Raw genomic sequence first — 456,220 nt, 5'->3', positions numbered from 1 at the left:
TCGGCGGGAAAATCCAGACTGTCAACAAAGACGGCTATATCATCGAACGAGGGCCTGACTCATTTTTGGAACGGAAGAAAAGCGCTCCGGAGCTTGTCAAAGACTTAGGCCTTGAACATTTACTTGTCAACAATGCGACAGGACAATCCTATGTGCTTGTAAACCGCACCCTGCATCCAATGCCAAAAGGCGCCGTAATGGGGATACCGACAAAAATCGCGCCGTTCGTTTCAACCGGCCTGTTTTCTGTGTCTGGGAAGGCAAGAGCCGCGATGGATTTCATCCTGCCCGCCAGCAAATCAAAAGACGACCAGTCATTGGGAGAATTTTTCCGCAGACGTGTCGGAGATGAAGTGGTTGAGAATTTAATCGAGCCGCTTCTATCAGGCATCTACGCTGGCGACATTGACAAGCTCAGCCTAATGTCGACTTTTCCGCAATTTTACCAGACGGAACAAAAGCACAGAAGTTTAATTCTCGGCATGAAAAAAACAAGGCCTCAAGGCGCCGGCCAGCAGCTGACGGCTAAAAAGCAAGGGCAGTTCCAGACCCTGTCAACCGGTTTGCAGACTCTTGTCGAAGAGATCGAAAAGCAATTAAAGCTGACGAAGATATACAAAGGCACAAAAGTGACCAAGATCAGCAGCGGTGGCGCTGGCTACTCACTCGAGCTGGATAACGGAGTCACACTTGATGCTGATTCAGTGATTGTGACTGCTCCGCATAAAGCGGCTGCGGGAATGCTTCCAGAGCTTCCTGCCATTTCTCATTTGAAAAATATGCACTCCACATCCGTGGCAAATGTCGCCTTGGGCTTCCCTGAAGGCGCCGTCCAAATGGAGCATGAGGGTACGGGCTTTGTGATCTCAAGAAACAGTGATTTCGCGATCACAGCCTGTACGTGGACGAACAAAAAATGGCCGCACGCAGCGCCGGAAGGCAAAACGCTGCTTCGTGCATATGTCGGGAAAGCCGGAGACGAATCCATTGTCGATCTCTCAGATAACGACATTATCAACATTGTGTTAGAAGACTTAAAGAAAGTCATGAACATAAACGGGGAGCCGGAAATGGCATGTGTCACCCGCTGGCATGAAAGCATGCCGCAGTACCATGTCGGCCATAAGCAGCGCATCAAAGAGCTGCGCGAAGCACTGGCCTCCGCGTATCCGGGTGTCTACATGACAGGCGCTTCTTTTGAAGGTGTCGGAATTCCCGACTGCATCGATCAAGGAAAAGCAGCCGTGTCTGATGCGCTCACCTATTTATTCAGCTAAAACCCTCCGCTGCGGCGGAGGGTTTTTTGGTGGGGAATGTCAATATTGTGTAAAAAATGATTGAATTGATCATCGGGTTATGATACATTTGCATATGTACTTAATGACTAAAATGTTCAAACGGTCAGTTTCGAGGTGATAGACAATGTCAATAGATCGAAAAAAGCTCATTTTAGAGGCTGCTACAAAGTCTTTCACGCAGTTCGGTTATAAAGCGACGACAATGGACCTAGTGGCAAAGCTTGCGAACGTGGGGAAGGGAACTATTTATACTTTTTTCAAAAACAAAGAAGAGCTGTTTGACGAGATTTTCACAACTTTATTAAAGGAAATGAAGCAGAAAGCGGACGAAGCGATGGAGCCGAACCTTCCTTTCCATGAAAATGTGCACAGAGCGCTGTTTGCTATTCTTGAATTCAGGAAAACACATCAGCTGACGATCAAGATTTTCCAAGAAAACGCTGAAATTGGTACAATGGCCGTTCAGGACGTCATCCAAAAAATGGAGCGTGGTCTTCTATCTTATATGAAAGATAAGATAGAAAACGGGATCAAAAGCGGTGCAATCAAGCCGTGCGACCCTGAGCTGACAGCTTTCGTGATGCTGAAGCTTTATATCGCACTCATTTTTGATTGGGAAAAACAGCATCCCCCGCTTGATAAACAGACAATTGCGGAACTGCTTGAATTGTATGTTGTCAAAGGATTGTCAGCCAACTAGATAATCCTTTCTTTTTGCAAGAAAATGACCATTTTTCATGATGAGTCAGTTTTAGAATGGAGGCATCAGGATGAACACAATACGAAGTCAGTGGAAAGACATCGTAACGAGTAAAACATTATTAATTCCCATCATTGCCATTTTGTTTGTCCCGCTTATTTACAGCGGCGTGTTCTTAAAGGCTTATTGGGACCCATACGGCACAGTTGACCAGCTCCCTGTCGTTGTCGTCAACCAAGATAAAGGAGCAACGTATGAAGGAGAAAAGCTTCAAATCGGTGATGACCTGGTCAAAGAATTAAAGGATAATAAAAACTTTGATTGGCATTTTTCCAGTGATCTCGACCAATCATTAAAGGACTTATTAAATCAAAAATACTATTTGGTTGTCGAGATTCCTGAGGATTTTTCTAAGAATGCCAGCACTGTATTGGACAAAAATCCGAAAAAGCTCGATCTGAAATACCATACGAATGCCGGTTCAAACTATGTAGGGGCAACGATCGGTGAAAAAGCGATTGATAAACTGAAAGCCTCTGTTTCAAAAGAAGTGACCGAGCAATATACGAAAGTCATTTTTGATAACTTTAAAGATATCGCAAAAGGTTTGAGCGACGCGAGCAGCGGCGCGAAAAAAATTGATGACGGCACAAAGGATGCGAAAAACGGAAGCGCCCAGCTGAAAGAAAATTTGGAGAAGCTGAAGGAAAGCACCGCCACCATCAGTGACAAAACGGCGCAGCTTGCAGATGGAGCGGCAAAGGTAACAAGCGGCATCCAATCGCTTGACAGCTCGCTCGGAAAATTCCAGGACAGCAGCAACCAGATTTATGATAAATCTAGTCAGCTTGCAGCAGGATCAGGCAAGATAACGGGCAAACTGAATGAACTGAATGCCGGCCTTCAAAAGGTGCAGCAGGGCTTGCCTAATCTCACAAACGGGCTGGATCAGCTCAACAGTAAAGCCCAAGAAGGTTCTGAGAAAGCAGCAAAAGCGGAAAAGCTCATCAATGCGCTCGATTTAACGAAGCTTGAAACAGCTGTGAACAACCTGGAAAAGTCAGAAACAGCGATGAAGGAATTAAAAAAACAGCTGTCTGATTTTGAAAACAGCTTGAAAAACCGTGATCAGGCATTTAAAAATCTCATCAATTCGAGTGACTTCTTAACAGCGGAGCAAAAAAGCCAGCTGATCAATTCTGTTGAAAAGAAGCTTCCGCAAGTTGATGCGCCTGATTTTGATCAAATGTTAAGCCAGCTTCCTGCTGCTGATCAGCTGCCTGACATTGCAACGATAAAAAGCTCATTGGAAGATGTGAAAGCAGAGGTTGCACAGGTGAAGGCATTACCGGAAGCTACCTCTAAGCTTTATAACGGCGCAAAAGCCACTCAAGATGCGATTGACAAATTAACTGCTGGATCTGAGAAGATATACAATGCTTCACAACAGCTGACAGATGGACAAAATAAATTGACAGCTGGTATTGGTGAATATAATAAGCAATTCGCAAAAGCAAAAGCAGGCTCAGAGCAATTGGTGACAGGAAGCAGCCAAGTATCCGGCGGCTTGCTGAAACTGTTAGACGGGTCTAAACAAGTCCAAAACGGATCATCAAAACTTGCAGAGGGATCTGAATCACTTGATACAGGTTTAGGCAAGTTATTGGACGGCACAGGCGAGCTGTCTAGTAAGCTGAAGGACGCGGCAGATCAAACAGGAGATATCGATGCTGACGATCAAACATACGGCATGTTTGCCGATCCTGTTAAAACGAATGATGACGCCATTCATTCCGTGCCTAACTACGGTACAGGGCTGACACCTTATATCCTGTCAATGGGCTTGTATGTCGGCGGCATCATGCTGACGGTTGTTTTCCCGCTGAAAGAAGCGTCAGGACGTCCGAGAAACGGTTTTGAGTGGTTCTTCAGCAAATTCAATGTCATGATGCTTGTTGGAATCATTCAATCGGTAATTGTGGCGACGGTTCTTCTGCTGGGAATCGGCCTCGAGGTTGAGAGCACGTGGAGATTTTACGTGTTCACGATCATTACGAGTCTTGCTTTCCTGGCGATGATTCAATTTTTGGCTACAACGATGGGCAACCCGGGACGATTTATCGCAGTCATTATTTTAGTGCTGCAGCTGGGAGCGAGCGGGGGAACATTCCCGCTGGAATTGCTTCCGAATTTCTATCAAGTCATCCACGGCGCATTGCCGATGACCTACAGCATTAACGGATTCAGAGCGGTCATTTCAAACGGCGATTTTGGCTACATGTGGCAGATGGCCGGCGTCTTAATTGGCATCGCCCTCTTTATGATATTGCTGAGCATTACTTACTTTATGATGCTAAGCCGGAAGGAAGAAACATCGGAAGAACAGCCGGCTTCATAATGAAAAAGAACTTGTTTCCTTCGAAACAAGTTCTTTTTTTGTTACATACCCCATTTAACAAGTAATCCTGTATAGGTTAATCCGCCGCCAAACCCAAACAGCATCACGGTTTGATCTTTTCTCAGCTTCCCGGCTTTGACTGCGAGATCAAGTGCCAAAACAATCGAAACAGAAGACGTGTTTCCATAATATTCGACACTGGTGAGCGTTTTTTCAATCGGGAACGGTGTTTTTTCACATATCGATTCGATCATGCGCAAGTTGGCGCTGTGAGGGACAAACCAATCGAGCTCGCCGCTTGACAGCCCTGCCTGTTGCAAAAGGCGTTCAAATTCGCGGGGGACGGTTCTCACTGCCCATTTATACACTTCACGGCCATTTTGAACCATTTTACCGGAATCAGCAAGGGGAACCCCATTTAGTTCATTTCGCAGCCCGGCACGGTACAATATATCTCCGCTGTTCCCGCTTGTTCCTTGGACAGACGCAAGAAATCCAGGCGTCTCTTCATCTCGTTCAACTAACAGCGCCCCCGCAGCGTCACCGAACAGCACGCATGTCGTTCGATCGGTATAATCCGTTACTTTTGACAATGTCTCTCCGGCGATGACGAGAATTTTTTGATGGAGGCCGGATGTGATCAATCCATTAGCCAAATGAAGGCCGTATGTCAGCCCGGCACACGTCGCATTAATATCCAGAGCGCCTGTGTTTTCCCAGCCGAAATATTCCTGCACGCGGCATGCCGTACTCGGAAAGGCATAATCGGATGTTGTTGTGGCAACAAGAATCATATCGACATCATCAAGTGACCCTCCATAACGGCTCTTGAGATCCTTTATCGCTTCGATGCATAAATCAGAGGTGAACTGCTGTTCATCCGCTATCCGGCGTTCTCTCATTCCTGTGCGCTGAACAATCCATTCATCAGACGTATCAACGATCTTTTCTAAATCAGCATTGGTTAAGCGTCTGCTCGGCGCATAGGTGCCGATAGCTGTAATTTTCGCTTTTGACATATGAATCACTCCTTGTGATCAGATTATAACACTAGATATTAGTATCTGGTACTAAAAAAGAGGATTTTTCGCAAAAAAAGAGAAAATGTGAAATAGAGAATCTATGAAATAGAAAAAGGAGGCTGAAAAATGGTCAGTCAAGGAGCGGTAGTCTTTATGGCGCTATCAGGGGCTATTGCGTTTTTATTGCCAATCGGGCTGATTGTATGGTTTAAGCGTAAGTATGGCGCCTCGCTTAAGGTGTTCTTTATTGGCGCTCTCACGTTTTTTGTCTTTGCCCAGCTGTTGGAGGGCGGCGTTCATGTTTATGTGTTGCAAGTAAATGAAATGACGAAAGAAGCCATGCAGAATCCATTGTGGTATGGCATTTACGGCTGCTTGATGGCCGGGATTTTTGAGGAATGCGGAAGGTATATCATGATGCGGTTTTTTATGAAGCGCCATCATGCTTGGGCGGATGGACTGGCTTTTGGGGCAGGCCATGGCGGGCTTGAGGCTGTACTGATTACAGGCTTGTCCTCTATCTCACTTATTGTATACGCATTTGCGATCAATAGCGGAACATTTGAACAGCTTTTGATCAATGACGACATCAAACAGGCGCTTCTGCCGATTCAGGAACAGCTGCTGCATACGCCTTCGTATGAATGGCTGCTGGGCGGAATAGAAAGAATCAGTGCCATTGCTGTCCAAATCGGGCTGTCCCTGCTTGTCCTGTATGCGATTAAAAGCCGCCGGCCGCAGTTTCTGCTGTACTCTATCCTTTTACATGCGCTCTTTAATGTACCGGCGGTTTTATACCAAAAAAGAATCATAGAACATGCTGCTGTTGTTGAAATCGTTGTTGCTCTCATAGCGGCCGTATCAGTCTATTGGATTGTAAAAGCAAATAGGCTGTTTCAATAAAAAGTCCAAGCAGCAGTACAGCCCGCTTGGAAAAATGTGAATGGAAATATTCATGAAGCATGGGTCATCAGAATATTTCTGATTCAGTCTTTAGCAATGACAGCAAGAGTGTCTGTGTTTTTTACAAGAGAAACAATGGTGTTTCTTTTTCTTCTTCTTCTCGCAAGGGTCATGGCATTCTTTCTTTTTCTTGCAATGGTCGTGGAAATCTTTATCGAACCACTCGTCAAAGAACCAAAAATCATCGAACCAATCGTGACAATGATGTTTCCGTTCATGTGAATGACGACAGCACATAGATATCCCTCCTCTTCCCATGCTCTCTACAGCATATGAGAGATTGATATGAAAAGATTGGACGGGTCCCTCGGGAAAAGAGTATATTTTAAATAGAAAAATAAAAGGAGGAATGTCCTATGACGTCCGTACGTAAAACGATGGAGCTCATTAAAGAACTTGTATCAATTCCAAGCCCGACAGGAAATACATATGAGGTGATCAATTATATTGAAAGCCTTTTAAAAGAATGGAAGGTACAAACGGTTCGGAACCATAAGGGCGGCTTAATTGGAACCCTTCACGGACGCGACACATCCCGGCATCGCATGCTGACGGCACACGTTGACACCCTCGGCGCTATGGTGAAAGAAATTAAAGCTGACGGCCGGCTGAAAATCGATTTGATCGGCGGCTTCCGTTACAACTCGATTGAAGGGGAATATTGCCAAATTGAAACCGCATCGGGAAAAACGTATACAGGAACCATTTTAATGCATCAAACGTCCGTGCACGTATACAAAGACGCGGGAAAAGCTGAGCGGAATCAAGAGAATATGGAGATTCGCCTTGATGAACCTGTTCACTGCCGGAAAGATACGGAAGAGCTTGGCATTGGCGTCGGAGATTTTGTGTCGTTTGATCCCCGTGCCGAGATCACATCAAGCGGATTTATTAAATCACGCCACTTGGATGACAAAGCAAGCGTCGCCTTATTGCTGCGCTTAATCCATCAAATTCAAACAGAAGACATTGAACTTCCGTATACAACTCATTTTCTTATTTCGAATAATGAAGAAATCGGATACGGCGGGAACTCGAATATTCCTCCTGAAACAGTCGAATATTTGGCGGTCGACATGGGGGCGATCGGTGACGGGCAGGCGACAGATGAATATACAGTATCCATCTGTGTGAAGGATGCAAGCGGGCCGTATCATTATCAGCTGAGAAAGCATTTAGTCCATTTAGCCGAGAAGCATCATATCGACTATAAGCTTGATATTTATCCATACTATGGGTCGGATGCGTCAGCAGCGATCAAATCCGGGCATGATATTGTTCATGGCCTCGTCGGGCCGGGAATTGACGCTTCGCATGCATTTGAACGCACTCATCAATCATCTCTTCGCCATACAGCCAAGCTTCTGTACTATTATGTACAGTCACCGATGGCAGAGGAGAAAGGCGAATGAACATTTATGAGATGAAAAGCACATTCGGCTGGGAGGGAGATGGCGGCTTAGGAGAACAGCTGATTCAGCAAATCCTCGCCGGAGAAAAAACAGCCACGTGCGCCCCGAAATCTTTATATTCAAAAGATGAATTGAGGGAAGTGTATCAAACGGCGGGGCAGCTTGTTACCGTTTATGATAAGCATGACAATCCGAGATGCAATATAAAAGTGACAGATGTGTTTGAAACGACCTTTGGAGCACCTGATATGAGGTTAGTCAAAGGAGAGGGCAATGGAGATCGAATTGAGAAATTTCAGGAAGACCACCGGATGGCATGGGCGGAACTGATCAAAAACGGTGAATTAGAGCTGAATGAGGATACAGTTTTGATGACAGAGCTGTTTGAGCTTGTTCATGATTAAAAAAGCCTGCGGGGCAAGAACCCCGCAGGCTTTTCATTAACCGGAAATGGTTGCGTTTTGGTCTGCTTTGGCTTGGGACATGACAGTTTCTGCTTTCGCAGGATTAAACATGCCTTCCCATTTAGACATCACAACGGCAGCAAGCGCGTTACCAGTCAGGTTGACAACTGTACGTGCCATGTCCATGATGCGGTCTACGCCGGCAATAAAGGCAAGTCCTTCAGCCGGAACGCCGATCGTGCCAAGTGTCGCAAGCAAGACGACAAAAGAAGTACCAGGCACGGCAGCCATCCCTTTAGATGTAACCATTAGGACCAGCACAAGCGTAATTTGGTGCCAAATCGTCAAATCAATACCGTATACCTGTGCCAAAAACAGCGCGGCAATAGATTGATAGAGAACGGAACCGTCTAAGTTGAACGTATATCCGATTGGAATGACAAATGAAACAATGCCTTTCGGGCAACCGATTTTCTCCATTTTTTCCATGATGCGAGGAAGAACTGTTTCAGAGCTGGACGTACTGAACGCCAGTAAGATTTCGTCCTTCATGTAAGCAAGGAATTTGAAGATGTTGATGCCGGCAATTTTTGCGACAATTCCAAACACGACAATCAAGAAGAAAGCTAGTGCGACATACACCAATCCGACGAGCTTTCCGAGAGAAAGAAGAGAACCGAGTCCAAATTTAGACACAGTCACTCCGATAAGCGCGAAAACACCGAATGGAGCCACTTTCATCACGAGGTTTACAACGTGGAACATGGCATGGGACACACCTTCAAAAAAGGCTAATACAGGCTTGCCTCTTTCACCGATCGCAGAAATACCCAATGCAAATAGCACCGTAAAGCAGATGATGGCAAGAAGGTCTCCTTCGACTAAGGATTGGAAGAAGTTTGTCGGTACAATATGTAGGAACGTTTCAGCTACTGTTTTATTACTTTGCTCTTTTTCAGTTTCGACATATTGACTGATATCTGATTTTTGAGCTTCGTGTATATTAACTCCTGTACCCGGATGGAAGATGTTTGCAAGTGCTAGTCCGAGAATGATGGCAAAAGTCGTAATGATCTCGAAGTACAGAATCGTTCTGAAGCCTAATTTACCGACTTGCTTTCCATTTCCTGCGCCGGCTACACCGATGATTAAGCTGGAGACAACAATAGGAATCACTATCATTTTGATTAAGCGTAAAAAGAGATCCCCGATTGGCTGCAGGTAAGCAGGCAATGCTGGGTTGCCGTACCAAATAACGCCAACAATAACACCTAGAATAAGTCCAACGAATATTTGTGTGGCTAATCCAAACTTTATTCTTTTCATAGATTACCTCCCAAAAAACAAAGTATCAACATATATCATGAATTGACATATATTTAATCTCACTATTAGATCAAATTATAATAGATAAGAAATGAATTCGTCTATAGTAAATTATATTTAGAAAATAAATAATATTATAAATCAGAATTAAAATCACCATAATTAGCTAAAAACGAGTGATCTTTGACCCAACCTGACTATTATCTCGAAATAAAGTTTTATGAATTAAAAGAAAATCCCGCGCATCACGCGCGGGATTTTCGCTCATTATAAATCGTTAACTTTTATACAGTCATTGCAGGTATTTCCATAACACTCATGCTGCTCTTCTATCTTTTTTCCGCATTCCGCGCACTTTTTCGAAGGCAGGTTTCTAAAAAATTCAGTGATTTTCCCAAGCATAACCAATCCCTCTTTCCCCTTTGTAGTGTCTTCATTGTAATATAACAGATTTAAAAAATCAATAACTGTTTTGATACAATGTTTAAAACATGCTTTTTTTAAGAAAAATGGGTATATTGAAGGAGGATCAATTTTCTTGAGAAGATAGGAGGACATTATGAAAGTTACAGTTATCGGATGCTATGGCGGTTTTCCGGCCGCAAATGAAGCGACGTCGGGCTATTTGTTTCAGTCAGGTGATTACTCGTTGCTAGTCGATTGCGGCAGTGCAGTATTATCGAAGCTGTTTGGATATGTACCGGCGGAAAAGCTGAATGCGGTGATTCTGTCTCATTATCACCATGACCATATCGCAGATATCGGGCCGCTGCAATTTGCCAAGCAGGTCGGTTCGTTTCTCGGCAAAGGAGAGCATACGCTTCCGATTTACGGACATGATGCTGATATAGAACAGTTTCAAAAGCTTACATATAAAACACATACGAAAGGAATTGCCTATCAGCCGGATCAGCCGCTGACTGCCGGTCCGTTTACGATCACCTTTTTAAAAACGATTCACCCGGTGACGTGCTATGCCATGCGGATTGCTGATGGCAGCCATACTGTCGTTTATACGGCAGATTCCAGCTATCAGGATTCATTTATTCCGTTTTCGGAAAATGCCGATTTATTGATCTCAGAATGCAATTTTTATGCCGATCAAGACGGGGCAAGCGCAGGCCATATGAACAGCCTGCAAGCCGGGCGAATTGCAAAAGAAGCGAAAGCGGGAGAGCTGCTGCTGACGCATTTGCCTCATTTCGGCGTTCATAACAATCTTCGCGAAGAAGCGAAAACCGTTTTTAACGGCGAAGTGAATATTGCAACATCAGGTTTTGTGTGGGAAGGATAAAGGAGGAGCACCATGTTATTTATCGACAATCAAAATATCAATGATCCGCGGATCAACCTTGCTATCGAGGAGTACTGTGTAAAACATTTAGATCCTGAACAGCCGTATTTGCTCTTTTATGTGAATCAGCCGTCTATTATCATTGGCAAAAACCAAAATACAATAGAAGAAATCAATACAAAATATGTAGAAGAAAACGGGATTATCGTCGTCCGCCGTTTATCAGGCGGAGGCGCTGTGTATCATGACCTCGGGAATTTGAACTTCAGCTTTATTACAAAGGACGACGGAGACAGCTTTCATAACTTCAAAAAGTTCACTGAGCCGGTGATTCAGGCGTTACATCAGCTCGGGGTTGAAGCGGAATTGAGCGGCCGGAACGACATTGTAGCGGGTGGCCGGAAAATATCCGGAAACGCCCAGTTTTCGACTAAAGGACGCATTTTCAGCCACGGCACCCTCATGTTTGATTCTGCCATTGATCATGTTGTGTCAGCATTAAAGGTGAAAAAGGATAAAATTGAATCAAAAGGCATCAAATCAATCAGAAGCCGCGTGGCAAACATCAGTGAGTTTCTTGATGATAAAATGACCACGGAGGAATTCCGCAGCCATTTGCTTCGGCATATTTTCAACACAAATGACATTCAAAACGTGCCGGAGTATAAGCTGACAGAAAAAGATTGGGAGGTTATTCATCAAATTTCGAAAGAGCGCTATCAGAATTGGGATTGGAACTACGGCCGCTCACCGAAATTTAACCTTAATCATTCAAAACGTTATCCGATCGGGTCAATTGATTTACGCTTGGAAGTCAAGAAAGGCAAAATTGAGGACTGCAAAATCTTCGGAGATTTCTTCGGTGTCGGTGATGTATCTGAAATTGAAAACCTGCTGGTCGGAAAACAATATGAACGCAGCGCCATTGCTGATGCGCTGGAAGGTGTGAATCTCAAGCATTACTTTGGGAACATTACGAAAGAGGATTTCCTTGATCTGATTTATTAAGGCGAAACACATGGTTTGAAAGAGCGATTGTGTTTTTGAAATAATGGAGGCAGGAGGGATTCACATGAAAGTGTTATTAATCGGAGCGAACGGACAAATCGGACAAAGACTCGTTTCCCTATTCCAAGATAACCCTAGCCATTCTGTAAGAGCGATGGTCAGAAAAGAAGAACAGAAAGCGTCTCTCGAAGCTGCCGGTGCAGAAGCTGTGCTTGCGAATCTGGAAGGCAGCCCGGAAGAAATCGCCGCCGCGGCAAAAGGCTGCGACGCGATCATTTTCACAGCGGGTTCCGGCGGCAGCACTGGCTATGATAAAACGCTGCTGGTTGATCTGGACGGAGCGGCAAAAGCCATTGAAGCTGCGGATATCGCGGGCATCAAACGGTTTATTATGGTCAGTACCCTGCAAGCCCACAACCGTGAAAACTGGAGTGAATCACTAAAACCTTATTATGTGGCCAAGCATTACGCTGATAAAATTCTCGAATCCAGCGGTTTAACCTATACAATTATCCGTCCGGCAGGCCTTCGCAATGAGCCTGGAACGGGAACTGTTTCAGCAGCCGCTGATCTGGAACGGGGATTCATTTCCCGTGATGACGTGGCGAAAACGGTCATTGCTTCTTTAGATGAAACCAATACGGAAAATCGGGCTTTTGATCTGACAGAAGGAGATACACCGATTGCCGAAGCATTAAAGAAACTATAACAGAACTGACACTCGGGGCTTTTTGCTCTTGAGTGTTTTTTTGTGTTTCTCTATAATGAAGAAGAAAGCTTATCTTCAATAATGAATGACTGTTCATTCACTATAAGGGGTGGGAGAATGAATCTCGTTTCGAAATTGGAAGAGACAGCATCTGAGAAGCCCGACAGCATCGCATGCAGGTTTAAGGATCACATGATGACGTATCAGGAGCTGAATGAAAGAATTCAGCGATTTGCGGACGGCCTTCAGGAAGCCGGTATGGAGAAAGGGGACCATCTTGCTTTGCTGCTTGGCAATTCGCCGGATTTTATCATCGCATTTTTTGGTGCGTTAAAGGCTGGGGTCGTGGCCGTGCCTATCAATCCGATGTATACGCCGACAGAAATCGGTTATATGCTGACAAATGGCGATGTAAAAGCGATCGTGGGTGTTGATCAGCTTTTGCCGCTTTATGAAAGCATGCATGAATCACTGCCGAAGGTTGAGCTCGTCATTTTATGTAAGACGGGAGATGCCGAGCCCGAAGCTTCAGACCCAGAGGTCAGAATGAAAATGACAACGTTTGCAAAAATAGCGCGCCCGACATCTGCCGCTAAACAAAGCCCAAAGCTTATCCCTGATGATAACGCGGTTATTTTATATACGTCAGGAACGACCGGAAAACCGAAAGGCGCGATGCTGACCCATCAGAATCTGTACAGCAATGCCAACGATGTCGCCGGCTATTTGGGAATGGATGAGAAGGACAATGTCGTCTGCGCTCTTCCTATGTTTCACGTGTTTTGTTTAACGGTCTGCATGAATGCTCCGCTGATGAGCGGCGCAACTGTCTTAATTGAATCTCAATTCAGTCCGGCATCTGTTTTTAAGCTCGTTAAGCAGCAGCAGGCGACCATTTTTGCAGGTGTTCCTACGATGTATAATTACTTGTTTCAGCATGAGAGCAGCAAGAAAGATGATTTTTCTTCCGTCCGGCTGTGCATTTCGGGAGGTGCGGCCATGCCAGTCGCGCTGCTGACGGCGTTTGAAGAAAAATTCGGCGTTACCATTTTGGAAGGCTACGGGCTCTCGGAAGCCTCACCTGTTACATGCTTTAACCCGTTTGACAGAGGCAGAAAACCGGGCTCCATCGGGACAAGTATTTTACATGTCGAAAACAAGGTCGTAGATCCCCTCGGACGCGAGCTGCCCGATCATCAGGTCGGCGAATTAATCGTAAAAGGCCCCAATGTGATGAAGGGCTATTATAAAATGCCGATGGAAACAAAGCATGCGCTAAAAGACGGGTGGCTTTATACGGGGGACTTGGCGAGACGGGATGAGGACGGCTATTTTTACATTGTTGACCGGAAAAAAGACATGATCATTGTAGGAGGATACAACGTGTATCCTCGTGAGGTGGAGGAAGTGTTGTACCGCCACCCGGATGTCAAGGAGGCGGTTATCATCGGCGTGCCGGACGCCCAAAGCGGGGAAGCGGTAAAAGGGTATGTTGTACCGAAACACTCTGGCGTAACAGAAGCAGACATCATGCAGCACTGTGAAAAACATCTGGCAAAATACAAACGGCCTGCCGCCATAACGTTTCTTGACGACATTCCGAAAAACGCGACGGGGAAAATGCTCAGGCGGGCGCTGAGAGATATTTTGCCTCAATAAAATGAAAAAGCGAAGCGGCGAAGCTTCGCTTTTTCATTTTCAATCCTTTGCTTCTTTTTTCACAATGTTCAGCAGCGCCTTTGTGTCGCTTTTATTTAATTTGTAGTACGTGCCGTCCTTCAAATAAACGGCTTGCTGGCTGCCGTCAATCCATAGTCTGAATGAGTCGTACCGGTCTTTATGAAACTTGATTGTCCCTTCGTAATCAGGGGTTGATGTTTTGTCTGTCTTCAGCTGTTTTCCCTGATTCATAATGTCCAGCATATCTTTGACGTTCTGCCTTCTTTCGATCTTGATATCTTCCCCGCCGCTTGAAGACAGCGTGATCAAATCCGCATCTACCGATTGATACACATCGCCTGACCGGCTGTAAAGATAGAAAAATGCAAGAAACACAAGACCGATAACCACGATGGCTGCCACTAATTTTTTCATTTGCATCACTCCAAACATTGTTAGTTTTCCCAGTGATCGGGCTTTCCATGCTTAAAAGGGCGGAAAAGTACGGCGCATAGCTTGGTTCTAAGAATTTGAATTTATGATTACAATAGAAGTAACGGGTTGATGTGAGGAGTGAGGCGTTATGCGCAAGTGGATTGCGGCGGCAGGGCTTGCTTACGTGCTGTACGGGCTGTTTTTTTATTGGTATTTTTTTCTGTCCGGTGATTCCGCAGTACCGGAGGCTGTGAAAGGGACGCAGGCTGATCCGGCTTCTTTCATGAAGCCGTCTGAATTGGCAGTGGCGGAGCAGTATTCAAATGTAAAGAATTTTTTATTTTTTATCGGGATTCCTCTTGATTGGTTTCTGTTCTTTGTATTGCTGGTCAGCGGCGTTTCAAAGAAAATAAAGAAATGGATGGAAGCGGCCGTGCCTTTTCGGTTTTTGCAGATCATTGGTTTTGTGTTTGTGCTTTCGCTGATCACAACGTTGGTGACGCTGCCTTTAGATTGGATAGGCTATCAAGTATCGCTTGATTACAACATTTCCACACAGACAGCGGCCAGCTGGGCTAAGGATCAGGTTATAGACTTTTGGATCAGCTTTCCGATCTTTACGCTTTGCGTTGTTGTGTTTTATTGGCTGATCAAACGGCATGAAAAAAAATGGTGGTTATACGCTTGGCTGTTAACAGTGCCGTTTTCGCTGTTTCTGTTTTTTATTCAGCCTGTCATTATCGATCCTTTATACAATGATTTTTATCCGCTGAAAAACAAAGAGCTTGAAAGCAAGATTTTAGAGCTGGCAGAAGAAGCCGAGATTCCGGCTGATCATGTATATGAAGTGAATATGTCTGAAAAAACAAATGCGCTTAATGCCTATGTCACAGGCATCGGAGCCAACAAACGGATTGTATTGTGGGATACGACGCTGAACAAACTTGACGATTCAGAAATTCTCTTTATTATGGGCCACGAAATGGGCCATTATGTCATGAAGCACGTCTATATCGGATTGGCTGGCTATTTGCTCGTGTCGCTCGCTGGATTTTATGTCATTGATAAGCTTTATAAGCGGACGGTCCGCTTTACCCGCAGTATGTTTCATTTGGAGGGACGGCATGACCTTGCAGCCTTGCCGCTGTTGCTGCTTTTGGTGTCTGTTTTGAGCTTTGCGGCCACGCCTTTTTCTCATGCTGTCTCGCGTTATCAGGAGAATCAGGCTGACCAGTATGGGATCGAGCTGACGGAGAACAGAGAAGCAGCTGTTAAAACGTTTCAGGATTTGGCCGTGACGGGGCTGAGCCAGGTTGATCCTCCGGTGTTTGTAAAAATTTTCAGAGGCAGCCACCCTTCGATCATGGAGCGGATTCAACACGCGGAAAAAGAAGAGAATAAACCAGAACAGGATCATGACAAATAAAAAGAAGCAGGTATGGAGGAACCTGCTTCTCAGGCTGTCGAGAAAATCTCGACAGCCTTTATTTTCCCTTAAAATATCCATTCTCCTGTAATAAAATAAAAGAAAGACTTAAAAGGACGGTGTCTTTCTCATGTTCCATACAAGAAACTCTTCTCAAAACGCTGCCGAATTTGTTCTGCTTGACCAACTCGTCGAAGAGGATCATTTGCTTCGAAAAATTGATAAACACATTGACTTCTCTTTTATCATTGAAAAGGTTAAGCCCTACTACAGCGAAAACAAAGGCCGCCCCTCACTCGATCCGCTGATTTTATTCAAAATGATGTTTATCGGCTACCTCTACGGTATCCGTTCAGAAAGACAGCTTGAAAAAGAAATTTACTACAATATGGCGTATAGATGGTTTTTGGGACTGAATATCAATGACCCAGTTCCGCACCACTCCACCATCAGCTGGAACAGACGGACACGCTTTAAAGATACAACTATTTTCCAAGACATTTTTGATGAGATCGTTCTTCAGGCCATCAATCATGACATGGTGGGCGGACGTGTCCTTTTCACCGATTCAACTCATCTGAAAGCCAATGCCAACAAGCACAAATACACAAGAAAAACGATTGAACAGGATACACAAAGCTATATCAAAGATTTAAATGAAGCCATCCAGGAAGATCGGGAGGATCACGGAAAAAAGCCATTACCGGCCAAAGAGGAGGTGAAAGCTGAAAAAGAGATCCGCCACAGTACCACTGATCCGGAAAGTGGATATATGTATCGTGAAAACAAACCGGAGGGTTTCTTTTACTTAGATCACCGAACAACGGATATGAAACATAACATTATCACCGACGCCTATGTCACGCCTGGAAATATCCATGATTCTGTGCCTTATCTTGACCGATTAGACCACCAAATGGCACGATTTAATTTTGAAGTAGAAGCCGTCGCTCTTGATTCTGGTTATTTAACGACTCCGATCTGTAAAGGACTAGCCGACCGCCATATTTTTGGCGTTATTGCCCATAGACGATATCACCCTACTAGGGGCTTGTTTCCAAAATGGAAGTTTCATTATGACAGTGAAAAAGACAGTTACATTTGCCCGAACCAGCAGGTACTTACATACTCAACAACTGACCGAAAAGGCTACCGGTCATATAAATCAAATCCTGAAACCTGTTCCGCATGCCCATTGCTTGAGCAATGCACAAGATCAAAGAACCGCCAGAAGGTCATCACCCGGCATGTATGGGAGGACCACAAAGAAAAGGTCAGACAAAATCGTTTGTCTGTTTCAGGGAAAACACTCTATAAAAAAAGAAAAGAAAAAATAGAGCGAAGCTTTGCAGATTCAAAACAGCTGCATGGGCTTCGCTATTGCAGGTTGAGAGGAAAACGGAATGTGAGTGAACAAGTTCTCCTCACAGCCGCATGCCAGAACATGAAGAAGATTGCCACATACCTAGCCAAGCAGGGCTAGGTATGTGGGAGCGCTTTTTCTGCTTTTGAAATCAGCTGAATATCTAAAGAAACATTACAAAACAAAAAAGCTTGTAGAAAAAACATCGTTTTCTCTACAAGCTGAGAAGCAGGTATGGAGGAACCTGCTTCTTTTTGATATTATTGTGCAGCTGCTTGTACATTGATTAACCCTTTTCCATAATAGAAAGAGCTTCCAAGGTATGTTGTAGTGCTCTCTAAACGATTACGGACTTGTGTGTTTGTCCAAGTCGGGTGCTTAGAAAGAATTAACGCGGCTGCTCCGGCAACGTGAGGAGTAGCCATTGACGTTCCGTTGTAAGCGCCGTAAGTGCCTCCAGGAAGTGTGCTTTGGATGGACACGCCAGGAGCCATCACATCAAGCTCAGAACCTACGCTTGAGAATGAAGCTCTTTGGTTGCTGCTGTTTACCGCACCTACCGCGATGGTAGAAGGATATTTCGCAGGATAGCCGACCGTGCTTGAGCTTCCGGACGTGCCTTCGTTTCCGGCTGCGACCGCAACGACGATACCGCTGGAAACGGCTTTATCAACTACTGTTTTCAGCGCTGTAGAACCAGAAGGTCCGCCAAGGCTCATGTTGATCACGTCCATATTGTTGGAAATGGCCCACTCAATGCCGTTAATAATCCAGCTGTATTGGCCGCTTCCTGTTGAATCAAGAACTTTTACTGCATATAACGATGCGTTCGGCGCTACGCCCAGAACACCGATGGAGTTATTAAGAGCGGCAATCGTACCGGCTACATGCGTTCCGTGAGAACTGCCGTCTTGGTATGGGTTTGTTTCAGAAGGTACGAAGCTTGCTCCGCCTCTCACGTTTAAGTCAGGATGAGAAGAGTCAATTCCGCTGTCGATAACAGCTACTTTTACGTTAGACCCTGTATAGCCTTGAGAGTGAAGAGCCGGCGCTTTAATTTGAGAAATGCCGTAAGGGACAGATTGCGCATATTCATGTGCAATATGATCTTCTTCCACATATGCAACGCTCGGATCTTGTTTCAATTCTTTTACTGTTTTTGCATCCAATGTTGCTGCGGCTGCGTTAACATACTTAAACTGCTTTTGAACTTTTCCGCCTTTCTCAGAAATAACATCCTTTTTCTTGGCGGAGCTCATGGCACTCATTGTCTGTTTAAATCCGACAATGTACTTCTTTTCTGTACTGCTTTTTCCGGCGGCCTGCGCAGACATGTTGCTGAACGCCATCGTAAAGATTAACGTTAACGCAAACAACAAGCTGATCCACAATTTTTTGTTTCTCACTCTTTACACTCTCCCTTTTTAAAAATTCAGATTAGACTTACTTAAAAGACTATTCTGTGAATTTATTGTAATAGATGGAATCATATTTTAGTAGACCTATTTTTTTGCGATGATTTTATCTCTATTTAGGTATATCATCTCTCGCTATTTCTGTAGAGTCTCGAAACAACTAATTTCATACAGAAAAGAATGAAAATAGACATGAGTAAATGTTCATTATGTTGAAATGCCAAGCTTTTTCAGGTTAAATGCTCCTGAGTCCTAGCAAATTCCTGTCGAAAAAAATCCTTCAAATGACCTGCATGTGTTTCCGTGAGATCAATGGATATTATCGTGATATTTTTTCTATGTGTGCTGATAAAAGTATTCTGAAAAATAAACTTTACAGAAAATTCTATTAAAGTTAAAATGAAACGATTATAGATAGGGAGGAAGAAATGAGATGAACATTCGCCAAGCAAAGACATCAGATGCAGCAGCCATCACGCCGTTATTTAACCAGTATCGGGAATTTTATAAGCAGGCGTCCGATCTGAAAGGGGCAGAGGCTTTTTTGAAAGCGCGTCTGGAAAATCACGAGTCTATTATTCTGATAGCTGAAGAAAATGGAGAATTCATAGGTTTTACCCAGCTCTATCCAACGTTTTCTTCTGTGTCAATGAAAAGAATCTACATATTAAATGACTTATTCGTCGCTCCTCATGCGCGAACAAAGGGAGCTGGCGGGCAGCTGCTGTCTGCCGCAAAGGATTATGCTGCGGAAAACGGGGCAAGTCGTTTATCGCTTCAGACTGAACACCACAACCTGACGGCAAGAAGCTTATATGAGCAAAACGGCTATGAAGAGGATACTGCATTTGTCCATTATCGTCTCAATGTGCCGGCGAAGTAAAATTGAAGCTTGATGATTTGGTTTTTAACGTTCTTCGGTTACAATAGAAACGAAAAGGAGTGTACTGAATGTCAACGTTATTTCAAGCATTGCTGGCAGAGAAAAATGCCGATGATGTTTCAGTCCATGTGAAAACCATGTCAACAGAGGATTTGCCGAAAGACGGTGTCCTGATTAAAATGGCTTATTCCGGCATCAATTATAAAGATGGTCTGGCTGGAAAAACCGGCGGCAATATCGTCAGAGAGTATCCGCTTATTTTGGGCATTGACGCCGCGGGTACGGTCGTCTCTTCCAATGACCCGCGTTTTGCCGAGGGGGATGAGGTCATTGCGACAAGCTATGAGCTCGGTGTCTCCCGCGATGGCGGATTAAGTGAATATGCTTCAGTGCCTGGTGACTGGCTGGTGCCTTTGCCGCAGAATCTTTCGTTAAAAGAAGCGATGGTGTACGGTACGGCGGGATTTACCGCGGCGTTATCGGTGCATCGGCTTGAACAGAACGGCCTGTCTCCGGAAAAAGGGAGCGTGGTTGTCACTGGAGCAACCGGCGGTGTCGGCGGAATTGCAGTATCGATGCTGAACAAGCGGGGCTATGATGTGGCGGCAAGCACCGGAAACCCGGAGGCGGCTGATTATTTGAAGCAGCTTGGTGCAAGCGAAGTGATCAGCAGGGAAGATGTCTATGACGGAACGCTTAAGGCGCTGTCCAAGCAGCAATGGCAGGGAGCGGTTGATCCTGTCGGCGGAAAACAGCTTGCCTCGGTTCTAAGCAAAATCCAATATGGCGGATCTGTCGCGGTAAGCGGTTTAACCGGCGGGGGAGAAGTGCCTGCAACGGTGTATCCGTTCATTCTTCGCGGGGTCAGCCTGCTCGGAATCGATTCAGTGTACTGTCCGATGGATGTCAGAGCCGCTGTGTGGGAGCGTATGTCTTCTGATCTTAAACCTGATCAGCTGCTGGCCATCGTGGATAGGGAAGTATCGTTGGCGGAAGCGCCGGCTGCGCTAAAAGATATTTTGCAAAATCGCATTCAAGGAAGAGTCATTGTGAAGCTTTAACAGGATCAGCTTGCAGAGAAAGCTATGTTTTTCTGCAAGCTTTTTTATGTACATGGGTTTGTACTGCTGCGCCCTGAAAATAATCTTTCATTTGCCATTATCGTCCTGCTTCATCACAGTGAAAAACAAGTTTTTCCTGTAAGCTGAACTTTCTCTTCTCATTTCAAAAAAGTTAGTGATAATGATTCTCATTCCGTGTTATACTATCTCTTGGATATCTTACCCTTAGAAACTACATACAGGAGAGACTTGGACATATGAAAAAAGCACTGATGATTCTTACAGTTTTGCTTCTTTCTGTTTTAACAGCGGCCTGCTCGTCTTCAAGCGGCAATCAAAACAGCAAAGAAAATAAAGTAGCGGTAACACACGATTTAGGGAAGACAAATGTGCCTAAGCATCCGAAGCGGGTTGTTGTGCTTGAGCTTGGTTTTATCGACACGTTGCTTGATCTCGGCATTACACCTGTAGGGGTGGCTGATGACAATAAAGCGAAGCAGCTGATTAACAAGGATGTGCTGAAGAAAATTGACGGCTACACATCTGTCGGCACCCGCTCACAGCCAAGCGTGGAAAAAATCGCTTCATTAAAACCGGATTTAATTATTGCCGATACGACCCGGCATAAAAAGGTATACGATCAGCTCAAAAAAATCGCACCGACGATTGCGCTTGATAATTTAAACGCGGATTATCAGGATACAATTGACGCTTCACTTACGATTGCAAAAGCGGTCGGCAAGGAGAAGGAAATGGAGAAAAAGCTGACGGCGCATGAGGAAAAGCTCAATGAGACAAAACGAAAAATCAGTGCTAACAGCGAATCCGTGCTGTTAATTGGAAATACAAATGATACAATTATGGCCAGAGATGAAAATTTCTTTACATCCAGACTTTTAACACAGGTCGGCTATCAATATGCGATCAGCACGTCAGATAACAGCGAATCAAGCAATGGCGGCGACTCAGTGAACATGAAAATGACACTTGAGCAGCTGCTGAAAACAGATCCGGATGTCATCATCCTGATGACAGGAAAAACAGATAACATCGACGCGGACGGCAAACGACCGATCGAAAAGAATGTGCTTTGGAAGAAGCTGAAGGCAGTGAAAAACGGCCATGTGTACCACGTGGATCGTGCGGTATGGTCTCTGCGCCGCAGTGTGGACGGGGCGGATGCCATTTTGGATGAGCTTCAGCGAGAGATGCCGACTGTGAAGAAATAAAAGGAAAAGACAGGCAAACGCCTGTCTTTTCTTATTTGATAAAGCCGGATAAGTGGCTGTTGATGTTATAGTCTTTAATCCGCCATTTCTCTTCTGCAAATTCAATGTTGCTGAGGCAGGCGTTGACGAGGCGCGTGCTTTGCAGCTCTGGGTCACCGCCGGAAATTTCCGTCAGCAGTGCGTGAATCGCTGCACCGTGAGCGACGATCAGCACCTTCTGGTTTGGATACGCGTGATTTACTTTGACCAAACCGCCCATCAGCCTGTCAGTGAGTACTTCTAACGTTTCCATATTCGGATAGATTTTATCCGGATAGCGCTTTGTCCGTTCTTCCAGCAGCATGCCCTCCGCATCGCCGTAATCGCGCTCTTTAAATTCATCCATTTCGACAATCGGAAGATGCAGATATTCATTAATGATTTCCGCGGTTCTTTTCGCTCTTTTCAGCGGGCTCGTCACAATGACATCCCAAGAAAAATCCTTTACATATTCTCCGGTTTCTCTTGCTTGGCGTTCACCTGTCGCGTTCAGCGGAATATCGGTTTTGCCTTGGCATTTTTGCTGCAGATTCCAATCGGTTTCTCCATGTCTTACTAAGCAAACGGCTGTCATAAAATCCCCTTCCTGACTTTGGTCATATCGCTATTATACTAAATCAAAAGCACGCATCCTATGAAAAAGCCTATGCCATAATTTCAAATAATAAAGCAAGACCGACTCCGCCGCCGCTTCCGATGGCCGCAACGGCATATTGACAGTCTGTCCGTCTTTGCGCTTCATAAAACAATCTGGTTACCAGAGCCGCCCCTGATGCGCCGTACGGATGGCCGAGAGCTAACGCGCCGCCGCGAACATTGATTTTTGAAAAGGGGATGCCGAGTTCTTGAGAGCAGACACAAATTTTGACGGCAAAGGCTTCATTGATTTCATATAAATCGATATCATCAGGTGTTAAATTGTGTGTGATTAAGAGATTACGGATCGCATCAACCGGTGCAGCGGGCGGATAGTTTGGGTGAAACCCGCTGACGGCGCTGCCGATAAACCGGAGCACAGGCTTAAGCCCTAGGGCTGCCGCTTTTTCTTCTTTCATTACAAGGAGAGCGGCCGCTCCGTCTGATATGCCGCTGCTGTTGGCTGCTGTAACCGTTCCGGAGCTGGTGTCGAAAACCGGTTTTGCACGGGAAATAATCGCTTCTATCGGCCGCTTTTTCAGAAATGCTTCATCCATCTCTAATTCTTCGAGAGGAACAATTTCTTGACGGTAAAATCCGCCATCATGTGCGTTTCTGCTGCGTTGATGGCTGAGAAGCGCGTATTCATCCTGCATGCTTCTGCTGATGGAATAGCGTGCTGCCGTATATTCCGCTGCGATGCCCATGTCGGGATCACCGATTGCATCTGGAGAAAAGCGGGCCCGTTCTGAAAAAGGCGATTGGCTGCTGCTTTCTGAGCCGCCCGCGATATACATCGTGCCGGCACCCGCTTGAATGAGACTGCAGGCATAGCGCACAGCTTCAAGGCCGGAGCCGCACTGTCTGTCAATCGTCATCCCGGGAACCGATATAGGCAGTCCGGCTTGCAGAGCTGACAGCCTGGCGAGATTGCCGCCTCTTCCGGTCGCGTTTCCGAGAATCGCCTCGTTGATTTGATCCTTTAGCTTTCGGCTGAGACAGCTGATGATAGGAGCCGCCAAATCCTCCGGGAGAAAGTGATTCAGCAGCCCGTTTTGTTTTCCAAAGATCGTTCGTTTTGCATCAACAATAACCGCATTCAAGTTACACTGCACCCTCTTCTAGCCATTTCCTCACGCTGGAACGGGCGATTTTTCCGCTGCTCGTTTCCGGCAAGCAGTTTGTAAACACCCATTTTTTCGGAATCTTGTAGGATGCCAGTTTCTGTTTGCACAAGGCTTTCAGCTTTCTGGCATCAGTGTTTCCGTGAATGACAGCTACAGCGATTTCTCCCCAATACTCGTCCGGGATTCCAACGACAGCCGCGTTTTCAACCTCTGGACAGGAGAGAAGCACACGTTCAACTTCTTCTGGGAAAATATTTAACCCTCCGTACACAATCATCCCGTTTTCTCTTCCTGATATGTATAGAAAGCCATCCTCATCGACACAGCCCATATCATCCACTGTCATCCAGCCGGATTCATCTAGTGCGCTGCCGTTGACATAGCCGGAAAACCGCATCGGGCTTTTGACAAATATTTTTCCGATTTCTCGGGGCTGACAGCGTTCTCCCGCAGCGCTGCGGATTTCAATCTGGACGTTGTGAAAAGGGCGGCCAGCTGAATGCGGCTTCCGTTTGCTGTCTTCCGGTGAGGAATATGTCACAAAGCTAAGCTCTGATGTGCCGTAAAAATCGTATAGCTTGAGATGAGGCCATTTTGCGGCCAGCTTTTTCTTAGATTCTGCCGGCCAGTCTGCACCTGATGAAATGATTTTGACAGGACTGTTGGGAAACGCCTCAATTCGGGAAAGGGCGTCTGTCATCGTCGGTACGGTATAGAGAACGCTGACAGATTTACCATTCAGCCATTCCTTCGCTTGAGTAGGGGAGAATTTTTTCAGCAAGCAAACGGTTCCCCCGAGAAACAAGGTGCTGACAGCCCCATATAGGAAGTGAGAGGACATTAACGTTCCGGGAATCAATACTGTATCATCTGATGAAATCGAAAAATCAGTTTCCGTACACGTAAAGCTCTCCATCCATGAGCGGTGAGATCGTGTGAAGGCCTTCGGTTTTCCTGTCGAGCCAGACGTAAATCCCATATAAAAAGGGTGCTCTGGATCAATGATAGGCACGGGATCAGCGGATGCCTCCGAAATATCTGCCATACAGTTATCCAGCAAAACAACAGGTGTCTTGCTATCTGTCAGTTTGTTTTTGAAAAAGGCTGAAGTAACCACAAGATCTGCATCGCTTATGGACAGACGCTCCTTACATTCAGCCGCGCTCCAGCGTGTGTCGATGGGAACTGCCGTGCACCCCGCCGCTGCAGCTCCGGCAAACAGCTGTAAAAACGCCATGCTGTTCGGGAGCAGGATCGCCACACGGTTTGGCATGTTCGGTTGCGACCGCAGCCAATTTGCGGTTTGAGAGACTAGTTGGGCCCAGTCCCTGTATGTGATTTGCTCCGATTCAGTTTGGATCGCCACACGGCTGGGCGATCTTTCGGCAATAGATGAATAGGTATGAGTAATTGTCATGGAATCAGCCTCCTTTCGTAAACATCGTATCAGAAAGAGACAAGGCTTGGGTGATTTTTATCGCCAGAAACGCAGATACAGCCGCCTTTATCAAATCACCAGGCACATACGCAAGGCTCATGAAGGCGGCCTGTGACAAATCAATATGCATGATAAAAGCTTGTACTGGTATACCGAGCAGATAAATAAAGATGATGCCGAATACAATATGTGTGAAAAAGAGACGCAATACAGTCACTTTTCGCAGTCTGGAAACGGCTAAACTGATCAGCCACGAAGCGAAGGGATAAGCGATCAAAAAGCCCGCGCTTGGCCCGAAAAAAACACCAAACCCGCCTCGTCCGCCGGGCAAAAGCGGCGCTCCGAAGGCAACGAGCAGCAAAAAGACAAGCTGGCTTAAGAAAGCAGACTTAGGCTTGAGGATGCTGCCTGCCAGCATCACACCAAGCGTTTGTAATGTAATCGGAACGGGTGTAAAAGATAAGAAGAGAGGAGGCATAAAGCCAAGCACTGCCATCAGTGCGGTAAAAATGGCAATATGCATCATGTCTATTAATCTCAGCATGTGAAATCCTCCAAACAGTAATAAAATATGGTTATACAATAAATGTAGGTTGTTATTATGTCAACTAATTTTTAATTTTAGTTAACAATATAAGCGTGAAAAAACCGGCTGCTTGGCAGACCGGTTTTTGATGTTTATTCTTCTGTCAGGATAACAAGTGAATCAACAGATGCGGCCACGTGAGAAACTGCGCGGCTGACTTCCTGAAGCCCTCCGAGAAAGGCCTGCAAATCGACGTCGATTTTGCCTGATTGCTCTTTGCTGACTTTCATGCTGTGGACGATTTCATCGAATAGGCGGTTAATTTGCGTCATTTTTTCTTTACTATCACTGACTAGCCCATTCACGTCTTTGATATGCTTTGAGACGATTTCGATTTGTGTATTCGTATTGTTCACAAGCTCAGACACGGTAGAGACCGTTTTTTTCGTGTCCTCAGAAAGCTTCCGCACTTCATTAGCGACTACCGCGAAGCCTTTACCGTGTTCACCGGCGCGGGCAGATTCAATAGAAGCATTGAGCGAGAGGAGGTTTGTTTGTTCAGCAATGCCAGTGACAATGCCGAAGATTTTTTCAATTTGCTGTGCGATTTCATCTAGCTTGACCATTTCTTTTTCAATTTTGACAAGGCTCGTGTCAATTTTATTCATCTGTTTTTGCTGGATTTCAAGCTCTTTTTTCCCGCCGATCGACTTTTCTTCAACGGTGCCGGATGTCACTGTGCCGGCTTTGGATGCTTCAGAAATGCCTTCAGATTTGTCCACAAGCTCTTGAACAGATCTGCTCGTTTCTGAAAACAGATTTGCAATCGACCCAGAGGTTTCTTGAATTTTCTGGTGAAGAAGGTTTTTCTTTTCTTCTTGTTCATCACGGGTTTGATTGTACTCGCTTTGAAACGCTTCAAGAACAAGCTGCTGTTCCAAGTTCAAGATTTTAGTTGTCGCTTTAATTGCTTTCAGCAGTTCCTTATGGTCTGTAATAGACGCTTCGTAAATGTTAATCATTGACAAAAGTAATTCTTGAAAGGCGCCCATATACCATTTTGGCTGAAGGCCGATTCTTAAATGAATGGAGGCGATTCGGTTTCGTTTTTCGATAAATTCATCATCGATAACGCCTGCAAACATTTCCTGAATATGCCGTTTTAGCGTTTGTTTTAAGCGGTCAACTGAGCTGTGGTCATTGATGATGTCCATTAAAGAGCTTTCGTGGTCAAGGTTTTTATAAAACGCATCGACGATGAATACGATGTTTTCTTGTATTAATGGCTGAAGCTGCTCTAAAGCGTAAAGCTCTGCATCCCCTAATCTGACCATTTTGAGCTGTTTTTTAACATCCGCATGTTTGTTTGTGAGCTGAATGCGGTTTTTTTGCTGTCCGTTTGAATCAGAAAAATAGGCGGTTTCTTGTTTTCTATCTTTTTTAAATAACAATCCTGTGATCCCCCTTGGGAAAATATAATGTTTACCTTTTGGCTTTTTAAGCCTTTTTCTTTTTTATCGGTCAAGGGGAACATGAATGAAGATAGAAATGAAAAATATTTATAAAAACCGTTCACTAAAATGAACGGTTTAATCAAAGTCAATTTGTTTTAATGGCTTGATGGCAGGACCTTCAACAATTTCGCCGGTTGGCTTAAAGCGGGATCCGTGGCACGGACAATCCCATGTATGCTCGCCGTCGTTCCAGTCGACCTCGCAGCCTAAATGGGTGCACGTCGTATCGACGAGATGAAGGCAGCCTTTTTCATCTCTGAATGCCCCCGCGCGTCTGCCGTTGATGGTGACGGCTTTTCCTTCACCCGGCGCGATCTCTTCAAACTGGACGTCAGGCTTTTCAAGCTTTCCTTTAATGAAATGCTTGGCGACATCGGCATTGTAAGAAATCACTTTCTGCAGTCCGGGGTTCAGATGGAAACGGGACGGCGTGAAAATGCTTTCGTATGGATTGGCTTTTTTCTCCACAAGGTCTGACAATAGAGTGGCCGCGACAGCTGATGACGTCATGCCCCATTTTTTGAATCCGGTCGCTACAAGAATATTGTCCTCCTGTTCCGACATCGGTCCGATGAAGGGAATTTTGTCAATTGTCACAAGATCCTGGGTGGACCAATAATATGGGATGCTTTCGATGCCGATGGTGCTTTCCGCCATTTGTCTCAGAGTTTCGTAATGTGTCGACATGTCTTTTCCTTGGCCGGTTTTATGGCTTTCTCCGCTAAAGAGAATCAGTTTTTCTCCGTTTACATTTGTATAGCGGAGGGCCACTGACGGCTGATCAATACTCAAATACATGCCCTCGGGATAGTCGATCTTCGGCTTGACGGCGAGGACATAGGATCTGTCAGCGTACATTCTCGCAGAATATAATCCGCCTCCGTCATAAAAAGGGAAGTGGGAACAGCATATGATAAAGCGGCTCTTAATGGCGTGCCGGCTTTTTGTTACCACTTCAGGCCTTTCGCCTTTTTTGACATCAAGCGCAACGGTCTCTTCATAAATCCGTCCGCCTTTTTGAACAATCTGCTCCAGAAGCGCTTTTAAGTATTGAAGCGGATGAAATTGGGCTTGATTTTTCATGACAAGCGCCAGTTTAGAACCTAAGGGAATCGAAAGCTCATTTATAAGGTCTCTTTCAATGCCAAGCTTTGTGTATGCCTCGTGCTCAGTTCGGATTTTTTTTACAGCGTCTTCATTTGCTGTGTAAAGATATGCATCTTGTTCGCTCCATTCGCAATCAATTTGATGTTCATCCACAATTCCTTTTATGTAATCTATTGCGTTTTGATTGGCTTCATAATAAAGCCTTGCGTGGTTCAATCCGAAATTGCGGATAAATTCATCGTAAATCATGTCGTGCTGGGCGGTAATTTTAGCAGTTGTATGGGCAGTGGTGCCATTGAGCACCTGATTTGCTTCAATCAAAACGACACGGAAGCCTCTCTTCGCGAGTTCATATGCCGTTGTGATTCCCGTAATCCCGCCGCCGATTATAGTGACATCACACTCAGTATCCTCTTGAAGCGCCGGAAAAGAAGGCAGGTCAGTTGATGTTTTCCAGTATGTTTCAGGTGCTTCCTTTGCAAAATATTGATTAGCCAAGCCATTATACCTCCAATCAGATTTATTCTTAATTTTTCCATATTCTATCTTTTCATACATAGGGAGCAGGCATTGTTCATAACATAATAGGGTTGAAAAGGAGTGATTTCATTGGCGAATCAAAAAAAGAAAACATTGCCGCCTCAGCACCAGAACCAGCAGCCGGGCTTAGAATATCTCATGGACCCGCGTCCGGTTTTTGATAAGCCGAAGAAAGCGAAAAAATTAGAGGGCAAAACCGCTATTATTACCGGAGGAGACAGCGGAATCGGACGCGCTGTATCGGTGTTATTCGCAAAAGAAGGGGCTAATGTGGTCGTCGTGTATTTAAATGAGCATCAGGACGCCGAGGAAACAAAGCAGTATGTAGAAAAGGAAGGGGGAAAATGCCTCCTGATTGCTGGAGATGTCGGGGATGAAGCGTTTTGCAATGATGTGGTTATGCAGACAAGCCAATCGTTTTCGTCCATTGATATATTGGTCAACAATGCAGCTGAGCAGCATGTCCAGCCCGGCATTGAAAAAATCACAAGCCACCAGCTGGTCAGAACCTTTCAAACAAACATTTTCTCCATGTTTTACTTAACAAAGGCGGTGCTGCCTCATTTAAAAAAGGGGAGCTCCATCATTAATACAGCCTCAATTACCGCCTATAAAGGGAATAAAACGCTGATCGATTATTCAGCGACAAAAGGAGCGATCGTTACGTTTACAAGGTCACTTTCACAGTCGCTTGTTCAGCAGGGCATACGGGTCAATGCAGTAGCGCCGGGTCCTATTTGGACACCGCTTATCCCGGCCAGTTTTTCCGCAAAGGATGTGGCAGTGTTTGGTTCAGATGTGCCGATGGAACGCCCGGGACAGCCGGTGGAAGTGGCGCCAAGCTATCTATACCTTGCCAGCGACGATTCCACCTATGTCACAGGACAGACGATTCACGTCAATGGCGGAACAATTGTGAATGGGTAATAAAAAGCCAATCCTTAAGGATTGGCTTATTCGCTCTGCTTGAGCGCTGCATATTCTTTAGAGAGCGTAAGAAACGCATCTTTATCTTTTTCGTCCAAGGCTTTATTGATTTGGTCCGTCAGCATGGCAAGCCGACGCTTATACAAGGATTCATCGAGCACCATTTGAATGTAGACATCCGTCATTGTGACATCAAATTCTTTTGTTTTTTGCGTGTTGCGGGACTTCATGAGCTCAGTGTACGATTTTTTCTCTTTCATAAAGAATCCCCCCAATGCCTTTTTTATAGTATATGGATAACGGTCGAAAAAATCAATCAATTTTTATAATTTTTAGACAACTAATACTTGGCAATCTATCGACATATCCTGCAAAATGCCGTAAACCGGAAGATCATATGAATGTAAAATCGGGTTATTACTAGTAATTTAGTACCGGAAAATATCATTAAAAGATGATTTTAGCTTATTTGTTAAAAAAACCTGTCGTTTTATAAAAACAGATGATAGATTATTAGTATAAATTTTGCAGAAAAAGGATGGAGGCTATAATATGAGTCAGAAAACTGACGCACCTTTAGAATCGTATGAAGTAAACGGCGCAACAATTGCCGTGCTGCCAGAAGAAATTGACGGCAAAATCTGTTCCAAAATTATTGAAAAAGACTGCGTACTTTATGTCAGCATGAAGCCGCTGCAAATCGTCGACAGAAGCTGCCGTTTTTTCGGATCAAGCTATGCGGGAAGAAAAGCGGGAACTTATGAAGTGACAAAAATTTCACACAAACCGCCGATCATGGTGGACCCTTCGAACCAAATCTTTTTATTCCCTACACTTTCTTCGACAAGACCCCAATGCGGCTGGATTTCCCATGTGTACGTAAAAGAATTCAAACCGACTGCATTCGACGATACGGAAGTGACATTTTCGAACGGCAAAACAATGGAGCTGCCGATCTCCTGTAATTCGTTCGAGAACCAGGTGTACCGGACAGCATGGCTCAGAACCAAATTCCAAGACAGAGTCGAACACCGCGTGCCGAAACGGCAGGAATTTATGCTGTACCCGAAGGAAGAGCGGACGAAGATGATTTATGATTTTATTTTGCGTGAGTTGGGGGAGCGGTATTAGAAAATAGAAAGGAGCTGGCCGATAAGGGCAGCTCCTTCTCTACCTGCTTTAGGCTGTCGGAATTCCTCCGGTGATGCCATATACCTGAGATGTCACATAACTTGCATTCTCTGAAGCTAAGAATACATAAACATCGGCCAATTCCACTGGCTGCCCAGCGCGATTTAATGGGGCTGGGGGCGTCCCTTGGCCAAATTTCGGAATGTTTTCCGTCGGCTGTCCGCCGGAAATTTGCAGCGGCGTCCAAATTGGGCCAGGCGCTACTGAATTCACTCTGATGCCCCTTGAAGCCAGCTGTTTTCCCAGGCCGACTGTAAAGCCGATAATGGCGTTTTTCGTTGCTGCGTAATCCAACAGCATCGGGCTCGGGTTGTAGCCCTCAACTGAGGTGGTCGTAATAATGGATGCGCCCTCCGGCAACAACGGAAGCGCCGCTTTTACAACCCAGTAAAGGGAAAAGACGTTCACTTCAAATGTTTTATACATTTGTTCAGTAGGCAGATCTTCGATGTTTTCGACGGCTTGCTGTTTGCCGGCAACCAGCGCTAACACATCCAGGCCGCCGAGTTCCTGATGCGCCTGTTTGACTAAATCCTGGCAGAAGGATTCGTCGCTCAAGTCTCCGGGAATCAGCACTGCTTTTCGGCCTTCTGCTTCTATTAGTTCTTTCACTTCTTCAGCATCAGGCTGTTCCGCGGGTAAATAGTTAATGGCCACATCGGCGCCTTCCCGGGCATATGCAATCGCGGCAGCCCGGCCGATACCGGAATCGCCTCCGGTGACAAGCGCTTTTCGTCCGGTTAGTTTACCCGATCCTTTGTAGCTTTTTTCTCCGCAATCAGGCACGGGCTTCATGTTCTGCTGCAGGCCGGGCGGCTCTTGATATTGTTCAGGGAATTCATCATGAAAAAATGCTGTTGAAGGTTTGCTAAGATTTGAATCAGACATCATCAACACTCCTTTTTTTGTTTGGTGTACATTCGTATGTGTACCCCTGAGCATTTTCAGAAAAACATGTTTTGGCAGTTTGACGTGAAAGGCTTGAAAAAACAAGCCCTTCTTCCATATTGATCTTGTCAAATAAAACCGTATGAATTATGATAAAATCCAGCTATAAAAAACTAAATATTGGATATAAGGGGAGTGTATCGTCATGAAAAAAATGGCGGCGGTTATGCTGTCACTCGGTCTCGTTTTCGGTTTTTCATGCGGAGCCGGCCATGTGGCGGAAGCCAAAACAAAGGTGAAGGTCTATAAGAATTGCAAGGAGTTAAACAAAGTATACAAAGGCGGGGTGGCCCGCTCGTCGAAGGTGAAAAATAAAGGCGGAAAAACGAAGTACAAGCCTTACGTATCTAAGGCGCTTTATGATGCCAATAAAAAGAAAGACCGCGATAAAGATTATATCGCCTGCGAACGTTAAACAAGCAAAAGCAATCTGACAGCCAGATTGCTTTTGCTTTTATTGATTATGCCGCCTGATCAGCCGCGGTGCTTTTCTCTTTTCTTGTCACAAAGCTTACTGCTGCCATGACCGCAATGTTCAGCAACAAGGCGATTATGCCGACATTTACATCTTTTGCGGCCTGCGGCAGCGCCGGAAATAAAGTGCCGATCGTCGTTTCTGTCAATGTAATATAAGAAACCGCTCCGACACCTCCAATGATGCCGGCGAAGGCTCCTTGCTTCGTCACTATATTATGCTTGAACAAGCTGAACAGCAGGGCCGGAAATAATTGTGTGACAAGGCTGTAGCCCATTAATAGCAGTGTAACGATGGTATTCCCGCCTTTGAACGTAAAATAAACCGAAATCAGCGCGATCACCGGCACTGCATATTTAGCAAGTGTCGATACGTGCTGTTCTGTCGTGCGGGGTGCGAACACTTTGTACACATTTTTTGCAAACAGGGTGGAAGCTGACATTAAGATCATAGACCCCGGCACAAGCGCTGTCAGCAGTCCGGCAGCGCCGATGATCCCGACAAACCAAGGGTCAAAGGTTTGCAGAGACAGTCTCAAAAGCGATAAATCACCGTCCGCACCTTTCAAACCAGGTACTTGCAGGATAGCGGCAAAGCCGACGAACAGGACGAAGAGCAGGACTAGCTGGTATAAAGGCATGATGATGGCGTTTTTGCGAAAGACTCTTGGGTTTTCGGCTGAATATGAAGCGGAAAACGTATGAGGCCACATATAAAACCCGAGGGCTGTTAAGAGCACGGTTGAACTGAACCACGCCGTACTTTGCCCCGTTTCAGGAAGCGTAAGAAAGCCCGGCTTTGCCGTTTCGATCTGCTGAAACATGTCTTGAAATCCGCCGTAGTAATGAATGGGCAAATACACACCTAAAAACAGAACGACGACCAAAATCATAATGTCTTTCACAACCGATATCCAGGCAGATCCGTGAATGCCGGAAACCATAACGTAAACCGTGATGGATATGGCGCCGATCCAGATGGCGGCGGCCGGGGAGATTTTGCCGTACGATGTCTCCGATACAATCAGCCCGAGGCCTTTCAGTTGCAGCACAAGATACGGAATGAGCGCGGCGATGCCCACCAGTGAAACGAGCACGCCAAGCAGCGGACTGTTATATTTTTGGGTGAAAAAATCAGACTGCGACATCAGCTTATGCTGTTTCGCGTACGTCCAAACAGCCGGCAGGAGCCAATAAGAAAGGATGTAGGCCAGGCAGCCGTAGGCAATGATGTAAAAGGCCGGTCCGCCTTTTACATAGGCCCAGCCGCTTCCGCCGAGAAACGTAAATGTGGTATAAATTTCGCCTGCCATCAATAAGAAGACGAACAAGGTTCCGAAGCCGCGGCCTCCAACCGTCCACTGCTCAAGGTTCATGTCTTTACCTTTTTGGGCGCGTATACCGAGAAAAATGCTCAAGAGCAGGACGCCGAATATGATGATGAGAGCTGCGTTCATTCTGCTTCCTCCTTTTTATTTTCGTTGTCGAGGACATATACAATCGCCATCAACGCAGAGGTCAAAAGAGCCCACATCACGATATAGGCAAGAATAAACGGCATGCCCAATACATAGGGAGTCATTTTATTTGCAAAAGGGATGCCGAGTAAGATGCCAATAAAGGGCAAAGCGGCGAGAACGTGAATCAGTTTCATAGAATCCTCCTTTTATTTTAAGGTGGGGTGTGCAAGCCAGAGCGTACTGAAATGATGTCGGGAAATATGGCGGCACATGTCATTTTTTGGGGTAAAAGGCTGTGGTTCGAATTATAAATAAATTCATTTTGTTTGTATAGTGTGAATTGTCTGAAATTTATTATTAGAATTGCCCGAAGAGGGAGCGGGCAGTTTCGGAAGGGCGCAAAATGATTCAAAAGACTTATGGCCTGTCCGGGGCAAATAGATAAAACGTTAATAATTCGCTAACCTGTTCACGGATTCGCGGATTAAAATAACGGTGCTTTTCTTCATAACCTTCGATCACAAATACATAAAGCGTAAAGGCCTCATCGCGTTCCGCCTCGTGGATCACAATTTTTCTTTTCCTCAGCTCTTTTCTGACCTCAATCAAATCCTTTTGTGCTATTTTTAATGATTCGCTGATAAGCTGTTTATAAGGATGCTTCAATTTTAAAGCGCTTTGCTCAATTCCGGCGAGATCACGATTTAAAATCGTAATGGCCATGGGCAAAAAAAGAGCCCGTTCAATTAAATCGTATATTTCCTCCTGCAAATTCGGCATGCTGACTCCTTCTTTCTTACGGGAACGTTCGTTCTGTATATTCTATATCGGCTGGTGAAAGGTTTCAATACAGAAAAAATCACCAAAACTTTTTAGTTTTTTGCTGATAATGTGTAGAATAAGGATAGACAAACCCGGTAAGGAGTATAAATGTTGGATCATTTTTTATCCTATTTTACACAAGAAAACTTAACTGAATTATTCCAAAGCTATAGGGCCTTAGGTCCGCTCATTGCTGTGCTGCTGCCTTTAATAGAAGCATTTCTCCCGTTTTTGCCGCTGATCGTGTTTGTGGTGGCGAATACGAACTCGTTTGGCCTGTGGGAAGGATTCATCCTGTCCTGGGCGGGATCAACTGCTGGATCTATACTTGTCTTTTTGATTGTCCGTCAATACGGGCAGAGAAGATTGCTTGGAGTTATCCGCAGTCACCCGTCGGTCAGAAAACTGATGTTATGGGTGGAAAGACACGGCTTTGGCCCTATGTTTCTTCTGCTTTGTTTTCCGTTTACACCGTCAGCCGCGGTGAATGTTGTTGCCGGTTTGTCGAGGATCGGAACGCGGCCGTTTATTTTGGCGGCAGCCTCGGGGAAGCTTGTCATGATTTTTATGATCAGCTTTATCGGATATGATCTGCACGCGCTCATCACACAGCCGATACGAACGATTATTGCTGTATTGGTGATCGCTGTTTTATGGTATGTGGGCAAAAAGGTGGAGCGGTATCTGCATGTGAGAGCCAGTCAGCGTGAGCAATGATGGAGGGAGACAGTAACATGAAAAAACGGTTTTGGTTTCTTGCCGGTGTAGTGTCCGTCGTTCTCGCCATTCAGGTTAAAAATGCCGTCTTTATTGATTACAAGGTGGAAGGCGTCAGTATGAACCCGACCTTTCAGGAAGGGAACGAATTGTTGGTTAGTAAATTTTCGCATCGATTTAAAACCATTCATCGCTTTGATATTGTCCTTTTCAAAGGCCCTGATCAAAAAGTGCTGATTAAGCGGGTGATCGGCCTGCCCGGTGAATCGATCAAATATAAAGATGATCAGCTGTATGTGGACGAAAAGCAGGTTGCTGAGCCATTTTTGAAGCATTTGAAATCTGTTTCTGCCGGAAGCCATGTAACGGGTGATTTTACCTTGAAAGATGTGACAGGAACAAGCAGAGTGCCGAAAGGACAATATTTTGTTGTTGGAGATAATCGCATATACAGCTTCGACAGCCGGCACTTTGGTCCGATTAGTGAAAAAAAGATTGTCGGTGTGATCTCCGATTCTGAATAAAAAAAGACGCCAATTGAAACGGCGTCTTTTTTGTGCTGGTTTGAAAATATGTGTTGAAGAAAAATTTGTAAGGAGTTATAATCAAAATTGTTTCATGTGTAACAAAAATAGAATTCGTTTTTAATTTCAGGTTGTTTTTATTGGTTTTTATTCGTTTTATATGAAACAAAAGGAGTGATTAAGATGAATGTTGAAGCCGTGATTATAGGGGGAGGGCCGGTCGGGTTGATGCTGGCTTCCGAGCTTGCGATGGCCGGGGTGAAAACATGTGTGGTTGAGCGGCTTGAAAAGCCTGTTCCTTATTCCAAGGCGCTGACGCTGCATCCCCGCACGCTGGAGCTACTTGAGATGAGAGGGCTTTTGGAGCGGTTTGTATCCAAGGGGAGCAAGATACCTTCCGGGCACTTTTCGATGCTGGATACCCGTCTTAATTTTTCAGGCTTGGATACGAGCTGTCCTTACACGCTTTTGCTTCCGCAGGCTAAAACGGAGCAGCTGCTTGAGGAACATGCGCGAAGCCTGGGAGCAGAGATGTTTAGAGGGGCAGAGGCGCTGGCGGTTACGCAAAACAGGGAAGGGGCGCAAACGATTTTCAAGGATCGGGAGGGGAGTGTGCGGACGATCATAAGCAAGTTTGTCATTGGTGCCGATGGTGCAGGTAGCACTGTCCGGAAACAGGCTGGAATTGAGTTTCCGGGTACCGACAGCACCGTTACAGCGGCGCTTGGAGATGTGGCGCTCCTTTCTCCGCCGCCGTCAGGAGTGCTGTCCCTTTGCACAAAAGAGGGCGGTGTGATGATTGTTCCGCTTTCTCCGGGCCGATACCGTGTCGTCGTAATCAGCCCATACCGTACTCAGACACCGAAAGATGTGCCGGTCACTGAGGAGGAGCTAAAAACTGATCTTATACGAATTTGCGGAACTGACTTCGGTTTAAGCGAGCCTTCGTGGTTGTCAAGGTTCGGGAATGCCGCACGTCAAGCGAAGCAGTATCGGGACGGCAGAATCTTTCTTGCGGGGGATGCGGCGCATATTCATTTTCCAGCGGGCGGCCAAGGGCTGAATGTCGGCCTTCAGGATGCGATGAACCTTGGGTGGAAGCTGGCGGCGGCCGTCAAGGGCGCTGCGCCTTCGTGGCTTTTGGACAGCTACCATAGGGAGCGGCACCCGGCTGCTGAAGGGCTCCTGAGGAACACAGAGGCACAGACAAAACTGATTGATTTCACTCAAGCAGGCCTCCATTTGCGCAGTATGATATCGGAGCTGCTCGCCTTCCCTGAAGTGAATCGATATGTAGCGGGGCAAATTTCCGCGCTTGATGTCAGGTATGAAGCTGATCCGGATATGCCGCCGCATCGTTTGAATGGGTTAAGACTCCCGGATATGAAGCTGAATGTTTCCGATGGCAGTTCGGAACGGCTGTACAGCTGTCTTCAAAACGGGACATTCGTTTTACTGTCATTGATCCAAGAAGCTGATGACCATAGCCGAGTGAAAGGCCTGTGTACGGTAAACGCCTCGCTTGCAGAACCGAGTGAAAAGTGGCGGGACGTGCATACGGTATTGATTCGCCCTGATGGACATGTTGCCTGGGCGGTGGATGCATCAGCACCCGATTGTACCGGGGTGATTCAAACAGGAATCAGCCGGTGGTTTTCCGTCACCAGTCCGGTGTAACGCAATTCGATTGTTTCATCTGTAACAAAAAGGTATGATAGAAGAAACAATCGAATGAAAAAGGATGGAAAACCCGATGAACACAGATCATACGAAACACAATCTTTTTGAATTATATGCGGAGCTCATTCATCAACAGGAGAAATGGGAGGGACTCATGAAAGCCTTTTTGGCTGACGAGTTGAAGAAGCTGGATGATGAGCACGGGAGTAAATCACAATTGACGATGACAGAAATTCATGTTCTATCCTGTGTCGGAGACAATGAGCCGATTAATGTCACGTCTATTGCAGAAAAAATGAATACAACAAAAGCGACGGTGTCACGCATCAGCACAAAATTGCTTGGCGCCGGCTTCCTTCACAGAACACAGCTTAGCGATAATAAGAAGGAGGTCTACTTCCGTTTGACGCCGGCTGGAAAAAAACTGCATGGGTTGCATAAATATTATCATCAGAAGGTCGAACAGCGTTTTCTGTCATTTTTTGACCGGTACACTGAGGAAGAAATTCTTTTTGCGGAACGGCTGTTACGGGATTTGGTGACAAAGTGGTATCCATCCTCAGAAGAGATTGAAGAAGGGATCCACAGCGTTTTTGAATAAAAAACCATGCACAGGATGCGTGGTTCAGCGTGACGGCAAACTCTGGTTTGTTGTCTGGTCTGCGCGTTGGTGCATACGAATGAGAACATTTTCTTTGCTTCCATACTCACTTTCTTAAGCGGCAAGGGTTTTCAATCACGTTGAAAAGATGGCAACATCCTAAAACGATTCATCCTTTTAGGATGTTGTCAACAATCAACACGCACCGGGTGTGTTTTTTTACGTTTCCTCTTTCTTTTTCAAGATTGTAACGTAAATCAAATTTCCTCCGGCTAAAATGATAAGCGGCAGTCCGGGGGAACCGGATGTCACTAAATTGTAAATCAGCCAGATACCTAAACATAATCCGTAATATAAGTGCATGGCCTTCTCGGGATTGTCGCGCAGCAAAACCCCTTTAAAAATCTTTTTCATCATAACGCCTCATTAACTTTAAGGTTTCTCCTTTAGTTTACATGCATCTTCGGTTAATCTCAAAATTTGATCTTTGGCTTTTGATGCATCCTTAAAATATGTCGAGGAAATGTTAGAATTATTTTTCTTTTTAAAGTACACAGTTGCGTTTTCTGATAACTCTGCCACGTCTGACCACAATTTCTTTTCTTTAAGAATGGGCATTTTTGCATCCAGTGCTTCTAAATTCCTATTGTGATACAAAAATATATAATATTCAACTTGGCTTTGTATACATCTTCGATGACATTTTCAGCATATCCTAAAGTATAGGTTTGTCCTTATACTGAATGTCTAGTTTGACACTTTTCTTGAAATCTCCACATTTGATAGTTAAATTTTTAATCTTCTTTAACCATGCGCTAATGAGCGTTTCCAATTCAGCAGCTATTGTTGATGGCAGCAACAGGTTAATTTATGGATGCATCATAAAACAATTCTGTAAATACCTTTGCTACGACACCTGTGTATATCTCGGACAGGTCAAGAATCAAAATTACAATCACTTCTATCTCTCGTGCTAAAACACTGTTTTCTCCATATAAACAAGGAAGGAACTAGAGGACATGAAGGCCTCTTCTTACTTACGATATGTCTATGAGTATCTTTCATTCACACGTTTTTACTGTGTTTTTGAAGCTTTGCTTTCAAGTGAAATAGGGTCTTCTGTTTTAGTTCTCCTAATCTTTACAGAAATCCCTACTAGAATCACCGCCATAGTTGTAAATATTCCCATGGTTAATAAGATCGTATCCTGATTTAAACTCCATCCAATTAAGAAAGAGATTATCGCTCCTCCGAAACTTGCCGAAGCAATAAATAAACTTGTAACTTCGTCAACGTACTTCTGAATAATGATTGATGCTAGTGTTAAAGCAATGGGAAATATGCCCGCTATACTTAAACCAATCAAAAATGTACCACCCAATTGAAGTATTGGGTTACTTATATAAGAGAAGGCAATCAACAGAACAATTAAACAACTACAACTAAAGAGGAGGTACTTAGAAAAATCAAGCCTCCTACTTACTAAACCGATCAGTATTCTTCCTATGATGATCCCTACCCAGAAAAAGGAGACACTTATGAGACTAATTTGTTTATTGTCTTGGTTTATCATGATTGAAGGTAAAAAGTTGGCGAAATTTGTTTCAATTCCAGCATATAGGAAAGCGAAAAATACAAAAAAGCCTAATTGCTTTGATTTTTTTCTATCTCCTATAAAGTATTGAAATGCTCCTACATTTGGCAAGGCCACTTGCTGATTAGCATTCTTAGCGTACTTTCGGTTCTTGGATAAGAAAATGAACCACCCTGCTAATAGGACGAACAAAAAGGTGAATATACAGTAATACGGTAAATACCAGTTATTAATATCGATGAAGGCATTAATTAATAATGGAAAAGATAAAGCGCCTATTCCAAAGAGAACTTCCAACTTACTCATTTTTTCTGCATTACTTTCGAAATTAGCAATAACAAAGGAACCAACTGTCGTTTCTAATGTACCTGCCCCATATCCTAAGAGAAAAGCCATTACAACAATATAATACCAATCCTTCGTTAGAAAAAAGATACTTAACGCTACAAGCATTATTGTCAAAGCTAACGTAAGTGTCCTAAAGTGACTGTATTTCTTAATCATTAACGGTGCGATTAATACGCCGCTTAGGAATCCGGTAAACTGAAAGAAAATGATAACCGAAATATCATCTGTTGTCTTGTTAAAAGATTCTAATAGAAATGGTGTCAAACTCCCTGTTGATATATGGATAATACCTACTGTAAAAAAGAAAGCATATCCAAATAAATATGTCCCTCTTAACATTCATTACACCCCTATATTAAAAAGCAGGAAAATAAATTCCTGCTTCTTTAGTAACTTACCTCTTCGAAATACGAATTGACTGCTAAAGAACAGACATTGTTTGAGGGTTGCTATCTTTCTCAAAGAACATTTCTAATACTTCCTGCGATCTAAAACCATCGTTAAAAGAAGGGATCTCAATCCAATCTTTCTGAGTTGATGCAATCCAATTGATTAACTCGTTTCTAAAAGAATCAGCCCAACCATAAAATTCGTTTGGCGGATCGTTTAATAGACTTTGGGGTACCGGGCAGTCTGCCACGTTCAAGCCATCTATGAGCTTGTAAACGTGAGGATTACCTGTGTGGTATTTAAACTCTTTTTTGTGTCCAACTACCTCAATGCTAAAACCACAGTCTTCAGGTACAGAACATTTTGATGTGATGATATTTACAAATACCTTGTTCTTCAGCTGACCATAAATTTCTGCATAGTCATCTACAAGTACCTGTTTATCCTCTTTTGTTTTTACATTTGTGTTCATCTTTGCCCTTACTGATTCTGGGATGAAGTCACTCTCAAACAAATACCATACCATGTCGATAAGGTGAATACCCAGATCCCCCAATGATCCACTAGTCTTCTTACTATTAGCGTCATCTCTCCAAGTAAACTTCTTACGTCTAATTGCACTGTTTTTCTTGAAGTGTACTTTTATGGACAGTATGTTACCTAGTTCATGATTGATAATTAAGCTTTTTAAGATATTTACATAAGACAGATATCTATAATTAAATCCCATACTAGCTCTTACGTCTAACCTTTCAGCAGTATCTTTCATTATGCTTGCTTCCTCAAGAGAAATGGCCATAGGCTTTTCACACAATACATGCTTATGTTTTGCTAATGCTTGTAAAGCATGTTCTTTATGGCAAAAGTTTGGAGATGCTACAATTAAACCTTCTGAGACATCAATTAATTCATCTGCATTTTCATATGCTTTCCCGCCGAAAGTTTTAACAAAGCTTTCCGCATTTTGTTGATTGATGTCATACACCCCTACTAACTCTGCATTTTTTATTGTAGATAAAGCAGTTGCATGAGCTCTTGCAATACCACCTGCACCTATGATACCAATCTTCTTCATATCTAATTCCTCCTCATGATCCAATGATTTTTTTTAAGGTAGTCGTAATCCCTTTTGAGTACTCACGATCAGATATAAGTTGGTGCAGGTTTTTGGCTTCTTGTGTTGCATTTTTTAACAGATATCCATTCCCGACTGCCTGTAACATACGAACATCATTTCCGCTATCTCCAAATGCGATCGCTTTTTCGGTATTTAGGTTGTATTTCTCTAACATAAACTTCACAATTTCATTCTTCCCTGTACCCATGGGTATAAAATCTACATCATAGCTGTCTTCTGGATCACCTGCTAAGGGATTACAGCGATTTATATTAACTGAAACTCCGTATCCCTCGCAGGTTTTTTCAATTGCGAATAGGTTTTTCTTGTCGTTTATTTCATCTTGTTCCTGATAATAAAAATTATGCTTATACCGTGACTTTCCTAATTGAGTTTGAGGATTTAAAAGAATGTTTTCATTTTCATGTAACTGTTTTACAAGCATTTCAATCTTTTCTTTACTGAACTCTTCATTTATACGACTGTTCCACTCCTTATCTTGCTGTCCGAAGTTATGCTCTGAAAAGTACGTAATTTCAGTTCCAAGATCACTAGCTATAAAATGCGGGAAATATCTAAATTTTCCTCGTCCCATTTTATCGAGAATAGATTCTATACTACTCCCAGTAACCCATCCGATTAGTAGTTCCCCAGCTTTACTTTTTTGTTCTAGATAGTCTTCGAGTTCATATATATCTTGTTGTTTCTGTTCATCGATTGTATGCGGAAAATACGTTTCATCAAAATCACAAAAAACAATATACTTAGGATGTTCAACCTTGGATAACGTTTTATACTCCGACATCTTGCTTAATAACATGAAACAGTCCCTCCATTACTCTGTCTTGCTCTTCTAAAGTAAATGACGGATAAAAAGGCAAATGCAGCACCTGACTATGAGCCTTTTCCGTATGAATCAATTGGAGTTTTGCATACTTTTCCTGTACTAAAGGAGTTTTTTGCATATGAGACAGTACTGGATAATATACATCTGTTTGAACACCAAACTCTTCATTTAACTTAGTCATGATATCTGTTCTATCTTCTGTTCTTACCTTAATAGGAAACAGATGCCACACATGATCTTCACTTAATTCTGGTAATTCAATAAGGCCTTTATTCTGTAATTCTGCTAGTTGCGTAATGTATCTATCCGCCAAGAATAATCTTTTGAAGTTGTTTAATGAAAGATACTTCAATCTCTCTAAACCTATTGCTGCCTGTATATTGTCCATTTTTGAATTAAATCCAAAATTGATGACTTTCTTATTTTTCACATTTACTTCAAAACCATGATAACTAAATTGAATGCATTTTTTAGCGAGTTCTTCATCATCAGTTGCTATTGCCCCAGCCTTACCACATACACCAAAATTCTTATATGGATTAAAGCTTAATGTAGTGATGTCTGCATACTTTCCTAAGTCTGTCAGTCCAATTCCTTGGCAAGCATCCTCAATGACTTTTAATTGATAACGATTTGCTATTTGACGGATATGCTTCATTTCTGAATGTTTTCCGTATAAATGCACAGGTAGAATAAACTTTGTATAAGGAGTTATTGCTTCCTCAATTTTGTCAGGATCGATGCAGAATGTTTGTGGGTTAATATCGACATAGATAGGAACGCCTCCCACAGCTAACACAGCATTTTCAGTAGCTGAAAAGCTATTAGCCGGCATGATTACTTCATCCCCTCGGTTTAACCCTAAAGCCAGTAATCCTATCATAATAGCATCCGTTCCACTGCTGGTTGCAATTACATACCTTTTATGTAAATATGTAGATAAAACATTTTCGAATTGATCTAAATAGGAACCGCTCGTAAATTTTCCAGTTGGCAAAACTTTAGTTAAAGCATTTAAGATATCATCCACTTCATCATTGGTTATTAATCTATCGACAGGCATAAAAGGGACTTTACTTATTTCGCGATTTTTTTGGTAGTTGAAAAGGTCATTTTCAATATCTGTATTTTCTTTTAATACTTGTCTCCACCGCTCGTTTACAATACTGTCTTCAATAACAAGTTCTTTTCTTTGTACGTCACCTTTTAAGTGTTTTAGTAGTAACATGTTTTCTTTACTTTTACCTAAAACTTTAACCTGTTTTTGCATGAACAGTACCTCCAATGATTTTTTAATCTTAAAAATTTGTTACAAATTTATCCTAATTTCTGAAACCGATAACATGTCAATAACTTTTTTAAGGAAGGGAAAATATGCCTACAATTGATGAGATAGCAAAATTATGCAACGTGTCTAAAACCACAGTATCAAGAGTATTGAATAATCACCCTTATGTGTCGAAAGAAAAAAGAGATATGATCTTAAACGCTATTAACGAACTTGACTACACGCCCAATTATTTAGCTCGGAATTTTAGGAGAAATAAGACACAAACGATAGCTTTATCGGTTCCGAGTATCGACCATCCATTTTTTGCTCAATTAATAAAAGGGGTCTCTCATGAAGCGCTGTTTAAGAATTACAAGGTCATTGTATTTCAAACCTTTTATGACCAACAGACAGAGATAGAACTATTAGAGTTATTGAAACACAAAGAAGTTGATGGTATTATTCTTGGAACTTTAGAAAATGAATGGGATAAGATATCCCCTTTCTTAAAGTATGGTCCTATCTTATTATGTAATGAATATCATCACTCAGCGGACATCACGATCATTGGGTATGATGAATTTGAAGCCGCATACATGGGGGTTGAACATTTAATTGAAAGAGGACATAAAAAAATTGGATTTTGTTTTGATACTCCAAATAGCGAAGCTCAATGTCAGAGGAAAGAGGGTTACTTGAAAGCTTTACAAGATTACAATTTACATCATAGAAACGAATGGATATTCGGGGAATTGTTTAATATCGAGGATGGCTTTCGTGTTTTTAATAAGATAAAGGATTTAAAGGACAGACCCTCAGCAATATTTACAGGAAATGATCAAGTCGCTGCAGGGATTATTAAACAGGCGATAAAAAATGGCTTTCATGTTCCAGAAGATTTAGCTGTAATTGGGTTTGACAACCAATTGATTTGCCAAGTCGTTACTCCGACCATAACAACAATTGATATTCCCATAATAGAATTGGGTCAACAGGCTGTGTTGAAAATAATCGAGTATATTTCGGGTAACACTTCTTTAAACAGAAAAATTATTAAACTGCCAACAAATCTTATTATAAGAGAATCAACTTAACTCTAGGTTTTCACTTCCGTATCATTTTATATCTTTATATAGAAAAAGAGGTTATTCATATTTAACCTCTTTTTCAATCAGGAAGCCTGTTTTTTGAAATTCTCATAAATGCTTCTATACCAAAGTCGTCAATGATTTCTTCGCCTTTCATTTCGCCCTCTGGCAGCATTCCTTCAAATCTGATGCATGTTCTGATCAAACAAATTTTTGTTCAGCAATGCGGATGAGCAGACATATACAATAAAAAAACCACCCTATGCTATTAAGCAAGAGTGGTAATCTAGAGAGACTTCCTTCATAAACTCCATTTCAACAGATCCATCAGGAGTCTTTAAAATTTTTCATTACTCATGGCTCTCTATGCTGTATCCGCTATTACTTGTAATTCATTTGTGTCAGCAATTTCAAACGCATTCTCATCTTTCGAATCATCTTTTGTTGTTCGAGCTGTCTCGATTAACAACGAAATATCTTGATTGAAGCTATTTACACTTACCTGCCCGAAGTCTTCCATACTCTACAGAATAGAGTGAACAATTCCCTTTTCTGTATAAATATGCTACTTGTTTTTTTCAACTAGGGATTGCTGCCGCTTATCGAACGCTCTGTGCCTTTTTTCTCACCGTGAAGATGGTGAAGCAGGCGATAAAACGGCGGCAAGAGGGCAATGACAAGGATGACGCGTATGACCTGAACCGCAACGACAAAGGTGGAATCGGCATGCAAGGTAACAGACGTCGTCGCCATTTCTGCAATGCCGCCAGGCGCAAATGCCAGAACAGAAGTGATGAGTGAGATTCCTGTCAGCTTGGAAACGATCACGGCGCTTAAAAACATAGCCGCGATTAAACCGACGGATGAGACAAATCCGACGATGATAATGCGGGTGACGCCGGTAAACATGCTTTTATACATCTTAGAGCCAATCGTTGCCCCGAGAAATACTTGCGACACATGGTTAGCTTGTGACGGCCACCATGCCGTCATGTCTTGCCCTGTCACCGCAGCACCGCCAACATGTATAAGAGCTGCACCGAGCATGCTGCCGAGCAGCCATGGTGCCGGAAATTTTAAACATTTCGCGGCTTTGCAAGCGCCCCAGGCAGCGAGAATCAGAACGGCGGTCCACAAAACGGGAGCGAGCCTAAAATCCGTCGTTGCTGAGGAAAGCGTTTCTGCTGCGGCACTTGCGGAACGATCTTGTTTTGTATAGATCAGGATGACTAAAAACGGAATGGAAAGCACCACGAGCAGCACCCGCATCATTTGAACGAGGCTGACAATGGCGGTATTGGCGCCGACCTCCTGTGCGATGCTGGGCATGGCGGACAGCCCGCCGGGAGCCGTACCGACAAAGCTGGTCATCATATCCGTTTTGCTGAAACGCCAAAGCACATATCCTGACAGCATGGCCATAAGTATAGATAATACCAGCATAACGCCGACTGAAAACCAATGGTCTTTGAGAACAGAAAGAACGGATAAATTCAGCTTTTGGCCCAATTCGATGCCGAGAATCAACTGTCCGAGGGCCAGCCAGCGGCGGTTAATTCCTTTTTGGTCCGGGGCCATCATCAGCCATGCCGGCCGTATCATGGCAAGGCAGCAGGCGACAAGCAGCGTTCCGATCATCCATCCAATCGATATTCCGGTTAATGAAAGAATAAATCCCCCGGCTGCACTGATTGCGATAAACCATAGATCTTTGAGGAGATGTTCGTCTTTCTTCAATGTAAAACCCTTCTTCCTTGCACTCCAATTGTTCACGTAGTGAATGTATGATTACTATAGTATATTTTCGTTGATAAAGAAATGATGAATTATTTTCTATTATCCATTCACTTTTCTTATGACCTTCTGCTCGAGCCTCTCTATTGTGTAAGTCAGGCATAGACCCGTTGCCAGCAAACACACGGCCAGAGTGTAAAAAATCACTTCTCCGCCAAACGAAGTTAGGATCAGCCCTCCTGCAAGGGGGCCGATTGAGCGGGAGATATCCCAATGCAGACCGTATACCGCATAAAACCGGCCGAGTAAATGAGGCGGTGCCAATTTCGAAATAAAGGTCTGGATGTGGGTTAATCCGATGCTTTCGCCAACCGTCATCACCGCTGCCGTTACCAAAAGCATTGTCACAGAGGTTGAGCATGCGAAGCCGACAGCTGCAAGGGAATAACAAATATAAGTAATCAAAAGGATCGTTTTCATTGAAAGCTTTTCGGTTCCTTTGACAAGGGGAATCTGGAGAACAAAGCTGAATAAAGCTTTGGCCGCCGAATAAATGGTCAGCATGGATAGATAGTCGGAAAACATGTTTTTGCTAAACAGCCTGTAAGTTGTTTCTGTTTGCGCATATAACATGCTGATGGGGAGAGAAAGCAGCAAAAGAAGCAGTACAGGCCTATATATCGTAAAGCTCAGGGAAAACGCCGATGCACCAGTTGTTATCATCGGCTTTGTTTCCGGCAGTTTCAGTGCTGCGATCAGAAAGTAAAGGAACAATGCCGCGGCATCTAAAGCGAATATCCACACGGGGTCATGCTTGTACAGCAGCACTCCCAGCACAGGCCCTGCCGTCAGGCCAGCTGAATAGATCACATTGATGACCGCAAACACTTCTGAACGTCTGCTTTCCGGCGTGCTTTCGGCAATTTGGGCGCGGGAGGCGGGAATGTACAATGATCTCCCCATACCATTCATGACATAGAGAATGGCGAAAACATACGCATGCTCAGCAAACACAAAACCCGTCATGGCGGCTGATTGCAGAAGCAATGCGATCAGAATCGCGGTGCGACGCCCAAGCCGGTCCGTCACCCGTCCTGCAACGAGCGTCAGGCAAATATCGGCAAATGGCTGAAGGCTGATGATCAACATGGGAATCATGACACTCCCGTTTAATTGTTCATGCAAATACAGCACCATAAAAGGGCCCATCATTGCACCTGTCAGGCTTGTCAGCATCTCGCCGAAAAAGCGGAGCCAAACGGGAGCGGTGTATCTCGATTTGATAGATTGAAAGCTGGATAACATGTGATCGCCGCCTTTCGCGTTTTGATATAGTAGTAGTGTATAGAAGGGACGGCGGCCCAAAAAGTGAAGAAAAGAAGAGAAAAAGATTCCCCTTTTATTGGGAGGTGCGGGGATTGAAGCTGATTGAGCACTATGTGGCACTTGTAAAAACAGGACACGCTGCGTATGGACAAATGAATGAAATGACGCTCACTGAGATTGCTGACTGTTTATTTTGTACAGAAAGAAATGCAAAGCTCATTTTACACAAGCTGGAGAATAAGAATTGGATTGTCCGGGAAAGCGGGGCGGGACGCGGCCGCAAATCCAAAATCGCGTTTCTTCGCCAGCCTGAGGAACTGCTTTTTCAAACCGCCAAGGAATATACAATGGCTGGAAAGCTAAAGAAGGCAAAGGAACTGATTCAACAGTATCAGTCCGCGTTTCCGGGGCTTCAAAACGAATATGATATGTGGTTTTCTGAGGTGTTCGGCTTTGTGACAGAGACTGGCGGGGATGGAGCGAAGGATGTGCTTCGGCTGTTCATCACCCCTGAAGCTGTCAGCAGTCTGGACCCGTGCCGCATCTTTTTGCGGTCTGAGGGGCATTTCGTCAAACAAATATTTGATACACTGCTCACGTTTGATCCGGATGTGCAGGAGCCGAAGCCTCATTTGGTTCATGGATGGGAAGAGGACGGGAAAAAACGGTGGAGATTTTTTCTTCGAAAGGGTGTGTCTTTTCATAACGGACAGCCGCTGACGGCGCGGGATGTTGCGTTTACGCTTCGGCGCTTTTTGGCACAGGCTGACAACCCATATAAATGGCTGTTATACGGAGTGAAACAAGTCTTAGAAAACGGCTCTTATTGCGTGGAGCTTATACTTGATAAGCCGAATGAGCTTTTGCCGTATGTTCTTTGTGATGAACGGCTGTCCATTCTGCCGGCAGAACAGGGCGGCGGAATCAATGGAACAGGGCCTTTTCGGGTGATGCAGCAGCACGGCCGGATGCTTGTGCTTGAAGCCAATGAGCGCTACTTTAAGGGACGGCCTTTTTTGGATCGCGTTGAGTTTGTGTTTTCTGAACAGGCCGGAGAGATGAACGGTTTTACCATTCAAGAAAAACAAACATGTCCTGAGAAGCAAACGGTTTTTGACGAGCGGCATGTTCAGTATTTGTCGCTCAATCTGAAAAAGAAGGGGCCTCTTTGGCATCGAAGCTTTAGAAAAGCGCTCCGCCTGCTGATTTCCTCTGAACGGCTCGTTCGTGAAGCGGGAGGGCACCGCAAAACCCCGGTTACGTCTTTTTTACATTCGAGTCCTTTGGATTGGGGAGGCGTTTCACCTTCTGAGTTGCTGAAGCAGAGCGGCTACAAAGGAGAAACACTGGTGCTGTATACCTTTTCGGAAACGGATCATCGCGAGGACGCCGAGTGGATTCAAAATGTTTGCGCCCAACATGGCATCAGGCTTACACTTCAATTCTGTGATTCTGCTGATCTGCGCCGGCCCGAAATCGTGCAGATGGCGGATATCATCCATGACAGTGCGACGTTTTATCAAGACAGTGAGTTTGGTTTTCTGCATTTGCTGCTGTCTGAGAACAGTTTTTTGTGCCAGCATCTATCTGAAAAGATGAAACAGATATGCTCAGAAATGACAGAACGCTTTTTTTCGATGCCTGACCGCTGTTTGAGAATCAATATGCTGCAGGACATTGACCGCCAGCTTATACAGGAATTCAATGTGATTCCGCTGTATCAAAATGTGCTGCGGGTGACATCAAGCGAGAGTGTGAAAGGCCTGATGCTTGATGAAGAGGGATGGATTGATTTGTACTCCGTGTGGTTGTCTAAATGAAAAGAGGGTTCTTTCTTGAACCCTCACTGTCTATTATGACGCTGCCATGCTGCGGTCTTGGCGATGATCGTGACCCATGCTTTTCATATTCTTTGCCGCGCGCATCATGCTTGAAGAGCCTCGGGTACAAGCTTCAGAATTTTTCTCCGTGGCCGATCCCCTCTGCGTATCGTTTTATGTTTTCTGGCTTTATTTGAAAAAACAGGCGGGGTATATGTAACGTTCCGTCAGATAGTATAGAAACCAGACAGCGTGATGTTGTTCATCCCGTGCGGCGCGCGTAAAGAGGCTTTTCGCTTTTACGTTTGAGGTTTCCTCGGCCGCACGCAAGTAAAAGCGGACTGTTTCTTGTTCATCTTTAAAAGCGGCGTTCAGCCCTCTCGTGAAATTGTCCGGGCATTCCCCCGTTTGTTTCGGCATAATGTGTTGGCCGGTAATGGCTTCATACAATGTGGAAAATTCACGGAGGTGGCGCATTTCGGCACGCCTGATGTCTTCTATCTGCTTTCTGATTTCGTCGCGGCGGGCAAGTTCGGCAAGCTTGCGGCAGCATTGAACTGCGCTGAATTCGCCGTTAATGGCCTTTTCCAGATTCCGAATCAAAACAGGGTCTTCCCGGCACGGCGCCGGATAGGGATAGTAGCTGTAGTGCAAGGGGGTTCAACTCCATTCTTAGGAATTGGGCTTCTGTAAAAAATATATGCAGGGCGGGGAGACATGTGCGGAGAAATTCAGCTTTTTATATGCGAAAAGGCCGTTTTTACCAATAAATCAGATTGGTCATTTTCGTCAACATTCGATAAAATATAGAGAGATAAAAAGAGAGGGGTCTTCTATTTTGGGAGCAGAGTTTTTAGTAGGCAGGTCCGGGAGTGGAAAAACGAAGCTGATCATCGACAGCATTCAGGATGAACTGCGCCGGGCTCCATTCGGGAAACCGATCATTTTTCTAGTCCCGGATCAAATGACGTTTTTAATGGAATACGAGCTTGCTAAAACGCCTGATATGGGCGGAATGATACGTGCTCAAGTGTTCAGTTTTTCACGATTGGCCTGGCGCGTTCTCCAGCATACGGGAGGAATGAGCAGGCCGTTTCTTACGAGCACAGGCGTACAGATGCTCCTGCGGAAGCTCATTGAGGAGCATAAACAGGAGTTTAAAGTCTATCAAAAAGCGAGTGACAAAAGCGGGTTTACCGCACAGGTAGAGCGCATGCTGACAGAGTTTAAGCGTTACTGTCTGGAACCGGAAGATATCCGCCGGATGGCGGAAAGCGGAACGGCTTCCGAGTATCGCGGGGAACGTGTTTTATCTGAAAAGCTTCATGACTTATCGATTCTGTATCAGCAGATGGAAAAAAGCCTTTCAGACCAATATCTTCACTCTGAGGATTATTTGACATTGCTGTCAGAGCATATCCCGCTTGCGGAAGATATAAAAGGCGCGCATATCTATGTGGACGGCTTTTATCAGTTTACACCGCAGGAATTCAGGGTGTTGGAGCAGCTTATGGTTCATGCAGAGCATATCACGTTTTCGCTGACAGCGGACAAGCCGTCATATGAGCGGGAGCCGCATGAACTGGAATTGTTCAGAATGACGGGAAAAACCTATTACCGCCTTCATCAGAAGGCGAAGGAACTGAATCTGGACATCACCTATAAAGAGCTAAACGGAACTGAGCGGCATACGCAGACGCCGGAACTGGCGCATCTAGAGGCGCAGTATGAAGCGCGTCCGGCTGTCCCGTACGCAGAAAAACAAGAGGCCTTAACTGTGATGCAGGCCGCAAACAGACGAGCTGAGCTGGAAGGCATTGCCCGGGAAATTCACGCGCTTGTCAGAGAGAAGGGCTATCGCTATAAAGATGTAGCGATTCTTGCGCGCCAGACGGAAGACTATAAGGATATGGTGAAGGAAGTTTTCGCGGATTACGAGATTCCTTATTTCATTGACGGAAAAGCATCTATGCTGAACCATCCGTTAATCGAATTTATCCGGTCGAGCATTGATGTTCTGAAAGGGAATTGGCGTTATGAAGCGGTGTTTCGCTGCGTGAAAACCGAACTGCTATTCCCGCTTAACGAACCGAAGGCGAAGGTGAGAGAACAGGTCGATCAGCTTGAAAATTACTGTATCGCCTACGGTATTAAAGGCGACCGCTGGACAAAGGGCGACCGTTTCCACTACAGACGTTTTGTGTCATTGGATGATGATTTTGCGCAGACCGATCAGGAAATCGAAATGGAAAACATGCTGAATGACACACGCGACTGGATTGTTCCGCCGCTTTTTCAACTTCAAAAACGAATGAAAAAAGCAAAGACGGTTCGGGAGAAGGCGGAGTCGCTCTACCGCTATCTGGAAGAGACAGATGTGCCGCTGAAGCTTGATCAGGAAAGACAGCGCGCTGAGGAAGACGGCAGAATCATTGAAGCGCAGCAGCATCAGCAGGCGTGGGATGCAGTCATTCAGCTGCTTGAGGAGTTTGTTGAAATGATGGGGGATGATGAGATTTCTCTTGATTTGTTTCAGCAAATGATGGAAGCCGGCGCGGAGTCGCTCACATTTTCTCTTATTCCGCCTGCGCTTGACCAGGTGTTTGTCGGCAATATGGATTTATCCAGAATGTATGGCACCGCTTGCACCTTTGTGCTGGGGACAAACGACGGCGTTCTGCCGGCGCGCCCTGATGAAAACGGGGTGCTGTCGGACGATGACCGGGAATGGCTGAAAACCATAGGAATTGAACTTTCCTCAGGCGGGCGGGAGCGTCTGCTTGATGAGCATTTCCTCATCTATATGGCGTTTTCCAGTCCGTCTGACCGGCTTTATGTGTCGTATCCGATTGCTGATGCGGAAGGAAAAACGCTTTTGCCGTCGATTGTCATTAAGCGGCTGGAAGAACTGTTTCCGCAGCATAAGGAGCGCCTGTTGACAAATGAACCTGAGCAGGTCAACGATGAGGAACAGCTTAAGTATGTCGTCAATAAAAGCGTGGCACAGTCCTTTACCGCAAGCCAGCTCAGATTATGGACTCGGGAATACGACATCAGCGACGTTTGGTGGAGCACGTACAATGTGCTAATGAGTGAGCCGGACAGGCTGCAATCGAAAAAACTGTTCTCAAGCCTGTTTTTCCGGAATGAAGTGAAGCAGCTTGAGAGCGGCGTGTCGAGACAGCTCTATGGCGAACGCATTCAGGGGAGTGTATCGAGAATGGAAAGCTTTAACGCTTGCCCATTCTCCCATTTTGCGTCACACGGGCTTCATCTGAAGGAACGGCAATTTTTCAAACTCGAAGCACCGGATATCGGCCAGCTGTTTCATTCCAGCTTAAAGCTGATTTCAGACCGGCTGCGTGAGCAAAAGCTTGATTGGCGCGATTTAACGAAGGAGCAGTGCGAGCTGTTTTCCTTTGATGCGGTAGAACGGCTGGCACCGAAACTGCAAAAGGAAATTTTGCTCAGCTCAAACCGGCATTATTATGTAAAGGAAAAGCTGCAAAAAATTGTGACCCGTGTGTCAGGCATTTTAAGCGAGCATGCGAAAGCGAGCGGATTCGTGCCGATCGGGCTTGAACTGGGCTTTGGGGGAAAAGGGCCCCTTCCGCCGCTGACCTTTAAACTGAAAAACGGCTGTACGATGGAGCTCGTCGGGCGAATAGACCGTGTCGATAAAGCGGAAAGCTCAAAAGGCCTGCTCCTCAGGATTGTCGATTATAAATCAAGCGACAAAGGCCTTGACTTAGCGGAAGTATATTACGGACTGGCGCTGCAAATGCTGACGTACCTTGACTTATCAATTACACATTCAGCCGACTGGCTCGGAATGAGAGCGACGCCGGCCGGAGTGCTGTATTTCCATATTCATGACCCGATGATTCAATCTAATCTCCCGCTTGGGCTTGACGAGATTGAACAGGAGATCTTTAAGAAATTTAAAATGAAGGGCCTGCTCCTCGGCGATCAGGAAGCGGTTCGCCTCATGGATACGACCCTTCAAGAGGGACGGTCAAATATCATTAACGCCGGCTTGAAGAAAGACGGCTCTCTCAGATCGGATTCAGCGGCAGTCGGCGAAAAGGAATTTGAGCTGTTGACGAAGCATGTGCGCCGCACCTTCCAAGAAGCAGGCGAACAAATCACCGACGGACGTGTATCGATTGAGCCGTATAAAATGAAGAACAAGACGCCGTGCACATACTGTTCGTTCAAATCAGTATGCCAATTTGATGAATCATTAGAAGAAAACGAGTATCGCCCATTAAAGGCTGAAAAGGACAAGACGATACTTGAGTGGATAAAAAAGGAGGCGGATGGCAATGAACATTCCTAAACCGGCAGACAGCACATGGACAGATGACCAATGGAATGCCATTGTTTCAACCGGCCAGGATATTCTCGTGGCAGCGGCGGCGGGCTCCGGAAAAACCGCTGTGCTCGTTGAACGAATGATCCGGAAAATCACCGCGGAAGAAAACCCGATTGATGTAGACCGGCTTCTCGTTGTGACATTTACAAACGCCTCAGCGGCAGAGATGAAACACCGGATCGCGGATGCCTTGGAAAAAGAGCTTGTAAAACGCCCCGGATCACTGCATATCAGACGCCAGCTGTCTCTTTTAAACCGGGCCAGCATTTCGACGCTTCATTCCTTTTGCCTGCAAGTGCTGAAGAAATATTACTACTTAATCGATCTTGATCCAGGCTTTCGGATGGCTGATCAGACAGAAGGCGAGCTGCTTGGGGACGAGGTGCTGGACGAGCTGTTTGAAGACGAATACGCAAAGGGCGAGAAGGCGTTTTTTGAGCTTGTTGACCGCTACACGACAGACCGGCACGATCTGGATCTGCAATCTCTCGTCAAACAGGTGTACGAGTATTCCCGTTCCCACCCGAACCCGGAGGCGTGGCTGGAGAGCTTTGTTCATTTGTATGATGTATCGGAAAAGAGCGCCATCGAAGAGCTTCCGTTTTATCAATATGTCAAAGAGGATATTGCCATGGTTCTTAACGGAGTGAAGGAAAAACTCCTGCGCGCGCTTGAGCTGACGAAAGCGCCGGGCGGCCCCGCGCCGCGCGCTGACAATTTTCTTGATGATCTTGCGCAGGTTGATGAACTGATTCAGCATCAGGGTGATTTCACTGAACTTTATAAACGGGTGCCCGCAGTCTCTTTTAAGCGCGCGAAAGCAGTAAAAGGGGACGAGTTTGATCCTGCGCTCCTTGAAGAAGCGACGGATTTGAGAAATAGCGCAAAAAAACTGCTTGAAAAGCTTAAAACCGATTACTTCACGAGAAGTCCTGAACAGCATTTGAAAAGCTTGGCCGACATGAAGCCTGTCATTGAAACGCTTGTACAGCTTGTCATCAGCTACGGAAAACGATTCGAAGCCGCGAAGCAGGAAAAATCAATCATTGATTTCTCTGATTTGGAGCATTACTGTTTATCCATTTTGACAGCAGAGAATGAAACAGGTGAGCGCGAGCCGAGCGAGGCAGCAAGATTTTATCAGGAGCAGTTTCACGAGGTGCTCGTTGACGAATACCAGGATACCAACCTCGTGCAGGAATCGATCCTGCAGCTCGTCACAAGCGGGCCGGAAGAGACAGGCAACCTGTTTATGGTAGGAGATGTCAAACAGTCGATTTATCGATTCAGGCTTGCTGAGCCGCTTCTTTTCCTCTCCAAATACAAACGATTTACAGAGAGCGGAGAAGGTACGGGACGGAAAATTGACTTGAATAAAAATTTCCGAAGCCGGACTGATATTTTAGACAGCACAAACTTTTTATTTAAACAGCTGATGGGCGGCAAAATCGGTGAGGTTGATTATGACGAGCAGGCTGAGCTGAAGCTTGGTGCGGCGTATCCGGACAATGATGAGACGAAAACGGAGCTGCTGCTGATCGACAACACAGAAGAGACGGATGCAGGTGAGGAAGCAGAAGAGCTGGAAACCGTGCAGTTCGAAGCGAAAGCGATCGCCAAGGAAATTCGCAAGCTGATTTCATCGCCATTTAAGGTATATGACGGAAAAACGAAAACACACCGTAATATTCAATACCGCGATATCGTGATTTTGCTCCGTTCCATGCCGTGGGCGCCGCAAATCATGGAGGAGCTGAGAGCACAGGGCATACCGGTTTACGCCAATTTAACGTCAGGTTATTTTGAAGCGGTCGAAGTCGCCGTCGCGCTTTCTGTGCTGAAGGTGATCGATAACCCGTATCAGGATATACCGCTTGCCTCTGTGCTGCGTTCCCCGATTGTCGGGGCGGATGAAAACGAGCTGTCTTTGATCCGGCTTGAAAATACAAAAGCGCCGTACTATGAAGCGATGAAAGACTATTTGGCGGCGGGTGACCGGAACGACGAGCTTTATCAAAAGCTGCAAACATTCTACGGACATCTGCAAAAATGGCGCGCGTTTTCGAAAAACCACTCCGTATCTGAGCTGATTTGGGAAGTGTATCGCGACACGAAATACATGGATTATGTCGGCGGGATGCCGGGCGGTAAACAGCGGCAGGCTAATTTGCGTGTTCTCTATGACCGGGCGCGCCAATATGAATCGACGGCATTTCGCGGCTTGTTCCGTTTCCTGCGGTTTATCGAACGCATGCAGGAGCGGGGCGATGATCTTGGAACGGCGCGAGCGCTCAGCGAGCAGGAGGATGTTGTCCGTTTAATGACGATCCACAGCAGCAAAGGGCTCGAATTTCCAGTCGTGTTTGCGGCGGGTCTCGGCCGGAACTTCAACATGATGGACTTGAACAAATCGTACCTGCTGGACAAGGAGCTTGGATTTGGCACGAAGTTTATCCATCCGCAAATGCGCATCAGCTACCCGACGCTTCCGCTCATCGCGATGAAGAAAAAAATGCGCAGAGAGCTGCTGTCAGAGGAATTGCGTGTTCTCTATGTCGCATTAACGAGGGCGAAAGAAAAATTGTTTCTGATTGGCTCGTGCAAGGATCATCAGAAACAGCTCGCAAAATGGCAGGCATCCGCGTCCCAACCTGACTGGCTTCTGCCCGAATTTGACCGCTACCAGGCGAAAACGTATTTAGATTTCATCGGGCCGGCTCTTGCCAGACACAGAGATTTGGAGAATTCAGCTGAAAACGGTGCGGCAGCGCATGCTGATATATCAGGACACCCGGCTCGTTTTGCCGTTCGAATGATTCATTCCTATGATTTGCTTGATGATGATTTGGAAGAAAGAATGGAAGAAAAAAACGAGCGCCTAGAAGCGATCCGCAAAGGTGAACCAGTTCCCGGCTCGTTTGCATTTGATAAAAAAGCCCGCGAGCAGCTGAGCTGGACATACCCACATCAAGAGGTCACACAAATTCGAACAAAGCAGTCGGTTTCTGAGATCAAGAGAAAAAGAGAGTACGAGGATGAATACAGCGGCAGGGCTCCCGTTAAACCGGCTGACGGAAGCATTCTGTATAGGCGCCCCGCTTTTATGATGAAACAGGGCCTGACAGCGGCGGAGAAAGGAACAGCCATGCATACGGTGATGCAGCATATCCCGCTGACACATGTGCCGACGATAGAAGAAGCGGAGCAGACGGTTCACAGGCTTCATGAAAAGGAGCTGCTCACTGAAGAACAAAAAGCCGCTATTGATATAGAAGAAATCGTGCGATTTTTCCATACGGAAATCGGCGGACAGCTGATCGGCGCTAAATGGAAGGACCGGGAAGTGCCATTTAGTTTAGCGCTTCCGGCCAAGGAAATCTATCCTGATGCACAGGAGGCGGATGAGCCGCTTTTGGTGCAGGGAATCATCGACTGTCTCTATGAAACTGAAAACGGCTTATATCTCTTGGACTATAAATCAGACCGGATTGAGGGCAAATTCCAGCACGGCTTTGAAGGAGCGGCCCCGATCTTGAAGAAACGATATGAAACGCAAATTCAGCTGTACACGAAGGCGGTTGAGCAAATTGCGAAAACAAAGGTAAAAGGATGTGCGCTTTATTTCTTTGACGGAGGGCACATACTGACATTATAGCGAGATCCGTAAGCTCCGCGATTTCAGACGGAGCGGATCTCGTTTTCTATACAAAAAAGAGAGGTGAAAGGGATTTGCGGATTTTACATACGGCGGACTGGCATCTTGGAAAAACGCTTGAAGGAAGAAGCAGGCTGAGTGAACAGGCCGATGTGCTTGATGAATTGAATGCGATTGTAAAAGAAGAGCAGGTCGATGCCATTGTCATGGCGGGGGACGCGTTTGACACCGTAAACCCGCCGGCTTTAGCCGAGCGGCTGTTTTATGAAAGCCTGTCTGCGCTCAGCGACAGGGGAAAGCGCCCGATCGCTGTCATTGCCGGAAACCACGATAATCCTGACCGTTTGTCCGCCGCTTCACCGCTGACACATGAAAACGGCATTTATTTAATCGGTTATCCGACAACAGAACCGCTTCATATTGAAGTGCCTTCAGCCGGGGAGCTTTTGGCTGTCGGAGCACTGGCGTACCCATCTGAAGCGCGGTTAAATGAAGTGCTTTCCGATACATTTGATGAAAAGCTGCTCCGTGATCATTATGATGTGAAAATCAGGCAGGCGTTTGAGCATATGACAAGCCGGTTCCGCAAAGACGCAGTGAAGATTGCCGCCAGCCATATTTATGTCGCAGGCGGAAACCAAACGGATTCAGAGCGGCCGATTGAAGTCGGCGGGGCTTATACGGTGGCCGCTGAAAGCCTGCCGGCTGATGCCGCTTACGTTGCGCTCGGCCATTTGCATCGGCCGCAAACGATCAAACGGGCGCGTACGCTTGCGCGATATTCAGGATCTCCGCTCGCCTACAGCTTTTCTGAAGCGGGCTACGCCAAATCAGTGACAATCGTGGACGCGAAGCCGGGGGAAGAGGCCTCTTGGCATGAGGTTTTATTATCAAGCGGCAAGCCCCTTGTGAAGTGGAAAGCGGCAAATGGCTTAAGCGAGGTGTACAGCTGGCTGGATGAAGGCAGGGATCAGAATGCCTGGATTGACCTTGAAATCCGTGTGGCGGACCAGTTATCACTTGAAGAAATCCACAGACTGCGGAAGGCGCACCCGGGCTTTATCCATATCAGGCCGGTTTTTGAAGAACAGAACAAAGACCGAGAACAGATCGAGGTTAAGCATGTGTCGATCGAAGACCGTTTTAAGACATTTTATGAAAAACAAACTGGCGGCGCGGTGCCGGATGAAGAAATGGTGAAGCTGTTTTTAGAGCTTGCATCAGGCGTTGAAGAGGAGGATGCGAAATGAAGCCGATCGTCTTAACTATAAAGGGGCTCCACAGCTTTAGAGAAGAGCAGACGATAGATTTTGAAGGCCTTTCGGGCGCCGGTGTTTTCGGCATTTTCGGCCCGACAGGAAGCGGTAAATCCTCTATCCTCGACGCAATGACGCTTGCTTTATACGGAAAGGTGGAGCGGGCCGCAAACAATACGCACGGAATTTTAAACCATGCGGAAGATACGCTGTCTGTTTCCTTTACCTTTGCGCTTCAGACGAATCATCAAATCTCTTACAAAGTCGAGCGTGTGTTTAAGAGAACGGATGAAATGAAGGTGAAAACGGCACTTTGCCGCTTCATCGAAATCAAAGACGAGCACACGGTGCTGGCTGATAAAGCCAGCGAAGTGAATAAAAGAGTCGAGGAGCTCTTGGGGCTGACGATCGACGACTTTACAAGAGCGGTGGTGCTGCCGCAAGGAAAATTCGCCGAATTTCTGTCTTTAAAAGGGGCGGAGCGCAGGCATATGCTTCAGCGTTTGTTTCACTTGGAGCAGTATGGAGACCGGCTTGTGAAAAAGCTGAGGCGGCAGGCACAGGAAGCCAATGCGAGAAAAAATGAAATGCTTGCTGAACAGTCCGGTCTAGGTGAGGCGAGCTCAGAAGCGGTTGAGCAGGCGGAAAAGGCTCTCGAACAAGCCGAAGCTCATCTGGAAGCAATGAGGAAGAATCGCGATCAGGCAAAAGAGCGGTTTACGGAGCACCAGGAGATTTGGAATGTCCAAAAGGAACAATCGGCTTATGAAGAAGAGAAAAAACGTCTCGAAGAGGAACAGCCGCACGTAGACAGCATGCAAAAACGCCTGCTGGAAGCAGAAACAGCCTCAGCACTGAAGCCCTATGCGGACCGGTATGCAGAAGCGATCCAGCAAGAGGAGAAGGCTGCAAAGGAACAAATGCTTGCCCAAAAGGATTTAGCAGACCGGACAGCATACTATCATCAAAAACATGAAGAGTATGAAGCGTGGCGCCGGCACAAAAGCGAGAAAGAACCTAAGCTTTTAACCGAGCAGGAGCAGCTTTCCCGCTTGCAGGAGATTGAAATCAAACGAAGTGAGGCCAAGCAAGAGGAAGAACGCAAAAAGGCTGAACTCCAGCAGAAAGAAGAGGCTCTTCAATCTGTCATGAATGAATTGGAGACTGTAACAGACCGTCTTTTACGAGGGCAAAACAGACAGACGGAACTGAAGCAACAGCTCAAATCTCTGCAGGTGACATCAGATGAGCGAAAAAGCTGCCAGCAGGCCGCAGAGATGGCATTGCGCATCAGACAGACTGAGGAGCAAATCACGACAGAGAAAAAACGAAGTGACGCATTGAACCTCGTTCTGCAGAAGATGAATGAAGAGAAGAGTACACTCGATCAAAAGACGGGGGCGGAAGAAAACAATATCGTACAGGCATATGAGGCTGTACAAACCGTGTACCATTTGGTGTGTGAGACGGAACGGTCATTAGCCGGTATGACTGAGCAGGCTAAAAAGAGACAACAAACGCTTCACGCACAGCGTGAAAAAGCAAGAATGGCGTTGCTCACAAAAGAATTAGCCGAAAAACTGACTGCCGGAAAGCCTTGCCCGGTCTGCGGTTCAACCCATCATGATCCGTCTGCCTCAGTACATGAAACATATGAGCTCGACAGCAGTCTTGAAGAAAACATCAAGCGGACAGATGTGTTGTTGACGGAAGCGGCAGCTCTCGGCCAGGAGATTCTTTCAGCCAAAATCACACTTGAAGAACAGTCCGCACGGTTTATTGAACAGTGTCCGTTTTTGCAAACGATTCAAGCGCCGAACCTTGAAGCGGCAGCTTCTTACGAGGATCAGCCGGTGCATGAGGCATTCGATACTGCCAAAATTGAATGGAAACGAGTCAAACAGGATATTCTTTCTGTTAAAACACGAATGGCGCAAATGATTAGCGCTTATCAGGAGTCTTTAAAAAAGGCCGATCAGCTTAATGAAAAAATCGGTTTTGAAAAAAGAGAGGCTGACCGTATTGAAAGCATCATTACCGAGCTTCAGTCCTCGATGGACAGCCGCCTGAAAATGTTTAAAGAAGCGTTTCAAGATCAGTCTGTGAATGAAGCGGAAAAATGGCAGCAAGCCATTGAAGAAAAGGACCGGGCTGCAGAAGAATGCGAAAAACGCATTGAGAAGAGCATCGCGTTTCTTGCTGAGCATGAAGCACAAAAGGAAAAGCTGCGGGAGTCGGGGCATCAGCTTGAACGTGAAAAGCTGGAGCTTCATTATGCGGCTGAACGCATCAAGAGCGTGATAGCGGATTATGAGCACGAACTCGGAGATTACGCAAAACGAGACTCGATCGAGATCAAACTTCGCTCTGTCCAACACGATCTAAAGCAGTTAAAGGAAAAAGAGCAATCTCTATATGAAGAATTGCAAAGCGCCCAGATGAAGCTCAATCAGGCGAAAAGCCGCGCTTCAGCAAGCGAGCTGACGCTTCAAGAGGCGAAAGACAGATTGGAAAAAGCCGAAGCCGCTTGGCTCGAACATGCGAAAAGCACCTGCTTTACCCGGGCTGAGGAGGTGGAGCGAAGTCTTATCCCAGCCGAAGAGCTTGACAAGATGAAAGCCGGCATCGACCAGTTTATGGATAAGCTGAAGCAGAATGCTGCAAACTTAAAACGTGTAGCAGAGATACTTGCCGGCCGAGCCTTATCAGAGAGCGAATGGAGCGCAACCGTTACGGCATTACAAGAAGCTGAGGACGCATTAGGCGCTGCTATAGAGGAAAAAGGCGCAGCATCGAAAGCGCTGGCCGTCATTCGCGACCATCATAAACGGTTTAACGAAATTGAAGCTGAACTGAAAAAATGGCAGACACATATTGACAGGCTGGACAAGCTGCAAGCTGTGTTTAAAGGCAATACCTTCGTTGAATTTTTAGCTGAGGAGCAGCTTGAAAGCGTTGCGCGGGACGCATCAGCAAGACTTGGCATGCTGACGAGACAGCGCTATGCCATAGAAGTGGATTCAGAAGGCGGATTCGTGATGCGGGATGACGCGAATGGGGGCGTCAAACGCCCGGTATCCAGCTTATCTGGAGGAGAGACCTTCCTCACTTCGCTTTCTCTCGCTCTTGCGCTGTCCGCGCAGATCCAGCTTCGCGGGGAATACCCGCTGCAGTTCTTTTTCTTAGATGAAGGGTTCGGCACCCTTGATCAAGATCTGCTGGATACGGTTGTGACAGCCTTGGAAAAACTGCAGTCCGACAATCTGTCTGTCGGTGTCATCAGCCATGTGCAGGAACTGCGGGCACGGCTTCCGAAAAAGCTGATCGTCCATCCGGCTGAACCGAGCGGCCGCGGAACACGGATATCTCTTGAGTTGATGTAAGAAGGGGGAAACGGATATGGCAAAGCAGACTGCCGGAATATGTGAGCTGTGCGGCCGGAGTGATGTCCAGCTGACAGAGCACCATCTCACACCGAAAGAGGAAGGCGGAACATTCCTGCCGACAGCTATGCTCTGTATTCCTTGCCATAAACAGATTCATGCCTTATATACCAATCAAGAGCTTGCGGTTCGCTTAAACGGAATAGATGAACTTAGAAGTGATCCGCAGCTTGCCCGGTTTGTCAAATGGATCAGAAAACAGCCGCCTGAGAAGCTGATCAAAACAAAGAAATCGAATGAACGAAAAAAATGACTAAAAAGCAGCCCTCTCTTTGCAGAGCGGCTGCTTTTATCCATTTCCAACCATATCTTGATCGCTGACATCGGGGTCTATATAATTTGTCGCGTTGACTGCATTGTTTAATAGAAGGAAGTCTCCCGTGTTTCCTGCTCCCGAACCGAGCGCAGATTTTGAAGAGCTTTTCGGAGAAAGGTAAAAGGAATCACCAAAGTTTACGACTCCGCCCGATATCGAATTGATAGCTATAGGCCCGACAATTGCTGGCATAAACGACACCCTTTATCGAAGTCTCTGTTTAGTATATGCTCTTGGCGGACTATTGTGAGCGCGGAGACTGAATCTGCCTGATATGTTTGATTCTCGCATCGCCGCGGACAACCGAAGCCGCCCCTGCATGAAAGACAGAAGAGGATGAGACCCCTTGAATTTTGACGTTGCGAACATGAATGACCGGAACCTCGTGGCAAAATGCGCTTTGCACCCCTGTTTCCGGAATCGGTGTCACAGCCTGCTGCTGAAAGATCGGGTAATCCTTGCTGTGAAATGAGCCTTCATTATTGTAAAACGTAGACAGCGAGCGTTGTACAGCAAATACTTTTATGCTCATATCGATTTCGTTTGTGTCGCCAACTTGAAACACACTTGCTATTGCGAGAGAGTTAAATTTAATCGTTCTGATGCGGGATATACGCTTAAGCATTATGCCGGCGACAGCGGAGCAAACGGTCCGATAATAAGAGATTCAGGCGGAGTGTCGAAAATTGAAGAGAGATAGATCGCTTCAGTGTCTCCGATGTGAAAAATAGAGGAGCTGGACACACCGTTCATTCGGATATCCCCGACCTCCAGATTACGGTTGACAACTGTGAAAATCATGCTTGCTCATCTCCTTTCATTTCGGATGGAATATGTTCCAGAAAATGTTCTACAGCACGGATCACGTCCCGCTTCACATGCTCAGCGATATGTTCCGCATATTGTTTAGGCGGTGTCTGTTCTTCTTTTTTGATATGGGACATATAATAGTGAATCCGGCTGTCCATTTGTTTTCTGATGTCTTCAATGACATGATGCCTGTTTGTATCGTCAAGCCTGCTGTCATATTGGTTTTCAAGCTGCTCCAAAACATCTGGAATTTCTTCGGTTAAAAACATGTCGACATTTTGTCGGATCTGCTGCATGAGCTGGGCGCTCTCTTCCTGCTGCATCATCCCGATTTCAGGTGTTGTTTGGCTGACTTCAAAATTTTGGACACTGTTCGGGTCTGTCGGATTTAAGCCGATATTCAGTGTCCCGTCGAGCCGTTCAATTTTCAGCTGGTCAAATTTATACTCCACACGCTCAATGGTTGTGGCCGGCCGCTGTTTCATCGAATTCATTTCAGTTTGAATCTCTTTCAGCTGACGTTCGAGCTGCTGAATATGAAGCGCCTGCTGCTGAACGAAGGAGTTCAAGTTTTGCAAATAAGAGGAAACAGATTGATCATACATGGTCTTTCACCTCTTTCATATGATTAACGGCCAGGAGGCTGGAGCGGGACCAATGCACCTGTATCGGGCTCCTGCGACTCGACTGGCTGCCCCAAGGCAGTTACCTCTGGAGCGGCTTCTACATAACTGCCCGTATTATACAAGTTTGACAAAGATTTGATTGATCCAGCGCTTCCGATTTGCAGAATAGAGGAGTTGCTGATGGATTCAAGCCGAAGATAGTTAATTTGAATGGTTTGATTCACATAGAAATTCATGGGCCTCACTCCTTTACGCATTCCCTGCGATCGGCTGATCAACTGCATCGTTGTCATATACATTCGTCGCGTTTTTGTAATTCGTCACTTTGAGGCTGTCACCGGTATTAAAACTGCCCGCACCTGCAAACGTTCTGACCTGTGCCTGAGGAGAAATCGTAATGCAGTCCCCGATGTGAACGACTCCGCTCGTACCAATCGCATTAATTTTAAACGCTCCGACAATGGCCGGCATGCGAGCACATCCTTTGTTGAAAAATTGAAAAAAGGCGGGTAAAGTAAAAATACAATTTGATTTCAATTGGGCTATTCACGATAGCTTATGACAAACGCGCATATGTGTGAGGGAAATTTAAAGGGGACATATCAGCTTTTCGTGCAAACGATTAAATTTTTTCAGCCGATATGTTTAATTGTTTGAAAAGCCGGGTAATGTATAAACTGAGCGGAATTGCGGCGATGGATGCCGCTATCCGCCTGCGTGATTTTTATTTCAGTTTCTTTGGTGTTTTTGCGTGTAGGAAATGCTTTTTGGAGTATGTCGTGCTGCGGTAACCGATTTTTTAGGCGGACACATTCTCGCCCTGAGGTATATCTCAGAAGTGCTGAGCAAAAAGCGGAGTTACATATGGTGAAATCAATGTTATAGAAAATGATTCACATACGGGAGTTTTCAGGATATCCCCCAAAAACCATTTCTTTTTTAATTCGGGTGTTCAGCAGACTGTCCAGCTCTTGGCTGCATTGAATCGTTTCCTTTGAGTTCATGCCGTATTTTTGTGCTGTTTCAATTAGTGTGATTCTCATTTCTTCAATTTTACTATTCATTACCCTATCTCCAATTCTAGAATTTATTTTGATCAAAACAGGATATCGTTAGTATAACCCATTTTTGCTGAAAAGGTTGCCTTTCGTCAATTTGACTAAAAAAGCGACAATTTTTTTGCGGCCTTTTTTTCATGCAAGGAAGGACTATAGTCTTGCTAAGTGTGCTTGCAAAAAGTCCTGCCGTTCCTCAATTTCTCTAAGTATGTTTGTCTGCTCCTTTTCGAATTGAAAGGGGTTTTTTTTTATAAAAGGATCATCATCAGCTTTTTGACAAATGTCAAGTTGCCATTCGCTGATGAAAGGAGACAATCGTTCAATGGTAAACGACCGGTCCAGCACGTTTTTCATTAATGTGTGATATTGCGACCGGAAAGCGGGAATGGAAAGCAGCCTTGACGCAAGCGTCCGTCCTTTAGTCAGCAGAGGATCTTCGTCAGCTATTCCGTGTGCGGCAAGCGATCGTGTCTCTGTCGGGGAAACGTGAAGCCGGCCGGATTCGTTTAAACAAAATGTGTAATAAAAACATTGACGGGTGCAGGTGCTGCCGATCAGCCACAAAAAAAACAATTTGATATCCAGATACATTTTAATGCGTTCAGCTAATTCGGCATCTTCCGCTGTACGAATCAGCGTGAAAAATTCGTGTGAAAACGCGGAAGGTTCATCTTTAAAAACGGACAGCGGAACCCGCGGATCGGCAGTCTTTACTCGATAAGCTTTCCTATCGGTTAGCTGATGGTTCTTGATGTTCAAATAAATGCCTTCGGGCTGGCCATTGATGGTCAGAAAGCTGTATGAGGCAGCGGGAGCAGGAACACCGATCTCGCCAAAAAGACAATAAGCGAGCCTGCGCCGCATCAGGGACGGATCACTCTCTTCCGCATTCAAAAAAAGTGTGCTTTCACCTAGCGGAGCCTTTTCCCAGCTGATTTCATAGGATGTCTTTTCCGCTCTGTCACGCTGTGTGAGAAGAATGGGAGAAACTGATAAGTCTGTCACCAGAAGCCCCTTGGCAGTTCCTTTTTTCTTAAGCTGATGCCGATGAAAAAATAAATGTACGCTCTCCATCTTTTTTCCTCCTCCTCAAAACGACATTTGTATGATATGTACTGCAAGCCCGTCCTGAAACGAAATGAAAACGGTCGTGATAAAAAGGGATTTCAGCATTCGACAGAGAATACATGAAGAAGCAGTCTGATTTAAAAGATGATGGAGGAATAACATGAAATTTGCGACAGGGGAACTTTACAACCGAAAGTTTGTCGGCCTGATCATTGATGATGAGAAAATCATGGATTTGCAAAAGGCTGAGAAGAAACTGTTTGAACTTGAGACGATTCCGGGATCGCTGATTGAATGTATCGCAGAAGGGGATAAATTCGTTACGCATGCGAGGCAGCTGGCCGAGTGGGCAAAGAAACCGAATGATGAGCTGGGATCATTTATGTATTCATTATCTGAGGTGAAGCTCCATGCACCGATTCCTAGGCCATCAAAAAATATCATCTGCATCGGCAAAAACTATAGGGATCACGCGATTGAAATGGGAAGCGAGGCCGACATTCCGGAACATCCGATGGTATTTACAAAATCGCCGGTTACAGTTATAGGGCATGGTGATATCGTAAACAGCCATGAAGGGGTCACCTCTCAGCTTGATTATGAAGGAGAGCTTGCTGTCGTCATCGGAAAAAGCGGCAACCGCATATCAAAAGAAGACGCATATGACCATATTTTCGGATATACGATTGTGAATGATATCACGGCGCGTGATCTGCAAAAAAGGCATAAGCAGTTTTTTATCGGAAAAAGTCTGGATACAACATGTCCAATGGGGCCTGTGCTTGTACATAAATCATCGATTCAGGAGCCTGAGCGCCTCAAGGTTGAAACGAGAGTCAACGGTGAGCTGCGCCAATCCGGTTCGGCAAGCGATATGATCTTTTCCATTCCGGAGTTAATTGAAACCCTCTCGAAGGGGATGACGCTTGAAGCGGGAGACATCATTGCCACCGGTACGCCGTCTGGCGTCGGAAAGGGATTTGCGCCGCCGAAATTCTTGCGGTCAGGTGACAAAGTCGACATTACGATTGATCCGATCGGAACGCTGTCAAACCCAATCGGCTGAACCAAACAGAAGGGCGGACGCGGACCCGCCTTTTTTTCTGAGATTCATCTTTGTGGCAGAGGACAAGTTCATGGTACTATAAGTGGGGTAATTTATCTGATAGGGGGGAACCTGTATGACACACTTACATATTACGACATGGGTGGTAGCGCTGATTCTGCTTTTCGTCAGCTACTCGCTGTATGCGTCAAGAAGTGCGAAGGGCGCAAAAATCACTCATATGATTCTGCGGTTATTCTATATCTTAATTATTTTGACCGGAGCTTGGCTGTTTGTCGATTTCGCCAACTGGAACGGAGAATACGCCGGCAAAATGATTCTTGGCATTATCACTATCGGCCTGATGGAAATGCTCCTCATCCGCAAGAAAAAAGAAAAATCAACCGGAGGCCTATGGATCGGTTTCGTCATTGTCCTTGTGCTGACAGTGCTGCTCGGTCTGCATTTGCCAATCGGCTTTCACTTATTTTAATAGAAACAGTGCGAACCCGGCTCTATGGATGGAGTCGGGTTTTTTGTGTGATTTATCCCTTATATTCCAAATCATTTAAAATAACCTTAAAATTCCCTATAAGCGGTATCTCGTCCTATGAAATTATGATACCTTCAAGAAGATTCATTATTTTACAGGAGGGATATCATGAAACGCAGAAAATTCAGCTCGTTGGTGGCGGCAGTGCTTATTTTTGCACTGATCTTCAGCCTTTTTTCTCCGGGAACCAAAGCGGCGGCCAGCGCGATCGATCAGGCGGCTGCTCTGGAAAACGGCAAAGAACAGACAGGCACCATGAAGGAACCGGAACAGGTGAAATGGTACAAAGTGACTCCGGGAAAAGCGGATATTCAGAAAAACTCACATATGGCACTGACCGTAAAGAGTGATTCAGTACTGAATGTATCTGTATATCCAAGTATGGAAAAAGCGCTTAAAGATGAAACGTTTGAAATGTATCGTTCTTACACGGCGGAGGATGGAAAAAGCGAAGTGATTTTTCCGTACGCGTGGAGCGGCCTCTACTATGTAAAAGTTGAATACCTCGGGGAAGAAGAACCAGAGGACGGCGGAACGGCGGAAGCAGCCGCGGAAGCCAAGTATACGATTGGGTATAAAGGCACGAAAAAGCAACCGTCAGATTTAGAACAGGAAGAAGCTTGTCCGGTGGAAATGAGTGTCGATCAGAAAAAATCGGGAAAAAGCATCCTGGACAAGCTGAGAGCGATTCGCGATGACCAGTTAAACCAAACAGCAGAAGGCAAAGAACTGACAAGCCTTTATTACAAAGCGGCACCGTTTATTGTGGCAAAGCTCGCATTCAATAAAACAGCGAGAAATGAAATCTATCAGGATCTTGTGACATTAAAGCCGTTGTTTGATGATGTGTCAGAAAACGGTGCATCATCTTCATATCGGATAACTGAAAAGGATCAAAAAGCGATCAATCGGCTATACGAGAATGCTTTACAATCCGTCCCGTCTTTTCTTAAAAAGGAGATAAAGAAACAGGCGGAACGATTCAATATCAAGCAGCTGCAAGGCAAAACAGCTGGAGCGATTTTAACTGAAAATAAACTTGCGGCAAAAAGTGAAGTTCAGAAAACAAAGGTCATTTTCAAGGTGAAGAACAATAAAAGCCTCTCATCCGTACATAATGAAATGAAGGGCTTTTCTGCAAGCGCGCAATCGAAAAAAGACATTTCCAATGTGAAAAAGGCAAAGAAACTGTTTGACAATCTTTATTCATTTGAGCTTCCGAAAGATGAAAAACAGAACGGCACATATACGGCAAGCGCAAAACGGGTCAAAAGCGCTGCTGCGACATTATCCAAGATGTCTAACGTAGAGTTTGCGGAACCTGTGCAGGAATACAAAAGCCTGTCAAACGATATTCAATACCCTTACCAATGGCCGCTTAAAAACAACGGTGAAAACGGCGGTGTTAAAAACGCGGATGTGAAATACGAGCCTGCCAGCTCCCTGCTGTCTAAACGCAAGCTGAACGATACATTCATTGCGGTCGTAGACACAGGTGTGGACAGCACACTTGCCGATTTAAAAGGAAAAGTAAGAACAGATCTCGGACGCAATTTTGTCGGACGGAATAACAACGCAATGGACGATCAGGGGCATGGGACGCACGTCGCCGGCATTATTGCCGCTCAAAGCGATAATGGCTATTCAATGACTGGTTTGAACGCCAAAGCGAAAATCATCCCGGTAAAAGTGCTTGATTCCACAGGAGCCGGAGATACTGAACAAATTGCCCTTGGCATCAAATATGCTGCTGACAAAGGGGCAAAGGTGATTAATTTAAGTTTAGGCGGAGGCTACAGCCGCGTACTTGAATTTGCTTTGAAATACGCGGCTGACAAAAATGTCCTGATTGCCGCAGCCAGCGGAAATGACGGAGCCAATTCCTTATCTTATCCCGCTTCTTCTAAATATGTGATGTCAGTCGGAGCAACGAACCGCATGGATATGACCGCAGATTTCTCTAACTATGGAAAAGGTCTGGATATCTCCGCGCCAGGGTCTGATATCCCGAGCTTAGTGCCGAACGGAAATGTCACGTACATGAGCGGAACGTCTATGGCGACACCGTATGCTGCCGCTGCTGCAGGCTTGCTGTTTGCACAAAACCCTAAGCTGAAAAGAACAGAAGCAGAGGATATTTTGAAAAAGACGGCGGATGATATTTCGTTTGAAAGTGTCGATGGCGAAGAAGAAGAATTGTATGACGATTATGGTGATCCGATTGACATTCCGAAGATCCCCGGAGTTGACTGGCACTCAGGCTACGGGCGGCTGAATGTCATGAAGGCTGTCAGCGCAGTTGATGTACAGCTCAAAGTCAACAAGCTTGAAAGCACACAAACAGCCGTCAGAGGAAGCGCGAAGGAAGGCACGCTTATCGAAGTGATGAGCGGCAAGAAAAAACTCGGCAGCGCCAAAGCCGGAAAAAATGGTGCATTTAAGGTCAATATCCCAACTCAAAAACAAGATCAAGTACTGTATGTAAAAGCAGCAAAAGGCGATGCGAAAACGTCGTATAAAATTGTTGTTGTCAAAGGAAAACCTTCAGGCACACCGAAAGTAAACGCAGTGAAAACGAAAGATACGGCAGTGAAAGGAAAGGCGAACAGCAAAGCAATGATCAGAGTGAAAAACAAATCAAAGAAAGTCATCGCTTCTGCCAAAGCTGACGCGAAAGGAACGTTCACGGTGAAAATCAAAAAACAAAAAGCCGGAACGGTGCTGTACGTCACGGCTGCTGATCCAGACAAAAAAGAAAGCAAGAATGTAAAAGTCGTCGTTGAAAAATAACCAAAAAGCGGTGCTCGCTGCACCGCTTTTTTTATTTGCGCCCCCGCTGGACCGCTGAATACATAATGGATCGCTTTCCGTTTGATGCCGTCCATTCGAACCGGTCTCCTGTCCCTTCGCTGCTATAGTGATGCTGCATCGCGCATTGGGCGGTGTCGTTTGAAAAGTGATAAAAAGAAACACCCTGCTCCTCCGATGTATTCGTAAAGACTCCTTTATTATAAGAAAACACGCAATCGAATACCGATAAGCCAAAGCTGTGCAAATGCTGTAAAAATGCGAGAAAGGTTTCGTCATCAAGCGAATCCAAAAGCGTCATGAGCGGGCGCTTGACTGATTTCTCATAGCGGATGCGTTCTCCGCCTGAAAGGGAGATGTTTTCTTCACCGCATGCCAGAATTGATTTATCCTGAAAGCCGGCCGGTTCCCACTTTCCTTTATGATGGAGCCAGATTGGGCTGTGATGCAGACTGTCTGCCAGCAGTATATCGCCTTCTCCGTTTTCGATTAAACAGATTCCATCTTCGATGAGGATGGTGCCGTATTCCCATTTTCGTTCCTCTTTATATAATAATTGTTTCCGTTTCATGCATGCTGTCTCCTTTTTCTTCTTTCCTCTCCTTTCTTTCCAATTCAAGCCTGTCCCATACAACTCTTTTGTGGACAAATCAACTATCTGCCTATAGATGCATAAACTTACTAAGGTGCTGAAAGAAACGAAATTGTGACGAAAGAAACGGGATTGGAGCTGATATCACATGTGTGGAATTACGGGTTGGGTCGATTTTAAAAAGCAGCTCGTCCAGGAAAAACAAACGATCAACAGAATGACAGACACTCTTTCCAAACGGGGGCCTGATGATTCTAACGTTTGGGGGGAGCACCATGTTTTATTCGGACATAAAAGGCTTGCGGTCGTTGATATCGAAGGCGGGCGCCAGCCGATGGCATGCACCTATAAAGGAGATACGTACACCATTATTTACAATGGCGAGCTGTATAACACGGAAGATCTGCGCAAAGAATTGCGGGCGCGGGGCCATCAGTTCGAGCGGACGTCAGATACCGAGGTGCTGCTGCACAGCTACATTGAATGGCAGGAAGACTGTGTAGATCATCTCAATGGCATATTCGCTTTTGCTGTGTGGGATGAAAAGCGTGAACTGCTGTTCGCCGCGAGAGACCGTCTCGGCGTGAAGCCGTTTTTTTATACGGAGCAGGGGTCTTCTTTTCTCTTCGGGTCAGAAATCAAAGCGATTCTCGCACACCCTCATATAAAAGCCCGAGTGGACAGAACAGGACTTTCTGAAATTTTCGGACTTGGACCGTCCAGAACCCCGGGTACTGGCGTATTTAAAGGCGTGAAAGAAGTCCGGCCGGCTCACGCGCTGACGTTTTCCAAAGACGGGCTGAACATTTGGCGTTATTGGAATGTTGAAAGCGAAAAACATACGGACAGTTTTGATGACACGGTTGCCAATGTCAGGTCGTTGTTTCAGGATGCGGTGACGCGGCAGCTTGTATCGGATGTGCCGGTTTGTACGTTCCTATCAGGCGGACTGGATTCAAGCGCCATTACAGCGGTTGCGGCAGGCCATTTTGAAAAGGAAGGAAAAGCCCCGCTTCATACTTATTCGATTGATTACGAAGAGAATGATAAATTTTTTCAAGCAAGCGCTTTTCAGCCGAATGACGATGGGCCTTGGATTGAAAAAATGACAGATGCCTTCAGCACAACGCACCACAAATGCGTCATCAGCCAAAAGGATCTCGTCGATCATTTAGAGGAAGCCGTATTGGTTAAAGACTTGCCGGGAATGGCTGATGTCGACTCATCCCTGTTGTGGTTTTGCCGGGAAATCAAAAAGGACTTTGTCGTCAGCCTGTCGGGAGAGTGCGCGGATGAGATTTTCGGAGGGTATCCGTGGTTCCATACAGCAGACGTTGAGTCGGGATTTCCGTGGATGAGATCGACAGAGGAGCGGATCAAGCTGCTATCTGAATCATGGCAGAAAAAATTGAATCTAAAAGAATACGTAAATGCCAAATACGAAGAAACCTTGGCGGAAACACCATTATTAGACGGAGAAACGGGTGTGGACAAAGCAAGAAGACAGTTATTCTATTTAAATATGCTTTGGTTTATGACGAACCTTTTGGATCGGAAGGACCGCATGAGCATGGGAGCGAGCCTTGAAGTGCGGGTGCCGTTCGCCGATCACCGGCTCGTGGAATATGTTTGGAATATCCCATGGGAAACGAAAATGCATGACAACCGGGAAAAAGGCATTTTGCGCAAAGCGCTAGAGGGCATTTTGCCTGATGACATTCTGTATCGCAAAAAAAGCCCGTATCCGAAAACACACCACCCTGAATATACAAAAGGCGTCAGCGAATGGCTGAAAACGATCAGAAGCCAAAAGGACTCCGTGCTCCATACCCTGCTGGACAGAAAACAATTGGATCAGCTCTTAGAAACGGAAGGCTCCTCCTTCAAGGTTCCGTGGTTCGGACAGCTCATGAAGGGGCCTCAGCTGATCGCCCACCTTGCCCAAATTCATACGTGGTTTGAAGCGTATCGCATTGATATTGATGAGGGATAAAGATATTTAACATTATGATCTAGAAGGTATATATAAACAAAAAAGGATAGGTGAGCAGAAAATATGCTCTACTTATCCTTTTTTGTACTGCAGAACCAATTTCGACTTGTTGTTGCACGAAAGCCCCCGTTACTTCAATAGTTCAATTTTCTCCCAATGAAATTAGCTGATATAGGGCTTAATTTTAATTCCCTAGCCCATACAGAAAGTTGGCCAATATGGTGAATTTCGTGAGCAATGATATGGTGTAATATATCATCTCTCGTATATAAAACCTCTTTATCCCAAGGAACGCTTACAAGTTCATCTTTTATTTCATCTGAATGTGTTTCTAAAAAGTCAATAATGTCAGTTCGGAAACTAATTGAAAGGGATTGAACCTTCTCTAGTGTATGATAATCAGCGAACTGAACAACGATATCTTCTTTCCCTTGGATAGCACGAACCCAACTATATTCCACGTCAATAATATGAAAAAGGGTATATAAAATACTTCCTACCCCACCAAGATGTTTTTTCAGTAACTCTTCAGTGGATAGTTGATGACACCAAGTAAACCATTCATCCCTTACCTGCCAGTTATACTCAAAAAATTTTATCACTTAAATCACTCCAATAATAGGATACATCAAATAACAATTATCCTTTTTCCCTTACATTCCTCCTTTTATTGAAGTAACCTGCCTGTGACATGAAAGGCAAGTTTAGCTGTCATCATAAAAACATACACTCCCTTATCTTTTACAAAGTGGGAATCGGCTTTTTCTTCATATACAATTGGGAGAAAACATAATAGACTTGAAGAAGCAGTGATACATAGGAGTGAAAAGAAATGAAAGAGATAAAAGAGGCCTATCAGCAGTGCGGGCAGATCGTCAGCGCCCGCGAACCAGCCTGCTACAAAGCATTCTCGTTTCTGCCGCTGAAGCAAAGACAGGCCGCTTGGGCGGTCATGACGTTTTGCCATACGGCGGCCAGTTCGGATGAGAAGGCGTTATTTGCCATGGAAGCTGAGGCGGAACAGGTTTTTTCCGGGACATATAACGAAAATGATTATTTATGGAAGGCTTTCGGCCATACGTATCAGACCTTTACATTGGACAGCGGGCCGTTCCGTGAGTTCATTGCCGGACAGAAAGCGGAAGATAAACCGTTCGAAAGCCTCGATGAACTGCTCATGCACGCATATCAGACGGGTGGTGCGGCCGGATTGATGCTGCTGCCGATACTGACACGCCGAAACCAAGATCAGCTCAAACAAGCAGCCGTCTCTCTCGGCTTGGCTATACAGCTGATTCGAACCTTAAGAGATATCGGCACGGGCCACCAGCAAAAAAGCCGCATCCCTCGGCAGGTGATGCAGCAATTTGGATATACAGAGGACGATCTTCAGAAGGGCGTCGTCAATAAGCCGTTCACCATGACATGGGAGTATATCGCTTTTGAAGCGGAAGCCTACCTTGAAGAGTGCCAGGATGCCTTGTCGCTATTCCCGATGTATTCGCAAAAAACGGTGAAAGCCGCTCTTCATTTGTACCGTGCTGTTTTAGAAAAAATCCGGTCGGAGCAATACGACGTCTTTCAACATCAATACGCTGTCACAGAGAAAGAAGCGAAGTTGATTCTGTCTGACATATAAAAAAACACCCGGCCTTGAACCGGGTGTTATGCCATGCCTTTTTGAATCCAGATACGTGAGCGCCATCTTCTGTACATTAAGATTCCCCGGACCCATTCGTCCGCGATAAAGGAAATCCAAATGCCGGCAAGACCGAAACCGAGGTGGATGCCGAATAGATAGGCAAGCGGGAGCCCGATGCCCCACATCGAAATCATTGCCATGTAGACAGGGAACTTCGCATCGCCAGCCGCCCGCAGGGAGTTGATAATGACGACGTTAAATGAACGGCCCGGTTCAAGAATAATCGTCATCGCAATCAATAAGCTTGCAGTCGCGATAATATCAGGGCTTTGTGTAAAGATGCCGATGAGATCCTTGGAAAAGATCGTCATTAAAACAGACGTTGCCGCCGCAATTCCGAGGGCCCAGTATAGGCTCTTCATACAGCGTTCATAAGCGGCGTCAAACTGTTTGCCGCCGATATAGCGGCCGATTAAAATTTGTGTGCCTTGGCTGATCGCGGTGCCGAACAGCAAAATAAACATCGTAATATTTTGCGTGTACACTTTAGTTGTCAAAGCCTGCGCGCCCATGATGGCGATAAAATAAGTGACAATCATTTGCGACAGGTTGTATGAAAGCTGTTCTCCCGCAGAAGGGATGCCGATTTTCAGCAGCTTGCGCAGATGCTCTTTATGCATATGAAAGACTTTTTTCAACGACATTTTCAGCTGAATGCGTTTGTTGACAATGACAATCATCGCGATTAATCCGATGACGCGGGCGATAGATGTAGATATCGCCACACCGGCAACGCCGAGAACAGGAAAGCCGAACAGGCCGAAAATCACAATAAAGTTTCCAGCAATGTTTAAAAGGTTCATGCCGATTGTGACAAACATTGTATCTTTTGTGTAGCCGTAGCTTTTTAAGATCGCGCTGAACGTCATGATTAAAGCCTGAATAAAGGACAGACCTCCGACAACTTGTAAAAAAACTTTCGCATCAGGCATCAGTGCGTTTGATAACCCCATCATATGAAGGAGAGGGACGGCTGCGAAAAAGACGAGGGCGCTGATGGCAAGGCTGATGAAGAAGTTGGCGCCGATTGACACATAAGCGACTTCCATGGCTTCTTTCTTTTGCCGTGACCCTAAAAATTGTGAAATGATAACAGTCGTTCCTGTTGCGATAAAGCTGAACATCACGATAATTAAATTCAAAATCTGGTTGCTGACGCCGACTGCTGCCACGCTGTTATCTGAGTATTGGCTGAGCATCAATGTATCGGCATTACCCATAAACATATATAATGAGACCTCGATAAAGATCGGCCAAGTAAGCGAAAATAATGAGAACGATTTGTCAGCGGGTTTTTTCAAAGCAGTTGATTTGAAGACAGCTTGTTTCATTGTGTCTAACCCCTTTCGTAAATAAAATCAACGTTTTAAAGTGTACCTCCATTTCCCTATAATAAAAAGGGAGAGAAACGATACTTCTTGCAAAAATCCGACTTAAAAAGGAGGATGATCAAAATGCCCCGCATCCAGTTTACAGTCCCGCCATTTCCGGTATTTATCGCAGCCGGAGAAGGGGTTTTTAAAAAGGGAGAAACCCATGTGAAACGAGTATTCTCTGTGTTTGACCTGATATACGTCAAGCAGGGAACGTTATATATTACGGAAAATGAAAAATCGTTCTCAGTTGAAGGGGGCGAGTACATCTTGCTTTCTCCCGGTCTTGAACACTATGGGACGAAGGGCAGTGATGAAGCAGCCTCCTATTATTGGCTTCACTTTGATGAACAACGGTATAAATTTACGGCAAAGGGAGGCAGCAATTGGTCTGAGCTTCAGCAGGAAAAAGGGAGCTTCGAGGAGCCGGCCCGCTACGGACTGGCTTTGCCGAGAAAAGGCAAGGTGCAGCGCCCGCAGTTTATGGCGCAGCAGTTTGAAAGGCTGATCGATTACTCCGCGGAAAACTCCGATTTGCCGCTTAGAAAACAACTCTTATTTGAAGAGCTGATGCTGCATCTTCAAAAAGAGGCGTTTCAAATTCCGTCTGCGAAAGAGCGGGTTGCCTGGGAGGCGGCCCGGTACTTACAGGAGCATTATAAGGAAAAGACAACAATTAAGGATCTATCGCTCGCCCTTCACTATCATCAGGATTATGTGAGCCGCTGCATGCAGCAGGTGCTCGGCGTTACGCCGGCACAATACACGAACCGGGTGAGAATGACGGAGGCAAAGCGACTTTTATCCTCTACAAACGATAAAATGGGTGTTATTGCGGAAACGATCGGAATGGAAGACCCGACATACTTTTCAAAACTCTTTAAGCAGATAGAAGGCATTTCACCAATTGAATACCGGAAAATTGTCAGCAGGAAAGTTCAATAATCAGACGAGGGATGAATATGAAAACAACAATCTACGATGTGGCAAGGGCGGCGGGTGTCTCGATCACAACTGTGTCGCGTGTGATTAACAATACCGGCAGAATCAGTGACAAAACGCGGCAGAAGGTGATAACTGTCATGAAAGAAATGGCGTACACGCCCAATGTCCACGCCTCGGCGTTAACGGGAAAACGAACGAATATGATCGCTCTTGTGGCGCCTGATATTTCAAATCCTTTTTACGGCGAACTTGCCAAAAGCATTGAGGAAAGGGCGGGTGAGCTCGGTTTTCAAATGATGATTTGCAGCACCGATTACGATTCGAAAAAAGAAACAAAATATTTTTCTGTCCTGAAGCAGAAAAAGGTGGACGGCATTATTTTTGCGACAGGGATTGAGAACCATGACAGCATGTCTGCTTTGGAGGAAATCGCCAGCGAACAAATCCCGCTTGCCATGATTTCTCAGGATAAGCCGCTGCTCCCGATGGATATTGTCGTGATGGATGACATTCGCGGCGGGTACGAGGCTGCCAAGCATCTTCTGTCACTCGGCCATACGAACATCGCCTGCATTGTTGGAGACGGGTCAACGACGGGTGAAAAAAACAGAATCAAAGGCTTTCGTCAGGCGATGGAGGAGGCGAACGCGCCTGTAGATGAATCCCTTATCGTCCCGACGCGATTTTCTTTGGAAAGCGGCAAGGAAGAAGCGGGGAAATTGCTGGACAGGAATGCCCCAACAGCTATTTTTGCCTTCAACGACGTATTGGCCTGCGCTGCCATACAAGCTGCGAGGATAAGAGGACTAAAAGTGCCGGATGACCTTTCGATTATCGGTTTTGATAACACGATTCTTGCAGAAATGACAGCCCCGCCTCTGACGACCGTGGCCCAGCCGATTAAAGATATGGGGCGGAGCGTCACCGAACTGCTGGCCGAAGCCATCGAAGGAAAACGAAAGACGAAACAAAAAATCGTGCTGCCGCCTGAGCTTGTGGTCAGGCATTCCACATCACCGCTCAAAACTTGAGCCCGCTAATGAGCGGGTTTTTTCATGTTGACAGTTGAAGCCAAAAAACATATTGCGTGCAGGGAAAAGACATTGTAAAATGAAACCATCTTTTGAGAAAGCGCTTGCGCAAGGTGTTAAAGCGGATTGGAGCGCTGTTTTTTTAGCCGTCGAGAGAAAGCGCCTTCTTAGGCGATTCCAAAATGAGATAAAGGAGAGGATGGGACGTGGAACATCAAGTAAGATGCGCGGTATTAGGGTTAGGAAGGCTCGGTTATTATCATGCGAAAAATCTCGTCACCAGTGTTCCAGGGGCAAAGCTGGTCAGTGTCGGTGATCCGTTGAAAGGGAGAGCGAAGCAAGTTGCCAAAGAATTCGGTATTGAAAAGTGGTCAGAGGACCCGTATGAGATATTGGAAGATCCCGGCATTGATGCTGTCATTATCGTAACGCCGACAAGCACACATAGCGATATGATCATCAAAGCAGCGGAGAACGGCAAGCAGATCTTCGTTGAAAAACCGTTGACATTAAGCCTTGAGGAATCAAAAGCAGTTTCTGAAAAAGTGAAAGAGACAGGTGTCATTTGCCAAGTCGGCTTTATGAGAAGATTCGATCCCGCATACGCAGACGCCAAACGGCGGATCGACGCTGGAGAAATCGGCAAACCCATCTATTATAAAGGCTTTACGCGCGATCAAGGAGCGCCTCCCGCAGCGTTTATCAAACACAGCGGCGGGATCTTTATAGACTGCTCCATCCATGACTATGATATCGCCCGTTATTTGCTCGGAGCAGAGATCACTTCTGTTTCCGGACACGGCAGGATCCTGAACAATCCGTTTATGGAGCAGTATGGCGATGTCGATCAGGCATTGACATATATAGAATTTGACTCCGGTGCAGCGGGGGACGTCGAGGCAAGCAGAACTTCTCCATACGGACATGACATCCGGGCGGAAGTTATCGGGACAGAGGGCAGTATTTTCATAGGGACATTGAGAAATCAACACGTGACCATCCTGTCGGCGAAAGGGAGCAGCTATGATATTATCCCGGACTTTCAAACTCGTTTTCATGAAGCCTACTGCTTAGAGCTGCAGCATTTTGCCGAGTGTGTGCGGGATGGAAAAACACCGATTGTGACAGATGTCGATGCAACGATCAATTTAGAAGTCGGCATTGCCGCGACCCATTCGTATCGAAGCGGCAGGCCTGTACAGCTGGATGTGAATCGTGCACACATTCGGTGATAGCGTCGGCACTCTCACACATCTTTCCGATCAAAAAAGCAAGGACGGTTTAGCCCTTGCTTTCTTGCTTTTCATATAAATAGTATACATAATCAGTAGGTACGCCTGGATGGCCAAGCTGCCTCAGCATGGCGGTCACGTTCCCTCTGTGATACGTGCCGTGATTGATGACATGCAGGATGACGCCTGTATAAGTTGTTACCAGTGTCCCGTGTGTCGGATGCTGAAATAAGACCTGCTGTTCAAAGTCCGTCTGGCGGCTGAAGAAATCGTGATACTGTGCCTCCAGTTCAGAAAAATGCCCATTAATCACTGCCATATCACGATGCGCAGCCTCGAATTTGCTGACGCTGTCTATCACCTCTTGGTAGGTTGCTCCTGAAAGAGTTTTCAGCCAAATGTAGTCAGCCCTGCACATATGAAGCAGCACGTCGCTGACAGAAGGGAATACGCTCTTTACTTCTTGATAAGCTGTTTCCTCTGGCAGGCTTTCGATATGATTCAAGATTCGCTTGTTCGCCCAGGAATGGTAGTCATAAAACTGTTTAGCATCAGTCATCAGCATTGCCTCCTTTTCTATGACATTCGCTGTCTCTTTTGTTTTCCCTTTAATTTCTGAATAATGATACTCCGAAATATCCTGCTGCTGCCCACATCACCACTGCCGAGCATTTGTTTACGATCAGCATAAGCCTGCCGCTCGTATCCATTGTCTGAAACAGCCGGCCCGCTATCGCAAGACTGATAAACCAAAACCAAGACACAGCGATGCAGGCGGCCATAAAGAGCCATTTTTCAAGCCCCGAGTATTGGAGCGAGCTTGTGCCAATGACGCCGATCGTGTCCAGAATGGCGTGCGGATTTAAAAGAGAAACGGCGGCCGCAAACGCAGCTTGTTTTTTAGCTGTGAACGTATTTTTCTCATTTTGGTTTGCTTTCGGATGGCTGTTCCAAGTCACCCAGCCCATATAGAGGAGAAACAAAAATCCCCCGGCCATCATCACTGTTTCAAACACAGGCAGCTGCTGAACAATGACAGATACACCCGCAACGGCTAATGCGATTAATAGGGTATCGCAGACAGCCGCGCTGATGACGGCGGGAAGTGCCCGCCAAATATGCCTTTGCCATGCCCCTTGCTGAAAAATAAATACATTTTGCGCTCCCAGCGGCAAAATTAAGCCAAAGGCAAGCACAACTCCGTGAATGATTGCATTCATGCTGAAAAAACTCCCTTCACATCTGTTTTTTCAATCATAAGGGAGATTTTTTCCCAAGTCTCCGGCCATTTGGTTGGGTTTAAGACCAGCCAAATGTATAATGTGAAGAAAAGAGGGGGGGATGAACTTGTCGCAATGGCGGCCAAGCCGATATTCGGATGTTCCGCTGCATCGGCAGATCAAACAGTACATGAAAGACAAAATTCTTCACGGAGAGTGGGCTGTAGGGACGAAAATCCCTTCACAGAGAACGCTGGCCGACATGTTTCAAGTGAACCGCAGCACAGTGACAGCAGCCATTGACGAACTCACGTCTCAAGGCCTGTTTGAGGGAAGAAGAGGTGGCGGCACGAAGGTTGTAAACAGTACGTGGAGCGTGCTGGCGGCTGAGCCTCCTCTCGATTGGAGCAATTACGTCCGTTCAGGTATTCATCACCCTAATTCTTCCATCATCCAGGAGATTAATCAAAACGAACCAAGAGCAGATATCATCAGATTAGGCACAGGGGAGCTTTCACCGAACCTGCTGCCTGCTGGCACAATGCGCCGGATGTTTCAGCAGATCAATCCGCACGCCCTGTCTTTAGGATACGAGCAGCCGAAAGGAAATCGTAAGCTGCGGGAGGCGGTGGCGGATCATTTGAAAGGCAAGCAGATCCATGTATCATCGTCAGCGATTTTAATTGTGTCCGGCGCGCTTCAGGCGCTTCAGCTTATCTCGATCGGGCTTTTAAAACGAGGTTCAGTCATTTTGACGGAAAAGCCGTCCTACCTTCAATCTTTGCATGTGTTTCAATCAGCGGGGATGCGGCTTCGCGGCTTGCCGATGGATGAAGCGGGAATCAAGGCGGGGCTTATTTCTTCTTATCGAAAACAGTACGGAGGACAGCTGCTTTACACCATTCCGTCGTTTCATAATCCGACGGGCACTGTTATGTCAGAGCAGCGAAGGGAAGAGATCATTGGCCTGTCAAAAAAAGAGCAGCTGCCAATCATTGAGGATGATGCGTACGGTGATTTATGGTTTGAAGAAAAACCGCCTCAACCGTTAAAAGCAATGGATCATGAAGGCAATATTTTATATGTGGGCACGTTTTCAAAAACAGTGAGCCCCGGCCTGCGAATCGGCTGGCTGGCCGGACCGGAGCCGGTCATTGAACGGCTGGCGGACATTAAAATGCAGACAGACTACGGATCGAGCGGCCTGTCCCAGTGGGCGGCAGCCGAATGGCTGTCACAGGGGTATTATGAAGAGCATCTGACATGGATACGCGGGGTTTTAAAACAAAGGAGAGATGCGGCAGTTCAGTTTCTCGAGCGGTATGCCGGGGACATCGCGACGTGGCGGATTCCGGCCGGCGGCTTTTATATGTGGGTGACATTTCACAAACCCTTGCCTGTCAGCCGTTTCTTTCATGAACTGCTGAAACAGCAGGTGCTGGTGAATCCCGGTTCTATTTATAACGGCGAAGATCGCAACAGCATCAGGCTGTCATATTCCTATGCATCTCTTGCGGATTTGGAAACAGGCATTAAAGCGGCAGCCGATACCGCCCGCCGCCTGATGATCTAACATTTGTTATACAATGACAGCTCCCAGCGCCCTGGCGAAAGCCATCGCGTGCTCCGGCGCGATTTTGCAGCCTTTCAATTTGTCGAGGGAGACATGAAGCTGTTCAAAACGGCAGGTGCTGATGTCCATATTTTGAAGGGACGTGCCGGTAAAGCTGGCGCCTTCCAGTTCGCACCCGTCAAAGTGTGTCTGCTGGAGCGTCATATTGCTGCACTCACTTTGCATAAGGGCACAGCGATCAAATCGAACTTGTCTCATATTTGAGTACGAAAATGAACTGAAATGTCCGTGGCACTCCTCGAATGAAACATTCCGCAGCGTTGAGTCCGCCACATTCATTCCAACCATTTTTGATTGCTTAATGGAAGTTCTGTGAATGACAGCCCCGCTGAAATCGGTGTTTGACAAATCACATTTTTCAAAGATCACATCGGTCAGTTCAATCTGCCGGAAAGACACATCAATAAATACGACATTTCTGAATACCGTTTTTTCCACACAAAGTTTTTCAATATCTTCGCCGCAGATTGTACAATCTTCAAACAAGCGCATGCTGATTACATCATCCTGCACCGCGTTTTTATGGAAATCTGCGGTTTGCAGGTTTTCCGGTATGTGAGGTTTTTGAATCACTATTTTATTCATGCGATGACATCCTTTGCTGCCCGAAAACCAGAAGCCTCCGGGATCAATTTAATAGATCGTTACGGGAATTGCTACATATAGTGAATCATGAAGAGCCTTTTCTTGGTATGGCAGCCCGCTTGTTTTGTAAGCATAAATGGAAAGCTTCCTGTACGTCAAGGCGTTTACAGACCGGGAAAGAAAAGGGAACAGGAGGAGTGCGGAATGGGGCATTACATCAAAACCGAGGAGCATGTGACACTGTTTGTAGAGGATATCGGGCATGGAAGGCCGATCATCTTTTTGCACGGGTGGCCGTTGAATCATAAGATGTTTGAATATCAAATGAATGAGCTTCCGAAAAGAGGATTCCGTTTTATCGGCATTGATTTACGGGGATATGGACAATCTGACCGCCCATGGGAAGGCTACGATTATGACACGATGGCCGATGATGTCAAGGCAGTCATTTATACACTGCAGCTTGAGAACGCGGTCCTTGCCGGTTTTTCGATGGGCGGCGCAATTGCCATCCGTTATATGGCAAGGCATGACGGAGCCGATATTGATAAGCTGATTTTATTGTCAGCAGCGGCCCCCGCATTTACAAAACGCCCGGGTTATCCGTACGGAATGAGGAAGCAGGATATTGACGATATGATCGAACAATTCAAAATGGATCGGCCCAAAACACTTGCTGATTTAGGGACACGGTTTTTTGAGAAAAAAGTGTCGCCAGAGCTCAGGCAGTGGTTTCTCAATTTGATGCTGGAGGCTTCCTCCTATGGAACGATCCACTCAGGCATTGCATTAAGAGACGAGGATCTCAGAAAGGATCTTGCGTCAATCAAGGTGCCTGCGCTGATCCTGCACGGGAGAAAGGATCAAATTGCGCCGTTTGATTTTGCAAAAGAATTGAAGCGCGGCATCAAGCAGTCTGAATGGGTTCCATTTGCAAAAAGCGGGCACGGAGCTTTTTATGAGGAAAAAGAGAAGATCAACAGTTTGATTGCGCAGTTTGCCAAATCATGAGAAAAAACCCGATATTGATCGGGTTTTTCATATGATGCCTTTATTTTGCAGTTCTGTAATGATCAGATCAGCTCCATCGGAAATAGATGTTTGGTCTGACTCAATGATCAAATCCGGTGAAAGCGGCTCTTCATACGGAGAATCGATTCCGGTAAAATGTTTGATCTCTCCGTTTCGCGCTTTTTGATAAAGTCCCTTCGGATCGCGCTGTTCACAAACATGCAGCGGGCACTTCACATAAATTTCGAAGAACTCTCCTTCAGGGAATAGCGCTCTGACCATGTCCCGGTCCTCTCTGAATGGAGAAATAAAAGCCGTTAAAATCATTTGCCCGCTGTCGACAAACAGCTTCGCCACTTCTCCGATCCGGCGGATATTTTCAATCCTGTCTTCAGTCTGAAAACCAAGATCTTTGTTTAAGCCGTGGCGGATATTATCGCCGTCAAGCACATAGCTCTGAATGCCCATACGGTACAGCTTTTCATCAACGGCATTGGCCAGCACTGATTTTCCTGAGCCGGACAGCCCGGTAAACCAGAGGGCGCAGCTTTTGTGTCCGTTTAAGGACTGTCTGTCAAACTTTGAGATTGCAGCGGGGTGCCAAATGATGTTCGGATTATGCGTCATTGCAATCCCCCGCTGTTTTGCTGGATGGCAACGGGCTGTTGGTGTAGACCCTTGATCAGCACGTTTGCGACCTCAGGCCGGCTGAATTCTTTAGGCGGTTTTTTCCCTTGGCGGAGAAGCTCTCTTACTTTTGTGCCTGATAAGTGGATGTGGTCTCTTTGGCTATGCGGGCATGTTTTCGAGGTGGCCATGTTTCCGCATTTCCGGCAGTAAAAGCTGTGCTCGAAAAACAGCGGCTTGATGCCCAGTTCCTCCTCTGTGAATGATTGAAAAATAGTTTGTGCGTCGTACGTTCCGTAATAGCTGCCGACACCCGCGTGATCACGGCCTACAATAAAATGGGTGCAGCCGTAATTTTTGCGGACGAGCGCGTGGAAAACCGCTTCACGCGGACCTGCATACCGCATGGCGGCAGGGAAGACCGATAACATGACGCGATCCTTTGGATAATAGTGATCAAGCAAAACTTGATAACTTTCCATTCTGATATCGCTTGGGATATCGTCTGACTTCGTTTCTCCGACGAGCGGATGAAGCAGCAGACCGTCGACCGTTTCTAACGCTGTTTTTTGAATGTATTCATGCGCTCTGTGAACAGGATTTCTGGTTTGAAAACCGACTATTGTGTGCCAGCCGAGTGTTTTAAAGGCCGCTCTTGTTTCTGCAGGCGCTGCGTAAAACTGTTCGAAGGTTTTGTCGGGTAGGCGGCTCACCGTGATAGGCCCTCCGATATAGTAATCCGGACGCTCCAGCAGTTTTTTTACGCCTGGGTGGGCAGGATCGCTTGTTTTAAAAACAGACAGTGCTTCTTGTGTTTTATCAGGCTGGTATATATCAATGACTGTGATCATGCCGTAGGCAACGCCGTCTTTCACAAGCTTGACGCGATCTCCGGCAGACAACTGTTTTGCTGTTTCTTCTCCGACAGGCAGCGTAATCGGAAGGCTCCACGGCAATCCGTTTGCCAGCCTCATCTCTTTCACAACAGAATGATAATCTTTTTCTCCCAAAAAACCAGTTAACGGGCTGTAGCCGCCGATCGCGATAAGCTCCAGGTCGCTCAGTGCAAGCTGATCCAGCTCCGCTTCGCACGTGCACCCTTCAAAATGGCATGCGGGATCGCAGCGGTTGATTAACACCCCTCCATGGGGCTCGTTTCCATTCAACGTGTTCAACCTCCATTTTTACGTTTCCTTTGTTCTCTTTTCTGCGCTTGCTCAAAGCTTTAAAGCAGCGTTCAACATTCTTTCAATCCATAACAAGGACATGCCGGCCATTATTCTTGATGCAGGCCGCATTCTGTTTTCTCCCGTCCGGCCCATCTTCCGGCCCTCTCATCGTTCGGGTCCGAGGAAGGCAATGTACACATTTCACAGCCTATGCTCGGGTAATGTTGATCGTGCAGTTTGTTATAAGGCAAATTGTGCAAGCGGATGTACGTCCAAACGTCATCCCATGTCCAGTGGATGAGCGGGCAAATTTTAATGAGCTCGAACTTCTGATCCAGATTCACGTATTGAATATGCTTTCTTGAAGGCGACTGCTCCCGGCGCAGCCCTGAAATCCAAGCTGTCATGCCGGACAGGTGCTTTTTCAACGGCTCGATTTTTCTCAATTGGCAGCATAGGTTAGGGTTATGCTTCCACAGTTCTTCGCCGTATTGGGTCTCCTGTTCCTTTAAGCTCAGCTCGGGTTGGAGTAGCTGGATTCTCAAGCTCGGATATCGCTCTTTGACGGTCTCGATCAGCTCATATGTTTCTTGAAAATGCAGCCCTGTATCCAAAAAGATGATGTGCGCGTTTTTGTTGATTTTTGATAATAAATCGAGAAGCACCATCCCTTCTGCGCCAAAGCTGCACGCGTACACAATCTTATCCCCGTATGTTCGGTAAGCCCATTTCAGCACATCGAGCTCATCGATCAATTGACCCGTTATCTGTTTGGCCTGCGTGTCGTTCCATGTATCATATGTGATGATTTGTTCGTTCAACGTTTTCCCCCCGTTTGCATCTGTCTGTTTTTAATCTATTGATCGAGTTATAGGCAGACTATTCATTTTTTGCATAAAGGTTCAGGTTTTTAGGTGCGGCGACCGCCTAAAATGAGGGGCGGAACCATTAAGAGACCAGTTGAATATGCTTTTAAGCAAAATGGTTTTATGCCCAAGGAGAGGTGTTATGCCGATTACCATTTATCAGGGGCATCATCATTCGCTTGCCCCGGCGGATATTAATATCGTCATTGATGTCATCAGAGCCTTTACAGTCGCCCATTATGCGTTTATCGGCGGGGCGAAAGAAATTTTATTGGTCCGGACAGCTGACGAAGCCTTTGCGCTGAAAGACACCTATCCGGATTACGTATTGACGGGAGAAGAAAAGGGGGTCGGTATCAGCGGGTTTGATTTGGACAATTCACCAAAACGCATGGCGGAGCAGGATATGGCGGATAAGCGCCTGATCCAGAAAACAACAAACGGCGTCACAGCGGCGTTAGGGGCGCTGAACGCCAAGCATCTGTTCGTGACCGGATTTTCCAACGCCAGAACAACAGCAGAGCATGTGAAAACGCTAGCCGCAAAGGATTGTGTCATGAACATTGTCGCTTCCCATCCGTCAGGTGATGACGACATGGCGTGTGCGCAGTATATAAAGGGCATCATTGAAGAGACAAATGAGGCAACGGCAGCGGAGGCGATTGAAAGAATAAAACGCTCATCTGTTGCGGAGAAATTTTTTGACTGCCGCCAGCCATTGTTTGATTCGGAAGACATCGCATACTGTACAAAAGAATTGACAGGCGATTTCGTCATGAAAGTGAAACAAAAAAGTGAAGTTCCAACGATAGAGAGGGTCATAATATGAATGATTTTTCACTAGAATTGCCAGTGAGAACAAGCAAGCCGAGAGAAACCGGGCAGACCATTTTAATCGATAACGGCTATCCATTGCATTTTTTCAAAGATGTAATAGCCGCGGCGTCCGACTATATTGATTTTGTGAAATTCGGCTGGGGCACATCATTACTTACGAAAGATCTTGAAGGAAAAATCAGCACGCTGAAAGAGCATGACATTAAATTTTTCTTTGGCGGCACACTGTTTGAGAAGTATGTAAGCCAGAAAAAAGTGAATGAATTTCGTCGGTACTGCACCTATTTCGGCTGTGAATATATTGAGATTTCAAACGGTACGCTCCCCATGACAAATAAAGAGAAAGCGGCTTATATTGCCGATTTTTCCGATGAATTTCATGTGTTCAGCGAAGTGGGCAGTAAGGATGCGGAATTATCAAGCCGGCAAAGCTCTGAGGAATGGCTTGAGTATATCGTTGAGGATATGGAAGCGGGCGCGGAAAAAGTGATGACGGAGGCCAGGGAAAGCGGGACAGGAGGAATCTGCTCGAGCAGCGGCGATGTTAGGTTTCAAATTGTCGATGACATCATTTCCTCAGATATTGATATGACCCGGCTGATTTTTGAAGCGCCGAACAAAACGCTCCAGCATGGGTTTATCCATAGGGTCGGGCCGAATGTGAATCTGGCCAATATCCCATTTCAAGATGCAATCGCGTTGGAGACGCTGCGTTTAGGGTTAAGATCCGATACCTTTTATTTGTAAAACGGCGGCTGCGGGGCTCTCGTCGTGAGAGAGCCTCTGCCTATTATTTTTTATGGCGGTACATAGGCGTGAGATAGGGGAGTGAAGTCAGACGGATGTTATAGATGAAGTCGATGACTCTTGTCGATATGACTTGGCATATCAAAGCTTGAATGACGATGCCCCAGTCAATAATAGACGCAGTAACCATAAAAATGATGCAATTCATGAAGAGCAGGATCGTTCCGGGATTCCCGCCGCGGTAGATGGAAATCATCAAGGCAAGGGCTCCGAATCCTCCGTTTGAAATTTTATATTTGTATAAAAGTCCGATGCCGAGTCCCAATAACACAGCGCCGCTTGTCAGATCAAGCCACAGGTTTGATGTGATATCCGGTAAAACCACATCAAAGATCAATACCGAAACAGAGGTGACGGTAATCGAGGCGAGGGTGCCGGTGAATGTTCTCATCTCCAGCCATTTTAAAGCGGTAAAAAGCATCGACACATTCACGGCCCATACTGAAAAGCCATGAGGAATTTGAAACAGATAATGCAATAGCACCGCGATACCTGCTGCCCCGCCTGTCGGAATATCATGCGGAAATAAAAACAAGGACATGCCGAGTCCCTGTAATACGCCGCCTGCGACAATCATAAACGTGAGTTTTGCTTTCATCAGCAGTTCAGCCATTAAGTCGTTTGCTCCTTTATGAAAAGACTTGTCCGCTGTTTCCATTTTATGAGGCTGTCCATGATTTATGTCTGCAAATAAAGAAATGGCCCAGCTTAATAGACTGAGCCATCCCACTTGTAGCGATTGACGATGTCCATATTGATTTCTGAGCCAATGCCTTTGCCTTTCGGGATGTGGACCAATCCTTTTGAAGGCTGAAGGCCGATGAGATCTGTAAAAGGATTCTCCATGACGTCCCACTCAATCGGTTCAATTTGATCGTTTTCCATTTTAGACCATGGAGCCAGACAAGCTTGTGCAAATAAAGCATATAGGCGTGAGAGCGATCCATCATAGGCATGTGCGGATGCTCTGACGCCGAAATAACGCGCGAGCTGGAGGCAGTCCCGGAATTCATCGATTCCGTTAACATGCATGACATCGGGCTGAATGATATCCAAGCACCGCTGGGAAAGAAGGGGCGCAAATTGGGCCGCGCCTTTCATATTTTCTCCTCCGGCAACAGGAACAGATAAACGGCTGCGCAGCAACGCGTAATCCTGCGGGTGATCAAAGGGCAAAGGCTCCTCGAACCAGCCGATGTTCATCCACTCATGAAAATAGCGTTCCCATTTGAAAGCGGTCGCGGCTTCGTAGCTTTGGTTCGCGTCCAGAATCATCGTAATGGAGCTGCCGGCCGTATGCTGCAGTGCGTTAATGTGCCGTACATCTTCCTCGAACGCAGTCCCGCCAATTTTGACTTTGATTTGCTTAAAGCCTTTCTTTAACTGCTCCTCTACATGGGAAACAGAACGGCTGATCCATTGCGGGTGCTCTGAATACGATTGAAAAGAGGCATATACAGGGATCTCTTCTCTGTACCGCCCGCCCCATAGTTCGCAAACCGAACAATCCGCAGCTTTGGCTGCAATTTCTGTCAGCGCCATGCTTACGGCGGAAGCCGCCCGCTGATGCCATTTTTGAATCGTGCGCACTAATGGCAGGCGGCTGCCGGCCTGTTTTCCTAAAAGATAGGGAATGATCCGTTTGGTAAAACCGATATGGAGAGCCGGGAGCCAATCAACACACTCTCCCCAGCCGTCAATCCCGCTTGCGGTGACAATTCTGATGAGATAGCAAGTTCGATAGCGCTTCAATCCGTTTGCGTCTCCGTACGGCTCTTCTAATCGATGCAAAAGCGGAAAGGTCTCAATCCGTTCGATTTTCAAACTGGATACTACCTTTCCTCAGCTGGCTGAAGCCGATTGCCAGACATTTTAGGATCTTCTTTTTCTTTTGTTTCTTCTTTGTCTTGATTCACATGGATGAGCAAAATCACGAGAATGCCGACAACAAGCGTCAATCCGGCAATGCTTAAAAACATGCCGGGTCTGGACCATTGCATCAGGCGGCCGAAAATCGGAGGCCCGATGGCAACCCCTAAGAAACGAACCGATCCGTACAGCGAGGTCACAAATCCCCTTCTTTCTTTACCGACAGCCCCGGTAATAAAGCTGTTCACGCAAGGAAGGACAAGGCCTGAGCCTATACTGCTCAGCACGAGAACGCTGATAAAAAACACAAGATTCTCAATGAAAGATAATGACGCATAAGAAACAGTCATAAAGGCCAATCCGAGAACGATCAGCTTTTTCATTAACGATTGCTTTTTCCCGATCTTGCTTCCGGTTGTATAGGACGTCACACACATGACCAAAAGCGGAATCGCCAAAATCAAGCCTTTTTTGACGCCATCGGTATCGTATGTTTTTTCGAGGACATCAGATAGGTAAAAGAGAATCCCGAATAAGGTAAACAAACAAGTCGCACCCGCTAAATAAGCGGTAAACAGCCATCTGCCTTCATGTTTAAAAACACTTAACAGGCCTTTCGCATATTTTCCGATCGGGGGCGGTTCTTTTTCCTTTTTCTTTTCTTTAATAAAAATCCAAGTCAGCACGATCGAAATGATACAAAACACCGGGAAGGCAAAAAACGCGCCATACCAAACAAGCAAAGCGATAAGCGATCCGATGATTGGCGAAAGCACTTTCCCCATGCCGTTTGAGGCTTCAACGAGGCCGAGCACCTTGCTTTCTTGGGCGCCTTTAAACAGATCACCCGTCAGCGCCATGGCAATCGGGCCCGTTCCGGCTGCTCCGATTCCCTGCAGCGCCCGTCCTGCCATGACCCAAGGGTATGCATTGTCAAAAAAACCTGCGGCAAAACCGGCTAACAGGCCGCCGGCACCATACAGAAATAAGCAAGGGATAATAATGATTTTCCTTGAGAATCGGTCGGCGAGATAACCGACAATCGGAATGGCAAACGCCGCAATCAAGGAAAATACTGTGATTACGAGACTGACCTGAAATTGAGATAAATGAAGTTCAGATTGCATTTTTGGCAAAATCGGAATAAGCATTGAGTTTCCAAGTGTTAATATTAAAGGGATTGAACCGATTGCAACAATCGTCATTCCGTTATTTTGTTTTGATGATTCCATCTCAGAGCACACTCCTTTTCTTCTGCTTAGAATGTCCCCGATAGCTTCATTTATTCAACGTTCAGACAGCAAAAAACCGAACAGAAAATACCTGTTCGGGAAAAAGAGGGTTAGCCGAGCCCTTGTGAGATCAAGGCGAATAATTGTCCGTTTCTAGCGGGCAGTGTCTTATTTGGGTAAAGCATGAGCGGGGGCTCATCGTCTAAGTGAAAGCCCATCGCTTCCAGTCTGTCATGCAGAGTCGTGTGTTCAGCCGGTATATCGATGCGCATCGGGCCTTGTTTGCCGCCGGCCAGCCTGTTGATTAATCTTGCAGCAACGTCTGACGATGGGGAGATGAGAGGGCCGAATTTCAGATTGGCAGGTGTCTGTACAGAAAGGCCGTAGCCAATCAGCTGACCCTTGTTGTTTCTGGCGATAATACATTCCTTTGAAGTGGAAATAAGCTGCTGCATAAGGTTTGATCGATCTCCGCCAAAGGCTGCCAGGTCGGCAGCGGCTAATTCTTGAAAATCTTGTTCTCTAAAGGGTGCCAGTTCTGCATCAAGGTGATCTTGCTTTTCAATCGGTTGAAAACTGTGACAGCTGTACTTTCGGACTGAACCCGCCGTATGAAAACCTGTCTTTTCGTAAAGCGGCAAACCTTCTCTTGTGGCGCAAAGCCTGATGGTGGTGCTTTCATCCGTTTGGCTGATACACGCGTTTACCATCCGGCGCCCGAGACCGAGCCGTTTGTATTCCTCATCCACGATGACGAGTCCGATAGAAGCAAGGCGGCCAAACAAAAACAAGCCGATACAGGAGATGATGTCTCCGCGGACATTTTGATAACCGAAAAAGCGTCCTTGTTGGACAAGCATTTTCAGCTCTTGTTCGCCATAATCTGGCCACCCGGCTTGCCTGCAAAGCCGCAATAGGCTGGGAATATGTTCTTCATGAAGCTCAATCAGCTCTTCCATTACCTTCACACAGTTGATCTGCTTGTTCCGAGTTTTTTGTACATGACGATATGTGTGCCAATGCCGGGAACTTCAAATGGTTCGCCAAGTTCCTTCCAGCCAAGCTTTGCGTAGTAGCCTTTGACATGGTATCTTGCATTGCACCAGACCGCCTGCACGCCTCTCTCGACCAGTTTCTCCTCCGCGTGTTTGATCAGCGCGCTGCCGGCTTTTTGTTCGCGATATCCTTCAAGCGTCGCCATGCCTCTCAGCTGGTATGCGGAGGTGGCTGTTAATAATGGCTGATGTTGAGGGGAAAAAGAAGCGATGCTGATGAGCGTTCCTTCAAAAAATACACCGAGATGAAAAGCGCCTTCCGCACGGTCCTGTTCATATTTGCATTGTTCGATGGATTGATGGGGACGCAGGATGCGCTGCCGGATGTCGTATGTATCTTCCGCGGAAATGGTTTTAACTTCAAGCATGATGTTCCTCCTCTTAAAAAGTTTTCTATATCGTAACATGAATCCGATTAGAAAAGACTGCCTGATTGACTCAGGCAGCCATATTTAACGCAAATAAATATTTTGGCGTTGTTCGTCTTTTTGCTGAATATACGAGGTGAGCTCAGCGGTTAAGTCAGATCTGAGAAAAGGCGTAATCAAGTAGATGCCGTTAAACAGCTCGCATGCCGCATCCAGCAGGGAGCGTGCAATTGCGAGACCTTCCGCTTTTTGCTTCTCTTTATCCTCACCTGCAAGAGCCATTTTTTCGCGAATAGAGTCTGACAGCTTAATCCCGGGAATTTCATTGTGGATGAATTCAGCATTCCGGCTGCTTGTGAGCGGCATAATGCCGATATAGACCGGCGTCTTCAGATGCTTTGTTTCGTTATGGATATCGACAAGCTGTTGCTCGGAATAGACAGGCTGTGAAACAAAATAATCGGCGCCGCAATCTATTTTTTTCTCCAGCCGTTTTACCGCTTTATCCAGATGGCGGACATTAGGATTAAATGCGGCGGCGACTGAGAAATTCGTTTTCTTGCCAAGTGGTTTTCCAGACAGGGACAGCCCTTCATTGAACTGTTTGATCAGCCTGATTAAATCAAAGGATGTTAAATCATAAACAGACGTCGCCCCCGGGAAATCCCCGATTTTAGAAGGGTCGCCTGTAATGGCCAGCACGTCATTCAGCCCTAACGTATCAAGGCCCATTAAATGTGACTGCAAGCCAATAATGTTTCGGTCACGGCACGTAATATGGACAAGGGAGCGCATATCGAGCTGCTGCTTCACAAGGGCGCCGCAGGCAACATTGCTGATCCGCGGAGTCGCCAAGGAATTATCAGCGAGCGTCAGGGCGTCGATTCCCGCTTCTTTTAATTCAGCAGCGGCGGACAAAAACTTGTCAAAACTCAATTTTTTCGGCGGATCCAGCTCTACGATGATGGAGCGTTTTTCCGCCGCGATCTCATTCAGACCGGGCTCTGTCCGCTCATGCTGAACAGAGATAAATTCTTTCGCCCGGGTTTTGACTTCTTTTTCCGTAATCGGAGCAAGCCCGCCAACCGCTTCCGCCATCGCGCGGATATGATTCGGCGTGGTGCCGCAGCAGCCGCCGATAATCCGCGCGCCTTGCTTGCGGAATTCTGACGCGCTGTTTTGAAAATACGTGTCATCAGTTTCATAGACGAGCCGTCCCTCTTCAAGCGAAGGAAGACTGCTGTTCGGATAAACTGATAAGAACACGTCATCAAAAATCGGCACTTCGCTGAGCGCTTCAATCATATGATAAGGGCCGAGCCGGCAGTTAATGCCGACGATATCAGCCCCGAGATCCGCAATCGATCGCAATGCTTCAGAAAGAGGTGTTCCGTCCTGCAGTACGCCTTGCTCATGCATGGAGACATTGAGCATAATCGGAAGTCCAGTCTCTTTGCGCGCGATTTTCAGCACTTCACGGGCTTCTTCCAAATCATAATACGTTTCTAACAGCAAGCCATCCGGCTCTTCATGCAGCAGCAGGTACAGCTGCTCGCGAAAACTGCGTTTGATTTCGTCAAGGCTGTACGCGTTTTTATTAAATGTGCGGATGCCGCCCATCGTCCCAAGGACGTACGCATCGCCTGCTGAAGCCCGCGCGATTCTTACTGCCTCTTGATTCATTTTTTTAATGTCATCCTCAAGCCCGTGTCTCGACAATTTAATATAATTGGCCCCGTACGTATTCGTTTGAATGATGCCGGCTCCCGCCTCAACGTACGCTTTATGTATGCGCTGAATTTCCTCCGGCTTAGAAATGTTGAGCTCCTCGAAACATCTGTCAATGCCATAGGAGTAGAGGAGCGTCCCCATGGCGCCGTCACCGATTAACACCTGTTTTCGTAAATCTTCTAAAAGTCCCATTGTCTGCCTCCTTTATTCACATTCAGCAAGGAAAAAAGAGAAATAAAAAAAGTCCTCTTAAGAAGAAGACTTTGTCAGTGATTTTGTCTCTTCTTATCTTCCAAGCTGTTCGAGCTTGCTGGATTTAGCACCTTGGTCATGGCTGATCGCCATTACACCGGTTGCTGAAGCTTCGTCGGGCCAGTCCCTCTGCTTCTCTTGATAAGAACGGATATGAAGTTTTCGTGTTCAGGAAATGCCAAAAGATTCCGAGCTTTTTCCCTTTCTCCAAATTTACCGAAAATAAAGACAATAATCAATAGGATTCAGAAAATTTATCTGAAATTTATAAATTGAACGTCAATCGGCAGATCTGCATCCCGCACAGCTGAGATAATCTGCTGCAGGTCATCCTTGTTTTTTCCGGTGACGCGCACTTGATCATCCTGCACTTGAGACTTTACTTTCAGTCCGGAGTTTTTGATGATCATATTGACTTTTTTGGCATTATCTTTGTCAATGCCTTGAACAAGCTTTGCGCGCTGGCGCACCGTTCCGCCGAACGCGTTTTCAACCTTGCCGTAATCAATGTTTTTTGTCGGCACGTTTCGTTTAATCAATTTACTGACCAGCACATCTTTCAGCTGGCTTAATTTGAATTCGTCATCGGAAACGAGGACAAGCTCCTCTTTATCTAAAGAAATGTCGCTTTTGCTTCCTTTAAAGTCATAGCGTGTGCTGATTTCCTTCAATGCGATTTGGATCGCGTTTTGCACCTCAGGCAATTCCACCTTGGATACAATATCAAATGAACTTTCTTTTGCCATATGAAAACCTCCATAACATTTAACTTATGTGTTGATTATAGTAGAATAAAGAGAAACTTCCAACAGAACAAAGAATCAATTTGTGATGATTGGAAAAAATGTTAACAGCATCCGCAGAAAAATAAGCGGAACAGGAAGGACGATAGCATGAGACCAGGGCAGCAATTAACCTTGAGTATAGATCACCAAACGGACTTCGGTTACTTTTTAACCGACGGAGAAGACACGATTCTCTTACATAACAGTGAAATAACTGAGGATATCGAGGACAGAGACGAAGTAGAGGTTTTTATATACGTCGATCAGCAGGAAAGGCTTGCGGCCACGATGAGAATTCCGGTCATCAGCGCGGATGAGTACGGCTGGGTCGAAGTGGTGGATAAAGTGGAAGATATGGGTGTATTCGTTGATGTCGGTTTATCTAAGGACGCGCTTGTTGCAACTGAGCATTTGCCGCCATACGAAGATGTCTGGCCGCAAAAAGGCGACAAGCTCTACTGTATGCTGAAAGTGACGAACCGGGGGCGTATGTTTGCCAAACCAGCGCCGGAAGACATCATCAGTGAACTGTTTACCGATGCCTCAGAGGATCTGATGAATAAAGAGCTGACAGGTACGGTGTATAGACTGATCGCAACAGGTTCATTCATTATCACGGACGACGGTATCCGCGGTTTTATCCATCCGTCAGAAAGAAAAGAGGAGCCAAGACTCGGTTCAAGAATCACGGGACGGGTGATTCAAGTAAAAGAAGACGGTTCAGTCAATATGTCGCTGCTTCCGAGAAAACAGGATGCATTGTCTGTAGATGCCGAATACATTCTGACGTATATAAGAACAAGAAACGGCGCTATGCCTTACGGCGACAAAAGCCAGCCTGACGATATCAGAGAACGTTTTAACATGAGCAAAGCCGCCTTTAAACGCGCGCTCGGCCATTTAATGAAAAACGGAAAAGTGTATCAGGAAGATGGATGGACATACGAGAAAAAATAGCATGAAAAAGGCTCGCCTGCAGCAGAACTGCGGAGCGAGCCTTTTTTTATGTCTAGTTTAATTCATCAACAAGCGTTCTGATTGCCATTTCGCGATCGACATTGTCTGAAATCGCAATCGGCGTAATATCAATGGCAAGAATGATCAGAATCAGGGCGCCGGCTGCAGCAACATAAGAAACATAATAGAAATAGTTAGCGGTATCGACCGTGTTGACGAGCTCGGCCTGAACTCTGGACGTATCATCCTTGGAAGCGGCGATTTCCTTTGCGGCTTCCACTTTTTCTTCAACGATTTGACCCGCTTTTTTCAGCAGTTCATCCACTTTCAATGCATCTTTGCTGTAAACAGCTTTCTTCAGGTTATCAAAGAAGTCAGCATCCTCTTTTTTAATATCAGCAACAACCTGATTGGCAAATGCCTTTGCCTCTTTTGTGTTGAGTTTGTCAGTCATGGCTTTATTGAAGACCTCTGGAAGCTGTTTGCCTACTTTCCCCTGAGCAAATACAAACCCTTTAAAAATTTCCTCACCTGAATACTCGAGCTGCTTTGCCTGTGCCACACTTTCTTGCTGCTTCACCAAAAACACAGTCGTCACCAATACAACCGACAAAAACACTAGAAACGCCTTCTTCAAACTGAAACCTCTCCCTTCTTTTGTTTTTTATTCCACAACAGTCTGCGAATATATGTAAATTGAATCGTGGAATCGATAGGAGTGAGATACAATATCAAAATGCCGGCCATGATAAGCGAGAAACTGATGAGGCCCAGCATGACTGCAAAAATCTCATGCATAAAAACAGCGATGATCAAAATCAATCTCCAATGCTTCTTCGGCGCGAACAGCGCCGCAAAGATGACAATCTGAACCAACAGCGTCCCCCATGTCGGAATCACCACGAATGGACTTGTCACAAACGGCTTTGTTAACGCCTGAAAAAAGCCGTTAAAGCCGATGGTTTTTTCCTGGGCGAAATAATAGACGGCTGTTCCGTCTACCCATTCCTGCTGAGACAGCTTAGCGACGGTAGAGTGAAAATAAAGCACCGCCACTTGGATTCTGATCACAAAATAAGAAATAAAAGCTGTAATTTTTCCAAGTGTTCTTTTGCCCTCTAGAGGACTCGTGCTCCAATGCCATTTTCTCGGATCGGTCAGCGTGATGGGGAGCAATAAAAAGGTCATGACAGCTGCTGCCTGCTCGCCTCCGTCGATGACGATTAACGATGACTGCAAGCTGTAACTCACATACCAATGGAGAACCCCGGTGATTCTAGGGCGCCAGCCAATCACGACAAGCACCAGAATGACAATGCAGACCCATCTGAGAAGATTTAACATCATATAGTTATTTTCGCCGAGGCAAAAGAGACTGAGATTCATTTTACAGGCAGGATAACTGCTGATTCCGCTCGCTGGCTTCATGATGAGACTCGGATGATTGACGAGCAGCGTCAGCAGGCTGGATAGCGCAATGATGCTTCGCGCGAGGCCGTATACATTTGTCCACGGGTTTCTTTCGTCCCATCCGGTGATGGTCTTTTTTATGTTTTCGAGCATGAGATCACAACCTTGACTATGCTTTTTACCTGATAAGACGAAGGGGTGTATTTAGAATAGCTCCAAGGAACAATATCCTCTTTCGTCAAAAAGTAGCTGCCGCAAAGCAGCGGGCGGGGAGCGGGTGTTTTTAATTGCACGGTTTTGGCTTTGCTTTTGCAGGCGCCGAGGTCCTTTTCTTTACATGCTGTCCACTGTTCCTTGCCGACTTGGCTGTAGATGACGCCCATTTCAACGCCTTGAGATCTCCCATACCGATACAGGCCGAATAGATTATCAGCCCTCATATTGGGCCAGCTGACCTTGGCGCTTTCTTCGCCATCCTCATATAATCCGATCGCAGTATCACGGGGATTTTTGCTGAAAAAGCCCCAGCCTTGAGGAATGACGCTGGACATGAGAAATTTGGCGTCCTTTGTCAGCGGAATCGGGGTTGTCCCTAAGCTGCCAATAATAGAAAACAGAAATAACGAACCCCAAAGGACTGAAAAAATGACAAAAAATGATATCGATTTCTGCATTCGACTGCTCCTTTTAACCTCAAGAATCGTTTTTTCACTTTTCATAATATAAAAACATTTATGTAATAAAAAGGTTAAAAAGTATGAGAAATTCCATTTTTGTTAAAAGAAAAAACAGGACCTTTTTCACTGCTATATGTGATTGATATATAGTGGTTTTTTCGATATATTTAAACCATGAAAACGAATCAAGTTAATGACCGCTGGATTGTTCAATTTCGAAAAGGGATTTTCGAGCTGGCCCTCCTTTCCCTGCTGCGCTCTAAACCGATGTACGGTTATGAGCTGACGTCATCCTTAAAAACAACCTCGGCACTGGCTATTTCAGAGGGAGCGATTTATCCGATTCTGAAAAGAATGACCGAGAAGGGATGGATCGAGTTTTTTTGGGAGGATTCACTGGACGGCCCGAAAAGAAAGTATTATAAAATGACGCAAAAAGGAGAAGAAATGTTAAAAGAACGGCTGGAGAAATACCTGGAAACCCATCAAGCCTTACTGTCTTTATCGGAGGATTTGCTATGAATGCACAGCACATCATTGACAGGTACATGGAGGAACTAAATGCAGAGCTGGCGAATATGCCTGATGTAGAGAGAGAAAACGCCATCTGCGAATTAAAGGGGCATATAACCGCTTTCGTACAAGACAGAATCAAAGCCGGCCTTAGTGAAGAGGAACTGCTGGAAGCTGTTGAAACCGAATTTTCTCATCCGAAGGAGCTTGCCGAAGCGATGAGGGGTGATGGGGGAGAGGCGAAAAGGAGGGGGTCTTTATTGGGCAAAAGCTGGCTTTCGGTCCTTCTCCTTGCCGTGATTATCGCCCTGCCGCTGCTGCCGCCCGATTACAGATATCTGCCGCTGGTTGTTTATTTAACGGTGCTTGCCGGATATGTGTGGAAGCGGAAAAAACTGATGATGTTTGCTGGCGTCAGAAAAAACAAATTACGCTCTCAAAAGGAGATTGTCACGATTTCGCGAGTCGGTGCGGCTTATTTGCTGTTTTTGGCTGTGCTGCTTCTTTTGCAGCCGTTCCTCAGTGCATTCGTCGTCCTGCTGCTGATTGTTGTAAGCTGCGCCGCTTTTTTTCTTTTTCTAAACGTCAAGTAATGTTGTAGGAGGCTCAAATATGGAAATCGGCATCAATTATCTGTTAATTGTTATAGCGCTTTTATTTTTTGTAGTTGCTTATTTTGTCGGGATCAAAAAACAAACGTGGATGCTGGCCGGATTTAATGAAGCCCGTATCCGGGATAAAGATCGGCTGGCCAGAATAGCAGGCTACTTTTTCTTGAATTCCGGTTTGTTCATTTTGCTGAATAGCTTTATCTCGTTTCAAGGCCAAGAGCAGCTCATTCCGCCGCTTATTTTGGCATATGGAGCAGGGGTTATTATTTATGTCAATAAAAAATTAGTAGAGTAGAAAAAGAAGGGCAGAGCGAAATATCTCTGCCTTTCTTTTTTTTGGAAAATAAGAACGATGCACCACATACAAGTTTTTGTTTTTTTGATAGGATGAAGAAAAATGATAGATTCCAAAACAGGAAGGATGTGGTGTTTTGCGCAACCTAGCCAAGACGTCTCTATTGCTGGCCGTCTTATGCACGGCGGCCCAAATGGTTTTTGTAACACAGGCCTCAGCTGATCAAAGCATCAAATATGACAATACGTATCAAACCCCTTCATACATCATCGAAAAATCATCACCGAAGCAAGCACAAAACACAACCCAAAAAGAATCACTATTTTCCTATCTTAACAAGCATCAAACGCATTTTAAGCTCAAAGGGAATGCGAACAGCCATTTTCGCATTTCGAAAACAATAAAGGATCCAAAGACAAAACAAACGTTTTTTAAATTAACGGAAGTTTACAAAGGAATTCCGATTTACGGCTTTGAACAAGCGGTCGCAATGAAGGAAAACAAACAGGTGAAAAGTTTCTTTGGAAAGGTGCATCCGCAAATAAAAGACGTATCCGTCACACCGTCTATTTCTGAAGAAAAAGCAATACGTACAGCGCGGCGTGAGCTCGAGGCTTCCTTAGGGAAAATCGAATATATTGATGGGGAACCGAAAGGCGAATTATATATCTATCCGCACGACGGGGCATATGATCTTGCCTACCTTGTGAGAATCTCGACATCTGAACCTGAGCCTGGCTATTGGCATTATTTCATCAATGCCCAAAGCGGAAAGGTCATTGAGTCTTTTAACGCCATTCATGAAGCGGCAGGTACAGGAATCGGCGTCTCAGGTGATGAAAAAAGCTTTGAAGTCACAGAACAGAATGGGCGCTATTATTTGGCGGACGAAACAAGGGGAAAAGGGATCAATACGTTTGATGCGGAGAACCTGAATGAAACCTTGTTTACGCTTTTGTCTCAATTGATCGGGTATACGGGCAAAGAAATAGTCAGCGGCACGTCTGTATTTAAAGAACCGGCGGCTGTGGATGCGCATGCAAATGCGCAAGCCGTTTACGACTATTACAGCCAGACATTTGGCCGAGATTCTTTTGATCAAAACGGAGCAAGGATTACGTCTACCGTGCATGTCGGCAAACAGTGGAACAATGCGGCGTGGAACGGTGTGCAGATGGTATACGGTGATGGAGACGGCTCAACATTTAAGCCGCTGTCCGGAGCACTCGACATTGTCGCACATGAAATTACACACGCAGTCACGCAGTATTCCGCCGGTCTTTTATATCAAGGAGAACCCGGTGCATTAAACGAGTCCATTTCCGACATTATGGGAGCGATGGCAGACCGTGATGATTGGGAAATCGGCGAGGATGTTTATACCCCGGATATGGCGGGAGATTCATTACGATCACTAGAGGACCCATCCAAGCAGGGAAATCCCGATCATTACTCGAACCGTTACACAGGAACAGAGGATTATGGCGGAGTCCATATCAATTCGTCCATCCACAATAAAGCAGCTTACCTTCTGGCACAAGGAGGCGCGCACCACGATGTACAGGTTGAAGGGATTGGGCGTGAAGCATGTGAACAAATTTACTATCGGGCTTTAACATATTATGTAACACCGTCTACAGATTTCAGTATGATGAAGCAAGCGGCAATCGAAGCGGCCAATGATTTATACGGTGAAGGCTCGAAGCAATCAGCCTCAGTCGAAAAAGCGTATAAAGCTGTCGGAATTCAATGAGCAAACAAAAACAGTCAGGACATTTGAGTCTGACTGTTTTTGTTTGCTTATTTTCTTAAAAAGAATATCGCCAATGTGCCGGGGCCGGCGTGTGAGCCAACCGCAGAACCGATCGAATGCATGATGATCTTCTTCGGCTTGAACTCATCCTCTATCAAGTGTTTCATGCCAATGGCTTTTTCTTCATCCGCGGCATAGCTGATCCCGACGGTTTGATTGCTCCAATCATCACCGCGCTCTTTCATGAGTTCGATGATCCGTTTAAAAAGTTTCTTCTGTCCGCGGATTTTTTCCAGAGGCACCAGCTTGCCGTCCTCCATTTGAAGCAGCGGTTTAATATTGAGCAGACCTCCGACAAAAGCGGATGTTTTGGAGATGCGGCCGCCTCGTGCAAGATAGGTGAGATCATCCACGGTAAATATGTGATCAATCTGTTCGCAAAAGTTCTTTACAGACGTTTCAATTTCTTGTATTGTATTCCCGTTGATACAGAGATCGGCGGCATGCCGGACGGCCAGACCGTATCCTAATGAAGCGCATTTAGAATCAATGACCCGCAAATCGAAATCGGGAAATTCCTCTTTCACTTCATTGGCCATCATCACAGCTGTCTGATATGTGCCGGAAAGGCCTGAGGAAAAGGCAATGTAAAGAGCGGGATCACCTGTTTTGGCATATTGCAAAAATACATTTTTAATCGTTTGCGGTGAGGCTTGGGACGTCTTAGGCGTTTCTCCTTTTTGCATCGCTTCAAATATTTGATCCGCATCAATCGTGACTGCATCTTCGAATTCTTTATCGCCGAGAGAAACCCTTAGCGGAATAAAGCCAATGCCGTTTTCTTCAAAGTAAGAACGGGGCAGATCGGCGGCGCTGTCAGCGATGAGATGAACTGTCATATTGCTTCCCTTCTTTCTGTTATCGCTCGTTATCATAAGAGTTAAGCCAACTATATCATATTAATTTACCAAAATCGTGTTCAAATATTTGTTTTAAGGGAAAACATAATAAAGAAGAAAGAGCGGAGGAACAAGCCATGGTACTAGATCAAACAAAAAAATTACTTGTCGTCATCATCGGCGCTTTACTCAATGCGGCCGGGCTGAACTTATTTTTGATCCCGGCAGACGTATATGCCAGCGGATTTACGGGAGTCGCCCAGCTTTTATCAAGCGTCATTGTTGAATATGCCCCCTTTTATATATCGACGGGAACGCTCTTGTTCCTCTTAAACATTCCGGTCGGTATTTTAGGATGGATGAAGGTCGGCAAATCGTTTACGGTGTACAGTATTTTAAGTGTCGGGCTGACTACATTGTTTATGGGAATCCTGCCGGAAACAAGCCTGTCACATGACATTTTGCTGAACGCGGTGTTCGGCGGCGTCATTTCCGCGGTCGGTATCGGCTTAACGTTAAAATACGGTGCTTCCACAGGCGGGCTCGATATCGTTGCCATGGTGCTTGCAAAGTGGAAGGATAAACCCATCGGCACGTATTTCTTCATTCTCAATGGGATTATCATCTTGACGGCAGGATTATTGCAAGGTTGGGAGAAAGCATTATATACTCTGGTTACACTGTATGTGACAACGAGGGTGATCGACGCCATTCACACCCGCCACATGAAGCTCACGGCGATGATCGTGACGAAAAAAGCGGACGAAATCAAAGAAGCCATTTATGGAAAAATGGTGCGCGGCATCACCACTGTTCCGGCTAAAGGAGCCTTTACGAACGAACAGAAAGAGATGATGATTATTGTCATCACAAGGTATGAACTGTACGATTTAGAGAAGATTGTCAAAGAAGTCGATCCGAAAGCATTTACAAACATTGTTCAAACGACTGGGATTTTTGGTTTCTTTAGAAAAGACTGACGAAAGCAGGTGGAAGTCGTGAAACGGCTGCTTGTGCTGCTCTTGCCCGTGCTGCTTTTAATAGGCTGCGGGAAAGATGAGCAGACAGAACCCGATAAGGAGGTATCAGGCGGAATGGAGAATCAAGAGGTTGTTTTATCTGTTGACGCAATTCAGGAGCCTGAACAAATCAAGTTTAACATGTCGCTGAAGAACCAAAGTGAACGTGCTATCGAGTTTCAATTCAGCACAGGACAAAAATTTGAACTTGTCGTGTATGATTCTGAGCACAAAGAAAGATACCGTTATTCGAAAGACAAAATGTTTACGCAAGCTTTTCAAAATCTGACACTTGAACCTGGAGAAAACTATGATTTTTCTGATGTGTGGAAGGAAGTCCCTGAGCCGGGAACCTACGAGGTGAAGGTGACATTTAAAGGCAGAGCGGAAAATCTCAAACAGGTTCAGGCTGTTCAGCAGTTTGAAGTGAAATAAGAGGCTATGGCAAATCGCCATAGCCTTTTTTTACTGAAGTTTCTCCAGCTGATCCTGAAATTGATGGAGCTGGCGACGTTCTGCATCTGTCGAGTTGGCATACGCAGAAGACACAGCATTTTTGGCTCTCAGAATCGCTTGATCCTGATCGCCTTCCTCAAAGCCGTTTGTCACCATGACAGCCTGTTGAACGAATGATTTTGCCTGCTGAAACAGTTCATTTCTCATTTAATATTCATACTGCCTTTCCGCCGAGTCTCGTGCCGCGGCATGCTGGTGAGCTTCTTCTAAAGTAGACCGATATGGAAATTTTGCGGCGTGTAGCCCGACGGAGTCTTTACCCTGGTGAATAAACCTTCTGGATTTGCTTCGTTTACCCATTTTGAGACTGCCCCCTTCCATACTTTGACGAGATGAGTCGTCTTCAATAGTATGGTGGGGCGAAGTCATGTTTATGAATGGGAAAATATTAATACGGGCCGGCCTTTAAAGTGAAAAATATTCTTTCAAAAATCTTGCCACGCCGTCTTCTTCATTTGTAACGGTTGTTCGGTTGGCAACCTGCTTGACCGCATCAATTCCATTTCCCATCGCAACGCCGCAGCCGGCGAATTCAAGCATTTCCAAATCGTTATCCTCATCCCCGAAAGCAATGATCCGCTCCTGCGGCACGCCGTAATAATCGCTGATTTTCTTCAGGCCGACCGCTTTATTCATGCCGCTTTTAATAATTTCTATGACATGCCACGGCGCGGCCCATCTTCTATGGTCGATCACCTCGGCGTGCACATTGGATAAATAGGAGCGTATGGCCGGCACATCTTCTTCTTTTGCGTGAATGAGCACGGATGTGACATCCTCGCCGAGATTTTCCCGCAAGTCTCCGACCGTCACGTTTGTTGTATTCATGTTAAAAGCATCAATCAAGTGCTCATCATGGTAATGAAAGTACACGTCGTCAATGACTTCAGCGAGCACATTATGTACGTTGTAGTTCTCGCTGATATCCACCAGCTGTTTCACAACATCAAGCGGCAGCGAGGTATGGTACCGTCCCCAGCTGTCGTCCTGCGGATGATGGACGAACGCTCCGTTAAAATTGACAATCGGCGTTGTCAGCTCCATCTGCTGGTAGTACATGGAACTTGAACGGTACGGACGTCCTGTTGAGATGCAGACATAATGCCCGTCATCTTTTAGGTGCTGTATCGTCCGAAGGGTGTTTTCTGATATGGTTTTATCATCCTTTAATAACGTTCCATCTAAATCTAATGCGATTAAATAGGGTTTTGTCTCCATGAAAAGCTCCTTTAACCTTAGAGTTTGCTTGTTTTGCCTTAATTACAGTGTAGCTTTTTACCATCTTTATTGTCTACATGTTACACTTATGATTATGGTTATCCTAAGGAGGGGCACACTGTGATTCAAATTGAAAATCAAACCGTTTCCGGTATTCCGTTTTTACATATTGTAAAGGAAGAGAACAGGCACCGCGCTGTTCCTCTCGTGATCTTTATACATGGTTTTACGAGCGCGAAGGAACATAACCTTCATATTGCTTATCTGCTTGCGGAGAAGGGCTTCAGAGCCGTTCTGCCGGAGGCTCTGCACCATGGCCAACGGGGAGAGCAAATGGCTGTTGAAGAACTGGCCGTCCATTTTTGGGACATCGTCCTCAACGAGATTGAAGAGATCGGCGCACTCAAAACCCATTTTGAAAAAGAGGGCCTGATAGACGGCGGCCGCATCGGCCTCGCAGGCACGTCAATGGGCGGCATCACAACGCTTGGCGCACTGACTGCTTATGATTGGATAAAAGCCGGCGTCAGCCTGATGGGAAGCCCGAATTACGTGGAGTTGTTTCAGCAGCAGATTGACCATATTCAATCTCAGGGCATCGATATCGACGTGCCGGAAGAAAAGGTAGAGGAGCTGATGAAGCGTCTCGAGTTGCGGGATCTCAGCCTTCAGCCGGAGAAACTGCGCCAGCGCCCGCTATTATTTTGGCACGGCGGAAAAGATAAAGTCGTGCCTTACGCGCCGACCCGGAAATTTTATGACACGATCAAGTCCGATTACAGCGAGCAGCCGGAACGCCTTCAATTTATCGGAGATGAACACGCCGACCATAAAGTCCCGCGAACAGCTGTGTTAAAAACGATTGAATGGTTTGAGACACACTTATAAAGCACAAAGGTGTTAACAAGGGCAGGATTTACGTTATACTGTAGAAAAAAAGGAGTGAGGGAACGTGGAAGAAGCATTAAAAGAAAACATCATGGGCGCCCTGGAGCAGGTTGTCGATCCTGAGCTTGGCGTTGATATCGTGAACCTTGGTTTGGTATATGATGTTGATATGGATGACGACGGTTTAACACACGTTACAATGACATTGACATCAATGGGGTGCCCTTTAGCGCCGGTTATCGTGGATGAAGTGAAAAAAGCGTTAGCGGACATTCCCGAAGTGAAAGAGACGGAGGTTCACATTGTGTGGAATCCGCCTTGGACAAGAGATAAAATGTCCAGATACGCGAAAATCGCGCTTGGCATTCAATAAAACAAAAGAGGGCAGCCTGACATATGAGGCTGTCCTTTTTTGCAGCTGAAAGGAGTGAAGGAAATGATGTATCTGCTGGCTGTCCTATGCCCGCCGCTCGCAGTTTTGTTTTCGGGAAAACCGGTTCAGGCATTGCTGAATCTCATATTGACCTGTATCTTTTGGCTGCCGGGCGCGATTCACGCCTGTTTTATCGTTGCCGACCGCCGCGCCGAAAAACGGGCAAGGAGATAGCCTGAAAAAATGAGGGCGCAGACATGGTATAATGGTCATAAAAAAACAGCAGGGAGAGCGCCATGAAAAAGAAATTGCTTGCATTCGCGCTTTGTACAGGCGCGTATGCGGCCCTGTTTGCGTACTCTGTGCACTCAGATCAAAAAACAGACACAAGCGAGATGACGGATGTCAGCCGACTGATGCCGGTGAAAATTAAGCAGACAGTAAAAGGGCAGGAAGAGGAAACGCTCATTGACACGATCAAAGAAGCAAATCGAAAAAACATAAAGATCTCAATCGCCGGAGCCCAGCATTCCATGGGCGGCCATACATATTATGAGGACGGCATCGTTCTCGACATGACAGGCTACAATAAAATCTTGTCGTTCGATCAAGAGAAGAAAACCATCAGAGTCCAAAGCGGCGCGACGTGGAATGACATCCAGAAATACGTGAATCCATACGGACTCGCGGTAAAAGTCATGCAGTCACAAAATATTTTCTCCATTGGAGGATCTCTCAGCGCCAATGCCCACGGACGTGATATCCGCTACGGCTCGCTGATTGATACTGTAAAATCATTTCGGCTTTTAAAAGCGGACGGAACGATCGTCACCATTACTCCAAAAGATGATTTGTTTACAGCAGTCATCGGAGGGTACGGTCTTTTTGGCGTGATTCTTGATGTAACGCTTGAGCTGACGGATGATGAGCTGTATGTCATGCAGACTGAAAAAATGAATTACAGCGGATACGCAGACTATTTTACAAAGCACGTAAAAGGAAATCCGGATGTCCGAATGCATCTGGCGCGAATTTCAACAGCGAAAAAAGGTTTTCTGGACGACATGTATGTCACGAATTATGAATTGGCAGATGATCAGGATCGGCTGTCATCATACAGCGATCTTAAAGAAGATGAGTATACCGGGATCACAAAGTTTGCACTCGGCTTGTCGAGACGGTATGAATGGGGCAGAAATTGGCTGTGGAACACGCAGGAATCCTATTTCCAGAGCCAAAACGGCACAAAGATCTCACGCAATAACGTCATGCGGTCCGAATCAAGATTTCTCGAATATGAAAACAATGACAACACAGATGTTCTGCAAGAATACTTTGTGCCGGTGAAGGAGTATGCGTCCTATATTGACGACCTGAGACAAACGCTGTCGGACGAAGATTTGAACCTTGTGAACATTACCATCCGCTACGTGCAGAAAAATGAAAAAGCCGACCTTTCCTATGCGAAGGATGATATGTTTTCGCTCGTGCTTTTAATAAACGAGGGATTTTCAAAAGAAGCCCAGGCAGACACTGCCCGGATCATCAGGCGCATGACAGATGTTGCCATCAAGCACGGCGGCAGCTATTATTTGCCGTATATGACGTACCAGACAAAAGCGCAAATGAGGCAGGCGTATCCGAAATGCGAAGCGTTTTTTCAGAAAAAACGAACGTATGACCCGGATGAGCGCTTTATGAATTATTTTTATCAGAGGTATAAATAATGGGGAAAAACAAATTAAAATGGTTGACATTATCACAAAGCAGCGTGTTTTTCGCAAGCAGCTTAATCTTTCCGTTTTATATTTTGTTTGTGAAAAATATCGGCTCAAGCTACACGCAGTTCGGTTTTTCCTACGGATTATTCGGGCTGAGCGGAGCGCTCATTTATCCGCTCCTCGGACGGCTGTCTGAGAGGCTCGACAACCGTTATTTTCTGCTTGCAAACTCTTGGGGTATGGCCGTGCTGCTTTTGTATGTCCCGCATATCGGAAGCGTTGTTCAAATGTATATCGTCCAAGTGCTGTTAGGGCTCTTTGGTGCGATGCAAAAGCACGGAGAAAAAGTGCTGATCGCCGATTTTACAGACAGCGGAGAGCGGGGAAAAAAGATTGGGAATTACCATTTTTGGACAGCTGTCTTTTCAGCAGCAGCCATTATGCTCGGCGGCTTTCTCGCCGATTTTTTTACGGTGCAAATGATTTTTTATGCAAGCTCTATTCTGTATTTTTTAAGCGGATTGATGATGATGAAAACAGGCTGAGCGCGTCAGCCTGTTTTTTTATTCAGTTAAAAAAGCGGCAGATCAACGTTTTCTGGTGCAACAACGTTACTTTTTTTGAGCGGATTTTTCATTGAACAGAAAATGTACAAATGAATAAAAATATTAAATATACGATTGAATTAATTTTTATTCATGTTATAATGTTAAATAATTTCACAAAGACCAAGAAGGTGAACTTGTTTTGAAAATAGGAATTGTAGGCGCTACAGGCTATGGAGGCACCGAACTTGTCCGGATTCTCTCGCATCATCCTCATGCAGAGGAATGTATACTTTATTCATCCAGCGGTGAAGGGAATGTCTATAGCGAGGTTTATCCTCATCTTACCGGCTTAGCCGAACAGAAGCTGAAGCCGATTGAAATGAATACGATCAAACACGAAATAGATATCATGTTTCTTGCTGCACCGCCCGGGGTATCGAGTGAATTGACTCCGCAGCTGGCAGATGCGGGAATTCCGGTGATTGATCTGTCAGGTGATCTGAGGATACAAGAGCCCGCTGAATATGAAAGATGGTATAAACGGAAATCGGCACCGATGGAAGTGATTCATGAGGCGGTTTACGGCCTGGCAGAACTGAATCAAAAGCAAATTCAACAGGCAAAGCTCATCGCCAATCCGGGCTGTTTTCCAACTGCTGTTTTGCTTGGCCTCGCACCATTGGCTCAACAGAAACTGCTCAATGAATCTTTCGTTATCGTTGACGCGAAGACCGGTGTTTCCGGAGCGGGAAGAAAAGCATCCATGGGAACTCATTTTTCTGAGCTGAACGACAATTTTAAAATTTATAAAGTCAATGAACATCAGCACACGCCGGAAATTGAACAGGCGCTGCAAGAATGGCAGCCAGGGCTGGGGCCTATTACATTTTCGTCTCACTTGGTTCCGATGACAAGGGGCATCATGGCAACGATGTATACGCAATTAACCTCTGGCCTATCAGCAGATGACCTGCATCATTTATATTCGGAATTTTACCAAGATTCATATTTTGTGAGAATAAGGCCAAAAGGGCAGTATCCGCAAACGAAGGAAGTGTGCGGCAGTAATTTCTGTGATATCGCCGTTACCCTGGACGAGAGAACGAACAGAGTCACGATCGTCTCGGTAATCGATAATTTAATGAAGGGTGCCGCCGGTCAGGCTGTGCAAAACTTTAATTTGATGAATGGCTGGAATGAAGAAACCGGGCTCACCATGACGCCAATTTATCCATAGAACGGGAGAGAATCGAACCATGATTCAGTTAAGTGAAGAGCAAATTATAAAAGTAACAGGTGATGTATCCTCGCCAAAAGGATTTCAGGCAAAGGGCGTGCATTGCGGGCTGCGCTACTCGAAAAAAGACCTTGGCGCCATTATCAGCGAGACACCGGCCGTAAGTGCGGCGGTTTATACCCAAAGCCACTTTCAGGCCGCTCCGATCAAAGTCACACAAGACAGCTTAAAGCATGGGCCAGCATTGAAAGCCGTCATCGTTAACAGCGCCATTGCCAATGCCTGCACGGGAGAACAGGGAATAAAGGACGCATACACAATGCGGGAGAGTCTTGCTGCACAGCTGGGTATTGAGCCGGAGTTTGTCGCCGTTTCATCAACGGGCGTCATCGGCGAGTATTTAGACATGGAAAAAATTCAGGCAGGCATCAAACTGCTGACACAAACACCCGCGGGATCGGGAGATTTTGAGGAAGCGATCTTAACAACCGATACGGTGATCAAGCAGACGTGCTATGAGCTGACAATCGGCGGCAAAACAGTCACGATCGGCGGAGCGGCTAAAGGCTCGGGAATGATTCATCCGAACATGGCCACGATGCTGGGATTTGTGACGACAGACGCGGCAATTGAAGAAAAAGCGCTGCAAAAGGCGCTTCGCGACATCACTGATGTTTCATTTAACCAAATCACAGTTGATGGTGAAACATCCACGAACGACATGGTATTGGTCATGGCAAACGGCTGCGCCGAAAATGAGTGCCTGACGGAAGATCACCCAGACTGGCCGGTCTTTAAAAAAGCGCTCTTGCTAACTTGCGAGGATTTGGCTAAAGAGATTGCGAGAGACGGAGAAGGCGCGACAAAACTAATCGAAGCCCAAGTGCGGGGAGCGAAAAATAATCTTGACGCGAACGTGATTGCGAAAAAAATAGTCGGTTCAAATCTCGTGAAAACGGCAGTCTACGGAACAGATGCCAACTGGGGGCGCATCATCGGTGCCATCGGGCACAGCACAGCTCAGGTGACGGCGGAAGAAGTAGAGGTTTATCTCGGGGGCCAATGCCTGTTTAAGCATAATGAACCTCAGGCATTCTCTGAATCTCTCGCCAAGGAATATCTTGAAGGAGATGAAATCACCATTATCATCAAGATGGATGAAGGTGACGGGAACGGAAGAGCGTGGGGCTGTGACCTGACCTATGACTATATCAAAATTAACGCGAGCTATCGCACATAATAAAGGGGAGCATGATGAAGAAAACAATCGTTTTTAAATGCGGGGGAAGTGTCATCCGTGAGCTGTCGGAGGAATTTTTTCATAACCTGAAAGAACTGATGGCGTCAGGATGGAAACCGGCGATCGTTCACGGCGGCGGCCCGGAAATCACAAATATGCTGAAACGGTTAAATATTAAAACAGAGTTTTCAGGAGGACAGCGCAAAACAACGAAGCCGGTGCTGGAAGTGGCTGAGATGGTTTTATCCGGCTCGGTGAATAAATTTTTCGTTGCCGAGCTTGCCAAACACGGACTGCGTGCCGCGGGCATCTCCGGTAAGGACGGCGGTCTTCTGGAGGCGGATTATCTCGATCCGGAAACATACGGGGAAGTCGGAGAAATCAAAAAGGTCGACGTATCCATGGTGAACGCGCTGATGGAAAAGGGCATCATTCCTGTTATCGCGCCGCTGTCTATGACGAGTGACTGCAAGACGCTGAATGTGAATGCCGATCTGGCTGCTTCAGCAGTCGCCGGAGCGCTTGAAGCCGATAAACTGATGTTCGTCACAGATGTCGATGGAATCTTGAAAGAAAAGCAGCGTCTCGACGTCCTGACCCCTGAGCAGATTCAAATGCTGATCAAACAGGAAGTGATCACAGGGGGGATGATTCCGAAGGTCAATTCAGCCTTGGCGGCTTTATCAGATCAGGTGTCTGAAGTCATGATCGTAAACGGAAAAGGATCATTCTTCACAGAACAAACCTTTCAAGGAACAAAAATCGTCAAAGCAAAGGAGGCTGTTTCATGAGCAGCTTGTTTCAAACCTACGGACGCTGGGATATTGACATCAAAAAAGCAAAGGGAACGTACGTTGAGGATCAAAACGGCAAGACCTACCTCGATTTCATTCAGGGGATTGCGGTGTCTAATCTAGGCCACTGCCATGAAGCGGTCACGGCAGCAGTCAAAAAACAGCTCGACAGCGTATGGCACGTATCCAACCTGTTTCAAAACAGTCTCCAGGAGCAAGCGGCACAAAAGTTGGCGGCGCACAGTGCGGGAGACCTCGTTTTTTTCTGCAACAGCGGCGCGGAAGCGAATGAAGGCGCGATAAAGCTCGCCCGAAAAGCAACTGGAAAAACAAAAATCATCACTTTTCTTCAGTCGTTCCATGGCCGCACGTACGCAGGGATGGCCGCGACCGGACAGGATAAAATCAAAACAGGCTTCGGCCCGATGCTGGAAGGCTTTTACTACCTTCCGTACAACGATCCGTCCGCTTTTGAGGCTCTTGGCGAGGAAGACGGCATTGCCGCTGTGATGCTTGAGACAGTGCAGGGAGAAGGCGGAGTCAATCCGGCAAGCGCTGAATTTTTAACAGCCGTACAGTCGTTTTGCAAGGAAAAGGAAGCTCTTTTAATCGTTGATGAAATCCAGACCGGCATCGGACGGACAGGAAAGGGCTTCGCCTACGAGCACTTTGGGCTCTCACCTGATATCATCACAGTCGCAAAAGGATTGGGAAACGGCTTTCCAGTCGGTGCTGTCATCGGCAAAAAACAGCTGGGAGAAGCGTTTACCCCAGGTTCTCACGGAACGACTTTCGGAGGAAATATGCTGGCGATGGCTGCTGTGAATGCCACACTGCAAACTATATTCCAGCCTGACTTTCTGCAAAAGGCTGCTGACAAAGGGGCATTTTTAAAAGAACAGCTCGAGGCTGAGCTAAAGAATCCTTTTGTCAAACAAATCCGCGGTAAAGGATTAATGCTTGGAATTGAATGTGATGGACCGGTTGCCGACATCATTACTGAATTGCAGACATTAGGCTTGCTTGTATTGCCGGCCGGCCCGAACGTCATTCGGCTGCTGCCGCCGCTCACCGTGACAAAGGATGAAATAGCAGAAGCCGTCAGTAAGCTGAAACAGGCGATCGCTCATTATTCCGCTGTAAACCAGTAATTTTTTTTCGACATCAAGGTATAAAAATTCATTTTTATAATTAATTATTCATCAAGAGGTGGGCTGTTAGATGGAAGGTTATTTAGTGTTAGAAGATGGAACAGCGTTCAGCGGCGAGCTGGATGGTCATGGAAGCTGCACGGGAGAAGCTGTTTTTTTTACAGGAATGACAGGCTACCAGGAAGTGCTTACAGATCCATCATATAAAGGACAGATTATCGTATTTACCTACCCGCTGATTGGCAACTACGGCATTAATGAAAAGGATTTTGAAAGCAAGAAACCGCAAGTGAAAGCCGCGGTTGTCTACGAGGCGTGTGATCATTTTTCTCATCATGAAGCCGTATACAGCCTCAAGGAGTATTTACAAAAATGGAACATTCCGCTGTTGACCCATGTTGATACAAGGGCTGTCGTGAAAAAAATCCGCGCAAACGGAACGATGGGTGCGACTGTTACAGGCTCTATAGAAGCCGCTGAGATCGCCCTTCAGCCAGAAAACGTGGCAGAGCAGGCATCCGCGCAGGAAATCAGCACATTCGGCGACGGCCATAAACATATCGCCCTCATTGATTTCGGCTATAAAAAGTCCATCGCGTCATCACTCGTGAAACGGGGCTGCAAGGTCACCGTTGTGCCGTATCAGCAAATGGAAGCTGTATACGATATAAAGCCGGACGGCATTGTGTTATCGAACGGACCCGGAGACCCGAAAGCCATTCAGCCTTATTTAGGAAAAATCAAAAGCATCGTCAGCCGTTATCCGACGCTCGGCATCTGTCTCGGACATCAGCTGATCGCGCTCGCGTTCGGAGGGAATACATTTAAGCTTCCGTTCGGACACAGGGGCGCAAACCATCCGGTCATCGACCGTGAAACGAAACGTGTCTTCATGACTAGCCAAAACCACAGCTATGTGGTTGATGAACAGTCTATTAATGAAGCAGAGCTCACGATCAGGTTTCATCACGTTAATGATACGTCAGTTGAAGGGCTCTCCCATAAAAAATGGCCTGTCATGAGTGTGCAATTCCACCCGGAAGCCCATCCCGGACCGGCGGAAAGCGAATGGATTTTTGATGATTATCTAAAGAATGTGATACCAGCAAGGAGAGAAATCGCGCATGCCTAAAAACACCAGTATTTCAAGCATATTAGTAATCGGCTCTGGCCCGATCATCATTGGGCAGGCAGCGGAATTTGATTATTCAGGCACTCAAGGGTGCATCGCGCTGAAGGAGGAAGGCTATCGGGTGATCCTCGTCAACAATAATCCGGCGACCATTATGACCGATGAAGCCTTCGCTGATGACATTTATTTTGAGCCGCTGACAGCAGAAAGCCTGACAAATATCATTAAGAAAGAACAGCCTGATGGGCTTCTTGCCAATTTAGGCGGGCAGACCGCGTTGAATTTAGCGGTGGAGCTTGAAGAAACGGGTGTTTTAAAAGATCACGGCGTCAAACTGCTCGGCACATCCGTTGAAACCATACAAAAAGGTGAAGACCGGGAAAAATTCCGTTCGTTAATGAACGAATTGAACCAGCCCGTGCCGGATAGTGAAATTGTAGATAACGAGGCGGACGCCCTCCGTTTTGCGGAATCCATCGGTTTTCCTGTCATTATCAGACCTGCTTACACATTAGGCGGAAAGGGCGGAGGCATCGCCCCTAATAAAGAAGCCTTTACAGCCATGATTAAACAGGCGCTGTTAGCAAGCCCGATCAATCAATGCCTTGTAGAAAAAAGCATAGCCGGATTTAAAGAAATCGAATATGAAGTCATGCGTGACCGCAATAACACATGCATTACCGTGTGTAATATGGAAAACATCGATCCGGTCGGTGTGCATACAGGTGACTCCATCGTTGTGGCGCCGTCACAAACATTGACGGATGAAGACTATCAAATGCTGCGGACGGCTAGTCTGACAATCATCTCAGCGCTTGATGTCGTAGGCGGCTGCAACATTCAATTCGCGCTTGATCCATTCAGCAAGCAATATTACGTCATTGAAGTCAATCCGCGTGTAAGCCGGTCATCGGCTCTCGCGTCTAAAGCAACCGGTTATCCGATTGCCAAGATGGCTGCGAAACTGGCGGTCGGATATACCCTTGATGAGCTGAAAAACCCGCTCACAGGTTCAACTTACGCAAGCTTTGAACCGGCGCTTGACTATGTGATCGTCAAATTTCCGCGCTGGCCGTTTGATAAATTCAAAAACGCAGACCGCAAGCTTGGCACAAAAATGAAAGCCACCGGTGAAGTGATGGCGATTGAACGGAATTTAGAAGCGGCGATACAAAAAGCAGCAGCGTCCCTTGAACTGAAAAACAGCGGTACGCATCTTCCGGAGCTCAGCGGCTTGTCGATTGAAGCGCTATGGGATTTGGCAGTCACTCCGGACGACCGCAGATTTTTCGTTGTCATGGAGCTGTTGAGCCGCAGCGTGACGATTGAAGACATTCATGCGAAAACAAAGATTGATCCGTTTTTCCTGCATACCTTTGACAACATCATCAAACTGGAAAACCGCTTGATGGAGGCGGGAAGCGATCTCTCTGTTGACTTATTGAAAAAAGCAAAGGAAAAGGGATTTTCAGACGCAACGATTGCCTCGCTGATCAGAAAAAAAGAAGAAGAGGTGCGCTCGCTTCGCAAGGAGATGGGCATTACACCTTCCTTCAAAATTGTCGATACATGCGCGGCTGAATTTGATGCGAAAACAAACTACTTTTACTCGACATATTTCGGAGAGACCGATGGTGACATCAGCCGAAAAGAGAAAAAACGCGCGCTGATTATCGGATCGGGACCGATTCGCATCGGCCAAGGAGTTGAATTCGATTACAGTGCCGTTCACGGCGTGCTGACACTGCAAGAGCTTGGCTTCGAAACCATCATGATGAACAACAACCCGGAAACGGTCAGCACAGATTATGAAATTGCGGACCGCCTGTATTTTGAACCGATGACAACAGAGCACATTTTAAACGTGGCGGAGCAGGAAAACATCGATTTTGCAATCGTGCAATTCGGCGGCCAAACCGCGATCAATGCTGCTGAAGCGCTCGAAAAAGCCGGCATTACCCTTCTCGGAACCTCGTTTGAAACGCTCGACGTGTTAGAGGATCGGGATCAATTTTATCAGCTTCTTGATGAGCTTGGCTTGAAGCACGCAAAGGGAGAAATCGCTTATACAAAGAAAGAGGCGGCTGAAAAAGCTGATGAGATCGGCTATCCGGTGTTAATCCGTCCGTCTTATGTCATCGGCGGAATGGGCATGATCATTGTTGACTCGCAAGCTCAGCTTTCTCAGCTGCTGAACGGAGAGGACAGCATGCCGTACCCGATTTTAATTGATCAGTATGTGTCAGGAAAGGAAGTCGAAATTGATTTGATTTCCGACGGTGAAGAGGTTTTTATCCCGACATATACCGAGCATATTGAACGGGCAGGGGTCCATTCGGGAGACAGCTTTGCCATCCTTCCTGGACCGTCCATCACAAACGGGCTTCAGCAAGACATAAAAGATGCCGCGCAAAAAATTGCCCGAAAGCTTTCATTTAAAGGCATCATGAACATTCAATTTGTGATCGACAGTGGAAACATTCTCGTCCTTGAAGTGAATCCGAGAGCGAGCCGAACGGTTCCTGTCGTCAGCAAAGTAATGGGCGTTCCGATGATTCCGCTCGCCACACGGCTGCTGGCGGGGGCGTCTTTAAAAGATGTAAACCCGGCAGTTCAAAATCACCACGGCGTTGCTGTAAAGTTCCCGGTCTTTTCATCACATGCGATTCAAGATGTAGATGTCAAGCTTGGGCCGGAAATGAAATCAACGGGAGAAGGCATGTGTGTTGCGTACGATGCCGACAGCGCCTTGAAAAAAATCTATACACGTGTCTGGAATCAAAAAGGAAGCATTTATTTCCAAAACGGGCCGGACGATATCAAGGAATTAGCGGAAAACGCCGGTTTTACGGTACATCAAGGGACATTTGCCTCATGGATGGAGCTGGAAGGAAAAGCGATCCACATCAATTTGAGCGGATCTGAAGAAGCGCGCAAAGAACGTTTAGAAGCCATGACGCACGGCATCACCGTCTTTACAGAAGAAGAAACCGTGCGGGCGTTTTTACAGAGCGGTTCAGGCCATCCGCAGCCTGTATCTCTCAAAGATCTCTATAAAAAGGAAGTGGCATCATGCACACAGTGACGGAAACCAGTTTATACGGAAAAGATTTATTAACGTTACAGGATCTTAGTGAACAGGATATAAACGCCTTGCTCGCAGAAGCCGGTGAACTGAAACAAAACAAAATTCAGCCAATTTTCCAAGGCAAAACCTTGGCAATGATTTTTGAAAAATCATCAACGCGGACCCGTGTTTCATTTGAAGCAGGCATGGCGCAGCTGGGCGGGAGCGCTCTCTTCTTAAGCCAGAAAGATCTGCAGCTGGGGCGCGGTGAAACCGTCGCTGATACGGCAAAAGTGCTGTCAGGCTATGTCGATGCCATTATGATCCGGACCTTTGAGCATGAGAAAGTGGAGGAGCTTGCCAAAGAAGCTGACATTCCGGTCATCAACGGACTTACTGATAAATACCATCCATGCCAGGCGCTGGCGGATCTCTTGACGATTAAGGAAATGAAGGGGAAGCTTAAAGGCGTGAAAGTCGCGTACATCGGTGACGGAAATAACGTGGCGCACTCATTAATGATCGGCTGCGCGAAAATGGGCTGTGATGTCTCGATCGCTTCGCCTAAGGGATACGAAGTATTAGATGAAGCAGTTGAAGCGGCAAAAACATCTGCACGTCAATCGGGCGCTACTATCATGCTTACAGCTGATCCGCTTGAAGCTGTAAAAGACGCGGACGTCATTTATTCTGATGTGTTTACAAGTATGGGGCAGGAAGCGGAAGAACAAGAGCGTCTCGCTGTATTTGCGCCTTATCAGGTAAATGCGGCGCTTGTCAGCCATGCCAAGCCTGATTATACTTTTTTACATTGCCTCCCTGCGCACCGTGAAGAGGAAGTGACAGCGGAGATTATTGACGGGCCGAATTCGGCGGTATTTCAGCAGGCGGAAAACCGTCTTCACGTGCAAAAAGCACTGCTGAAGGCCATTTTATACAGAGGGGAATCATCGAAAAACTGCTGAGCTCAGCAGTTTTTTTGATGGAAACATATTGACAGGCGAATAGGCGCATACTACAGCAAAAAGGAAAAGGAGGAAAAACAGTGGGACAGCAGCATCAATTTCGTCCGGGACAGAAAGCGCCCAACAATGGCATCTACGTTGAAATCGGCGAGACAGGTAGTATGGTTAAAAACCCGCAAAAGATCCATTTGTCAGCAGGGGATATGTTTCCTGAGACATCAAATCACAACCGGCTGTGGACATACAAAAGAAAGCCGTGATCAAGAAAAAACCCAAAACAATGAAATGTTTTGGGTTTTTGGCGTTTTAATGCTGGCTTGCATTTTTGTTCATAGGCATGATTTCTGCTAAAACCATGATCAAGACATACAGTACTACAGCAATGACAGATGATGTTTTGAATTGATACGCAACGCTGTTCATGCTGGCAACCAAGTAGCATGCCATATGTGATAAAAGGAACGTCCAAATAAAGGCAATAATATATCGCACGTTTCCACCTCGTCCTTCTCATTCTATTCTAAAAGCTATCATACCATACAAAAAGCGAAGGGGGAATCCAATTTTAGAAGAAAAATGAGGTGACAAAAGAGTCTGATTCGATACACTTTAAATAAAACAAAAAACATCGAATGGTATAATAGCCAAAACTCATAAAGGCTAGGACTTTACCTTATTCGTTTCTTTTCTTTTTACATAAGATAGCGTGAGATGAAGTGTGAAAGGAGGCGGGCAAGCGATGGGAATAACGGAAAGGTACTTTCAATTGGGAACGGAGCAGAATGTGATTCATCTGCCCTATCGCCCAAACGGCTTTGGCATCTTTATCTTGGGGGACAGAACCCACTTTGTCGGGAATGATTCAAGCTTTTGGCTGCAGCATTACGGCAGAAATCAGCTTCTGAACATGCTGAGGAATGAAGGATACACTCTTTTTAACAGCAATCTCTACGGAAGGCATTGGGGAGCGAAAAAAGCGGTCGCCTATGCCAAACAGCTGATACATTCCGTTCTGAAGCAGGAAATACTCAATCCGAAGATTCATATTTTAGCAGAAGGAATGGGTGCTCTCGTGGCCGATGAACTGCTTCGTTTTTCCCCGGATCATATCCGTTCAGCCGCAATGTTGAATCCTTGTCTCGATCTTCAGGCTCATTATGAATCAGAGAAAGAAAATAAATTTTTCTATAAGCAATTTTTGAAAGAGGTATCGGAAAGCTGCGGAATAACTGAAAAAGAAGCGGAAGCGTTCCGTTACAAAACAATTGAAAGCTATCCGAGCGGCGTGCCGGTTCATATATGGCAGCGAATGACCGGAGCGCCCTATCCATACAGCGTACATGCGGAAGCATTCAAGGAACAACAGCAAAAGCGAGGTTCACCAGTCGACATGACATTTTACTTATTTGAGCATCCAAGCAGAATTTATGCATCAATCTGCAAATTCTTTCACAGTCATGAAAAAGAGCTATAGAGAATACAATAACAACAGCCTTCTCTTTTGCGGAGGCTGTTTTGCTTTGGAAATGAAAAACCGGAAAGGCGGCAGATGCAATGGAATCAACGCTGATTGTAGGTGCGGACGAATTTTTCGGCCTTTCATTATGCGAGCGAATGATGGATGAAGGCATACATGTTGACGTTATTCTGGCGGAAACAGAAGATGAAATGAGACAAATGTACTTAGAAGAAAGACTCTTGTGGCTTGGGAGAAATGGACTCTTTCGCCAGCTTGAACGCATTGGAGATCAAAAATATGATACAATTTGTATCCAGTTCGGCGGCTTTTTGCCTTTAGACCAATTTGACTCCCCCTATATATTAGTATATGAACAAGACCGAAAAGAATGGGAAAAACGTGAAAAGGCAGGCTCAGAAAAAGCGGTGATCCTGCCGAAAATGTATGGGCCGTGGAAAGAAGAAACCGAGGAAGACGGCTGTTACACAGACGATGTGGCTGAGGAGCTGCTGAGGTTCCTGCTTGAACCAAGCCGCGAAAAAAGCAAAGATCAGATTTTCGATTTGCAAGTCACAGAAAAAACCTCAAAAGAAGAAGCGAAAACAAAAATAATCGAGTGGAAAAGACAATTTTCATCAATTTTCGACAAATATTAAGAAAAACCTTCCATGTTTCGAGTTTTCTAGATACAATAAACGTATAAAAATGATACATGTTATAGCTTGTCAAAAGGAGTTGAACATGACTTGATCACAAGGCTTGTCATGATCTTTTCTGTCCTCCTTTTATTAAGCGGATGTGGACAAACTCCGTTTAAAGGAAAAATTGAGAAGGTCGGCATGCTCTTTCCTGATACGATTAACGATCTCGTATGGGGCACAAAAGGGTATAAAGGATTACTGAATATACAATCAAAATACAATGTGGACGTCTACTATAAAGAAGGCGTAAAAACAGATGAAGATATCATAAATGCGATTGAGGATTTTCATAAGCGGGGCGTCAATCTTCTCTATGGCCACGGGAGTGAATATGCAGAAGTGTTTAACTTGGTCAGCGAAGATTATCCGGATATGGAATTCGTCATTTCAAATGCGAAAGCGAAAGGCGATAATGTGACGAGTGTCCATTTCAGCGGCGAAGCAATGGGCTTTTTTGGAGGAATGACAGCTGCCCATATGTCGAAAACAAATCAGGTCGGCGTCATTGCTTCCTTTACGTGGCAGCCAGAGGTTGACGGTTTTATCAAAGGGGCCAAATATGAAAATCCGGATATAGAAGTAAACACGAAATATACGGCTCATTGGGATGATGATACGACGGCAGTAAAGCTTTATCAAAAAATGAAGAACGAAGGCGCGGATGTTGTGTATCCCGCTGGAGACGGGTATAATGTTCCTGTCATTCAGCAAATCAAAAAAGACGGCCTCTATGCCATCGGCTACGTCACAGATCAATCAGAACTGGGTGAGAATACCGTATTAACCAGCACGGTGCAAAATGTGGACAAGGCCTATGAAATCATAGCTGAGCAATTCAACAAAGGCTCCCTTGAAGGCGGCGATCATTACTACGACCTGAAAACCGGAGTTGTTGAAATGGGAACATTCAGCCCGCTAGTCGATAAAGACTTTCAGCATACAATCGCCAAGCTGATCAAAACGTACAACAAAACAGGCGAACTGCCAAAAAACGAGTAATGGAGTGACGTCATATGCAGCATGAAAAATCACTGGAGTTCTTGCAAATTGCCATGAAATATCTTCCTGAAGCGAAAGAACAGCTTGAAAAATCAGGCATTGAGCTGTCAATGGAGGCCATACAGCCGTTTATGAATCTTTTTACCACGGTAATGGCTGAAGCTTATGAGCTTGGCAAGTCCGACGCAAAATCTGAAACCGAATAAGAAGAAGCCACTTTTTTGAAAGTGGCTTTTCACATGATTTTCTTTTTAATAGCGGAAATCATAGGCGCAAGCTCCTTTAAAGCGGGCTTGATTTGATCAACAGAGTTCATAATTGAACCGATTTGGTCCATAATATGCATGTAATGAATCGTCTCTTCTTCGTTTGTCTGGGAAACCTCCTCTTGCTGTTCTTCCTTCTCTGCTGTTTGTTTTGCGGAATCGCCGAACATCATCTTTGAAAACACATCCAACTGCATACGCCTCCTTTCTATATACAATACTCTATGAATAAGATGAACTGATAGTTTAGACGAATATATTGCCATGTGAAAAAAAATAGGATAGAATTAGTACCTGATACTAATAATTGATCACAACTGATTGATCTTCTAAATTTACAATATAAAGGAGTCTTCCCTTATGAAAGCTGGAATACTTGGTGTTGGTCGTTACATTCCTGAGAAGGTTTTAACAAATCATGATCTTGAAAAAATGGTTGAAACTTCTGATGAGTGGATTCGTACCAGAACAGGAATAGAAGAAAGAAGAATTGCCGCAGATGATGTATATTCATCACATATGGCTGTTGCAGCAGCGAAAAAGGCGCTGGAACAAGCTGAAGTCGCGGCAGAGGATCTGGATATGATCCTGGTGGCAACTGTTACACCTGATCAGTCATTCCCTACGGTCTCTTGTATGATTCAAGAAGAACTAGGCGCGAAGAAAGCGTGCGCTATGGATATCAGCGCGGCTTGTGCGGGCTTCATGTACGGGGTAATAACCGGTAAACAATTTATTGAATCCGGAACCTATAAGCATGTTCTTGTTGTCGGTGTAGAAAAGCTCTCAAGCATTACAGACTGGGAAGACCGAAATACAGCAGTTCTGTTTGGAGACGGAGCAGGCGCTGCGGTAGTCGGACCAGTCAGTGATGACAGAGGAATTCTTTCATTTGAACTAGGAGCAGACGGCACAGGCGGTCAGCACTTGTATCTGAATGAAAAAGGACATACAATCATGCATGGACGAGAAGTTTTCAAATTTGCAGTCCGCCAAATGGGAGAATCATGCGTAAATGTCATTGAAAAAGCCGGACTCTCAAAAGAGGACGTCGACTTTTTGATTCCGCATCAGGCGAACATCCGCATTATGGAAGCCGCTCGCGAGCGTTTAGAGCTTCCTGTCGAAAAGATGTCTAAAACCGTTCATAAATATGGAAATACTTCTGCCGCATCCATTCCGATCTCTCTTGTAGAAGAATTGGAAGCCGGTAAAATCAAAGACGGCGATGTGGTCGTCATGGTAGGGTTCGGCGGAGGATTAACATGGGGCGCCATTGCAATTCGCTGGGGCCGCTAAAAAAAGGTGAGGTGCACACTAGATGAGTAAAAAAAGAGTAGTTGTTACAGGACTTGGAGCATTATCTCCGCTTGGCAACGACGTTGATACAAGTTGGAATAACGCAATCAACGGTGTGTCCGGAATCGGTCCGATCACTCGTGTTGATGCTGAAGAATATCCGGCAAAAGTAGCTGCTGAATTAAAAGACTTCAATGTTGAAGATTATATGGATAAAAAAGAAGCCAGAAAAATGGACCGCTTCACACAATATGCGGTCGTAGCTGCGAAAATGGCGGTTGAAGACGCGGATCTTAACATTACCGATGAGATCGCGCCGAGAGTCGGCGTTTGGGTAGGCTCCGGTATTGGAGGACTTGAAACACTAGAGTCTCAATTTGAAATCTTCTTAACGAAAGGCCCGAGACGAGTAAGCCCGTTTTTCGTGCCAATGATGATTCCGGATATGGCGACAGGGCAGATTTCCATTGCATTAGGAGCAAAAGGGGTTAACTCTTGTACGGTTACAGCATGCGCTACAGGAACGAACTCCATCGGTGACGCGTTTAAAGTCATTCAGCGCGGTGATGCAGATGTTATGGTCACAGGCGGAACAGAAGCGCCGCTGACAAGAATGTCATTCGCGGGCTTCAGCGCCAACAAAGCGCTGTCTACTAATCCAGATCCGAAAACAGCAAGCCGCCCGTTCGATAAAAACCGAGATGGCTTTGTCATGGGTGAAGGTGCAGGGATTGTTGTTCTTGAAGAACTTGAACATGCTCTGGCCCGCGGCGCTAAGATTTACGGAGAAATTGTAGGCTACGGCTCAACGGGAGACGCTTATCATATCACAGCGCCGGCCCAAGACGGTGAAGGTGGAGCGAGAGCAATGCAAGAAGCCATTAGAGATGCGGCCGTTTCTCCTGAAGACATTGATTATATCAATGCTCACGGGACAAGCACGTATTACAATGACAAATACGAAACAATGGCGATTAAAACCGTTTTCGGCGAGCATGCCCATAAACTTGCGGTAAGCTCTACAAAATCGATGACAGGCCACCTCTTAGGAGCAGCTGGCGGAATTGAAGCGATTTTCTCTGTGCTTGCCATTAAAGAAGGTGTGATCCCGCCGACAATCAATATTCAAACACCAGACGAAGAATGCGATTTAGATTATGTGCCTGATGAAGCCCGCAGACAGGATCTCAATTATGTTCTAAGCAACTCATTGGGATTCGGCGGACACAATGCAACATTAATCTTTAAGAAATACCAATCATGATCACGCCACACCGGCTGCCCTAAAGGGTAGCCGGTTTTTTTGTGTGCGCATAGGATAAAAAGAGGAGGCGATCACATATGAGTGTGGAACAAACATACAGCTGGCTCGGGAAGGCCGCGTCAATAGATGATTTGGCGCATTACATTGTCCCGCTTTTTTCAGGTGTGGAGAAAAAGAACTGGAAAGGCATTCTGGGGCACCTTCAGCATCATGGAATGTTTAAAAACATAAAAGAGGGCATCCATACTGCTTCCGAGCTGAAAGAAAAAGGTTTTTTTGAGCATATTCAAAAAGAAGAACAGTACCTTAAAAACAAATGGCTAGGTCCCGATGTGCCGATTGTCACACTGCCGGTTGACGAACGAAACAGGAGAATCCGTTTAGAATTCGGATCAAAATCAGGACTCGCTTTTCAAGACAAAATGTTCCTCTTTCTCTCGTCAGAGTTGGATTTTGCGTCCGTATCTGCCCTGATGACACATGAATATCATCACGTTTGCAGGTTAGATCATCTGACAAAAGATGAAAAAGATGTCACATTACTTGATACAATCATCATGGAAGGGCTTGCAGAATATGCTGTTTATGAGAGGTTCGGCCGAAGTCAAACGGCTGAATGGGCATCTTGGTATACCCCGGAGCAGTTGCAGGCTTTATACGAGAAAAAAATTGCACCTAACCAGGATATCAAACGGGACAATCGATTATTCTCACAGCTGTTATTCGGCAAAGGATATCAGCCAAAAATGCTTGGATACGCAGTCGGATTCAATATAGTAAAAAAATATTTAACAGCCAACAAAGCAAACACGGCAGACGGACTGTCCATTCCTGCTGAAACCTTTTTGAATGCAACGCTTTAAAAGAATAAAATAATGGAATTTCGTTAATAATATTACATTTATCCTAAAAAATTCTTGATTTTGCAAAATGATTGTAATAATATACAACTATAAAATTTTTCGATAATTCATTATTATTTATTATTTCTGAATAAAGGGATTGCTTTCTCTTGAAAATGTTTGACAACAAGAGGGGGAAAGGGGAGCTAGCATGGGCACACTTTTAGAAGTGAATAATTTAAAGACTTATTTTTTTAGGAAAAAGGAGCCGATCCCTGCGGTTGACGGAGTCGATTTTCACATCAGCAAAGGGGAAACCGTAGCGCTTGTAGGTGAATCGGGCTCCGGAAAAAGCATTACTTCTTTATCCATTATGGGCCTCGTCCAAAGCTCAGGCGGAAAAATCATGGACGGCTCTATTAAACTCGAAGACAGAGACCTCACATCATTCACTGAAAATGACTATTGCAAAATCCGCGGAAACGAAGTATCTATGATCTTTCAGGAACCAATGACCTCCCTTAATCCGGTGTTAACAATCGGAGACCAAATTACCGAAGTGCTGATTTACCATAAAAACATGAAGAAAAAAGAAGCCCGCCAAAAAGCTGTTGAACTCTTGCAGATGGTCGGTTTCTCCCGGGCAGAGCAAATGATGAAGGAGTATCCGCACCGGCTGTCCGGCGGAATGAGGCAGAGGGTAATGATTGCCATCGCACTCAGCTGCAATCCTAAACTGCTCATTGCCGATGAACCCACGACAGCGCTGGATGTGACAATACAATCCCAAGTTTTGGAACTCATGAAAGATCTTTGTCAGAAGTTCAACACGTCAATTCTTCTCATCACACACGACTTAGGTGTCGTGTCGGAAGCAGCTGACAGAGTAATTGTCATGTACTGCGGACAAGTCGTGGAAAACGCCACCGTCGACGACTTATTTTTAGAACCGCTTCATCCTTACACAGAAGGCCTGCTGACGTCGATTCCCGTCATAGATGGAGAGATTGATAAATTAAATGCGATTAAAGGCAGCGTGCCGACACCGGATAACCTGCCGCCGGGGTGCCGTTTTGCCCCAAGGTGCCCGAAAGCCATGGATAAATGCTGGACAAATCAGCCTTCGCTTTTGACGCACAAAAGCGGAAGAACGGTGAGATGCTTTTTATATGAGGAAGAGGGTGCCGAACAATCATGACTGCAGCTAATCAAGAAACAATCTTAGAGCTACGTGACGTAAAAAAATACTTCCCAATCCGCTCAGGCTTTTTTCAGAGAAAAGTCGGCGATGTAAAAGCGGTGGACGGTGTTTCATTTTCGTTAAAAAAAGGAGAAACACTCGGGATCGTTGGAGAGTCGGGTTGCGGAAAATCGACTGCCGGCAGGACGATGATTAGGCTGTACAAACCGACAGAAGGCCAAATCCTATTTAAAGGGCAGGATATCTCCAATTTGTCAGAGGAGAAGCTGCGGAAAAGTGTCCGCAAAAATATTCAAATGGTTTTCCAAGATCCGTTTGCTTCTTTGAATCCAAGAAAAACGCTGCGTTCTATCATTAAGGAGCCGTTACATACGCACCACATGTATACGATGCGTGAACGAAACGAAAAAGTCGAAGAACTGCTTGCGAGAGTAGGCCTCCACCCGTCGTTTGCCAGCCGTTATCCCCATGAATTTTCCGGCGGCCAGCGTCAGCGGATCGGGATCGCCAGAGCGCTCACTTTGAATCCGGAACTGATCATCGCAGATGAGCCGGTTTCCGCACTTGATGTATCCATTCAGGCCCAAGTGATTAACTTAATGGAAGAATTACAGGAAGAATTTAATCTGACGTATCTATTTATCTCTCATGATCTAAGTGTCGTCCGCCATATCAGCGACAGAGTCGGAGTGATGTATCTTGGCAAAATGATGGAACTGACCGGCAAGCATGAGCTTTACGACCATCCGCTACACCCTTACACCCAAGCTCTTCTATCATCCGTTCCGGTTACAAGAAAAAAAGGATCTGTCAAACGTGAACGCATCGTCCTGAAGGGAGAACTGCCAAGTCCGGCCAATCCGCCAAAAGGCTGCGTTTTCCACACAAGATGTCCTGTTGTAAAGCCGATTTGCAAGGAACAAATACCAGAATTCAAAGAAGCTGCTCCCAGCCATTTTGTGGCTTGTCACCTTTATAGCTAATGTTGCCCGCACAGCTTTGAGAGGGGGTATGCACACTACATAAACAACAGCTGAGAAGAACGAACATTTCAAGAGGGGGAATATTGAATGAAAAGACGGAAAACCGCACTGATGATGCTAAGTGTATTGATGGTTCTGGCCATCTTTTTATCGGCCTGCTCGGGATCAAAATCGAGCAGCAGCAGTGAGAAAAAATCAAACGGAAAACCGCAGCAAGGCGGGGATTTGGTTGTGGGTTCAATCGGAGCGCCAACACTTTTCAACTCACTATATTCAACTGATGAATCGAGTACAGATATTGAACAAATGATTTACAGCTTTTTAACAAAAACAGATGAAAACTTAAATGTCAAAATGTCACTGGCGGAAAGTGTGAAAGAGCTGGATGGCGGACTGAAATATGATGTGAAAATCAAAAAAGGCGTTAAGTTCCATGACGGAGAAGAGCTTACTGCCGATGATGTGGTCTTTACGTACAACATTCCATTGAACAAGGATTACAAAGGAGAGCGCGGCTCGAACTTTGAAATGCTGAAATCGGTAGAGAAAAAGGGAGATTACGAGGTTTTATTTACACTGAAGTACAAAGACCCTAACTTCTATAACAACACGTTAGACAGCTACGGAATTCTGCCGGAGCACATTTTAAAAGATGTACCGGTTGCAGAGCTTGAGGATAATGACTTTAATAGAAAAAATCCAATCGGCTCGGGTCCTTTCAAATTTAAGGAATGGAAAGACGGGCAATACGTCAAGCTTGTTGCCAATGATGACTACTATGACGGCCGTCCGTATTTAGACAGTGTCACGTATAAAATCATTCCTGACGCCAATGCTGCGGTTGCCCAGCTTCAAGCGGGAGATATCGATTTCTTTAACGTGCCTTCAACGGACTATAAGACAGCGGAATCGTTTAATAATGTCAAAGTCGTTACAGATTTGGCGCTGAGCTACGCGTATATCGGCTGGAATGAGAAAAACGAGCTGTTTAAAGACAAAAAAGTTCGCCAGGCGCTTACGACAGCTTTAGACCGTGAAACAATGGTGCAAACCGTATTGGATGGTGACGGTGAGGTCGCTTACATCCCGGAAAGCCCTGCTTCATGGAATTACCCGAAAGATGTAGAGGTTCCTAAATTTGAATACAATGTGAAAAAAGCGAAGAAGATGCTGAAAGAAGCCGGCTGGGAAGATACTGACGGTGACGGTTTCTTAGATAAAGACGGCAAAAAATTCGAGTTTACACTGAAAACGAACCAAGGGAACAAAGTTCGTGAAGACATTGCAGTTGTTGTCCAAGAACAGCTGAAGAAAGTCGGGATTAAAGTAACGCCGCAAATCGTGGAATGGAGCGCGTTAGTCGAACAGACAAGTGCCCCTAACTGGGACTATGACGCAATGGTTTTAGGGTGGAGTTTGTCCACGTTCCCGGATCATTACGATATCTTCCATTCAAGCCAGTCTAAAAACGGCTTGAATAATATGTGGTACAAAAACCCTGAAGTTGATAAGCTTCTCAAAGATGCAAAATCAATCAGTGACCGTAAGGAATATTCTAAAGCCTATGAAAAAATTTATCAAAAGCTTGCTGAAGACCAGCCGTACACCTTCCTTTATTATCCGAACAACCATATGGCGATGCCGGCTAATTTAGAGGGTTATGTGTATCATCCGAAACGCGAGCTGTACCAAATTGAAAAATGGTGGCTTGCCCAATAAATTTCCCTTGCAGGGGAGGGAGCGCGTTTCCTTCCCCTTTAATTTTGAAAAAGAACAACGAAGGGGACAAGAATATGGTTACATATATCATTCGAAGAACGCTATCTTCGATTCCTATTTTATTGGGAATTACAATTTTGTCTTTCGTTATTATGAAAGCCGCTCCGGGAGATCCGATGACGCTTATGATGGACCCGACGATCAGCCAGGCAGACAGGGCGCAGTTTATTGAAAAATACGGCCTCAACGATCCTGAGTACGTTCAATATTTAAAATGGCTCGGCAATATGGTTCAAGGGGATTTCGGCACGTCCATCATCAGAAAAGGGACGCCTGTTTCAGAACTGATTTTAGCACGGCTGCCCAACACACTCCTCTTGATGCTGGTGTCAACGATATTGGCGCTGATCATTTCCATCCCATTCGGAGTCATTTCTGCAAAAAAACCTTATTCGAAGCTGGACTACGGTATTACGTTTACTTCATTTATCGGTTTGGCGATCCCGAATTTTTGGTTCGGACTGATTTTAATTATGGTGTTTGCCGTGAATCTCGGCTGGTTCCCGACCGGGGGAGTTGCAACGCTTAACGTGGATTTTAGTTATGTAGACCGGATTCATCATTTGCTTTTACCCGCTTTTGTACTGGCGACAGCTGATATGGCAGGCTTAACGAGATATACAAGATCCAATATGATCGATGTTTTAAACCAAGACTATATCCGGACTGCCAGATCAAAAGGTTTCAAAGAGAATCGAGTATTGTTTAAGCATGGCTTGCGGAATGCGCTATTGCCTGTTATTACGATCTTCGGTTTAATGATTCCCTCCTTTATCGGCGGAGCGGTTGTCGTAGAGCAGATTTTCACTTGGCCGGGGTTAGGAAAGCTGTTTGTCGATTCGGCATTCCAGCGCGATTATCCGGTTATCATGGCAATGACTGTGATCTCGGCGGTTCTTGTCGTTGTCGGAAACCTCATTGCAGACATCCTTTACGCGATTGTTGATCCGCGGATCGAATATTAAAAGGAGGGAAACAGAGATGTCAGAGCTGCAAACAACTCCCTCGCCGGAGATCAGGCTGAAAGAAAATATTTCGAAAAAACCAGAGACGATGACCAAGATCTTCTGGGACAAATTCTCGAAAAACAAACTGGCCATTCTAGGTGCCGTCATTCTGTTTATCATTATTATGTCGGCTGTTTTCGCTCCTTTAATTGCGCCTTATCCCCAAGAGCAGCAAAGCCTGCTTGATAAATATAAGGCGCCGGGCCTTGAACATCTGATGGGAACAGATAAATTCGGCCGAGATATTTTCAGCCGAATCTTGTATGGGGCGCGTGTCTCTTTATTGGTTGGTTTTGCGTCAGTAGTCGGTTCGATTTTGATCGGAACGGTTTTAGGGGCGTTAGCGGGATATTTCAGAGGAATAGTCGATGCTGTCATTATGCGTCTAGTCGATATTGTATTATCTATTCCTGATATCTTCTTGCTGATCACGCTAGTTACCATCTTCAAGCCCGGTGTGGACAAACTGATTTTAATTTTCTGTCTAACCGGCTGGACCACAACAGCCCGGTTAGTAAGAGGAGAATTCTTATCGCTACGTTCAAGGGAATACGTTCTGGCTGCTAAAACAATCGGAACGAAGACGCACAAAATTATCTTTTCACATATTCTCCCCAATGCGTTAGGACCGATTATTGTGTCAGCAACATTAAAGGTAGGTTCAGTTATTCTCGCTGAGTCAGCGCTGAGCTACTTAGGCTTCGGGATTCAGCCGCCAATCGCAAGCTGGGGAAATATGCTTCAAGACGCACAAAATTTCACAGTGATGATTCAGGCATGGTGGTACCCATTATTTCCCGGGCTATTTATTTTAATGACCGTTTTATGCTTTAACTTTGTCGGTGATGGCCTGCGAGATGCACTGGATCCGAAAAATATTAAATAAAAATGAAAACAATATTTGTTGCAAAATATAACGAAAACAGAAGAAAAGCAGATCTCTTTTTGTCAGAAAATCTACAAAGAGATCTGCTTTTTGTGATTCTTATATTAACCCAGCGATTCCAGATTTCCTCAATTTCTTTGGAATAATTTCTCTGCCCCTTGCCTATACTGTGGACAACAGTTTTTATAAAAGTGAGGGGTTAGAGATGTTATTTCTTCATGATGTGTGGGTCAATTGGTTTGAAGGGGAAGAAAATGGCTACAATGTTTGCCACTTTCACGAATGGCGCAAGGAAGATACGGTTGAGCTTTTGGATCAGGTGCCGCTGTTAAGGGTGCCGTCGGTACTGTTTCATTACATAGAAAACGATTTATCTGAGCTTCCTAAAGATTTGCTTGAAGATATACATCAGAAATCGTACATTCGGAAAAATCATGAGCGGACAAAGCTTGAGTATTGTTTTGTCGTAACAGACGGAATCGGCATTTTGGCTGTTGACACAATCGGCTACACGATCCCTGTCAGAAAAAGCCGTCTGATCCCAAGACAGGAGCAGCTCGTTTATGAAATGGTAAAAGATGTAGAGCCTGAAACATATGAATTTGAGCCAAAGAAGCTCGAATCCTCTAAAGAATATCACATTTTATCATTAGCACCAGAGCACGTCAGAGGGCTGACAAGAAAAGAACGGCAAATCAAGCAGTTGATGTTTATGGCGCTAGACCAATTAAAAGGGCTGGAAAACCGCGCTGAAATCGGCTACTGGTACACAGAATGGAACCCGCATATGTATGAACAAATCAAACGGATGAGCTTTGAAGAGATTTGGGACATGCTGTATAACGAAACAATTGAAGGCTGGTCGGACAAGCATTTGGCTTTTTGTGAAAACCTGATAAAAGGACAGCCTTTTTTCGAAAAGCTATGGGAAATGGAAAACGAATCAAAGGTAAACTGAAAAAAACCGCTCTTTGCCAAGAGCGGTTCAGCGTGTCGATAAACCCTCGCATTCGTTGTCAGGCCTGCGCGTCGGTGCTCACGAATTCCTACATTCGCTGTGCTCCGATGCTCGCCCTTCCTAGATTTCAAGGGTTTTCAATCACGCTGAAAAGACGACAAAGTCCTAAAACGAAAACCGTTTTAGGACTTTGTCTACAATCTGAAAAACCGCTCTTTGCCAAGAGCGGTTTTTTGAATTAGCGTCTTTTTCGGCCAAGACCCATGGCGTTCTCCATTTTTTTCAGCATTTTGTTCGCTGTCCGGTTCGCACGTTCCGCGCCTTCATCGAGAATACGGTCTAATTCATCAGATTCAATCAGTTCATGATAGCGATCCTGAATCGGTTTTAATGCGTTAACCACGACTTCTGCCAAATCCCCTTTAAACTCGCCGTAGCCTTTCCCTTCGTATTTAGCTTCAAGCTCTTGAATCGTCGTATTGCCGAGGATTGAATAAATTGTAAGAAGGTTGGAAACGCCCGGTTTGTTTTCCTTATCAAATGTCACAATGCCCTCAGAATCTGTCACAGCGCTTTTGATTTTCTTTTCAAGAAGCTTTGGTTCATCCAGCAAGGTAATATAAGATTTCTGGTTCGGATCGGATTTGCTCATTTTCTTCAGCGGATCATTAAGAGACATGATGCGTGCGCCGACTTTTGGAATTTTCACTTCCGGAACCGTAAAGATGTCGTTATATTTTTTGTTGAAGCGTTCTGCGAGATTCCGTGTCAGCTCAAGGTGCTGCTTTTGATCCTCGCCGACAGGCACAAGATCGGTTCCATACAGCAGAATATCAGCGGCCATCAGCGGCGGGTACGTTAGCAGGCCGGAGACGACAGCTTCATTGCCTTTGGACTTGTCTTTAAATTGAGTCATCCTTTCGAGCTCGCCGATATACGCGACACACTGCATCATCCATCCGGCCTGCGCATGCGCGGGAACCTCTGATTGAATAAACAATGTTGCTTTTTCTGGATCAAGCCCGACAGCTAAGTATAGCGCCGCCAGACTGCGGATATTCTTTCTGAGCTGAATCCGGTCTTGAGGCACAGTGATAGCATGCTGGTCCACGATGCAAAAATAGCTGTTATAATCATTTTGCAGTTCGACAAATTGCTTCATTGCACCGATATAGTTGCCGAGCGTAACAGATCCGCTTGGCTGAATACCTGAAAAAATCGTTTGTTTCATGAAAACATCAACCTCATTTCTTAAAACATAATAAAAAGGCTCATTCTTCCCCTGTAAAAAAGGGACGAATGAACCGTGGTGCCACCCTGATTATTCCATTAAAATGGAATCACTCTGACGTTTTTAACGGAGACTGCTCCGGCTGAGCCTACTTTTTCGGATTCGGTCAGCTGCTCCAAAGTCCATTCCACATTGCCTGTTATCTGCTCCCAGCACCGCAGACTCTCTTCAAACAGGTGAAATGTGTACTACTCTTTTTCATAGCACGCTTTTCTTTTGATTGCTTCATTATAAATCAATTATAACCAATTGTCATCATGAAAAAACATTCTTTTCCCAGTAACATGGTAATGATATAAAAATCACGGACGCGCCGCAAATCCCTAAATGATAACAGCTATCAGCTTAAAAACGGCCAGATATTATATGTAAAAAGCAATATGGGAAGAAAACTGATTAAATAGTTTTTAATCAATTTATGCTTTAAATGGTAGAAGGATATTATGTTCGTGGAAGAAAAACTAACGAAGTTCAAATATTTTAAATTGATAAAATAATATTGCAATAAATTATTTGTTTCATTATAATGAACTTGTTCACTCTATTGTTACAGCTTTTTTACAAAAATAATCAGAAAAGACGGAACAGAATAAAAGTTATGGAAACACAGGTTCATTTGTCTGATATTTCTGAGGATTTAGCCGTAATGAGCTGAAAAAATTATATTAGGGGGTTTGCGAATATGAAAAAACGTTGGTCGATTGTCACGTTGATGCTCATTTTCACTCTCGTGCTGAGCGCTTGCGGCTTTGGCGGCAGCGGATCAAACGGTGAAGGAAAAAAGGACAGTAAAGGAAAGACGACACTTAACATTAATATTAAAACTGAGCCGTTCTCCTTACATCCGGGATTGGCAAATGATTCAGTATCAGGCGGTGTCATCCGTCAGACTTTTGAAGGATTGACACGCATCAATGCAGAAGGAGAGCCTGAAGAAGGCATGGCTTCTAAAATTGAAACGAGCAAAGATGGAAAGACATATACGTTCACTATTCGTGATGGCGTGAAATGGTCAAACGGCGATCCTGTAACAGCACAAGATTTTGAATATGCTTGGAAATGGGCGCTTAATCCTAATAACGAATCACAATATGCTTACCAGCTTTACTACATAAAAGGTGCTGAAGCGGCGAATACCGGCAAAGGCAGTCTTGATGATGTGGCAGTAAAAGCTGTAAATGACAAAACGCTGAAGGTTGAATTAAATAACCCGACTCCATACTTCACTGAATTAACGGCGTTCTATACGTATATGCCGATCAACAAGAAAATTGCAGAGAAAAATGATAAGTGGAACACAAATGCCGGAGACGATTATGTTTCAAACGGGCCGTTCAAAATGACGGCATGGAAACACAGCGGATCGATTACTCTTGAGAAAAATGACCAGTATTGGGAACAAGACAAAGTCAAACTGAAGAAAATTAAAATGGTTATGATCAACAATAACAATACAGAACTGAAAAAATTCCAAGCTGGTGAACTTGATTGGGCTGGTTTGCCGCTCGGACAGCTTCCGACTGAATCGCTCCCTACTTTGAAAAAAGATGGTTCTTTACATGTTGAGCCGATGGCAGGTGTGTATTGGTACAAATTCAATACTGAAGCGAAACCATTAGACAACGTCAATATCCGTAAAGCATTATCTTATGCGATTAACCGCCAATCAATTGTTAAAAATATTACACAAGGTGAACAAATCCCGGCAATGGCTGCGGTGCCGCCGACAATGAAAGGATTTGAAGATAACAAAGAAGGCTACTTCAAAGACAACGATGTCAAAACGGCAAAAGAATACCTTGAAAAAGGCCTGAAAGAAATGGGCCTAAGCAAGGCATCTGACCTGCCAAAAATCAAATTGTCTTATAACACTGATGACGCGCATGCGAAAATCGCTCAAGCCGTACAAGAAATGTGGAAGAAAGATTTAGGCGTGAATGTTGAGCTTGATAACTCAGAATGGAATGTATATATTGATAAGCTTCACACCCAAGATTACCAAATCGGCCGTATGGGCTGGCTTGGCGACTTCAACGACCCTATTAACTTCCTTGAATTGTTCCGTGACAAAGACGGAGGAAATAACGATACTGGATGGGAAAATCCAGAATTCAAAAAGCTCCTGAATCAGTCACAAACTGAAACAGATCCAACAAAACGTGCAGAGCTGCTGAAAAAAGCAGAAGATATTTTCATTGATGAAATGCCGGTTGCGCCAGTTTATTTTTATACGATTCCTTGGGTGCAAGACGAAAATCTGAAAGGAACCATCCTTACTGGAACCGGAGAAATTTATTTCAGAAATGCGTACTTTCAATAAGCCTTATTTGTGAAAACAATAACCTCAAGGTATATGGGGACCTATTTCCCATATACCTTTCTTACTGAAAGAGTATAAAAATGTAAAAACCATGGAGGTGTTCCCCCTTGCTAAAATATATCGGAAGACGCTTAGTCTATATGATTATCACATTATTTGTGATTGTAACTGTGACATTCTTCTTAATGCAGGCAGCACCGGGCGGGCCATTTTCAGGTGAGAAAAAGCTTCCGCCTGAAATTGAAGCAAACTTAAATACGCATTACGGCTTGGACAAGCCGCTGTTTGTACAATACGCCAGTTATTTGAAATCAGTTGCAATGTGGGATTTCGGACCGTCATTTAAATATAAAGGTCAGAGTGTTAACGACCTGATCAGTTCAGGTTTCCCCGTTTCATTCACTCTCGGGGCAGAAGCTATTCTCCTCGCTTTAGCGTTTGGTGTATTGTTTGGGGTCATAGCAGCTCTTTACCATAATAAGTGGCAGGATTATACCGTCGCGATTTTAACGATATTCGGTATCTCAGTTCCGAGCTTTATCATGGCGGCTGTTCTGCAATATGTGTTCTCCATGAAGCTTGATCTGTTTCCCGTTGCGGGCTGGGAGTCCTGGGCATACACCTTTTTGCCTTCAATCGCACTTGCTTCCATGCCGATGGCGTTTATTGCCAGACTTTCCCGTTCAAGCATGATCGAAGTGTTAAACAGTGATTATATTCGCACAGCGAAAGCAAAAGGGCTGTCCCGTCCAGCAGTTACAGTGCGGCACGCCATCCGAAACGCGCTTTTGCCAGTCGTTACATACATGGGCCCGATGGCCGCGCAGGTCTTAACGGGAAGCTTTATTATTGAAACGATTTTTGGGATCCCGGGGCTGGGGTCACACTTCGTAAACAGTATTACAAACCGCGATTATACAGTCATTATGGGTGTAACGGTATTCTTCAGTGTCATCTTACTATTGTGTGTATTAATTGTAGATGTGCTATACGGCATTATTGATCCAAGAATCAAGCTTTCCAAAGCAAAGAAAGGAGCCTAGGCCATGCAAAACATTCCGAAAAACCTGTTTGAACCAGCCGCAGCGAATGCCGGCGATGCAGAAAAAATCAGTAAAAAGAGCCTTTCCCTCTGGAAAGATGCGATGCTTCGCTTCCGCAGCAATAAGCTTGCAATGGTCGGGCTTATCATTATTGTTCTCATTATCCTTATGGCGATTTTTGCGCCGCTGTTCTCAAAGTATGATTATTCGACTACTAATCTCTTAAATGCGGATAAGCCGCCTTCAAAAGACCATTGGTTCGGAACAGATGACCTTGGACGGGACATTTTCGTCCGTACATGGGTAGGTGCGCGAATCTCAATCTTTATCGGTGTAGCGGCCGCTGTTCTTGATTTGCTGATCGGCGTGATTTGGGGAAGCATTTCAGGCTTCCGCGGAGGCAGAACGGATGAAATTATGATGCGGATCGCCGATATCCTTTGGGCAGTTCCTTCATTATTAATGGTCATCTTACTGATGGTTGTTCTGCCGAAAGGGCTATTAACCATTATTATTGCCATGACCATTACGGGCTGGATTAATATGGCCAGAATTGTACGCGGTCAAGTGCTGCAGCTGAAAAATCAGGAGTATGTGCTTGCTTCACAGACACTCGGCGCAAAAACATCCCGTCTGCTGTTTAAACATATCGTGCCAAACGCGATGGGTTCCATTTTGGTTACGATGACATTGACAGTTCCGACTGCGATTTTTACAGAAGCCTTTTTAAGCTATTTGGGACTTGGTGTTCCGGCTCCGCTGGCAAGCTGGGGAACGATGGCTTCTGACGGATTGCCTGCATTGACCTATTATCCGTGGCGTTTATTCTTCCCTGCCGGTTTCATCTGCATTACGATGTTTGGCTTTAACGTGGTCGGCGACGGATTAAGAGACGCATTGGATCCTAAGTTACGTAAATAAGGGAGTGATACGGGTGACACGCCTATTAGAAGTAAAAGATTTAGCGATTTCATTTAAAACATATGGCGGAGAGGTTCAGGCGATCCGCGGGGTGAATTTCCATCTGAATAAGGGAGAGACGCTGGCCATCGTCGGAGAATCAGGTTCCGGAAAAAGTGTGACCTCTCAAGCGATCATGAAGCTGATTCCAATGCCTCCGGGTTATTTTAAGCGCGGTGAGATCTTGTTTGACGGAAAGGATCTGGTGCCGCTGTCCGAAAAAGAGATGCAAAATGTCCGTGGGAAAGATATCGGGATGATATTCCAGGATCCGATGACCTCTTTAAATCCGACGATGAAGGTCGGTAAACAAATTACGGAAGTTCTTTTTAAACACGATAAGATTTCAAAGCAAGCGGCGAAAAAACGCGCAATTGAACTGTTGGATTTAGTCGGTATTCCGATGCCGGAAAAACGGGTCAATCAATTTCCGCACGAATTTTCAGGCGGGATGAGACAGCGGGTTGTCATTGCCATGGCCCTTGCGGCGAATCCGAAGCTTCTGATCGCCGATGAGCCGACAACCGCTCTTGATGTAACGATACAAGCGCAAATTCTCGAATTGATGAAGGATTTGCAAAAGAAAATTGACACATCCATCATCTTTATCACACATGATCTTGGTGTCGTGGCCAACGTTGCTGACCGGGTCGCTGTCATGTACGCGGGACAGATTGTAGAAACCGGCACAGTAGACGAGATTTTCTACGATCCGAGACATCCGTATACGTGGGGTCTGCTTGCATCCATGCCGACACTGGAAAGTTCAGGAGAGGAACAGCTGACTGCAATTCCGGGCACGCCGCCTGATTTGACAAACCCGCCAATAGGAGATGCTTTTGCACTGCGGAGCTCTTACGCGATGAAAATCGATTTTGAACAGGAGCCGCCAATGTTTAAGGTATCTGATACTCATTATGTCAAATCGTGGCTGCTTCATCCTGACGCGCCGAAGGCAGAGCCGCCTGAAGCGGTAAAAGCGAAAATGCGTAAACTGGCAAATACGTATGAAAAACCCGTCTTAGTGAGAGAAGGTGAATGAATTGACTGAGAAACTATTAGAAATCAAGCATTTAAAACAGCATTTTGTCACGCCGAAAGGAACGGTAAAGGCTGTAGACGATTTGTCATTTGATATCTATAAAGGTGAAACATTAGGGCTGGTTGGTGAATCTGGCTGCGGTAAATCGACAACAGGCCGAAGCATTATCCGGCTGTACGAAGCAACCGATGGCGAGGTGCTGTTCAATGGCGAAAATGTGCATGGGAAAAAATCACGGAAAAAGCTGCTTGAATTCAACCGCAAAATGCAGATGATTTTCCAAGATCCATATGCATCCCTGAATCCGAGAATGACAGTTGCTGATATTATTGCTGAAGGCCTCGATATTCATAAACTGGCGAAAACGAAAAAAGAGCGGATGCAGCGGGTCCATGAACTCTTAGAGACAGTCGGATTAAACAAGGAGCACGCAAACCGCTATCCGCATGAATTTTCCGGCGGCCAGCGCCAAAGAATCGGGATTGCCAGAGCCCTTGCCGTTGATCCGGAATTTATTATCGCGGATGAGCCGATTTCTGCTTTGGATGTATCCATTCAGGCGCAGGTCGTGAATTTAATGAAAGACCTGCAAAAAGAAAAAGGGCTCACATATCTGTTTATCGCCCATGATTTATCGATGGTCAAATACATCAGCGACCGCATCGGAGTGATGTATTTCGGTAAACTTGTTGAGCTTGCGCCAGCAGATGAGCTTTATGAAAATCCGCTTCACCCATATACAAAGTCATTGCTTTCGGCGATTCCGCTTCCCGATCCGGATTACGAGAGAAATCGCGCCCGCCAGAAATACGATCCGTCTGTCCATCAATTAAAAGATGGGGAAACGATGGAATTCCGTGAAGTTAAACCGGGACATTTTGTGATGTGCACTGAAGCGGAATTTAAAACGTATTCATGATTCATCAATCCTTCAAGAGAAATCTCTTGAAGGATTTTTTGCGCCATTATAGAAAGTGAAAATTATAACATTTACAATTAGAGGAAAAAGCGGAGGCGAAATACGATTCAATTTCTGCATAACAAAAATGTTTTTGCGCTGCTGCTGTCTCAATCCCTTCAATCTTTAGCAGGAGTCCTTGTCACAATTGTTTTAATGGTCCGGGTTTATCAAATGACCGATTCCGTCTTTTTGGCGGGCCTTGTTTTATCGTTCATGTCGTTTGCGAGTATAGCAGCAAGCTTTTGCATCTCTGCGGTGCTTCGCAATCTCGGTTTTAAAAAGGTGCTTGCGGGCGCAAATCTGCTGAGAGCGGTCTTTGCGATACTGATGGCTTTTAGCGTCAGTCATCACGGACAGGTTTTCTTTTGGATAACGCTGCTGTTTGTGTTCTTTTTTTCTTTCGCGGGCGCCTTTTTTCAGCCGGCAAGATTTGCGCTGCTGCCGATGATCGTGCCAAAAGAGCAATATGTGAAAGCGAATGGCGTGATCTCCCTCTCAAACCAGTTGTTTCTAACAGCAGGCTGGGGGCTGGGAGGCCTTCTGACGTATGCCGTACCTTTTGAACTCGTTGTCGGTGCAGCCATTTGCCTGTTTGTTCTTTCGGGGGCTTCGATTTGTTTGCTACAAGTAAATGAAGAAGCGGCTGATGGCACAGCTGAATCAGCATCTGCCAGAAGTATATGGAAGGATGTAATGGTCATTCCTATTGTAAGAGACATTACTCTAATGGACATAATAGAAGCTTTGGCGGGTTCTGTTTGGTCATCTGCTATTCTCCTCGCATTTACTGCGGCTGTTTTGCATGAAACAGAGGTGTGGTGGGGGATGTTTAACGCTTCTTATTTTATAGGTGCCATTGTGGGCAGCGTGATTGCCATTCGCTTTTCTGCTTTTTTTGAGCGGAAAATGGGGTTTGCCATTATGTTCAGCTCGCTAGTCATGTCGGTGCTGACCCTGTTGTTCTCATTTTCTCCCATCCCGTTTTTATGCGCTCTCGCTTGTGCTGCAATGGGGCCTTTTTATCAGGTGCGTGATATTTGCCAGGAAACCGTGCTGCAGGAGGTCATCCCGGAACAGAAGCGTATCGGGATCATGGCTGCCAAAAATGCGATTTTGACTCCTTGGTCAGGCGTCACCTACTCCATTATGGGGCTCGTGGCTGATGCGGCTGGTGCGAAAACGGTTTTTATCACAGCTGCCGCACTATATGGCATGACCTTTTTTATCGCATTGGCGCAGCCCCGGCTGCTTCATTATAAGAGAGAAACCCGCACTCCATGAGACCTTTTTGCATACACTTCACAATGAACCGAGCACCTGGCTGAAAAAAAATGAAACCAAGGCGGAAGTTCGTACGTCTTTATAGATGTAAAGCTGTTTAAACAAGAAGAAATGGGGTATATCTAAAAGTATGAAGACAATGAACTCATAAGGAGCAAATCAATGAACTGGTATGAAAAGCTTAGCGAGTACTTTCCAATTGAAGAAATGAAATCAAAAGCGCATATGGAAGCTCTTTTGAAAGAGCGGAGCGATGTTTATCATAAAGATGAAGGCAAACATCATATCTTAATGTTTGCGGAATTCGATTCTTTTATCTTCGTTGATTATCTGTATGTGTCTAAGGATGCAAGAGGGCAGGGGCTTGGCGGCAAATTGATCGCGAAGCTGAAAAAGAAAAATAAGCCGATATTGCTTGAGGTGGAGCCTGTGGATGAAGATGATGCTGATACAGAAAAACGCCTGAGATTTTATCAAAGAGAGCATTTCAACCATGCTCAGTCAATTGGGTACCGGCGCCGGTCATTGGCTACGAATGAAGTAAACAAGATGGAGATTCTGTACTGGTCACCGAAAACAGAATCAGAAGAAGAAATTCTTGAAGCCATGAAACAGACATATGAAAAAATTCATACTTATAAAGATGAGAAATGGTACGGGGAATCATACGAAAAAACGGATGAGGTCCTGGAACTCATTGATGAAGAAAAACAAAAAAATATTTTCGATCAGTTAGACTAATTGAGAATCAGAACATATCATTGAAATTAAAAATTTGCTGGATTGACACATTTTTTTCTTAGGATACTGTTCACACTTACTTTTTTATAGTATAATACCTATAAAGATTCCTTTTTTAGAGTAATTTCAATTTAAGAATAAAATAGATGTTCATCCTACTAATTAGAGGAGTGAAGATGAATGGTTACACTATACACATCACCAAGCTGTACTTCATGCAGAAAGGCGAGAGCGTGGCTGGAGGAGCACGATATTCCATTTGAAGAAAGAAACATTTTCTCTGAACCTTTATCAATTGATGAAATAAAACAAATTCTGCGAATGACTGAGGACGGAACAGATGAAATCATCTCCACCCGTTCAAAAGTATTCCAAAAACTGAATGTGAACGTTGAATCTATGCCGCTGCAAGATTTGTACAGCTTGATCAACGAGCACCCAGGTTTGCTTCGCCGTCCGATCATTATCGACGAAAAACGTTTGCAAGTTGGATATAACGAAGACGAAATCAGACGTTTCCTGCCAAGAAAAGTCCGCTCTTTCCAATTAAGAGAAGCGCAGCGTTTGGCAAACTAATAGATCGTATCATCAAAAGAAGGCTGAGTCATCAGCCTTCTTTTATTTTTCTACCTGCTGATAATAAATACTCGCCAGGATAACAAACGCGACCGTTAAAATGGGGAGGAGCGTTTCAATTGCGCCGTGCTGCGCCATGAAAAAAGACAGCTTTTTGTCCCTGACAATCATTTCCCCGCCAGTATAAGCAAGCAGCCCGCTTCCCGCGTAAATCAGGAGCGGGATTTTCCCAAGTGCAATGTGGATGAGTTTACTGCCCCAAATAATAACTGGCACCGATACACACAAACCGATGATAACAAGAGAAAATTCACCGTGTGACGCTCCGGCGACTGCTATGACGTTGTCCAGCGACATAAAGAGATCTGCAAGCACAATCGTTCGTATCGCTCTCCACAGAGAGGTGCTGCTTTTGATGTGCTGGGTGTCTTTTTTTTCAATCAGCAGCTGATATCCTAAATACAGCAGGAAAATGCCGCCGGCGCACTGCAAGAAAGGAATGTTCAAAAGATATACCGCTGCGCTTGTTAATCCGATTCTCATGGCAACGGCGATAAATGTTCCGAGAAGAATGGCTTGCTGTCTTTGCTTGTCCGGCAAATTTCTGCTGGCCATGGCAATGACGACCGCATTATCTCCGCCGAGGATCAGGTCGATCCCCACAATCATAAGCAGAGAAATTAGATAGTCATGCTCCATGAATCGGCACCTCGCTTTCGTTCCATCGCTTGTACTACTACTATATGAGACGGGTTGTATTTTATGATATCAGCCGCAGATATGCCGTTTTTTGGGCAAAGGTGCATTTTTATTTCTTTTGCGGCGGTTTTATCATAAAATAGAAAGACAAAGGAATTCACACTGGCCTTGCTTCAAGGTTAAGATGTGGACGGAATGGGTAAAGTGTAGTAAAGTACTATTAATCGGGAGCTTAGATGTCCCTTCAACATCTTATATAGAAGGGAAGGTTGGCAAATGGAAATTGAAAGAATTAACGAGCATACAGTAAAATTTTATATGTCTTACGGAGATATTGAAGATCGCGGTTTTGACAGAGAAGAAATTTGGTATAACCGTGAGCGCAGTGAAGAACTTTTCTGGGAAGTCATGGATGAAGTTCATGAGGAAGAGGAATTCGCTGTGGAAGGCCCTCTTTGGATTCAAGTTCAGGCACTGGACAAAGGATTGGAAATTATCGTCACAAAAGCCCAGCTTTCCAAAGACGGACAAAAGCTCGAACTGCCGATTCCTGAGGATAAAAAGCAAGAACCAGCATCTGAGGATCTGGACGCCTTGCTGGATGATTTCCAGAAAGAAGAGCAAGACGTCAATCAGGAAGAGAAGGAGCAAAAGCTTCAATTTGTCTTGCGGTTTGGCGATTTTGAGGATGTTATTTCTCTATCTAAATTAAACGTTAACGGAAGCAAAACGACTTTATATTCGTTTGAGAACCGATATTATTTATATGTGGATTTTGGCAATATGACTGATGAAGAGGTTGAAAATCAGCTAAGCATCCTGTTGGAGTACGCAACTGAATCCTCAATCAGCATACACCGTCTTGAAGAATACGGCAAGCTGATTATTTCAGAGCATGCTCTAGAAACGATAAAAAAACACTTTGCATCATAAAAAACCGATTTCTTTTCAGAAATCGGTTTTTTTATGCGCTGATATGCCATTTTTGAGATGTGAAATCGAAAAACTGGCATACGTGTGAAACAGGCAACGAGCAGGAGTCGGTCAATCTTTCCAGAAAGTATACCTCATCTGGAAAGGAGAGATGACAATTGTTTAGTGCTGTGACTGAAGATGGCCAAATGTTTCACCTTCTAGGCGCTCAGCGAAGCCAGAAATTAAAGCGGGGACGATTCTTCTGCCCGGTATGCGGGGGAGAGCTTGATGTAAAGCTTGGACTTCAAAAAGCGCCGCATTTCGCTCATAAACAGAACAAGTCCTGTTCGATAGACGCAGAACCGGAAAGCGCCTACCACTTAGAAGGAAAAAGACAGCTGTATGTATGGCTGAAAACGCAACAGGCATCTCCAGTATTAGAACCGTATATCAAGAACATCAATCAACGACCCGACATCATGGCAAAGATCAAGAGGCGCATGCATGCTGTTGAGTATCAATGTGCCACTCTTGCTCCAGATGTCTTTCAAAAGCGGACAGAGGGCTTCAAACAAGCAGGAATCATTCCGCAGTGGATTGTTGGAGGCAGCCGCTTAAAAAGAACATCGCCATCTTTTTATCAGCTAACCGCTTTCCATTGGCAGTTTATTCATGACCATCCTCACCGCGAGCTTTTATTTTATTGCCCCGAAACACGCTTTTTTCACCGGCTCAGCTCTAGTATACCGTTTTACACCAACCATTCTTTTTGCATCGTACAAACGATTCCTATCCACCAGGCATCTGCAAGAGATCTCTTTTTTGCTGAATCTAAATCCTCATTGCGTTATGACAACTGGATGAAGGCTATTCATCGTTTTCGCCATAAACCTCATCGGTTCATCTCAAAAGAAACAAATCGCCTCAGGCTGCTGTTTTATGAGAAACGGCAGACGCCCCTTTCTTTTCTTCCGACTGAAGTGTTTGTCCCTGTTACAAAAGGGGCCGTTTTTAGAAGTCCTGTTTTTGTGTGGCAGGGGTTTCTTTATCTGTTTATAACAGATCTAGGGCATAAACGCGCGCCAATTCGCTTTTCAGCCGTTTTACAGCAGTGCAAACTGCACATCCATAAACAGAACATTGCGCTCAGATACGAATGCAGCGAAGATTGTCTTTCTGAAGCCGTTAAACAGTACATTGATTTTTTGTGCAAGAAGGGATTTTTAAGGGAGACTCAGAAAGAAGTATATATGCTGAATCAGCCTGCAGAGGGCGGACGCTCATTACAGGAACTCTTAGAAAGAGACCGCAGCTGTTTTATAGAATGAGTTTGTCTCATTTGGCTCACCCTAAGACAAAAGGTGGTGGGCTGGCTTTGAGAGGCACAAAAGGAAAGGTTTTTCGAGTTTTTACTGCTTTTTTGGCATTCGTTCTCTTCATTACTGCATATGATTTGACAAAAGGCAGTGAAAAACCGGAAGATATTCACAACGCAAGTTTATTGAGAAACAGCGGTTTTTTCAATTGGCTTGAATCAAAGAAAACAAGGGGGATCACCATGGCTGAGGAAAAAAAAGCAAACCAACTGCCTGACAGAAGTGAGGTAAAGGCAGAAGACACATGGAGACTAGAGGATATTTTTCCTAATGATGAGGCCTGGAATAAAGAATTTCAAGCTGTAAAAGAATTAATTCCGAATTTATCTAAGTATAAAGGAAAGCTGGCAGATTCAGCCGATCATTTATACGAGGCTCTTACGTTTCAAGATAAAGTGATGGAGCGGCTGGGCAGGCTGTACACATATGCGCATATGCGCTCTGACCAAGATACCGGGAATTCCTTTTATCAGGGGCTGAATGACAAGGCGGGAAACCTGTATACACAGGCCGCAAGCGCAACAGCTTATTTGGTTCCGGAAATTTTATCCATAGAAGAAGACAAACTGCAGCAGTTTATTCTTGAAAAAGAAGAACTGAAATTGTACTCCCATGCGATTGAGGAGATTACAAAGGAACGCCCGCACGTGCTGAGCGAGAAGGAAGAAGCGCTGCTTGCTGAAGCTTCTGATGTACTAGGTTCATCTTCCAATACGTTCAGCGTGTTAAATAATGCCGAGATTACATTTCCGTCCATTAAAGATGAAGAGGGAAATGAAAAGCAGATTACTCACGGCAATTTTATTAATTTCTTAGAAAGTGAAAACCGTGAAGTCCGCAAAAATGCATTTGACGCAGTATATAAAACATACGGACAATATAAAAACACAATGGCCACGACGCTAAGCGGCACTGTGAAAAAGGACAACTTCTACGCGAGAGTGAAGAAGTACAAGTCAGCGCGTGAAGCTGCGCTTTCTAACAACAGTATTCCTGAGGAAGTATACGACAACCTCGTCAAAACGATTGATAAGCACTTGCCGCTCCTGCACCGCTATATCGCGCTGAGAAAGAAAGTGCTTGAGCTTGATGAAGTGCATATCTATGATCTGTATACACCGCTTGTGAAGGATGCGGGGATGAAGGTCACGTACGAGGAAGCAAAAGATTACATGCTGAAAGGTCTGGCGCCTTTAGGAGAAGAATACGCCTCCATTTTAAAAGAAGGGCTGGAAAACCGCTGGGTCGACATTTATGAAAATAAAGGCAAACGCAATGGCGCTTATTCATCTGGATCTTACGGCACGAATCCGTATATTTTGATGAACTGGCATGATAACGTCAATAATCTCTTTACGCTCGTGCACGAGTTCGGCCATTCCGTACACAGCTACTATACGAGAAAGCATCAGCCATATCCATACGGCAATTACAGCATCTTTGTCGCGGAAGTTGCATCTACGACAAACGAAGCGCTTCTTGGCGAATATCTGCTGAACAATTTAGACGATGAAAAACAGCGCTTATATATTCTCAACCATATGCTTGAAGGCTTCAGAGGAACGGTCTTCAGACAAACGATGTTTGCTGAATTTGAACATCTGATCCATACAAAGGCGCAAGAAGGGGAGCCGCTTACCCCTGAGCTTCTGACGAATGTTTATTACGACCTGAATAAAAAGTATTTCGGAGACGGCATGGTGATTGATAAGGAAATCGGCCTTGAATGGTCGCGGATTCCGCACTTCTATTACAATTACTATGTGTATCAGTACGCGACGGGATACAGCGCTGCCCAAGCGTTAAGCAGCCAGATTTTGAAGGAAGGAAAGCCGGCGGTTGACCGTTATATTGACTTCCTGAAAGCGGGAAGCTCACAATACCCGATTGATGTTCTGAAAAAAGCGGGCGTTGATATGACATCTCCAGAGCCAATCGAAGCTGCGTGCAAAATGTTTGAAGAAAAACTTGATGAAATGGAAGAGCTGCTGATGAAAGTCAAGCAGTCTTAAAAAAGAAGCCTGTGCAGAAATATGCACAGGCTTTTTTAAAACCCTTTAAAGGTTTTACGGTGGTTCAGGCGGTAGAGGGTAAACAAAATAGACAGAAACAGCAGAGGAGAGGTAATATAAAGCGGCAGCATCTGCATCATACCTAGTATATTCAAACAGAAAAAAACGGCTATGCACACAATTGAGATAACAGTATACATGATAGCGTTCCTCCTCGTCCTTTTTCCTTAAGGATATGAGTGAATGTACTCCGTTATGTTTTGTGACAAAAATATGAACATTAAGCATAGAGGTTGCCAAAGTTCGACATCTTTTGTTATCATAAGGATGTGAAATTGATCACAAACAAACATTACCCCTTTGTTTGACCGTGAAAAATTTCTCCCATCCCCTTTGTTGTCGTTAAGACATATGAAACCGCGCTTATCCCGGCGCGGTTTCTTTAGTGTCATGAATAGAACGTACGTTTGGTTAAGGGCGCAAAAAAACAGCCTCAAGCATATATACGCCTGCGGCTATTTTTCACATGATTGATATTCATCAGAATAAGTGCTGAGAGACTTCCAAAACATTCCGTGTTTGGCTTCCACTTTGGCAACCTTTTTAGCAAACGCCAATTTTTTCATTTCTTTTTCCACCTCTTCAAGGCTCAGGTCATATACCAGAGCAATTTCCTTCGAGGCAACGAAGCGGAAATATTCAATAAAACATTCCAGAGGCGGTGTTTCCGATGGCTTCGGCTCGTCGCCAAGCATCTCAAATAAGATTTCTTCATATACATTATATGAATAGCTGCCGGGTACTTTAAGTCCTTCGTCCTCATGCTGCGTATTGAAAAACGTCAGTGTCGGATTAACGGAAACATCCATCTCAGCGGCAATTTTCATGTCGCATTGAAGCGCCTTGACCGCGCTTTGAGAATGCAGATCTTTTTTGAATTCTTCAAGATCGAGACTCGTTTTTTCCGCAATTTCCAAAAGCACGTTTTCATTCGTAATATTTCTCTTTGAAACAAACAGACTCTCCTGCATATTTCTGAGAAATTGCATGCCGGCTTTTCTTCCTTGCAGTTCGGCTGCTTTAAAAGCGAGAGCAGCCATATAAGGCGATGAAAGAGGGTGGTCTTGCTCGAGCCAGACATTGCCGTCACACGACATGCCGGAGCGGCTCGCGATCTTTTCCCAAGCCTCTGCAAGAAGATGCTTTTTCCGTTTCTTATTTAACGCGGTAAGGCTTGCTGAAGCGATAATGCGTAAGGTAAAAAAGCGTCCGTATCTGATTTTCAGCTTTTTCATGACGGGCTCTAAGGACCAGCATTCTGGACATAAAGGGTCTACAAACATATAAATTTCAAGCGGCTTTTTTGGATGGCCGTGACAATGGGCGAAGTATTGCTCATGCTGAAAGTTTGTCAAGATGATCGATCCTCCGCTTCCGTTTGATTCACCATATGCCTTGCGGTCAATTCCAGCCGGCCAAACAAAAACTCACGAATATCGCCCTCGAGCCCTACATGGTCCATTGCGTCGTTCATACAGCTGAGCCACGCATCAGCTCTCTCGTTTGTAATTGGAAAGGGAAGATGCCTTGCTCTGAGCATGGGGTGGCCGTGTTCCTCAGTATAAAGCGGAGGACCGCCTAGATACTGAGTCAAAAATTGCTTCTGTTTCCTGGCGGTTTCTGTTAAATCGCTAGGAAAAATCGGCTTCAGCAAAGGATGAGACGCGACACGCTCATAAAAAGTATCAACAAGTTGCGATAGAAGTTCCTCTCCAATCGCTTCATAAGGTGCGTTAAACGATTGTCCCATGTTGACTACTCCTTTAAATATGGCTAATAGGAATCATAAATCCTATTGCAAAAAGTAATTTTATATAGTACATCATTTCATCTATGATTTATTTTAGCAACAAGGCATCATTTCTACAAACAAACTGCCTTTTATGCGTTTGTTAACAAGTTTCGGCTTACAGCCGAGGTTTGTATTTCATATCATATCACATAAAAATCAGGAATGCGTAGGATTTCACTTCGCAAAAAAACCAGAGGGCAAGAGCCGCTCTGGTTACGCGTAATAAGCTGAAGTTATTTTTTTTACATAGTTTTGCGTTTCTTTGAAGGGAGGAATGCCTCCGTATCGGTCAACATTTCCCGGTCCGGCGTTGTAAGCCGCTAATGCCATAGACACATTGCCGCCGTATTTATTCAGCATTTGTTTTAAATATTTCGTTCCGCCCTCCACATTTTGCTGCGGATCCAGTGGATTGGAAACGCCAAGTGAGCTTGCCGTTGACGGCATCAGCTGCATTAAGCCAAGCGCCCCTGCTCCGCTGACAGCTTTTGTATTAAAGCCTGATTCCTGCTTGATGACGGCACGGATTAGTTTTTCATCGACACCATATTTATCAGCGGCTTTTTTAATCGCGCTGTCAATGGAGAAGTCTCCCGAACTGATCTGTTTTGTTTCTTGCTTGTTTGAAGATAATTCTGCAGCAGCTGTTTCTGTGCTCTCTGCCGCTTTTGTGATATAACCCGAATGGCTGTTTGTATATGAGTGAAGCCCATAAGCTGAAAGCAGTGACGGCGCTGTTGAAGAAGCGCTGTTCAGCAGGCTGAGCGGGTTTGACGATGCAGAAGATGCTGGTGATTGCTGATTCGTTAGTCCGTTTGTATATTGGCTGAGCAAAGAGCTGAAGCTTGAGAGCGGGCTTTCCGCATCATTTTGAGTGCCCGTGCTGCGCGCATTAGATATGGACTGTAGTGCTTGAAGCTGAAGTAAAGATGCCCAATTCGTTACGTTCACGATGTCATTCCACCTTATATAGACTTTCGTTTTTCTTCATAAAAACGCAAAATTTTATTTTTGGTTTCGCGCTGAGGAATGCTGTATTGCTGAAGCAGCTTCTCAAAGGCTTGTTGGCCCTCATGCCAGTCTGCCGCCTCAAATTCGATTTCAAAGTCCTCTTTATTTAAATATCGGCTGTGGTCTAAAACTATTAAGCCTTTTTCTGTTTCTTTTTCAGCACGGTTTGTTGCTAAAGATCCAAAGTATTGAATGGCGGCTGTGTTAATCTCAAGCTTGTGCAGCTGGTCCTTTACAGGGCCTTCGGGAACTGAAAAGCCAGCAAGATCTGATATCTCTGAAAGCCGCTGGTGCGTTTCCAGAAGCCCCACATCTGCAGGTTCTTTTAATGTCAGGACATATTCACCGTTTTTTCTGCGGATTCGAAGCGCAGCGTGTTTTTGTTTCAGCGAAAAGCTGTCTGTGTCAAAATAGTGATTGTTTTGGTCTGTAAAATCTTTTTCTGTCAGCTTGAGTGCTGAAGTTATTTTCTTAAATTCATGTTTGGTCAGCATGTTTTTAAATTCTATTTCAATTTCTTGGCTCATATTGTTCTTCCTTTCCGCCCTGTAAATCTTATTTTTACTATTATCTCTTTAGATGTTACGTTTATCAATATTGAGCTTGATATGATAAAATGAATCTGTACTTTTTTGAAAAAGGAGAGCATTATGCAAAACAGAATCGAAATCTTAAACGCAATATTATCGGATGATCAGCTTCGCCTTGCCTGTGAGGCAGAAGGAAATGAAGCGGAACGCAAGCCGTCAGGTCAAATGCTTGTTGATTCTGACCACTTTGCTTTTGTATACATACTTGAATTAGCAGATTCTTTTGAATATGTCATTATAAAGGAACATGTATGGCCGGAACTGAAGCAGGCCCATGCACAAAGAATTCCGGTTGTTTTAGAAGCGGGAGACGAATCAATAGAACTGGCTGGCCTGCACGATGAACTGGAATATCTTTTAGAAAATATTAAAGATAATGTGAACTACGGAGAAGAAATGGAAGATAAAGTGAAACGCGTATTTTTATAGAAACTGGTTCGAATTGGGGGATGTATGATGGATGACAAACAATGGGAGCGTTTTTTAGTGCCGTACCGCCAGGCTGTAGAAGAGTTGAAAGTGAAGCTCAAGGGGGTTCGCACACTATATGAATACGAGGATGTCCATTCGCCGATCGAATTTGTGACTGGACGCGTCAAGCCTGTGGCAAGCATACTTGAAAAAGCGAGAAAGAAAAGCATACCGCTGCATGAAATTGAAACCATGCAGGATATCGCAGGCCTTAGAATCATGTGCCAATTTGTCGATGACATCCAAATCGTAAAAGAGATGCTTTTCGCCAGAAAAGATTTCACCGTTGTGGATCAGAGGGATTATATTGCGGAACATAAAGAGAGCGGATACCGGTCATATCATCTTGTCGTGCTTTATCCCTTACAGACGGTATCCGGAGAAAAGCATGTTCTCGTGGAAATACAGATCCGTACGCTGGCGATGAATTTTTGGGCCACCATTGAGCATTCATTGAACTATAAATACAGCGGAAACATTCCTGAAAAAGTAAAACTAAGGCTTCAGCGTGCTTCTGAAGCGGCTTCCCGGCTTGATGAAGAGATGTCGGAGATCAGGGGTGAAATACAGGAAGCTCAAGCTGCCTTTTCAAGAAAGAAAAAAGGAAGCGAGCAACAATAGTAAAGGGGAAGAAAAGCATGAAATTTGCCGTATCATCAAAAGGAGATCAAGTTTCTGATACGCTGAAAAGCAAAATACAGGCGTATTTATTGGATTTTGATATGGAACTGGATGAAAATGAACCGGAAATCGTCATTTCAGTCGGAGGCGACGGAACGCTTTTGTATGCTTTTCACAGATACAGCGACCGCTTGGACAAAACAGCATTCGTCGGCGTTCACACGGGTCATCTGGGGTTTTATGCCGACTGGGTTCCTCATGAAATTGAAAAGCTTGTTCTTGCGATTGCGAAAACGCCGTATCATACAGTCGAATATCCGCTTCTCGAAGTGATTGTGACCTATCACGAAAACGAGCGGGAAGAAAGATATTTAGCTTTGAATGAATGTACAATTAAAAGCATAGAAGGAAGCCTTGTGGCTGATGTGGAAATCAAGGGGCAGCTCTTTGAAACCTTCCGGGGCGACGGCCTTTGCCTGTCAACGCCATCCGGCAGCACAGCCTACAATAAGGCACTGGGCGGAGCGATTATCCATCCGTCTATCAGAGCGATCCAGCTCGCGGAAATGGCTTCTATTAATAACCGTGTATTCCGGACGGTCGGATCGCCGCTGCTTCTCCCTTCCCATCATGATTGCATGATTAAGCCGAGAAACGAAGTTGACTTTCAAGTGACAATTGACCATTTAACCCTTCTTCATAAGGATGTGAAGTCGATTCGCTGCCAGGTTGCAGCCGAAAATGTGAGGTTTGCGAGGTTCCGTCCGTTTCCATTTTGGAAAAGAGTTCAGGATTCGTTTATCGGAAAAGGTGAATAGAAAGAGGACGTATCGTGGAGCATTTTTTTATCAGAAAGAACATCACTTCCGCTGTAGACGGAATGACTGTAAAGGAATATGCAGGTAAACTGGGAATTTCGAAACGTCTGTTAACCGATATCAAGTTTGGCGGGGGAGACCTGCTGATCAACGGTGAGCATGTAACGGTCAAATACGTTTTGAGAGAGGGAGATCTTCTTGTCGTGAAGTTTCCCGAGGAACAGGTGAGTGAGACGTTATTGCCAGAGCCTGTTCCGCTCGATATCTTGTATGAGGATGAGCATGTGCTTGTGATCAACAAGCAGCCTTATGTATCATCAATCCCCTCGAGAGAGCACCCATCCGGCAGCATTGCGAATGGAATGATCCATCATTATCAAAAAAACGGAGTGCGGGCGACAGTTCATCTTGTCACCCGGCTGGACCGGGATACATCAGGTCTTATGCTTGTTGCCAAGCATCGCTTTGCCCACTCGATTTTATCGTCAGCGCAAAAAAGCGGGCTTGTGAAACGCCGGTACGCGGCAGTGGTCCACGGGCGGATGACACAGGTGGAAGGAACAATCGATGCTCCGATTGGCAGACATCCTGACAGTATTATTGAACGGACCGTGACACCGGACGGCCAGAAGGCTGTTACCCATTTTCATGTCACACACGCAACTGACGAGATCACATCGGTGACATTGCAGCTTGAGACAGGCCGGACCCATCAAATTCGTGTACATATGAGCTACCTCGGGCACCCGCTGTGCGGTGATACACTGTATGGCGGAACGAGACGGGAAATTGGCCGGCAGGCTCTGCACAGCGAGCAGCTTTCGTTTATCCATCCGCTGACACAGGAGAACATGGTGTTTCATGCTGCACTGCCTCAAGATATGAAAGAACTGATAAAAGGAGAGAATCCGTAATTCTCTCCTTTTATATTGGGCGAAATCTTGATTCGTCATAAGGCAGGGAGCTTGGAACAGAGACGGTCTCTAGTTCTGGAAAGCGAAAGCCTGTCAGTTTATTTCCGAATACGCAGCCTGTATCAATGTTGATGGTGCGATTGACTTTCCGGGGCTCTTTCACAGGTGTATGGCCGTATACCACCCAAGCTTTACCGCTATAGGATGCAGCCCAGTCACGTCTGACAGGTCTGCCGTCCGGATACGTTTCACCCGTCACATCGCCGTAAAGCACAAAGTCTTTCACCCTGCGGGTAAATTTTCCGATATCGTCAGCCTTTATGCCAGCATGGGCGACAACTAATTCTCCGTTATGTAAGATGTCGTAAAGCGGCGCCGTTTCGTACAGCTTCATAAACTGTTCGCTGACTGTTTTTCTTTCTTCTGTAGAAAGTTCTTCAAGCTCTGCCGCTGTTGTTTCGAGGCCATGCATCACTTTGACGGGGTTTCCTTTTAAGTAGCGGTACAGCTTATTGCAATGATTTCCCGGAACATAACGTACAGCGCCTTTTTCGTAAGCGCCGGCTACAAAGCGGATGACCTCTATTGATTTCGGTCCTCTATCAGTTAAATCTCCGGCAAAAACAAGCACCCTGCCTTCTTCGTGGACAGGCACTCCATTTTTCATTGTATAGCCAAGCTTTTGGATTAATGCCATCATTTCATCATAGCAGCCATGCATATCGCTAATTATATCGTAAGCCATGCGTGATCCTCCTTGCCGATTGTTTTATTTATTATGGAGCAAAGTGCTGTGAGTCATCACAGGCTTTTATGTGCAAATTATAGAAGAATTATTTTCTAAACAGGAATAAGACCTTTTTACTTTATTTTTTATCATCATCCTTGTTAAAATCGCGTTATGTTTTTTAAAAATGAGGTTTTGTTCTTTAATTGAGAACTGAAATAACCCTGACCTAAAAAGGAGGTTCTGATTATGGCGCATTCATCTGTCGCATCTTTAGTTGTTGTACTTATCGTTGCATTTTTAACACCCATCCTTTTGCACCGCTTTAAACTGACGATCCCGGTTGTTGTTGCAGAAATCATTATGGGACTGATTATCGGAAAAAGCGGTCTTAATTTAGTTGTCGAGGGTGATACATGGCTTGAGACGCTTTCTTTGCTTGGATTTATCTTTTTAATGTTTTTAAGCGGGCTTGAAATTGATTTTTCATCGTTTGAGAAAGGAAAGAAAAAGCAGCTCCTGCCGAACGGCAAAGCGGCGCCTAATACGTTTGCTACGGCGTCCATTATTTTTGCCGGTATATTTATTTTATCATTGCTGCTGTCCTATGGGTTCGTCTTGGCAGGATTTATCGAAAATGCATTTTTAATGACGCTAATTATTTCAACGATTTCGTTAGGTGTTGTCGTTCCAACGTTAAAAGAAGAACGGATTATGAATTCAAATATCGGGCAGATTATTTTGCTTGTTGCCGTGATTGCTGATTTGGTCACGATGATTCTTCTTGCTGTGTTTTCTTCTCTATATGGAGAAGACAGCGGGAACATGTGGCTCTTGATGATCCTGTTTGCAGCCGGAGTGGTGCTTTACTTTTTCGGCCGGGTCTTTAAACATCGCTCATTTGTTGAGTCGATGTCAAAAGGGACGATTCAGATCGGGACGCGTGCCATTTTTACGTTAATTATCGTACTCGTTGCCCTGTCTGAATCACTTGGGGCGGAAAATATTCTCGGCGCTTTCTTAGCGGGGGTTCTCGTTTCCCTTCTTTCGCCAAACAAAGAACTTGTTCAGCAGCTGGATTCATTCGGCTACGGGTTCTTAATTCCGATTTTCTTTGTAATGGTCGGTGTGAAGCTCGATATTTGGACCCTTTTCCAAGATCCGAAAATTTTAATCATGATCCCGCTTCTGCTTTTGGCGCTGTTAGTCAGCAAAATCATTCCTGTCCTGTACTTGAAGAAGTGGTATGATAAACGAACCATTTTGGCGTCAGGTTTCCTGCTGACATCAACGCTCTCGCTCGTGATTGCCGCTGCGACAATCGGACAGCAGCTTCACGTGATCAGCGCAAATATGTCAGGAGCGCTGACGTTAGTAGCCGTCATTGCCAGTATTTTTTCGCCGGTCTTATTTAAAAAATTATACACACGGGAAGAGCAGCCGGAGGAGAAAAAGACAATTACGTTTATCGGCGCAAACCAAATGACATTGCCTGTTACTCTTGAACTGCCGGAAGAGGAGTATGACGTGCGTGTTGTGCATGTCTATCAAGAGAATGCGGAGGAAAAACTGTCAGAATCAGTATTTACCGTTGAAGCCATCTCTGACTATGAACACCAGACGCTTGAATCACTCGGCATTTTTGATGCAGATATCCTGGTTGTCGCGACTGGGAATGAAGACATGAATGCGGACATTGCGTTGCTTGCAAAAGAAAAAGGAACAGAAAGAGTCATTGCCAGCGTGGGATCACCCGAGAATGAAGCAACTTTGAAGGAGCAGGGAATCAACATCTTTTCTATGCTGCTGTCGACAAAAACACTGCTTCGCGCGCTAATAGAAGCGCCTGGTGTCATGAAGCTGCTCACGAACCAAGAGTCTTCTCTGTATCAAATTAATATGGAAAACAGCACGTACGACGGTGTGATTTTACGGGAATTCCCTTTTACAGGAGACGTCATCTTTGTCAGGATTTTTAGAGGTGTGGACAGCATCGTTCCTCATGGGGATACAAGGCTGAAACTGGGAGACCGCTTAATTGTCACCGGGTCTAGGGTGTATGTAATGGAACTTAAGAAAACATTAGAAGGATAAACCTTGACCAAATAGGGATTCGTGTTAATATAGAGGTGCAACAACAATTCAATATGTATTCGTATAACCACTAGGGGTGTCCTTCATAAGGGCTGAGATAAAAGTGTGACTTTTAGACCCTCATAACTTGAACAGGTTCAGACCTGCGTAGGGAAGTGGAGCGGTATTTGTGTTAGTTTACTACGCCAATTCCAAACCACTTTTCCTTGCGGGAAAGTGGTTTTTTTATTTATCAGACAGGGGGAATGACGTGTGAATTTTTCAGAAGAATGCCGCAATGCAGCCGCAGAATGGTGGGAAGGGAGCTTTGTTCATCCTTTCGTTCAGGGAATCGGTGACGGAACGCTTCCGATTGACCGTTTTAAATATTACGTTCTTCAGGATTCTTATTATTTAACGCATTTTGCTAAAGTGCAATCGTTCGGCGCCGCTTATGCGAAGGACCTTTATACAACGGGACGGATGGCAAGCCACGCCCAAGGTACATATGAGGCGGAAATGGCGCTTCACCGCGAGTTTGCGGAGCTGTTGGAGATTAGTGAGGAAGAGCGTAAGGCGTTTAAGCCGTCTCCTACAGCGTACTCTTATACATCCCATATGTACCGTTCGGTTTTGAGCGGGAATTTTGCTGAGATCTTAGCGGCCCTGCTGCCATGCTACTGGCTGTATTACGAGGTTGGCGAGAAATTGCTGACATGTGATCCGGGGCATCCGATTTATCAGAAGTGGATCAGCACATACGGCGGTGACTGGTTCAGACAGCAGGTCGAAGAGCAAATCAACCGCTTTGATGAGCTGGCGGAAAACAGCACGGTGGAAGTGCGTGCCAAGATGAAAGAGAATTTTGTTATTTCAAGCTTCTATGAGTATCAATTTTGGGGAATGGCCATTCGAAAAGAAGGCTGGTCCGACCGCGGCATAAAAGAGGTGGAGGAATTTGGAGCTTCACGCCATAACTGATGACTGCAAGCCGGTTGAAACGTTAGCGAGAGTCATCATAGCGATTCAGAATGAAGTTGATTACATTCACATTCGAGAACGGTCTAAATCGGCGGCTGACATTTTGAAACTGCTTGAACTTGTTTCTGAAGGCGGGGGAGATAAACGAAAATTGGTCATGAATGGGCGAGTGGATATTGCACTTTTTTCATCTATTCATCGCGTGCAGCTGCCGAGCAATAGCTTTTCGCCGAAGCAGGTCAGAGCCAGATTTCCTCACCTTCATATCGGGCGGTCGGTGCATTCACTGGAGGAAGCCGTTCAAGCAGAAAAGGAAGGCGCGGACTACGTGTTGTTCGGCCATGTGTTTGAAACGGATTGCAAAAAGGGTCTTGAAGGCAGAGGTATGTCCTTGCTGTCAGAAATCAAACAGCGGATGTCCATCCCGATTATGGCCATCGGTGGCATGACACCGGACAGATTAAGAGACGTAAAACAAGCGGGAGCAGACGGCATCGCTGTCATGTCAGGAATTTTCTCTTCCGCTGACCCTTTGGAAGCTGCCAGACGATATTCCCGTAAGCTAAAGGAGATGCGCTATGAAAAGGCATTATGATGCAGTAGTCATTGGAGGCGGGATTATTGGTTCCGCGATTGCTTATCATTTAGCAAAGGAAAACAAAACAATCGCATTGTTTGAAAGCGGGACAATGGGCAGCAGAACAACAAGTGCCGCCGCCGGAATGCTGGGCGCCCATGCCGAGTGCGAGCAACGTGACGCGTTTTTTGACTTCGCCATGCACAGTCAGCGTCTGTACAAAGGTCTTGGAGAAGAGCTTTACCCATTATCCGGTATTGATATCAGGCAGCATTACGGCGGTATGTTTAAGCTGGCGTTTTCTGAAGAAGACGTGCTGCGGCTGAGGAAGATGGATGATTTGGAATCAGTCAGCTGGCATACAAAAGAAGAAGTTTTAGAAAAAGAGCCGTATACGTCCGGTGGCATTTTCGGGGCATCCTTTATTCAGGATGATGTGCATGTTGAGCCTTATTTCGTTTGCAAGGCATATGCGAAAGCAGCGAAAGCGCTTGGCGCGGAGATTTTTGAGCATACTCCCGTCATGCATGTCGAACGTGACGGTGAAGCGCTGTCCATCGAGACACCGAATGGTAACGTATCGGCGGATTATGTCACGGTTGCCAGCGGGGTGTGGAGCGGCATGTTTTTTAAACAGCTCGGGCTGAATAACTCATTTTTCCCTGTAAAAGGGGAATGCCTGTCTGTTTGGAATGATGATATCCCGCTGACAAAAACACTTTACCATGACCATTGCTATATCGTGCCGAGAAAAAGCGGCAGACTGGTTGTCGGCGCCACAATGAAGCCGGGTGACTGGAGTGAAACACCGGATCTTGGCGGACTGGAGTCGGTTATGAAAAAAGCAAAAACGATGCTGCCGGCCATTCAAAATATGAAGGTGGATCGTTTTTGGGCAGGACTGCGGCCGGGAACAAAGGATGGGAAACCGTACATCGGCAGACACCCTGAGGACAGCCGTATTTTATTTGCGGCGGGCCATTTTAGAAATGGGATTCTGCTTGCTCCGGCAACGGGCGCTTTGATCAGTGATCTCATCATGAATAAAGAGGTCAATCAGGACTGGCTGCACGCATTCCGAATTGATCGCAAGGAGGCGGTTCAGATATGATGCTACAGCTGAACGGTAAAGACGTGAAGTGGGAAAAAGACACAGGTACAATTCAAGATCTGCTGGCGTCCTATCAGCTTGAAAATAAAATCGTTATCGTTGAAAGAAATAAAGAAATTATCGGCAAAGAACACTATCACGAGGTTGAGCTTTGTGATTGCGATGTCATTGAAATTGTCCATTTTGTAGGAGGCGGATGAGCATGTTAACTATTGGCGGGAAATCATTTCAATCAAGATTGCTGCTGGGTACGGGGAAATACCCATCGTTTGACATCCAAAAGGAAGCGGTGGCTGTTTCCGAGTCTGATATTTTAACATTTGCTGTGCGGAGAATGAACATTTTTGAAGCGTCTCAGCCTAATTTTTTGGAACAGCTTGATTTATCTAAATACACGCTTCTGCCGAATACAGCGGGCGCCGGGACCGCTGAAGAAGCGGTTCGGATTGCAAGGCTGGCGAAAGCGTCAGGGCTTTGTGACATGATTAAAGTCGAAGTCATCGGATGCAGCCGTTCCTTGCTGCCTGATCCTGTTGAAACATTAAAGGCGTCCGAACAGCTTCTTGAAGAAGGATTTATCGTGCTCCCTTACACGTCGGATGATGTTGTGCTGGCGAGAAAACTGGAGGAGCTTGGCGTTCATGCCATCATGCCGGGTGCCTCCCCGATTGGATCAGGACAAGGAATCTTAAACCCGTTGAATCTGTCATTTATTATTGAACAGGCGAAGGTGCCTGTCATCGTGGACGCCGGAATCGGATCGCCTAAAGACGCGGCATACGCAATGGAGCTTGGAGCTGACGGCGTACTCCTCAATACGGCTGTATCAGGCGCGAATGATCCTGTGAAAATGGCTCATGCCATGAAGCTCGCGGTGGAAGCAGGACGCCTTTCTTATGAGGCGGGACGTATTCCGCGGAAGCAGTACGGAACGGCAAGCAGTCCGGGAGAAGGTCTTCCTGTATGACGGACAGGTACTCCAGACAGGAGCTGTTTGCTCCGATCGGCCCAGCCGGCCAGAAGAAATTGAAAGAAGCGCGCGCCGTGATTATCGGTGCCGGCGCGCTCGGAACAGCCAGTGCAGAAATGCTGGTCAGAGCGGGTGTCGGCTCTGTGAAGATTGCCGACAGAGATTACGTTGAATGGAGCAACCTGCAGCGCCAGCAGCTGTATACAGAAGATGATGTCAAAAAAGAAATGCCGAAAGCGGCCGCTGCTGAGCATCGTCTTCGTTCGATTAACAGCGATGTGGATGTGACGGGCTTTGTGTTGGATGTGACAGCGGAAAATATCTTCGAGCTGATTAAGGGCGCTTCGATCATTGTGGATGCGGCTGATAATTTCGAAACCCGCCTGATCGTAAATGATGCTGCGGTCAAAGAAGGGATTCCTTTTCTTTACGGTGCCTGTGTAGGGAGCTACGGCCTCACCTTTACTGTAGTGCCGGGATCGACCCCCTGCCTGCATTGCTTACTCGATACACTTCCGATTGGCGGAGCGACATGTGACACAGCCGGCATTATCAGTCCGGCTGTATTGCAGGTAGCGGTCTTTCAGGTGACAGACGCCCTGAAGCTGCTGACGGGAGAGAATTGCGAGCCAGTGCTGCGCTCCTTTGACCTATGGAAAAATGAGCGGTCAGAGGTGAAAGCGGCGGGTCTCAAACAGAACGCATGCCCAAGCTGCGGCACAAAGGATTTTCCGTTTTTGTCTTATGAAAATCAAACAAAAGCGGCTGTATTGTGCGGCAGGAATACCGTGCAAATCAGATCATCCTTTACAAAAGAAACGGATCTTGAAGTGCTGGCGGGTCAACTGAAGCAAGCCGGGCTTGATGTAGCCGCGAACCCGTATTTGATTTCCTGCCGTTCGGCTGATATGAAAATGGTGCTGTTCCGGGACGGCAGAGCATTGATCCATGGAACGAATGATATTGCCCGGGCAAAATCCATTTATCATAAATGGATCGGGTAATCAAAGGAGTGTAGTGTAATGAGTATATATAAAGCATTGACAATCGCCGGCTCTGATTCAGGCGGCGGCGCAGGGATACAGGCAGATATTAAAACCTTTCAAGAGCTCGATGTGTTCGGAATGTCTGCGCTTACGGCGGTAACCGCTCAAAATACGCTGGGCGTCCATGGGGTGTATCCGCTGTCTGTAGAGGCGCTGAGACAGCAAATTGACGCTGTTGCCGAGGATTTGAGACCGGACGCCATAAAAACGGGAATGCTCTGGAATTCTGAAATGATTGAAGAAGTGTCGAGAAAAATTGACGAGTACGAGTTTAACCGTGTGATTGTTGATCCGGTTATGATCGCAAAGGGCGGTGCATCCTTGCTGCGTGATGAATCAGTTGCCGCCTTAAAAGAGCTGCTTATTCCGAGAAGCTACACGATTACGCCGAATGTGCCGGAAGCAGAAACGCTGACCGGAATGACAATCCGCTCGCTGGATGACCGAAAAAAAGCAGCGGAGCAGCTCGTAAAGATGGGTGCGCAGCATGTGATTATCAAAGGCGGACACCAGCCTGAAGACAATCACATTACTGATCTTCTTTTCGATGGGAGCATGTTTATGCAAATCAGCCATCCCTATATCGACACGAAACATACGCATGGCACAGGATGCACCTTTGCAGCGGCATTAACAGCTCAAACCGCTAAAGGTGACAGTATCCATCAGGCATTCGAGATAGCGGCCAACTTTGTCCGCGAAGCGGTGGAAAATACGCTTGGCATCGGATCGGGCCACGGGCCGACAAACCATTTCGCATTTAAACGAAACAGCTTAAAAACAAGCCGATGAGACCACCAGCTGATGGTGGTCTCTTTCACGTTTATCGGTGTCTGCGCTTTTCATCTGGACAAGGTTATGATATGATATCAATTAAGATCAGGTACTAATACTATGTCTTTATTAAATATAGGAGGCTTTATACATATGAATTTTTCACTTGAAGGCCGCAACATTGTCGTGATGGGGGTTGCCAACAAACGCAGTATCGCATGGGGAATTGCGCGCTCCTTACATGAAGCGGGGGCACGTTTGATTTTCACCTACGCAGGAGAACGTCTGGAGAAATCGGTTCAAGAGCTTGCCGGAACGTTAGAACGCAATGATTCCATTATTCTTCCGTGCGACGTCACCAACGACGCGGAGATTGAAACTTGCTTCGCAAGCATCAAGGAGCAGGTCGGTGTGATCCACGGTATCGCGCATTGTATCGCGTTTGCCAACAAAGAAGAGCTTGTCGGCGAATACTTAAACACAAATCGTGACGGTTTCCTTTTGGCTCATAACATCAGCTCATACTCTCTGACAGCTGTTGTCAAAGCGGCACGTCCGATCATGACTGAAGGCGGAAGCATTGTCACTTTGACTTACCTTGGCGGAGAGCTTGTGATGCCAAACTACAATGTCATGGGTGTAGCGAAAGCTTCTCTTGATGCAAGTGTGAAATACTTAGCTTCCGACTTAGGAAAAGAAAATATCCGCGTGAACAGCATTTCTGCAGGTCCGATCAGAACATTATCTGCTAAAGGCATCAGCGATTTCAATTCTATCTTAAAAGACATCGAAGAGCGTGCGCCGCTTCGCCGCACGACAACACCTGAAGAAGTGGGCGATACAGCTGCGTTCTTATTCAGCGATATGTCCCGAGGCATTACAGGTGAAAATCTTCACGTTGATTCAGGTTTCCATATCACTGCCCGCTAAGCAGGACCTATGTCAAGCAATCCCGAACAGGGATTGCTTCAGCGTGTCGACAAACCCTCGCATTCGTTGTCAGTCCTGCGCGTTGGTGCTCACGAATGATAACATTCGCTCCGCTCCAATGCTCGTCCTTCCTAGACTTCAAGGGTTTTCAATCACGCTGAAAAGATGACAAAATCCTAAAACGAAAACCGTTTTAGGACTTTGTCTACAATCTGAAGCAATCCCGAACAGGGATTGCTTTTTTATTTCTTCTGATTTTCAGCTTTCTGTCATATAGATAGAACATGACACAATCGGAGGGATGAAGATGTCTAATAAGAAAAGAAACGCGGATAAAAAACCGCTCATGTATATTGTTCAGCCGGATTATGCAGAAACAACAAGGTCATCCATGCAGGAGATTGTTATTAAAAAAAAGACCAACAAACCCGCTCCGCCTAAAGCAGAAGAACAGCCGGACTATCATGAGAAACAGCAGGAGGAAGCCGTGGCAATAGATGTCCAGCAAGCAGACGATAAGCCTGCCGCTGAGCCAGTGAGCCAGCAAATACAAGAGGTGAGAGAGCCAGAGAATACAAAGAAGCAGCAGGAACAGGAAGCAGAGCTGCAAGCCGTTGAAGAAACCGTCGAAGAAACCATCGAACACGAGCCTCCGAAAGCGGAAAAAAAGGAAGAGCCTGCACTTAAGGCGCATAAACCTGAAAAAGAACCGGAAGCTGTCCATAATGCCGCTAAAGCGGAGGAAAAAGCACCGCCGGCAAGAAAAGTGAAAAAACCGATGAGCAAGATGACGATCCACGAAAAAATTGATTTTTTAACAAAGCTGCCCCATAACATGCCGAGAGCGCTTTGTTTGATTGAAGCCAATGGAAGAACGTACAGAGGCGTGATTGTCGGCAGAAGAAACGATTCCGTCCTGCTCCGCACGACCGGAAACGGCGCGCCGACTGAACTGGCGATTGATGAAATCACTTCCTTACACCCGCTCGGTTTTTAATGGAAATGAAAAAGCTGCCCGGCAGATGTTCCCGGCAGCTTATTTTCATAGAGAAAAGCCTGCAGGCCTGCAAGCTTTTCCGCCTTATCATTAATGATGATGATGCGTGCGATTGATTAACCGAGGATTTAAGCAGTTGATTGCGCAGAAGCAGTCTAAGTCCACTTCAATGCAGTAGTTCGTTTTTTCCAATCGAAACGCTTCACAAACCGTATCTTTATCGGTGAAGTCCAAAATGTGCTTGTGTTCGTCAAATGCGATTAATAATGACAGTGTCGCACAGCTGCCATGAACTTTTTCCACTCTGAAAAATACAGTATTAAAGCAAGGTCCGTTTTCCAGTTCGCCAACATTGCCGAAAGCGACCAGAGGATTTGATTTTGATGTAAACAGCACGAAAGGCACTGTATCGCCTAGCGAATGAGTTGGTGACAAAAGCTTTGAATGGCAGCTAGTCGGGCAGTCCTCTTCAACAGCGTTTTGCAGATCTTCAATATTTTCTACAGCTTCACGCACGCAGCTTGATGTTTTCTGGCTCATATTATTATCCCTCCTGCCTTATAAATTTCTTGAGACTGGCGAAATGATGGAGAGTCAGCTGCCTCACGCCGGAGGCAGCTGAATAATTTGCACCTGTAATAGAGTTTGGAAGGGGATTCCTCTTTACAAGTGTTTATCCATTGTGATGATGCTTTTTATCTCTGTTAGGGGATGTTCTGTCAACCAGCTCTGGCGACAGGCACTGAATGGCGCAGAAGCATCCGAGATCCACTTCAATGCAAAAATCTGTTTTTTCAAGCCCGAAGAAATCCGGGTCGCAAGGGTGGCAAACGCTTAAGGTATCGCCTTTGACATCCACCGGGCGTAAAATAGACAGTGTTGCGCAGCAATCGCATAATTTTTCAACGCGGAAGAAAATGGACTCAAAGCATTGCATATCATCCACAAATCCCCCCACGTTTCCGAATGTGGAGAACAATCCGCCTTTTTTATCAAACAAGAGAAACGGAATTGTGTCTTTACCTGCAATCGTCGGATTCAAAAGGTTTGTATAGCAGCCAGTAGGACACTGTTCCTCAACTGCCTCCTGCTCTGCTAAAATCTTTTCCACTGCATCGCATACACAGTTCTCATGCCGGCCATGGGTTTTTCCGCAGCTCATTGATTTCAGCTCCTTCTTTATAGGGTATTTGACTTTAGTCCTTAACAACATATGTACTGGTGCCCCACTTGGTGTGGGTGAACGTCTATATATTCATCATATGCTTGGAAAATAAGAAAAAGCAGAGCGTTTTTAGCTCTGCTTTTAGGTCCTAGAGGACAAGCGTAATAACAAGGATAGCTACGAGCGTGTTTGTTGCTGTAGAGATAAGTGTTGCGATATCGGCATCTACTGTTGAGACATTTACGCCGCGGGAGCATTCGATAAGAAGTTTTTGGCGGTTTACTTGTTTATTAGCTGTAAGCTGTAATAAATCTTGTGCGACTAATTCGGCAATTACTCCATCTGCAATTGATGTGAGAGTAGCTGTAACAACAGCAGCATTAAGCGCTGTGACAACTGATGTAACCGCTTGAACGTCTGTAGATGTTACGTTGATGTCACAAGAATCTCTAATAATAATTGTTTCATCGGAGACTTGTTTGTTGAGATTTGCCTGAGCTAGATCTTGGTCAATGAAGGCGTTGTCTCCGCCAAACCCATTGCCGTTGCAGCAAATATCGCAATTGCATTTTCTTTCGTCTTTTTCTTTTTCTTTATCGTCTAACGGATGGTCACAGTCAGGATCGAGTGCAACCCAAGAATATGGTCTGCTTTCCATATCTATTCCTCCTTTTCTTTTACTGTTATTAGATGAGCGAGCCTCTTACTTTGACTGAGGCATATATCCTGATGAAGAACCCTATTTTTTATGATTGGCTTGAATTGTTATTGTTTTTCCGTCTTTGTCTGAGCTGTTCAATGAGCTGCTCTCTGCGGCTTAGCGGCTTTTCGTTCTTTTGTTCTTGCACGGCTGATTCTTCTTTTTTCTTCTTTTGGTTTTCAATTAATGCTTCTGATTTAGCTTGCAAGTCCTTTACCAGATTTAAGAGCATTTCTTTTTCTTCATCTGATACTTTTTTCATTTTATCTTTCGTGACACCATGTTTCAGGAAGATATTGTGGACCAGCATTTTCGTCATTGGATCAACTTCCGGAAGCTTTGCAAGCTCTTCTTTGATTTTATCGTTATCTGACATTTGTTCTCACCTCGACTTATAAATTTGTGAAAAGAAAGGATTAAAGGACGTCAAGTTCATTGAGAATGCTGTTTAACACCTGAAGCAAGATTTGTACAAAGGTTATTATTTCGTCGGCAGACAAAGTAATTTTGATGTTTCGGCTATTGATAATTTTAATGATAGTTCTTTTTTTGATTTGGGAGCTATCGAGAATGAGAATTTCGCTTGCCACTGCGTCAGCCAAATCCTCATCGGCGATAACGAGCTGAGTAGCCAGGATAATCATGGTTGTCACTAAGGCTTGTATAGAAAGGGCAGATGTTATATGTGACGTATCTATTGTGATATTTTCGCAATCAATCACTTCGATCTGCTGTTCGAATTCGCTAGATAATTGCTCAAATATTTCAGGATGCAGGGATTCAACTTTTTCTTCAAATGACATAACCTTCACTCCTTTCTTATCCATACTGTATATAATGCAGAACAAGTGCAGAGCGGAATAAGAAAAATAACCAATTTTCAACAGGACAAGATACAAATTCATGAAGGCTAGGGTTTTTGCATATATGTGAAGGGGATGATGAAAGGAGTGAACAAGTGGTTATCAATGGGCTGACAATTGTTCTTCTTTCGCTTGCGGTTTTCCGGCTCGCTCGGCTGCTGGTGTTTGATACGATTATGGCGCCGCTTCGCAGCCTGTTTCATGAAGAGAAGGAAGAAAAGGATGCGGACGGGAACATTGAAACGTATATCATGATTAAGGGAACGGGGGTAAGGGCGTTTATTGGTGAATTGCTGAGCTGCTATTGGTGTACAGGCGTGTGGTGCGCCGGCTTTTTGATTTTATGCCAGGCCTTGATCCCTCAAGCGGCGCAGTGGCTGATTTTACTATTGGCGATCGCCGGTCTTGCCGGCATTATAGAAACACTCGTATCAAAATGGCTGCAAGAATGAGGCGCTATCACCAGCAACTTTCTGCCAGAATACGCATAAAGTAGCATATATGACATAAGGAAAGGAAGGGAACTAAATGAATCAATTCAATAAACCTTCCCAAAAAACTCCATATACAGATTCATCATATCAATCAAAAAAGATCAAAAAGAAAGGCTGCGGGTGCGGAAATAAAAAGAAAAAGCCTCAATAGCCTGACAACGAAACCGGAGATCTCCGGTTTTTGTTTTTTTAACGGAGCGGTCTCGCTCAGCATATATCATGAGTGGGGGGATACCAATGAATGAGTTCGAAAAATGGATAGACAGAAGATATGAACCTCACGAACAAAAGAAAAAAGAGCATGAAGATATCATGAGCAGCATCGGAAAAGACTTGGAAGCATTTGATGAAGCCGGTGTGGCGTTTGAAGAGGAGATTGAAGAGCTTGCTGAAAAAACGGAATCGTTACTTCAAAAAAATCAGGCTCAGTATGACCCATCGTAAATCCGCAAACGCCCTATGCGAATATCCAAGCCGAATCAAATGGCTCACATAGTGTATAGAGAGTAAAGGAGGTGCTTATCTATGGGCTTTGGATACGGATTCGGAGGCGGCTACGGCGGCTACGGCGGTTGTGGCGGCTATAGCGGCGGTTATGCCGGTGGTTACGGCGGCGGCTATGGTTCAACATTTGTTCTTTTAGTCGTATTGTTCATTCTCCTAATCATTGTAGGTGCATCTTATTTCTGCTAAAACTTTAGAGGAAGTGCGGGAAATCCGCGCTTCCTTGCGGTCTGAAAACCAATTCGAGGAAACAAATGTAATAAGATAGGCACATCACTCATTAGTGTTCATATAATACCGTATCACTCCGCCAAAAGGAGGCGCATTATGGATAATCAATTTTTTAAGAACATTGAAAAGAAAACAGGCGTCAATATGCAGGATGTTATGAATCTTGCCGGCTCTCTTCAAAACGCCAATTTTAAAGACGAAAACACAGTACGCAGTGTTATTAGCCGCGTAGCACAGCTGGCAAACAGACGCGTGCCGAAAGAATTAGAAGATAAAATTGTGCAGTCCATTACAAGCGGTAAAGAAAAGCTTGATTTTGGGACGATTTCTAAAATGCTGGATAATAAATAATCGGATGGCCTGGCTGACTTTTGACAGCGGGCCTTTTTTACAGAAAAGACCCGGCAGTGATCTGCCGGGCTGTTAGCTATGCAAGGGCTGTCTTGCTTGCTGTAATAAGGGATACAAAAATCTTGAACAGTGGGCCGTTTTGCCGCGCCTGTTGGCAGGACAAGACAAATATAAGTGCTGTTTGGCCCGGGTCATGGCTACATACAAAAGGCGTCTTTCTTCCTCGAGGGGAGCTTCATCGCCTTTTTTCGCTGTTTCTAATGAGAAATCGTGCGGAATCGAACCGTCTACCGTGCCTAACACGTAAACGGTTTTGAATTCAAGGCCTTTTGACCGGTGAATAGTCATCAGCTGAACGCCGTTTTCATCCGTTTTGTTTTTTTCAGCGGCCCTCATATGGTCTACGTGGGCGAGAAAGTCAGGAATTGTTTTGAATTTTTTGGCGACGACCTTGATGTCACGCAGGTCATCGGAGCCTTTTTCCAGCTTGTTGCCTTCATTCCCCCGTTTTTTTAAATACTCGGAGAAGCCCATTTTTCCTTCGGCGAAGGTGATCGCTTCCACCGGCTTCATCGTGCGGAGGCTTGCAAAAAATGGCACGATCTTCTTGATTTTATTGAGCTGGAACGGCTTCAGATCAGGCAGTTTGGCCAGCGCTTTAATCATGGAACAGTCCTCGGTAATCGAGAGCGCCTTCAGCGTGTTCAAAGCAGACTGCTTTAAGAACAAGGCGGGCAGCAAGTGCTTAATCGCCTCAGTATCATCCTCATTTTGGCTGGCGTACAAGTATGCGAGAATCTGGCGGACAATCCGTCTGCTGTAAAACGATTGGACACCGCGGTCAGCTGTATACGGAATTGACGAATGATGAAGCCTTTCGTATATGGCGCGGCCTCCGCTGTTTGTGCGGTAGAGAACCGCAAAGTCTTCAAGATTTGCCCCGTTTTGAATTTTTTCTTTGATATCGGAAACGACCATTGTGGCCTCTTCCTCTTCGTCATAAGGATAAAACAGCATAGGGACCTGGACGTCATCACGCGCCGCTTCAAGCATTTTGGCATACCTGTTTTTGTTCTTTTTCACCACGATATCAGCGCTGGAGACGATCGGGTGCGTGGACCTGTAGTTTGCGGTTAAATAAATCGTCTTCGCTCCGGGATAATCCTTCTGAAAATCAAGAATAAAAGATGGATTGCTTCCGCGAAACGCGTAGATGGACTGATCGTCGTCCCCGACACAGCACAGGTTTTGTTCCGGGCTTGCCAGCATTTGCATGATTTTATATTGAACGGGGTTAATGTCCTGAAACTCATCAATCAATATATAAGTAAACCGAGATTGATACTGTTCCAGAATGTCCGGCCGATCGATAAACAATTCGTAGCAGGCAGAAGCCATGTCATCAAAATCAAATTGGTTGTGTTCTTTTTTCTGGCGTTCATAATGTTCATATAATCGATAGACTTGTTTTTCCCACTCATCTTGCAAAGGGATGCGTTCGTTCGGCACATATGTGTTTTTCCAAAAACCGATCTGCTGCAAGGCCTGATCAACGGGGAACTCTTTTTCATCTATCCCTTCTTCATAGAGTGCTTTTTTGATATATTGTTCCCGCTGCCACTCCATTTTGAGCAAATGCTCGCCGTTCCATTTAGCAGGAGCATCGTGATACAAGATTTTATAAAATAAGCTGTGGAATGTTCCGGTGACAAGTCTTCTGACTTTTGCCGGCTGTAATCCGTACTGCTTTGCCATGCGCTCTTTCATTTCGGCGACAGCTTTTGTCGTAAAGGTGACAAGCAGCATGTTTTCCGGCGGTATGCCTAAGTGTTCGATCATGTGGGCGGCACGAGCCGTCAGCACGCGTGTTTTTCCGCTTCCCGCACCTGCAAGCACAAGCAGCGGGCCCTCCGTTTCCGTGACAGCTTTCAGCTGATCCGTGTTCAAGCCGACAGAAGGGAAAAGGCTCGTATCAGGTTCTATTGTTTTTTGCACAAATGGTGTTTTGGGTTTAATGCTTCTCGGCCGCTGCCATTCCGTGACAGCTGGAGACGAGTCAGCGGCAATTGCTTTTCCTTTGGGCAAACGAAAGACACCGGATTCCTGATACTCTTCTTTTTTCTCCTCTTTAGCGGGCTTCGTTTCGCAGGCCTCCTCACATGCTGGAAAGTGGCCTGGCTGGCGGTGGATAAACTCCGGCGGATCAGCGATGTTGAGCCTTAACAAAACGGGTTTTCCGCAATGAGAACAAAATAAATGTCCTTTTATTCCTTCTTCAAAGAGGAATTGATAATGTTCTCTCGAATATGTATGTAAATGTATCGTTCGATCATTCAGTCGGGCGCATTTCAAAAAGGGGTCCTCCCAATCAAAAAAAGGTGTTCATTACAGACAAAGACTATCATATCAAAAGAAACGTGTTTCAAAAAGTAAGTTTAAGGGAAAAGAGATAGCAGAAGGGTGGGTATCGTATGATATATGCAGGTCAAATTCAAAACCAGCAATACGCTCAATATGCAAATAGAACGATTGGATATAAGCAGGATTACGCCGGAACCGAAAAAATCAGCTATGTCCCGTTTCAGCGGGTATACAAGGAACTGGAAAAGCAGCAGGAGAATCAAACGGCCGCTGAAAGAAAAGTAAACGAGGTGAAACGTAAGCGCTTTCTTTATAAGAGGTTGCGAGAAAAAGGGATGGGCACATATATTAATCGATATGTATAAAAAACCGTTCACATCCAGAGAACGGTTTTTTTTGTGCAAAAAAAGATCCGGATCTAAATAGACCCGGATGCTGTTTAGTCTTTAATCATTTGTAAGTGCGGAATGCCTGCATCGAGAAATTCTTTTTCAGAAAGCACGCGATACCCGTGTTTCTTGTAAAACGGTACAGCCTGCGTTTGCGCGTTTAAAATGAAGCCCGAAGCGCCGCCGTTTGCCGCCGCTTTTTCGAGCGCTTTCATAATGATGCCGCCGACACCGAAGGAACGGTGGCTTTTCAATACGCAAATTCGCTCTAATTTGCCGTAGCCGTCCTTCATACGCCATCTTCCGGCGCCGACAGGCTTTTCGCCGTCATACACAATGATATGCTCCGATTCATTTTCAAGTTCGTCAATTTCTTCTTCAGCAGGTACGTTTTGTTCTTTGATAAAAACTTCTTCTCTTACATAAAATGCGTCTTTCATTTGTTCTTCATTTTTTGCGATAACTGCTTCCAAACACTATTCTCCTTTGCCTAGCAAAAAGGTTTCATATACTGTCCATGATCCGTTTTCAAGCTGATAAAGCAAATGGAAACGATCAATGATTTCTTCATGCGACACTTCCTGCATTTTTAATTGTCCCAGCACATCCGAATGCTCATCGTCGGAAAGATTTTGGCCGACCGTCACATGCGGGACAAAAGCGTATTCCTGTTCACCGGCCAGCACACCGGTGTATAGCTTTTCATTGAGTGTTTTTAATTCTTCCGTCGGCTCTGCTTTGATGTAAATGACATTATTGACAGGCGCAAATGAACTGTATTTTGTCAATTTGAGAACGACCGGATGGGACTCCTTTGCGATGTTTCTCAGATGTGATACAAGCTGATCCGCTTTCTCCTCCGTCAATTCAAGCGATGATCTCAGCGTCAAATGGGGCGGGATCAGGGAATAGCTTGGATCATAGCGCTTTCTGTAAGAGTTCGCAAGGTCTTGAAGTTTTTTTGATGGAAATAAAACGATTCCGTATTTCATATTATGTCCCTCCTGGAAATAAAGTATGATAAAGTATTAAAGCATTTTTTTCAGCGCCGGCGTGATAAGCGGCTGCCAGTATGTCCATTTGTGGTCTCCGTCAAATGGCTCATAATCATAATCGGAAAGCTTCTTCTCCAGCAGCTGTTTCAGCGCCCGGTTCGGTTCTGTAAAGTCCAGAATGTTCCCGTCTGTCGTGTGGACGTCAGTTTCTTTTGTGCCGATTTGGTGATAAATAGAGAGGTGTTCGATATTGTCCGATTGCTTCACGGCTTCCAATACATGTTTGTCAACATAGGGAGACTGCATGATGATGTTTCCGAACATATTCGGATAATCAAGCGCTGTCATAAGAGATATGGTCGCTCCCAGCGAGTCCCCGATCAGCGTTCGTCCGTAGCCGACCTGATAGGTAGGATACTCGTCATCCGCAAATGGTACGAGCTCATGGGCGATGAACCGTTTATACGCCGAAAATTTAGAGCCTTCCGGATGGTAGGTTTTTCTGCGCTCATGAACATCCTTATAAGGAACACCGATAATAATGCTCCGGTCAATTTCCCGTTTGGACAGCAATTCCTCGACCTGTCTGCCAATTCTCCCCAGCCTGAAATAATCGTGGCCGTCCTGCGCGATAATGACATGGTATTTATAAAGAGGGGAGTAGTTGGACGGCAGATAAACGAGCAAGGTCATTTCCTCGTTAAGCTCTTTCGAAAAGAATTTCTTTTCTTGCACTGTGCCGTTTTTCGGTGCCATAATGCATTCCTCCAGGACATCACTAGACTTTCTTGCGTTTTCCATTATTGTACCATGAATTATTAGAAATTTCTCTCTTTAAACTGTTCGGAACCCGAAGAAAAAAGTGTTGAAATTAACTGCGAATTGCGTTAATATAAAACAATCAGAAAATTGAAATCGATATTTCTTATCGTGAGAGGTGGAGGGACTGGCCCTTAGAAACCTCAGCAACCGGCTTGTTTTGCGTATGTGCAAAGCGCCAAGGTGCTAAATCCAGCAAGCGTTTTATGCTTGGAAGATAAGAAGAAGTTTAAACCCCTTCTTCTTATGAAGAAGGGGTTTTTTATTTTGAAAAGGGAAGGTGTCTGCTATATGTCACAGCATGTTGAAACGAAATTAGCCCAGATCGGGAACCGAAGCGACGAAGCAACGGGAACGGTGAGTCCTCCTATTTATTTATCAACAGCATACCGCCACAGAGGAATTGGAGAATCAACCGGATTTGATTATGTCCGCACAAAAAACCCGACACGCCAGCTTGTGGAGGACGCGATCGCCAGCTTAGAAAACGGAGCGAGAGGGCTTGCCTTCAGTTCGGGAATGGCAGCCATCCAAACGATTATGGCGCTGTTTAAAAGCGGAGATGAACTGATCGTTTCATCGGACCTATATGGCGGCACGTACCGATTGTTTGAAAATGAATGGAAAAAATACGGCTTGACCTTTCATTATGATGATTTCAGCGACGAAGACTGTTTACGCTCTAAGATTACGCCGAATACAAAAGCGGTGTTTGTGGAAACACCGACAAATCCGCTCATGCAGGAGGCGGACATTGAAAAAATCGCCCGGATGACAAAAGAGCACGGTCTTCTGCTGATCGTAGATAATACATTTTATACACCAGTCTTGCAGCGACCGCTTGAGCTGGGGGCTGACATTGTGATTCACAGCGCAACCAAGTATTTAGGCGGGCATAACGACCTGCTTGCGGGGCTTGTCGTTGTGAAAGATGAAAAGCTTGGTGAGGAAATGTTTCAACACCAAAATGCCATTGGCGCGGTCCTGCCTCCGTTTGATTCATGGCTTCTGATGAGAGGAATGAAGACGCTCAGCCTCAGAATGCGCCAGCACCAGACAAACGCGCAGGAGTTAGCGGCGTTTTTAGAAAAGCAGGAAAAAATTGCGGATGTGTTGTATCCGGGAAAAGGCGGCATGCTGTCCTTCCGTCTTCAAAAAGAAGAGTGGGTGAACCCGTTTTTAAAAGCGCTGAAGACCATTTGTTTTGCGGAAAGCCTCGGCGGGGTGGAGAGTTTTATTACATACCCTGCCACACAGACGCACATGGATATTCCTGAAGAGATCCGCATCGCAAACGGGGTCTGCAATCGTCTGCTGCGCTTTTCGGTCGGAATTGAACATGTGGAAGATTTAAAAGAAGACGTAAAACAAGCGTTATGTCACGTTAAAGAGGGAGCTGTTTCATTTGAGTAATCACAATTGGACGCTAGAAACCCAGCTCGTGCACAATCCATTTAAAACAGACGGCGCAACCGGGGCGGTCAGTGTGCCGATTCAGCACGCATCGACATTTCATCAATCTTCATTTGAAGAGTTCGGCGCATATGACTACAGCCGCTCAGGCACGCCGACAAGAACAGCTCTCGAAGAAACCATTGCCGCACTTGAAGGCGGAACGAGAGGATTTGCTTTCAGTTCAGGCATGGCTGCGATCTCTACAGCATTTTTACTTCTCTCACAGGGCGACCACGTTCTTGTGACAGAAGATGTATACGGCGGAACCTTCCGCATGGTAACAGAGGTGCTGACCCGGTTTGGCATTGAGCATACGTTTGTCGACATGACTGATATTAACGAAGTGGCGCGGAATATTAAGCCGAATACAAAGGTCATTTATATGGAGACGCCGTCAAATCCGACACTTGGCATTACTGATATTAAAGCGGTTGTTCAGCTGGCAAAAGAAAACGGCTGTCTGACCTTTCTGGACAATACATTTATGACACCGGCACTGCAGCGTCCGCTTGATCTCGGCGTGGATATTGTGCTTCACAGCGCCACAAAGTTCTTGAGTGGGCACAGCGATGTGCTCTCAGGTCTGGCTGCTGTCAAGGATGAAGAGCTTGGGAAACAGCTGTATAAGCTGCAAAACGCGTTCGGCGCCGTCCTTGGCGTGCAAGATTGCTGGCTCGTGCTGCGCGGTTTAAAAACATTGCAGGTCCGTTTGGAGAAAGCAAGCCAAACAGCGCAGCGGCTTGCGGAGTTTTTTCAGAAACATCCATCTGTGAAACGCGTCTATTATCCGGGGCTGGCTGATCACCCGGGCGCTGGAACCCATAAAAGCCAGTCAACGGGAGCGGGGGCCGTGCTATCTTTTGAGCTTGAAAGCAAAGAGGCCGTTAAGAAATTAGTAGAGAATGTATCACTTCCGGTCTTTGCTGTGAGCCTTGGCGCCGTGGAATCGATTTTGTCCTATCCGGCAACGATGTCTCACGCGGCAATGCCTAAGGAAGAGCGGGAAAAACGCGGCATCACAGACGGCCTGCTCCGTCTTAGTGTCGGTGTCGAAAACGCAGACGATTTAGAACGTGATTTCGAACAAGCGCTGAAAGAAATCACGGCAGTGGCAGTTCGTTAAAAAAGAAGCCGATGGGCCGGCTTCTCAGATTGTAGACAAAGTCCTAAAACGGTTTCTGTTTTAGGATTTTGTCATCTTTTCAGCGTGATTGAAAACCCTTGAAGTCTAGGAAGGACGAGCATTGGAGCGGACTTTCACAGGATGTGATGACGGCGGTGTTTAGACAGGACGTCTGGAATATAGCCGCCGCTCCACTCTTTATTGAGCACGAATGTGAGGGGTTGTCGACACGCTGAGAAGCCGGGGATGGCCCGGCTTCTTTTATTGTTCATCATCAGGATTCAGAATCGCGAGGACTTGATGATCCTCCCAAACACCGTTGATTTTCACATTTTTTTGGGCGATGCCCTCTTTATGAAACCCCGCTTTTTCCAATACACGCATCGATCCGAGATTACGGGGCATCACACCGGCTTCAATACGGTGCAGTTTCAATTGGTGAAACGCAAAATCAACAATCAATCTGACCGCCTCTGTCATCAGGCCTTTTCCATTATGGGCTTTGTCTAAAAAATACCCGATGAACGCCGTTTGCAGCGCTCCGCGAATGATTTGAAAGAGAGAAACCGTCCCGATTAATGTATCGTCTGACGCAGTAAAAATACCAAAATGATACTCTTCATCTTTCTCTAGTCTTTGCTGATACTCGCTTATTCGTTGTCTTTGCCCCTCAACCGTATAGTAATCGTCCGCGCGAATCATGGAGAACTGTTCAAAAAAGTCCCGATTTTCGCTTTGCAGCCGCAGATTTTCTTCCGCATCCTTTACTTCTAAAGGTCTTACATAGATGTTTTTTCCTTTTAACATACAGTGATCTCTCCGTTCTCATGTCAGCAGTCCTCTTACATTATTCTGAAGAAACTGCAAATATCCTTTTTATAAAAAGGAAGAAAACCAATTTCCCATAAAGGTGCCTACATAGTTCCCAATTAAGTAGCCAAGTGTACCGACAAGCATAATCGGGGCGACAAGCTCCCGCCACCCCTTGGCAATTGCCATCGCAGCCGCTGTCGTCGGCCCTCCGACAGCAGCGTTGACAGCCAGCAAAATTTCTTCAAGCCGCACGCGGAACAATTTTCCGACGGCTAAGGAAACAGCTACATTGCTGATCGCAATAACTAAGACAAATAAGAGAATAAGAGGCGCATTGGTAACGATTAAGCGCAGATCTGCAGGAATGCCGATCACCACAAAAAACAAATATATCAAAAAGGTTCCAAGCTCTTGAGAGCCATTCAGCCTTTCAAAAAAACGCGGGAATAGAAAAATGATAAGAACAGTTAAAGACGTGAGCATCAGATACTGATCGCCAAGCGTTCCGGTCAAAAGGGGATGAGAAAAAAGGCTTTTAAAAAAGCCGGAAACCTTCACACTAACCGCAACAAGCGCAAAAGCAGCACCGGCATTAAAAGCGATATCCTTTAAGGAAATGTCCTTCCGTTTCCAATAGCTTTCTGCACTGTTTCCGCTGTTTCCATTGGCTTTTACTTTTTCTTCAAACGGCATAGCATAATGCCGCTGAAACCATTTAACCGCAGGAATGCTGATTAAGATAAAAAACAAAAGCGCCATCATAATATTATCAGCCACAACGGCAGCCGACACATATTCCCCAGGCGTCTCAAATTTCGCCGCCATCGCCGCGAAGTTGACCCCGCCGCCGATATAAGAGGCGCTGATCATCCCGCCGATTTTATCGAGATAAGGAATATGCTGTTTGAAAAGAAAAAAAGCGAAGACGCTCCCAAGCACAGTGCCAGCAGAGCTAATCAGAAAAATAAAGAGCAAACGCCTGCTTTCCTTAAAAATCTGCCGCACATTGATCTGAAACAGCAAAAGGGGAATCGCCAGCGGCACCACATAAGACCACACAGTATCATATACAGGCGACTCAACAGGAAGCACTCCTATATTTGTAAACACCATAGCACCTACAAGCGCAATGATAGCGCCAGACACAGCGAACGCCCACTTAAAGCGCTGCTCCAGCCCGATGCTCACTGCCGCCCACACCGCAATAAACCCCCACAATACCCAAACATCATCAGAAGAAATCAAAGAATGCAAAACCCCATCACCTCTATTGTTAGAAAATTAAAATATATTATAATAGCCGAGGAACAGAACAGCAAGTCCGAAAAAAAGTTTTTTTGAAAAAGCAGTTGACGAATAGAGGAGAAGGTTATATAATAAAACATGTCAGAAAGACAACAACATACCCAGTAACACATACATATCATGATTCCGTAGCTCAGCTGGGAGAGCGCTACCTTGACAGGGTAGAGGTCGCTGGTTCGAGCCCAGTCGGAATCATAGCTTAAACCCTTGCGTAGCAAGGGTTTTTTACTTTGCTTATTTAGTGATTTTGTCATCATTCATCGAGTTGGGAACGAATTGGGGACGAAATTATTTTTTTGAGCTGATTTTGAAGGGGAATTCAAAATCAGCTATGTTTCTGTCTAGGTTTAAAGGATTAAAAAGTTTCAATATTCTTTTCGATTTTTTGAATAACTTGTTCGAGCCATAATAATGGAGATACACCGTAACTGAGAATGTCTACTCCGTCAGCAGCTTCATCGATCATTCTTTTCTTCATCCGTATAATCACTGTTAATAAAATCTTTTAATGCTACTATATTAGTTTCTTGCTCTTCTTTTGGAATCTCTTCTAAGTATTCGTCCAGTGCTGATTCTGGAGAATCAATATCCTGATGGAAATACCCACCAAGGAATCTAAACACAGGATCAGAAACTTCGATTTCAATCATTACTTATCACCACCAAGAAATGTTAACTTCAAATCTGAGAAATGGTACGTATCCTATTCTATATAACTTTCTGCTATATCAATATCGTTTGTCATTTCTAAGTCAGGGTACTTTTCATCTAATTTTCTTAAACAACGAATAAGTTCTTTACTTTGCAAACTTTCAGCTAAATCTTCAAATACTTCACTGATCCAATATAAATCTTCTTTATTACAATTTTCTAGATAGTTAATTGTATTTTCCTCATTTTCTGAGAGGATTTCAATTATTTCATCCCAACTCTTTTGAATTCCATAGTCATCATTAAGATTAAGCTCTTTTCTTTTAATTAATATAGCTTCCATTTTTTTCTCTAAATTCATATTGATCCTCTTAACTAAGAAGGGCTAATATTTTCATATTGCCTTTCCTATTGTTACATCTCCATCATGGAAAAATTCAATCACATAACCAGATTCGCTGAACATGAAAGTATCTGAACCTACAGCAGTTACATCATCAATTACGTTTAAGGCGTTGTCTAAGCTGGTTTTTACAGCTGGATAATCACCGTAAGCCCAAAGGAGAATAACAGTTTTATCATCTATTTTATTCTCAATTAACCATTCATCAATATCTTCAGCGTAATCAATAGATCTGTGAGAAGTTACTTCATCCCATTTAATTCTTCCCCATGATGTGAAGGGGAAACTTTCGCCAAGTTGTTCATGATATTTACGTGTCTCAGAAATAGTGAGGACTTCTTTGTTATCTCCAAGAGCTTCTAGACATTCTTCGTATAAAGTCATATTAACACTTCCTATTTATGTTCGTTTCCGTTAAAAGGTATATAATATTTCTTTGCTTTATCTCCTTTTTCATCGCCGACACCAGCAGACGGTTCAAGTTGATGAATGGACTAAATCCTGACGGCATTTGGACCGAAAACGAAAGCGAAGCTTGAATCTCTATTAAAATAAGAGAATCCCTTCTCGTAATGAGAAGGGAGTTATCCGTTATTCCTCGTATAGTTTATTAACCAACTCGGTAAATGAATCACATATATGACTCAATGCTCCATCAGGATCTTCATATGCAATTTCATGATCCCAGAATACCACGGAGGGATTCTCTTTATTCTGACGATAATCGAAACAGATTTCGTTACCGAAAGGATCACAGGCGAAAGGAACTATTCCTGAAAGCATTCTTCCATCCTGGTAATCTTCAAAGATCTCTAAAATAAAACTTGAACTATCCTCAGTTAAACCATGTAATCGATTAAAAACCGCACCTTTTGTATTTTCAAAGTCAAAAATCTTTTTACTTGGGCGCGCCCCATTGTTGTTTAGTATAGTTGAAATGTAGTCGTTAGGGAACTTAATATCTAATGCCTTTTCGATTTTTTTAACAGTTGTTTCCCCAATAGGTTTTTCGGCAAATCTCCACTCTGTCATATTATCCAACTCCTATCTGTTCTTACTTCCTCCACCCCAAAGGTGTCGGCCTCCTGTATGGCCTGTTTTCCGATGCACCTTTTGGTCAACTAATTGCATCCTTCCTGGATCTTGGTGATGATGCCAAGTATAACCGTCCGGTGTTTCGCCTGCTTTAATCATCTCGATTTGAAGGTCATTGAATTGATTTCTAAGTAAAGGATCCGTTTCAATTTCTTCTTTTAATTTTAAGGTTGCATCTTTAAATTGTAAATAATCGCTTTCCTTATAAAGATTAGAGTCAATCTTCGTATCAAATTTTGCTTTGAAAATTGGGAAACCGTCTTTATCATATGGAACTGCAGTTTTAGGATGTTTTTCGTTTTTAAGATGACCCATTTTCAAGTTAACTGTTTTGAGGTTTCCGTATTCATCTCTGTAAGTATATGGTGCGGCTTTAGTAAACAAATCATCCTTTGATTGAACTAATCTCTTTAAAAGTGGCGTATTTTTAACGTTAATAGTATTCCCGGCGTCTTGTAAAATCCCTTCTAATGCAGGAGTATATCGATTAACATATGGTTTGACAGATGGATTGCCATTCTTAATCTTTGCACTAGCTGCTTTCCCAACTTTAGCAAGATCTTTCGAGCCTGTTGAGACAGAGGACTTTCCACCTTTCAACAACAGAAGACTTCCGCCCAAATAAGTAACATAGTGCAGCCGTGTGTATGCATCCCCGTGAATCATTTTTTTATCCCAATCATCCTTCAATGTGTCAACCATACTTTGAAAGGCAGCTTGATAGTCGTATTCCAAAATGGTATCCAGCACTTTTTGAGGATCCTTGTTTAAGTTATCAATTGTCCAACCGATATTCCATCCGAATTGAATAGCTCCTTCACCGGTATCCTTAGCAAGATCGTATATACCAACAATCGCACCCTTGGCGCCATCACCTATGATTTGCAACACTTCTTTTCCGTTATCCATGAAGGCTTTACGCTGTTCAAGAAATGAAACAAATTCAAGCTGTTCAGGGGTAAGATTCTCATAGCCGACCTTCTTGGCAATTTCTAAGTACTCATCCGGATCCGTCACTCTGTCAGCTAGCTTCTTCTTCAACTCTTTGATTTCTCGTTGTTTCGCTTCATCTTTCTTGATCTTCAAATAAGCTTCAGTCTGTTTCTCAATATCGCCTTTTTTCTTATGTATGTCACTTTCACGGTATGCCTTGGCATTGTAATGGATGGGGGTAGCATTCTTGCCTTTGCCTGTTGATTCCTCAAGCTTTTGGAAGTCCTTCTTGATGAATTGCTCGTTTGGCTCTGACTGAGCATATTCAGCAACAAGTGCTTCGTCCACGCTGTCTAGTTTATCGACTGTTTTTTTGCGTTTGTCCTCCGCATCGGCGAGTTCGTCTTTAAAGTCTTCAGTCGAAAACAAATCAAGCGGAAGGATATCATCTATATCATGTAAGATATCTTTCATCGCTTTCTTCTGTTCAGACATAATAGATTTTGACTTTGTGTAGGCGTTAGCCAGCTCGTGTTCTAAGAAGGATTCTTCTATATATGCATCAGATAAGCTGGCGTCCTCTAAAGTGCCTGAAATGCTTGTCAAGAAAGCAATTTTCATATCAAGTAAGTCAATCCAATTATCAGCCACACCAGCGTGATCTTGGTAAAATGCTTTAATGTTGTTGGCGCCTTTACCGGAAAACTCACTGTCATCTAAATCAGCTACAGTCTTAAAAGCCTTTTTTAGATTGACCATCTGACTTCTTAATTCCTTGTATTCTTTTGCGCGTTTATCTGCTTCGGAAAGCAGTGATTTGGCTTCAAATACTTTCATGTTCATATCCTTTCATCGGAATTCCTAACCAAGATATTACCATGGAAGAAAGAAGAAATAGACAAATAAGTAATTTGAAAGAGGAAAATGATTAATTCGGTCTGAGTCTTTGTTCCTGTTTTGTGTTGATAAGCAATTGAGAAGTGAGGTTGGCGGTAGCTGCTTGAAATCACTTTGCAGCGTTTAAGCACCCTTGTGACATCCGGAAAGCTCAAGCCGATTAAAAAGGTTGGGACAGTTGCATTGTTTTTACTGGGACATGTACAAGTCCTTAAAAAAAGAGCCAGTGCGTCAACTGCTAACGAGGTCAGCACATGACGGGAAACACCAGTTCAACCAGTTTCCGCTTTGCTGTTGATGACAAAGAGGTTATTAAAGGACTGCCGTTAAATCGCAATGCATGCACACTGTACACTGCTGAAAAGTCGGCTATCAAGTTTGTGGCGCAGCTGCTTAAAGAGCGCGGCTGGGGAATTGATCATGTCCGTAAACATCAGAGAAAGTATTGCCCGCACCGCATTTTAGCTGAGGGCAGATGGAACCAATTCAGCCATTAAGACAGAATTGAAGACGCTGGGAGGAAAGACAACATCTAAACCGTCATCATCTGCGTCTAAAGCTTCTGGGGCACTTACACAGTCAAAAAAGGCGATACTCTTTCCGTAATTGCAAAAGAGTATGGGGTGAGTGGCAAACCTTCAGAGCTGGAATAACATTAAAGACTTGAATAAAATCACAGTTGGCCAAAAGTTAAAGCTTGAAGGCTCAAGTGCTTCCAGCACTAAACCAAGCAGCAAAGAAACATCATACTCGCTACCTTCAGGAGTTATTAAAGTGACAAGTCCGATGACTAAAGGCACGAATGTTTGACAAGTTCAAAATGTTCTAGCGGCTCTTTATTTCTACCCGGATAAAGGGGCAAAGAATAACGACATTGACAGCGTATATGGTCCGAAAACCGCAAATGCCATCCAACGTTTCCAGTCAGTAAGTGGTCTAACTGCTGATGGTATTTATGGACCTAAGACTAAAGCGAAAATTGAAGAGAAATTAAAATAATATAAACCCCTTCTGTTTTAGAAGGGGTTTAAAATTCATTATCAATTTTCTTGCGGAGCAATCTTTGCTACTGGAGCACCACAGAGTAGGAAGAATGCAAATACTGCTGGTGGGGAAACTGCTAAACCTATAGTTCCTAGAAATCCTACAACAGTCAACCAATCGCCCTTTTCAATGGCTTTTTGAACTTGATTTAAAGCACCTTTACTTAAGTTAAGTGCATCTTCTAAACACCCTTGAACACTACTGATTTGAGCATCCGTATAATTATATTCCTTATTCATATAATTAGCGAAAGCGATCATGCCCTCTTTTTGAGCTGGAGGATAAGGAGACTTTTCAAGCTCATCCTCTTTGACTGTATACCCCGTCTCTTTGTCAAAAACTAAAATTTTAGTAAAGATGTACTCAACTTCTGCTACGGATTTTTCAATTTGTTCTTCAGTTAAGCCATCTAAACCGTCCTCGGGATTCAATTGTGTTGCCGAAGCTGCTGGTGCTATTGTGGCAATAGCAAGAGAGAAAACCGACGCTAGAAAAAACAATCTTTTCAACATGTGTGAACTCCCCTTTTTTGAAATGTTAAAGCAATTTAATGGTAACATACATTATTTAAAGAAAAAGGGAGTTAGATTAATAATTAAAAAATTATACATAATTAGTAAAATATCGACAGAATATTGTTACCACAAATGCATTGCAAGAAACGAAAGTGCCCATGCAAATATGCCGAACATTACAAAGAACCTAAGAAAAGTTTCATATTTTGTAAGTTTTTGTTCTTTTTTTGTTTTGCCTAATCTCCAATAAAGGGCGTAGCCGGAGAACAATAAAATTATTTGTCCCAGTTGCGACACGGACTCTAAAAATTCTATACCATTCATTGATTTCACCTCTTATTTAATTATCGCAGACGAAAAAACCCTTTCCAACAGTTATATAAAAATTAAGCAATCTGTAATATGTCTAATGGTATAAGCAATGATGTTTTCCTTATCCAGCAGAACCAAAAGTGTATAGTGGCAGAATATGTTATGTTCCTTCACTAAAGAAACAGATGTGTTAATAAAAGAAAAAGCACCTCCAAATTTTAGACTGTGTCTAAAATTTGGGGTGCACTTCAAAGTCCAAAATGGGGTTTTTTCTTAATATCATATTAAGTTGCTGCTCTATCTGCGACCTTATAAGTGGACTGGTCAGAAAGAGCGTATGAAGCGCTAGATACTCCAACAATGCCAAGCAAGAGCGCTAAACAAATTGCAATTTTACATTTTTTCATTTAAATGTTTCCCCCTTTGAATTTGTTTGCGTGCTTCAATTGCCATTTGATAAAAATCGACCGCATCATGTCTATCTTCTTTGTTGGTCAAAAAATCAGCAACAGCAACAGCGTATTCTTCCATATCACCATAAAGGTTTTTCTCTTTGAAGAACTTGAACACTTCTCTAAGTGTTTGTAAGTCAAATGATAAATAAAGACCTTTAACCAGTTTTAATTTCTCAGCTACTTCTTGATTGTTGTGTCTAGAAGCGACCTTCTGACCCTCCTGGTATAATTCTAACGCTGCCTTTAAATCATTTTTCTTTGCTTTGACATATGCCAGATTAAAAATCGCTTTGGACTCATAAATGTGTTTTCGATCCTTATGAATTTCATAGGCGATTTGAAAATGTTTCTCAGCATTGTCAAGTTCTTCAAGGTTATGATAACATAAACCCACATTAAAATGGGCTGAGCCAATTAAATGTTGCTCCCCTAACTTTATAGCATCATTTAAAGCCTTTTGAGCTGTTTTTAAAGCATCCTCATAACACATTTTATCTAGCCAGTTTCCAAAAATAACAAACTGACATTGGACCATTTCTTTGCCATATGTAAGATGACTCTGAGCATCTTTTTGCTCTTTAAAATAGAGTATGCACGCAGAGCATAATTCATGGAGAAATGAGTCTCTTTCATATAGTAATAGACCTCTGACACTTTGAAATAGAACTCTGCCTTATCTGTATTTGCGTTTTCGTATAATAATAATGTTATAATGAAAAGCCATAAAATAATGTGAAGAGGGGGAATTTCGATGCATTACATAACGGCATGCTTAAAAATTATCAGTGATAAAGACCTTAATGAGATAATGAAGGAATTCAAAAAACTTGAGGAAGAAACGAACAAAGAAGAAGGGTGTATCACATTCCATGCTTATCCGCTTGAACCATCGGAACGCAAAATAATGCTTTGGGAGATTTGGGAAAACGAAGAAGCTGTTAAAGCCCATTTCACGAAAAAACACACAAAAGATGTTCAAAAACAGGAATTAACGGAAGTTGAATGGTTAATGAAAAGCAATGTGAATGATTAAAAGGCTTCTTCAAAAGAGACATTCATAGGCTAAGAAACAACCACTGTACTTCATTGGAAAATTGTTGGCGAATCGGATTGTTGTCCAACTCTGCCAACAATCATTATTTTATTCAGAAAAGATAAGATTTTTATAGGGAGCGAGTTGGTCTCAAGAAAGAGATAAGAGAAAAATCTCTTATCTCTCATATTTTTTAATACCATCCTTGATATTTACCTGTCCATGTACCATCACTATTCTGCCAGGCATCTTTTAAATAGTATTTAACACCAGTAAATACTGTTACATTTGGAAGTTCTCCACGTGTATTGGCTGTGAGATAGATAGTTTTCAGCTCAGCCTGGGGAGTTACTTTTTGCTGGCTCACGCCATCTACAGTAGGGCTTGCAGCAAAAGCGGGAGCTGCAGAAACGAGTAAAGCAAGGGACAATGCAGTACCAGTTAAAACTTGTTTCAATTTCATTTTAACCACTCCTTTAGTTTTTTTTGTTACATCAAAAGAATTCAATTTTTGTGAAAAATATCCTTGTTAATAATTGTTAATTATTTGTGAACGATTAGGAGGAGTCGGCTCTGAGAATATTGCTTCTGATGTGAATTGGATACATGGACTGCAAAAATCACAATTGAATCAATTGAATTAAAATAAGTAGGAATTATCAAAAATAACATATCTTAATTTCTCATGTGTTTTTCTATTCAAACTTATTTTCTGGATAGCGTTCTAGATACTCACCAACAATTTCATCTAATCTTTTTGAATTTTCATAACCTAAAATAATGTTATTCCTTTTATTCAGAAACTCATCAGAGAATACACACCAGACTTTCTCTATAACTTACCCTTCACTATTCGAATAGATCTCCAAAATTCGAAAAAATTGCTGATTACATATAGGGTTATAGAACCTCTAACAACATAAAAAAACCTTTTTTCCGGAAGCTTCGGTAAAAAACGAAACTTTTGACTCTATCATTTTACGTTATGATGTAAACGGTTTCATTTGTAGTATACTTATACTATATATTTGTTCAAGTGGATACTGACAGGAAGGATAGAAAAACAGATGAAATACATGAATACAAGACAAAAAGAGATTTTGTATCTGTTGTTATCTGAACCTGATGACTATTTAGTTGTGCAAGATTTCGCAGACAGGGTACAGTGTTCTGAAAAAACGATCAGGAATGATTTGAAAGCGATTGAGGATTATCTCAATGAACATTCTCATGCGCAGCTCATTCGGAAGCCAGGGTTTGGTGTCTATCTAAATATAGAAGAACAGGAAAGGACCTGGTTAAGCCAACAATTATATACTGAACATGTTCATTCTAGGCAGCGGACCGATGAAGAGAGAATGCTGCATATTGCTTATGACTTATTAATGAATGCAAAGCCTGTTTCCGCAAAAGAAATAGCCGCTCAGCATTTTGTGAATCGCTCTTCCATTAAAAAGGAATTATGTGCGCTAGAAGAGTGGCTGAAGCGGTATGAGATCACGTTGGTTTCGAAGCAGCGGATTGGTTTGAAGGTTGAAGGGAACGAAAAAAATAAAAGAATAGCATTGGCAAGAATATCTGATTTGATTGATAACACGGAGTTTACTAGCCAATTTATTAAAAGTAAGTTCTTACGTCATGAAGTCGATTTTGTGATGAAAGAAATCAAATCATTACAAAAAAAGCATTCTCTCTATTTCACAGATGAGACGTTTGAGAGTTTGCTGCTGCATACATTGTTAATGATCCGCCGAATCAAAATGAAACAGCCGATCTCGATATCTCCAAGAGAACAGGCGGTCGTAAATAAGAAGAAAGAATATCAATGGACTTTTGCTTGTTTACAACGGCTTGAGCCGGTTTTTGCCATCCGTTTTCCTGAAGAAGAAGCTGTGTATTTAACATTACATATATTGGGCGGGAAAGTTCGTTATCCATTACAGAAAGAAGAGACAAATAACCTTGAAAATGCAGTGCTTCCAAAGGTTGTAGGGCATTTAATCAATCGTGTTTCAGAGCTGAAAATGCTGGATTTTCATAAAGATCAGGATTTGGTCAACGGATTGAACATTCATCTCAATACTGTGCTACAACGGCTGAGCTACGATCTTTCTGTATCAAATCCTATGCTCAATGACATCAAAAAGATGTACCCTTATTTGTTTCATCTGATCATTGACGTTCTGGAAGACATCAATCAATCGTTTGATCTTTATATACCTGAGGAAGAGGCAGCATATTTGACGCTGCATTTTCAGGCAGCGATCGAACGGCTGCACCACAGCAGCGAGACACATAAAAAGGCGATCATCGTCTGCCATATGGGCATTGGAATGTCTCAATTGCTGCGGACAAAAATTGAACGGAAATATCATCAAATCGCTGTAATGGCCTGTATTGCAAAGGCCGATTTAAAGGACTATATAAAAAAGCATGAGGATATCGATCTTGTCATTTCCACCATTGCGCTGGAACATGTAACGATTCCTCATGTTGTTGTATCTCCGCTTTTAGAGCCTGGTGAAGAGAAGAAATTAAGTACATTTATACGTCAGCTGGGGGAATCGCACCGCCAAAAACGAAAAACCTTTCAGATGCTGAACAATACGACTCCTTTTTTGGTTTTTTTGCAGCAAGAAGCAGAGCACCGCTACAAGTTAATTGAACAGCTGACGACAGCTTTGTATGAGAAAGGCTATGTTGAAAAGGAATATGCGGTTCATGCGGTTATGCGGGAAAAAATGGCGGCGACAAACATTGGGGCAGGCATAGCCATTCCTCATGCAAACGCTAAATACATTAAACAATCAGCAATCGCAATTGCCACATTAAAGGAGCCGCTTGATTGGGGAAATGAGAAAGTATCGCTTGTTTTTATGCTGGCTGTCAAACATGAGGATCAAAATATGACAAAGCAGCTGTTTAGTGAGCTTTCATACCTGAGTGAGCAGCCGGCCTTTGTGCAGAAGCTGACGAAAGAAACAGACGTCATGACATTTTTATCTCATTTGGATTATTAAAAGCAGGGTTGAAACCTTGCTTTTTTTGTTTATAGGGAAAAATGCCTTTATTTCCGGAATTAACGGTAAAATAAAACGATTTTTACGGCCTGATTTCAGTATACAGTTGAGTCAAGATCTTACGATTCATAGTTTAAAGGAGGATTTATATGAAACTGTTAGCGATAACCTCTTGTCCGAATGGAATTGCCCATACGTATATGGCAGCGGAAAACCTGCAAAAAGCTGCTGATAGATTAGGGATTCGCATTAAAGTTGAGACCCAGGGCGGAATCGGGGTAGAAAATGAGCTAACCGCTGAGGAAATTCAGGAGGCAGACGCGATCATTATTGCGGCAGACCGCTCCGTAAACAAAGATCGGTTTATAGGAAAAAAACTGCTGTCTGTCGGGGTTCAGGACGGCATCCGCAAACCGGAAGAATTGATTCAAAAAGCACTTAGCGGGGATATACCGGTCTATCATTCCGATTCAAAATCGGAATCCGGTAATCATCGGGAGAAGAAGCAAAATCCGATTTACCGTCATTTAATGAACGGCGTTTCTTTTATGGTTCCTTTCATTGTCGTCGGCGGATTATTGATAGCGGTTGCATTAACGCTTGGGGGCGAAAAAACACCTAAAGGATTAGTTATTCCGGATGATTCCTTCTGGAAAACGATTGAACAGATCGGCAGTGCTTCATTTTCATTCATGATCCCGATATTAGCCGGATATATCGCATATAGCATCGCTGATAAGCCGGGACTTGTGCCAGGAATGATTGGTGGATATATTGCAGCGGCTGGAAGTTTTTATGACAGCGCAAGCGGCGCCGGTTTCCTCGGCGGAATCATTGCCGGATTTTTGGCTGGATACGCGGCACTTGGGATCAAAAAATTAAAAGTTCCAAAAGCAATCCAGCCGATTATGCCGATTATTATTATTCCGGTGTTTGCATCCCTGATTGTAGGGTTAGCGTTTGTGTTTTTGATCGGCGCACCTGTAGCTCGAATTTTCACAACTTTAACGGTTTGGCTGGCGGGGATGCAAGGTTCGAGCTCGATCCTTCTGGCATTGATTTTAGGCGCGATGATCTCATTTGATATGGGCGGCCCCGTAAACAAAGTGGCATTTCTGTTCGGGTCGGCCATGATTGGTGAGGGAAACTACGAAATCATGGGCCCAATTGCAGTTGCTATTTGTATACCGCCGATTGGCCTCGGCATCGCGACGTTTTTTGGAAAAAGAAAATTCGAGGCGTCGCAAAGAGAAATGGGGAAAGCGGCATTTACGATGGGACTCTTCGGCATCACTGAAGGAGCTATTCCATTCGCGGCGCAGGATCCTCTTCGAGTCATTCCCAGTATTATGGCAGGTTCTATGACTGGTTCTGTCATAGCGATGATTGGCAATGTGGGAGACAGAGTGGCGCACGGCGGACCTATCGTTGCAGTGCTTGGTGCAGTTGATCATGTCTTGATGTTTTTTATTGCTGTGATTGCAGGATCTCTTGTCACTGCTCTGTTCGTCAATGTACTAAAAAAGGATATTACGGCGGCGTCTCCTGTGCTCAGTGAAACTGCACCGTCTGTCGCGCCAAGTGAAGCTGCTGCAGTAAAAGACATACAGAAGCCAATTCAAGCTGAAAGCCAAAAAGCTGAAATGAAGGACATCAAAAAACTGACAGACATCATCAGCCCAGAGTTGATTGAACCACATTTATCCGGAGAAACGAGAGACGACATCATTGATGAAATGATTCAGACATTGTCCCGCAGAGGTATGCTGCTGTCCGAGAGCGGGTTTAAACAAGCCATTTTGGATCGTGAACAACAGGGTACAACGGCAATTGGCATGAATATCGCGATTCCGCACGGAAAGTCTGAGGCGGTCAGGAAGCCGAGTGTTGCCTTTGGGATCAAACGATCAGGTGTTGGCTGGAACAGCCTGGATGGATCAGATGCTAAATTAATCTTTATGATTGCTGTACCGAAAGAGAGCGGAGGGAACCAGCATTTGAAAATATTGCAGATGTTATCCCGAAAACTAATGGATGACAGTTATAGAAAGCGGCTGCTCTCCGTGCAAACCAAAGAAGAAGCATACAAACTGCTGGATGAAATCATTTAATGCGGGGGGATTTTCATGACGACTGAACCGTTATTTTTCAAGCCTGTTTTCAAAGAGAGGATTTGGGGCGGCACCGCTTTAGCTGATTTCGGCTATCACATTCCTTCAGAACGAACAGGGGAGTGCTGGGCTTTTGCCGCTCATAAAAATGGACAAAGCATTGTTCGAAGCGGAATATATAAAGGGTTCACGCTCTGCGAATTATGGGATCATCACAGACATTTATTCGGACATCTGGAAGGGGATCGTTTCCCACTTCTTACAAAAATCTTAGATGCAGATCAAGATTTATCCGTTCAGGTGCATCCGAATGATGAGTTCGCCAAAATACATGAAAACGGGGAACTTGGAAAAACCGAATGCTGGTACATCATTGATTGCGAAAAAGATGCGGAGATCATTTACGGCCACAACGCAAAAACAAAAGAAGAACTGAGCTCGATGATAGAGCTTGGAGAATGGGACGAGCTCTTGCGCCGCGTAAAGGTAAAGCCGGGGGATTTCTTCTATGTGCCAAGCGGTACCGTTCATGCGATTGGCAAAGGCATTCTCGTTTTGGAAACGCAGCAGAATTCAGATACAACCTACAGATTATATGATTATGAACGAAAAGATGCACAAGGCAAGCTGCGAGAGCTGCATTTGGAAAAAAGCATAGAAGTGATAGAGGCTCCATCCATACCGGATCGGCAACCAGTTCAATATGAACAAAGAGATCATTTGCTTACAGCCACATTGATTGAATGCGCTTACTTTTCAGTGGGAAAGTGGAGTTTATCAGGATCTGTAAGCTTAAAGCAGCAAAAACCATTCCTTCTTGTCAGTGTCATTGCAGGAGAAGGCCGTATGATCTCCGCTGAGAATGTCAATACCTTCAAAAAAGGAGATCATATGCTGCTGCCTTCCGGTTTTGGAGAATTTAAACTGGAGGGGCAGGCAGAGTGTATCGTCTCTCATCTATGACACGATCAAGATAACAAGTGCGCCAATTCATGCTAGGCTTGGCGGTCGCAGACTTGAGTATTGCTGAATGGAAAACCCTTCTTAAATGGGAGGGTTTTTTTGGTGGAATGAAAGGATGTGATTAGCTTCTTTTATTTTAATCCACGCTCATGCGGTTAGCTACGATGCGAACTCCTCATCGCTAAATAAAAGAGCCGTTATCTATCGGTATTGCTTCATCTTCGAGCCACTTCCTTTCAGTTTTTTTTAAAAAACATATAAGAATGCAAACGAATGAAAGTAAACATGCTGGACAAACTGATAAGGATTAAAAAGAAGAAAGGAGGGTGGATATGAAAAAATGGCTGCAAATCATAAGTGCGTTGTTCCTATCCAGTTTTGTATTAATGGGCTGTAATACTGGTCAAGATAACAATGATAATGATAACAATGCTCCAGACGTCGAGGAGAACGATCAAGATCAAAACGGCAACAACCAAGATACTGACAATAACAACGTCCCAGGTGTCGACGAGGATGATACCATCAATAAAGATGATGAAAACGATAATGATCCTGATCCAGAAGATCCAGTTGAGGATCCTGAAGATACCGACAAAGATAAAAAAGATGAGTAAGGAAACTTCATAAATCATTGTTTAAACCCGCTCTCAGTTTAGAGGAAGGGTTTTAACTCTTTACACGCCCTTCAAAAAAGCAGACGAAATGCCTGCTTTTTTTATTGTTTTAAATGGTCACCTAAAAATGGTTCCTCTAACAATTTCCTGATTGTCCTTCTTTAAAATAATCCATGAGTCAAATTCTTTTGTCCATTCTTACGGAAATAAGGTGTTGATTCATAAAAAGTTATTCACCGATCTCGTTTAGATGCGGTATCAAGAAGGTTCATCCTTCTCGTAACTGTTCGTTTCAAGAAGGACTATTAAGCCACCTGAATGCTTTCTGAGGACATTTCGTATCACCTTTTCGCAATCAGATAAAGCGATATGGCTCTTTGGGTTTGAACAGGATTATGAAGCGTAATAACCCATTGGTTTCTTCTCCTTGGAAAGCTTGCGATCGCATACAATGGAGCAGTATCGCGTGAAGCAAACCCGCCATTCATCACTTTTATATCCCTTCCTTCAAGGTGGCAAACAAGGTATTCTCCCGGATTTATGACCTGTTGGTTTGTCCATGCGTAAGAATAAAACCCGTCTCCGAGATCCTCATAGGAAGAGGGTGGTACAACGCCATCTACATTCAATGTGATTTGTCTTCTTCGCTGTCTTTCTGTAAAGTCTGGATTTCTCTGAGAGTTATGAGTAGGTGTAAAGTAAGGAATTGACGGAGGACTATGAGAGTAAGGATACAAAGCAACCACTCCTTCATTTTAACATTCATACAAATTGTATGTGGGTGTATTTCGTTCATTCCTGATTTATTTCATGTTAACTAAGAATAGAACGAAAGGTGTGAGGACAATGACTGTGTTTTGGGAGTTGGACATGCAGTTTGGTGGAATATGGATATCTCTAGTGATAGTATTTATATTGACTGTAATAAAGTAGACATACAGGAATTTAAGAATTTTTTTGATAGTGGGGAAAAGGATGGCGAAAAAAATGGCAAAAACGAATGCGGTTCGTCTGATCGAACAGCAGAACATCTCCTATGAGTTATTAGGCTACAAAACAGAAGGGGGCCAGCCGGTAGATGGCGTCTCTGTTTCGGAAAAAATCGGATATCCTTTGGAGTATGTATATAAAACATTGGTGGCAACAGCGGGAGCCCATCATTACTACGTCTTTGTTGTACCTGTTGCAAAGGAATTAGATGTAAAAAAGGCGGCAAAGGTAATAGGTGAAAAGAAAATAGACATGATTGCAATGAAGGAGCTATTAAGGGTAACTGGCTATCTTCGCGGCGGCTGCTCACCAATTGGCATGAAAAAATGGTTCCCGACCTATATTGATGCGGCAGCTGAAACACTTGATTTTATCATTGTCAGTGCAGGGAAAATCGGTATGCAGCTAAAGGTAGCGCCGCGAGATTTAGCAAAAGCATGCGATGCTGCATTTGCAGAAATTGTATAAATGGCCGGCAACGAGATTGGGATACAAAGAGTAAATAAAAAAGCTTAGACACATAGACTAAGCTTTTTCCGCATCTCTTTCAAATATGATTTCAAAATAAGCAGCCGCTCCATACCCATCGATACTGGGAGCGAAAATCTGAATGAATGTCCAGCCTCTTTTCGCATAGTCATGGATGATTTGCTGGTAGTCTTCTTTAGGCCTTCTTCTCATCGTACTCAGTTCAACTCTTACGAATTCATACTCTTTCATCGTTTGATCCCTCCTGATAAGGTATACGGTAGTTCGAGCAAGAAGTTTCGTAAACCTTGAATAAGGCCTGAAAGTAAAATTTGTATTTAAACTGAAATAAAGCCTTTAAGCAAAGGGAGGGGTCTTACAAGTTTCTATTGTTTTTTATCTTTTGCCTGAACTTTGCAAATGGCTGGCTGAAACAACAAGGATTTCATACAATCAAAACATGCAGTGATGCGGACATGTTTTTAAGCGGATGGATTTTGCCTCATCTTTTATTTTTGCATTACAGTAATCATTTCAAGAAAGCGATGGTATTACATGAACAAAGAAACCCTAAAAAACATACTCATGATTTTTTTAATATGTGCAAGCCTACGAGAAACCGATGGTATGCGTATCGCTGATAGCTGGATTTTGAGTGAGATCGTACGATTTTTGATTTGCATGGCTGTGTTTTTGATCATGACATTTCTATTAGATGCTGTGTTTCCAAACAAAAAAGAGTCGCATTAATGTGTGACTCTTTTTGCATAACTATCATCTGATTAAAAACATCACAAATGAATCAACCATCATAATCAAAAACAGCAAGCAAAAATAAATGAGCGAGTAGACAAACATATCCTTTGCCCACTTCACATCATCATCTGTTTTGAATCCCTTGATGCTTTTTTTGATCCATATGCCTCCGAGAACCAGGGCAGCTAAGAAATAAAATGGACTGATATGGCCGCTGGCGAGAGTAAAAGGAAATAATAACGTGACCGGCACCAAAACTGCAATATATTGAATCATTTTTATTTTTGTTACATGATTTCCTCTTACAACAGGCAAAAGCGGAACGCCCGCTGCCCGATATTCCTCTTTGCGTCTGATCCCAATCGCCCAAAAATGCGGGGGCTGCCACAGAAACATGATCGCGTACAACAGCACTGCAGTCATACTGATGTCTCCGGTTACCGCGCAATACCCCATCAATGGCGGCGCAGCTCCGGGAAAGCTCCCGACAAATGTGCTCCACACAGAAGTTCGTTTCACCCATATCGTATAGATAATCGCATAAAAAATAAAGGCGGCCAGTCCGAGAAGGGCAGTTAATGGATTGAGGGAATAGAGCATCGCAAGACCGGTGATTCCTAAAACAGAGCCATACGTTAAGAGCATGGCTGGCGGCATTTTCCCTGTGACCGAGGCTCTGCTGCGGGTGCGTGCCATTTTTGCGTCCATATGCCGATCAAAATAGTTGTTATAGACAGTTCCGGAAGCCATAACAAACGCGATTCCAAGCATTGCTGTCACCATTGTCATCAAAAAAGCCATTCCGGTTAATGGTTTTTCTGCGCTTGCAAATGCGATCCAAAATCCGCCGAAGGCTGCTATCGAGTTTGATATGATAATGCCGGGTTTTGCAAGTTTGATAAAATCGTAAATTGTTACCCGATTTGAAGGTTTTATGTATTTCGTTTCAGATATCGCTGCAGAATCACTTGTATTCTCCAAAAAAGACGCCCCCCCAAAAACTGCATGCTATTGTTATCCTAACAAGACGGCTATGAGAATCACAATCATTTCCTATATTTGTCATGATATTGTCATTTTTAAAACAAAAAAATAGGGAGCTGGATTGCCCCCATTTTGGTAAACGACGCCTAGTATCCGTAACCTCCGCCGTAACCTCCGCCGTATCCACCGCCGAAACCGCCACCGAAACCGCCGCCATAACCGGACCAAGGGTAGTAAGGCGGTCGTGGACGCGGTCTCGGGCGCGGGTAATAGTAAGGCGGACGCGGATAAAACGGATAGAACGGTCTAGGGTAATAATAAGGCGGGTAAAATGGCGGTCTCGGGCGCGGATAATAATAAGGCTGTCTTTCATCATAAGGTGTCATTTGTTCAAATGTCTGTTCATTCAAAGGATAATCCAAGAGGAAAACCTCCCATGTTTTTTTATTCCTTTTACCATATTCTTGATGTGCGAGTTGGGTGTATGTACATTCGTGAAATCGATTTTTTATGATGAAATCCCTGAAAAAGGATTGACAAGAACTACTAAATCTCATAGTATTACAAATGTGAAATAAATGTTACTGTAATGTTACAATAATATTTCTAAATAGATACAGTTCTAACTGATAAAGGATAAGTCGAAATGGTTATGAAAGAAGGAATTGGGTTGTTGGCAAAAAGAATCAAATGGTTTCATATCTTATTAGCAGTTGTATGTGTGGCGGGCCTTATTGGCTTTTTCCATAATTCATTACAAAAAGAAACGGTTATGACTAAAGTGAAAACTGATTCTCAGTATGGGAACGTGGAGATCGCAACGCTTGTGAACGACGGGAAAACGTTCAATTACGCAGTCAATTATCCTGTTTTTAAAAATAAAAAAATGGATGCGGCATTAAAGAGTTTCGCAGAGAAAGAGGTTCGCCAATTTCAAAAGGAAACAAAAGACGTTGATCAGGAGCATACGACAAAACGCAACGAATTAAATGTTGATTATAAAATTGTCCATTACGCCAAACAGACAGTAGCGATTGTATTTAATGAGTATAAATATATCGGCGGTGCACACGGGCAAACCGTGAAAAAAACGTTTAACTATGATTTTAGTAAACAAGCTTTTCTTTCGATTGATGATATTTTCAAAGAGGACGCTGACTATTTACATAAGCTTTCGTTAATCGCTTATCATGAACTGAAAAAAGATAAGGACATTGCTGCTGACGAAGCGCTGTTAAAGGAAGGGACGGCACCGAAAAAAGAAAATTTCAGCCGCTTTGCCATCAAGCAAGATTATATCGAATTTTATTTCGATACATATCAGGTCGCAGCAGGCTATCTTGGGGAGCAATCGATTGCGATTAAGAAAAGCCTCTTGAAAGACATTGTGAAAGAACAATATATTGATAAAGCAAAAAACAAAAATAAAATCAAAGAGCAAAAGCCGAAGCATGAAGTGATTTCATTGCCTAAAGAGGAAACGGTTGATCCAAATCAAAAAGTCATTGCGCTTACTTTCGATGACGGCCCGAATCCTGCGACAACAAATCAAATTTTGGACTCCTTGAAGAAACATAAGGGGCATGCCACGTTTTTTGTTCTCGGGAGCAGGGTGCAATATTATCCGGAAACGCTTAAAAGGATGCTGAAAGAAGGACATGAGGTGGGGAACCATTCATGGAGCCACCCGCTTCTCACAAGGCTTTCAGTAAAAGAAGCGTTAAAGCAGATCAACGACACGCAGGATATTATTGAAAAAATAAGCGGATACCGCCCGACGCTTGTAAGACCTCCATACGGCGGCATTAATGATGAGCTGCGGAGTCAATTGAAAATGGATGTCGCATTATGGGATATTGACCCGGAAGATTGGAAAGAACGCAACAAAAAAACAATCGTTGACCGGGTCATGAGTCAGGCGGGAGATGGAAGAACCATCTTGATTCACGACATTTACCGCACCTCTGCTGACGCGGCCGATGAAATTATCAAAAAGCTCACCGATCAAGGCTATCAATTGGTGACGGTCTCTCAGCTTGAAGAGGTTAAAAAACAAAGAGAAGCGAATTAATACGAAAAGGCTGCCGCGGATATTGCCCGTTGGACAGCCTTTTTTCTTTTTAGTAAGAGCCTGTAGTGGCCCAAACATTCAGATTGGGTCCTGAATACTTACCGAAAGCGTAAGAAGTCCGTGGATCCAAATCATATACCATCGGTGTATAACAAGATTTTTGGCCGGCCACCGCTTTTCCGTTGCCGCCTGCAGAATCACAGTTATATCTCTTTCCGTCCGTGTTCCGGGTAATCTCCGCATTTGCTTCATAGCCTGACGTCAATGTATGATTCATCGTGATTTTTGCCCAAGCCGTTTTACATGTACTGCTGAATTTGAGCTCGACCACCCCGATGACTTGATTGTTGCCATTCACTAAGTTTGAGGATTTTTTTGTAGAGCCGCTGGATGCACAATCATTGTAATAAGGGCTTTTTCCATCGTAGGCATGGGTTTCGGCGTTGGCGGGCGTCCCTTTGACGGCAAAAATAAATACAACTGCGAATAATATCAATGAAGCTTTCGTAAACAGTCTTTTCATGTCTTTTAATGACCTCCTTCATATGGCAAACAATACATCATACGGAGGAACAGTCAAAACATGCATGTTTTTTTATGAACAATAAAGGCGGCCGGGAGGATGGAGTCCTTGGCCGCCTTTGGTGTGTGATTAAGCTTTTATATCAATGGTTTGTCCGAGTGTCGGATGCTGAATCATCTTTAAGGTTTGATCGGCATTTTGCTGGGCCGTGTCCAACACTTTTTTCGTTAAAGCGATATCAACATTTTGGGCAAGTGATGCTTGATGCATCGCAACTGATAAAGCGGGAATATCCATCGTTCCACCTCCTATGCCTTACCTATCGGCGGGTTTGGATGATTTTACAGTGCAAAAGGGCTTAATTTTCCATGTTGACCCTTACGCTGCGGCATACCGTATGTTTTTAACAAGGGGGAAATCAGGATGAATCTTGTAATGGAAAAAACCTTTGAGCAATATGAAAAGTTGTTTTCAATGGAAGAACAGAAAAGAGAGGATGAGTTTCGATTTTCAATGATGAAGCCATTTGAAAAGATGTGGAGTGCCATCCAGGTTCCGCTGAAAGCAAAGGAGCCGAACGGCTATGATGTCATCATGGCTGTGAAAATGCTTGGTTTTTTGGATGTCCGTGATGCTGAAGCCGGGCAGAAAGCACTGCAAATACTGAAAGAATCATATGCTGAAGAGACAGCTGAATCTGCGCTGCGGCAATGTATCCATTTTGCTGAGCGCGAACAGCTGCGGGTGAATGCAGACGAGGTCAAATTCGGCCTTTATATCGCTGATCTCAATAAACTTCAGCTGCAAAAAGGCTATTGCGGATTTGGCGGGATACCGGGCTTTATTCATGTATGGATGAATCCGGACAGCTATAACCTGCCGAGAATTCCTTCAATTATTGCTCATGAGTTTCATCATAATCTGCGGTTTTCGTATGTTGATTTTCACCACGGCTCAGTGAGTGTCGGGGATTATCTTGTGATTGAAGGATTGGCTGAGTCATTTGCCAGAGAGCTGTTTGGCGAGGAGCAATTGGGTCCTTGGGTAACACGTTTTGATCAAGAAGATTTGCAGTATTCCATTGACGTCATCAATGAGGTGCTGGATGTGAAAGGTTTTTCGGAAGTGAGCCGTTATATGTTTGGTGATCCAATTGCTAAAGAACAAGGCTTTGAGCCTGCGGGATTATCGGCTTTTGCGGGTTATGCGGTTGGATATCATGCCGTTCAGTCATTTATGGATAAACATCAAGCCACGATAAGCGAGGCCACGCTCTTGGATGCCGAGACGATTCTTTCTCAGTGCGGGCTGTTTTCTAAATGAAAAAAGCGTCACATTTTGTGGCGCTCTTTGATTCCCAGGACGAGCAGTTCTACGGCTGCACAGAGTGCAATTCCGATCGTATACGCTTCGATATCGCTCCATAAAAAACCGTACCCCAGTACAAGGCCGCCTAGAGAAGTGTCTCTGATCCGGTCGATCCAATCTGAGTGATACAGCTGGCTGATTTCAATGAAAAAACAGAAAGAAAGACTGATCATGCTTGTCATCATTGTTTTCATTTTCCGAAATAGAAACCCGCATCCCATATAGATCATGGCCGCCCACAGCGAGTCCCCCAGATAAGGATTGACGGCATCCGGCAGAACACTTGAGAATGCTCTGGATCCCAGCCCCATCGCTATGATCATCATGGTGACAGCTGCATATATCCATCGATTTCGCTTCATTGAGAATTGATACCCCGTCTCTGTTTCAACTCCCATGTATTGTAAGGAATATACCCTCTATTTGTCCAATAAAAAAGCGGCTGAACAGCCGCATGATGTGATTATTTCGCTTTAAGGTTTACATGGTCGGCGGTCTGGTCCTTGCCAATTACAAAATGGAGTTCATATCGGCCTGTATCATATACATAATCTATTTCATCGGTAAACGGGACGGTTAACACTCGATTAGCGGCGCCTAATTCATTTCGCAGCACTTCCGGGGTAACCCCTCCTAAATTCAGCTGCCGTTCCACGCCGGTTCCAAAGTAGCGGATTTCTGAAATGGTCATGTCTTGATGATAGGAAAATCCGTAGCCCGGGTTCCCCATATTCCAGTGATATAAATCAAACCGATTGTCTCCTCCGGACGGCCGTTCCGGTTCCCCTAATTTAGCATGGACATCGCCTTTCGTGCTTTTGTTAATGGTAAGGCCTTGCGCCTGCTGAGGCATTTCCCCTGTGTAGGCGGTGTTGTAGAGGTTTTTGACAAGCTCAGCGGCGGATTGATTCGTATCTTCGGAGAGCGTTGTTGCTTGAGTTTCGGCCTTTACAGGGGTTGGGAAAGGTGCTGCGCCTAAGCTGGAAAGAGAGCCTGTCAGTGCGGCTGTCGCGGTTAGAACAGACATTGTTTTGTTCATGATATCCCTCCTTTTTCATCTACCACCTCGTTTCCCGGTGTGAATGTGCTAAAACATTTGAGTGCGTTTTGTATGTTTTATTGATCTCTTGTAAGGGAACAGAAATGGGTAATTCGGTATATACACTGGCAAGAAAGGGGAATGGAGATGGCTCAACAGAAAAAAATCACAATAAACGGCGTTGAAATGGAAGCCTCCGAAGATCAAACGCTGCTGCAGCTTTTGAACAACAGTTCGATTGAAGTGCCGCAAGTTTGCTATCATCCCAGCTTAGGACCGATTGAAACATGTGATACGTGCATCGTCAGCATCAATGGTGAGCTAAAGAGGTCGTGCTCCGCTGAAGTAAAGGATGGGGACGTCATTGATACGCTTTCGCCTGATGTCAAAAAAGCGCAGGTCATCGGGATGGACAAGATTTTATATAATCATGAGCTTTATTGTACAGTTTGCGATTACAACAACGGGGGGTGTGAAATACATAATACGGTGAAAGAAATGAAAGTCAATCACCAAAGCATCCCGTTTGACCATAAGCCTTATCATAAGGATGAATCTCATCCGTTTTACCGGTACGATCCAGACCAATGTATTTTGTGCGGCCGTTGTGTTGAAGCTTGCCAAGACGTTCAGGTGACTGAAACCCTGACCATTGACTGGGAGCGGAAACGCCCGCGCGTCATTTGGGATAACGATGTGCCGATCAATGAGTCGTCTTGTGTGTCATGCGGCCACTGTTCAACGGTCTGTCCGTGTAACGCGATGATGGAAAAAGGAATGGAAGGGGAAGCCGGATATTTAACAGGCATTGATCACGAAACGCTCCGTCCGATGATCGAGATTACGAAAGGCGTAGAGACAGGGTACGGCTCGATTCTCGCCATTTCTGATATGGAATCCGCCATGCGTGATGAACGAATCAAGAAAACAAAAACCGTCTGCACATACTGCGGCGTGGGCTGCAGCTTTGATGTCTGGACAAAGGGAAGAGACATTCTGAAAGTGGAGCCGCAGGAGGAAGCGCCAGCCAACGGCATTTCTACTTGTGTAAAAGGAAAGTTCGGCTGGGATTTCGTAAACAGCGAGGAGCGCCTGACAAAGCCGCTGATCCGCGAAGGCGACCATTTCCGGGAAGCGGAATGGGAGGAAGCGTTAACGCTGATCGCCAACAAGTTCACCGATTTGAAAGACGAGTTTGGCTCTGATTCACTTGCCTTTATTACATCTTCTAAATGTACAAACGAGGAATCCTACCTCATGCAAAAACTGGCAAGAGGGATCATCGGCACAAATAACGTGGACAACTGCTCGCGCTATTGTCAATCTCCTGCGACTGCCGGCCTGTTCCGAACAGTCGGCTATGGCGGTGATTCAGGGTCAATTACAGATATCGCGCAAGCAGACCTTGTGTTGATTATCGGTTCGAATACGTCTGAGTCCCATCCAGTCTTGTCCACTCGCATTAAACGGGCTCATAAGCTGAGAGGACAGAAAGTGATCGTAGCGGATATCAGAAAACACGAAATGGCAGAGCGCTCTGATTTATTTGTCCAGCCGCGTGCGGGTTCAGATATCGTCTGGCTGAATGCCATCGCCAAATATTTGATTGAAAACGGCAAGGCTGATGAACGCTTTTTACAAGAAAAAGTGAACGGACGGGATGAATACGTAAAAAGCCTGGCGCCATACACACTCGAATATGCCGAGGAGAAAACCGGAATAGATCGAGAAACTCTCATCGAAATGGCCGAGATGATCGGTCAGGCTGACAGTGTGTGTGCATTATGGGCGATGGGTGTGACACAGCATATTGGCGGAAGCGACACGAGCACGGCGATCTCGAATCTGCTGCTTGTGACAGGAAACTATGGAAAACCGGGAACAGGCTCTTATCCGTTGCGCGGTCATAACAACGTGCAGGGGGCAAGTGACTTCGGAAGCATGCCTAACAATCTGCCTGGCTATGAAAATGTAACGGATGAACAAGTCCGCCAAAAATACGAGCGGGCGTGGGGGGTGCCGATGCCGAAGGAGCCTGGCATGACCAATCACGAAATGATTGAAAAAATCCATTCCGGCCAGCTGAAAGCGATGTATGTAAAAGGGGAAGAAATGGGGCTGGTTGATTCCAACATCAATCATGTGCACGCCGCATATGAAAAGCTTGATTTCTTTGTGGTGCAGGACATTTTCTTTTCACGAACAGCAGAGTATGCCGATGTTGTTCTTCCTGCGAGCCCAAGCCTTGAAAAAGAGGGAACCTTTACTAATACAGAACGTCGTATTCAGCGATTGTATCAGGTGTTTGAACCGTTGGGCGAATCAAAGCCTGATTGGCAAATTATTATGGAAGTAGCCAATAAGCTTGGCGCTGGCTGGCGCTATGAACACCCTAGTGACATTATGGAAGAAGCAGCCATGCTGTCGCCGATTTATGCCGGAGTTACCTATGAACGTCTTCGAGGCTACAATTCTCTTCAATGGCCTGTAAGCGCCGATGGAAAGGATTCGCCTTTACTCTTTACAGAGCGCTTTCCTTTTCAGGACGGCAAAGCCATTCTTTATCCTGTTCAGTGGACAGAGCCTGATGAGTTCGGTGAGGAATATGATATCCACGTCAACAATGGGCGGCTCTTAGAACATTTCCACGAAGGAAACTTAACCTACAAATCAAAAGGGATTTCGGAGAAAACACCGGAAGTATTTTTAGAAATTTCTCCTGAGCTAGCGGCAGAAAGAGGGATTCAGGACGGAACCCTTGTCAGACTCACATCGCCTTTCGGAAATGTCAAAGTGAAGTGCTTGATCACTGATCGTGTCAAAGGGAAGGAAGTATATCTGCCAATGAACGATTCAGGGGAAGCGGCGATCAACCTGTTAACAGGCAGCCATGCAGATAAGGATACCGATACGCCGGCATACAAAGAAACGTCAGCCAAAATGGAAATGTTGAAGCGCGACGGAACCAACCCGCTCCCTAAAATCAATCACCGCAACGGCAATCCGCAGCCGCAAATCGGTGTGCAAGTGCAAAAGAAATGGGCGCGGAAGGATTATATTTTCCCTGGTGACGCAGTGAAAAGGGGGATTGGGCGTAATGGCTAAAGCAATTAAACAAATCCAGAAAATCCAAGTAACCGAAGAGGATCAGCGTAAGCGTGATATGAAAGAAATTGAAGATGCATTAGTTGAAAATAAGGCAGTCATTCTAGAAACGCTGCAAATGCTCGGCCACATGAACGAGCGCGGCGTCCTGCCATTGCTCCGCGGCCTTTTTGGCCAAGGGGATAAAGTTCTTGATATTCTAGTGAAAAAGGCAGATACAGAGGAAACGGCCAATACGCTGAAAAATCTGCTTCTTCTGTTTGGAACGCTCGGCATGCTGGATGTGAAACAGCTGGAGCCCCTCATTTTGAAAGTGAATGCGGGGGTGGCAAACGCGGTGGAACAGAAGGACAGCGAAGAGAAAACAGGTTATTTCGATATCATTCGTTCGCTCAAAGACCCGGAAATCAACAAATCCATTACACTGCTTTTCTCGTTTTTAAAGGGAATGGGACAAGATACAAAGGAGATGGAACGCACGACGCAGCCTCCGGAGCACCAAAAACAACAACAGGAACCGAGAGAGAAAAGGGATATGAATAAGCGAGATTGACTACCTGCCCGAGCCGGCTGCTGCCAGCTCGGGTTTTTTTGATGAAAAGGACTAATGAACTAGTGAAAAATGTTCAAACACTAGAAAATAGTCAGTTGGTAATAGATGAAATGAATAAAATTGTTACTTTTTTACCTGTCAGGAAAAGGTAAAATCTAATTATAATAGAAATCGATTACTTTAGATGGGGGAACAGTTGTGAAAAAAGTCTTAATACTATTATTTGCCCTGACGATCGGGCTTGCGCTTTCCGCGTGCAGCCAATCGAGCGATGCGTCAGAAAAAGAAAAACCGAAAGAGAAAAAATCGGAAGAAGAGCTTAAAAAGGAAATTGATAAGGAATTGAAAAAACACGGTGAGCCGAAGATTAAACAAGATGATCAAATACATAAAATAGGAGAAACGTTTAAAGCAGGACATACGAATTTTACAGTGAATAAAGTTGATAGAGTGCAAAAAGGTGAATATACGGAAATTGGAGGAGCTGTAGACTCTAAGTCAAAAACATTAAAAGAAGATGAGGAACGGCTCATTATAGAAGTTACGATAGAAAACATAGGGAAAGACTCGATAAGCTACAATTTCACTGGGTTAGACTTAAAAGACAAGAATGATCAATCAGTCCGGCCAGTTTTTTCTATAGAAGAGCAGGGCAGAATACTTATGGGAGGAACACTAATATCAGGGAAAAAGGTTACAGGTGTACTCAGTTATGTCATCCCTAAAGGGGAACAAAAACATTACTCACTGGTATATAATCCGTTTTTAGCTGATATCACAACCAGTAATATTGAAGAGAGAGTGAAGGACAATATTGATTATTTGGTGAAGTTAGATTAGAAATAGATTTACAGTTGCACGTTTTCATCAGTGGGAAACGTGCTTTTTTTATAGCGGAAAATAATGTGAAAGGATGAGTGATCAAAGTGCAAACCAAGTGGCTGGAACGGACGATGCGGATTCGGGCGATCGTAGAGGCGGGACTCGCTTTTTCCAAGGATGTGTATGACAGGGAAAGGTACGAAGAGCTGATGAAGCTAAGCGCAGAGATGATGGCGGATTACACGCAAACGGAAATTGAGGTGATCAATGATTTATGGAAGGGCGAGAAAGGCTATCCGACACCGAAAGCGGATGTTCGCGGCGCAGTATTCCGAGACAAACAGATTTTGCTTGTTCGGGAAAAGCATGATGAGCTGTGGTCACTGCCGGGCGGGTTTTGTGAGATTGGGTTATCACCGGCTGAAAACGTGATCAAGGAAATCAAAGAAGAGTCGGGGTACGATACAGAACCGACCCGATTGCTGGCCGTGTTGGACAGCCAAAAGCATCCCCATCCGCCTCAGCCGTATCATTACTATAAAATTTTCATTGCATGCAGCATAACGGGCGGGCAGGGGGAAACGGGAATTGAGACGAACCATGCCGCTTTTTTTCCGGAGGACAGGCTCCCGCCGCTTTCTCCAAAACGAAACACACCCGCACAGTTTTGCATGCTGTTTGACTTTATGCGCCATCCAGAAAAAAACACGCTATTTGACTAAAAAAGAAAGAGCCCGGAAAGCTCTTTCTTTTTTATAGCGCAATATGTTTTTCGTTGCCGAGTTTCAGAAGGGTCAAAATAGAATCGGCTTGTTTATGGCCGAGTTTTTGCTTTAATTTGTTTTCTTCAACTAATCGGTTGCCGTAAATCTCGACAGAAGCTTTGTCGACGACAGCATGCCAGTTTTCTTGATTTTTTTCCTCAACAAGCGGTTTTTCATGTCTCTCAGAAAAAGAGAACACAAACAATACAAATGCAAGTGAAAGCAGGATGCCGACAAATTGTTTTTGGAAATCAGTCTGTGCTGCCATGTTGTTCTCTCCTTCACCTTTTACCTTCTATTAAATCATAGAATCAGCGTGCTTTATATAATGGAAAAGTCATCTTTTTAAGTTAGTGCTATTGGTTGGAAATAGGGGTGTTTTCGCATCGGAACGTGTGCAATTGAATGCATATTGAATTTGCATACCTATGCCTAACGTCACGTTGTGAGCCCAAATGGTAGTGCAGAATAGAAAAAAATTGAGAGATTATGGTAAGATGAACGGAATTCGAGAGGGAATATATGATGCCTGCATCGGACTTCATGATCGCCTGCCTGCTGTTATCAATCTGTCTATACTTGATTGTCCCTCTCTTTCTCGAAAGCGGGAGGTGAAGAAGAGCGCCAATTGCTGAATTCTTTCAAGGAGAGTGACAATACATGAATGTGTTAAACCGCCGGCAAGCCTTGCAGCGAGCGCTGCTCAATGGAAAAAACAAACAGGATGCTTATCATCCGTTTCCGTGGTACGAATCGATGAGAAGGGATGCGCCTGTTTCCTATGGTGAAGAAAACCAGGTGTGGAGCGTTTTTCTTTATAATGATGTCAAAAAAGTCATTGGAGATAAAGAGGTGTTTTCCAGCTATATGCCGCAGCAATCAAGCGCTATTGGGAATTCCATCATTAATATGGACCCGCCGAGGCATACGCAAATCCGTTCTGTAGTGAATAAAGCCTTCACACCGCGTGTGATGAAGCAATGGGAACCGAGAATTCAGGAAATCACAAATGAATTGATTCGAAAATTTCAGGGACGAAGCGAGTTTGATCTTGTGCACGATTTTTCATATCCGCTTCCGGTCATCGTGATATCTGAGCTGCTCGGGGTTCCTTCTGAGCATATGGAGCGGTTTAAAACATGGTCTGATCTTCTGGTCAGCACGCCGAAGGATAAAAGTGAAGAAGCTGAAAAAGCCTTTTTGGAAGAACGAAACAAGTGCGAGGAAGAACTGGCTGCGTTCTTTGCCAACATCATAGAAGAAAAGCGAAACAAACCGGCACAGGATATCATTTCAATTTTAGTGAAAGCGGAAGAAACAGGCGAGAAGCTTTCCGGAGAAGAACTGATTCCGTTTTGCACGCTGCTATTGGTGGCCGGGAATGAAACCACAACAAACCTGATTTCAAATGCGATGTACAGCATATTGGAAACGCCGGATGCTTACGAGGAACTGCGGTGCTATCCTGAACTAATGCCTCAGGCAGTGGAGGAAGCCCTGCGTTTCAGGGCGCCTGCACCGGTTTTGAGGCGCATTGCCAAGCGGGATACGGAGATTGGGGGACACCACATTAAAGAAGGTGATATGGTTCTGGCTTTTGTGGCGTCAGCAAATCGTGATGAAGCGAAGTTTGACAGGGCGCACCTGTTTGATATTCACCGCCATCCCAATCCGCATATCGCGTTTGGACACGGCATCCATTTTTGTCTTGGGGCACCGCTTGCCCGTCTTGAAGCGAATATTGCGTTAACGTCTTTGATTTCTGCTTTTCCTCATATGGAATGTGTCAGTATCACGCCGATTGAAAACAGCGTGATCTACGGATTAAAGAGCTTTCGTGTCAAAATTTAATCAATAAGGGGACTGGTTTCATGAAAAAGCACCATATTTCGATGATCAATATTCCGGCGTACGGTCATGTCAATCCTACGCTGGCATTAGTAGAGAAGCTTTGTGAGAGAGGGCATCGTGTCACGTATGCCACGACGGAGGAGTTCGCGCCTGCTGTTCAGAAAGCCGGCGGAGAAGCATTTATCTATCGTACATCCTTGGATATTGATCCTAAGCAAATCAGGGAGATGATGGAAAAGAATGACGCGCCGCTCAGTCTCTTAAAAGAATCACTGAGCATTCTGCCGCAGCTTGAGGAGTTATATCAAGATGATCAGCCTGATTTGATCATCTATGATTTTGTGGCGCTGGCTGGAAAATTGTTTGCTGACAAGCTTAATGTGCCGGTTATCAAGCTTTGTTCATCATATGCCCAAAATGAATCCTTTCAGCTTGGAAGTGAAGACATGCTGAAGATGATAAAAGAGGCCGAGGCTGAATTTAAAGCCTACTTGGAGCAAGAGCAATTGCCGGTTGTTTCATTTGAACAATTAGCTGTGCCGGAAGCATTAAATATTGTCTTTATGCCGAAGTCTTTTCAAATCCAGCATGAGACGTTCGATGACCGTTTCTGTTTTGTCGGCCCTTCCCTTGGAAAACGGGCGGAACAAGAAAGCCTGTTGATTGAAAAGGGTGATCGTCCGCTTATGCTGATTTCATTGGGAACGGCGTTTAACGCATGGCCGGAATTTTACAAGATGTGCATCGAGGCATTTCGGGATTCTTCGTGGCGAGTGATCATGTCGGTCGGGAAATCGATTGATCCTGAAAGCCTTGGTGACATCCCTGCTCACTTTACCATTCGCCAAAGCGTTCCGCAGCTTGAGGTGTTGGCGAAAGCCGATTTGTTTATTTCTCATGGCGGGATGAACAGTACGATGGAAGCAATGAATGCCGGTGTGCCGCTTGTCGTCATTCCGCAAATGTATGAGCAGGAGCTCACCGCAAAGCGTGCCGACGAATTAGGTCTTGGCGTTTATTTGCCGAAAGAGGAAGTCACTGTTTCCAGGCTGCGGGAAGCAGTTCAAGCCGTATCCGGTGATCAAGAGGTGTTAAGCCGCGTCAAAAACATGCAAAAGGATGTAAAAGAAGCAGGCGGAGCGGAGCGTGCGGCGGCAGAGATTGAAGCGTTTATGAAAAAAACGGCTGTTCCGCAGTAAATCATAAAAACCGAAATCAAAAATTCGATTTCGGTTTTTTGTTTAGATATTTTTTTTCAAGCCGCATCTCCGGCATTCTCTTAGAAATTTTCCGCCTTTTACAGAGCTTTTGAACAGTGTGTAATCACAATTGTCACAGCGCCCGCTGCGGACGTCCGGGTATTCATTGAATTCGTAAACGATCGATGTATCGTAGCCTTTTGTTTCATATTCTTCATTTTTTGTTTCCATGTCGATCCTCCGTTAGCAAACGTGTCTGCTGTTTATATTACAGCAAGCTTCAGGTGTATTCAAATGGATTTTAGAGGCTTGGGTTTATCTTGATTTCTCCCTTGGTTTGCGCCACAATAGCTTTATTAAGCTCGTATACATAAAAAAATGATGCAAAGAGGAGAGGAAACGGGTATGGGAAAAGGGTTACATGGAAAACGCGTGGCGATCGGGGGCTCCCGAAAAACGGAAGAAATCAGCACAATCATTGAAAAACAGGGCGGAACTTCTGTCATCCGGCCTCTCCAAGGAACGGTTTATTTAGCTGAGAAGCAGGTGGAGCCGGATTTGCGGGCGTTTGTGGAGGAAAAAGCTGACTGGGTCATTTTCACGACAGGCATTGGCACAGAGACTCTTGTCGATATGGCAGAGAAAATCGGTCTGAAAGACGAGTTTCTGCAGGCGATTCGCCAGGCGAAAGCGGCATGCCGGGGATACAAAACGCTGGCTGCGCTGAAAAAGCTTGGGATCACACCTAAAGCTTCGGACGAAGACGGGACAACAAGAGGCTTAATCCGGTCCTTGGCGCCTTACGACTTTTCAGGAAAAACAGTTATGGTGCAGCTTCATGGAGAAAACGCGCCGGCCCTCATGGCATTTCTTGAAGAAAATGGCGCGTCTGTCCTGCCGATTCTGCCTTATCAGCACATCCCGCCTGAGGAGGAAACAGTGGAGCGGTTATGCCGGGAGCTGATGAACGGTGAGATTGACGCCGTTTGTTTTACAACCGCAATTCAGGTTCGTTCCCTGTTTGACTTTGCCAAGGAGCGCGGCTATATCAATGAATTGAAGGCCGTATTTGAAGAGCGCGCCATCGCTGCGGCTGTCGGAAAAGTGACTGCTGAAGCACTGCGGGAAGAAGGCATCACGAGACTGCTTGCTCCGGAGATTGAGCGGATGGGCGCGATGATTATCGAGCTGTCTAAGTATTATGAAGAAAAGGAATAACCAATACAAAAGCCGCTTTCCAAAAGGGAAGCGGCTTTCAGCGTGTCGACAAACCCTCGCATTCGTTGTTAAGCCTGCCCTTCGGTGCTCCGAATTCCAACATTCGCTGTGCTTCGATGCTCGTTAATCCTAGACTTCAAGGGTTTTCAAACATGCTGAAAAATGACTTTGTCTTGCTAAAAGGATGATTATAAATTGTGAGTTGCCTCCAATAATACTTTTTATCATTGCTCATTATTGAAGCCCCCTGCACGTTTAAACCTCTCAGTTGCCTTTTATACTGTCAAACTTCGAAGCATTCATTTTCTATAGCACATTGTTTTCTTTCATCGAGGTATTCAGTTTTTTCTGCAATTCTTTTTTTATTTCATGTAATCGCTCATCTACCGAGACTTGCGGGATTTTATAGCCAACGAAGAAAGGGGAAACGACGAATCTCGGTACGATTTTGCAGATGATATGATGATTTGTATGATAGAAAAATAAATTATAGCTTGTACATTTATAGCTGAAATCTTGGGTTAAGTATGTAACAGCTGTTTGAATGTAATCAGCCATTAGGTCTGTATGCTCCAGCGAGTCACTTATGATGACATTCATTTCAGTAAAACCCATAATCGGATCGCCCGACAGATTGAATTCAGCTTGATTCGGATTCTCTGCAACCTTGATCCCTAGAAAATTCTCATATGAGAGCGATTCCATATAATCCGCATGTTTCAATCCGACAATCTGCATATGGGCGTGTTTTATACTCCCGCCTGAAAGCGGGCCATGGTTTTTATACAATATAACGCTTTTGTATTGAGGATCTTTTTCCATATGTATCAATTTTTCTAAACTAAACCGTATCAGTCTTCTCATTTTTTTATTGCTGTAAGTCGTTATATCTTCGTCGCACTTGCCTGTCTCCACAATCAGCGTTTGGTACGTATCTTGGATGGTGGGGTATTTATTTTCGAGCCAAATCATATCCCCGTCAGTTTCTAAAATGCCGGTAAGGTTATCGCGGTCACAAAAAGGACAGGCGTTTTGCTTATTGACAATGGTTTCCGGTTTTTGTGCACTGATATAGCTGGAAAAATATAATTTCTGCATTTGATAAAACGACCTTTCAAAATTTTCTAAATACCTTATGTCACTTTAACATTTTATATGGGTTACATTCTGCTTGCAATATTTTCTTTGTTTTTTGTTTAAAATCTCCAAAAAATAAAAGAATTCATTTTCTTTGAAAAATAATAAGGAGAGATGTACACGTTTCCATGATACGTAAAACCTTGATTTATTAGGGTTTTAATGTGTTTTTTCGTAAGTCTAAAGTTGTTAATTCAAAATTAATAAAAATAAAAATTTTTTGAAAATAACAGTTTACAAATATTACCCTCCTGTGTATATTAGGAAATATCTTACGGAAAGGAGAAAATTGGGAGTATTTCAATAAAAGGAGAGAGGCGAACATGACAACATCCCATTTTAAGAAAGGCGTGCTTTTTTGCCTGATTGCAGGTATTTGTTTTGGAGCGCAATGGCCTGTAGCTGGAAGAGCTCTGAAACATATTGATCCATTCTTTTTTACACTGATACGTTATCTGATTGTGGCAGTCGTACTATCTATCATTCTGTTTTTTACAGAGGGAGCTAAAAGTTTTAAGACGGAAGGGAAACTGGTTCCGATTTGGTTTTATGGGAGTATGGCATTCTGCGCTTATAATTTTCTTGTGTTTTTAGGGCAAAAGATGGCAGGTGATAACGGGGCTATTTTAGGCTCTATATTAATGGCATTGATCCCGATGGTGTCACTGCTTGTTTTATGGGTTTACAAAAAGAACAGACCGGCGAATGTTACATTGCTTTTGGTTGCGGTGTCTTTCATCGGCGTATTGCTGGTTGTGACAAAAGGAGATATTGCTTTCTTTGCAGACAGCAATAAGCAGGCAGTTCCTATTATTTTAATGTCAATCAGCGTGTTAGCTTGGGTTCTTTATACAATTGGAGGCAGCAGCTTTCCAGAATGGTCATCCTTGCGTTACACCGCTTTGAGCTGTATTTACGGAAATGTCACATCCATTGTTGTAATTTCAATATTCGTAATCTTAGGAAAAGTAGAAGTGCCTGCTGTCAATCAAGTCATGGAGATCAAATGGGAAATGATGTACATGAGTATTTTTGCAGGTGTTATCGGTGTGTTTGCATGGAATATCGGCAATAAGATACTGACACCGATTAACGGTTCTTTGTTTATGAACTTGGTTCCGATTGTGTCGTTTATGATTTCCATTATCACAGGCTATAAAATGTCGCCTGTTGAAGCGGGCGGAGCCTTCTTAACGATCGGTGCGATTGTGTTAAATAATATTTATCAGAGACGGCGTTCTGTGATGCCTGCGGTGAGGACAAGCAAAAAAGAAGCGGTATAACATCAAATCCAAACAAAAAGGGGTTTTAAGATGAGTATAAAATTAATGGATGTCACGTTAAGAGAATCAGTTCATGTTGAAGGGGCGAAGATCAATTTAGATGCTGCCCGTCAAGTCGTCAGCGGACTTTCAAAAGCGAATGTTGATTTTATCGAAATCGGATATGTGTCTTCGAACGAAGGGATGAATCTGCAAAGCTGCTGTCCGATTGAATACATAGAAGAAATGGCTTGCGCGATAGGTGCGGGGTCAAGCTCGCAATTGGTGCTCATGCTGCATCCGGCACAATATCAAGAAGAATTTCTCGAACGGATGAAGCATCCTTCAGTCGGTATGGTCCGTTTATGCATTCCTCTTGCGAAAACGGATGCCAGCCTGCCGGTTATCAAAGAATTGAAAGCACACGGGATTCATGTCAGCGCAAACTTAATCAGGGCAAGTCACGCGAATATCCAAGATATCATTGTATTTACAGAAAAAGTTATAGAGGCGGGAGCCGATTACATTTACTTGGCTGATTCTAACGGAGCCATGATGCCGCCCGCTGTTTCATCTTTATTTACCAAGCTGAAAGAACACTCATCTGTAGAACTCGGTTTTCATCCTCATGACAATTTAGGCCTTGCTTCGGCAAATGCGATTGATGCGATTCAATGCGGTGTTCAGTTGATTGACGGAAGTTTATACGGTTTTGGGAAAGGACCGGGGAACCTGTGCATCGAGACATTTGCAGCGATACTCAATCGCTTAGACCTCAGCAAAAAATATGACATTTGTGAATTAATCCAGTTATCAAGACAAGCCTACTCCCTGTTCATCAATGATACATCAGAGAATTCCTTCTATGACAAAGAGGAAGGGATTTTGTCGGGAATGCATAATTTGAATTTAGATGTACTGGACAAGCTCGATAGAATGGCACAATCAAGCGGTCTTAAATTATTGGATCTATTAGTCATTTTAGAAAAGCAGACGTTGGTTAATCGTGCGGAATTTGCGCTGCGAAGCACCGAGCTGAGTCAAGTAGGGTGAGTATGATGATGAACAAAGAAAATGTAAAACGCAGCTGGAAACTAGAGCTAGGAACCGGAGACAGAGTGATTTTGGTTTTGCCAAGAATGGACGCAGACGCATTAAGCCGGGAAGAATGGATGGTGTCACTTGCGCCGTATATGAACGACTATACATTTATCATTCTAGATGTTCCGGAAAAACTGATTCAAGAAAATAAGGAAAAAGATTCGTTTACGGTTCCTGAATTGGCTCGGTGGGCACATGATTATGTCAAAAAGAACAACATCACACCTTATATGATTTGGGGCTTTTCTCTCGGCGGGATGATGGCTCAGTATTTAAGCACGTTCAATGAATATGCAGACACTCCTATTTTATTGGTGTCCACCATGCTTTATCCAAATAAAAAATTAAAGGCGGTCTTTTCCACATGGTATATGCTTTGCGACAAATTTGGCGTCAAAGGGCTTCAAGCGGGTCTAGTGCCATGGGTCGTAAAAGAAAGTGAGCTGCCGATATTCCGATTGGAGACAACAGACATAGAAGATGAGGCGATTGCCGTTGCCAAAATGAAAGCCGGTGTGCAAGCCATTATAAACCATAACGGCAAAACATATCACGATCAGATGAAGTCGCCGATTCAAATTATTTTCGGAGAAGAATCGATATTATTAGGGAAAGAAGAGTCCGAATACTTCGAAAAATATATGCCGCAGGCGAACATTCATTTTATCCAAAACAGCGGTATGCGCATGTTTGGTGAAAAACCAGACGAAGTCAAACAAGTAATCGAAAAATTTATTGATTCACATTTTGGAGCAGAGGTGTAAAAACATATGGCAAAAATTACAGCAGCGGTTTTACCAGGAGATGGAATCGGTCCTGAGGTTATCGAATGCAGTTTACCGGTATTTGATCGATTAGGTGTCGATATTGATTTAAAGTTCGGTGATATCGGATGGGAGTTTTGGAAAAAAGAAGGTGACCCAGTTCCGCAAAGAACGTGGGATTTAATTGAAAAAAGTGATGTGACACTATTAGGCGCAATCACCAGCAAACCTCACGCTCAGGGCTTAAAAGAATTAGATCCGTCATTACAAGATCAAAACCTGAAGTATGTCTCACCTGTCATCCAGCTGCGACAAAAATTAAATTTGTTCGCGAATGTGCGTCCGGCTTACAGTTTAGACCATCAGCAATCTAAAAAGTTTAGAATGACCGTTATTCGCGAAAATACAGAGGGACTTTATGCTGGACTCGACTTTTCACCTATTCCCAAAGACCTGTTTGATTTTATTCAGGCAAACAAGAACGGACTAAATAATTGGCAGCTTGACGGGGAAGATGATGGCGGCACCGCAATTCGGCTGATTACGAAAAATGGCTTAAGGCGGTTGTTGAAGTTTGCCTTTGAATGGGCGAAAAAATACAACTACCAACGAGTGACGTGGTCAGATAAGCCAAATGTGATGAGACAGTCCGGTCAGTTTGCGTTAACCATTTTAGAAGAAGTGGCGAAGGACTACCCAGAAGTGGATTGGGAGGTCCAAAACGTTGATGCGACAGCGATGTGGATGGTGAAAGATCCGGGACATTTCGGCGTCATTGTCAGTGAAAATCAATTCGGCGACATCCTCTCCGATCTCGGGGCGGGAATCATGGGCGGCTTAGGCCTTGCACCAAGTTCAAACTTCGGGTACGAGAATGCTTATTTTGAACCGGTACACGGCTCAGCCCCAAAACATGCCGGTAAAATGAAAGTGAATCCGATGGCTCAATTTTTAACCATTTCTCTTTTGCTTGAGCATTGCGGATATATGGAAGAAAGCATGCGGATCAAAACCGCTGTCAATAAAGTGTTAAAAGAAGGAAAAACGCTAACGTACGATTTAGGCGGTATCGCAAGCACAAAAGAAACGGCAAATGCCATCATTCAAAACTGCTAGGAGGACCAATTAAGTGGATAATCAACAAATCATAGAAGAATTGAAATCGTTTGATACGCCGACGATTTCTGACGCATTGGACAGTTTACATATAGATGGCGGATTATGCGGTATCGTACCGAGAAACACGTCTGCAAATATTTGCGGAACAGCGTTTACAGTGGAATACAGAGATCCGAGCGAAGAGGAACAGCAAGTTGCCAAGGCAGCTGATTTTATTGATGCGGCCGAAGAGGGTTCAGTTGTTATTCTTGCTAATAACGGCCGTACGGACTGTACCGTATGGGGCAACATTTTAACCCAATTGGCGATTCAAAAGAAAATCGCAGGCACTGTAATAGATGGTGCTTGCCGTGATATTGATTATATTCGGGAAACGGAGTACGCCATGTTCAGTACTGCTGTCTATATGAAAACGGGAAAAGGCCGGACGAAAAAGACAGCCCATCAGGTCCCTGTCACGATCAGCGGCACGGTCATTCAGCCGAACGATTTTGTCCGCGCGGACCAGAATGGAGTGATCGTCATTCCCCAAGACGTTGCCGAAGAAGTCATCAAGCGCTCTAGAGCCATTGAAGAAACAGAAGAGAAAATCAAAGAAGCCGTTTCGCGGGGCGTACATTTAAAAGAAGCGCGTGAAATGTATAAGTATCACCGACCTTGGGAGAATGAAGTGACAGCCAAATGAAACTTGAGCGATTTTTAGATCTTCATGTACACGCATGGCCTGATACGTACAATAGAAGATATACGATTTTTAATCTGGGTGAAGAACTAAAAGCGAACAATGGAGCAGCCGTTATGAAAAGCCACTTGATGGCCACAACGCCGCTTGCGCATGCGGCCCGGGAGATGGGGCTGCCGCTCTTTGGATCTATAACATTGAACCAGTACAACGGCGGCATTAACCGGGCGGTGGTGGAAGCAGCGATTGCTGCGAACGGTCCGGATCATTCTTCAATGATGATTTGGTTTCCCACTTTGACCTTGCCGTCAAACAAACCAAAAACAAAACAAACCACATCTCATCCTGTTTTAGCTGAACATACAGTGAAATATGAAAGGATCAGCGAAAACGGAAAACTGCGTCAAGAAACAAAGGAAGTCATTCAAGTAGCATCGGCGTTTAACGTTCCATTAGCGACAGGCCACTCCTCAAAAGAAGAAGTGTATATGCTGATTGAAGAAACAGAAAAGCAAAAGTGTAAGTTGATGATTACTCATCCGTTTTACCAGTGCACGAATTTTACAATGGCTGAGGTCATCGACATGCTGTCTGCTTCAAAAAACGTCTATGTTGAATTTGCCGTTTTAATGAGCAAAATCGGTTACGATCGGCACGAGGATTTAGTTAAAGTGCTGAAAACATGGGGAACAGATCGCATATGCGTATCGACGGATTTCGGTCAGTTGAAGAATGGGACAGTGACTGAGGCATATACGGAATATTTGACAGAGGTAAAAAAAGCTGCTGAAGCAAACGGATTTGATTTCAATCAAAAAATCGCTGATGAGATTTGTTATTTGAACCCAACTGCTTTTTTAGGCGTGAAATAAAGATGAGCCCTTCCGTTTCGGGAAGGGCTCATCTTTTTCGGTTATCCATTTTCCTTCAGCTGTTGATGCGCTGTGAATAATGACGGGTATGTCAGCACACTTAAGATCACACATGTCAGTGCGGCTGACGCCATCGTTGTGAACACGATCAGCAGCTGAAAGCGTACCGCCTGAATCGGGTCCGCGCCGGCTAGTATCTGGCCGGTCATCATGCCTGGAAGCTGAACAAGCCCCAGCGTTTTCTGGCTTTCCAGCGTCGGGATCATACTCATTTTCATCGCTGATGTAAGAATACGCTGTATGGATTGCTTCGGTGTGCCTCCAAGAGACAATATCAATTGTATCTCTTCTTTGCGAACGCCGATTTCTGAGCTAAGCCGGTTTAAAAACAGACTTGCGAGCACCATCGAATTTCCGATGACCATCCCGCTGATCGGAATGACATATCGGGCAGTAAGCGGAATGATGTGAAGAGACAGCAAAATTCCCTGCGTCACAATTTCTACAATCGCTAACGCTGCGAACACTCTCCAAAACGAACCGATTGTATTTTTCTTTCGTTTGATGACATTTTGCGCCGCTACTGCCAGCATTAACAGCACCATCAGAAGGATAAAAACAGGATGGTCTCCGCGGAAAATCAGCGACAGTACATAACCGATGACAAGCAGCTGTACCGCGGCCCGGATGGTGGCAATGATCATGTCTTTTTCTACGCCGGCTTTAAAGGATTTTGATAAAAACAAGGCGATCAAAACAAAGATCATCGTTAAAGAGAGGGAAAGGTAATCCATTACCGGGTACCTCCCTTCAAAAATTCTTTGGCTGCTTCATGCTGCGGATCGGAGAAAAAGGTTTCGGCTGCTGCGATTTCGAGAAGCCGGCCATCCGCCATAAACCAAATGATATCGGCAACTCGTTTTGCTTGCTCCAGATTATGAGTCACCCACATGACTGTCCATTTTTTCTCTTGATGCTGACGTTTGATCAGTTCTTCAATCTCAAGAGCAGAAACCGGGTCCAAGGCCGATGTGATTTCGTCCAGCAATAGAATAGAGGAAGGATTAGTGATCGTTCTGGCTAGTGACAGCCGTTGCCGCTGCCCGCCCGATAAATCCTTGGCGCTTCTGTCTAACAGCTCTGGCGGGAGCCCTGTAAGAGAAGCGAGCTCTTCAGGGGAGTACAGCTGGGATTGATGCAGCCTTTGGACCAGACTTAGATTATCGCGCACTGTCCCACCGAGGACGGGGGCAGATTGAAACGCGAGGGCTGCCGTTCGCCTCAGCTCATTGACATTCCAATGCCTGACTTCCTTTCCGTATATTTTCACTTCGCCGCTATCAGGCGTTCTCATTAAATTGCACATGGACAGGAGAGTGCTTTTGCCTGAACCGGAAGGGCCTAAAACGGCCGCGATTGCGCCCTGTTGAATGTCTCCGGTGACATCTCGCAACACATCATAGGTTTGTCCATCTTGTTCATAGCTTTTTCTAACTGATCTGAAGGAGATGGCTGGCTTATTTTGTGTTTGATTGTTTGTTTCCATTACAATAATCACCTTTCAGTAAAGTAGGCTGATACTATATGTAAATATAACGTGAAACAGATATCTTTTGGTAGCAATAATAAAAGAGAACAGGTTTTCACCCATTCTCCGGCAGATGCTACGCGGTCAGATTTGACTGTGTTTTCTTTTTCAGTTTTCCCGGTTGTGAAGCAAAGGTGTGCAATACCATCCCCGCCATAATAATGAATAAACCGGCAAATGATAATAGGGATGGGAAAATGCCTGACAGCAGAACAATTTCACCAAGCAGCGCGAAAATCACTTCACCAGATTGGGTTGCTTCAACGGCCGCGAGCTTTTGCGGATTGTCTCTTACCATATCAGTTGCCCAGAAAAATAAAACGGTGGCAATGACGCCTGAGCTGACGGCAACGATGAAGGATTGAACGGTTTGCCCCGCTGTCGGAAGGCCGTCTGACCACCACCCGTAAGCTGCTATGATCAGCCAGAACGGAAGGCTGGCCAAGGTCATTCCCAGCACACGCTGAAATGTATCAAGCCGGCCTCCGTATTCCTCGAGCATCCTCCGGTTCCCTAACGGATAGGCAAAAGCCGCAATGACAACCGGCAGCACACTGAAAAGCAGTGTCTTCCCAGAAAGCGATCCTGCATGCTGAAGCTGAATGAGTGCCGCTCCGATCAGAATGATCACGGACGTGCCAAGTGAAACAAGGGGAATCTTTTGCCGAACGAGCTGCGGGCCTCCCGGCATATCTTTTTTGACATAAAAAAGTGGAGATAGGAGCACACCGGCTACAATGGTGATTTGCCAAGTTCCGGCTACAAGCCACCCGGGACCGTATGCAGCCGCAAATGTGATCGGCGCGTAAAAAAGCACGAAGCCGACAAAGCTCCATTTGATCCAAAAAAACGGCTTTTTCCGCATCTCTTGTAAGAGAGGGGCGAATGTCCCTCTTATGATGACAATCAAACATAAAAACGGCACCATAAAAATAAAGCGCAGCGAAGAGCTCCAAAGCCAGCTGCCTCCGGATAATTCCATCGCTCTGTTTAAAATAAAGGTAACGGCGAAAAAGAGTGAAGCCAATATTCCGATAACAATTGCTTTCATGATATCCCTCATTCTGGCGTTATTTTTTATACTATACTACTCGATATCGCACAGATCAATGAAGTCGTGAGAAAATAAGCATGTTTTACAAACCGCTATGTGTGGAAGACAAAAAATGGAGGTGGCATTGATGGAAGCAGAGACACAGACGTATTTCTTTCAGGATGACGGCAGGATTCCGAATCACCCTGATTTTCCGCTTATTGTGTATCAAAACGCACTCAAGGACATCGGTCGGGCAGAGCGGATGGTCAACCGGCATGGCTGGTCGAACAGCTGGTCAGGGAGTGTTTTTCCATACCATCACTATCACAGCAATACGCATGAAGTCCTGATTGCAGTCCGGGGAGAGGCTGTGATTCAATTTGGGGGAGAAAAAGGGGCCGCCATTCCTATCAAATCGGGCGACGCAGTCGTGATTCCAGCTGGAGTCGGCCATAAAAAGCGAAGCGCAAGCTCCGATTTTACCGTCATTGGCGCTTATCCGGGAGGCGTTCAGTATGATATGAAGACGGGAGAGCCAAGTGAAAGAGAGGAAGCGATGAAACAGATCAAGCAGGTGTCATTGCCGGAGAATGACCCGATCACAGGAAAAAAAGCGCCTCTTTTAAAAATATGGGTAAAGTGAAGGGAAGAAAATTGTTGGATTGTCAATAACTAGTGCCGCAGAAACGTTATGACACGGGCTCCATCTAAATTAATTTCATAATCGAAGCAATTCACGTTCAAATTTTGTTCAAAAAGTGTTATCATATAGAAGGTAATCGAATTGGAGTTTTTTGTGTTTGCTATTTTCAGAGAGAGTAAAGGATTTTTGACTTATTCAATTGTTTATTTTTGAGATAAAAATAATACTGAATATGGCAAGATGAAAAACTGGGTAGTAAACATTTATTTTTGTAAATGATTGTGCATGAATTCACAATCCTTATTCTTATGCTTTCAAGTATGAGATCAGGGAGAGGCACTACCCTTTCCAAAAAAATCTGCAAACTGCTTATAGTAAAGGAGAATTGGATATGCCAGAAACAATCGATCAAACAAATGCGTCTGTCAGCCAAAGCCAGCAAGATCTTATTGATCAGCTGTTAAAGCCAGAAGTTCAAGAATCACTGACTGTTTTAGTTGACCAGCTTCCAAAACTGACTGAGTTAGTGAATATTTTAACGAAGTCTTATGATTTCGCTCAGTCTGTAGCAACTGACGAAGTGTTAAAAAGCGACACTGTCAGTGCGATCACTGAAATGCTTGAGCCTGTAAAAGAAACAGCGAAAGAAGTGGCTGCGACTGCAATCGAAGCGAAAGACCGCGCTGATGCAAGCAGCGAAACGATTGGTCTATTCGGCCTGTTACGCATGCTGAAAGATCCTCAAGCTCAAAAGCTGTTCCGTTTTGCTAACAGCTATCTTGAAGTCATGAACGAACGCGAAAACCAAAAATAATCTCAGATTCAAATTGATATAAAGGACGGAGGATATACGATGTCAAAACATATTGTCATTCTAGGCGCTGGTTATGGCGGAGTTCTTTCTGCTCTAACAGTTCGCAAACATTACACTAAAGAACAAGCAAAAGTGACAGTGGTAAACAAATACCCTACTCACCAAATCATTACGGAATTACACCGTCTTGCAGCAGGCAACGTGTCTGAAAAAGCGATTGCAATGCCATTAGAAAAACTTTTCAAAGGTAAAGACATTGACCTTAAAATTGCGGAAGTAAGCTCTTTCTCTGTTGATAAAAAAGAAGTAGCGCTTGCTGACGGTTCTGCATTATCTTACGATGCGCTTGTTGTAGGTCTTGGTTCTGTAACAGCTTACTTCGGCATCCCAGGTCTTGAAGAAAACAGCATGGTATTGAAATCTGCTGCCGATGCGAACAAAGTCTTCCAGCATGTTGAAGATCGTGTGCGCGAGTACGCTCAAACGAAAAACGAAGCTGATGCAACAATCCTTATCGGCGGAGGCGGCTTAACAGGTGTTGAGCTTGTCGGTGAGCTTGCTGACATCATGCCGAACCTTACGAAAAAATACGGCGTAGACCATAAAGAAATCAAATTGAAACTGGTTGAAGCAGGTCCGAAAATCCTTCCTGTTCTTCCGGATGATCTGATCGAACGCGCGACTGCGAGCCTTGAAAAACGCGGCGTTGAGTTCTTAACAGGTCTTCCTGTTACAAATGTGGAAGGTAACGTGATTGATCTGAAAGACGGATCTAAAGTTGTTGCCAACACATTTGTTTGGACTGGCGGCGTACAAGGCAACCCATTAGTCGGTGAATCAGGTCTTGAAGTGAACCGCGGACGCGCGACAGTAAATGACTTCCTGCAATCTGCATCTCATGAAGATGTATTCGTTGCCGGAGACAGCGCAGTTTACTTCGCTCCAGACGGCCGTCCATACCCGCCGACTGCACAAATCGCATGGCAAATGGGTGAGCTGATCGGTTACAACCTATTCGCTTACTTAGAAGGCAAAACGCTTGAAACATTCAATCCAGTAAACTCTGGTACACTTGCAAGCCTTGGACGCAAAGACGCGGTTGCCATCATTGGTGAAAATTCTACACCGCTTAAAGGTCTTCCTGCTTCCTTGATGAAAGAAGCAAGTAACGTACGCTACTTAACACATATTAAAGGACTTTTCAGCCTGGCTTACTAATCTATTCTTATAGAATCGACATTGCAGAAAGCGTTCCTCACGGAGTGTTTTCCGGCGGTGTCTTTTTTTTTCACTTGTTTGCTAACGTTAACATTTCATTTTCAAAAAAGAGATTGATCGCAGAGGAATATAAAGGTAAAATAAAGCTAAATCAAAATGTTCACGTTAACATTTTGAAATCGAATGAAAGACGGTGAGGACATGGAACCCTTTATGGGCGACAATTTTTTGCTGAAAAATGAAACCGCTGTCAGCCTCTATCACAATTATGCGAAAGACATGCCGATTATTGATTACCACTGTCACTTAAGCCCGAAAGAAATCTATGAAAATAAGACATTTCAAAACATAACGGAAGCCTGGCTGTATGGAGACCATTACAAATGGCGCGTCATGAGAGCCAATGGAATTGATGAGACATACATTACCGGCGATGCGTCTGATGAGGAGAAATTTACGGCTTGGGCGAAAACTGTGCCGATGGCGATCGGCAATCCGCTCTACAATTGGGCTCACTTAGAACTGCAGCGCTTTTTTGGGATTTATGAGATTTTTAATGAGCAATCCGCGCCGGCTATATGGAAACGGACGAATGAACTGCTCCAAGGTGAGGGCTTCGGGGCAAGGGATTTGATCGTGAAATCAAATGTAAAGGTCGTTTGCACAACTGATGACCCTGTCGATTCTCTTGAATACCATCTATTATTAAAAGAAGACAAAGATTTTCCTGTCAGCGTACTGCCGGGATTTCGTCCGGATAAGGGACTTGAGATCAATCGTGAAGGCTTTCCTGATTGGGTGAAGGCGCTTGAAGATGCCGCAGCCATATCGATTACAACCTACGGTGAGTTTCTAAAGGCATTGGAAAAACGAGTGCGATACTTCCACTCAGCCGGCGGCAGAGTGTCTGATCACGCGATAGATTCAATGGTATTTGCCGAAACAACAAAGGAGGAAGCGGGGCGGATTTTTTCTGACAGATTACAAGGGACAGAGGTTTCTTATGAAGATGAGAAAAAATTCAAGACGTATACGCTTCAGTTTCTTTGCGGTTTGTATGCGGAGCTCGATTGGGCAATGCAGTTTCATATCAACGCTTTGAGAAACACGAATACAAAAATGATGAAGAGGCTCGGACCCGACACAGGCTATGATTCTATGAATGATGAATTAATCGCTAAGCCTTTGTATAAGCTGCTGAACTCAGTTGAAATGAAGAACCAGCTGCCTAAAACGATTTTATATTCACTTAATCCAAACGATAACTATGTTATCGCCAGCATGATCAACAGTTTTCAGGACGGCATCACCCCCGGGAAAATACAATTCGGCACAGCCTGGTGGTTTAACGACACAAAAGACGGGATGCTCGATCAAATGAAAGCGTTGTCAAATGTCGGCCTTTTCAGCCGTTTTATCGGCATGCTCACAGATTCCAGAAGCTTTCTTTCCTATACGCGCCACGAATATTTCAGGCGGATCGTCTGCAACTTGATCGGTGAATGGGTGGAAAACGGTGAAGTGCCGCATGATATGAAGCTTTTGGGAAGCATTGTTCAGGGAATTTGCTATGACAATGCGAAACACTACTTTCAATTTCAAGAAGAGAAAGCAAACGTGTAACCAAATGTCCGCTCAGCACCGTGATCATGCGTCGTCCTGAGCGGACCACTACCCGAAAATTTTTATGATACAGAGGTGGAAGATGCGAACTGAACTGGCAAATAAGGTTGTGTCGATTGAAACGGAGAAAAGGCTTTCGTTGAAAGAAAAAATTTCCTATGGATTTGGTGATTTTGGCAACGGTTTTATGTTTGATCTCGGCCAGATTTATTTATTGAAGTACTTTACTGATGTAGCGGGAATCCCGGCTGCGATGGCCGGCGGCATTTTTTTAGTCAGCAAGCTGTTTGCGGCGATAACCGATCCGATTGTCGGCTCATCAATTGATTATCGCAAACATATCGGCAAACGGGGTAAATTCAGGCCTTATCTATTAATCGGCAGCATCGTGCTTGCGCTGCTTACTGTTCTTATTTTTCTGTCTCCCAATGTATCAACGACTGGAAAACTGATTTATGCATATGCATCCTATATGATTTGGGGCATCGGCTATTCGTTTGTGAACATTCCGTACGGCTCATTAGGAGCAGCGATGACTCAAAATTCTGAGGATCGGACCTCCATTTCGACTTTCCGCCAAATCGGATCGCTTGGAGCCTTGTTTATCACAAGTGTGGCCGTGATGCCGCTGCTCGTCAAGTTTGATAATCCGAAGGTCGGCTACCCGGTGGTCATGGGCTTATTCGCCGCACTCGGTGTACTTTGGTTTTATATTTGCTACCGCAACTGCAAAGAGCGCATTGTCATATCGGAGGCGCCAAAAGAAAAATTAACACTCTCATCTGTCGTCAAAACATTTATCACAAACAAACCGCTCTTAACCCTGGTCCTGATGACGATTTTTTCAATTTCCGCATACAACATTAAATCCGCCATGCTCATCTATTTCGCACAATATAATCTGGGCAATGTTGAATTAATGGCTTATATGAACTTTATTATTATCGGTTCTTCCTTTTTGGGCGTCGTATTCCTGCCAAAGCTCGTCAAGATATTTGGTAAGAAACGAACGGCAATGATCGGCTTCGGCATCAGTGTGGCCGCGGATCTGATCAACTTTATGCTTCCATCAAACGTTTATATGTTTACGATTCTCGCCAGCATCGCCTTTATCGGAATCAGTATCCCAAATGGCATCACGTGGGCGCTTGTCTCCGATATTATTGACTATGGCGAATGGAAATCCGGGGAACGGAAAGAAGCTACAACATATTCACTATTTAATTTCTCCAGAAAGCTTGCTCAGTCATTGTCGGGTTTTCTCTCAGGCATCGGTTTGGGGATTATCGGCTATGTGCCGAATGTTGTCCAGTCAGCACAGGCGCTGATCGGCATCAAAGCGCTGCTGCTTCTGTATCCGGCCATTGCTTTGGCATTAGCGATGATCATTATCGGCTTTCTCTATAAACTCACAGACCAGCAGCATGCACAGATCGTTCAGGATCTTCATCTAAAGAGATGAGGAATAGGATGCTTTGTCAGTGTTCTTTGTTTATTTTACAGGGTGCTATCTGTCGGGCTGTGATTCGTTTTTTCCGTCCGATCATCGGAAAACCGGCAGGAACAGAAGCTGAGAATCCGGTGTCTTATTAATCTGGAAATATAGTGGGAGAGACGGTATGTTTGATGATACAATATACAGTAAATAATCGCAGCCGGTATGATAAGGAAGGGAATTAGATGGTAACCATAAAAGATATCGCAAAACTCGCAAACGTATCCCACACAACCGTTTCCAGAGCACTCAACAACAGCCCTTACATTCAAGAACATACGAAGAAAAAAATACTGGAGCTCGCAGCACAGCTCAACTATACGCCGAATGTAAACGCGAAAAGCTTGGCGATGCAAAAGTCACATACAATCGGGCTTTTCTTTACAAGCATCACAAACGGAACCTCACACAGCTTCTTTGCTGATACAATCAAAGGCGTCAATCGAGCCATTAGTGAGAATTACAATCTGTATGTGCGCGGCATTGATGATCTAAAAAACTATGACTCCGTTACGCCGATGAGATATGACGGTATCATTTTAATGAGCCAAAGTGACATTGATAATTCTTTTATTTATCATATTCGGGAAAAAAATATCCCGCTCGTCGTGCTGAATCGCGATATTGATGATCGAGGCATCACGAATATTTTGTCTAATGACAAGGAAGGCTCTCAGGAAGCTGTAGAATACTTCATTAAGAACGGACATCAAGACATCGCCATCATCGAGGGGATCGAAGGCTTTAAATCCTCCCAGCAGCGAAAGGAGGGCTACTTAGCCGCATTGATTCATCACCATATTCCGATCAAACATGAATACAGTGTCAAAGGGCAATACGATATGGATAGCGGCTTTCAAGCGATGGAACGGATGCTGGCGCTGCCGAATCCTCCAACCGCTGTCTTTTGTTCGAATGATGATATGGCAATCGGAGCGATGAATGCGATATTCGCAAAGGGACTGCGTGTCCCTGACGATATTTCCGTAATCGGATTTGATGATATTGGGTTTTCGCAATACATTACGCCAAGGCTTTCGACAGTGAAACGTCCGGTTGAGAAAATCAGCGTGCTTGGCGCGCAAAAACTGTTGTCGCTGATCAGCGAGCCGGAAACAAAAGCAGAAAAAATCTTGGAAAATACAGAATTCATGGTGCGTGATTCTGTTAGACAATGGACCACGTGATGCCCCCGTTTTTCAGCGGGCATTCTTTGTACTGAAAAATGTTAACGTGTGCATAAATGAGAGAGGGAGGCAATGAAGGTGCAGAAACTGAATAAAGACGTGTACGATCACTATACTCAGTACCCGGAAAAAATTCTCCAATTTGGAGAAGGGAACTTTCTTCGAGGGTTTGTCGATTGGCAGATTGATTTATTGAATCAACACACTGATTTTAATGGGAGTATCGCAGTTGTCCAGCCGAGAGGGTCAGAAAAAATCAAAAGATTAAATGATCAAGATGGTTTATACACGCTTTTTTTACAGGGAATGAAAGACGGAGATGCGGTAAACGAGCATATGATTATCAATTCAATCAGCCGGGGAATTGATTTGTTTTCTGATTATGAAGCATACAAAGAATTGGCTTCAAGCGAAGAGCTGCGGTTTATCATCTCCAACACAACTGAAGCCGGTATCGTATGTGATGAAACAGATCGGTTAAAGGATAGACCACAAAAAACATTCCCTGGGAAATTAACTGCATTTCTCTACTTTCGCTATCAGGCTTTTAAAGGAGATCAGACAAAAGGGTGTGTTTTGATCCCATGTGAACTGATTGAGAATAACGGAGAAAAACTGAAGGAAACGATTCTTCATTATGCGGATCTATGGAAGCTGGAAGAAGGGTTTACACAGTGGATTCATGAGGCCAACACGTTTTGCAATAGTTTAGTAGACCGCATTGTCCCGGGTTTTCCTGTCGACAGCATTGATGAGATCACAGCTGAACTGGGCTATCAAGATGATTTGATTGTTGTGGGAGAACAGTATTATTTATGGGTCATCGAGGGGCCGGATTGGATTGGAGAGGAACTGCCCTTTGCGGCTGCCGGGCTCCATACAAAGATTGTCAGTGACCTAACCCCTTATAGGATTAAAAAAGTGAGAATTTTAAATGGCGCTCATACGGCAATGACGCCAGTTGCTTTATTATACGGCTTGAAAACGGTACGGGATGCTGTCGAGCACCCGGAAGTGGGGCGGTTTATGAGAGAGCTGATCGGTGATGACATTCTTCCTGTTTTAAAAATGGAAGGGCTTTCTCGATATGCTGACGATGTGCTGAACCGTTTCAAAAACCCGTATATGAAGCATTACCTAGAAAGCATTGCATTGAACTCCGTTTCCAAATTTAAAACGAGAAACCTGCCGACCATTCAGGAATATGCCGAACAGAAGGGACAGCTTCCTGAACGCTTGGTGTTTTCATTCAGCGCTCTGCTTTATTTTTATCAGGGAAACGAGAATTTGCAGGATGATCCGGCTGTTCTTCAATTTTTCAAAGAGGTTTGGGATCAGGAGAATGGAGACATGCTTCGTATCGCCTCAAAAGTGTTAGGCGAACAGCGGCTGTGGGGAACAGACCTCAACGAGATACCGATGCTGACTGAGAGAGTCGCGGATTACTTGAATCATATTCATGAGCTGGGCATGCAGCGGGCTCTTGAACACTGCTGCACACAAAGGGGAGAAGTGCGATGAAGTCATTTATCAAGATTCATAAACAAGATAATGTCCTTCTTGCTCTGCGGGATATCCAGAAGGGGGAGCGGCTGAATCCGGAAGGCGTATCGATTGAAGTGAAGGATGATATAAAAAGAGGCCACAAGATCGCGCTCCAGCCTATCAAAGAAAACGACAGCATCATCAAATACGGGTTTCCAATCGGGCATGCATCACAAGATATATCGATCGGAGAGCATATTCATGTCCATAATTCGAAAACAAATCTGTCTGAGATCCAAACATACAGCTATACACCGAGATTTGATGAAAATCCGTACTCAAAAGAGAACCGGACGTTTAAAGGATTTAGAAGAGAAAATGGAGATGCCGGTGTACGCAATGAATTGTGGATTGTGCCGACTGTCGGCTGCGTTAATGGGATAGCTGAAAAAATGCTCCAGCGTTTTGTCAGAGAAACCGGGGATATCGCTCCATTTGATAATATGCTCGTGTTAAAACACCAATACGGATGCTCGCAGCTTGGCGATGATCACGAAAATACGAAGCAAATCCTGCTGAATGCCATTCGCCATCCAAATGCCGGCGGCGTTTTGGTGTTAGGGCTTGGCTGTGAAAACAACGAGCTTGCAGGAATGAAGGAAGCGCTGCAGGATGTGAATCTGAATCGGGTGAAGTTTCTTGAATCCCAGTCGGTGACCGACGAAATGGAGGCAGGCGTTGCTTTGCTGAAGGAAATTCATGAAGCCGCTAAAGGGGATAGGCGAGAAGACATTCCGCTGTCTGAACTGAAAATCGGGCTGAAATGCGGAGGTTCGGACGGTTTTTCCGGCATAACGGCAAACCCGCTGCTTGGCCGTTTTTCAGATTATCTCATCGCACAGGGAGGGAGCACGGTGCTGACGGAGGTCCCGGAGATGTTTGGTGCGGAAACCATCCTAATGCAGAGGGCTGCCAATGAAGAAGTATTTCATAAGATTGTCCATTTAATCAATGATTTCAAACAATATTTTATAAAACACGATCAGCCGGTGTACGAAAACCCTTCACCGGGCAACAAAGCGGGCGGCATCTCTACGCTTGAGGATAAATCGCTGGGCTGCACGCAAAAAGCGGGGATTTCTCCTGTCGCGGATGTCTTGAAATACGGCGAAGTGCTCAAGACAAAAGGGCTGACGCTTTTGAGCGCGCCGGGAAATGACTTGATCGCGTCCTCCGCATTGGCGGCGGCCGGCTGCCAAATTGTCCTGTTTACAACGGGAAGAGGCACGCCGTTCGGCACCTTTGTCCCGACGGTGAAGGTCGCAACAAACACCCAGCTGTACGAGGCGAAGCCGCATTGGATTGATTTCAACGCAGGTCTTTTAGCGGAGGATGATGTTCACGAGGAATATGTGCTGCAGGAGTTTATCCACTATATGATTGAGGTCGCAAGCGGCGAGCTTGTGAACCATGAAAAAAATGATTTCAGAGAACTCGCCATTTTTAAATCAGGTGTGACGTTATAATGAAGAAGGCTATCCTACGAGGGGATAGCCTTCTTCATTAAATCAGTTTCAATCCGCTGATCAAAATGATGGACGCCATAATAAATTGCAGCGGACGCGGAGAGAATCGAGGCGAGAGATGGCTTCCGATCAGCACGCCGGGGATCGAGCCAAGCAGCAGATTAGCTGCCAGCATATAGTCGACGCTTCCGAAGCTTGCGTTCAAAATACCTGCTGCCGTCACGAGAAGAAAAGCATGTGCGATATCGGTTCCGACAATCTGTGACGCTTTCATGTTAAATAAGTAAATCATGGCGATTGCAAACAGTGAGCCGGAACCGATTGATGTTAATCCGACAATAAATCCGAACACAACACCAATGAGAATCGTCAGCGACCGCTTATTTTCAAGCGGCATCAGCTGCCAGCGGTTCGGGCGAAGTTTTCGATCCAAAAACAAGCGAACGATGATTGAAATGGCAACAAGCGTTAACACATAGCCAAGAGCGTGCTTAATAATGTCTTCCTGATGCTGATGGAAGGAGGGGAACAAATGCAATATGCTAATGGCGAGCGAAGCACTCGGAATACTGCCGATGGCTAAGTATTTTACCAATTTAAAGTTAATCGTTTTCTGCCGCCAATGGGAGGCAACGCCAAACAGCTTTGTGATCGAGTTATATACAAGATCCGTACCGACCGCGATGGAAGGATTAATTCCAAGCACAATTAAAAGAGGAGTTAATAAGGCCGCTCCGCCCACTCCCGTCAATCCCACTAAGGCTCCGACAAACAAACCCATTAATATGATGCTTACACTCATGATAAAGGCCTCCTGAAAACCCGACTATTTTTATCAGATTATATATGATTAGGTCGTGTTAATCAATTGAATGTTTAGAATATTAGTGCATTTTCTGCTTAAAATTTTGGTTTGCCCAATATCTTTATTCATTTGCCCTAGAATGAGTGTCTGGTCAAGATCGAGAAGGAAGCCGGAGGCACAAAAAAAGATACCCTTTAAACAGGTATCTTTTCTTGTATATTTACATGCGCTGCTGATAAAAAGGAAGTTCTGTGTGACCCATTTCCCGCACATAAACGAATAGGTTGCCTTTATGGTGAATTTCATGTTCCATTGCAAGCTGAAGCAGTGCGCTGCCTGTGAGTTTTCTGCCGAAAGTGGCTGTCAGATCAATTTCTCTATCCAGTTGCTCTTCAGTCAGCTGTTCAAGGATAGCGGCCGTTTTTTCTGTATATGTTTTTGCAAGTACATTGAGATCTGTTTCTGTTTCTTCCTGTTTGTTTTGAAATGGTGAGGCATTGCCTTCTTTAATGACATTTGCAATCAAGTGGAAAGACGTCAGAATGTGTTTGACCAGCTCTTCCGCTGACATTGATGTTTCAGCCGGTTTGTAGCTGTAATGGTCTTTGCTGATTTTTTCAGCCAGTTCATTTGTCACGTTTCGATGGGATAAAAAATGGCTGACAATTTGATTGGATTGACTCAATATGATCTCCTCCATATGTAAAATGAATGGTGCAATGAAATCCTATACCAACAATTATCAATTCACAAGCAATATGCTGTGGGATGAAACAAAACGCTATGTCAATCGTATACATAATGTTCACAAAATATGAAATGGAGTACAAACATGACAAACATACCTTTCATTTATCAGTACGAAGAAAAAGAGAATGAAAGAGCTGCGGCAGGCTACGGCACTTTCGGTTACCTTATCACACGAATTGAAGAGGCGCTTTATGACCAATACGGCATTTTCTACGAGCTCTATGCCAGTGATGACCCGAACACTGAGTACTGGGAGCTTCTTGAAGAAGATGTCCGGAGCGGTTCATTGGAGCCTGAGCATGTGGCATATATATTTGAAAAGCTTGAAAAGAAAACCTTTGCTTATGATGAAGATGAAAAAGAACCGGATTATACCGTCCATAAATCTATCAGAAACAGCGTATATGCTTATCCTGAAAAGGGTGTCGCTTTTGCCAGAATTCCATATTTTCAAGATGGGAGCATCATGAGTTTCGATTGTCTGTTTGCGGTTAACGATGAAAAGATGCGTGCATTTCTAGAGGGAGTCAGGCCGCGCCTCTGGGAAAAAAGCAAGCGGAAAGTGACCGTTTTTACGGATGGAGATGGAGGGACTTCAAGAGAGCAGGAAGCGATTGTCAGAGAGGTTCAACGAAGTCAGGTGATCATGAATCCGTTATTGAAAAAAGAGATATACCGATCAATTGATCAATTTTTTCATAGTGATAAATCGTTTTATCAAACGTACGACATTCCTTACAAGCGCGGTATTCTGTTATATGGCCCTCCCGGGAATGGAAAGACGACATTAGTGAAGTCAATTGCAGGCAGTATCGATGCACCTGTTGCTTATTGGCAAATAACAGAATTTACGTCGAGTGAGACAATAGAAGAAGTCTTTCAGTCAGCGAGACGCCTTGCTCCTGCAGTTCTGGTCATCGAGGATATCGATTCAATGCCGGAAGATGTGCGGTCCTTTTTTCTCAATACGCTGGACGGCGCGACATCAAAAGAGGGGCTATTTCTCATCGGCACGACAAACTATCCCGAGGAGATTGATCCAGGTTTGATGAATCGTGCAGGACGGTTTGACCGTGCTTATGAAGTCGGGCTTCCGGATGAAGGGCTGCGGCGGGACTATATGAAAATGCGAGGCTTTGACATCTTTTTGAGTGAAGAAGACATAAAAAGCGCCGCGAAGCTTACAGAAGGTTTTTCCTTTGCACAGCTGGGAGAATTATATGTATCTTCAGCCCTTCAATGGCACCAAGAAGGGAATCATCATATTGAAACCATGGTGAAAGACATGACAGGAGAGCAACGAAAAAGCCGGCAGGGAAGTTGGATGGAAAGAAACAAGGTCGGTTTTCACTAAATAAAAGCGCGGTTTTAAAAAACCTGCGCTTTTTTGTTGCGGTTAGCCGAAATTTGACAATTGCGGTCTTTTTGCGTTCTTCTTTTTCTATTAAATATGATAAAATATGACATATCTCGGGTAACTTAAAAGGGGGGATCAATTGAGGATGAAGCAGACGATTCCGTCCTCTTATGTCGGGCTTAAAATTAATGAATGGTATACCCATATCCGGCAGTTTCACGTCGCTGAAGCCGAACGGGTCAAGCTCGAAGTAGAAAGAGAAATCGAGGATATGGAAGAAGATCAAGATTTGCTGCTGTATTATTCTTTAATGGATTTCAGGCATCGTGTCATGCTGGATTACATTAAGCCTTTTGGAGAGGACACGTCGCAGCTTGAGTTTTCAGAATTATTAGAAGACATTGAGGGGAATCAGTACAAGCTGACAGGTCTTCTTGATTATTACTTTAATTTTTTTCGCGGAATGTATGAATTTAAGCAGAAAATGTTTGTCAGTGCCATGATGTATTATAAACGGGCGGAAAAGAATCTGGCCCTTGTCTCGGATGATATTGAGAAAGCCGAGTTTGCTTTTAAAATGGCCGAGATCTTTTACAATTTAAAACAAACCTATGTTTCGATGAGCTACGCCGTTCAGGCGTTAGAAACGTACCAAATGTATGAAACGTACACCGTCCGCAGAATCCAATGTGAATTCGTTATTGCAGGGAATTATGATGATATGCAGTATCCAGAAAGAGCATTGCCCCACTTAGAACTGGCTTTAGATCTTGCAAAGAAAGAAGGCAATCCCCGCCTGATTAGTTCTGCCCTGTACAATCTCGGAAACTGTTATGAGAAAATGGGTGAACTGCAAAAGGCAGCCGAATACTTTGAGAAATCTGTTTCTATTTGCAAGTCGGAAAAGTTCGATAATCTTCCGCATTCTATCTACTCTTTAACACAGGTTCTGTATAAACAAAAAAATGAAGCCGAAGCGCAAAAAAAGTATCGTGAAGGATTGGAAATCGCCCGTCAATACAGTGATGAATTATTTGTGGAGCTTTTTCAATTTTTACATGCGTTATACGGAAAAAACGTAAACACAGAATCAGTCTCACACACCTTTCAATTTCTTGAAGAACATATGCTGTATCCTTATATTGAAGAGCTGGCGCATGATGCTGCCCAATTCTATATAGAAAACGGACAGCCCGAAAAAGCACTTTCGTTTTATGAGAAAATGGTGCACGCACAAAAACAAATCCAGAGAGGAGATTGTTTATATGAAATCTAAATGGATGTCAGGTTTGTTGCTCGTTGCGGTCGGGTTCAGCTTTACTCAGGTGATGGTACATCCGGGAGAAACAGCAGACAGAGAAGATAAAACATTTCATGTTGCGGCACGTAATCAAACATGATGATGACGAAAAAAGACCCCCCATGGGGTCTTTTTTACTTCAGATTCCATTCTTTTATGGTCAGCTCGGAAGATCCGCTTGCCACCAGCGGATCTTCATGTCCGATTTTCGCAGCCTCTTCCGGCGAACCTGCTTCGATGACGTAGGCTCCGCCTGTGGCATCGCTGAATGGCCCGAACATTTTTATGCGTTTTTCTGCCTGTAAGCGGTCCAAAAACTCATAGTGTCCAGCCACATGCTCCTGATTGAATTGATCTGTTCTTGTTGTCAGCATTAAATACGTATGCATGATCATTCCCCTCCTAATGAATTTCAGTTTAACACAATTATCCATATAGCGGTGACGGATGAAATGAGCTTTTCGTCCTACGAATGCCACCTATTGATGAAAAAGAAAAAAGGAGAGATGATGGGTGAGCATTCAAGTGAAGAAAAATTTGGTTTCTGAGGCGAAATACGCGTTGAAGTGCCCCAATGCGATGTCCGCTGAATACATTACCATTCACAACACGGCAAACGATGCGTCAGCGGCTAATGAAATCAGCTATATGATTGGGAACACCAGCTCGACAAGCTTCCATTTTGCGGTGGATGATAAAGAGGTGATTCAAGGTCTGCCGCTTAACCGAAACGCCTGGCACACGGGTGACGGCACAAACGGGACAGGCAATCGCAAATCGATTGGCGTTGAGATTTGCTACAGTAAATCGGGAGGTCCAAAGTACGAGGCAGCTGAAGCCTTGGCGATTTCATTTGTCGCACAGCTTTTAAAGGAGCGCGGCTGGGGAATCGATCGTGTGAGAAAGCATCAGGACTGGAGCGGAAAGTACTGTCCGCACCGCATTTTATCGGACGGGCGCTGGGATCAAGTGAAGGCAGCCATTGAAAAGGAATTAAACGGAGGCGTGTCAGCGAAAAAGGCTTCAGTCTCTTCTTCGGCGTCTGTATACCATGTGAAAAAAGGCGACACACTGTCGGGTATTGCCGCATCGCACGGTGTCAGTGTGAAAACGCTGCAAAGCATAAATCATATTATTGACCCGAATCACATCCAAGTCGGCCAGATGATTAAACTGTCGCAAACGGCGTCTGCTTCTAAAAGCCATGCCTCGTCTTCATACCCGCTCCCATCCGGAGTGATCAAAGTGACAAGCCCGCTGACGAAAGGGACAAACGTAAAACAGGTGCAGACTGCTTTAGCTGCCCTTTATTTTTATCCTGATAAAGGAGCGAAAAATCACGGCGTTGACAGCGTTTATGGCCCGAAAACAGCAAATGCCGTGAAACGTTTTCAGTCTGTCAGCGGATTAACGGCCGATGGAATTTATGGTCCGAAAACGAAAGCGAAAATAAAGGAAAAGCTGTAATCAATAAACGGAAGCGTCAGCTTCCGTTTTCATTTTACATACAAACTGCGGCAAGAACTTTTTGAATATCATAAATGCTTTCATCTTTTTTAAACTGTTTTGAGACAGCGGGAAGTTCCGCGCCGGAAATCCAAATTTTCAATTCTGAATCTAGGTCAAAGCGGCCGGCGGTTTCCACGCTGAATCTGGAAATGCTTTTATACGGAATCGATTGAAATTCCGTTTTTTTACCCGTGATTCCCTGCTTATCTACAAGAATAAGCCGCTTATCAGTAAAGACAATGACATCTCGAACCAACTTAAACGCGGCATCAACATTTTCACCTTCCAGTAAAATGCGAGCCAGCTCTTCTTTTGCCTCAGCTGTAGACAGTGTTGACGCATTGCCAAGTAATCCATCAATAAATCCCATCATATACCTCCTGATATGTAGTCTATCAAATCATACTATAAAAAGGTTTTCATTCATAGATGAGTAGAGTAAACTGGTGCTGACTGGCAAAGGAGAGCGTTCAAAATGAAAGATAGGTATGACAGCTTTGCAGCCCTTTCTGCTTCTGAATCAGAGTACCGGATAATTTACGAAGAGAAAAACGGAAGTGAGCTTATTGTTCTTGGTCCCCACGGCGGCAGAATTGAGCCAGGCGTCAGTGAACTGGTGCGGGCATTTTCCGATCAATGTTCCATTTATTTGTTTGAAGGTGTAAAGCAGCGAAACAACCGTTCCTTACACCTGACAAGCACTCGGTTTGACGAGCCGCTGGCTTTAGAAAAAGTGAACGCCCACCACTGCGCATTAGCATTTCATGGGTATCATGATCCAAAAACTCCGCATACATTGGTCGGTGGCGCGGATCGTAAAAAAGCCAGGCGCATTTGTGAGCGGCTGAATGAAGCGGGCTTCAGTGCCGAGCTTACGAGTGAGAAAGACCGGCTGGCAGGTGTGCATCCGAACAATATTGTCAATCGGACCAAAAGGAAAATGGGACTGCAATTGGAAGTAAGCACGGCACAGCGAAACGCGTTGTTCCGCAATTTTGGCTGCCGTGATGAAGGTTACAAACAAAACGATTTATTTTGTCGATATGTGGAAGCTGTTAAGCTTGGTTTTTATGATTGATTGAAGCGGGACCTGCACGATCCGCCTATTCCTTCATACGCTGAGGTTGTGCGAAAGTGTAGGGAGGAATGAATCAATGTTTTATCATATTAAAGAGCTTCAATATCAAGCAAAGCCGGCTCATCCCGATCCTGTTTATGCGAAAAAGCTCCAAGAAATACTGGGCGGCCAATTCGGTGAGATCAGTGTCATGATGCAATATTTGTTCCAAGGGTTTAACTGCCGTGCTGATGCGAAATATAAAGACTTGCTTTGTGATATCGGAACGGAAGAGATTGCCCATGTGGAAATGCTGGCGACAATGATTTCCAGGCTTCTGGATCATGCGCCGGCTGATGTGCAGGAGGATGCTTATAAGAGTAATCCGGCTGTTGCGGCTGTGATGTCAGGCATGAATCCGCAGCACGCCATTGTCGCAGGTTTAGGCGCGATGGCGGCTGACAGTGAAGGATATCCATGGAATGCCAAATACATTATTTCAAGCGGGAATTTGCTGGCGGATTTTCGCGCAAACTTAAATGCGGAATCTCAAGGGCGCCTTCAGGTGACCCGGCTCTATGCGATGACGGATGATCCTGGGGTAAGAGATATGCTGTCATTTTTAATTGCAAGGGATACTTATCATCAAAATATGTGGTATGCGGCCATTAAAGAGCTCGAAGAAAGAGAACGGGATATTGTCGTGCCTACGACGTTCCCGCGTGAACTCGAAAAGCGGGAAGTCGCTTATGACCTGTTTAACTTTTCCAGAGGGGATGAAAGCTCACGAGGAAGATGGGCTCATGGCGAAGCCTTTGACGGCCGGGGCGAGTTCAGATATATTCCGGCCCCGATTGCGTTCGGGCCTGCGCCTCATCTTAAACCGGCGCCTATGTGGGTGCATGATACCATTCCCCCAATGTCGAAATGTTAGTTTCTCTGCCGGGCTGAGATAGAGGAGTTCTGTTCCCAGCCCGTTTTTGCTTATCTGTTTTTGCCGATATGATATAACGCTTTTTCTTCGGCGACCTGCAAGTGCTGCTGATCGTCTTCCTCGTACGCATTTGGCCGCTTGTTCGTTAATAAGTAAGCGAGCCGCTTCTGAAATTGAATACCTGCTTTACGCCGTTCAAACATTTCAAGCCTTTTTTCCGCAAATTCTTTTGTTACCCGGAATACCGCTGCAATTGTAGCGAGCGCCTGGCTTCTCCATTGCGGCAGTTCCATTTGCAACAGCATAAAGGTTGGCACACAGAAGTGGTACATAAATTGATTCGCCTGAAATTCCTGCAATTCCCTGAAGAGCTTGTTCATCTGAAAATGATTGCCTGCATGCTTTAACACGTGGCACAGTTCATGGCCGAAATCCTCCCATTGCTCTTCCAGTGATTTTCTCTGGTTCAATACAATACTGTACATGCCGTCGTATTTGACCATCATGCTCCCCATATCCTCAAAATGAACCCAAATATCAAGGTCCTTTGCGATTTTCAGCATGTCAATGTGATGGGGGGAGGTCACGCCCAGCCGGCTGTATATATTTTTTACGTATTCCTCCAGATGTGATAAGTAATCGCCCAATTGAATACTCCCTTTCGAACATGTGTTCTGTTTTTAGCGAGAAAGAAAAGCCCGTATAGGACTGGAAAGTGTGTAGAAATCTTTCCCTTTTCTAAAAAAAATAAACAGTTTTTTCTTTATATCGGTCTATTTTTTATATGTTTTAGAGAACAGGGGAAGAATTATTTATTTTTCGGTTTTCGGTTTTTCTCTTTTTCTTTTAAATAGTTGATAAATTCGATGGCCTGCTGTTTGCTTTCTGGGGAAAAATCCTGCATATCACGGTATGCGAGCTGCAAGTCCGGATCTGAGAACATATCGTCGTCGGATTTTTTGTCTTTCCCTGTTAATAAGTAATCAGCCGTTACTTGAAAGTAATTAGCCAGCTTTTGCAGTGTGTCGTAATCAGGTTCGCTCCGCCCGTTTTCATAATGGGAATATCGTGCCCGTGACACACCGATGTGTGATGCGACTTCTTCCTGTGTCCTTTTCCCTCTGAGACTCTTCAATCTGCCGCCTATCATGCTATGACCTCTCTTTTTAAACTCCTTAAGTTACTTATGATTATAGATACAATCTGTATCAAAATAAAGTTATGATAAAAAAAGTATCAAAAATAACTTGATGATACATAATGTATCGTTTATACTTGGTAACAGTTGATACGAAATGTATCGAAAACATGTCAGGAGAGTGATCATATGTATCCCATCCAAATTGTTTTTAGTGAAAACCCCATAGATCAGCGCCATCTCGGACAATCCGGCGGCACCATTTCGTTTACGGCGTGCGGCCATCCGGTATTCCACTTTGAAACACAAGAACAGTTTCAAACATACATGTTGTTAAAAGGAGAAGCTCCGTACAATGAAAACCGATAAAAGCTATCCTTTTCCTACGTATTCAGGGCTTTTGAATTCAGAACATTATGACAAAATAGGTCCGGCGCTATGGCTGTTTCTCTGGTTCATCAGCTCAACAACAAAAGAAATTGAAAAAGACGGCGTAAGCTGGGGAGCTGTGCTTGGCCATAAGCCGTTAAAAGCGAGAGAGATGGCAGCTGTATTTGGTGTCAGTGAAAAAACCGTCAGAAGATGGCTGGAGCTCCTCGAAATGCATGAGTACATAAAGGCTGTCCGCGCGCCGTACGGACTGGTGATTTCGGTAAAGCATTCCAAAAAATTCAGCTTCAGATCGGACAAAACTGTACACCGGGGTATAACGGAACGGACATTTTCGCCGCGGGCACCGGACACAGACGTCCGCTCAGATAAAGATAAAACAAACATAAATACTGCTGCTGATGATGCAGTGGATCATATTGCGAAGCGGTTTACACAATTACGGTCGGCTCAAGAAGGACGCACCGTGTATCCTTCCTCCAGAGATTATCAAGCCATCGCCCGTATTGTCGCCATCGGCGTTCCTGTGACGCAAACAATCAAATGGCTTGAGGAATGCTTTCAAGCATTTGAAAACCGGCGGACCGCCGCTTCAGAAACAATCAAGGCCTTTCGCTATTGCTCGAAATTCATTGAAGACCGATTTTTCGCGCAGCAGGCCAAAAAGAATGACGCAATTCAACACGAGAGGATGGAAAGACATGACAAAACGAACAATCGAGCAGATTTTGGACGAGCTGAGAAGAGGGAGACGTCCATTACTGGCGGACAAACCGGCCGAATCAGACGCAAGCCGCTATGATTGCCCGCAATGCAAGGATCAGGGAGGCTATCTCATCCGGCAGAACGATCTGGAAGTATGGACGATGTGCAGCTGCATGGCAGAACGAAAAGTGAAGCGGCTGCTCGGTGCTAGTGAGATTACCCCTGCCTTCAGACAGCTGGGCTTCAAAGAGTTCTGCATTGAGGGAAAGCCGCAGGCCATACAAGACGCGTTTGAATGCACAAAAGAGTATGTGGCGGATTATGAACAAATCAAGGAAAACCGGAAAAACAGCATCGCTCTTTTAGGACAGCCTGGATCAGGGAAGACACACCTTTTGACCGCTGCTGCCAATGATTTGATGAGAACACGACATGTGCCGGTCATTTATTTTCCGTATGTGGAGGGCTTTACCGATCTGAAAAATGACTTTGATCTTTTGGAAGCGAAGCTGTACCGGATGAAGCAGGCAGATGTGCTGTTCATCGATGACTTGTTTAAACCGGTTAACGGCAAACCCCGCGCCACAGATTGGCAGTTAGAGCAAATGTATTCGGTACTCAACTACCGCTACTTAAATCATAAACCGCTTTTGCTTTCGAGCGAGCTGACGATTGAAACACTTGTCCGGGTCGATGAAGCGCTCGGCACGAGAATCTACGAAATGTGCAGTGACTATTTAGTGATTATCAAAGGAGCTGCCTGCGAGCTGAACCATAGATTGGAGGGGATCAGATAATGTGCAAACTTTGTCAAACAAAAAAAGTCATTGTGGAGCATACCGAAATTGGAGCCGTTTTTCATCCATGTCCGAACTGCCGATCCGGCACTGATTTAACGCCGGTCATTCAAAAGCTGGAGGAAATGCTGACAGCGGGAAAAGCGAGGCTGAATGTCCATGATTAAAAAACTGACCGCTTTAATTGCTTTGCTGATTCGAGCGAAGCGAACGGAAAAAAACATTGAACAATGGTATCAGGATGACGGGAAGTGAAAGTGTTGGCAAAAACGAAACAGGCAGAGAAAAGCCCTGCACCGTGGCGTGCCGTCCCATGCGGGGATACGAAACCGATCTATATTTATTCAGCTTACAGCGAAGAAGAAAAAGAAAGGTTCCCCTATTCAAACGGGAGGCTGATTGCCGCTGTATTTGACCTCAGCTCATATTCGCAAAAAAACAATGCCGCTTTGATGGCGGCAGCACCTGAACTGCTGGAAGCGTCTAAAGCAGCTCTTGATTTTCTGAAAGGAAATTCTGTTCATTCAAAGGAGCGCATCATTCAGCTATTAGAAAAAGCCAAAACAAGCGCGGAAAAACCGCAAAAGGGAGGAAAAGAAACATGATCAATCCTAAAAAACTATTAAATATTGATTCCATCACGCTGGAGAGCCAGCTGGAGGACGGAAAAATCCGTGTGATTATTGTGGACGGCATCAAGCAAGAAGCATGGATCACAGAAGCGCCGGAGCATGGAAAAACGCTTGTCGAAACGAGAAAGGGAGACCTTGCCCGCGTGGAATTTGAAATCGGCTACAAATTAAATTAAAGCGAAAAAAGAATACGTCCAAGACGGAAAGCCTGCGGACACTGATCAACTTGCACAGCATTTGTGCGTTGATTGGTGTCCGTTTTTTTGTTCCAAAATAAGGAGGATCATAGAATGCAAGACTTACTATTTGAATATAAACGCACGCTAAAACAAACAAGAACACAATATAAACCGCTCGCAGAAGCAGATGAATCCATACTCTCAGCTGAAGAGCTGAAGGATAAAAAAATCATCAGAAACATGATTACTGATCTGGAATATGTAACAGAATGGCTTGAAAAAGGAAGACAGCCCGGCATCAGACGGGCGATTGACCGGCGTGATGCGTACCAGCGGCTGATGATCAAAGATCCGAGAATCATCGAATCATTTTCCAGCGCTATGATGTTTGAGCCGGACGGACAGGTATCAGAAGAAGACAGAGAGAGAATCCGAGAAGCGTTATCCCTGTTAACGGAAAGAGAAAAAGAAATGTTTTTGCTGCATAAGGTAGAATGCTTTTCTTACGAACGGATTGCTGATCTTCTCGGCGTGAAAAAATCGACGGTGCAAACGACCATTAAACGGGCGATCGTAAAGATGCAAAGACAGCAGGAAGAAATAAATCGATCGCTTGCCTGAAAGCTTGTCATACGTTTGCCACCTATAAGTGAATAGAGCATGACACATAAGCGGCTGGCAGAATCAGCCGCTTTTATGAATAGACATCCATGCTGGAGGTGGCGGTGATGCCGTAGCATGAAAACACAACAGCGCGAACAAGCATTAGCAATCTATCAACAATATCAAGGAAAGATCACAAATCTGGCGATTGCGGATACAATCGGTGTTTCCGCGAAAACAATCGGCATCTGGAAAAAACAAGACAAATGGAAAGAGGCCTTGTTTTCTGAAACCAGAAACGAACAAAAACAGCGCCGGATAGATAATGATGAATTAAATGAACGGCAGCGGCTGTTTTGCCTGTATTACGTCAAAAGCTTCAATGCCACACAGTCAGCAATCAAAGCGGGCTATTCTCCGGACAGCGCCCATGTGACGGGCAGCCGGCTGTTAAAGAATGAAAAGGTCGCTGCTGAAATCAGACGCGTTAAAAAAGAAATGGTCAATGAAATGTTTATTGAAGCGATGGACGTGCTGCAGGTTTACATTAAAATCGCGTTTGCGGATATTACCGACTATGTGACTTTCGGAAAAAAAGAGGTCCAGGCTGTCGGGAAATCGGGGCCGTTGTTTGATGAAGATGATAATCCGATTATGAAGGAAATCAGCTTTGTCGATGTCAAAGATTCCGGGCTTGTTGACGGCACCATTGTGACGGAAGCGAAGCTCGGCAAAGAAGGCATCGCCATCAAGCTGGCCGATAAAATGAAGGCGCTCGAAAAGCTGTCCTTATATTTTGATTTGTTTCCGGATCAATTTAAACAAAAAATTGAAAACGAGAAATTAAAACTTGCCAAACAAAAAGCAGAGAAAACAGATGACAGCCAAGCGCCGATTGAAATTATGATCAAACGAAAAGAGGGCAAGCCATGATTGTAAAAGAAATCAACCCTCATTTCGAAGATTACGTGTTCAATTGGGAGCAGACGTACCAATTTCTTGTCGGCGGCTACGGCTCATCCAAAAGCTATCATACCGCTTTGAAAATCGTGTTAAAGCTGCTGAAGGAAAAAAGGACGGCGCTTGTCATCCGTGAGGTGTTCGATACCCATCGGGATTCGACCTTCGCCTTATTTCAAGAGGTGATCGAAGAGCTCGGTCTCACAAAGGCTGTGGCATCCCTTTCTTCCCCGCTGCAGCTGCGGTTTCAAAACGGCAGCCGGATCATGTTCAAAGGGATGGATAATCCAGCTAAATTAAAATCAGTTCATAACATTTCATTAATATGGATTGAAGAGTGCTCAGAGGTGAAGTATGAAGGCTTTAAGGAATTAATCGGACGTCTTCGCCACCCTGACTTGAAGCTTCATATGATCTGCACCACCAATCCCGTCGGCACCTCCAATTGGACGTACCGGCATTTTTTTCGGGATGAACGCAATAAACGGTTTGTTCTGGATGACAGCGAACTTTACGAAAAGCGGACGATTGTGAAGGGAGATACGTATTATCATCATTCCACAGCAAACGACAACCTCTTTCTCCCGAAGAGCTATGTGAAACAGCTTGACGGACTCAAGGCGTATGATCCTGACCTGTACCGGATTGCCCGCAAAGGACGATTCGGCGTTAACGGGATCAGGGTGCTGCCGCAATTCGAGGTGCTCCCGCACGGCCAAGTAAAAGAACGCATCGCAGCTATCAGCAAGCCGATATTTCGGACAGGGATGGATTTTGGCTTCGAGGAATCCTACAATGCCGTCGTCCGGCTCGCTGTCGACCCTGAAAAAAAATATCTCTACATTTATTGGGAGTATTATCAAAACAAAATGACAGATGACCGGACGGCTGAGGCGCTGCGTGAGTTTATTGACACACAGGAGTTGATCAAAGCCGACTCCGCTGAGCCGAAAAGCATTCAATATTTCCGCCAGCAGGGTTTTCAGATGGTCGGAGCCAGAAAGTTTCCCGGCTCAAGGCTTCAATACACCAAAAAGGTGAAACGATTCAAAAAGATCTTCTGTTCGGACCGCTGTGAAAATGTCATCTATGAGCTGAAGACGCTGACGTATGCAAAAGACAAAAACGGCGCGCTGATAGAGGATGCATTCACAATTGACCCGCATACGCTGTCTGCCATTTGGTATGCGCTTGATGATTATGAAGTTGCTGATATGAAAGAGACAGCACACAAACGAATCCGGCCGAACCGGGAAAGGAGGAGGTCATAAATGATGCACAATCAAACCGTCAGAGCGACTGTATTCAAAGCCAATGCCGCCGCTCCTCAGACAAAACAAATCTATGAAGATGACTTTTCTGATTTGTATGGAGAGGATATTATCGCACCGCCCTACAACATCATCGAGCTTAAAACCATTGCTGAATACTCGACGATTCTTCAGCAATGCATTGATGCGTACAGGGTGAATATTACAGGTTTTGGCTTTGATGTTGAGTACACGTTTGATGTCAATGCGAATGACGTGGATCAGACGAAAAAGCAAAAAGCGGAAAAAGAATGGGCCAGACTCGAAGCCTTTTATAAATGTCTTCACTTTGACGAATCAGCCGAAATGATTTTAGGCTATGCCATTGAAGACAGAGAAAAAACAGGCAACGGGTTTATGGAAGTGCTCCGCGACGGAATGGGAAAACCAGCCGGCATCGAATATTTAGATGTGAAATATATGCGGGTATGCGGAGCCGGTGAGCCAGTCGAGGTCTCATTTGTATATGAAGAAAACGGGAAAATGAAAAGGATCAAAAGGCAAAAACGCTTCCGAAAATATGTGCAAATGATGAATGGAGAGAAAGTATTTTTCAAGGAATACGGCGATCCGCGAAAAATGGACATGCGAACGGGTGAATATGTAAACACATTGGCAGAGAAGCATCAAGCGAATGAAGCGATTCATCTCAAAATCGGAAGCGGCGTATACGGGGTGCCCCGCTGGGTCGGCAATATCGTCAACTTATACGGTGCGCGAAAAGCGGAAGAGCTCAATTTTATGTATTTTAAGCAGGGCCGTCACGTACCCGCTGCGATCACAGTGGAAAATGGGATGCTGTCAGAAGCTTCTTATCGTGAGCTGCAAGAGTATATGAATGATCTTGAAGGTGTGGAAAACGCCCATAAATTTCTCCTGATTGAAGCGGAGGGAATCGCGAAAGAGAAGGACCTGCACGGTGGCGAGGACATTACGCCGGTTTCCGTGGAAATCAAATCCTTGGCGGAAATTCTCCAAAACGACGCCTTGTTTCTTGAGTACGATGAAAAAAGCAGAAATAAGCTGCGCTCGGCGTTCCGCCTCCCGCCGCTTTATACAGGCGAGGCGCAGGAATACAACCGGGCGACAGCGGATACAGCTCGAAAAATCACGGAGGAACAGGTCTTTCAGCCGGAGCGGAAAACGCTCGTGAATAAGTTGAACACACTGCTTTTGCCAGAGCTGAATATTCATGACGTCAGGCTGACATTAAAAGGACCGGACTTTCGTGATCCGCTTGAGATTGCGAAAGTGCTCGGTCCTTTTATTACAGCGGGAGCCGTCTCGCCGAATGATTTACGCGACCTTGCCGGACGGGTGCTTGGCAAAACGCTGGAGGAGTGGCCTGAGGAAATGTATAAACGGCCTGCAGGACATGATGCGGAAAAGACAAACTTGACTGCACTCATGCAGGAACTGAAAGAAAGCATCGAAGAGATCAAAACGTCCTGAAGGGAGGTGAATCAAGCAGGTGGCGCGGGAATTAAAAAATGCCAAAATCAGCTTTGTCAGCTATGTGGACAAGGCGGCTAACCAGACAGAATTTTTCTTTACGAAGTCAGCCGGACCTCCGTCATTCGAAAAAAAGGTTCGGCTGTTCACAAAAAGTGAGCAGGATGAACAAAAGCTTGTGTACGGAATCGTGTATGAGCCAGATGTTCCTGACGCCCACGGCGATTTTATGACCGCCGAGGAAATTGAAAAAGCGGCGCACGGCTTTCTCGCGGAGGCACGGGAGATTGACATCAATCACAGTTTTGAGGGCGGAACCGGCGTCGTGGTCGAGTCATATGTGGCGCCCGATGATTTTATGATCGGGTCAAAGCAGATTACAAAGGGCTCGTGGGTGCTCGTGACGAGAGCGTCTGACGAGGTGTGGGAACAGATTAAGGCTGGAATCATCACCGGCTACAGCATGGCGGGCACTGCTGATGTGTATGAGGAAGAACCGGTTGAAAAAGCGGGATTCTTCAGCGTGTTCAAGCAGATGCTGGCTGACAAAACAGGAAAGGAGACTGAAGAAATGAGAAAAGAAGACATGAAAGAATCATTCGAGCATGCGCTTTACCCTTTGCTTAAACGGCTTGAACGGATTGAAAAAAACACAGACACGGAGGGAAATCCGGAGCAGACGGGTGATGACGAGCGCCTGAAAAAAGTCGTTGAAGAGATGCTCGCCCCGCTGATAGAACGAATCGAGGCTTTGGAAAAAGCGCGAGGCGCGTCTAAGCAGACAGCAGACGATGCGGGCGGCAATACAGAGCAAGTTAAAAAATCAATCTGGAGCGGACTGCTGTAAAACCAGTCAAAGAGGAGGAAATCAATTGAGAAATCAAGAGATCATTCGGAAAGCGGAAATGTCGCTTTCTGCTTTAAAAAGCGGCGGACTTATGAACCCTGCACAAGCATCGGCTTTTATCCGCATGGTGCAAAACACGCCGACCATTTTCAGTGAATCCCGTGTAATTCAAATGGAAAATGACTCGCAAAAGTTTGAGAAAATCGGCTTCGGCCAGCGAATTTTGCGGGCGGCTCAAGAAGGAAAAGCACTGTCAAACGACGAGCTGACTGTTCCAACGACTAGCACTGTCCAGCTGAACACGAAGGAAGTCATTGCGGAAATCAACATTACGTATGACACACTCGAAAACAATATTGAAAAAGACGGCCTGCAGCAGACGATCATGAAGATTTTAGCAGAGCGCGCGGCAGTAGATATTGAAGAGCTGATTGTAAACGGCGATACAGCATCAGCAGATCCGTATTTGGCACAGCTGGACGGCATTCGCAAACAAGCGGTGTCCCACATCGTTGATATGAACGGTGAAGAACTGTCCAGAGCGACATTCAAGAAAGGCTTAAAGGCTGTTCCGGCGAAATATTTGCGCATCCCTCAGGAATTCAGATTCTATACATCTCACGGCTTAGAAGTTGAATGGAAGGACCGCGTGGCAGACCGCCAGACAAACTTAGGGGACCAGGCTGTTCAGGGCGGCTTGTCAACTGCATTCGGCGTACCGGTTAAAGGGGTATCCAATATGCAGCCGTACACAGTCGGCGAGGGAGACGCGCAATATGACGCTTCCGATATCATTCTCACACATCCGAAAAATATCATTCTCGGCTTCTCCCGCAATATCCGAATTGAAGTCGACAAAGACATCCGCTCCCGTAAATTCATTATTGTCTTAACGGCCAAGCTGGACAGCAAGTTCGAGGAAGAGGATGCTTGCGCGAAATTAATTAACGTAAAAGAATAATAGAAACGGGGTGGCCAGCTCATGCTCATTGAACCGACTGACGTAGCCTCCTATTCGGTCTTTGATCGAGTGAAAAACAGGCCGGAAGAACTGCTGGCGCAGGATATTATCGAGGCGGAAGCGGAAGCGGCTCTCATTACGGGCCACCGCTTTGAAGACAGCGTTTATGACCCGCTGCCCGATAAAGCGAAATTGGCTTTGCTGAAGCTTGCCCAATATTTTGCGCTTGTAAACAGCGATGAATCAGCCTCATCAAGCTATCAGTCTGAAAAAATGGGGGATTATTCCTACACGGTTTCCGGAGACGGCGGCATTCAGCGGCCGGAGGTATATCATTTGCTCGAAGCGTTTATCGCGCCGGGCTACGTCCCTGAGTCCTCCAGACTGAAGGTGAGGTCTTTATGAGCTATCAGCACATGCTCATTCACCGCTGTGACATTTATCATGAAGCGGTGCAAGCGCCGTCTGCAAGCCGATTCGGGATTCCGGCGGATAAGCTTCAGCCATTGAGTTTGTATCCAGACTCACCCGATGAACAAGATGTCCCTTGCTATTTTACCGAAAAAACGCAGCAGCTGATCCAGGAAGAGCCGGATCAAACTGTATATCACAGCTTTCTCGTCCATTTTCCGTTGTCAGCGGACATCCGTGTGAATGATAAAATCATTTGGGAGAATCATCAATATATACTAAAGCTGCCGAAAAGGATCAGACATCATCATTGGGAAGTCATCGCGGTCAGGGATGAAAGCCTATGAAAATAGCGGGGCTGAAACAGCTAAACACATCATTAAAAAAAGCGGCATCAGGCGGCTTTTCACGTCAGGCGTCCCGCTGGCTTGAGGAGTGCGGGCAAGATTTTCTGGAGATCGTTCAATCTGAACTCATCAGCACACAAACGATTGATACAGAAAAACTGCTCAGCTCCTTCCAAAAAGGCGCGGAGGACAATCTATGGATTGCGCAAAGCGGAGGGCTTTCGCTTGAGGTGGGGACACAGCTTGATTACGCTTCATTTCTGAATGACGGCCATTGGACGTCAAAAGAAAATGTCAGATGGGTGCCAGGGCATTTCCAAGGCTCACGGTTTATTTACGATCCTACGGCTTCAACGGGAATGGCGCTCAAGAGAAAATGGATCCCGGGCACGAGCTACTGGGATCATGCGCTGCTTTTATATGAACAGCTGTTTGAAACATCGCTGGAAAGCAAATGGCGCCAGTGGCTGAAGAAGCTGTAAAGGAGGAGCAGGATGAACAGCGAAACAGGATCGATCATGGCATTTTTATACAGCAAGTGGTCTGTTCCCATATATGAACGCGAGCTGCCTGATCAGTTTCAGGTGCCGTCGTTATACGTCCCATCGCCATCTGTTTTCGAGGAAACTGATACGGTCTCCACATTTAAAAAAACCTACAGTCTCAATGTGAAGCTGTTTCATCATGACTCCGTTCAGGCGCTGGATGAAGCGGACAGGCTTGCGGATGCCATCAGAGAAGCGAGAAACATGGTTCCGCTACTCAATGAATCAGGTGAGAAGACGCGGGATATGGTTCGCGTTACCCGAATCGAGACTAGGGTGGGAGACAGGGGCGAGGCGGTCATGGTGATCAGGTGGAGCAGCCGATATTATTATCACAAAACAGAACAGCCTGTCTTACAGGATATCGACATGAACAGCGGGGTGAAATAAGCGGTGGCAAAGAACAAACAACAGAAGAAGGCTGTACATACGGAGAGCCGGGAAGCTCTTTTTGATACAGCGGATTTAATTAAGCACACGAAGGAGCTGTTTGGCGTTAAGCCGGATATCCTTCAGGGGGCTTTATTTGGCGTGGATCAAACACGTATGACGAAATCAGAAGCCAATCGATTGATTCAAACATTTCTAACCAAGGAGGTCATGTCATCATGAATGGCGGAACATTTACAACAGGCAAAGAAAAAGAACGTGCAGGCATTTATTTTAACTTTAAAACGACAGCACAGGAGCGGGTGTCACTCGGTGAGCGGGGGACAGTTGCACTTCCGGTTGCATCAAGCTGGGGTGAAGCGAAAACGTTCGTCTCCATTTCCAGTGTTGAGGATCTAAACAAAAAAGTGGGTCTCAGCATTGATGACCCATCCTTATTGCTTTTGCGTGAAGCAAAGAAAAATGCGCAAACGGTATTGATGTACCGTCTATCCGAAGGTGTCCGAGCGTCTGCTGATATTGCTGAAGGCGTCAAAGCGACAGCTTTATATGGCGGATCAAAAGGAAATGACATTATCATCCGCATTAACCCAAATGTGCTGGATGCTGCTTCTTTTGATGTGACAACGTATATGGATGAATCAGAGGTTGATAAACAAACCGTCAAAAAGGCTGAAGAATTAACAGCTAACGGCTATGTCACCTTTACCGGAACAGGCGACCTTTCTCAGACGATTCCGCTCACTGGTTCAGAAGGTGACACTGGAGCTGAGACACTGAATGCATCTGCGGGAATCCGTTTGTCCGGCGGTACGGATCAAACACCTGTCAACTCCGACTATACAGACTTTTTAGCCGCGGCTGAAACGGAGAGCTTTGATGTGATTGTGCTGCCTGTTGCTGAAGGGGATCAGCTGAAGGCGACGTTTGCTGCTTTCATTAAGCGCCTGCGCGACGGCCAAGGACAAAAAGTGCAAGGGGTCACAGCTAATTATGCCGGTGATTATGAAGGGATCATCAACGTAACAGAAGGTGTGCTGCTGGAAGATGGCACAGAAGTTACGCCTGACAAAGCAACGGCTTGGGTAGCTGGGGCAAGCGCAGGAGCTACCTTTAACCAATCACTGACATTTGTAGAGTACGAAGGTGCCGTTGATGTGTTACAACGCCTTGACCACGATGCGATTGTTGAACGTCTGGGCAAAGGCGAATTTTTATTCACATTCGACGCCCGCGATAAATCCGTCAGTGTAGAAAAAGACATTAACTCACTCGTTACGTTCACAGCCGAGAAAAACAAAAAGTTTGCGAAAAACAAAATCGTTCGTGTCCTTGATGCTGTGAATAATGATTTAACACGCGAGCTGAAGACCTTAATCAAATCAAGAAAAGGCAGCGGAAGCGATATCCCGGCGTCTGAAGACGGACTTCAGTATGTAAAAACGATGATCACGCAATACATGACAACTCTTCAGGATGCGGGCGGCATCACTGGCTTTGATTCTGATGAAGATATCACAATTTCAATGAATGAAGACCGTGACGGCTTCTTGATTGATCTGGCTGTACAGCCTGTCGACGCAGCAGAAAAATTCTACTTTAATGTGGAGGTAAACTAATATGGCATTAAAAGCGCAAAATACAATCTCAGGAAAAGAAGGCCGCTTATTTCTTGATGGCGAAGAAATGGCGCACATCAAAACATTTGAAGCAAACGTCGAGAAAAACAAGTCAGAAGTAAACATTATGGGCCGCCGCATGACAGGCCATAAAACAACAGGGGCAAATGGAACTGGAACAGCGACGTTCTATAAAGTCACATCAAAATTCGTGCTCCTGATGATGGACTATGTCAAAAAAGGCAACGATCCTTACTTCACACTCCAAGCTGTCCTGGATGATCAATCCTCCGGACGAGGCACAGAGCGAGTCACCCTGTACGACGTCAACTTCGACTCTGCCAAAATCGCAAGCCTTGATGTCGATTCAGAAGCATTAGAGGAAGAAGTTCCATTTACATTCGAAGACTTCGACGTGCCTGAAAAGCTTTCCGACACGTTTTAATCAAAGCTGAACCAGCCATACGCAGACCTTTCTCAGAAAGGTCTGTTTTTTACACGATGAAATCAATCAAAAGATAAGGGAGTTTTTTACATGAGCGAGAAGAACGAAAACGTATATGATCTTTCCTTTTTTATGCCGGGAAAAACAATTGAAGCTGAGGAAATCAAAGTGCCGATCTCAAAGCGTTTTGTTGATAAAAAAGGAAACATCGTGCCATTTGTTTTTAAAGCGATCACGACAGAGCGTATTGATGAACTTGAGAAAGAAACAACAACGTATAAAAATGTCAAAGGCAGAGGCCGTGTAAAAGATTTAGACAGCCAGCGCTTTTATGCCCGAATCGCAGTTGAATCAACCGTTTATCCGGACTTCCGTTCAAAAGATCTTCGAGAAGCATACAAAACGGCCGACCCGGTAGAAGTTGCGAAACGCGTCCTCTCAGTAGGAGGCGAATACGCAAACTGGTTAAACAAAGCGATTGAGATTAATGGTTTTGAAGATGAATTAGAGGATCTGGAAGAAGAAGCAAAAAACTAATAAAAGATGGGCATAAAGAAGCCGTGTATCTCTACTATGCGATGCACGAGCTTCATTATTCTCCATCAGATTTATTAGAACTGTATGAAGCGCCCCGAAACTTTAAGGCGCTGTTGTATGGGCTGATTGGCTATAAGCTTGAATTAATGGAAAAAGAATCGAGGAAAGGAGGTACATAATATCGCTAAATTGACAGCTCGTTTTGATCTGGAAGATAAAGTTTCTAAAAAGTTAAAACGAATTCATAAAGGGTTTCAAATGGTCGAAAAAAAGGTGAAAACCATTAATCGACAAATCAAAATCAGTATTAAGGCAGAAGACCAAGCCTTTTACAGATTGAGAAAGATCAATGACTATATTATTTTGAAATTCGCAAAATCACTTGAAGTTAAAGTGGTTCTTGATGATCAGGCTACTGCCGGCATTGATGTTATTGAGCATAAGCTGAAACGGCTCCCGAAAGAAAGAGACATTACTGTAAGTCTAATTGAACATGTAACAGATGCTTATAAAAAAATAAGAAAAATGTTGAGCGGAAATCAGTTTTCAGTCGGTCTTTTCGTCAATGATCAAATCACCCCAGCTACAAAACGAATATTGGGCTATTTACAAAAGAACCTTAAAAAAGGGTATTCAGTTAAATTAAAAGTGATTGATGAAATAACAAAAACTGTTAATCGAATTACAGCCCTTTTAAGAGATTTTGAAAAAACATATACAGTTAAAATTATAGCTAAAGAAAAATTAGCTGCTGATAAGATCAACGAGAAGAAACCTGAAGAAAAAAAGAATTGGTTTATGCAACTGTTAGAAGACTTCGGAACAGCTTTTAAAGATAAAGTGATAGATAAGATTCTTGATTGGTTATTTGAAAAAATTCCTGGGTTTAAAAAAAATGATAATGAAGCAAATACCCCAAACAATGCGCCTGGGAATACGCAGAGTAATGATAAAGTTGATAAACGCAACACCGGGCGGAGATGCTGTTGCTGCTGCTGTGGGTGCGGAGGTAATAGCTCTGGAAGAAAAGCCAACAAAAGATATAAAAAAAGAAAAAGCCCGACAAGTGCAAGGACTTCAGGACGAACACTGAGAGTTCCAGGCGAGGTATTACGAAGACGTCAGGGCGGTGCATCAAGAGAAAACACCACAAGCGGAAGAAATTCTGGTTCTAAGTTCAGAAACTGGCTCGGAAGCATGAGGTCCATTGCCACAGACTCATCAAAATGGGGGAAAGTTTTAACACCTTTAAAAGGTTTGGGTAAATTTGCTAAAGGTATACCTCTTTTGGGAACTGCATTAGCGGCAACCGATTTGCTGGGGATGAACAAAGATAATGCAGGTGAGAAAGTTGGTTCATTTGCGGGGAATCTTGGCGGAGCTGCGGCAGGAGGAGCCGCGGGAGCAGCCATTGGTTCTGTTGTCCCTATTGTCGGTACTGCTGTCGGCGGAGTTGTCGGTAGTATCGCTGGCGGTATCGGAGGTTCTGATTTAGGATCCACTATTGGCAAATGGTTTGATGATGGCGGCGCTTCTAAAGCTTGGGATGGAATTGTTGATGGTGCGAAAAATGCTGTCGATTGGATCAGCGATACTTGGTCTGATTTTTCGGGTTGGTTTATGGATAATGTCTGGACCCCTGTTAGTGATTGGGCCGGAGATAAGATTGATAAGATCACCGAAAAATTCGAGGATGCTAAGAAATGGCTGACTGATACATGGAATGACGTATCATCCTGGTTTGTGGATAACGTCTGGACCCCTATTTATAACACAGCTGTACCAATTATTAATTTAGTAGTAGGTGCCTTTTTATTTGCCTGGGATGGTATCAAGGCTCTCTGGAAGATTGTTTCAACTTGGTTCATGGATAATGTCTGGAATCCGTTAGTTGACGGTGTCACTGATGCTGCTGATTGGATTTGGGCAAAAATAAATGACGCCTGGACTTGGATATCAGATACATGGTCTACTGTCTCAACGTGGTTTATGGACAACGTTTGGAATCCAATTAGTAATGCTGTTGCAACTGTGGCTGGCTGGATACAGGATCATATAGATTATGCGCGTATCTGGATCCAATTAAAATGGCTTCAGGTGGCAACTTGGTTTTATGACAACGTCTGGAACCCAATCAGTACAGCAGTTAGTAACGTAGCAAATTGGATTTGGACGAAGATCAACGAAGCATGGACTTTTATTTCAGAATTATGGTCTACGGTTTCAACTTGGTTCATGGAAAATGTGTGGACACCGGTAAGTGATGCTGTCACTAATGCGGCAAATTGGATTTGGACAAAGCTTAACGAAGCATGGACGTGGATATCTGACAAATGGAGTGCAGTTTCGACATGGTTCAGTGAAAATGTTTGGAATCCAATTGTCTCAAAAGTGGAAGATGCCAAAAAATCCATTTCAGAAAAATTTGAGTCAGCTATAACAGCAGTTAAAGACGCTTGGAAAAATATTGAGGATTGGTTCAGTGAAAATGTTGGTGATCCGTTAAGTGACATAGCTGACGGAATTAAGGAGAAATTTCAAGATACTTTTGCGTGGGTCATTAAACTCCAAGAGTTGGCCGGCGCTGGAGGACGGTTCATAAATAACCTTATCGGTAGAGGTGAGGATGCAACTGGTCTGTATCAAAAGAAATCCGGTAAATCCTCATCCGGTAAAAATTCTAGCGGTGGCGGAGGAATTGATGGTCTTGTTCAGTCTCAGTCATCAGCGCCAACAAGTATTTTTCCTAAACAAAAAAGCGTTCTCGAAAGGAATGCGACGGGCGGCTATATTACGAAACCAACTATTTCTTGGATTGGTGAAGCAGGTAAGGAGTTTGTGATCCCTATTGATAACAACAAAGGCCGTGGTAAAATGCTTCTTTCTCAGGCCGCTTCTAAACTAGGAATGAGCGTTGTTGATGACATGGCTTCTGCTTCATCAGCAGGTGGAGAAACTGCTGTTTCTCCATTAGCCGGCGGATCAACAATTTCCGCTACAGTATCTCCTACCGTTGACACCTCGAGCCTTAATGGACAGGCTGCTTCTTTTGGTCAACAGTTCACGCAGGGCTTCGATCAAGGTATTGGCGATAATGTCGTTTCAATGGACGTTTGGAAACAGAAAAACGTTGGCCAGCCTATGAAAAATTTGATCTCCTACTCTCCGAATTACGGAAAGCAAGTGGTCAATGGTTATGCTAACGGCCAGAACAGTACAGCAAGCGGAACAGATGGCTTTCTGCAGACGAAAGTCAAAACACCATTCCAGAACACCGTAAATAAATCCTCTTCATGGGGAACCGGTACGATCAAAGGCTTTGCTTCCGGACAAAATAGTTCCCAGACCGGTACTGATCAGTATGTAAATACTCATGTGAATAAGCCGTTTTTGAAGTCTAAAGAATCATCAAACGGCTGGGGAACCGGAATGATCGGGAATTTTGTTTCAGGTATGAGTTCAAAGGCAAGTGACGTTCATGAAGCTGCCAAAGAACTGGCTAAAAAAGTTGAGAAGGCATTTCGCGAAGAGCTGGATATCCATTCACCTTCCCGCGTCATGATGAGTTTGGGGCGTTTTGCTTCAATTGGTGTTGTCAAAGGCCTTGGCTCAGTAGATGTAAAAAAATATGCTGAAAAACAAGCTGGATCACTGGCTGCTGCTTATTCAGGAATGGGTGCGATGAGCGGGAATGTGAAACAGTGGATTATGGCGGCTCTCATGGCCACAAAGACACCGATGAGCTGGCTTCCTGGACTCATGACAATTGCCCAGAATGAGTCAGGCGGCAACCCGAACGCAATCAATCTATGGGACAGCAACGCAAAAGCGGGGCACCCGTCACAAGGGCTCATGCAAACAATACCGAGCACCTTTAACGATCATAAAGCACCGGGCATGGGTAACATTAAAAACCCGATTCACAATGCAGCTGCGGCGATCGGCTACATTAAAAGCAGGTATGGGTCAATCAATAACGTGCCAGGCATAAAAAGCTTGAATCATGGCGGTCCGTATGTCGGTTATGCAAACGGCGGACTGATTACAAAAGAGCAAATCGCCCGTGTCGGTGAAGGAAACAAGCGGGAATGGATCATTCCGGAGGAGCGGGGCATCCGCGGCCGCTACCTCCTTCAGAAAGCGGCGCAAGCTCTGGGTATGGAAGTGACAGATCCGTCTCAATCCCAGCGGTCTGAACTTTCTTCAGGACAAGTTTCAGCTGTAACTTCATCTAGCCGGCCAACCGCAGCGGTTTCCGGATCAAAAGAGATTTATATTCAATTTAACGGTGACCAGCACTTCCATAATGGACAAGACGCCGAAACCCTTGCAGCGAAAATCAAGCAGGCGCTTACAGACGAACTGCAAAAAGATATCAATATTGGAACGAAGGGAGTCGTTGCATTTGACTAAATCCGTATATGAATTTTGGATTTCACAAGGGAAGGATAAGCTGCGGCTCCCTGTTCTTCCCGACCAGCTAAATATTTCAAATGCGGTTCAGAATGATACGGTTAAAGTAGCAAAGTTCGGTGACCTTACATTTATTGACGAACAGGGAGCGAAAGACATTTCGTTCTCTTCGTTTTTTCCGAAGAAATACAGCCCAATAGCTGAATATCAAAACTTCCCGTCGCCGGAAAACGCGATAACAAAAATTGAAAAATGGATGAAGGCCAAAAAACCGGTCCAGTTTTTGATTACGGGAACTAAAGTGAATTTGACCTGCAGTATTGAAGGTTTTTCCTATAGCGAAGGCCAGCAGGATATCGGAGATCGTTCGTTTGATATTCAATTAAAAGAATACAAAACCGCTTCCCCCCGAAAAATCAAACAGAAGAAAAAAACAAAGGCAAAACGCCCGTCGAAGGCGTCTCCAAAAACCTACACCGTGAAAAAGGGAGATACGCTGTGGGACATTGCCGGCAGGTTTTACGGGAACAGCACGCAATGGCGCAAAATTTGGAACGCTAATAAAACAGCAATGATCAAACGGAGCAAACGGAACATCAGGCAGCCGGGGCACTGGATTTTTCCCGGCCAAAAATTAAAGATACCGCAATGAAACAGGTGATGTGTGATGATAGAACTGTTTGTCATTAAAGACACAGAGTGGCTTGAGCTAGTGGCAGAAAGCGTATCGCTGGAAGGCCACCGTTATCAGGCGCCTCGCTCTATAGAAGCGACCATCGTCATCAAACAGGGCGACCAGACGTATTACAGCGTTACTGAGGGTGATACGGTCTTGTTTAAGTGGAAGGGAAAAGAGCTTTTTCGCGGCATTGTTTTTGCAAGAACACCGGACGAGCATACGCTTGCCTTCAGTGCGTATGATATGCTCCAATACCTAGTCAAAAACCAAGATGTGTACGTGTTTTCCAATCAGCGGGCCGACCAGATGATCAGGCGGATCGCCAATGATTTTCAAATACCGACAACCTCGATTGCGAACACAGGCCATACGATCAAAAGCCTTGTCATAAAAAATGATACGACCTTATATGACATCATCTTAAAAGCGTTGAAACAGACGAAAAGCCAGACAGGGCGACATTATCAGCTGTATTCAGAAAAAGGAAAGCTCGGTCTGCGCGCTTGGCCAGATCCGTCAGAGGTATGGGTGTTGGAAACAGGCGTCAATATCACGGGTTACCAATACAGCACTTCCATAAACGACACTGCAACACGGGTTGTGCTCCGCCGGCAGAAGGACAAGAAGGCGTATAAAGCGTCTGCCAAGGACAGTTCAGGTGTAAACAAATACGGCGTGCTTCAGTATACGGAGACGGTCACAGATGATATCAACCAAGCTCAGCTTCAGCAGCGGGCAGATGTGCGCCTTGCTGAAAAAAAGGGCGTCAAAAAAGAACTGAAAAATATTCAGGCTGTCGGCATGCCAGAAGTGCAGAGCGGCTTGCCTGTCTATATATCCATTCCGGAGGCCGGGATCAAGAAAACCTACTGGGTAGATACGGACCGGCACGAGTTTAAAGGGACGAAACATACGATGACCATAGATGTTGTCGAAAAGAACACCATGCCGGAAGGAGTTTCCTGATGAGATTGAGTGAGGCGATTAAACATTTGGCCGTCGGCGCAGTTGACGCTGAGTCTCCGGTGGAGCTGCTCCCGGCTGAGGTGGTTTCGGTTTCTCCTGTTGAAATCAAATTAAAAGAAAACAGCAAACTGATCATACCGGCAGACGCCCTCATCATCCCAAAACGGATGAAGTCCGGAGGAGACGATGCACTCGAGCCGGGGGATCGCGTCATGACCGCGGCTCTGACTGGCGGTCAATCGTTTTTTATTTTAGATAAAGTATAGACAAACCGCTTCAGCACGAAGGGGTTTTTTATTTAGCTTGTCAAAAAGGAGTGGGCACCATGGCCCTGACACCAGAAGTGGAGTTTGAGGATTTTGAGGATGAAAGTGACGTCATTGAAACCTCGCAAACATACAAAATAGATTTTGAAAACGGAAGAATTACAAATGAGCTGATTACCGGGCTTGAAGCGATCAGACAATTCGTGTATATCGCCTTACAAACAGAACGATATGCGTATTCCGTATACAGCCATAATGTCGGAAATGAGCTTCAGGACGTGCTGACAGATCATGAGACGACTGATGCCTATAAAAAAATGGAGATTCCGAGGCTGATAGAAGAAGCACTGATTTATGACGACCGGATATCTGCTGTAACAGATTTTGAGATAGAAAAACAAGGCGATGCGTTTCATGTTTCCTTTGTGGTGGAGACAGATGAAGGGGCGCTTGAGATTGAGGAGGTGATTGGTGAAGATGTTTGAGGAGCAGACCTTTGAAGAGATTATGGAACGCATGCTCAACAGCATTTCCGCAGATATTGACACAAGAGAAGGCAGCGTCATTTATAATGCGTTAGCTCCGGCGGCAGCCGAGCTTGCGAAGTCATATATATGGCTGGACACCGTGCTTGAGCTGGTCTTTTCTGATACCGCCCAAGGCGAATTTTTAGACCGGCGTGCAGCGGAAGCGGGGATTGAACGGACAGCCGCAACAAAGGCGGTCAGAGCGGGAGAGTTTACATCTGGGGTTACCATTCCTGCGGGCTCACGCTTTTATGTTGATAATCTTTATTTTCAATATACGGCAGATGGGACGCTCATCTGTGAAACACCTGGTGATGCGGGAAACGCCAATCTGACCGGACGCCATTTACTTTCGCTGGATACCATTCCCGGATTAGAGACAGCCATTGTTAAAGAAATCCTGATCCCGGGGCGTGAGGAAGAAGGAGACGACAGCTTAAGAGAACGGTATTTTACAAGGGTTCGGCGCGAGGCTGTCAGCGCTAACAAAATGCACTATAAAGAGTGGGCTGAAGAAGTGGACGGTATTGGGAAAGCAAAGATCTTTCCGCTTTGGAAGGGAGACGGCACGGTCAAAATTGTCGTTACGAATGTGAATCTCGAGCCGGCTTCCGATATCTTGATTCAAAAAGTGAAAGACTATATCGACCCTGAACCAGGACAGGGGGAAGGACAGGCGCCAATTGGAGCCTATGTCACAGTGGAAAGTGCGGTCTGGAAGGATGTTGAGATTTCGGCCGAAGTACTGCCTGAGATCAATCACTCAATTGATGAAGTGAAGTCAGAAATTGAAGAGGGCGTTTTAAACCTCTTTAAGAAAATGGCGTTCGAAGACAACGTCATCCGCCTTTCTCAAATTAACAATATCGTCTATAATTCACCGTCAGTCAGTGATTATTCCAACATAAAAATCAATGGCACCTCAGAAAATCTGGTACTGAGCGACGTGGAAATTCCTAAGCTTGGGCAGGTGAAGATCATTGAGCAAACTTGATGACATGACAGCGTATCTGCCGCCGTTTCTCACCAGCCTGAAAGAAATGGCCGAGCTGCTGAAAGCGGAAGCGCCTGAATTTGATCAACAGAATCACAGCATCTTTGATCTGACGGATCAGTTATTCGTGCCGACAGCGACATGGGGGCTCAGCCGCTGGGAAAAGATTTTAAACGTGCCGCGGGAATCAGGCGATACGGATGAGATCAGACGATTGCGTCTCATTTCAAAAATATCGAACATTCCGCCAATCACCTACAAGGCCATTGAGCAGGCGGTCAATCGTTTCTTAAAAAAACCATCTGCACAGGTCCGCCTGCTGCCCGGCGAATACCGATTTAACGTGGATATCAATGTTGATGACCTTCAGCACATGAATGAGCTGATCGAAACGATAGAAAACATGAAGCCCGCTCATTTGGCGTATACGCTCAGAGGCGGATTGAACGAAACGCTTCAAATCAAAGATACAGTCATCCTGAATCACCGCAGATACCGAACAGCCAGTGAACTGAAGGTCGGTTATTCTGTCACCCTTAACAACAATGAGGTGGTTTTAACTTGATTTCAACCATGTACAGAGAACGTACAGCGGCAGATCTAAAAAGCAGAATTGATCACGTGCTGCTGAACGGACAAAAAACAGAAATAGTAGAACTCACCATTGACGGAGCGACAGTCACCGTCTTGACAAAACGTGAGGAAGACATCAAGCATATCGAAACGGTACAAATTTTTGACGAGCTGGGCAATGTGATCACAGAGAGAAAAACAGACCTGGACGTTAGCGAAAACAGAACACTCGATTTCAGATTTACTTTTGAGGTGGTGTAAACATGGCATACGAAGAAAAAACAGACTGGCTCCCCGACGACCCGATCAACGAAGACGACGTCAACCGCTGGGAAAAAGGCATAAAAGACGCCCACACAGACCTCGCCGCCCACAAAAACGACATGAACAACCCCCACAACACAACAAAGGCGCAAGTCGGGCTGGGGAATGTGGATAACGTGCAGCAGGCAGCGAAGAAGGATTTTGACCAGCATGAACAAGATCAGGTGCGGCATATTACAGAGGAAGAGCGGGAGAAATGGAATGGTGCGCAGTTATCTAAGATTACGAAAGATGATGGACAGCCTATGTTCAATATCACGAGTGATTTCCATACCGAACTGATGAACTATCCTACATTGACTTATTTTTCTTATACGGGATCGCCTCTAAATTCACCCGGCGGCTCAGGGAGAGGATTTTGGGCTTGCAGTGACAGTAAGTTATACGGACATGTGCTTGTAATGACAAATGATAATAGAACATTCCGCAAAACACTCTCAAATGGTAATTGGTCAGATTGGTTTGAAGTGGAGACAACGGAAGGCGCCCAAACAAAAGTGAACGCTCATGCAGCTAATTCGGACATCCATGTCACACAATCAGACAAAGACAAGTGGAATAACAGTCAGCTTTTTAATATTACAGCAGACAACGGTCAAGGAAAATTATACTTAAGCGAAACAGATGATTTTCATGAAATTGTTCCGAAGAACACTGGGATGGTTCATTTCACCTCCGCTTCAAATACAGTAAATGGTCCAGGAACTGCAGTCAGAGGTATATGGACTATCAATGCTACTGGGAATTACGGACAGATTATCGGTTTTGATAACGCAAATAAAACGTACCGAAAAACGGTATCAGGTGGAAACTGGTCAGATTGGGTTGAATTAGAGACAACAGCTGGAGCAGAGACAAAAGTAGCTAATCATGCTAATGACTCTTCTGCTCATATTACTGCAGGAGAAAGAAATAAGTGGAATGATGGACAGTTGTCTAAAATTACAAACGATGCGGGTGGAGTTTTTGTTTGGATAGGAGACACAGATGATTTCCTTAGTAAAATTGTAAAGTCGGGAGAGAGATTTGCAACTTTTTATTCTACTGGAAAGCCAACAAATGCACCCTCTACTTTATCCACAAGGGGGTTTTTTCATTTTACAGCAACTGATAGTAATGGCAATGGAACTTTTGGATATGTAGTAGCAATTGATTATAGAAATAATATGTTTACAAATTATCTAGATGCTAACTTGGGTTGGCAAGGCTGGAATAAAGTTGAAACTGAGAGTGGTGCTAAAGCGAAGACAGATAAAGCCTTAACTGATGCTAAAAACTATGTTGATACAAATTATACAAATCAAAATTTAACCATACTTACAGGCTCTAATGCAATTCAAGACGCAAGAACTGGAGGAAATGAATATCCCCTGGGACTAACACTAATGGATGTTGGTCAAGGAAATACTACGGGTTATCCGCTTGGTTACGGAATCGTAAAAAATGAGAAATATTCTGATTATCGTTTTGTTCAATATTTTTATAATAATGGTAATATTTCATATTCTTATGCTGGAACAGGTATTTGGGTTCGTCAATGGTACCCTCAGTCTGGATGGACAGAGTGGGAGAAAATATCTGGGTTTGCTCATGTGAATGTAGGCAGTACAGGAAAACAAGAACTAATAAAAGGTGAAACTCAAAAAATCAATTATAATCGTATTATTAAGGACAGTCATAAAATATACGATACAAATAACTCAAGATTTATAGCAAGTCATTCAGGGATGTATTTAGTCGGAGCTAGTTTAATAATTGAAAATACATTACAATATTCTAATTTTGAGCTATATGTTTATGTCAATGGATCAAAATACAAATTAATAGATCAGTATAGAATGCCTTCCCCAAAAGATAATAATGACACCAGTGAATTTAATGCAACTGTTACAGGATCAGTTACAGTACCATTGAACGCAGGAGATTATGTTGAAATATATGTATACGTTGGGTATTCAGGTTCTGCCACCCGCTATGTACAAGATAGAAATGGTATTATTAACTATTTTGATATTATTGAACTTGGAGGGCACAATTATCCTAGAGTATAGGAGGTACAAGATGATATTATACGAGGCAATCATGTATAAATACCCTGAGGCTGTGGCAAGAAAGGATTTTGAGCTGCGGAATGACGGGAATGGTTCTTATATTGAAAAATGGAACCTGCGCGCCCCAATCCCCACCCAAAAAGAGCTCGAATCTTGGTGGGAGGAGTCACAAAAAAACCCGCCGTACGAGCCGCCTAATCAGGTGGAGCTTCTCGCTCAGGAATTGTCGCAGGAAAAGCTGGCTCGCAAGCAGCTTGAAGAACTGAACAAAACATTGGGGAGCGAGCTGTCAGATATTAAGCTTTCATTACTTTCATTGAAAGGAGATCATGCTGAATGAATTATTGGGTGCTTGCCTTGCATTTTGAGTGGGCGACAGCGGAGATGGTGAAACAGGCTATCGCATATCAAGACTGTTCAATTGAGGATCTGGCAGAGGGTGTGAACAAAAAGCTGATTACACCTGACCAGTATAAAGACATTACCGGTAAAGCCATGTAAGGCTTTTTTATTTTGCCTGTTTTTAGATCAAAAGGAGGATGAAGATGGTGAAGTATCAATATGAATTTCCTCTCGATAAGACTGGAAAAGCCGGAGCTGTAAAGCCCTACAGAGGAGGAAAAAATGATTTTGTGACACCTGTTTCGAACTTGTCAGGTGTCGCGGAGATTTTAACAAACGCTGCCTTAAAGGCGACAGAGGCATACAGTCAGCTCGGGCAAGACAGGCTGGGCGCGGTTCTGATTTCGAAAGTAAAGGGCTGGGTGTATGCAGATCGCGAAGGCACGCTCTTTGTGGAAGAAAGCGAGAATAACAATGTTTGGACAACGACATCAGCAGTTAATGTCGCAGCCGGTGTCCTGACGGAGACGGACTGGGTGTACCTCTCTAAACGCTATTACCGCTTCCGTTATGTGAACGGGAACCTTCAGCAATCGGAATTTGCAGTCTACCAATCAGTCGGGGCGGGAGAAATGGATGTGCGTGTAAGTGAAAAAGCCCCTTTGCAGATTGACTTTTCGGAGATTCAGACAGACGATGGACGGCTGAAAGTGGAAGCCGGCAACACGGTTGACTTTGTCTTTCATGAAAATGCAGATTCCGCCGGAGAAGGTGCTGCTTTACCTGTAAACGGTGTCGCACATTTACTCGTTGAAGTATACGGCACAGCGGAAACGAGTGAGGTGAAATTCTGGGGTAAATCGATGTCAGGACAGAAACTTCCGATCAGAGGCGTGAAATCTGATGATGCGTCCTCTGCCTCAAGTACGTTAGGGAAAGCTGAGGCGTGGGCTTTTGATATTAAAGGGTTCAAGGAGATTATCATGGAGATTGCCAATATCACAGGCGGGACTCTTTCGGTAAAAGGAAGCGTGCTTTCATAACCATTTCGGCCCTCGGAAGGGAGGTGATCCGCATGTAAAGGAGGAGTGAGTGATGCAGCAAGAGATAGATGCGAATGTGTTCCAGCAGGATTTAACAGACATGAAAGGTGAGCACAAAGCGCTAGAGCAGCGGGTTTCCGTATTAGAACGCGTGTCAGACCGGCAAGATCAGCAAATCATGACGCTGAACGAAAAATTAAACAAAATTGATGAAAATACAACGTGGATTAAACGCACCATCACAGGTGCCATCATTACAGCAGTATGCACAGGGATCATTGGCGGAGCCATCGCCATTATGTACAACCTGCTGCAGCATTAAAGGGGGATTTTCATGAAAACGTACGACAAAGGCACGGTCATCAGGACGGTGCTTCTTTTGGTTGCATTTATTAACCAAACCATGCTGATGTTTGGCAAATCACCATTGGACATTCGAGAGGAGCAGGTCAATCAGCTTGCTGACGCTCTTTATTCTGCCGGATCTCTCATTTTTACAATAGGGACAACAGTTGCCGCTTGGTTTAAAAACAACTATGTAACAGAAAAAGGGAAAAAACAGCGTGACTTGTTAAAGGAAAATAATCTGACGAAATAAGGAGAGATCATATGGTTAACATCATTCAAGACTTTATTCCAGTCGGTGCAAATAACCGTCCAGGCTACCTCATGACACCATTCTACATTACAGTGCATAATACAGCGAACACTGCACCCGGAGCGGATGCCGAGGCACATGCCCGCTATTTGAAAAATCCTGATACGGCGACTAGCTGGCATTTTACTGTTGATGATACAGACATTTATCAGCATCTGCCATTAAATGAAAACGGATGGCATGCGGGAGACGGAAACGGCAGCGGCAACCGGGCTTCTATTGGGATTGAAATTTGTGAAAATGCCGATGGAGATTTCGCTCAAGCAACAGCAAATGCCCAGTGGCTTATTAAAATATTAATGGCTGAGCACAATATCAGTCTCGCCAATGTCGTCCCTCATAAGTATTGGTCAGGGAAGGAATGTCCGCGCCAGCTGTTGAATATATGGGATACGTTTAAAGCTGGGATTGGGGGAGGCGCGAGCCAAACCTATGTCGTGAAACAGGGTGATACGCTTACATCCATAGCGAGAGCGTTCGGTGTGACTGTTGCCCAGCTGCAAGAGTGGAACAATATCGAAGATCCGAATCTCATACAGGTCGGTCAAGTGCTAATTGTAAGTGCGCCATCGTATGCTGAAGAACCAGATCTCTATCCGCTCCCGGACGGAATAATCAAACTGACAACACCTTACGCCTCAGGCGAACATGTCTTTCAGGTACAGCGAGCACTGGCCGCTCTCTATTTTTACCCTGATAAAGGAGCTGCCAATAACGGAATTGATGGCATTTACGGACCGAAAACTGCTGATGCGGTTGCGCGTTTTCAGTCTGTTAACGGTTTAGCGGCCGACGGTATTTACGGGCCGGCGACTAAAGCAAAGATCGCGGCGCAATTAAGCTAATCGCAGCAAAAAATCCCGGAGTTTCCGGGATTTATTTTTTCTTCTTCAACTTTTTTAATATACCTGCACTGCGCTCCCGAACCCGAAGCGAATACCCCGAAAGGCCAAACCTTCCGTAATCAACAAACTTCACACGCCTCACCAATTTTTTCACTGTATCACCTGACAATATCCTCTGTTTGTTTTAGTATATGTAACCCTTTAAGAAAAGGAATAAGGACAAGAGCTGTTTTCCCTTGTCCTTTTAGTGTGATCATGCTTTTTTTCGTTTATACTCGTCAATCAGCCGTTCGTTTTCTTTGAAGATTCTTGCTGTATGCGGGCTGACTTGATAGCTTGCGACACTGGTGGTTGAACGTTTTTTCAGGATCTTTGACGGTTTTGCCGCCCGGGGCTCGCATCCGTTTTGAAACGCGCGTTCCATTATCCTTCACCTTCCTCCTCAATTGGCAGAACTAAATCATATATGCTCGTTAATGATGTGAAAAGCAAATAATCAAATTCCGTGACAATGCTGTCAGACGTCAGCTTGATGACGTAGCTCTGTGTCTCGATGGTAAATGGGATGAGAACCACTTTTCCGTATTGGTCGTAATAAACATCCTTTCGATCGAGCCGTGTCTGCACGTCTGCCGGATCGTCCATATGCTCGGTTAATCGGTCCTTATCGGCCTGTGTCGAATAGTGACAAAGTGAGGCCGTTAAGTTCATTTTATCGGCATAGGCTTTCAGCAGCTTATCAATACCTTCAGCATATGCATCTATACTTCCATAATAAACGTGGATCGGTTCGTTTTTCAATAGGTATTGGTATGTTTTCAGCCGATCGAGATACATGTGAAGCATTTCGTTGTTTTCTTCGAGGATTTCTCTTGTGTCGGTTTCCAGTTCGCTGCCGGCCAGTTTTTTGACGTATGCGCTTAAGAAGATGAAAGCGTCAATTAAAGCGAAACTGACAGCGACAATGAGATACCGTTCCCAGTCGGTAAACAGGGAAAAGGGCTCATATGTCCAGTATATCATAGCACCCAAAACAAACAGCAAGTACCATGTTTTCCGGATGGCGGACATTTTTTCTTTGACCTTCGCTTCGAAACGCCACGTGGCGTACACGTATAAGCCTAATCCGGCCATGATGCACCAGACCATGATCTGAAAGAATAAAAGCATACATGAATCCCTCACATCTGAAATAGGTTCTGCTTATTGTATTCGAGAGATCCTGCTGATTTTCCTGTTCCATCAAAAAAACCGCTCCTTTGACAGAAGCGGTGTACCATTAAAAAATCATATTTAAAATAAAGTAGGCGATGGCACCGAGTGTCGCTGAAATCGGAAGCGTGATGACCCATGTCACGAGCATACGCTTAGCTGTGCCCCAGTTTACGCCTTTTACCCGGTGTGACGCACCGACGCCAAGGATAGATGAAGAAATGACGTGGGTTGTGCTGACCGGCAAATGTATAAATGTGGCGCCGAAAATAATGGCTGCCCCGGTTAAGTCAGCGGAAACACCGTTTACCGGACGGATTTTCATGATCTTTCCGCCAACGGTTTTGATGATTTTCCAGCCGCCGATTGAAGTTCCAAGACCCATGGCTGTCGCGCAGGCGAATTGCACCCAGGTTGGAATGACATCAGCAGAAGTATGTAAATTCGCTGTGATGAGAGCCATTGTGATAATTCCCATTGCTTTTTGCGCATCGTTTGTTCCGTGGGTGTATGATTGCAGGGCAGCTGTTACAATTTGCACTCTGCGGAACTGCTTGTTCGTTTTCGACAAATTGCTGTCTTTGAAAATCAGCTTAACGATGCTGTAAAGAATAAAACCAAGAACAAAGGCAATAATGGGTGATAGGATCAGTGCTTCAATAATTTTGATAAAGCCCTTATAATTTAACGCAGCAAATCCAGCCGCGGCAATAGCTGCACCGGCAATAGCTCCAATGATGGCATGAGATGAGCTGCTTGGAATGCCGTAGTACCATGTGATCAGGTTCCAGGCAATCGCAGCGAGTAGCGCAGCCAAAATGACAACTGAACCATTTTCCAGTGTATAAGGGTCCACGATGTCTTTCGTAATGGTTTTTGCAACACCTGTAAATGTCATTGCCCCGATAAAGTTCATCACAGCCGCCATGATAATGGCGTGACGCGGTTTCAGCGCTTTTGTGGATACCGAAGTGGCAATTGCGTTCGCCGTATCATGAAACCCGTTGATGAAATCAAACACCAGAGCACAAATGACTATTAGTATCGTTAATATGAATAGAATATCCATTTTTACCCCTCGTTACGCGTTTTTCATAATGATGGTTTCAAGATTATTGGCAACACTTTGGCAAGAGTCAGCAATTTCTTCAAGCGTTTCGTAAATTTCACGGTATTGAATCACTTTGATCGGATCTGTTTCATTTCCGAAAAGATTCTTTAATGACTTTCTGTGCAGGTTGTCACAGCTGTGCTCATATTCTTTAATTTTGATCGCGTGAGGCTGAATATCCTTTAAGCGGTTTTCTGCCAGCAGCTCAATTGTAATCAAAATTTCTTTCGCACATTCTCTGATGTATCCGCTGAATTTATCGATATGCTCGTCTGATGAAGTAATTGAAAAAATCTCCATCATGGCAGAGAAATGCTCGATTCCGTCAAGCACATCATCCAGGCTGTTTGTCAGCTGAAGGATATCTTCGCGTTCAATAGGAGTGATGAACGCTTTGTTAAGCTCTTTAATCATGACATGAACATGATTGTCACCTTTTGTTTCATATTCCTTTAACGTATCTGCGAATTCTTTAAGCGTCGTTTGGTTTGTAACCTTAAAGTTCACAAAATATTCGGCAGTTTCGTCTATATTCTTTGCGATTTCTGTTAAAAGGAGTGAGAACTTATCTTTTTTTCTTCTTATCATTAAAAACCCTCCATAGTTTGAATGAGACAATGCACACATCAAATTATTATATAGCCTTTTGTCGAAAAAAAACAGGAAAAGTCGAAAAAAACGCGGCTTGACTTTTTCGGTAAATCATGTCTCTTTATCATGGCCTGCTTCGGTACAAAAAACGACCCAAGTTAGCAAAATCCTTCTGCTTAACGTAAAAAGTATATCAAAAGTTGTGTTTTTCCTGTCAACTTTTTTCTTCTGTTTCACCAAAAAACGGTTCCCAAAACAAGGGAACCGTTTTATCAGCTAGCTTTTCGTTTTTTCATCCAGTAATAAACAGGCAGTCCGGCAAGGCCGATGAGGATTGATAATCCACAGCTCAGTGTATCTGTAATCAGTGTGCTTCCTAACACAAAGAATGAGCCCGCGATTGCCAAAATCGGCATGAATGGGTAAAGCGGAACACTGTAGGCGCGCTTTTCTCCCTTTGTTCGCTTGCGGAGGATAAACACCGCAAAAAAGGCCATTACATAAAAAATGTAGATCATGAAAATAGAGATTTCCGAGAGCTTATCAGGGTTGCTGATCAGCATCATAATCAAAGACACAGCAATCTGGAAGGTAATCGCAATCCATGGTGTGCGGAACGTTGGATGCACATGTGACAGTTTTTCAGCAAATGGAAGCTGTTTGCGTTCCGCCATCGCGTAGGACACTCGCGGGAAAGAAAGGATCTTTCCGTTTAAGCAGCCGAAGATGCTGACAATAATCCCGACGCTGATCAGCTTTCCGCCAACTGAACCGAACAGCATGGTCGCAGCAGTGCTTGTCGCATTTTCACCAAGTGTGACAATTTCGTTCGCAGACAGGATGTGAAGCAATGCAAAATTAATGAAAATATAGATGGCTGTTACGATTAATAATCCGCCAGTCATTGCACGTGGGAGCAGCTTTTCGGGGTTTTTCATTTCTCCGCCGAGAGCGGCCAGAAGAATCCATCCGTCGTAAGCAAACAGTGTAGCCAAGATGGCTGCTCCGAAATTCATATCGGAAATGCTTTCGTTTACTGCTGTAAAGATGTGCTGATCGCCTTTCCAAAGACCGAAGATGATGATGCATGCAATCGGAATCAGCTTGCCGATCGTTGTCAACGTTTGGACAAAGCCGCCGTACTTTGTACCGATAATATTAATGATGCATAAAAAGAGAACGGCTATAATTCCGATTCCTTTTGATAGTCCAGATCCCCAGCCGAAAAGATTCGCCATTAAAGATCCAAAATATAAACCCAGCGCGCCGATAATCGCCGGACCGTAAATGATAATCTGCACCCAGCCGCACAAAAACCCCCAAAACTCTCCGTACACTTCTTCAAGGTACGTATAGAGCCCGCCGGTTTTCGGAATCTGCGTTCCGATTTCCGCGATTGTCAAACCGCCCGCCAATGTTAAAATACCGCCCAACAGCCAGGCGAATAGCGCTGTCTTTGCATCACCCGAATAAGCGAGCACAGCGCCAGGCTTCATAAACACACCTGAACCGATAATGGTTCCGATGACAAGAGTAAGGGCAAACAAGAGGCCTATCTCTTTTTTTAAACCGTTGTCTTCAGTATGCATGTCCTTAACCTCCTATGATGTTGAAGCTTCATGATGAAGAATCTATTTTTCATATTGTAAACCCTATTTTAGAAAAGTGAAATAAAATAAATTTTCTGATTTTCGATATTTGCTTTCAATGTGGCTGATAAACCTATGGAAACGCCTGCTTTAATAATTAATAAACGAATAAAAATGTGTTTTTCAAGTTCAAAAGTTCGTGTTTTTCGGTAGGATTTCAACCGTCATAGAAGATGCTGTAAGAACCTAGCAAAATAACGAACCTCCGATGAAGCTGATATGTTGACTTTCCCATGGGAATAAAATACCTTGTTATTAGAACACTAAATATATAACTATGATATAATATCTCGAAATCAAGATAAAATGACCTGGAGGGACAGCATATGAAAGTCAACGGCATTCACCACGTGTCGGCATTAACGGCCGACGCACAAAAAAACTTAGATTTTTATAAGAAAGTATTAGGATTAAAGCTCGTCAAAAAATCCGTCAACCAAGATGAACCGACAATGTACCATCTGTTCTACGGAGATGAAGTGGCAAATCCGGGAACTGAGCTGACGTTTTTCGAGATTCCCCGCATTGCGCCGTTTCATGCGGGCACAAACAGTATTTCTTCTATTGGTTTGCGTGTTCCAAGCACAGAAGCCCTGCATTTTTGGAAAGAACGTTTTGAAGAGCATCAGGTGGCGCATAGCGGAGTCACCCAAAGAGCGGGACGTGACATATTGGCATTCCGAGATCATGAAGGGCAGCGCCTTGTGCTGACTGCGGATGAGAAAGGAAAAGGATATGGTCTGCCTGTTAAACAAAGCGGTATTCCGGAAGAATTTTCGTTTCGCGGGTTAGGGCCGGTTGAGCTGACTGTACCGTACGCTGAACCAACTTTACACGTATTGATGAATATTCTCGGATTTACAGAAATCAGCCGTGAAACAGTCGAAGGACAAGGAGCGGCCGTCATTTTGGAATCTGGAGAAGGCGGTGCTGCAACAGAAATCCATTTAATAGAAAGAAACGATCTTCCGCGCGAACGCCAAGGAAAAGGAAGTGTTCACCATGTTGCGTTTCGGGTAAGAGATGAAGAAGAGCTTGCCGGGTGGCATCAGATCATCAGCCGGGAAGGCTATAGCAATTCCGGCATCGTTGAACGCTACTATTTCAAGGCGCTGTATTTCAGAGAGCCGAACGGCATTTTGTTCGAGTTATCAACAGATGGACCGGGATTTATGGTTGATGAAAACCTTGATGAGCTAGGCCAAACGATCGCTCTTCCTCCGTATCTTGAGCATCGAAGAGCTGAAATAGAAGCAAAACTAAAACCGATACACTAAATTGAGATTGATTTGCCTTCCGGCGCTGCCGGGAGGCTTTTTTATTATCATAGAGGCTGCATAAACAGCATGGCTTATTGGGCAGGACATATCAGGTGACGATTGGGAGAAATGGCTTAAAACCCGTTGTATATATGGACGATTGGCACGAAATGGTCTCGGCAAAAATATTGCCTTTGTTTATTAATAGTTTATTCATATTTGCTTGTTACACTATTTCAAAGTTAGACAAAAAGGAGTGAAAAACAAGTGGAAAAGAAAAAACGCGAGCTGGATATCGTCCTTATCCTCATTTTGCTCGCATCTGCATTTTTAAATATCTATAACATTTGGACGGACGACACGGTGAATCCTTATTACACCGCGGCAGTTACAAGTATGATGCAAAGCTTTCATAATTTCTTTTATGCTTCGTTCGATGCTGCCGGCTTTATAACAGTTGATAAACCGCCTGTTACATACCAAATCCAAACGATCAGTGCATTAATATTCGGTATGCACGGGTGGAGCGTCATTCTCCCTCAAGCATTGGCGGGTGTAGGTTCAGTCCTTCTGATGTACTTGCTGATTAAGCCGACATTCGGTAAAACGGCGGCGCGCATTGCCTCATTTGTTATGGCATGTACGCCGATTGCTGTAGCTGTAGCACGAACAAACAATGTCGATGCATTACTGGTATTTTTCTTATTGCTTGCCACATGGCTCCTCTTTAAAGCGATCAGAAAAGGAAAGCTGATATGGCTGTTAGCAGCATTTTTCGTGGTTGGGATAGGTTTCAATACAAAAATGCTTCAAGCTTATATGATTTTACCGGCTTTCTTATTGTTCTATCTGATTGCGGCAAACGCCACAATCAAGAAAAAAATCGTTTCATTGGTAAGTGCTTTAGCTGTATTGGCAGCCGTTTCGTTATCATGGCCGCTCATTGTTGACAATATCCCTGCAAGCAAGCGGCCTTATATCGGAAGCAGCCAGACCAACTCTGTTTTGGAATTGGCTTTCGGCTATAACGGGATTCAGCGGCTGACGGGCCAAAATTCCGGCGGCCAGGGCGGACCAAACGGAGACGCTTCAAAAGAAATGTCTTCCTCAGATAACAGTTCAACACAAAATCAAGCACCGCCTAATCAGTCATCAAGCAGCAGTTCATCAAGTAATGACAAATCATCAAATGGCAATATGACGGCACCTCCATCCAATGGCCAAATGCCAAGCGGAGGAGAAATGCCAAGCGGCGGTCAAGGAGGCCCTCCAAGCGGCGGAGATGGCGGCCAAGGGGGACCTGGCGGAGACGGAGGGAAAGGCGGAACAGGAACCGGTTCGAAAATGCAATCAGGTTCAGGAATGTTTGGAACGGGAACACCTGGTCCGCTGCGGCTTTTCCAAACAGAGTTATCTGATCAAATCAGCTGGCTTATGCCATTTGCGATTTTTGGAATCGCAGGCTTACTGATCGCTGGCGCGAGAGAAAGAAGAAGATTATCTATAGAGCAGAAGGAAACGGTATTCTGGGTTGCGTGGCTTGTACCGATTGCCGGATTCTTCAGTGTCGCAGAATTTTTTCATCATTATTATCTCATTATGCTGGCGCCGCCGATTGCTGCACTTGTCGGAGCTGGATGGGTTGCGCTCGTTCAGTTATACCGAAACCATACAGGCTGGAAGTCTTGGCTATTGCCGGTGGCGATGATTGCCACAACAGGATTTGAATTGTTTATTCTGAGAAACTACAACGATCAAATCGGTGTTGGATGGAGTATCGGCGTAGGGGTTATCGGTGCGTTATCTGCCATTGCTCTTTTGATTTTTAAACAGCGTGAAAAACCGCTCACATATTATATATCACTTGCAGGTCTTCTCGTATTGCTTGTGATGCCGATTTATTGGGCAAGCACACCTCTCCTGTACGGAGGAAACAGTTCTCTTCCTGAAACAGGGCCGCAGCTCGCTTCAAGCAGCGGAAAAGGCATGGGAATGTCTGATGCGACTGTAAATGAAAAACTGATCAAATATCTAGAGGAGAATAACTCTGGGGCTGAATACCTATTCGCCACAACCGATTCGAACACAGCGGCGCCATATATTATCAAAACGAAAAAGGCCGTCATGACGATCGGCGGATTCAGCGGTTCTGACCCGGCCATCACGCTGACTCAATTTAAAAAGCTCGTAAAAGAAGGAAAAGTGAAATACTTCTTGGCTTCAGGAATGGGGAAAGGCGGAAACAATGAAATTGTCGAATGGGTTCAAGAAAACGGCAAGAAAGTTTCTTCTGATAAATGGCAGTCAAGCGCTGATCAGCAGACATCACCTGATCAGACTGATTCATCAGGTACGTCAAGCGAGAGCAACGCTTCAGGCCAAACCGGCAAAATGGGCGGCGGGCCTGGCGGAATGAACCAGTCAGCTGCATTATACGAACTAAATGCTGATGAATAGGAGGAAAAAAACATGAGCAGACATATTCAATATTCAATTGTGGTACCTGTGTATAATGAAGAGCTTGTCATTCATGAAACCTATCAGCGCTTAAAAGAGGTCATGGATCAAACGAAGGAAAACTATGAACTGCTATTTGTCAATGACGGCAGCAAAGATCGCAGTATTGAGATTCTAAGAGAACACAGCCTGATTGATCCGAGAGTGAAAATCATTGATTTTTCCAGGAATTTTGGGCACCAGATCGCGATTACAGCGGGAATGGATTATGCACAGGGGAATGCAATCGCCGTCATTGACGCCGATCTGCAGGACCCTCCTGAGTTGATTTTAGATATGATTGAAAAGTGGAAGGAAGGCTATGAGGTTGTGTACGCCGTACGTACAAAACGAAAAGGGGAAACCTTTTTCAAAAAACAGACAGCGGCTATGTTTTACCGGCTTCTCAGCAGCATGACAGATATCGATATCCCGATTGATACCGGAGATTTCCGTCTCATGGACAGAAAAGTCTGTGATGAAATGAAGAGATTAAAAGAAAAAAATCCTTTTGTCAGAGGGCTCGTCAGCTGGGTGGGCTTCAAACAGACAGCGGTCGAGTATGTACGAGATGAAAGGCTCGCCGGAGAAACAAAGTACCCGCTGAAGAAAATGCTCAAGCTGTCAATGGATGGCATCACGACATTTTCACACAAACCGCTGAAGCTGGCAAGCTATGCGGGGATGTTCATGTCAGGTGCGGGATTTCTGTATATGTTTATCGTGCTGTACCTGAAGCTATTCACAGACAGCACGATTACGGGCTGGTCATCCCTTATTGTGATCCAGCTCCTGTTCAGCGGCATCGTCCTTCTGATTCTAGGGATGATCGGCGAATATATCGGCAGAATCTATGATGAAGCCAAAGACAGGCCGCTTTACATCGTGCAGAAATCATATGGAATTGAAAATAAAAGACTCTATAGAGACCAGCATATGTCATAACCTGAAACCCCTATCCTTTACGGACAGGGGTTTTTTATGTTCTGCGCGATGATCAAAGTAAAAGATGCTGATCGATTTATGGGAATTAGGGATTGTAAACTTGCACTGCGGTTCAGTTATGCTGAAATAAAAACGGCAAAGCCTAAAAGCAGTCGTCCTCGGCTATGCTGAATGTCAGCTGATATATTGGAGGGCTTTACAGAAACGCATGGTGAGAGCCGTATCGGTTATGTGTAATAGACTACTGGCACCCAGTGTAATTCCCCACGACAGTCGATTCAGAAAGGAGAGAGTTTAGCACAGAAAAGTTTGACCCTGCCCAGATCATGCTCAATCCCACGGTTTTCATGTTCATACCGCTTTCTCAAATGATGCCTCAACATCTGATTAGTATCATGTCAGATGTTGAGGCAGAGTGTTTCATAGAGCGATAGGTCTTTTGTTCAATAAAAAGCCTCAGACCGCTTTTGCGGCCTGAGGCGCTATTTCTTAAGAAGTTGTTTCTTCTTTTTGGTCGAGTTTGATTTTTTTCGTCATTTCTTTGCCGTTTCTGAGGATTTTCACTTCAACGGTATCACCGATGTTTGCGTCTTTATATAAGATATTACGCAGTTCACTGCCTGTATTGATTTCTTTGCCCTTCAGGCTGATGATAATATCCTCCGCTTTCAATCCGGCCTTTTCAGCAGGAGAGCCTGAAGCGACCTCACGGATGTATACGCCCTTATTCAGCTGGTTTCCGAACAGGCCGAGTGTGCCTTCTTGGTAGTTTTGCGGCACTTGTTCTAAATCAAGCATACTGACACCGATATACGGACGTTCAATTTGCCCCTTAGACAGCAATTCTTCAGCAATCGGTTTTACGTCGTTGCTTGGGATTGCAAATCCAATGCCCTCAACATCATCTTCACTGATTTTCATACTGTTAATGCCGACGATTTTGCCGGAAGTGCTTAACAATGGACCGCCGCTGTTACCTGGGTTAATCGCTGCGTCGGTTTGAATCACGTTAATGCTGGTTTGACCGGCTGATGTTGACATTGAAACCGTTCGGTCCACACCGCTTACAATTCCTTGCGTTACTGTGCGGGACAGGTCTTTTCCGAGCGGATCTCCAATCGCAATGACGGTCTCGCCTGTTCTGAGATCGGATGAATTTCCGAAGCTCGCCACTTTTGTTACGTGGTCATCACTGATTTGAAGGACCGCTAAATCTGTTAACGAATCACTGCCTACCAGCTTTGCTGTCGCCTCAGTGCCGTCATATAAAGATACCTTCAGTGAAGACGCCCCTTCTACGACGTGATTATTCGTAATAATATAAGCCTTGCCGTTCTCTTTTTTGAAAATGACACCCGATCCCGATCCGCTTTCTGTACCTTCGCTGGAACCGGATGAGTCAGAGCCAAACAAAGAGCTGTTGGACTGGGCCTGAAGATTTGTAATACCGACAATCGCCGGTGAAATGTCTTCCACCATATTTGAGATTTTAGAAGAATCCTCGCTCTTGAATGCAGATGAGCTGCTTGAGTCTGACGAGCTTTTGCTAGATTCAGAGGACGTGCTTTTCGCAGTAACAGATTGCGTTTCCTGCTGGCTGGATGATTGTTTTGCTGTGTCCTGAGAATCATGGTCGCCTAGCGGTGTAAACGTGTAAATGCCGAGAGCGAGACTGCCGCCGATCACGCCGCCGAGCAGCGGTCTGAACCATCCGAACCCTCGTTTTTTCTTCTCCTGGTCATGAATCACATTGCGGGCTGAGTAGGAGGGGCTCTGATCGTTTTCTTTCGCTAGAAAGACCTCATTCTCATTTCCTTCCGTTCTGTTTTCGTCACGATAGTTATTCATCATGTTCACTCCGTTTCTCTATTTTCACTAAATCTATTTCATTATGATAGGTTTATGACTTGAGTTTATCATAAACAAAAACTGTGGGATAAAAATGAAAAGATTATGGGAAATTGTGAAAAAGGGCTGAAAACGGTACACTCTTTATTGTATATGAAAGGACTGAGTCGATGGAACAGATTGGATTGATTGGATATGGCAGCATGGCCGATATGATCGCCAGGCAGATGTTGAAGCATGGCCAAATCAAGGAGAATGAGCTCTTTATTGAAACAAGAACGAAAGGGGAGCGGCTTCAGGCGCTGATGTCAGATTATCCAAATGTATCGGCGGATTCGCTTGAGAACTGGGCTGAAACGTGCGGTTTGATTTTGATATGTGTCCCGCCGCTCCATGTCATTGAAACACTGCGCCGTCTGCACCCGTATGTAAACAGGAATACGCATATCGTTTCCATTGCTGCCGGTGTGCCGCTGCGTCTTTTGGAGGCTGAAACGGAGGCTGGTATATCACGTTTCATTCCTGCCATAACGTCCGAAGCTGAAGCGGGCGTCTCGCTTGTCGTTCACAGTGAGGCATTGACAGCGGATAAAAAAGAACGTCTGAATGAATTGTTATCGGTTTTCAGCAGTGTACGAGAAATCAAAGAATCGAATTTGGATGCCGCCAGCAATTTGACGAGCTCGGCACCCGGGTTCATAGCTGCCGTCTTCGAAGAACTGGCGCTGTCTGCGGTGAGAAACAGCAGCCTGTCCAAAGAAGAAGCCTTTGATTTTCTGATTCATTCGTTACACGGTACTGGCAAACTGCTGATCGAAAAGAAGATGTCTTTCGGGGAAACGCTGGAACGTGTCGCAACCAAAGGCGGAATTACTGGAGAGGGAGCTGAGGTGATCCGCGCCTCTTTGCCAGACGTTTTTGATCGGATGTTTGATAAAACTTTGAAAAAATATGAGCTGCTTACAGAACAGGCAGAGAAACAGACATGAATCCTTGAAAGAGGGTTCTTTTTTTATCAATGAAAAGTTGTGATTTTCCCCAGTTATATTGCATTTTTCCTCTTTTTTTAATATAATTTGTTAGAATATTCATAATTTAGTAAAAAGGAGGAGCGATATGAAACTGTACATGTCAGTAGATATGGAAGGTATTTCGGGTCTTCCGGACGATACCTTTGTGGATTCCGGCAAGCGCAATTATGAACGCGGGCGGCTCATCATGACCGAAGAAGCAAACTACTGTATTGCCGAAGCGTTTAACAGCGGGTGTACCGAGGTGCTGGTCAATGACAGCCATTCGAAGATGAATAATCTGATGGTTGAAAAGCTTCACCCTGAAGCCGACTTGATTTCCGGTGACGTCAAACCATTTTCAATGGTAGAGGGGCTGGATGATACGTTTACAGGCGCTTTGTTTCTCGGTTACCATGCGAGAGCTTCGACTCCCGGTGTGATGTCACACAGCATGATTTTTGGCGTCCGGCATTTTTACATAAACGATCGGCCTGTCGGTGAGCTTGGGTTAAATGCATATGTTGCCGGTTATTATGATGTCCCGGTGTTAATGGTAGCCGGTGATGACCGTGCCGCAAAGGAAGCGGAAGAGCTCATACCGAATGTCACGACAGCCGCTGTCAAACAAACCATTTCAAGATCAGCAGTGAAGTGCTTGTCCCCTGCGAAAGCCGGCCGGCTGCTGACAGAAAAAACCGCATTTGCCCTGAAAAACAAAGATAAAGTCAAACCGCTCACACCGCCTGACAGACCGGTTTTGAGCATTGAATTCGCCAATTACGGACAGGCAGAATGGGCAAATCTGATGCCGGGAACTGAAATCAAGCCGGGAACCACAACCGTTCAATTTCAGGCGAAGGACATGCTTGAAGCCTATCAGGCGATGCTTGTCATGACTGAGCTTGCGATGCGGACATCATTCTGCTAAAGGGGTGTTTTAGGCTTTGGTGCGATACATGATGAAGCGTTTTTGGGCAATGGCAGCTACGATTTTGGTGATTACCACCTTGACTTTTGTTCTCATGAAGGTCATTCCCGGATCTCCTTTTAACGAGGAAAGAGGCACAAATGAAGCCGTTCAAAAAAATCTCGAAGCCTACTATCACTTAGACGATCCTCTCATTTTCCAATACATCATCTACCTAAAATCCATCATTACATTCGATTTCGGACCTTCAATTAAAAAACCGTCAGACAGCGTCAATGATATGCTGGAACGCGGATTTCCCGTTTCCTTTGAGCTTGGATTGACAGCGATTGTCATTGCTGTGATCTCTGGGCTCGTGCTGGGCGTAATCGCTGCGCTCCGCCGCAATGGCTTTTTGGACTACGCCGCGATGAGTTTGGCGGTGCTCGGCATCTCCATCCCAAATTTTATTCTGGCAACATTGCTTATTCAGCAGTTTGCTGTCAATCTCAACCTATTTCCCGCTGCCACATGGACGAGCCCGATCCATATGGTGCTTCCGACCGCAGCGCTTGCCGTAGGGCCAATGGCGATCATTGCCAGGCTGACACGGTCAAGCATGGTCGAAGTCCTGACACAGGATTATATCCGCACAGCAAAAGCAAAAGGTCTTTCTCCGTTCAAAATTATCGTAAAACACGCACTCAGAAATGCACTCATGCCCGTCGTTACCGTTCTGGGCACACTCGTCGCCAGTATTTTAACTGGAAGCTTTGTTGTTGAAAAAATCTTTGCCATTCCCGGAATGGGAAAATATTTTGTTGAAAGCATTAATCAGAGGGACTATCCCGTGATTATGGGAACGACCGTTTTTTACAGTGTCATTCTGATCATCATGCTGTTTTTGGTCGACTTGGCCTACGGTCTCTTAGACCCGCGCATTAAACTGCATAAGAAAGGGTGAAGCGTGTGAATCTCCCTGTACAAACAGATGAACGCCAGCCAGAGCAGCATATTCAGGTGCCGGATGAGTGGTTTGTCTCGAATCAAGAAAAAAATCGAGAAGCCGATTCGGTCAAGCGGCCGAGTTTGTCATACACGCAGGATGCTTGGAGGAGGCTGAAGAAAAATAAATTAGCGATGGCGGGACTCTTTATTCTTTTATTTCTTTTTGTCATGGCTGTTATCGGACCTTTTTTATCACCTCATAGTGTCGCGCGCCAATCGCTGACCGAACAAAATCGTCCGCCTTCAGCCGAGCATTGGTTCGGCACCGATGAGCTCGGCCGGGATGTGTTTACCCGAACATGGTATGGAGCGAGGATTTCGCTATTTGTCGGCGTGATGGCAGCGCTGATTGATTTTGTGATCGGTGTCATTTACGGAGGCGTTGCCGGTTATAAAGGCGGCAGAACTGACGGCATCATGATGCGGGTTATCGAAGTGCTGTACGGGCTGCCGTATCTGCTTGTTGTCATTTTGCTGATGGTGCTGATGGGGCCGGGGTTGGGCACCATTATTGTGGCGCTGACTGTAACCGGATGGGTCGGCATGGCGAGAATTGTTAGAGGCCAGGTGCTTCAAATTAAACATTATGAATATGTACTCGCCTCGAAAACCTTTGGCGCGAAAACCTTTCGCATCATCCGGAAGAATCTGCTGCCGAATACAATGGGAGCGATTATCGTACAAATGACATTAACCGTACCTGCCGCCATATTCGCAGAATCATTTTTAAGCTTTCTCGGCCTCGGCATACAGGCCCCGTTTGCCAGCTGGGGTGTGATGGCGAATGACGGTCTGCCTGCGATTTTATCCGGGCATTGGTGGCGCCTGTTTTTTCCGGCCTTTTTCATTTCATTGACGATGTATGCGTTTAATGTGCTGGGAGACGGATTGCAGGATGCGCTCGACCCTAAGCTGAGGAGGTAGCTGTATGGAAAAAGTTCTGTCAGTCAAAAATCTGCACGTTTCTTTTACGACTTACGGCGGGACGGTTCAGGCGGTCAGAGGGGTGAGCTTTGATTTGTATCAAGGTGAAACCTTTGCAATCGTCGGCGAATCCGGCTGCGGCAAAAGCGTTACCTCCCAAAGCATTATGGGCCTGCTTCCGCCCTATTCGGCGAAGGTGACAGACGGCAGCATTCTATTTAAAAACAAAGACCTTTGCCATCTCTCTGACAAAGACATGAGAAGCATAAGGGGAGCCGACATTTCTATGATTTTTCAAGACCCGATGACGGCGTTAAACCCGACGCTGACTGTCGGAGACCAGCTGGGGGAAGCGCTCCTGCGCCACAAAAAAATGAGCAAAAAGGCGGTGCGGGAAGAGGTGCTTTCTATGCTGTCATTGGTCGGCATTCCCGATCCCGAAGAGCGCCTGAGGCAGTATCCTCATCAATTCAGCGGCGGCATGAGACAGCGGATTGTCATTGCGATGGCGCTGATTTGCGAGCCAGACATCTTAATCGCAGATGAACCGACCACCGCTCTTGATGTGACCATTCAGGCACAGATATTGGAGCTGTTTAAAGAGATTCAGAGAAAAACGAATGTGTCTGTCATTCTGATTACACACGATTTAGGGATCGTTGCCCAGGTTGCTGACAGAGTCGCAGTTATGTATGCCGGAAAAATAGCGGAGATCGGCACGAGAAAAGATATTTTTTATCAGCCGCAGCATCCATACACAAAAGGGCTGTTGAACTCTGTCCCGCGGCTGGATATGGAGGGCGCGGAGCTGATTCCGATCGACGGAACGCCGCCGGATTTATTTTCACCTCCGCCAGGCTGCCCGTTTGCCGCACGCTGTCCGAACAGGATGATCGTGTGTGACAGGGTATACCCGGGAAAGACCATCAGATCTGACACGCACACCGTCAACTGCTGGTTGCAGGATCACCGGGCCGAGCATGCGGTGCTGTCCGGAGATGCGAAGGATTGATCATGAAAAGGGGGAAGAGGATGAAACGAGTGAAAAAGCTGTGGGGGATGGGTCTTGCATTAGGACTTTCGCTTGCGCTGATGGGATGTACAGCAAACGAAAAGGCCGGAAAAGAAAGCGGTAATGATAAGGCAAAAACAAGCGGGGAAAAGGTGCTGTATTTAAATAACGAAAATGAACCGACTTCATTTGATCCGCCGATCGGTTTTAATAATGTGTCGTGGCAGCCGTTAAATAACATCATGGAGGGGCTGACGCGTCTTGGCAAAGAGAATGAGCCTGAACCGGCAATGGCGGAAAAGTGGTCTGTATCAAAAGATAAAAAAACCTACACATTTACGATTCGGGAAAATGCGAAATGGACAAACGGAGATCCGGTAACGGCTGGAGACTTTGAATACGCGTGGAAACGGATGCTTGATCCGAAAAAAGGCGCTTCATCTGCGTTTCTAGGCTATTTTATTGAAGGCGGCGAAGCGTATAACAGCGGAAAAGGGAAAAAAGACGATGTGAAGGTGACGGCAAAGGATGATCGAACCCTTGAAGTAACGCTTGAAGCACCGCAAAAATATTTTCTAAGCGTCGTGTCCAATCCGGCGTATTTTCCGGTAAACGAAAAGGTTGATAAAGAAAATCCAAAGTGGTTTGCTGAGGCGGATACATTTGTCGGGAACGGTCCGTTTAAGCTGGCGGAATGGAAGCATGATGACAGCATCACAATGGAGAAAAGCGACACGTATTGGGATCAAGATACCGTGAAGCTTGATAAGGTGAAATGGGCGATGGTCAGTGACAGAAATACAGATTACCAGATGTTTCAGTCTGGGGAACTGGATACCGCTTATGTCCCTGCTGAATTAAGTGATCAGCTGCTTGATCAGGATAACGTCAGCATTGTTGACCAAGCGGGCCTATATTTCTACCGGTTTAATGTGAACATGGAGCCGTTCCAAAATAAAAACATCAGAAAAGCCTTTGCAATGGCTGTAGATCAAAAGGAAATTGTCAAGTACGTCACGAAAAACAATGAAAAACCGGCGCGTGCCTTTGTATCGCCCGGATTTACGCAGCCTGACGGCAAGGATTTCCGTGAAGCGGGCGGAGACCTGGTCACGCCAAATGAAAGCAAAGCGAAACAGCTGCTGGAAAAGGGCATGAAGGAAGAAAACTATGATAATCTTCCTGCGATTACGCTTACTTACAGCACAAAGCCGGAGCATAAAAAGATTGCCGAGGCGATCCAGCAAAAATTGAAAAATACTCTTGGAGTCGATGTGAAGCTGGCCAATATGGAATGGAACGTATTTTTAGAGGATCAAAAAGCGCTGAAATTCCAATTCTCTCAAAGCTCATTTTTGCCTGACTACGCGGACCCTATCAGTTTTCTGGAAGCCTTCCAAACAGGAAATTCGATGAACCGCACAGGCTGGGCCAATAAAGAATATGATCAGCTGATCAAGCAGGCGAAACATGAAGCCGATGAAAAAACACGTTTCTCCCTTATGCATCAAGCTGAAAAGCTGCTGGTCAATGAAGCGCCGATCATTCCGGTTTATTTTTACAACCAGGTCAACCTGCAAAACGAACATGTGAAGGGAATCGTCCGGCATCCTGTCGGCTATATCGATTTAAAATGGGCTGACAAAAACTAACGCCGGCGATTGGGAAAATACTGCTTCTTTATAGCGATGGAGCGGTATTTTTTCTCTTTTTTGCACGTATACGTAGGGTGCAGAGCAAATGAAAGGAGTGGTTCAGTTGAATCACAAGCCAAAAGCGCTTAAAAAGGGTGATACAGTTGGAGTGATCGCGCCCGCAAGCCCGCCGGATCCAAAAAAGCTTGAAACCGCGCTTGTATTTTTAGAAGAGCTCGGTTTAAAGGTGAAATTGGGCAAGGCGCTGAAAAACCAGCACGGCTATTTAGCGGGACAGGATGATGAGCGGCTGGCTGATCTCCATGAGATGTTCAGAGACGAGGAGGTAAAAGCAGTGCTGTGCGCATGCGGGGGTTTTGGGACAGGACGTATCGCCGCCGGCATTGATTTCAGCTTAATCCGTAAACATCCTAAAATCTTTTGGGGATACAGCGATATTACGTTTTTACATACTGCCATCCATCAAAATACAGGTCTTGTCACCTTCCACGGCCCGATGCTCAGTTCAGATATTGGCCTCGACGACGTTCACCCGCTGACAAAAGCGTCGTATGAGCAGCTCTTCCGAGAGACGGAATTCACCTATACAGAAGAGCTTTCTCCGCTGACCGTGCTTGTTCCCGGAAAAGCGGAAGGGGAGCTTGTCGGAGGAAATCTCTCTTTGCTGACGTCTACGCTGGGCACGCCGTTTGAAATGGATACGAGAGGAAAGCTTCTGTTTATTGAAGATATTGACGAGGAGCCTTACCAAATCGACCGGATGCTGAATCAGCTGAAAATGGCAGGGAAACTGACGGACGCAGCCGGAATTCTTGTTTGTGATTTTCATAACTGTGTCCCGGTGAAAAGAGAGAAGTCCCTCTCACTTGAGCAAGTGCTTGAAGACTATATTGTATCGGCGGGGAAGCCTGCACTGAGAGGTTTTAAAATCGGCCACTGTTCACCGAGTATCGCCGTACCGGTAGGCGCGCAAGCTGCTATGAATACAGGAGAAAAAACAGTCGTCATCGAGGCTGGCGTTTCAGAAGGGGCGCTGAAGACATGAAAATCATTCAAATAAACACAAGTCGAATCGCCGTACCGCTGACAAAACCGTTTAAAACCGCACTTCGCACTGTATATACGGCTGAATCGGTCATTGTAAGGATCACTTATGACAGCGGCGCCATCGGATGGGGGGAAGCACCTCCAACGATGGTGATTACAGGAGACAGCATGGATAGCATTGAAAGTGCGATTCACAATGTCTTGAAACCGGTACTGCTTGGAAAAAGCCTGTCTGGCTGTGGGGCCATTTTGCATGACATCCAGCATCTCCTCACAGGAAACCAGAGCGCGAAGGCGGCTGTGGAAATGGCGGTATACGACGGCTGGGCGCAGATGTGCGGACTGCCGCTTTACCAAATGCTCGGCGGATACCGGGATACGCTGGAAACAGATTATACCGTCAGTGTCAACTCACCTGAAGAGATGGCAGCGGATGCCGAGCATTATCTCAAACAAGGCTTTCAAACACTGAAAATAAAGGTCGGCAAAGATGATATCGCAACAGATATCGCCCGTATCCAAGAAATCAGAAAACGTGTCGGGCCAGCCGTGAAACTTCGTTTAGACGCCAACCAGGGATGGACGCCGAAGGAAGCAGTAACAGCGATTCAGAAAATGGAGGATGCAGGTCTTGGTATTGAGCTTGTCGAACAGCCTGTCCTTAAAGATGATCTCGCTGGGCTTAAAAAGGTAACAGATGCGACAGCCACGCCGATTATGGCCGATGAAAGTGTTTTTACGCCGCGTCAGGCGTTCGAAGTTCTTCAAACGCGGAGCGCAGACTTAATCAATATTAAATTGATGAAAGCGGGCGGCATCAGCGGAGCAGAGAAAATCAATGCCATGGCTGAGGCGTGCGGAGTGGAGTGCATGGTCGGCAGCATGATCGAAACGAAGCTGGGCATTACGGCCGCGGCACATTTCGCCGCAAGCCAAAAAAACATCACAAGGTTTGATTTTGACGCGCCGCTGATGCTGAAAACAGATGTCATCAAAGGCGGCATCACATACAGCGGCAGCACGATTGCGATGCCTGACAGACCGGGTCTCGGAATCACCGGAGCTGCGCTTTTGAAAGGAGAAAAAGAGCTATGATGCACACTGTCATCTCAGCAGTGGCCAACATCTGGACAGCGCCTAATTCGCCGCGTCCATCTGATCAAGTGATGCTTCGTCCGACCGTATTGATCAGAGACTGGCTGGAGCGCATGACGTATGATGAGCGGCTTGGATTATGTGCAGACAATATCATCCAAACTCAGGTTCTCTTTGGCGAAAAGGTACTGGTGACGGCGGAGCAGGACGAATGGGTTTCTGTCATTGTGCCGAGCCAGCCATCCCGAAAAGATCCGCGCGGATATCCGGGCTGGATGAAAAAGAACCAGCTGAAAAAAACAAGTCCTATCCATATACAAAACGATGTCATGATCAGTAAACCAGCTGCCTTTTTGTACAAAAGTAATGGAGAAAAGGAGATCGAATTGAGCTTTTTGACGGTTCTCCCCCTCATTGCAGAAGAAAACGGATATTTTAAGGTTTCGACCGCTTTTGGGGAAAGGTTTGTGAAGCAAAGTGATGCAGTGCCTGTCCGCGAACAGAAAGGGACTGCTGAAGACATCGTTCAAACGGGGGCTTTTTTTCTCGGGCTTCCATACCTGTGGGGAGGGATCAGCGGGTTTGGGTTTGATTGCTCCGGGTTTATGTACAGTATATTTAAGGCCAATGGATACAACATCCCCCGTGATGCGGGAGATCAGGCAAAGGCGGGGGAAGATGTTCCGCTTGATGATATGAAAGCCGGTGATCTGCTGTTTTTTGCTTATGAGGAAGGAAAAGGAGCGATTCATCACGTCGGTCTGTCCGTAGGCGGCGGGAAAATGCTTCATTCTCCAAAGACAGGAAAATCAATCGAAATCCTTACATTAAAAGAGACAATTTATGAAAAAGAACGATGTGCGGTGCGCCGCTGTTTTTCAGAATAAGGAGGGAGACAAATGACGCCACTGCCTTTGTTGGAGGTCAGCCAGCTGAAAATGCATTTTGACGCAGGAAAAAAGCGGACAGTCAAAGCTGTCGACGGGGTCACCTTTCAGATTCGTGAAGGAGAAACGTTCGGGCTTGTCGGAGAGTCAGGGTGCGGGAAATCAACCTTGGGAAGAGTGCTGATGCGCCTGTATCAGCCGACAGAAGGAAGTGTGAAATACCGCGGAACGAACCTTCACGCACTAAGTGTCAAAGAGCAGTTTGCCTTCAACCGCAAGCTGCAGATGATTTTTCAGGATCCTTATGCTTCGCTTAACCCGCGCATGACCGTTCGAGACATCATTTTGGAGCCGATGGAAATTCACAACCTTTACAATACGCATAAAGCTCGGCTTCTCATCGTGGACGAGCTGCTTGAGGCAGTGGGGCTTCACCCCGATTTTGGCAGCCGTTATCCCCATGAATTCAGCGGCGGACAAAGGCAGAGAATCGGCATTGCCAGAGCACTGTCGCTGAATCCTGAATTTATCGTGGCAGACGAACCGATTTCTGCACTTGATGTCTCGGTCCAGGCGCAGGTCGTCAACCTGCTGAAGCGGCTTCAAAAAGAGAAAGGGCTCACGTTTTTATTTATTGCCCATGATCTTTCGATGGTGAAGCATATCAGTGACAGGATCGGTGTTATGTACTTAGGGCACATGATGGAAATCACAGAGAGCGGAACACTGTATCGTGAACCGCTACATCCCTATACAAAGGCGCTTTTATCCTCGATTCCGATTCCAGACCCTGAATTGGAGGACAAGCGCGAGCGCATCCTCTTAAAAGGGGAGCTGCCGAGCCCGGTCAATCCGCCGAGCGGCTGCGTGTTTCGGACCCGCTGTCCGGAGGCGATGCCAGAATGCGGGGAATCCCGTCCCCAGCTTCAAGAAATCGAAGCCGGCCGATTTGTCGCTTGCCATTTGTATCGAAATGCTGATACGAAAGAAAAGGTGAGATAAACCAAAAAGACTGGCCCGCTTTGCGGAGCCAGTCTTTGTTTTTATGATTGATGTAAAAATTTCACACAAACCGGGTAAGGGACGGAAACAGTTGAAGGAAGCACTGTCAATCGGCCGGTTTCTTTGTCTCTCTCAAACAGGACAAGATTGCCTGTTTCTTCATTTGAAGCAACAAGAAACGCTTCCGTTGGATCAAGGACGAAGTCACGAGGCCAGTTTCCTTCTGTCGAGACTCTTTCTACGAATGCCAGCTCGCCTGAATATTGATTCACTTCAAATACAGCGATACTGTCATGGCCGCGATTTGCGACGTAAACAAAACGGCCGTCCTGTGTGACATGAATTGCGCTTCCCTGGCTGTTATCCGTAAAATCATCAGGAATGGCAGAGACGACCTGGGTTTCTCTGAATTCGCCGGCTGTCGGATTGTATTCAAGCGCAATCACTTCATTGCTTAATTCTGTCATCACGTAAGCGTATTTTTCTTTCGGATGAAAAGCGATATGGCGAGGTCCTGTGCCGGGAGCGAAGGCATGGCTTCCGGATTCAGTCAATACGCCGTCTTCCATTTTATAGGTGTACAGCTTATCGATTCCTAAGTCAACCGCTACGACATAATTGTGTTCAGGTGTGAACCCCGCGTAATGTATATGCGGTTTTTCTTGCCTTTCGTGCGGCCCTTTTCCTGTGTGAGCGGCTTCTGAAGCAGGTGATTGTAAGCTCCCGTCTTCCTGAATCGGAAAAGCGTGGATTTTCCCGCTGTGATAGTTGGCTGTCAATACGAATTGATTATGTTCATCGGCGTTTACGTGGCACGGCGATGGGCCGTCAATTAACTGATGATTCAGAAATGTTAATTCGCCGCTGTTTTGATCAATTTTATAAGCAGCAACTCCGCCTTGGCCATCTGCTTTTTCAATGGAATAAAGAATGGTGTTGTCTTTATTCGGCGTCACATATGTGGGGTTGCCCAGCTTAGCGGCAAGCTTTGGCTCGCTGAGTGTTTTTTTCTCAGTATCAAGCTCAAATGAATAAACCCCTTCGCTTCCGCCTTTTGTATATGTTCCGACATACCCTATGTACTTTGTCATGCGAATGCCCCCTTAAAAATGATGTCACCTCTATATTAACGTATCTTGATAAAATAAGCTGTTCAAAACTTGAAAAAGGGGAATATTGATCATTCGCCGCGCATCAGCGGCATCGTACAGCACCGGAAGGAGCCGCCTGATTTAATAATTTCTGTAAGGTCAATTTCGATGATATGGTAGCCTCTATTTGATAACTGCTGATTGACATGGCGGTTGCAAGGGAGGCTGATAATCGTTTTTCTTCCAATGGAAAGGACGTTGGTTCCGAGCGTAAATTGTTCATCCTCTGGCACTTCAATGAGATCATAACGTTTTGCCAGCATATCAACTTCCTCTGGCTCAAGGGCTTGAGGATAAATTAACGCTTCGTTTTCAGATACAATGTTAAAGACGCAGTCCAAATGCAAATATTTTTCATGCAGGTGAACGGGGACGATTGTATAGTCAGGAAGCGCCTCTTCCAGCTGGACGATGGCTGACATATTCGTGCGCTGGCTGATTCCGACATAGACGATCTCACCATCGACAATGACGTCACCGCCTTCAATGCTTGTATCAAGCATACGGGTGTAAGGAATGCCTTGACTGTGAAAAAAATCTTTTATGACCGATTCTTCCCCTTGGCGAATCGGTTCCGTCATGCTCGAGAGGAAAGCTTTTTCTCCGATGACAAACCCTATGTCCCGGGTGAAGACCTGCTCGGGGAGTCCGTCGCGGACAGGCAAAAGGATGACTTCGATGTTATGTGACCTGAGTGCTTCAATAAAGCGGCTGTGCTGATCTGCAGCGGTTTTCACATGAATATTGTCATCTTCAAAATGTTTTTGTGTTTCGTTTATGACATCTTTTATCGTCATATGCTCCGGTCTGCATAAAATGACTTTCTCGAGTGCGCCGTATTCCGTTCGGCATACCGTTTTTTGCTGTTGTTTCGGGATGGATGCTTCCATTGATTCTCCTCCTGACCGTTTGAAGAATACAGGTATTATTCCCCCATCACCAAAATCATTAAACGTTTTGGAAAGAAGACAGGCAAACCATTTTAAATTTTAGACAAATGGCAGAGAATATTGTTTAATAGGAGAATATAAGTGCATGTAGCTAAACGATCAGACATCAAAGGGGAGAAAGATATGGAAACACCGGAAACAAGATTTTGTAAAGAGTCAAAGGTTGTAAAAACCAGCAGGGTGTTCCCGCTTGATACGAACAACCATAACACGCTGTTTGGCGGAAAATTAATGAGTTATATTGACGACATTGCTTCAATTTCCGCGGCGCGCCATTGCAGACGTGAAACAGTAACCGCTTCGATGGACTCAGTGGATTTTCTGAAGCCGATCGGCCAAAAGGAGTCTGTCTGCTTGGAGTCATATGTGACATGGGTCGGCACTTCCTCGATGGAGGTGTTTGTAAAAGTCATTAAGGAGCACCTGATGACTGGCGAACGGGAACTCGCCGCGACATCCTTTTTGACATTTGTCGCATTGGATTCAAATGGCAAGCCGGTGCCTGTACCGAGAGTTGTACCGGAAACAGAAGAAGAAATCATGCTGCATAATACGGCGGTTCAGCGCGCCAATGAACGAAAAAACCGCAAAAAGCACAGCCAGGCTCTTGCAAATGCGCTCGGAACTGAAAGGCCTTGGTAAATGTTAAACCCAAAACATATGTTGTTTTGGGTTTTTTTGTGCTTTGCACCTTTCTTATGGTGATCATTACAAAGGTTAGTCCGTTTTTGCTAGGGGATTCTATAAAAAAGCAACAATTGTCACGATAAATTGAAAATCTTGTGACAACTTTATTAAAGATTCATTTTAGATATATCTTTTATTCGCGAGATCTTGTATCTTAAAGATATATTTTAAATACATCTTTTGAAAGGATTGTTTATGAAATGTTAGATAATAAAACAATCGAAATCATTAAAAGCACTGTACCCGTATTACAACAGCATGGGGAAGCCATCACTGGCCGTTTTTACGATCTGATGTTCCAAGGCCATCCAGAGCTTCTGAACATTTTTAATCAAACAAACCAAAAGAAAAAAACACAGCGCACTGCCCTTGCAAATGCCGTTATTGCAGCTGCAGCAAATATTGACCAGCTCGGAAATATCATTCCGGTCGTCAAACAAATCGGCCACAAGCACCGGAGTATCGGAATCAAGGCTGAACATTATCCGATCGTCGGCAAATATTTGCTGATTGCGATTAAAGATGTTCTGGGAGACGCTGCGACACCTGACATTATGCAGGCATGGGAGAAAGCGTACGGAGTAATCGCTGACGCGTTCATCGGAATTGAAAAAGAAATGTATGAGCAGGCGGAGGAGCAAGCCGGCGGCTGGAAGGAGTATAAGCCATTTGTCATCGCAAAAAAAGAGCGTGAAAGCAAAGAAATTATATCCTTCTATTTGAAGCCGGAAGACGGCAAGCCGTTACCTGAATTTCAAGCGGGGCAGTATATCAGCATCAAAGTGCGGATTCCTGATGCTGAATATACGCAAATCCGTCAATACAGCCTGTCTGATATGCCGGGAAAAGACGATTATCGAATTTCAGTGAAGAAAGACGGTGCCGTGTCTACGTATTTACACGATGGACTGCATGAGGGAGATTCAATAGAGATCAGCGCACCGGCGGGGGACTTTGTTTTAGATCCTTCATCACAAAAAGATCTTGTTCTAATCAGTGCCGGAGTTGGCATAACACCAATGATCAGCATGCTGAAAACGTCTGTTTCCAAGCAGCCTGAACGGCAGATTCTTTTCATTCATGCCGCGAAAAACAGTGAATACCACGCATTGCGCCATGAAGTGGAAGAAGCGGCAAACCATTCTTTTGTCAAAACCGCATTTGTGTATCGCGAGCCGACAGAGCAAGACCGTGCAGGTGACCTTCTGTTTCATGAAGGACAGATTGATCAGCAGTTCCTCAAAGAATTGATTATCAATACAGATGCGGATTATTATATTTGCGGTTCACCGACATTTATTACGGCGATGCATCAGCTTGTGTCAAAACTCGGATCAGCGCCGGATTCTATCCATTACGAGCTGTTCGGCCCGCAATTAAGTTTGGCACAATCCGTTTGATCATATACATGAAACTCTTCTCCTTTCTGAGAAGAGTTTTTTTGTGATAGAAGAGCAGACAAGCGCCTGTTTCTACAGGATTTTGTTGTTCTTGCATCTTCTCAGCAATTCATTGTTTCTCCATTTTCGCTCTAAACCGGCTAGCCTGTCGAACGTCTGCTGCTGTTCACGTTGTGGCGCCAATTGATCACTGTTATGTGCCGGCGATGTACACGTTGTCTATTTAGGCACCGGATAAAAGGGTTGATGCATAGAGGATATGCCTCGGGGCACAATAGGCTCAATATGACTAGCAGATGGAGGTAAAGATCAGTGTTATGGATGGTATGGGCATTTTTACTGAAGCCAGTTATCGTATTTTCGATTGCGTATATTCTGTTTCGGCTTGCCGGTAAAAAAGCCGTGTCACAAATGAACAATTTTGATCTGCTTTTGACCTTCGCAATCGGAACCATTATCAGTGAACCGATTCTTACATCCAAGCTGCCAATGTCGATTTATTACGCGGGCTCTTTTTTAGTGCTTTATCTTCTGATGACCAAGCTCTCCCTTTCTAATAAATGGAGATGGATGCTTGTCGTAAGCCCGACTGTATTAATCCGAAACGGGGATATTGATGAACAGGGGCTGCGCAAAGAAAGGCTGACTGTTAATGAACTGCTCGGAAAGCTGAGAGAAAAGGGCTATGCCGATCCGGCTGACATTGATCTTGCCATCATTGAGGAAACGGGAGAAGTAAGTGTCATCCCAAAAGAGGAAGCGAGAGCGGTGCAGGTGCGGGATTTAAATATGGAAGCTGAACGGAATTTTATCCCGATTCCACTCATACTGGATGGTGAAATCCTTGATCATAATTTGAAATACCTCCAAAAGAACCGATCATGGTTGTTTGAGAAGCTTGAGAAAAAAGGGTACAGCCCCAAACGGCTGTCCTCGATTACACTTGGCACGATGAATGCCCGCGGCGATATATCGCTTGATTTGAATACCTCAAACGAACCGCAGCATGATCCCTACTTATATAAACCGGGAAATAACAATTAAGATTGCTCTCTGTTTTTAACGAGAGCTTTTTCTTTTTTAAAGGGAATTTTTGTTTGGTGTCAAATGTACCTTGTTAGGAGGGGAACTGAACATGAAGGACTTATCTATTAGAAAAGACATGGCGCCGACGGTCAGTCTATTATATTCCGCAGTGGAAGAAAACAGTCTCCGTCTGGCTTCTATCGTAAGTCACATGACACACAGTGAACTTTATTATAAGGGGCGCTGCCAAACAAAAAACAGCACAGCTCAGCTTTTGTGCCATATTGCAACTGTTGATATCAGATGGGTCTGGCGTATCAAGGAGAACCGAATACCGGATCATATTGAACAGACATACGGCCCGATGACAGATGAAAGTGGACGGCTGCCTGAACCGGAGAATCAGCCCGGATTAGATGAACTCCTGAAAAGACATCGGCATGTGGTAAACGAGCTGAAATCGGTATGTTACACCTTAACTGAAAATGATTTGCATCAGCCGCTTTCTTACGATAGTGACACCGCGACCATACGGTGGGGCATTTGGCATATGGCGGATCATAACCGCTATCATCAAGCCCATATTGAAGCCCTCAAAAAAGAATGGAAGCAGGATATGGTGAAATATGAGCGCTAAAACGAAGCTTGTGACCGATCGAATGCGTTTGCGCTGTATGGAAGATCAGGATCAAGCCTCTTTGTTTGAGCTATTTAACGATCCTGACGTCATGAAATATTATTCCGGCTTAAAAGATAAAAGGCAAACCCGCGAGTGGATCAATTGGAACAAGAGAAATGAAAAAGGGTACGGCGTCAGTCTGTGGATCGCCGAAGATAAGCGGACAGGGGACTTTTTGGGGCAATGCGGCATTGTTCCTCAGCAGATCGAAAATCAAACCGTAATGGAAATCGGCTATATGTTTGCCCGCCGCCACTGGGGGAACGGCTATGCGCAAGAAGCGGCGCGGGCCTGCCTGGACTACGGCTTCACCGAGCGGCAGTTTGGCACAATTGCGGCTTTGATTGACCCTGATAACAAAGCGTCCATACGGGTAGCGGAGAAAATCGGCATGCTTTACGATAGAACGATCAGAAAATGGAATAAACCGATCGCAGTATATGAAAGAAAATCTTACAATTGAAAGATAGAGCTGAGTTTAGTATCATGATGTCAGGTAAAGTTTTCTAGGGTTCCGCATGTCAATGGACATGGACTGGTCCGAGAGAAAACACATACGCGTAAATAGAGGCGTGTATGCACACGGAGGGAAAAAAGCCCGGGAGAGTCAATCTCATGTGAGACGACTGTCCGGGGTTTTTTTGTTTTCGGAGAATCTTACTGGAAAGAAAGGAATGACTTGAAATGAAATGGGGATTAGTCGTGCTTGCCGCCGTTTTCGAGGTTGTTTGGGTGGTAGGCTTAAAGCATGCTGACTCAGCTTTAACATGGAGCGGCACTGCCGTCGGCATCATAGTCAGCTTTTATCTTTTAATGAAAGCGACAAACAGTCTGCCTGTCGGAACCGTGTATGCCGTCTTTACCGGACTTGGCACGGCAGGAACAGTGCTGAGTGAAATCATTCTGTTTCATGAGCCGGTTGGATGGCCGAAGCTTTTGTTAATCGGTGTGCTCTTAATTGGTGTGATCGGATTGAAGCTTGTGACACCGGATGAGACAGAGGAAAAAGGAGGTGAGGCATAATGCTGCATTGGATCAGTTTATTGTGCGCGGGCTGTTTGGAGATGGCCGGCGTGGCCCTTATGAATCAATATGCGAAAGAAAAAAGTGTGAAATGGGTGCTGTTGATCATTGTTGGTTTTGCCGCTTCATTTTCCTTACTGTCGTATGCCATGGAAACCATTCCGATGGGCACGGCTTACGCTGTCTGGACAGGCATTGGCACCGCCGGCGGAGCGCTTGTCGGCATCCTCTTTTACAAGGAGCCGAAAGACGCCAAACGGATCTTTTTTATCGCTTTGATTTTATGTTCAGCGGTTGGTTTAAAAATTCTGTCATAAATTGATTTTTATCAAATCTTCAGTATAATGGATAAATAGTTTAGACTTATAAAGATAAGAGGGATTATTCATGAAATCATATATGACACAGCGGTTGAACGAATACCGTGACGGAAATGAGGATAAAGGGCGTCTTTTGGTCAGCTGTCCTGATCAGCCGGGTATCGTTTCTGCGGTTTCCGCGTTTTTATTTGAACACGGCGCCAATATTATAGAATCCAACCAATATACGACAGACCCTGAAGGCGGCCGGTTCTTTCTGAGAATCGAATTCGACAGCGCGGACATTCGCGAGAAAAAAGAAACACTGCAGGAGGCGTTTGCGTCTGTTGCGGAAAACTTCGACATGACATGGAGCTTAACATTGGCAAGCGAGCTGAAGCGTGTCGCCATTTTTGTTTCAAAGGAACTTCACTGTCTGCATGAGCTGATTTGGGAATGGCAAACCGGCAACCTTATGGCGGAAATTGCTGTTGTCATCAGCAACCATGAGGATGCGAGAGAGCTGGTAGAGCGGCTGAACATTCCATTCCACTATATGAAAGCGAACAAAGACATCAGAGCGGAAGTCGAAAAGAAGCAGCTTGAGCTGCTTGAGCAATACGAGATTGACGTAATTGTTCTCGCTCGCTATATGCAGATCTTAACACCTGACTTTGTTTCGGCTCATCCGAATCGCATCATCAATATCCACCATTCGTTCCTGCCTGCTTTTATCGGTGCGAATCCGTACAAACGGGCTTACGAGCGCGGCGTGAAACTGATCGGAGCGACATCTCACTATGTCACAAACGATCTTGACGAAGGGCCGATCATTGAACAGGATATTGAGCGTGTGGACCACCGGGACAATGCAGAAGCGCTGAAAAACATCGGCAGAACAATTGAACGCAGCGTGCTTGCGCGTGCTGTGAAATGGCATTTGGAAGACCGCGTCATCGTTCATGAAAATAAAACAATCGTCTTTAACTAGACTGCAAAATGCCCGCGCTATGCGGGCATTTTTTGGTGACGAAAACTTGACAAGAGACTTTTTTCTTTGCATAATATAAAAAAATCATTGAGCGTTGAAGAGGATTAGTAAGCAGACCTTTCTGTGACAGAGAGCAAAATGAATCGCTGAAACATTTTGCCGCATGAAACCTGCCGAACCTGCCTTGGAGTCTTAGGGGGAAAACCTAGGCGCATAACCTGGCGTTACAGGAGAGCGGAGCGTGCATAAGCGCGTTCAATCAAGGTGGCACCACGGAAACCCATTTCGTCCTTATGAATCAGGATCGAATGGGTTTTTTTATTGTAAGTTGGCTGGCGAAGAGCCTCGGAGGAGAATAAATGAAAAAACAAAGAATAGTAGTGAAAATAGGAAGCAGTTCGCTCACGAATAGCAACGGAAGCATTGATGAGGCGAAAATCAGAGAGCATGTTCAGGCTATTTCCCTGTTGAAGAAAGCGGGACATGAAATGATTCTGATTACCTCGGGAGCCGTAGCGGCGGGGTTTTCCAGCCTCGGTTATCCTTCCCGCCCTGTTACCATTAAAGGAAAACAAGCGGCGGCCGCGGTCGGACAAACACTGTTAATGCAGCAATATATGAATCAATTCAAACAATACTCACTGACTCCGGGACAGATCCTTTTAACGAGAAATGATTTTTCGAAAAGAGAACGCTATCGAAACGCGTATGCAACGATGATGGAATTACTGGAGCGCGGCGTCATTCCGATTATCAATGAAAACGACTCTACATCTGTTGAAGAATTGACATTCGGGGATAATGACATGCTTTCTGCGTTAGTCAGCGGATTGATTCATGCGGATCAGCTTATGATTCTCACTGATATCAACGGTCTGTATGATGCCAATCCGAATGAAAATCCTGAGGCGAAACGATTTGATGATTTGCCTGAGATCACGCCCGAATTGCTGGGGTATGCCGGTTCAGCCGGATCAAAGGTCGGCACCGGCGGTATGAAATCAAAGCTGTTAGCCGCACAAACCGCGCTGTCTCTTGGCGTGAAAGTGTTCATTGGAACAGGCAGCGGAGAGCAAAAGCTTGCGGACATTTTGGATGGCAGGGGAGATGGCACTTATATCGGAGACAAAGAACTGTCCTCGGTTAACAACACGAGACAGTGGATTCAGTTCCACTCGCCGATAGCAGGAGAAATCGTGATTGATGCGGGTGCCGAGGAGGCGATGATCCATAACGGAAGCAGCCTGTTGCCGGCTGGCGTAGTGGGCGTAAATGGAAGTTTTCCAAAAGGGGCGGTCGTAGAAGTCCGGGGGCCGGGCGGCGTGATCGGAAAAGGCCAAACGCATTACTCCTCCGAGGAGATTGTGGCGGCGAAAGGCAAACGCAGTGATGAACTTGATTTTGAGAAAACGTTTGAGGTGATCCACAGGAATGACTGGGTCAATTTAAAAGACTAGGAGGCGGAAAAATGAGTGAAGTTTCTGTAAAAGCGAAGCTGGCAAACGAAGCAGCAGCGGAACTGATCATGAAAACAACGGCTGAAAAAAATGAGGCGCTCAGCCTCATTGCAAACGGGCTCCGACATGAAAAGGATTTTCTCTTAGCCGAAAATGCGAAAGACATTGAGAACGGAAAGAACAATGGCTTAACATCTGATATCATTGATCGCCTGACCCTGGATGAGAAACGCATTCGTGATATAGCGGACGCAGTAGAGCTTTTAATTGATTTGGCAGATCCGGTCGGTGAATCACTTGAAACAATTGAAAAGGAGAACGGCCTGCTTATCGAAAAAATCCGTGTTCCGCTTGGTGTGGTCGGAATGATTTATGAAGCGAGACCGAACGTTACAGTCGATGCGGCAACCCTCTGCTTAAAAACGGGAAACGCGGTTGTCCTGCGGGGGAGCTCCTCAGCCATTCACAGCAACAAAGCCCTCGTCAGTGTCATTCACAGAGCGCTTGAGCAGTCTCCGCTTCCAATTGACGCCGTACAGCTGATTGAGGATACGAGCAGAGAAACGGCAAAAGAACTCTTTACGTTAAATGATGGCTTAGACGTATTAATCCCGCGCGGAGGCAAAAAGCTGATCGATCTCGTTGTGAGAGAATCAACTGTGCCCGTGTTAGAAACCGGAGCAGGAAACTGCCACATTTTCATTGACGAGACAGCCAAACCGCAAATGGCGGAAAAGGTTGTCGTAAACGCGAAAACACAGCGCCCTTCTGTGTGTAATGCAATTGAATCATTGCTGATTCACAAGGCGTGGGCGGAGAAGCACGGGAAAGAATTGCTTGCCCAACTGGAAAAAGCGGGAGTTGACATTCGCGGTGATGAATTTGTGTGTGAACTTCATCCTTCAAGCAAACAAGCGTCGGAAGAAGATTGGGAGACAGAATTTTTAGCGCCTGTCCTCAGCATAAAGACGGTTGACAATGTCCAAGAAGCTGTGAAGCATATCCAACAATACGGCACCAATCATTCAGAAGCGATTTTAACTGAAGATGATAAGAATGCGGTTTATTTTCAAACGGCTGTCGACGCTGCTGCGGTCTATCATAATGCGTCAACCCGTTTTACCGACGGCTTTGAATTTGGCTACGGAGCTGAAATCGGCATCAGTACGCAAAAGCTACATGCAAGAGGGCCGATGGGGCTTCCTGCACTGACTTCTACTAAATACGTCATCAAAGGAACAGGGCAAATCCGCGAATAGCGGGAGCAAAGTTCAATGAAAAAGCTTATCTCAACCGGGATAAGCTTTTTTTGTGCGCGGAAAAATTGACATCGTAAATTAGATTGTGTAAAATTTAATTGTATAAAATATATATTGGGGGAATGGAAAATGAGCCAGCCATTATTTACAGCTACTGTTTCAGCGGTAGGAGGAAGAGAAGGAAAGGTAATTTCATCAGACCGCGTTCTTGAGCTTGATGTCGCAATGCCGGGGACACCGAGAGCAAATAAATTAGAAAAAGCGACAAATCCGGAGCAGCTGTTTGCAGCAGGTTACGCAGCTTGCTTTGACAGCGCGCTGCAGCTGGTAGCAAGAACAGAACGAGTGAAAGTGGAAACAGAGGTTACAGCGCATGTCAGCCTGTTAAAGGATGAAGCGGATCAAGGCTACAAGCTGGGTGTGACGCTTCAGGTGAAAGGGAAAGGAATCAGTGCATCAGAATTACAGGCACTTGTGCAAAAAGCACACGGCGTCTGCCCGTATTCAAAAGCAACTTCCGGAAATATCGATGTTACGCTTGAAGTAGCTGAATAAACGAAAAAGAGGATGCCTCATAAAAGGCATCCTCAATTTTTTTGATGAAGTGTTTCCAGCAATGTATATAGAGCGGATTTTAACAGTTTCAGTTCCTCCCCGGACTGCTTTGAGAGCCCCAGGATCGTTCCGGGAATGTCAGCCGCTTTTTCTTTTAATAACGCTCCGTCCTCTGTCAGGCTGATCAGCACGGACCGTTCATCCTCTTCAGACCTTTTTCTTGTAATCAAATCCTGCTGTTCCATTCGCTTTAGCATCGGAGTGAGCGTCCCCGAATCTAAATACAGCAGCTCACCCATTTTTTTGACAGTAAGCGTTTCGTGTTCCCATAACAATAGCAAGGCCAAATATTGAGGGTACGTCACATTCAGCTTGTCAAGCAGCGGCTTGTATTGCTTTGTCATTTCCCGCGAACTTGCATATAGCAAAAAACAAAGCTGATTCTCCAATTTCATATGGTCAAATTCATTTTCCATCTTGTTCACCAACTCTTTCCGTCATTCCATTCTATTGTATCTGAAAAACACTACTTTTCCTATTCTCGGCAAACATAGCATGTTTAAAAAGTTCAGAATGGGAAATATAACAACTAGATCGAAATAAGGAGGATGAGAATGATGGCACTATTTACAGCAAAAGCAACCGCTCGCGGCGGACGGGCAGGACATATTACATCAGATGACGGTGTTCTTGATTTTGATATTGTAATGCCTAATGCAAAAAAAGAAGGACAAACCGGCACAAATCCGGAACAACTCTTTGCGGCAGGATATGCTGCGTGCTTCGGCGGCGCGCTCGAACACGTGGCCAAAGAGCAAAATGTTACCATTGATTCCGAAATTGAAGGCCAGGTCAGCCTTATGAAGGATGAGAGCGACGACGGGTTTAAAATCGGCGTCACACTTGTGGTGAACACGAAAAATTTGGATCGGGACAAGGCACAGGAGCTTGTTAATGCTGCTCATGAATTCTGTCCTTATTCAAAGGCTACGAGAGGAAATATTGAGGTAACGTTAGAATTAAAATAATGACCGGCATCCTGAGGATTCTCAGGATGTTTTTTTATGCGGAAGCATGCGAGGCGGGCATGAACTTTTCGAAGTGTGAATACATGTAGTATAGGTGAATTCAGACTAGAGAAAAGGTGAGTACATGAAAAGACCAAAGCTGTCCGTCTGTATGATTGTGAAAAATGAAGAACGCCATATCGCACGCTGTTTAGAGAGTGTGCAGCATATAGCTGATGAAATCATTGTGGTTGATACGGGATCAAGCGATCGGACGGAAGATATTTGCAAAAGTTTTCATGCCCAAGTGTATCATCATATATGGGAACAGAACTTTTCACAAGCGAGAAATATTAGTTTACAGCATGCCAAGGGAGAGTGGATATTGATCTTGGATGCCGATGAAGAACTAGACCCGGAAACGGGCAGCCTATTGCCTTCGCTGCTGACTGACAGCCTGCCGTCTCTCGGTTGCGTGAAGGTCGTGAATTATACAGGAAAGCAATGGGTTGAAAATGAAGCGTTTGAACAAAGGCAGATCAGGCTGTTCCGGAATCAGCGAAACATAACATTTACGGGAAGTATCGGCGAGAGACCTGAGGGAGAAGAAGCAAGCAGCACTTTCTCGCTGCCATGTATCATTCACCATTACGGCTATTTAGAGCAGGAGGCACAGCAAAAGCATCAACGCAACATCAGTTTATTAAATGCAGCATTGCTGACATCCTCTGCTGAGCCGTCTCTCATTTGTCAGAAAGCAGCTGAGTATGACAGAGGAAACGAACCTGATAAAGCCTTCCGGCTGGCAATGGATTGTATCAATGAATGTAAAAGAAAAAAGCAAATTCCGCCGCCAGCTAGCTATTATGTAAAGTATAAATTATTAATTGAAGCAGAACGGTACGAAGAAGCGGAACAGGATATCCATGAAGCGCTGACGCATTATCCGGATTACTGCACCCTTCACTATTATAAAGGAATCATTATGTATCAGCTGAAAAAAGTCAGAGAAGCGATCACAGCGTTTGAGGCTTGCCTGCAAACCGATAGTGAACATCATCTGTACGTACAGGTTGAAGGGAGCAGCCGATTTTAGATCAAGCTGCTGGCTCGGTGTCTGCCATGCTGAATTGCGTCAGCATATGACTGCTGTTTTGTATTTGCAAAAAGCGCTGAAAGCAAACCCGAAGTGCGCGCGTGCACAGGAGCTTCTCAGCGAATTAACAAAGGATCAGGCCGCACATGCCCTGATCCTTTAATATTCTTTTTTATTGTCAAAAGCAAGCCATGCCTGAAACGGGGATAAATGCTCCGTCAGAGTCACTTGATAAAAGGGGATTGTTCTTTCTTCAGCAGGTTTAAGAATTTCTTTATAAATGAATGAATCATCAAATCCAGCTTCGGCGGCGTCTGTATGCTCCGCTGCATAGAAAACAGCTTTCGGCCGGGCCCAGTAGATGGCGCCTAGGCACATGGGGCATGGCTCGCAGCTCGTATACAAAATGCAGTCATTAAGCTGGTATGTTCCAAGCGCCTTGCAGGCGTTTCGAATAGCCGTCACTTCCGCGTGGGCAGTCGGATCATTGCTTGTTGTGACGCTGTTCTGCCCCTTGGCAATAATGGCTCCGTCTTTCACAATAACAGCACCGAAAGGCCCGCCAACTCCTGCGTTCACTCCTTCGCGAGCAAGGTCGACAGCCCGTTTTAAGAACTTTTCATGATTCATCCTAAACCCTCCTGTCAATTGAGTGTTATCAGTATAGCCGAAAAGAAGTGCAAAGAACATTCTCAAAATAGTGCAAAATAAACAAAATATTTGGGGGATTTGCTAAGATAAGAGGAGAAAAGTGGAGGGGTGATCATGCTGCATTTATATATTGCCAGGCACGGACAGACTCAATGGAATGTGGAAAAACGGATGCAGGGCTGGCTGGATTCAGATTTAACAGAACTTGGACTGTACAACGCCCGCGCTCTTGGGGAGCGTTTGCGGGATATTGAATTCAATCAGGTTTACATCAGCCCGAGCAAGCGGACAGAAGAGACGGCAAAAACTATACTGGGATCGCGCCGGCCCCCGCTGGTTAAAGATCATATGTTCAGAGAAATGTCACTAGGCTCATGGGAAGGAAAAAAACAAGAGGATATTGAAAGAAACGAACCTGATCTTTTTCATGCTTATTTACATTATCCCGAAGCTTATCGCCAGCCGGGATGTGAAACATTTTTTGATCTTGAAAGCCGGGTAAGGCTGGCTCTCCAAACGATTTTGGACAGTCATTCTTCCGGTAATGTTCTTTTGGTTACCCATTCTGTCTTTATATTAATGCTGTTAAATATCATAAAGGGAAGACGCGTTAATGACATATGGAATTCTGCTTACATACATGATACATCATTGAGCCTTGTGGAATTCGATGAAAATGGAACAGCCAAAATAGTAGTAGAAGGGGACGGGAAGCATCGGAAACCGATTCCCGCTTTCTAATAGAAAAACCATCTGCCAAAGGCAGATGGTTTCTATCTTACTTATACAAGCTGTGTTTGTTTAGCTCTTGCCTGCTTCGCTGCCTCAACCATGTTTTTCAATGCTGCGACCGTTTCTTCCTGTTGTCTTGTTTTCAATCCACAGTCTGGATTTACCCAGAAGCGGTCAGTCGGACAGACGGCAAGCGCATCCACGATAATGTCGTACATTTCTTCAATTGACGGCACCCGAGGGCTGTGAATGTCATATACACCAAGGCCGAGCCCTTTCAAATACGGATGGTCTTTTAAGTAATCTAAAAATCCTCCGTGGCTTCTGCTGTGTTCGATTGTAATCACATCGGCATCAAGATCATTGATCGTATCGACGATGTCTTCGAAGTTGCTGTAGCACATATGTGTATGAATTTGCGTCTCATTTTTCACGGAAGAAGTGGTTAATCTGAATGCTTCAGCCGCCCAAGTCAAATACTCATCCCAATCGCGGGTTTTCAATGGAAGGCCTTCTCGCAGCGCTGGCTCATCGACTTGAATGATTTGAATGCCTGCGTCCTCAAGCGCTTTTACTTCTTTGCGAAGGGCGAGCCCGATTTGGAAAGCGATATCTTTTCTCGAAATGTCGTTTCGAGGGAAAGACCAGTTTAAGATTGTAACTGGGCCGGTCAGCATTCCTTTCACATGCTTGGATGTCAATGACTGTGCATATAACGTGTCTTTCACTGTCATCGGTTCAATAAATTCAACATCTCCGTAAATGACTGGCGGGCGGACACAGCGTGAGCCGTATGATTGAACCCATGCGTATTTTGTGAAGGCAAAGCCGGCCAGCTTCTCACCGAAGTATTCGACCATGTCTGTCCGTTCAAATTCACCGTGAACAAGGACATCAAGTTCCAATTCTTCCTGAATATCAATCCATCGTTTTGTTTCTGTATTGATAAAGTTTTGATACTGTTCATCAGACCACTCATTTTTCCGCCATTTTTGGCGTGCGCTCCGCACTTCAGCAGACTGCGGGAAGCTTCCGATCGTAGTCGTCGGCAAAAGCGGAAGGCCGAGAGATTCATTTTGCAGGGCTAAACGTTCTTCAAACGGAATCGGGCGTTTGAAGTCTTTATCGGTTAATTGCTCAAGCTCTTTCTTCTGTTCGGAATTCGCGCCTGTTGCAAACTGTTTGAGCGCCTGAATATCCGTTTTAGCCTGCTGAATGTGTTCGCTGATCGCCGCTTTTCCTGATACTAAGCCTTCTTTCAAAGCTGTCAGCTCGGCTAGTTTTTCTTTTGCGTACGATAATCCGTTCAGCAGATCCTTTTCCAAATGCTCGTCAGGGTGCTTCGCTACCGGAACGTGCAGCAGGCTGCTGGAAGGCTGAATCCACAGTTCATTCACTTTTGCAATGCTGAGAATATCAAGAACGGCATCGAGACGTTCTTCGAGATCCGCTTTCCAAATGTTGCGTCCGTCGATCACGCCGGCTGCCAGCACTTTGTCTGCTGGAAAGCCGTGTGTTTTCAGCTGTTCCAGGTTTCTGCCCTTATCGTGAACGAAATCAAGGCCAATTCCCTGTACTGGGTAAGAGATCAGCTCTTCGTAAGCATCAACAGAATCAAAATACGTTTGCAACAGCACGTTCAAGGATGAAAGTTCACTTGTGATGTTTTCAAATAATTCTTTTGCGCCGCGGACATCTTCGCTAGAGGCTGTAACAAGCGCCGGCTCATCGATTTGAACCCATTTTACGCCTTCTTCTTCAAGTTCTTTCAAAAGCTGTACATATAACGGCACAAGACGTTTTTGGATCGCTTTTGCTTCAGACGGTTCATAGCCTTTAGCAAGCGTAACGAACGTATAAGGGCCGACAATCACAGGTTTTGTTTCAACTCCGTATTCCTGTTTGATCCGGCGGTAATCTGTGAGCTGTTTGTTTCTTGTCAGGCGGAATTCAATGCTTTCGTCATATTCAGGAACGATGTAATGGTAATTTGTATTAAACCATTTTGTCATTTCACTAGATACGGCGTCTTTTATTCCGCGGGCGATAGCGAAGTATGTATCGGTAGCGTCAGTCAAATGTCTGAATCGTTTCGGAATCCAGTTGAAGCTGATTGCTGTGTCGAGTACATGGTCATACTGTGTGAAATCAGAAACAGGCACAACATCAATCTGCTGGTCGATTTGTGTTTTTACTGCGGATAAAAAGAGGTCGTCGATTTGCTTTAAAAACGTATCTTTATCAGTGCTGCCTTTCCAATACGCTTCAAGCGCTTTTTTCCATTCTCTGTTCAGTCCGATTCTTGGAAATCCTAAATTCGATGTTTTGATGGTTGTCATTGTTTCTCCTCCTTTATATGTAAAACACTCTCGTTAACCCGCGGATACAGGCTGCTAAGAGGTTTTCTCACAACAAAAAGCCTCTTTCCCATGAGAGAAAGAGGCTTTTCTGCGTAAAACACTGCCTCTCTCATCTCTCAGACACAATCTGATGGAATTAGCACCGTGCCTTATGAGACAGCAGTCTCGGCGCGAAAAGCAGTGCGCCCCATTTTACAATGGAATTACGGTCGGTTGCTGTTGGGGTCAAAAGGCCAATCCCTCGCCCAACTCTCGATAAGAGAAAATGTTATTAATTTTTTGAAAAGTTGAATCATTTGTTGGTAATCTTAACAGTAATTCAAATTTGTTGTCAACATAGAATTTGAAATTTTATTTACTATATGTGGTTTATGTTATATAAGAAAAATAATTTTATAGGGTCATCAAATGTGATTGCGCTGCTCTTTCTGCCAGCTCATCAGGAGCGGTTAAATACAGGAATCCATTACCTGCCAGCGTTTTTGCAATATCGAGAGGGAGTGTTCTGCGGACCAGCTGTGCATAAACTTCAGTTTCAGAAAGCTTTCGTTGAAATGATTCTTCTTCATAGCTTTTGATTAAAGCAAGCGCTCCGCTGACATGAGGGGCAGCCATTGAAGTGCCGGTAAGCTTACCGTACTTCTTGTTAGGAAGGGTGGACACTATATTTTCTCCCGGTGCCACAAGATCAATCTCTTTATTGGCGTTAGAAAATTCTGATAATTCACGCGCTACGGAAACAGATCCAACCGCGATCACTTCATTATAAGCCGCAGGGTAGGAAAGCTCTTCTGTTCGTTCGTTTCCGTCACCTTCATTTCCCGCTGCGCAAACGACAAGCACTCCGTTTTTGACGGCGTTTTTCACCGCTTCTTCAAGCTCCGGCACATCGTTCGGTCCGCCAAGGGACATCGAGATGATATCGGCTTTCTGTTCCACAGCGTAGTTAATGCCGTTAATAATCCATTCATATTGGCCGCTGCCGTTTGCACCGCCAAGAACTTTCACAATCAATAGGCTTGCCTCAGGCGCGACCCCGGCAATGCCGCCGTTTGAATCGTTAGCTGCAATCGTTCCGGCGACGTGTGTGCCGTGTCCGTTGTAGTCGGAAATCACATCTTCCTTGCCGCCGTCATCATCCGTGAAGTTCTTTCCGCCGATGACTTGGTTTTTTAAATCAGGATGGCTTATGTCGCAGCCCGTGTCCAATACAGCAATTTTCACATTTTTTCCTTTTACCCCTTTTGCCCATATTTCTGGCGCCTTAATCACTTTAATGCCTTCAGGAAGCTCGTTTACATCCATGATCTGCTCATTCGTCACATACGGGATCAAGCGGATTTCACCATTCATAAAAAAGCCCTCCTTTTTTATGCTTGCAAGTGGATACAAGGATGTTGCTTCACATTATATGAAAAAAGCAACCGCTCGGACAGAGCCATTTGAAGCATTTTGAAAAAATAGGATACAACCCAAAGAATTAGTTATTTTCAAAATATTGGATGTCTTCAGCTTGTATGACTGGGATTCAGCTGTCAGTCAAGTTATAATAGTGTTTGGGGAAAGGAGTAGTGTGATGAAACTGAATGAAAAATTATATGCATTTTTTTCAGAGTATGTGGAACAAATGGCTGATGAATGGATTGAAACGATGGAAGAAAGCGATCCGAATTCGATTTATGCCTTACATAATGCATCTGTAACGGAAGAATTGAAAGAACAGGACAGAGAATTTTACCGGCATCTGAATGACATGTATGTTTTACCGGAAAAACAATTTCTCGAAGAATTTCAAGTGTGGGTTATTGAGCTGACGAACGATCAAAAGCATCTCGACACTCCGGTTCAGTATGTGATTCGGGAGTTTATGAGAAACCGGAGATTATATACGAAGTATTTTGAGAAGTTCGCAGAAGAAAATGAGTCGGCGTTTGAACCGGGAGAGAAACAAAAATGGGCCGATTTGATTGTAAAAGTCTTTGACTTTACCATTTATACATTTGTCGATCACGCTGAAGCGAATGCCAAACAGCAATTAAACGCTCAGAGAGAAATGATATTGGAATTAAGCTCGCCTGTCATCACCTTGAGCAAATCAACAGCTCTGCTGCCGCTTGTCGGTGACATTGATACCGAACGGGCAAAGTTCATTCTGGAAAACACGCTTCATGCTTGTGCAAAAAGACGCGTGGAGCATCTGTTGATCGATTTATCAGGTGTGGTGGTGGTTGATACGATGGTGGCGCACCAAATCTTTAAATTGATTGAGGCGCTCACTTTAATCGGTGTCAGGTCAACCCTGTCAGGAATCAGGCCTGAAATCGCGCAAACCGCTGTACAGCTGGGGATTGATTTTTCGAATATTACAATTAAAACCAATCTTGCCCAGGCATTAAACTATCATCAATAAGAAAAAAATCCGCTATCAACCGATAGCGGATTTTTATGAGGCAAAACATAAGGATACGAGTAAAGATCCTGCGAATAACAAGAGAACGAGGCAAAAGAACAGCCAATCGCGGCGGTTTACGGTCAGGGTCCGGTAATATGTCCGGTTCCTGCTTCCTGTAAAACCTTTCGATTCCATCGCAAGCGCTGTCCGTTCCGCTTTTCTGATGGCGCTTGCCAACAGCGGGATGGTATACCGCTTTAGCACGCTGATTTTCTCAATGAAGCCGCTCTCCGCCGCTCCTCCTCTGATTTTATGAGCCTGTTGAATCAGCTGGATTTCATCCTTTAACAGCGGAAGAAAACGAAAGCCTGCAATGATCCCATATGCGAGCTTTGGTGAGAGCTTGCATTGCTGGACAAGGCTCAGCATAAATAAAATCGGATCGGTCGTAAAAACAAACATCATCGATAAGGCGGAAAAGCACAAAATACGAAACCCGAGAGAAATGCCGACAGAGACATTATCGCTGTTGATTGAGATAGGGCCGGCTTGAAACAAGAAATTATCCGGAGTTGTCGGGACCTTTCCAAAAACAGCGGCTGTCCATACGCATCCGAAAGCCAAAATCAAAAACGGAATCGTAAACAAAAACCATTTTTTCAAGGGGATTCTGGCCGCCAATAGGACACCGGCAACGATGATGATATAAAAACACGCAGGGGTGTAAGGATTGTAAATAAACGACAGCATGACGACACAGCAAAAAACTGCCGCCGCTTTCACTGCCGGATTAATGAGATGTAACGGCTGCTTCATCACGCACCTCCTCTTGGCGGGCCATCCATTCATATAGAAGGGGGAGGGTGAGCTTTGCTTTTTGGACAAGCCCTTTTTCCTGAGAAAATAACTGCGCTGGAGATCCGTCAAAAGCTAGATTCGTATCGTGGAGAACAAGCACGCTGTCGGCATACGAAGATACAAGCTCCATATCGTGCGTAATCATAAGGACAGCGGTTCCTTCTTCCTTGATACGCTGAATCATATCCATGCATTCAGCCGCCGTGCGGGCGTCCTGGCCAAAGGTTGGTTCGTCTAATAATAAAACCTTTACGTCATGCATGAGCATGGTAGCGACGCTCAGGCGCCGTTTTTGCCCTTGGCTGATCGCAAACGGATGATGATCAGCCAAATGCGCAAGACTGAAACGATCCAGCAGATGCTGCGCTTTTTCCTTAGTTTCAGCATTTGCTTTTTGGCCGAACATCAGCTCGTCATACACCGTATCGGTGACGAACTGATGCTCTGGGTTTTGAAAAACAAATCCCAAACGTTTTCGCAGTTCTTTTTCTTTATATGACTGCAGCGGCTGATCATATAGAAGAATCTTGCCGCTTTGCGGCTTCATAAGACGTGCTAGAACAGATAAAAGCGTCGATTTTCCAGTGCCGTTCGGGCCGACAAGCGCCGTCAAAGAGCTTTCGTGCAATGAAAAGCTCAGGTCTTTGAAAATCGTCTGCTGTCCTCTGGCGAATGAAAGGCCGCTGACTTCCAGCACACTCTTTCCAGAAGGAGCTTCTTTCTTATCTGCATACTCGGCAGGAAAAGGCTCTTTGAACAGCGTTTCCTTTGATAAAGTAAACGGCATATTCCGCTTTTTCTGCAGATCAGACACTTTTGGAATCGCGATGCCCATTTGCTTTAGGGTTGCCGCTTCGTGCTGAAATAGATCTTGTGTTCGGCCATCCAGCGCTTTTTTTCCTGCTTTGTCCAGCACGATCGTTCTTTCAACCCAAGGCGTCCAGTCATCAAGCTGATGCTCAATGACAAGGAGGCTGAAGCCTTTATCGCGCTGAAGATCTTTCATCATGTGAACGAACTCCCTCGCTGAATAAGGATCTAGAAGAGAAGTCGGCTCGTCTAACATAATGAGCTCGGGCTCCATCGCTAAAATACAGGCGAGCGCAACTTTCTGCTTTTGTCCTCCTGACAAAGTGGATATTGTTTTTTCTTTTAAATGAGCAATACGTAATTTTTCTAAAACGGCATCGATCTTCTCCGTCATCTCTTCTTTCGGAATCTGCAGATTTTCCAGCCCGAAAGCGATTTCGTCCTCCACCGTCAGCATGCAAAACTGCTGATCGGGGTCCTGAAAGACGACCCCGGCATACTGGGCTACTGTTTCGGAGGCTCCAGGGTCTGTGACCGGCGTTTCAAGTAAAAATACTTGCCCCGACTGTGTACCGTCGCAAGCCTCCGGGTAGAGACCGTTTAAACAAAGGGCGAGCGAGCTTTTTCCGCACCCGCTCGGTCCTAGCAATAAAGCGCATTCTCCTTTTTGAAGCTCAAACGAAATGCTTTGAAAAACCGGTTTCTCGTCTTCTTCATAAGAGAAGCTGAGCCTGTCAACCGTGAGGAGCTTATCAAAGGCTTGCATGTTCTGATACCCGTTTCCGTTTCTTTTTCAGTTCCTTTCCGAGTGCCATTCCGTTTAACACGCCCGTATAAGCGAGAGAGTCGCTGACAGCTTTCCCGAGAAGTCCCGCAAGAAGTGCGCCGGAAGCAAGACGGATCATAAGCAAAATGAGAAGATAACCTGGTGAATAGGCAATATAGCCAGAAACAAATAGATTATAGATAAAGCTGGCTACTGAAGATCCCATTCCTGCCAGCATAAGTACAGGCAGAGAGTATGCTTTCCAGCGCGTCGCGAGAAATACAGCTTCAGCCCCGAGACCTTGAACGATGCCGATGACGATGACCATCGGGCCAGATGGATTTCCCAACAGGCATTCAACGAGAGCGGCTATGACTTCAGAAACAAGCGCCGCTCCGGGTTTTCGAATAATGTACGCGGCGATGATGGAAACGATAAACCAAATACCGTAAATCGGTTCATAAGCGATTGGACCGAACATACCTGCAAGTACGTTTCCAAAATGCGTAAATAATAAATAAACCACGGCAAAAACGATACTGATAACGGACATAATCACAATTTCTTTTACTTTCCAGCTTTTCATTTTATCCCTGCTTTCTGTTTTTTCTAGATGGACTGTTAGCTGAAACATTCACAGTCATGGTTACGTGCTTTGTTTGCTTTCCAGCCATACGTAAAACGGCTTCCAATGTCCTGAATACGTCATGCGCATCCCCGTCAAGCTCACTCGCGTAATGGACACCTTGTACGAAGGTGCCTTCTGCTTTCGCAATGTCGACAGCTTCCATGATCAAGTCCATATAATCCGGCTCATTCATCGGATAAAGGGCAAATTGGCACGGCGCTTCCGCGTTCAGGCTCCGGACAGCATCTTCATTGACACGATTATCGTCTGCGGAAAGATATGTATCTCCTTGTGTGTCGCCCGGGCATCCGATGGAAAACGTGCCGTTCATGACGATGTGTTTTTCGCTGTTTGCCGCGTTAAGATAAATGGCTTTGGCTGCATCGAATACATGATCAGTTGATCCTCGTAAGACCGTGCTGATATGGTCGGTTTTCGTCCAAACCTTAGATGTGTCGGTTTTTTTCAGTGCAGACTTGATCACATTGATAAAATCATCTGTCATCGGATATAAAGAGAACCGAAAACCGGCGATTCTGCTTGTACCGCATATTTGCTCCATTTCTTTCACCCCTTGTTTTTTGGTAAAATAAAAAACTGCATATTCTAAGGGAATATGCAGTAAGAGATCGATTAAGCGCACAAAAAATACACCATTCGGTCAACCTGCACTTCCCCACGCTGGTATTATCCAGATCGGGTCATAAGGGATCAAAGCGCGTTACTCCCACGCTTTATCTCAGCCAAAACAGCACCCCTAGTGCTTTCCGTATACAATTTTTTATGTTGACATCATAATAGATGATAAGAATCATTTTGTAAACCAAGAAATCATTTTTTTCATATCGAGTCAGGAGAGGGATGATCGGATTTGGAAAAAGGACACATATTAATTGTGGAAGATGAAGAAAAAATCGCCAGAGTGCTTCAGCTTGAATTGGAGTATGAAGGTTACAGCGTTACCATGAAACACAATGGTACGGAAGGGCTGAATGCGGCAGCGGAAGGCGGGTATACCTTGGTGCTTCTTGATGTTATGCTTCCGGGACTTAGCGGCCTGGAGGTGCTGCGCCGCTTGAGAAAAACGGATTCGCAAACACCGGTCATTTTATTAACGGCGCGCGACAGTGTGCCTGATAAGGTAACTGGACTGGACATCGGTGCCAATGACTATGTCACAAAGCCGTTTGAAATTGAAGAATTACTTGCCAGAACCAGGGCGGCACTACGCCAAAACGGGACAAAAACAAAAGATATTGACACCTTTCTTACTTATGACGACTTACGGGTGAATGAAAAAACACGTGAAGTGAGACGCGGAGACAAAGAGGTGGAATTAACGCCGCGGGAATTTGATTTGCTCGTCTATATGCTGAAGCATCCGCAGCAAGTGCTGACACGGGAGCAGATTTTAAGCTCAGTATGGGGATTTGATTATATTGGTGATACAAATGTCGTGGACGTCTACATCAGATACATCAGAAAAAAGTTGGATTATCCTTACGAAAAACAGCTGATCCATACGATTCGCGGGGTTGGCTATGCCATTAAGGGGTAAAAAATGAAGCTAAAGACCAAGATTCATCTATACACATCACTATCGCTGTTACTGTTATTAATTCTGGTCCATACCGCGGTCTATCTCATTTTTTCATCCGCCCTGACATCAAAGGATGCGGCCCGGCTTGCAGATGAGACCAGTAACATCGCCGAAGCATTGCATACTGCTGAAACAGAAGGAGTGGCTTTGCAGGACATGATGCAGGCCTATCTTCCGGCAAACGGCATGGTCCGTGTTGTGAATGGAGATCAAAAAGCCGTTATGACCATAACAAAAGAAAAAGCGTATAAAGAATTCCCTCTCGCTTTTCATAGCGGTGAAACTGCAGATGTAAGGAAACATGACGGCAAACTGTTTGCTGAAGCTGCTGTTCCGGTTATTTGGACCGATGGGCAAGTGGTATCTCTTCAGCTGGTTGAAAGGCTGGAGAACACAGAAGAGAGTCTGTTTCTGCTGAAAATCATCTTAATCGCTGCGAGTGCTGCTGTCTGTATCGCTTCTTTTTTTGCGGGAAGCTTGCTCGCCCGCCGGATCATCAATCCGATCAGGCGATTAATGATGACGATGAAAGACATACAGCGGGAGAAAGCATTCAAAACGATTTCCTTGGAAGGACAGTCCCACGACGAGTTATATCAGATGGGGCTGACGTTTAATGAGATGGCGATGATGCTGAAAGAGCATTATGATAAACAGCAGCAATTCGTTCAAGATGCTTCACACGAATTGAAAACCCCGCTCACAATTATAGAAAGCTACAGCAGCCTGATGAAGCGATGGGGGGCAAAAAAGCCGGAAGTGCTTGAGGAATCGATAGAAGCTATTTATTCAGAAGCGCTGCATATGAAAAAACTGACCAATCAGCTTCTGACATTGGCCAAAAGCCACGAAGGCCTTGAGCTTGATCTGAAAACAATCGATCTGGTTGAAGTGTCTCGCACTGTCATGCAAACGCTCCAGCCTGTCTATCAGCGTGACATTTTTCTTGAAACAGATAAGGAGAGCCTGTTTGTAATAGCTGATGAAGAACGCATCAAGCAGCTGCTGACCATTTTGCTCGATAATGCCATTAAATATAGTGAAAAAGCCATTGTGATGACAGCCGGAACGAGGAATGGGCTGCCGTTTCTGTCAGTAAGGGATGAAGGCATCGGAATAGCTGAGGAGCATATCCCGCACCTGTTCGAACGGTTCTACCGAGCGGATGAGGCACGAAACAGAAAAACAGGCGGAACGGGTTTAGGCCTTTCCATTGCCAAGCAAATCGCCGATGAGCACGGCCTTGAGCTGTCTGTAAAAAGTACGCCGGAACAAGGAACAGCTGTCACTATGGAATTCAGAGAACAGAATGGGGGAGGCTGATGAACAAAACAATCAAAGCAATATCTGTTGCAGCGGCGGTTTTAGCCATCATCATCTGTGCGGTTCTTATCATTTGGCAAACCCATGAAGATGTAATGTCAAAGGAGGCTGTCGTAAAAAAAGTCGAAGCCTCTTATGAAGGCGAGATCACGAATGTAACACAATCAAAGGATAAAAAAACATATGATATGACCCTTGAAAATCCAAAGGGAACTTATTTTATAAAAGCTGATGCAAAATCGGCTGACATTCTTTCGATGAACAGAATTAAAGCGATGAATCCATCTGTCATGACAGAAAAAGAAGCCGAGCAACTCGCACTTGAGCGGGTCCCGGGAACCGTCAAAAAACAAACACATCAGAATCGTGTTGCCACATATACCATTCAAAAAAAAGACGGAAAAACATACGAAGTGAAGGTAGACATGCAGGCAAAAGCAGTCGTGTCTGCTGATCGAATCAGCGGTGAAGATCAACCAAAAACACCGATTACGAAAAAAGAAGCGAAAACCATTGCAGAGAGAGAAACGGGTGGGACGGCGGATGACGCAGATCTCGAAGAAAGTGGGGGCACTCTCATCTTTGAAGTGGATGTTGATCTTCCGGATGATAAAGAAGCGACAGTGAAAATCAATGCCTACACCGGAAAAGTTGCGAACATTATGTATGAAGACTGACGTTTTCTCATCAAATTCTTATCTTTCTCTCGTTTTCCTTTCATGTTGAGTGTGTAAACTGAACTCATACAAAACAAAGGAGGAATCAATTATGCTTAAAAAAAGATGGATGGTTGGCCTTTTAGCAGGGTGTTTAGCGGCTGGCGGATTCAGCTACAACGCGTTTGCGAAAGAAAACAATGATAACATACAGACTGCCGCTTCCAAGACTGGTGCACTCACTGAACAGGAAGCAGAATCAATTGCCAAAACGGTTGTTGACGGCACAGTGGAAGACATCGACAGAGATATTTACAACGGCAAAGAAGTCTATGAAGTAGAGATTGAAAAAGACGGTGAAGACTACGACGTATATGTAGATATTAAGACAAGACAAGCGCTTAATGACCCGTTAAAGGAGAAAGCAGAACAAGTCGCTATAACAAAAGAAGAAGCTGAAGAAATGGCCTTAAAGCAAACGAATGGAACCGTAACAGAAAGCAAGCTTGATGAAGACGATGGTGCTTACATCTATGAAATTGAAATCAAAACGAAACAAGGCACTGAGGCGGAATTTGACATTTCCGCAAAGGATGGACGTATCATCAAGCAGGAGATAGACGACTAATCAAACCCCCCGCATATCAGCGGGGGGTTTTTTCATGATAAGAAGCCTTCATTTGGACAATCTAAATAGAAAAGGAGGCGAAACACATGGAAAAGAAAGAGGAGCAATACATCAATCAAGCTGAATATGTCCCTCATCCGACAAAAGAAGGAGAATATGCTTTATTTCTTCATGAAACATATCATTTGCTCTCGGAAGATGATGAAACGCAAACAACAGAATAAGGGCTTAGGCCCTTGTTTTGTTCCGTTATTGTGATGAAAGCGCATTAATTACTTTTTTGAGTTGACACAGCTTGTTTTTTTCTGTAATCTCAGTGTGTCAATTCAATTATGAACTTCGTTAGGTGAGGCTCCTGTATGGAGATACGCTGCTGCCCAAAAATGTCCAAAGACGCCAATGGGTCAACAGAAATCATCGACATAAGGTGATTTTTAACGCAGCTGGATGATTGCTCCTATGCCATACAGTGCTAAAGCTCTACGATTGAAGGCGCCCGCACGCTTTTTTGCCGTGTTTCTTTCTCCTTCAATCCCGAAGGCTTTTTTTATGCCTTTAAAACGAATGTTATCAAAGGAGGTGCGGAGTATGGATTCTCCCCATTCGAGTCAATCTGAAGAAGTACCCATATACTATGACAGCAAGACAATTGATTACACGGTGAGGAGACGATCTGCCGCACCTTCAGGCGAGGCCGGCACGTCTCCGTAGAGGAGGTACGAGTCCTTATGGTTCAAAACATGACCTATGACGAACTCATTTTACGCATCATTATTTTATTGCGAGACGGGAAGATTAAGGATTTCAGAAGCGTTATTGATGAGCTTCAGCCCTATGATATGGCATTTATTTTCAAAGAAATGCCGGAAAAACACCGCGCCCGCTATTTATCTTATTTAACTGTAGATGATATCACGGATATGATCGGGGAGCTGGAGCGCGAATTTCAGCTTGCCGTCTTAAATAAAGTCGGAAAAACAAAAGCAACACTTGCGATGAACAAAATGGACAACGATGACCTCGCGCAATTGCTTGAAGAAATGGATGAAGCACTGAAGGAACAGCTTTTGTCCAGCATGGAAGCGTCAGAGTCAAAAGCTGTACAGCTTTTGATGAACTATCCGGCCGACTCAGCGGGACGCATGATGACAAACCGGTTTGTGTGGATTCCTCAGCATTACACGGTAAAAGACGCGGTCGTCAAATTAAAAAGCTTTGCTGAAATAGCTGAATCGATCAACTACTTATATGTCATCAATGAAAGCAAACAGCTGGTGGGCGTGCTATCCTACCGTGATTTGATTTTGGGCGAACCTGAAGAAAAGGTGCAGGATTTAATGTTTACCCGCGTCATATCAGCAGACGCTCTTCAGGATCAGGAAGAAGTTGCCCGTCTGATTGAACGTTACGATTTCTTGGCGATCCCGGTTGTGGAAGAAAACAATGTTCTTGTCGGCATTGTAACAGTCGATGATATTATCGACGTCGTCATTCGGGAAGCTGATGAGGATTACGAAAAATTTGCCGCTTCCGGTAAAGACATCACCTTTGACACAAAGTCTTATGTGGCGGCATACCGACGCCTGCCATGGCTGATTTTGCTCTTGTTTATCGGGCTGATTTCAGGAAGCATTATCAGTTATTTTGAAGATGCGCTGCAGCAGGTTGTCGCGCTGGCATTTTTCATGCCGATGGTGTCAGGGATGACAGGAAATACGGGAACACAATCCCTCGCGGTTGTCATCAGAGGGTTGTCTAAAGAAGAATTGAACAAAAAAACGATTGTACGCCTGATCTTTCGGGAGTTCAGAACAAGTATTTATATCGGAGCGGTTTGTTCTGTGCTGATTGCGATTGTCTCCATCTTATGGCAGGGAAACGCGCTGCTGGGATTTGTTGTTGCTTCTTCACTATTCTTCACTTTAATAATCGGCACAATGTCAGGAACAATTATCCCTATTATTTTGCACAAGCTGAAAGTAGACCCGGCGATCGCTTCAGGGCCGCTGATCACAACGTTAAACGATATTTTGTCTTTATTAATTTACTTTGGAATTGCCACTGCATTCATACACTCATTATAAAAGTAAAAAGTCCGTCTCAATTGCGAGTCGGACTTTTATCATTTAACGGTTTTTGTACCGAAAGTGCGCATTAAGCTGCCCCTCCAGCATTTTTTTCCGCACTTGCGGATCGTTTTTTAACATTTGCTCTTTTTTTCGCATATCTTTTAAAATCTCTGCCGTCTGTACGCCGTCTTCACGCTTATTGGCGATATCCATCAGCCGTTCCACATCGGCAAAAGAATATTTTCTCGTTCCCCTTGAAGAACGCTGCGGATAAATGAGTTTTCGTTCCTCATAATACCTGATCTGTCTTACGGACAATCCTGTCAATTCACTCACAATCCCGATTGAAATCACTTTTTTGTCTTTATAAGAATGATCTTCTGTGGCCATTTTTCCACCCCTGGATGTCTTTTGATAATATTATACAAAAAACAAAGAGAAAAAACCTGACGCTTGTCATATTTTCTAACATCAAATAGAAGATTTTTGAAAAAATGCGGAAGAAAAATTAACAAGAATAATGCGTAACACACAAGTGCGTTTTATCCTTTATATAACGATTAACTGAGGAGGAAGGATAATCATGGAGGAAGAAAAAGCGGTCTCACTGGCAAAAGAAATTATAGAGTTGGATATCAAGCGTGATGAAATGCTGGAGACGTTTATGCAGCTCGCCGGAGAACATGCTTTTCAATTATTAAGATCGGTTCAAAACGGACATTACCGAAAATCTTCGTAATTATAAATTCTTTACATTAGATTCATACCACGTTCATTTAAATAGGGTATCTTGTGTATAGGATACCTCATAATGAAGGAGGACGCCATGAGTAATTTATTGAAATCCGCTTTAGAAAAAGAACGAAGCCATTATTCTGAAAAACTCTTTCAAATAGGAGTTTATAATAAAGAAGTCATGAACAAAATGACGATTACTGAACTGCGGAAGGAATACGCATATTTCTTTCGCAGCATTCCAAATGACAAAAAATATCCTTATACAAGATAATGTATAAGGATATTTTTGCTTTCAGAAGGAATTTCTCGAATGATAGCGAATACGTATAGTAAGGGACTGAACTCTTATTATATGTAAGGGTTTTCATTATTTTTTTATAAAAATCCTATATACGAGGTAGATATGATGAGATTATCGTTTAACGAAGAAGAAGTTGAGCGTGCGATGAATTTGTACAGAGTTTTTGCAAGGGCTTTCAAAAGCGTGTCTGAACATAGTATCCGTGACAGCAAAGAGCATGGCTTTAATCCCACTGAATTTGCTGTATTGGAGCTCCTCTACACAAGAGGCCCGCAAAAATTACAGCAAATTGGGTCGAGACTTCTGCTAGTGAGCGGAAACGTCACATATGTCATTGACAAATTAGAAAGAAACGGGTTTTTAGTAAGGGAGCAGGACCCGAAAGATAAACGCTCCGTTTACGCGCATTTAACTGACAAGGGCAATGAGTATTTGGATAAAATTTATCCGATTCATGCACTGCGTATTGCGAGAGCGTTTTCAGGCCTTTCGCCTGATGAACAGGATCAGCTGATCGTCCTGCTGAAGAAAGCAGGCATTCACAGCCAGCATTTGCTGTTTCGTTAACTATTCTACACTCTCTGTGTCAGGGAGTGTTTTTTTGTTTCATATCATCCTTTTTAACACATCTTCAATCTTCCGATCAGAGATTTCGGCAAGATATCCATTGACATGTTTTTCATATTCTTTCATCTGTTTATTCGATTGGAAAAATGCCGCCATACGCTCCTCTGCTTTCTGCATACCCCAATTTCTCATATCTGTGACAAGTTTCCGTTCCTTTAGAAGGTTCAAATTCATTTCCTCCTGGCCCGGCAGCGCATGATAAATAAATACCGGAAGCCGTTTCTGTAAGCATTCGCTGATCGTCACGCCTCCTGGTTTTGTCATAATGCCTGACGCCTGTTCGTATAAACGGTTCATCTCTGCTTTGCTGTGAAGGTAGGGAATCGCCTCAATAAAAGGATGGCGTAAACTTTTGACATAGCAGTAGAGCTTTTCGTTTTGGCCGCATAATATTTTGTATAAGATGTTTCCTCCTGGCGACAGATCCTGAACCCATTTTAAAATCCCCCCGACTCCCATACTGCCGCCTGTGATGATGATGGTATATGGCGGATGATGCTGACAAGTGTCTGCTGATCCCGCTTCAAACATCCGGTGAACGGGAATGCCGGTCATGTATATGTTTTTCGGATCGATTCCTTCAGACATGAGCTGTTTCTTAATATCCACAATCGGAGAAAAATGGAAATCGATGTTCTCCCGTCCCCATAATTGATTCACAAAAAAATCAGTATATACATTTACAACCGTCATATTCGGATATTCCGGCTTTAGCCGGTTCAGCAGATAGGAAGGCAGCGCATGTGTGCAGAAGGCGATATCAGGCTGTTTTTCTTTGAGGATGTGCCTCATTTGTTGTGTGAACAGCCATTCGTACATGGGATAGCGTTTGTCATTTTGATATCGTCCGCAGGCGAGGAGCCTGTAAATGCCGTTGTACGTTTTCGGGAAATATTGAATCCATTTTAAATAAGCCTCGGAGGACAGTTTTTCTAATCGTCTGTATGCGTGTGAAAAGATATCAATTTTCTCAGATGCGAGTCCTTGAGACTCCAGTTCAGCCTGAAGGGCATTCGCCACATGGTGATGCCCTGTGGAAATGCTTAAAAAAGGAAAAATTAGAATGTTTTTCATGATGGTCCCCCTTAAAAAATATGGTAACTATATTTTGGGGAGAACGTTCACAAAATATAAGGGTGTTTTTGATCATAAGGAAGGTGAAGAGATGAAAACCTGTTTCCTTTCCATTTGGAGAGTGATTGACCCGATTTATTTCTTTTTTTCAAGACTGACCTTGATTGACAAGGATCGAAAAAGCGTCTTTCGAGTCAGGCTGACGAAGTACAAAGGACATCATGTCGTGCTGAGCGACGGAACGCATATCAGAAAAAATGATGTGCTCGTTAAAATCCATCTGCACAACATTAAGCTGGTCAGGGATCTGCAAAGCATTGAGAGCGCAGTCAGAAAGGGAATTATTATCTATCAAAAAGTATATCAATCGATGCCGATCCTTTTGGATTACATCAACAAGCATAAAAAAAGTGAAAAAATCAAAGGGATTGTGGGCATTACAATGCTTGACAAAGGTGTGGAAAGGCTCGGCTTTGATGTGGTCACCCCGGTCAATCCTTTCTACAGATGTTTTAAAAAGATCACCCATATGCCGATTTTATATCTTACTTCAAAGCCGGTGAGCTTGCGGCATTTACCGAATACATCCTATTTGTTTATTTCGAAAGAAAAACTTCAGAAAACCTATCAAAAAAAAGACTGATGTCTGGGGTCAGCACAGTCTTTTTTTGTTTATATCTGATGAAATGTCACTTCTGGGCGGCTTCCGACACGGATATTTACACCGGTTTGTCCTAAACCTTCGCTGATATAAAACGGTTTATCATGGTGATAATGAAGCCCTTTAATCATGTTCATGCGCACGAGCTTGCCCATTTTCACCAAGTGATACGGTTTTGGCCAGTGGATTTGCCCGCCGTGAAAATGGCCTGAGAGCAGGTAATCAAAATGAACATCTTTCATATCCAGAATAATGTTTGGGTCATGTGTTAATACGAGCTGATAGCCGTTTTCTAGATCTTGATAAGAGCTGGCAATATTACTGCGGCTCGTGCTGTAATCATCAATGCCGATAATATTGACAGGCCCCGCAGCCGTCTCAATTCGAACATGTTCATTTTGCAGCGTGGTACAGCCGTTTTCCTCTAAAACACGCTTCAATCTCAGAAAGTCCTTATCTTTTAATACATAATCATGGTTACCGAACACCGCGTACATTCCATAGGCAGGTTTCAGCTTTTGCAATGCGTTTAAGTAACCTGCCAGCTTCGGAATATTACGTTTCCGATCTAGAAAATCTCCGGTGAGCGCAATGATGTCCACAGGCTGATTTTTTGTTAAACGATATAGCTCTTCAGGTGAAACAGAAATGTTTTCTAAGTGAAAATCTGATAAATGAAGGATATTCAATTTTTTTCTAGCTGGAAGGCCGTCTTTTTGATCAATTGAAATGCTGTTGACCTTCACATCTTTTGTATTGCGGTTCGCTTTATATATAAATGGCACAGATACGAGTATGGCTAATGAAAGTAAGATTGTAAACAAAATATATCCCCTCCCTCCTATCAGTATAGTAAGTGATCATGCCTTAAAGATAGCGGGAATTAATGGGTAAGAGACAAGTTAAAAACGGATTGTCTTCTGATGAATGTTTTGGAAGGGAAAAGGGATAATAAATTTTGACACATGAGGCAGAACATGCCGGATATGGAGTCAGAATAACAGATGGATGTGTAAGCGATGTTACGATTGTTGAGACAACACAAAAAAGAAACATATTATCTCTGGATCGCATTATTTCTCCTTTTGCTGTATGTATCCCCGCTTTTTATTTTGAAGGAAGATGCCCATATTCGCGTCCACGATAATTTAGATTCCAATATCGCTTGGTACAAGGTTTTGGCGGATAGCGGAGAAATCATCGGCAAGGTTGACGCAGCCATTCCGCAAATTATTAACGGGCTGCCGAGAGATGCCTTTGGCACTGAGTGGAGCGGGATTGTTTGGCTGCACGCTTTCTTTTCTTCCATGACCGCCTATGCAATAAGCCAGACGATTACAAGGGTTGTCGCTTTTTCGGGAATGTATGTGCTGCTGAAGAAACATGTGATTCCGGAGCCAAAAGCGGCTTTCATCCGAATTGGCGTATCGCTGGCATTTGCTTTAACACCTTTCTGGCCTTCGGGAATGCTGAGTACGCTTGGGTATCCTTTGGCACTGTGGGCTTTTTTGAATATCCGAAAAGGGGATATCTCATGGAGAGAGTGGCTGACGCTCGGTTTGCTTCCTTTATATTCAAGCTTTGTCTTAGGTTTCTTCTTTTTCTTGGCAGGAATGGCGTGCTTTTGGCTGTATGATGCCATCACACAAAGAAGATGGAATTTGATGTTTTTAGGCAGTATTGCATTTATGACGAGTATTTACCTTTTCGTTGAATATCGGCTTGTGTATTCAATGTTGTTCTCCCACGCGCCGATGCATCGGATAGAATTTATCTCATCACGGCATGACGTATGGCATTCACTTCGTCTATCCGTAAAAAACTTTGTCTATGGGCATAATCATGTGATGACCGTTCACACCGTTGTCATCCTCCCGATCCTGCTGCTTATATTTGCAGCTATGCTGTTCAAGCGAAACCGGACAAAGCTAGAAAATGTTTATCTGTTTTTATTTACGCTTAATTACGGACTATCTTTATGGTATGCGTTTTGGTTCAACAAAATATGGACTGTGCCAAAGCAGAAATTTGCTTTTTTAGCTGAATTTAATTTTGCGCGTTTCCATTTCCTCCGGCCGCTTGTCATATATGTTAGCTTTGCGATAGCTCTATATCTCATATGGCGGATGGGGAGAGGGTGGAAATGGCTTGTATACGCCGCAGTCGCTGCACAGCTGATGGTTTTGGCGCCTTTTAATGAAGAGTATACGTATGGCGTTCACTACAATGCGCCGACATTCCGGGAGTTTTATGCATCTGAGCAATTCAAGGAGATTAAGGAGTATATCGGGCGACCGCAAGATTCGTACAGGGTGGCGAGCATCGGACTGCATCCGTCTATCGCCCAATATAACGGGTTTTACACGTTAGATACGTATAACAACCTGTACCCGCTTTCATATAAATATGAATTTAGAAAAATCATTGAAAAAGAGCTGGAAAAAAACGCTCGGCTGAAACAATATTTTGATGAATGGGGCAGCCGTTGCTACCTTTTCGTCGATGAGCTCGGGAAACGATATGATTTTAAAAAGAACTCGAAGAAAACGATCAACAATCTTCAATTAAATACAGATGTATTTAAAAAAATGGGCGGTCGTTACATTTTTTCTTCAGTTCCGATCATGAATGCTGATCAAAACCATCTCGCGCTTGTGAAGACGTTTGACCATATAGATTCGGCCTGGCGCATTTATTTATATGAAACAAGATAAGGAGGATATCGATTGAAACAGCCACAGCCAGTGTTAACCATCGTCGTTCCGTGTTTCAATGAAGAGGAAGTGTTTCAAGAGACCTGCCATCAGCTGACAGAGGTTGTAGACGGCTTGATTGAAGAAACATTAATCGCTGAAGACAGTAAAATTCTGTTTGTCGATGATGGCAGCAAAGACCGCACTTGGGCCTTGATTGCCATGGAAAGCATAAGAAACAAGAAGGTTGCCGGCTTAAAATTAGCCTGCAATGTCGGACACCAAAAAGCGCTTTTAGCCGGACTCCATAAAGCGAAGAACAAATCAGACTGTGTCATTTCAATTGATGCTGATCTACAGGACGACATTTCTGTTATCCGGGATTTTATATTGAAGTATCATGAGGGCTGCGAGATCGTTTACGGCGTCCGCCGCAGCAGAAAAACCGATACCTTTTTCAAGCGAACGACCGCTTTAGGATTTTATCGCCTCATGAATAAGCTTGGGATTAAATTAATTTATAATCATGCTGATTTTCGACTAATGAATAAAAGATCGCTTGAAGAGCTTGCGCGCTATCCGGAAGCGAATCTGTTTTTAAGAGGAATTGTTCCCATGATCGGCTTTAAATCTGCCGAAGTCTTGTATGACCGAAAGGAACGTTTTGCCGGCAAAACGAAATATCCGCTGAAAAAAATGCTATCATTCGCTTTTAACGGGATTACATCATTCAGTGTCGCGCCGATTCGCTTTTTTACGCTTTTAGGTTTTGTTTTATTTTTCGTCAGCGCTGTGGCGGGAATCGGTGCATTTATTCAAAAGCTGCTCGGCCATACAAATGCAGGCTGGGCGTCGCTCATCATTTCCATTTGGTTTTTGGGCGGTCTGCAATTAATGGGAATCGGGATCATCGGGGAGTATATCGGAACCATTTTTTCAGAAGTGAAAAGCCGGCCGAAATATGCGATTGATATCGATTTGTATAATGAACCGCTGAGCCCGCTCCAGCGCCAGGAAAAAGAGCGGTTAGAAAAAAAGTACAGTTGAACGAAAAGAGCTGACTTATTTCGTCAGCTCTTTCCGTTCAACTGATGTAAAATGGCGCTAAGAGGTTCGTCTTGCGGGCTGCGGTAAAAATCGAAAAATGGGCAGCCCTGCTTCTTTATCCGGTCGACGACGGTATCAATTGTAAACATAGCGGGTGTTAAGGATGTTTGTACCTCATGCCAATAGAGCGGTGCCGCGACAGTGCCAAGCTCGTTCCCCCTTGTCGAATAAGGACAGATAATCGTTTTTCCTTCTGCATGCTGCAAATAATCAAGATACAATTTGCCGTGCCTGTTTTTGATCAGGCGTTCTGTGGTAAATAGCTCGGGAAATGCATTGGTGCAGTACTCTGCGACCAGCTGTGTAAATTGGCGTGTTTCTTCATACGTAAATGCCTCAGGGGACAAGGGGATATAAAGCTGGATGCCCTTGTTTCCGGACAGCTTCGGGTACGATGTGATGCCGAAGGAGTCAAACAGCCGTTTCAGTTCATTTGCAGCCTGCACGGCCATGAGAAAGTCCTCTCGTGAAGGCGGGTCCAAATCAATGACAATCTCAGCCGGGCGCCTGCTTTTAATGGTTTGAAAAGGAACATGAAACTCCAAAGCAAGCTGGTTGGCGAGCCATAACAATGTAGACATATCCTCGCAGACGATATGTTCATGGTTTCCGTCAAAAAAAGATTGAATAAAATCCGGCGCATAGTCCGGCTTATTTTTTTGGAAAAATGATTCGCTTCTTGATCCATGCGGATAGCGGATGACTGTGACAGCACGGTTTTTCAAAAAGGGAAACAGGTAGTCACTGACTTCAATCATGTACTGAATAAAATCTTCTTTTGTTTTTTTATTCTTTTCAAAAATGATTTTATCCAGGCTTGTGAACTGCAGCTTCGGATGGACCGGTTTGGAGTGGCGGATGACTTGCGCATACGTGCATTCGGTCCAGTCCATATGGAATTCAAAACCGACAAACGATACCTCTCTCAATGTGCCTTGGAGAATCGTTAAGTATTGAACGGCTGCACATATCGATGGTTCGAGCGTATATTCGCCTGATGGTGTTTGATGTCCGTGCTGTTCCATAATTTTGCGTACGGCATTTTTTTCTTCATCGCGCATTCCGTGTGAGACAGAGGCAATCGGTGTCATCACGCCGTTTTTTAACACAGATACTGTCAGAAATCCATTGTTGGGGTTGAACCCTGTTATACAAACATAAGCTTGTTTAAAATTTTTATATTTAAGCCAATCGGATGACCGCTTCTTTTCAAGCCATTTGCTGTTTGTTTTCTTCGCTACAATTCCTTCTCCATCATATTTCGTAACCATCTCCCAAACCGTATCAAAATGGTCAAAGGAGGGGATATACTGAATGGTTTCCTTAGCATAAGGGTCTGGAGATGCAGGAAGTTTTGGCATAGCCATAAGGTCGTACAGCAATTTTTTTCGATCCAGGTACGAAAGTGACGATACATCTTCTCCGCGTCGCTCTAACAGATCAAAGGCGAGAAAGCAGCACGGCCGCGCGTTGGCCGATTCCCGGATTTTATCTGGCCTTTTCAAACGGCCCCGCACTTGAATGTGCTCAAAATCTGAACGATAAGGATTCACTAAACATACAATCTCGCCATCAAGTGTCAGCGGAAGATCTTTTTCTATGTGCTGAAAGGCGGTTTTGGCGAATTGTGTGATTTCAGGGAAGGTGCTGGTAAGCTCCAAGCCATTTCTGCTAGTTAAGGTCACACCTGCCGAATGGATGCGGAGGATACAGCGGTACCCGTCATATTTTACTTCGTAGCGCCATTCTGTTCCTATTGGCGGTGATGAAGTAAGGACGGGCTGCATCGTAAACGCCATGGACTATGAGGTGCCGGAGGCTTTTTTTCTAGTCGTTTTTTGTTTCTTATCTCCGGCTCCTTTCGGTTCAGCTGCCGGAGTTTCCCGGTTCGGCTTTCTGGTGCGGTCGATGCTGGCTTGCAGGGCGCTGACCAGGTCAATGACATCTTCACGAGGAGGCGCTTTATCAGGAGTGACAGCTGTTTCCTTATTTTCGAGCTTATCATTAACTCTTTGCAGCAATGCGTGCCGGTACGTGTCCTCATATTTCTCCGGCTCAAACTCAGCTGTCAGCTCATCTATTAATGTGATAGCCGTTTGCAGTTCCTTATCGTTTACATTCGATTGATCCGGTACACCCGGGACATGGACAGCGCTTCTGACCTCATCCGGATAATGGATAGACTCCATCACAATACAATTTTCATAAACGCGGAGAATGGCTAGCTGCTGCTTCGACCTGATTGTCATATTGGCGATGCCGATCTTTCCGGTTGAGCGCAGCGCTTCACGCAGCAAAGTATAGGCTTTCGTACCGTTATCTCCGGGTCCGACAAAATAGGAGCGATTAAAATAAATCGGATCAATGTCCTGAAGCTGAACAAAATCAACAATCTCAACCGCTTTCTCCTCATGCTCCTGCTTTAAGCTTTTTAGATCTTCATCCGTCAGCACTACATATTTTCCTTTTACATATTCATATCCCTTCACAATTTCATCAGGACCGAGTGTTTTTTCGCAATTCGTGCAAATTTTTTCGTATTTGATAGGCGCGTGATCCTCTTTATGGAGGCTGCGCAGTTTAATGTCTTTATCTTCTGTGGCCGCATATAGCTTAATCGGGATGTTTACTAATCCGAAACTGATCGATCCCTTCCACATTGTATGCATATCAATAAACCCCTTTTTTCTTTTAGTGTGAAGAGGAGGAGAGCGATTCATGTGTAGTAACTTATGGGTAAAAAAACAGCCGTCGCTGTTAATGCGGCGGCTGTTCAAGAATGAGTTGTTCAAGTTGTTCCGGCGGTATGGGCCTGCTGAAAAAGAAGCCCTGTAAATGGTCACAGCCTTTTTCGTAAAGAAGCTGTTTTTGAGCTGAATTTTCCACGCCTTCAGCAATCACCTGCAAAGACAGCTGGTGGCCCATGGCAATAATGGCCCCGGTAATTTGCTCTGATTTTGGATGTGTCTGAATATCGTCGATAAACGATTTGTCGATTTTCAGCCTGTGAATCGGAAAGTCCTTTAAATAGCTAAGGGAACTGTGCCCCGTTCCGAAATCGTCAATGCTGATTCTGATTCCTAATTCCGTTAAAGACGACAACACCTTCTTGGAGTGATCGAGATTTTCCATTGTCATGCTTTCTGTTACTTCCACTTCCAGAAGCCGAGGAGGAAGCTGGTATTTAACAAGCGCCTCCTTGATTAGGGGAATCAGTTCTTCGGATTGAAACTGTCTGGCGGAAATATTAATGGCGACAGATAGATCAAAACCTTTGTCATACCAAGCTCTTGCCTGCTTGCATGCTTCATCTATAATCCACTTTCCGATATCAATAATGAGACCCGTTTCTTCAGCAACATTGATGAATTCTCCGGGCGGACGCAGCTGCCCGTCAGGTGTGACAAGCCGTATCAGCGCTTCAGCACCCGTCATTTTTTGATTTTTCGCACTAAATTGCGGCTGATAATACAAAACAAATCTATCGTTTTCTATTGCCTCTCTGAGCTCCATCTCTTGGTTAAGCTTGACTGTTTCTTTGTTGCCGATTGCAAAAGAATAGAATCTGTATTTGCTTTTGTTTCGCTCTTTAGCGGCATACATCGCCATATCGGCTTTTTTCATCAACTCAAGACCGTCCGTCCCATCTTTTGGTGATATCGCAATCCCGATACTGACAGATGTAATAAGCATTTGGTCTTGAATTTTAAAAGGTTTTTTGAATTTTTGGATAATTTTTCTTGCTAAAATATCCGCTTCACCTGTTCCGGTATTGGCGTTAGTCAAGATAATAATAAATTCATCACCGCCAAGACGAGCAATAAATCCATTATCAGGGACTACAGACGATAGACGTTTAGCTGTAATCTGAAGCAGCTGATCTCCGACATTATGTCCTAATGCATCGTTAATCACTTTAAACCGGTTTAAGTCCAGAAAGAAAACAACGGTGTTATAATTCAAGGTATGCTCGCGATTCAACACCTCTGTTAAGTGCGAAACGGCATGCCGTCTGTTGGGTAAATCTGTAAGAGAATCATAATGAGCCATTCTATGGATTTCTTTTTCTGCCCTGTACTGCTTTGTCATATCTTTGCAAATGACATAAATGCTGTCCAGCTCTTGATTGACTTCAACAGGTATGAGCGTAATATTTAAGTGAAACTGGCCTTTTTCAGTGATCAGTTTGCTATCGCTGTTGATGGCTTGTTTATCTTTTTTGACCTGCTTAAAAAGGCGTTCAAGCTTCTGTGATATGTAATTTCTCCAATCGTGCATACTAAAGCCAAATTTGCTGATCATGTCCTCACCAGCATGATTGGAAGATATAATCTCTCCTTCTAATGACAAAATAAAGATCGCGTCAATATTATGGACGATTAAAGATTGAAATCTCTGTTCGTTATCCTTTATGCGCTCGCTCTGTTTAATAAACTTTCGATCGGCATGGGAACTGAATAACAATAGCGTTTGAATGCAGAAAATAATTAACGCAACAAAAACCGACCAATGAAATGTATGGATTTCCATATGGCTTCCGGGCGGGTCCGTATCCAAACGGAAAGTTGCCGCAAGCATCCCTGTATAGTGCATGCCTGAAATGCCTATTCCCATTACAATCGAACTGATGACTTTATAGAACATAAGGTGTTCAGAATGTTTTTTCATGGCCAAGTCAAAGAATATTTTTAATGAGATGAAAGATGCCGCAATCGCAATCAGAATGGATGCTGTAAAAAGAAGCGGTCTGTACATAATCATTACCCGGGAAATGGCAGACATTCCGATATAATGCATAGATGCAATAGACGCGCCAAGCACAACTGACCCGCTAAGCAGTCTGTAATATGTAAGAATGTGCCGGCTGACAAAATAGAGGGACACAAATGATCCGGAAACAGCTGCGCCAATGGACGCAATTAAAGGCATGAATTCATATTGCATTGGCATCTTGATATCGACGGCCATCATCCCGACAAAATGCATTGACCAAATACCGAATCCCATAATAAGTGAGCCGCCGATCAGCCAAATCTTACTTTTTAAGCCTGTATGAATGGTGACTTTCCTTGACAGTTCAAGGGAAATATACGCTGCGGCACAGGCAATTAGAATTGATAAACATATGAGTGTTATATTATATGATACGTGTATTTCCAAATGGAGATTCCCCCCCGTGTGTTCCAGTCTTGTTGACTCTCATTATTATCGGCTGCTTAACCGCAGAATTTCAGCCTTTGAGACCATAGAAATTGCAAGAGATCTATTTTTAGTTCAGCTGACCGTGAAATATGTGTTAAAATCATGTTGACGTTTTCTGAAAAAAAACAAAATGTATGATACATAAAGATGAAAAAAGGGAAGTGATGGATATCGAAGAACTGATTATGTCTTGGATAGAAGTATTTAAAAGCCTATCTTATTTTGGAATATTTCTAGCGCTCTGTATTGAGTTTATTCCTGCTGAAATCGTCCTGCCGCTTGCGGGTTATTGGGTATCTAAAGGTGATATGACGCTTGCCGGCGCTGTTTTGGCGGGATCGCTTGGGGGAGTTGCCGGCCCGCTCACGCTGTATTGGATAGGCCGATACGGAGGGAGGCCGTTTCTTGAACGTTTCGGGAAGTACCTCTTCATTAAGCCTGAAGCTCTCGATAAGTCGGATGAATTTTTTAAAAAACACGGGGGGTTTGTGGCCTTCAGCGGCCGTTTCTTGCCAGGCATCCGCACATTGATCTCTATACCGTGCGGCATTGCAAAAATGAACGTTTGGGTGTTTTCGATTTACACATTCATCGCCATGCTGCCCATTACATTTGTATATGTGTATCTCGGTGTGAAGCTCGGTGAAAATTGGAAGGAAGTCGGCTCTATTCTCGATCAATACATGCTTCCGATCGGGATTGCAATTTTAGCTTTGTTCGTGGTCTGCTTGCTGATCAAAAAGAGGAAAAAACGCACGCACTCAGAACATTTATCTGCATTTTTAAAAAATAAGCGTTGACAAATGATCTCGCTGCACATATCATTGACATATAATATTATATTTCTTGAAATCCCAAAGGGGAGTAGCGTCCGGATTTGTTTTCCGGAAACAAAGTCGTCATTCCATGGATTGTGATATCCATCGGCTTTGTTGGCATGTCTGAATTCATGTCTAGCAAGACCTTTGCCTTATGACGGCAAAGGTCTTTTTTGCATGGTCCGGCCGCCATAAGATCGGATGAAGAGAAAGAAAACAACTTTTTTGGGAGGGTATCATTTATGGATGCAGCATTATTATTGGAGTATGGTTGGGTTCTTCTCGTCTTGATCGGGCTGGAAGGTATTTTAGCCGCCGATAACGCGTTAGTGATGGCGGTAATGGTAAAACATTTGCCGGAGGAAAAAAGAAAAAAGGCGTTATTTTATGGGCTGGCAGGGGCTTTTGTTCTGCGATTTGGCTCTTTATTCGCCATTTCTTTTTTGGTCAACGTATGGCAGGTTCAAGCGATTGGCGCGATCTACTTGCTGTATATCTCAATAAGCCACTTATTGAAAAGATATGTGTTTAAAAAAGAAGACACGCATAAAGAGACGAAGCAAAGCGGTTTTTGGCCGACTGTTTTAAAAGTTGAATTGGCAGATATCGCGTTTGCGGTTGATTCCATCTTAGCAGCAGTAGCGCTGGCGGTTACGCTTCCTGCAACACCGCTTCCGCAGATCGGCGGACTTGACGGAGGACAATTTGCCGTCATTTTGGCCGGAGGTATCATCGGCCTGGTGATCATGCGGTTTGCGGCTTCAATGTTTGTTAAGTTATTAAAAGAACGTCCAAGCCTAGAAACAGCAGCCTTTGTGATAGTCGGCTGGGTCGGAGTGAAGCTTGCTTTATATACACTTGCCCATAACGACATAGCGATTGTTTCTGAGCACTTTATCCATTCTGGAACATGGAAGCTGATATTCTGGGGTGTCTTAGCGGCAATCGCGGTTTCCGGCTGGTTCATGTCAGGTAAAAAACAGCTGGAGGGCACACAAAACGAACAAAATAACAGCAGCCGGGAAAGGGCGTAATCTGAGACTCTGCTTAAAAAGCAGAGTCTTTTCATGTTTAAAACGTTTTCATAGACGAAATAAAATAACATTTTTATAACAGCTTTGTTACAAAAAACACTGATAAAACCCCCTTAATTCTCTAGAAAGGCACGAAATCATGTATAGTACGTCAGAATGGTTTGTCATAATTGAGACATTGGAAATCAATATTTCTTTTTCTCCTTTGCGAATCCCTTTCAAATTAGCTATCATTAATGAGTAGTTATAGGGAGGAACTGAGGTGAAACCAGTGCTTAGCCTTTTGTTTAAATTAGGAAAAAAGAAGCAAACGCTTGAAAAAACGGTTGAAAGTATACAAAAAGGCAATAAAGATCTGCAAAATGAATTAATACAGCAATATAAGCCATTTATCGCAAAGACGGTTTCATCCGTTTGTAAACGATATATAGATGAAAAAGACGATGAGTTCAGCATCGGACTCATCGCATTTAATGAAGCTATTGAAAAATACTCATCTGAAAAAGGAAATTCGCTGCTCGCATTTGCTGAGCTTATTATAAAAAGAAAAGTCATTGATTACATCAGAAAAGAAGCAAGAAGCGCACAGAATATCAATATCGATTTACAGGAAGGAGACGATCAGGAGTCATCACAAAGCCTGATCGAAGCCGAGCTTTCCATTGATGAATACCGCCGTCAGATTGAACAGGAGCAGAGGCGAGAGGAAATCCTCTATTTTCAAAAGCAGCTAAAAGATTATGGTTTATCGTTTAAAGAGCTGCTTGAAAACTCTCCAAAACATGCGGACGCAAGGCAAAACGCCATAAAGGTGGCGATTACCCTTGTTGAACATGAAGAATTGGCCGCTATCCTGTATACAAAGAAACAGCTTCCGGTGAAACAGCTCGAACAGCTGGTCTCTGTAAGCCGAAAAACGATTGAGAGAAACAGAAAATATATTATTGCGATGTGTATTATCATTACGGGTGATTATATTTATTTAAAAGATTATCTTAAAGGGGTGCTGCACTCATGAGAAGAGGGATTATAGTAGAGAAAAATAGAAAATTCGTCACGTTGCTGACCCCTGACGGACAATTTTTAAAAGCTAAACATGATCGCCGCAGCTATGAAATCGGAGAAGAAATCATGCTTCCGAGTGAATCACGCATGGGCAGAAGGGCCAGCTTTTTTGATTTTTTTAAACTGCGCCCTTTCAAAATGGGGATCGTTACGATGACCGCTATTATGCTTTTTATTTTTATTATTCTCCCCGTTTTTTCTAATAATAAGGCCTATGCGTATATGACAATCGATATTAATCCAAGCTTTGAAATGGCGTTAAACAGCGATTACGAAGTGATTGAACTGACGCCTCTAAACGATGAGGGAAAAAAGGTCGTCAATGATATAGATAATTGGGAGAAGACTGATTTTAAAAAGGTGATTGATAATATTATTACCGACTGCAGTGAACATGGATATGTAAAGGAATCCAAAGAAATATTGATTTCCACTGTTTATGAAAATACGGAAGACAATACATATAAAAAAGCTGTGAAAAAACAGCTGAATGATGTGACGGAAAAATATAAAACGACATACCGCATGGAATCTCTTGAGTCAGATATGCAAACAAGGGAAAAAGCGAAGAAGGAAGGCGTTTCAACAGGCAGCTACATCAAATCAAACGAAAAGAATCACAATAAAGATTCAAAAGAGGACCCCAGCAAACCATCCGGGGAAGAGAATCAAAACAGTGCCGAAAATGAGGATGAAAAAAAAGATCAACCTGACGGCCAGGACAGCAAGCAAGGAGATAATGAACAGCAGGATGATATGGATTCCGGAGACCGGAAAAAAGATACTACGGATGGCCAGACTAACGATGGTGACAAAGATAAAAATGTAAAAGAATCAGATGAAAACACAAATGCTGAAAAAGATGGGGATCAGCAAACCCCAATACAAGATCCTCAAGATAAAGGAAATGAAGGAAACAGCGCTGAAAAGGATCAAAGCCAATATCACAGGGACTGGAATAACGGTGAACAAGGCAAGAATCGTTCTTCGTCAAACGGGGATAACGCTTCTGACCGCCGTAATCCAAACGGCTACAGCAGTGAAAATAATTCAGCTCAAACTGAAAATTCGCCGAGTGACCCCGGCGAATAAGGCCTGAATTTATTTAGTTGTGCCATTTATTTGTGATTGTGCTTGCTGTACCAGCCGCTTTGTCATTTCCCCGCCTACAGAGCCGTTAGCGCGTGCGACTGTATCAGAACCAAGGTTCACACCGAATTCTTGAGCCACTTCGAGTTTGAATTGGTCTAGTGCCTGCTCCACCCCTGGAACAACGAGTTTATTTCTGCTCGCCATCTTTTTCATCTCCTTTTTCTATAAAGAATTCTTAACGCTTAGTTAGTTTGAAATGTACGGGGGTTATTTATGCTGGCAATTGTTGTGGAAAATAAGAAAGCCCCCGGTTTTTAGCCGGGGGTGCCGCAGTCTATAGAATGTCAGCTGTCATTTTATGTGCGGTTGCCTGAATATGGAATGTCAAAATGGAGAGAACTGTTATGGCAATAATCTGTCTGATTTTAAGCCATTGGCTGTCATTCAATTCTTCAAAACGATGGCGGAGACGATCTGTTTCCTGTTCGACGATCTCCTGCAGATTTGATTCCTTCATAGAAGGTGTGTCCTGGTGATGAACGGCATCAAGCACATATGCGCAGCTTTCATAATAAGAAATCGGACTGATGACATCATCGGTTCTGTCTGAGATGGTGTTAAACGCCACTCTTAAAATAGCCCGTATATGTTCAAAGTCATAAATCGATTTTAAATCACGTACAATTAAAAGTATGACTGCCTGTTCAACCGAATATTTTTTGCCCAGCTCAGGATGTCCGATCAGATCTTTGAAATCACGCTTTACCCAGTTTTGGATTGCGGTTGACTTTAACGAAGTCAGCTCGCATAGGTTGCCGAGTTCTACGATTTCGTTTGTAGAGAGACCGTATTCTTTTTTTTGTTTTTTTCGTTCATATCTTGTAAGAAATTCAGGAATTTCAAGATGATTGGCAGCTTTATCTGCTGACATGTTCGCTGATTGGACGACAATGTCGAGCGGGCTTATTTCTCCTTGTCCTTTTAGGGAATAGAGCAGCCGCACCATATCGGTTCGAGTGAGTTTGAAAATGTTCATTGTTCACCTCTTCAAAACAATTTGACGCGAATATAAGTCTATGTATGAATTTAAAATTTAAGCGTCAGCAATACATTAACATCATACGTCTAATTCCTTGCATTTTCAAACAGATGTTTTATAATTTAAATATACAAGTTCTTTTGAACTTAAAATAACGGAGGTTATTATGGCGAAAAGAATTTTTTTGTTTATTTTAACGAATATTTTGGTGCTTACAACAATCGGGATCGTTTTATCTGTTTTAAGCTCGGTTACCGGAGTCGGGACGTACTTTACCGCTGATGGCGGTATCGATCCAATTGCGCTCCTTGTGTTCAGTTTAGTCGTTGGTTTTGTCGGTTCCTTTACGTCTCTTGCGATGTCCAGATGGATGGCCAAAACGATGATGGGCGTCAAAGTGCTGAATCCGGAAAAACATACGCTCAGTTACGAGGAGCAGCAATTGGTTGATCGTGTTCATCGATTAAGCCGTTCTGCCGGTTTAACGAAAATGCCTGAGGTCGGCATTTACCGTTCGCCTGAAGTGAACGCGTTTGCGACCGGACCGTCAAAACGCCGTTCTCTTGTAGCGGTGTCGTCAGGGCTTCTGGAGCAAATGGATGATGCCGCGGTTGAAGGTGTGCTTGCCCACGAGGTCGCGCATATCGCTAACGGTGATATGGTAACGATGACGCTTTTACAAGGTATCGTCAATACCTTTGTCGTCTTTTTATCCCGTATCGCAGCATGGATTGCGAGCCGTTTTGTCAAGGAAGACCTTGCGCCGATCGTTCATTTTATTGCAGTGATTGTCTTTCAGATTGTCTTTTCTATTCTCGGCAGCCTTGTTGTGTTTGCGTACTCGCGCCATCGTGAATTCCACGCTGACAGGGGAGGAGCCGATCTGGCCGGCAAGGATAAGATGATCCATGCGCTGCGGACGCTTAAGAGCTATTCCTCCCGCATTAAGGAAGAAGATCAGACAGCTGTCCAAACATTAAAGATTAATGGCAAGAAGCGCTCTTCGCTTTTCTCTACTCACCCTGATTTGGATGAGCGAATCAGACGGTTAGAAGCTAAATAAAACAAACACCTTGTTCCTCTGAGAGAACCTCTCAGAGGTTTTTTATTTGATCCTTTGACTAAAATGATAAAAAAATAAGCAAGTTAAGAAAATGTTGCGTAAAAGCCTTTAAAAATGTGTCCAATATCTTTAGAATAATTACCGTACTTAAAAAGAGAGGCAGAAGGATTTTACATGAAATTAAAGTTTGGAAAATTGATACAGGCATTGTCACCGGCCCAGCTGATCGCGGTTTATTATTTTCTTGCGGTGACGGTTGCAGTTATTTTATTGAGCCTTCCAGTGGCCCATAAACAAGGAGCAGAATGGTCTTTTATCGATGCTCTGTTTACAGCAGTCAGCGCCGTGAGCGTAACCGGGCTTTCTGTTGTGAATACGGCTGATACATTTAGTACAACAGGAATTGTTATTCTTGCGTTTGTTCTGCAGTTTGGCGGAATTGGCATTATGACATTAGGCACTTCTGTTTGGCTGCTAATGGGCAAAAGAATAGGGTTAAAAGAACGGAAATTAATGATGGTTGATCAAAATCAATCACAATTTTCTGGGATCGTCAATCTCATGAAACAAATTCTCTTTCTCATATTATGGATTGAGCTCTTTGGCGCCATCATCCTTGGGACATATTTTTTAACCTACTACGATTCCATTCAAGATGCTTACTTGCATGGTTTTTTTGCGAGTGTAAGTGCAACCACAAATGCCGGTTTTGATATAACAGGCAGCTCTCTGATACCATATCGGCATGATTATTTTGTGCAATTTATTACACTGTTATTGATTATTTTCGGAGCCATCGGTTTCCCTGTTCTAGTGGAAGTGAAAGACTTTTTGTTTTCCAAAAACCGGAGATATCCGTTTAGTTTATTTACAAAAATTACAACAACAATGTTTGGCGCACTTGTTTTGTTTGGTTCGATAGGGATTTATGTCCTTGAAGCAAATCATTTGTTTGCAGGTAAATCGTGGCATGATATTTTATTCCTTTCTCTATTTCAATCAACCACAACAAGGAGCGGAGGGCTTGCCACGATTGATATAAGCCAGCTGTCTGACCCGACCCTGCTATTTATGAGTGCGCTGATGTTTATCGGTGCGTCGCCAAGTTCAGTAGGGGGAGGCATACGGACAACGACTTTCGCCCTGAACCTTCTGGCGCTGTTTCATTTTGCCCGCGGCAATAAATCCGTAAAGGTATTCAAACGGGAGCTGCATCCTGCTGATCTCATGAAGTCGCTTGTTGTCACAATGATGGCGATTCTGCTCGTTTTTGGCGCGACACTCATTCTTACGATTACTGAAGAGCATTCCCTGCTTGAGATTTTGTTTGAAGTCTGCTCGGCATTCGGTACAACCGGTCTGTCACTTGGAATTACTGCTGATTTAAGCAACGTTGGAAAATGCGTTATTATGATTGTCATGTTTATCGGGCGAATCGGCATCCTGACCTTCCTGTATCTGATCGGAAGGAAGGAAATTGAAGCGAATTATCATTATCCGAAGGAAAGAGTGATTATCGGATAGAAAAACACCGCGTGTTTTGCGGTGTTTTTTGATTGCCAAAAAAAAAGATGTGTGCCGCCGTTTGAGTTGGAGAACCTAACATCTACAGGTGCGGTTTAACGCTCCTGCATCTTTAGCGAAATCAAATGTCTGAAAAACAGGCGAGGAGGATTCGTATGAAGCGCAAAGCCGAAGTGGATGAGGCCATTAAAAATAACAATACACCTACCGAGAGCATGGATCCAAATTCATATAAGACACAATATCATGACAACCCGAATTTTAGGGGCGCCAACCGCAATTCCAAACAGGGCCGGCAAGGAGGCATGTGATTTTGAAGAGAAACCGTCATAGCAGAGAGATGCAAAATCATAAAAAGCCAATGAATAAGAAGGTGCTGGAGGAAGAATTCTCAAGTGAATTAGGGGATTACAATGCCGGGAAGATTATCGAAACGCTAGAAATCACAAAGCCTGAAAAGAAAAAAGAGAACAAACGAAAATAAAAAAGACCTCTTAGGCGGCGTCCGCTTAAGAGGCGCTTTTCTATTTTAAATAAGCATTTTTGCCGGTTCCTCTGACAAATTGCGATAAGCTGGTCATTCTCAGCTCAATGAAGGGCTGAGCAACTGTCTTAACAAAATTGCTTGAGAGTACTGATGTCAGGGCTGCTGTTAAGAGTAAGAGAATCACTAAGTTTTGATAGTCAGTAAGCCCATCCTCAAGCCCGACCTGTCTCAGCGTTTTAATAATAAACCCGTGGAGCAAATACACGTAAAATGTCCGGGTTCCCCATTTCGTAAAGAAAAACCGTTTTTGCGGAACAAGCGCTAAAAAGCTGAAGGTTGCCGCAAAGGCGAGTACATACCAGCCAATTCGGGAAAGCCCGCTTGCCAAGGTAACGTCTCCAAATGAAGAATACGGTTTAGAGCCGAACAGAAAAGAATAGTCAAAGTCGACGCCCCAGCAGATGACGAATACGGCGGCAAGCACCCCGAGTGCAATTTGTTTGCCCCGTTTTGATCTCAATAAATCAAAATGGTGTTTATTCAGATAAAACCCGACAAGGAACATCGGTAAGAATACAAATGTCCGTGACAAGCTCAGCGTGCTGCTGACAAAGTCTAGATAACCGATCAGCACGGCAATGCCGCAGCTGACAAACAGCGCCCACAGCTTTGAAAGCTTTGAAAAAGGATAAAGCAGCAGGTTCCAAAAGAATAAGCTTACGAGAAACCATAACGACCATTGCGGATCAATCGGATTCACATTTGCCATGCTTTCGTCTTGCATCATGTAATAAAAGACGGAATAGATGATTTGGAAAATCAAATACGGAATAATCAGCTTGACCGCCAGCTTTTTCACATATCCAGCGCGTTTAAAGCCTTTCGCAAAATAACCGGAAACAAGAATAAAGGCAGGCATGTGGAATGTGTAAATGAACTTGTAAAGGTAGAGCATAAAGTTGTTATCATGAATAAAAGAACGAAGAATATGGCCGAATACAACAAGGAATATCAATAAGAATTTGGCATTATCAAAATAACTGTCCCGCGATTTACTCATAGCATCACCTTCTCTTTAATCAGTCATTAAGAGATTATTCCCTGGTGGTTTATATTTTAAAATAAAAGAAGAAAAATGAATTGAAAAACAGCTGATTGTTAGGTCGATGTAAAGTGGAGGTAAGGATCGTAGAAAATGTCTTCGTTATGTAACCGCGCTGAAATTTACTGAAATTTATAGGGCAAATGAAGGAAGTTCCTGCATTTTGTAGAAATATTGAGGGATAGGTTTTGAAGAAGGAGTGTACACGCATGGGAACTCTTGATGTCCAGACAAATTCAGAGCTGCGGGAAGAACTGAAGCGAATCAAAGAAGAAAATGCACGGCTGAAAAAGGAGTTAGATCAGCATCAAGTGATTGTCAACAATACGCTCGATGCTATTTTTATATGTGATAATGAATTGAGAATCGTTCAGGCGAATGAAGCCACAGAAAGGATGCTTCAAGTTGATTCGGAGGATTTGAAGACTCGCTCCGTTTTGGATTTTTTGTTTTCTATCCCAAAGGATGAACTGAATCTTGCTGTAAAGAAGTTTTTTAAGAAAGGTTTCCTATGGAAGGAGGTGCCGGTCAGGCTTGATGGCGGAGCGACTAAATACATAGAGTTTCTGGCCAAAAGAGGGATTGGCGAGGATTTCTTTTTTGTTGTCATGAGAGACATATCTTCCAAGAAGATTCTAGAGCGGGAATTCTCTATGAATGAACAGCTTTTTAAGGACTTGTTTGACAGAGCTGTTGACGGAATCGTTCTGTTTGATAAAGATGGCGGTTTTATTGATGCGAATTTGTCTTTCTGTAAAAGTTTTGAAATCAATCAAAATGAACTGTCTCATTTATCGTTGTACAAATTCATAGACAGCGGCTCACGTAAAGATTTTGATAATATTTGGAAGACGCTCAACCGCAAGGGAAAAGCGAAGGGGGAGCTGCCCGTCAAGCTTCGTTCAGGAGTCCAAAAGCTATTTGAATTCACGATCACATCAAACATCATCAGCGGTTTTTATATGTCCATTATGAGAGATATTACTGAGAAGCGGTCTATGGAGCTGCAGCTCTTTAAAAGCGAGGAGCGCTTCAGAGAAATATTTGAAAATGCGATGGACGCCATTATCATCTGGTCAAATGACGGAAGAATCGTGAAGGCGAATCAGTCCGCCTGTAAAATCTTTGAGCTGCCGATGAATTTGCTGCTGAAACGAAAGGTGTGTGATTTTCTCGTTGACTCGCAGCGGAAATACAGCATAACGAAGAGGAAATACGCAAAATACGGAGAGATCAGAGAAGAGCTGCTGTTTCAAATGGGGAACGGGCAGTTCAAAGAACTCGAATTTACTTCAAAGCGGACCATACTCGAAAACCAGCATTTGACGATTTTAAGAAATGTCAGCGACAGAAAACGTATGGAAAAGGAGCTTCGGGAAAGCGAGCTGAAATTCAGAAAAGTGTTCAACGGCTCAATGGACGGCAATGTATTGTTCGACAATCAATACAGGATCATCGACGCCAACCCGTTAGCAAGCCATATTTTAGGCCTGTCTCATGAAGAGATAAAAAAGCACAGCCTGTTAGATATTATTTCTTCGTATGAAATAGAAAATCTTGCATCACCGGCAAGGCAGATTAATTTTGATGAAATGGACAACGAAATTCCATTTTTGCTGAGCGGCAGCGACAATAGAAAACTGGAATTCTCATTTAAACGAAATATCATTCAAAATATGAACCTGGCTATCTTTAAAGACGTAACGGAGCGAAAAGAGCTGGAGGAACGCCTGCGCAAGTCGGATACCCTTCATGTTGTCGGCGAACTCGCTGCCGGCATCGCTCATGAAATCAGAAATCCGATGACAGCACTTAAAGGCTTTATTCAGCTCCTGAAAGGAAGTGTGGAGGAAGACTACACCCTTTACTTCAACGTGATCACCTCAGAACTAAAGCGCATTGAATCCATCATCACCGAATTCTTGATTTTAGCCAAGCCCCAGGCCATTATGTATGAAGAAAAACATATCACCCAAATTATGAGAGACACCATAGACCTTCTGAACGCGCAAGCCAATCTCAGCAACGTGCAAATGCATCTTGATTTAATTGACGACATTCCTCCGATCTACTGTGAACCGAATCAGCTGAAACAAGTATTTATCAATATATTAAAAAATGCCATCGAAGTGATGCCCGACGGCGGAAACATTTTTGTGACGATAAGGACATTGGATCAAGATCATGTTCTCATCTCCTTAAAAGACGAGGGAGTCGGAATGACAGAAGATAAATTAAAACGCCTTGGTGAACCGTTTTATACGACAAAGGAACGGGGAACTGGACTTGGGCTTATGGTAAGCTATAAAATTATTGAAGAACATCAAGGCGAGATCATGGTAGAAAGTGAAGAAGGGAAGGGCACGGTTTTCCACCTTACGCTTCCCGTCAGACAGAATGCTCAAGAAAGAGGGATTGAAGAGTGAACTACTATACGACAGCGGAAACGCCGCTCGGGGAATTTATGATTGCCGAGGCGGATGGCCATATCACCCGCCTATTTCTCAGTCAGGAAGATTGGATGGATTGGAAAGAAACCGTTCAGCATATAGAGCACAAGGAAACGCCTTGTTTGGCGGAAGCGAAAAAACAGCTTCATGAATATTTTGCCGGCGAAAGAAAGACATTCTCACTGCCGCTGAGCCAAAAGGGCACTCCCTTTCAGCGAAAAGTATGGGAAGCGCTGGCGATGATACCATACGGAGAATCGAGAAGCTATGCTGACATTGCCGCTGCGATCGGCAGTCCGAAAGCGGTGCGCGCCGTCGGACAGGCTAATAAACGAAATGACCTGCCGATTTTTGTCCCGTGCCACAGAGTGATCGGCAAAAACAGCGCGTTAACAGGATACGCCGGGAGCAAAACCGATATCAAAGCATTTTTGCTGAACATCGAGCAAATTTCCTACAAAGAAAAATAAAACGTATGGCACGTTCCCTTTTTTTGCGGCCCGACATATCATTTTATTAGGTTAAAAAAGTTGGTCTGACGAAAAAGGAGGACAAAGCCATTGAAGCCGAGCCGCTCTGAAAAAATTGCCGCTTTTGCCGAACTGTTTGTGAAACTGCATATCTTATCAAGCGCTCAAAAAGATGAAATCATTCATATCAATCAAAACAAACAAAAAAACCGTTGACTTGGCCCATAATGAGCAAAGCCCAGCGGTTTTTTAGTGAACCTTTTCCCCTTGAAACAGATGTTCAATTTCTTCTTCATAGTTATCGCTCATAATCCCTTTTTCTGTGATGATTCCCGAAATGAGATGATGCGGTGTAATGTCAAAAGCGGGGTTAAAGACAGGCACATCAGATGGAGCGGTCCGCACTCCGGAAATCTGCCTCACTTCCTCAGGATCCCGTTCCTCTATCGGAATATCAGCGCCGCTTTTCACTTTCGTATCAAATGTAGATAATGGTGCAGCGACAAAAAACGGAATATCAAAGGCGTTTGCTAAAATCGCGAGACCGTATGTTCCAATTTTATTTGCCGTATCACCGTTCTTTGCAATTCGATCGGCTCCGACGATGACGGCGGAAATTTGTTTTTCCTTCATCGTGTGGGCGGCCATGCTGTCTGTGATCAAAGTGACATCAATGCCCCCCTGCATCAGCTCCCACGCAGTAAGTCGTGAACCTTGAAGGACGGGCCTTGTTTCACAAGCGTAAATATGCAGTCCCAAATCCTTTTGTTTGGCCAAGTAAAATGGAGCGAGTGCCGTTCCATAGCGGCTTGTCGCGATAGAACCGGCATTGCAGATCGTCATAATCCGGTCGCCTTTTTTGAAAAGCTGCAGGGCGTTTTGACCGATCATCCGGCACGTTTCCTCATCCTCGACCTGAATTTGAATCGCTTCATGGACAAGGTTTGTTTTTGCTTCATTTACTGAAATGGCGTTTTCGATCGAATGGCTCAGTCTCTCAAGCGCCCAAGATAAATTAATGGCGGTAGGCCGTGAGCTGTTTAAATACTGTTTGATGTCACACAGTCTGCGGCGGAATTCCGTGACATCACCTGTTTCAATGTCTTTTGCAGCAAGCGCAAGTCCAAAGGCAGCCGTAATGCCGATGGCGGGAGCGCCTCTTACTTTGAGCGTGACAATGGCGTTAAATACATCCTCTTTCGTCGTCAGCTCCACATATTCCGTCACATCAGGAAGCTTTTGCTGATTTAAAATGGTAATGGCTGTTTCTTTCCACTCAACAGAACGCGGAACAGCAAATGAATGGGGCATAAATAGATCATTCCTTTACAAGTAACTTAAATAATTCAATAACATCTGTGATCGTTTTGAATTCCGAACGCTTTTCGATAAAGGCTGTGCCGGTTTCGAGCGCCAAACGTTTTCTGCCGATTCGTTTATCAAACGGCACGATCGTTTCCAGATCAGCCACATGGGCAAGGCCAATCGCGCGGCGTATCAGCTCGCAGCCTGCAAATCCGATCGCCTCTTCAAAAATATGACTGAGGGTGTCAGTAAGGTAACCGTCGATGTTGGCGTAAACATCCAGACTGTCCCTCTCCCAGGCTTCAGTGAATGTCTCTTGAAATGCTTCCCAGACCTGCTCGACATGGTGATATAATGGCTCTCTGTCATCACCGTCACGGCCGAGTGCGTTCAAAAATAAGTTGGAGATAAATTGGCCTATATCAAATCCGATCGGTCCGTAAAAAGCAAATTCAGGATCAATCACCTTTGTTTCAAGTTCGCTGGCGAAAATGCTTCCTGTGTGCAAATCACCGTGAATCAGCGTTTCTGCTGATGTTAAAAAACACTTTTTCAGTTTAGCGGCTTCGATTTTGACATTGTCATTATTCCAGAGCTTTTCGACAAAAGGACGAAGCTCTTCTTCAAAATCATTTGTGTCATGGTCAAAGAAGGGATCTGTAAAAACAAGTCTTTCCGTAATGTCGCACAGCTCCGGGTTTGTAAACTGCTTAACAAGCTGTTTTTTTACCTTAGGTTCAAGCGCGTAATCTGAAGAATAGAAAAGGGTCTTTCCTAAAAATTCACCGATGTGCTGTGACAGGCGCGGATAGTTTTCGCCCTCAATGAGTCCTTTTCTTGCGATTTTTAAGTGAGAAAGATCCTCCATGACAGTAACTGCCATTTCTGTATCGGAATAAAACACTCTTGGAACCAGATGAGGGACATGCTCGCCTTGGCGGATGAGGGCGCTGCTTTCGATTCTGGCTCGATCGATTGTCAGCGGCCAGCTTTCTCCGACAACTTTTGCATAAGGAACCGCCTGTTTAATAATCAAAGCTCTGTCATGTGTTTGATCATAAATATGAAAAACGTAATTTAAGTTGCCGTCTCCGATCTCCTGGCATGTCAGCGTGCTTTTGCTTGGAAATAAGCCAAGCTTCACCGCAAGTGCCACAGCGGAGCTTTCATTTAACGTTTCGTATAAAGGTGTTTTTGTGACTGCCATTGTCATAACCTCCAATTATGTAATCTCTTGATATGTTTTCAGCTGAATGGCCGTAAAAAAGCCTCCTTCTCAGAGAGAAGGAGGCTTAACATATATGTCCGCCTCTCTTATCTCTCAGATCAAATCTGATGGAATTAGCACCGTGCCTTAAGAGACGAGCGTCTCGGCGCGAAAAAGATGCGCCCCATTTCACAATGGAATTACGGTCGGTTGCTGTTGGGGTCAAAAGGCCAATCCCTCGCCCAACTCTCGATAAGAGAATATATTTACTTGTTAAACAATTCTAATTTATCAGTTGATGAACATAGTAACAGGTGTTTAAGTAAATTGTCAATCTATTTTTTAATATAAATCTTTTCTGATATCATCGAAAACAGGAATGTTTTCCCGCACCTTAACGCTTTCCAGAAGGTCGATTGCCGCTCGGACAACGCCTTCTTCCCGGCCGCCTTCAGCTAGGACGCGCCCCCACGGATCAATAATGAGGCTATGCCCGGCAAATTCATTATTTGGATTTGAACCGGTGCAATTGCAGGCAGCGATAAAGCATTGATTTTCAATGGCCCGCGCAATAAGCAGGCTTTTCCAATGATCAAGGCGGGGAAGAGGCCATTCCGCAGAAATAAACAGCACGTTGGCACCTTTTGTCGTATGTTTTCTGATCCACTCCGGAAAACGGATATCGTAACAGATCAATCCTGAGCTTTTGACGCCATCAAGCTCAAAGTATCCGTCTTCGGAACCGGCTGATAAATACACATGCTCATCCATCAGCTGAAAAAGATGGGCTTTCCTGTACTCTTTAATGATTTGTCCTTCCTTATCCGCGATGTACATTGTATTATAAACATCAGAATCCTTTCTGACAGCAACCGATCCGGCGATAATATGAACGCCATGTTTTTTTGCCGTATTCTTCAGCCAGCTCTGAGCAGAACGTCCGTCTTCATCAGCGAGCTCATCAAGGTTGGCCAAGTCATATCCGGTTGTCCATAGTTCAGGAAGAACAAGAACGTCAGCATGTTTGCTTTCTTTTTCGATGAAGAATTCAGCCTTTTTTATATTTTCTGAAGGTTTTCCGTATGAAATATCAAATTGAAGACAAGATATCGTCCATTTCATCTTTTTATCACTCCACATTTTTCTTTACTTTTTTTATTTAACCATATATGATGATGGACTATCATTTCAAGATTTTTTTAGAAGGTGAGAATAGATGAAATTTGAACAATCTGATGTATTGAAGGAGCTGCCTCAACAATTCTTCGCTTCTTTGGTGCAGCAAGTGAACCGAAAGCTCGCAGAAGGACACGACGTCATCAATCTCGGACAGGGAAATCCGGATCAGCCGACTCCGGAACATATCGTCGAGGAAATGAAACGGGCTGTTGCTGATCCTGAAAATCATAAATACTCGTCTTTCCGCGGCTCATACAGTCTGAAATCAGCAGCGGCAGCATTTTATAAAAGAGAATACGGCATTGATCTTGACCCGGAAACTGAAGTCGCTGTATTATTCGGCGGGAAAGCCGGTCTGGTTGAGCTCCCGCAATGCTTGCTTAATCCCGGAGATACGATTTTAGTTCCGGATCCGGGCTATCCTGATTACTGGTCAGGTGTGACACTCGCAAAAGCGAAGATGGAAATGATGCCGCTCGTAAAGGACAGAGCGTTTCTTCCTGATTACAGCAGCATCACCGCTGAAGTGAGGGAACAGGCGAAATTGATGTATTTGAATTATCCGAATAATCCGACCGGAGCCGTTGCTACCCCTGACTTCTTTGAAGAAACCGTGAGTTTTGCGAAAGAAAACGGGGTCTGTGTCGTTCACGATTTTGCTTACGGCGCTGTAGGATTTGACGGCGGAAAGCCTTTAAGTTTTTTGCAGACTGAAGGTGCCAAGGATATTGGCATTGAAATTTACACGCTGTCAAAAACGTATAATATGGCAGGGTGGCGGGTCGGCTTTGCCGTTGGAAACGCTTCGGTCATTGAAGCGATCAATCTGTATCAAGACCATATGTTTGTCAGTCTTTTCAGAGCGACTCAGGAGGCTGCAGCGGCGGCACTGTTAGCTGATCAGACGTGTGTGGCGGAGCAAAATGCCCGATATGAAAGCAGGCGAAACGTTTGGATCGCGTCATGCCGGAAAATCGGCTGGGATGTGACAGCTCCGGCAGGTTCATTTTTTGCATGGCTGCCTGTGCCTGAAGGCTATACTTCCGAGCAGTTCTCAAACCTTTTGCTTGAAAAAGCAAATGTGGCGGTTGCAGCCGGAAATGGCTTCGGTGAATATGGCGAGGGCTACGTCCGAGTCGGGCTGCTGACAAGTGAAGAAAGACTGAAGGAAGCCGCTTATCGAATTGGGAAACTGAACCTGTTTACCCAAAAAAGCATTGACAAGACCTGATAACGATGGGATAATTCGAAATAATTTATAAAATCTATATTTTCTTATCAAGAGCAGGCAGAGGGACGAGCCCGATGAAGCCCGGCAACCGACTTGTAAAGCACGGTGCTAATTCTTGCAGCTGGCGGCTGAGAGATAAGATTCGGACGAGAAACGAAACCTCTTTAGACGCGATTGCTGTTTGAAGAGGTTTTTTTATATGGATGAAAATGAAAGGAGCTCTGGCATGAGTGAGTTATTGGCAACATATCTCCTGACCGAACCGGGAGCCGATACAGAGAAAAAAGCAGAACAAATCGCAACAGGATTGACAGTTGGCTCTTGGACGGATTTGCCCTTGGTGAAACAGGAGCAAATGCAAAAGCACAAGGGACGGGTGATAAAGGTCGAGGAAAGAGAGGGAACTCCTGCATCAGGAAAACAAGCGGTGATCACAATCGCCTATCCTGAAATCAATTTCTCTCCGGATATTCCGGCTTTGCTGACAACAGTGTTTGGCAAGCTGTCGCTGGACGGAAAAATCAAATTACTCGATCTTCACTTCTCTGAAGCATTTAAGCGCACACTGCCGGGACCGAAGTTTGGCGTATACGGCATCCGGAAGTTGCTGGGGGAATTTGAGAGACCGCTGTTAATGAGCATATTTAAAGGGGTTATCGGAAGGGACTTGAGTGATATTAAAGAACAGCTCAGACAGCAGGCGCTTGGCGGAGTTGACTTGATCAAGGACGATGAAATTTTCTTTGAGACAGGTCTGGCGCCTTTTGAAACAAGAATTACAGAGGGAAAGCAAATATTGAAAGAAACGTATGAACAAACCGGGCATAAAACGCTGTATGCGGTCAATTTGACTGGACGTACGGCTGATCTGAAAGATAAAGCGAGACGCGCCGCCGAATTAGGAGCGGATGCGCTTTTGTTTAATGTTTTCGCTTACGGCTTGGACGTCATGCAAAGCCTTGCGGAAGATCCCGAAATTGCGATCCCGATTATGGCGCATCCAGCGGTCAGCGGGGCGTTCACATCTTCTCCGTTTTATGGCTTTTCTCACGCTCTTTTGCTCGGAAAATTAAACCGGTATTGCGGTGCTGACTTCAGTCTCTTTCCGTCGCCATACGGCTCGGTTGCGCTTCCGAAAGAACATGCGCTGGCGATTCATGAAGAATGTGTAAGAGAGGATGCCTTTAACCAAACATTTGCCGTTCCGTCAGCAGGCATTCATCCCGGTATGGTTCCGCTTTTAATGCGGGATTTCGGCATAGATCATATAATTAACGCCGGTGGGGGCGTACACGGACATCCGAACGGCGCCCAAGGCGGGGGCAAAGCGTTCAGAGCCATTATTGATGCGGTCTTAGAAGCCCAGCCGATTGATGAAAAAGCCGAACAATGCAAGGATCTAAAGCTTGCGCTTGATAAATGGGGAAAGGTTGAAGCCGTATGACGACCCGAAAACCTTTAATCATTTGTGATTTTGACGGAACCATCACGAGAAACGACAACATTATAAGCATCATGAAAACATTCGCTCCCCCGGAGTGGACGGCATTAAAAGACGGCGTCCTTTCCAAAACGCTGTCGATCAAGGAAGGTGTCGGGCGGATGTTCGGCCTTCTGCCTAGCAGTTTAAAAGAAGAGATTACAAGATTTGTATTGGAAGATGCAAAAATCAGGGAAGGTTTTCGGGAATTTGTAGCGTTTATCAATGAGCACGAGCTTCCGTTTTATGTCGTAAGCGGAGGAATGGACTTTTTTGTGTATCCTTTGCTTGAAGGCATTGTGGAGAAAGAGCGTATTTATTGCAACCATGCGTCATTTGACAGCGACTATATTCATATTGACTGGCCTCATTCTTGCAAAGGATCATGCAGCAATCAATGCGGGTGTTGCAAACCGTCGGTAATACATGAACTTTCTGAACCGGACCAATATCTCATCATGATCGGTGACTCGGTTACAGATGTCGAGGCGGCAAAGCTGTCTGACCTTTGCTTTGCAAGGGATTATTTATTAAACGAATGCCGGGAGCGAAATCTGAATCATCTCCCGTATCAAGAATTTTATGAGATTAGAAAAGATATTGAGAACGTAACGGAGGTACAGGAATGGCTGCAAAACAAGAACGCTGGCGAGAGCTCGCTGAAGTAAAACGGGAATTGGCCGAAAGAGACTGGTTTCCGGCGACTAGCGGCAATCTGTCTATTAAGGTTTCTGATGAGCCTTTAACCTTTCTCGTAACCGCAAGCGGAAAAGATAAACGCAAAGAGACGGGTGAAGATTTTCTGCTGGTGGATCAAAACGGAGAGCCTGCCGAAAGCGGGCATTCTCTGAAACCGTCAGCGGAAACGCTTTTGCATACACATTTGTACAATAAAACCAATGCAGGATGCTGCCTGCACGTCCATACGATAAACAATAATGTCATCTCAGAGCTATACGGAGACCAAAAGAAAATCACATTCAGAGGCCAGGAAATCATAAAAGCGCTCGGACTGTGGGAAGAGAGTGCAGAAGTGACCATTCCGATCATTGAAAATCCAGCTCATATTCCGACGCTCGCGGCACTGTTTGCGGAAGAGGTTTCAGAAGATTCAGGAGCTGTTCTAATCCGAAATCACGGTATTACAGCTTGGGGCCGAACAGCGTTTGAAGCAAAAAGAGTGCTTGAAGCATATGAATTTTTGTTCAGCTACCATTTGAAATTGAACACAATTCAGCATCAGCTGGTTAAATAAAAGGAGGAACTGAAATGGCAACAATTCGTATTCATGATGAGGCAAATACAACGATTGAAAATCAAGAGGAAGTAGCAAGCTTTCTGGACAGTCAAGAGGTCATTTATGAGCAATGGGATATGAGTAAGCTCCCAGAACAGCTTTCAGAGAAATATGATCTGGCAGAAGAAGAAAAACAACAAATCCTTGATGCCTTTGAAACTGAAATTAAAGATATTTCAAACCGCCGCGGCTACAAAGCACAGGATGTTATTTCATTGTCAGACAGCAATCCGAAACTTGATGAACTGCTTGAGAACTTTAAAAGAGAGCATCACCACACAGACGATGAGGTCCGTTTTATCGTAAGCGGCCATGGGATTTTTGTCATTCAAGGCAAAGACGGCACGTTTTTTGATGTCCGTTTAAACCCCGGAGATTTAATCTCAGTGCCTGAAAATATCCGCCATTACTTCACGCTTCAGGAGGACCGAAAAGTTGTCGCGGTGAGAATCTTTGTGACAACCGAAGGCTGGGTTCCGATTTATGAAAAGGACAGCGTGAATCAATAAGCTGGAAAAGAGGACAACATCCTAAAACTCAAAACGTTTTAGGATGTTGTCAACAATCTGAAAGCCCCTTTCAAATCGAACGGGGCTTTTTCATTGCAAACGCCATTTTTCATATCGTGACATTTCTTTTTTAATCAGTGTCCAAATCAAACCTAAAACAGCTGCATCGTCAATGATCCCAAGACCGAAGATAACGTCTGGAATGATATCGAGCGGCATGACGATATACAAGATGGCAGCAGTTAGAAGTAAAAGCGTTTTAACCTGTGAATGGGGGTAGTCGCCGTTTCTCCAATCACGAAGCATTTGAAAAAAAACAGTAATATGCTGGATACATTTTTTTCGGTTTTTCCTTTTTAAAATCGCTTTTCCGCCTGCCGCTCCGAGCATCAATGCTTTCTTTTTCTTCATGTGGCATACCTCCTGCCTGGCGGCGTGTTTAAGATATTCTTCCTCTGGGTATTGTTCTTCTAATCCTATCAATAAATCTATTATACCTGAAAATTTAACTTATTTAATGAAAATATGTTTACAAATAAAGTATAATCTGTAATAATGCACAATAACCCAATCAAACTTGTTTCCTATTTCTTAGCGGCGAGGGGTGAAGTGAATGGGCGGTTCTTCTGAACAAGAAAGATTGTTGGTGTCTATTGATGAAAAAAGAAAGTTAATGATAGATGCCGCTAGAAAACAGGGATTTACGGGCCATGACACGATCAGGCACAGTCAGGAGCTGGACTGTTTAATGAATGAATATCAGCAGCTTATGCTAGAAAACGAACATTCTCAAGGGATTCAAGGCCTTGTAAAGAAATTAGGCTTGTGGCCCCGCAGAGATGTCATGCCTGCATATGATGCAAATAAATAGCGGCGCTATCAGATGCATATATAAAGAGAGAGCTTTTCAGAAGCGCTCTTTTTTTCTGGAAAAATTCATATGAAAGAGGGAACTGATGAAAGAACTGGCGATTATCCTTACTGAAATGATCAATCAATTTCATGATGCTTTTATTTCATTATGCGGAATGTTCGGCATTCATTTAACCGACAAAGAAATGCACTTTTGGGTGATTGGCATTTTTGGCATTTTCTTTTTCGGCGTCACTCACGCTGTGTTTACTTGTCTTTCTAAGTGGAGCATGACAGCCTTGTCCTTTATCTATACCGTTACAGTCATCATTGTCATCGTATTCGCGATTGAAATTCAGCAAAAAGTGACGGGGAGAGGGAATATGGAGTTTTTAGATGCTACTGAGGGTTTAAAGGGTTTTTTGGTATTCTTTATGTTTTTTTTGCTTCTGAAAATGCTGCTGCGCTTCATCAAAATACTCTTTTCTGGCAGAACGGCGAGCAAGTCAAGTGGCAATGCCCGGTCACGAAGGTAAAAAGCCCTCCTGACACAGTCAAGGGGGCTATGAAGCGGATACGGGGAGGATGATCGTCACCTCTGTACCTCTCCGCACTTCACTTTCGATATGAATGGAGCCTCCGTACATCAGCACGATCCGTTTACATACGACAAGGCCGAGACCGGTTCCTTTTTCTTTAGAAGTAACAAAGGGAAGGAAGATATGATCCAGCATTTCCTGAGAAATCCCTTCACCGTTATCCACAACTTTGATAATGGCCTTTTGATCCGAAGCACCCAAGGAGATCGTCAGTTTTCCTCCCTCAGGCATTGATTCGAGGCCATTTTTTGCTACATTTAAAATCACTTGTTTAATATGATCTTTTGTACATTTAACAAGTAAGGGCTGCCCGGTTAAATACTGTAATTCGACTTCAACATTGTATAGGTTGCCCTCAGAATAGATAATCGGCATAATTTCACCGATAATATCCTGAAGCGAGTTCAGCTCCCATTTTTCAGCTGTCGGTTTTCCGAGAACGAGAAACTCACTCACAATTTGGTTAATGCGCTTTATCTCTTGTTCAATAATGGAGAAGTACAGCTGATCTTCTTCACCTTTATATTTCTTTTGCAGCAGCTGAATAAAGCCGCTTATGCCGGTGAGCGGATTGCGGATTTCATGAGCTGTGCTGGCAGCAAGCGTCCCGATCAGCTCTAATTTTTGCGCCTCATTTTCTGAGCGCTCCAGCTGAGTCTGGCGTTTCAGCAAATAATACAGCACGAGAATAAAAAGGATATTCAGCAGAACAATAGTACATGATAGTGGAAGAACAAGGCTTTTCGTCAGTTCTTCTATTGTGACTGGCTTCGGATATACTTTCATATTCCAGCTGATATCATCCAGAAATCCGCTGACTGGTTTCTGATCTTTTGCATGAGAGGCTTGTCCGCTCGTAAATATCATTTTCCCGTCTTGGTTCACTACTTCAATATAAACATCAGGGCTCAGCAAGTTAATGATATTTTTCAAATAATCAATTTGAATCGCTGCGACAAGATAATCTGTCACATTTCGTTTTGAGTCCAAAACAGGGACACAAATTGTAAAAATTGGCTGGCCTGTAATTCTGCTCGAATAACTTTCTGAAATGACTGTCTTTTTGGTTTCCTTCGCTTTTGTAAAAAAAGATCTGTCTGCCAGGTTTACTTTCGTTTTTAATTCTGTTGAACTTGCAGTGACGTCTCCTTTGGTATTAAGAAGATAGAGACCGGAAAATCTCGGCTCTGAATCAAAGGCTTTTTCCAAAATCGACTGCATTTTTTTTATATCAACCGGTCTGTCGATGGCGATGGACAGGGAGGTCATTCTCGCCTTTGTTTCTCCGATTAAATAATTAATTTTGTTGCGGTGAAGGTTCAGCATAACACTTGCTTCTTGCTTATGTTCTATAGCTATTGTATCTTTTTCTTTTTCATATACGAAAAAGCTGATGACGAGTGCCGGAATCACGACCAGTATCAAATAAAGTTTGATTCTCCCGCAGGCGCCTTTTAGTATTTTCAATTTGCATCGCTCCAACTTACACCTGATTAGAGGTATTATATCATTGTTTCTTCTTCTTTAATAAGAAAAAATAACCAAAAAAATTAGAAAAAGATGTTGGGCGGCTTACATGATCAAAAAGAAGAGAAATATTGGAAAGATTTTTATTGACATTTCCGTCTTTGTTTATTAATGTTTCTCTGTAACGGTTTCTAAAAGGATGATTGAGACATGACAGAAAAATCACTGAAGTTATTTATCGTGCTGTCGCGCGCGTATCGGTCTATTAACGATCATATGAATAAGCATATTCATAATCATGGGCTGAATCCGACTGAATTTGCTGTGCTTGAGCTGTTGTACCATAAAGGCGATCAGCCGCTGCAGCAGATAGGGGATAAAATTCTCTTGGCTAGCGGGAGCATCACATATGTTGTAGATAAGCTGGAGCAAAAAGAACTCCTCATTCGGAAAGCGTCTCCTACAGACAGACGAGTGACATTTGCACAAATCACTGAAAAAGGCACCGGTCTTTTGAATGATATTTTTCCTGATCACGCTGCGGAAATTGATGAAATGATCAGCGTATTAAGCGAAGAAGAGGTAGAGATGTGTACAGAGATGTTAAAAAGAGTAGGATTAAACGCAAAACAGTTTCATAATAAGTAAAAAAAGGAAGCCTGATCTATCACAAGGCTTCCTTTTTTTCTATTGTTCATTTGTTTCCGCAGCGCCTCTCGGCAAGATGAGAACTTCAACGCGCCGGTTTTTGCTTCGGCCTTCCGCAGTTTTGTTGGAAGCCACCGGTTTATACTCACCATAGCCCTTGGCACTGAACACTTTTGCGTCAAGCTTAGGGTTTTCAACCAGGAGTCCCATAAAGTTTACCGCTCTCATGACGCTTAAATGCCAGTTTGATTGGAATTCAGAATTTTTAATTGGCATATTATCCGTATGTCCGCTGATAATGATATTCCTCGGCGGGTTAATCACAAGAAGAGTAGAAATCTCTTTTGCAAGCCGAACATCTTCCTTACGGATGGTCGCTTTCCCAGAATCAAAGAAAATACTGTCTTTAATCGTAATCAGAAGACCTTCACTAGTCAATTTTGTTTCCAGCTGATGTTCGAGCTTTTTATCTTTGATGAACTTTTCTACCTGGCTCTTGACACTTTCAAGTTCTTCTTGATCAGCCGCTTTTTCTCGATCTTTCTTGTTTTTCTCTTTCTCTTCTTTTTCATCTTTCACTTCATCAATTCCGTCTGAATCGTTTTCAGGAGGGATGACACTGGAGTAGTCCATCACGCCGGTGCCGCCCGTAAAGACTTCATTAAATGATTTTGAAAGCATTTGAAACTTACCTGCGTCAATCGAGCTGCTCGCGTACAGCACAATAAATAATGCCAGGAGAAGAGTTAGAATATCGGCGTAAGGAACCAGCCATGATTCATCAACGTGCTCGTCCTCATGCTTCTTCTTCTTTTTTCTCGCCATTTTGCGCCTCTCCTTGTTCTGCAAATTTCAAGCGGTCCTTCGCAGGAAGGTACATTAAAAGCTTTTGTTCGATGACTTTCGGTGCTTGTCCTTCAAGTACGGACAGGACGCCTTCGATCATGACTTCACGCAGTTTTACTTCTTGTTTTGATTTTCGTTTTAATTTATTTGCGAAAGGATGCCATAATACATACCCCGTAAAGATACCGAGAAGGGTGGCAACAAAGGCCGCACTGATGGCGTGTCCAAGCTCATCTGTGTTATCCATATGAGAGAGGGCGGCGATCAGTCCGATTACAGCGCCGAGTACTCCAAGTGTCGGCGCATACGTTCCTGCCTGAGTGAAAATAGCGGCTCCGGCCTGATGCCTGTCCTCCATTGCTTCAACTTCCTCTGTCATGATATCTCTGATAAATTCCGCGCTTTGCCCGTCAACAGCCATGCTGAGCCCGTTTTTCAGGAAAGCATCATCTACATCTTCAATGCTCGCTTCTAAAGCAAGAAGGCCTTCGCGGCGAGCAAGCTGGGCCCATTCAGAGAACATAGGAATAAGCTCCTCTATTGTCAGCTGTTTGTTTTCCTTAAATAACACTTGGAACAGCGCGGGCACTTTTTTAATTTCTTTAGTTGGGAACGCAATGACCACTGCTGAGATTGTCCCGGCGATAATAATTAAAATGGCAGCGGGGTTTGCAAGCGCGCTGAAACTGACGCCTTTCAGAACCATCCCCACGCTCAATGCCACAAAAGCAAGAATAACACCAATTAACGAAGTTTTATCCATAGTTTTCACCAAATCCTTTTTTTCTAGCTTGTCTATGGTTAATATCGGTTTCGGTACCCGGAACTTTAGGGAGATTGTGAATTTGTTCATGAAATATTCAAGGAAGAGGCATAGAAGGGAGAAATAAACAAATACGGGGCCTTTCAAAAATTGAAAAGCCCGCGGGTTTAGCGGTATTGAAATTGGCAGCTTGCTCGCAAGATGTCCTTCAGACGGTTTTCATAACATAATAGAAATAAATATTCACTGTATATAAACATGTTCCATCCCTCCTTAAGAAAAAGTGTAAATGATAAAGGGGAGTAACACTTCGGGGGAAGGGACGGTATTTTCTCCGTCAAGAGTATGAATCCACAAAAAAAACGGCTTCCTAAACAGGAAACCGCTCATTGTTATTTCGCGTGCACTTTGATTGTATGATCTTCTGCAGTCACATGGAAACTTGTGATCTCGCTATTGTCAAGCAGGAGATCGGTCATTTCATCTTCCACCCATTCTTGGATGGTTCTTCTGAGCGGACGTGCGCCGAATGAAGGGTGGTAGCCCAGCTCAGCGATTTTTTCTTTCGCTTCGTCTGTCACACTCAAGGTGATTCCGCGTTCTGCCAATGTTTCTTCAAGTTCTCCGAGCAGCAGGCTGACGATTTTGACCAAATGTCCTTTTTCCAGTGAGCGGAACTCAATAATGCTGTCAAAACGGTTGAGGAACTCAGGTTTAAAGAACATGCTGAGTGAATCAATCAATGTTTGTTCTTCGAATACACTGTCATCTGATTGGAAACCGACTTTCATTTGTTTCTCACCAGCACCCGCGTTGCTTGTCATAATAATCACAGTGTCTTTAAAGCTTACGGTTCTGCCTTGACTGTCTGTCAGACGGCCGTCCTCCATGATTTGCAGGAACATATGCTGAACGTCAGGGTGTGTTTTTTCAATCTCATCCAGCAACACGATGCTGTAAGGATTGCGGCGCACTTTTTCTGTTAATTGTCCAGCTTCCTCATGGCCGACATACCCAGGCGGTGAACCGATGATTTTAGATACGGCGTGTTTCTCCATGTATTCGCTCATATCAAGACGGATAATAGCGTCTTTTGTGCCGAATAGTTCATCCGCCAGCGTTTTAGAAAGCTCTGTTTTCCCTACACCGGTAGGACCGACAAAGAGGAAGGAGCCAACGGGTCTGTTTTTGGATTTTAATCCGGCGCGGCTTCGTCTTACCGCTTTTGCCACTTTTTGAACAGCGGCTTCTTGTCCGATCACACGTTCATGAAGTTTTGCTTCAAGCTCTTTCATTTTTGTTTGTTCATCCGCCTGCAGCTTGCCGACAGGGATGCCTGTTTTTTGTTCAATGATATCCTGAATATGGTCAGCTTCCACAGTGACAGCGGAATGAGAGGAAGAGCTGTTTGTTTTTTTCTCTAATGCGATTTCTTCATCACGGAGTTTTGCCGCCAGTTCGTAATTTTCCTCTTCCAGCGCTTTTGCTTTTTCGGCTTCAATCGCAGTTAAGCGTTCCGCCGCATCCTCATCATTCAGCTCATCAATTAACAGGTTGGCTTTTGAACCAGCTTCATCTAATAAGTCAATTGCTTTATCCGGAAGGTGTCTGTCCTGAATGTAGCGGGATGATAAAGTCACACATGCTTTGATTGCTTCATCACTGAATGTCACGCCATGGTATGCTTCGTATTTGTCTTTGATCCCTTGCAGAATGAGGATGGCCTGTTCTATTGAAGGTTCCTGCACCATGATAGGCTGAAAACGTCTTTCTAGCGCGGCATCTTTTTCGATTTGACGGTATTCTTTCAGTGTTGTCGCACCGATGACTTGCAGTTCGCCTCTGGTAAGGGCGGGTTTGAGAATGTTGCCTGCATCCATAGAGCCTTCTGCAGAGCCTGCGCCAACGAGAAGATGAATTTCGTCAATGAACAGAATGACATTTTTTCGTTCTTTCAGCTCAGTGATCAGCTGTTTCATTCTCTCTTCAAATTGGCCTCTGATTCCTGTGTTTGCAACAAGGGATGCAACGTCAAGCAAGTAAAGTTCTTTGTTTTTCAGTTTGTTTGGAACATCGCCTTCAGCAATTTTTAAAGCGAGTCCTTCGGCGATGGCGGTTTTCCCTACACCCGGCTCACCAATGAGAACAGGATTGTTTTTGTTGCGGCGGTTCAGAATTTCGATCACGCGAGCGATTTCTTCATCACGGCTGATGACGGGGTCAATGAGACCGGCTTTTGCACCGTTTGTGATATTTTGAGCCAGCTCATCAAGCAACCCTTTCTTCTCGCTTTGTTTTGCTGCGTTTTGTTCTTTCGGCTGGAACGCTTGTTCAAACGGAAAACCGAAAGATTGAGGACCCATGCTCATTGAAGGTTTACGGGTCAGTTCGTTATAGCAAGTTTCACATAATACCATTTGTTTATGAACGGAATTAATTTGCATGTTAAGGCGAATCGTCGCCTCGTTTTGATGACAATGTTGACAACGCATTTGCCAAAACCCCCTTAAAAATTTGATCTATTTTGACCAATGAATGTGAATAAAAAGGCCGATTTAATTTGACCTTCTTTGACTATTAGTATACGGGAAACTTATCGGCTTTCAAAACAATACGCTCAGAGCAGTCTGACTATTTGACTAACTTTGACCAATTGGTTTTTAAAAAAGGCCGGCTCGTTTGACCAACATTGATTCATAGTATACTCTGACCTTCTTTGACTTTCAAGTCATTTGCGGAAAATGTTTTTAAATTGGTTACAAAGTAAAACATGTTTTCCCCTTCTTTTCAAGGAACTTGTCTCATAGGTTATAAAAGGCACATGTGGACAAAACTGCGGTTCGTTCGGAGGGGAGAAATGGAACAATCAAAAGGGTCAGCAAGTCAGCTTGCCTTTGTGTATGTCGGCACAGTAGTCGGAGCTGGGTTTGCGACTGGCAGGGAAATTGTTGAGTTTTTTCTGAAGTTCGGCTGGTTCGGTTTATTCGGTATTATCGTCAGCGGCGGAATGTTTACGTTTCTCGGGGCCAAGCTGATGATCATTTCAAAACGAATCAATGCCAAGTCATATCAAGAAATGAACATATTCTTGTTCGGGGCGAAGGCTGGGCGGTTTATTAATGTGTTTATGCTGTTTGTACTCCTCGGCGTCACATCTGTTATGCTTTCCGGGGCAGGGGCGCTTTTTGAGGAACAGCTGGGGCTGTCCCCTCAGATTGGGATGCTGATTACAATCGGTTTGAGCTTAATTGTGATGACTGGAGGAGTAAAAGGCATTTTCGGTGTCAATGTGTTTGTTGTTCCTCTTTTAATCATCTTTTCTATGATTGTGGTGGCCGACTCTTTTATTTTCAGCGAGTCGCGGAACGCAGCGCAGTGGGGATGGCCGCACCGCTGGGACTGGCTGTTATCAGCGTTTTCTTACGGCGCTTTAAATTTATCGCTCGCCCAAGCGGTCTTGGTTCCGCTGGCGAATGAAATGTCATCGGAAAAAGTGATAAAAAAGGGCGCTTTAGTCGGAGGGGCGATGCTGACGATTGTGCTGTCCGCGAGTTTTCTGTCTTTGTCGATGCTCCCGGATGTATTTTTGTACGATATACCGATGGCTCAAGTCGTTTATCTCTTTGCGCGGTCTGTCCATTTGATTTATTTGCTCATTATTTTCGGTGAAGTGTTCACATCGGTTATCGGCAATCTATATGGATTGGAAAAACAAGTGCAGAGCTTTCTTCCAATGAAAAGCAAATATATCTTTGCAGCCATTATGACCACGGCTTATATTACGAGCCAAATAGGATACGGCAAGCTCATTTCAACGATTTATCCATTGTTTGGCTATGTGAGTCTGGCGTTCATAGGCGCCCTGATTTGCAAAAAGGTTCCCCGGCGGCGCAGTTTGTAAATACAAGTAATGAAGCGAGCCGTCATTGCAGAACAATGATTGATCGGGAAGTCAAGGGCTGACTTTTTTATTGTCAAGAAAAACAACATTATGGTAAGATAGCAGAAGTGAAAAATTGAAAAAATCCGTGCGATATGCGGGAGAGGTTCTAGCTACACCCTCTATAAAAAACTAAGGACGAGCTGTATCCTTGGATACGGCCTTTTTTATGTTTTTCTAGAGCACCTTCCGAAAAGGTGTTTTTTTGTATGAATCAGCTGTAGCGATGTCTCTCGCCGATGGTTTTATTGCGGAAAAGGAGAGGAATCATGAAAAAAGAAAAAGCAATTGTCGTATTCAGCGGCGGTCAAGACAGTACCACTTGCTTACTGTGGGCTTTAAAGGAATTCGAAGAAGTCGAAACGGTGACTTTTCATTATAATCAGCGTCATTCGCAGGAAGTTGAAGTGGCAAAATCGATTGCGGAAAAGCTTGGTGTGAAAAACCATTTGCTCGATATGTCCCTTTTAAATCAGCTTGCACCGAATGCCCTGACAAGAAATGATATTGAGATAGAGGCAAAAGACGGTGAACTGCCATCCACATTTGTTCCGGGACGGAATTTGGTATTTTTATCTTTTGCATCTATTCTGGCATATCAAATTGGCGCGCGTCACATTATTACAGGAGTTTGCGAGACAGACTTCAGCGGTTATCCTGACTGCCGTGATGAATTTGTGAAATCTTGCAATGTAACGGTAAACCTGGCAATGGAGAAGCCGTTTGTGATTCATACGCCTCTCATGTGGCTCAATAAGGCGGAAACATGGAAGCTTGCAGATGAGCTTGGCGCCCTTGATTTTGTGAAAAACAACACGCTGACATGCTATAACGGCATCATCGCAGACGGTTGCGGGGAATGTCCGGCATGCCACCTTCGTTTAAAAGGCTATGAAGAATATATGGCGATGAAAGGAGAGCGTGCATAAATTGTTATCTCAAATTTATCCCCAGGCCCAGCATCCTTATTCATTTGAATTGAATAAGGATATGCACATCTCAGCTGCTCATTTTATCCCTCGGGAAAGTGCTGGAGCGTGCAGCAGGGTTCACGGGCATACGTATACCGTCAATATAACCGTTGCCGGCGACGAACTTGACGACTCCGGCTTCCTTGTCAATTTCAGCGTGCTCAAAAAACTGGTGCACGGAAACTATGATCATACACTTTTAAATGATCATGAAGAATTTTCTCAGGACGACCGGTATTCGGTGCCGACAACTGAAGTTGTGGCGAAAACGATTTATGACAACGTACAGGCTTATTTAGACACATTGGAGAATAAGCCAAGCTGTGTACAGGTGTTTGTCCGGGAAACACCGACAAGTTACTGTGTCTACCGTCCGAAAAAGGGTGGTTTGAATGGCTAAAGGAATTCCTGTATTAGAAATTTTCGGCCCGACGATTCAAGGAGAAGGCATGGTGATCGGACAAAAAACGATGTTCGTTCGCACAGCCGGCTGTGATTATTCCTGCAGCTGGTGTGACTCCGCCTTCACTTGGGACGGGTCTGCTAAAAAAGATATTCGCTGGATGACGGCTGAGGAGATTTTTGCAGAGCTTAAAAACATTGGGGGAGACGCGTTTTCCCACGTGACGATCTCGGGCGGCAACCCGGCCCTGTTAAAACAGCTGGGTGCTTTTATCGAACTGCTGAAGGAAAATAACATTCGTGCAGCGCTTGAAACCCAGGGGACTGTTTATCAGGAGTGGTTTACGCTGATCGATGACCTTACAATTTCTCCAAAACCGCCAAGCTCAAAAATGGTAACGAACTTTCAAAAGCTTGATCACATTTTGACATCACTTAAAGAGAATAACAGACAGCATGCTGTCAGCTTAAAGGTTGTCATTTTTAATGATGAAGATATGGCGTTTGCCAAAACCGTGCACAAGCGTTATCCGGGAATCCCGTTTTATTTACAAGTCGGTAATGATGACGTTCATACGACAGATGATCAGACATTGATTGCACATTTGCTTGGAAAATATGAAGCGCTTGTTGATAAGGTAGCTGCCGATGCGGAGCTGAATCTCGTCAGAGTGCTTCCGCAGCTGCACACCCTGTTATGGGGCAACAAACGCGGCGTATAATAGAAAGGAAGATAAAAATGACAACAAGAAAAGAATCAGAATTAGAAGGTGTCACACTGCTTGGCAACCAAGGAACAAATTATTTGTTTGAATATGCGCCGGACGTGCTGGAATCATTCCCGAATAAACATGTAAACCGTGATTACTTTGTAAAATTCAACTGCCCAGAATTTACATCTTTATGCCCGAAAACAGGACAGCCTGACTTTGCGACAATCTACATCAGCTACATTCCTGATGAAAAAATGGTTGAAAGCAAATCATTAAAGCTGTACCTATTCAGCTTCAGAAACCATGGTGACTTCCACGAAGACTGCATGAACATCATCATGAATGACTTAATCGAATTAATGGACCCGCGCTACATTGAAGTATGGGGCAAATTTACGCCAAGAGGCGGAATTTCCATTGACCCGTACACAAACTACGGAAAGCCGGGAACGAAGTACGAGAAAATGGCGGAATACCGTATGATGAATCATGATTTGTATCCGGAGACGGTTGATAATCGATAATGAAATGAATCCGTTGTGTGAGACGAAGTGATGTCACCGTAAAATACTGACATTTAGCGTCAATTTTAGGCGGAATGTGACCCGACTGTGACCTAAGGTGCAACCTGAACTGTGACTTTTTGCAGCTAAAAATTGATAGAACAGAAGCAGTTTAAGGCGTACGATTTAGTACGTCTTTTCTTATTTTATCCACTACAAAATGCCCTGCACAGGACATCACTCTTAATCTAGACTTTTAATTCGTTTATATTTTGGGTTTCCCAAATGCAGTTTTTTCTTTGAGCGCATTGATTAATATGGAAAGAATAAAACCGGTTAAGAAGATCGGGAGGACAAGCTTATTGTTAAGGCAAGATGTAGAGGCCTTGAAAAAGGAACTTGAAGCTAATCAGAAATATCGTCCAAACAAATAAACCCCTCACTATGAGGGACTGACCCCCGTTTTTGAGACAGGGATCAAAACACCTTTTAAACAGCCAATTGCCGATAGTTTATCGGTGATTGGTTGTTTAGTTTCGTTTGAATACGAATATTGTTATAATAATGAATGTATTCTATGACAGTGCGTTCTACGATGGCGGTCGTGGTTCGATCAATGCTGTTAAGATAGAACGTTTCAGACTTTAGTGAGGAATGAAACGATTCGATGGAGGCATTATCAGCGGGCGTCCCTTTGCGGGACATGCTCATGGTAATGCCTTTTGTTTTAACAGCTTTCTGATACTCGTAAGATGTATACACAGATCCTTGGTCACTATGTAACACGCAGTTCTCAGGCAGTGTTGGCAGCTGATCAAGTGTGTCTAAGACAAAGTCTGTGTCCTGCTTATCTCCAATCGTAAAAGCAACCACTTCTCCATTGTATACATCCAATATACTGGAAAGGTACAATTGTTTCTGTCCATAAGGCAAATATGTGATGTCCGTTACTAGTTTTTCAAGAGGGCGATCAGACTGAAAGTTCCGATCCAATATATTATGGGCTACGGCATATGGCTGCCCGTTTTTCTTGCGTTTCTTCATCTTAACCCTGCACTGCCACTGATTTTTCTGCATGATACGCTGAACCGTTTTATGGTTAATGCACATTTCCTTTTTTAATAGGGCGGTGATTTTTCGATATCCATATCGATACTTGTGCTTTCGGCATACTACGCCAATTTGTTTCTCTAAATGCCGTTTGGGGTGATCTTTCGTCAGATTCTTCTTCCAACGATAATAAGACGCTCGTGAGATACCTAAATGAACACAGATATCCTGCACGGTCATTGTGCTGTGCAATCCTTCTACAAGTTCGACTGACGTTTGGCTATCAACTTCCTTTCCAATTCGTTGTACTTTTTTAACACTTTATTCTGTTGTCTCAGGTATCGATTCTCTGCCTGCAGTTTCTCTAACTCGGAAGAATACTCCGGACCTTTTCCGTAAGTGTATTGCTTTCCAACAGGCTGTTCGAATCGATGTGTATCCCCAGCCTTATGCCATCTAACCTATGTCTGAACCTGTGTCTTATTCTTGATATTCAATTTCTGCATGATCTCTTTCATAGGCACGCCTGCCAATCTCATGTCTACAGCCTTCTGTTTCACTTCAACCGGATAACTCACTCTTGTCCCCATAGAAAAAACACCTCCAAGTCTAATGTCGGATAACAACGATCCGTTTTCAAACTTGAAGGTGTTTTTTATTTGTCTCATTTTATGGGGTCAGTCCCATGATGTGAAGGGGTGTTTTTTAATATTCACATGGTTTTTCTTCGCATTCTGGCTTTTCTTTAGCATCAACATACGATGAAGTTATAGTGTCATTTGACTTGTCATAAATCCCCCAAAACTCTTTTTCTTTGTTTCCGTTCAAATACCCCTCTGCATTAATACCGCCCATTGGATCTATTTCATATTTGTCCGAGAACTCAATTTTATCTATATCTTCATAGTTAGCATTTATGTAATCAGTCATTCGTTTTTTAGCGTTATCAAATAGTTCTAGTTCTGCAGTCTTAACTTTTTCTTGCTTTTCATCATATTGGTGTTTCACGTATATTCCCCCAAGTGTTATAATGATGATTGCTGACAACAGGATAATAATGTATTTTTTCATAAAACCATCCTTTCAGTGCTTATTTTACATGAGGAGTGTGTCAATGTACACGAGCAAGAAGGCTAAGGTTCCTAATATATCTGACCAAGATTATTATAGTATTAGTCAACTAACTTATCGAGATGAGTATCTGAAAAAACATTTCTCGAAAAAAATACCCGTTAAGATTAATTCAGGAAAACAATATTTTATAGATAAAATCAAAAAAGACCCAGACACAGGGCTAGATGTATACGTATTTGTCCAAGCCAAGAAAAAAGAAGGCAAATGGGTAAAACCAAAAGAACCGGAAAATGTTGTCGTAGGTTTTCAAGGAACAAATCAGGAACAAATTAAAGCTGATGTTATAAGTGCGGATGGCGGCAACGTAGTAATGGGTAAAGACCCGAAAAAGAAAGTCCAATACATAATGAAAAAAGATGCGTCTGAAAACTCTAAAGCTATTGCCAAGTATAACGGCAGTATGGAACAAGCAATGATGATTAAGAGCGGAGAATACAAAATTGTCACTAAGACATCTCAATTTGATCAAGGTGATAAGCTCGTTGCCAATGAAGTGAAAAAGTATGCTGGTACTAACACAGTGATTTCGACAACAGGTCACTCACTTGGAGGAGCAGATGCGGAATACGCTGGTGTAAACAACGACGTTTACAGTGTGGCTTTTAACAACCCTTCCATCGTTAAGCTGCATGATGAAGAAACACAGAAGAAAATCAGAAATGGCGAATTTGATTTGTATCACAAAGCAATCATTAATCCTGATGATATGGTGGGTTCGGGCTGGTTTTTAGAATACGACCGACACAACGGAACAACTATATACACGAAAGACCCAAGCATCGCACGCCAAGATAGAGCAAACCGGCTTAATACATCTTTAGGTATTCCTGGTGTTCTAGGGAGTCTTATTACCTCCTTCTATGGCCAAGCATTTGCAAAAAATCCTGATACTCATAGTTTAAATGATTCCAACTTTAAATTTGATAAGAATGGTAATATCCAAAGTGTTAATGGCAGAAACGGAGTGTATAACCAGAATATCGAATCGTTCTCATCTTATTCAGGTATGAATGGACAAACCATTAAAGTGGATGCTAAGTATGCAAAAGAACTGGCTAAACGTTTACAGGCAGCTATCGAAGACTTAAAAACAAAGAAACAAGAAATTGAACAATTCCCTCATGATCACAGCAAAATGGTTTATGACGTAAAATCGATTTGCGGGAAGAGATTAGGAGAATTCAAGGATCTTGATCCAAGTGATGTTGATAAAGCTGTATTGTTTCACGCACCTTATGTGAAAGATGGGGCAGCATTTTATGACTCAGAAGAGCATTATCAAACTGAGGCTTCTCTTCATTATTTGATTAGAGATTTAGAGGATATTAGTGAGTTCATTGTTAAATTGGCTGAGGATTTAAAAGATAAGGATGATGAATTAGCAAGCTGGTTACGATTGTAAGGGGGATTTAAATTGCCATATGGAGTTAATATGGATGCAGATGAATTTTACAGACGGTTACAACAGAATGAGGAATTAAAAAAAAATGTGGGTACAAGTTTAAAAACTCATTGTCAGAACCTAAAGGAAGACACAAAAAACGCATCAGATTTTTCTTCAGCACAACAGGTTATAGCTGAAGTGTATGTTGCTTTACTCTCTTCATTTGAAGGGAAAGCTAAAGAAGCGTTAGTACAAAGGCTTAATGAAAATGCGACTATGTTGACAAATGCCACAGGGAACAGAAGTGCTTTTTTGAGAAGTATTAAGGCTAAATAATTGAAATAACCCCCTTCACTATAGATGTGAACCAAGAGGCGGAATTTCCATTGACCCGTACACAAACTACGGAAAGCCGGGAACAAAGTACGAGAAAATGGCGGAATACCGTATGATGAACCATGATTTGTATCCGGAGACGGTTGATAATCGATAATGATTTCAAATGTTATGTCATAGACGTGTGTAATAGCACGTCTATTTTTTGGGTGCTCAAAGTACCCCAATTCGTCTTTTTTGAATTTTTATTTCCTTAATATTGAAATCTGATTATAATATGGAAAAGGGGGCTGCTGATGAAAAAATTATTGGTTTGTATGTTGTTATGTCTTGCGCTAAGTTTGAATGTCCAAACTACGATTGCATTGGCTGCTAAGGATGAAACAAAAGTCAGTTTTATTATGACAAAAGATCAAACTGGTTTTTTTATAGCAAACCATAATAACCCTTATGATCCAGGATGGCTCTATTACAGATTTACAATATTGAATGCAGAAGGGTGCACGCTTACCATGAAACTGCAGAGGATGACATTAGGCGGAGATTTTATTACGATAAGTGAGAAAGCGTTTACTGGCAACCATTTTGATTATAGCGCCGCCGATTATATACCCGGAACCAAGTTGAGAAACCATTACTTGGACATTACGAAAGGATCTGGCTGCGGAGATGTTAGCATCGAAGGCTATTACGGTGCTGAATATGAGGGGACTGACTGATTGTCAATCAAGGCGAGCAAAAGAGCTTGGCTCGATTAAAGGCGGGTTTTTGTCAGACAAATGAGTATCTTCGCCTATTATATATCAACAACATGACCCGAGAGGAAAAAGGTGAACGTCCGCTATCTTGTATCCGTATCTGCACTGCCGAGCACATATCTTTTCGTTTTATCCTCAAAACCATGTCCTAAAACCGTATTCATTGCTGGGACTTATGTAAAAAAAGACGAGTGAATCCGGGGGAATTCCACTCGCCGCTTTCTCATGAAAAGACGGGATGCTGGATGGCAGCTCGTCTGTTTTATTATAATTTATCGAACATACGTTTGTAAAGGTGTCTTTTCTAAAGAAATGGGTAACATAACTGTTGTCAGAACAGATTCATTGTAAACGTTCGCTAAGGTATGCTAAGATGCATGGACTTTAAAGGAGTGATACGAAGTGAAGACATTGCGATTAAACGATGTAACGCTAGAAATGGATGCATATAAAGTGGAAAGCGAGCCGAAGCGCAAAATCGCTTTCACCCTAAATGTTACGAGTGAGACTTACCACGATATCGCTGTCCTGTTATATGATAAAACGTTCAACGTCCAGGTTCCTGACGAGAATCTTGCCTTCCGGGGTGAAATCACAAATTACTCAACGTCAATGACCAACCTGTATGAATCAGGATCCGTCAGTGAGTTCCATATAGAAATAACGGAAACAGACCAAAACGCCGATTCATAATCGGTGTTTTTATGTAAAAAAGCTGCCGGCCGGCAGCTTTTGAGAAAGCGAATTTCATATGTAAGGTGTCTAATTGTCGGTCTTGCAGTTTTTGCGAATGAATGTGGGAGATTAGGAGGTTTTATAGGAGTCTCTGATGATCTTATAATTCTTATGATTAACAACTGTCAATGAATCTAACTCAAGATCCCGGTAGTTATCCATAATCGTCACATCAACGATTACAGAATTCTCATTTACTTTTTCAACAACACCGGTTAATCCATTTTTAAATTCAATGACGTTTCCAACCTTAGCGATTTTCACAAGCTTCCTCTCCTTTTAACATAATAATGCCTTTTGAAAGTATTTTGCAGTATTTTCATTAAGAAGTAAAGCGATAAGGAGTTTTATCTCCCTAATGAATTGTCCTGAGGCGATAAAGATGATATATTGATTTTCGTCAAAAGAAAGAAAAGGGGGAATTTTCGTTGCGTCCCGAAGAGATAATAGAAATGATTGAACAGCTGCGAACCGGCGCAATAAACGAACTGAGAGTCCAGAAAGAGCATTTCCTGGATTTCAGGGCCGTGTTATCCAAACAAGATGATTTTAAACATTTCCGAGGAATTGCCCAGCAAGGCGGAGATGTTATATTTCAATACTTAGAACAGTCAAGAAGCTGAAGGTTTCTCAATTGTGAGAAGCCTTTTTATCATATATGACAGGATACAGGCTCTTTATTACACGAAGCTGTAACAGGCGTAAATAAAATGTAAAACGCCAAAAATGGATAAATATGTTTCGTATTGACAATATTTATAGAATTTCAGGCTGTTTTTCTTCCATTAACAAGCCTGTCATCCGGTATATTCCATCCTGATGCCTCCTTGGGAGAGTTGGAAAATCTTTTTCCGTGAAAATGAATGGATCTCTTGTTAAGGTTATGAAGTGTTTTTTGAGCACTTTAAGGAGGAAACTGTATGACGACGAAATTCACTGCTCTGGCTGTTTTTCTTCTTTGTTTCATGCCTGCAGCAAAAATTGAACATACACAAGCTTCACTAATGAGCACAAAGAAGACAAAACAAGAAGCCAAATGGCTTACACATATAGAACGAGACACAGACAGATCTTTCCCTTCACTGTCTGCTGATAAGGACGAGAAAAAAATAAAACCGATCAAGCTATCAGCAAACACTGAAAAGAAAGAGAAAGACAAGCCAGCCAAAACAAATGAAAAGAAAGAAACATATACTCATTCTGAAAAAGATTTGCTGTCCCGTCTCGTTCACGCAGAGGCAAAAGGAGAATCATATAAAGGCAAGGTCGCTGTAGCAAGCGTCGTGCTGAACAGAACAGAGAAAAAAGGTTTTCCTGATACCATAAGAGGCGTGATTTATCAGACAAACGCCTTTGAACCGGTTTCAAACGGAAGCATTAATCAAAAGCCTGATAAAGATTCAATTGCCGCTGCCGAAGAAGCGCTGTCCTCAGAAAATAGAGAAACAAATGCCGTATTCTTTTATAATCCGAAAACAGCGTCAGATGATTGGATTCGCTCAAGAAAAATTGTAGAAAGAATCGGCAGGCACGTTTTTGCCATCTAAGCATAGAATAGACAATTTGTCTCTTCTATGCTTTTTTTTATATAAAGAGTAAAAATAAAATAATTTTTGAACTTGTCTCATATGATGTTGGTAGTACAAGAGACAAGGAGAGACATCATGAATCGATTTGTGAAAGGGATCATTCTTTTATCCATTGCCGCCTTTTTCGCTGAATGCCTTGAATTTGTCGTGAATATGATTTTGGCGAGGGAGCTTGGCGAGCATGGGATGGGGCTTTACATGAGTATATTGCCTACGATTTTTTTAATTATCGTCATCGCAAGCTTGGAACTGCCGATTTCGATTTCTAAATTCATTGCCGAATCAAACCCTAAGCTACATGAAAGCATGCTGAGGCACGCTTTCAGAATGACAGCCGTTTTTACAGCGTTTTCTACTGCCGCCGCCAGTATTGCGCTTCCGTTTATTCCCGTATTTGATACATACCACCCGTTTATTAAAGGGATTGTCGTTGGCTTAATTCCTATTGTCGCTTTTACTTCAATCGCCAGAGGCTACTTTATGGGTGTGCAAAAAATGGGAAAGATCGCAATCGCCAATGCGCTGAAAAAAATCATTCAGCTCTTGTGCTTATTCCTCTTTTTTCAATGGTACTCATTTGAGTTGGATATGGCCGTGCTGATTTCCTTGTTTGTCCTAGTCGTGAGTGACGTGGTCGTGCTTGTTTATTTATATTCACAATTTATCATGGCGAGGCGGGCAGTATCCGGCCAGCAGCACATTCATTTGCGCGGAAAGGATGTAATGAAAAGACTGCTTGCCGTTTCAATTCCTACAACAGGACTGCGTATTTTTCATGCCGTTGTCAATGCGATTGAACCCTTTTTAGTAAAAGGGGCGCTTTTGGCAGCAGGCGTTGCCGGGACAGCGGCGATTGATCAATATGGAATGCTTGCCGGTGTGGCTGTAACCATAGGTTCGTTCCCTGCTTTTATTGCCCATTCGTTAATGGTTGTCATGATACCGAATATTTCCGAAGCTTATGCGCTTTCACAGTATGACATCGTATTAAAAAGGTTGAAGCAGTCGATTTTCATTACACTTGGCTATGGTATACCGGCTGTCTGGATCATGTTTCAGTTTGCAGGACCCCTGACACATTTGTTTTTTCACTCTCCTGAAGCGCAGTATTACTTGCAGCTGTTGTGGCCATACTTTCTCTTTCATCTGTTTGTCATGCCGCTGCAGGCGTGCTTAATCGGGATGGGGTTTGTGAAAGAAGCTTTTTATCACAATGTATGGAGTCATATCGTTGCGCTAAGTATGATGTATGTGCTGGGATCAATGGAGAATCTGCAGATGCTCGGTATTATCCTAGGGATGAACACTGGCATGATTTTACTGACGAGCCTGCACTATGCCACGATCTGCAAAGCGCTGCGAGTATCTGTTTTCCTTACAGGAGGAAACAGAACGCCGCGAATTGAAGGATGATAAAGAAAAAGCGGGGGCAAGCTAATTGAAAAGCATGAAAGGAAGATTCCATGTTAACGAAGCGTTTGCTTACTGTATGCCTTATGTTATCGGGGATGATTGCGTTTTTTCCCGATGTGGCAGCAGCTGAGGATAAACAGCCTGCAGTTCCCGCTGTTTTTCTTATGAAAACAATAGAAGGGGAGGATATCTCGATCCCGAATAAAGGACAAAAAACGATCCTGCATTTTTGGACATCGTGGTGTCCGCCCTGCAAAAAGGAGCTTCCCCAGTTTCAATCATATTATGATGCCCATCAAACAGACAGTGTAAAGCTGGTAACGGTGAATTTAGTGAACGCGGAGCAAAATCAGCAAACCGTTGAAGACTTTATTAAAGCAAACAAGCTGACATTTCCGATTGTTCTTGATTCAAAAGGAGAATTGATGAAGGAATATCATATCATAACGATCCCAACTTCGTTTTTGCTGAATGAAAAGGGAGAAATTGAAAAAACAAAAGTAGGCCCGATGACGGCAGAACAACTGAAAGAATGGACGGAAGAATAGCTGAGAGCATAAACTCTCAGCTTTTTTCATATCATGACGAATTGGATAAATATTAATGATAATTATTATCAAAAAGAAATTAAAATAATTATAATTGAAATTCTCTTCGTGCGTGCTATAATAAAGGAAGACATCAAGAAATAATTGACTATAAAGCTGCCTTATGGGCGGCAATTTTGTTTTTATAAGGGAAATGAAGATGATTTGCGTTCTCAATTAGAGAGGGGAATTTAATATGAATGAACAAGTTATCGCTCAACACGATCCGCACGAGCCATTAAAAACAGAACAGAGAGAAAAAAACTGGGTGCAGCATGCCGAGCTTATTGCAGCACTCGTGTCAGGTGCTCTTATTTTGGCCGGCTGGCTTTTATCCGGACATCAAGTATTATCAGTAACGTTTTACTTGCTGGCTTTTGTGATCGGCGGGTTTGCTAAAGCAAAGGAAGGAATCGAAGAAACGTTTGAATCCAAAACACTGAATGTAGAACTTTTGATGATTTTCGCAGCCATTGGTTCCGCCTTGATCGGATACTGGGCAGAGGGTGCTATTTTAATATTTATTTTTTCCTTAAGCGGAGCTTTAGAAACATACACGATGAACAAAAGCAGCAGAGATTTAACTTCTTTGATGCAGCTTGAGCCAGAAGAAGCGACACTGATGGTCAATGGCGAAACCAAAAGAGTTGCGGTTTCCGACTTGCAGGCCGGTGATATGATTGTGATCAAACCTGGAGAACGAGTAGCGGCAGACGGTATCATTGAATCGGGCTCAACAAGCCTTGATGAGTCAGCATTAACAGGTGAGTCAATGCCTGTGGAAAAAAACACCGGTGACGCTGTATTTACGGGGACTGTGAATCGCAACGGCTCCTTGACCGTCCGTGTCACAAAAGCAAATGAAGATTCGTTATTCAGAAAAATCATCAAACTGGTTGAATCTGCGCAAAGCAGTGTTTCACCCGCGCAGGCTTTCATCGAACGATTTGAAAATGCCTATGTAAAAGGTGTCCTGATTGTGGTGGGGCTCTTGTTATTTGTGCCGCACTTTGCGCTGGGGTGGAGCTGGAGTGAAACCTTCTACCGCGCAATGGTGTTTATGGTTGTCGCCTCACCTTGTGCGCTTGTCGCCTCTATTATGCCGGCGGCGCTTTCCTTGATTTCAAATGGCGCCCGCAACGGCATGCTTGTAAAAGGAAGCGTCTTTCTTGAGCAGCTGGGCTCTGTGCAAATGATCGCCTTTGACAAAACGGGCACTGTAACAAAAGGCCAGCCTGCCGTTGAAACTCTTAGAATCGCAGAAGGATTCAGCGAAACGGAGGTTCTAGAGGCCGTCTATGCCATCGAAACACAATCAAGCCATCCGCTCGCTCAAGCTATAACAGCGTACGCTGAAAGCCGCGGCGTGAATCAGCCCGGCTACATATCTATAGAAGAAACATCAGGGTTTGGTGTTATGGCAGAAGTGTCGGGCGCGAAATGGAAGATCGGTAAAGCGGGTTTTATCGGCGAGGAAAAGGCAGCACAATTTATAAATCAAACAGCATCAGAAGTCATTCAAAGCGGCCAAACGGTTGTATTTGTGAAAAAGGATGATCAAATAGCAGGCTGTATCGCACTGAAAGATCAAATCAGGACTGAAGCAAAAGAGGTCATGGAAGAATTGAACCGACTAGGGATTAAAACGGCCATGCTGACAGGAGATCATGAGGATACGGCTCAAGCAATAGCGAAGGAAGCCGGAATGACAACTGTTGCGGCAGAGTGCCTGCCTGACCAAAAAGTGAATGAGATCAAACGATTAAAAGAAGAATTCGGAACGATTGCAATGGTCGGTGACGGAATCAATGATGCGCCGGCCCTTAAAGCGGCGGATATCGGCATTGCAATGGGCGGCGGGACAGATGTCGCTCTTGAGACCGCTGATATGGTCCTCATGCAAAATGATTTAAAAAAACTTGTAAACATGTGCAGCTTGTCACGGAAAATGAACAGGATTGTCAAACAAAATATCGTGTTCTCTCTAGCTGTGATCTGCCTGCTGATTTGTGCAAACTTTTTACAGGTGATGGAATTGCCATTTGGCGTGATTGGTCATGAGGGAAGTACAATCTTGGTGATATTGAACGGGTTAAGGCTTTTAAAATAAAAACAGCAGTCCAATCGGGCTGCTGTTTTTTTACGGATTAAATTTTACCTTCTTTTTTGTCTTGATCAGATTTTTTCGTAACCATGATAAGCGCAAGGATGCAGCAAAGGAAACCCGCTGCACAGCCTATGATCGAGCTGTAATAATAAAAGCCGGCCATCTTCATACCGATAAAAGGAGCCGAAATCCCCAAAACCGTCAAGAGCATGACTGCTTTTCGTCTGAAAAAATTCATCAGCAAAACGGAACAACTCCCTGCGATTGAACTCTACTGTCAGTATACAGGATGAGGGGAAGGAAATAAAATGGATCAGAAAATGAAGGCCCCGCGAAAGGCAAACACCTGTAAAACCTGTTACAATAGAAGACAGAACGATGCATTGAAATGGCAAGGAGGACAAGAAGTGAATAGAATACAACGCGTCTCTTCATGGCTGAAGGAACAGGGGCATACTGCCGCATTTATTCATACGAAAGAAAATGTTTTTTACTTAACCGGTTTTTACACAGAACCGCATGAAAGATTGATGGGTTTATTTATTTTTCAAGAAGAGGAGCCTTTCTTTGTGTGTCCCGGAATGGAAGCAGACCAGGCCCGCAACGCAGGCTGGAATCATGAAATCATTGGCTATGCGGATCACGAAAATCCGTGGGAGCTGATAGAGAAAGCCTTGAAAAAGCGAAATGTCAGCATACATACACTCGCAGTAGAAAAGGATTCGATCTCACTATCACGCGCAGATCAGCTGAAGCATTCTGCCGGCGGGGCTCAGTTTGTATCAGCTGAAGAAACACTTAACCAATTTCGCCTGATTAAAGACGACAAGGAAATACGTTTGCTAAAAGAGGCGGCGAAGCTTGCTGATTACGGTGTTGAAGTTGGCGCAGCCGCTTTGCGTGAAGGCATTAGTGAAGTGGAAGTGCTCGCTCAAATCGAGTATGAGCTGAAGAAAAAAGGAATTCAGGGCATGTCATTCTCCACAATGGTTTTATTCGGAACAAAATCAGGCCAGCCCCACGGAAACCCGGGTTCAGCCACATTGAAGAAAGGTGATTTTGTTTTATTTGATCTCGGTGTTATTCTTGACGGCTACTGCTCTGATATTACAAGAACGTTTGCATACAAGACCATCAATCCGAAGCAAGAGGAGATTTATGAGACGGTGCTTCAAGCGGAAAAAGTCGCGATGGAGGCAAGTAAACCTGGTGTCAGAATCGGCGATCTTGATTTAACTGCCCGAGGAATCATTGAAAAAGCGGGATACGGAGATTATTTTCCTCACCGGCTGGGGCACGGACTTGGGATTTCTGTCCATGAGTACCCATCAATGAGCCAAGCCAACGATACATTGCTGCAGGAAGGCATGGTCTACACGATCGAACCGGGGATTTATGTGCCTGAGATCGGCGGGGTGCGCATTGAGGATGACGTTCATGTAACAAAGGACGGAGCGGTTGCTCTGACCCAATATCCAAAGGAATTAATCATACTGCCGTAACACGAAATAAAAAAGGACTTTGTTCTCGACATCGTCCTTTTTTGTCTGCATTAAATAAAAAAATCATCAAATGTTCGAAATGGTTTAATTTCATGTTTTTGGTCGAGAGGTTTTACAGCAAGGCAGCTGCCGCCAAGAACAGTCAGACATAACCCGATTAAAATGAAGAAACCCATGTCATCTTCTCCTTTCAGCTGAAAACATAAAATATGTCTGGTATGTTCATATCATATTGTATGAAACGCATTCCAGATCAAGGGGATTTAGAAAGAAGGGAATCTATGGCTAATATTAAAGACATTGCAGAAAAAGCCGGTGTCTCCGTTACAACGGTTTCCCGAGTCATAAACAATCATCCTTACGTCAGTGAAGACAAAAGAAATCGGGTGCTTGAGGCAATGGAAGCATTGGCGTACGCGAGAAATATTCACGCTGTGCATTTATCGAAAGGATTTTCAAACATGATTGGCGTTGTCTTGCCGACGATTAATCTCCCTTATTTTGCAGAGCTGATTGCAGGGATAGCCGACGCAGCCGCGGAATCCGGAATTCACCTCTCTTTATTCCAAACAAACTATGATGTGGAGAAAGAAATTTTTGCGCTGTCCCAGTTAAAGCAACGGCAGGTTGACGGGTTGATTTTTTGTTCGAAATCGCTTGCTGATGAGAAGCTCATCGAATGGGAGGGCCCGATATTGCTTTGCCAGAATTCAGATATCGGCCGTTTTCCAACCATCAGCATTCCTCACCACCAAGCATTCAGGTGCGGCTTGGACTATTTAATTACCAAAGGGCATAAAAAAATAGCAATCTGTTTGGCAAGAAAAAAGGGCATGAACAGCCATTTTCGAATCAAAGCCTATAAAGAAGCATTGGAAGAGATCGGAGAGGCCTTTCATGAAGACTGGGTGATTGAGAAAGCGATTACAATCAATGATGGAAAGGCGCTTTTTCATAAGTGGAAAAAGTGGAAGGAAAAACCGACGGCTATTTTTGTTGCCAATGATCAAGTGTCAGCAGGGCTTTTACTTGAAGCAAAGGCCCAGCGGATATCGGTTCCGGATGAACTTGCCATCTTAAGCGTTGATAACCATGAAATCAGTCAATCGCTTGGTGTCACAACGATCGATATTCAAACAAAAGAAATGGGAAAGCAGGCGTTTGCCATGCTGGAAAAAAGAATTCAGGGACAGCCGATTGAGAGGAAAGTTCTCGATTACCGCCTCATCGAAAGATCGACTGTTTAGTGAAAGCATCGAAAAAAGGTTTGACGTGCATTCCGTTCGTTATGTACGATATGAGGTATTGAATGACAAAGGAGCTGAGGATCGTGAATGGGTCCTTTACAGTGAAAAAGGTACTGAATAATAACGTATTAATTGCTTCTCATCATAAATACAGCGAAGTCGTTTTAATCGGAAAAGGTATTGGTTTCGGAAAAAAACAAGATGATGTCATTGAAGATAAAGGCTACGAAAAAATGTTCATTTTAAAGAATGAGAAGGAACAAAAACAGTTTAAAAAGCTCCTTGACTATGTTGATGAAAAGCTCGTTGATATTTCAAACGATGTCATCTATCACATCAGCAACAGGACTAACCACTCATTAAATGAACATATTCACATTGCGCTGACTGATCATATCGCATTTGCGATCAAAAGACAGCAGCAGGGCTTTGATATGAAAAATCCATTTTTAATGGAGACTCAGTCACTATATCCTGATGAATACCAAATAGCCAAAGAAGTCATAGAAATGATCAATGAAAAAGCGGGAATCTGTCTTCCGGAGGGGGAGATCGGTTTTATCGCCCTGCATATCCATTCGGCCCTGACAAACCGTCCGCTGTCCGAAGTCAATCAGCACTCGCAGCTGATGGCGCAGCTTGTCGAGGTGATTGAAGACTCATTTCAAATGAAAGTAAATAAGGAAAGTGTCCACTATTTGCGGCTGATCCGGCATATTAGATTTACTATAGAAAGAATTAAAAAAGAAGAACCGACTAAAGAACCAGAAAAATTAATGTTGTTATTGAAAAATGAATATCCACTATGCTACAATACAGCTTGGAAATTGATTAAAATCTTGCAGCAAACATTGAAGAAACCAGTTCATGAGGCGGAAGCGGTTTATCTGACGCTTCATCTGTACCGATTAACCAATAAAATTTCATAAATTCAGTTTATCCTTATAACGTGTTACTGATCCGATCAGGCATGAGTGATTGAGGGGAAAAAACGGGAAGTCTATTCTCGTTCTTTTGTGCACCCGATTTTGCTCATGCCCTTTTTGTTGTGTAAAAGGGCAAATGTAAACGGTTAAACTGGGAGACTTACGCCTGTGAATTCGTTGTCATGATTTTTAGCTGTAAGGTCAGACTAGTAAAAAGAGGAGGTCAATTCTTATGTTTAAAGCATTATTCGGCGTTCTTCAAAAAATCGGGCGTGCGCTTATGCTTCCAGTTGCGATCCTTCCGGCTGCGGGTATCTTACTTGCGATCGGAAATGCGATGCAAAATAAGGACATGATTGAAGTCCTGCATTTCTTGAGCAATGACAATGTCCAGCTCGTAGCAGGTGTTATGGAAAGCGCTGGACAGATTGTTTTTGATAATCTTCCGCTTCTATTCGCAGTAGGTGTAGCCATCGGGCTTGCCAACGGTGATGGAGTTGCAGGGATTGCTGCAATTATCGGTTATCTGGTGATGAACGTATCCATGAGTGCGGTTCTTGTTGCAAACGGAACCATTCCTTCCGATTCAATCGAAAGAGCCAAGTTCTTCACGGAAAACCATCCTGCATATGTAAACATGCTTGGTATACCTACCTTGGCGACAGGCGTGTTCGGTGGTATTATCGTCGGTGTGTTAGCGGCATTATTATTCAACAGATTTTACACAATTGAACTGCCGCAATATCTTGGTTTCTTTGCGGGTAAACGTTTCGTTCCAATTGTTACGTCAATTTCTGCACTGATTCTGGGTCTTATTATGTTAGTGATCTGGCCTCCGATCCAGCATGGATTGAATTCCTTTTCAACAGGATTAGTGGAAGCGAATCCAACCCTTGCTGCATTTATCTTCGGGGTGATCGAACGCTCACTTATTCCATTCGGTTTGCATCACATTTTCTATTCGCCGTTCTGGTATGAATTCTTCAGCTATAAGAGTGCTGCCGGAGAAATCATCCGCGGGGATCAGCGTATCTTTATGGCGCAGATTAAAGACGGCGTACAGTTAACAGCAGGTACGTTCATGACAGGTAAATATCCATTTATGATGTTCGGTCTGCCTGCTGCGGCGCTTGCGATTTATCATGAAGCAAAACCGAAAAACAAAAAACTCGTTGCAGGTATTATGGGTTCAGCGGCCTTGACATCCTTCTTAACAGGGATCACAGAGCCATTGGAATTCTCATTCCTATTCGTTGCCCCTATCTTGTTTGCGATTCACTGTGTGTTCGCGGGACTTTCATTCATGGTCATGCAGCTGTTGAATGTTAAGATTGGTATGACATTCTCCGGCGGTTTAATTGACTACTTCCTATTCGGTATTTTGCCGAACCGGACGGCATGGTGGCTTGTCATTCCTGTCGGCTTAGCGATTGCGGTCATTTACTACTTCGGGTTCCGATTTGCCATCCGCAAATTTAATCTGAAAACACCTGGACGCGAGGATGCTGCGGCTGAAACTGCATCAACTGGGAAAACAGGTGAAGCTGGAGATCTTCCTTATGAGATCCTGCAGGCAATGGGTGACCAGGAAAACATCAAACACCTTGATGCTTGTATCACTCGTCTGCGTGTGACTGTAAACGATCAGAAAAAGGTTGATAAAGACCGTCTGAAACAGCTTGGCGCTTCCGGCGTACTGGAAGTCGGCAACAACATTCAGGCTATTTTCGGACCTCGTTCTGACGGTTTAAAAACACAAATGCAAGACATCATTGCGGGACGCAAGCCAAGACCTGAACCGACAACATCTGCTCAAGAAGAAGTAAGTCAGCAGGTTGAGGAAGTCATTGCAGAACCGCTGCAAAATGAAATCGGCGAGGAAGTTTTCGTATCTCCGATTACCGGAGAAATTCACCCGATTACTGATGTTCCTGACCAAGTCTTCTCAGGAAAAATGATGGGTGACGGTTTTGCGGTTCTCCCTTCAGAAGGTATAGTCGTATCACCGGTTCGAGGAAAAATTCTAAATGTGTTCCCGACGAAACATGCGATCGGCCTGCAATCCGACGGCGGAAGAGAAATTTTGATCCACTTTGGTATTGATACTGTCAGCCTGAAGGGCGAAGGATTTACGTCTTTCGTATCAGAAGGAGACCGCGTTGAGCCTGGACAGAAACTTCTTGAAGTTGATCTGGACGCAGTCAAACCAAATGTACCGTCTCTCATGACACCGATTGTGTTTACGAACCTTGCTGAAGGAGAAACAGTCAGCATTAAGGCAAGCGGCTCAGTCAACAGAGAACAAGAAGAAATTGTGAAGATTGAAAAATAAGGTGTTAGTACGCTGTGCTTGTCAGATGACAAGTACGGCTGTATGATATAATATTGTGAAGTAATATAGCTTTAAGTTAAAAGGAGAATGATAAAAATGGCACAAAAAACATTTAAAGTAACTGCAGATTCTGGAATCCACGCTCGTCCTGCGACAGTTCTTGTACAAACTGCAAGCAAATACGACGCTGACGTGAATTTAGAATATAACGGTAAAACAGTAAACCTTAAATCTATTATGGGTGTTATGTCTCTAGGTATCGCTAAAGGTGCTGAGATCACAATCTCTGCTACTGGCGCTGACGAAAACGATGCTCTTAACGCTTTAGAAGAAACAATGAAAAGCGAAGGACTCGGCGAGTAATGCAAGAATTAAAAGGGATTGGCGCTTCAGCCGGCATCGCGATTGCAAAAGCGTACCGGCTTGAAGAGCCAGATTTAACGGTTGAAAAGAAAAATATCTCTGATTCTGAAGCGGAAGTAAGCCGTTTTGATGAAGCGATTGCACGTTCAAAAGCAGAGCTCGAAAAAATCAAAGAGCACGCTTTGAAAGAACTTGGTCAGGATAAAGCTGACATTTTTTCTGCTCACCTTTTAGTTCTCAGTGACCCTGAGCTTCTAAACCCTGTGAAAGAAAAAATCAGCACTGATTCAGTGAACGCTGAATTCGCTTTAAAAGAAACGTCTTCTATGTTCGTTACTATGTTTGAATCAATGGACAACGAATATATGAAAGAGCGTGCGGCTGATATCCGCGACGTAACAAAACGCGTAACCGGCCACCTGCTTGGCGTCGAAATTCCAAACCCGAGCATGATCTCAGAAGAGGTTATTATTATAGCTGAAGACTTAACACCGTCTGACACAGCTCAATTAAACCGTGAGTTCGTAAAAGGATTCACAACTGATATCGGCGGACGCACATCTCACTCTGCCATCATGGCGCGTTCTCTTGAGATTCCTGCAGTTGTTGGTACGAAAGCGGCTACAGGCACGATCCAAAACGGCGTAACTGTTATCGTTGACGGTATTAATGGCGATGTCATTATCGACCCATCTGCGGAAACTGTAAAAGAGTATGAGGAAAAACATAATGCTTATTTGGCTCAAAAAGCTGAATGGGCGAAGCTTGTCAATGAACCGACTGTCTCAAAAGACGGACATCATGTAGAGCTTGCAGCGAACATCGGGACTCCTGATGATGTGAAAGGCGTTCTTGAAAATGGCGGTGAAGCAGTTGGCCTTTACCGTACAGAATTCCTTTACATGGGAAGAGATCAGCTGCCTACAGAAGATGAGCAGTTTGATGCATATAAAACTGTTCTTGAGCGTATGGAAGGAAAATCAGTTGTCGTGCGGACACTTGATATCGGCGGAGACAAAGAGCTTCCTTACCTGCATCTTCCTAAAGAAATGAACCCGTTCTTGGGATACAGAGCGATTCGTCTTTGCCTTGAAGAGCAAGAAATCTTCAGAACACAGCTTCGCGCGCTGCTTCGTGCAAGTACATACGGAAACCTGAAAATCATGTTCCCTATGATTGCGACAGTTAACGAATTTAAAGAAGCAAAAGCGATCCTTCTTGAAGAGAAAGAAAAGCTTGTCAAAGCGGGACAGACTGTATCTGACGATATTGAAGTCGGTATGATGGTTGAAATTCCGTCAACTGCAGTCATCGCTGATCAGTTTGCTAAAGAAGTTGATTTCTTCAGTATTGGAACAAACGATTTGATTCAATACACAATGGCTGCTGACCGTATGAATGAGCGTGTATCTTATCTGTATCAGCCATACAACCCTGCAATCCTTCGCTTGATTACACTCGTAATTGAAGCGGCACACAAAGAAGGAAAATGGGTTGGCATGTGCGGAGAAATGGCAGGAGACGAAATTGCGATCCCGATCCTTCTCGGCTTAGGCTTAGATGAGTTCTCAATGAGCGCAACTTCTATCCTTCCGGCAAGAACACAAATCAGCAAATTGTCTAAACAAGAAGCTGAGTCATTCAAAGAGAAAATTTTATCTATGAGCACGACAGAAGAAGTTGTCGCGTTCGTAAAAGAAACATTCAAGTAATGTATATAAAAACCAGACGGCCTTCGGCCTGTCTGGTTTTTTTCATAAGCAAGGGTATAGAAGGGCACAATAACATGGATAGGAGGGATAGTATGTCAAACCAATTTAACACAGGAGATACAGTGTACGTGATCTACAGAAATCCGCACGCCGCCAATGTTGCCCATATTAAGGAAGCCGAAATTATGCACCATCCATACCATGAAGGTGAGCTTTCCCTGTTTATTTTTGAAACTTATCATCCGTTTGCAGAGGATGATGCTGTGTTTGCAAGCTATGAAGAAGCGAAATCACTTTACAAAGAACTATTTGATATCGATCCATACGAGTAACAAGGAAATCATTACAACTCATATCCTTTCCGTCTTATGAGAAAAGTAACGGTAGTAAAGGAAAAGGATGTGGCATTATGCAGAACCCATTTGTTCCGCAGCTTGTGTATATTGAACCGAGAGCGCTGGAATATCCGCTGGCCCAAGAATTACAGGATAAATTTGAGAACATGGGCATTGAAATCAGAGAAACGACATCCCACAATCAGGTGCGTAATATTCCAGGGAAAAATCATCTTCAGCAATATCGCAACGCGAAATCAACTTTAGTCATCGGTGTCAGAAAAACATTAAAGTTTGACTCTTCCAAACCCTCGGCTGAATACGCCATTCCGTTTGCCACAGGCTGTATGGGGCATTGCCATTACTGCTACCTGCAAACAACCATGGGGTCAAAGCCGTATATCAGAACCTATGTAAACGTTGAAGAGATATTAGACCAGGCTGATAAGTATATGAAGGAGCGCGCGCCGGAGTTCACAAGGTTTGAAGCCTCATGTACGTCAGACATAGTAGGAATTGATCATCTGACACACTCGCTGAAGCACGCCATTGAACATTTTGGACAAAGTGAGCTCGGAAAACTAAGATTTGTAACGAAATTTCATCATGTCGATCACTTATTAGACGCAAAGCATAACGGGAAAACGAGATTCAGATTCAGTATTAATGCCGACTATGTGATTAAAAACTTTGAGCCGGGAACCTCACCTCTTGATAAACGGATAGAAGCCGCAGTAAAAGTGGCAAAAGCAGGATATCCGCTAGGCTTTATTGTTGCACCGATTTATATTCATGAAGGCTGGGAAGAAGGATACAGACATTTGTTTGAAAAACTTGATGCTGCTTTGCCGCAGGATGTCAGACATGATATTACGTTTGAATTAATTCAGCACCGTTTTACAAAGCCGGCCAAACGAGTGATTGAGAAGAATTATCCAAAGACAAAGCTCGAATTAGATGAAGAAAAGCGGCGTTATAAATGGGGCCGTTACGGAATCGGGAAATATATTTATCAGAAAGATGAAGAGCATGATCTTCGGGAAAAGCTTGAATCCTATATTGATACTTATTTCCCTAATGCGAAAATCGAATATTTCACTTAAACGGGCTGTGATGATGAACAGCTCGCTTTTTTATAAAAAGGATTTTTTCATTTCATTAAAACGCCGAAATTCAATGATTCTTTATCCTCTAAATAATTGCCGACTACACGAATCGGTGAACGGCCGCAATGAGGGAGAAAGGACAGCACAGTTCCTTTTTTTCCTGCATCCATCACATCTTCAACGTATCGTACAGCACTGATCTCGTGTGCGTATTTATGATAAAAAGGAATACGCCCGCCGCCTAGAAGGCGCCTGAGCCGTTTGTCAACAGTCAGCTCATACATCGTGTTCATCAGCCATTTTCCGATTCCAAGCTTCCGATACTGAGGAGAAACTGAAATATCCACTACATATAAAGGATTTCCATGAGGATCATGGTTTTTCATTGATCCGCTGTCTGTCGCGCGCCCATGTATGGTCAGGAGATTCAGGCTTAAAATGTACGATAAGGGCAGTCATAGAACCGACAATCCAGGCATTGACCAGCGGCCCTTTTATGTCAGTGTCAGTCTCCGAATAGTTTCTGATGGAAGAGCCTCAAATTTTCTGCCGTTGTGCACGTACATTGTTTTCGTATGATCATCACCCTCCTTATGCTGTTTTCATCATATTGAGGGTTGAATTTTCAGTAAATACATTTCAATGTTCATATAATTTATTTTTTGATTATTCATCTTTCAAACGAAAGGGCCGATATAGAAATTAGGAGGGGATTGGTTTGTTTAAAAAACTTCATATAAAGATTGCTGTTTTTGTTTCGATCATGTTAATTGTCACAGTTGTTCTTTTAATGCTGTCTTCTTATCTGACGCTGAAACCGATGATTACAGAGGATGGGAAAAATACAACTCAAAACGTGACGCAGTCACTTGAACAAAATATTGAATTGCAATTAAAGAGTTATGCCATATCGTTATCGAGATTGGCTAATGGGGAATTAACTCGTACATTTGTAACAAAACCAAGTAAAGAAGCTTCTCGGCTGTTTAACGATGATATTAAACAAATCAAAGATAACGATGATTATGTTGCGATGGCTTACATAGGCACCGCAAAAAAAGAAATGTTTACATATCCGAAAGCCGATTTTGCTGATGATTATGATCCGACATCGAGACCATGGTATAAGCTTGCAGCTGAAACCCCGGACCAAGTCGTTTGGACGGAACCTTATCAAGATGTCGTGACAGGAGATATGATTGTCACAGCATCAAAAGCGGTTCTTGACGGACAAAAAGTGATGGGGGTTGCCAGCTACGATTTGAAACTCTCTGCCATCCAGAGCATGGTCAATAAGCAAAAGGTGCCTTACAATGGATTTGCCTTTTTAGCTGATGCGAGCGGCAATCTTTTAGCACACCCGTCAAACCAAGGAAAAAACATATCAAAGGATCAAACACTGAAAACCATTGCATCTGAGAAAAAAGGGATACAGGATGAAAATGGGAAAATGGTTGTGTACCAAACGATTGGTGAAACGGGCTGGAAAGTCGGAACGCAATTTGATACCGATAAATTAATGTGGATTTCTGATAAAATGAATCGGGCGAATCTTTGGATATCATTGATAGCGCTTGTCGCTACGATCATTCTCAGCTACTTCCTGGCCAAAACGATAACCGGTCCGATACAGCAGCTGATCGCAAAAACGAAGGCAGTTTCCGAAGGCGATTTAACCGTTCATGCTGAATCAAAATCCAAGGATGAAGTCGGGATTTTAACAAGAGATTTTAATCAGATGGTTGAAAATATGAAGGATATGGTTGAACAAGTGAGACTATCTTCAGGGAAAGTATCTGATACCTCTGAGCAGTTAACAGTGGTCTCTGCGGAAACCAATGAAACAAGCGGACAAATTGCAAAAGCGATTGAAGAAGTAGCCGCAGGGGCATCAGAACAGGCTTCTGAAGTAGAGACTATTAACGAAAAATCAGAAAGTCTGTCAACTAAAATCAGACAAATTGCTGCGGAGGCAGGCGGAATGAAAGAACGCTCAAAATCGTCTGAGAATGCAAGCTATAAAGGACTTGACGCGCTCGGCCAGCTGCTGATGAAGTCAAACGAAGCCAACACGGAAACGAAAAAGGTTGAAACGATGCTGCTTGATTTAGAAAATCAAACAAAGAATATCGAAGAAGTCGTTACAGCTATTTCAAATATTTCTGATCAAACGAACTTGCTTGCTTTAAATGCCAGCATTGAGGCAGCCAGAGCCGGTGAAAGCGGACGCGGCTTTGCCGTCGTAGCTGAAGAAGTGAGAAAGCTTGCCGAGCAATCAGCGCTTTCTACAAAGCATATCAGCGAGACTGTGAAGCTTATCCAGGTTGAGACGAAAGAGGCCTCTCACGCAATGGTTGAGGCAAGCAGAATGAATGATGAACAAAACAGTGCCATTCATGAGACTGGAGAGGTATTAAACACGATTACTGTGGAAATGCAGTCACTGGTTCAAGGCATTGATCACATTTACGAAGAAATTCAAAGAATGAGTGAAGAGCAGCTCGCGATTTCTGAAGCGATTCAAAGTATTTCGGCCATATCACAGGAATCGGCAGCTGCAGCAGAGGAAGTGAATGCATCGACTGATGAACAGCTGATCACCCTTGATAAAGTCAAACACTCAACGGAAACATTAAAGCATGCAAGCCAAGAGCTAATGAGCACAATTACGAAATTCACATTGTAATCCAATTAAATCCCCAAAAAACTTGGGGATTTTTTTATTTTAAGAGTTACTATAAGATAAATAGATATGGTAGTCTAGAAAATGAAGGAAATATGATAAATTTTAACTAAAATCAAAACAAAACATCTGGGAGGAATGACCTTGAAAAAAACAATTGGTTTTATCGGTCTTGGAGTGATGGGAAAAAGCATGGCATCACATATTCTGAATGACGGCCATCCTGTATTGGTGTATACCCGGACAAAAGAAAAAGCAGACAGCATACTGCAAAAAGGCGCAGTATGGAAAGAAACAGTCAAAGATCTTTCAAAAGAAGCGGATGTTATCATCACAATGGTCGGCTATCCCAGTGATGTTGAAGAAGTGTATTTTGGAAGCGACGGAATTATTGAAAACGCAAAAGAAGGCGCGTATCTCATTGATATGACCACATCTAAACCTTCGCTTGCGAAGAAGATTGCTGAAGCAGCCAAAGAAAAAGCATTGTTCGCTTTAGATGCCCCTGTTTCCGGCGGAGATATCGGTGCACAAAACGGAACACTCGCGATTATGGTTGGCGGAGAAAAAGATGCATTTGAAGCCTGCATGCCGATTTTCTCTTTAATGGGAGAAAATATTCAATATCAAGGACCGGCTGGAAGCGGACAGCATACCAAAATGTGTAATCAGATTGCAATCGCAGCCGGTATGATCGGTGTGGCGGAAGCGATGGCATATGCTCAAAAATCAGGTCTGCAGCCGGAAAATGTCCTGAAAAGCATCACAACGGGCGCAGCCGGAAGCTGGTCATTGTCAAATCTTGCTCCCCGTATGCTGCAAGGCAACTTTGAACCGGGTTTTTATGTGAAGCATTTCATTAAAGATATGGGAATTGCGTTGGAGGAAGCGGAATTAATGGGAGAAGAAATGCCAGGCTTGTCCCTTGCGAAATCCTTATATGACAAGCTCGCTGCACAAGGCGAAGAAAACAGCGGGACTCAAAGTATATTTAAGCTTTGGTTGAAATGAAAAAAGATTGCCTGTACGGTACAGGCAATCTTTTTTGTATTATTTTCCGATAAATTGCTGTGTCCAGATGCTTCCGGACTCAACGTAACCGACACCAATATGAGTAAAGTTAGCGTTTAGAATGTTTTTTCTGTGTCCTTCACTGTTCATCCAAGCTTTTACTACTTCTTCTGGCGTTTTTTGACCCTTAGCGATGTTTTCACCTGCTGTTTTGTAGCTGATACCGAAAGATTTCATCATATCAAACGGTGAGCCGTAAGTCGGGCTTTGGTGATCAAAATAGTTCTTGTCTTTCATATCTTGAGATTTTGCGCGTGCAGATTTGCTTAACGTTTCATCAATTTGAAGCGGCTTTAAGCCTTGTTTTTGTCTTTCTGCATTTGTAAGCTCAACAACTTTTTTCTCATACGCGCTTACAGATGAAGGCGCAGATGTTGTTTTGTTTGTTTTTTCAGCAGCTGCAGGTGCTTTAGAAGCAGTATTTTGTTCAGTAGCAGCTGCTTTTTTTGTAGTTTTTTGCGCAGGTTTTGCAGTCTCTGTCTTTTGAACATCCTGAATGTTCATGTTAGACTGCTTCGCATGTTTTTGAAGAAGCTGCTTAAGCTCTTTTTCATTTGCAGCGTTTAATGTTTTGATATTTGTTTTAATATGAAGTTTTTTTACTATATCGTTAAGAGACATGTTTTGCACTGTGTTCCCCATTTTCACCTTTACCACATGCTGGCAGGAGAGTTCTTTCGCTGATGCTTGCTGTACGCCCCCGAATGTGAATAATCCAACCGCAGCGGCAGCAGATAAAATAAATGCTTTCTTCATTAGTTCATAACCTCCTAGAGTTGTTTGTTGCTACAAAAAAATCATAACATAGCTTTTTTGTCATAAAGTATCCATCACTTCCCTTTGACAAAGAGAGATTGTCATTTTTGTAACCAATGTGTGCTGAATCCTTGAAAAGCAGGGAATCAGCTGCAAATCATGTTTTATCACACTGTTACATGTATTCCTTTTTTTTGAATCGTTAGTTAAATTTAAATATGCTTTTATATTGACAGCTTTTTTTATCCCTTTTTGCTGTAACAACTATTACAAAGGTGTTACAATTAATCTCAGTATATGTAAATATATTGAATGATTTGAGAGGGGTAACCAGAAGTGACTGAAATAGGACGTGAACCAAAGAAAAAGAGCAAAGGAAACAGAGCCATCAGAATGAACCTTTTTTTCCTTGCTGTCTTTCTTCTATTCACTGCATTAATCTTTAAGCTTGGCGTTGTTCAAATTGTTGAAGGCGAACAGCATGAACAAGACGCTGAGATAGCAAATGCAAAAACAGCGTATTATCCCGCGCCTCGAGGGAAGATGTATGACAGAAATCAGAAAGTTGCTGTCGATAACCAGAGCGTACCTGAAATTGTCTATGTTTCAACATCGAGCACAAAAACAGAGGATAAAATCAAAACAGCGAAGAAGCTTGCTGCTTTCATTCATATTGATACTGAATTTTTGAAGGATAGAGATTTGCGTGATTACTGGACCGCATCCCATCCGAAAAAAGCTGCCGCTCTGCTTAAGGAATCTGAAAGCGATCTAAAAGGGGCTGAGGCTTACAAGCTCCAAATTGAGCGTGTTTCGGATGAAGATTTGAAGGCTATTCAGCGAAATGACGAAGAAATGGAAAGCGCAGCGATATATACAAGGTTTTCAAGCGGTAATGCTTACGAACCTCAAATCGTAAAGGCGATGAACCCAAATGAAAGCAACAGCAATGGAAAAAACGGAACGCTGCTTGATGAGAAGAAAAGCTCCAGCCAAAGACCAAAAAATGACTTAACATATGATGAAATTTCAATTGTTTCTGAGCATTTAGAAGAGCTTCCGGGGATTGACATCGTAAACGATTGGACACGAAAATATCCTTATGACAAAACCCTCTATTCCGTTTTCGGAGGCGTCACAACACCTGAACAGGGCCTGCTGAGCGACCGGAAAGATTTCTACTTAACAAGAGGCTATGCGAATAATGACAGAGTGGGGAAAAGTTATTTAGAGTATCAATATGAAGACTACTTAAATTCCCATAAAGAAAAAGTGCAATACGTAGAAGACAATAAAGGAAATGTCGTCAGCCAAAAAACCATTGATAAAGGCAGCAGGGGATATGATCTTCGGCTTTCTTTCGATATGGAGCTCCAGGCAAAGATAGAAAAGATTATTGAAGAAGAAGTGAGAAACAGCCGTGCACGCGGAAACTATATGCTTGACAGAGCCTTTGGCGTGATGATGGACCCGAATAACGGCGATATTTTGTCGTTGGCAGGAAAAAAGATAGATTTAGAAACAAACAAAATTGAAGATTATGCGATTGGTGCCTTTACAACTCAATATGAAATGGGATCAGCAGTCAAGGGCGCAACCGTACTTGCAGGTTATCAAGATGGTATACCGCATTATAAATATTTTGTTGATACACCTCTGTATTTTGCAGGTAACAACAAACCGAAAAAATCCTATACCAACATGGGAACGATCAATGAATTAACCGCTTTGCAAAAAAGCTCTAACGTATATATGTTTAATGTCGCCATGCACATTGCAGGTGTAACATATAAGCCGCATGGACCTCTGCCTGCTGATCAGAAGGATTTGAATAAAATGAGAAATTATTACAGTCAGTTTGGCCTGGGTGTAAAGACAGGTATTGATCTGCCGCAGGAATCAGCCGGTATGCAAACCACGCCTGAAACTGTAGGGGGGTTAATTTTAGACTTGGCAATCGGCCAATACGATACATACACACCGCTTCAAATGGCGCAGTACATCTCATCCATTGCCAATGGAGGCTACCGTATTCAGCCAAGAATTGTTACAAGTGTTCATGAGCCCAGCAATAAAGACGGCCTCGGAAAAACAATTGAACAACGAAAGCCAAATATTCTCAATAAAATTAACAATACAGACAGTGACATACAGCAGGTAAAGACCGGAATGAAATTAGTTACCGCTTCAGGGACTGCTAAAAATACGTTTACAGAAGATGTTTCTGGAAAAACAGGAACAGCGGAAACATTTTACTACGGCACGAACCGTAATTGGTGGGGGAAAAAAACATATAACCTAACTTTTGTAGGCTATTACCCGTCGAAAAATCCAAAAGTGGCTTTCAGTGTTGTTGTACCTTCTGTAGCAAACGACCACGATCCAATTAACAAACTCATTGCCAAAAGAGCTATTCACGCTTACGCAGAGCTCGAAAAGAAACACAATAAAAAGTAAAAAGAGGGTGCACATCTGAAAGATTGTGCGCCCTTTCATTTATTCAAAAATTGACGTTCACTATAAGAATAGAAGGAGAATACTCATTTTCTAGCGAATCATACTAGGTAAAAGTCAATCTGTATATGTGAAACAAGATGATCATGCAAAGGAGGGATTCTGTGGAACAGGATACGCAGCATGTTAAACCATTTCAAACAAAAACCGATATTCATGCAGTCTTGGCCTCTAATGGACGTATCATTTATATATCTGCCAACTCCAAACTGCATTTGGGCTATCTCCAAGGAGAGATGATCGGATCATTCCTCAAAACGTTCCTGCATGAGGAAGACCAATTTTTAGTTGAAAGCTATTTTTATAATGAACATCACCTGATGCCGTGTACCTTTCGTTTTATAAAAAAAGACCATACAATTGTGTGGGTGGAGGCTGCGGTAGAAATTGTTACGACAAGAGCTGAGCGGACAGAACGGGAAATCATTTTGAAAATGAAAGTTCTTGAAGAAGAAACAGGCCATCAATCCCTAAACTGCGAAAAACATGAAATCGAGCCTGCAAGCCCGGAATCGACTACATATATAACGGATGATTATGAGCGGTTAGTTGAAAATCTCCCGAGTCCGCTATGCATCAGTGTCAAAGGCAAGATCGTCTATGCAAACAGCGCAATGCTTTCAATGCTCGGAGCGAAAAGCAAGGATGCTATTATTGGCAAATGGTCCTATGAATTTATTGAAGAAGAATATCACGATATCGTGAAAAACAGGATTATACGAATGCAAAAAGGAATGGAAGTCGGAATGATTGAACAGACGTGGAAAAGGCTTGATGGCACACCTGTTCATTTAGAAGTGAAAGCGTCCCCGACCGTCTACAAAAACCAGCAGGCTGAACTGCTGCTGCTGATCGATATCTCTTCAAGAAAAAAATTCCAAACTATCCTGCAAAAAAGCCGTGAACGATATCAGCTGCTCATTCAAAATTCAATCGATACCATTGCGGTGATTCATAATGGAAAATGGGTGTTTATGAATGAGTCGGGAATTTCACTGTTTGAAGCGGCTACCTATGAGGATTTAATTGGCAAAAACATATATGATCAGCTGCACCCTTGCGATCATGAGGACGTAAAAGAGAGAATTCAAAACATCGCCGAGCAAAAAACAGAATCAGAAATTGTCAAGCAATCCTGGTTCACCTTCCAGAACAGGGTCATTTATACGGAGATGGTCTGCATTCCGACGACCTTTTTTGGTGAAGCGGCTGTCCAAGTCATTCTTCGGGACATTTCTGAGAGAAAACAAACAGAAGAATTGATGCTGCAATCGGAAAAATTATCAATCGCAGGGCAGCTCGCGGCGGGAATCGCCCATGAGATCCGCAACCCGCTGACAGCGATCAAAGGATTTTTGCAGCTGATGAAACCGACAATGGAAGAAAATGAACATTACTTTGATATTGTGTTTTCTGAACTCAGCCGCATTGAATTAATACTCAGTGAGCTTCTCATGCTGGCGAAACCCCAGCAAAATGCCGTTAAAGAATATTTGAACCTGAAAAAATTAATAGGTGAGGTCTCGGCCCTGCTGGAAACGCAGGCAAATTTGAATGGCATTTTTATCAGAACCAGCTATGAAAGAGACAGCATTTATATAAACGGAGATCAGAATCAATTAAAGCAGGTATTCATTAATTTAATTAAAAATGCGGTTGAATCAATGCCTGATGGGGGAACAGTAGACATTATCATAACTGAGGATGAGCATTCTGTTCATGTCACTGTCAAAGATGAAGGGGAAGGCATACCTGAAAAGGTGCTGAACCGAATTGGAGAACCATTTTTAACGACAAAAGAAAAAGGCACGGGGCTTGGACTGATGGTTACATATAATATCATTGAAAATCATCAGGGAGTCATCCATGTAGACAGCCAGCCGGAAAAAGGCACAGCGTTTAAAATTTCATTTCCAAAAAAATAAAACAACGGCTTAAACGCCGTTGTTTATCGTCTGCATGGATTCCCGTTTTTTTAATACAAATATTTCTAAGCGGTCCAGCCCTTCTCTTAGCGTGTCCAGCGAGTATGCGAAAGACAGTCTCACATATCCTTCACCATACTTTGAGAATGAGCTGCCCGGCACGAGTGCCACACCAGCATCCTCCAAAAGAGCCATACTAAAATCAAATGAAGACATTCCAAATGATTTAATAGAAGGGAAGATATAAAACGCGCCTGACGGTTTGACAACGTCAAGTCCCATGGAAACAAGGCGGTCATACACATAGTCCAGACGTTTTTTGTATTGTTCCCTCATAATCAGGGCGTCGTCAAAGCCGTTTGTCACAGCTTCAAGCGCGGCTTTTTGAGAAATCGATGACGCACATGACACATTGTATTGATGAACCTTTAAAATGTGCTTTGCAATGTTTTTCGGCGCGAATAAAAATCCAATTCTCCAGCCAGTCATGCTGTGTGATTTTGACAAGCCGTTAATGACAATCGTTTGATCCCGCAAATGCGTAGCAATGGAGTAATGCGGTCTGTCATATGTTAATTCACTGTATATTTCATCAGACAATACGAAGACATTTCTGCCTTTTAAAAGGGCGGCGATGCTTTTCAGCTCTTCATCAGATAAAGTCACACCGGTAGGATTTGACGGATAAGGAAGCACGACACACTTGGTGTTAGGAGTCAGAGCATCTTCAATCAGGCGGGCAGTAAGCTTAAAGCCATGTGACCTGGTATCAACAATAACAGGCTTAGCGCCGCACAAATTGATAATAGGTTCATAGCCTGGATAAATCGGGCCTGGCATAATCACTTCATCACCAGGCGATAAAATCGTCCGGAATGCAGCATCAATGGCTTGACTTGCGCCTGTTGTGATGATGATTTCAGATTCAGCATCATAGTTGAAATCCGCTTTTTTCTTCATATAAATCTGTACTGCTTGTCTCAGCTCAAGATAGCCGGCGTTCGGAGTATATGACGTCACGTTTTCATCAATGGCTTTTTTTGCGGCAGCTTTCACATGATGCGGCGTAAAAAAATCAGGCTGGCCGATTGTAAGTGAAATGACATCTTCGTGTTGAGCTACAAGATTTGAGAATTTGCGTATTCCTGAAATTTCAATCTCTCTTGCTTTCGGATTCAGCAAATGTTCCATAATTCATCACCTTAACAAATATAATGAGTTTATCCTATTTTACCACTAGCTGACCATTTGTCATCTTTTTAGCCGATATATTTCGATTGTATGCACCTTTTTTCTAAACATACCTTTCTTTACAGAAAAAAGAAGACAACCAGCGCTTTGATTGTCTTTATTGTATCATGTTCTATTATTGTTTATATGTGCCGATTTCATTAATAACCATAATCAAAATGAAGGTCTTTTTGCCAAATCATATACGGGGGATGCTCTTCTTGAAGGTCAGCTGATTTTTTCTTCATATCCAGGTAAGTCTCTTCACTGATATCTTCTAAAACAGTCATTTCATTTACTTTAAATATTACTAAGGTACCCATTATTTACACCCTTCTTTGGAAAAATCCTTGACTATTTTATCACTGCTAGTTGGAAAGTCAATGGTTATTAGGAAAAAAGTTTCTTTTTTTAAGAAACGCGGCAAGACGCTATCCGAATCCGATTTTGAAGAGCGATGCCATTCACTTTTTACAATTTACGCCGATATATACAGTACAATACTGAATGCGAATAGCGAGGGATTGAAGTGTCGTTACAACAATACGAGATTTTATTGGATTCTGGTACAAATGAATTAGAAATTGTGAAGTTTGGCGTGGGCGATAATGCTTTCGGAATTAACGTCATGAAGGTAAGAGAAATTATTCAGCCAGTCGAGGTGACAACAGTGCCTCACTCCCATCAGCATGTAGAAGGCATGATTAAGATCAGAGGAGAAATTCTCCCTGTGATCAGCCTCTTCTCATTTTTTGGAGTTGAGCCTGATGGATCAAAAGACGAGAAATATATCGTGACTGAATTTAATAAACGGAAAATTGTTTTCCATGTCGGCTCTGTTTCTCAAATTCACAGAGTATCCTGGGAAGCAATTGAAAAGCCGACATCGTTAAATCAAGGAATGGAGCGGCACCTTACCGGAATTATTAAGCTTGAAGACTTGATGATCTTTTTGCCTGACTATGAAAAAATTATTTATGACATTGAATCAGACTCAGGTGTGGATACGTACAATATGCATACCGAGGGCTTCGATCAAAGAAGAGCTGATAAAAAGCTTATCATTGTAGAGGACTCACCGCTTTTGATGCGTCTTTTGCAGGATGAGTTAAAAGAAGCAGGGTACAACAATGTTTCTTCGTTTGAAAACGGAAAAGAGGCTTATGAGTACATTATGAACCTTGCTGAAAACGAAACGGATTTATCAGAACAGATTGATATGATCATCACTGATATTGAAATGCCAAAAATGGACGGACACAGGCTCACAAAGCTGTTGAAGGAAAATCCGAAAAGCTCAGAAGTTCCGGTTATGATTTTCTCATCGTTAATTACCGATGATTTGCGTCACCGCGGAGAAGTCGTTGGCGCAGATGAGCAAATCAGCAAGCCTGAGATCAGTGATTTGATTAAAAAAGTGGATACGTATGTTATCGAATAAATAAAAACAGCCGATGCCCGAAGGGGCACGGCTGTTTTTATTTTAAAAGTAACTCTCGCCGAGTTTTTTAAAGACGGGTTTATGATAAGCTGGCTGCTGGCGATTTGTCACAAGCGGCTTTTCTTTCATGCCGACATATTCTTGCAATAGGTGTTTCGCCTTTGTTAAAGACATTTGAGCTTTAGGATTTCGGTACGACTGATTAAGTGTACCTAAATGCGGAAGATGTTCGAAGTCTTCTTTAGTTGGAGGCATGTGAAAATAGTAGTCTCCGATTGAGATAAGCACGTCCGATTGCTGTTGGCTGAACCTTGGATTTTTTGAAAAATGAAGCCCTATTTTCTTTCCTTTACCTTCTTTGACAAGCTTTTGCAAAGCCCGTTTTTTCAGCAGATATAGGTATTTAGGGTTGGGGGCGGTTTTTGCATGGCGGTTCACTGTGTAAACTGCTTTTGAAAGATTTTCTACGGTTGGCTGCAGATCTTTCGTATATGCATGGTCGTCCATTATTTCTCTCCTTTGCTCTTATCAAGTTCTATATGATTAGATTATACTTTTTTAAAGTTGAAATGCAAATATTGATTGTAAAAATGCGCTTTTTTCTGAGAAAAAAGCGCATTTATAACCTATATTATACAGATCTTACTTTCTTTTTGGGCTGCTCTTGAAATGCTTCTTGAACATTCACTTCCACAGCCTGTGCACTGTATTTTGGCAGTGCAACAAAATAAAAAATAAAAACAATCAAGGTGATAACGCCCATGCCGTAATAAAGATAATCAATGTTTGAAACGAACTTAGGGAATAACAGCGCAACTAAGCCGAGTGTCAGAGACTGTGCAAACATCATAAAAGGGTCCTGCAAGCCGCTTACACGTCCCATCAGCTTAGGATGAACAATCTTTGGCATCCAGCCTCCGATAGCAATGTTGACCGGTCCTATGCACATTCCCAGGGCAAAAGATGCCGCGTAATACACCCATAAAACATTTGTATAGCCGAGGACGAAAATCAACAAACCCGCAATGAAAATCGGTATCGACATTAAAAAGTGAGGTTTCACTTTTTTTGAGATGATTGTGCCGATAACACTTCCCGCCAGCAGCCCAAAACCGAGTGCGATCGTAAATACAGACGTATGCCATTCATAACGGTCAGGCGCCAATCCATATTTCATTGTAAACATCGGCAATACGGCGAATCCCCCGTTGACAAATCCAAAAATGAAGAAGCCGAAAATCAGAGATGCCAGCAGTTTGTTTTTTGAAATATAGAGAATGCCTTCCCTAAAATCATTTATTGAATCTTTAACAGAAGCTTTTCTCCAGCTGAATGCACCATTTGGCTGTCGGGCTTCCTTTGGAATTCGGCAGCTGCGGATCAGGAGCCCGGAAATGATAAAGCTGACAAAATCGAGAATAATGGCGCCTTCAATGCCGATTGTGTTGTACATAAAAGCACCTATTCCGACTCCGAACACCATAAAAATACTAAAAAGCATCTGATTAAGCCCAGCCGCTTTCGCATAATGCTCCTTGGGCAGAATGGCTTGTACCAAACTGTTTTCTGCCGGAAAGAAAAACTTTGTTACAGCGCTTCTGACAAATAAAATACAGAAAACAAGAGGAATATTGCCGGTAAATAAAGTGAAAAAAAGGACGACAGTCAGGCCTGCTCTAATCCAATCGCAGTTTTCCGCTACCTTTTTTCTGTCAAACCGGTCTGCGACGACTCCCACGATCAGAAATACAAATACGGTCGGGAGAGAATACATCAGCTCTGCCAAGGTCGTATATGAAGGCTGGCTGCTGAAGCGGTCCAGCAAGAAAAAAGCAAATGCCATGTTGCCTACTGTCGTGCCCATTTGAGAAGCGAGTGCTGCGAAAAATAGACGAACAAAATTACGATTTTTAAATATATCCATAAAAACGCTCCTTACCCTAAAGGTCCCACTTTATCATATTATAAACCGCCTGTTTTTGAAACAAATAAGAAAACATTACCGGTTAATGGTGACTCTTGTTCCGTTTGGCACAATTGAAGCGAGTTCGATCACGTCTTTGTTATGCATGCGAATGCAGCCTTTAGAGACAGCCTTGCCAATCGAAGAGGGATTATTCGTCCCGTGTATTCCGTAGTGCTGCTTAGAAAGGCTTAGCCAATAGGCGCCGAATGGGCCGCCGGGATTGCGCTGCCGATTAATAATATAAAACTCGCCAGTCGGTGTTTGGGTCAGTATTTTACCGACCGCAATCGGATAGGTTTTGATTGTTTGATCATTCTGGAAGAGCGTAAGGGTCTTCGCACCGATTGAGACTGATATATGATATGGAATCGTATTAGGGTCCGGCAGCCCGGGGATGGCAATGGACTGTCCCGCAGTGAGCCCTGCCTGCAGTGACGGATTAGCCTTGAGCAATGCAGCGGGGCTGATTCTGAAATCAGCCGCGATGCTGTTTAGTGTTTCACCTTGCTTTACTTGGTACGTAAGCAGTTTCCTCATCCTCTCTTTTTTACTTATAGGTATTGATGAGGAGCCCATCCTGCTACATTAATTTGCGCTTTTTAAGGTAAAGACAGTGATTTCAGGCTTGGCTAGAAACCGCAAAGGCAGTCTGGTCATCCCGAGGCCTCGGTTTACGTAAATATGAGTGCTGCCTGTTTGATACATTCCCTCTGTGTAGACCTTTCCATAAGGAGGTGTAATAATCGGGCCATAAAAAGGAAGCTGAATCTGGCCGCCGTGTGTATGTCCGGAAAGCTGAAGATTCACCGGATAGCCTGTTGTTTTTAACGCTGCATCAGGCTCATGGACGAGCAGAATAGAAAAAAGTCTGTCGCTTAGCCTTGAAAGGATGCCTTCATAGTCCGGGCTTCCTAGCATTAAGTCATCAAGTGACGCAATCTCGATTTCGCTGCCATCTGTAAGCGACAATGTTTCATACCCATTGCGGTATACCGTAAAACCGCCGGCCGTCATCAGGCTTTTGTAAACGGCAGTTCCATAGCCTCCGTGATCATGATTGCCGTAAACACATAACTTGCCAAAGGGCGCATATAGTTTTCTCAGTAATGGAATGACTGCCTGATGTTGCTGGTACGTATCAGGATTATCGATGATATCACCTGTAAACACAATGAGATCAGGTTTAGATTCATTAATTGACTGGATAACAGTCTTTAAATCTTCAAGAGTAAAAGAATCACTCAAGTGTGTATCACTAAACTGCACGATTTTAAAACCGTCAAATCCGTGCGGGATGAGAGAGCTTTTGATTGTGTGTTCGGTTGTCTCGATCATATGCGGCTCCAGATATCTGGCATAGCCGTATCCGCCGCCGGCCGCTAAAGCCCCGGCAGCAAGAGCGCCGAACGTTCCTTTCAAAAATTGCCTTCTGGACATCTTTTTCATTTTCAAACCAACCTTTAATAGAGTTTTTCTATTATATCATCTGTATCTTGAAAAAATCTCATGTGAGCATGTACTGACAGAGGCAGGCATATAATGATAGAATAATATTGAATGAATACTCATTCATGACAAAGGGGGAGAAACATGGAAAAAAAGACGGTTATTATTACCGGCGGGTCAAGCGGCATGGGAAAAGCAATGGCAAAAAAACAGGCTGAATTAGGCTGGTACGTTATGGTGACAGGGAGGAACGAGGAAGCACTTGCAGAAACGAAAAGAGAAATTGAGACCTTTGAGGGACAGGTCGCCTGTTTTCAAATGGATGTCCGTTCTGATTCAGCCGCTTCAGACATGATGACAGAAGCGATAAAAACCTTTGGCCGGCTTGATGCGCTGATTAACAATGCGGCCGGAAATTTTATTTGCCCGGCAGAAAAGCTGACACCAAATGGATGGAAAGCCGTTATTGAGATTGTTTTAAACGGCACATTCTTTTGCAGCCAAGCTGCAGCCAGACATTGGATCGAGCAGCAGCAGAAGGGTGTCATTTTAAATATGGCCGCCACATACGCTTGGGGAGCGGGGGCGGGGGTCGTCCATTCCGCTGCAGCCAAAGCAGGGGTATTGTCACTGACTAGAACGCTGGCCGTGGAGTGGGGGAGCCAATACGGAATCCGCACAAACGCAATAGCCCCCGGTCCTATTGAACGAACAGGCGGTGCGGAGAAACTATTTGAATCGGAAAAAGCGATGACCCGTACCATGAACAGTGTACCGCTCGGCCGGCTGGGCACACCGGAGGAAATCGCCGCATTGGCTGCGTTTTTGCTTTCTGACGAAGCATCTTATATAAACGGGGATTGTATCACAATGGATGGAGGGCAATGGCTGAATCCTTATCCGTTTTAAAGCATATTAATCTTTGGATTCAATGTGGTATAATCAGACAAAGATAGAGAAGCAGGTGATAACATGTTGGATCCACTTGATATTTTAACGAACATTGATGATGTCCTTCCATATTACCAGGCGATTTTCAGTGCCGAGGAACAGAAGATCATCGGATATGAGGTGCTTGGACGAATTCTGGCAGATTCGGAAATCCAAAGTCTCGGTCCCTTCTTTTTAGACGCTGGGATACCCGAAGAATATAAATTAGAGGTTGATAACAGAATTATCCGCCAAGCTCTTGACTGCTTTTTAGAGGCGGATTCTGATCTGCTGATTTTTATGAATCAGGATGCCAATCTGCTGATGCTTGATCATGGTGAAAGCTTTCTGGAGCTTTTGAAAGAGTATGAAGCAAAGGGAATCGAACTTCATCGTTTTGTGCTTGAAATTACGGAGCACAATTTTGAAGGGGATATGGAACAGCTCTACCATATGCTTGCCTACTATCGTACATACGGAATTAAAATCGCAGTTGATAACATCGGGAAAGAAAGCAGCAACCTGGACAGAATCGCACTGCTTTCACCAGATCTGTTAAAAATCGATTTGCAGGCGCTGAAAGTATCACAGCCGTCACCGTCATATGAGCATGTGCTGTACAGTATATCTTTATTAGCGAGAAAAATCGGTGCGGCGCTGCTGTTTGAAGACATTGAAGCGAACTTCCAGCTTCAGTACGCTTGGAGAAATGGAGGCCGCTATTTTCAGGGGTATTACTTGTTGTCTCCATCTGAAAAGTTTCTAGAGAGAGATGTATTGAAGCGAAGACTTAAGACTGAATTTCACCAATTTATTACACATGAGAAAAAGAAGCTTGAAACCGTCCATGAGCACTCTGAACAGTTTTACAAACGAGTGCATCAAGCTGTGACATCTTTAAGAAAAAACAATCTGTCTTCTGATGATGACTTTATTAAAAAGCTGGCGGAAGAGCTGACAGATTGCAGCTTTAGAATTTACATGTGTGATGAAGAAGGCGATCAGCTGACGGGAAATGTGTTTAAACAAGATGGAGAATGGATTTACCAGCCGGAATACGCGGAAAAGAATTGGAGCTGGCGTCCTTATTTTCTGGAGAACATTATGAGAATGAGAAATCTCAGAAAAGGGTTTTTCAGTGATCTGTACAGTGATTTGGAAACAGGTGAAATGATCAGAACGTTTTCGTATCCGATGGATGACCAGATGTATTTATTTATAGACTTGCCCTATTCTTATTTATATGAGCAGGATGGGTTGATTTAAGCGGCTGAAAGGCCGTTTTTTTATTAAATTGAAAAAAATATGTAAAAACGATTGACATTGATACTGATAATCATTATCATTTGTTTATAGAGAGAACCTACTCTCTGTTCCCCAACCCCTCTATCAGATCAAGATCCGAAAAAGCTTGGCGCTACCCCCGCCAAGTTTTTTTTATTTACCAAAGCATAAGACAATCCACTGAAACAATAAATCTTACTAGTGGAAAACGTTGAACGCCGGAGGAACAGAAATGGTAATTAGGAGCTGCGGGCTGTTGCTTTGATTTTCCCGCGCCCGAACACCCCGATGCCAATGCGGCAGCGGCCGTGCAAGACCTGTTAGGAGGAGAATTTCGCCGTGATGCCCACGCTGAATCATTCCATGTTCCAGTCGTTTAACTTTCGAAGCAAGAAGACATGAAAAACTGTTTTACGATCTCGTATCTCCAGTATGACGGGTCCAGGAGTTTAACCAAGAAGGACTCCAAAAGGGCGGGCCGATTTCAGATTTCAGAGAACGCCGGAGGAATTTGCATCAGGAATATCAAAAGAAAATGTTTAGGAAGTTGCAAATAGGCTTTTTGATTCTGCGGGTATATCAAAAAAATCATAATTGTGTGCATGACATTCAAAAAAAGCCTCAAACTAATTAAAAATAGTTTTTTTCACTTTTTTTCTTTTCTTAAATTCAGCAGGGAAAATGCCATCCTGTCCGACTTTATGGTATGATGCTCAATAGAACTTGTATTATAATAAATACTTGTTGATTTGAAGTTGCTTTTTGAAAGGAGTCTTTTTTTAGAATGTCACAATTAATGGGTATCATCACACGGCTGCAAAGTCTGCAAGAAACAGCGGAAGCGGCTAACGAGCCAATGCAGCGTTATTTCGAAGTAAATGGTGAGAAAATATGCAGTGTTAAATATTTCGAAAAAAATCAAACGTTTGAGCTGACGGTTTTCCAAAAAGGTGAAAAACCTAACACATATCCGTTTGATAATATCGACATGGTTTCCATCGAAATCTTTGAACTTCTTCAGTAAGATTCCTGAAATAGGGGGAACCAGTTCCCGCTTCTGCAAAAAGTAATCGCAATAAACGATAAGGAACATACTTGTTTCATGGTTGTAAATCCTTGAAAAGGAGTGTCGGCATGGCTGATTCTTTTCTGTTTTATAATCTTTCAGAAGCACAGATGACCTTTCAAGATGTGATGGAACGGCTTAAAGCCTTTATTCGAAAGGACCCCCGTTCCTCCTATGTGTTATCTATTGGAACTGATTCACAGGTTTACCGCGATTACACAAAGTTTATTACCGCATTGCATTTGCATCGTACAGGCAAGGGAGCTTGGGGCTGCTTGAAAAATCATACAGTCGACAGACCCATACATAGCCTTCGGGAGAAGATTTCGTTAGAAACGGCGTACAGCCAAGAAACGGCCGCTTATATTCTTGATGGACACTTAATGGATATTACCGATCTGCTCCTGCCCTTTACCGGTGAGGGAGCGGATCTTACCTTTGAGGTCCACTTGGATATTGGGAAAAAAGGGCTTACAAAAGAACTGATTCAAGAAATGACAGGACGCATCACTTCCATGGGGATAGAGGCAAAAATTAAACCGGATTCATACACTGCCTTCAGCTATGCAAATCGTTTCACAAAATAATTCCGGCTGAAAAGCCAAGGGAATTGTCGAATTATGCGGTTGACGTTTGTTTTCTGATTACTTATTCTAGCGGTAGAGCTGAAAGTAAGTTGTCTTGCTTTCAGAGGTATTCAGTATAAAACAGGGGGCCTGATTGCGAATGAGTCTTATCGGTGAACGATTTACAGAAGAAGAACAAAAACTTCTGCTGAATATCCTGATCAACCATGAGTATGCTATCGAGCTTTTAAGCAGTGAAATCAACGATATAGAGACAGGAACCAAAAACGTTGACGGAACCACCTACAAAAAACTTGTAACACTATACGACCGATTTCGATTTGAAAATTAATGGAGCACTCTATAATTGATACTCGTATAAAGAGTATCTTTTTTATTGAAAGGAAACTTTTCGACAAATATTGATAAAGCTTATATTATTGTAGTATAGGGAATGTATTGTTGATGAAAATGAAAAGGGGTCGAAAACATGATAAGCTTACAATCAGACCAGCTTCTTGAGGCAACAGTCGGACAATTTATGATTGAGGCGGACAAAGTAGCGCACGTTCAAGTCGGCAACAACCTTGAGCACGCGTTATTAGTGTTGACAAAAACCGGATACACAGCCATCCCGGTTCTAGATGCTTCCTATCGTTTACATGGTTTAATCGGTACAAATATGATTATGAACAGCATTTTTGGGCTTGAGCGAATTGAGTTTGAAAAGCTTGACCAGATTACGGTTGAGGAAGTTATGCTGACAGACATTCCGCGTCTCCATATAAATGATCCAATTATGAAGGGATTCAGCATGGTCATTAATAACGGATTTGTCTGTGTTGAAAATGATGAACAGGTGTTTGAAGGGATTTTCACGAGAAGAGTGGTATTAAAGGAGTTAAATAAACACATACGATCATTGAATAAGTAGGCTTTGCGGCCTATTTTCATTATATTGGCAGAGCAACAAAGAAAGCGCATACATATTTTAAACCGGAAAAGGACTTGAATCAGCCCCAGAGAGTTTATTAGAATGGGAGATAAGAAAAACTTATTGATCATACAAAGGAGGACGACATGCAGCTTCAAGAGCTTCATATGCTCGTAGTTTTAGCTGAGGAGTTAAATATGAGAAAGGCGGCGGATCGGCTTTTTGTATCTCAGCCGGCTTTATCTCAGCGTTTACAAACGATTGAAAAGGCGTGGGGCACAAAAATCTTTTTACGGTCTCAAAAAGGTTTAACGGTAACCCCAGCCGGTGAGAAAATCATTCAGTTTGCGAATGATGCAACGTTAGAGCAGGAAAGAATAAGAGAAAATATTGATGAGCTCGAAGGTGAAATTCACGGCACATTGAAGCTTGCTGTCGCCTCAATAATCGGCCAGCATTGGCTCCCTAAAGTCCTGAAGACGTATGTGGAAAAGTACCCGAACGCAAAGGTCTCGCTTATTACCGGCTGGAGCAGCGAAATGCTGAAAAGTTTATATGAGGATCAGGTTCATATCGGCATTATAAGAGGAAACCCTGAGTGGAAGGGCCGTAAAGATTACTTAATGACAGATCACCTGTATTTAGTGGACACTGAAATTTCCTGCATCGAAGATATTGCCCATACAGAACGGCCGTTTATCCAGTTTAAAAGTGACAGCACTTATTTTCAGGAAATTCAGCACTGGTGGCATCAAAAATTTAAAACGTCGCCAAAACAGACGATATTGGTTGATCAGATTGAAACGTGCAAACAGATGGCGCTGCATGGAATCGGTTATGCCATTTTGCCGTCAGTTACTCTTCAAAACGAAGATAAAGTCAATAAAATGCCTCTGTTAGACACAAAAGAGCATCCGATTGGACGGGATACATGGCTATTAGGCTATGAACCTGCCTTTGAGCTGAAGCAAGTTCAAGCTTTTGTTCAAGTCATAAAGGATATGCTGGATCAAGAAAATCCATTTTAAAAGACAGCGATATGCTGTCTTTTTTAATTTGTGTATTGACAATGAAAATCATTATCATTTAAAGTGATACATATGATATTGAAAATCATTATCAATTAATGAGGTGATAACATGGCTAAAGCCTTGATTACATATGCCAGTATGTCAGGAAATACAGAAGACATTGCGGCTGTTATAAGAGATACATTTCAGGAATATGAGTTGGACATTGACTGCATCGAGATAGATGATGCGGATGTATCTGCTCTGACATCCTATGATTACGTGCTGATTGGCACTTATACATGGGGAGACGGCGATTTGCCTTACGAAGCGGAGGACTTTTTTGAAGAGGTCAAACAGCTTCAGCTTAATGGCTTAAAAACAGCCTGCTTCGGATCTGGCGATTATTCTTATCCAAAGTTTTGTGAGGCGGTTAATTTGTTTAGTGCCATGCTGCAAGAGGCAGGGGCTGCTGTTTATCAGGAAACTTTGAAAGTCGAACTGGCGCCTGAAACAGAGGAAGATGTGGAAAGCTGCCGAGCGTTTGCGAGAGATTTTCTTGCATGGGCAGATTATTTGAACAAGGAAAAAATCTATGTTTCATAAAGGAGCGACTGCTGTCACGGCATCGGTATTTTCTGGTTATTTTGTGGCGGTACAAAGAGAAGGCATTTTTCATTATTCTTTGGAGCAGGGCTGGAGAAAGCTTTTTCGTTTGAAAAACAAAATACATTGCATCAGTTACATAGGGCCTTACTTATTTGGCGTCGGTGAAAAGGGAACGGTGATTCGCTCGTCTGACGAAGGGAAAACCTGGACGATATCGAGTTTTCCGACAAATGCAGCAGTGTGGGCGATTACCGGCCGAAACGACGGGTTTGTCTGCGCTCATGGCAAGCATTGCATTTATGTATCGGATGATTTTGGGGTTTCGTGGCGCGTAGCCAAACCTTTTGCAGAATTTGATCACCCGCCTGTTATTCGTTCGTTGTGTCTGCACGGCGGCAGTCTTTTCATCGGCACGCAAATACACGAATATTTTGGAGGCATTTGGGCTTACGATTTTAAACGTGACACTGTCCAAATCGTTAAAAAAGAAGAAACCCGGATGACGGCATCCATGCTCGTGTTCAATGAAAATTGGCTGGTGGCGGCGATGGGTTCTGTGAAAGGAAAGCACGGTGCTGTCACTGTACGGAATATGTTGACTGACGAAGAATTCACTATCCAATCCAACATGATTAGAAAAGAAGAATCATTCCTTGATATTTCAGAGGATGATGGAATTATATATGTCACAACAACGCAAGACGAAAATGGTTATTCGAGAATTTACCAGGCTGATCTCGGAGCCAGGTCGTTGAAATGGTTCGATACCGTTAAGGGGCATGGATGGAGAGTGGCCAATCGGAAAGAGAATTTCTTTTGTGCAGGCTTGTATGAATGTAAATTTGTCCAGCCGTACGAAGTTTCAGCAATGATTCATTAGAGGAGGAAAATAGAATTGGGAAAGATTTTGCTCATTTATGCAACAATGTCAGGCAACACTGAAGCAATGGCAGATTTGATTGAGAAGGGGCTTCAAGAGGCGGAAGCGGAAGCAGACCGTTTCGAAGCGATGGATATTGATGATGCACAGCTGTTTAACGATTATGATCATATTATTATGGGAACCTATACGTGGGGAGACGGAGATCTGCCTGATGAATTTTTAGACCTTGCTGAAGACATGGATGAGATTGATTTTTCCGGCAAATCGTGTGCTGTATTCGGTTCCGGTGATACTGCATATGAATTTTTCTGCGGAGCAGTTGATACGCTCGAAGCAAAAATAAAAGAACGCGGAGGCGAAATTGTGCTGCCTTCAGTTAAAATCGAAAATAATCCAGAAGGTGAAGAAGAGGAAGAATTAATGGAGTTCGGGAGACAATTCGCAAAGAAAAGCGGATGCGCTGTCTAATCGCCCAATGGGAACTGCTAAAGCGGCTGTTCCTTTTTTTCTTGTCTTTGCATCTTTCCTTTGATACAGTAATGAGGTAGAAAATCAGGAGGAGGACTTTACATATGAAAATGATGGACGCAAATGAAATTATTTCATTTATTCAAAATAGTACAAAATCTACACCTGTAAAGGTTTACGTGAAGGGTGAGCTGGAAGGAATCAATTTCGGCGAATCTGCGAAAGCTTTTATCAACGGAAACACTGGTGTCGTTTTCGGTGAATGGAGCGAAATCCAAACAGCAATTGAAGAAAATCAAAGCAAAATCGAAGACTATGTGGTTGAAAATGACCGCCGCAATTCTGCGATTCCAATGCTTGACCTTAAAAATATCAAAGCGCGTATCGAGCCGGGCGCGATCATTCGTGACCAAGTTGAAATCGGTGATAATGCAGTCATCATGATGGGTGCCTCTATCAATATCGGTTCAGTCATCGGCGAAGGTACAATGATTGATATGAACGTTGTCCTTGGCGGACGAGCTACTGTCGGTAAAAACTGCCATATCGGAGCGGGTTCTGTACTTGCGGGCGTTATTGAGCCGCCATCCGCTCAACCGGTTGTTATTGAAGACGATGTTGTGATCGGCGCAAATGCCGTTGTTCTTGAAGGCGTAACAGTAGGTAAAGGAGCCGTTGTTGCTGCGGGCGCGATCGTCGTAAACGATGTTGAGCCATATACTGTCGTTGCGGGAACACCTGCTAAAAAAATCAAAGACATTGATGAGAAAACAAAAGGCAAAACTGAAATCAAACAGGAATTACGCCAGCTGTAACAAATCGTTTGATGAAAAAAGGCGTGGATGATATATCCACGCCTTATTCGTATAGGCAGGGAGGAATGAAAATGAAGAAAGAGGAGCTCATTGCAATCCGCAGAGATCTGCACCGTATACCGGAGCTTGGGTTTCAGGAGTTCAAAACCCAGCAGTATTTATTAAATGTATTGGAACAATATCCGCAAGACAGAATTGAAATTGAGAAATGGCGAACAGGGCTTTTTGTAAAGGTGAACGGGACAGCGCCGGAAAAAATGCTGGCATATAGAGCGGATATCGATGCGCTTTCCATTGAAGAGCAGACCGGTCTTCCATACGCATCAGAGCATCACGGCAACATGCACGCCTGCGGCCACGATTTGCATATGACGATTGCACTCGGCATTATTGACCATTTTATTAACAACCCGGTAAAACATGATTTGCTCTTTCTGTTTCAGCCGGCAGAGGAAGGGCCTGGCGGCGCGGAACCAATGCTTGAGAGTGATGTGTTAAAAAAGTGGCAGCCTGATATCATCACCGCACTGCATATTGCTCCAGAGCTGCCCGTGGGCACGATCGCGACAAAAAGCGGACTCCTTTTTGCGAATACATCAGAGCTTGTCATCGATCTGGAAGGAAAAGGGGGACATGCGGCCTATCCGCACTTAGCCGAAGACATGGTTGTAGCAGCAAGCACACTCGTCACACAGCTGCAAACGATCATCTCTAGAAACACAGATCCGCTGGACAGCGCGGTTATTACGGTGGGTACCATTACAGGAGGCTCGGCACAAAATATTATTGCGGAAACAGCTCACTTGGAAGGCACGATCCGCACGCTTTCTGAAGAATCGATGAAACAGGTAAAGGAACGGATTGAAGCTATAGTGAAAGGAATCGAAATCGGATTCAGCTGCAAAGGAAAAGTGACATATCCGTCTGTGTATCACCAAGTTTACAATACGAGCGGACTGACAGAAGAATTTATGTCTTTTGTTGCTGAACATGAACTGGCAACAGTAATCGAAGCAAAAGAAGCAATGACTGGAGAGGATTTTGGCTACATGCTGAAAAAATATCCCGGCTTCATGTTCTGGTTAGGTGCTGACTCTGAACATGGGCTTCATCACGCAAAGCTGAATCCCGATGAAAATGCGATAGAAACAGCGGTTAACGTTATGACAGGTTATTTTTCTGTTTATGCCAATTAAGTACAAATGAAAGAATAAAATTCCAAGAAATGAGCACTCTAGTAAGCGGAGGTGTTCAATAATGGCAAAAAAAATTGGAATTGAACAATCGTTATCAGATGTAGAAGCTGCATTAAAAGAAAAAGGATATGACGTTGTCATGATGAAAAGCCCTGACGATGCAAAAGGCTGTGACTGCTGTGTCGTAACAGGTCTTGATCATAATGTGCAAGGCATAGCCGATACGGTAACACAAGCACCTGTCATTACAGCTTCCGGGATGACTGCTGAAGAAATTTGCAGCGAAGTTGAAAGCAGAATTCAGTAAATGAAAAACCGAAGCAAAAAGCTTCGGTTCCAGATTGTTGACAAAATGCTAAAATGGTTTTCATTTTAGCATTTTGTCATCTTTTCAGCGTGATTGAAAATCTTTGAAGTCTAGGAAGGACGAGCATTGGAGCACAGCGAATGTAGGAATTCGTGAGCACCAACGCGCAGGACTGACAACGAATGCGAGGGTTTGTCGACACGCTGAAACCGAAGCGAAAAGCTTCGGTTCTTTTATTTACTCTGTTTCTTTAGGAAAAGCGTGGTCAAGAGCGGTTTTTATTTCCTTTCGAAGCACTCGCTCGACTCGCCACTGCTCCATATTTTCTGTTTTAGCAATGACTCTGATCACAATTTCGGAAGTACCCAGTTCTTGAATCCCGATCACATTAGGTCCTTCTTTTATTTGCGGAAGAGCGGCTGCCGTTTCATCGCATACTTGCTGTAAAATGTGAATCGTTTCATCAATGTTTCTTTCAGCCGGCACTTTGATATCAACCAGTGCCTGCATGATTCCCCGGGAATGATTGCTTACGTTTGTAATGTTTCTATTTGGGATGTAATGCAGTGTTCCGTCAAAGCTGCGGATTTGAGTTGTTCTTAAGCCAACCTGTTCGACAATCCCGTCAAAGGTGGAAACCGTAATATAATCTCCGACATCCAATTGTTTTTCAAGCAGAATAAAAAAACCTGTCACAATGTCGCTGACAAGCCCTTGAGCGCCAAATCCAACAGCCAGTCCAACAATCCCTGCTCCCGCTAAAAGAGCGCTTGGATTGTAATGAAACAAATCCAGAACCATGACGAAGAATATAAAAATCAATATGTATGAAAATATGTTAAGAGTCAGACTTTGGAGCGTATATGCACGTCCTTTAGACAAGCTGTTCTGCTCCTCGAATTTTGCAAACAGATGCTTAATAATTTTCATGCTAAATGATCGAACAATAAAGTAGAGAAAGATCATAATGACGAGTTTAACGAGCAGAACACTGGCATTTGTAATAAGTCCCGCCCAATCGTATTGTTTAATAAAATCCATGTTGGAGCTCCTTTTCTGAAGTGATTGCTGCGTATTGAGATTTGTTACCCCATGTTTGACCATGTTAAACTGTTTATTCAAAAATGTCCCATCCAAAGATATCTATAATTTGTTAAAAATTGACTCGAAAAATCTGCTCCTTTATAATGGGCATTGTGATGTTATTAACGAAATATGGGTAAACACCCTTTATTATCATGTGATTCCGGCTTTAAGCCAAACTATAAATTGGAGGGATACATATGGCAGAGCGTATGGTAGGTAAACAAGCTTCTCGTTTTGAAATGGAAGCAGTCCTTGCAAGTAAAGAATTTGGCAAAGTAAGTCTTGAGGAAAACATGAAAAACGACAAATGGACAGTGCTGTTTTTCTATCCAATGGACTTCACTTTCGTTTGTCCGACGGAAATTACAGCAATGTCTGACCGCTATGACGAATTTGAAGATCTTGATGCAGAAGTAATCGGAGTTTCAACTGATACTATCCATACTCATTTGGCGTGGATTAATACGGACCGTAAAGAAAATGGTCTTGGCCAGCTGAAATATCCGCTTGCGGCTGATACTAACCACGAGGTATCCCGTGAATATGGCGTTTTAATTGAAGAAGAAGGGGTGGCTCTGCGCGGATTGTTTATTATCAATCCTGAAGGCGAGCTCCAATATCAAACTGTTTTCCATAACAACATTGGCCGGGACGTTGATGAAACGCTACGTGTTCTACAAGCGCTGCAAACTGGCGGACTCTGTCCGGCCAACTGGAAACCGGGCCAAAAAACACTTTAATTCTTTCTAAGAAGGAAAAAAGGTCTAACATATTCGTTAGGCCTTTTGTTTAATAGGAGGGTAAAGCAATGAAATTACGTCAGCCAATGCCTGAATTGACTGGAGAAAAAGCTTGGTTCAATGGTGAAGTAACGAGAGAGCAATTGATCGGAGATAAACCGACACTTATTCATTTCTGGTCCATCAGCTGCCATCTATGTAAAGAAGCGATGCCGCAAGTGAATGTATTTCGTGATCAATATCAAGATAAACTGAACGTTGTAGCTGTGCATATGCCTCGTTCCGAGGATGACCTTGACCTCGGCAAAATTAAAGAAATAGCTGATGAACATAATATCACTCAGCCGATTTTTGTCGACAGTGATCATGCTTTAACTGATGCATTTGAAAATGATTATGTGCCTGCATACTATGTGTTTGATAAATTAGGACAGCTCCGTCACTATCAAGCTGGCGGGAGCGGGATGAAAATGCTTGAAAAACGTGTGAACCGCGTTCTGTCTGAAACAGAACAGGATTCTGAATAATTCTTCATAAAAGACCTGATCTCATCAGGTTTTTTTATTTGTACAAGAAAGTAATCGGAAAGGTAAGAAGCTTATTTTTCCAAATATGGGCATAGTGAAAGGTGATTTATTGGATTGATACGCTAAAAAACAGCTGATTTTTTATGTTTTTCCACAATTTTAGATAAATTTCATATGCAATAACTCGAAAATTGTAGATAATACACTAAATTTCATTAAAGAAGTAAGTAAAATATATATTTTCAACATTATACCAAATGAACTTAAAAGACGCTTAATCCCTTGAGAATAAAGGACTCTTTTGAAAAGTTGATTTTTTTCAGAAAATAAGGAATTTTTCATAGAGTAAATATAATAGTAAAATGCTAAAATAATAGTTGATAAAATTACTTTTGTAATCTAATATCTTAATTAAAGATGTTAATTTTGATAGGGGGTACATTGAGGAATGTTTAATGAAAGAGAAGCTTTGCGCTTGCGGTTAGAACAATTAAATGAAGCTGAAGTGAAAGTCATTCGTGAATATCAAATCGAACGTGATAAAATATACGCAAAATTAAGAGAGCTGGACAGAAATGGAAGCCCTTCCGAAATCAAAAAGGATTTTCGTTCTGAAAAAAAACCTGACTCTTTGCCGGTTCTCGCTGAGCTTGCGGCTCAGGAAATCAGAAGCTATCAGCCGCACTCACAGCAGCAGTCTGTTCAGCCTCAGCTTCAATCTGCTTCCTCTCTTCCTGCCGGTATACCAGACGGAACAACACGAAGAAGAAGAGGAACGGCAAGACCCGGATCAAAAGCAGCTAAGCTGCGCGAAGCTGCCATTAAAACCTTAAAACGCCACAACGCGGCGATTAAGAGCTCCGAGCTTCAAAAAGAGATTGAAAAAGAAAGCGGTCTTGAAATCCCTAATATGACAACATTCATGCAAAGCTTAATTAAAATGTATCCGGAAGTGAAAAAGCCGTATCGCGGCCAGTACATTTTAGAAGGCGAAATCGAACCTGCAGAATCAGCTGAATCTGCAGAATCAGCAAATGGATAAACATACAGAAAAACTGCTTGGCATAGTGCGCAAGCAGTTTTTTTATTGGGTTTTTTTCTGTGAAGATTTGGTTTCTCTTTCAAGATTAAGCTTATAGACCCATTTTTGATAAGGCTTCTCCTCAGCGGCTCTGCTTTTCAGTTCTTCGATTGTATGGCTCATGGCCTGATCTGATGATTGGGCGCGGGCGAGCTGTTTTTGAAGCGCATGTATCTGTTTGGTGACATCTTCAAGTATAGTATCTACATGATTTGGCTGCTCGTAGACCGCTGGAGCTTCTTCTTCCGTTTTTTCTTTTTGTTTCGTGCCGCCATCAATATCGGCAAAATGAGAAGCAATCCAGGCATCACTTTCATCAAGCTGCCGTTTATACGATATAATAGTTTCGTGAAATAATTTTTCTTTTGTTTTTTCTATTTCGAGCAGCCTTTCTTTCGTTTCTATGATTCGATCTTTCATATGATCGACTTCTATTTTAATATGTTTTAGCTGATATTCTTTTTCTGCCATTTGCTCTTTTAGACGTCCGTTTTCGGTTTTTATCTTTTCAGTTTGCTGTTTTGCCTGAAGCAATGCGTTCTGTTCCTGCTCAATAGAGGCCTGAAGATGGCTGAGTCGTTTTTGCAGATTTTTATTTTCTTCTTCCATTTTAATTTTAGCAATATGAAGTTTATGTTTTTCTTCAATTTCGGCTTTGCGTTTATAGGTTTCAGCAGAAAGGAGCTCTTGCAACGCAACGATTTTATCAAGCAGTTCAGCTCTTATTTGATGCAGGGTTTGGCTGGTGTGGAAGGCGTGTTTTTCTTTCGTTGACATTTGTGTTAATTCGGCAGACAGCTGCTGAAGTTTTTCTTTCATATCGTTATTTTCTTTGAGCAGTTTGTTATTTTTCTGATGGAAGTAGGTTGCTTCAAGTTCGGAAATCAGCTTATGGCACCTTGAAAGCTCTGATTTTAAATAAAGGTTCTCCTGAGACACGTCGTGGAAAAAAGGACCTGATCTTTTCATTCGAACCATCTCCCTCATGATGTTACCACTACAATATGCAAATACTGAACAGCTATTCCTCTTTAATAAACAGACAAGCAGTGGCGTTGGGACCTTGCTTTTGCTATGCTTTTAACGAAATAGGGGTGAGATGATATGGAGCATATAAACGTACTGCTGGCAGGAGGAGCCTCACGGCGCTTTGGAGAACCGAAGGCGTTTGTGAAATGGAGGGGCAGGATGTTATACGAATGGGCCAAAAAGGCGCTTGGAGAACATGCGGTTATCATCAGCCGTCCTGAGTTTATTGATAGATTTCAAGAAAACGGTGAAAATGAAGTGTATCAAGATGCTGAGCCATTTCAAGGCATGGGGCCATTGGCTGGTATATATACCTCTTTTAAAAAGACAGACGGCGAGCTTTATACTGTGCTTTCCTGTGACACGCCGCTGATCCAAAGAAGGACGATGCTGGAGCTCGAGCGTCTGATGACTACCGGTACAGACGCGGTCGTCCCGATTTCAGACGGACGGGAGCAGCCGTTGATTGCAATTTACCATAAACGAATCATGCCCATTCTATATGATCAGCTTTCTGAGAAGAGATTAAGAATATCAGATTTGTTAGGCCGAATTTCGGTTTGTTACGTACAAGCTGAAGAAATTGGAGCAAACCCGGCGGAGTTTATCAACGTGAATACACGTGATGATTTCAGCTGTTTGGAAGAAAAAACGAACTCCTTAAGGCGGGACTGATGGGGCAAAAACATGTTAAGATGACATAAAAGATAAGGAGAACAGGTTTGATGGAGGAGCGTTATTCGCGGCAAATTAGATTTAAGCAAATAGGGGAAGAGGGCCAGAAAAGACTGGCAGACAGCCATGTGCTGGTTGTCGGTGCAGGAGCGCTCGGGACTGCAGGAGCTGAAGGGCTTTCGAGAGCGGGGATCGGTGCCATTACTATCATTGACCGTGACTATGTGGAGTGGAGCAATCTGCAAAGGCAGCAGCTTTATACAGAAAGCGACGCCAAGCTCCGCATGCCGAAAGCCATGGCTGCCAAAGCGCATCTATCAGCGATTAACAGCGGAATACATATTGAGGCATATGCTACCGAAGGAACAGCCGAAACGCTCGGGCCGCTGATTGAAAAAGCAGATGTCGTCATCGACGCGACAGATAATTTTGAAACCCGCATGCTGATAAACGATCTTGCCCAGAAAACAAAGACACCGTGGGTCTATGGCGCTTGTGTAAGCAGCCAAGGGATGTTCATGACGATTGTTCCGGGAGAAACCCCATGTCTGTCTTGTTTGTTTGAACAAATTCCTGTCGGCGGGGCGACATGTGATACTGCCGGCATTATTCCGCCCGCTGTGCATATCGTTTCGGCCTATCAGCAGGCTGAGGCTTTAAAACTGTTAACAGGGCAAACAAAAGCGATACAGCATGGGTTTGTGACATTCGATGTTTGGAACAACTCGCATATGAAGATTAACGTTAATCATGTGCGCCGTGAGGATTGCCCGTCTTGCGGAGCACAAGCGGTTTATCCTTATCTCCAAGACTGGAACACACCAAAAGCCGCTGTACTGTGCGGCCGTGATACAGTCCAGATAAGGTCGGAGTCATTAAAAAGAATTCCGAAACAGGAGCTCATCGGGCGGCTGAAAACAATCGGCAAGGTCGAGGCCAACGCGTTTTTGCTGCATATTTTTTACGAGGATTTCAGAATCGTTATTTTCAATGACGGACGGGCACTGGTGCATGGAACAAATGATGTGAAAGAAGCCAATTCCGTGTTGGCAAGAGTAATTGGATTGTAACAACAGGAGGGGTCAGAATGCTGGAGAAAAGAACACCAATTCCGGTAGACGAGGCAGTTCGGCGTGTCAGCTATTTTCAAAAACAAGGGGAAACAGAATGGGTGGCGCTTGAAGACAGCCTTCATCGATTTTTAGCTGAAGATGTAACAGCGGATCACCACGTACCCGCATTTGACCGTTCGCCATACGACGGTTTTGCTGTCAGAGCGTGCGATACGGCTGAAGCTTCACGTGAGAACCCCGTTCGGTTTGAGGTCATTGACCATATTGGAGCGGGGGCTGTATCTGAAAAAGAACTTGGCCCGTTTCAGGCCGTGCGGATTATGACTGGCGCGCAAATTCCCGAGGGAGCAGATGCTGTCGTCATGATTGAGCTGACTCAAACCTTTGAAGAGAATGGGAAGGCGTTTATGTCTTTAAAACGTCGCTTTCAGCCGGGAGACAATATTTCAAAAACAGGTGAAGACGCCCAAAAAGGGAGCGTTTTATTGAGAAAAGGCACCAGAGTGACACCAGGAGTGACTGCGCTTTTGGCAACCTTCGGATACGCATCTGTGCCTGTCGTGAGAAAGCCTGTTGTCGGGATTATTGCAACTGGCACCGAATTGCTGAATGTCAGTGATCCGCTGGAGCCGGGGAAAATTCGCAACAGCAATGCCAGCATGGTGTATGCGCAAGTGATTGAAGCAGGCGCATCACCGCTTTATTTGGGAAAAATTTCTGATGATCTGGATAAAAGCTTTGCCGCGGTCGAAGAAGCGATGAAAAAGGTTGATTTTCTGATCACAACTGGCGGTGTGTCAGTGGGTGATTTTGACTATTTGCCTGAGATCTATGAAAAACTCGGAGCGGACGTGCTCTTTAATAAAGTTGCCATGCGCCCGGGCAGCGTGACAACGGTGGCGCATGCAAACGATATGCTGCTGTTTGGCCTGTCAGGTAATCCGTCTGCATGTTATGTCGGCTTTGAACTGTTTGTCAAACCAATGATCCAGACATGGCTGCTCAATGAAAAACCGCATTCGATTTGTGCGGAAGCGGTTTTGACCAAGGATTTCCCAAAGCCGAACCCATTTACCCGATTTGTTCGTGCTTTCGTGTACCATCAGGAAGGAAAGCTGTTGGCGGAACCCGTCGGATTGGATAAGTCCAGCTCCGTCACGTCACTTGCAGAAGCAAATGCGTTTATTATCCTGCCGGGCGGCACGAGAGGATATGAATCAGGCAGAACGGTTCAAGCGCTGCTCATCAGAGAAGAGAATGGAAGTGAATGGCCTTGGTCCGCCCTTTCCCAATCGTCCAAGTCGTAGGATTTCAGAACAGCGGGAAAACAACGTTTATCGAGCGTATTCTGGAAAAGGCCTCAGAACAGGGGCTCAATTTAGGCTGCTTGAAGCATCACGGTCACGGCGGTGAACCGCAAACGTTCACTAAAGGAAAAGATACTGATCGTTACCAAGCGGCAGGTGCTGGTGTGACAGCAGTAGAAGGTGCTGGTGTGTTGCAGCTGACAGCCCGCCGCAAATGGGATTTGCCGCGCCTGATCGAGTTATATCGGTTTCTCGAAACAGACTGCCTTCTGATTGAAGGCTTTAAAAAAGCTCCTTATCCTAAAGTGGTTTTACTAAACGAAAAGGAAGATCTAGAAGCACTGCAGGCAGTCAATACAATCGCCATCATCTATAGAAAAAAAGAGCATATGACAGAGCGCCATGGATTACCCGTTTTTCATGCGGATGATCCGGTTGCTGTGGATTTTGTGCTTTCACAGCTGAAGGGGGAATCTGCGTAATGGAACGGTTTGAGGTCACAAAAACACCCATTATTACGGAAGATATCATCAAAAAAGTGGAGAAACGGGAAGCCGGGGCAATTACCACATTTATTGGTACGGTTCGGGAATGGACCAACGGAAAAAGAACGGTTCGGCTTGAATATGAGGCATATGAACCGATGGCTGTGCAAATGCTGGCTCAAATCGGAACTGAAATCGAAGAAAAATGGGAAGGTGCTTCAGCTGCGATCACACATCGTATAGGTGTGCTGGATATCGGTGAAGCGGCGGTTGTGATCGCTGTATCCTCTCCCCATCGAAAAGCTGCTTATGAGGCCAATGAATATGCGATCGAACGAATCAAACAGATTGTGCCGATTTGGAAAAAAGAAATTTGGGAAGATGGTGAGCAATGGATCGGCGACCAGCTTGAAACAACAGCTTATCCGAATGGAAAACCAGATTTAAGCGAGGGAGAGCGGCATGATTAAAATTCTTTTATTTGCAGGGCTTGCGGAACAGGCCGGCACACAAGCATTGGAAATAGATATGGAACAAGCAACGACAGACGAAATAAAAGCGAGTTTAAAAGAACAATACGGCCTCGAATCCATTGATACAGCTATGATTGCCGTTAATGAAAACTATGTAAAAGAAAATACCTCCGTATCTTCAAGGGACACGGTAGCCATCATTCCGCCTGTCAGCGGGGGATGAGACCGGACGGCATTCAGCCGTCCGGTTTTTTGTATTTCATTCGCATATTCCCAAGCACCCCCAGCATACAATGATTTTCTGTAAGCGTTTATTTTACATAAGTAACTCCCTATAAAGTAAGAGACTCACCCCATCATTAGACTGAATTTTTAAAAAACAATAGGAATTTATTTCGGGTATCGATATAGTAAAGATGATAATAAATGGAAAGGTGCTGGATATGGAGATATTTAAAAGATTAAAAATGTTTTATTGGCCTTATAGAAAGGTGTTTATGTGGTCGCTTCTGGCCATGCTTTTGATGACTGTGATTACTGTCGTTTACCCGATTATCCTGCAAATCACGATTGATGAAATCGTGCTGGGGAGGCAGTATCAGCTTGCAGCATGGGTCAGCTTAGGTTTTATTGCGGTAATGGCCCTGAAAGGAACCGCCACTTTTTTTCATCAATATTTAGGAGATATGTTCGGCATCAAATCCGTTTATCTGCTGAGAAATGGCCTGTATGAAAAACTGCAGAGGCTTTCTTTTTCTTATTATGATAACGCGAAAACAGGTGATTTGATGTCCAGACTGACAGCTGACGTTGAGGGGCTTCGTTTTTTCTTATCATATGGTTTAGCTGAACTCATTCGATTCGGTCTGCTGGTCGCCATCAGCCTTTCGGTCATGTTTTACTATTCTGTTCCTCTTACGCTTGTAACAATCGCTGTTCTGCCATTTCTCGCTGTTGCGGTATATCAGTTCGACAAAAGAGTCCATCCCGCCTTCAGAGGGATTCGCAAATCGTTTGCGAAACTCAACACAAAAGTCCAGGAAAATATCAGCGGCATCAATACGGTTAAATCTCTATCAAGAGAAGATTTTCAGATCAGCACATTCAATAAGGCCAATGCGGAATACAGGACACAGTATTTACAAACATCATCCATCTGGTCTGCGTATTTCCCTTTAATGGAGTTCATCGGTAATGTTTGTATTGTGGCTCTCCTCTCCTACGGCGGCTACTTGGTCATGCAGAACCAGCTCAATCCCGGTGAGCTTGTCGCTTTTTTCAGCCTTGTCAATTATATGATGTGGCCGATTATGAACTTAGGTTTTGTCATCAATATGTTCTCTCAAGCAAAAGCGTCAGGTGAACGCCTGCTGGAAATTCTCGAAAAAGAAGAAGACATCACAGACCATGCCCACGATTTGCATAAACAAAAATTAACAGGAGATGTCCTATTCAAAAATGTTTCTCTTGCATACGGTAAAGAACAAACAAACGCGCTATGCAATGTCAGTTTTGAGGCAAACAGCGGGAAGGTAATCGGACTATTGGGCCCTACAGGTTCAGGCAAAAGCTCAGTTACACAGCTCCTCACCAGATTTTACAGTCCTGTTGGCGGAATGATTACGATTGATCATAAACCTATCACTGATTACTCGTTAAAAACCCTTCGCTCCAATATCGGGGTCGTTCTTCAAGAATCTTTTCTGTTTTCATCTACAATTCGATCAAACATTTCGTACGGGAGGCCGAATGCATCAATGGAAGACATCATCGAAGCGGCAAAAAGGGCTCAGGCACACGACTTTATTATGGAGCTTCCTGATGGATATGACACTATGCTGGGAGAGAGGGGAATGGGGCTTTCCGGCGGACAGAAACAGCGTATCGCCATTGCGAGAGCCATTTGTTTGAACCCGGGCATTTTAATATTGGATGACGCCACAAGCGCAGTAGACATGCAAACTGAGCACAGCATACAGCTTGCTTTAAAAGAAGTCATGAAAAACCGCACAACCTTTATCATCGCTCACCGCATTTCTTCACTGAAACACGCCGATGAAATTCTCGTTTTTGATAAAGGGCGCATTTGTGAAAGGGGAACACATCATGAGCTTCTCGAAAAAGGCGGCTACTATCAAAAGATTTACGATTTGCAATACCGTGATGCCAAAATGATCAATGAGCCGCATCAGGTCGGATAGGGAGGACTATATGAAACAAGCAAAAAAACAAGGGATCTTGGAGCGTTTCTATTATTCTTCAGATGAAATCATTGAAAAGCCGTTTAACTGGGCTCAAATGTGGCGGCTGCTGGGCTATGTCAAACCATATCGAAAAACCATTTTGCCGCTTTCTTTTCTCACCGTTTTGATTGGGACTGCTGTGAAGCTTGTGATCCCCATTCTGATCGGCGTGTATGTTCTCGATCAAGCCATTGCAGAGAAAAACTCGGAGCTGCTGATCCAGCTCATTTTCATCATTAGCGGTTTATACGTCCTTAATTATGCCGCCAATGTGTTCAGAATCAGATGGATGAATCAGCTTGGCCAGCATGTGATTTACGACTTGCGCCAGCATTTGTTTACTCATGTGCAGCGCTTATCCCACCGATTTTTTGATCAGCGGTCGGCTGGATCTATTTTGGTCAGAATTATGAATGACATTAACTCTCTTCAGGAGCTCTTTACAAGCGGAGTCATCAACTTATTGACCGACTTGCTGCTTCTGGCCGGCGTTATGATCATTTTGTTTACGCTGAGTCCTGAGCTGACCATAGCCATTATGGTGACACTGCCGATTATGTTTTTTATTTCAACAAGTCTCAGAAAAAAAATACGCCGCTCCTGGCAAAAGGTGCGTCTAAAGCAATCAAAGCTGAACTCTCATTTGAACGAAAGCATTCAGGGCATCCGTGTCACACAGGCATTTACGCAGGAAGAAGAAAACATGGCGTATTTTGACGGCGTCAATCAGGAGAACTATCAATCATGGCAGGAAGCCACAAGAAAAAACGCCATGTTCCGTCCACTGGTAGAAATGACGAATGCGATTGGAACGGGTGTGTTGATTTGGTATGGCGCCACACTCATCATGAATGAAACCATCACGATTGGCGTCTTCGTTTCTTTTGCCTTCTATCTCGGCATGTTTTGGGAACCTATTTCGAGACTGGGCCAGGTCTATAACCAGCTGTTAATGGGGATGGCGTCATCTGAGCGCATTTTTGAGTTTCTGGACGAACAGCCAAATGTCAAAGAGAAGCGGGACGCGATTCATAAGCAAAAAATAAATGGGGAGATCAGCTTCGAAGAGGTTGAATTTTCGTATGATGAAAAACGAAAAGCCCTCCGCGCTGTTTCCTTCTCTATTCCGGCGGGGTCGACGCTTGCGCTTGTCGGGCATACGGGGAGCGGGAAAACGACGATCGCCAATTTAATCAGCCGTTTTTATGATGCCGCGGGAGGCACCATAAAAATAGACGGTATTCCGATCCAGGATCTTTCCCTTGCCGGTTTGCGCTCTCAAATCAGCATTGTGCTGCAAGATACATTTATTTTCTCCGGCACCATCATGGAAAATATTCGTTTCGGCCGGCCGGGTGCTTCAGACGAAGAAGTGATGAAAGCAGCCCAAGCGGTCGGAGCGGATGAGTTTATCTCTGGTTTAAGAGAAGGGTACGAAACAGAGGTGGAGGAAAGGGGCAGCGTACTGTCTGCCGGACAGCGCCAGCTCATTTCCTTTGCAAGAGCATTGCTCGCCGATCCAGCTATTATCATCCTCGACGAAGCAACGGCAAGTATTGATACAGAGACGGAGGTGAAAATTCAACAGGCTTTAAAAACCCTGCTGAAAGGGCGTACAGCAGTGATGATCGCCCACAGATTATCCACGATCCGCGATGCCGACCGCATCATTGTGCTTGATCACGGCAAGAAAATGGAAGAAGGAAACCATGAGCAGCTGCTTGCTAAAGGGGGCATTTATGCCGGGCTCGTAAAAGCGCAATACAGCACAGAGATAAAATAATATAAAAAGCCTTCAGTATAGATTGAAGGCTTTTGGAAATTTATTAGAAAAACATGAAACTTTTCGCTATCACTCTCGTACTATCTGTTAGACATTCTCAAGGAGGTTTTGAAATGGAAACAAATGTAGAAAAAAACAGCGCAACGGCGACTGAAAAGCCGTCACTTTTCGGGGTGATCACAAGTCCGTCCGTTCAATTTGAAAGAATAAGAGAAAGACCGGCTGTATGGGGACCGCTATTTATTGTTGCAGCGATTATCATCGTCGGCGCTATACTGCAATCACTCGGTACGGACTATAGTGAACTTATGAAAAACACGGGCGCTCAAGGGTTATCAGCTGAAGAAATTGAAACGGTCGCAACAATCACCAAATTTGGAGGAATGGCAGGCGCGATTTTCGGCGGTATCGCAGCGTTATTTATTGCCCCTCTTATTTATTGGCTCTGTGTAAAAATATCAGGCGGAGTTACGACATACAAAAAAATGCTTTCTCTCGGTCTGTTTGTCTCTTTGATTAGCAGTCTTGGATTATTGGTTAACGGAATCGTTGCTTTTACGACTGACACGAATTCGCTTTACAGCATGACATCATTGGCGGGGATTATTCCGTCTGACGGGGCTCTCGCCAGCGTGTTAAATACTTTTGAGATATTTAGCATATGGAGCTATGTATTATTAGCAATCGGCCTTCACAAAACAGGCGGCATCTCAAAAAAAGCAGGATGGATTTCAGTGATTGTTCTTTTCGGAATTTTAGTTGCATTTTCGTTCTTTTCAGGTGTAATCAATTCTGCGGCGGGTGCATAAACTCATGAAAAAAGTATGGATCGGAATTGGAATCGCCATTTTAGTCGCTCTTTTTATTGGAATCAATATATACCGGTCTGCTGCCCCTACAAGCGGCAGCGCCGGCCAAAAGATACAGGCGGGAAGCCTTGAAGAAAAAGAAATCTCGTCAACGGTTATGGTTCCCGGCACACTTCAATTTTCAAATGAACAGTATGTCTTTTATGAAGCGGATAAAGGGACATTAGAAGACATTAAAGTGAAGGAAGGCGACAAAGTGAAAAAGGGCACGCCTTTAGTCACCTATACAAATGAGCAGCTGAGCCTGGAAAAAGAACAGAACCAGTTAACGGCTGAATCCAACGAGCTTCAAATTGACCAAATTCAAGTAAAGATAAATGCGTTAGATCATAAAGAAAAAGAACTGGCAAAACAGGTTGGAAAGAAAGAAGCAAAAAAACAAATTGAATCTGAGCGTACGGAGCTTCAAATGCAGAAAAAAACGACTGAGATCGATTTAAAACAAACCGAGCTTCAGCGGCAGTCACTTGCCAATCGGGTGTCAGATCTTGAAGTGAAAAGCGAAATCGAAGGTACGGTTATTAGTGTCAATCAAGAAGCGGCATCCAAAAAATCAGATATTCAAGAGCCTGTCATACATATCGGCAACCCAAAAGACCTTGTCGTCTCAGGGAAATTGTCTGAATACGATACACTGAAAATCAAAAAAGGCCAGAAGGTCACACTCACTTCAGATGTTATTCAGGATAAAACATGGAAAGGCACAGTTTCCGCAGTCGGACTTGTTCCGGATCAGCAGGAAAGCGCTGCGGTACAAGGAACAGAACAAGCGGTTCAATATCCGCTTCAAGTGAAAATAAAAGGGGATCTTCCAGAAGGAAAGCCCGGCTTTAAATTTATCATGAATATTGAAACAGACAAGCGGAAAGCAAATACGCTTCCTTCAAAGGCAGTCAAAAAAGAAGATGATCAATATTATGTGTATACAGTAAAAGATGGAAAAGCAAAACGAGCTGATGTCAAAATCGGTGAAGTAACAGATGATCTGACAGAGATTAAAGAGGGGATTTCTCAAGAGGATCAAGTCATTTTGAATCCCTCTGATCAGGTGACGGATGGAACGGAAGTGAAAGCATAAATGATTCAGCTTTCTAATGTGAGAAAAAGCTATCAGATCGGCAGGGAAACGTTTGATGTTCTCCATTCTATTGATTTGGACATTCATCAGGGGGAATATGTATCGATTATGGGGCCGTCAGGTTCAGGGAAATCGACAATCATGAATATTATCGGCTGTCTTGACCGGCCGACTTCCGGTACGTATAAATTGGACGGCGAAGATATTTCTTCATATAAAGATAAAGAACTGGCGGCAGTCCGTAACCGGTCCATCGGTTTTGTATTTCAGCAATTCCAGCTTCTTCCGCGGCTGAACGCCAAAAAAAATGTCGAGCTGCCGATGATTTATTCCGGTATAGGCAAAAAAGAACGTCAAGAGCGGGCTGAGAGAGCGTTGAAAAAGGTCGGGTTAACCGATCGAATGCTCCACATGCCCAACGAGCTCTCGGGCGGGCAGAAGCAGCGGGTCGCCATTGCGAGGGCAATCGTGAATGAGCCAAAATTGATTTTAGCTGATGAACCGACCGGCGCGCTGGATACGAAAACAAGCGCGGCGATTATGGAGCAATTTACAGCATTAAATGCCGAGGGAACAACAATCGTTCTTGTTACTCACGAGCCGGAAGTCGCAGATTGCACGAATCGAATCGTCATGGTGCGTGACGGAAACATTGTTCCTGCCAGCTCCGGACAAAGGAGCGTGGGAGAATGAGCCTGTTAGAGAACATCAGAATGGCTTTAAGCTCAGTCCTTGCCCATAAAATGCGTTCGATCTTAACGATGCTCGGCATTATCATTGGTGTAGGCTCTGTCATCGTCGTGGTTGCGGTAGGACAGGGCGGCGAGCAAATGCTGAAACAGTCGATCAGCGGCCCGGGAAATACTGTGGAGCTGTACTATATGCCAAGCGATGAGGAGCTTGCAAGCAATCCGAACGCCTTAGCCGAATCTACTTTTACAGAAAATGATATAAAAGGTTTAAAAGAGATAGAGGGCATCAAACAAGTCGTTGCCTCGACTTCTGAAAGTATGACAGCGCGTTATCATGAGGAAGAAACTGATGTTACCATTAACGGAATAAACGATGGATACATGAATGTCAATTCTTTAAAAATCGAAAACGGCAAAACCTTTACCGATCATGATTTTTTTGCGGGGAAAAGAGCCGGAGTGATCTCTCAAAAGATGGCTGAAGAACTGTTTGATAAAACATCCCCTCTCGGAGAAGTTGTCTGGATCAACGGACAGCCTGTTGAAATCATCGGCGTGCTGAAAAAAGAAACAGGCTTGCTTTCTTTCGGTTTAAGTGAAATGTATGTGCCATTTAATATGATGAAATCTTCTTTTGGCACAAGTGATTTCAGTAACGTATCATTGCAAGTCGAATCAGCAGACGACATAAAAACAGCTGGAAAAGAAGCGGCACAGCTTGTAAATGACAATCATGGCACAGAAGATTCATATCAAGTGATGAACATGGAAGAGATAGCGGCCGGAATTGGCAAAGTAACGGCGATTATGACGACGATTATCGGCTCGATTGCAGGCATCTCTCTTTTGGTCGGCGGAATCGGTGTCATGAATATTATGCTCGTATCAGTCACAGAACGGACGCGGGAAATCGGAATCAGAAAATCACTCGGTGCGACGAGAGGACAGATTCTGACTCAGTTTTTAATTGAATCAGTCGTATTGACGCTGATCGGAGGACTGATTGGAATTGGAATCGGATATGGAGGGGCCTCTCTTGTTTCTGCCATTGCGGGCTGGCCGTCACTCATATCCTGGCAGGTTGTAGGCGGGGGCGTGCTGTTCAGTATGCTCATTGGCGTTATTTTTGGCATGCTTCCCGCAAATAAAGCCGCAAAGCTTGATCCGATTGAAGCGCTGCGTTACGAGTAACCTCATGCAACATGCATGAGGTTTTTTTATGTTTAGTTTTTCTACTATGAATATAAAAGACTTTTTTCATTAAAATAAGAAGAAAATGTCGTACAATTGTCCTTATTTTTGTCGAATTTACAGTTTACAAACCCTATAGACATACGTTAATATGGATAAACGTGAAAGATTTTGATAGTTATTGAATGAATTTGAATGATTCTAGTTGCCTAAATTGAAAAAAGCGTTTACAATGAAATTGTACTCAAAATGAATACGTTTTCATTAGGAGGTGAAGCATGCTAACTCCTGAACGGCATCAATTGATTATTGATCAAATCGAAAAGCATGATGTGGTAAAAATTCAAGAGCTTATAAATCTTACAAACGCTTCTGAATCAACTATCAGAAGAGATTTATCAACACTTGAAGAACGCGGTTTTTTAAAGCGTGTTCATGGGGGAGCAGCCAAGCTTTCCGATATCAGACTTGAACCCGATATGCTTGAAAAATCATCCAAAAACCTTCAGGATAAATTAAAAATTGCTGAAAAAGCAGTTTCTCTTTTAGAAGAAGGAGATTGCATTTACCTTGATGCAGGCACGACGACTTTGCACATGATTGATTTTATGGATAAAAGCAAAGATATTGTCGTAGTCACAAACGGGGTGATGCATGTCGATGCATTAATAAGGAAAGAAATTTCTTTTTACCTGCTTGGAGGATACGTAAAGCACAGAACGGGCGCGATTATTGGAGGCGCTTCACTGATTGCCATGGATCAGTACAGATTCGACAAGAGTTTTCTGGGGACAAACGGTGTCCATACAGAGGCTGGATTCACAACGCCGGACCCTGATGAGGCTCTTTTAAAACAGAAAGCTGTCAAACAGGCAAAACACGCTTATGTCTTAGCAGACCCTTCGAAATTCGGAGAAATTTCATTTTCGGCATTCGCCGGAATAGGTGACGCAACAATCATTACGACTGGAGCTGAAGAGCTTACATTCGATAATTACCAAGAAAAAACTGTCGTAAAGGTAGTGAAACCATGATTTACACTGTAACACTTAATCCATCTGTCGATTATATTGTTCACGTTGAAGATTTTACTGTAGGAGGACTGAACCGTTCCTCATACGATACAAAGTATCCAGGGGGCAAGGGCATCAACGTATCGAGACTGCTGAAAAGACACCATGTACCGTCTAAAGCGCTCGGATTCGTCGGCGGATTTACCGGAGAATATATCAAAACATTTTTGCGGGAAGAAAATCTGGAAACAGCCTTTTCTGAAGTGAAAGAAGATACCCGTATCAATGTAAAGCTGAAAACGGGTGATGAAACTGAAATTAACGGTCAGGGACCGACAATTTCAGATGAAGATTTCAAAACCTTTTTAGAACAGTTCCAGTCTTTACAAAAAGGAGATATCGTCGTCCTTGCAGGAAGCATTCCATCTTCACTGCCCCACGACACTTACGAAAAAATCGCAGAGGCCTGCACACAGCAGAACGCGCGAGTTGTTCTGGATATCTCAGGCGAGGCGCTTATGAAAGCAACAGAAATGAAACCGTTTTTGATGAAGCCAAACCATCATGAGCTTGGAGAAATGTTCGGCACAACAATTACATCTGTTGAAGAAGCTGTTCCTTATGGGAAAAAGCTTGTAGAACAAGGGGCTGAACATGTAATCGTATCCATGGCCGGAGACGGAGCGCTTCTATTTACGAAGGAAGCTGTTTATTTTGCTAACGTGCCAAAGGGGAAATTGGTCAACTCAGTCGGAGCGGGAGATTCCGTCGTTGCAGGTTTTCTTGCCGGTATTTCCAAACAGCTGCCGCTTGAAGAAGCATTCCGTTTAGGTGTTACATCAGGCAGTGCTACCGCGTTCTCTGAAGAACTTGGAACAGAAGAATTTGTCCAGCAGCTTCTTCCTGAAGTTAAGGTCACACGTCTATAGAGGAGGAAACAAAAGTGAAAATAACTGAGCTTTTAACAAAGCATACAATAAAGCTTAATATTGAGAGCAAAGAAAAAGAAAATGTTATTGACGAAATGGTCACTGTTCTTGATAAAGCTGGAAAATTAAATGACCGACAAGCCTACAAAGAAGCCATTTTAAATCGCGAGAGCCAAAGCTCGACGGGAATTGGTGAAGGAATCGCTATCCCGCATGCGAAAACAGCAAGCGTTATCAACCCGGCGATCGCGTTCGGGCGTTCAAAAGACGGTGTCGATTATGAATCATTAGACGGCCAGCCGGCTCACTTGGTGTTCATGATAGCGGCGACTGAAGGCGCAAACAACACTCACCTTGAAGCATTGTCAAGACTTTCAACACTGTTAATGCGTGAAGAAATTCGCAAGCAGCTCCTTGAAGCTGAGTCAGAAGATGCTATTATCGACATTATTAATCAGCACGATAAAGATGATGACGAAGAGGAAGAAGAAGAAGCGGCACCTGCACCTGCCGGAAAAGGGAAAATCCTAGCGGTTACTGCATGTCCGACAGGTATTGCACACACATTCATGGCTGCGGATGCCCTTAAAGAAAAAGCGAAAGAGCTTGGTGTGGAAATTAAGGTCGAAACAAATGGTTCAAGCGGTATTAAGCACAAGCTGACTGCCCAAGAAATTGAAGATGCACCTGCCATCATTGTCGCAGCGGACAAGCAGGTTGAAATGGAACGATTTAAAGGTAAGCGCGTGCTTCAAGTACCTGTTACAGCTGGTATCAGACGCCCGCAAGAGCTTATCGAAAAAGCGAAAAATCAAGACGCGCCGGTTTATCAAGGCAGCGGCGGCGGTTCTTCAGCTTCAAACGATGAAGATGAAGCGAGAGGCAAGTCTGGCGGCAGCATCGGAAGCATGTTTTATAAGCATCTGATGAGCGGTGTCAGCAACATGCTTCCGTTCGTAGTCGGCGGTGGTATCCTCGTTGCGATTTCATTCTTCTGGGGGATTAATTCTTCCAATCCGGATGATCCTACTTACAACACGTTCGCTGCCGCTCTTAAGTTTATCGGCGGTGACAATGCATTAGGATTAATTGTGGCTGTTCTTGCCGGTTTCATTGCAATGAGTATTGCAGACCGTCCTGGTTTTGCGCCTGGTATGATCGGCGGATTTATGGCAACTCAAGCAAATGCTGGATTCTTAGGCGGATTAATTGCCGGATTCCTGGCTGGTTATATCGTTGTTCTTTTGAAAAAAGCATTCGTCTTTATTCCTCAGTCACTTGACGGACTGAAACCAGTGTTAATCTATCCGCTGTTTGGTATTTTCTTAACTGGTATTATCATGCGTTTCGTGGTCAATACACCGGTAGCGGCATTTATGGATTTCTTAACAAATTGGCTTGAAAGCCTTGGTACTGGCAACCTTGTATTAATGGGTATTATTTTGGGCGGTATGATGGCGATCGATATGGGCGGTCCGCTTAATAAAGCAGCCTTTACGTTCGGTATCGCGATGATCGATGCAGGCAATTATGCGCCTCACGCAGCGATCATGGCCGGCGGTATGGTTCCTCCGCTTGGTATCGCACTTGCAACAACCATTTTCAGAAACAAATTCACTCAGCGTGACCGTGAAGCTGGTATTACATGCTACTTCATGGGGGCTGCTTTCGTAACAGAGGGAGCGATCCCGTTTGCTGCGGCTGATCCGCTTCGCGTGATTCCAGCTGCTGTCGCTGGTGCAGCTGTTGCCGGAGGATTAACTGAATTCTTCCGTGTAACGCTTCCGGCACCTCACGGAGGAGTATTCGTAGCCTTCATTACAAACCATCCGCTGCTTTACCTATTAAGTATCGTGATCGGTGCTGTCGTGATGGCAATTATCCTCGGTATTCTTAAAAAACCTGTTACAGAGAAATAAGAAAAAAGCGTCCTTCATTCGAAAGGGCGCTTTTTCTTTATCCTGCTGGCGGGAGCGCGGTTAAGTTATGTATTTTATTATCATTTATGATAAAGTAAAAGAAGGGAAACAACTGACACAGCAACCGTCTAGGAGGAAACACTTTGACCGAGGAAAAAAACACGAAAACTGAAAAAACGGCGAAGAAAAAAACCAATACGTATTTGGAATGGGGAAAAGCGATTGTCATCGCTGTCCTGCTGGCTCTCTTGATCCGTCACTTTTTGTTTGAACCTTATTTAGTCGAAGGTTCATCTATGGATCCCACATTACATGACGGCGAAAGGCTGTTTGTGAATAAAACAGTCAACTATATCGGCGAGCTGGAGCGCGGAGATATCGTTATTATCAACGGTGAGACGTCGAAAATCCATTACGTAAAAAGATTGATCGGAAAGCCTGGAGAAACCGTTCAAATGAAGGATGACACGCTTTATATAAACGGAAAAAAAGCAGCTGAGCCTTACTTGTCTAAAAACAAAAAAGAAGCAGAAAAACTTGGTGTGAGTCTGACTGGCGATTTTGGACCGGTTAAGGTTCCCAAAGGCAAATATTTTGTCATGGGAGATAACCGGCTGAATTCAATGGACAGCCGAAACGGGCTCGGACTGATTGCCGAAGACCGGATTGTCGGCACATCGAAGTTTGTCTTTTTCCCGTTTAACGAAATGCGTCAAACAAAATAAAAACGCCTTGCTGGCCTTGGGACAGCAGGCGTTTTTTAATTTGAAAAAGAAGCGACTAATGCAATGCATAATACCGTGATAAACACTGAACCGATAATGGCCAGCACGCTGAAGAAAAGGTGAACCTGTTTGTTTTCTTTGCCGCGCTTTTCTAAAAGTCGTTTAGAAAAAATATGTGAAAATATGTAAATGAGGGCTATGCCAATATATAAGCCGATATCTTTAGCGGTAAAGCCTGTTACGGCGAGGTAAAAGCCCGTAAAAAAGATCAATAAGCAGTATTCAGTAAGTGTTAAAAGCTTCAACGTGTTCCTCCATGAGAGTATGTAATTTTCCCGGCTGGATGTATCCTCTCTGCTTTATTGTAACATAGCTGGCAGTATTGAGTGTATAAGTGTTTTCTCTCCGATTTATCAGGGAATCATTTCTCTTGCCCAGCATTCATGGTATACTTTTATTGATGATAGACATGATGGAGGATAATAAATGATTGCTGTAAATAATGTAAGCTTGCGGTTTGCGGATCGCAAGTTATTTGAAGATGTCAATATTAAATTTACCCCAGGCAACTGCTATGGGTTAATTGGTGCAAATGGTGCCGGTAAATCAACGTTTCTGAAAGTGCTATCTGGCGAAATCGATCCTCAGACAGGCGATGTCCATATGAGTCCTGGAGAGCGTCTTGCCATCTTGAAGCAGAACCATTTTGAGTACGAAGAGTATGAAGTGCTGAAAGTGGTCATTATGGGCCACAAACGCCTGTATGAAGTCATGCAGGAGAAAGACGCCATTTACATGAAGCCTGATTTCTCAGATGAGGATGGAATTCGTGCGGCAGAGCTCGAAGGTGAATTTGCAGAGCTGAACGGATGGGAAGCCGAAAGTGAAGCTGCGATTCTTTTAAAAGGCCTTGGTATCTCAGAAGATCTTCATACGAAGAAGATGGAAGACCTTGGCGGTTCAGAGAAAGTAAAAGTTCTCTTGGCACAGGCATTATTCGGAAAGCCGGATGTTCTGCTGCTTGATGAGCCGACGAACCACTTGGACCTTCAGGCCATTCAGTGGCTGGAAGAGTTTCTGATTAACTTTGAAAACACAGTTATTGTGGTATCCCATGACCGTCACTTCTTAAATAAAGTGTGTACGCACATTGCTGACCTTGATTTTAATAAGATCCAAATCTATGTCGGAAACTATGATTTCTGGTATGAATCAAGCCAGCTGGCGTTAAAGCTTTCTCAAGAAGCGAACAAGAAAAAAGAAGAACAAATTAAACAGCTTCAAGAGTTTGTCGCTAGATTCAGCGCCAACGCGTCTAAATCTAAGCAGGCAACATCAAGAAAGAAACTTCTCGAAAAAATTACGCTCGATGATATTAAACCGTCTTCCCGCCGCTATCCTTACGTTAACTTTACACCAGAACGGGAAATCGGAAATGATGTTCTTCAGGTGGAGGGTTTAACGAAAACAATCGATGGCGTAAAGGTGCTTGACAATGTCAGCTTTATTATGAATAGAGAAGATAAAATTGCTTTCACTGGCCGCAACGAACTGGCTGTTACCACGCTGTTTAAAATCATTTCCGGGGAAATGGAAGCTGACAGCGGAACGTTTAAATGGGGCGTAACGACATCTCAAGCGTATTTTCCAAAAGACAACAGCGAATATTTCGAGGGCAGTGATCTAAATCTTGTAGACTGGCTTCGCCAATATTCTCCTCATGACCAAAGTGAGAGCTTTTTACGCGGTTTCTTAGGACGGATGCTGTTCTCAGGAGAAGAAGTCCACAAAAAATCAAACGTACTATCTGGGGGAGAAAAGGTTCGCTGTATGCTGTCTAAAGCGATGCTTTCCGGCGCCAATATTTTAATTTTGGATGAGCCGACCAACCATTTAGACTTAGAATCCATTACAGCGCTCAATAACGGTTTAATCAGCTTTAAAGGGGCTATGCTGTTTACATCCCATGACCATCAGTTTGTACAGACTATTGCCAACAGAATTATCGAAATTACACCTAACGGCATCGTCGATAAGCAAATGAGTTATGATGAGTTCCTTGCAAATGCTGATGTGCAGAAAAAACTGGCTGAACTTTACGCGTAATCAAAAAAGCAGAGATTCCTCTGCTTTTTTTGATACATAGAGTTGAAAGGAGATACAACATGAAATTTTTGGTTGTCGGAGCAGGAGGAGTAGGCGGGTATATTGGCGGACGGCTTGCAGAGAAAGGCAATGATGTGACATTTCTCGTACGCCAAAAAAGAGCTGAGCAGCTTAAAGAAACCGGGCTTGTCATCCATAGTGAAAAAGGGGATGTATCATTTCAGCCCGCATTAATCAGTGCTGGAGAAACAGGGCAGTTTGACGTCGTTATCATTGCTTCTAAAGCCTATTCACTTGAGCAAGTGATAGAGGATGTCAAACCGTTTATCAATCGGGAATCTGTCATTATACCTTTTTTAAACGGGTACCGCCATTATGAGCAGCTGTTTACGGCACTTTCAAAAGAACAGGTGCTGGGCGGTTTGTGTTTTATAGAAAGTGCCCTAGACAACAAGGGGAAAATTCATCATACGAGCGCATCACATCGTTTTGTATTCGGAGAATGGAACGGTGAGCGTACGGAACGAATAACAGTGATTGAAGAGGCATTTTCAGGCGTGAAAGCAGACGTCATCATCAGCGGGCATATCGAGAAGGACATTTGGAAAAAGTATCTGTTTATTGCGGCGCAAGCAGGGATCACAACGTTATTTCAAAGACCGCTTGGCCCAATCCTCGAAACAGAAGGCGGCCGTCACACGGCCCAAACCCTTATTGGGGAAATTGGCGCTATTTTGCGAAAAGAGGGTGTTCCGGCTGATCCTGAACTTGAGGAAGAGAGCTTCCGTACGATGACAAGCATGTCTTACCATATGAAATCCTCTATGCTTCGGGATATGGAAAACGGACAAACGACTGAAGGTAACCACCTGCACGGCTTTTTGCTTGAAAAAGCAAAGCGTTTATCTCTTGCAGTACCCATATTAGAAACGGTGTATGCCAATCTGCAAATGTATGAAGCAGAAAAATAAAAAGGAGGCGAAAAGCCCTCCTTTTGTTTATTAAAAAGCCCAATTCCCATTTCTGAAGATAGGCTCTCTTTTTCCGTCTGCCGTAATGCCGTCAATATTCATTTCAGGAGAACCAATCATAAAGTCCACGTGTGTAATGCTTTCATTTAAGCCTTCTTTGACAAGTTCCTCACGAGACATCTGCTTTCCGCCTTCAATGTTAAAGGCGTAGGCGCTGCCGATCGCCAAATGATTTGACGCGTTTTCATCAAACAATGTGTTATAGAAAAGAATATTTGATTGTGATATAGGCGAATCGTAAGGAACAAGCGCCACTTCACCTAAATAGTGAGAACCCTCATCTGTTTCCACTAGTTCTTTTAAAATGTCCTCTCCTTTTTCGGCTTTAATGTCGACTATACGGCCATTTTCAAATGTGAGGGTGAAGTTTTCAATAATATTTCCGCCGTAGCTTAGCGGTTTTGTGCTCGATACGACTCCGTCGACCCCATCTTTTTGCGGCAGCGTGAATACTTCTTCTGTCGGCATATTGGCCATAAACTCATGGCCGCTTTCACTCACGCTTCCCGCACCAGCCCAAACATGCTTTCTAGGCAGCTTAATGGTTAAATCAGTTCCTTCTGCTAGATAGTGTAAAGCAGTGTAATGTCTCTCGTTCAAATGGTCAACTTTTTCATGAAGATTTTGATCATGCTTGATCCACGCTTGAACCGGATTGTCTTCGTTTACGCGCGTCGCTTTAAAAATTTCTTCCCACAGAAGCTGAGTCGCTTCCTCCTCTGATTGGCCAGGAAAGACTTTTTGGGCCCAGCCCGCTGATGCCGCACCTACGACAGTCCAGCTGACTTTGTCCGATTGAATATATTGTCTGTATGTATGTAATGCCTTGCCTGCTGCTTTTTGGAATGCAGCGATCCGTTTGGAATCTGCACCTTTTAGTAAGTCTGGGTTTGACGACACGACAGAGATGAAAGCGGCTCCTTTTTTAGCAAGCTCTTCTCTGCCTTTTGCTTCCCATTCAGGGTATTCTTCAAATGCTTCAAAAGGCGCGAGTTCATATTTTAATTTGGCGACTTCGTCATCCTGCCAATTCACCGTGACATTTTTGGCACCTTTTTCATATGCATGTTTCACAATTAAGCGGACAAAATCCCGTACGTCTGTTGAAGCATTTACGACTACATACTGGCCTTTTTGGACGTTTACGCCGACCTCTACCGCCAGCTGCGCATATGTATTTAATTTCTGTGAAAATGAATCCATGAATCATTCCTCCTCGAGCTTTTTTCTCATCATATCAAATATGATCCTATAAAGGAAAGAAAGGAGGCTAAAGTGAAAAACCCAAAACAACATGTCTTGGGTCTTTCGATATTACGGATGATTCAGTTTTACGGTGCCGCTTCCAGGTGAATGGGGCATGTTGGCCAAAGAAATGCTCATGCCTCCAAGAATGATTCCGCTTAAAATGGCTGCGATCGCTACTCTTCTTCCTAAATCTCTTAGCATCTGTTTCCTCCTTAACGTTTCTCCATTTCCCACAATATGAAGGGAGTGAGGAAAAAAGAAGCAAGAAATTTGCTGCGTGTGAGATTTTTTGAAGGGAAAGACTATTTAATCGCCTTTTGAAGCTTATCGATCACTTCTAAAGAACGGCCTGTGCCGATTGCCACAGATTCAAGCGGATTTTGCGCCACGTGTACAGGCACTACAATCTCTTCTGTGAGCCATTCTTTAATCCCGTTAAGAAGCGCGCCGCCGCCTGTTAAAATAACGCCGCGGTCAACAATATCTCCGCTCAATTCAGGCGGGCAGTCCTCAAGTGTAGCTCTGATGGCTTCAAGAATATGGAGGAGAGATTCACGCATTGCGTCTTGAATTTCGTTAGATTGAAGCATAATGGTTTTTGGAAGGCCTGTTACGAGGTCGCGTCCCCGAATTTCCATTGCTTCCGGCACATGCTCAATCAGTGCATGTCCAATTTCCATTTTTACCTGCTCAGCTGTCCGTTCGCCAATCAGCAAATTGTATTTTTTCCGGACGAAGGAAACGATATCTTCATCAAGTTGGTCTCCGCCGATTCTGATAGAGTGGCAGGAAACAACACCGCCGAAGGAGATGATGGCGACTTCTGTTGTTCCTCCGCCGATATCTACCACCACATTGGCAACCGGCTCATCGACAGGTAAATCCGCTCCGATGGCGGCCGCTACTGGCTCTTCAATTAAATGGACGTTTTTTGCGCCGCAATTTTTCACCGCATCACTGATGGCGCGGCGTTCTACTGCTGTTGAGCCTGACGGTGTGCAAACGACTACGTTCGGTTTTCTGAACGACATGCCGATGCTTTTTCCGGCTTTTTTCATAATGTGCTTTAGCAAATCGGTTGTCATATCATAGTCTGCGATAACGCCATCTTTCATTGGTCTGACAGCGACAATTTTTCCCGGCGTTTTGCCGATCATGTTTTTCGCGTCAGCCCCGATTGCAAGCACTGCTTTAGTCGTTGTATCCACTGCGACAACAGATGGTTCATTTAAAATAATCCCTTTATTTTTGCTGTAAACAAGTATATTAGCTGTTCCTAAGTCAATCCCGATTTCAGTTGATTGAAACATGTTATTCACCCAATCTCTATCCTGATTTTATATGATTCTACATTTAAAGTTTCTAAGAAATGAAGCGATTTTTGGGGGTGTTCGTCGGGAAAGAAATGTTTTTGTAAAAAATCATGGAACTGTGTAACAGAAGTAATACATTTTTCGGTTTTATGGTAAAAATATCTTGCGATTCTTATAGAAAGCGGGAAACTTTTTCTTAGTTTCATACGTCTACGATATATTGAGGTGCATCCTTAAACATTACATGAGAAAAGAAACATTTAAAGGAAGAAGGGTTTTTTATGAAATCAATAGGTGTTGTGAGAAAAGTAGATGAATTAGGGCGCATTGTCATGCCGATAGAATTAAGACGGGCACTGGATATTGCTATAAAAGACAGCATTGAGTTTTTTGTTGACGGAGATAAAATTATCTTGAAAAAGTATAAACCTCATGGCGTTTGTTTAATGACCGGAGAAATTACTTCAGAAAATACTGAATACGGCAACGGTAAAATTACGTTAAGCCCTGAGGGTGCACAGCTGCTTCTCGAAGAAATTCAAGCCGCTCTAAAAGAATAATATGATGTTGAAAAAGGCGGAGAGATACAATCTCCGCCTTTTTTGCCTCAGGTGATGAATGATTTGGGATACTTTACATATTTTACTCAATTATTTGTCGAAGAATGGTACAATAAATAGAGAAACACAAGCGGCAGGTGGTCATATGAGAAAATATCAAGCACGTATCATTTCCATCATCTTGGCAATGATTTTTATTATGTTTTGGGATTATTTATTTTATTTTATAGGCAAAAATCCGATTAATTGGCCTGTTGATATTGTGTATACTGCAGTCACGTTAGCAAGTGTCTGGATGCTGGCTTATTATATTGATGAGAAACAGCAGCTGGTTAAGACAATGAAGGATAATGAATGGAAGTATAAACAGCTTTCTGAAGAAAAAAACCGCATCATGGATAATTTGCAGGAAATCGTATTTCAAACGAATGCAAAAGGCGAAATTACATATTTAAACCAAGCGTGGTCATCCATAACCGGCTTTTCAATCAATGAATGTATGGGAACGATGTATAATGATTACTTCATAAAAGAAAAACACGTAGCCGACCACATCAACACCCAAATCCAAAACCAAGCGTCTTCTGGTATGTTTACTGCAAAATACGTGACAAAGAACGGCACGATTTTTTGGGGAGAAGTTCATTATAAACTTTATTACGATCGGGATGACCAATTTACAGGCAGCTTGGGAACAATGTCAGATATCACTGAGCGGAAAGAGGCTGAAGATGAGCTCATTGAGATTAATGAACGGCTGGCGAGAGAATCACAGAAACTGTCAATCACAAGTGAACTTGCCGCCGGTATTGCACATGAAGTCAGAAACCCTTTAACCTCTGTCAGCGGTTTCCTTCAGATTATGAAAACACAATATCCCGACAGAAAGGGCTATTTTGACATCATCTTTTCAGAGATTAAAAGAATCGATTTGGTGCTCGGCGAGCTGTTGCTGCTTGCAAAACCGCAGGCGGTCACATTTAAAATGCATCAGCTCAATGAGATCCTGACACAAGTCACGACATTGCTTGATACCAATGCTATTCTGTCCAATATCGTCATAGAAAAAAATTTCGAAGAGACAGATAGCTGTATCATTAACGGGGATGAGAATCAGCTGAAGCAGGTCTTTATCAATATCATTAAAAATGGGATTGAGGCAATGCCAAAAGGCGGTGTCGTTACCATTTCGACTGCTAAGACAGCCTCTCACGCCGTGATAAGCGTCAAAGATGAAGGAAACGGCATGCCGCAGGAAAAGCTTAAGCAGATTGGCAAACCTTTTTATTCAACAAAGGAAAAGGGCACCGGACTCGGACTTGCGATTTGTTTAAGAATCCTGAAGGAACATGACGGAGAATTGAAAATCGAAAGTGAAGCTGGAAAAGGCAGTGTCTTTCAAGTTGTTTTGCCTTTCAAATCAGACAGCTGAGAGGGGAAAATAAGATGAACTCGCTTCTCTTTGTATACGGGACATTGAGAAAACATGAAAAGAATCATCAGCTGCTTGCACAATCGGCATGTATCAATGAGCAGGCCAGAACGAAGGGATGTCTGTTTGCTGCAAATGAGGGGCCCGCAGCTGTTTTTGAAGATGAAGGTTATATATGCGGCGAGTTATATGAAGCAGATGAATGGTGTATACATAAGCTTGATCAATTTTATCAAGGCTATGAAAAACAAACGGCGCTTGTAGAAACGGATGCCGGAATCAAAAAAGCGCTTGTTTATTTTATGAACAAAAACGTGTGTGCCGGCTTTCCAAAAATAAGCAGCGGTGACTGGAAAGCACATCAGATGATCAGCAAATCGCAAAATCCTGTTTATTATTTTGCCTATGGGTCCTGCATGGACAATGCCCGCTTTCAAAAGGCGGGAGTCGATCACTATTTTCAAGATCCAGTGGGAGGAGCTGTTTTAAAAGGGTACACAACCCGCTTCACGCTAAAAAGGGAAGACGGCTCAAGAGCGGATATGATGGAAGACGGAGGAACAACAGAAGGCGTTTTATATCGCATTCCTTTTTCCGCTCTCACCTATCTATATAAAAGGGAGGGCGTTGCATCTCTTACGTATCGGCCTGCATTTGTAGACGTTGAAGCTGGCGGAAGGCGCTACACAGATTGCTTAACCTTTCTCGTCCTCCAAAAAGAAGCGGAAACCGCTCCGCCTCAGCACTATCAGATGGAAATTGAACGGGGAGCGGAGATGTATTTATCACCGGGGTTTACTGAAAAGCTCAAGCGGCATATGAATTCGCTGCCAAAAGGATAACGAAATTAACACTGTTACAAAAGAATATGATAAAATTTGTTCAATATGATGTTAGGTAAAGGAGCACCACTATGAAAAAAGAATTTGCGGTAATTGGACTGGGCCGTTTTGGTGGCAGTATTTGCAAAGCATTAAGCGAAGAAGGCGTCGAGGTTATGGCGATGGATATCGATGAAGATAAAGTCAACGAGTATGCCAAGATCGCATCTCACGCCGTTATCGGTGATTCAACAGATGAATCTGTCCTGAAAAATTTAGGTCTGCGAAATTTTGACCACGTTATTGTAGCAATCGGTGAAAATATCCAGGCGAGTATTTTAACGACTCTCATTCTGAAAGAACTGGGCGTTCATACCATTACAGTGAAGGCACAGAACGATTATCACGAAAAAGTGCTTTCTAAAATTGGTGCGGACCACATCGTCCACCCGGAACGCGATATGGCAAAACGAATTGCGCATAACATCGTGTCCAACAACGTACTTGATTATTTGGAACTGTCTGAAGAGCATAGTCTAGTCGAAATCGTAGCCAACAGCCGCCTGGCCGGAAATACGCTTCTTGATTTAGATATCCGTGCGAAATACGGGATTAACATTGTAGCCATTAAAAGAGGCAAGGAAGTCATCGTGTCGCCGCTTGCGACCGAAGTCATCCATCGAGAAGATATCCTCATCGTTATTGGTTCTGTTACAGACATTTCCCGTTTTGAAAAAAGAGTTCTTTATACAAAATAGCAGTAAGACAAACCGTCCCCAAAGGGCGGTTTTTCATATTATCAGAATATAACAACTTTAATGAAATGAGCGGCAATTTCTTAAAATTTTATTGACTAAGCACAGGCGTTCCGATAGCATGTTGTACCATATAATAAAAAAGAGGAGGGGCCTATTTGAATAAAGAAGTGCTGGTGAATAGGCTGAATGCTTCAGCCCGAAGACAAAAAGCTGATATCGTCATTAAGAACGGAAAAATCATGGACGTATTTAATCAAGAGTGGATATATGAAGATATTGCGATTACGGACGGAGTCATTGTAGGCCTCGGCGAGTATGAAGGCGAAAATAACATTGATGCAGAGGGACAAATGATTGTTCCGGGTTTTATTGATGGACATGTACATATTGAGTCATCAATGGTTACACCGATTGAGTTCGCTAAAGCGGTATTGCCGCATGGTGTGACGACAGTTGTTACCGATCCGCATGAGATCGCGAATGTGTCTGGTAAAAAAGGGATTGCATTTATGATTGAACAGGCTCGGCAAACACCGCTGAATATTCATTTTATGCTTCCCTCCAGTGTGCCTGCCGCAAGCTTTGAGCGATCAGGCGCAGTTCTTAAAGCTGCCGATTTAAAGCCTTTTTACGAAGAGAAAGAAGTCTTAGGGCTAGCTGAAGTCATGGACTATGTATCAGTTCAGCAGGCTGAAGAAGATATGGTTCAGAAACTGCTCGATGCCCGTATTGCAGGAAAGCGGGTTGACGGTCATTTAGCGGGTTTAACGACAGACCTCATTAACATTTATAGAACCGCATTTGTCTTAAATGATCATGAAGTAACGACGAAGGAAGAAGCGCTTGATCGTATTAGAAGAGGAATGTATGTCATGATGCGTGAAGGATCAGTCGCAAAAAACACTCTCAATGTGCTCCCGGCGGTGAATGAAAAGAACGCACGCCGTTTCTTCTTCTGTACGGATGATAAGCATGTGGATGATTTATTGTCAGAGGGAAGTGTGAATCATCAGGTGAAAATGGCGATTCAAGCCGGACTTGACCCGTTTTTAGCCTATCAATTAGGGAGCCTCAATGCAGCTGAATGCTACGGATTAGATACAAAGGGAGCGATTGCTCCGGGTTTTGATGCTGATTTGCTTTTTGTTTCTGATCTGGGAAACGTCACTGTCACAAAGACAATGGTAAATGGGCAGACTGTTGCTGAAGGAGGCGAAGCAGTCTATCAGGATAGCGCTTCAGCTCCCGCACCAGAACCGGCACTGCTTGATTCTGTTAAGCTTGCTGCTCCTCTTAACAAACAGAATTTAAATATGCCAATCGATTCAAAGCAGCAAATCCATGTGATTCAAATCATTCCTAATCAGCTTGAAACACGGTTGGTGCGTGTGCCGCCTCCTGATGCCCATGTTTTTGAACCTGACACTGAGCTCGATTTGTTAAAGATTGCAGTTGTTGAGCGGCATAAAGGGTTAAAAGAAACCGGTCTTGGTGTTGTGAAAGGATTTGGATTCAAGAGCGGAGCGATTGCCACAAGCATTTCGCACGATTCCCATAATATTATTGCCGTTGGGACAAATGATGCCGATATTGCGGCTGCAGTTAATAAGCTGCAGGAAATTGGCGGAGGATTAACGATTATAAAAAATGGAGAAGAGCTTCATTCAGTACCGCTGCCGATTGCAGGGTTACTATCAGACCAATCTGCGGAACAGGTGAATCAAAGCTTGCTGACGCTGCATGATCAATTGTCGTCAGTCGGTTTCACAGGCGGGTTTAATCCATTTTTGACGCTGTCGTTTTTAGCTTTGCCTGTCATTCCTGACATTAAAATGACAACAACAGGATTATTTGATGTAAAGTCATTTCAGCACATAACACTGCAATAAAAAAGATGCACTCACTTTGGAGTGCATCTTTTTTTAAACCTCCATAATGATCGGAAGGATCATCGGACGGCGTTTCGTTTTTTCGTATAAGAACGGCGCAAGCGTATCTGTAATCTCGTTTTTGATTTCAGACCATTGAGTCGTTTTTCGTTCCATCACTTTTTGTAAGTGGTTTGAAATGAGCTCTTGAGCGTCATTGATCAAGTCGCCAGATTCTCTCATGTAAACAAACCCTCTGGAAATCAAATCAGGTCCCGCTGAAACCTTAAAGTCCTCCATGTCAATGCTGACAACCACAATGACAAGCCCTTCCTCAGAAAGAATTCTGCGGTCACGAAGTACGATATTGCCAATATCACCGATACCGCTTCCGTCAATGTATACTGAACCGGACGGGATTTTACCGGCAACTGAAGCTTCATCGCCCTTAAGCGCCAAAACCTCACCATTATCCATGATAAAGCAATTTTCTTCAGGGATGCCGCAATCAGTTGCAAGCTTGACATGCATTTTTTGCATTCTGTACTCACCGTGAATCGGCATGAAGAATTTAGGTTTGATTAAACGAAGCATCAGCTTCTGTTCTTCCTGCCCGCCGTGACCGGATGTATGGATATCATTAAGAGGCCCGTGAATAACCTCAGCCCCAGCACGGTACAGCTGATTGATTGTACGGCTCACGCTGATTGTGTTTCCTGGGATAGGGGATGAAGAAAATACGACTGTATCCCCAGGAATAATCGAAATCTGGCGGTGTGTGCCGTTTGCAATTCTTGATAAAGCTGCCATCGGTTCCCCTTGGCTTCCGGTACATAATATCGTTACTTTATTGGCAGGCAAACGATTGATTTCGTTATGCTCAATAAATGTATTTTTAGGACAGCTAATATAACCGAGCGTTTGTCCGATTTCGATAGCCGATTCCATACTGCGTCCAAATACGGCAACTTTTCTTCCATTTAATACAGCAGCCTCAATCACCTGCTGCAAGCGGTGAATATTCGACGCAAATGTAGCGAAAATAACTCGGCCGTCCACCTTGCGGAAAATGTCATGAATGCTTTCTCCGACACGGCGCTCAGACATGGTGAACTCCGGGTTTTCACTGTTTGTGCTGTCTGATAGGAGGCACAGAACGCCTTCTTTGCCGATTTCGGCCATTTTCGTTAAGTTTGCCGGCTCACCGACTGGAGTAAAATCGAATTTAAAATCTCCAGTATGTACAATGTTTCCGGGCGGCGTTTTTACAACTATACCGTAGGAATCCGGAATACTATGTGTTGTTCTGAAGAATGACACAGCCGTTTTACGGAATTTTACGATATCATCCTCACCGATAATGTTCAGTTTCGTCTGTCGTAATAATCCATGCTCTTCAAGTTTATTCCGAAGTAAGCCGATCGCGAGTTTACCGCCGTAAACAGGAATATTCACTTGTCTGAGCAGGTACGGAATACCGCCGATATGGTCTTCATGGCCGTGGGTGATAAAAAGCCCTTTAATTTTATCTTCATTTTTGACTAAATACGTGTAATCAGGGATAACGTAGTCAATGCCGAGCAGTTCGTCCTCGGGAAACTTGATCCCCGCATCAATTAGCACAATCTCATCCTGAAATTGTACAGCGTACGTATTTTTACCGATTTCGCCCAATCCTCCGAGGGCGAAAACAGCAGTCTGATCATTTTTTACAAATTTCATACCGCTCATAACTCCAATACTTTAAAATTTTCGCTTTGTTGTTCATATTCTAAAAATGCACCATTAACAGGTGTAATAAACTCAATATTAAATTTCTTCTCTTTCAGCTTTGTTCTGACGTCACGCTCAGATACGCCTTCAATATAAAGTGAATCTGTCTTTTCCCGAACAGGTACTTCGTCAGCCTTTTCTTGATAAAATACCTTATAAATCATCCAAATCTCTCCTTAAATGCCGTATGTTAGACTCGCTTATTCTATTATATTCGAAAACGGAATATAAGGAAAGCCTTGAGAAAAATAAGGCCCCCTCGAAAAGCGAAAGATCCATTGTCAGGCAATTGCTTTCTTGCGGAGCATTCCGTTCCATTGTCTTCTGAGTTTCTTTCTTAATTTGCGCAGCATTTGTTAGTTCCTCCTTTCATCATAACTTGTCCAGAGTTCTTTTATACAAATAGTATACGAAGATTATGGAAGACTTCTCGTGGTTATTAATGGAATTTAATATGAGTTTTGAACGAAATAGTTTGCTGAATGGCAATCTTTTTGTATGATGAGGGTGGGAATTGCAGATCAAGACGATAAAGGGGAAGTTATAATGGATTCAAAATTAATTTTTTTTGATATTGACGGTACGATATATGATCATGACAAAAATATACCGGAAAGTACGAGGGAAACGGTGGCGGAGCTGCAGCGCCAAGGGCATCATGTGTTTATTGCCAGCGGGCGGTCTCCGTTTTTAGTTAAGCCGATTTTAGAGGAGCTGGGCATACACTCGTTTATTTCCTATAATGGGCAGTATGTTGTCTTTGAAAATCAAGTGATTTATAAAAATCCACTGCCTGAAGAGGCAATCAGCCGATTATTAAAGCAGGCGGGAAAGGACAAACATCCTGTCGTGTTTATGGCTGAGGACACGATGAAAGCGACTGTTGCGGATCACCCTCATGTAATGGAGGGAATCGGAAGTCTTAAAACCGATTATCCAGAAACCGATGACCTTTTCTATGAAGGAAAAGAAATTTTCCAGCTTCTTTTATTTTGCCAGGATGAAGAAGAAAAGGTTTATGCCGCTTTTCCTGAGTTTGATCTAGTGCGTTGGCATGAGCTTTCGACTGATGTTCTTCCGCATGGAGGTTCGAAGGCGGAAGGGATTAAAAAAGTCATCGAGCGTCTTCCTTTTGCTATCAGCGATACATATGCTTTCGGCGACGGATTAAACGATCTGCAAATGATTGAGTATGTCGGGACAGGCGTAGCTATGGGAAATGCTGTTCCTGAATTGAAAGAAATCGCGGATTTTGTAACAAAGCCGGTAGACGAGGATGGAATTGCGTACGCTGTCAAAGAATTGGGCCTTTTAAAATAAAAAAACGGCTGGCACTGGGGACTGACCCCATAAAATGAGACAAATAAAAAACACCTTCAAGTTTGAAAACGGATCGTTGTTATCCGAAATTAGACTTGGAGGTGTTTTTTCTATGGGGACAAGAGTGAGTTATCCGCTTGAAGTGAAACAGAAGGCTGTAGAAATGAGATTGGCAGGCGTACCTATGAAAGAGATCATGCAGGAGTTGAATATCAAAAATAATACGCAGATTAAGACATGGGTCAGATGGTATAAGGCTGGTGATACACATCGATTTGAACAGCCTGTTGGTAAGCAATACACTTATGGAAAAGGTCCGGAGTATTCTTCCGAATTAGAGAAACTGCAGGCAGAGAATCGTTACCTGAGACAACAGAATGAAGTTTTAAAAAAGTACAACGAATTGGAAAGGAAGTTGATAGCCAAACGTCAGTCGAACTTGTAGAAGGATTGCACAGCACAATGACCGTGCAGGATATCTGTGTTCATTTAGGTATCTCACGAGCGTCTTATTATCGTTGGAAGAAGAATCTGACGAAAGATCACCCCAAACGGCATTTAGAGAAACAAATTGGCGTAGTATGCCGAAAGCACAAGTATCGATATGGATATCGAAAAATCACCGCCCTATTAAAAAAGGAAATGTGCATTAACCATAAAACGGTTCAGCGTATCATGCAGAAAAATCAGTGGCAGTGCAGGGTTAAGGTGAAAAAGCGCAAGAAGAATGGGCAGCCATATGCCGTGGTCGATAATATATTAGATCGGAACTTTCAGTCTGATCATCCTCTTGAAAAACTAGTAACGGACATCACGTATTTGCCTTATGGACAGAAGCAATTGTACCTTTCCAGTATATTGGATGTATACAATGGAGAAGTGATTGCTTTTACGATTGGAGATAAGCAGGACACAGACTTTGTCTTACACACACTTGATCAACTGCCAACACTGCCTGAGAACTGCGTGTTACATAGTGACCAAGGATCTGTGTATACATCTTACGAGTATCAGAAAGCTGTTAAAACAAAAGGCATTACCATGAGCATGTCCCGCAAAGGGACGCCCGCTGATAATGCCTCCATCGAATCGTTTCATTCCTCACTAAAGTCTGAAACGTTCTATCTTAACAGCATTGATCGAACCACGACCGCCATCGTAGAACGCACTGTCAAAGAATACATTTATTATTATAACAATATTCGAATTCAAACGAAACTAAACAGCCAATCACCGATAAGCTATCGGCAATTGGCTGTTTGAAAGGTGTTTTGATCCCTGTCTCAAAAACGGGGGTCAGTCCCACTGTGCCAGCCGTTTTTATTTTAGCGTTCAATCGCGATTGCATTTTCAGGTTCTTTGAAAGGATTTTCTTTATCAATATAATCATAGAACATCACGCCGTTCAAATGATCGATCTCATGCTGAAACACAATAGCGGGAAATCCTTTTAAACGAATATCAATGTTTTCGCCTTCAAGGGTTGTTCCTTTTACTCTGATGCGAGCATGGCGGGGAACATAGCCTGGAATCGCTTCATCAACAGACAGGCAGCCCTCGCCGCTAGTTAAGTAGCTTTTTTCGACAGAATGGCTGACGATCCTTGGATTAAATAAAGCATAGCTGTATAACGTTCCGGAAGCATCTTCCGCATGAACGGCGATCATTCGTTTTTTAATATTAATTTGAGGAGCTGCGAGACCTACGCCTGGACGCAGCTTGTATTTTTCGGCTAATTCGGGATTTTGGCTGTTCTTAACAAATTCGATCATGTCGGCCAGCTGCTGTTTTTCTGTATCACCCGGAGGCAGCTCGACAGGTTCGGCTGTCTCTCTTAGGGCTGGATGGCCGTCACGTACGATGTTTTCCATAGTAATCAAGAAACTTCACTCCTAAAGCTTAATATGTAAATTATATCGGATTTCTTCACAAAGGTGCAACGAAACAAATGACCAGCCATCTCGGCTGGTCAAGTTCATTCTGTGTAATTAGCAACAGCCTCCGCCTAAATAAGCAGCTCCGACAATGATTAACAGAATGAATAAAACAACGATTAACGCAAATGTGCGGCCATATCCTGCTCCGCCATATCCGTAACCACCATAACCGCAGCAGCCTCCGCCGTAACCATATCCATACATATTACAAAACCTCCTCTTTAAATTACGCCAGAGCCTTTATTAGTAGGCATAGCGTCTACTATAACCTATGTAAAAACAATAAAGTTGTATGGTCATCTGTCCTGATTTTTCACTTTTTTGATTTAATTTTAGAGCTTCCTTATACAGGACAGCTATTGCCAAATGACCCAGTGAATTCTATAGTAGGAATTGTCAAGATTGGGGGATTTAACGTGAAAGACGCAATAAAACGGCGGTCCGGAATGAAAATCGGTGCTTTTTGTGTGATGACACTGATATTAACAGGATGTATGGGACAAGACCCGGTTGATTCACTTCATCATTCATTAGAAAAAGCCGCGGAATCGGAAAAGCCGTTTCTAGAAGAACAGAAAACGCTCGAAGAATTAGAAGCGAAAGAAAATCAGCTTTATGATGATGTCATGCAGCTCAATATGGATGATTATAAAAAAATTGTTGCTTTATCGAACGAGGCGCTTGGAAATATCAGCAAGCGCGAAGAACATCTGAAGGTTGAAAATGAAAGCATCAAAAAATCAGAATCGGAATTTGAAGAAGCAAAAACGTCTGCTGAACATATTAAGGATAAACACATAAAAGAAAAGGCTAATGCCGCAACAAGCCAGATGGAGAAAAGATATTCATCATATGACTCCATGTATGAAGAATATAATAAAGCGCTTCAGCTTGATAAAAAGCTGTATATGCAGTTGAAAGATAAAAATTTGACACGAGATGATCTTGACCAGCAGATCGATAAAGTCAATGCTTCTTATGAAAAGGTCCTTAAATATAGCGGAGAATTTAATGAACAAACAGAAAAATATAATAAAGCCCGGGAAGATCTATATGATGCCGCAGGCTATCACGTGAAAAAGAGCTGAATTTAGTCCAGCTCTTTTTTTAAAATAAACACGACGCTGATTTTGTTCAAAATTTTCATTTCTATTGTAGTACAGTATGTCAGTGTATACTAGTACAGTTTTGAGTGCAGTCAGCATCTGTTTTTTAATTGGAAATGTAAAGCGAATACAATTATTGAAAATCAGCGATGAAAACGATTGACGGTTCTTCTTTATTTGGTGTAAACTAATCCATGTTAAGCGGTGTTGTATTAGTTTTTTACAACTTCGAAATAATACAGTTCAAAGCAGAGTGTAACTATCCTACATAAAAGGTTTCGGCAAACTGGGGATCGGCTAAAATATATACGACTTACTGATAATACTTTAGGGTACCCTAAGTTTGTATGTATAAAAGGAATGCACGTCTAATGACTGTTTAAAAGAAAGGAAGAGGTGACTTAGTATGGCTGCAAAAACGAAAAAAGCTATTGTCGATAGTAAAAAGCAATTTGATGCCATTAAAAAGCAGTTCGAAACGTTCCAAATTTTAAATGAAAAGGGAGAAGTCGTGAATGAAGCGGCGATGCCTGATTTAACAGATGATCAATTAAAAGAGCTAATGCGCCGCATGGTATTTACGCGTGTGCTTGATCAGCGCTCTATCTCATTAAACCGTCAAGGGCGTCTCGGATTTTACGCTCCTACTGCGGGCCAAGAAGCTTCTCAGATTGCAACGCATTTCGCGCTTGAAAAAGAAGATTTTGTTCTTCCGGGATACCGTGATGTGCCTCAGTTGATTTGGCACGGCCTTCCATTATATCAAGCGTTCCTTTTCTCTCGCGGGCATTTCAGAGGAAACCAAATGCCTGATGATGTGAATGCTCTTTCTCCACAAATCATTATCGGTGCTCAATACATTCAAACAGCCGGTGTTGCGTTAGGTCTTAAAAAACGCGGTAAGAAAGCTGTCGCAATCACTTACACTGGTGACGGCGGAGCTTCACAAGGGGACTTCTACGAAGGAATTAACTTTGCCGGCGCGTATAAAGCACCTGCAATCTTCGTTGTGCAAAACAACCGTTACGCGATTTCAACTCCGGTTGAAAAGCAATCTGCGGCTGAAACAATCGCGCAAAAAGCTGTATCTGCCGGTATTGTCGGCGTACAAGTAGACGGAATGGATCCGCTTGCTGTATACGCTGCAACTGCTGAAGCACGCGAGCGCGCAATCAACGGCGAAGGCCCGACGCTGATTGAAACACTTACATTCCGTTACGGCCCGCACACAATGGCTGGTGACGATCCGACTAAATACCGCACAAAAGAAATCGAAAATGAGTGGGAACAAAAAGATCCGCTTGTACGTTTCCGTGCGTTCCTTGAAAACAAAGGCTTATGGTCTGAAGAAGAAGAAGCTAAAGTAATCGAGGATGCGAAAGAAGAAATTAAGCAAGCGATTAAAAAAGCTGATGCTGAGCCTAAGCAAAAAGTAACGGATTTAATGAAAATCATGTACGAAAAAATGCCTCACAACCTTGAGGAGCAATTTGAAATTTATACACAGAAGGAGTCGAAGTAAGCCATGGCGCAAATGACAATGATTCAAGCAATCACGGATGCGTTACGCACAGAACTGAAAAATGACGAAAATGTCTTAGTTTTCGGAGAAGACGTTGGTGTAAACGGCGGCGTATTCCGTGCGACAGAAGGATTGCAAAAAGAATTCGGTGAAGACCGTGTGTTTGACACGCCGCTTGCTGAATCTGGTATCGGCGGTCTTGCCCTTGGTTTAGGCTTAAACGGCTTCCGTCCGGTAATGGAAATCCAATTCTTCGGATTTGTTTTCGAAGTAATGGATTCTGTTTCAGGCCAAATGGCTCGTATGCGCTACCGTTCTGGCGGTCGCTGGACGTCACCTGTAACCATTCGTTCTCCGTTCGGCGGCGGTGTTCATACTCCTGAGCTTCACGCTGACAGCTTAGAAGGTCTTGTTGCACAGCAGCCTGGTATCAAAGTTGTTATTCCGTCAACTCCTTACGATGCTAAAGGACTTTTAATTTCTGCGATCAGAGACAATGATCCTGTTGTTTTCTTAGAGCATATGAAGCTTTACCGTTCTTTCCGTCAGGAAGTTCCTGAAGAAGAATACACAATTGAGATTGGCAAAGCTGACGTGAAACGTGAAGGTACTGACCTTTCAATCATCACTTACGGCGCAATGGTTCACGAATCATTAAAAGCTGCCGAGGAGCTTGAAAAAGACGGCATTTCTGCTGAAGTTGTCGACCTTCGCACTGTAAGCCCGCTTGATATCGATACAATCATCGCATCTGTCGAAAAAACAGGACGCGCGATTGTGGTTCAAGAGGCACAAAAACAAGCCGGTGTTGGTGCAAACGTAGTAGCAGAAATTAATGACCGCGCGATCTTGAGCTTGGAAGCGCCTGTGCTTCGTGTGGCTGCGCCTGATACAGTATTTCCTTTCTCTCAAGCGGAAAGCGTATGGCTTCCAAACCATAAAGACGTTCTTGAAACAGCAAGAAAAGTACTTGAATTTTAATCAAACTGCATAATATAGAGGGAAGATGAACATTTTCCCTCTATATATATATCTGTTTTCAATGCATACGATGTAAACGTTAAAATTGCTTAATCAAACTAGGAGGTCGAAAACTGTGGCATTTGAATTTAAACTTCCAGATATCGGGGAAGGTATCCACGAAGGCGAAATCGTAAAATGGTTTGTCAAGCCTAACGATGAGGTAGACGAAGATGATGTACTGGCTGAAGTGCAAAATGATAAAGCAGTAGTAGAAATTCCTTCACCTGTTAAAGGAAAAGTATTAGAATTAAAAGTTGAAGAGGGAACGGTTGCAACTGTTGGACAAACGATCATTACGTTTGATGCACCTGGTTACGAAGACCTTCAATTTAAAGGCAGCGAAGAGTCAGACGACGCGAAAACTGAAGCACAAGTTCAATCAACTGCAGAAGCTGGACAAGACGTTGCGAAAGAAGAGCAAGCTCAAGAGCCTGCAAAAGCAACTGGCGCAGGACAGCAGGATCAAGCTGAAGTTGACCCGAACAAACGCGTCATCGCTATGCCTTCTGTACGTAAATATGCTCGTGAAAAAGGCGTAGACATCCGTAAAGTAACTGGCTCAGGCAATAACGGACGTGTTGTGAAAGAAGATATCGACAGCTTTGTAAACGGAGGAGCGCAAGAAGCTGCTGCGCCACAAGAAACAGCTGCACCGCAAGAAACAGCTGCTAAACCGGCTGCTGCACCAGCTCCAGAGGGCGAATTCCCAGAAACACGCGAAAAAATGAGCGGTATCCGTAAAGCAATTGCGAAAGCGATGGTTAACTCTAAACACACTGCTCCTCACGTAACATTAATGGATGAAGTGGACGTAACAAACCTTGTTGCACATCGTAAACAGTTCAAACAGGTTGCTGCTGATCAAGGAATCAAGCTGACTTTCTTGCCTTACGTTGTAAAAGCTCTGACATCTGCACTGAAAAAATTCCCTGTTTTAAACACGTCAATTGACGATAAAACAGAAGAAGTAGTCCAAAAACATTACTTCAACATCGGTATCGCTGCTGATACTGAAAAAGGCTTGCTTGTACCAGTTGTGAAAAATGCAGATCGTAAATCTGTCTTTGAAATTTCTGATGAAATCAATGGCCTTGCAACAAAAGCTCGTGAAGGCAAGCTTGCTCCAGCTGAAATGAAAGGCGCATCTTGCACAATTACAAACATCGGTTCTGCCGGCGGACAATGGTTTACTCCGGTTATCAACCATCCAGAAGTTGCGATTCTTGGTATCGGACGCATTGCAGAAAAAGCGATTGTTCGTGATGGCGAAATCGTAGCAGCTCCAGTCTTAGCTCTTTCTCTCAGCTTCGACCACCGTATGATCGACGGAGCAACTGCGCAAAATGCATTAAATCACATCAAGCGTTTACTGAACGATCCACAATTAATTTTAATGGAGGCGTAATGTTATGGTAGTAGGAGATTTCCCTATTGAAACAGATACTCTTGTAATCGGTGCGGGACCTGGCGGCTATGTAGCTGCCATCCGCGCTGCACAGCTTGGACAAAAAGTAACAGTCGTTGAAAAAGCAACTCTTGGAGGCGTTTGTCTGAACGTTGGATGTATCCCTTCAAAAGCGCTGATCAATGCTGGCCACCGTTATGAGAATGCAAAGCATTCTGACGACATGGGAATCACGGCTGAGAACGTATCAGTTGATTTCACAAAAGTTCAAGAATGGAAAGCTTCTGTCGTAAACAAGCTTACTGGCGGTGTTGGAGGTCTTCTTAAAGGCAACAAAGTAGATGTTGTAAAAGGCGAAGCTTATTTTGTAGACAGCAATTCAGTTCGTGTCATGGATGAGAACTCTGCTCAAACATACACGTTCAAAAACGCAATCATTGCAACTGGTTCTCGTCCTATCGAATTGCCAAACTTCAAATATACTGAGCGTGTCCTAAATTCAACAGGCGCTTTGGCTCTTAAAGAAATTCCTAAAAAGCTCGTTGTGATCGGCGGCGGATACATCGGAACTGAGCTCGGAACTGCGTATGCTAACTTCGGCACTGAGCTTGTTATTCTTGAAGGCGGAGATGAAATTCTTCCTGGCTTCGAAAAACAAATGAGTTCTCTTGTTACACGCAGACTGAAGAAAAAAGGCAACGTTGAAATCCATACAAATGCGATGGCTAAAGGCGTTGAAGAAAAACCAGACGGCGTAACAGTTACTTTTGAAGTAAAAGGCGAAGAAAAAACGGTTGATGCTGATTACGTACTGATCACAGTAGGACGCCGTCCAAACACTGATGAGCTTGGTCTTGAGCAAGTCGGTATTGAAATGACGGACCGCGGTGTCGTGAAAACTGACAAACAGTGCCGCACTAACGTACCTAACATTTATGCAATCGGTGACATCATCGAAGGACCGCCGCTTGCTCACAAAGCATCTTACGAAGGTAAAATCGCAGCAGAAGCTATCGCTGGAGAGCCTGCAGAAATCGATTACCTTGGTATTCCTGCGGTTGTCTTCTCTGAGCCTGAACTTGCATCAGTTGGTTACACTGAAGCACAGGCGAAAGAAGAAGGCCTTGATATTGTTGCTGCTAAATTCCCATTTGGTGCAAACGGCCGTGCCCTTTCTCTTAACGAAACAGACGGCTTCATGAAGCTGATCACTCGTAAAGAGGACGGTCTTGTAATCGGTGCACAAATCGCCGGTGCAAGTGCTTCTGATATGATTTCTGAATTAAGCTTAGCGATCGAAGGCGGCATGACTGCTGAGGATATCGCGATGACAATTCACGCTCACCCAACATTGGGCGAAATCACAATGGAAGCAGCTGAAGTGGCAATCGGAAGTCCGATTCACATCGTAAAATAATGCTCATACCAAAAACAGCCCTCGCTCAAGGGACTGACCCCCGTTTTTGAGACAGGGATCAAAACACCTTTCAAACAGCCAATTGCCGATAGCTTATCGGTGATTGGCTGTTTAGTTTCGTTTGAATTCGAATATTGTTATAATAATAAATGTATTCTTTGACAGTGCGTTCTACGATGGCGGTCGTGGTTCGATCAATGCTGTTAAGATAGAACGTTTCAGACTTTAGTGAGGAATGAAACGATTCGATGGAGGCATTATCAGCGGGCGTCCCTTTGCGGGACATGCTCATGGTAATGCCTTTTGTTTTAACAGCTTTCTGATACTCGTAAGATGTATACACAGATCCTTGGTCACTATGTAACACGCAGTTCTCAGGCAGTGTTGGCAGCTGATCAAGTGTGTCTAAGACAAAGTCTGTGTCCTGCTTATCTCCAATCGTAAAAGCAACCACTTCTCCATTGTATACATCCAATATACTGGAAAGGTACAATTGTTTCTGTCCATAAGGCAAATATGTGATGTCCGTTACTAGTTTTTCAAGAGGGCGATCAGACTGAAAGTTCCGATCCAATATATTATGGGCTACGGCATATGGCTGCCCGTTTTTCTTGCGTTTCTTCATCTTAACCCTGCACTGCCACTGATTTTTCTGCATGATACGCTGAACCGTTTTATGGTTAATGCACATTTCCTTTTTTAATAGGGCGGTGATTTTTCGATATCCATATCGATACTTGTGCTTTCGGCATACTACGCCAATTTGTTTCTCTAAATGCCGTTTGGGGTGATCTTTCGTCAGATTCTTCTTCCAACGATAATAAGACGCTCGTGAGATACCTAAATGAACACAGATATCCTGCACGGTCATTGTGCTGTGCAATCCTTCTACAAGTTCGACTGACGTTTGGCTATCAACTTCCTTTCCAATTCGTTGTACTTTTTTAACACTTTATTCTGTTGTCTCAGGTATCGATTCTCTGCCTGCAGTTTCTCTAACTCGGAAGAATACTCCGGACCTTTTCCGTAAGTGTATTGCTTTCCAACAGGCTGTTCGAATCGATGTGTATCCCCAGCCTTATGCCATCTAACCTATGTCTGAACCTGTGTCTTATTCTTGATATTCAATTTCTGCATGATCTCTTTCATAGGCACGCCTGCCAATCTCATGTCTACAGCCTTCTGTTTCACTTCAACCGGATAACTCACTCTTGTCCCCATAGAAAAAACACCTCCAAGTCTAATGTCGGATAACAACGATCCGTTTTCAAACTTGAAGGTGTTTTTTATTTGTCTCATTTTATGGGGTCAGTCCCTCAATGCGGGGCTGTTTTATTTATTTTGACAGCACATGCTGCAATGGTTTAACGATGTCTTCTTTCTTTTTCACACATCCCTCGATTTTCACAACGACATGGCGCTGATCAACAACCATAAGGGTAGGGACGGTTTCAATCTCATCTTCCCAGCCTTCTTTGTTATCATAAACCTTCATTTTATCTATCTGCTCAGGGTAATCTTTTTCTAAATCAAGCAGTGCATCGTAATATGGCGCTTCCTCGTCAATTTGGTTTTCATCAGAAAAAAACAAAATTTGTGTATGATGAATGTTGTCAATCCGGCTTTTTTTCATCGGATTGATGGCGGAAAGCGTACAGCCCGATAAAGCAAATACTATTATCAGTATGGGGAATACCGCGCGATATCGCATCTATCTTCTCCTCTGTATAAACAATAGTAAACTAGCTTTAGTTTATCATGAGAGGCGGCTGAATCTGCTCCTTGTTACCTAATTGTTATATAATTGAAACCGTTTTTAAAGTGAGATTACATAGTATATCAATCGTTTAAAATGCCATTCTGGGGGTATGCAGAATTTATTGCTTTTCGTTCGTTCATAAAAGTTCAAGAAAACATGAAATCACGGGATGTATTTTTGCATATGTATCGATTAAAACTGTTTCGTGAAGAAGATATTGTATGGTGAAAAATGAAAAAAACACTATATATAACGAAATAAAAATTAAATGTGTCATACAGTTTACGGTTGACATTTTAAATGTGACATATTAATATAATAGCAACAAGAGAAATTAAGCGTTTTCAAAATTCAAAGAAATGGGGAATATGAGATGGGAACGATTGTTTGCCAAGATTGCAACGAAGCCATTCATTACTTTGAAGATGAGAAAGTGACAACATTATACGGATCATGCTGCGGACAATGTCAATGTCCTGTTGATGAAGAGTAATAAAAAGCATGCGGGCTCAAGCCGCATGCTTTTTATTTATTGAATCGCTTTTTGCTCTTTAATGACCCGGATCATGTTTAATGTCGAATCTTCAGGTCCTTGAACCGGTAGACCTGCGTCAAGGTTCTTAAAAATGTAGCTGATGTTGTCTTCTGTAATAATCTCACCTGGAATGAAGATCGGAATGCCAGGAGGATATACCATTACAAATTCAGCGATAATCCGTCCGGATGCTTCTTTTAATGGGATGACCTCCGTATTTGCGTAGAAAGCATCACGCGGAGTCATTGCCAATAAAGGAATTTCCGGAAGCAGTACTTCAGTTTGCTGGTGCGTTATATCTTTTTCTGACATATGATGTGCAATCTCTGTTAAAGCCTCTGCAAGCCGGTCTGCATCATTTTGGCTGTCACCAGGGGTGAAAATACACAAAATATTGTACAGATCAGAAAGCTCAACTTCAATATTAAAGGATTCACGAAGCCATTTTTCAACATCATGACCTGTGAGTCCAAGACTTTTAACAGAGATAATCAATTTTGTCGGGTCATAACTGTAAGCTGCTTTCGAACCAAGAATCTCAGAACCGACACAATAAATGCCTTCAATCTGATTGAGGCGGTTTCTCGTCTGGTTGGCGAGCTTCAGTGTCTCCTCAGCAAGCTGATGGCCTTCTGTCGCAAGACGTTTTCTGGCAACATCCAAAGAGGCGAGAAGTAAGTAAGATGTAGACGTTGTTGTCAGCATACTCAGGATGGATTGCACTCTGTCTTTGGAAACAAGGCCCTCTCTCATGTTTAAAATAGAGCTCTGCGTCAGTGATCCCCCCAGCTTGTGTACACTTGTAGCTGCTATGTCCGCTCCTGCCTGCATGGCTGAAAGCGGCAATTCGTCGTGAAAATGAATGTGAACCCCGTGTGCTTCATCAACTAGAACCGGCACATCAAACGAATGAGCAAGTTCTACGATGCTTTTTAAGTCGGCTGCAACACCGAAATATGTCGGGTTGATGACGAGGAGCCCTTTTGCATCTGGATGCTCGGTAAGCGCCCGTTTAGCAGATTCAAGCGTAATGCCGTGAGATATGCCTAATTCATTGTCAATTTCCGGATGAATAAAGATTGGAATTGCGCCGGAAAATACAATAGCTGTCATGATTGATTTGTGCACATTTCTCGGAATAATAATTTTATCTCCAGGTCCGCAAACAGCCATCACCATTGTCATAATGGCGCCGCTCGTTCCTTGAACAGAAAAAAATGTGTGGTCCGCGCCAAATGCTTCAGCCGCCAGATCCTGTGCTTGTTTAATGATGCCTTTGGGCGCGTGCAGGTCATCTAGTGGTTCAATATTGATTAAATCTATGCTTAACGCGTTTTCACCGATAAAATCTCTGAATTCTGGGTCCATTCCTGCCCCTTTTTTATGGCCGGGAATGTGGAATTGAACAGGCTGTCTGCTTGCATGCTTTTTCAGTCCTGTGTATAAGGGTGTTTCATGTTGCGGCAATTGTTTTCCCACCTTTGTAATCATACCTATGCATAATAGTGTGTATTAAAATCAGTTTCTCAATCGTTTTTTAGACGTAAAACAAATGAATTATATTATGAACTTGAAAGAATGTAAAGAACAATTTATGATCAAATGAAGATGCTTTCTCTTAAGGGGAGCAAATCTATAAGGAGTGAAGAAAATGGAATATCAATACCCGATGAATGAAGATTGGACAACTGAAGAAGCAGTGGATGTGATTGCGTTTTTCCAGCAGGTTGAGCTTGCATATGAAAAAGGCGCAGATCGCGAAGAGCTTCTTAAAGCTTACCGCCGTTTCAAAGAAATTGTACCGGGAAAGGCCGAGGAAAAAACGCTATGCGGCGAGTTTGAAGAACAAAGTACATACTCTCCTTATCGCACAGTCAAACAGGCAAGAGAATCTGATCAGGCGAAGATTAAGATGTAAGAAAGAGCCGGAGGCAATTCATGCCCCGGCTCTTGTTTATGCTTGTGATACCTTTTGGGTGAAGCGGTACAAGAAAGCAAGCTGCTGAAAGGCATCGTCGATACGCTGAAGGAATTCCTGGTTATTCATATTCAGCACTTCTTCTTTTTGAAGCTGAATGCCGCATAACAGCTCGGCTTTCTTTACAGTCTGCAAACGCTCAAACAGGGTCTTCAGCTGTTCCTTATCCATTTCAGACTGCTTATGTACTCCTGGTTTTGTGTGATCTGCGGACCAAACGAAGCTGTCTGGGATATTCTTTGTTATGGTTTCCTGCTTTGCTTCAAGCCATTTGCCGTATTCTTCTTTGATAGGGGATTCATAAATAATCGCGAACCACACAAATACGTGGCTTTCCCATAAACCAATCTGAAAATGCGGCAGTTTTTTATAGCCTCTTTTGCTGTTTGCGAACGCCACCCAGCTATCAGCAGGGGGATTGACGGATCTTCTTGCGTGCTTTGCCACATGCGGAAACATTTCATCTCCGGTTAAAGCTGATAAAGTCGGGGCAAAATGTTCGCCTAGAGCTGTAAGCTTCGGACGGACCGTCTCTTTTAATACCTCCATGCGCGCGTCTAAGCCTTCTATTGTAAATGTGTTAAAGTCTTCTTCTGTAAAACGCATTTGTGTCATGATTTTCCTCCTTCATGCAAGTAAACATATTTTATCACAGTTCATACGAGCGTCAAAAAGATTGAACGCGTTTGAAGAAAGGGGAAATGTGGTAATAAACCAATAGGTAAACACACAATTTTCAGAATCCTGTTACGCGTAAATAGAACAATCATACGATATAAGAAGTAATCATTGTTGAATGGCAAAATGGGATGCTTTTTTGCAAACAAATGATCTCTGGAAGGGGCGAAAGACAATGAGGCAAGTTGTGAAAGAGGGTTTTAAGGAAGAGAAAAACAATCGTGTAGCTGTCTGGAGACTAGAGGTAGATTATGAATTGGCAACCCTGTATGAAGCAATTCAAAAAGAAAATGAAGAACAAATTGAACAAAGCAAAAACAAACTTGAGCGACTCAGAAAAGAATGGATTCGTCTTAACGGGTAAAAAGCGATAGTGAAAACGAACCGCATGAATGGTTCGTTTTTACATGAGAAGGGATATTTTTCATTTTCCTTGCTTTTTCACCGCCGTTATCAGTATCCTATAAAATAAAGGTCTACATAGAAGAGAGGGTACACAAGAATGACAAATTGGACGGAAATTGATGAAATTGCAAAAAAATGGGTAAGGGAAGCAGGCGCGAGAATTAAACAATCCATGCATGAAAGCCTGACAATTGAAACAAAATCAAATCCGAATGATTTAGTCACCAATATTGACAAAGAAACGGAAAAGTTTTTTATTGACCGCATTCAAGAAACGTTTCCGGGACACCGCATACTTGGCGAAGAAGGGCAAGGAGACAAACTCCACTCATTGGAGGGAGTCGTCTGGATTATCGACCCGATTGACGGGACGATGAATTTTGTTCACCAGCAAAGAAATTTTGCGATTTCAATCGGAATTTTTGAAAACGGAGAAGGGAAAATCGGATTAATTTATGATGTGGTGCATGATGAACTTTATCACGCATTTAGCGGCAGAGGAGCTTATATGAATGAAACGAGGCTGACTCCTTTGAAAGAAACCGTCATTGAAGAAGCCATTCTTGGCATTAATGCGACATGGATAACGGAAAACAGAAGAATTGATCCAAGTGTGTTAGCGCCCCTTGTGAAAAGAGTCAGAGGCACACGTTCCTACGGTTCTGCCGCTTTAGAGCTGGCAAATGTCGCGGCAGGAAGAATAGATGCTTACATCACGATGCGGCTTGCGCCATGGGATTACGCGGCCGGCTGTGTACTGTTAAATGAAGTGGGAGGCATTTATTCGACCATTGAGGGTGAGCCGTTTACCTTTTTAGAAAATCACAGTGTTTTGGCCGGAAAACCATCTATACATAAAACGGTATTTGAAGAGTACCTTCGTGCTGAAAAGTAGGTTATTTGAACAGGACGACCTCAGCTTGTTAGAAACGCTCGCGGAGGCTCATCCAGTATGGAAAGAGGAGGAATTTGGGGAGAAAGATGCTGAAAGCTATATGATCTCCTACTCCATGTACAACGGATCCTGGCTTGTATGGGAAAAAGACGGTCGGCCTGTTGCCCTCAGCTATCATCTCGAATGGGCCCCTTCCAACGGAAAGCCGTGGCTGGGAACGGTGCTTGTAGACCCGGATGAAGAAAAAAAGGGGCATGCGAGGATGATCATTGAACGGATCAGCAAATCGCTCAGAGCCAAACATAAAGCGATGTTTGCGGCAGTTCCTATTGACCGTAGTGAATGGATATTGTTTTTGAGCCAATGCGGGTTTGAACAGCTGAAAATGGAGAAAGATGATAGAGGCAAACCATTTATGATCCTGGTGAAGCCTTTAGCGGAAGCTGCCGTATGATAACGGCAGCTTATTTTTTGTAAGCTGTTAACCATAAAAAGCCTCCCAAAAATGAGAGGCCAATCTGTGGTAAAAGAAACATTATTTTTTAACCGCATGAATATAATGAATCGTTTCAAACGCTGACAAATCGTCTATTCGATTGCCAAAGAAAAGGTTATGAATGTCGTCGGGTGATAGATGTTCATAGATGAGTAAACCTGCTGACTCTAACAGATGTTCAATTTCTTGATAAGTAAAACAAGATTTCATCGGTTCGCCGCTTGCGGCAGCCATTTTCACCATATGTTCAACTCGATTTGATGTTCCTTTTGCAGTAAAGAGTGTTTCGTCGGCATAATCAAAAACGATAGAACTCCCTGAGGGGACATGAGAAAATAAATGGCTGATCAAGCTTGCATTTTCTTCTCGTGTTAAATAATAAGACACTCCCAGAAGGCTGAAGAATGTTTTTGTGTTTTCAAATCCTTCATCTATAAGAG

475 protein-coding genes, 1 tRNA gene, 20 pseudogenes, 11 riboswitches and 1 other annotated feature (2 of these 508 cut by a window edge) are annotated in these 456,220 nt (G+C 44.2%); of the genes and pseudogenes, 327 read left to right on the top strand and 169 right to left on the bottom strand.

Annotated features, from left to right (window positions below):
- From hemY to ACMX2I_RS16345, 3 genes are all read left to right on the top strand, one after another.
- Positions 1-1,277, top strand: partial view of a protoporphyrinogen oxidase gene (hemY, locus tag ACMX2I_RS16355; protein ID WP_414957503.1) — the 3' portion only. Its footprint begins 136 nt before the window's first position; 1,277 of the gene's 1,413 nt are visible here — the last part of the coding sequence; its start codon lies beyond the left edge, outside the window; it ends in the stop codon at positions 1,275-1,277.
- 145 nt (positions 1,278-1,422) lie between these two features.
- Positions 1,423-1,998 (top strand): TetR/AcrR family transcriptional regulator, encoded by a 576-nt coding sequence (locus tag ACMX2I_RS16350; RefSeq protein WP_414957501.1) that lies wholly within the window; start codon positions 1,423-1,425, stop codon positions 1,996-1,998.
- Positions 1,999-2,068: 70 nt separating this feature from the next.
- Positions 2,069-4,396, top strand: a complete 2,328-nt coding sequence (locus ACMX2I_RS16345; RefSeq protein ID WP_414957500.1) for a YhgE/Pip family protein — start codon at positions 2,069-2,071, stop codon at positions 4,394-4,396.
- Positions 4,397-4,437: 41 nt separating this feature from the next.
- On the opposite strand, the gene fabHB is transcribed toward ACMX2I_RS16345, so the two are convergent.
- A complete protein-coding gene (gene fabHB, locus ACMX2I_RS16340; protein WP_414957499.1) occupies positions 4,438-5,415 on the bottom strand; it encodes a beta-ketoacyl-ACP synthase III FabHB in 978 nt (325 codons plus the stop codon).
- 129 nt (positions 5,416-5,544) lie between these two features.
- Between fabHB and ACMX2I_RS16335 the strand changes: the two genes are divergently transcribed.
- The 4 genes from ACMX2I_RS16335 (at position 5,545) to ACMX2I_RS16320 (ending at position 8,197) form a co-directional block, all read left to right on the top strand.
- Complete coding sequence (locus tag ACMX2I_RS16335; RefSeq protein WP_414957498.1) at positions 5,545-6,321, top strand: YhfC family intramembrane metalloprotease; 777 nt, start codon at positions 5,545-5,547, stop codon at positions 6,319-6,321.
- A 96-nt stretch (positions 6,322-6,417) separates the two neighbouring features.
- Positions 6,418-6,603, top strand: coding sequence for a hypothetical protein (locus ACMX2I_RS16330; protein WP_394715052.1), 186 nt, complete (start codon positions 6,418-6,420; stop codon positions 6,601-6,603).
- 134 nt (positions 6,604-6,737) lie between these two features.
- Positions 6,738-7,793, top strand: coding sequence for a M42 family metallopeptidase (locus ACMX2I_RS16325; RefSeq protein WP_414957496.1), 1,056 nt, complete (start codon positions 6,738-6,740; stop codon positions 7,791-7,793).
- A complete protein-coding gene (locus ACMX2I_RS16320) occupies positions 7,790-8,197 on the top strand; it encodes an ASCH domain-containing protein (protein ID WP_414957495.1) in 408 nt (135 codons plus the stop codon). Before ACMX2I_RS16325 ends, ACMX2I_RS16320 begins: the two co-directional genes overlap by 4 nt.
- 36 nt (positions 8,198-8,233) lie before the next feature.
- Here ACMX2I_RS16320 and gltT read toward each other — a convergent pair whose 3' ends face one another.
- On the bottom strand, positions 8,234-9,523 hold the full coding sequence (gene gltT, locus ACMX2I_RS16315; RefSeq protein WP_394714525.1) for a glutamate/proton symporter GltT: 1,290 nt from the start codon (positions 9,521-9,523) through the stop codon (positions 8,234-8,236).
- Between the two features lie 267 nt (positions 9,524-9,790).
- The gene (gene yhfH, locus ACMX2I_RS16310) at positions 9,791-9,925 is read right to left on the bottom strand and encodes a protein YhfH (RefSeq protein WP_333561974.1); all 135 of its coding nucleotides are present in this window, start codon (positions 9,923-9,925) and stop codon (positions 9,791-9,793) included.
- A gap of 157 nt (positions 9,926-10,082) precedes the next feature.
- Between yhfH and ACMX2I_RS16305 the strand changes: the two genes are divergently transcribed.
- The 4 genes from ACMX2I_RS16305 to lcfB all read left to right on the top strand — a co-directional run bounded on the left by ACMX2I_RS16305 (position 10,083) and on the right by lcfB (position 14,193).
- Positions 10,083-10,817: an MBL fold metallo-hydrolase gene (locus tag ACMX2I_RS16305; RefSeq protein ID WP_414957493.1), complete on the top strand. Its 735-nt coding sequence runs from the start codon at positions 10,083-10,085 to the stop codon at positions 10,815-10,817.
- 12 nt (positions 10,818-10,829) lie between these two features.
- A complete protein-coding gene (gene lplJ, locus ACMX2I_RS16300; RefSeq protein WP_289346840.1) occupies positions 10,830-11,825 on the top strand; it encodes a lipoate--protein ligase LplJ in 996 nt (331 codons plus the stop codon).
- A 64-nt stretch (positions 11,826-11,889) separates the two neighbouring features.
- Complete coding sequence (locus ACMX2I_RS16295; RefSeq protein WP_414957492.1) at positions 11,890-12,534, top strand: SDR family oxidoreductase; 645 nt, start codon at positions 11,890-11,892, stop codon at positions 12,532-12,534.
- A gap of 117 nt (positions 12,535-12,651) precedes the next feature.
- Positions 12,652-14,193, top strand: a complete 1,542-nt coding sequence (gene lcfB / locus ACMX2I_RS16290; RefSeq protein ID WP_414957491.1) for a long-chain-fatty-acid--CoA ligase LcfB — start codon at positions 12,652-12,654, stop codon at positions 14,191-14,193.
- A gap of 39 nt (positions 14,194-14,232) precedes the next feature.
- Here lcfB and ACMX2I_RS16285 read toward each other — a convergent pair whose 3' ends face one another.
- Complete coding sequence (locus ACMX2I_RS16285) at positions 14,233-14,628, bottom strand: hypothetical protein (RefSeq protein ID WP_414957490.1); 396 nt, start codon at positions 14,626-14,628, stop codon at positions 14,233-14,235.
- A 148-nt stretch (positions 14,629-14,776) separates the two neighbouring features.
- Here ACMX2I_RS16285 and ACMX2I_RS16280 point away from each other — a divergent pair, with 148 nt between their 5' ends.
- Together ACMX2I_RS16280 and ACMX2I_RS16275 are read left to right on the top strand one after the other, a co-directional pair.
- Positions 14,777-16,054 (top strand): M48 family metallopeptidase, encoded by a 1,278-nt coding sequence (locus tag ACMX2I_RS16280; RefSeq protein WP_414957488.1) that lies wholly within the window; start codon positions 14,777-14,779, stop codon positions 16,052-16,054.
- Between the two features lie 130 nt (positions 16,055-16,184).
- The gene (locus ACMX2I_RS16275; RefSeq protein WP_414957487.1) at positions 16,185-17,537 is read left to right on the top strand and encodes an IS1182 family transposase; all 1,353 of its coding nucleotides are present in this window, start codon (positions 16,185-16,187) and stop codon (positions 17,535-17,537) included.
- 140 nt (positions 17,538-17,677) lie between these two features.
- On the opposite strand, the gene aprE is transcribed toward ACMX2I_RS16275, so the two are convergent.
- Positions 17,678-18,823 carry a subtilisin AprE gene (gene aprE / locus ACMX2I_RS16270; protein WP_333518284.1) on the bottom strand — a complete coding sequence of 382 codons (1,146 nt, stop codon included), beginning with the start codon at positions 18,821-18,823 and terminating at the stop codon, positions 17,678-17,680.
- Positions 18,824-19,265: 442 nt separating this feature from the next.
- Here aprE and ACMX2I_RS16265 point away from each other — a divergent pair, with 442 nt between their 5' ends.
- The 3 genes from ACMX2I_RS16265 to ACMX2I_RS16255 all read left to right on the top strand — a co-directional run bounded on the left by ACMX2I_RS16265 (position 19,266) and on the right by ACMX2I_RS16255 (position 22,005).
- Complete coding sequence (locus ACMX2I_RS16265) at positions 19,266-19,715, top strand: GNAT family N-acetyltransferase (RefSeq protein ID WP_202328483.1); 450 nt, start codon at positions 19,266-19,268, stop codon at positions 19,713-19,715.
- 68 nt (positions 19,716-19,783) lie between these two features.
- Positions 19,784-20,776: an NADPH:quinone oxidoreductase family protein gene (locus ACMX2I_RS16260; protein ID WP_414957486.1), complete on the top strand. Its 993-nt coding sequence runs from the start codon at positions 19,784-19,786 to the stop codon at positions 20,774-20,776.
- 257 nt (positions 20,777-21,033) lie between these two features.
- Complete coding sequence (locus ACMX2I_RS16255; protein WP_414957485.1) at positions 21,034-22,005, top strand: ABC transporter substrate-binding protein; 972 nt, start codon at positions 21,034-21,036, stop codon at positions 22,003-22,005.
- 31 nt (positions 22,006-22,036) lie between these two features.
- Here ACMX2I_RS16255 and phoE read toward each other — a convergent pair whose 3' ends face one another.
- The 7 genes and pseudogenes from phoE to ACMX2I_RS16220 form a co-directional block, all read right to left on the bottom strand.
- Complete coding sequence (phoE, locus tag ACMX2I_RS16250; RefSeq protein WP_414957483.1) at positions 22,037-22,618, bottom strand: phosphatase PhoE; 582 nt, start codon at positions 22,616-22,618, stop codon at positions 22,037-22,039.
- Positions 22,619-22,688: 70 nt separating this feature from the next.
- Positions 22,689-23,783 (bottom strand): acetyl-CoA C-acyltransferase, encoded by a 1,095-nt coding sequence (locus ACMX2I_RS16245; protein ID WP_414957482.1) that lies wholly within the window; start codon positions 23,781-23,783, stop codon positions 22,689-22,691.
- 1 nt (position 23,784) lies between these two features.
- On the bottom strand, positions 23,785-25,224 hold the full coding sequence (locus tag ACMX2I_RS16240; protein WP_414957481.1) for an acyl-CoA synthetase: 1,440 nt from the start codon (positions 25,222-25,224) through the stop codon (positions 23,785-23,787).
- A gap of 4 nt (positions 25,225-25,228) precedes the next feature.
- Positions 25,229-25,789 carry a biotin transporter BioY gene (locus ACMX2I_RS16235; RefSeq protein WP_087991277.1) on the bottom strand — a complete coding sequence of 187 codons (561 nt, stop codon included), beginning with the start codon at positions 25,787-25,789 and terminating at the stop codon, positions 25,229-25,231.
- 134 nt (positions 25,790-25,923) lie between these two features.
- A complete protein-coding gene (locus ACMX2I_RS16230; RefSeq protein WP_414958346.1) occupies positions 25,924-26,721 on the bottom strand; it encodes a methyl-accepting chemotaxis protein in 798 nt (265 codons plus the stop codon).
- A 6-nt stretch (positions 26,722-26,727) separates the two neighbouring features.
- Positions 26,728-27,105, bottom strand: a pseudogene (locus ACMX2I_RS16225) (protoglobin domain-containing protein); the annotation flags it as partial.
- A gap of 255 nt (positions 27,106-27,360) precedes the next feature.
- A complete protein-coding gene (locus ACMX2I_RS16220; RefSeq protein WP_414957480.1) occupies positions 27,361-28,890 on the bottom strand; it encodes an FAD-dependent oxidoreductase in 1,530 nt (509 codons plus the stop codon).
- 111 nt (positions 28,891-29,001) lie between these two features.
- Here ACMX2I_RS16220 and ACMX2I_RS16215 point away from each other — a divergent pair, with 111 nt between their 5' ends.
- The gene (locus ACMX2I_RS16215) at positions 29,002-29,859 is read left to right on the top strand and encodes an SDR family oxidoreductase (protein ID WP_414957479.1); all 858 of its coding nucleotides are present in this window, start codon (positions 29,002-29,004) and stop codon (positions 29,857-29,859) included.
- A gap of 26 nt (positions 29,860-29,885) precedes the next feature.
- Here the strand turns inward: ACMX2I_RS16215 and ACMX2I_RS16210 are convergent, their stop codons facing one another.
- Entirely contained in the window at positions 29,886-30,119 is a 234-nt protein-coding gene (locus ACMX2I_RS16210; RefSeq protein WP_003239440.1) for an IDEAL domain-containing protein, read from the bottom strand.
- 292 nt (positions 30,120-30,411) lie between these two features.
- Between ACMX2I_RS16210 and comK the strand changes: the two genes are divergently transcribed.
- Positions 30,412-30,990 (top strand): competence transcription factor ComK, encoded by a 579-nt coding sequence (gene comK / locus ACMX2I_RS16205; RefSeq protein ID WP_414957477.1) that lies wholly within the window; start codon positions 30,412-30,414, stop codon positions 30,988-30,990.
- Positions 30,991-31,038: 48 nt separating this feature from the next.
- Here the strand turns inward: comK and ACMX2I_RS16200 are convergent, their stop codons facing one another.
- Entirely contained in the window at positions 31,039-31,938 is a 900-nt protein-coding gene (locus tag ACMX2I_RS16200; RefSeq protein ID WP_414957476.1) for an SDR family oxidoreductase, read from the bottom strand.
- A 205-nt stretch (positions 31,939-32,143) separates the two neighbouring features.
- Between ACMX2I_RS16200 and ACMX2I_RS16195 the strand changes: the two genes are divergently transcribed.
- Complete coding sequence (locus tag ACMX2I_RS16195; RefSeq protein ID WP_010329289.1) at positions 32,144-32,413, top strand: excalibur calcium-binding domain-containing protein; 270 nt, start codon at positions 32,144-32,146, stop codon at positions 32,411-32,413.
- A gap of 46 nt (positions 32,414-32,459) precedes the next feature.
- Here ACMX2I_RS16195 and ACMX2I_RS16190 read toward each other — a convergent pair whose 3' ends face one another.
- From ACMX2I_RS16190 to ACMX2I_RS16180, 3 genes are all read right to left on the bottom strand, one after another.
- Positions 32,460-33,929 (bottom strand): sodium:solute symporter family protein, encoded by a 1,470-nt coding sequence (locus ACMX2I_RS16190; RefSeq protein WP_414957475.1) that lies wholly within the window; start codon positions 33,927-33,929, stop codon positions 32,460-32,462.
- A complete protein-coding gene (locus ACMX2I_RS16185) occupies positions 33,926-34,126 on the bottom strand; it encodes a DUF3311 domain-containing protein (RefSeq protein WP_087991285.1) in 201 nt (66 codons plus the stop codon). The genes ACMX2I_RS16190 and ACMX2I_RS16185 overlap by 4 nt, the downstream gene beginning before the upstream one ends.
- A gap of 223 nt (positions 34,127-34,349) precedes the next feature.
- Positions 34,350-34,712 carry a hypothetical protein gene (locus tag ACMX2I_RS16180; RefSeq protein ID WP_087991286.1) on the bottom strand — a complete coding sequence of 121 codons (363 nt, stop codon included), beginning with the start codon at positions 34,710-34,712 and terminating at the stop codon, positions 34,350-34,352.
- Between the two features lie 150 nt (positions 34,713-34,862).
- On the opposite strand from ACMX2I_RS16180, the pseudogene ACMX2I_RS16175 reads away from it, so the two are divergent.
- The 4 genes and pseudogenes from ACMX2I_RS16175 to ACMX2I_RS16160 all read left to right on the top strand — a co-directional run bounded on the left by ACMX2I_RS16175 (position 34,863) and on the right by ACMX2I_RS16160 (position 38,276).
- A pseudogene (locus tag ACMX2I_RS16175) lies at positions 34,863-35,487 on the top strand (TVP38/TMEM64 family protein).
- A gap of 1 nt (position 35,488) precedes the next feature.
- Positions 35,489-35,995 (top strand): signal peptidase I, encoded by a 507-nt coding sequence (gene lepB / locus ACMX2I_RS16170; protein ID WP_414957474.1) that lies wholly within the window; start codon positions 35,489-35,491, stop codon positions 35,993-35,995.
- 177 nt (positions 35,996-36,172) lie between these two features.
- Complete coding sequence (locus tag ACMX2I_RS16165) at positions 36,173-37,672, top strand: monooxygenase (RefSeq protein ID WP_414958345.1); 1,500 nt, start codon at positions 36,173-36,175, stop codon at positions 37,670-37,672.
- A gap of 76 nt (positions 37,673-37,748) precedes the next feature.
- Positions 37,749-38,276, top strand: coding sequence for a MarR family transcriptional regulator (locus ACMX2I_RS16160; protein WP_333516287.1), 528 nt, complete (start codon positions 37,749-37,751; stop codon positions 38,274-38,276).
- A gap of 219 nt (positions 38,277-38,495) precedes the next feature.
- Here the strand turns inward: ACMX2I_RS16160 and ACMX2I_RS16155 are convergent, their stop codons facing one another.
- The 5 genes from ACMX2I_RS16155 to ACMX2I_RS16135 all read right to left on the bottom strand — a co-directional run bounded on the left by ACMX2I_RS16155 (position 38,496) and on the right by ACMX2I_RS16135 (position 43,842).
- Complete coding sequence (locus tag ACMX2I_RS16155) at positions 38,496-38,693, bottom strand: hypothetical protein (RefSeq protein ID WP_087991290.1); 198 nt, start codon at positions 38,691-38,693, stop codon at positions 38,496-38,498.
- A 658-nt stretch (positions 38,694-39,351) separates the two neighbouring features.
- Positions 39,352-40,557: a glucose/mannose transporter GlcP gene (gene glcP, locus ACMX2I_RS16150; protein WP_414957473.1), complete on the bottom strand. Its 1,206-nt coding sequence runs from the start codon at positions 40,555-40,557 to the stop codon at positions 39,352-39,354.
- Between the two features lie 82 nt (positions 40,558-40,639).
- Positions 40,640-41,683 carry a glucose-6-phosphate 3-dehydrogenase NdtC gene (gene ntdC / locus ACMX2I_RS16145; protein WP_087991293.1) on the bottom strand — a complete coding sequence of 348 codons (1,044 nt, stop codon included), beginning with the start codon at positions 41,681-41,683 and terminating at the stop codon, positions 40,640-40,642.
- A gap of 13 nt (positions 41,684-41,696) precedes the next feature.
- Complete coding sequence (locus ACMX2I_RS16140) at positions 41,697-42,545, bottom strand: HAD-IIB family hydrolase (RefSeq protein ID WP_414957472.1); 849 nt, start codon at positions 42,543-42,545, stop codon at positions 41,697-41,699.
- Positions 42,517-43,842: a DegT/DnrJ/EryC1/StrS family aminotransferase gene (locus ACMX2I_RS16135; protein ID WP_414957471.1), complete on the bottom strand. Its 1,326-nt coding sequence runs from the start codon at positions 43,840-43,842 to the stop codon at positions 42,517-42,519. Before ACMX2I_RS16135 ends, ACMX2I_RS16140 begins: the two co-directional genes overlap by 29 nt.
- Before the next feature lie 104 nt (positions 43,843-43,946).
- Here ACMX2I_RS16135 and ntdR point away from each other — a divergent pair, with 104 nt between their 5' ends.
- A complete protein-coding gene (gene ntdR / locus ACMX2I_RS16130) occupies positions 43,947-44,936 on the top strand; it encodes an NTD biosynthesis operon transcriptional regulator NtdR (RefSeq protein ID WP_202328479.1) in 990 nt (329 codons plus the stop codon).
- A 576-nt stretch (positions 44,937-45,512) separates the two neighbouring features.
- Here the strand turns inward: ntdR and ACMX2I_RS16125 are convergent.
- Entirely contained in the window at positions 45,513-46,667 is a 1,155-nt protein-coding gene (locus ACMX2I_RS16125) for an AbrB family transcriptional regulator (protein ID WP_414957470.1), read from the bottom strand.
- 99 nt (positions 46,668-46,766) lie between these two features.
- A complete protein-coding gene (locus ACMX2I_RS16120) occupies positions 46,767-47,969 on the bottom strand; it encodes an MDR family MFS transporter (RefSeq protein WP_414957469.1) in 1,203 nt (400 codons plus the stop codon).
- A gap of 113 nt (positions 47,970-48,082) precedes the next feature.
- Between ACMX2I_RS16120 and ACMX2I_RS16115 the strand changes: the two genes are divergently transcribed.
- Positions 48,083-49,810 (top strand): ABC transporter substrate-binding protein, encoded by a 1,728-nt coding sequence (locus tag ACMX2I_RS16115; protein ID WP_414957468.1) that lies wholly within the window; start codon positions 48,083-48,085, stop codon positions 49,808-49,810.
- 189 nt (positions 49,811-49,999) lie between these two features.
- Here the strand turns inward: ACMX2I_RS16115 and ACMX2I_RS16110 are convergent, their stop codons facing one another.
- Complete coding sequence (locus ACMX2I_RS16110) at positions 50,000-50,464, bottom strand: ferritin family protein (RefSeq protein WP_253268993.1); 465 nt, start codon at positions 50,462-50,464, stop codon at positions 50,000-50,002.
- A 184-nt stretch (positions 50,465-50,648) separates the two neighbouring features.
- Here ACMX2I_RS16110 and addB point away from each other — a divergent pair, with 184 nt between their 5' ends.
- The 5 genes from addB to hlpB all read left to right on the top strand — a co-directional run bounded on the left by addB (position 50,649) and on the right by hlpB (position 62,792).
- Complete coding sequence (addB, locus tag ACMX2I_RS16105) at positions 50,649-54,149, top strand: helicase-exonuclease AddAB subunit AddB (protein ID WP_414957467.1); 3,501 nt, start codon at positions 50,649-50,651, stop codon at positions 54,147-54,149.
- On the top strand, positions 54,136-57,840 hold the full coding sequence (gene addA, locus ACMX2I_RS16100; RefSeq protein ID WP_414957466.1) for a helicase-exonuclease AddAB subunit AddA: 3,705 nt from the start codon (positions 54,136-54,138) through the stop codon (positions 57,838-57,840). Before addB ends, addA begins: the two co-directional genes overlap by 14 nt.
- A 74-nt stretch (positions 57,841-57,914) precedes the next feature.
- The gene (gene sbcD / locus ACMX2I_RS16095; protein ID WP_414957465.1) at positions 57,915-59,090 is read left to right on the top strand and encodes an exonuclease subunit SbcD; all 1,176 of its coding nucleotides are present in this window, start codon (positions 57,915-57,917) and stop codon (positions 59,088-59,090) included.
- Positions 59,087-62,479 (top strand): exonuclease subunit SbcC, encoded by a 3,393-nt coding sequence (sbcC, locus tag ACMX2I_RS16090; protein ID WP_414957464.1) that lies wholly within the window; start codon positions 59,087-59,089, stop codon positions 62,477-62,479. The genes sbcD and sbcC overlap by 4 nt, the downstream gene beginning before the upstream one ends.
- Before the next feature lie 16 nt (positions 62,480-62,495).
- Positions 62,496-62,792: an HNH nuclease-like protein HlpB gene (hlpB, locus tag ACMX2I_RS16085; RefSeq protein WP_414957463.1), complete on the top strand. Its 297-nt coding sequence runs from the start codon at positions 62,496-62,498 to the stop codon at positions 62,790-62,792.
- A gap of 36 nt (positions 62,793-62,828) precedes the next feature.
- Here hlpB and ACMX2I_RS16080 read toward each other — a convergent pair whose 3' ends face one another.
- The 8 genes from ACMX2I_RS16080 to ACMX2I_RS16045 form a co-directional block, all read right to left on the bottom strand.
- The gene (locus ACMX2I_RS16080) at positions 62,829-63,047 is read right to left on the bottom strand and encodes a spore germination protein (protein ID WP_010333667.1); all 219 of its coding nucleotides are present in this window, start codon (positions 63,045-63,047) and stop codon (positions 62,829-62,831) included.
- 49 nt (positions 63,048-63,096) lie between these two features.
- Positions 63,097-63,480 carry a spore germination protein GerPE gene (locus ACMX2I_RS16075; RefSeq protein ID WP_087993642.1) on the bottom strand — a complete coding sequence of 128 codons (384 nt, stop codon included), beginning with the start codon at positions 63,478-63,480 and terminating at the stop codon, positions 63,097-63,099.
- On the bottom strand, positions 63,480-63,656 hold the full coding sequence (locus tag ACMX2I_RS16070) for a spore gernimation protein GerPD (RefSeq protein ID WP_087993641.1): 177 nt from the start codon (positions 63,654-63,656) through the stop codon (positions 63,480-63,482). Before ACMX2I_RS16070 ends, ACMX2I_RS16075 begins: the two co-directional genes overlap by 1 nt.
- Positions 63,653-64,270 carry a spore germination protein GerPC gene (locus tag ACMX2I_RS16065; RefSeq protein ID WP_087993640.1) on the bottom strand — a complete coding sequence of 206 codons (618 nt, stop codon included), beginning with the start codon at positions 64,268-64,270 and terminating at the stop codon, positions 63,653-63,655. The genes ACMX2I_RS16070 and ACMX2I_RS16065 overlap by 4 nt, the downstream gene beginning before the upstream one ends.
- A 23-nt stretch (positions 64,271-64,293) precedes the next feature.
- Positions 64,294-64,527, bottom strand: a complete 234-nt coding sequence (locus ACMX2I_RS16060; RefSeq protein ID WP_148964232.1) for a spore germination protein GerPB — start codon at positions 64,525-64,527, stop codon at positions 64,294-64,296.
- A gap of 13 nt (positions 64,528-64,540) precedes the next feature.
- The gene (locus ACMX2I_RS16055; protein ID WP_087993638.1) at positions 64,541-64,762 is read right to left on the bottom strand and encodes a spore germination protein; all 222 of its coding nucleotides are present in this window, start codon (positions 64,760-64,762) and stop codon (positions 64,541-64,543) included.
- Between the two features lie 422 nt (positions 64,763-65,184).
- Positions 65,185-65,355, bottom strand: a complete 171-nt coding sequence (locus tag ACMX2I_RS16050) for an aspartyl-phosphate phosphatase Spo0E family protein (RefSeq protein WP_087993637.1) — start codon at positions 65,353-65,355, stop codon at positions 65,185-65,187.
- 144 nt (positions 65,356-65,499) lie between these two features.
- Positions 65,500-66,423 (bottom strand): CotH kinase family protein, encoded by a 924-nt coding sequence (locus ACMX2I_RS16045; protein ID WP_414957462.1) that lies wholly within the window; start codon positions 66,421-66,423, stop codon positions 65,500-65,502.
- A 154-nt stretch (positions 66,424-66,577) separates the two neighbouring features.
- On the opposite strand from ACMX2I_RS16045, the gene ACMX2I_RS16040 reads away from it, so the two are divergent.
- The 3 genes from ACMX2I_RS16040 (at position 66,578) to ACMX2I_RS16030 (ending at position 70,805) form a co-directional block, all read left to right on the top strand.
- Positions 66,578-67,483, top strand: a complete 906-nt coding sequence (locus ACMX2I_RS16040) for a fumarylacetoacetate hydrolase family protein (RefSeq protein WP_414957461.1) — start codon at positions 66,578-66,580, stop codon at positions 67,481-67,483.
- 115 nt (positions 67,484-67,598) lie between these two features.
- Entirely contained in the window at positions 67,599-67,955 is a 357-nt protein-coding gene (locus ACMX2I_RS16035; protein WP_087993634.1) for a YisL family protein, read from the top strand.
- Between the two features lie 168 nt (positions 67,956-68,123).
- A complete protein-coding gene (locus ACMX2I_RS16030) occupies positions 68,124-70,805 on the top strand; it encodes a S8 family serine peptidase (protein WP_414957460.1) in 2,682 nt (893 codons plus the stop codon).
- 31 nt (positions 70,806-70,836) lie between these two features.
- Here ACMX2I_RS16030 and ACMX2I_RS16025 read toward each other — a convergent pair whose 3' ends face one another.
- Positions 70,837-71,394, bottom strand: a complete 558-nt coding sequence (locus ACMX2I_RS16025) for a DUF2777 domain-containing protein (protein WP_087993632.1) — start codon at positions 71,392-71,394, stop codon at positions 70,837-70,839.
- A gap of 169 nt (positions 71,395-71,563) precedes the next feature.
- Between ACMX2I_RS16025 and asnB the strand changes: the two genes are divergently transcribed.
- On the top strand, positions 71,564-73,408 hold the full coding sequence (gene asnB, locus ACMX2I_RS16020; RefSeq protein WP_087993631.1) for an asparagine synthase (glutamine-hydrolyzing): 1,845 nt from the start codon (positions 71,564-71,566) through the stop codon (positions 73,406-73,408).
- 134 nt (positions 73,409-73,542) lie between these two features.
- Here the strand turns inward: asnB and ACMX2I_RS16015 are convergent, their stop codons facing one another.
- Positions 73,543-74,010 (bottom strand): DinB family protein, encoded by a 468-nt coding sequence (locus ACMX2I_RS16015; protein WP_414957459.1) that lies wholly within the window; start codon positions 74,008-74,010, stop codon positions 73,543-73,545.
- 207 nt (positions 74,011-74,217) lie between these two features.
- On the opposite strand from ACMX2I_RS16015, the pseudogene ACMX2I_RS16010 reads away from it, so the two are divergent.
- Positions 74,218-75,047: pseudogene (locus tag ACMX2I_RS16010) on the top strand (phytoene/squalene synthase family protein).
- A 26-nt stretch (positions 75,048-75,073) separates the two neighbouring features.
- Here ACMX2I_RS16010 and ACMX2I_RS16005 read toward each other — a convergent pair.
- The gene (locus ACMX2I_RS16005; protein WP_414957458.1) at positions 75,074-76,441 is read right to left on the bottom strand and encodes an MATE family efflux transporter; all 1,368 of its coding nucleotides are present in this window, start codon (positions 76,439-76,441) and stop codon (positions 75,074-75,076) included.
- Between the two features lie 123 nt (positions 76,442-76,564).
- Between ACMX2I_RS16005 and ACMX2I_RS16000 the strand changes: the two genes are divergently transcribed.
- The 3 genes from ACMX2I_RS16000 (at position 76,565) to iolX (ending at position 79,691) form a co-directional block, all read left to right on the top strand.
- Entirely contained in the window at positions 76,565-77,428 is an 864-nt protein-coding gene (locus ACMX2I_RS16000) for an AraC family transcriptional regulator (protein ID WP_414957457.1), read from the top strand.
- 17 nt (positions 77,429-77,445) lie between these two features.
- Positions 77,446-78,459, top strand: coding sequence for a LacI family DNA-binding transcriptional regulator (locus tag ACMX2I_RS15995; protein WP_414957456.1), 1,014 nt, complete (start codon positions 77,446-77,448; stop codon positions 78,457-78,459).
- A 206-nt stretch (positions 78,460-78,665) separates the two neighbouring features.
- Positions 78,666-79,691, top strand: coding sequence for a scyllo-inositol 2-dehydrogenase (iolX, locus tag ACMX2I_RS15990; RefSeq protein ID WP_414957455.1), 1,026 nt, complete (start codon positions 78,666-78,668; stop codon positions 79,689-79,691).
- A 49-nt stretch (positions 79,692-79,740) separates the two neighbouring features.
- On the opposite strand, the gene ACMX2I_RS15985 is transcribed toward iolX, so the two are convergent.
- Together ACMX2I_RS15985 and ACMX2I_RS15980 are read right to left on the bottom strand one after the other, a co-directional pair.
- On the bottom strand, positions 79,741-80,250 hold the full coding sequence (locus ACMX2I_RS15985; RefSeq protein WP_414957454.1) for a DinB family protein: 510 nt from the start codon (positions 80,248-80,250) through the stop codon (positions 79,741-79,743).
- Between the two features lie 49 nt (positions 80,251-80,299).
- Positions 80,300-80,949 (bottom strand): annotated as a pseudogene (locus tag ACMX2I_RS15980) (LysE/ArgO family amino acid transporter).
- Between the two features lie 83 nt (positions 80,950-81,032).
- Between ACMX2I_RS15980 and ACMX2I_RS15975 the strand changes: the two are divergent.
- On the top strand, positions 81,033-82,484 hold the full coding sequence (locus ACMX2I_RS15975; protein WP_414957453.1) for a PLP-dependent aminotransferase family protein: 1,452 nt from the start codon (positions 81,033-81,035) through the stop codon (positions 82,482-82,484).
- A gap of 6 nt (positions 82,485-82,490) precedes the next feature.
- Here the strand turns inward: ACMX2I_RS15975 and ACMX2I_RS15970 are convergent, their stop codons facing one another.
- Positions 82,491-83,129 (bottom strand): pentapeptide repeat-containing protein, encoded by a 639-nt coding sequence (locus ACMX2I_RS15970; RefSeq protein ID WP_414957452.1) that lies wholly within the window; start codon positions 83,127-83,129, stop codon positions 82,491-82,493.
- 204 nt (positions 83,130-83,333) lie between these two features.
- On the opposite strand from ACMX2I_RS15970, the gene ACMX2I_RS15965 reads away from it, so the two are divergent.
- Positions 83,334-84,140: an alpha/beta fold hydrolase gene (locus ACMX2I_RS15965; RefSeq protein WP_414957451.1), complete on the top strand. Its 807-nt coding sequence runs from the start codon at positions 83,334-83,336 to the stop codon at positions 84,138-84,140.
- A gap of 27 nt (positions 84,141-84,167) precedes the next feature.
- Here ACMX2I_RS15965 and cysC read toward each other — a convergent pair whose 3' ends face one another.
- The 3 genes from cysC to ACMX2I_RS15950 form a co-directional block, all read right to left on the bottom strand.
- On the bottom strand, positions 84,168-84,767 hold the full coding sequence (gene cysC / locus ACMX2I_RS15960) for an adenylyl-sulfate kinase (RefSeq protein ID WP_087993618.1): 600 nt from the start codon (positions 84,765-84,767) through the stop codon (positions 84,168-84,170).
- Complete coding sequence (gene sat / locus ACMX2I_RS15955; RefSeq protein WP_414957450.1) at positions 84,764-85,933, bottom strand: sulfate adenylyltransferase; 1,170 nt, start codon at positions 85,931-85,933, stop codon at positions 84,764-84,766. Before sat ends, cysC begins: the two co-directional genes overlap by 4 nt.
- 110 nt (positions 85,934-86,043) lie before the next feature.
- A complete protein-coding gene (locus ACMX2I_RS15950) occupies positions 86,044-86,757 on the bottom strand; it encodes a phosphoadenylyl-sulfate reductase (RefSeq protein ID WP_148964250.1) in 714 nt (237 codons plus the stop codon).
- Positions 86,758-86,944: 187 nt separating this feature from the next.
- Here ACMX2I_RS15950 and ACMX2I_RS15945 point away from each other — a divergent pair, with 187 nt between their 5' ends.
- Both ACMX2I_RS15945 and ACMX2I_RS15940 read left to right on the top strand, forming a co-directional pair.
- Complete coding sequence (locus ACMX2I_RS15945; protein WP_414957449.1) at positions 86,945-87,631, top strand: 2-phosphosulfolactate phosphatase; 687 nt, start codon at positions 86,945-86,947, stop codon at positions 87,629-87,631.
- On the top strand, positions 87,628-88,386 hold the full coding sequence (locus ACMX2I_RS15940; RefSeq protein ID WP_414957448.1) for a phosphosulfolactate synthase: 759 nt from the start codon (positions 87,628-87,630) through the stop codon (positions 88,384-88,386). The genes ACMX2I_RS15945 and ACMX2I_RS15940 overlap by 4 nt, the downstream gene beginning before the upstream one ends.
- A 43-nt stretch (positions 88,387-88,429) precedes the next feature.
- Here the strand turns inward: ACMX2I_RS15940 and ACMX2I_RS15935 are convergent, their stop codons facing one another.
- From ACMX2I_RS15935 to ACMX2I_RS15905, 7 genes are all read right to left on the bottom strand, one after another.
- Complete coding sequence (locus ACMX2I_RS15935) at positions 88,430-89,059, bottom strand: YitT family protein (RefSeq protein ID WP_414957447.1); 630 nt, start codon at positions 89,057-89,059, stop codon at positions 88,430-88,432.
- 95 nt (positions 89,060-89,154) lie between these two features.
- Positions 89,155-90,270 carry a mandelate racemase/muconate lactonizing enzyme family protein gene (locus ACMX2I_RS15930; protein WP_414957446.1) on the bottom strand — a complete coding sequence of 372 codons (1,116 nt, stop codon included), beginning with the start codon at positions 90,268-90,270 and terminating at the stop codon, positions 89,155-89,157.
- An 8-nt stretch (positions 90,271-90,278) separates the two neighbouring features.
- Positions 90,279-91,547 carry an MFS transporter gene (locus ACMX2I_RS15925; protein WP_087993611.1) on the bottom strand — a complete coding sequence of 423 codons (1,269 nt, stop codon included), beginning with the start codon at positions 91,545-91,547 and terminating at the stop codon, positions 90,279-90,281.
- 110 nt (positions 91,548-91,657) lie between these two features.
- Positions 91,658-92,515 carry a GNAT family N-acetyltransferase gene (locus ACMX2I_RS15920; RefSeq protein WP_414957445.1) on the bottom strand — a complete coding sequence of 286 codons (858 nt, stop codon included), beginning with the start codon at positions 92,513-92,515 and terminating at the stop codon, positions 91,658-91,660.
- Positions 92,512-92,970: a GNAT family N-acetyltransferase gene (locus ACMX2I_RS15915; RefSeq protein WP_414957444.1), complete on the bottom strand. Its 459-nt coding sequence runs from the start codon at positions 92,968-92,970 to the stop codon at positions 92,512-92,514. Before ACMX2I_RS15915 ends, ACMX2I_RS15920 begins: the two co-directional genes overlap by 4 nt.
- 84 nt (positions 92,971-93,054) lie before the next feature.
- Positions 93,055-94,893, bottom strand: coding sequence for a bifunctional homocysteine S-methyltransferase/methylenetetrahydrofolate reductase (locus ACMX2I_RS15910; protein WP_414957443.1), 1,839 nt, complete (start codon positions 94,891-94,893; stop codon positions 93,055-93,057).
- A 90-nt stretch (positions 94,894-94,983) separates the two neighbouring features.
- Positions 94,984-95,101, bottom strand: a riboswitch (SAM riboswitch).
- 106 nt (positions 95,102-95,207) lie between these two features.
- On the bottom strand, positions 95,208-95,699 hold the full coding sequence (locus ACMX2I_RS15905; protein ID WP_414957442.1) for a YajQ family cyclic di-GMP-binding protein: 492 nt from the start codon (positions 95,697-95,699) through the stop codon (positions 95,208-95,210).
- A gap of 98 nt (positions 95,700-95,797) precedes the next feature.
- On the opposite strand from ACMX2I_RS15905, the pseudogene ACMX2I_RS15900 reads away from it, so the two are divergent.
- Positions 95,798-96,695: pseudogene (locus tag ACMX2I_RS15900) on the top strand (S1 RNA-binding domain-containing protein).
- 52 nt (positions 96,696-96,747) lie between these two features.
- On the opposite strand, the gene ACMX2I_RS15895 reads toward ACMX2I_RS15900, so the two are convergent.
- Genes ACMX2I_RS15895 through ACMX2I_RS15885 form a run of 3 tightly spaced genes read right to left on the bottom strand, consistent with a single transcriptional unit; the run spans position 96,748 to position 98,779 of the window.
- Positions 96,748-97,332, bottom strand: coding sequence for a sporulation delaying protein family toxin (locus tag ACMX2I_RS15895; RefSeq protein ID WP_414957441.1), 585 nt, complete (start codon positions 97,330-97,332; stop codon positions 96,748-96,750).
- Complete coding sequence (locus ACMX2I_RS15890; protein ID WP_414957440.1) at positions 97,329-98,258, bottom strand: sporulation-delaying protein SdpB family protein; 930 nt, start codon at positions 98,256-98,258, stop codon at positions 97,329-97,331. Before ACMX2I_RS15890 ends, ACMX2I_RS15895 begins: the two co-directional genes overlap by 4 nt.
- Complete coding sequence (locus ACMX2I_RS15885) at positions 98,243-98,779, bottom strand: SdpA family antimicrobial peptide system protein (protein WP_133487964.1); 537 nt, start codon at positions 98,777-98,779, stop codon at positions 98,243-98,245. Before ACMX2I_RS15885 ends, ACMX2I_RS15890 begins: the two co-directional genes overlap by 16 nt.
- 177 nt (positions 98,780-98,956) lie before the next feature.
- Here ACMX2I_RS15885 and ACMX2I_RS15880 point away from each other — a divergent pair, with 177 nt between their 5' ends.
- The 4 genes from ACMX2I_RS15880 (at position 98,957) to ACMX2I_RS15865 (ending at position 101,954) form a co-directional block, all read left to right on the top strand.
- Entirely contained in the window at positions 98,957-99,304 is a 348-nt protein-coding gene (locus ACMX2I_RS15880; RefSeq protein WP_414957439.1) for a PadR family transcriptional regulator, read from the top strand.
- Complete coding sequence (locus ACMX2I_RS15875) at positions 99,301-99,888, top strand: HAAS signaling domain-containing protein (protein WP_414957438.1); 588 nt, start codon at positions 99,301-99,303, stop codon at positions 99,886-99,888. The genes ACMX2I_RS15880 and ACMX2I_RS15875 overlap by 4 nt, the downstream gene beginning before the upstream one ends.
- 19 nt (positions 99,889-99,907) lie before the next feature.
- Complete coding sequence (locus tag ACMX2I_RS15870) at positions 99,908-100,201, top strand: DUF3784 domain-containing protein (RefSeq protein WP_003239356.1); 294 nt, start codon at positions 99,908-99,910, stop codon at positions 100,199-100,201.
- A gap of 136 nt (positions 100,202-100,337) precedes the next feature.
- A complete protein-coding gene (locus tag ACMX2I_RS15865; RefSeq protein ID WP_414957437.1) occupies positions 100,338-101,954 on the top strand; it encodes a M4 family metallopeptidase in 1,617 nt (538 codons plus the stop codon).
- A 47-nt stretch (positions 101,955-102,001) separates the two neighbouring features.
- On the opposite strand, the gene ACMX2I_RS15860 is transcribed toward ACMX2I_RS15865, so the two are convergent.
- Complete coding sequence (locus ACMX2I_RS15860) at positions 102,002-102,853, bottom strand: DegV family protein (protein ID WP_414957436.1); 852 nt, start codon at positions 102,851-102,853, stop codon at positions 102,002-102,004.
- A gap of 137 nt (positions 102,854-102,990) precedes the next feature.
- Between ACMX2I_RS15860 and ACMX2I_RS15855 the strand changes: the two genes are divergently transcribed.
- Together ACMX2I_RS15855 and ACMX2I_RS15850 are read left to right on the top strand one after the other, a co-directional pair.
- Entirely contained in the window at positions 102,991-103,833 is an 843-nt protein-coding gene (locus ACMX2I_RS15855) for a YitT family protein (RefSeq protein WP_087993468.1), read from the top strand.
- 18 nt (positions 103,834-103,851) lie between these two features.
- Complete coding sequence (locus tag ACMX2I_RS15850) at positions 103,852-104,307, top strand: BsuPI-related putative proteinase inhibitor (RefSeq protein WP_414957435.1); 456 nt, start codon at positions 103,852-103,854, stop codon at positions 104,305-104,307.
- A gap of 30 nt (positions 104,308-104,337) precedes the next feature.
- Here ACMX2I_RS15850 and ACMX2I_RS15845 read toward each other — a convergent pair whose 3' ends face one another.
- From ACMX2I_RS15845 to yitU, 3 genes are all read right to left on the bottom strand, one after another.
- Positions 104,338-104,535, bottom strand: coding sequence for a DUF3813 domain-containing protein (locus tag ACMX2I_RS15845; RefSeq protein ID WP_087993467.1), 198 nt, complete (start codon positions 104,533-104,535; stop codon positions 104,338-104,340).
- Entirely contained in the window at positions 104,536-104,688 is a 153-nt protein-coding gene (locus tag ACMX2I_RS15840) for a hypothetical protein (protein ID WP_176365310.1), read from the bottom strand.
- Between the two features lie 105 nt (positions 104,689-104,793).
- Complete coding sequence (yitU, locus tag ACMX2I_RS15835) at positions 104,794-105,606, bottom strand: 5-amino-6-(5-phospho-D-ribitylamino)uracil phosphatase YitU (protein ID WP_414957434.1); 813 nt, start codon at positions 105,604-105,606, stop codon at positions 104,794-104,796.
- Positions 105,607-105,726: 120 nt separating this feature from the next.
- Here yitU and ACMX2I_RS15830 point away from each other — a divergent pair, with 120 nt between their 5' ends.
- The 13 genes from ACMX2I_RS15830 to ACMX2I_RS15770 all read left to right on the top strand — a co-directional run bounded on the left by ACMX2I_RS15830 (position 105,727) and on the right by ACMX2I_RS15770 (position 118,982).
- Complete coding sequence (locus tag ACMX2I_RS15830) at positions 105,727-106,494, top strand: prolyl oligopeptidase family serine peptidase (RefSeq protein ID WP_414957433.1); 768 nt, start codon at positions 105,727-105,729, stop codon at positions 106,492-106,494.
- 64 nt (positions 106,495-106,558) lie between these two features.
- A complete protein-coding gene (locus tag ACMX2I_RS15825; RefSeq protein ID WP_148964266.1) occupies positions 106,559-106,867 on the top strand; it encodes a metal-sulfur cluster assembly factor in 309 nt (102 codons plus the stop codon).
- A 63-nt stretch (positions 106,868-106,930) separates the two neighbouring features.
- Complete coding sequence (locus ACMX2I_RS15820) at positions 106,931-107,101, top strand: YqaE/Pmp3 family membrane protein (protein WP_087993463.1); 171 nt, start codon at positions 106,931-106,933, stop codon at positions 107,099-107,101.
- 62 nt (positions 107,102-107,163) lie between these two features.
- Positions 107,164-108,594 carry an FAD-binding oxidoreductase gene (locus tag ACMX2I_RS15815; RefSeq protein ID WP_414957432.1) on the top strand — a complete coding sequence of 477 codons (1,431 nt, stop codon included), beginning with the start codon at positions 107,164-107,166 and terminating at the stop codon, positions 108,592-108,594.
- Complete coding sequence (locus tag ACMX2I_RS15810; protein WP_207194306.1) at positions 108,594-109,133, top strand: MFS transporter; 540 nt, start codon at positions 108,594-108,596, stop codon at positions 109,131-109,133. Before ACMX2I_RS15815 ends, ACMX2I_RS15810 begins: the two co-directional genes overlap by 1 nt.
- A 202-nt stretch (positions 109,134-109,335) precedes the next feature.
- Entirely contained in the window at positions 109,336-110,373 is a 1,038-nt protein-coding gene (gene argC, locus ACMX2I_RS15805) for an N-acetyl-gamma-glutamyl-phosphate reductase (RefSeq protein ID WP_087993462.1), read from the top strand.
- Between the two features lie 19 nt (positions 110,374-110,392).
- The gene (gene argJ / locus ACMX2I_RS15800; RefSeq protein ID WP_414957431.1) at positions 110,393-111,613 is read left to right on the top strand and encodes a bifunctional ornithine acetyltransferase/N-acetylglutamate synthase; all 1,221 of its coding nucleotides are present in this window, start codon (positions 110,393-110,395) and stop codon (positions 111,611-111,613) included.
- A gap of 14 nt (positions 111,614-111,627) precedes the next feature.
- A complete protein-coding gene (argB, locus tag ACMX2I_RS15795; RefSeq protein WP_414957430.1) occupies positions 111,628-112,404 on the top strand; it encodes an acetylglutamate kinase in 777 nt (258 codons plus the stop codon).
- Positions 112,401-113,558 (top strand): acetylornithine transaminase, encoded by a 1,158-nt coding sequence (locus ACMX2I_RS15790; RefSeq protein ID WP_414957429.1) that lies wholly within the window; start codon positions 112,401-112,403, stop codon positions 113,556-113,558. Before argB ends, ACMX2I_RS15790 begins: the two co-directional genes overlap by 4 nt.
- Before the next feature lie 70 nt (positions 113,559-113,628).
- Complete coding sequence (locus tag ACMX2I_RS15785) at positions 113,629-114,690, top strand: carbamoyl phosphate synthase small subunit (RefSeq protein WP_087993458.1); 1,062 nt, start codon at positions 113,629-113,631, stop codon at positions 114,688-114,690.
- Positions 114,683-117,775, top strand: coding sequence for a carbamoyl phosphate synthase large subunit (locus ACMX2I_RS15780; RefSeq protein ID WP_414957428.1), 3,093 nt, complete (start codon positions 114,683-114,685; stop codon positions 117,773-117,775). The genes ACMX2I_RS15785 and ACMX2I_RS15780 overlap by 8 nt, the downstream gene beginning before the upstream one ends.
- Positions 117,763-118,722 carry an ornithine carbamoyltransferase gene (gene argF / locus ACMX2I_RS15775; protein ID WP_414957427.1) on the top strand — a complete coding sequence of 320 codons (960 nt, stop codon included), beginning with the start codon at positions 117,763-117,765 and terminating at the stop codon, positions 118,720-118,722. The genes ACMX2I_RS15780 and argF overlap by 13 nt, the downstream gene beginning before the upstream one ends.
- An 80-nt stretch (positions 118,723-118,802) precedes the next feature.
- A complete protein-coding gene (locus ACMX2I_RS15770; RefSeq protein WP_148964275.1) occupies positions 118,803-118,982 on the top strand; it encodes a YjzC family protein in 180 nt (59 codons plus the stop codon).
- Positions 118,983-119,028: 46 nt separating this feature from the next.
- On the opposite strand, the gene ACMX2I_RS15765 is transcribed toward ACMX2I_RS15770, so the two are convergent.
- The gene (locus tag ACMX2I_RS15765; RefSeq protein ID WP_087993454.1) at positions 119,029-119,214 is read right to left on the bottom strand and encodes a YjzD family protein; all 186 of its coding nucleotides are present in this window, start codon (positions 119,212-119,214) and stop codon (positions 119,029-119,031) included.
- A gap of 247 nt (positions 119,215-119,461) precedes the next feature.
- On the opposite strand from ACMX2I_RS15765, the gene ACMX2I_RS15760 reads away from it, so the two are divergent.
- The 4 genes from ACMX2I_RS15760 (at position 119,462) to comZ (ending at position 122,087) form a co-directional block, all read left to right on the top strand.
- A complete protein-coding gene (locus tag ACMX2I_RS15760) occupies positions 119,462-120,196 on the top strand; it encodes a hypothetical protein (protein WP_414957426.1) in 735 nt (244 codons plus the stop codon).
- An 80-nt stretch (positions 120,197-120,276) separates the two neighbouring features.
- Entirely contained in the window at positions 120,277-120,837 is a 561-nt protein-coding gene (locus ACMX2I_RS15755; RefSeq protein WP_414957425.1) for a hypothetical protein, read from the top strand.
- A 90-nt stretch (positions 120,838-120,927) separates the two neighbouring features.
- A complete protein-coding gene (gene med, locus ACMX2I_RS15750; protein WP_414957424.1) occupies positions 120,928-121,881 on the top strand; it encodes a transcriptional regulator Med in 954 nt (317 codons plus the stop codon).
- Positions 121,882-121,895: 14 nt separating this feature from the next.
- Entirely contained in the window at positions 121,896-122,087 is a 192-nt protein-coding gene (gene comZ, locus ACMX2I_RS15745) for a ComG operon transcriptional repressor ComZ (RefSeq protein WP_003224559.1), read from the top strand.
- Between the two features lie 29 nt (positions 122,088-122,116).
- Here the strand turns inward: comZ and ACMX2I_RS15740 are convergent, their stop codons facing one another.
- A complete protein-coding gene (locus ACMX2I_RS15740; RefSeq protein WP_333518213.1) occupies positions 122,117-122,344 on the bottom strand; it encodes a hypothetical protein in 228 nt (75 codons plus the stop codon).
- A 163-nt stretch (positions 122,345-122,507) separates the two neighbouring features.
- Between ACMX2I_RS15740 and fabH the strand changes: the two genes are divergently transcribed.
- The 9 genes from fabH (at position 122,508) to ACMX2I_RS15695 (ending at position 132,366) form a co-directional block, all read left to right on the top strand.
- Positions 122,508-123,446 carry a beta-ketoacyl-ACP synthase III gene (fabH, locus tag ACMX2I_RS15735; protein WP_087993448.1) on the top strand — a complete coding sequence of 313 codons (939 nt, stop codon included), beginning with the start codon at positions 122,508-122,510 and terminating at the stop codon, positions 123,444-123,446.
- Between the two features lie 22 nt (positions 123,447-123,468).
- Positions 123,469-124,710, top strand: coding sequence for a beta-ketoacyl-ACP synthase II (gene fabF / locus ACMX2I_RS15730; protein ID WP_087993447.1), 1,242 nt, complete (start codon positions 123,469-123,471; stop codon positions 124,708-124,710).
- Between the two features lie 77 nt (positions 124,711-124,787).
- The gene (locus ACMX2I_RS15725; RefSeq protein ID WP_414957423.1) at positions 124,788-125,573 is read left to right on the top strand and encodes a DUF2268 domain-containing protein; all 786 of its coding nucleotides are present in this window, start codon (positions 124,788-124,790) and stop codon (positions 125,571-125,573) included.
- Positions 125,574-125,763: 190 nt separating this feature from the next.
- On the top strand, positions 125,764-126,750 hold the full coding sequence (appD, locus tag ACMX2I_RS15720; protein WP_087993445.1) for an oligopeptide ABC transporter ATP-binding protein AppD: 987 nt from the start codon (positions 125,764-125,766) through the stop codon (positions 126,748-126,750).
- A complete protein-coding gene (gene appF, locus ACMX2I_RS15715) occupies positions 126,747-127,736 on the top strand; it encodes an oligopeptide ABC transporter ATP-binding protein AppF (protein ID WP_414957422.1) in 990 nt (329 codons plus the stop codon). Before appD ends, appF begins: the two co-directional genes overlap by 4 nt.
- Positions 127,737-127,823: 87 nt before the next feature.
- A complete protein-coding gene (locus ACMX2I_RS15710) occupies positions 127,824-129,455 on the top strand; it encodes a peptide-binding protein (RefSeq protein WP_414957421.1) in 1,632 nt (543 codons plus the stop codon).
- Between the two features lie 74 nt (positions 129,456-129,529).
- Entirely contained in the window at positions 129,530-130,480 is a 951-nt protein-coding gene (locus tag ACMX2I_RS15705; protein ID WP_414957420.1) for an ABC transporter permease, read from the top strand.
- A gap of 16 nt (positions 130,481-130,496) precedes the next feature.
- Positions 130,497-131,408: an oligopeptide ABC transporter permease AppC gene (gene appC, locus ACMX2I_RS15700; RefSeq protein WP_148964284.1), complete on the top strand. Its 912-nt coding sequence runs from the start codon at positions 130,497-130,499 to the stop codon at positions 131,406-131,408.
- A 205-nt stretch (positions 131,409-131,613) separates the two neighbouring features.
- The gene (locus ACMX2I_RS15695) at positions 131,614-132,366 is read left to right on the top strand and encodes a YjbA family protein (RefSeq protein WP_087993441.1); all 753 of its coding nucleotides are present in this window, start codon (positions 131,614-131,616) and stop codon (positions 132,364-132,366) included.
- A gap of 238 nt (positions 132,367-132,604) precedes the next feature.
- Here the strand turns inward: ACMX2I_RS15695 and trpS are convergent, their stop codons facing one another.
- Positions 132,605-133,597, bottom strand: coding sequence for a tryptophan--tRNA ligase (trpS, locus tag ACMX2I_RS15690; protein WP_087993440.1), 993 nt, complete (start codon positions 133,595-133,597; stop codon positions 132,605-132,607).
- Positions 133,598-133,654: 57 nt separating this feature from the next.
- Positions 133,655-133,868 (bottom strand) — a binding site (T-box leader).
- A gap of 471 nt (positions 133,869-134,339) precedes the next feature.
- Here trpS and oppA point away from each other — a divergent pair.
- From oppA to spx, 8 genes are all read left to right on the top strand, one after another.
- On the top strand, positions 134,340-135,977 hold the full coding sequence (gene oppA, locus ACMX2I_RS15685) for an oligopeptide ABC transporter substrate-binding protein OppA (protein WP_414957419.1): 1,638 nt from the start codon (positions 134,340-134,342) through the stop codon (positions 135,975-135,977).
- Between the two features lie 107 nt (positions 135,978-136,084).
- Positions 136,085-137,020, top strand: a complete 936-nt coding sequence (gene oppB / locus ACMX2I_RS15680) for an oligopeptide ABC transporter permease OppB (RefSeq protein ID WP_010329376.1) — start codon at positions 136,085-136,087, stop codon at positions 137,018-137,020.
- A 3-nt stretch (positions 137,021-137,023) separates the two neighbouring features.
- Positions 137,024-137,941, top strand: a complete 918-nt coding sequence (gene oppC / locus ACMX2I_RS15675; protein ID WP_087993437.1) for an oligopeptide ABC transporter permease OppC — start codon at positions 137,024-137,026, stop codon at positions 137,939-137,941.
- A 4-nt stretch (positions 137,942-137,945) separates the two neighbouring features.
- Positions 137,946-139,022 (top strand): oligopeptide ABC transporter ATP-binding protein OppD, encoded by a 1,077-nt coding sequence (gene oppD, locus ACMX2I_RS15670; RefSeq protein WP_414957418.1) that lies wholly within the window; start codon positions 137,946-137,948, stop codon positions 139,020-139,022.
- Between the two features lies 1 nt (position 139,023).
- Positions 139,024-139,941 (top strand): oligopeptide ABC transporter ATP-binding protein OppF, encoded by a 918-nt coding sequence (gene oppF / locus ACMX2I_RS15665; RefSeq protein WP_414957417.1) that lies wholly within the window; start codon positions 139,024-139,026, stop codon positions 139,939-139,941.
- 105 nt (positions 139,942-140,046) lie between these two features.
- A complete protein-coding gene (locus ACMX2I_RS15660) occupies positions 140,047-141,264 on the top strand; it encodes an MFS transporter (protein WP_414958344.1) in 1,218 nt (405 codons plus the stop codon).
- A gap of 162 nt (positions 141,265-141,426) precedes the next feature.
- Complete coding sequence (locus ACMX2I_RS15655) at positions 141,427-142,005, top strand: GNAT family N-acetyltransferase (RefSeq protein ID WP_414957416.1); 579 nt, start codon at positions 141,427-141,429, stop codon at positions 142,003-142,005.
- Positions 142,006-142,185: 180 nt separating this feature from the next.
- The gene (gene spx, locus ACMX2I_RS15650) at positions 142,186-142,581 is read left to right on the top strand and encodes a transcriptional regulator Spx (RefSeq protein ID WP_087993432.1); all 396 of its coding nucleotides are present in this window, start codon (positions 142,186-142,188) and stop codon (positions 142,579-142,581) included.
- 42 nt (positions 142,582-142,623) lie between these two features.
- On the opposite strand, the gene ACMX2I_RS15645 is transcribed toward spx, so the two are convergent.
- Positions 142,624-143,280: a TerC family protein gene (locus ACMX2I_RS15645; protein WP_414957415.1), complete on the bottom strand. Its 657-nt coding sequence runs from the start codon at positions 143,278-143,280 to the stop codon at positions 142,624-142,626.
- Positions 143,281-143,464: 184 nt separating this feature from the next.
- Here ACMX2I_RS15645 and ACMX2I_RS15640 point away from each other — a divergent pair, with 184 nt between their 5' ends.
- The 4 genes from ACMX2I_RS15640 (at position 143,465) to pepF (ending at position 147,583) form a co-directional block, all read left to right on the top strand.
- A complete protein-coding gene (locus ACMX2I_RS15640; protein ID WP_120698858.1) occupies positions 143,465-143,590 on the top strand; it encodes a hypothetical protein in 126 nt (41 codons plus the stop codon).
- On the top strand, positions 143,557-144,213 hold the full coding sequence (mecA, locus tag ACMX2I_RS15635; protein ID WP_087993430.1) for an adaptor protein MecA: 657 nt from the start codon (positions 143,557-143,559) through the stop codon (positions 144,211-144,213). The genes ACMX2I_RS15640 and mecA overlap by 34 nt, the downstream gene beginning before the upstream one ends.
- A 158-nt stretch (positions 144,214-144,371) precedes the next feature.
- A complete protein-coding gene (locus ACMX2I_RS15630) occupies positions 144,372-145,523 on the top strand; it encodes a competence protein CoiA family protein (protein ID WP_414957414.1) in 1,152 nt (383 codons plus the stop codon).
- Between the two features lie 230 nt (positions 145,524-145,753).
- A complete protein-coding gene (gene pepF / locus ACMX2I_RS15625; protein WP_176365309.1) occupies positions 145,754-147,583 on the top strand; it encodes an oligoendopeptidase F in 1,830 nt (609 codons plus the stop codon).
- 35 nt (positions 147,584-147,618) lie between these two features.
- Here the strand turns inward: pepF and ACMX2I_RS15620 are convergent, their stop codons facing one another.
- The 5 genes from ACMX2I_RS15620 to ACMX2I_RS15600 all read right to left on the bottom strand — a co-directional run bounded on the left by ACMX2I_RS15620 (position 147,619) and on the right by ACMX2I_RS15600 (position 150,973).
- On the bottom strand, positions 147,619-147,786 hold the full coding sequence (locus ACMX2I_RS15620; RefSeq protein ID WP_148964295.1) for a hypothetical protein: 168 nt from the start codon (positions 147,784-147,786) through the stop codon (positions 147,619-147,621).
- Positions 147,787-148,098: 312 nt separating this feature from the next.
- Positions 148,099-148,998 (bottom strand): protease adaptor protein SpxH, encoded by a 900-nt coding sequence (spxH, locus tag ACMX2I_RS15615; RefSeq protein ID WP_414957413.1) that lies wholly within the window; start codon positions 148,996-148,998, stop codon positions 148,099-148,101.
- Entirely contained in the window at positions 148,995-149,393 is a 399-nt protein-coding gene (locus ACMX2I_RS15610) for a thiol management oxidoreductase component (protein WP_003239269.1), read from the bottom strand. The genes spxH and ACMX2I_RS15610 overlap by 4 nt, the downstream gene beginning before the upstream one ends.
- A gap of 255 nt (positions 149,394-149,648) precedes the next feature.
- Positions 149,649-150,386 carry a lytic transglycosylase domain-containing protein gene (locus ACMX2I_RS15605; RefSeq protein ID WP_252400982.1) on the bottom strand — a complete coding sequence of 246 codons (738 nt, stop codon included), beginning with the start codon at positions 150,384-150,386 and terminating at the stop codon, positions 149,649-149,651.
- A gap of 14 nt (positions 150,387-150,400) precedes the next feature.
- Positions 150,401-150,973 carry a CYTH domain-containing protein gene (locus ACMX2I_RS15600; RefSeq protein ID WP_414957412.1) on the bottom strand — a complete coding sequence of 191 codons (573 nt, stop codon included), beginning with the start codon at positions 150,971-150,973 and terminating at the stop codon, positions 150,401-150,403.
- 123 nt (positions 150,974-151,096) lie between these two features.
- On the opposite strand from ACMX2I_RS15600, the gene ACMX2I_RS15595 reads away from it, so the two are divergent.
- The 4 genes from ACMX2I_RS15595 to ACMX2I_RS15580 are packed head-to-tail and all read left to right on the top strand — an operon-like array spanning position 151,097 to position 153,860.
- Complete coding sequence (locus tag ACMX2I_RS15595) at positions 151,097-151,465, top strand: hypothetical protein (RefSeq protein ID WP_394714615.1); 369 nt, start codon at positions 151,097-151,099, stop codon at positions 151,463-151,465.
- Between the two features lie 27 nt (positions 151,466-151,492).
- The gene (gene yjbM / locus ACMX2I_RS15590) at positions 151,493-152,128 is read left to right on the top strand and encodes a GTP diphosphokinase (RefSeq protein ID WP_087993424.1); all 636 of its coding nucleotides are present in this window, start codon (positions 151,493-151,495) and stop codon (positions 152,126-152,128) included.
- A 17-nt stretch (positions 152,129-152,145) separates the two neighbouring features.
- Positions 152,146-152,946 carry an NAD kinase gene (locus ACMX2I_RS15585; protein WP_333516275.1) on the top strand — a complete coding sequence of 267 codons (801 nt, stop codon included), beginning with the start codon at positions 152,146-152,148 and terminating at the stop codon, positions 152,944-152,946.
- Positions 152,947-152,960: 14 nt separating this feature from the next.
- A complete protein-coding gene (locus ACMX2I_RS15580; protein WP_414957411.1) occupies positions 152,961-153,860 on the top strand; it encodes an RluA family pseudouridine synthase in 900 nt (299 codons plus the stop codon).
- 10 nt (positions 153,861-153,870) lie between these two features.
- Here ACMX2I_RS15580 and prpE read toward each other — a convergent pair whose 3' ends face one another.
- Positions 153,871-154,605 carry a bis(5'-nucleosyl)-tetraphosphatase PrpE gene (gene prpE / locus ACMX2I_RS15575; RefSeq protein WP_367387318.1) on the bottom strand — a complete coding sequence of 245 codons (735 nt, stop codon included), beginning with the start codon at positions 154,603-154,605 and terminating at the stop codon, positions 153,871-153,873.
- A 231-nt stretch (positions 154,606-154,836) separates the two neighbouring features.
- On the opposite strand from prpE, the gene ACMX2I_RS15570 reads away from it, so the two are divergent.
- From ACMX2I_RS15570 to cotO, 10 genes are all read left to right on the top strand, one after another.
- Positions 154,837-156,681, top strand: a complete 1,845-nt coding sequence (locus ACMX2I_RS15570) for a monovalent cation:proton antiporter family protein (protein ID WP_414957410.1) — start codon at positions 154,837-154,839, stop codon at positions 156,679-156,681.
- Positions 156,682-156,743: 62 nt separating this feature from the next.
- Positions 156,744-156,852, top strand: a riboswitch (TPP riboswitch).
- 81 nt (positions 156,853-156,933) lie between these two features.
- A complete protein-coding gene (gene tenA, locus ACMX2I_RS15565; RefSeq protein WP_414957409.1) occupies positions 156,934-157,641 on the top strand; it encodes a thiaminase II in 708 nt (235 codons plus the stop codon).
- Positions 157,619-158,236, top strand: coding sequence for a thiazole tautomerase TenI (gene tenI, locus ACMX2I_RS15560; RefSeq protein WP_414957408.1), 618 nt, complete (start codon positions 157,619-157,621; stop codon positions 158,234-158,236). Before tenA ends, tenI begins: the two co-directional genes overlap by 23 nt.
- Positions 158,220-159,329 (top strand): glycine oxidase ThiO, encoded by a 1,110-nt coding sequence (thiO, locus tag ACMX2I_RS15555; RefSeq protein WP_414957407.1) that lies wholly within the window; start codon positions 158,220-158,222, stop codon positions 159,327-159,329. Before tenI ends, thiO begins: the two co-directional genes overlap by 17 nt.
- Positions 159,329-159,529 (top strand): sulfur carrier protein ThiS, encoded by a 201-nt coding sequence (gene thiS / locus ACMX2I_RS15550; RefSeq protein WP_414958343.1) that lies wholly within the window; start codon positions 159,329-159,331, stop codon positions 159,527-159,529. The genes thiO and thiS overlap by 1 nt, the downstream gene beginning before the upstream one ends.
- The gene (gene thiG / locus ACMX2I_RS15545; RefSeq protein ID WP_087993418.1) at positions 159,526-160,296 is read left to right on the top strand and encodes a thiazole synthase; all 771 of its coding nucleotides are present in this window, start codon (positions 159,526-159,528) and stop codon (positions 160,294-160,296) included. The genes thiS and thiG overlap by 4 nt, the downstream gene beginning before the upstream one ends.
- Positions 160,293-161,303, top strand: coding sequence for a thiazole biosynthesis adenylyltransferase ThiF (thiF, locus tag ACMX2I_RS15540; protein WP_414957406.1), 1,011 nt, complete (start codon positions 160,293-160,295; stop codon positions 161,301-161,303). Before thiG ends, thiF begins: the two co-directional genes overlap by 4 nt.
- An 18-nt stretch (positions 161,304-161,321) precedes the next feature.
- Positions 161,322-162,137 (top strand): bifunctional hydroxymethylpyrimidine kinase/phosphomethylpyrimidine kinase, encoded by an 816-nt coding sequence (gene thiD / locus ACMX2I_RS15535; protein ID WP_414957405.1) that lies wholly within the window; start codon positions 161,322-161,324, stop codon positions 162,135-162,137.
- 135 nt (positions 162,138-162,272) lie between these two features.
- The gene (fabI, locus tag ACMX2I_RS15530) at positions 162,273-163,049 is read left to right on the top strand and encodes an enoyl-ACP reductase FabI (RefSeq protein WP_289346907.1); all 777 of its coding nucleotides are present in this window, start codon (positions 162,273-162,275) and stop codon (positions 163,047-163,049) included.
- A 301-nt stretch (positions 163,050-163,350) separates the two neighbouring features.
- Positions 163,351-164,046: a spore coat protein CotO gene (gene cotO, locus ACMX2I_RS15525; RefSeq protein ID WP_202328441.1), complete on the top strand. Its 696-nt coding sequence runs from the start codon at positions 163,351-163,353 to the stop codon at positions 164,044-164,046.
- Between the two features lie 90 nt (positions 164,047-164,136).
- Here the strand turns inward: cotO and cotZ are convergent, their stop codons facing one another.
- From cotZ to cotV, 5 genes are all read right to left on the bottom strand, one after another.
- A complete protein-coding gene (gene cotZ / locus ACMX2I_RS15520) occupies positions 164,137-164,586 on the bottom strand; it encodes a spore coat protein CotZ (protein ID WP_087993413.1) in 450 nt (149 codons plus the stop codon).
- 133 nt (positions 164,587-164,719) lie between these two features.
- Positions 164,720-165,208 (bottom strand): spore coat protein CotY, encoded by a 489-nt coding sequence (gene cotY / locus ACMX2I_RS15515; RefSeq protein ID WP_010329406.1) that lies wholly within the window; start codon positions 165,206-165,208, stop codon positions 164,720-164,722.
- 151 nt (positions 165,209-165,359) lie between these two features.
- Positions 165,360-165,869 carry a spore coat protein CotX gene (gene cotX, locus ACMX2I_RS15510; protein ID WP_148964309.1) on the bottom strand — a complete coding sequence of 170 codons (510 nt, stop codon included), beginning with the start codon at positions 165,867-165,869 and terminating at the stop codon, positions 165,360-165,362.
- 88 nt (positions 165,870-165,957) lie between these two features.
- Positions 165,958-166,287, bottom strand: a complete 330-nt coding sequence (cotW, locus tag ACMX2I_RS15505) for a spore coat protein CotW (protein WP_333518191.1) — start codon at positions 166,285-166,287, stop codon at positions 165,958-165,960.
- Between the two features lie 40 nt (positions 166,288-166,327).
- On the bottom strand, positions 166,328-166,714 hold the full coding sequence (cotV, locus tag ACMX2I_RS15500) for a spore coat protein CotV (protein WP_268449944.1): 387 nt from the start codon (positions 166,712-166,714) through the stop codon (positions 166,328-166,330).
- Positions 166,715-166,869: 155 nt separating this feature from the next.
- On the opposite strand from cotV, the gene yjcA reads away from it, so the two are divergent.
- The 4 genes from yjcA (at position 166,870) to spoVIF (ending at position 168,354) form a co-directional block, all read left to right on the top strand.
- The gene (yjcA, locus tag ACMX2I_RS15495; RefSeq protein ID WP_414957404.1) at positions 166,870-167,226 is read left to right on the top strand and encodes a sporulation protein YjcA; all 357 of its coding nucleotides are present in this window, start codon (positions 166,870-166,872) and stop codon (positions 167,224-167,226) included.
- Between the two features lie 279 nt (positions 167,227-167,505).
- Positions 167,506-167,712: a hypothetical protein gene (locus ACMX2I_RS15490; protein ID WP_289346909.1), complete on the top strand. Its 207-nt coding sequence runs from the start codon at positions 167,506-167,508 to the stop codon at positions 167,710-167,712.
- 81 nt (positions 167,713-167,793) lie between these two features.
- The gene (locus ACMX2I_RS15485; RefSeq protein WP_148964314.1) at positions 167,794-167,961 is read left to right on the top strand and encodes a YjcZ family sporulation protein; all 168 of its coding nucleotides are present in this window, start codon (positions 167,794-167,796) and stop codon (positions 167,959-167,961) included.
- A 138-nt stretch (positions 167,962-168,099) separates the two neighbouring features.
- Entirely contained in the window at positions 168,100-168,354 is a 255-nt protein-coding gene (gene spoVIF, locus ACMX2I_RS15480; protein WP_019714009.1) for a sporulation-specific transcription regulator SopVIF, read from the top strand.
- Between the two features lie 72 nt (positions 168,355-168,426).
- Here spoVIF and ACMX2I_RS15475 read toward each other — a convergent pair whose 3' ends face one another.
- Positions 168,427-170,706: an ATP-dependent helicase gene (locus ACMX2I_RS15475; protein WP_414957403.1), complete on the bottom strand. Its 2,280-nt coding sequence runs from the start codon at positions 170,704-170,706 to the stop codon at positions 168,427-168,429.
- A 119-nt stretch (positions 170,707-170,825) separates the two neighbouring features.
- Here ACMX2I_RS15475 and ACMX2I_RS15470 point away from each other — a divergent pair, with 119 nt between their 5' ends.
- Positions 170,826-171,080, top strand: a complete 255-nt coding sequence (locus ACMX2I_RS15470; RefSeq protein ID WP_414957402.1) for a hypothetical protein — start codon at positions 170,826-170,828, stop codon at positions 171,078-171,080.
- 74 nt (positions 171,081-171,154) lie between these two features.
- On the opposite strand, the gene ACMX2I_RS15465 is transcribed toward ACMX2I_RS15470, so the two are convergent.
- From ACMX2I_RS15465 to ACMX2I_RS15455, 3 genes are read right to left on the bottom strand one after another with little or no spacing between them, the layout of a single operon-like run.
- The gene (locus ACMX2I_RS15465; protein ID WP_414957401.1) at positions 171,155-171,577 is read right to left on the bottom strand and encodes a GNAT family N-acetyltransferase; all 423 of its coding nucleotides are present in this window, start codon (positions 171,575-171,577) and stop codon (positions 171,155-171,157) included.
- 3 nt (positions 171,578-171,580) lie between these two features.
- Entirely contained in the window at positions 171,581-172,096 is a 516-nt protein-coding gene (locus tag ACMX2I_RS15460; protein ID WP_087993925.1) for a YjcG family protein, read from the bottom strand.
- 36 nt (positions 172,097-172,132) lie between these two features.
- Positions 172,133-172,855: an esterase family protein gene (locus ACMX2I_RS15455; protein WP_148964318.1), complete on the bottom strand. Its 723-nt coding sequence runs from the start codon at positions 172,853-172,855 to the stop codon at positions 172,133-172,135.
- 166 nt (positions 172,856-173,021) lie between these two features.
- Positions 173,022-173,142: riboswitch (SAM riboswitch) on the top strand.
- A 67-nt stretch (positions 173,143-173,209) separates the two neighbouring features.
- On the opposite strand from ACMX2I_RS15455, the gene metI reads away from it, so the two are divergent.
- Positions 173,210-174,331, top strand: coding sequence for a cystathionine gamma-synthase/O-acetylhomoserine thiolyase (gene metI, locus ACMX2I_RS15450; protein ID WP_414957400.1), 1,122 nt, complete (start codon positions 173,210-173,212; stop codon positions 174,329-174,331).
- Positions 174,324-175,496 carry a cystathionine beta-lyase gene (metC, locus tag ACMX2I_RS15445; protein WP_414957399.1) on the top strand — a complete coding sequence of 391 codons (1,173 nt, stop codon included), beginning with the start codon at positions 174,324-174,326 and terminating at the stop codon, positions 175,494-175,496. The genes metI and metC overlap by 8 nt, the downstream gene beginning before the upstream one ends.
- A gap of 261 nt (positions 175,497-175,757) precedes the next feature.
- Here the strand turns inward: metC and ACMX2I_RS15440 are convergent, their stop codons facing one another.
- Both ACMX2I_RS15440 and ACMX2I_RS15435 read right to left on the bottom strand, forming a co-directional pair.
- Positions 175,758-176,303: a GNAT family N-acetyltransferase gene (locus ACMX2I_RS15440; RefSeq protein WP_414957398.1), complete on the bottom strand. Its 546-nt coding sequence runs from the start codon at positions 176,301-176,303 to the stop codon at positions 175,758-175,760.
- A 69-nt stretch (positions 176,304-176,372) separates the two neighbouring features.
- Positions 176,373-177,563: a DUF819 family protein gene (locus ACMX2I_RS15435; protein WP_414957397.1), complete on the bottom strand. Its 1,191-nt coding sequence runs from the start codon at positions 177,561-177,563 to the stop codon at positions 176,373-176,375.
- A gap of 173 nt (positions 177,564-177,736) precedes the next feature.
- Here ACMX2I_RS15435 and ACMX2I_RS15430 point away from each other — a divergent pair.
- Positions 177,737-177,809, top strand: a tRNA-Val gene (locus ACMX2I_RS15430).
- Positions 177,810-177,969: 160 nt separating this feature from the next.
- On the opposite strand, the pseudogene ACMX2I_RS15425 reads toward ACMX2I_RS15430, so the two are convergent.
- From ACMX2I_RS15425 to ACMX2I_RS15415, 3 genes and pseudogenes are all read right to left on the bottom strand, one after another.
- A pseudogene (locus ACMX2I_RS15425) lies at positions 177,970-178,264 on the bottom strand (contact-dependent growth inhibition system immunity protein).
- Between the two features lie 53 nt (positions 178,265-178,317).
- Complete coding sequence (locus ACMX2I_RS15420; RefSeq protein WP_414957396.1) at positions 178,318-178,626, bottom strand: hypothetical protein; 309 nt, start codon at positions 178,624-178,626, stop codon at positions 178,318-178,320.
- A gap of 33 nt (positions 178,627-178,659) precedes the next feature.
- Complete coding sequence (locus ACMX2I_RS15415) at positions 178,660-179,052, bottom strand: hypothetical protein (RefSeq protein ID WP_414957395.1); 393 nt, start codon at positions 179,050-179,052, stop codon at positions 178,660-178,662.
- Between the two features lie 89 nt (positions 179,053-179,141).
- On the opposite strand from ACMX2I_RS15415, the pseudogene ACMX2I_RS15410 reads away from it, so the two are divergent.
- Positions 179,142-179,223, top strand: a pseudogene (locus ACMX2I_RS15410) (peptidoglycan-binding domain-containing protein); the annotation flags it as partial.
- A 36-nt stretch (positions 179,224-179,259) separates the two neighbouring features.
- On the opposite strand, the gene ACMX2I_RS15405 reads toward ACMX2I_RS15410, so the two are convergent.
- Entirely contained in the window at positions 179,260-179,700 is a 441-nt protein-coding gene (locus ACMX2I_RS15405) for an SMI1/KNR4 family protein (RefSeq protein ID WP_101514189.1), read from the bottom strand.
- Positions 179,701-179,712: 12 nt separating this feature from the next.
- A complete protein-coding gene (locus ACMX2I_RS15400) occupies positions 179,713-181,533 on the bottom strand; it encodes a T7SS effector LXG polymorphic toxin (RefSeq protein WP_414957394.1) in 1,821 nt (606 codons plus the stop codon).
- A 243-nt stretch (positions 181,534-181,776) separates the two neighbouring features.
- Between ACMX2I_RS15400 and ACMX2I_RS15395 the strand changes: the two are divergent.
- The 4 genes and pseudogenes from ACMX2I_RS15395 to ACMX2I_RS15380 form a co-directional block, all read left to right on the top strand.
- A pseudogene (locus tag ACMX2I_RS15395) lies at positions 181,777-181,934 on the top strand (hypothetical protein); the annotation flags it as partial.
- Between the two features lie 12 nt (positions 181,935-181,946).
- Positions 181,947-182,151: pseudogene (locus tag ACMX2I_RS15390) on the top strand (N-acetylmuramoyl-L-alanine amidase); the annotation flags it as partial.
- A gap of 69 nt (positions 182,152-182,220) precedes the next feature.
- Complete coding sequence (locus ACMX2I_RS15385; protein ID WP_414957393.1) at positions 182,221-182,403, top strand: hypothetical protein; 183 nt, start codon at positions 182,221-182,223, stop codon at positions 182,401-182,403.
- A 60-nt stretch (positions 182,404-182,463) separates the two neighbouring features.
- Positions 182,464-182,592: pseudogene (locus ACMX2I_RS15380) on the top strand (peptidoglycan-binding domain-containing protein); the annotation flags it as partial.
- A 41-nt stretch (positions 182,593-182,633) separates the two neighbouring features.
- On the opposite strand, the gene ACMX2I_RS15375 reads toward ACMX2I_RS15380, so the two are convergent.
- From ACMX2I_RS15375 to ACMX2I_RS15365, 3 genes are all read right to left on the bottom strand, one after another.
- On the bottom strand, positions 182,634-183,149 hold the full coding sequence (locus ACMX2I_RS15375) for a hypothetical protein (RefSeq protein WP_414957392.1): 516 nt from the start codon (positions 183,147-183,149) through the stop codon (positions 182,634-182,636).
- A 126-nt stretch (positions 183,150-183,275) separates the two neighbouring features.
- Positions 183,276-183,476, bottom strand: coding sequence for a hypothetical protein (locus ACMX2I_RS15370; RefSeq protein ID WP_414957391.1), 201 nt, complete (start codon positions 183,474-183,476; stop codon positions 183,276-183,278).
- A 381-nt stretch (positions 183,477-183,857) separates the two neighbouring features.
- Positions 183,858-184,454, bottom strand: coding sequence for a tetratricopeptide repeat protein (locus tag ACMX2I_RS15365; RefSeq protein WP_414957390.1), 597 nt, complete (start codon positions 184,452-184,454; stop codon positions 183,858-183,860).
- A 216-nt stretch (positions 184,455-184,670) separates the two neighbouring features.
- Here ACMX2I_RS15365 and ACMX2I_RS15360 point away from each other — a divergent pair, with 216 nt between their 5' ends.
- Positions 184,671-184,952, top strand: coding sequence for a putative quinol monooxygenase (locus ACMX2I_RS15360; RefSeq protein ID WP_289346922.1), 282 nt, complete (start codon positions 184,671-184,673; stop codon positions 184,950-184,952).
- A 193-nt stretch (positions 184,953-185,145) separates the two neighbouring features.
- Here ACMX2I_RS15360 and ACMX2I_RS15355 read toward each other — a convergent pair whose 3' ends face one another.
- Positions 185,146-185,415 carry a hypothetical protein gene (locus tag ACMX2I_RS15355; RefSeq protein WP_087990830.1) on the bottom strand — a complete coding sequence of 90 codons (270 nt, stop codon included), beginning with the start codon at positions 185,413-185,415 and terminating at the stop codon, positions 185,146-185,148.
- Between the two features lie 604 nt (positions 185,416-186,019).
- Here ACMX2I_RS15355 and ACMX2I_RS15350 point away from each other — a divergent pair.
- From ACMX2I_RS15350 to ACMX2I_RS15335, 4 genes are all read left to right on the top strand, one after another.
- Positions 186,020-187,972, top strand: a complete 1,953-nt coding sequence (locus tag ACMX2I_RS15350) for a BglG family transcription antiterminator (protein WP_414957389.1) — start codon at positions 186,020-186,022, stop codon at positions 187,970-187,972.
- 149 nt (positions 187,973-188,121) lie between these two features.
- Positions 188,122-190,083 (top strand): fructose-specific PTS transporter subunit EIIC, encoded by a 1,962-nt coding sequence (locus tag ACMX2I_RS15345; protein ID WP_414957388.1) that lies wholly within the window; start codon positions 188,122-188,124, stop codon positions 190,081-190,083.
- A 15-nt stretch (positions 190,084-190,098) separates the two neighbouring features.
- A complete protein-coding gene (manA, locus tag ACMX2I_RS15340) occupies positions 190,099-191,046 on the top strand; it encodes a mannose-6-phosphate isomerase, class I (RefSeq protein WP_414957387.1) in 948 nt (315 codons plus the stop codon).
- A gap of 332 nt (positions 191,047-191,378) precedes the next feature.
- The gene (locus ACMX2I_RS15335; RefSeq protein ID WP_202328421.1) at positions 191,379-191,663 is read left to right on the top strand and encodes a hypothetical protein; all 285 of its coding nucleotides are present in this window, start codon (positions 191,379-191,381) and stop codon (positions 191,661-191,663) included.
- 341 nt (positions 191,664-192,004) lie between these two features.
- Here ACMX2I_RS15335 and ACMX2I_RS15330 read toward each other — a convergent pair whose 3' ends face one another.
- Positions 192,005-192,400 (bottom strand): hypothetical protein, encoded by a 396-nt coding sequence (locus ACMX2I_RS15330; RefSeq protein WP_414957386.1) that lies wholly within the window; start codon positions 192,398-192,400, stop codon positions 192,005-192,007.
- A 238-nt stretch (positions 192,401-192,638) separates the two neighbouring features.
- On the opposite strand from ACMX2I_RS15330, the gene ybaK reads away from it, so the two are divergent.
- Positions 192,639-193,121 carry a Cys-tRNA(Pro) deacylase gene (ybaK, locus tag ACMX2I_RS15325; protein ID WP_289346926.1) on the top strand — a complete coding sequence of 161 codons (483 nt, stop codon included), beginning with the start codon at positions 192,639-192,641 and terminating at the stop codon, positions 193,119-193,121.
- Positions 193,122-193,178: 57 nt separating this feature from the next.
- On the opposite strand, the gene ACMX2I_RS15320 is transcribed toward ybaK, so the two are convergent.
- The 3 genes and pseudogenes from ACMX2I_RS15320 to ACMX2I_RS15310 form a co-directional block, all read right to left on the bottom strand.
- A complete protein-coding gene (locus ACMX2I_RS15320; protein WP_148964335.1) occupies positions 193,179-193,373 on the bottom strand; it encodes a DUF4177 domain-containing protein in 195 nt (64 codons plus the stop codon).
- A gap of 522 nt (positions 193,374-193,895) precedes the next feature.
- Positions 193,896-194,884 (bottom strand): annotated as a pseudogene (cyoE, locus tag ACMX2I_RS15315) (heme o synthase).
- Positions 194,885-195,007: 123 nt separating this feature from the next.
- Positions 195,008-195,283: a spore coat protein gene (locus tag ACMX2I_RS15310; protein ID WP_414957385.1), complete on the bottom strand. Its 276-nt coding sequence runs from the start codon at positions 195,281-195,283 to the stop codon at positions 195,008-195,010.
- A gap of 248 nt (positions 195,284-195,531) precedes the next feature.
- Between ACMX2I_RS15310 and pdaC the strand changes: the two genes are divergently transcribed.
- Positions 195,532-196,932 (top strand): peptidoglycan-N-acetylmuramic acid deacetylase PdaC, encoded by a 1,401-nt coding sequence (gene pdaC / locus ACMX2I_RS15305; RefSeq protein ID WP_414958342.1) that lies wholly within the window; start codon positions 195,532-195,534, stop codon positions 196,930-196,932.
- Positions 196,933-196,981: 49 nt separating this feature from the next.
- Here the strand turns inward: pdaC and ACMX2I_RS15300 are convergent, their stop codons facing one another.
- Both ACMX2I_RS15300 and ACMX2I_RS15295 read right to left on the bottom strand, forming a co-directional pair.
- Positions 196,982-197,455, bottom strand: a complete 474-nt coding sequence (locus ACMX2I_RS15300) for a YjfA family protein (RefSeq protein WP_414957384.1) — start codon at positions 197,453-197,455, stop codon at positions 196,982-196,984.
- Positions 197,456-197,584: 129 nt separating this feature from the next.
- On the bottom strand, positions 197,585-197,752 hold the full coding sequence (locus ACMX2I_RS15295) for a YjfB family protein (protein ID WP_087990841.1): 168 nt from the start codon (positions 197,750-197,752) through the stop codon (positions 197,585-197,587).
- Positions 197,753-197,878: 126 nt separating this feature from the next.
- Here ACMX2I_RS15295 and ACMX2I_RS15290 point away from each other — a divergent pair, with 126 nt between their 5' ends.
- Positions 197,879-198,778 (top strand): DUF2268 domain-containing protein, encoded by a 900-nt coding sequence (locus ACMX2I_RS15290; RefSeq protein WP_414957383.1) that lies wholly within the window; start codon positions 197,879-197,881, stop codon positions 198,776-198,778.
- Positions 198,779-198,786: 8 nt separating this feature from the next.
- Here the strand turns inward: ACMX2I_RS15290 and ACMX2I_RS15285 are convergent, their stop codons facing one another.
- Together ACMX2I_RS15285 and ACMX2I_RS15280 are read right to left on the bottom strand one after the other, a co-directional pair.
- On the bottom strand, positions 198,787-199,185 hold the full coding sequence (locus tag ACMX2I_RS15285) for a DUF2809 domain-containing protein (protein WP_414957382.1): 399 nt from the start codon (positions 199,183-199,185) through the stop codon (positions 198,787-198,789).
- 101 nt (positions 199,186-199,286) lie between these two features.
- Entirely contained in the window at positions 199,287-199,862 is a 576-nt protein-coding gene (locus ACMX2I_RS15280; protein ID WP_414957381.1) for a YjgB family protein, read from the bottom strand.
- A gap of 147 nt (positions 199,863-200,009) precedes the next feature.
- Between ACMX2I_RS15280 and fdhF the strand changes: the two genes are divergently transcribed.
- The 4 genes from fdhF to ACMX2I_RS15260 all read left to right on the top strand — a co-directional run bounded on the left by fdhF (position 200,010) and on the right by ACMX2I_RS15260 (position 205,064).
- On the top strand, positions 200,010-202,967 hold the full coding sequence (fdhF, locus tag ACMX2I_RS15275) for a formate dehydrogenase subunit alpha (RefSeq protein ID WP_414957380.1): 2,958 nt from the start codon (positions 200,010-200,012) through the stop codon (positions 202,965-202,967).
- A complete protein-coding gene (locus tag ACMX2I_RS15270; protein WP_087990844.1) occupies positions 202,960-203,520 on the top strand; it encodes a DUF1641 domain-containing protein in 561 nt (186 codons plus the stop codon). Before fdhF ends, ACMX2I_RS15270 begins: the two co-directional genes overlap by 8 nt.
- A gap of 198 nt (positions 203,521-203,718) precedes the next feature.
- A complete protein-coding gene (locus ACMX2I_RS15265; protein ID WP_414957379.1) occupies positions 203,719-204,360 on the top strand; it encodes a DUF4352 domain-containing protein in 642 nt (213 codons plus the stop codon).
- Between the two features lie 77 nt (positions 204,361-204,437).
- Complete coding sequence (locus ACMX2I_RS15260) at positions 204,438-205,064, top strand: NUDIX hydrolase (protein WP_414957378.1); 627 nt, start codon at positions 204,438-204,440, stop codon at positions 205,062-205,064.
- A gap of 31 nt (positions 205,065-205,095) precedes the next feature.
- On the opposite strand, the gene ACMX2I_RS15255 is transcribed toward ACMX2I_RS15260, so the two are convergent.
- Positions 205,096-205,374 (bottom strand): hypothetical protein, encoded by a 279-nt coding sequence (locus tag ACMX2I_RS15255; RefSeq protein WP_414957377.1) that lies wholly within the window; start codon positions 205,372-205,374, stop codon positions 205,096-205,098.
- 392 nt (positions 205,375-205,766) lie between these two features.
- Here ACMX2I_RS15255 and ACMX2I_RS15250 point away from each other — a divergent pair, with 392 nt between their 5' ends.
- Together ACMX2I_RS15250 and ACMX2I_RS15245 are read left to right on the top strand one after the other, a co-directional pair.
- Positions 205,767-206,957, top strand: a complete 1,191-nt coding sequence (locus ACMX2I_RS15250) for a cytochrome P450 (RefSeq protein WP_414957376.1) — start codon at positions 205,767-205,769, stop codon at positions 206,955-206,957.
- Between the two features lie 20 nt (positions 206,958-206,977).
- A complete protein-coding gene (locus tag ACMX2I_RS15245) occupies positions 206,978-208,156 on the top strand; it encodes a glycosyltransferase (protein ID WP_414957375.1) in 1,179 nt (392 codons plus the stop codon).
- Between the two features lie 42 nt (positions 208,157-208,198).
- On the opposite strand, the gene ACMX2I_RS15240 is transcribed toward ACMX2I_RS15245, so the two are convergent.
- On the bottom strand, positions 208,199-208,387 hold the full coding sequence (locus ACMX2I_RS15240) for a hypothetical protein (protein WP_087990849.1): 189 nt from the start codon (positions 208,385-208,387) through the stop codon (positions 208,199-208,201).
- A 174-nt stretch (positions 208,388-208,561) separates the two neighbouring features.
- Here ACMX2I_RS15240 and ACMX2I_RS15235 point away from each other — a divergent pair, with 174 nt between their 5' ends.
- Entirely contained in the window at positions 208,562-209,374 is an 813-nt protein-coding gene (locus ACMX2I_RS15235; RefSeq protein WP_414957374.1) for a uroporphyrinogen-III synthase, read from the top strand.
- A gap of 306 nt (positions 209,375-209,680) precedes the next feature.
- Here the strand turns inward: ACMX2I_RS15235 and ACMX2I_RS15230 are convergent, their stop codons facing one another.
- On the bottom strand, positions 209,681-210,472 hold the full coding sequence (locus tag ACMX2I_RS15230) for a DUF4931 domain-containing protein (RefSeq protein WP_414957373.1): 792 nt from the start codon (positions 210,470-210,472) through the stop codon (positions 209,681-209,683).
- A 362-nt stretch (positions 210,473-210,834) separates the two neighbouring features.
- Here ACMX2I_RS15230 and ACMX2I_RS15225 point away from each other — a divergent pair, with 362 nt between their 5' ends.
- The 6 genes from ACMX2I_RS15225 to ACMX2I_RS15200 are packed head-to-tail and all read left to right on the top strand — an operon-like array spanning position 210,835 to position 216,311.
- Positions 210,835-211,794 carry a DMT family transporter gene (locus tag ACMX2I_RS15225; protein WP_414957372.1) on the top strand — a complete coding sequence of 320 codons (960 nt, stop codon included), beginning with the start codon at positions 210,835-210,837 and terminating at the stop codon, positions 211,792-211,794.
- A 30-nt stretch (positions 211,795-211,824) separates the two neighbouring features.
- Positions 211,825-212,826, top strand: a complete 1,002-nt coding sequence (locus tag ACMX2I_RS15220) for a hypothetical protein (protein ID WP_414957371.1) — start codon at positions 211,825-211,827, stop codon at positions 212,824-212,826.
- Positions 212,827-212,831: 5 nt separating this feature from the next.
- Entirely contained in the window at positions 212,832-213,638 is an 807-nt protein-coding gene (locus ACMX2I_RS15215; RefSeq protein WP_141113377.1) for an alpha/beta fold hydrolase, read from the top strand.
- A gap of 6 nt (positions 213,639-213,644) precedes the next feature.
- The gene (locus ACMX2I_RS15210; protein WP_414957370.1) at positions 213,645-214,754 is read left to right on the top strand and encodes an isocitrate/isopropylmalate dehydrogenase family protein; all 1,110 of its coding nucleotides are present in this window, start codon (positions 213,645-213,647) and stop codon (positions 214,752-214,754) included.
- Positions 214,755-214,767: 13 nt separating this feature from the next.
- A complete protein-coding gene (locus ACMX2I_RS15205) occupies positions 214,768-215,442 on the top strand; it encodes an RraA family protein (protein WP_414957369.1) in 675 nt (224 codons plus the stop codon).
- Positions 215,439-216,311 (top strand): DUF6282 family protein, encoded by an 873-nt coding sequence (locus ACMX2I_RS15200; protein ID WP_414957368.1) that lies wholly within the window; start codon positions 215,439-215,441, stop codon positions 216,309-216,311. Before ACMX2I_RS15205 ends, ACMX2I_RS15200 begins: the two co-directional genes overlap by 4 nt.
- Before the next feature lie 41 nt (positions 216,312-216,352).
- Here ACMX2I_RS15200 and ACMX2I_RS15195 read toward each other — a convergent pair whose 3' ends face one another.
- The 3 genes from ACMX2I_RS15195 to ACMX2I_RS15185 all read right to left on the bottom strand — a co-directional run bounded on the left by ACMX2I_RS15195 (position 216,353) and on the right by ACMX2I_RS15185 (position 218,950).
- Positions 216,353-217,105 carry an ABC transporter permease gene (locus ACMX2I_RS15195; RefSeq protein WP_414957367.1) on the bottom strand — a complete coding sequence of 251 codons (753 nt, stop codon included), beginning with the start codon at positions 217,103-217,105 and terminating at the stop codon, positions 216,353-216,355.
- On the bottom strand, positions 217,105-217,857 hold the full coding sequence (locus ACMX2I_RS15190; protein WP_414957366.1) for a phosphate ABC transporter ATP-binding protein: 753 nt from the start codon (positions 217,855-217,857) through the stop codon (positions 217,105-217,107). Before ACMX2I_RS15190 ends, ACMX2I_RS15195 begins: the two co-directional genes overlap by 1 nt.
- Before the next feature lie 118 nt (positions 217,858-217,975).
- A complete protein-coding gene (locus tag ACMX2I_RS15185; protein WP_414957365.1) occupies positions 217,976-218,950 on the bottom strand; it encodes a multidrug resistance efflux transporter family protein in 975 nt (324 codons plus the stop codon).
- Between the two features lie 130 nt (positions 218,951-219,080).
- Here ACMX2I_RS15185 and ACMX2I_RS15180 point away from each other — a divergent pair, with 130 nt between their 5' ends.
- The 9 genes and pseudogenes from ACMX2I_RS15180 (at position 219,081) to ACMX2I_RS15140 (ending at position 228,926) form a co-directional block, all read left to right on the top strand.
- Positions 219,081-219,578 (top strand): cupin domain-containing protein, encoded by a 498-nt coding sequence (locus ACMX2I_RS15180; RefSeq protein WP_414957364.1) that lies wholly within the window; start codon positions 219,081-219,083, stop codon positions 219,576-219,578.
- Between the two features lie 391 nt (positions 219,579-219,969).
- Positions 219,970-220,392, top strand: coding sequence for a DUF1641 domain-containing protein (locus tag ACMX2I_RS15175; RefSeq protein WP_087990862.1), 423 nt, complete (start codon positions 219,970-219,972; stop codon positions 220,390-220,392).
- 39 nt (positions 220,393-220,431) lie between these two features.
- Entirely contained in the window at positions 220,432-221,610 is a 1,179-nt protein-coding gene (locus ACMX2I_RS15170) for an NAD(P)/FAD-dependent oxidoreductase (RefSeq protein ID WP_148963877.1), read from the top strand.
- A gap of 201 nt (positions 221,611-221,811) precedes the next feature.
- Positions 221,812-223,233, top strand: coding sequence for a glucuronate isomerase (gene uxaC, locus ACMX2I_RS15165; RefSeq protein ID WP_289346947.1), 1,422 nt, complete (start codon positions 221,812-221,814; stop codon positions 223,231-223,233).
- 82 nt (positions 223,234-223,315) lie between these two features.
- Positions 223,316-224,695, top strand: coding sequence for an MFS transporter (locus tag ACMX2I_RS15160; RefSeq protein WP_414957363.1), 1,380 nt, complete (start codon positions 223,316-223,318; stop codon positions 224,693-224,695).
- A 53-nt stretch (positions 224,696-224,748) separates the two neighbouring features.
- Positions 224,749-224,826, top strand: a pseudogene (locus ACMX2I_RS15155) (hypothetical protein); the annotation flags it as partial.
- A gap of 87 nt (positions 224,827-224,913) precedes the next feature.
- A complete protein-coding gene (locus ACMX2I_RS15150) occupies positions 224,914-225,915 on the top strand; it encodes a LacI family DNA-binding transcriptional regulator (RefSeq protein WP_414957362.1) in 1,002 nt (333 codons plus the stop codon).
- 78 nt (positions 225,916-225,993) lie between these two features.
- Positions 225,994-227,436 carry a tagaturonate reductase gene (locus tag ACMX2I_RS15145; protein WP_414957361.1) on the top strand — a complete coding sequence of 481 codons (1,443 nt, stop codon included), beginning with the start codon at positions 225,994-225,996 and terminating at the stop codon, positions 227,434-227,436.
- On the top strand, positions 227,433-228,926 hold the full coding sequence (locus ACMX2I_RS15140) for a UxaA family hydrolase (protein WP_414957360.1): 1,494 nt from the start codon (positions 227,433-227,435) through the stop codon (positions 228,924-228,926). Before ACMX2I_RS15145 ends, ACMX2I_RS15140 begins: the two co-directional genes overlap by 4 nt.
- Positions 228,927-228,963: 37 nt before the next feature.
- On the opposite strand, the gene ACMX2I_RS15135 is transcribed toward ACMX2I_RS15140, so the two are convergent.
- Both ACMX2I_RS15135 and ACMX2I_RS15130 read right to left on the bottom strand, forming a co-directional pair.
- Positions 228,964-229,728 (bottom strand): sulfite exporter TauE/SafE family protein, encoded by a 765-nt coding sequence (locus ACMX2I_RS15135; protein WP_414957359.1) that lies wholly within the window; start codon positions 229,726-229,728, stop codon positions 228,964-228,966.
- Positions 229,729-229,951: 223 nt separating this feature from the next.
- Positions 229,952-230,416: a DinB family protein gene (locus ACMX2I_RS15130; protein WP_394714680.1), complete on the bottom strand. Its 465-nt coding sequence runs from the start codon at positions 230,414-230,416 to the stop codon at positions 229,952-229,954.
- 147 nt (positions 230,417-230,563) lie between these two features.
- Here ACMX2I_RS15130 and yjoB point away from each other — a divergent pair, with 147 nt between their 5' ends.
- The 3 genes from yjoB (at position 230,564) to ACMX2I_RS15115 (ending at position 233,238) form a co-directional block, all read left to right on the top strand.
- Positions 230,564-231,835: an ATPase YjoB gene (yjoB, locus tag ACMX2I_RS15125; protein ID WP_087990871.1), complete on the top strand. Its 1,272-nt coding sequence runs from the start codon at positions 230,564-230,566 to the stop codon at positions 231,833-231,835.
- 142 nt (positions 231,836-231,977) lie between these two features.
- Positions 231,978-233,114, top strand: a complete 1,137-nt coding sequence (gene rapA, locus ACMX2I_RS15120) for a response regulator aspartate phosphatase RapA (protein ID WP_289346953.1) — start codon at positions 231,978-231,980, stop codon at positions 233,112-233,114.
- Entirely contained in the window at positions 233,104-233,238 is a 135-nt protein-coding gene (locus ACMX2I_RS15115) for a PhrA family phosphatase inhibitor (RefSeq protein ID WP_289346954.1), read from the top strand. Before rapA ends, ACMX2I_RS15115 begins: the two co-directional genes overlap by 11 nt.
- A gap of 34 nt (positions 233,239-233,272) precedes the next feature.
- On the opposite strand, the gene ACMX2I_RS15110 is transcribed toward ACMX2I_RS15115, so the two are convergent.
- On the bottom strand, positions 233,273-233,527 hold the full coding sequence (locus tag ACMX2I_RS15110) for a YciI family protein (protein ID WP_087990874.1): 255 nt from the start codon (positions 233,525-233,527) through the stop codon (positions 233,273-233,275).
- Between the two features lie 124 nt (positions 233,528-233,651).
- Here ACMX2I_RS15110 and ACMX2I_RS15105 point away from each other — a divergent pair, with 124 nt between their 5' ends.
- The gene (locus ACMX2I_RS15105; RefSeq protein ID WP_414957358.1) at positions 233,652-234,605 is read left to right on the top strand and encodes an N-acetylmuramoyl-L-alanine amidase; all 954 of its coding nucleotides are present in this window, start codon (positions 233,652-233,654) and stop codon (positions 234,603-234,605) included.
- A 34-nt stretch (positions 234,606-234,639) separates the two neighbouring features.
- On the opposite strand, the gene ACMX2I_RS15100 is transcribed toward ACMX2I_RS15105, so the two are convergent.
- Positions 234,640-235,017, bottom strand: a complete 378-nt coding sequence (locus ACMX2I_RS15100) for a PH domain-containing protein (protein ID WP_087990876.1) — start codon at positions 235,015-235,017, stop codon at positions 234,640-234,642.
- Positions 235,018-235,122: 105 nt separating this feature from the next.
- On the opposite strand from ACMX2I_RS15100, the gene ACMX2I_RS15095 reads away from it, so the two are divergent.
- Together ACMX2I_RS15095 and ACMX2I_RS15090 are read left to right on the top strand one after the other, a co-directional pair.
- Positions 235,123-235,725, top strand: a complete 603-nt coding sequence (locus tag ACMX2I_RS15095; RefSeq protein WP_087990877.1) for a poly-gamma-glutamate hydrolase family protein — start codon at positions 235,123-235,125, stop codon at positions 235,723-235,725.
- Positions 235,726-235,801: 76 nt separating this feature from the next.
- Positions 235,802-236,638, top strand: a complete 837-nt coding sequence (locus ACMX2I_RS15090; protein WP_414957357.1) for a manganese catalase family protein — start codon at positions 235,802-235,804, stop codon at positions 236,636-236,638.
- A gap of 50 nt (positions 236,639-236,688) precedes the next feature.
- On the opposite strand, the gene ACMX2I_RS15085 is transcribed toward ACMX2I_RS15090, so the two are convergent.
- Both ACMX2I_RS15085 and xre read right to left on the bottom strand, forming a co-directional pair.
- The gene (locus ACMX2I_RS15085; RefSeq protein ID WP_414957356.1) at positions 236,689-237,285 is read right to left on the bottom strand and encodes an ImmA/IrrE family metallo-endopeptidase; all 597 of its coding nucleotides are present in this window, start codon (positions 237,283-237,285) and stop codon (positions 236,689-236,691) included.
- 161 nt (positions 237,286-237,446) lie between these two features.
- The gene (gene xre, locus ACMX2I_RS15080) at positions 237,447-237,788 is read right to left on the bottom strand and encodes an HTH-type transcriptional regulator Xre (protein WP_414957355.1); all 342 of its coding nucleotides are present in this window, start codon (positions 237,786-237,788) and stop codon (positions 237,447-237,449) included.
- A 177-nt stretch (positions 237,789-237,965) separates the two neighbouring features.
- Between xre and ACMX2I_RS15075 the strand changes: the two genes are divergently transcribed.
- The 36 genes from ACMX2I_RS15075 (at position 237,966) to ACMX2I_RS14900 (ending at position 264,587) form a co-directional block, all read left to right on the top strand.
- Positions 237,966-238,145, top strand: a complete 180-nt coding sequence (locus ACMX2I_RS15075) for a hypothetical protein (protein ID WP_394714687.1) — start codon at positions 237,966-237,968, stop codon at positions 238,143-238,145.
- The gene (locus ACMX2I_RS15070) at positions 238,132-238,968 is read left to right on the top strand and encodes a phage portal protein (protein ID WP_414957354.1); all 837 of its coding nucleotides are present in this window, start codon (positions 238,132-238,134) and stop codon (positions 238,966-238,968) included. Before ACMX2I_RS15075 ends, ACMX2I_RS15070 begins: the two co-directional genes overlap by 14 nt.
- Entirely contained in the window at positions 238,868-239,668 is an 801-nt protein-coding gene (locus ACMX2I_RS15065; RefSeq protein WP_414957353.1) for an ATP-binding protein, read from the top strand. The genes ACMX2I_RS15070 and ACMX2I_RS15065 overlap by 101 nt, the downstream gene beginning before the upstream one ends.
- The gene (locus tag ACMX2I_RS15060; RefSeq protein ID WP_087990884.1) at positions 239,668-239,835 is read left to right on the top strand and encodes a hypothetical protein; all 168 of its coding nucleotides are present in this window, start codon (positions 239,668-239,670) and stop codon (positions 239,833-239,835) included. The genes ACMX2I_RS15065 and ACMX2I_RS15060 overlap by 1 nt, the downstream gene beginning before the upstream one ends.
- A gap of 84 nt (positions 239,836-239,919) precedes the next feature.
- Positions 239,920-240,273: a phage portal protein gene (locus tag ACMX2I_RS15055; protein ID WP_087990885.1), complete on the top strand. Its 354-nt coding sequence runs from the start codon at positions 239,920-239,922 to the stop codon at positions 240,271-240,273.
- On the top strand, positions 240,270-240,476 hold the full coding sequence (gene xtrA / locus ACMX2I_RS15050; protein ID WP_003220566.1) for a phage-like element PBSX protein XtrA: 207 nt from the start codon (positions 240,270-240,272) through the stop codon (positions 240,474-240,476). Before ACMX2I_RS15055 ends, xtrA begins: the two co-directional genes overlap by 4 nt.
- Positions 240,477-240,590: 114 nt before the next feature.
- Positions 240,591-241,100, top strand: a complete 510-nt coding sequence (locus ACMX2I_RS15045; RefSeq protein WP_414957352.1) for a sigma-70 family RNA polymerase sigma factor — start codon at positions 240,591-240,593, stop codon at positions 241,098-241,100.
- Positions 241,101-241,217: 117 nt separating this feature from the next.
- On the top strand, positions 241,218-242,015 hold the full coding sequence (gene xtmA / locus ACMX2I_RS15040) for a phage terminase small subunit (RefSeq protein ID WP_414957351.1): 798 nt from the start codon (positions 241,218-241,220) through the stop codon (positions 242,013-242,015).
- A complete protein-coding gene (locus tag ACMX2I_RS15035) occupies positions 242,012-243,313 on the top strand; it encodes a PBSX family phage terminase large subunit (protein ID WP_414957350.1) in 1,302 nt (433 codons plus the stop codon). The genes xtmA and ACMX2I_RS15035 overlap by 4 nt, the downstream gene beginning before the upstream one ends.
- A 3-nt stretch (positions 243,314-243,316) precedes the next feature.
- Positions 243,317-244,804 carry a phage portal protein gene (locus tag ACMX2I_RS15030; protein WP_414958341.1) on the top strand — a complete coding sequence of 496 codons (1,488 nt, stop codon included), beginning with the start codon at positions 243,317-243,319 and terminating at the stop codon, positions 244,802-244,804.
- A gap of 19 nt (positions 244,805-244,823) precedes the next feature.
- Positions 244,824-245,651, top strand: a complete 828-nt coding sequence (locus ACMX2I_RS15025) for an XkdF-like putative serine protease domain-containing protein (RefSeq protein ID WP_414957349.1) — start codon at positions 244,824-244,826, stop codon at positions 245,649-245,651.
- Between the two features lie 25 nt (positions 245,652-245,676).
- Positions 245,677-246,612 (top strand): phage major capsid protein, encoded by a 936-nt coding sequence (locus tag ACMX2I_RS15020; protein ID WP_087990890.1) that lies wholly within the window; start codon positions 245,677-245,679, stop codon positions 246,610-246,612.
- Positions 246,613-246,633: 21 nt separating this feature from the next.
- On the top strand, positions 246,634-247,017 hold the full coding sequence (locus ACMX2I_RS15015) for a DUF3199 family protein (protein WP_394714694.1): 384 nt from the start codon (positions 246,634-246,636) through the stop codon (positions 247,015-247,017).
- Positions 247,014-247,370: a DUF3599 family protein gene (locus ACMX2I_RS15010; protein ID WP_414957348.1), complete on the top strand. Its 357-nt coding sequence runs from the start codon at positions 247,014-247,016 to the stop codon at positions 247,368-247,370. The genes ACMX2I_RS15015 and ACMX2I_RS15010 overlap by 4 nt, the downstream gene beginning before the upstream one ends.
- On the top strand, positions 247,367-247,852 hold the full coding sequence (locus tag ACMX2I_RS15005; protein ID WP_414957347.1) for an HK97 gp10 family phage protein: 486 nt from the start codon (positions 247,367-247,369) through the stop codon (positions 247,850-247,852). The genes ACMX2I_RS15010 and ACMX2I_RS15005 overlap by 4 nt, the downstream gene beginning before the upstream one ends.
- A gap of 12 nt (positions 247,853-247,864) precedes the next feature.
- Positions 247,865-248,305, top strand: a complete 441-nt coding sequence (locus ACMX2I_RS15000; RefSeq protein WP_414957346.1) for a DUF6838 family protein — start codon at positions 247,865-247,867, stop codon at positions 248,303-248,305.
- 3 nt (positions 248,306-248,308) lie between these two features.
- On the top strand, positions 248,309-248,527 hold the full coding sequence (locus ACMX2I_RS14995) for a hypothetical protein (RefSeq protein WP_414957345.1): 219 nt from the start codon (positions 248,309-248,311) through the stop codon (positions 248,525-248,527).
- Positions 248,524-249,924, top strand: coding sequence for a phage tail sheath family protein (locus ACMX2I_RS14990; protein WP_394714699.1), 1,401 nt, complete (start codon positions 248,524-248,526; stop codon positions 249,922-249,924). The genes ACMX2I_RS14995 and ACMX2I_RS14990 overlap by 4 nt, the downstream gene beginning before the upstream one ends.
- Before the next feature lies 1 nt (position 249,925).
- Entirely contained in the window at positions 249,926-250,369 is a 444-nt protein-coding gene (locus ACMX2I_RS14985) for a phage tail tube protein (RefSeq protein WP_087990896.1), read from the top strand.
- 90 nt (positions 250,370-250,459) lie between these two features.
- Positions 250,460-250,906: a phage tail assembly chaperone gene (locus tag ACMX2I_RS14980; protein ID WP_010330418.1), complete on the top strand. Its 447-nt coding sequence runs from the start codon at positions 250,460-250,462 to the stop codon at positions 250,904-250,906.
- Positions 250,907-250,947: 41 nt separating this feature from the next.
- The gene (locus tag ACMX2I_RS14975) at positions 250,948-251,085 is read left to right on the top strand and encodes a hypothetical protein (RefSeq protein WP_072566146.1); all 138 of its coding nucleotides are present in this window, start codon (positions 250,948-250,950) and stop codon (positions 251,083-251,085) included.
- Position 251,086: 1 nt separating this feature from the next.
- Entirely contained in the window at positions 251,087-255,319 is a 4,233-nt protein-coding gene (locus tag ACMX2I_RS14970; RefSeq protein WP_414958340.1) for a transglycosylase SLT domain-containing protein, read from the top strand.
- Positions 255,312-255,971 (top strand): LysM peptidoglycan-binding domain-containing protein, encoded by a 660-nt coding sequence (locus ACMX2I_RS14965; RefSeq protein WP_087990897.1) that lies wholly within the window; start codon positions 255,312-255,314, stop codon positions 255,969-255,971. The genes ACMX2I_RS14970 and ACMX2I_RS14965 overlap by 8 nt, the downstream gene beginning before the upstream one ends.
- A gap of 15 nt (positions 255,972-255,986) precedes the next feature.
- Entirely contained in the window at positions 255,987-256,964 is a 978-nt protein-coding gene (locus ACMX2I_RS14960) for a phage portal protein (RefSeq protein WP_414957344.1), read from the top strand.
- The gene (locus tag ACMX2I_RS14955; protein WP_087990899.1) at positions 256,964-257,230 is read left to right on the top strand and encodes a DUF2577 family protein; all 267 of its coding nucleotides are present in this window, start codon (positions 256,964-256,966) and stop codon (positions 257,228-257,230) included. Before ACMX2I_RS14960 ends, ACMX2I_RS14955 begins: the two co-directional genes overlap by 1 nt.
- A 59-nt stretch (positions 257,231-257,289) precedes the next feature.
- A complete protein-coding gene (locus ACMX2I_RS14950) occupies positions 257,290-257,715 on the top strand; it encodes a DUF2634 domain-containing protein (protein ID WP_087990900.1) in 426 nt (141 codons plus the stop codon).
- Complete coding sequence (locus ACMX2I_RS14945; RefSeq protein WP_202328636.1) at positions 257,708-258,751, top strand: baseplate J/gp47 family protein; 1,044 nt, start codon at positions 257,708-257,710, stop codon at positions 258,749-258,751. The genes ACMX2I_RS14950 and ACMX2I_RS14945 overlap by 8 nt, the downstream gene beginning before the upstream one ends.
- Positions 258,738-259,316, top strand: a complete 579-nt coding sequence (locus ACMX2I_RS14940) for a YmfQ family protein (RefSeq protein WP_087990902.1) — start codon at positions 258,738-258,740, stop codon at positions 259,314-259,316. The genes ACMX2I_RS14945 and ACMX2I_RS14940 overlap by 14 nt, the downstream gene beginning before the upstream one ends.
- Positions 259,313-259,585 carry a hypothetical protein gene (locus ACMX2I_RS14935; RefSeq protein WP_414957343.1) on the top strand — a complete coding sequence of 91 codons (273 nt, stop codon included), beginning with the start codon at positions 259,313-259,315 and terminating at the stop codon, positions 259,583-259,585. Before ACMX2I_RS14940 ends, ACMX2I_RS14935 begins: the two co-directional genes overlap by 4 nt.
- Positions 259,586-259,587: 2 nt before the next feature.
- Positions 259,588-261,699 carry a terminase gene (locus tag ACMX2I_RS14930; protein ID WP_414957342.1) on the top strand — a complete coding sequence of 704 codons (2,112 nt, stop codon included), beginning with the start codon at positions 259,588-259,590 and terminating at the stop codon, positions 261,697-261,699.
- A gap of 10 nt (positions 261,700-261,709) precedes the next feature.
- The gene (locus ACMX2I_RS14925) at positions 261,710-262,039 is read left to right on the top strand and encodes an XkdW family protein (RefSeq protein ID WP_414957341.1); all 330 of its coding nucleotides are present in this window, start codon (positions 261,710-261,712) and stop codon (positions 262,037-262,039) included.
- On the top strand, positions 262,036-262,200 hold the full coding sequence (locus ACMX2I_RS14920; protein ID WP_039073675.1) for an XkdX family protein: 165 nt from the start codon (positions 262,036-262,038) through the stop codon (positions 262,198-262,200). The genes ACMX2I_RS14925 and ACMX2I_RS14920 overlap by 4 nt, the downstream gene beginning before the upstream one ends.
- Before the next feature lie 44 nt (positions 262,201-262,244).
- Entirely contained in the window at positions 262,245-263,084 is an 840-nt protein-coding gene (gene xepA / locus ACMX2I_RS14915; RefSeq protein WP_414957340.1) for a phage-like element PBSX protein XepA, read from the top strand.
- Positions 263,085-263,136: 52 nt separating this feature from the next.
- A complete protein-coding gene (locus ACMX2I_RS14910; RefSeq protein ID WP_414957339.1) occupies positions 263,137-263,406 on the top strand; it encodes a hemolysin XhlA family protein in 270 nt (89 codons plus the stop codon).
- Positions 263,407-263,418: 12 nt separating this feature from the next.
- Complete coding sequence (locus tag ACMX2I_RS14905) at positions 263,419-263,682, top strand: phage holin (protein WP_414957338.1); 264 nt, start codon at positions 263,419-263,421, stop codon at positions 263,680-263,682.
- A gap of 11 nt (positions 263,683-263,693) precedes the next feature.
- Entirely contained in the window at positions 263,694-264,587 is an 894-nt protein-coding gene (locus tag ACMX2I_RS14900) for an N-acetylmuramoyl-L-alanine amidase (protein WP_414957337.1), read from the top strand.
- Between the two features lie 31 nt (positions 264,588-264,618).
- Here ACMX2I_RS14900 and spoIISC read toward each other — a convergent pair whose 3' ends face one another.
- The 6 genes from spoIISC to steT all read right to left on the bottom strand — a co-directional run bounded on the left by spoIISC (position 264,619) and on the right by steT (position 269,090).
- Positions 264,619-264,756 (bottom strand): three component toxin-antitoxin-antitoxin system antitoxin SpoIISC, encoded by a 138-nt coding sequence (spoIISC, locus tag ACMX2I_RS14895; RefSeq protein ID WP_119913750.1) that lies wholly within the window; start codon positions 264,754-264,756, stop codon positions 264,619-264,621.
- An 84-nt stretch (positions 264,757-264,840) separates the two neighbouring features.
- Entirely contained in the window at positions 264,841-265,011 is a 171-nt protein-coding gene (spoIISB, locus tag ACMX2I_RS14890) for a three component toxin-antitoxin-antitoxin system antitoxin SpoIISB (protein ID WP_010330434.1), read from the bottom strand.
- Positions 265,011-265,757, bottom strand: coding sequence for a toxin-antitoxin-antitoxin system toxin SpoIISA (gene spoIISA, locus ACMX2I_RS14885; protein WP_148963835.1), 747 nt, complete (start codon positions 265,755-265,757; stop codon positions 265,011-265,013). Before spoIISA ends, spoIISB begins: the two co-directional genes overlap by 1 nt.
- Positions 265,758-265,866: 109 nt before the next feature.
- Positions 265,867-266,868, bottom strand: coding sequence for an inorganic phosphate transporter (locus ACMX2I_RS14880; protein WP_087990912.1), 1,002 nt, complete (start codon positions 266,866-266,868; stop codon positions 265,867-265,869).
- A gap of 12 nt (positions 266,869-266,880) precedes the next feature.
- A complete protein-coding gene (locus ACMX2I_RS14875) occupies positions 266,881-267,498 on the bottom strand; it encodes a DUF47 domain-containing protein (RefSeq protein ID WP_003218470.1) in 618 nt (205 codons plus the stop codon).
- Between the two features lie 275 nt (positions 267,499-267,773).
- Positions 267,774-269,090 carry a serine/threonine exchanger gene (gene steT, locus ACMX2I_RS14870; RefSeq protein ID WP_414957336.1) on the bottom strand — a complete coding sequence of 439 codons (1,317 nt, stop codon included), beginning with the start codon at positions 269,088-269,090 and terminating at the stop codon, positions 267,774-267,776.
- Between the two features lie 386 nt (positions 269,091-269,476).
- Here steT and ACMX2I_RS14865 point away from each other — a divergent pair, with 386 nt between their 5' ends.
- The 4 genes from ACMX2I_RS14865 (at position 269,477) to ACMX2I_RS14850 (ending at position 273,850) form a co-directional block, all read left to right on the top strand.
- On the top strand, positions 269,477-270,427 hold the full coding sequence (locus ACMX2I_RS14865) for a ring-cleaving dioxygenase (protein ID WP_414957335.1): 951 nt from the start codon (positions 269,477-269,479) through the stop codon (positions 270,425-270,427).
- Between the two features lie 95 nt (positions 270,428-270,522).
- A complete protein-coding gene (locus tag ACMX2I_RS14860; RefSeq protein ID WP_414957334.1) occupies positions 270,523-270,669 on the top strand; it encodes a hypothetical protein in 147 nt (48 codons plus the stop codon).
- A 7-nt stretch (positions 270,670-270,676) separates the two neighbouring features.
- On the top strand, positions 270,677-272,866 hold the full coding sequence (locus ACMX2I_RS14855; RefSeq protein ID WP_414957333.1) for a glycosyltransferase family 39 protein: 2,190 nt from the start codon (positions 270,677-270,679) through the stop codon (positions 272,864-272,866).
- A gap of 12 nt (positions 272,867-272,878) precedes the next feature.
- The gene (locus tag ACMX2I_RS14850; protein ID WP_414957332.1) at positions 272,879-273,850 is read left to right on the top strand and encodes a glycosyltransferase family 2 protein; all 972 of its coding nucleotides are present in this window, start codon (positions 272,879-272,881) and stop codon (positions 273,848-273,850) included.
- A gap of 489 nt (positions 273,851-274,339) precedes the next feature.
- On the opposite strand, the gene htrA is transcribed toward ACMX2I_RS14850, so the two are convergent.
- Positions 274,340-275,698 carry a serine protease HtrA gene (htrA, locus tag ACMX2I_RS14845; RefSeq protein WP_414957331.1) on the bottom strand — a complete coding sequence of 453 codons (1,359 nt, stop codon included), beginning with the start codon at positions 275,696-275,698 and terminating at the stop codon, positions 274,340-274,342.
- A gap of 170 nt (positions 275,699-275,868) precedes the next feature.
- Here htrA and proG point away from each other — a divergent pair, with 170 nt between their 5' ends.
- The 10 genes from proG (at position 275,869) to ACMX2I_RS14795 (ending at position 286,248) form a co-directional block, all read left to right on the top strand.
- Complete coding sequence (proG, locus tag ACMX2I_RS14840; protein WP_414957330.1) at positions 275,869-276,687, top strand: pyrroline-5-carboxylate reductase ProG; 819 nt, start codon at positions 275,869-275,871, stop codon at positions 276,685-276,687.
- A 127-nt stretch (positions 276,688-276,814) separates the two neighbouring features.
- Positions 276,815-277,639 (top strand): D-aminopeptidase DppA, encoded by an 825-nt coding sequence (gene dppA, locus ACMX2I_RS14835; RefSeq protein ID WP_394714715.1) that lies wholly within the window; start codon positions 276,815-276,817, stop codon positions 277,637-277,639.
- A gap of 16 nt (positions 277,640-277,655) precedes the next feature.
- Positions 277,656-278,582: a dipeptide ABC transporter permease DppB gene (gene dppB / locus ACMX2I_RS14830; RefSeq protein WP_414957329.1), complete on the top strand. Its 927-nt coding sequence runs from the start codon at positions 277,656-277,658 to the stop codon at positions 278,580-278,582.
- A gap of 5 nt (positions 278,583-278,587) precedes the next feature.
- The gene (dppC, locus tag ACMX2I_RS14825) at positions 278,588-279,550 is read left to right on the top strand and encodes a dipeptide ABC transporter permease DppC (RefSeq protein ID WP_148963824.1); all 963 of its coding nucleotides are present in this window, start codon (positions 278,588-278,590) and stop codon (positions 279,548-279,550) included.
- Between the two features lie 4 nt (positions 279,551-279,554).
- Complete coding sequence (locus tag ACMX2I_RS14820; protein WP_414957328.1) at positions 279,555-280,562, top strand: ABC transporter ATP-binding protein; 1,008 nt, start codon at positions 279,555-279,557, stop codon at positions 280,560-280,562.
- Between the two features lie 2 nt (positions 280,563-280,564).
- The gene (gene dppE / locus ACMX2I_RS14815; RefSeq protein WP_414957327.1) at positions 280,565-282,214 is read left to right on the top strand and encodes a dipeptide ABC transporter substrate-binding protein DppE; all 1,650 of its coding nucleotides are present in this window, start codon (positions 280,565-280,567) and stop codon (positions 282,212-282,214) included.
- 88 nt (positions 282,215-282,302) lie between these two features.
- A complete protein-coding gene (locus ACMX2I_RS14810) occupies positions 282,303-283,262 on the top strand; it encodes a S66 peptidase family protein (protein ID WP_414957326.1) in 960 nt (319 codons plus the stop codon).
- Complete coding sequence (gene ykfB, locus ACMX2I_RS14805) at positions 283,259-284,359, top strand: L-Ala-D/L-Glu epimerase (protein ID WP_414957325.1); 1,101 nt, start codon at positions 283,259-283,261, stop codon at positions 284,357-284,359. Before ACMX2I_RS14810 ends, ykfB begins: the two co-directional genes overlap by 4 nt.
- Positions 284,356-285,246 (top strand): NlpC/P60 family protein, encoded by an 891-nt coding sequence (locus ACMX2I_RS14800; protein WP_414957324.1) that lies wholly within the window; start codon positions 284,356-284,358, stop codon positions 285,244-285,246. Before ykfB ends, ACMX2I_RS14800 begins: the two co-directional genes overlap by 4 nt.
- Before the next feature lie 12 nt (positions 285,247-285,258).
- Entirely contained in the window at positions 285,259-286,248 is a 990-nt protein-coding gene (locus ACMX2I_RS14795; protein ID WP_414957323.1) for an ABC transporter ATP-binding protein, read from the top strand.
- Between the two features lie 41 nt (positions 286,249-286,289).
- Here ACMX2I_RS14795 and ACMX2I_RS14790 read toward each other — a convergent pair whose 3' ends face one another.
- Together ACMX2I_RS14790 and ACMX2I_RS14785 are read right to left on the bottom strand one after the other, a co-directional pair.
- A complete protein-coding gene (locus ACMX2I_RS14790) occupies positions 286,290-287,339 on the bottom strand; it encodes a lactonase family protein (protein ID WP_414957322.1) in 1,050 nt (349 codons plus the stop codon).
- 89 nt (positions 287,340-287,428) lie between these two features.
- On the bottom strand, positions 287,429-288,289 hold the full coding sequence (locus tag ACMX2I_RS14785; RefSeq protein WP_414957321.1) for a dimethylarginine dimethylaminohydrolase family protein: 861 nt from the start codon (positions 288,287-288,289) through the stop codon (positions 287,429-287,431).
- A 183-nt stretch (positions 288,290-288,472) separates the two neighbouring features.
- Between ACMX2I_RS14785 and ACMX2I_RS14780 the strand changes: the two genes are divergently transcribed.
- On the top strand, positions 288,473-288,991 hold the full coding sequence (locus ACMX2I_RS14780; protein ID WP_087991041.1) for an acyl-CoA thioesterase: 519 nt from the start codon (positions 288,473-288,475) through the stop codon (positions 288,989-288,991).
- Between the two features lie 245 nt (positions 288,992-289,236).
- A complete protein-coding gene (hmpA, locus tag ACMX2I_RS14775) occupies positions 289,237-290,436 on the top strand; it encodes an NO-inducible flavohemoprotein (RefSeq protein ID WP_414957320.1) in 1,200 nt (399 codons plus the stop codon).
- Positions 290,437-290,503: 67 nt separating this feature from the next.
- Here hmpA and ACMX2I_RS14770 read toward each other — a convergent pair.
- Positions 290,504-290,619 (bottom strand): annotated as a pseudogene (locus ACMX2I_RS14770) (hypothetical protein); the annotation flags it as partial.
- Positions 290,620-290,748: 129 nt separating this feature from the next.
- Here ACMX2I_RS14770 and ACMX2I_RS14765 point away from each other — a divergent pair.
- The 9 genes from ACMX2I_RS14765 (at position 290,749) to ACMX2I_RS14725 (ending at position 297,725) form a co-directional block, all read left to right on the top strand.
- Positions 290,749-291,480: a DUF421 domain-containing protein gene (locus ACMX2I_RS14765; protein ID WP_414957319.1), complete on the top strand. Its 732-nt coding sequence runs from the start codon at positions 290,749-290,751 to the stop codon at positions 291,478-291,480.
- A 91-nt stretch (positions 291,481-291,571) separates the two neighbouring features.
- Positions 291,572-292,099, top strand: a complete 528-nt coding sequence (locus ACMX2I_RS14760; RefSeq protein WP_414957318.1) for a DinB family protein — start codon at positions 291,572-291,574, stop codon at positions 292,097-292,099.
- A complete protein-coding gene (locus tag ACMX2I_RS14755) occupies positions 292,089-292,604 on the top strand; it encodes a GNAT family N-acetyltransferase (protein ID WP_148963812.1) in 516 nt (171 codons plus the stop codon). The genes ACMX2I_RS14760 and ACMX2I_RS14755 overlap by 11 nt, the downstream gene beginning before the upstream one ends.
- 32 nt (positions 292,605-292,636) lie before the next feature.
- Positions 292,637-292,748: riboswitch (guanidine-I (ykkC/yxkD leader) on the top strand.
- A 77-nt stretch (positions 292,749-292,825) separates the two neighbouring features.
- Positions 292,826-293,164: a multidrug efflux SMR transporter subunit YkkC gene (ykkC, locus tag ACMX2I_RS14750; protein ID WP_087990933.1), complete on the top strand. Its 339-nt coding sequence runs from the start codon at positions 292,826-292,828 to the stop codon at positions 293,162-293,164.
- Positions 293,164-293,481, top strand: a complete 318-nt coding sequence (gene ykkD / locus ACMX2I_RS14745; protein ID WP_003218500.1) for a multidrug efflux SMR transporter subunit YkkD — start codon at positions 293,164-293,166, stop codon at positions 293,479-293,481. Before ykkC ends, ykkD begins: the two co-directional genes overlap by 1 nt.
- A gap of 70 nt (positions 293,482-293,551) precedes the next feature.
- Positions 293,552-294,454 carry a formyltetrahydrofolate deformylase gene (gene purU, locus ACMX2I_RS14740; RefSeq protein WP_414957317.1) on the top strand — a complete coding sequence of 301 codons (903 nt, stop codon included), beginning with the start codon at positions 293,552-293,554 and terminating at the stop codon, positions 294,452-294,454.
- A 359-nt stretch (positions 294,455-294,813) separates the two neighbouring features.
- The gene (proB, locus tag ACMX2I_RS14735) at positions 294,814-295,911 is read left to right on the top strand and encodes a glutamate 5-kinase (RefSeq protein WP_289346996.1); all 1,098 of its coding nucleotides are present in this window, start codon (positions 294,814-294,816) and stop codon (positions 295,909-295,911) included.
- 11 nt (positions 295,912-295,922) lie between these two features.
- Entirely contained in the window at positions 295,923-297,170 is a 1,248-nt protein-coding gene (proA, locus tag ACMX2I_RS14730) for a glutamate-5-semialdehyde dehydrogenase (protein ID WP_414957316.1), read from the top strand.
- Between the two features lie 129 nt (positions 297,171-297,299).
- Positions 297,300-297,725, top strand: a complete 426-nt coding sequence (locus tag ACMX2I_RS14725; protein WP_087990938.1) for an organic hydroperoxide resistance protein — start codon at positions 297,300-297,302, stop codon at positions 297,723-297,725.
- Positions 297,726-297,757: 32 nt separating this feature from the next.
- Here ACMX2I_RS14725 and ohrR read toward each other — a convergent pair whose 3' ends face one another.
- Positions 297,758-298,201 (bottom strand): organic hydroperoxide resistance transcriptional regulator OhrR, encoded by a 444-nt coding sequence (ohrR, locus tag ACMX2I_RS14720; RefSeq protein WP_087990939.1) that lies wholly within the window; start codon positions 298,199-298,201, stop codon positions 297,758-297,760.
- Between the two features lie 141 nt (positions 298,202-298,342).
- Here ohrR and ACMX2I_RS14715 point away from each other — a divergent pair, with 141 nt between their 5' ends.
- Both ACMX2I_RS14715 and ACMX2I_RS14710 read left to right on the top strand, forming a co-directional pair.
- A complete protein-coding gene (locus ACMX2I_RS14715; RefSeq protein ID WP_414957315.1) occupies positions 298,343-298,753 on the top strand; it encodes an organic hydroperoxide resistance protein in 411 nt (136 codons plus the stop codon).
- A 124-nt stretch (positions 298,754-298,877) separates the two neighbouring features.
- Positions 298,878-299,991: pseudogene (locus ACMX2I_RS14710) on the top strand (glycosyltransferase).
- On the opposite strand, the gene ACMX2I_RS14705 reads toward ACMX2I_RS14710, so the two are convergent.
- Positions 299,988-300,458 carry a nucleoside deaminase gene (locus ACMX2I_RS14705; protein WP_087990941.1) on the bottom strand — a complete coding sequence of 157 codons (471 nt, stop codon included), beginning with the start codon at positions 300,456-300,458 and terminating at the stop codon, positions 299,988-299,990. The pseudogene ACMX2I_RS14710 and the gene ACMX2I_RS14705 overlap by 4 nt on opposite strands.
- A 135-nt stretch (positions 300,459-300,593) precedes the next feature.
- On the opposite strand from ACMX2I_RS14705, the gene ACMX2I_RS14700 reads away from it, so the two are divergent.
- The gene (locus tag ACMX2I_RS14700) at positions 300,594-301,220 is read left to right on the top strand and encodes a histidine phosphatase family protein (protein WP_414957314.1); all 627 of its coding nucleotides are present in this window, start codon (positions 300,594-300,596) and stop codon (positions 301,218-301,220) included.
- Between the two features lie 41 nt (positions 301,221-301,261).
- Here ACMX2I_RS14700 and metE read toward each other — a convergent pair whose 3' ends face one another.
- Positions 301,262-303,550, bottom strand: a complete 2,289-nt coding sequence (gene metE / locus ACMX2I_RS14695) for a 5-methyltetrahydropteroyltriglutamate--homocysteine S-methyltransferase (RefSeq protein WP_414957313.1) — start codon at positions 303,548-303,550, stop codon at positions 301,262-301,264.
- A 127-nt stretch (positions 303,551-303,677) separates the two neighbouring features.
- Positions 303,678-303,833: riboswitch (SAM riboswitch) on the bottom strand.
- 131 nt (positions 303,834-303,964) lie between these two features.
- Positions 303,965-304,924 (bottom strand): serine protease Isp, encoded by a 960-nt coding sequence (gene isp / locus ACMX2I_RS14690; RefSeq protein ID WP_414957312.1) that lies wholly within the window; start codon positions 304,922-304,924, stop codon positions 303,965-303,967.
- Positions 304,925-305,147: 223 nt separating this feature from the next.
- Here isp and rsbRB point away from each other — a divergent pair, with 223 nt between their 5' ends.
- Positions 305,148-305,981 (top strand): RsbT co-antagonist RsbRB, encoded by an 834-nt coding sequence (rsbRB, locus tag ACMX2I_RS14685; protein WP_087990945.1) that lies wholly within the window; start codon positions 305,148-305,150, stop codon positions 305,979-305,981.
- 33 nt (positions 305,982-306,014) lie between these two features.
- Here rsbRB and thiX read toward each other — a convergent pair whose 3' ends face one another.
- Genes thiX through ACMX2I_RS14665 form a run of 4 tightly spaced genes read right to left on the bottom strand, consistent with a single transcriptional unit; the run spans position 306,015 to position 309,587 of the window.
- Positions 306,015-306,779, bottom strand: coding sequence for an HMP/thiamine ABC transporter permease ThiX (thiX, locus tag ACMX2I_RS14680; RefSeq protein WP_414957311.1), 765 nt, complete (start codon positions 306,777-306,779; stop codon positions 306,015-306,017).
- The gene (locus ACMX2I_RS14675; RefSeq protein WP_414957310.1) at positions 306,754-308,397 is read right to left on the bottom strand and encodes an ABC transporter ATP-binding protein; all 1,644 of its coding nucleotides are present in this window, start codon (positions 308,395-308,397) and stop codon (positions 306,754-306,756) included. The genes thiX and ACMX2I_RS14675 overlap by 26 nt, the downstream gene beginning before the upstream one ends.
- Positions 308,384-308,983, bottom strand: a complete 600-nt coding sequence (locus ACMX2I_RS14670; RefSeq protein ID WP_087990948.1) for an ECF transporter S component — start codon at positions 308,981-308,983, stop codon at positions 308,384-308,386. Before ACMX2I_RS14670 ends, ACMX2I_RS14675 begins: the two co-directional genes overlap by 14 nt.
- 1 nt (position 308,984) lies before the next feature.
- Positions 308,985-309,587, bottom strand: a complete 603-nt coding sequence (locus ACMX2I_RS14665; RefSeq protein WP_414957309.1) for a YkoF family thiamine/hydroxymethylpyrimidine-binding protein — start codon at positions 309,585-309,587, stop codon at positions 308,985-308,987.
- A 94-nt stretch (positions 309,588-309,681) separates the two neighbouring features.
- Positions 309,682-309,794, bottom strand: a riboswitch (TPP riboswitch).
- 102 nt (positions 309,795-309,896) lie between these two features.
- Here ACMX2I_RS14665 and ykoG point away from each other — a divergent pair.
- The 7 genes from ykoG (at position 309,897) to mgtE (ending at position 315,316) form a co-directional block, all read left to right on the top strand.
- On the top strand, positions 309,897-310,583 hold the full coding sequence (gene ykoG / locus ACMX2I_RS14660) for a two-component system response regulator YkoG (RefSeq protein WP_414957308.1): 687 nt from the start codon (positions 309,897-309,899) through the stop codon (positions 310,581-310,583).
- 3 nt (positions 310,584-310,586) lie between these two features.
- On the top strand, positions 310,587-311,948 hold the full coding sequence (locus tag ACMX2I_RS14655) for an ATP-binding protein (protein WP_414957307.1): 1,362 nt from the start codon (positions 310,587-310,589) through the stop codon (positions 311,946-311,948).
- Positions 311,948-312,625 carry a PepSY domain-containing protein gene (locus tag ACMX2I_RS14650; RefSeq protein WP_414957306.1) on the top strand — a complete coding sequence of 226 codons (678 nt, stop codon included), beginning with the start codon at positions 311,948-311,950 and terminating at the stop codon, positions 312,623-312,625. Before ACMX2I_RS14655 ends, ACMX2I_RS14650 begins: the two co-directional genes overlap by 1 nt.
- Positions 312,626-312,716: 91 nt before the next feature.
- Positions 312,717-313,232: a PepSY domain-containing protein gene (locus ACMX2I_RS14645; protein WP_087990952.1), complete on the top strand. Its 516-nt coding sequence runs from the start codon at positions 312,717-312,719 to the stop codon at positions 313,230-313,232.
- An 86-nt stretch (positions 313,233-313,318) separates the two neighbouring features.
- On the top strand, positions 313,319-313,456 hold the full coding sequence (locus ACMX2I_RS14640; protein ID WP_003218541.1) for a transcriptional regulator SplA domain-containing protein: 138 nt from the start codon (positions 313,319-313,321) through the stop codon (positions 313,454-313,456).
- A gap of 107 nt (positions 313,457-313,563) precedes the next feature.
- Positions 313,564-313,730, top strand: a riboswitch (M-box (ykoK) riboswitch).
- Positions 313,731-313,820: 90 nt separating this feature from the next.
- Positions 313,821-313,943: a hypothetical protein gene (locus ACMX2I_RS14635; protein ID WP_277986989.1), complete on the top strand. Its 123-nt coding sequence runs from the start codon at positions 313,821-313,823 to the stop codon at positions 313,941-313,943.
- A 17-nt stretch (positions 313,944-313,960) separates the two neighbouring features.
- On the top strand, positions 313,961-315,316 hold the full coding sequence (gene mgtE / locus ACMX2I_RS14630) for a magnesium transporter (RefSeq protein WP_394714745.1): 1,356 nt from the start codon (positions 313,961-313,963) through the stop codon (positions 315,314-315,316).
- Positions 315,317-315,358: 42 nt separating this feature from the next.
- On the opposite strand, the gene tnrA is transcribed toward mgtE, so the two are convergent.
- Entirely contained in the window at positions 315,359-315,691 is a 333-nt protein-coding gene (gene tnrA / locus ACMX2I_RS14625) for a MerR family transcriptional regulator TnrA (protein ID WP_003218544.1), read from the bottom strand.
- A gap of 193 nt (positions 315,692-315,884) precedes the next feature.
- Here tnrA and ACMX2I_RS14620 point away from each other — a divergent pair, with 193 nt between their 5' ends.
- The 3 genes from ACMX2I_RS14620 (at position 315,885) to ACMX2I_RS14610 (ending at position 316,907) form a co-directional block, all read left to right on the top strand.
- A complete protein-coding gene (locus tag ACMX2I_RS14620) occupies positions 315,885-316,040 on the top strand; it encodes a hypothetical protein (RefSeq protein ID WP_087990954.1) in 156 nt (51 codons plus the stop codon).
- An 87-nt stretch (positions 316,041-316,127) separates the two neighbouring features.
- Complete coding sequence (locus ACMX2I_RS14615) at positions 316,128-316,310, top strand: stress protein (protein ID WP_202328591.1); 183 nt, start codon at positions 316,128-316,130, stop codon at positions 316,308-316,310.
- Positions 316,311-316,442: 132 nt separating this feature from the next.
- Positions 316,443-316,907, top strand: a complete 465-nt coding sequence (locus ACMX2I_RS14610) for a MarR family winged helix-turn-helix transcriptional regulator (RefSeq protein WP_003232536.1) — start codon at positions 316,443-316,445, stop codon at positions 316,905-316,907.
- Positions 316,908-316,926: 19 nt separating this feature from the next.
- On the opposite strand, the pseudogene ACMX2I_RS14605 reads toward ACMX2I_RS14610, so the two are convergent.
- A pseudogene (locus tag ACMX2I_RS14605) lies at positions 316,927-318,041 on the bottom strand (MGDG synthase family glycosyltransferase).
- A 91-nt stretch (positions 318,042-318,132) separates the two neighbouring features.
- Between ACMX2I_RS14605 and ACMX2I_RS14600 the strand changes: the two are divergent.
- Entirely contained in the window at positions 318,133-318,684 is a 552-nt protein-coding gene (locus ACMX2I_RS14600; RefSeq protein ID WP_148963791.1) for a YkoP family protein, read from the top strand.
- 29 nt (positions 318,685-318,713) lie between these two features.
- On the opposite strand, the gene ACMX2I_RS14595 is transcribed toward ACMX2I_RS14600, so the two are convergent.
- Positions 318,714-319,526, bottom strand: coding sequence for a metallophosphoesterase (locus ACMX2I_RS14595; RefSeq protein WP_414957305.1), 813 nt, complete (start codon positions 319,524-319,526; stop codon positions 318,714-318,716).
- 195 nt (positions 319,527-319,721) lie between these two features.
- Between ACMX2I_RS14595 and ACMX2I_RS14590 the strand changes: the two genes are divergently transcribed.
- Together ACMX2I_RS14590 and ACMX2I_RS14585 are read left to right on the top strand one after the other, a co-directional pair.
- Complete coding sequence (locus tag ACMX2I_RS14590; RefSeq protein ID WP_414957304.1) at positions 319,722-321,416, top strand: DUF6044 family protein; 1,695 nt, start codon at positions 319,722-319,724, stop codon at positions 321,414-321,416.
- Positions 321,417-321,428: 12 nt separating this feature from the next.
- A complete protein-coding gene (locus ACMX2I_RS14585; protein WP_087990960.1) occupies positions 321,429-322,442 on the top strand; it encodes a glycosyltransferase family 2 protein in 1,014 nt (337 codons plus the stop codon).
- A gap of 23 nt (positions 322,443-322,465) precedes the next feature.
- On the opposite strand, the gene ACMX2I_RS14580 is transcribed toward ACMX2I_RS14585, so the two are convergent.
- From ACMX2I_RS14580 to ACMX2I_RS14570, 3 genes are read right to left on the bottom strand one after another with little or no spacing between them, the layout of a single operon-like run.
- The gene (locus tag ACMX2I_RS14580; protein ID WP_414957303.1) at positions 322,466-324,301 is read right to left on the bottom strand and encodes a DNA ligase D; all 1,836 of its coding nucleotides are present in this window, start codon (positions 324,299-324,301) and stop codon (positions 322,466-322,468) included.
- A 3-nt stretch (positions 324,302-324,304) separates the two neighbouring features.
- The gene (locus ACMX2I_RS14575; RefSeq protein WP_414957302.1) at positions 324,305-325,222 is read right to left on the bottom strand and encodes a Ku protein; all 918 of its coding nucleotides are present in this window, start codon (positions 325,220-325,222) and stop codon (positions 324,305-324,307) included.
- Between the two features lie 37 nt (positions 325,223-325,259).
- Complete coding sequence (locus tag ACMX2I_RS14570; protein WP_414957301.1) at positions 325,260-327,662, bottom strand: EAL domain-containing protein; 2,403 nt, start codon at positions 327,660-327,662, stop codon at positions 325,260-325,262.
- Positions 327,663-327,838: 176 nt separating this feature from the next.
- Here ACMX2I_RS14570 and ACMX2I_RS14565 point away from each other — a divergent pair, with 176 nt between their 5' ends.
- The 4 genes from ACMX2I_RS14565 to ACMX2I_RS14550 all read left to right on the top strand — a co-directional run bounded on the left by ACMX2I_RS14565 (position 327,839) and on the right by ACMX2I_RS14550 (position 331,713).
- On the top strand, positions 327,839-328,504 hold the full coding sequence (locus tag ACMX2I_RS14565) for a DedA family protein (RefSeq protein WP_414957300.1): 666 nt from the start codon (positions 327,839-327,841) through the stop codon (positions 328,502-328,504).
- 47 nt (positions 328,505-328,551) lie between these two features.
- A riboswitch (yybP-ykoY riboswitch) is annotated at positions 328,552-328,658 on the top strand.
- Positions 328,659-328,764: 106 nt separating this feature from the next.
- A complete protein-coding gene (locus tag ACMX2I_RS14560; RefSeq protein ID WP_414957299.1) occupies positions 328,765-329,556 on the top strand; it encodes a TerC family protein in 792 nt (263 codons plus the stop codon).
- A gap of 262 nt (positions 329,557-329,818) precedes the next feature.
- Positions 329,819-330,574 carry an RNA polymerase sigma factor SigI gene (sigI, locus tag ACMX2I_RS14555; protein ID WP_087990965.1) on the top strand — a complete coding sequence of 252 codons (756 nt, stop codon included), beginning with the start codon at positions 329,819-329,821 and terminating at the stop codon, positions 330,572-330,574.
- Positions 330,571-331,713 (top strand): anti-sigma factor domain-containing protein, encoded by a 1,143-nt coding sequence (locus tag ACMX2I_RS14550; RefSeq protein WP_414957298.1) that lies wholly within the window; start codon positions 330,571-330,573, stop codon positions 331,711-331,713. The genes sigI and ACMX2I_RS14550 overlap by 4 nt, the downstream gene beginning before the upstream one ends.
- A gap of 9 nt (positions 331,714-331,722) precedes the next feature.
- On the opposite strand, the gene sspD is transcribed toward ACMX2I_RS14550, so the two are convergent.
- Entirely contained in the window at positions 331,723-331,917 is a 195-nt protein-coding gene (gene sspD / locus ACMX2I_RS14545; protein ID WP_010330194.1) for an acid-soluble spore protein SspD, read from the bottom strand.
- 130 nt (positions 331,918-332,047) lie between these two features.
- On the bottom strand, positions 332,048-332,749 hold the full coding sequence (htpK, locus tag ACMX2I_RS14540; protein WP_087990967.1) for a transcriptional regulator HtpK: 702 nt from the start codon (positions 332,747-332,749) through the stop codon (positions 332,048-332,050).
- 169 nt (positions 332,750-332,918) lie between these two features.
- Here htpK and htpX point away from each other — a divergent pair, with 169 nt between their 5' ends.
- The 4 genes from htpX to ACMX2I_RS14520 all read left to right on the top strand — a co-directional run bounded on the left by htpX (position 332,919) and on the right by ACMX2I_RS14520 (position 335,823).
- Positions 332,919-333,815, top strand: coding sequence for a protease HtpX (gene htpX, locus ACMX2I_RS14535; protein ID WP_414957297.1), 897 nt, complete (start codon positions 332,919-332,921; stop codon positions 333,813-333,815).
- A 174-nt stretch (positions 333,816-333,989) separates the two neighbouring features.
- Positions 333,990-335,339 (top strand): TrkH family potassium uptake protein, encoded by a 1,350-nt coding sequence (locus ACMX2I_RS14530; RefSeq protein WP_087990969.1) that lies wholly within the window; start codon positions 333,990-333,992, stop codon positions 335,337-335,339.
- A gap of 155 nt (positions 335,340-335,494) precedes the next feature.
- On the top strand, positions 335,495-335,650 hold the full coding sequence (locus ACMX2I_RS14525; protein WP_087990970.1) for a hypothetical protein: 156 nt from the start codon (positions 335,495-335,497) through the stop codon (positions 335,648-335,650).
- A gap of 2 nt (positions 335,651-335,652) precedes the next feature.
- The gene (locus ACMX2I_RS14520; protein WP_414957296.1) at positions 335,653-335,823 is read left to right on the top strand and encodes a hypothetical protein; all 171 of its coding nucleotides are present in this window, start codon (positions 335,653-335,655) and stop codon (positions 335,821-335,823) included.
- A 40-nt stretch (positions 335,824-335,863) separates the two neighbouring features.
- Here ACMX2I_RS14520 and ACMX2I_RS14515 read toward each other — a convergent pair whose 3' ends face one another.
- Entirely contained in the window at positions 335,864-336,886 is a 1,023-nt protein-coding gene (locus tag ACMX2I_RS14515; protein WP_394714756.1) for an acyltransferase family protein, read from the bottom strand.
- A gap of 251 nt (positions 336,887-337,137) precedes the next feature.
- On the opposite strand from ACMX2I_RS14515, the gene kinE reads away from it, so the two are divergent.
- The 3 genes from kinE to ACMX2I_RS14500 all read left to right on the top strand — a co-directional run bounded on the left by kinE (position 337,138) and on the right by ACMX2I_RS14500 (position 340,064).
- Positions 337,138-339,354 (top strand): sporulation two-component system sensor histidine kinase KinE, encoded by a 2,217-nt coding sequence (kinE, locus tag ACMX2I_RS14510; RefSeq protein WP_414957295.1) that lies wholly within the window; start codon positions 337,138-337,140, stop codon positions 339,352-339,354.
- Positions 339,351-339,848 carry a methylated-DNA--[protein]-cysteine S-methyltransferase gene (locus ACMX2I_RS14505; RefSeq protein ID WP_414957294.1) on the top strand — a complete coding sequence of 166 codons (498 nt, stop codon included), beginning with the start codon at positions 339,351-339,353 and terminating at the stop codon, positions 339,846-339,848. Before kinE ends, ACMX2I_RS14505 begins: the two co-directional genes overlap by 4 nt.
- Before the next feature lie 90 nt (positions 339,849-339,938).
- On the top strand, positions 339,939-340,064 hold the full coding sequence (locus ACMX2I_RS14500) for a hypothetical protein (protein ID WP_141113380.1): 126 nt from the start codon (positions 339,939-339,941) through the stop codon (positions 340,062-340,064).
- Between the two features lie 33 nt (positions 340,065-340,097).
- Here ACMX2I_RS14500 and mtnA read toward each other — a convergent pair whose 3' ends face one another.
- From mtnA to ACMX2I_RS14485, 3 genes are all read right to left on the bottom strand, one after another.
- A complete protein-coding gene (mtnA, locus tag ACMX2I_RS14495; protein WP_148963773.1) occupies positions 340,098-341,159 on the bottom strand; it encodes an S-methyl-5-thioribose-1-phosphate isomerase in 1,062 nt (353 codons plus the stop codon).
- Positions 341,160-341,166: 7 nt separating this feature from the next.
- Positions 341,167-342,360 (bottom strand): S-methyl-5-thioribose kinase, encoded by a 1,194-nt coding sequence (gene mtnK / locus ACMX2I_RS14490; protein ID WP_414957293.1) that lies wholly within the window; start codon positions 342,358-342,360, stop codon positions 341,167-341,169.
- 104 nt (positions 342,361-342,464) lie between these two features.
- A riboswitch (SAM riboswitch) is annotated at positions 342,465-342,619 on the bottom strand.
- An 83-nt stretch (positions 342,620-342,702) separates the two neighbouring features.
- On the bottom strand, positions 342,703-343,482 hold the full coding sequence (locus tag ACMX2I_RS14485; RefSeq protein WP_414957292.1) for a carbon-nitrogen family hydrolase: 780 nt from the start codon (positions 343,480-343,482) through the stop codon (positions 342,703-342,705).
- A gap of 94 nt (positions 343,483-343,576) precedes the next feature.
- Here ACMX2I_RS14485 and mtnE point away from each other — a divergent pair, with 94 nt between their 5' ends.
- The 5 genes from mtnE to mtnD all read left to right on the top strand — a co-directional run bounded on the left by mtnE (position 343,577) and on the right by mtnD (position 348,056).
- Positions 343,577-344,770 carry a methionine-glutamine aminotransferase gene (gene mtnE, locus ACMX2I_RS14480; protein ID WP_414957291.1) on the top strand — a complete coding sequence of 398 codons (1,194 nt, stop codon included), beginning with the start codon at positions 343,577-343,579 and terminating at the stop codon, positions 344,768-344,770.
- Positions 344,771-344,811: 41 nt separating this feature from the next.
- Positions 344,812-344,912, top strand: a riboswitch (SAM riboswitch).
- Between the two features lie 84 nt (positions 344,913-344,996).
- Positions 344,997-346,214 carry a 2,3-diketo-5-methylthiopentyl-1-phosphate enolase gene (gene mtnW, locus ACMX2I_RS14475; RefSeq protein WP_414957290.1) on the top strand — a complete coding sequence of 406 codons (1,218 nt, stop codon included), beginning with the start codon at positions 344,997-344,999 and terminating at the stop codon, positions 346,212-346,214.
- Positions 346,211-346,918, top strand: coding sequence for a 2-hydroxy-3-keto-5-methylthiopentenyl-1-phosphate phosphatase (gene mtnX / locus ACMX2I_RS14470; protein ID WP_414957289.1), 708 nt, complete (start codon positions 346,211-346,213; stop codon positions 346,916-346,918). Before mtnW ends, mtnX begins: the two co-directional genes overlap by 4 nt.
- Positions 346,876-347,505, top strand: coding sequence for a methylthioribulose 1-phosphate dehydratase (locus ACMX2I_RS14465; protein WP_414957288.1), 630 nt, complete (start codon positions 346,876-346,878; stop codon positions 347,503-347,505). The genes mtnX and ACMX2I_RS14465 overlap by 43 nt, the downstream gene beginning before the upstream one ends.
- Before the next feature lie 14 nt (positions 347,506-347,519).
- Positions 347,520-348,056, top strand: a complete 537-nt coding sequence (gene mtnD / locus ACMX2I_RS14460) for an acireductone dioxygenase (protein ID WP_414957287.1) — start codon at positions 347,520-347,522, stop codon at positions 348,054-348,056.
- Positions 348,057-348,146: 90 nt separating this feature from the next.
- On the opposite strand, the gene ACMX2I_RS14455 is transcribed toward mtnD, so the two are convergent.
- Positions 348,147-348,467 carry a YkvA family protein gene (locus ACMX2I_RS14455; protein WP_394714767.1) on the bottom strand — a complete coding sequence of 107 codons (321 nt, stop codon included), beginning with the start codon at positions 348,465-348,467 and terminating at the stop codon, positions 348,147-348,149.
- A 202-nt stretch (positions 348,468-348,669) separates the two neighbouring features.
- Here ACMX2I_RS14455 and spo0E point away from each other — a divergent pair, with 202 nt between their 5' ends.
- Entirely contained in the window at positions 348,670-348,927 is a 258-nt protein-coding gene (spo0E, locus tag ACMX2I_RS14450; RefSeq protein WP_087990982.1) for an aspartyl-phosphate phosphatase Spo0E, read from the top strand.
- Between the two features lie 85 nt (positions 348,928-349,012).
- Complete coding sequence (locus ACMX2I_RS14445; RefSeq protein WP_414957286.1) at positions 349,013-349,444, top strand: hypothetical protein; 432 nt, start codon at positions 349,013-349,015, stop codon at positions 349,442-349,444.
- A gap of 27 nt (positions 349,445-349,471) precedes the next feature.
- Here ACMX2I_RS14445 and kinD read toward each other — a convergent pair whose 3' ends face one another.
- Positions 349,472-350,989, bottom strand: coding sequence for a sporulation kinase KinD (gene kinD, locus ACMX2I_RS14440; RefSeq protein ID WP_202328600.1), 1,518 nt, complete (start codon positions 350,987-350,989; stop codon positions 349,472-349,474).
- 195 nt (positions 350,990-351,184) lie between these two features.
- On the opposite strand from kinD, the gene mhqR reads away from it, so the two are divergent.
- Entirely contained in the window at positions 351,185-351,622 is a 438-nt protein-coding gene (mhqR, locus tag ACMX2I_RS14435) for a MarR family transcriptional regulator MhqR (protein WP_087990986.1), read from the top strand.
- A gap of 39 nt (positions 351,623-351,661) precedes the next feature.
- Here mhqR and motB read toward each other — a convergent pair whose 3' ends face one another.
- From motB to clpE, 3 genes are all read right to left on the bottom strand, one after another.
- Positions 351,662-352,447 (bottom strand): flagellar motor protein MotB, encoded by a 786-nt coding sequence (motB, locus tag ACMX2I_RS14430; RefSeq protein ID WP_087990987.1) that lies wholly within the window; start codon positions 352,445-352,447, stop codon positions 351,662-351,664.
- The gene (gene motA / locus ACMX2I_RS14425; protein WP_087990988.1) at positions 352,419-353,231 is read right to left on the bottom strand and encodes a flagellar motor stator protein MotA; all 813 of its coding nucleotides are present in this window, start codon (positions 353,229-353,231) and stop codon (positions 352,419-352,421) included. Before motA ends, motB begins: the two co-directional genes overlap by 29 nt.
- Positions 353,232-353,623: 392 nt before the next feature.
- Positions 353,624-355,723, bottom strand: coding sequence for an ATP-dependent protease ATP-binding subunit ClpE (gene clpE, locus ACMX2I_RS14420; protein WP_414957285.1), 2,100 nt, complete (start codon positions 355,721-355,723; stop codon positions 353,624-353,626).
- A gap of 365 nt (positions 355,724-356,088) precedes the next feature.
- Between clpE and ACMX2I_RS14415 the strand changes: the two genes are divergently transcribed.
- From ACMX2I_RS14415 to queF, 5 genes are all read left to right on the top strand, one after another.
- The gene (locus tag ACMX2I_RS14415) at positions 356,089-357,132 is read left to right on the top strand and encodes a hypothetical protein (protein ID WP_087990990.1); all 1,044 of its coding nucleotides are present in this window, start codon (positions 356,089-356,091) and stop codon (positions 357,130-357,132) included.
- 136 nt (positions 357,133-357,268) lie between these two features.
- Positions 357,269-357,313, top strand: a riboswitch (PreQ1 riboswitch).
- 127 nt (positions 357,314-357,440) lie between these two features.
- Entirely contained in the window at positions 357,441-358,100 is a 660-nt protein-coding gene (gene queC, locus ACMX2I_RS14410; RefSeq protein WP_289347034.1) for a 7-cyano-7-deazaguanine synthase QueC, read from the top strand.
- Entirely contained in the window at positions 358,093-358,542 is a 450-nt protein-coding gene (gene queD, locus ACMX2I_RS14405) for a 6-carboxytetrahydropterin synthase QueD (protein ID WP_087990992.1), read from the top strand. Before queC ends, queD begins: the two co-directional genes overlap by 8 nt.
- Positions 358,535-359,266, top strand: coding sequence for a 7-carboxy-7-deazaguanine synthase QueE (gene queE / locus ACMX2I_RS14400; protein WP_253269047.1), 732 nt, complete (start codon positions 358,535-358,537; stop codon positions 359,264-359,266). Before queD ends, queE begins: the two co-directional genes overlap by 8 nt.
- A gap of 17 nt (positions 359,267-359,283) precedes the next feature.
- A complete protein-coding gene (gene queF / locus ACMX2I_RS14395) occupies positions 359,284-359,781 on the top strand; it encodes a preQ(1) synthase (protein WP_024716285.1) in 498 nt (165 codons plus the stop codon).
- A gap of 468 nt (positions 359,782-360,249) precedes the next feature.
- On the opposite strand, the pseudogene ACMX2I_RS14390 reads toward queF, so the two are convergent.
- Both ACMX2I_RS14390 and ACMX2I_RS14385 read right to left on the bottom strand, forming a co-directional pair.
- Positions 360,250-361,400: pseudogene (locus ACMX2I_RS14390) on the bottom strand (IS3 family transposase).
- 115 nt (positions 361,401-361,515) lie between these two features.
- Positions 361,516-361,881, bottom strand: a complete 366-nt coding sequence (locus ACMX2I_RS14385; RefSeq protein ID WP_414957284.1) for a DUF1433 domain-containing protein — start codon at positions 361,879-361,881, stop codon at positions 361,516-361,518.
- 43 nt (positions 361,882-361,924) lie between these two features.
- On the opposite strand from ACMX2I_RS14385, the gene ACMX2I_RS14380 reads away from it, so the two are divergent.
- The 5 genes and pseudogenes from ACMX2I_RS14380 (at position 361,925) to ACMX2I_RS14360 (ending at position 365,115) form a co-directional block, all read left to right on the top strand.
- The gene (locus ACMX2I_RS14380; protein WP_414957283.1) at positions 361,925-363,346 is read left to right on the top strand and encodes a lipase; all 1,422 of its coding nucleotides are present in this window, start codon (positions 361,925-361,927) and stop codon (positions 363,344-363,346) included.
- A gap of 12 nt (positions 363,347-363,358) precedes the next feature.
- The gene (locus ACMX2I_RS14375) at positions 363,359-363,664 is read left to right on the top strand and encodes a hypothetical protein (RefSeq protein WP_414957282.1); all 306 of its coding nucleotides are present in this window, start codon (positions 363,359-363,361) and stop codon (positions 363,662-363,664) included.
- Between the two features lie 31 nt (positions 363,665-363,695).
- A pseudogene (locus tag ACMX2I_RS14370) lies at positions 363,696-363,821 on the top strand (NADPH-dependent 7-cyano-7-deazaguanine reductase QueF); the annotation flags it as partial.
- 139 nt (positions 363,822-363,960) lie between these two features.
- Positions 363,961-364,383: a hypothetical protein gene (locus ACMX2I_RS14365; protein ID WP_414957281.1), complete on the top strand. Its 423-nt coding sequence runs from the start codon at positions 363,961-363,963 to the stop codon at positions 364,381-364,383.
- 441 nt (positions 364,384-364,824) lie between these two features.
- Positions 364,825-365,115 (top strand): DUF3219 family protein, encoded by a 291-nt coding sequence (locus ACMX2I_RS14360; protein WP_289347039.1) that lies wholly within the window; start codon positions 364,825-364,827, stop codon positions 365,113-365,115.
- A 111-nt stretch (positions 365,116-365,226) separates the two neighbouring features.
- Here the strand turns inward: ACMX2I_RS14360 and ACMX2I_RS14355 are convergent, their stop codons facing one another.
- Positions 365,227-365,421, bottom strand: a complete 195-nt coding sequence (locus tag ACMX2I_RS14355; protein ID WP_010328531.1) for a YkvS family protein — start codon at positions 365,419-365,421, stop codon at positions 365,227-365,229.
- A 164-nt stretch (positions 365,422-365,585) separates the two neighbouring features.
- On the opposite strand from ACMX2I_RS14355, the gene ACMX2I_RS14350 reads away from it, so the two are divergent.
- From ACMX2I_RS14350 to pfeT, 5 genes are all read left to right on the top strand, one after another.
- The gene (locus ACMX2I_RS14350; protein WP_148963754.1) at positions 365,586-365,780 is read left to right on the top strand and encodes a hypothetical protein; all 195 of its coding nucleotides are present in this window, start codon (positions 365,586-365,588) and stop codon (positions 365,778-365,780) included.
- 297 nt (positions 365,781-366,077) lie between these two features.
- Positions 366,078-366,704, top strand: coding sequence for a cell wall hydrolase (locus tag ACMX2I_RS14345; protein WP_414957280.1), 627 nt, complete (start codon positions 366,078-366,080; stop codon positions 366,702-366,704).
- 117 nt (positions 366,705-366,821) lie between these two features.
- Entirely contained in the window at positions 366,822-368,159 is a 1,338-nt protein-coding gene (gene ykvU / locus ACMX2I_RS14340) for a sporulation protein YkvU (protein WP_414957279.1), read from the top strand.
- A 50-nt stretch (positions 368,160-368,209) separates the two neighbouring features.
- On the top strand, positions 368,210-368,707 hold the full coding sequence (gene stoA / locus ACMX2I_RS14335; RefSeq protein WP_414957278.1) for an endospore biogenesis thiol-disulfide oxidoreductase StoA: 498 nt from the start codon (positions 368,210-368,212) through the stop codon (positions 368,705-368,707).
- Positions 368,708-368,942: 235 nt separating this feature from the next.
- Positions 368,943-370,856 carry a metal-transporting ATPase PfeT gene (pfeT, locus tag ACMX2I_RS14330; protein WP_414957277.1) on the top strand — a complete coding sequence of 638 codons (1,914 nt, stop codon included), beginning with the start codon at positions 368,943-368,945 and terminating at the stop codon, positions 370,854-370,856.
- Positions 370,857-370,893: 37 nt separating this feature from the next.
- Here pfeT and ACMX2I_RS14325 read toward each other — a convergent pair whose 3' ends face one another.
- Entirely contained in the window at positions 370,894-371,097 is a 204-nt protein-coding gene (locus ACMX2I_RS14325; protein WP_414957276.1) for a hypothetical protein, read from the bottom strand.
- A 163-nt stretch (positions 371,098-371,260) separates the two neighbouring features.
- Here ACMX2I_RS14325 and papB point away from each other — a divergent pair, with 163 nt between their 5' ends.
- Positions 371,261-372,355, top strand: coding sequence for a di/tri-peptidase (gene papB / locus ACMX2I_RS14320; protein WP_414957275.1), 1,095 nt, complete (start codon positions 371,261-371,263; stop codon positions 372,353-372,355).
- 50 nt (positions 372,356-372,405) lie between these two features.
- Here papB and ACMX2I_RS14315 read toward each other — a convergent pair whose 3' ends face one another.
- Positions 372,406-372,531 (bottom strand): hypothetical protein, encoded by a 126-nt coding sequence (locus ACMX2I_RS14315; protein WP_277986990.1) that lies wholly within the window; start codon positions 372,529-372,531, stop codon positions 372,406-372,408.
- 105 nt (positions 372,532-372,636) lie between these two features.
- Between ACMX2I_RS14315 and ACMX2I_RS14310 the strand changes: the two genes are divergently transcribed.
- The 7 genes from ACMX2I_RS14310 to splB all read left to right on the top strand — a co-directional run bounded on the left by ACMX2I_RS14310 (position 372,637) and on the right by splB (position 380,373).
- Positions 372,637-373,602 (top strand): LacI family DNA-binding transcriptional regulator, encoded by a 966-nt coding sequence (locus ACMX2I_RS14310; RefSeq protein WP_087991007.1) that lies wholly within the window; start codon positions 372,637-372,639, stop codon positions 373,600-373,602.
- A 62-nt stretch (positions 373,603-373,664) separates the two neighbouring features.
- The gene (gene glcT / locus ACMX2I_RS14305) at positions 373,665-374,531 is read left to right on the top strand and encodes a glucose PTS transporter transcription antiterminator GlcT (protein ID WP_202328606.1); all 867 of its coding nucleotides are present in this window, start codon (positions 373,665-373,667) and stop codon (positions 374,529-374,531) included.
- Between the two features lie 229 nt (positions 374,532-374,760).
- A complete protein-coding gene (gene ptsG, locus ACMX2I_RS14300; RefSeq protein WP_414957274.1) occupies positions 374,761-376,860 on the top strand; it encodes a PTS glucose transporter subunit IIABC in 2,100 nt (699 codons plus the stop codon).
- A gap of 96 nt (positions 376,861-376,956) precedes the next feature.
- Positions 376,957-377,223, top strand: a complete 267-nt coding sequence (locus tag ACMX2I_RS14295; RefSeq protein WP_003218637.1) for a phosphocarrier protein HPr — start codon at positions 376,957-376,959, stop codon at positions 377,221-377,223.
- Entirely contained in the window at positions 377,223-378,935 is a 1,713-nt protein-coding gene (gene ptsP / locus ACMX2I_RS14290) for a phosphoenolpyruvate--protein phosphotransferase (RefSeq protein WP_202328608.1), read from the top strand. The genes ACMX2I_RS14295 and ptsP overlap by 1 nt, the downstream gene beginning before the upstream one ends.
- A gap of 92 nt (positions 378,936-379,027) precedes the next feature.
- A complete protein-coding gene (gene splA / locus ACMX2I_RS14285) occupies positions 379,028-379,267 on the top strand; it encodes a splAB operon transcriptional regulator SplA (RefSeq protein ID WP_414957273.1) in 240 nt (79 codons plus the stop codon).
- A 77-nt stretch (positions 379,268-379,344) separates the two neighbouring features.
- Positions 379,345-380,373, top strand: coding sequence for a spore photoproduct lyase (gene splB, locus ACMX2I_RS14280; protein ID WP_087991012.1), 1,029 nt, complete (start codon positions 379,345-379,347; stop codon positions 380,371-380,373).
- A gap of 47 nt (positions 380,374-380,420) precedes the next feature.
- Here the strand turns inward: splB and ACMX2I_RS14275 are convergent.
- Positions 380,421-380,942 (bottom strand): annotated as a pseudogene (locus ACMX2I_RS14275) (GNAT family N-acetyltransferase).
- A gap of 152 nt (positions 380,943-381,094) precedes the next feature.
- Here ACMX2I_RS14275 and mcpC point away from each other — a divergent pair.
- A complete protein-coding gene (mcpC, locus tag ACMX2I_RS14270) occupies positions 381,095-383,062 on the top strand; it encodes a methyl-accepting chemotaxis protein McpC (RefSeq protein WP_414957272.1) in 1,968 nt (655 codons plus the stop codon).
- A gap of 141 nt (positions 383,063-383,203) precedes the next feature.
- Entirely contained in the window at positions 383,204-384,070 is an 867-nt protein-coding gene (locus ACMX2I_RS14265) for an NAD(P)-dependent oxidoreductase (protein ID WP_414957271.1), read from the top strand.
- Positions 384,071-384,109: 39 nt separating this feature from the next.
- Here ACMX2I_RS14265 and ACMX2I_RS14260 read toward each other — a convergent pair whose 3' ends face one another.
- On the bottom strand, positions 384,110-384,886 hold the full coding sequence (locus ACMX2I_RS14260; RefSeq protein WP_414957270.1) for a CAP domain-containing protein: 777 nt from the start codon (positions 384,884-384,886) through the stop codon (positions 384,110-384,112).
- Between the two features lie 336 nt (positions 384,887-385,222).
- Here ACMX2I_RS14260 and ACMX2I_RS14255 point away from each other — a divergent pair, with 336 nt between their 5' ends.
- Positions 385,223-387,343, top strand: coding sequence for a peptidoglycan D,D-transpeptidase FtsI family protein (locus tag ACMX2I_RS14255; RefSeq protein WP_414957269.1), 2,121 nt, complete (start codon positions 385,223-385,225; stop codon positions 387,341-387,343).
- A 161-nt stretch (positions 387,344-387,504) separates the two neighbouring features.
- Positions 387,505-389,325, top strand: a complete 1,821-nt coding sequence (kinA, locus tag ACMX2I_RS14250) for a sporulation histidine kinase KinA (protein WP_202328613.1) — start codon at positions 387,505-387,507, stop codon at positions 389,323-389,325.
- Positions 389,326-389,334: 9 nt separating this feature from the next.
- On the opposite strand, the gene ACMX2I_RS14245 is transcribed toward kinA, so the two are convergent.
- Together ACMX2I_RS14245 and ACMX2I_RS14240 are read right to left on the bottom strand one after the other, a co-directional pair.
- Positions 389,335-390,516 carry an aminotransferase A gene (locus ACMX2I_RS14245; protein WP_087991016.1) on the bottom strand — a complete coding sequence of 394 codons (1,182 nt, stop codon included), beginning with the start codon at positions 390,514-390,516 and terminating at the stop codon, positions 389,335-389,337.
- Between the two features lie 200 nt (positions 390,517-390,716).
- Complete coding sequence (locus ACMX2I_RS14240; protein ID WP_414957268.1) at positions 390,717-390,878, bottom strand: hypothetical protein; 162 nt, start codon at positions 390,876-390,878, stop codon at positions 390,717-390,719.
- Between the two features lie 206 nt (positions 390,879-391,084).
- Here ACMX2I_RS14240 and cheV point away from each other — a divergent pair, with 206 nt between their 5' ends.
- On the top strand, positions 391,085-391,996 hold the full coding sequence (cheV, locus tag ACMX2I_RS14235) for a chemotaxis protein CheV (protein ID WP_087991018.1): 912 nt from the start codon (positions 391,085-391,087) through the stop codon (positions 391,994-391,996).
- 42 nt (positions 391,997-392,038) lie between these two features.
- On the opposite strand, the gene ACMX2I_RS14230 is transcribed toward cheV, so the two are convergent.
- The 4 genes from ACMX2I_RS14230 to ACMX2I_RS14215 form a co-directional block, all read right to left on the bottom strand.
- Complete coding sequence (locus tag ACMX2I_RS14230; RefSeq protein ID WP_087991019.1) at positions 392,039-392,503, bottom strand: YkyB family protein; 465 nt, start codon at positions 392,501-392,503, stop codon at positions 392,039-392,041.
- Between the two features lie 124 nt (positions 392,504-392,627).
- The gene (locus ACMX2I_RS14225; RefSeq protein WP_414957267.1) at positions 392,628-393,920 is read right to left on the bottom strand and encodes an MFS transporter; all 1,293 of its coding nucleotides are present in this window, start codon (positions 393,918-393,920) and stop codon (positions 392,628-392,630) included.
- 75 nt (positions 393,921-393,995) lie between these two features.
- Positions 393,996-394,490: a L,D-transpeptidase family protein gene (locus tag ACMX2I_RS14220; RefSeq protein WP_414958339.1), complete on the bottom strand. Its 495-nt coding sequence runs from the start codon at positions 394,488-394,490 to the stop codon at positions 393,996-393,998.
- Between the two features lie 57 nt (positions 394,491-394,547).
- The gene (locus tag ACMX2I_RS14215) at positions 394,548-395,408 is read right to left on the bottom strand and encodes a metallophosphoesterase (protein ID WP_414957266.1); all 861 of its coding nucleotides are present in this window, start codon (positions 395,406-395,408) and stop codon (positions 394,548-394,550) included.
- Positions 395,409-395,552: 144 nt separating this feature from the next.
- Between ACMX2I_RS14215 and fadH the strand changes: the two genes are divergently transcribed.
- From fadH to ACMX2I_RS14145, 14 genes and pseudogenes are all read left to right on the top strand, one after another.
- Positions 395,553-396,317 carry a 2,4-dienoyl-CoA reductase gene (gene fadH / locus ACMX2I_RS14210; protein WP_414957265.1) on the top strand — a complete coding sequence of 255 codons (765 nt, stop codon included), beginning with the start codon at positions 395,553-395,555 and terminating at the stop codon, positions 396,315-396,317.
- Positions 396,318-396,380: 63 nt separating this feature from the next.
- Positions 396,381-397,604 carry an EAL-associated domain-containing protein gene (locus tag ACMX2I_RS14205; protein WP_087991023.1) on the top strand — a complete coding sequence of 408 codons (1,224 nt, stop codon included), beginning with the start codon at positions 396,381-396,383 and terminating at the stop codon, positions 397,602-397,604.
- A gap of 281 nt (positions 397,605-397,885) precedes the next feature.
- Positions 397,886-398,055: pseudogene (locus ACMX2I_RS14200) on the top strand (manganese catalase family protein); the annotation flags it as partial.
- Between the two features lie 351 nt (positions 398,056-398,406).
- Entirely contained in the window at positions 398,407-398,646 is a 240-nt protein-coding gene (locus tag ACMX2I_RS14195) for a YkuJ family protein (protein WP_003218671.1), read from the top strand.
- Positions 398,647-398,756: 110 nt separating this feature from the next.
- Positions 398,757-399,275 (top strand): ribonuclease H-like YkuK family protein, encoded by a 519-nt coding sequence (locus ACMX2I_RS14190; protein ID WP_087991024.1) that lies wholly within the window; start codon positions 398,757-398,759, stop codon positions 399,273-399,275.
- A 133-nt stretch (positions 399,276-399,408) separates the two neighbouring features.
- A complete protein-coding gene (abbA, locus tag ACMX2I_RS14185; protein ID WP_010886502.1) occupies positions 399,409-399,606 on the top strand; it encodes an AbrB antirepressor AbbA in 198 nt (65 codons plus the stop codon).
- Positions 399,607-399,744: 138 nt separating this feature from the next.
- The gene (gene cbpB / locus ACMX2I_RS14180) at positions 399,745-400,188 is read left to right on the top strand and encodes a cyclic-di-AMP-binding protein CbpB (protein ID WP_010328502.1); all 444 of its coding nucleotides are present in this window, start codon (positions 399,745-399,747) and stop codon (positions 400,186-400,188) included.
- Between the two features lie 146 nt (positions 400,189-400,334).
- Entirely contained in the window at positions 400,335-401,216 is an 882-nt protein-coding gene (gene ccpC / locus ACMX2I_RS14175; protein WP_087991026.1) for a transcriptional regulator CcpC, read from the top strand.
- Between the two features lie 111 nt (positions 401,217-401,327).
- Positions 401,328-401,804 (top strand): flavodoxin, encoded by a 477-nt coding sequence (locus ACMX2I_RS14170; protein ID WP_289347054.1) that lies wholly within the window; start codon positions 401,328-401,330, stop codon positions 401,802-401,804.
- The gene (locus ACMX2I_RS14165; RefSeq protein ID WP_414957264.1) at positions 401,794-402,687 is read left to right on the top strand and encodes a WD40/YVTN/BNR-like repeat-containing protein; all 894 of its coding nucleotides are present in this window, start codon (positions 401,794-401,796) and stop codon (positions 402,685-402,687) included. Before ACMX2I_RS14170 ends, ACMX2I_RS14165 begins: the two co-directional genes overlap by 11 nt.
- Positions 402,688-402,702: 15 nt before the next feature.
- Positions 402,703-403,158: a flavodoxin gene (locus ACMX2I_RS14160; protein WP_414957263.1), complete on the top strand. Its 456-nt coding sequence runs from the start codon at positions 402,703-402,705 to the stop codon at positions 403,156-403,158.
- A 104-nt stretch (positions 403,159-403,262) separates the two neighbouring features.
- On the top strand, positions 403,263-403,973 hold the full coding sequence (gene dapD / locus ACMX2I_RS14155; RefSeq protein WP_087991030.1) for a 2,3,4,5-tetrahydropyridine-2,6-dicarboxylate N-acetyltransferase: 711 nt from the start codon (positions 403,263-403,265) through the stop codon (positions 403,971-403,973).
- 71 nt (positions 403,974-404,044) lie between these two features.
- Positions 404,045-405,169, top strand: coding sequence for an N-acetyldiaminopimelate deacetylase (locus tag ACMX2I_RS14150; RefSeq protein ID WP_414957262.1), 1,125 nt, complete (start codon positions 404,045-404,047; stop codon positions 405,167-405,169).
- Positions 405,170-405,230: 61 nt separating this feature from the next.
- Positions 405,231-405,476 (top strand): YkuS family protein, encoded by a 246-nt coding sequence (locus ACMX2I_RS14145; RefSeq protein ID WP_087991032.1) that lies wholly within the window; start codon positions 405,231-405,233, stop codon positions 405,474-405,476.
- A gap of 237 nt (positions 405,477-405,713) precedes the next feature.
- Here ACMX2I_RS14145 and ACMX2I_RS14140 read toward each other — a convergent pair whose 3' ends face one another.
- Positions 405,714-406,517 carry a mechanosensitive ion channel family protein gene (locus tag ACMX2I_RS14140; protein WP_414957261.1) on the bottom strand — a complete coding sequence of 268 codons (804 nt, stop codon included), beginning with the start codon at positions 406,515-406,517 and terminating at the stop codon, positions 405,714-405,716.
- A 242-nt stretch (positions 406,518-406,759) separates the two neighbouring features.
- On the opposite strand from ACMX2I_RS14140, the gene ahpA reads away from it, so the two are divergent.
- From ahpA to rok, 3 genes are all read left to right on the top strand, one after another.
- Complete coding sequence (gene ahpA / locus ACMX2I_RS14135; RefSeq protein ID WP_087991034.1) at positions 406,760-407,302, top strand: biofilm-specific peroxidase AhpA; 543 nt, start codon at positions 406,760-406,762, stop codon at positions 407,300-407,302.
- A 68-nt stretch (positions 407,303-407,370) separates the two neighbouring features.
- Complete coding sequence (locus tag ACMX2I_RS14130) at positions 407,371-407,829, top strand: TlpA family protein disulfide reductase (protein ID WP_414957260.1); 459 nt, start codon at positions 407,371-407,373, stop codon at positions 407,827-407,829.
- 448 nt (positions 407,830-408,277) lie between these two features.
- Positions 408,278-408,871, top strand: coding sequence for a transcriptional regulator Rok (rok, locus tag ACMX2I_RS14125; protein WP_087992236.1), 594 nt, complete (start codon positions 408,278-408,280; stop codon positions 408,869-408,871).
- Positions 408,872-408,913: 42 nt separating this feature from the next.
- Here rok and ACMX2I_RS14120 read toward each other — a convergent pair whose 3' ends face one another.
- Positions 408,914-409,879, bottom strand: coding sequence for a sporulation protein (locus tag ACMX2I_RS14120; RefSeq protein ID WP_414957259.1), 966 nt, complete (start codon positions 409,877-409,879; stop codon positions 408,914-408,916).
- A gap of 135 nt (positions 409,880-410,014) precedes the next feature.
- Between ACMX2I_RS14120 and ACMX2I_RS14115 the strand changes: the two genes are divergently transcribed.
- The 16 genes from ACMX2I_RS14115 to sipT all read left to right on the top strand — a co-directional run bounded on the left by ACMX2I_RS14115 (position 410,015) and on the right by sipT (position 426,394).
- Positions 410,015-410,614: a molybdenum cofactor guanylyltransferase gene (locus ACMX2I_RS14115; RefSeq protein WP_414957258.1), complete on the top strand. Its 600-nt coding sequence runs from the start codon at positions 410,015-410,017 to the stop codon at positions 410,612-410,614.
- 50 nt (positions 410,615-410,664) lie between these two features.
- A complete protein-coding gene (locus tag ACMX2I_RS14110) occupies positions 410,665-411,684 on the top strand; it encodes a MoeB/ThiF family adenylyltransferase (RefSeq protein WP_414957257.1) in 1,020 nt (339 codons plus the stop codon).
- A 17-nt stretch (positions 411,685-411,701) separates the two neighbouring features.
- A complete protein-coding gene (glp, locus tag ACMX2I_RS14105) occupies positions 411,702-412,994 on the top strand; it encodes a gephyrin-like molybdotransferase Glp (RefSeq protein ID WP_414957256.1) in 1,293 nt (430 codons plus the stop codon).
- The gene (gene mobB, locus ACMX2I_RS14100; protein ID WP_414957255.1) at positions 412,955-413,476 is read left to right on the top strand and encodes a molybdopterin-guanine dinucleotide biosynthesis protein B; all 522 of its coding nucleotides are present in this window, start codon (positions 412,955-412,957) and stop codon (positions 413,474-413,476) included. The genes glp and mobB overlap by 40 nt, the downstream gene beginning before the upstream one ends.
- A complete protein-coding gene (locus ACMX2I_RS14095; protein WP_289347062.1) occupies positions 413,476-413,949 on the top strand; it encodes a molybdenum cofactor biosynthesis protein MoaE in 474 nt (157 codons plus the stop codon). The genes mobB and ACMX2I_RS14095 overlap by 1 nt, the downstream gene beginning before the upstream one ends.
- Positions 413,942-414,175 (top strand): molybdopterin converting factor subunit 1, encoded by a 234-nt coding sequence (gene moaD / locus ACMX2I_RS14090; protein ID WP_414957254.1) that lies wholly within the window; start codon positions 413,942-413,944, stop codon positions 414,173-414,175. The genes ACMX2I_RS14095 and moaD overlap by 8 nt, the downstream gene beginning before the upstream one ends.
- Positions 414,176-414,395: 220 nt before the next feature.
- Positions 414,396-416,153 (top strand): ABC transporter ATP-binding protein, encoded by a 1,758-nt coding sequence (locus ACMX2I_RS14085; protein ID WP_414957253.1) that lies wholly within the window; start codon positions 414,396-414,398, stop codon positions 416,151-416,153.
- A 10-nt stretch (positions 416,154-416,163) separates the two neighbouring features.
- Positions 416,164-417,978, top strand: coding sequence for an ABC transporter ATP-binding protein (locus ACMX2I_RS14080; protein ID WP_414957252.1), 1,815 nt, complete (start codon positions 416,164-416,166; stop codon positions 417,976-417,978).
- A 113-nt stretch (positions 417,979-418,091) separates the two neighbouring features.
- Positions 418,092-418,787 carry a toxin SDP protection protein YknW gene (yknW, locus tag ACMX2I_RS14075; protein ID WP_414957251.1) on the top strand — a complete coding sequence of 232 codons (696 nt, stop codon included), beginning with the start codon at positions 418,092-418,094 and terminating at the stop codon, positions 418,785-418,787.
- Positions 418,788-418,791: 4 nt separating this feature from the next.
- Positions 418,792-419,925, top strand: a complete 1,134-nt coding sequence (locus ACMX2I_RS14070) for an efflux RND transporter periplasmic adaptor subunit (protein ID WP_289347066.1) — start codon at positions 418,792-418,794, stop codon at positions 419,923-419,925.
- A complete protein-coding gene (gene yknY, locus ACMX2I_RS14065) occupies positions 419,926-420,618 on the top strand; it encodes an ABC transporter ATP-binding protein YknY (protein WP_087992224.1) in 693 nt (230 codons plus the stop codon). It begins immediately after the preceding gene.
- A complete protein-coding gene (skiZ, locus tag ACMX2I_RS14060; protein ID WP_148963714.1) occupies positions 420,615-421,808 on the top strand; it encodes a sporulation-delaying-protein transporter subunit SkiZ in 1,194 nt (397 codons plus the stop codon). Before yknY ends, skiZ begins: the two co-directional genes overlap by 4 nt.
- Before the next feature lie 278 nt (positions 421,809-422,086).
- Positions 422,087-422,842, top strand: a complete 756-nt coding sequence (locus ACMX2I_RS14055; protein ID WP_414957250.1) for a DeoR/GlpR family DNA-binding transcription regulator — start codon at positions 422,087-422,089, stop codon at positions 422,840-422,842.
- Entirely contained in the window at positions 422,839-423,750 is a 912-nt protein-coding gene (gene pfkB / locus ACMX2I_RS14050) for a 1-phosphofructokinase (RefSeq protein ID WP_414957249.1), read from the top strand. The genes ACMX2I_RS14055 and pfkB overlap by 4 nt, the downstream gene beginning before the upstream one ends.
- Before the next feature lie 14 nt (positions 423,751-423,764).
- A complete protein-coding gene (locus ACMX2I_RS14045; RefSeq protein WP_087992220.1) occupies positions 423,765-425,669 on the top strand; it encodes a PTS fructose transporter subunit IIABC in 1,905 nt (634 codons plus the stop codon).
- Positions 425,670-425,812: 143 nt separating this feature from the next.
- Positions 425,813-426,394 (top strand): signal peptidase I sipT, encoded by a 582-nt coding sequence (sipT, locus tag ACMX2I_RS14040; RefSeq protein WP_087992219.1) that lies wholly within the window; start codon positions 425,813-425,815, stop codon positions 426,392-426,394.
- Between the two features lie 35 nt (positions 426,395-426,429).
- Here sipT and ACMX2I_RS14035 read toward each other — a convergent pair whose 3' ends face one another.
- On the bottom strand, positions 426,430-426,699 hold the full coding sequence (locus ACMX2I_RS14035; protein WP_087992218.1) for a hypothetical protein: 270 nt from the start codon (positions 426,697-426,699) through the stop codon (positions 426,430-426,432).
- Positions 426,700-426,880: 181 nt separating this feature from the next.
- Here ACMX2I_RS14035 and ACMX2I_RS14030 point away from each other — a divergent pair, with 181 nt between their 5' ends.
- Both ACMX2I_RS14030 and ACMX2I_RS14025 read left to right on the top strand, forming a co-directional pair.
- Complete coding sequence (locus tag ACMX2I_RS14030; protein ID WP_087992217.1) at positions 426,881-428,500, top strand: ABC-F family ATP-binding cassette domain-containing protein; 1,620 nt, start codon at positions 426,881-426,883, stop codon at positions 428,498-428,500.
- A 59-nt stretch (positions 428,501-428,559) separates the two neighbouring features.
- Positions 428,560-429,471, top strand: coding sequence for a ketopantoate reductase family protein (locus ACMX2I_RS14025; RefSeq protein ID WP_414957248.1), 912 nt, complete (start codon positions 428,560-428,562; stop codon positions 429,469-429,471).
- Between the two features lie 30 nt (positions 429,472-429,501).
- Here ACMX2I_RS14025 and ACMX2I_RS14020 read toward each other — a convergent pair whose 3' ends face one another.
- The 3 genes from ACMX2I_RS14020 to mreBH form a co-directional block, all read right to left on the bottom strand.
- Positions 429,502-430,734 (bottom strand): aminopeptidase, encoded by a 1,233-nt coding sequence (locus tag ACMX2I_RS14020; protein ID WP_414957247.1) that lies wholly within the window; start codon positions 430,732-430,734, stop codon positions 429,502-429,504.
- 111 nt (positions 430,735-430,845) lie between these two features.
- Positions 430,846-430,980, bottom strand: a complete 135-nt coding sequence (locus tag ACMX2I_RS14015) for a protein YkpC (protein ID WP_414957246.1) — start codon at positions 430,978-430,980, stop codon at positions 430,846-430,848.
- Between the two features lie 101 nt (positions 430,981-431,081).
- Positions 431,082-432,089 (bottom strand): cell shape-determining protein MreBH, encoded by a 1,008-nt coding sequence (gene mreBH, locus ACMX2I_RS14010; protein ID WP_087992213.1) that lies wholly within the window; start codon positions 432,087-432,089, stop codon positions 431,082-431,084.
- Between the two features lie 284 nt (positions 432,090-432,373).
- On the opposite strand from mreBH, the gene abhA reads away from it, so the two are divergent.
- The 5 genes from abhA (at position 432,374) to ade (ending at position 437,552) form a co-directional block, all read left to right on the top strand.
- Positions 432,374-432,652 carry a transcriptional regulator AbhA gene (gene abhA, locus ACMX2I_RS14005; protein ID WP_087992212.1) on the top strand — a complete coding sequence of 93 codons (279 nt, stop codon included), beginning with the start codon at positions 432,374-432,376 and terminating at the stop codon, positions 432,650-432,652.
- Between the two features lie 145 nt (positions 432,653-432,797).
- The gene (gene kinC, locus ACMX2I_RS14000; RefSeq protein ID WP_414957245.1) at positions 432,798-434,084 is read left to right on the top strand and encodes a two-component sensor histidine kinase KinC; all 1,287 of its coding nucleotides are present in this window, start codon (positions 432,798-432,800) and stop codon (positions 434,082-434,084) included.
- 14 nt (positions 434,085-434,098) lie between these two features.
- Positions 434,099-434,926 carry a gamma-glutamylcyclotransferase gene (locus ACMX2I_RS13995; protein ID WP_414957244.1) on the top strand — a complete coding sequence of 276 codons (828 nt, stop codon included), beginning with the start codon at positions 434,099-434,101 and terminating at the stop codon, positions 434,924-434,926.
- A gap of 71 nt (positions 434,927-434,997) precedes the next feature.
- On the top strand, positions 434,998-435,663 hold the full coding sequence (ktrC, locus tag ACMX2I_RS13990) for a Ktr system potassium transporter KtrC (protein WP_087992209.1): 666 nt from the start codon (positions 434,998-435,000) through the stop codon (positions 435,661-435,663).
- 155 nt (positions 435,664-435,818) lie between these two features.
- Positions 435,819-437,552, top strand: coding sequence for an adenine deaminase (ade, locus tag ACMX2I_RS13985; protein WP_414957243.1), 1,734 nt, complete (start codon positions 435,819-435,821; stop codon positions 437,550-437,552).
- A 33-nt stretch (positions 437,553-437,585) separates the two neighbouring features.
- Here the strand turns inward: ade and rnjA are convergent, their stop codons facing one another.
- Together rnjA and rnpZA are read right to left on the bottom strand one after the other, a co-directional pair.
- Positions 437,586-439,253, bottom strand: a complete 1,668-nt coding sequence (gene rnjA, locus ACMX2I_RS13980; protein WP_148963702.1) for a ribonuclease J1 — start codon at positions 439,251-439,253, stop codon at positions 437,586-437,588.
- A 5-nt stretch (positions 439,254-439,258) separates the two neighbouring features.
- The gene (gene rnpZA / locus ACMX2I_RS13975; RefSeq protein WP_003238840.1) at positions 439,259-439,468 is read right to left on the bottom strand and encodes an RNA polymerase subunit omega 1; all 210 of its coding nucleotides are present in this window, start codon (positions 439,466-439,468) and stop codon (positions 439,259-439,261) included.
- Positions 439,469-439,850: 382 nt separating this feature from the next.
- Between rnpZA and ACMX2I_RS13970 the strand changes: the two genes are divergently transcribed.
- Positions 439,851-440,624, top strand: a complete 774-nt coding sequence (locus ACMX2I_RS13970; RefSeq protein WP_333560498.1) for a Cof-type HAD-IIB family hydrolase — start codon at positions 439,851-439,853, stop codon at positions 440,622-440,624.
- Between the two features lie 112 nt (positions 440,625-440,736).
- Positions 440,737-441,887 (top strand): IS3 family transposase gene (locus tag ACMX2I_RS13965; protein WP_414957242.1). Its coding sequence is split into 2 segments (ribosomal slippage): positions 440,737-441,010 and positions 441,010-441,887, totalling 1,152 coding nucleotides; the frame shifts between segments, so codons are not numbered across the junction.
- 62 nt (positions 441,888-441,949) lie between these two features.
- Here ACMX2I_RS13965 and def read toward each other — a convergent pair.
- Together def and ACMX2I_RS13955 are read right to left on the bottom strand one after the other, a co-directional pair.
- Positions 441,950-442,504 (bottom strand): peptide deformylase, encoded by a 555-nt coding sequence (gene def, locus ACMX2I_RS13960; RefSeq protein ID WP_202328627.1) that lies wholly within the window; start codon positions 442,502-442,504, stop codon positions 441,950-441,952.
- A gap of 108 nt (positions 442,505-442,612) precedes the next feature.
- Positions 442,613-442,765, bottom strand: coding sequence for a YjcZ family sporulation protein (locus ACMX2I_RS13955; protein ID WP_087992204.1), 153 nt, complete (start codon positions 442,763-442,765; stop codon positions 442,613-442,615).
- Between the two features lie 212 nt (positions 442,766-442,977).
- Here ACMX2I_RS13955 and ACMX2I_RS13950 point away from each other — a divergent pair, with 212 nt between their 5' ends.
- The 5 genes from ACMX2I_RS13950 to lpdA all read left to right on the top strand — a co-directional run bounded on the left by ACMX2I_RS13950 (position 442,978) and on the right by lpdA (position 449,034).
- Entirely contained in the window at positions 442,978-443,649 is a 672-nt protein-coding gene (locus ACMX2I_RS13950) for a YkyA family protein (RefSeq protein WP_414957241.1), read from the top strand.
- Positions 443,650-444,073: 424 nt separating this feature from the next.
- On the top strand, positions 444,074-445,189 hold the full coding sequence (gene pdhA / locus ACMX2I_RS13945) for a pyruvate dehydrogenase (acetyl-transferring) E1 component subunit alpha (protein ID WP_128737819.1): 1,116 nt from the start codon (positions 444,074-444,076) through the stop codon (positions 445,187-445,189).
- A 3-nt stretch (positions 445,190-445,192) separates the two neighbouring features.
- Positions 445,193-446,170, top strand: a complete 978-nt coding sequence (gene pdhB, locus ACMX2I_RS13940) for a pyruvate dehydrogenase complex E1 component subunit beta (protein WP_289347075.1) — start codon at positions 445,193-445,195, stop codon at positions 446,168-446,170.
- A gap of 115 nt (positions 446,171-446,285) precedes the next feature.
- Positions 446,286-447,617: a pyruvate dehydrogenase complex dihydrolipoyllysine-residue acetyltransferase gene (gene pdhC / locus ACMX2I_RS13935; RefSeq protein WP_333517691.1), complete on the top strand. Its 1,332-nt coding sequence runs from the start codon at positions 446,286-446,288 to the stop codon at positions 447,615-447,617.
- A 4-nt stretch (positions 447,618-447,621) separates the two neighbouring features.
- Positions 447,622-449,034: a dihydrolipoyl dehydrogenase gene (lpdA, locus tag ACMX2I_RS13930; protein WP_087992193.1), complete on the top strand. Its 1,413-nt coding sequence runs from the start codon at positions 447,622-447,624 to the stop codon at positions 449,032-449,034.
- Between the two features lie 70 nt (positions 449,035-449,104).
- Here lpdA and ACMX2I_RS13925 read toward each other — a convergent pair.
- Both ACMX2I_RS13925 and slp read right to left on the bottom strand, forming a co-directional pair.
- Positions 449,105-450,255: pseudogene (locus ACMX2I_RS13925) on the bottom strand (IS3 family transposase).
- A gap of 115 nt (positions 450,256-450,370) precedes the next feature.
- Positions 450,371-450,745 carry a peptidoglycan-associated lipoprotein Slp gene (gene slp / locus ACMX2I_RS13920; RefSeq protein ID WP_289347079.1) on the bottom strand — a complete coding sequence of 125 codons (375 nt, stop codon included), beginning with the start codon at positions 450,743-450,745 and terminating at the stop codon, positions 450,371-450,373.
- Between the two features lie 421 nt (positions 450,746-451,166).
- Here slp and ACMX2I_RS13915 point away from each other — a divergent pair, with 421 nt between their 5' ends.
- Positions 451,167-451,286, top strand: a complete 120-nt coding sequence (locus tag ACMX2I_RS13915) for a GapA-binding peptide SR1P (RefSeq protein ID WP_082022512.1) — start codon at positions 451,167-451,169, stop codon at positions 451,284-451,286.
- 36 nt (positions 451,287-451,322) lie between these two features.
- Here ACMX2I_RS13915 and speA read toward each other — a convergent pair whose 3' ends face one another.
- Positions 451,323-452,795: an arginine decarboxylase gene (gene speA / locus ACMX2I_RS13910; RefSeq protein WP_087992191.1), complete on the bottom strand. Its 1,473-nt coding sequence runs from the start codon at positions 452,793-452,795 to the stop codon at positions 451,323-451,325.
- Between the two features lie 184 nt (positions 452,796-452,979).
- On the opposite strand from speA, the gene ACMX2I_RS13905 reads away from it, so the two are divergent.
- Positions 452,980-453,246 carry a UPF0223 family protein gene (locus tag ACMX2I_RS13905; protein ID WP_064813643.1) on the top strand — a complete coding sequence of 89 codons (267 nt, stop codon included), beginning with the start codon at positions 452,980-452,982 and terminating at the stop codon, positions 453,244-453,246.
- Between the two features lie 36 nt (positions 453,247-453,282).
- Here the strand turns inward: ACMX2I_RS13905 and ACMX2I_RS13900 are convergent, their stop codons facing one another.
- Complete coding sequence (locus ACMX2I_RS13900; protein WP_414957240.1) at positions 453,283-453,921, bottom strand: YktB family protein; 639 nt, start codon at positions 453,919-453,921, stop codon at positions 453,283-453,285.
- Positions 453,922-454,159: 238 nt separating this feature from the next.
- Here ACMX2I_RS13900 and ACMX2I_RS13895 point away from each other — a divergent pair, with 238 nt between their 5' ends.
- The 3 genes from ACMX2I_RS13895 to ACMX2I_RS13885 all read left to right on the top strand — a co-directional run bounded on the left by ACMX2I_RS13895 (position 454,160) and on the right by ACMX2I_RS13885 (position 455,738).
- The gene (locus ACMX2I_RS13895) at positions 454,160-454,348 is read left to right on the top strand and encodes a hypothetical protein (RefSeq protein ID WP_087992243.1); all 189 of its coding nucleotides are present in this window, start codon (positions 454,160-454,162) and stop codon (positions 454,346-454,348) included.
- Positions 454,349-454,486: 138 nt separating this feature from the next.
- Positions 454,487-455,284 carry an inositol-1-monophosphatase gene (suhB, locus tag ACMX2I_RS13890; protein WP_414957239.1) on the top strand — a complete coding sequence of 266 codons (798 nt, stop codon included), beginning with the start codon at positions 454,487-454,489 and terminating at the stop codon, positions 455,282-455,284.
- 25 nt (positions 455,285-455,309) lie between these two features.
- Positions 455,310-455,738 carry a GNAT family N-acetyltransferase gene (locus ACMX2I_RS13885; RefSeq protein ID WP_087992242.1) on the top strand — a complete coding sequence of 143 codons (429 nt, stop codon included), beginning with the start codon at positions 455,310-455,312 and terminating at the stop codon, positions 455,736-455,738.
- An 81-nt stretch (positions 455,739-455,819) separates the two neighbouring features.
- Here ACMX2I_RS13885 and ACMX2I_RS13880 read toward each other — a convergent pair whose 3' ends face one another.
- A protein-coding gene (locus ACMX2I_RS13880; protein ID WP_414957238.1) for a class I SAM-dependent methyltransferase crosses the window boundary here: on the bottom strand, positions 455,820-456,220 show its 3' portion. It continues 514 nt past the right edge of the window; the window shows 401 of its 915 coding nt (coding positions 515-915); its start codon lies off the right edge, out of view; the stop codon is at positions 455,820-455,822.

The sequence above is a fragment of the Bacillus sp. SW14 genome (genome assembly GCF_047608225.1).
Taxonomy (GTDB): domain Bacteria; phylum Bacillota; class Bacilli; order Bacillales; family Bacillaceae; genus Bacillus; species Bacillus subtilis_G.
The sequence above is the reverse complement of the archived record's forward strand: the minus strand, read 5'-3'. Positions and strand labels throughout refer to the sequence as shown.

Coding starts and splice junctions, on each gene's coding strand:
- ACMX2I_RS14665 (WP_414957309.1), bottom strand. CDS start 309,587: ATGGAGCAAATATGCGGTACAAGCAGAATCGCCGGTTTTCGGTTCTCT.
- ACMX2I_RS14130 (WP_414957260.1), top strand. CDS start 407,371: ATGAAATTACGTCAGCCAATGCCTGAATTGACTGGAGAAAAAGCTTGG.
- ACMX2I_RS16120 (WP_414957469.1), bottom strand. CDS start 47,969: ATGTTATCCAGCTTTCAATCTATCAAATCGAGATACACCGCTCCCGTT.
- dppA (WP_394714715.1), top strand. CDS start 276,815: ATGAAACTGTACATGTCAGTAGATATGGAAGGTATTTCGGGTCTTCCG.
- ACMX2I_RS14560 (WP_414957299.1), top strand. CDS start 328,765: ATGGATGCAGCATTATTATTGGAGTATGGTTGGGTTCTTCTCGTCTTG.
- ACMX2I_RS14755 (WP_148963812.1), top strand. CDS start 292,089: ATGAGCGCTAAAACGAAGCTTGTGACCGATCGAATGCGTTTGCGCTGT.
- ACMX2I_RS13900 (WP_414957240.1), bottom strand. CDS start 453,921: ATGACACAAATGCGTTTTACAGAAGAAGACTTTAACACATTTACAATA.
- ACMX2I_RS15915 (WP_414957444.1), bottom strand. CDS start 92,970: ATGCTTGAAGTTAAAACCATTTCCGCGGAAGATACATACGACATCCGG.
- ACMX2I_RS16260 (WP_414957486.1), top strand. CDS start 19,784: ATGTCAACGTTATTTCAAGCATTGCTGGCAGAGAAAAATGCCGATGAT.
- ACMX2I_RS14085 (WP_414957253.1), top strand. CDS start 414,396: ATGGAGATATTTAAAAGATTAAAAATGTTTTATTGGCCTTATAGAAAG.
- ACMX2I_RS15140 (WP_414957360.1), top strand. CDS start 227,433: ATGAAGTCATTTATCAAGATTCATAAACAAGATAATGTCCTTCTTGCT.
- ACMX2I_RS14945 (WP_202328636.1), top strand. CDS start 257,708: ATGTTTGAGGAGCAGACCTTTGAAGAGATTATGGAACGCATGCTCAAC.
- ACMX2I_RS16040 (WP_414957461.1), top strand. CDS start 66,578: ATGAAATTTGCGACAGGGGAACTTTACAACCGAAAGTTTGTCGGCCTG.
- pdhA (WP_128737819.1), top strand. CDS start 444,074: ATGGCTGCAAAAACGAAAAAAGCTATTGTCGATAGTAAAAAGCAATTT.
- ACMX2I_RS14790 (WP_414957322.1), bottom strand. CDS start 287,339: ATGACAAAGTACATAGGGTATGTCGGAACATATACAAAAGGCGGAAGC.
- ACMX2I_RS16035 (WP_087993634.1), top strand. CDS start 67,599: ATGACACACTTACATATTACGACATGGGTGGTAGCGCTGATTCTGCTT.
- ACMX2I_RS14705 (WP_087990941.1), bottom strand. CDS start 300,458: ATGAATCATGAAAAGTTCTTAAAACGGGCTGTCGACCTTGCTCGCGAA.
- fdhF (WP_414957380.1), top strand. CDS start 200,010: ATGGCTCAACAGAAAAAAATCACAATAAACGGCGTTGAAATGGAAGCC.
- ACMX2I_RS14950 (WP_087990900.1), top strand. CDS start 257,290: ATGGCCCTGACACCAGAAGTGGAGTTTGAGGATTTTGAGGATGAAAGT.
- ACMX2I_RS15005 (WP_414957347.1), top strand. CDS start 247,367: ATGAAAATAGCGGGGCTGAAACAGCTAAACACATCATTAAAAAAAGCG.
- ACMX2I_RS16330 (WP_394715052.1), top strand. CDS start 6,418: ATGACAGCAAGAGTGTCTGTGTTTTTTACAAGAGAAACAATGGTGTTT.
- ACMX2I_RS16235 (WP_087991277.1), bottom strand. CDS start 25,789: ATGCTGAGATTAATAGACATGATGCATATTGCCATTTTTACCGCACTG.
- ACMX2I_RS15885 (WP_133487964.1), bottom strand. CDS start 98,779: ATGCAGAAATCGATATCATTTTTTGTCATTTTTTCAGTCCTTTGGGGT.
- mtnE (WP_414957291.1), top strand. CDS start 343,577: ATGAAATTTGAACAATCTGATGTATTGAAGGAGCTGCCTCAACAATTC.
- ACMX2I_RS15645 (WP_414957415.1), bottom strand. CDS start 143,280: ATGGAGCATGACTATCTAATTTCTCTGCTTATGATTGTGGGGATCGAC.
- slp (WP_289347079.1), bottom strand. CDS start 450,745: ATGCGATATCGCGCGGTATTCCCCATACTGATAATAGTATTTGCTTTA.
- ACMX2I_RS16065 (WP_087993640.1), bottom strand. CDS start 64,270: ATGTATGATCAATCTGTTTCCTCTTATTTGCAAAACTTGAACTCCTTC.
- ACMX2I_RS15780 (WP_414957428.1), top strand. CDS start 114,683: ATGCCTAAAAACACCAGTATTTCAAGCATATTAGTAATCGGCTCTGGC.
- ACMX2I_RS14120 (WP_414957259.1), bottom strand. CDS start 409,879: ATGAAAAGATCAGGTCCTTTTTTCCACGACGTGTCTCAGGAGAACCTT.
- lpdA (WP_087992193.1), top strand. CDS start 447,622: ATGGTAGTAGGAGATTTCCCTATTGAAACAGATACTCTTGTAATCGGT.
- rsbRB (WP_087990945.1), top strand. CDS start 305,148: ATGAAACTGAATGAAAAATTATATGCATTTTTTTCAGAGTATGTGGAA.
- ntdR (WP_202328479.1), top strand. CDS start 43,947: ATGCCTACAATTGATGAGATAGCAAAATTATGCAACGTGTCTAAAACC.
- argB (WP_414957430.1), top strand. CDS start 111,628: ATGAAGAAAACAATCGTTTTTAAATGCGGGGGAAGTGTCATCCGTGAG.
- ACMX2I_RS14590 (WP_414957304.1), top strand. CDS start 319,722: ATGTTACGATTGTTGAGACAACACAAAAAAGAAACATATTATCTCTGG.
- ACMX2I_RS15135 (WP_414957359.1), bottom strand. CDS start 229,728: ATGAGTGTAAGCATCATATTAATGGGTTTGTTTGTCGGAGCCTTAGTG.
- ACMX2I_RS15610 (WP_003239269.1), bottom strand. CDS start 149,393: ATGGGACAATCGTTTAACGCACCTTATGAAGCGATTGGAGAGGAACTT.
- ACMX2I_RS16335 (WP_414957498.1), top strand. CDS start 5,545: ATGGTCAGTCAAGGAGCGGTAGTCTTTATGGCGCTATCAGGGGCTATT.
- ACMX2I_RS14645 (WP_087990952.1), top strand. CDS start 312,717: ATGCTTAAAAAAAGATGGATGGTTGGCCTTTTAGCAGGGTGTTTAGCG.
- splA (WP_414957273.1), top strand. CDS start 379,028: ATGTCAAACCAATTTAACACAGGAGATACAGTGTACGTGATCTACAGA.
- ACMX2I_RS14615 (WP_202328591.1), top strand. CDS start 316,128: ATGAGTAATTTATTGAAATCCGCTTTAGAAAAAGAACGAAGCCATTAT.
- ACMX2I_RS14575 (WP_414957302.1), bottom strand. CDS start 325,222: ATGAATCGCTCTCCTCCTCTTCACACTAAAAGAAAAAAGGGGTTTATT.
- clpE (WP_414957285.1), bottom strand. CDS start 355,723: ATGCGTTGTCAACATTGTCATCAAAACGAGGCGACGATTCGCCTTAAC.
- ACMX2I_RS14380 (WP_414957283.1), top strand. CDS start 361,925: ATGTACACGAGCAAGAAGGCTAAGGTTCCTAATATATCTGACCAAGAT.
- ntdC (WP_087991293.1), bottom strand. CDS start 41,683: ATGAAGAAGATTGGTATCATAGGTGCAGGTGGTATTGCAAGAGCTCAT.
- ACMX2I_RS15890 (WP_414957440.1), bottom strand. CDS start 98,258: ATGCTCGAAAACATAAAAAAGACCATCACCGGATGGGACGAAAGAAAC.
- ACMX2I_RS14525 (WP_087990970.1), top strand. CDS start 335,495: ATGAAGCGCAAAGCCGAAGTGGATGAGGCCATTAAAAATAACAATACA.
- thiO (WP_414957407.1), top strand. CDS start 158,220: ATGAAAAGGCATTATGATGCAGTAGTCATTGGAGGCGGGATTATTGGT.
- ACMX2I_RS14485 (WP_414957292.1), bottom strand. CDS start 343,482: ATGAAATGGACGATATCTTGTCTTCAATTTGATATTTCATACGGAAAA.
- mtnW (WP_414957290.1), top strand. CDS start 344,997: ATGAGTGAGTTATTGGCAACATATCTCCTGACCGAACCGGGAGCCGAT.
- ACMX2I_RS15035 (WP_414957350.1), top strand. CDS start 242,012: ATGATTGTAAAAGAAATCAACCCTCATTTCGAAGATTACGTGTTCAAT.
- ACMX2I_RS15985 (WP_414957454.1), bottom strand. CDS start 80,250: ATGACTGATGCTAAACAGTTTTATGACTACCATTCCTGGGCGAACAAG.
- addA (WP_414957466.1), top strand. CDS start 54,136: ATGAACATTCCTAAACCGGCAGACAGCACATGGACAGATGACCAATGG.
- ACMX2I_RS14930 (WP_414957342.1), top strand. CDS start 259,588: ATGGCATACGAAGAAAAAACAGACTGGCTCCCCGACGACCCGATCAAC.
- ktrC (WP_087992209.1), top strand. CDS start 434,998: ATGAAAAAAGAATTTGCGGTAATTGGACTGGGCCGTTTTGGTGGCAGT.
- ACMX2I_RS14530 (WP_087990969.1), top strand. CDS start 333,990: ATGAAATTAAAGTTTGGAAAATTGATACAGGCATTGTCACCGGCCCAG.
- ACMX2I_RS15470 (WP_414957402.1), top strand. CDS start 170,826: ATGATATATGCAGGTCAAATTCAAAACCAGCAATACGCTCAATATGCA.
- ACMX2I_RS16195 (WP_010329289.1), top strand. CDS start 32,144: ATGAAAAAAATGGCGGCGGTTATGCTGTCACTCGGTCTCGTTTTCGGT.
- comZ (WP_003224559.1), top strand. CDS start 121,896: ATGCAGCATGAAAAATCACTGGAGTTCTTGCAAATTGCCATGAAATAT.
- ACMX2I_RS15175 (WP_087990862.1), top strand. CDS start 219,970: ATGCCAGAAACAATCGATCAAACAAATGCGTCTGTCAGCCAAAGCCAG.
- proA (WP_414957316.1), top strand. CDS start 295,923: ATGAGTGAAGTTTCTGTAAAAGCGAAGCTGGCAAACGAAGCAGCAGCG.
- ACMX2I_RS16350 (WP_414957501.1), top strand. CDS start 1,423: ATGTCAATAGATCGAAAAAAGCTCATTTTAGAGGCTGCTACAAAGTCT.
- purU (WP_414957317.1), top strand. CDS start 293,552: ATGAAATCATATATGACACAGCGGTTGAACGAATACCGTGACGGAAAT.
- metE (WP_414957313.1), bottom strand. CDS start 303,550: ATGACAACCATCAAAACATCGAATTTAGGATTTCCAAGAATCGGACTG.
- ACMX2I_RS15760 (WP_414957426.1), top strand. CDS start 119,462: ATGGGAATAACGGAAAGGTACTTTCAATTGGGAACGGAGCAGAATGTG.
- ACMX2I_RS14780 (WP_087991041.1), top strand. CDS start 288,473: ATGGAAACACCGGAAACAAGATTTTGTAAAGAGTCAAAGGTTGTAAAA.
- ACMX2I_RS15010 (WP_414957348.1), top strand. CDS start 247,014: ATGAGCTATCAGCACATGCTCATTCACCGCTGTGACATTTATCATGAA.
- suhB (WP_414957239.1), top strand. CDS start 454,487: ATGACAAATTGGACGGAAATTGATGAAATTGCAAAAAAATGGGTAAGG.
- ACMX2I_RS14170 (WP_289347054.1), top strand. CDS start 401,328: ATGGCTAAAGCCTTGATTACATATGCCAGTATGTCAGGAAATACAGAA.
- ACMX2I_RS14925 (WP_414957341.1), top strand. CDS start 261,710: ATGATATTATACGAGGCAATCATGTATAAATACCCTGAGGCTGTGGCA.
- sspD (WP_010330194.1), bottom strand. CDS start 331,917: ATGGCGAGCAGAAATAAACTCGTTGTTCCAGGGGTGGAGCAGGCACTA.
- lcfB (WP_414957491.1), top strand. CDS start 12,652: ATGAATCTCGTTTCGAAATTGGAAGAGACAGCATCTGAGAAGCCCGAC.
- ACMX2I_RS16285 (WP_414957490.1), bottom strand. CDS start 14,628: ATGAAAAAATTAGTGGCAGCCATCGTGGTTATCGGTCTTGTGTTTCTT.
- argJ (WP_414957431.1), top strand. CDS start 110,393: ATGATTCAGTTAAGTGAAGAGCAAATTATAAAAGTAACAGGTGATGTA.
- trpS (WP_087993440.1), bottom strand. CDS start 133,597: ATGAAACAAACGATTTTTTCAGGTATTCAGCCAAGCGGATCTGTTACG.
- cotO (WP_202328441.1), top strand. CDS start 163,351: ATGAAGATGTCTAATAAGAAAAGAAACGCGGATAAAAAACCGCTCATG.
- ACMX2I_RS14230 (WP_087991019.1), bottom strand. CDS start 392,503: ATGGACGACCATGCATATACGAAAGATCTGCAGCCAACCGTAGAAAAT.
- ACMX2I_RS16135 (WP_414957471.1), bottom strand. CDS start 43,842: ATGCAAAAACAGGTTAAAGTTTTAGGTAAAAGTAAAGAAAACATGTTA.
- ACMX2I_RS14240 (WP_414957268.1), bottom strand. CDS start 390,878: ATGGGTACCTTAGTAATATTTAAAGTAAATGAAATGACTGTTTTAGAA.
- ACMX2I_RS15420 (WP_414957396.1), bottom strand. CDS start 178,626: ATGAATTTAGAGAAAAAAATGGAAGCTATATTAATTAAAAGAAAAGAG.
- ACMX2I_RS14610 (WP_003232536.1), top strand. CDS start 316,443: ATGATGAGATTATCGTTTAACGAAGAAGAAGTTGAGCGTGCGATGAAT.
- ACMX2I_RS15860 (WP_414957436.1), bottom strand. CDS start 102,853: ATGACAGTTCATCTCATCGCTGACAGCGCCGCCGATCTGCCCCGTTCT.
- ACMX2I_RS16075 (WP_087993642.1), bottom strand. CDS start 63,480: ATGCTTAAGCGTATATCCCGCATCAGAACGATTAAATTTAACTCTCTC.
- ykfB (WP_414957325.1), top strand. CDS start 283,259: ATGAAAATCATTCAAATAAACACAAGTCGAATCGCCGTACCGCTGACA.
- ACMX2I_RS15180 (WP_414957364.1), top strand. CDS start 219,081: ATGGAAGCAGAGACACAGACGTATTTCTTTCAGGATGACGGCAGGATT.
- ACMX2I_RS16255 (WP_414957485.1), top strand. CDS start 21,034: ATGAAAAAAGCACTGATGATTCTTACAGTTTTGCTTCTTTCTGTTTTA.
- ACMX2I_RS14620 (WP_087990954.1), top strand. CDS start 315,885: ATGGAGGAAGAAAAAGCGGTCTCACTGGCAAAAGAAATTATAGAGTTG.
- ACMX2I_RS16070 (WP_087993641.1), bottom strand. CDS start 63,656: ATGATTTTCACAGTTGTCAACCGTAATCTGGAGGTCGGGGATATCCGA.
- ACMX2I_RS15160 (WP_414957363.1), top strand. CDS start 223,316: ATGCGAACTGAACTGGCAAATAAGGTTGTGTCGATTGAAACGGAGAAA.
- skiZ (WP_148963714.1), top strand. CDS start 420,615: ATGAGCCTGTTAGAGAACATCAGAATGGCTTTAAGCTCAGTCCTTGCC.
- ACMX2I_RS15440 (WP_414957398.1), bottom strand. CDS start 176,303: ATGTTAAAAGGAAAAAACATCTATGTAAGACCTTTAGAAGTAAAGGAT.
- ACMX2I_RS14975 (WP_072566146.1), top strand. CDS start 250,948: ATGCACGAGCTTCATTATTCTCCATCAGATTTATTAGAACTGTATGAA.
- yjoB (WP_087990871.1), top strand. CDS start 230,564: ATGACAAACATACCTTTCATTTATCAGTACGAAGAAAAAGAGAATGAA.
- ACMX2I_RS14910 (WP_414957339.1), top strand. CDS start 263,137: ATGCAGCAAGAGATAGATGCGAATGTGTTCCAGCAGGATTTAACAGAC.
- ACMX2I_RS14880 (WP_087990912.1), bottom strand. CDS start 266,868: ATGGATATTCTATTCATATTAACGATACTAATAGTCATTTGTGCTCTG.
- ACMX2I_RS14190 (WP_087991024.1), top strand. CDS start 398,757: ATGGCTGATTCTTTTCTGTTTTATAATCTTTCAGAAGCACAGATGACC.
- queF (WP_024716285.1), top strand. CDS start 359,284: ATGACAACAAGAAAAGAATCAGAATTAGAAGGTGTCACACTGCTTGGC.
- ACMX2I_RS15710 (WP_414957421.1), top strand. CDS start 127,824: ATGAAAAGACGGAAAACCGCACTGATGATGCTAAGTGTATTGATGGTT.
- ACMX2I_RS14580 (WP_414957303.1), bottom strand. CDS start 324,301: ATGGCGTTTACGATGCAGCCCGTCCTTACTTCATCACCGCCAATAGGA.
- ACMX2I_RS16050 (WP_087993637.1), bottom strand. CDS start 65,355: ATGAATAGTAAAATTGAAGAAATGAGAATCACACTAATTGAAACAGCA.
- ACMX2I_RS14875 (WP_003218470.1), bottom strand. CDS start 267,498: ATGATAAGAAGAAAAAAAGATAAGTTCTCACTCCTTTTAACAGAAATC.
- ACMX2I_RS15350 (WP_414957389.1), top strand. CDS start 186,020: ATGAAATACATGAATACAAGACAAAAAGAGATTTTGTATCTGTTGTTA.
- glcT (WP_202328606.1), top strand. CDS start 373,665: ATGACAAAGGAGCTGAGGATCGTGAATGGGTCCTTTACAGTGAAAAAG.
- ACMX2I_RS14455 (WP_394714767.1), bottom strand. CDS start 348,467: ATGAAGAAAAAGAAAGCATTGATGCTCGGAGCGGCAGGCGGAAAAGCG.
- ACMX2I_RS14385 (WP_414957284.1), bottom strand. CDS start 361,881: ATGAAAAAATACATTATTATCCTGTTGTCAGCAATCATCATTATAACA.
- ACMX2I_RS16160 (WP_333516287.1), top strand. CDS start 37,749: ATGAACACAGATCATACGAAACACAATCTTTTTGAATTATATGCGGAG.
- ACMX2I_RS15910 (WP_414957443.1), bottom strand. CDS start 94,893: ATGGGACTTTTAGAAGATTTACGAAAACAGGTGTTAATCGGTGACGGC.
- ykkD (WP_003218500.1), top strand. CDS start 293,164: ATGCTGCATTGGATCAGTTTATTGTGCGCGGGCTGTTTGGAGATGGCC.
- yknW (WP_414957251.1), top strand. CDS start 418,092: ATGGAAACAAATGTAGAAAAAAACAGCGCAACGGCGACTGAAAAGCCG.
- ACMX2I_RS15335 (WP_202328421.1), top strand. CDS start 191,379: ATGAAAAAATGGCTGCAAATCATAAGTGCGTTGTTCCTATCCAGTTTT.
- ACMX2I_RS15170 (WP_148963877.1), top strand. CDS start 220,432: ATGTCAAAACATATTGTCATTCTAGGCGCTGGTTATGGCGGAGTTCTT.
- ACMX2I_RS15490 (WP_289346909.1), top strand. CDS start 167,506: ATGAATGAGTTCGAAAAATGGATAGACAGAAGATATGAACCTCACGAA.
- ACMX2I_RS14600 (WP_148963791.1), top strand. CDS start 318,133: ATGAAAACCTGTTTCCTTTCCATTTGGAGAGTGATTGACCCGATTTAT.
- appC (WP_148964284.1), top strand. CDS start 130,497: ATGTCAGAGCTGCAAACAACTCCCTCGCCGGAGATCAGGCTGAAAGAA.
- mtnK (WP_414957293.1), bottom strand. CDS start 342,360: ATGGCAGTCACAAAAACACCTTTATACGAAACGTTAAATGAAAGCTCC.
- ACMX2I_RS15815 (WP_414957432.1), top strand. CDS start 107,164: ATGAAAAAGAAATTGCTTGCATTCGCGCTTTGTACAGGCGCGTATGCG.
- ACMX2I_RS15845 (WP_087993467.1), bottom strand. CDS start 104,535: ATGAGAAATGAACTGTTTCAGCAGGCAAAATCATTCGTTCAACAGGCT.
- ACMX2I_RS14205 (WP_087991023.1), top strand. CDS start 396,381: ATGTTGGATCCACTTGATATTTTAACGAACATTGATGATGTCCTTCCA.
- pfkB (WP_414957249.1), top strand. CDS start 422,839: ATGATTTACACTGTAACACTTAATCCATCTGTCGATTATATTGTTCAC.
- ACMX2I_RS15320 (WP_148964335.1), bottom strand. CDS start 193,373: ATGAAAGAGTATGAATTCGTAAGAGTTGAACTGAGTACGATGAGAAGA.
- ACMX2I_RS16295 (WP_414957492.1), top strand. CDS start 11,890: ATGAAAGTGTTATTAATCGGAGCGAACGGACAAATCGGACAAAGACTC.
- fadH (WP_414957265.1), top strand. CDS start 395,553: ATGGAAAAAAAGACGGTTATTATTACCGGCGGGTCAAGCGGCATGGGA.
- ykkC (WP_087990933.1), top strand. CDS start 292,826: ATGAAATGGGGATTAGTCGTGCTTGCCGCCGTTTTCGAGGTTGTTTGG.
- yknY (WP_087992224.1), top strand. CDS start 419,926: ATGATTCAGCTTTCTAATGTGAGAAAAAGCTATCAGATCGGCAGGGAA.
- ahpA (WP_087991034.1), top strand. CDS start 406,760: ATGGCAGAGCGTATGGTAGGTAAACAAGCTTCTCGTTTTGAAATGGAA.
- ACMX2I_RS15820 (WP_087993463.1), top strand. CDS start 106,931: ATGATGTATCTGCTGGCTGTCCTATGCCCGCCGCTCGCAGTTTTGTTT.
- ACMX2I_RS15245 (WP_414957375.1), top strand. CDS start 206,978: ATGAAAAAGCACCATATTTCGATGATCAATATTCCGGCGTACGGTCAT.
- ACMX2I_RS14150 (WP_414957262.1), top strand. CDS start 404,045: ATGAAGAAAGAGGAGCTCATTGCAATCCGCAGAGATCTGCACCGTATA.
- ACMX2I_RS13915 (WP_082022512.1), top strand. CDS start 451,167: ATGGGAACGATTGTTTGCCAAGATTGCAACGAAGCCATTCATTACTTT.
- thiX (WP_414957311.1), bottom strand. CDS start 306,779: ATGAAGCAGCCGTTACATCTCATTAATCCGGCAGTGAAAGCGGCGGCA.
- ACMX2I_RS14165 (WP_414957264.1), top strand. CDS start 401,794: ATGTTTCATAAAGGAGCGACTGCTGTCACGGCATCGGTATTTTCTGGT.
- mtnD (WP_414957287.1), top strand. CDS start 347,520: ATGGCAACAATTCGTATTCATGATGAGGCAAATACAACGATTGAAAAT.
- cotY (WP_010329406.1), bottom strand. CDS start 165,208: ATGAGCTGCGGAAAAACCCATGGCCGGCATGAGAACTGTGTATGCGAT.
- ACMX2I_RS14850 (WP_414957332.1), top strand. CDS start 272,879: ATGAGCAGACATATTCAATATTCAATTGTGGTACCTGTGTATAATGAA.
- htpX (WP_414957297.1), top strand. CDS start 332,919: ATGGCGAAAAGAATTTTTTTGTTTATTTTAACGAATATTTTGGTGCTT.
- ACMX2I_RS15295 (WP_087990841.1), bottom strand. CDS start 197,752: ATGGATATTCCCGCTTTATCAGTTGCGATGCATCAAGCATCACTTGCC.
- ACMX2I_RS15740 (WP_333518213.1), bottom strand. CDS start 122,344: ATGCAGTTGGATGTGTTTTCAAAGATGATGTTCGGCGATTCCGCAAAA.
- ACMX2I_RS14310 (WP_087991007.1), top strand. CDS start 372,637: ATGGCTAATATTAAAGACATTGCAGAAAAAGCCGGTGTCTCCGTTACA.
- proB (WP_289346996.1), top strand. CDS start 294,814: ATGAAAAAACAAAGAATAGTAGTGAAAATAGGAAGCAGTTCGCTCACG.
- ACMX2I_RS15090 (WP_414957357.1), top strand. CDS start 235,802: ATGTTTTATCATATTAAAGAGCTTCAATATCAAGCAAAGCCGGCTCAT.
- ACMX2I_RS15060 (WP_087990884.1), top strand. CDS start 239,668: ATGTGCAAACTTTGTCAAACAAAAAAAGTCATTGTGGAGCATACCGAA.
- ACMX2I_RS14640 (WP_003218541.1), top strand. CDS start 313,319: ATGGAAAAGAAAGAGGAGCAATACATCAATCAAGCTGAATATGTCCCT.
- xre (WP_414957355.1), bottom strand. CDS start 237,788: ATGATAGGCGGCAGATTGAAGAGTCTCAGAGGGAAAAGGACACAGGAA.
- kinE (WP_414957295.1), top strand. CDS start 337,138: ATGGGAACTCTTGATGTCCAGACAAATTCAGAGCTGCGGGAAGAACTG.
- ACMX2I_RS15270 (WP_087990844.1), top strand. CDS start 202,960: ATGGCTAAAGCAATTAAACAAATCCAGAAAATCCAAGTAACCGAAGAG.
- ACMX2I_RS16325 (WP_414957496.1), top strand. CDS start 6,738: ATGACGTCCGTACGTAAAACGATGGAGCTCATTAAAGAACTTGTATCA.
- proG (WP_414957330.1), top strand. CDS start 275,869: ATGGAACAGATTGGATTGATTGGATATGGCAGCATGGCCGATATGATC.
- pfeT (WP_414957277.1), top strand. CDS start 368,943: ATGAATGAACAAGTTATCGCTCAACACGATCCGCACGAGCCATTAAAA.
- cysC (WP_087993618.1), bottom strand. CDS start 84,767: ATGACGCATAATCCGAACATCATTTGGCACCCCGCTGCAATCTCAAAG.
- ACMX2I_RS16030 (WP_414957460.1), top strand. CDS start 68,124: ATGAAACGCAGAAAATTCAGCTCGTTGGTGGCGGCAGTGCTTATTTTT.
- ACMX2I_RS16200 (WP_414957476.1), bottom strand. CDS start 31,938: ATGTCTGATTCAAATCTTAGCAAACCTTCAACAGCATTTTTTCATGAT.
- ACMX2I_RS15375 (WP_414957392.1), bottom strand. CDS start 183,149: ATGTTGAAAAGATTGTTTTTTCTAGCGTCGGTTTTCTCTCTTGCTATT.
- ACMX2I_RS15755 (WP_414957425.1), top strand. CDS start 120,277: ATGGAATCAACGCTGATTGTAGGTGCGGACGAATTTTTCGGCCTTTCA.
- thiS (WP_414958343.1), top strand. CDS start 159,329: ATGCTACAGCTGAACGGTAAAGACGTGAAGTGGGAAAAAGACACAGGT.
- yitU (WP_414957434.1), bottom strand. CDS start 105,606: ATGGAGACAAAACCCTATTTAATCGCATTAGATTTAGATGGAACGTTA.
- lplJ (WP_289346840.1), top strand. CDS start 10,830: ATGTTATTTATCGACAATCAAAATATCAATGATCCGCGGATCAACCTT.
- ccpC (WP_087991026.1), top strand. CDS start 400,335: ATGCAGCTTCAAGAGCTTCATATGCTCGTAGTTTTAGCTGAGGAGTTA.
- ACMX2I_RS15945 (WP_414957449.1), top strand. CDS start 86,945: ATGCCGATTACCATTTATCAGGGGCATCATCATTCGCTTGCCCCGGCG.
- glcP (WP_414957473.1), bottom strand. CDS start 40,557: ATGTTAAGAGGGACATATTTATTTGGATATGCTTTCTTTTTTACAGTA.
- ACMX2I_RS14760 (WP_414957318.1), top strand. CDS start 291,572: ATGAAGGACTTATCTATTAGAAAAGACATGGCGCCGACGGTCAGTCTA.
- asnB (WP_087993631.1), top strand. CDS start 71,564: ATGTGTGGAATTACGGGTTGGGTCGATTTTAAAAAGCAGCTCGTCCAG.
- ACMX2I_RS15095 (WP_087990877.1), top strand. CDS start 235,123: ATGAAAGATAGGTATGACAGCTTTGCAGCCCTTTCTGCTTCTGAATCA.
- ACMX2I_RS15115 (WP_289346954.1), top strand. CDS start 233,104: ATGAAATCTAAATGGATGTCAGGTTTGTTGCTCGTTGCGGTCGGGTTC.
- thiD (WP_414957405.1), top strand. CDS start 161,322: ATGAGTATATATAAAGCATTGACAATCGCCGGCTCTGATTCAGGCGGC.
- ACMX2I_RS15970 (WP_414957452.1), bottom strand. CDS start 83,129: ATGAATAAAATAGTGATTCAAAAACCTCACATACCGGAAAACCTGCAA.
- ACMX2I_RS14315 (WP_277986990.1), bottom strand. CDS start 372,531: ATGGGTTTCTTCATTTTAATCGGGTTATGTCTGACTGTTCTTGGCGGC.
- dppE (WP_414957327.1), top strand. CDS start 280,565: ATGAAAAGGGGGAAGAGGATGAAACGAGTGAAAAAGCTGTGGGGGATG.
- ACMX2I_RS15110 (WP_087990874.1), bottom strand. CDS start 233,527: ATGCATACGTATTTAATGCTGACAACAAGAACAGATCAATTCAATCAG.
- ACMX2I_RS14260 (WP_414957270.1), bottom strand. CDS start 384,886: ATGAAGAAAGCATTTATTTTATCTGCTGCCGCTGCGGTTGGATTATTC.
- ACMX2I_RS15840 (WP_176365310.1), bottom strand. CDS start 104,688: ATGGGTAAACGAAGCAAATCCAGAAGGTTTATTCACCAGGGTAAAGAC.
- mecA (WP_087993430.1), top strand. CDS start 143,557: ATGGAAATTGAAAGAATTAACGAGCATACAGTAAAATTTTATATGTCT.
- ACMX2I_RS15880 (WP_414957439.1), top strand. CDS start 98,957: ATGAAAACGAATCAAGTTAATGACCGCTGGATTGTTCAATTTCGAAAA.
- ACMX2I_RS15215 (WP_141113377.1), top strand. CDS start 212,832: ATGATGAACAAAGAAAATGTAAAACGCAGCTGGAAACTAGAGCTAGGA.
- ACMX2I_RS15290 (WP_414957383.1), top strand. CDS start 197,879: ATGAATCTTGTAATGGAAAAAACCTTTGAGCAATATGAAAAGTTGTTT.
- queE (WP_253269047.1), top strand. CDS start 358,535: ATGGCTAAAGGAATTCCTGTATTAGAAATTTTCGGCCCGACGATTCAA.
- hmpA (WP_414957320.1), top strand. CDS start 289,237: ATGTTAGATAATAAAACAATCGAAATCATTAAAAGCACTGTACCCGTA.
- ACMX2I_RS15790 (WP_414957429.1), top strand. CDS start 112,401: ATGAGCAGCTTGTTTCAAACCTACGGACGCTGGGATATTGACATCAAA.
- thiF (WP_414957406.1), top strand. CDS start 160,293: ATGACGGACAGGTACTCCAGACAGGAGCTGTTTGCTCCGATCGGCCCA.
- ACMX2I_RS15370 (WP_414957391.1), bottom strand. CDS start 183,476: ATGAATGGTATAGAATTTTTAGAGTCCGTGTCGCAACTGGGACAAATA.
- phoE (WP_414957483.1), bottom strand. CDS start 22,618: ATGACAGCCGTTTGCTTAGTAAGACATGGAGAAACCGATTGGAATCTG.
- fabF (WP_087993447.1), top strand. CDS start 123,469: ATGAGTAAAAAAAGAGTAGTTGTTACAGGACTTGGAGCATTATCTCCG.
- ACMX2I_RS14905 (WP_414957338.1), top strand. CDS start 263,419: ATGAAAACGTACGACAAAGGCACGGTCATCAGGACGGTGCTTCTTTTG.
- ACMX2I_RS15460 (WP_087993925.1), bottom strand. CDS start 172,096: ATGAAATACGGAATCGTTTTATTTCCATCAAAAAAACTTCAAGACCTT.
- ACMX2I_RS14795 (WP_414957323.1), top strand. CDS start 285,259: ATGACGCCACTGCCTTTGTTGGAGGTCAGCCAGCTGAAAATGCATTTT.
- oppA (WP_414957419.1), top strand. CDS start 134,340: ATGAAAAAACGTTGGTCGATTGTCACGTTGATGCTCATTTTCACTCTC.
- ohrR (WP_087990939.1), bottom strand. CDS start 298,201: ATGGAAAATGAATTTGACCATATGAAATTGGAGAATCAGCTTTGTTTT.
- pepF (WP_176365309.1), top strand. CDS start 145,754: ATGGCTGAGGAAAAAAAAGCAAACCAACTGCCTGACAGAAGTGAGGTA.
- prpE (WP_367387318.1), bottom strand. CDS start 154,605: ATGGCTTACGATATAATTAGCGATATGCATGGCTGCTATGATGAAATG.
- appD (WP_087993445.1), top strand. CDS start 125,764: ATGGGCACACTTTTAGAAGTGAATAATTTAAAGACTTATTTTTTTAGG.
- ACMX2I_RS14670 (WP_087990948.1), bottom strand. CDS start 308,983: ATGAAAAGCTGGAAAGTAAAAGAAATTGTGATTATGTCCGTTATCAGT.
- glp (WP_414957256.1), top strand. CDS start 411,702: ATGCTGGAGAAAAGAACACCAATTCCGGTAGACGAGGCAGTTCGGCGT.
- ACMX2I_RS13895 (WP_087992243.1), top strand. CDS start 454,160: ATGAGGCAAGTTGTGAAAGAGGGTTTTAAGGAAGAGAAAAACAATCGT.
- ACMX2I_RS15280 (WP_414957381.1), bottom strand. CDS start 199,862: ATGAACAAAACAATGTCTGTTCTAACCGCGACAGCCGCACTGACAGGC.
- ACMX2I_RS15070 (WP_414957354.1), top strand. CDS start 238,132: ATGAAAACCGATAAAAGCTATCCTTTTCCTACGTATTCAGGGCTTTTG.
- ACMX2I_RS15190 (WP_414957366.1), bottom strand. CDS start 217,857: ATGGAAACAAACAATCAAACACAAAATAAGCCAGCCATCTCCTTCAGA.
- fabI (WP_289346907.1), top strand. CDS start 162,273: ATGAATTTTTCACTTGAAGGCCGCAACATTGTCGTGATGGGGGTTGCC.
- rnpZA (WP_003238840.1), bottom strand. CDS start 439,468: ATGATTTATAAGGTATTTTATCAAGAAAAGGCTGACGAAGTACCTGTT.
- ACMX2I_RS15940 (WP_414957448.1), top strand. CDS start 87,628: ATGAATGATTTTTCACTAGAATTGCCAGTGAGAACAAGCAAGCCGAGA.
- ACMX2I_RS14700 (WP_414957314.1), top strand. CDS start 300,594: ATGCTGCATTTATATATTGCCAGGCACGGACAGACTCAATGGAATGTG.
- cbpB (WP_010328502.1), top strand. CDS start 399,745: ATGATAAGCTTACAATCAGACCAGCTTCTTGAGGCAACAGTCGGACAA.
- yhfH (WP_333561974.1), bottom strand. CDS start 9,925: ATGCTTGGGAAAATCACTGAATTTTTTAGAAACCTGCCTTCGAAAAAG.
- ACMX2I_RS15185 (WP_414957365.1), bottom strand. CDS start 218,950: ATGAAAGCAATTGTTATCGGAATATTGGCTTCACTCTTTTTCGCCGTT.
- ACMX2I_RS14675 (WP_414957310.1), bottom strand. CDS start 308,397: ATGCAAGCCTTTGATAAGCTCCTCACGGTTGACAGGCTCAGCTTCTCT.
- ACMX2I_RS15995 (WP_414957456.1), top strand. CDS start 77,446: ATGAAAACAACAATCTACGATGTGGCAAGGGCGGCGGGTGTCTCGATC.
- ACMX2I_RS16345 (WP_414957500.1), top strand. CDS start 2,069: ATGAACACAATACGAAGTCAGTGGAAAGACATCGTAACGAGTAAAACA.
- ACMX2I_RS15030 (WP_414958341.1), top strand. CDS start 243,317: ATGCACAATCAAACCGTCAGAGCGACTGTATTCAAAGCCAATGCCGCC.
- hlpB (WP_414957463.1), top strand. CDS start 62,496: ATGGCAAAGCAGACTGCCGGAATATGTGAGCTGTGCGGCCGGAGTGAT.
- ACMX2I_RS14990 (WP_394714699.1), top strand. CDS start 248,524: ATGAATGGCGGAACATTTACAACAGGCAAAGAAAAAGAACGTGCAGGC.
- ACMX2I_RS16190 (WP_414957475.1), bottom strand. CDS start 33,929: ATGAACGCAGCTCTCATCATCATATTCGGCGTCCTGCTCTTGAGCATT.
- ACMX2I_RS15015 (WP_394714694.1), top strand. CDS start 246,634: ATGCTCATTGAACCGACTGACGTAGCCTCCTATTCGGTCTTTGATCGA.
- ACMX2I_RS16210 (WP_003239440.1), bottom strand. CDS start 30,119: ATGAAAGAGAAAAAATCGTACACTGAGCTCATGAAGTCCCGCAACACG.
- gltT (WP_394714525.1), bottom strand. CDS start 9,523: ATGAAAAGAATAAAGTTTGGATTAGCCACACAAATATTCGTTGGACTT.
- rnjA (WP_148963702.1), bottom strand. CDS start 439,253: ATGAAATTTGTAAAAAATGATCAGACTGCTGTTTTCGCCCTCGGAGGA.
- xepA (WP_414957340.1), top strand. CDS start 262,245: ATGGTGAAGTATCAATATGAATTTCCTCTCGATAAGACTGGAAAAGCC.
- ACMX2I_RS15210 (WP_414957370.1), top strand. CDS start 213,645: ATGGCAAAAATTACAGCAGCGGTTTTACCAGGAGATGGAATCGGTCCT.
- ACMX2I_RS14015 (WP_414957246.1), bottom strand. CDS start 430,980: ATGCTAAGAGATTTAGGAAGAAGAGTAGCGATCGCAGCCATTTTAAGC.
- stoA (WP_414957278.1), top strand. CDS start 368,210: ATGTTAACGAAGCGTTTGCTTACTGTATGCCTTATGTTATCGGGGATG.
- ACMX2I_RS15300 (WP_414957384.1), bottom strand. CDS start 197,455: ATGAAAAGACTGTTTACGAAAGCTTCATTGATATTATTCGCAGTTGTA.
- cotZ (WP_087993413.1), bottom strand. CDS start 164,586: ATGAGCCAGAAAACATCAAGCTGCGTGCGTGAAGCTGTAGAAAATATT.
- ACMX2I_RS14445 (WP_414957286.1), top strand. CDS start 349,013: ATGAAAGAACTGGCGATTATCCTTACTGAAATGATCAATCAATTTCAT.
- ACMX2I_RS14725 (WP_087990938.1), top strand. CDS start 297,300: ATGAGCCAGCCATTATTTACAGCTACTGTTTCAGCGGTAGGAGGAAGA.
- spoIISA (WP_148963835.1), bottom strand. CDS start 265,757: ATGCTTTTATTCTTTCAGATCATGGTCTGGTGCATCATGGCCGGATTA.
- ACMX2I_RS15235 (WP_414957374.1), top strand. CDS start 208,562: ATGGGAAAAGGGTTACATGGAAAACGCGTGGCGATCGGGGGCTCCCGA.
- uxaC (WP_289346947.1), top strand. CDS start 221,812: ATGGAACCCTTTATGGGCGACAATTTTTTGCTGAAAAATGAAACCGCT.
- ACMX2I_RS14365 (WP_414957281.1), top strand. CDS start 363,961: ATGAAAAAATTATTGGTTTGTATGTTGTTATGTCTTGCGCTAAGTTTG.
- mobB (WP_414957255.1), top strand. CDS start 412,955: ATGGCCTTGGTCCGCCCTTTCCCAATCGTCCAAGTCGTAGGATTTCAG.
- cotV (WP_268449944.1), bottom strand. CDS start 166,714: ATGTCATTTGAAGAAAAAGTTGAATCCCTGCATCCTGAAATATTTGAG.
- ACMX2I_RS14020 (WP_414957247.1), bottom strand. CDS start 430,734: ATGGATTCATTTTCACAGAAATTAAATACATATGCGCAGCTGGCGGTA.
- ACMX2I_RS14820 (WP_414957328.1), top strand. CDS start 279,555: ATGGAAAAAGTTCTGTCAGTCAAAAATCTGCACGTTTCTTTTACGACT.
- abhA (WP_087992212.1), top strand. CDS start 432,374: ATGAAATCAATAGGTGTTGTGAGAAAAGTAGATGAATTAGGGCGCATT.
- ACMX2I_RS15655 (WP_414957416.1), top strand. CDS start 141,427: ATGAACTGGTATGAAAAGCTTAGCGAGTACTTTCCAATTGAAGAAATG.
- mtnX (WP_414957289.1), top strand. CDS start 346,211: ATGACGACCCGAAAACCTTTAATCATTTGTGATTTTGACGGAACCATC.
- ACMX2I_RS14215 (WP_414957266.1), bottom strand. CDS start 395,408: ATGAAAAAGATGTCCAGAAGGCAATTTTTGAAAGGAACGTTCGGCGCT.
- ACMX2I_RS16055 (WP_087993638.1), bottom strand. CDS start 64,762: ATGCCGGCCATTGTCGGAGCGTTTAAAATTAATGCGATTGGTACGAGC.
- ACMX2I_RS15360 (WP_289346922.1), top strand. CDS start 184,671: ATGCATTACATAACGGCATGCTTAAAAATTATCAGTGATAAAGACCTT.
- ACMX2I_RS16180 (WP_087991286.1), bottom strand. CDS start 34,712: ATGCCGAATTTGCAGGAGGAAATATACGATTTAATTGAACGGGCTCTT.
- rok (WP_087992236.1), top strand. CDS start 408,278: ATGTTTAATGAAAGAGAAGCTTTGCGCTTGCGGTTAGAACAATTAAAT.
- ACMX2I_RS14635 (WP_277986989.1), top strand. CDS start 313,821: ATGGATTCTCCCCATTCGAGTCAATCTGAAGAAGTACCCATATACTAT.
- ACMX2I_RS15925 (WP_087993611.1), bottom strand. CDS start 91,547: ATGGAATCATCAAAACAAAATAACGGAATGACGATTGTTGCAATCGGT.
- manA (WP_414957387.1), top strand. CDS start 190,099: ATGACGACTGAACCGTTATTTTTCAAGCCTGTTTTCAAAGAGAGGATT.
- ACMX2I_RS15640 (WP_120698858.1), top strand. CDS start 143,465: ATGTGGACGGAATGGGTAAAGTGTAGTAAAGTACTATTAATCGGGAGC.
- ACMX2I_RS14025 (WP_414957248.1), top strand. CDS start 428,560: ATGAAATTTTTGGTTGTCGGAGCAGGAGGAGTAGGCGGGTATATTGGC.
- yjbM (WP_087993424.1), top strand. CDS start 151,493: ATGGATGACAAACAATGGGAGCGTTTTTTAGTGCCGTACCGCCAGGCT.
- ACMX2I_RS14095 (WP_289347062.1), top strand. CDS start 413,476: ATGGAACGGTTTGAGGTCACAAAAACACCCATTATTACGGAAGATATC.
- ACMX2I_RS14115 (WP_414957258.1), top strand. CDS start 410,015: ATGGAGCATATAAACGTACTGCTGGCAGGAGGAGCCTCACGGCGCTTT.
- ACMX2I_RS15965 (WP_414957451.1), top strand. CDS start 83,334: ATGGGGCATTACATCAAAACCGAGGAGCATGTGACACTGTTTGTAGAG.
- ACMX2I_RS16060 (WP_148964232.1), bottom strand. CDS start 64,527: ATGAATTTCTATGTGAATCAAACCATTCAAATTAACTATCTTCGGCTT.
- ACMX2I_RS15065 (WP_414957353.1), top strand. CDS start 238,868: ATGACAAAACGAACAATCGAGCAGATTTTGGACGAGCTGAGAAGAGGG.
- ACMX2I_RS14550 (WP_414957298.1), top strand. CDS start 330,571: ATGAGAAGAGGGATTATAGTAGAGAAAAATAGAAAATTCGTCACGTTG.
- ACMX2I_RS14865 (WP_414957335.1), top strand. CDS start 269,477: ATGAAAGTCAACGGCATTCACCACGTGTCGGCATTAACGGCCGACGCA.
- ACMX2I_RS15355 (WP_087990830.1), bottom strand. CDS start 185,415: ATGAAATTGAAACAAGTTTTAACTGGTACTGCATTGTCCCTTGCTTTA.
- motA (WP_087990988.1), bottom strand. CDS start 353,231: ATGGATAAAACTTCGTTAATTGGTGTTATTCTTGCTTTTGTGGCATTG.
- tnrA (WP_003218544.1), bottom strand. CDS start 315,691: ATGGCCACAGAAGATCATTCTTATAAAGACAAAAAAGTGATTTCAATC.
- ACMX2I_RS15220 (WP_414957371.1), top strand. CDS start 211,825: ATGAGTATAAAATTAATGGATGTCACGTTAAGAGAATCAGTTCATGTT.
- comK (WP_414957477.1), top strand. CDS start 30,412: ATGAGTCAGAAAACTGACGCACCTTTAGAATCGTATGAAGTAAACGGC.
- spx (WP_087993432.1), top strand. CDS start 142,186: ATGGTTACACTATACACATCACCAAGCTGTACTTCATGCAGAAAGGCG.
- ACMX2I_RS15415 (WP_414957395.1), bottom strand. CDS start 179,052: ATGACTTTATACGAAGAATGTCTAGAAGCTCTTGGAGATAACAAAGAA.
- appF (WP_414957422.1), top strand. CDS start 126,747: ATGACTGCAGCTAATCAAGAAACAATCTTAGAGCTACGTGACGTAAAA.
- kinC (WP_414957245.1), top strand. CDS start 432,798: ATGAGAAAATATCAAGCACGTATCATTTCCATCATCTTGGCAATGATT.
- isp (WP_414957312.1), bottom strand. CDS start 304,924: ATGAATGGTGAAATCCGCTTGATCCCGTATGTGACGAATGAGCAGATC.
- ACMX2I_RS16265 (WP_202328483.1), top strand. CDS start 19,266: ATGAACATTCGCCAAGCAAAGACATCAGATGCAGCAGCCATCACGCCG.
- ACMX2I_RS15595 (WP_394714615.1), top strand. CDS start 151,097: ATGCAAAACAGAATCGAAATCTTAAACGCAATATTATCGGATGATCAG.
- ACMX2I_RS15870 (WP_003239356.1), top strand. CDS start 99,908: ATGGAAATCGGCATCAATTATCTGTTAATTGTTATAGCGCTTTTATTT.
- ACMX2I_RS14960 (WP_414957344.1), top strand. CDS start 255,987: ATGATAGAACTGTTTGTCATTAAAGACACAGAGTGGCTTGAGCTAGTG.
- cotW (WP_333518191.1), bottom strand. CDS start 166,287: ATGTCAGATAACGATAAAATCAAAGAAGAGCTTGCAAAGCTTCCGGAA.
- ACMX2I_RS14800 (WP_414957324.1), top strand. CDS start 284,356: ATGATGCACACTGTCATCTCAGCAGTGGCCAACATCTGGACAGCGCCT.
- ACMX2I_RS14145 (WP_087991032.1), top strand. CDS start 405,231: ATGGCAAAAAAAATTGGAATTGAACAATCGTTATCAGATGTAGAAGCT.
- ACMX2I_RS16025 (WP_087993632.1), bottom strand. CDS start 71,394: ATGAAACGGAAACAATTATTATATAAAGAGGAACGAAAATGGGAATAC.
- ACMX2I_RS14565 (WP_414957300.1), top strand. CDS start 327,839: ATGATACATAAAGATGAAAAAAGGGAAGTGATGGATATCGAAGAACTG.
- ACMX2I_RS16185 (WP_087991285.1), bottom strand. CDS start 34,126: ATGAAACTGATTCACGTTCTCGCCGCTTTGCCCTTTATTGGCATCTTA.
- ACMX2I_RS16240 (WP_414957481.1), bottom strand. CDS start 25,224: ATGACAATTACTCATACCTATTCATCTATTGCCGAAAGATCGCCCAGC.
- ACMX2I_RS15705 (WP_414957420.1), top strand. CDS start 129,530: ATGGTTACATATATCATTCGAAGAACGCTATCTTCGATTCCTATTTTA.
- xtmA (WP_414957351.1), top strand. CDS start 241,218: ATGAAAACACAACAGCGCGAACAAGCATTAGCAATCTATCAACAATAT.
- ACMX2I_RS15485 (WP_148964314.1), top strand. CDS start 167,794: ATGGGCTTTGGATACGGATTCGGAGGCGGCTACGGCGGCTACGGCGGT.
- pdhB (WP_289347075.1), top strand. CDS start 445,193: ATGGCGCAAATGACAATGATTCAAGCAATCACGGATGCGTTACGCACA.
- steT (WP_414957336.1), bottom strand. CDS start 269,090: ATGCATACTGAAGACAACGGTTTAAAAAAAGAGATAGGCCTCTTGTTT.
- oppC (WP_087993437.1), top strand. CDS start 137,024: ATGCAAAACATTCCGAAAAACCTGTTTGAACCAGCCGCAGCGAATGCC.
- ACMX2I_RS15570 (WP_414957410.1), top strand. CDS start 154,837: ATGGCGCATTCATCTGTCGCATCTTTAGTTGTTGTACTTATCGTTGCA.
- ACMX2I_RS14980 (WP_010330418.1), top strand. CDS start 250,460: ATGAGCGAGAAGAACGAAAACGTATATGATCTTTCCTTTTTTATGCCG.
- ACMX2I_RS15045 (WP_414957352.1), top strand. CDS start 240,591: ATGCAAGACTTACTATTTGAATATAAACGCACGCTAAAACAAACAAGA.
- ACMX2I_RS14245 (WP_087991016.1), bottom strand. CDS start 390,516: ATGGAACATTTGCTGAATCCGAAAGCAAGAGAGATTGAAATTTCAGGA.
- xtrA (WP_003220566.1), top strand. CDS start 240,270: ATGATCAATCCTAAAAAACTATTAAATATTGATTCCATCACGCTGGAG.
- ACMX2I_RS15000 (WP_414957346.1), top strand. CDS start 247,865: ATGAACAGCGAAACAGGATCGATCATGGCATTTTTATACAGCAAGTGG.
- fabHB (WP_414957499.1), bottom strand. CDS start 5,415: ATGTCAAAAGCGAAAATTACAGCTATCGGCACCTATGCGCCGAGCAGA.
- ACMX2I_RS14140 (WP_414957261.1), bottom strand. CDS start 406,517: ATGGATTTTATTAAACAATACGATTGGGCGGGACTTATTACAAATGCC.
- ACMX2I_RS16320 (WP_414957495.1), top strand. CDS start 7,790: ATGAACATTTATGAGATGAAAAGCACATTCGGCTGGGAGGGAGATGGC.
- ACMX2I_RS15935 (WP_414957447.1), bottom strand. CDS start 89,059: ATGGCTGAACTGCTGATGAAAGCAAAACTCACGTTTATGATTGTCGCA.
- ACMX2I_RS14195 (WP_003218671.1), top strand. CDS start 398,407: ATGTCACAATTAATGGGTATCATCACACGGCTGCAAAGTCTGCAAGAA.
- ACMX2I_RS14030 (WP_087992217.1), top strand. CDS start 426,881: ATGATTGCTGTAAATAATGTAAGCTTGCGGTTTGCGGATCGCAAGTTA.
- ACMX2I_RS16305 (WP_414957493.1), top strand. CDS start 10,083: ATGAAAGTTACAGTTATCGGATGCTATGGCGGTTTTCCGGCCGCAAAT.
- ACMX2I_RS16005 (WP_414957458.1), bottom strand. CDS start 76,441: ATGAAACAAGCTGTCTTCAAATCAACTGCTTTGAAAAAACCCGCTGAC.
- ACMX2I_RS13970 (WP_333560498.1), top strand. CDS start 439,851: ATGGATTCAAAATTAATTTTTTTTGATATTGACGGTACGATATATGAT.
- motB (WP_087990987.1), bottom strand. CDS start 352,447: ATGGCGAGAAAAAAGAAGAAGAAGCATGAGGACGAGCACGTTGATGAA.
- ACMX2I_RS15100 (WP_087990876.1), bottom strand. CDS start 235,017: ATGGGATTTATTGATGGATTACTTGGCAATGCGTCAACACTGTCTACA.
- ACMX2I_RS14810 (WP_414957326.1), top strand. CDS start 282,303: ATGAAAGGAGTGGTTCAGTTGAATCACAAGCCAAAAGCGCTTAAAAAG.
- ACMX2I_RS14955 (WP_087990899.1), top strand. CDS start 256,964: ATGAGATTGAGTGAGGCGATTAAACATTTGGCCGTCGGCGCAGTTGAC.
- ACMX2I_RS13995 (WP_414957244.1), top strand. CDS start 434,099: ATGAACTCGCTTCTCTTTGTATACGGGACATTGAGAAAACATGAAAAG.
- ACMX2I_RS15785 (WP_087993458.1), top strand. CDS start 113,629: ATGGAAGGTTATTTAGTGTTAGAAGATGGAACAGCGTTCAGCGGCGAG.
- ykvU (WP_414957279.1), top strand. CDS start 366,822: ATGAATCGATTTGTGAAAGGGATCATTCTTTTATCCATTGCCGCCTTT.
- ACMX2I_RS15695 (WP_087993441.1), top strand. CDS start 131,614: ATGTTATTTCTTCATGATGTGTGGGTCAATTGGTTTGAAGGGGAAGAA.
- ACMX2I_RS14345 (WP_414957280.1), top strand. CDS start 366,078: ATGACGACGAAATTCACTGCTCTGGCTGTTTTTCTTCTTTGTTTCATG.
- ybaK (WP_289346926.1), top strand. CDS start 192,639: ATGGCGAAAAAAATGGCAAAAACGAATGCGGTTCGTCTGATCGAACAG.
- dapD (WP_087991030.1), top strand. CDS start 403,263: ATGAAAATGATGGACGCAAATGAAATTATTTCATTTATTCAAAATAGT.
- ACMX2I_RS14055 (WP_414957250.1), top strand. CDS start 422,087: ATGCTAACTCCTGAACGGCATCAATTGATTATTGATCAAATCGAAAAG.
- ACMX2I_RS14225 (WP_414957267.1), bottom strand. CDS start 393,920: ATGGATATATTTAAAAATCGTAATTTTGTTCGTCTATTTTTCGCAGCA.
- lepB (WP_414957474.1), top strand. CDS start 35,489: ATGAAAAAACGGTTTTGGTTTCTTGCCGGTGTAGTGTCCGTCGTTCTC.
- cotX (WP_148964309.1), bottom strand. CDS start 165,869: ATGGAAAGCAGACCATATTCTTGGGTTGCACTCGATCCTGACTGTGAC.
- ACMX2I_RS15975 (WP_414957453.1), top strand. CDS start 81,033: ATGAACTTGTCGCAATGGCGGCCAAGCCGATATTCGGATGTTCCGCTG.
- argF (WP_414957427.1), top strand. CDS start 117,763: ATGCACACAGTGACGGAAACCAGTTTATACGGAAAAGATTTATTAACG.
- ACMX2I_RS16045 (WP_414957462.1), bottom strand. CDS start 66,423: ATGGAGAGCGTACATTTATTTTTTCATCGGCATCAGCTTAAGAAAAAA.
- spo0E (WP_087990982.1), top strand. CDS start 348,670: ATGGGCGGTTCTTCTGAACAAGAAAGATTGTTGGTGTCTATTGATGAA.
- ACMX2I_RS14415 (WP_087990990.1), top strand. CDS start 356,089: ATGGAACAATCAAAAGGGTCAGCAAGTCAGCTTGCCTTTGTGTATGTC.
- ACMX2I_RS14985 (WP_087990896.1), top strand. CDS start 249,926: ATGGCATTAAAAGCGCAAAATACAATCTCAGGAAAAGAAGGCCGCTTA.
- ACMX2I_RS15200 (WP_414957368.1), top strand. CDS start 215,439: ATGAAACTTGAGCGATTTTTAGATCTTCATGTACACGCATGGCCTGAT.
- spoIISB (WP_010330434.1), bottom strand. CDS start 265,011: ATGGAACGCGCGTTTCAAAACGGATGCGAGCCCCGGGCGGCAAAACCG.
- ACMX2I_RS15585 (WP_333516275.1), top strand. CDS start 152,146: ATGAAATTTGCCGTATCATCAAAAGGAGATCAAGTTTCTGATACGCTG.
- ACMX2I_RS15810 (WP_207194306.1), top strand. CDS start 108,594: ATGGGGAAAAACAAATTAAAATGGTTGACATTATCACAAAGCAGCGTG.
- ACMX2I_RS15075 (WP_394714687.1), top strand. CDS start 237,966: ATGTATCCCATCCAAATTGTTTTTAGTGAAAACCCCATAGATCAGCGC.
- ACMX2I_RS14900 (WP_414957337.1), top strand. CDS start 263,694: ATGGTTAACATCATTCAAGACTTTATTCCAGTCGGTGCAAATAACCGT.
- queC (WP_289347034.1), top strand. CDS start 357,441: ATGAAAAAAGAAAAAGCAATTGTCGTATTCAGCGGCGGTCAAGACAGT.
- ACMX2I_RS15875 (WP_414957438.1), top strand. CDS start 99,301: ATGAATGCACAGCACATCATTGACAGGTACATGGAGGAACTAAATGCA.
- ACMX2I_RS15455 (WP_148964318.1), bottom strand. CDS start 172,855: ATGGCACCGAAAAACGGCACAGTGCAAGAAAAGAAATTCTTTTCGAAA.
- ACMX2I_RS14080 (WP_414957252.1), top strand. CDS start 416,164: ATGAAACAAGCAAAAAAACAAGGGATCTTGGAGCGTTTCTATTATTCT.
- ACMX2I_RS15255 (WP_414957377.1), bottom strand. CDS start 205,374: ATGGCAGCACAGACTGATTTCCAAAAACAATTTGTCGGCATCCTGCTT.
- ACMX2I_RS15230 (WP_414957373.1), bottom strand. CDS start 210,472: ATGCAGAAATTATATTTTTCCAGCTATATCAGTGCACAAAAACCGGAA.
- ACMX2I_RS14515 (WP_394714756.1), bottom strand. CDS start 336,886: ATGAGTAAATCGCGGGACAGTTATTTTGATAATGCCAAATTCTTATTG.
- ACMX2I_RS16275 (WP_414957487.1), top strand. CDS start 16,185: ATGTTCCATACAAGAAACTCTTCTCAAAACGCTGCCGAATTTGTTCTG.
- metI (WP_414957400.1), top strand. CDS start 173,210: ATGTCACAGCATGTTGAAACGAAATTAGCCCAGATCGGGAACCGAAGC.
- ACMX2I_RS16155 (WP_087991290.1), bottom strand. CDS start 38,693: ATGATGAAAAAGATTTTTAAAGGGGTTTTGCTGCGCGACAATCCCGAG.
- mhqR (WP_087990986.1), top strand. CDS start 351,185: ATGACAGAAAAATCACTGAAGTTATTTATCGTGCTGTCGCGCGCGTAT.
- mreBH (WP_087992213.1), bottom strand. CDS start 432,089: ATGTTTCAATCAACTGAAATCGGGATTGACTTAGGAACAGCTAATATA.
- ACMX2I_RS14715 (WP_414957315.1), top strand. CDS start 298,343: ATGGCACTATTTACAGCAAAAGCAACCGCTCGCGGCGGACGGGCAGGA.
- ACMX2I_RS15400 (WP_414957394.1), bottom strand. CDS start 181,533: ATGAAAGTATTTGAAGCCAAATCACTGCTTTCCGAAGCAGATAAACGC.
- ACMX2I_RS14785 (WP_414957321.1), bottom strand. CDS start 288,289: ATGGAAGCATCCATCCCGAAACAACAGCAAAAAACGGTATGCCGAACG.
- ptsP (WP_202328608.1), top strand. CDS start 377,223: ATGCAAGAATTAAAAGGGATTGGCGCTTCAGCCGGCATCGCGATTGCA.
- ACMX2I_RS15285 (WP_414957382.1), bottom strand. CDS start 199,185: ATGAAGCGAAATCGATGGATATATGCAGCTGTCACCATGATGATCATA.
- mtnA (WP_148963773.1), bottom strand. CDS start 341,159: ATGCCCCATTCATTTGCTGTTCCGCGTTCTGTTGAGTGGAAAGAAACA.
- ACMX2I_RS15240 (WP_087990849.1), bottom strand. CDS start 208,387: ATGGAAACAAAAAATGAAGAATATGAAACAAAAGGCTACGATACATCG.
- mgtE (WP_394714745.1), top strand. CDS start 313,961: ATGGTTCAAAACATGACCTATGACGAACTCATTTTACGCATCATTATT.
- ACMX2I_RS14110 (WP_414957257.1), top strand. CDS start 410,665: ATGGAGGAGCGTTATTCGCGGCAAATTAGATTTAAGCAAATAGGGGAA.
- htrA (WP_414957331.1), bottom strand. CDS start 275,698: ATGAATAACTATCGTGACGAAAACAGAACGGAAGGAAATGAGAATGAG.
- ACMX2I_RS15195 (WP_414957367.1), bottom strand. CDS start 217,105: ATGGATTACCTTTCCCTCTCTTTAACGATGATCTTTGTTTTGATCGCC.
- fabH (WP_087993448.1), top strand. CDS start 122,508: ATGAAAGCTGGAATACTTGGTGTTGGTCGTTACATTCCTGAGAAGGTT.
- sbcC (WP_414957464.1), top strand. CDS start 59,087: ATGAAGCCGATCGTCTTAACTATAAAGGGGCTCCACAGCTTTAGAGAA.
- ACMX2I_RS15855 (WP_087993468.1), top strand. CDS start 102,991: ATGGTACTAGATCAAACAAAAAAATTACTTGTCGTCATCATCGGCGCT.
- ACMX2I_RS14465 (WP_414957288.1), top strand. CDS start 346,876: ATGGCTGCAAAACAAGAACGCTGGCGAGAGCTCGCTGAAGTAAAACGG.
- ACMX2I_RS14920 (WP_039073675.1), top strand. CDS start 262,036: ATGAATTATTGGGTGCTTGCCTTGCATTTTGAGTGGGCGACAGCGGAG.
- ACMX2I_RS15405 (WP_101514189.1), bottom strand. CDS start 179,700: ATGACAGAGTGGAGATTTGCCGAAAAACCTATTGGGGAAACAACTGTT.
- ACMX2I_RS14650 (WP_414957306.1), top strand. CDS start 311,948: ATGAACAAAACAATCAAAGCAATATCTGTTGCAGCGGCGGTTTTAGCC.
- ACMX2I_RS15600 (WP_414957412.1), bottom strand. CDS start 150,973: ATGAGCCAAGAAATTGAAATAGAATTTAAAAACATGCTGACCAAACAT.
- ACMX2I_RS13905 (WP_064813643.1), top strand. CDS start 452,980: ATGGAATATCAATACCCGATGAATGAAGATTGGACAACTGAAGAAGCA.
- ACMX2I_RS15345 (WP_414957388.1), top strand. CDS start 188,122: ATGAAACTGTTAGCGATAACCTCTTGTCCGAATGGAATTGCCCATACG.
- splB (WP_087991012.1), top strand. CDS start 379,345: ATGCAGAACCCATTTGTTCCGCAGCTTGTGTATATTGAACCGAGAGCG.
- ACMX2I_RS15365 (WP_414957390.1), bottom strand. CDS start 184,454: ATGGTCCAATGTCAGTTTGTTATTTTTGGAAACTGGCTAGATAAAATG.
- moaD (WP_414957254.1), top strand. CDS start 413,942: ATGATTAAAATTCTTTTATTTGCAGGGCTTGCGGAACAGGCCGGCACA.
- ACMX2I_RS15150 (WP_414957362.1), top strand. CDS start 224,914: ATGGTAACCATAAAAGATATCGCAAAACTCGCAAACGTATCCCACACA.
- ACMX2I_RS15250 (WP_414957376.1), top strand. CDS start 205,767: ATGAATGTGTTAAACCGCCGGCAAGCCTTGCAGCGAGCGCTGCTCAAT.
- htpK (WP_087990967.1), bottom strand. CDS start 332,749: ATGAACATTTTCAAACTCACTCGAACCGATATGGTGCGGCTGCTCTAT.
- thiG (WP_087993418.1), top strand. CDS start 159,526: ATGAGCATGTTAACTATTGGCGGGAAATCATTTCAATCAAGATTGCTG.
- ACMX2I_RS14295 (WP_003218637.1), top strand. CDS start 376,957: ATGGCACAAAAAACATTTAAAGTAACTGCAGATTCTGGAATCCACGCT.
- ptsG (WP_414957274.1), top strand. CDS start 374,761: ATGTTTAAAGCATTATTCGGCGTTCTTCAAAAAATCGGGCGTGCGCTT.
- ACMX2I_RS16280 (WP_414957488.1), top strand. CDS start 14,777: ATGCGCAAGTGGATTGCGGCGGCAGGGCTTGCTTACGTGCTGTACGGG.
- spoVIF (WP_019714009.1), top strand. CDS start 168,100: ATGGATAATCAATTTTTTAAGAACATTGAAAAGAAAACAGGCGTCAAT.
- ACMX2I_RS16000 (WP_414957457.1), top strand. CDS start 76,565: ATGCCCCGCATCCAGTTTACAGTCCCGCCATTTCCGGTATTTATCGCA.
- ACMX2I_RS15225 (WP_414957372.1), top strand. CDS start 210,835: ATGACAACATCCCATTTTAAGAAAGGCGTGCTTTTTTGCCTGATTGCA.
- ACMX2I_RS15905 (WP_414957442.1), bottom strand. CDS start 95,699: ATGGCAAAAGAAAGTTCATTTGATATTGTATCCAAGGTGGAATTGCCT.
- ACMX2I_RS15725 (WP_414957423.1), top strand. CDS start 124,788: ATGAGTGTGGAACAAACATACAGCTGGCTCGGGAAGGCCGCGTCAATA.
- ACMX2I_RS14070 (WP_289347066.1), top strand. CDS start 418,792: ATGAAAAAAGTATGGATCGGAATTGGAATCGCCATTTTAGTCGCTCTT.
- ACMX2I_RS16080 (WP_010333667.1), bottom strand. CDS start 63,047: ATGCCAGCAATTGTCGGGCCTATAGCTATCAATTCGATATCGGGCGGA.
- ACMX2I_RS14655 (WP_414957307.1), top strand. CDS start 310,587: ATGAAGCTAAAGACCAAGATTCATCTATACACATCACTATCGCTGTTA.
- ACMX2I_RS13955 (WP_087992204.1), bottom strand. CDS start 442,765: ATGTATGGATATGGTTACGGCGGAGGCTGCTGCGGTTATGGTGGTTAC.
- ACMX2I_RS16140 (WP_414957472.1), bottom strand. CDS start 42,545: ATGTTATTAAGCAAGATGTCGGAGTATAAAACGTTATCCAAGGTTGAA.